A 461,373-nucleotide genomic window follows, 5' to 3' on the forward strand; every position below is an offset into this window, starting at 1 on the left:
GCAGCCCACAACGTTCAAAAAGAAGGAACGCCCCATGGAACTCGGCACCAAGAAAAGACTGACCCGCATCTTCAACCCCGACACCAAACGCACCATCATCGTGCCCATGGATCACGGCATGACCATCGGCGCGCCCGACGGTCTGGTGGACATCCGCAAGGCCGTGGACGACATGAATGAAGGCGGCGCCAACGCCGTGCTCATGCACAAGGGTCTCATCCGCGCCTCCGGCTGCGCCGACGCCAACGCCGACCTCGGCCTCATCATGCACATCACCGCCTCCACGGAGCTCTCCCCCAACGGCAACACCAAGGTGCTCACCGGCACCGTGGAAGAAGCCATCCGCCTCGGCGCGGACGCCGTGTCCGTCCACATCAACCTCGGCGATCCCAACGAACGCGAAATGCTCAACACCGCGGGCGTCATTGCCGATCACTGCAACCGCTGGGGCGTGCCGCTGCTCATGATGCTCTACGGCCGCGGCGGTCTCATCCGCGACAGCTTCGCCACCGACGTGGTGGCCCACTGCGCCCGCGTTGGCGCGGAACTCGGCGCCGACATCGTGAAGGTCTCCTACACCGGCAGCCCCGAAACCTTCCAGCGCGTCACCGAATGCTGCTGCGCGCCCGTGGTCATTGCCGGCGGCGAACGCATCGACTCCACGCGCAAGCTCCTGCAGATGGTGTACGATTCCCTGCAGGCCGGCGGCGCGGGCGTTTCCATCGGCCGCAACGTGTTTGAACATCCCCGCCGCGTGGATCTCATGCGCGCCATGAACGCCCTCGTTCACTCGAACGCCTCCGTGGACGACGCCATGGCCATCGTGGGCGAAGACTAACCCTTTTGAAGGATCGTCCATGAACATCTATTTCAAAAGCGTGCCCTTCAGCAAGAACGACGTGACTCTCGCGCTGGAATCCGGCGTGGACGGGGTCATCGTTCCCGCCGACAAGGTGGAATCCGTGTCCGTGCTCTCCCGCACTCCCGTCATTGCGGAAGAGGACATGCCCTCCTGCGCCATGACCTCCAAGGCCGACGAAGAACAGATCCGCGACTCGCTCCGTTCGGGGAAGCAGGTGGTTCTCGCCCGGGGATGGGAGATCATTCCCGTGGAAAACCTGCTCGCCCAGTGCGACAACGTGACGGCCGAAGCCGGAACGCTGGAGGAAGCCGTGCTTGCGTCCGGCATTCTTCAGCGCGGCGTGCAGGGCATCGTGGTGTTGCCCGAAGCCATCGGCGACCTCAAGGAAATCGTGTCGCGCTGCAAGATCAGCCGGGAACACGAAGACCTGGAGGAAGCCGAAATCGTCCGCGTGGAGCCCGCCGGACTCGGACACCGCGTGTGCATCGACACCATGTCCATGCTGCACCGCGGTCAGGGCATGCTGGTAGGCAATTCCAGCGCCTTCACCTTCCTGGTTCACGCCGAAACGGAACACAACGAATACGTGGCATCCCGCCCCTTCCGCGTGAACGCGGGCGCGGTTCACGCCTACGTTCGTCTGCCCGGCGACGCCACGACCTACCTTTCGGAAGTGACCGCCGGAACGCAGATGCTCGTCGTGGACTACACGGGAGCCACCAGCATCGCCACCGCCGGAAGAGTGAAGATTGAAGTGCGTCCCATGCTGCTCGTGGAGGCGAAGGTCGGGGACAAGACGGGCGCCGTGTTCCTTCAGAACGCCGAAACCATACGGCTGACCGCTCCCGACGGAACCCCCGTGAGCGTGGTGACGCTCAAGCCCGGCGACAAGGTGCTCTGTCGCACCGACGAGGCCGGACGTCACTTCGGCATGCGCATCAAGGAAGACATTCAGGAGAAATAGAGTATGGCAGAGCCTTTCCAGATTCCGGGCCTCGCAGACCTGCGCAGGCAGATTGACGACGTGGACTCCCAGCTTCTTGAGCTTCTGAACCGGCGGGCAGGCCTGAGCGTGGCCGTCGGACAGGCCAAGAGACAGGTGTCGGGCAAGGTGTTCGATCCGGCCAGGGAGGCCAGGCTTCTGGAAGGGCTCGCCAAACGCAACCCCGGTCCGCTGAAGACGGAGCACATCCTTTCCATCTGGCGCGCCGTGCTCTCCGCTTCCCGTTCTCTGCAAAAACCGTGCGCCGTGGCCTATCTCGGCCCGGAAGGCACGTTCTCCTACTTCGCGGCCATGGACTTTCTCGGCGAATCCATGACCTTCGTGCCCTGCCGCGACTTCCATGAAATTTTCCGCGGCGTGAGCCTCGGCCAGTTCGACGCGGGCGTCATTCCGCTGGAAAATTCCATTCACGGCACCATCACCCAGAGCTTCGACCTGTTCTCTCAGTACGAGGTGAACATTCAGGCCGAATTCTATTCCCGCATCGCCAACAGCCTGCTCAGCCGGGAAACGTCGCTCGACAACGTGAAAACCGTGTACTCGCACGCGCAGCCGCTCGGCCAGTGCGCCACCTGGCTGCGCGCCCATCTGCCCGGAGCAAGGCTCGTTTCCGTGGACTCCACGGCCGCCGCCGCATGGAAGGCCTCGCAGGAAGCGGGAGCCGCGTCCATAGGTCACCGCAGCATGGCCGAAAAGCTGGGCATGGGCTCCCTTGCCGACAACATTCAGGACGACGCCGCCAACTGGACGCGCTTCGTGCTCATCCGCGCGGGTGAAGTCCCTGCCGGAAGCCCGCACGAAACCGACGCCGACAACTTCAAGTCGTCGCTGCTCTTCACGGTGAAGAACAAGGCCGGCACGCTCTGCGACGTGCTCAACGTGTTCTCCGCGCACAAGGTGAACATGACCAAGCTCGAATCCCGTCCGCTGAAGGGCCGGTGCTGGGACTACATTTTCTTTGCCGACGTGGAATGCGATCTCACCGCCTCCCGCCGCGCCGATCTCATCCGCGATCTTGCCGCCTGCTGCACGTCTCTGCGCGTGCTCGGCTGCTATCCCGAAGGACCGCGTCTCGATTCAACCGCCAACACCACAGGATTCTGATTCATGATAACGCTTCAGGCCCCCGCATCCAAATCCGTCTCCCACCGCACGCTCATTGCGGCCGCGCTCGCACACGGCTCGTCGCTGGTGCGCCACGCGCTCTCCAGCGCCGATCTTGAGCGCACGCGCGACATTCTCCACACCGCAGGGGCCGTCATGGAGGATCTCGGCGACGGAAACTGGCGCGTGCAGGGCATGGAGAAAGGCCCGGTCGGCGGAATTGACGAGCCCGCCGACTGCAACGTGGGCGAATCGGGCACCACCTGCCGCCTGCTCACCGCCGTGCTGGCCGCCGGTCGCGGCTCGTTCCGCATTCACGGCGTTCCGAGAATGCACGAACGCCCCATCGGCGCGCTCGCCAAGGCCCTTCAGGCGCTCGGCGCTCGCGTGACCTTTGAGGAAAAGGAAGGCTATCCGCCCCTCGTGCTTTCCACGGACGGCCTTGCCGGCGGCGACGTGGACATGAGCGTGGACGAATCGAGTCAGTTTCTTTCCGGCCTGCTTCTGGCCGCGCCCTTCTGCCCCTCGCCGCTGCGCATTTCTCTCACGGGCAAAAAGGTGGTCTCCTGGCCCTACGTGGGACTCACGCTGCAGGTGCTGGAAGACTTCGGCATCGCCTTTGAGGTGGAAACGCTGGCGGGCGGCGCATGGAAGCGCGTGCCGTGGAAAAGCGTTCAGGAAGCGCGGCCCGGAGAGCTTCGCATCACCGTGCATCCCGGCAGCTACAAAAGCGGCGAATACCGCGTGGAAGGCGACTGGTCCGGAGCCTCGTACCTTCTTGCCGCCGGAGCCGTGGGCCGCGAGCCCGTGCTCGTGACGGGGCTTCGCCCCGACTCCTTGCAGGGCGACCGCGCCATCCTGAGCATTCTGCGGGACATGGGCGCGTCCATCGACGTGCGCGGCGACGGCATTCTCGTGAGTCCCTCGAAGATGCACGGCATCACCGTGGACATGGGCGCCTGCCCCGATCTCGTGCCCACCGTGGCCATGACGGCGGCCTATGCCGAAGGCGAAACGCGCATGGAAAACATCGCCCACCTCCGCCTCAAGGAATGCGACCGCATTTCCGCCTGCGCCGCGGAACTTTCCCGCATCGGCGCGTCCGTGGAGGAAGGAGCGGATTATCTTGTCGTGCGCGGCCTTGCGCCGGATACGCCTTCCATTCCCGAAGGCACGGTATTTCACGCCTACAACGATCACCGCATCGCCATGTCCGCGTCGCTGCTCGGCCTCGGCCGGGGGCAGCGCGTCGTGGTGGACGATCCCGCCGTGGTGTGCAAGTCCTTCCCCGAATTCTGGAACGTGTGGAGCGCCCTTGCATGAGCGAACGCATCGTCATTGTAGGGTGCCGCGGCCGCATGGGCTCCATGCTCATGGAGCGATTCGGCCGCAATCCGGAACTTGCCCCCGCAGGTCTCGATCTGCCCTTTGAGGAGCAGGCCGTGCAGGAGGCCTGTCGGGGTGCGCGCCTGGTGCTTTTGTGCATACCGGCCACGGCCATAGCCGACACCGTCGCCCTGCTTCGCCCCTTCATGGAGAAAAGCGCCATCCTTGCCGACATCACCTCGGTAAAGGAACTGCCCATGCAGCACATGGAAAGTCTGTGGGACGGGCCGGTGGTGGGCACGCATCCGCTCTTCGGGCCCGTGCCCGCGCAGGACTTGGAACTGCGCGTGACCATCGTGCCCGGCAGGCGGGCCTCGGAAGAGGACACATGTTTTGTGGAGAGCCTGTTTCAGGGCTTCGGCTGCGTGACCTTCCGCGCCACGGCCGAAGAACACGACATCGCGGAAGCCAAGATTCAGGGCATGAACTTCATCACGAGCGCGGTGTATTTCGCCATGACGGCGGAAGACCCCGCGCTCCTGCCGTACATAACGCCCTCCTTCCTGCGGCGCATGAACTCCTCGGAAAAGCAGCTCATGGAAGACGGCGCGCTGTTCACCTGGCTTTTCGAGGCCAATCCCCACAGTCAGGCCATGACGCGCCAGTACCGCAATCTGCTTTCGCTGGCCGCCGCGGGCGATGTGGACCTCATTCTGCACAAGGCCCGCTGGTGGTGGAAGGAAGGCGAGGAAAAAAAGAAAATTCACGAAGAAGCCCGCAAGGTGGCTCTCCAGTCGGCCCGTATGGGGCTGAAAAAAGGACTACAATAATGCGTTACAGCCTGTTCGGCGAATCCCACGGCCCGGCCATCGGCGTCGTGCTTCAGGGCGTCCCCTCGGGACTCGACATCGACGAGGACTTCATCCGCGCCGAAATGGCGCGCCGCGCGCCCGGCAAATCGCCGCTTGCCACGGCAAGGAATGAAAAGGACGAAGTGCGCATCCTGAGCGGCGTGTTCGAGGGCAAGGCCTGCGGCACGCCCCTTTGCGGCGTGATAGAAAACACCGACACCCGCTCCCGCGACTACGCCGCCACCCGCTGGCTCGCCCGTCCCGGCCACGCGGACTTCACCGCTCATCTGCGCTACCGCGGTTTTGAGGACTACCGCGGCGGCGGTCACTTTTCCGGCCGCCTCACGGCTCCGCTGGTCTTTGCCGGAGCCGTGGCCAAGCTGGCCCTGCGCGCCCGGGGCGTGGAAGTGCTCGCGCGCGTCAAAAGCATTGCGGGCATCGATGACGCCCCCCTCGATCTCGCCACTCCCGATGCCGAGGCTCTGCGGGCCGCGGCCCGCAAGCCCCTGCCCGTCATCGACGACGCGCGCGGCGAAGCCATGCAGCAGGCCATTCTCGACGCCCGAGGCGACGGCGATTCCGTGGGCGGACTCATCCAGTGCTTTGCGCTCAACGTTCCCGCCGGACTCGGCAGCCCGGACTTCGATGAAAACATCGAAACCCTCATCGCACGGCACATGTTTGCCGTGCCCGCGGTCAAGGGCCTGGCCTTCGGCGCGGGCTTCGACTTCGCTTCCATGCGCGGAAGCGAGGCCAACGACTCTCTCACGCCGGGCACTCCCTTCCGCACCCGCACCAACAACAACGGCGGCATCAACGGCGGCATTTCCAACGGCATGCCCGTCGTGTTCACCGTGGTCGTCAAGCCCACGCCCTCCATCGGCAAAGAGCAGGAGACCGTCAACATGAACACCAGCGAGGCCGCAAAGCTCATCATCACCGGCAGGCACGATCCCTGCATTCTTTCGCGCGCCGTGCCCGTCATCGAGGCCGCCTGCGCGCTGGCCCTCACCGAACTGCCGGGAGTGCTCGCATGAAAAATCTCGTGCTCATAGGACTTTCCGGCTGCGGCAAGAGCACCTTCGGCAGAAAGCTCGCAAAAAGACTGCGCCTGCCGCTTCTCGACACCGACGTCATGATCGAAAAAAAGACGGGCCGCTCCATTCCGGACATCTTTGCCGCAGACGGCGAGTCGGGCTTCCGGGACATCGAATCCGCCTGTGCCCGGGAAGCCGCCGCCGTGCAGGGGGCCGTCATATCCACGGGCGGAGGCATGATTCTGCGCGAAGAAAACATGAAGGAACTTTCCAAAAACGGCCTTGTCGTCTTCATCGACCGCCATCCTTCCCGCATTCTCCGCTCCACCACGCTGAAGGATCGCCCGCTTGTGCAGGACGACAGAGACAAGCTCTTCCGCCTCTATGCCGCCCGACTTGCCCTGTACCGACGTCACGCCGACGTGACCGTTCCCAATCACGGCAGCCCGCGCACCCTGAAGCGCCGTATTCTCCAGGTACTGCGGCATTACCGCCGCAGCAATTCCCACGTCTGAGCCCCGGAGTCTTCCATGAGCAGCATTCTGAACGGAAAGAAACTGGCCGTCATCGGCGATCCCATCGAACACAGCCTCTCCCCGCTCATTCAGCAGGCCATGCTGGACGAACTCGGCCTCTACTGCACCTACGGCCGCATCCTCGTTCCCGCCGGAACCGTGGCGGCCTGGCTGCCCGGCGCTCCCGGCATGAACCTTGCGGGCTTCAACGCCACCATGCCGCACAAGACAGATCTCGTGCCTCTCATGAACACGCTCTCCGACGACGCGCGCATGTACCACTCCGTGAACACCGTGGTTATCCGCGACGGACTTTTTCACGGTCACAACACCGACGGCGCGGGATTCCTCAGCTCCCTGCTCAATGAAGGCATCCGGCCGGAAGGAAAAAAGATTGCCGTGTACGGCGCCGGAGGGGCTGCCCGCTCCGTGGTGCTCAAGCTTGCCGCGGCGGAAGCCAAGTCCATTGCCGTGTGCTGCCGCACCCCGGCCAAGGCCGAAGAACTCGCCCGCTCCTCGGCCCGCGTGCATGTGGTCGCCCTCGGCAGCCCGGACTTTGAACGGACGCTGACCGAAGCGGATCTGTTCATCAACTGCACGCCGCTCGGCATGAAGGGCGTTCCCTCGCAGTTTGCCGACTTCCGTTTTCTCGACGCCCTGCCCGCCTCCGCGCCGGTGTGCGATGTCATCTACCGGCCGCTCAAGACCGAACTTCTGAAGGAAGCGGAAAAACGCGGACATCAGACCATGAACGGCCTCGGCATGCTCATTCATCAGGCCATTCTCGCGCTGGAACTGTTCGCCGCCATGCCGCTCGACGCCGCGCTCATGAAAAAGGCCGTGGAAAAAAGGCTGATTCCGGTGCTGCATCAGAAAGTCTGATCCGGAACGGGGCACGCCCCGTTCCGAACGCCGCTGCATCAATGATCCCCCGCGGGGCAGATTTCCCGCCGGATTCCGCCCCGTCTGCCAAAAGACGCGTGTCCGAAACGATGCGGCGCGAGAATCTCGCCCTGCGCCGTTTTCTCCCGTGCCGCCCGCCTTCCCACAGGCAAAAATGCGGCGCAGTCCGGACAATGCCATGCCCGCCATGTTGCGACGACGCGCAGGCCTGGTGCAAGGCGCAGCTCCGCGCGTCATGACGCCGGACGTGCGCGGCCCGCGCCTCCTAAAAAACGGCAACTATTTCATCCTCCACAAAACGCTGCGGCTGTCTCACCGGGTCGGCAAACGCTTCGTCCCGGCTCCTCCGGCGGATTTTCTCAGCACTTCCACGAAAAAAAGAACCGACTCGGTCACAAGTCGGTTCTTTTTCCGGATACTCTCTCGCCGCTGCTTTTTCTCTTGAACATTTCCTCCGGGCTTTTCCCCGCGGCTTCGGCAACGCGGAAAATACGCTTCGGCATTTCAGGTCTTGAAACTTTTCGGACGGTACTCGCCGCAGCCTGAATCCTCATGTTCAGGCGGGTCATCCGGGCGTCGGCGCGCCCGGATGACCCGATCAACACAGACTCTTGTCTTTACAGATCCTCAATGATGCGGTCGCACCAGGCGTCCACGTCATCCTTGTTGCCGGAATAGTCGCCGTCCACCTTGAGGCCCTCTTCCATAATCACGGCGCCCAGGCCGGAAAGCCGGTTTTCAATCACGTCCACCGCGCCGCAGAAATGCTCAAAACTGCTGTCGCCGCTGGCAAAACAGGCCGCCTTCTTGCCGCTTGCGCCGATGGCGTCGAAATTCTCGAACAGAGTGTTGAAGTCGTCCTGCATTTCCACCTCGTCCGTGCCCCAGGCCGAGCAGCCGAACAGTGCGGCGTCGTAGCCGTTGCACAGTCCTTCGGCCGACGCGTCGGCAGCGTTCAGCAGCGTGACGTCGTGACCGGCGTTTCCGATGCGTTCGGCGAGAGCTTCGGCAATACCCGCGGTATTGCCCGTCGTGGAACCATACACAATGAGAATCTTCATGGCTTTCTCCAGAAAAACCTCCGAAACAGAGACTCTAGGGCAGTGGCCGGTTCCCGACCCCGTGTCGGAAACCGGCGATCCCTGTCCCGGAGGGAAGATGAGTTCGCGTTTTTTTGCACGGCGGAGAGCATACCGCCCCTCTCCGCCGTGCTCGACCAGGAGTACGCACCCCGCACGCGCGGGATGGATGCAGGACAGAAATTTTGCCGGACCTTCGCTGTGAGCCGAACGTCCGGCCTGGGGGGGGGAGGAGACTGGAGCCTTGCGGCCCCAGAGCAAATTTTGCCGACATGTCATGGCGTGCATGCCGGCAATGCGGAGGAGAACTTTTCGGGGCACCTGTTTTTCCCGAAAAGTATGGCGAATGTGTTGACGAACAGAAACGTTCGTACTCCTGCCGCACGGCAGAAATTTTGCCGGAACACCCGCGTGGTCCGGCACGGAACGTCGCCTCGGAGTTCTCGACGTTCTTTATGGAGGCATGAAGCGCTCGGATCGCCTCATGCTGTTATGGCAAACATGCGTGGGCTCCTCGGGCCGTTCCCCACCGCGGGGAACGGCCCTCGCCGCACCAGGAGACTGAGGGTTACCCTCAGCACGGAACACGACCCGGTCGTATTCCAATATTGAGCAGGCGAACCTGCGGAAATTTTGCCGCCTGACGACTCCGGCGCTTGCCGGGTCAAGCCATCGTCAGACGGCCGGGGGGGGGGAGGTCAAAACCTTGTCCTGAACCTGTCGTTGCGAACTCTCTGAAATTTTCAAAGAACCAGGGAGCGCCCTTTTCCAGACAGACGGAACTCTTCCGTCATTGCTCCGGTCTGCGGTCGACTTTCCGCGCTTCTTGCAAAGACACGGACCCGACGACTTTTTTTTCGACCGTCGCTCCCCTTCCGCGCCCGCCGACACGCAGTCTGTGCACGGCGGCTTTGGCGGGGCGTCCTTTTCCGGCGTCTCTCGTTGAAATCGACATTAGTGAAAATGAATTTCAATGTCAACTTAATTTTTCTTTTTTTCCTATTCTTTTTGAAAAAACTTTTTTCTTATTGTCCATGATTAGGACGACCACGCCCAAAATATAAAAATCTTATATTTCAGAATGATCAATAAGGGCACGCAACACTGAGTCACAAAACGTCGGGGCAGGAGCAATTGTCGCAGGTAGCGCTGAGAATGTTGCCGTCCTGCATGAGCGCCGCATCCCCTGCTCTTTCCCAGGTCGGCATTTCGCCTGCCGCGCCGTGAAGTTCCCGAATCCGCGTCTTCGAATGCTCCCTCAGGCGTTGCCGCCTGCAACAATAAAAAAGTCGTGCCCGGGTGTTCCGAACACGACTTTTCAAAAGCTTCGTCAGCCGTGCTGACGCCAATGGTTGCGAAAAAAAACCTCTGCGTCTCTCCCAACACAGAGCTTCCCGGCGTTCCGCTCTTGTACCGAAGCCCGACCGAGGACGATCAGCGCCTGCGCCGAACGACGCAGCGTTTGAAGTGTCCCAGCGTTTTCCACTCGCTCAAAGCGACTCAGATTTTTCTGCCGAAAAAGACCATGCGGGCGGTTGGACGGAGCAGATGCACGTCATGATTGCCGCAGGTACCGCTAGCGTTCCAGCTTGAAACGGATGCGCAGCACGCCGCCGTCGTCGGGCTTCCACTCATGCGACACCCACACAAACTTCCCGCATTCCGCGGTGTGAGCCACATGCTCCCCGATGCAGGGACAGGCATCCAGCGCGCCTTCCGGCGAATCGGGATCGCCGATGTACACAATGCGCAGCGTGTCACCTGCGCTTTCGGGCAGACGCGACAGGTTGAACATCTTTGCCGCTTCCTCGCGGGCCATGTTCCGGGCTGTCACGGGCAGATCGCGGGCAAGTTCTCTGTTCACCTCGTCGGCAATGCTGCTTGCGTCCTCGGGCGACAGGTCGTGCGGAAAATGAAAATCCACCTTGGATTTGTTCGCATTGATGTGGGTGGAAAAACAACGAGGGCAGCCGTAACGGCGGATAAGCACGCCGCTCAGCGCGTGCTCGGCCGTGTGCATGCGCGGATCATATTCCTTGCTCATAACACCTTCCTTAATAATGAATAACGTCCTGCATGTGCTACCGCAAAATACGGCAAAGGAAAAGTTGCGACCAAAGGAAGAGTCCCGGCGTTCCGCCCACCCTGCCGCAAGTCGGTCGGAGCGCGGCAATCTGGCGCAAAACGTGCCTACACCCTCAGAACAAAAATTTAAACACACAGGGCCTTTTTCCCGCTTCAAAGGCAAAAAGACGCCATCTTTCCCCTCTGAAAGGCAACTGCAAAGCCCGAATCCCTTTGCTCCCGCTGTTTTGCCGTTTTGCCCCTAAAAAAATAACTCGTGATATTTCTCATAGTTATAATAATCTTCTTTTTGAGCCCTCACGACCGAAATTCTAAGGTGTTTCAAATTTTTATACCGACTCAACATACTGAAATAAAATAATATTTATTTTTATTTATCGTAAAATTATTACTTTGTTAACATTTTTTTATTGCTTAAATAACGAGTTAATTCTAAGCTCCGCTCATGGAAAAAGAGGGATTTTCCATATCGGTGTTACAAACCACTTTTTTCAAAGGAATGACTACAATGAAAAAGCTTACTACGCTTCTTCTGGCTGCCGGCCTCGTTTTTGCCGCGTCTGCCCCTGCTTCCGCTGTTGATCTTAAGATGGACGGCCAGTATCTGTTCAACTTCGTTACCGGCGAACGCGTCGGCACCGGCCAGAACTTCGATCAGGCTGGTCAGCGTCTGCGTCTCGGCATGACCCTTACCGCCAATGAAAACCTGTCCGGCTACTTCCAGGTTCAGGTCGGCACCGGCGTTGACAGCACCACCACCTACGACTGGGGCTCCGATACTTCCGGCAACAGCACCAAGGTCGGCATGCGTCAGGCTTACATTGACTGGGTGATCCCCCAGACTGTCGTGAAGGTTCGCATGGGCCGTCAGCTCGTTGGTCTGCCTGAAGACGCCTTCGGCAAGAACGCCATCATGCATCCCGGCTGGCAGGGCCGCGACGGTATCGTCGTGACCGCTCCTGTGACCGACTGGCTCGACCTTACCGCCTTCTGGCTGCGCGGTGCCTACGACAGCATCAACACCTACGACACCGACCAGTCCAACAAGTCCGACTTCTTCGCCGCTACGGCCGCCTTCAAGTTCGACGGCTTCTCCTTCACTCCTTATGTGATGTACGCTTCTCTCGACGCTTCCGACGGCGTGTGGAACGATTCCGCTTCCATGGATGAAGATGGTACAATCACTTGGCCTGGCTACGGCGCTGGCAACGAGCTGAGCACTCCCGACGGCACCAAGATTCTTGCTGACGGCAATGCCTTCTGGGCCGGCACCAACTTCGTGATGAGCTACTTCGATCCCTTCGTGCTGAAGGTCTCCGGCGCTTACGGCATGGTTAGTTATGACGCTGCCAGCAACGGCACCAACTATCAGGACCGCAGCGGCTGGTATGTGCAGGCCAAGGCTTCCTACAAGACCGCCTACGGCACCCCGATCTTCGGCGGCTGGTACGGCTCCGGTGACGACAGCGACGCCGACTACAAGGGCCAGGGCTGGATTCCTGCCTGGGCCGGTCGTTTCCATCCCACCATCGGTTACTCCGCTGGTGAATTCGGCCTGTTCGACACCACCGTTCGTCACAACATCTCCGGCACCTGGGGCCTCCAGGCCGGTATCGAAGACGTCAGCTTCCTGCAGGATCTGACCCACAAGTTCACCGTCACCTGGTTCCAGGGCACCAACGACAAGAACCAGTGGTCCCTCGAAGAGAACCCCTACAAGTACATGACCGACAACGACAACGTTGTTGAATTCAACCTGGCCAGCACCTACCAGATCTACAAGAACCTGACCGCCTGCCTCGAACTCGCCTACATGATCACCGACTACAGCAAGGGCGACCATGCCGAGTGGGCTGCGGGCAACGAGACCGACAAGGACGGCTGGAGCACCGCTCTTACCTTCCAGTACCTGTTCTAATTCGACGCGGACTTAGTCCGCATCGGGTCTGAACCTGAATGACACGGGAGAGAATAGCAATATCCTCTCCCGTTTTCGTTTAATGCGTCGGCAGAAGGCAGCCTCTCTGACCTGACGGGCCTCTGCGTCTTTCGCTCGCACACCTCCGCTGTTGCCCCCTCCGCCGAGCAGAAAAGCGTACTGTTCCCGCGCACGCCAGCCACTCAACCACGGTGTACGAGCAGCGGAACGATGACAACATTCGTCGCACACGACGCATCCTCTTGTCGTCATGCCTGAGCTCTGTCGTCATACACCCGGGCGTCGAAGGGCGCAAATCCGCAGCGCACACATGCTCCGCAGACACGCCCTCACGTAATGGAGTGTAGAAGCACTACAGTACCAAAGAAAACACCATGCCTTGCGTTGTTCCACCTGCCGGCAGCAACGCGCAACATGGCAACAAAAGCCTTTCACTGTTTGAGCCTTGCTAAAAAGTTTTCGTAAAAACAAGGCGATATCAAGAACAGAACAACAATCGCAAAACTTGCACAGTCAGCGATGCCGAATCTTTTCATGCCTGCGAGTTTTTTTGTTTGTGAAAAGTGCATATCGCCGCACGAGCGGTATTAACATGCGTTCGTCGGTTGACAAAAAACGGGCAACCAATATTAAATGAACTGTTCTTTTCGGACTTTTGTCTCCTGCCGTGAGCGCCCCTCTGCTCTCAGGATTGAACTCCCATCGGCTGAAGCTTCAAGGCTTCTTCAATATGGGATTCCTCAAGTGCCGCTGGTTGATTAACCGTTGCTCTGCCTTATGGAGGAATCGCCATGATTTTCGACTTTCGTCTTCGTCCGCCGTACAAGGGATTCAAGAATCTCGGCATCTTCAATCCCGCCTGCAATGAAAAAATCCCTCAGAAGCATCACGGCATGCCGAGCGAGGCCGCTCGGAAAAAAGATCTCGATCTGTTCTGGAAGGAAATGGAAGACGCCGGCATATCCAGGGGCGTGGTCATAGGCAGGCAGGTGCCCAACGACGCCGCCTCCGTTCCCAATGACGACGTGCTCGACATGGCGCGCGAGTTCCCCGACAAGATCATTCCCTTCGGCAGCCTCGACATTACCCGCGGCGTTTCCGCCACGCTCGACGAGCTGGAACGCTGCATCGAAGGCGGCATCAAGGGCATCGCCATGGAGCCCGCCTACGCCATGCCGCCCAGAAAGGCCGACGCCAACGTGCTCTATCCTCTGTACGCCCGCTGCGAAAAAGCGGGCATTCCCATGGTTCTGACCCTGAGCTTCTTCCAGGGCACGCTGGAGTATTCCGATCCCTGCACCGTGCAGCACGTGGCCAACGACTTTCCTCATCTTCAAATCGTCGTCGCCCACGGCTGCTATCCGTGGATTCCCATGATCTTCCAGGTGGCCATCACCAACAGGAACGTGTGGCTGCTGCCCGACATCTACATGCTGAACCCCACGGCTCCCGGCAATCAGATGTTCGGCGAGGCCATGCAGTGGCTCGACGGCGAACGCATTCTCTACGGTTCCGCCTGGCCCTGCTATCATCTGAAGCAGGCCGTTCACGATATCGAACGTTTCCGCCTCTCTCAGGAGCACAAGGAAAAATTCTTCTATAAGAACGCCGAAAAGCTTCTGAACATCAGCCTTTCTTAATTACCTCTGCCGGAAGAACCGTCCGCATGCGGACGGTTCTTTCTTTCCGCTGCGGATCGCCCTTTCACCCGGAAAACAAGACGCAGCTCTCGGGAACGCAGCAATCTCCATTGACTGGTGAAAGAGCTTCCCTGTGAAGAAAATGCATGAAAGACAAATTAAGGATGAATCAGGCCATCGAACGGAAGAACTTCCCGCGAAACGGCCGTGTTTCAGCTCCCCGACGAAGACTCGCCGCCTGCCCGACTCATGCGACAGACGCGCGGCAAAGACAAGCTCAGACGATCCGAAACAGGGCGCGCAGCGAATGCAACCGCTGCACGGAAAAAACAGCACCGGTTTCTGAATGCACGCGCACGTCACGCACCTCTACAAGAATCAGAAGCTGTCGCCTCATACTGTTCTTTTTATCACAATTTGATTCATTCTCTTCTCTTTCAACAATACCTTGTATTTTTTATTATTTTTGCCATTCTTTCGTCGTTTTTCCCCTCTTTCTCCCTGAAAAAGCCCTTTCATCCTCTCCACTCTCCATTTTCAGGCATGAGGTTTAATTTTTTTTGGGAAAATATTGACAAGCCTTCTGAAAACAGCTAAGGTGCCTTTCAGAAGTTGGTGGCCTTTCAGTGGGCACTCCTCATAGAGTGTACCGGCCTGGGGCCGACATTGCCAGTTCATCACATGAAGAATGTGGTGTGCTGGCTTTTTTGTCTTGAAGGCGGCAGTCCTGCTTGCAGCGCCGTCGTTCAGACAACGCTCTTGCCGCATCCTGATCGACAGTCGATGGCGGCAACAATTTACTGGGTGTTTTGCTCGGACTTTCACCAAAAAGACTCCGCAAGGCAAAACAAAGCAGCCTGGAACACATATGTCAGATATGTGCGTCCGGGCTTTTTGTTTTTTAAGGAGATTGCCATGAGTATTTGTGACACCACTTGTTGCATGACCGGCCAGGAACAGCGACTCGCCGACGGCAGAGGTCAGTCCAGCCCCCGCGCCCGCACGAACAAGGCCCTGGAAATCATCAGAAGCGGACGTCCCAAGCTGGATATCGAACGCGCCGTGCTGTTCACGGAATCCATGAAGCAGACCGAACAGTATCCGCTGGTTCTGCGCTGGGGCAAGGCCATACGCTACGTCATGGAGCACATCGGCGTCGTCATTCAGGAAGGCGAACTTCTGGTCGGCACGGTCGGCGGCCCCGGCAGAATTTCCCCTCTGTATCCCGAACTTCGCTGCGGCTGGTTCCCCAAGGGCATGCCCGCCACCCAGAAGAAGGACGCCTACGCCGTGCGCACCGAAGACATGGAAGTGTTCATGGAAAAGGTGGTTCCCTACTGGAAGGGCAAAACCGCCCATGAACACTATCTGACCCTGCTGCCCAAGGAAACCCGCGACATCATCTACGGCGACGACGACTACGGCGCCACCGGCCTCATGCAGGACAACTCGAACATCAACTCCACCCTGAACTGGAGCGGCGTGTTCGACAAGATCATCTACAAGGGCGTGCTGGCGCTCAAGGCCGAAGCCGAACAGCGTCTCGCCGAACTGCAGAACGATCTCGTCCACAACCACTACGACAAGATTCCCTTCCTCCAGGCCGTGATCGAATGCTACGAAGGCATGCTCATCTACGCCCGCCGCTACGCCGAAAAGGCGCGCGAACTGGCCGCCGAAGAAAAGGATCCCGTGCGCAAAAAGGAACTGGAAACCATTGCCTCCAACTGCGAACATGTGCCCGCCTACCCTGCCCGCAACTTCTGGGAAGCCATGCAGGCCCACTGGTTCGCTCAGGTGGCCTACCGCGTGGAACAGCAGATCAGCGGCGGCGTGGCCCTGCACCGCTTCGATCAGTACATGAACCCCATCTACGTGAAGGATCTCAAGGAAGGCAACCTCACCGAAGACTTCGCCCTTGAACTGCTGGAAGCCATGTGGCTGAAGATTGCCCAGGTGGTTCCCTTCAGCGCCACCAACGCCGGCAACTACTGGGAAGGCTACGCCCACTTTGAAAACTGCACCATCGGCGGCGTGGACAAGTACGGCAGAGACGCCACCAATGAGATGACCTATCTCATCATCCGCTCCAAGAAGGAATTTCCCCTCCACTATCCGGAAGTCTCCCTGCGCGTTCACTCCGGCACGCCGCACGAACTGCTGCACGCCGCCGCCGAACTCGTCAAGGAAGGCTGCGGCTTCCCCAAGTTCTTCAACGACGAAGCCATCATCACCCAGCTTCTCGTGAACGGTGCGAGCATCGATCAGGCCCGCGACTACTCCGCCGCCGGCTGCACCGAAATCCGCATGCCCAACATAGACACGTACCTGTCACTGGGCGGCAACATCAACCTCGCTGCCGCTCTGGAAATGGCCCTCAACGACGGCAAGGCTCACTTCGGTCCCAAGTACGAAAAGCTCATGACGCCCTCCGTCGCCAGAAAGGACATCAAAAGCTACGAGGATATCGTTTCCAACCTGCGGGAATGCATCGACTTTTATGTTCGTCACTTCATGAAGCGCATGTCAGCTCTGGAACTGACCAACAAGCAGTGTCTGGCAGCTCCCTTCATGTCTTCCCAGAGCGACGTCTGCATGAAGAATCTCACTGACATCCATCAGTGCCTCATTCCCGGCGGGAATCACCACGATACCGGCAACGTCAACTTCAACGGCTTCGGAACTTGTGCAGAATCACTCTGTGCCATCAAAAAGCTGGTGTACGACGACCACATTCTCTCCCTCGACGAACTGCTCTCTGCCGTAAACAACGACTTTGAGGGGCAGGAACCTCTGCGGCAGCTGGTGCTCAATGCGCCCAAGTACGGCAACAACGACCCCTATGCCGATACTGTTGCCCGCAACCTCGACGCCATGATCATGACGCTGGTTCATCACTACACGTCCGTATTCGGAGAAAAGTACGTCAAGTACGTGCCCGTGACCTCTCATGTGGGCCTCGGCAACAAAACCTGGGCCACGCCTAACGGACGCCACGCGCATACCTTCCTGTCCGAAGGCATTTCTCCCACGCAGGGAGCCGATATCAACGGTCCGCTGTGCACCATGATGTCCATTGCCAACAGCACAAGCAGGGTCTATCCCAACAGCTGTGCCCGTCTGCTCAACCTCAAGCTCAATCCTCAGGTCGTCAGCGGAGAAAAGGGAACGACCGACCTCATGAATCTTATCCGCAACTTCGTGGACCTCAAGCTCTGGCATGTCCAGATAGGCATTTACAACAAGGAAGTGCTGCTGAAGGCCAGAGAACATCCCGAAGACTACAAGAACCTCATCGTGCGTGTGGCAGGCTACAGTGCCTACTTCGTAGAACTGAGCCCCAGCATGCAGGGTGAAATCATCGCTCGTACGGAACATGAAATGATGTAATCTGTCACGGACTCTCCTGCCCTGCGACAGGAGAGTCCACAAGTAAAAAGACAACAGAGAAACGCCATGACAACAGCCGCCAACACTTATGACTGGAAGTACATAGTCAAATCCGCCATCTGCATCTTCTTCATGTTCGGATTTGGTTACCTGCCGCCTTTCCCGCCTCTGGAACCTATCGGAATGCATGTTCTCGGCATTTTCATAGGCCTTTTGTACGCATGGATCAGCATAGGGTTCATCTGGCCGAGTTTTCTTTCCATCATTGCCCTGAATCTGACGGGGCTGGAAAGCATGAACAAGATTATTGCCGGCGGTTTCGGCAATAATATCACGGTATTCGTCTTCCTGATGCTCGTGCTTGTCATCTATCTCGAGAAGGCGGGCATATGCGAACGGATCGCCTACTGGTTCCTCAGCCGTAAAATCATTGTCGGCCGTCCATGGACGCTCATTACACTCTTTCTTCTTTCCTCTTATGTCATGGCCATGCTCACCTACAGCTATCCGGCCATGCTCATTCCCTGGACCATTCTGTACACCGTATGCAAAGACGTAGGCTACAAGAAAGGTGATACCTTTCCCGCCTTCATGGTGCTGGGCATAGGTGTTGCCGCGCAGATGGGCTTTACGGCTCTTCCCATAAAGTCGCATTCTCTGCTGTCCCTCGGCATTCTGGAATCCGTCACCCACGGCGAATATTCCATAAATTTCTTTGAATATGCGGCCATCAATATTCCCATCACGCTTGTCGTTCTGATCATATATATTCTCATGATGAGATTCGTATTCAAGGTGAATGTGGATCTTCTCTATGAAATTACGGAAGAAAAATTTTCCTCCTACCGCAATCAGAAGCTGACGCTCCAGGAAAAAATCGCTTTCCTCTCCATCATATTCTTTATCTCCATCATGGCGCTTCCGAGCATCATGCCGCAGGAATGGCTGATTACTTCCATTCTGCGTAAATTCGGCATGACCGGCTGCCTCGTGGTCGTGTTCGGCCTGCTGACGCTGTTCCGCATCGGCAAAAAGCCCATTCTCGACTTTTCGGATATCGCCAACAATGGCAAAATCGGCTGGGAAGTCATCATCATGTACACCGGCTGCATGCCCGTATCGAGCGCCATGTCCAACCCCGACGTCGGCATCACCAACATCATCGTCCAGTACTGCATGCCCGTTCTCAGCCACCTGTCTTCCTTCGAATTCATCATCATCACCTTCGTCGTCATGACGCTGCTCACTCAGCTCATGCACAACCTCGTGCTGGCGGCTGTCGTAACTCCACTCATCGTCCAGTTCGCTCTTGCCGCCGGATGCGACCCTGCACTTCTGGTCATCATACTCTGTTTTGCCTACGGATTCTCCACCACGACTCCTGCGGCCTCCGCAGCCTCTTCGCTCATATTTCTCAACGACTGGTCTCCTACCAGAACCTCGTACAAGGTGCTGATATCACACTTTGCCGTAAGTATGGTGATTCTGTCAGCAGGCGTTGTCCCTCTCATCTGCATTCTCTTTATGAAACTGCAGTAAGTCAAAAAAAGGAACAGTCATGGAATACACCGGCAATAAAGGACGCATATTCAATATTCAGAAGTTCTCCGTACATGACGGTCCTGGAGTACGGGATACCGTATTCATGAAAGGCTGTCCGCTCCACTGCATATGGTGCTCCAATCCAGAATCACAAAGTCCCCTTCCCCAAATCGGCTGGCGGGCAAAAAAATGCATAGGCTGCGGCGTATGCCTGAAAGTATGTCCACACGGAGCGCTGTCCCGGGCTGAAGACGGACGCATTGAACGCGATCCTTCAAAATGCTCTCTCTGCATGAGCTGCGTCAAACACTGTTACGCCAAGGCCATGCACGTGTACGGAGAGGCCGTCACCGTCGACGAACTGTACTCCCGCATACGCAATCAGCCCCTTGCCTGGAGAAGCGACGGCGGCGTCACCGTGAGCGGCGGCGAACCGCTCATGCAGGCCGAATTCGTTGCCGAACTTCTGGCCAGGTTCCGCCGATACGGCATCCATACCGCCATAGAAACCACCCTGTTCGCATCCTGGGAAAAGGTGGCTCTCGTGGCGGCACAGTGCAGTCTCATTTACGCAGACATGAAGTTCTTCTCTCCCGAAAAGCACAAAAAGTACACCGGAGTCGACAATGCCGTCATCAAGGAAAACCTGCTTCATCTGAAAAAGGCCTTTCCCAATGTCGAACTTATTGTCCGCACACCGGTTATTCCCGGCATCAATGACGACAGAGAAGAGCTCAATGCCATAGCCGACTTTCTCAAAAACACCGGTCTCGACGACTACGAACTGCTTCCGTTCCACTCCTTCGGCGCGCCGAAATATGAGCAGCTGGGCCTTGACTATGCCGTCAAGGACCTGAAAAGCCAGGATAAGAACGAAATAGCCATGCAGAACAACGAACTTCGCCGCCGCATAGGGCTGGCAACGGCATAAACTTACGGAGTACATCACATGCAGAACTTTTTTCGGGGACGCCGCCTGCGCCGCAACACCGTCATTCGTGAAATGATGGAAGAGGTCACCCTCCGCGCCGCTGACCTCATGATGGGCTACATCGTGGTGGACAGCGACGACAAAGACTTCCGCAAGCCCATTGCCTCCCTGCCCGGCATGTATCAGATGTCGATAGATCAGCTCGAACGGCAGGTGGGAGAAGCCGTGGACGCCGGTCTCAGATCGCTCATGCTCTTCGGCATTCCGGCCTCAAAGGACGAAAAGGGCAGCGAAGCCTATGCGGAAAACGGCATCATTCAGCGCGCCGTGCGCCGCCTGAAAAAGCACTGGCCCGACCTTCAGGTCGTCACCGACGTGTGCCTCTGCGAATACACCTCGCACGGCCACTGCGGGCTTCTGGCCGAAGGCGACAGAACCGGCCACGTGCTCAACGATCCCACGCGCGAGCTCATCGCCCGCACGGCCCTGAGCCACGCGCAGGCAGGCTCGGACATGATCGCCCCCTCCGACATGATGGACGGACGCATTCTCGCCATCCGCGAAACGCTGGACAAGGCGGGCTTCGTCGATCTTCCCATCATGTCCTACGCGGTCAAGTACGCCTCCGCCTACTACGGCCCCTTCCGCGACGCCGCCGAATCCTCCCCGCACTTCGGCGACCGCCGATCCTATCAGATGGATCCCGCCCTCGTCACCGACGGCCTGCGCGAAGCCGCCGCCGACATCCGCGAAGGCGCGGACATCATCATGGTCAAGCCCGCCGGCCCCTATCTGGACATGATAACCAGAGTTTCCGAACGCTTCGACGTGCCCGTGGCGGCCTATCAGGTCAGCGGCGAATACGCCATGATCCGCGCCGCCGCCCAGAACGGCTGGATTGACGAAGAGGCCGTCATTCTGGAATCTCTTCTCGGCATACGCCGCGCCGGCGCCAAGATCATCATGACCTACTTCACGGAAGAGCTGCTGAAAAAAGGCCTTGTCCACTGATCAATCCCTTCTGCGTTTCACCCCTTACCTTTTATCTCCAACAGGATAACAGTCGCTGACTTTTCAGTGATTCGCGTACGATATAAAAACCAACTGTTGCATATCTCTGTCCGAAAGCTTATCCTTGCATCCAGCTTCTATCGGCAAAAAGCACCACATGCCAAAACCATGCAAGGAGCACTCTCTATGAGTCATACTTCGGAATCGTGCATACTGATTGGTGGATATGCTCAACCCCCAAAGGAGACGGCTGCCAATTTCGCATACAGCATATTATCCTGCCAGCTTCTTATTAATAAGAAATCCCACTGCATCGTGCAGTGCCATTTCAACACCATAAGCTCGCTCACGTCCGACTACATCAACGATCTGCTGTTCGGCTACTGCTTCGATGATCCGCTGGAGCCGCTTCTGGAAAAAATTCAGACGCACATCCACCTCGCCATCACAAGCAGCATCGTTCACGCCCTGCGCAATGCGCAGGAACGCTTCCGGCAGATAGACATTCCCGCGTAAGCCAACCTTCAACCGTTTTCCCTTAGGGGGTTCGACTGGCCGTCCATGCCACGGACGCGCCGTTGCGTCGAACCGCAGGCCCGCTTTCAGCTCCTTCCTTCCATCGAGTTGAATCGGGCCTTTTTTTAAGTCCCCACTTCCGGTCTTTGCGCCGGACATGCTTCACCATCCAAGGAGAACAGCATGAACGAACCCACCCTGAACGTGCTCCCTCTCGGGCACCTCGACTGCCAGTATTTCCGCATCGTGGCCGGATGCGACGAGAGCAGAATGTACCGCTCCCCGGTCAGCGCCCTGCTGATCCGGCATCCCAGGCTCGGCAACATTCTCTACGACACCGGCAACAGTCCCTACAGCCGGTGGGAATACGGCGAAGCCATCAACAGCGTCTATCCCGTCGGCAGCTTCGTTTCCATCGAGCAGGCTCTGAGTCTTCACGGACTGAAATGTTCCGACATCGACATGATCATCCTCTCCCATCTGCACTTCGACCACGTGGGAGGCCTGCGCTACTTCCAGGGCACGAAAGCCATCAAAAACGTCATCGTGGCCGAAACCGAGCTGCAAAGCGCCTGTTTCAGCGTGTTCACGGGTGAGGAACACAGCGCGTACATCAAGAGCCTGTTCGACGTGGAGGGCGTGGTGTACAGGCCCATCCGCGAAACAACCGAGCTCGCTCCCGATCTCACGCTCTTCATTCAGAAGGCGCACACGCCCGGCGTGACGGGACTCATCGTCAAAACCCGCACTCTCGGCAACGTCATCGCCACCAGCGACGCCGTGTACACGAAGGAAACCTGGGAAACCTCCACGCCTCCCGGCGGCCCCATCAACAAGGGCACCGAGGACTTTCTCGCCAACCTTCAGCGCCTGAGAGACATGCAGAAACACTACGACGCCGTCATGCTGTTCGGGCACGACAGCGAACAGATTCAGGAATGGAGCCTCAAAGGCGACATCTGAACCACAACCATACCATCCCACAAGGAGCATCGTCATGGAACTGAACCTGAAAGGAAAACATGTGGTCGTCACCGGCGGGGCCAACGGCCTCTGCCACGACATAGCAGCCGCCTACTACGAAGCCGGAGCCAACGTCTGCCTCGTGGACATCGCGCCGAACCTCGCCGAAGCCGCCAAGGGCCTTGAAAAGGACCGCAAGATCACCTACGTCAGCTGCGATCTGAGCAAGCTGGATCAGCTTCCCGCCGACTACGAAGCCATGAAGGAATGCTGCGGCGGCCGCATCGACGTGCTGTTCAACGGCGCGGGCATCCAGTACCGGGCCAAGGCCGAAGAGTTTCCGCTGTCGAGGTGGAAGCTGATTCTGGACATCAATCTCAACGCCGTGTTCGCGCTCTCCCAGCTCGCCGGACGCGACATGCTGGCGCAGGGCTACGGGCGCATCATCAACATGGCGTCCATGACGTCCTTCTTCGGCAGCGAAATGGTTCCGGCCTACGCTTCCAGCAAGGGCGCCGTCGCCCAGCTGACCAAGGCTCTGTCCAACGAATGGGCCAGCCGCGGCGTCAACGTCAACGCCATCGCTCCCGGCTACATGGTCACCAAGCTGACCGCCGACATGCAGGAAAAGAATCCCGCGCAGTACAAGGAAATCACCAGCCGCATTCCCATGAAGCGCTGGGGCACCGGACAGGATCTGGGCGGACTTGCCGTGTTCCTCGCCAGCAGCGCCGCCGACTACATCACCGGAGCCGTCATTCCCGTGGACGGCGGCTATCTCGGGAAATAGACCCGATTACCTGAATACAGCCCTTCCGCCCCGGCAGAAGGGCTTTTTTCATGCCGCAGATCCGGACACCGGGCATCTCAGGCAAAGGGACCACACCTCGGGCGGCAGCGCGGAAAACGCATCCACATGAGCGCATCCAACTCTTCAGGAACGCGGCGGGGGACATGCTGCCAGCGAAAGCCTTCCGCGCTTTCGCCCTTCGTCATGCCGCTCCGCTTTTCGACTCCGGTGGCCCTCACGGCGGACGGCCAGCGCCTGAGGCCGGGCTTTTCCGAAGGCGGCGGTGCACGGGTCGCATCCTGGCGGACGGCCCAGACGCAGGGACGCCTGCTTTCCTGCCCTCGTTCCGAAGTCGCACGACCGTCACCGCGCTCCTTGCCGGACGAAAAAGCACTTCCCTTCAAAAAACGTTGACGCGCTCCCCCCGAAAATCAGGGAGGAGCGCGTCTTCTGCCGAAAAGGACGAAGAACCGTCCGTCTCAGGCGCGTCAGCCTTTCAGGCCCGACATCTTTTTACGCATGTCGCCCAGGCGTTCCAGAGCCGCCTCAAGCGTATCCTTCCTCTTGGCAAAGTGCAGGCGGATGTACCGGTTTTCCGGTTCCTTGAAAAAGCTCGATCCCGGCACGGCGCCCACGCCCACATGTTCGGCAAGCTTTTCGCAGAAGACGACGTCGCTCTCAAAGCCGAACTCCGAGATGTCCAAGAGCACATAGTACGCCCCTTCAGGATCGGTGTGCGGAATCTTCAGATCATCCAGGCCCTGCATGAACAGATTTTTCTTCTCCGTGTACAGCGCCGTGAGCTCACGATAGTAGTCGTCCCCGAAGCGCAGTCCGGTCACGGCCGCCTCCTGCAGCGGCGACGCCGCGCCGACGGTGAGAAAATCATGCACCTTTCTGGCATGATCCACGATTTCGGGCGAGGCAATGATGTATCCGAGACGCCATCCCGTAATCGAATAGGTCTTGGACAGCGAACTGCACGAAATGGTGCGCTCGGCCATGCCTGGCAGAGACGCCATGTACACGTGCCGGTGCGGCGCATAGACGATATGTTCATACACCTCGTCGGTGATGACGTAGACGTCGTATTTGCGCGCAAGGGCGGCTATGATCTCCAGCTCCTCGCGGGTGAACACCTTGCCGCACGGGTTGGAGGGATTGCACAGAATGATGGCCTTGGGCTTCTGCCGGAAGGCGTCTTCGAGCTTTTCGGGATCAAAGCGGAAGGTCGGGGGCTCCAGCGGCACGTAGATGGGCTCCGCGCCGGAAAGCACGGCGTCCGCGCCGTAGTTCTCATAAAAGGGCGAAAAAACCACGACCTTGTCGCCGGGATTGGTCACGGTCAGCATGGCGGCCATCATGGCTTCGGTGCTTCCGCAGGTGACGACGATCTCGGTGTCGGGATCAATGGGGCGCCCCATGAAGCGGGACTGCTTGGCCGCGAGCGCTTCGCGGAAGTTCTGCGCGCCCCACGTCACCGAATACTGATGCGGGCCCTGGGCGGCCACCTCGGCCAGACGGTCGAGGATGGGCCTGGGCGGATCGAAGTCCGGAAAGCCCTGCGAAAGATTGATGGCTCCGAATTCCAGGGATACGCGGGTCATGCGGCGGATGACGGAATCCGTAAAACCGGCGGTTCTGTTGGAAAGTTTCTGCATGATGCACCTCAGGCCAGATACGATTTATGATCGTTGAGAATGTGACGCTCGTCCAGCGCGTTCTTGATGCGACGCTGCACGGCGAGTTCAACATCAGACGCATGCGACAGATAATACGGGCGCTTGCTCAGGCCAATGCCGTGTTCGCCGGACGTCAGTCCGCCCAGACGAAACGCCTCTGCGTATATCCTCTTCATGCAGGAAGCAAGTTCCGTGCTCCACTCATCGTCGGAACGCTCGCCGCGCATCACGCAAAGATGCACGTTGCCGTCTCCGGCATGACCGAACGCGACCATCCGAATGCCGGTTTCCTGCTCCACTTCATGAACGTAGGACACGAAATCCGCAATCTTGTCGATGGGCACGACGATGTCCACCGGTTCCTGTTCGGAGATGGCTTCCACCGCCTTCACCAGGCAGCCGCGCACGCTCCAGATCTCCGCCGCCCGGGCCGGATCGCCGAGCGGAATAAAATCCAGCGCGCCGTGGGCGAGCACCAGTTCGCGCACGCGCTCCACGCGGTCTTCAATGTCGTTCCTGTGCCCGTCGAAGGTGAGCAGAATGTAGGCTGCGGCCTGCGGACAGGGGTAGCTGATGCCCGTGAAGCGCTCGCCGAGCTCCACCACGCTGCGCTCCACGAATTCCACGGCCGTGGGATTCAGACCGGCCTGAAGAATCGCGGGAACCGTCCGGATGCCGTCATCGAGACCGGCAAAGGGAACCAGCGCCGTAAGAGAATATTCCGGCTTGCCCACCAGGCGCAGGAGGCAGCGCGTGATCACGGCCAGCGTGCCTTCCGAACCGACGACAAGCTGCCTGAGATCCAGACCGCTGGCGTCCTTGACGTTCCTGCTTCCCAGCTCCACGACGTCGCCGTTGGCCAGAACCACGGTGAGCCCGCGCACGTAGTCGCGGGTGACGCCGTATTTCACGGCCCTCATGCCCCCGGCGTTGGTGGAAATGTTGCCGCCGAGAGTCGAGGCCTTCTCGCCCGGATCCGGAGGATAGAACAGTCCCAGAGATTCCACCCTAGCCTGAAAATCCTTCAGCAGCACGCCGGGTTCCACCGTGGCGGTAAACGTTGCGGGATCTATGTCCAGAATGCGGTTCATGCGGGAAAGATCGAGAATGATGCCCCCGCCGGGCACCGTGGAGCCCACGAGATTGGTTCCCGCGCCGCGCGGGGTCACGGGAATGCGGTTTTCCCAGGCAAAGCGCATGACGGCGCTCACCTCTTCCGTGGACAGGGGATATACCAGCGCCTGCGCGGTTCCGCGGCGACGGCCCAGCGTGTCGGACAGGGCCGCTTCGGGAATGTTTTCCAAAAGAACGCGATCCTTGTCGCGGATGATGTCGTAAAGTTCACGCATGATGTGCTCCTATTTCCAGGCCGGCACAAAGAAACCGGCAAACGTGGTGTTGAATACGTCGATGACCGCCTGCGACTGATACGCTTCCACGATGCGCCGGTACACGGGGTTCTGCGCGTCCGCGGCGCGGCTGGCAATGAGGCAGGTGTAGCTGTCGTCGTCATACTTAGGTTCCTTGAAGATGGCCTCGTCGGCGGTGAGGCCGCTGTCCAGCGCATAGTTTCCGTTGACGGCCGCCAGCGCCACGTCGGGCAGCGTGGAAACGATCAGGTTGGCGTCCATCTCCACGAAATCAAGGTCCACGCAGGTGGATTCGATGTCGGACAGCTCGGGAGACGCGCCCGCCCCTTTTCTGAGCTTCAGCACTCCGGCCGCGTCCAGCAGTTTCAGGGCGCGTCCTTCGTTGGTGGCGTCATTGGGCACGGCCACCTTGTCGCCGTCCCTGAGCTCGCTTACCGACTTGATCTTATTGGAATACAGATTCATGGCCACAATGAACGTGTCCCCTATGGAAGCAATCTCATAGCCGTTGTTCCTGATCTCGTTCCGCAGAAACGCGTGATGCTGAAAGGCGTTGAGATCCACTTCCCCGCTGGCCAGCGCCTGATTGGGCAGGGAAAAATTGGAAAACTGCACGTATTCGAGCTTGACGCCCTCCCTGGCCATGGTTTCGGCCACGGGAGCCCAGATTTCTTCATACACCGCGCCGGTGAGACCGATTTTCACCACCTGCTCCGCGAATGCGGAAACCGGGGCGGCCAGAAGAGCGAAAAAAAGCACGGACGACTTGATGACGGCGGAAATATTCATGATAAACCTCAGTGTTGGCTGCTGTGATTAGTGTTTGCTGATGCGGGCCACAAGGCTCCCCAGAAGCTGAATGACCGTGACTATGGCGACAAGCACGATGACCGTGGAATAAATGATGTCCATGCGGCTGCGCTGCTGACCATAGACATAGGCGAAGTTGCCGAGTCCGCCCGCGCCCACGGCTCCGGCCATGGCCGTCAGGCCTATGAGACTGATGAGCGTGATCGTCACGCCGCGGGCGATGGCGGGAATGCTTTCGCGAAGATACACCCGGCAAATGATGTCGAGCCTGCCGCAGCCCATGGACTGCGCCGCCTCCACGAGGCCGGGACTGACCTCGCTCAGCGCCGATTCCATCTGTCTGGCGAGAAAGGGCACGGTGCCGAACACGAGGGGCACGATGGAGCCCTGCACGCCGATGGCCGTGCCGGAAATGAGACGGGTCAAAGGCAGAAGGCAGAACAGCAGGATGATGAACGGAATGGAGCGGAACAGATTGATGGTCTTGTCCAGCACTTCGTAGATCAGACGGTTCTCGAGAATCCCGCCCCGCCGGGTGACGATGAGCAGGACGCCGAGCGCAAGCCCCAGAACAAAGGATATGCTTCCGGACCAGAGCGTCATCTGCAGGGTTTCCACCGTGCTGCGCCAGAGCATGGGCAGCGACTTCATGGTATAGGGAAAATATTCGACGAGCAGATCAAGCATTGAGAAGCACCTCCACGCCTACATGAATATGTTCAAGATAATCAATACATTCCCGGATGGAGTTCTCCTTTCCCTCGGCAATGACGATCAAGCCTCCCAGAGGATGCCCGTCGATCATTTCGACATTGCCGAAAATAATGTTCAGATCCACGCCGTAGGTGCGGGAAAGATAGGAGACCAGCGCGCTGCAGACGTTGCGCTCAAGGTAGCGGAGACTGAGAATGCACTGTCCCGGCTTCAGTTCCAGAAGCGGCGATTTCTCGTTCAGAAGACGGCGGAATCCGGCCACATGAGACGTCATTTCCATGAAGTTGCGGGTCACGGGCTGCTGCGGATTGGCGAAAACGGAAAAGACGTCGCCCTGTTCCACCACGGCGCCGTTTTCCATGACGGCGACGTGATGACAGATTTCCTTGATGACCTGCATTTCGTGGGTGATGAGGACTATGGTCAGCCCCAGCTTGCGGTTCAGTTCGCGCAGAAGCTGAAGAATGGACTGGGTGGTCTGGGGATCAAGCGCGCTGGTGGCTTCGTCGCAGAGCAGCACTTCGGGCTCGCTGGCAAGCGCGCGGGCGATGGCCACGCGCTGCTTCTGACCGCCGGAAAGCTGGGAGGGGTAGTCGTCTTCCCGGCCTGAAAGGCCTACGAGTTCAAGAAGTTCCCGCACACGAGCGGCCACGGCGTCTTTGGAGAGGCCGCGTCCGGCGAGGGGAAAGGCCACATTGCCGAAGACCGTGCGGGAGCTGAACAGATTGAACTGCTGGAAGATCATGCCGATGCGGCGACGCACGGCGCGCACTTCCGCGGAGCTCAGCTGCGTGAGATCAATATCGTCGAACAGCACTCTGCCCGACGTGGGACGTTCCAGAAGATTGATGCAGCGAAGCAAGGTGGACTTTCCCGCGCCGGAAAAGCCGATGATGCCGAATATTTCGCCGCTTTTGATGGTCAGATGGACATGTTTGACGGCCTCCACGGGGCCCTGCGCGCCTGCGAACACCTTGCAGACGTCTTCGAGACGAATCATGGAATGCGTTCCTTGCGGAAAAAAGGAAAAGAAACCGGAATACCTTCCGGAGAACGCACGAAGACTCCCAGGCGCAGGAGAAAAAGCAGGCTTCTATCTAGCGAACGGGCATAGACTCCCTGCGCATGTGACGCGCCTGGGAGCAAAACATTCGTCCGAAACGAAAGTTCCGGCGAACAAGCCGTTCGAAAAATAGAGCCATAATCTTTACCTCGGGCTATACCTGCCTGACCTTTTATTTTTTGTCAAATAAAAAATAGAGACATATGCCAACAAGATACAAAAATTCTGCTTCCCGTAACCTGCGGCTCGCCCTCCATGCGGGCCGTCGTCTTCCCCGCCGCGCGGCAATCTCCGGACGGTGAAAACGGAAGACGATTTTCCCGGAAGCACTGTGCCGGAACGGCCGGACGCCTCCCGCCCTCTTTCCTTTGCCTCCGCGCATGGCCGCGGCGCTCCCTCGCCGCACAACAGCACGAGCGCGCGTTCTTCTTTCCTTTGCCTTCGCCCCTGTCTGCCGTGCCCCTGAACGGGAGCGCTGCCGTTTCGGCCTCTCCCGAGCCCTCCGCAGCGCCCTTCTCCGCCAGACTCGCAACCAGGAAGGAAACTCGCCGTTCGCGGAAAAGGCGTTCTTCTGTATGCACAGTTCCTTGCCGCACGTTATTTTTTCCCTTTATGCCCTTTGACAAAATCAGGCAATTTTTTGCCACAAATGCATCTTCATCCTCTTGTCGCCCTCATCTATTCTGCAAATCAGAAAAGAGCGTTTCCACACGGTACCGTACAGCGAGGCCCGCGCCTTCCATCGACGTTCGCTGCCGCGCTTCACGCTTTCATGATTCAAGGGCTGCAAAGCGAACATGCCGCGTTCTTTCCTGCGGATGACGGCATCGTTTTTTCTCCGCACATGGAATCGCCCCCTGATTCTCTTCGGCAGGCGATGCAAAGCTCTTGTTCCCGTTTCCAATGCTTCAAAAACCATGGAACCTTCAAACACACTCTCTGCAAGGTAAGGAGCAATGCATGAAATTTTTCTTCATCACAGCCCTTTGTCTGAGCGCCATAATGTCGGCATCCCAGGTTCAGGCCGCAACCGAGCTTGTCCTCATTCAGGGCGGGGACTTTGAAGTGGGAAGTCCGACCTCGGAAAATCGCCGGGAGAAAGATGAGGTACGCCATCATGTCGTGCTGTCTTCCTTTTACATGGGCAGCCGGGAAGTGACGCAGGAGGAGTACAGGGAACTCATGGGAAACAATCCCAGCCGGTTCCAGGGCGATGACCTGCCGGTGGAAAATGTCAGCTGGCACGATGCCGTGGCGTACTGCAACGCCAGAAGCGTTGCCGAAAACCTGACGCCGGCCTACGTCATCAGCGGCCGTGGAGACGCCAGAACCGTGACGTGGAACCGCAGCGCGAACGGCTACCGGCTCCCGACGGAAGCGGAATGGGAATACGCCTGCCGGGCGGGGACGAACACGCCTTTTTCCACGGGGGAAAACGTCACGGTCGATCAGGCGAACTATTACGGCACGTATCCTTACGACGGCTATCCCAGCGGCCGCTACCGCAGCCGTACCATTCCTGCGGGCAGCTTCGCGCCCAACGCCTGGGGACTGTACGACATGCACGGCAACGTCTGGGAATGGTGCTGGGACTGGTACGGCGCCTACGGCGATGAGAGCGTCGTCAATCCTGCCGGAGCCGATTCCGGAACCTACCGGGTCAACCGGGGAGGAGGCTGGAATGATTTTGGGCGTCATCTTCGCTCTGCTTACAGAGCTGCGTATCCGCCGGAAAACAGGACGTTCAATCTCGGATTCCGCCTTGCCCGCAACGCGGACTGACGTTCCCCCGGGCCCGAGCAGCTCGCTTCACGGCATTTGCAGAACAACCGCTGAACCTTTCAGGAGAATTATGATGATTATCTCTTTTTCCCGCCGTCGTTTTCTGACCATGTCCGTCATGACTCTCGGCGCTCTCGCCGTCAACGGCCTCTTTCGACCGGCTCATGCCGCGCCTTCCGACACGCTGATTGCGTATTTTTCGTGGTCGGGCAACACCCGCGGCATCGCACGGCTGCTGCATCAGAAAATCGGCGGAGACCTCGTGGAAATCGAACCGGTCACGCCCTATTCCGAAAACTACAACACCTGTCTGGACCAGGCAAAACGCGATCAGGAACGCGCGGCAAGGCCGAAACTGAAAACCCGCATCGCCGACATGGCGCGCTACAAGACGGTTTTCCTGGGCTATCCCAACTGGTGGGCCTCCATTCCCATGCCCATCGCCTCCTTTCTGGAGCAGTACGATTTTTCCGGCAAGACCATCGTCCCCTTCGTAAGCCACGGCGGCGGACGTCTGGGGCAGAGCGTCACGGACATTGCCAAGCTCTGCCCGTCCTCCAGAATTCTGGAAGCCCTTTCCGTTCGCTACAGCGGCGGATCTTCGCTCTCCGACGACATGGACGCATGGCTGAACGGAACCGGCCTGAAAGCATGATCCGCAAGGATGATGATTCCCCCGGTCTTTGCACCATGTTTCAGAAGCATTGCCATGAGCGTTTCACGCGAAATTTCGTCAACGAAAGCCTTCTGCCTGTCGGAGCCGCAGCCGCCGGACCTGTCCCCGTCGCCGGATCTTCTGAACAAGCCAAAGTTTATTTCCGCAACGACCTCGGCATGGAGCTCGGCATGGGCAGCGATCAGTATGAACTTATCAGCGCATAAAGGAACAACTCATGAAAAACTTTGAATTCTGCGTAACTACCGATATTTTGTTCGGTGCGGGACAGGAAAGCCAGCTTCCCGAAAAATTGAAAGCCTACGGCAGAAAAATTCTTCTGACCTATGGCGGCGGCAGTATCAAGAAAACCGGGCTTTATGACAGACTGAAGGCTTTGCTGAACGACTTTGAAATATTCGAGCTTGGCGGTATAGCTCCCAACCCGAAAATTGAAAGCGTCCGCGAAGGCGCCGCCATCTGCAAAAAGGAAGGCATCGACATGATCCTGGCCGTGGGCGGCGGAAGCACCATCGACTGTTCCAAGGCCATTGCCGCAGCGGCATGCCATGACGGCGACGCTTGGGATCTTCTGCTGGACATGAACAACTTGACCCGAGCTCTTCCCGTGGCCGTCGTGCTGACCATTGCCGCCACAGGCAGCGAAATGGACGCCGTCGCCGTTATCTCCAACGACGAGACCGGGGAAAAACTGCCGTTCTTCTCCCCGCTGCTTCTGCCCAAAGTGGCTGTGCTCAATCCGGAAAACACCTATACCGTTCCCCCCTTCCAGACGGCCTCCGGCGCCGCGGACATCATGTCGCACGTGATCGAAAACTATTTCGACCGCGAACCGGCCCTTGTGCCCGACGCCATCAATGAAGGACTTCTGCGGACCGTCATCGCCTGCGCTCCCCTCGCCCTGGAGCAGCCATCCAACTACGAGGCAAGGGCGCAGCTCATGTGGGCCAGCACGCTGGCGCTGAACGGTCTGGGCTCCGCCGGAAAAAACTTTGCCTGGAGCTGCCACTACATCGAGCACGAGCTCAGCGCCCTCTACGACATCACCCACGGAGCCGGGCTCGCCGTTCTGACGCCGAAGTGGATGCGCTACATTCTTTCCGACGACACGGTGGACAAGTTCTGCGACTACGCCGCCAATGTCTGGGGATTCCGCAGAGAAGAAGACAAATATGCACTGGCCAACCGCGGCATCGACGCCACGGAGGCGTTCTTCAAGAGCATCGGCCTGCCCTCCACACTGACGGAATTCGGCATAGACGACGCCATGTTCGAGACGATGGCCGAAAAGGCCGTCCGCATCGGCTCTCTGAGCAATGCCTACGTGCCGCTGGATGAACGGGACGTCGTCCGGATTCTGCGCATGAGCCTGTAACGCAAACCAGATCACGCGAAAAAGCACACCATCTTTCCAGCACAACAGCATCACTCCACAACCGGAGGAAACGCATGGGCTTCATGACCGACACCCATTATTACGAAGGAACAAAGACGACCTTCCTCAAAACCGGGCTGCGCGTCGCCGCTCTGGTCTTCCATCCCGAAGGCTTTGACGAGAACGCAAGCTATCCCGCCGTGGTGGTCACGCATCCCGGCGGCGGCGTCAAGGAACAGGTGGCCTCGCTGTATGCCTGGAATCTTTCCCAAAAAGGCTACGTGACCATTGCCTTTGACGCTTCCCATCATGGAGAAAGCGAGGGCATGCCGCGTTACCTGGAAGATCCGGCCTCCCGCGTGGAAGACATCCGCGCCGCGGTGGACTATCTGACGACGCTCCCCTTCGTGGACAGAGAACGCATCGGAGCCGTGGGCATATGCGCAGGCGGCGGTTATACCATGAGCGCCGTTCAGACGGACATCCGCATCAAGGCCGCCGCCGGCATCAGCTCCTGGAATACCGGCGACTGGGTCAGGGACGGTTTTCCGCCCCGGGGGAAGAACAGCGCCCTGCTCAGCTCCCTGAAAACGGCGGCGGAACAAAGAACAAGGGAAGCCAACGGCGAAGAGCCCCTGTACGTCGGCTATGTGCCCAACTCTCCGGAGGAAATCGACGAACATACGCCCGTCATCATGAAGGAGGCCTCCGAATATTACAGAACCGAACGCTGCGCCTACCCCACGTCCGTCAACAAAATGGCCGTGCAAAGCCTCGACAGACTGGCCGCGTTCGACGCCTTCCAATACCTCGACACCGTTTCGCCCCGCCCCATTCTTCTGATCGTGGGCAGCCTCGCCGACACCAAACATTTCAGCGAAGACGCCTACAGCAGAGCCAAGGAGCCCAGAGAACTCTTTGTCGTTGACGGCGCGACGCATATCGATCTGTACGATGTGCCGAAGTTTGTCGAGCAGGCCGTCAGCAAACTCACGTCATTTTTTGACAAAAACTTGAAAAACATGCGGGTCATGCCATGAAAAAAAGTATTCTTCTCCTGAGCTGCTCCCTGCTGTGCCTGGGATTGTCGACCATCTGCACGGCGGAAGAAACGCAGGCGAAAAAAATAAGGATGCTGTTTGCCGGAGAGCAGGCCGTCGTCGAGCTGGACGATCATCCTGCTGTGCGGGATCTGCTTTCCAGGCTGCCCATGACCGTGACGTTTGAAGACTACAGCGGCATGGAAAAAATCAGCTACCTTTCCGAAAAGCTGAACACGGAAAGCTCTCCTTCAAGCTGCGATCCTTCAGTGGGAACGTTTGCCTACTATGCGCCGTGGGGCAATCTTTCCGTATTCTACCGGGACTTCAGGCATTCCGAAGGGCTTGTGCCGCTGGGACGCGTAGTGTCCGGCATGGACGGCCTTGCCCGAATGCAGGGAGACGTTTCCGTACGTCTGGAAATTGACGAACAGCCAAGCTCCCCCCGATAACCCGCAAGGCAAAGGCCCTTGACATGAAGCAGGCAACCAAACACTTCCATCTTCTTTCCAGACGCAACTTCCTGAAATACGCCTCCGCAGGAATGATGACCCTTTGCGCCGCACCTTCGCTTTTTCAGGCATCCTCCGCATCGGCAGCAGAAAAACAAGGAGAAAACATGCTTATTCTGTATTTCTCGCATTCCGGCAATACCCGCACCCTTGCCGAATACATCCACAGCAAAATCGGCGGGGACATGCTGGAACTTAAAACCGTCAGTCCTTATCCTTCCGACTACGACGCCGTCGTGGATCAGGCGCAGCAGGAACAGCGGCGGAATGCCAGACCGGACATCAGCACCGGCATCCCGAATCTTGAAGCATACGACACCGTCTTCATCGGCTATCCAAACTGGTGGGGAACCCTGCCCATGCCGTTCTTCACCCTGCTTGAACGCCAGCCGCTCGGCCGCAAAACCATCGTCCCCTTCTGCACGCATGAGGGAAGCCGCTTCGGACGCAGCGAACGGGATCTTCAACGGCTTTGCCCCGAGGCCCGGATGCTGGAAGGCTTTGAAGTGCGCGGATCAAGAGTCGGACAGGCGCGGGCGGACGTGGACGCATGGCTGCGCAGACTGGGATTTCTCGCCGGATAACAAATCGCCGTCATAAAAACGTGCGGAGCCTTCTCTCCGCTCCGCGCACCCGACAAAGGCCTGTCTGAACATCGTTCAGGCAGACCTTTGTATCATGCCTGCGGCGCGGCGACCGCGTATTTCGCCCGAACGCCGATACGGCTTGAAATCTCGTCACAAAAAAAAGAGAGGAGCCGTCTTCCACGACTCCTCCGCCTCCCGAAAACATTTCGCTCGTCTCCGGAATCCGCCCGCTGTCATCCCGCAAAGCTGCGCCGAAGCGTGATGTCGCGATGCGGCGGCTCGCCGAACATGCGCTTATATTCCCTGTTGAACTGCGTCACGCTCTCATAGCCCACGGCCAGCGCGGCAGCGGCGGCCCGCTCGTTCTCCACAAGCATGAGCCTCTGCGCTTCATAGAGCCGCAGCTGCTTATGGTACTGCAACGGGCTGAAACCCGTAATACTTTTAAAATGACGATGCAGGCTCGATATGGACATGCTGACCTGCTTTGCCAGGGCATCCATACGCAACGGACCGGCAATATTCTTTTTCATGATGGAAATGGCCTGCACTATCTGACTGTCCTGCGAACCGCTGGTGTACAGGCCCTGCAACGTGCTTCCCTGCGGACCGATAAGCAAGAGATAATGAAGCTCCCGCATGATGATGGGCGCACGCACGGCTATCTGTTTCGGCTTGTCCAGAAGTTCTGCCAGCCTGAGCAGCGCCTCCAGAAAATCCGGTTCGGCATCGGCCACGGAAACGCCCAGTCCGGCATGAAAGGCGGGCCTCTCTTCCGGGTCCATTTCCGAGATCAACTCGGTGAATATTTTTTTATCCAGATAAAAAAACAAGGAAAGAAACGGCGTTTCCGAACTCGGGTCAACAGCGTAGGAGATGCTCGGCATATCCACCGCGGAAACAAGACACTGATTTTCACGAAGCACATATTCCTGCATGCCTATGGTGGACTGCTTGCTGCCCTGAACCACAACGGAAGCCAGAGGTTTTTCAAAGCAGCGTTCCGAACTGTTGGTCTCGTCCCGGCGCACCAGCGTCAGCCCTTTGACTGCGGACGGCCGCGCATCCGGCGTCTCCATGTGTCGCAGAATCACCTCTCTCAGCTTCCGATTAATCCTCGCAACGCGTTCCTGTCTGTCGCTGTCCATAGGGCATCTCCTTGTCGGCTGTTGTTCTTTCAAGAGAGAATTACGCTCTTTCTATCATACCTTGGTGCTTGTGAGAAGGCGGTGACAAAAAAAGGCAACTTTTTGATAAAAAATGCTCTTTTGAGAACAAGATGCGGCCAATATATCCAAAGATAAGGAATAAAGATCACGACAAGAGGAGGACTCATGAAAAAGACGATATTCATCACCGCACTGTGCTGCCTGCTCATGACGATTTTTGCCGCCGCGTCAGGAGCGGCGGAGAACAAAAAACGCATCATGGTCTTCGGCGACTCCAATACCTTCGGCTACGTTGAAGACGCTCAGGCCGTCGTCGGCCGACTGCCCCTCGATACGGCCTGGCCCGGCAGAATGGCCGCGCTGCTCGGTTCCGATTATGAGGTGGTGGTGGAAGGTCTTTCCGGCCGCACCACGCGCATCGACAGCCCGGAACGCTCCGGCACCGGCGTCATTCCCGGAGCGGGCATGAACGGAGCCGCCTATCTGCCGGCGGCGCTCTCCTCCCACATGCCTCTCGACATGGTCGTCATCATGCTGGGCACGAACGATTTCCGCAAGGATCGCAACCAGAGCGCCTCGGACATCGCGGCCAGCCTGACGGAACTTATTTCCATCGTCAAAAAGGGAGAGTGGCAGCAGCGGACGAAGTTCCCGGCTCCTCAGGTGCTGATCGTCTGTCCTCCCAAGCTCAATCTGACCTCGAGTCCCTACGCCGATTTCTTTGAAGGTTCTCTCGCCAAAAGCGAGGCTCTGCCCGGCATTCTTCAGCCCATGGCGGAATCGGCGGGCGCACTCTTCCTTGACGCCTCCACCGTCGTGCCCTTTGCTCAGGGCCCCGATCAAATTCATCTTACGCCGGAAAACCACGCCGCTCTCGCCGAAGCCGTCACCAAAGAAGTGAAGAAGGCCTTCGGCGACGCCAGAGACAACGCCGAAACGGCCGTTTCCGGCGTGTTCGAGCGCGGCGGAGCCAACACCGCCTATGCCCGCTATTTTGTCGGCAACAGCTATCTGAACATGCTCTCCACGGAAGGCGTCGCCATCGGCAACGTGACCTTTGAACCCGGATGCCGCAACAACTGGCATACGCATCAGGCCACCAGAGGCGGCGGACAGATTCTGCTCTGCACTGCCGGACGCGGCTGGTATCAGGAATGGGGCAAGGAAGCCCGCGAGCTCAATCCCGGCGACGTAGTTCACATTCCCGCGGGCGTCAAGCACTGGCACGGCGCGGCAAAAGACAGCTGGTTCGTGCATATCGCCGTGGAAGTGCCGGGCGAAAACACCAGGAGCGACTGGCATGAACCCGTGAGCGACGAAGACTACAACAAGCTGCCCTGAACACTCCGGAAACAATGCATCTCTTCCATGCCGCGCAGGTGACTCTGTATGAACAACCTTCATTCTCTTCAAAAAACGCCGATCCCCTCTGAAAACAAGGCAGAACGCACGGCAGACGGGGCGGGCGTCGTCATAACCCGACGCTTCATGCTGAAAGTATTAAGCGGCTCTCTGGCCCTTGCTCTGACTCCCGCGACCATCGCCTCCGCCGCCGATCTGCTTCTCACCGACAACAAAGGAAATCCCATGAAAATCGTCATGCTTACCGGAAGCCCTCATCGTCAGGGCACCTCTGCTCTTCTGGCCGACGAGTTCATCGCCGGCGCTTCGTCCAAAGGGCACACCGTCGTCCGCTTCGACACCGCCTTTGAAAAAGTCGGCCCCTGCCGGGCCTGCTACTACTGCAGCGAACATAACGGCGAATGCATTCAGCAGGACGCCATGCAGAAAATTCTTCCCGAAGTGCTCTCCGCAGACATGCTCGTGCTGGTTACGCCGCTCTATTACTACAACATGACCGCGCAGTTGAAGACGGTCATAGACCGCATGATGCCCCGACGCGAAGAGCTGAGAAAACATCGCATGAAAACGGCCATGCTGGTCACCTGCGGCAGCAATACGGACTGGAACATGGATGCCGTCATGGCGCAGTATAAAGTCCTCCAGCAGTATCTTCCCTGGGAAGATCAGGGCGTGGTGCTGGCCAGGCATGTTTTTGCCCGCAAGGATATCGAAGGCACGGCCTATCCTGCTGCGGCAAGAGCCCTCGGTGCCAGCCTGTAATTCCTTATTCTTTCTCGACTTCCGGAGAAAACATATGCCCGTCATCACGCTTGAAGCCGCGTCCTTGAACAAGGATCAGAAGAAACAGCTGGTCGAGGAATTCACAAAATCCGCGGCACGCATCATGAACATGCCCAAAGCCTCCTTCTATGTCTTCCTCAAAGAAAACCTCCCGGACAATGTAGGCGTCGGCGGCGTCCTTCTTTCCGAGAAAAAACATTCCTGATTCCCCTCCGTTGCGGAAAACGCCTTTCCGCAACCGGGCAAACCTGCGGAACGAATCACGGCGATCCGTTCCGCCGCGAGGATTTCTTATGAAACTGCGCTCCATCATACGCTTCACAGTCCTGGCAATTCTGGCCCTCTGCCTTGCCGAAGAACAGGTCCATGCCGCGGAGCCGACATCCATCCGCATGGCGCACCTGCAAATCAGGCAGGATCAGCTTTCCGCCTTCACCTCCTCCGTCAAAGAAGAAATGGAGGCCGCGCTGCGCGTGGAACCCGGCGTTTTCGCCATCTATGCCGCGGCTGATACGAACAATCCGGCCAACATGGTCTTCTTTGAAATGTACAAGGACGAAAACGCCTATCAGCTCCACCGCGACACGCCGCATTTCCAGAAGTATTTCCATACCACCAAGGACATGATCTCCGACCGCGTGCTTCTGGAACTCGTGCCCGTCGAACTTCGGGACAGGTACAATACTCCGGCCGACTACGCCGACGTCAGAAAGGATGCACAGGCGTCTTCCATCCGCATCGCCCATTTGCAGATCAAAAAAGATCAGCTCCCTGCCTTCCTGGACTCCGTGAAGAAAGAAATGGAAGCCGCCCTGCGCGTGGAACCCGGCGTCATCGCCATTTATGCCGCAGCCGATAAGAGCGATCCGACGAAGATGACCTTCTTTGAAATGTACGTCGATGAAGCGGCCTATCAGACTCATCGCAACACGCCGCATTTCCAGAAGTATTTCCACACCACCAAGGACATGATCTCCGACCGCATCCTTCTGGAAGCCGTGCCTGTTGAACTCAGGGACAAGCACAACACCCTTGCAGACAAATAACGAACGCACAGCCCGTGTCCGCAGGCATCCGTCTCCGGGCATGGGCCGTGCAGCGAAGGAACGAACCATGAAATACAGAACGCTGGGAGAACAGGGGCTGAAAGTATCGGCCATCGGCTACGGCTGCATGGGACTGACGCAAAGCTATCCGCCCTATCTTCCCAAAGATGCATCCATATCCCTCATCAGAAAAGCCGTGGATATGGGGGTCACGTTCTTTGATACGGCGGAAGCCTACGGCCCTTTCAGCAATGAATCCCTGCTTGGGGAAGCCTTGCGGCCCTTCCGGGAAAAGGTCGTCATCGCCACCAAGTTCGGCTTTGATTTTGAACACGGACAAAACGACGCTCATAATCGTCCCGTCACGCTTTCGAGTCGTCCGGCGCACATCCGAAAGGCGCTGGAAGGATCTCTTCAGAGGCTGGGCACGGATTATATTGATCTTTACTACCAGCACCGAGTCGATCCCGACACCCCCATTGAAGAGGTGGCCGACACCATGGCCGCTCTCATCAAGGAAGGGAAAATACGCGGCTGGGGACTCTCGGAAGCCAGCGTGCAGACGGTCCGACGCGCGCATGCCGTCTGTCCGCTCACCGCGGTACAGAGCGAATATTCCATGTGGTATCGGGAACCGGAAAAAGAGCTCCTGCCTGCGCTGGAAGAGCTCGGCATCGGCTTTGTGCCGTTCAGCCCGCTGGGCAAAGGCATGCTTGCCGGCCGCTTCAACAAAGATTCAACCTTCGGCCCCGACGACTTTCGCAGCGCCATTCCGCGGTTCAACCCTCAAAATCTGCAACATAATGTGAACATTGCGGAACTTGTTCAGAATATGGCGGACAAACGTCACACCACGCCCGCGCGCATGGCTTTGGCCTGGCTGCTGGCTCAAGGGCCGAATATCGTACCTATTCCCGGCACTAAAACCGTTGCGCGTCTTGAAGAAAATCTGGGGGCCGCCGACCTCTCCCTCTCCCCCGACGAACTGGACGACATCCGCCGTCGCCTAGATCAGATCACCATCGTCGGGGCGCGGTATCCGAAAGAACAGGAAATGCTCACGGGCCGCTAACAGCCTCAACATATTAAAATCATATTGTTTACGGCGCAGCATCCGCAAAGGACGCTGCGCCGTGTTTTTCTGAGAGGATTCACTGGGAAAAACGCTTAAAACAAAAATTCCTCAAGAGAAGGCCTCCTGAGGAAAAATTGCAACCCAATTTTTGTAACCCAAAAACTGAGCTTATCATTTGTTGTTGGCGTCCCCAGGCGGATAAATTTTACAATATAATATATTGAATTAATATATTTAATATATACCATCAAGCAATCATACCCACAAAAATATCTACGTTTTCAAAAATATTTCTGCGGGCATGGATGTACAGGAAATCTTCGGTGCATCATAGTTACGTTTCTACGCAAACGCTATCTCTTTTATGCGAGAAGGCTATAAATTTTAAGGAGAAAAGTACCTGTGTTATCCAAACACGTTCTTGAACTCCTCTCTCGTGATGACCGTATCCCAACCGCCGCGCTTTTCACCTTCGTGCAGGTCTATGCCGGTATAGCAGAGACTGGTGTCTAACGGTATCGTGCATAAGGGCATCGGTGAAAACACCGAGGGACACAAGCAGATCAAATTCTTTTACTGCCAGCCCAGTCACACGCTGGAACAGTTCCGGCTCCAGCTGGGTAATGACATCCTTCAAGCACTGCTCACGGTAATCAGTAAGATACATGAACACCGGGATACGCGTGGCGAATTTAATGAGTTTTTCTTGAATCTGCTTACGCTTACCTTTATACTCTTTCTCTTCCTGGGTCAGCTCACGCTTCTTTTCCGGCGGCAGATCATCACCAGTTTTCTTTGTCTTTTTTACGGCCTCAGACTTCGCAATAATCGTCTTGATACCTTCGTTCAAACTGCGGAAGCCTTCGATTTTCATAAGTGCATCCATGACCTCCTTATTTGCCATCAGGCGCGCCAACGTGTCGTTATCCACATTGACAAGCAATGCGCTTTCCCAGCGTTTAGCCAGCAGAGTAGCAGATGTACCTACCATAGCCATATCAAGAATCTCGCGTGCGCCTATCTGCGACGGTCACGATTGAGAGTGACCGCGAAACGAAAGAAGCCTTCACGGCAATGTCTCCCACAAAAATGACCGCGCCGGCCCCCTTTTTCTCAAAACGGAGATCGACTTTTGCCGGCTTCCGGTGCATGTCTTCCCATGAGTCTGCGTCCCGTATGATGTCATGCCCCGCTCCTGTGCGATACGCTGAGCAGACTTCTCCCCCGTGGCGTGTTCAACGTCCAAGGCGGCCTGTCGAAATTTTATTTCCTTGCCGCTCTTTCTCCGGGCCAGTTCACCGTTTTCCAGCACGACATATTGGGCTTTTTCCTGCGGTTTCCATCCCTGTCTGTGTTCAATGAGCGCAAGAAGCCTGTGCGCCGCATCAATATCAAATCCTTTGTGTGGCTGAATAACTTTTCCCGTTTCCTCATTCATGCGGTTCACCGCAATGTGAAGATGGTAGTTATCGGTATCATAATGCAGAGCGTACACGGTCTGATGCCCGGTCAGCCCCATGTGACCCAGAAAAATATCCACAGCCTCGTCCACCTGTTCCCTCGTGGGCTGCTCCCCCTCCTGCCATGAAAAAATCCATTGCTGCACCGGCATCCTGCCTCGCCCCCCTGTTGGGGATTGGCCTTTTTATACATAGGATAAATTTTTGGTAGGCTGACAGGTATCAAAAAGGAGGAAAACAATATAGCAAAATTTTCTGCCGTCACGCCCCTCCATGATTTAGCTGCCCTTCAATTTTAGTAACTCGTCGTCCAGCCCGTAGCGAACCATCTCAATTCGGCCATTATGCTGAGATACAAAATCCCCGGTCATCATAAGCAACCGAAATGGAAAAAAAGCCGGACTGTTCAGGAGCAACACCATTGCCCCCTTGGCCTCAGGGGTGGCCAAAAGGGCTGATTCGAGCATCAGGATGGCCAAGTCTGGTTCGATAATGCTCACCGGAGCAGTTTTCTCATAGCAGCCTTTGATCTGGGAATCCTTTAGGACTTCCCAGGCGACAAAGGAACGAATGACGAACCGACCATAACGGCTGACGGTTTGCCGGTCGCCATACTGTTCCTTCAGGCGGTTGATGATCTGAGTCTGTGTCAGTTGATCCTGTAAGGCCAGCAATCGGCCGATCTGGCGGGCCACATTGAACCAGAAGGGATAGACCACCGAAACCATCCCCCAATGAACCGCCAGAGCCATAGACGGATTTTTCCGCAAAAAAGCCAGTGAGGCATCCCGGAACGGGATCAACTCGGGGTCAGGGGATACCCAGATCTTCATCAGGTTGTTGACGACGAAGGTCCGCGTCTGATTGCTTCGTGTACCTTCTGAGCCATTGCCTTTTCTATCCGCGAGAAATTCATGCAACTCCTGACGGATAGTTTTTGCGTCAAGTCCTGCCATCAGCAGATTGGCTGTCTTCTGCATCCACTCAAAACGGATTACCTGCTTAATGCCGATAGATTCATGCCGTGTTCCCCTCACCGTGTTCTCCTTTCAAACTTCACAACGGGCACAATGACTTCTTCAATAGATACACCGCCATGCCCCACGATGCTACATCCCGGATTCAGGAATGCATCATGACCACCGGCCACCAGGGGAAAATAATCTGAGGGCAACCCAACCGGAGACCATTCATGGGCAAACGGAAAGGCCTCAGCCACCCGAGCACGAAGTTCCGACGAAGGATAGACACGAACCCGCTCGCCACGAGTTTCAGCTATCCCCCCTTCAGATGGACGCCCTTTACCTTCACATTGAATATTGCCGTGATCGGATGTCAGCCAAACATCATAACCGTAATCCAATAGTTGGCCGACCATCTTGGAAAGGAATCCAGCACTGCACCATTGTTTTATCTGGTTGTGCATCCCGGCAGAGCCGAGTTGCATGCCGTGCATGATTTTGTCGACCTTGTCAACGATCAACCCCACTACCTTGGTCTTCCCCGGGAGGATTACCGAATCCAAAACTTCCCCAGCATTACCATCTCCAAGGCCTCGCTGGTAGGCTACATCGAACCGGGATAGGTCATATCCTTCCCAGAACTGCTTCCAGAGCTTCTCTTCGCTGTTGGTCGAATTGATGGATGACGGGAAATAGAGCGGCGGCTTGCCTGAGAAGATAGCCTGCCGCGACACTGAGGTCAGCGTCGGAATCCAAGCGAAGGTCGCGGATTCACGCATAACAAGATTGGCATCTTGCCTTTGCAGAAGCTGACGAATGGTCACCCACTGGTCCAAAGCCAGGCCATCGACCACGATTAGAGCGACTCGTTTGCTGCCGGAGGACTCAATGTCCCTTGCCAGGCGGCGAGGTACGTGGTGCAGCATGGCTGGATTTGTCGGCGGCAAGCTGATCAAACCGGTATATTGCTCCGTCAGCCAAGCTGCAAATGTCGAGTTCAGTTCATCTCCGATTTCTCTGAGCCTGGTCTGATACTCGATGCTGCCGTCACAGTGAACCAATGAAGAAAGTTCAGCCCATTTCAATGCAAAGACAATCCAATCCGAATAGAGAGCTTCCGCATTGGGCAGATTCCTTTCAGCAAGATCAAACAGGCGTGAAATCCGGAGTGCGTCATCGTCCGGGTCGGACGTGACAATGCCGCTTCGAATCCAGGCCCCGGCATCCAATTCAATACCTTTTGCCTCGACAGGAGTGAGTTTTCCCTCCAGAAACAGATTGTCGATGTAGACTTTGATGTCCTGATGGTCGAACGGCAGATAAGCCGGTCCGTGATACTTGAGGCCGTATTCCGGCGAATCTTCCCGTACAAAATCACTGCCGATCATGGAAAGAAAAATCGGCCAGCGTTCCTGCAAAAAGGCAAAAAAGGCCTCATCGTCTGAAACGATTTCAGAAAGCGGCCAGGATTTGAACCCACCATGAACTTCGAGAACTTGGATGAGTCGTTCTGCCAGAATCTGTGGGACTTGAAGATTACTGTAGTGCAGGTGAAGCAAAGCACGGAGCAACTTTACTTCGTCGTCAATCAATTCCGCTGCGATGCCGAATACATGACGGAGAATAAAATCCTTGGTGGCGTTGTCACCCATGCGTTCCGGCGTATCCTTGCACTGGGCATCAAATACCGCGTCCAACATGCTCCGGTCGATCTTCTCGATAACCGGATAGCTCAGATTAGGAAAGATGTCCCCCAGGTTAAATGACAGCTTTCGGCCTGCCTGGAGCAGATCGTATGGCAAGAACTCCAGATCAGCATCCTGCAGGCGGAGAACCACCACCAAATCTGTGTGTTCCCCCCGATCCCAGATTAAACGGTACTTGGACTCATAGGCATATCTGAATTCGACAGGGTCTCTGAACTCGATGAGATCGAAGCCTCTCCCGTGAAGATCCAACACCAGTTTCTCCTCGGTCAGCAGACAATCCGGGTCTGCCACCAAAGTCAACTTGCTGACGTTCGGTACAAAATTGTTCAGAATGGCGTCTCGCCAACTCCTCATTAAACGCCCCCCTTGATAATCTGCAGCATCAGCAGCGGCCGGATTTCCGGCACAATCTGTCGCGCTTCCTGCAAAGCCCGCAGCCAATCAGATTCGTCAGCATCGCAACGAGACGCTCTGAATTGCCGCACCTCCGGCAAGCCCACCCGCTCAATGGCCTTGCGTCGCGAGGCAAAGGAAATGATGCCGCGTTCCTCCTCGCGAGCTACAGACACAAGATGCGCATGCTGTAATGCATCAAACTTCTCCTGTCCGGCCTGTTCAGCCAATGTCTGCAACCGCTCATAAACGACAAGAGACTCGTCCTGACTGAGACTGGCCTGCACCTGAATGTCCGCTGTCTGCAGTGCATCCCAGATATGCCGGGCTGTGGGTAAAAACAATTTGCCTTCTCCACTCAGGAACACACTAACATATCCCCGCCGCACCATGGGAATGTGCAAAAGTTGTGTCTTATGATGCATCCCGGCCTGAAGACGAATTTCAAAGAGCCCCCAGAGCCCGGAAATACTGTCCGGCAATCCACTCACGCGTACACAAGGCAAAGGCTGGCCAGCCGCGATCTGCGGCAGATTTAGGGCCAGCCCACGGACACGGCTATTTTCAAGATTGAGCAGAGTTGCATCGGGCAGACGATTTGCTTCCCGTGCGCTGAACACAACCTTGTGATACTCTTGACCGCCCGGCCAGCTCAGATCCCACCAGGAGCGCTTACGGATTGCCGAACCGCCGTGAGAATTGAGATACCCCACGGTCATCCGCTCCACCCAATAAGGCAGCGGATGAGAACGCAGACGCTCAGCTACCTGTATATCCGGTGTTTCTGAAATATCATAGACGGCGGAGGCATCATGAGCTTGCTGAATCTCATTGCGAAGCCGGGCCACCGTGTGCTCCACGGATGTCTCAATGCCATCAGGATTCATAATGGCCGAGGCGAACACATCCTCGAACATCTCACCGGCCTGGGCAGAGTCGAGAACATCGCCGGTCTTGTCAATACCGAACTCTTCGAAAATGACCGAGAGTTTCTGCTCCAGCACTTCACGGACACGAAACTCGACCGACTCCTCAAATACAAAGTTGATTGCCCGTACCGTCTTGGGCTGTCCGATACGGTCCACACGGCCGATTCGCTGCTCCAGCCTCATCGGATTCCAAGGAATGTCGTAATTGATAATGATATGGGCGAACTGCAGGTTCAGCCCTTCTCCACCCGCATCGGTGGAGACCAGCACGCGGTACGATTTGCTGAAGGCTTCCTGGACCTGCTTGCGTTCCTCCATATCCATGGATCCATTCAGGGTGACGACCGAAATTCCCCGGGCCTCCAAGAATTCTTTCAACATCTGCTGGGTCGGCACGAACTCAGTGAAAATCAGCACCTTCAGGTCCGGCTCGCTTTCCTCGGCCTGAAGATCGTAAATCCAATTGATCAAAGCTTCAGCCTTGGCATCCGGTCCAGCCTGTTCGCAGCGAACCGCAGCGTCGAGCAGGCTCTCCACATAGATGCCTTCACTCTGAAGAGCCGAGACCCGGGACTTCAACAGCTCATCAAGCAGTTCCTGGCCGTCCATATCGTAGAGCTCGACCATTTCATCATCTACGCTTTCTGAGCCTTCCGCGCTGTTTTTCAGCTCCGCCATACGCATACCGGCCTGATGTTTGCTCTCTTTGATTGCCGTAAGCCGACGCTCCAAGGTAGTACGGATAGCTCTGGTGCTGGAAACAACCAGACGCTGCATCAGGAGCATCAAAAAGCCTATATGGCGCTTTTTCTCGCGTAGAGCCTGATTGTAGCCCTCGCGTACATAGTCGGTCACCGCTTCATAAAGAAGTTGCTGCAGATGATGACGACTCTCCCAAGTCACCGGAGCCATCTGTGTCCGCCGAGGTTTAAAGAGCGGCTTGCCGTCGGCATCAACGGCCTTGCGCTTTTCGGTACGGATGATATACGGGGCCACCCGCGCTCGGGAAACACTGGCCATGTCTGGAAAGGCATCTTCATCCAGCAGGTTCATCAGGCGATGAAAGGCATCGGTCTTGCCTTGGTGGGGAGTGGCCGAAAGGAGCAACAAATAGGGCGCGGCTTCGGCCAAGCCCTTACCGAGTTTATAACGGGCAACATGGTCTGTGCTGCCCCCCAGACGATGAGCTTCATCCACCACCACCATGTCCCATCCGGCGGTGATCAGTTCCTCAAATCGGCTGCGGTTGTAGTCGGCTATGCGCTCGGCTGTCCAGCCGCGCCGCTTGTCCATGGGCTTGACCGAATCCAAAGAGACGATGACCTGATCGAACATCGACCAGGCCGAGTTGCACTGATTCGTCCCTGAGGCCATACGTTGCAGCGTGCCGATGTCGTCGCCCAGCACAAGCTGGAAATGCTCGTTGAAGTGAGTCTGCATTTCCACCACCCACTGGGAAGCAATGCCTTTGGGAACAACAATCAGAATTCGCCGAACCAGTCCGCGCAGTTTGAGTTCGCGCATGATCAGACCGGCCTCTATGGTCTTACCCAAGCCCACCTCGTCGGCCAGCAGGTAACGCACGCGGTCGCCTGAGACCGCACGGGACAAGGCATGGATCTGATGAGGCAGAGGAATGACGTTGGACTCCATGGGAGCCAGCAGCACATGACCGTCGGCTGTGCTGCTGGCTCCTTCCAGCACTTCGGCCACCTTGGCTGCGGCTGCCACATAGGCAATGCGTCCGATCTCAATCTCCGGCCGCAAGTCGGCACTCAGCGACCGTAACGCTGAACGGGGCACGAGCACCAATGCGTTCTGATTCGGCAACCAGATGCGGCACACAGTCTGACCCCACAAGGACTTCTCTTCAATGACCTTGCAGGCGCTGTTATGAACTGTGCTGTATTGCCAACTCTGACTGCTGAGGTGAGACTTCATCCTTGCAACTCCGAGCTCAACCGATTCGGCCTGATGGCGGAGCGCGTCCAGTGCGTCTCTACAGCTTGGATAAACGCCGGTCGAACCAGTTTAGCCCGTTGAGACAGCCAGTCTCCTTGATCAACTCGAAGATAGATTCCTTCCGCAGGCTGATCGCTAAATTTTGAAACAGATAGGAGTTTTTGAATTTCTGGATAAGTGAAGCGCCCGCGTGCAACAATAGGAACTTGGGAAATGCACATTTCCCTTAAAAGCGCATCCCTGCGTTCCGAAGAAAGAAACCTGCCAACCCGTTTATCATAAATATCGAAACCAAGGAACCAATCAGGCAACTGATCATAAAAAATCGAGTGCTGGGCATAGCACCATTCTCCGAAAAGTATGAACTTGTCGGAAAGAACCTCAAACAGCATATCGATCCGGGGGGGCAGCCAGTCGCCAAGTTTTTTCCACTGTCCTGTTCCAGGCAGGTACAGATATGCTCCTCGGTTCTGAGCTCGAATATTTCCTTCCGAATCAAAAGAGATTCCCAGATTTGCGCCATCTACCTTTTCTTCGACAACAAGACTATGCCGTAGGAAATCAAAACGTTCCGATTCCGAAAGCACCTTATCATCTCGGATATCGACACCAGTCAACGCTGCCAGATGCGGAGTGGAAGGAAACTTGAAAAAATTATCGTTCACGACCCGATCTTCTCCTCATATTTGGTTTTGACATATTCAGGACAGAGAAAATGAACGGTAATACCGGCTTCCTTCAAAGCATCTTTCCAGCCCCACCATTTGCAATCTGTGGATTGCAGAATCGGCGGTTTCTCAGGGTGAGCATTTGCGACGGCAACAAACTTTCGATCCGATATATCGAAATTTACCAATCCTTCATGCTTTGGAAATTGTTTATAGGAGTCGCCGTCCTTGGAGATAGTTACCCTGTCAGAATCAGGTAGGCTCCAGCGATTATCATGAACCCACTTCATGAAAGAATCCCCGAGTCCCGGCTGACCTTTCAGGGAAAGCTGTTGCCGGTATTCATTGAAGATTTCGTCACCGGCATCAATAACTAACCCACGTTTTTTAATAACGTGCTCTATTGCATTAACGCAGGCAAGTACACAATCAACTAATTCTTCAGGAATGCCGTCAGAGGAAGTTGCACGATTCGCCATCTTTGGAACATTTGTGTCCACAAGACATTTATCTGGAAAACTCATTTGACTAACCCCAGCTTTCATGTGTTCTGTTGTATCCTTTTTTTCAAGGCAGCTTTAGCTTGTTCGGTGATGTCACCCATTTCATCACCAAAAAAATTTTCCGGCCAGTTTTTAATATTACCGAATATGTCAATTTGTAGAGGTTCAAGTGTCGCAGGCGTCTTAGAATTATTAGCGAAATAAACAGATACGTCTTCTTGTGAAATAGCATCTTCGGCAATTCGCCTCTGCAACCGGCGCAGGAAATGCTCAGAATGGGTTTCAATAACTAGTTGAATGTTTCTATCGTTTCCATTTTCTCTGGAATTGATCACGTCGATCATCACATCGGCCAGCGCAGACTGTGCGCTTGGGTGCAGGTGAATTTCCGGCTGCTCCATAAGGATGATCGAGCCCGCAGGAGCATAAAAGCACTGCACAAGAACCGGCAGAACTTGCGAAATGCCAAAACCGACGTCTGGAAGGTTCACCCAATCCTCTGATCCTTTTGTGCGAACCTTAACCTCATAGTCCTGCCGCTGTTGAGATATAGGGCTGACCTTAAACTCTTCGATAAGTCCCATTTCTTTAAGCTTGAGGGCAATAATTTCCTCAAACGGCTTTGTCGGCCTTTTGTAACCTAAACTAATTTTTCGGTCTCGTGCCGCCAGAATTGCTGCAATGGTATTTTCACCTGCAAAACCAACACTTTCTGGAGCGATACCACTCCAAGTATAAAGCCTTTCCGCCTTTGTTCTTAGTGGCCCAAGATAATAAATTGAGCTAAATAATTTTTCATGCGCAAGATTTAAAGACTGAACGAACTCAGCATTTTGATAATAGGCAACTACCTCGTCAGGGAAACCATAAAATCGAACAACATCTTTGGGAGACCAAGCTCTCATTTTCTTTCTGACAAGCGTATATTGCTCTGTTGATGCAGTATATTCACCTTTGTCAGATTTTCTTAAAAAATCAATGGAAAGTGTCTGTGTATCATTATTAAGAAGGCGATATTTGAATTTTGCGACCTGGAGCAAATTCTTCATGGCGTCGCTTAATTCAATCTCGGCACTAAAATCCAATTCGTCTCCAGAAAAAGTCTCTCCTGACAAAGGGTCTTTAAACTTCAAGCTCTCCAGCAATGACCACCTGTAGTCAAAAGCAATTTTGTTTTTCGGATCACGATGAAAAACCATTTCCTGATAGGAGCCAAGCTGAACAGCAGAGTTCTTCCCTCCGGGATAAAATACAGCTTTTCGATCCGGTGATTCAACGGTCTGCTTCAGCATAATCAGAAACTGTCCTATGCTGGATTTACCGGAGCTGTTGGCACCGAAAAACAACGAAATGGGAGCCAGACGAATAGGTCCGGTATCCTTCCAACCTTTGAAGTTCTGTATGCGTAATTCTTTGAGCATCCTTATTCCCCTCCCATCCTGGTTACTGCCTGGTCATACCACATGAGCAACTTGGGATCTTCTTCCATGACATTGGTAGGAAGTTTTTCAGCCACGGCAATGATAACGGCATAATCGCGTTCCTGCCAGGCTTTCTTAAAGCCAGCACGGACTGCCTCCAGACGAAATACCTTGAGCTTCTTTTTTGCCTCTTTGTATTCCTCGAACTCTTTGAGCAACGCCTTTTCGCGCAGCTTCTCCAGGTCTCCCGCCTTGCGGGGATCGGGCACATACCAGCGGTCACGAGCCTTGGCGACCAGGGTCGGATCATCCTTGGACAGATTACGCAGCTCTTTCCAGTTGGTGGAAAGGTAGGCGTGTATCTGCTCGGGCACTGGGCCTTTGCCATCGTAACAGAGGAAGTTCTGGTTCAACAGTTCGCGCAGATCGAGTTGAGACTCGTTTTTACTCCAACCTCCCAGTTGCTGCATGAATTGCGGGTTGATGTCAGAAAAAGTCTGAGGCTTTTCCTTGATGAGCTGACGGAGCCACTGAATGGCGGATGCCTCATCAGAGACAAACATGGACATCTGCTGCAATTCACTCGATGTCATCTTCTTACGATCATATTCCGCAACCTGTTCTGCCAAAAAATACATACCATCCCGCTCTGCAAAGCGCTGTGCAAGACCAACCTGAAAATCTTGGCTGGAGAGCGGAACTGGGTAACCCTTGCGGACATAATAGGCGACCATTTGGTCAAACAAAATTCGTGGATCCCGTTCCAAAACAAATTGTAACGAGGCTCCTTGTTGCTTCGTAACTGGTAGATATTTCAAGTGAGTACGGACAAAATCCCAAACACCTTCTTCGTTTTGTACCTCTTTCTGAAAACGATCTTCAAAACCTCCATTAGGTTTATAAGCTGAGATAACAAGATCTTGTTTGACGGCTGTGGAATAACTCATTGATTTTATTCCACCATGTTTTTTATCTAATATTGATGTGTTAGAGATAATAAATCCTGCATCTGAAATAGCAGACTGTATACTATTCCAAACACTTGCACGAGTATTTGAAAATTCAACAGTTATCCACTTGCCAGGTTTTAAAACTCGATATGCCTCTAAAAAACAATTTAGCATTATTCTTTTATAATCTTGCAATGTCTTTTGTTGAATATCATTTTCGACGGCTTCAGGGAGTGAGTTTGTTGAAACACGAAGCCATCCTTCCCATATAGTATTTAGCTCCGAGTAGTTAATATTTGCTCCAAATGGAGGATCAAAAAAAAGATAATCAACTGAGTTAGATTCTATACTATGAATATCAGAAGAACTCTGGGTAGATATTATATTTCCAGAAATTTTCCACCCTTTTTTGATTAATTTTTCTCGAAAGAGAGAAAATGTAGACTGTTCTACCTGTTCACTTGGAATATAAAGAGTCCCAGTCATAGGCCCATTAATCCGTCCAGTTGGATTATATTTATTAATAATAAATCTATTCATTTTTGTTAAATTTCTAGAAAGAAAATTTGTTAACTCAAACTTAAAAGAAAAGTGATTCCATAATGATGCTATTACCCATAAATTTCTTTTTGTATAAAAATGATGAACATGAGTTAAACCATGTGATACTTTAGGTTGACGTGTATTAAATCCATCTTGAAGTTCATTTGTTGGAAACCAATAAGGAATTTCCATTGATTCAATTTTTTGAATTAAAGCTATATCATCGGCATCTGGAGTCTTATCAAAGCGTTTACTTCTGCCTGTGCTTTCGTTGAGCACAGAGTAATTGATAAGTACAGGAACCTGTTTAGCCTGTCGGATAGTCTGCTTAATAGCAGCATCGTATTTTGTTATCCAAGAACGTTCCATTCCGCGTTTAGTTAGCGTTGCACCGCAGTGCGGACAGGGAAATGTATCACGTACCACACCAGCAATACTATCTACAGCAACATCCCAGAACACTAACTCCCGAGAGCATTCCGGACAAATGAATACATCAGACCATACAGTATAATTAATAGTTCCAATTGTTTTGACCGTCTTGGTAATTCCTTTGACGGTTTTTGTCTCATAATGTGCAGTCTGATACATCCAACCGCATTCTTTTTCTACCTCGTTCAAAACGCGTTTTGCTTCTTTGTCGATTTTTTTCACATCTACGGGAGTATTGTAATTGTAAGCAATGAAAGTCGCTGCCGGTGAGAGATCATTAAGAATTGCTTTACGTATACCAAGTTTTGAAAATGGCCGCCAAATTTTTTTGCCATCTTCATCGCTCTCTTCCTTCAAAATGGTTCCATCAGGTTTCACCTGGTACCCAAGAGACAAAACAACTTCACGATCCCCGCACATCTGCGCGGCAACTCCCGTCATACCGGTTCCACAAAAGCCATCGAACACGATATCCCCCGGCTCTGTGTAATGGAGAATATAGCGCATGATGGCCTTGTGCGGCACCTTGGTATGGTAGGAATGTGCGTTGTAGATGGGATCGTTCTTCCCCTCGCTGACATCAGCCGCAAAGGGTTCACGGTGATAGTGATAACCTTCAGGCTGCTTCGGCTTCTGGGCTTCCCACTCAGCAATGAAGTCAGCAATCCACGGATTCGGACAGGCTGTATAGTACGGCGGATCACTTAAAGTCAGGATGTCCTCATCGCTGCCTATGGGAAAGCCTTCAATCTTGCGGAATTCTGGATCCTGGAGCTTTTTGCGCAGTTTCTCAGTGAAATAGGCGCGACGTGCCTCATCATTTTCAAACGTCATGCCGAGACAGATCACCGGGTCGCAGGGCTTCTGAGGTGCTTCAGGCAAAGTGTTAAACAAACTGAGTTCTTTCATCTTCATAATCCTTGTCTTTCGTCTGATGTCTCAGCCTAGTCGCTCTTATTCCATGACTATCCGCACCTTGGCCTGGTCCTTGCCTTTGGTGAGCTGATCAAGGTATGCTTCAAAACGTTTCTTCATCTCTGCCGGAGTGGCCGGACCGTCGGCAGCCTGCAGAGCTTGTTGCAACTCACGTGCCTTGACAGTGACTTTGACCAGTCCAGAAAGCACTTCCTTCAAAGCATAAACAAAATTACTGTCCAGCGGCATGGGCAGTTCCCTGGACTTCATAAAGTCTTCCAGCCTATCGCGGTCATCGATCTTCAAAAGATCCATATTGGCTTGGGTGATCGGATCTTCCAGATTGCTGAGGATGGTAGATGTCCAGGCCTTCACCATAGTGTCGAGTTGGGCATCCATCTGATCTATCACCTGTGAGCCAGCCGATATACAATGTTCCATCGAAGGCCGGAATCCACAATGGGGACAAATGGGCGATTTTTCGAGGTCCTGATTGGTCAGGGCAAAACAACTTTTCAGTCCAGCCAGACGAGTCTGGTAATCATTGAGCTGCTGCCTGGGCATCAGGTCGATACCGGCCAGCTTGAGCAGTGTCTGCAGCCGCTGATCATTAAGCAATCCAGCCTTACGCTTATCGTCGTTCACACCAAGTCGGGCTTTGGTGTGAAGGCTAATGTAGATAGTGATGTAATCCTTTTTCAGTCCTTGCAGTTTGTCCCCGATGCTTTTGGACTGACTACGCAGCTTGGTCACATTGATCTGCTTGAGAATATCCAGCACATCCTGCCGGATAGTTTTCATGCGGTCCACCCATTCATGTTCGGGAGGCAACACGGCCTCTGCTGTGGAGAGCCATGACACTGTCGGGCTGAAATTCATGATAAACTCATGCAAGGTATCCAACTCATCAAGTGATTTCACAGCCTTTTCATGAGCCAGCACTTCGGAAACGCTGTAGCGGAAATTTTTCAACTTACCCGTAGTAGAGTACCCCTGCAGCGATTCAAAAAACACCTTGGCACCGTCCAGTCCGCTGACCTGGCTAGCCAAATCTGTAGTCACGAGCAGATCCACCCCCCAGAAGGAAAGCCCCTCACGCAGGGTCTGCTGAGTCATGACGATACGCTTGACGATCATGCTTACCGCCTGCTGCATGTTTTGCACAGGCTCGTCCTTTCCCTGGGTAACAAGCTGGGCCATGCCCGGTGTCATGCCGAGCAGTTCAAACAGAACCTTAATTGCAGGCAAATTCCATTCTTTGGGTTGCTCCAAGTGTTTAAATCGCGTCAGCTCATCCATACTGGTTGCAGCCAATTGCTGTAAGCCGGTGGCATCGAATTTTTTACCTGGGATGGCAAACACGACATCCCCAGAATAGACCAGAGCTGCTACCAGCACGCTCACCCATTCGGGTTCCAGACGAAAACCTCCTGGGTTCATGTATTCCAGCCCGTGGTCGTCCTGAATAATCTCACTACGGTTGACAACCTGACCGTACCCCTTGGCCTTGACGACATTAAGGATGAACTGGGCATACTTCGACTTGCAGGGAGCAATTTTTTCACCATCAAGCAGATCAAGGGCATCCAGCACGGCAGTTGCCTGCTTGGTACGATGCTGTCCGGCGATGGTCCGCAGAGCCTCCTGCGCGGCCTGAGCACGATTTTTATCGGTAATCAGGATTGAAAAGAAAGGATATTCTGGAGCCTGATTCTCGAAATTAGGAGCTAAACAGACTCCGGCGATGGTGTTGACCAGGTCACGGAAGTTGATGGTCTCATGGGGCGACAGACCAGACAGCTCTCGGATAGATTTCCCCTTGGCCCATTCGGTCATCGACTTGGTACGCCCCTGATATGTGACGTCAAAGGCATCACTCATGTGCTGCTGTAGCCAATGAACCAGCTTCCTCAGAAAACCGTTGGCCTTTGATTCATAGGTGGCCTTAGCGTGGCCCGATGAAGTAGCTGCAAGGTCCAGCGCTGCCGCGTAGTTCTTCAGCGTAATCTGGAATTCCTCATCTGTAGTTTTCAGGCGGAAAAAGAGTTCGTCACTGGCCTTATCATCCTTAAAGCGTGGCGGGTCATTGGGCTGGAGGAAATAAAGGTAAAAATCCCGCTGTGGCACAGCGGTGGAACGCTCGTTGGGAGCACCAAAAAAGAGGTATCCGGTACGAGTCGTATTGTGCTCCTGCCAGACCAGTTCATGCTGCCAGATTTTGTAACCGGTGACATACGTCACATCCTGGCATTCCATGACCCGCTTGAGAGCCTCGTAATAAAAACGGTCGAGCTGGGCCTGGTCCAGGCTCTCAGCCCTTTTCTCGATCAACGCATCGAAATCGTCAGTCTTTTTGAGATCGAGATAAAACTGGCGATTATCGGCATTAAAGGAGATAAACTGTCCGCTGACCGTTTTGAGTATCTCACGCAGGACCGTTTCCACATGGGTCTGCAGGTCCTTATCAGGTTCATCACCACCCAGCTCTGCGATCAACGGATCGAACAGGAAAAGGCGATCACGCAGCTCTTCGGCAGTCGCTCCCATGGGGGCATAGATGTCACCAGTAGTGAGCCGGTGAACGGACAGAGCATGGATCAGTCTCAACGCCATCGGCTTGTACTGTTTACGAGTAATGGCGTTTTCGATCCGGGATTCCAGCACCTGGCTGCAATCAATGACTGCCCGGATCTCAGGAATCGCACGAAAAGAAGGATTCTGCTTAAGAGTATTCCAGTAGCTGTCGAAGGCGATCAGGCCAGGTTCGTCCTGCGGCACATCCTTACCGAGAATAGCTTTCATGCTCATAGACAAAGTCTTGAGCACCTCGCGCTTTTCCACCACGGTGACCCGTTCAAAAGTATCTATGTAATCGGGATGCACTGGAAAGAGCCGAACAAACTCATCCATACGCTCATTGAGTCCATCATAGTATTTGGCAAAAGGCATCAAATAGTCACGGATTTGGGCTTGTTGTGCGGTAGTCTTTTTAAGCAGACGCTCGGCTACGACAAATTTCACGTCACTACGAGCAATGAGAACTTGCTCGAAACGATCCTTCACCCGACGAATGCTGTCGGCGACAAAAGCAAAACGCGGGCTATCGAAGATGGCTTCCTGAACGCCAGCCATGAAACGGAAGCGTAGGTCCTTGCATACTTCGCCTATCTCGCGCAGAAAGTTGAGGTCGAGTATCAGTTCCTGATCCTTGCGCGTGCGCAGGTAGTCGAGCAACTCATCGACCACCAATAACAGACCATGTTCGGGAAACACTTCGCCGAACTTGGCCATCATATCTTCAAAGGCCCGTTTATGGCTTGTGATGGTTCCGGCTTCGGGGAACTCATAGTCCACCTCAAGCTTATCAAGACCTTCTTCCAGCTCGGCCACCAGAATGTCACGCAAAGACATAGTAGTGGCACCAATTTCAGTACGAATTACCTTGAATCTACCAGCAATTTGAGATGCCGCATCGCGGACACCCGTGTGGTTCAGTTCTTCCAACAAAGAGGCGTCTGCGGCAAGACTGGAGACCACCGACATCAAATGCGACTTACCTGTGCCGTAGTTACCAACAACCAACAAGCCCTTGTTATCGACCGGCATATCGAACTGCAACTGAGGAATGACAAGCTGGATGAGCCGTTCAGCCATTTCCTCAGAAATAACATAGGTGCTCACGAGTGTATGTGCGGCACTCGATTTGTCCGCGTCACGCAACTGAACAACCGACTCGATCGGGTCGAATTGGATAAGGTCTCCGTATTTCATGTTTATTCTGCCTCTCTATTTTCTTTTACCGAATCCAATGTATACGTACCATCCATGCTCACAATAAGCGCATCGACCGAGTCATAGTTGCGGTACTCAGGATGACCGTTTTCGGCGTACAACAGCCTCCCAGATGTTATGACTCCATTCCATGAAGCCACTACAGTTCTTTTTCTTGAGATGGACTGCAACAACCGCAAAGGATCCTGCCGGAGGTTCTTGTCAAAGAGGATTTCGAGATTATCCAGCAGCACAGGTGATTGCATCTGTTCCACGAGCTGATCGAGGATGCCCGGAATCCGAAGAGACCGCTGCTTTACCGTCAGTTCTAACAGTTCTCCTGAAAGCACCAAGTTGACGTTAACAACGGATGAACCGAACTCTTCAGCAACTTTCCGCAGAACGCCTGTTTTGCCAGATCCAGTCTTCCCTACCAGTAATATCAGGCGATAATACAGTCCTTCAGCTGTCTGAATGGATCGTTTTATCTTATCGTGAATCAATTCGGCCATACTTGCCCCTTGCTGCTCTATTTCCGGTTTGTCAGATCTATAAGATGCACCACCGGACAAACTCCAATCATCCAATTCATCTTGTATAAAATCCATCAACGCTCAATGCAATTGGAATAACTTGTTGTTTGATTCAATATAGACTGTCTCATCATTTACATAGAAATATTTATAAATGTCATCGACCGTCAGTCATCTTTCTAATCTACGTGTTCGTTCATTATGTTTTCAGTAAAAACTAAAGTCTCTGGAAACGCCTAACCACGGACACATGGCCGCAAATTCCTTTTCTTCTACCCCCAGAAATTACATTGGCGCATTGTCAAAATCAAACGTTTTATACCGACTATTGTTGCCGGAGCCAAGGGAGATGAGTCCTCATTACTTTAAGAGAGTAATTTTTAAATTAATCAATAATTACAAATAGTAAAGAATATATAAATCCTAATTTTTTATCAAAAGATGTACTCCAACAGAAGTAAAATCTCCCGGCGGACGTGGAACGATGTAAAACTTCAGAAAGAAAAAATCAGGCTGACCGACAACGACTCGGACAATGGAATGGAACGAGTGCGCCGGCTCCGAATGCACTCGGAACTGGTCAAGGCGCCCAAGTGGTGGCGGGATGCCCGCCCATGCAAGGTAGACAATGTGTTCATGTATTTTCAGAACGACACATTTCCGGGGAAGCCGTTCACCCGGCGCATTCACTTCATGGAGCGTCTCTGCCGGAAGGCCCATGTGAAGCCCTTCGGTTTTCATGCCATCCAGCATAAGAGTGCAACCATCACGTTCGTGAGTTTAGGTCTGAATGCCGCCCAGGTTCTCATGGGACATTATCGGGCGACCACCACGGACCGCTATACGAAGAGCGCGAGTCTGTACACGGGCCAGAGCGAAAGTCTTTCGGCTCCGGGAGACAGCGGCATCGGGCAGGTGGTGGAACACCTGCTTAAAACAAACATTCCTCAAGAGAAGGTCTCCTGATGAAAAACCATGTTCTGGACTCCTTCGGCACAGGGACGGCATAACCAAAACTGCCGGAGGGCATATATGCAAAACGCCTTGTGATTTCTCACAAGGCGTTGATTTTTTCTGTGGCGTCCCCGAATGGATAAAAATCCAATGGCAATCTGATGAATTTATTAGCCTTTTATAGCCAGGTTGTATCTAACACCCATAAAAATTAATGTTTTTTTAAATTCTTGTTGGAGCGTGACTGAACAGTAAGATTCCTCTTCAGCCTGTCCTTCATGAGAACTGTTCTTTTTTTGCAAAACTCAACGAAATTTTCGGGTCCATAATCCTTCATGGCTGGAATCAGAAGAGCTTCCCTCTGCACTTTTGAGAGACCTTGCACCCAGGCTTCAAACTTCATGGCACTTTTCTCAATATTTTCGCCATGACCGGCAAGGCGCAAATTTGCCAAGCTATTCACCAAGTCCTGAACTTCCTCTTGACTCTCCCTCGTCGTGAACCCCCAGGTTCTCATATTCCGTTGTGTAAACAAGGATTTTGGATAGAGATGATCCATGTCTACATCGGTATTGTATTCCCTTCCAAAAATTTCATGCAGGACGTAAAACGCTTCTCTGTCATAACGCGTATCTTCAAATATTTCATCAATATCCTGTGATGTAATAGCAATATCCTTAAAGCTGCTCTCGATTTCTTTCAAAGGGAAATTCTCGCTTTGGGATTTGGAAAGGACGTCGCGGTATCGCGAAATCACTGTATCAGAGCTACCGCCAAAAACTTTCATCAAGAGGGCACGGCGCAACCATGTTATGGCGTCTTCGCGCGACTTCTTGTATTTTGCAGCGTGGTCGAACTTCTCTGCTATGTCTTTACTTTTAATATAATAGGCTATGGGTAAAAGAGCATTGTAGGATGAAATAGTATCTTGATTATAACCATAGCCTATAGCAAATCTCATAGTACAAAGAATTGCATCTTTAATTTTTTCCCACTCCGCTTCAATTTTTTGCATATTAACGCGGTTAAAATTTTTCACAATAAATTTTACGTCAAGATCTGAAAGAGTAAGGCAAGCCTTCATAACAAAATCACTTGAAATCTTAAATCCTGCCTTATATGATGCAAATTCATGGGTGATGTTTTCAATTTCCTCACGGGCATCATATTCAGTCCAAAGCGCTGTTGCTGTAGACAGCAAAAGATCGGAGTAAGAAAGAACTGTACCACCACTGTTTACACGGATAAAGATGCTCAATACTTTATCGATATCCTGTTCTTCTTCTACATAATAATTTATAATATCTAAGTTGAGGCATTGGGAAAATTCTGTTATCCGTCGAAATGCAGTTTTTTTAACTTCCAACGGCAGGCTATCCCCTTCCTCGCTCAACATAAATTCACTGGGCTCTTCTGTAAGGAGGCGACCTATTTTATACCATAACTTGCCTTCCCTGCGCCCCTCTTTCGCTTCCTTTTCCGTCAAAAATGCAAGCCCATGGCTTTCGTCTTCTTTCGGTTTTGCCAAATTAAGGTAAAGTTCCCTTTTCTGATAGGCTTGGGGATGATCCTGCCGCAGGTATGGCGTTTTATAGGTATAACTACCCCTCAGACCGATCAGTAGAGCAGTCAGCCTCTGCTGACCATCAAGAACGGCCGTTATTTCCTTTTCACCACTAGGAACAATTTTGTCGTTTGAATTGTCCTTAACATTAAAATCCGTAATGAAATCATAATACTGAAAATCATTAACATGTTCGGTCTTGATTCGCCAGAATAGAAAAGAGCCAATGGGATACCCCCGCAAAATGCTATCAAACAGATTAATGATTTGATCCGGCTTCCATACAAAATGTCTTTGTATCGCAGGCAGTACATAATCCCTTTCCAGAATTCCATTCACTATTTTCTTGATAGATATAGCTTGAAACGGCATAGATCTCTCCTGTGTCGGGGGCGTACAGCTCCGTGCATCATTAAAATTGCTGTTTTGGGATATCTAATTCCCAAAATTACTTAGGCAATTTTTATCGCCGCTTGAATAACGCAACGATCTTCTCACCAATATCCCACATTGCATAAAAGAACTACGAACACCTCATGCAGCTTGTCAAGCCTCTTGCGAATGGCAACGCCTCGATTTTTATGCACACCTATGTCAGACAAAATGTCCTCTTTGACGGTATTTTGCCTTCCGGGTCGAGCGGGACGATCGCCCACGCTTCACGAAGTGAAGCATAGTGGGCTATATCTTCGACCTGTGCGAAGATTTTCCGCCGACCCCCTAGCACATCTTCAAGCCACGTGCAGTCATTGCCTGCTGACGCTCGCTGTCCCGCGCTTCATTCTCCCGCCGTTGCCGTTCCTCTTCCTGGTGCTTGAGCTGTTCGGCCCGCTTGCGCTCCACAAACTCAAGATGCAGCGGTCTGATTTCCGGCAAAAGCAGAAATTCCCGATAGCCGGCCATGATTCTCTTCATTTTCTTCAACTGAGATGCCAGAGCCTCTTTTTCCTCATGACTTTGTTTCCTGTGAGACGTGTATTCCGCTTCAAGGCGTGTCTGTTTTTTGCGCAGCGAGTCCACTTCCCGTTTCAGGATTTCCTTCTCTGTCTGGACAAGATGCTTGACGGCAAGCGCCTTTTTCAGCTCTTCAATAATAAAGGAGGCTTTTTCCAGCACAGACGGATAATTGAAAAGTGAGGCTTTCGGCAAGGAATACTCATCCCGAAGGACTTTTTCCGCCTCCTCGGCCTGCCGCTCATACGCTTCGATGCTCTTTTTCAATTCCTCTTCGCGTTGCCCCAGAATCCCAAGTGACCGCAGAGAATCCCGCATCAGCACAGCGGCTTCCTGCGCCAGCCGTGCCAGTTCCTCCTTCTGTTGTTTGAACTCGCGGGTATCCAGATGCTTTTTGGCGGAACCGGGCGTCTGCTCCACGCCTCGTTCAATGGCAAAACCTCGGCTTTGCAGATAGGCGGGAAGTTCGGATTGCAGTTTTCGCAAACTCTGACGCGTATAAATTTTGTTGGCGTTGAGTCTCCCGTCCTGCGTGACCGGCACATGGAAAAAGTGCATATGCGGCGTCTTTTCATCCATGTGAACCATTGCGGAAACGACATTCTCCGCCCCTACAAAGTCCATAAGAAAGGCTTTGCTCTCCTCAAAGAATCGCCGGGTATTCTCTGGAGAAAGGCTCTGAAAAAAGGTGCTGTCGGAGGTAACGATAAGCCCGCACATGCGCACGGCGTCCTTTCTTACGGCTTTGGCCAACTGAAGAGCGTCAATGCGGCGCTGAATGGCCTCGGTATAGTTTGTCGACGCGGATTCGTGCAGTTCGTAATTCGCTGAGCTTCTGTCGTAGTCAATATCGGGGTTGCTGTGGCTCTCCCGTTCCCGCCGGTTATGGCTCTGGATGCCGCGTATGGCCTCTTTCTTGAACTTATCCATATGGAGGACGAGGTAGGACATGATGAAACTTCCTTGTATCCATGACTGCACCATTTCTGATGCGGCAGAAAAGCGGTACACTTTTCCCGTTCAAGCGGTACAAAAGGGGATGACGTATTCGGACCTGATCGGACTTCACCGGATAACTGACGGATCGAATATTGCGGGTGTACCGCTGTACCACGGCTTAAGAGGCGGTACAGCGGTACACCTGACCATGTGAGCCTTCAGAAATGTTCCTCCAATTTCTTTTTCAGCCTCTGGATGGCCCCCTTGGATTTCCCCATTTCCTCAGCGCAGTCGCGGATGCTGTAGCCTTCTTTTAAAAGTCGTCTCAAGCTTTCCAGTTCAACGTCTTCCAGCTCTCTGACCTGCCAATGCAGCGCATTACCTTCGGTAACCAGATTGGCCTCAAACGGCTTGGCGTCATCACCCAATATGCCCCGTGCCTTGGTCAGGTGGACCTCAAAACGTGCACCTTCGGCCATACTGTATTCCCTGGGTCTGCGCAGGCTGATCACCGTGTCCATAATGTCTTCCCTGGCGCTGGTGCCGCGCTGGTCGCCGGATTTTCCGGCATGATGGATAAGCAGGACGGTCATACCCCTGCGGCGCAACTCCAGCAGCCATGCCTGCATGGTCTGCCAGGACTGCGATTCATTTTCCTTGCCGGTGCGGCACAAGGTAGCAATGTTGTCCAGCACCACCATGTCCACACCTTGCAGAAAAGGCTCAATCATGGTCTGCCCACCGGCAGTGGACAAATCCGGCATGGGACAGGGTTGCAGGTCCGGTGTGATGAGCGCCATGTTTTTCAACGTATGCGGAGGAACGGACATACCGCTGACAAGCGCTGCAAGACGACTCTGCATGGATGTGGCAGGCATTTCCCCATCCACATACAGCGTTCGTTTAGGCATCGGCGCACGCCAGTTGAACACCGCACCGCCGGAAGCCACGGCAACGGCTATGCTCAGGGCGGCAAACGTCTTGCCGATGCCGCGCGGAGCATACAGGATGCCTATCCCTTGAACCGGAAGAATGGGGGATAAAAGATACCCCCGTTCAGGTATGGACATGGAAAGAAACTCCCCCATGTCCAGAGAAATCAGAGACGGACGGGCAGCTGTATGCATGGCCTCTTCCACCTGACGGAGAACTTCCTCCAGCCCCTCACTCTGATGCAGGTCGTTGAAGTCTTTCCCCTCGCCGGTGGTAAACTTGGGCAGGACCAATCGAGTCTGTGCTGCTTGAGCAGCTTCCTGCCCTTTACTGCGGCCTGCTTCATCATTGTCACCACAAATAAGGATGGAAGCCTCCGGGAATCTGTGTCTCACAAGATTGGCCACGACAGGCAGATTATTGGCTGAGAACGTCACATATACGGTGCAGTTGACGGCTAGATGGATGCTTGCTCCCGTAGCATAACCTTCGCAAAGGGCTAGAGGCTTTTCCGACTTGCCGGGAATAATGAAATGTCCTCCCTGTACTTTGCCGCCCGTGAGAAAACGCTTTGTCCCGTCCGGGGCGATATATTGCAGGCTTTGTAAGGTTCCCGATATATCCCTGACTGGAAGGAGCAGCAGACCGCTCCGGGTCTGACGCATATCACCAAGCGCGGGAACGCCTTTACGCCGTAAATATGTGTGTTCCGACGAGCAGGGAAAAGATGCATCCAAGACGCCCTGGGCCTGTTTTGCCGCTGCTTCATACCGGCGGGCACATTCTTCCTCTCGTTGATGACGAATGTTGTGTTGCCGTTTCTGCCATGCTTCCTTTTCAGCCGGGGAGAACGTTCTCTGATCCATTTCAGTAAACGTCCCCTGGTCTCCGCTCTCCCAGTTGCACCACCAGAGCGTGGCAGGAGGGTCAACATGCGCGATGTATGCGCCGTTCTGTTTATGCGGCCTGGTCTGCGTGGGACAACGATGCAGTTTTCCGTCCGCTTCGATGTCAGACGGAATCAAGCCCTTGTCGGTCAGGATGTCCCGAAAATTTTGCAGGGGATTACTCATGCTCTTCCCCCTGCCTGCCAAGACTTTCGATGAACGCGGCAATATCTTCTGCTCTCCAGACCGTGGTTCTGGGACCAAGTTTCACGGGTTTGGGATAACGCCCGGTCCGACAGCCTTCCCACCATGCGCTCTTGCTTATGGGAATCATGCTGAGAACCTGAGGAAGACGCAAAAGGCCGTGGGCGGGGATGGACGGTTGGTGCTGTTTCATAAAAAAATCTCCTGAATCTGTTTGGATTTCAGGAGACTCTGGCACACGTCCAAAGATTCCCGTGAGGGAATCGGACGGGAAAAGAACGGGAACTTCTCAAAAAGACGGGAAAACAGCAGGCTGGTCACGCCTTGACTATGGTGTATGTCTCCGCTTCCTTGAGGAGCATATCCATCAAATTGCGATAGGATTTGTCGTCCCTGTACTCTTTGCCCGCAAGCAAACGTCCCACATGTGTCTTTCTGCCCTGCGGGGTTTTGTGACTGGTCTCGGATTTTTGAGGACCACACCAGTACAGAAGAACATAAGCGATGACCGAAAGAGGATACTTTTCTTTCATGGCGTCACGGACAGCCGCATCCGGCCTTCCTTCCCAAACGGCTCCGGGAATACGAAAAACGAGTTTTCCATCCTGTGGCGACCTTTCACACAGGGGAACTGCCGCCGCTTTGTCGGCAACGGACGATTCCGGCGGAGCTGCCCGTAAAAGGGATTCCACAAGGGCGCGGGTGATGCCTTTTACTTCCCGGCGCAGGGGATAATGGCGGAGCTGCCTGATGGCGGCGTCCCTGTCCACCATTATGGTATCGGTAAAGATATGCGCAATGAAGTGATAACTTGAGGCGGGAATGGAGAATATCGGCTTCTCAAAGAGAGGCGAGTCCGGTGAATACTGCTCGAAGATGTCTTCTGTTTTCAGTCTCTCTAGGTTCAGGACTCATTAAATATAAAAGATGACAATGGCAGCGAGACAAATGGCCGAAAAGAACGTGTGTGCACAACGGTCATAACGCATGGCTATTCTGCGCCAATCCTTGAGTCGGCCGAACATGATTTCTATCTTGTGCCGCTGCTTATAAACCTCCTTGTCATAGACCACCGGAGTTTTTCGGCTGTGTCTGCCAGGAATACACGGCGTGATTCCTTTACGGGACAAGGCATGACGAAACCAGTCGGCATCATAGCCTCTATCCGCCAGAAGCTCCCTGGCCTGCGGCAGAGTATCAAGCAGGACAGCAGCGCCTTTGTAGTCGCTCACCTGACCGCCGGACAGATGGAAGGCCAACGGTTGACCGAAGGCATTGCAGACAGCGTGGAGTTTTGAATTCAGGCCGCCTTTTGTGCGTCCGATACATCGGGAAAGGCCCCTTTTTTCAGCAAACTTGCTGCTGTCCTGTGTGCCTTGAGATGTGTGGTATCAATCATCAAGCGTGTTGTGGAGCCGTTTTGTTCAACAAGCTCCGCAAAAATCCTGTTAAAGACACCCAATCGGCTCCAGCGGATAAAACGATTGTAGAGAGTTTTGTATGGTCCATACTCGCGCGGGGCATCTTTCCATTGCAGGCCATGCTTGATGACATAGATAATGCCGCTGACGACACGCCTGTCATCGACTCTCGGAATGCCGTGGGAACGAGGAAAGTAGCGTTTGATACGAGCAATCTGTTCATGAGAAAGATAAAAAAGTTCCTTCATGGCATCCTCCCTATGCCGACAATAAGAACTTTTTACCCTTTTGGCAATTAATGAGTCCTGAGCCTAGATTGCTGAACAGAAATTCTCGTTCCTTGGGAAAGACAGACGCCGTATCTTCAAAGGATTCCTCAAGAATAACATCCAGTCCATATCGCAGGGAGTCAAGAGGAACAACTGTCGATATCCTTCTGAAAAATTCCATCACATCAAAGCCAAGCAAATATGTCTGAATGCCCGCATCCGGGTCTGGCACTGAAGGAAATTCCGGCATCTGCGTTCCATATGCGACATGGCTGCCCGCAACAAATGCCTGCCAGCAATTTTCATAGGTCGTGTGCCATAGCCCCAGAGGCTGAACGGCGTCAGGCCAGAGTGCCTGAACAAGCATTTCGCCTTCTCTGGCGGTCAGTCCATACGCCTGCCGCACTCTGCCTATGGTCATGTTCTGTCGGTCTGTCATGGAGGAAAGGATACCCTGTCGCCAAAAGATGGACAACAAAAAACAGCGGCAGGAATTGTCATCTACCTTCCGTACCGCTGTTTATCGAAAACAGGCGTTATCAGCTATACCACGCCCGAATGATATCCATGTCGTCATAGCCGTATTGTCTCATACGGTCCTTTTCTTCTTCGCTCCAGCCTGTTTCGTTGCTCGTCACCTGTGTCTCGCCTTCTATTTTTCCGATGGAGATACGAGCATCACGGTCGCTCATGGTGTCCTCTTTCATGCCTCCTCCCTGCTTTTTTTATGTTGTGTGTTGCGTAATCCGTCCAGATAGTCAGCCCAATCCTGCATCATCTTTCGACGCTCAGGCAGATATTCCGCATAATTGTATGCCGCCCGCACTTCGTCTTGTTCCCCGTGGGCAAGCTGCCGCTCGATCCAGTCCCGGTTATAACCGAGCTCGTTGAGCAATGTAGACGCGATGGAGCGAAAACCATGCACGCTCATTTCGTGCTTCTGATAGCCCATGCGCCGAAGCGCATTAAGCATGGTCGCATCGGAAATGGGCCGTACCTCCGTGCGGATGGAGGGAAAAAGGTATGTTCCTTCCCCGGAATATTTCTGAAGTTCCCGAAGAATGGATATTGCCTGTCTGGACAGGGGAACAAGATGCTGACGGTGCATTTTCATGCGTTCGGCAGGGATGCGCCATTCCCCGGACTTAAGGTCAAATTCCTTCCACTGGGCAGCCCGCAGTTCCGTGGGACGGGTGAAGACCAGCGGAGCCAACTTCAAGGCACAGACCAGAGGGAAGTAGCCTTCGTAGGCGTCGATATCCCGCAGAAGCTGACCGACTTTCTCCGGTTCCAGCACTGCCGCCCGGTGAACAGTTTTTCGCGGTCGTAAGGCTCCCCGCAGATCGGCTGCGACATTGTGTTTCGCCCGGCCCGTGATGACCGCATAGCGGAACACCTGACTGATGATTTGCAATACTCTCCGGGAAGTCTCGTAGTTTCCCCTCTGTTCCAGAGGCTTGACGACCTCCATAACGTCCCGTGTCTCAAGTTTGGCGATATGCGTCTTGCCGATGGCCGGAAAAATGTAGGTCTCCAGCCGGTACATGACAGTTCCCTGATGCTTTTCGGAAAACTCCGCCATACGGGTTTCATGCCATTCTCTGGCGATATTCTGGAAGCTGTCGCGTTCCGCGATGGCTCTGGCCTGTCGTATCTGCCGTTTATGGTCTGAGGGGTCGATACCTCTGGACAACATACGCTTCGCCTCTTCGCGGCGTTCTCTGGCATCCTTGAGAGATACAGTTGGATATTCCCCGAAACTGAGCAGCTTGCTCTTTCCGTCAAAACGGTAGGCCATTCTCCAGAGCTTGCTTCCACTGGTGGGAATGAAAAGAAACAGGCCTCCGCCGTCGAAATATTTGCGGGGCCTCAGGTCGGGCTTCAGACTGCGGATATGGGTATCGGTAAGAGGCATGGGTACTCCTTGGCTGTCGTTGGACGAAGAGATGCCCACATGGATAAAAATATTTTTGATTCCGCGCGGTTATTCATGTAGGTATCAGAAATGTCATACCACATTTCTACCTACGGATATACCCATAAAATGTTTGGATGCAAGCGGACGAGGCTGGACTTCGGGAAACCATACCGGAAAGAAAAAACAAAGAACGCCAAGACGTTATGCATCTTAGCGTTCTTCATTGTACTCAAATTTGGCGTCCCCAGGCGGATTTGAACCGCCGTTGACGGCGTGAAAGGCCGTGATGGTCATTTTGACCGACTTTACCCCACTTTTATTAGATTATATATTTCACCTAGTTATTGAATTTTTATCCTGCCAAAAAGCCGCCGACTTCGATTGGACTTTATGCCGTTTGTGGGGCATAGTGTGGGGCAGATGAAAACGGCTATTTCCGCCGTTATCAACGGATTAAAGCCCATTCTATCCCGTATATGTGGGGCAGAGCACACTAAAAAAGGTCAAAGGTAGTATGGCAAGCAGAAAAAGACAGTCGGTCGTAGGCTATGCGGGGGTGTACTTTGTTGAAGTTCCACGTTCAACAGGGCACGGACTGGAAAAGGTCTATTACATTCGATACCGCAAACAGGGGAAGCTCATCGAGGAGAAAGTCGGCGGACAATACCGCGACAACATGACCGCCGCCAAAGCCTCCAGCATCCGTGGACTCCGTATGGAGGGCAAAGATGCCTCCAACGAGGAAAAACGCGCTGCTGTTCGAGCCGCAAAGATGGCCGAGGAATCACGATACAGTTTCAACAGATTGTGGAGCCTGTTCGAGGAAGCCAAAAGCTCCAATCGTTCCATCAAGGATGACCGTATCCGCTTCAACCTTCATATCGCTCCGTCTCTGGGAACGAAAAGCATTCCCGAACTGACCATCCACGATATAGACAAGCTCCGCGCCAAACTGGAAAAAGCAGGTAAGTCTCCGCAGACCGTCAAGCACGTTCTGACGCTGGTCAAACGCATACTGAATTTCGCCTTGCAAAAAGGATATATCGACTTCATTCCCGGCACTCTCCGCATCACCATGCCCACGGTGGACAACAGGGTCACGGAAAATCTTACTCCCGAACAAGTCCAGAACCTGCTGAAGGCACTGGACGAAGAGCCGGACCAGACGCTGGCATCTCTCGTGCGCCTGGCGCTGTTCACCGGAATGCGCCGCAGCGCCCTTCTCAACCTGCAATGGGAAGACCTTGATTTTGAGCGGGGATTCATCACATTGCGGGGGTCAGTCGCCAAGAAAGGCAAAACAGAAATCATCCCCATGAACGATCAGGCACGGGCTATTCTGACAGCTCTGCCGCAGACCAAAAGTCCTTACGTTTTTCCCGGTCGGTATGATGACAAGCCAAGGGGTAATATTACGGACATGCTCAGGAGGGTGAAAGAGAAAGCCGGATTACCCGAATCATTCCGCCCTCTGCATGGTCTGCGTCATTCATTTGCCTCATGGCTGGCAAATTCCGGGCAGATTTCCATGTATGAGCTGCAAAAACTGCTGACCCATTCCAGTCCGCAGATGACACAGCGTTACGCTCATTTGCATGATGACGCGTTGAAAAAGGCCTCCGGTGTGGCAGGTGTGCTGTTTGGTTCCATACATCCCTCTTCTCAAGAAGATAAGGATACGGTAGAAACAGGACAAGCAGCATCGAAGGCAGGCAGCAAGAAAAAACATGTTTCTCCCGCCCAGAATGACAGCTGACCTTCTACACGACAATTTTGCAGCAAACTGCTGCAAAATTGATTCTGGAGCAGAGTATGGCAAAAGATTACCCCATCCCCACAAATTATCATGTAATTTTTGAAGAGCTGAAATATCAGGTTCACACTGCCCGGATGCGGGCCACGCTTGCGGCCAATAGTGAGCTTGTGGGCCTTTATCTGGAGATAGGCCGTAAAATTCTTGAGCAACAGCGTCAGGAAGGATGGGGTACCGGAGTCATCGGCAAACTGGCTGATGACCTGCGGACTGCCTTTCCCGACATGAAGGGATTTTCGCCGCGTAATCTGTCTTACATGCGACAAGCTGCTGAGATTTTTGGTGAACACCAAATTTTGCAACAAGTTGCTGCAAAATTGCCCTGGGGACATATCATGGTGCTCATCAACAAGCTCAAGACGGAAAACACGCGCCTCTGGTACGGCCAGCAAGCTATAGAGCATGGCTGGTCCCGTGCAATTTTGACCATGCAGATAGAAAGCCGTTTATACGAACGTCAGGCAAGCTCGCTAAAAGTCAACAACTTCAAGGACCATTTGCCTGTTCCTCAGTCGGATATGGCTTACGAGGTTCTGAAAGATCCGTACATTTTTGATTTCCTTTCCGTGGGAGAAAAAGCTCAGGAACGGGAAATCGAACGGGAATTGGTCAGGCATATTACTGAATTTCTGCTCGAACTTGGTTCTGGCTTTTCCTATGTAGGCAAGCAGGTTCATCTTGAAGTTGCTGGAGAGGATTTCTTTTTAGACCTCTTGTTTTACCATCTCAAATTACGCTGTTATGTTGTTATTGAACTAAAGGCAGGCGAATTCAAGCCCGAATATGCAGGGAAGCTCAATTTTTATTGTTCTGCCGTGGACAACGAACTTCGTCATGAATATGATAACCCGACTATTGGTCTTATTCTATGCAAAAACAAAAACAAACTCCTTGCTGAATACGCTTTACGAAATATAACAACGCCTTTGGCTGTTTCTGAGTATGCTCTGACACGGGCCATTCCTGAAGAATTCAAAACAAGTCTGCCGAGCGTTGAAGAGATTGAAAAAGAACTGGATACAGGTAAACAGGAATAACACATGCTTCCTTCATCAACAAAATTAACCATTTTGCAGCGTGGCGTAGCACAAAAATGTGCGGTATTTTGTACATATATTATCAGTATTACTGTTACAGCATTTATTCTCGATTGGCTGGACAAGAAAACATTTCTGAAGATCGTCCATGAAGTACATAAACAAGGCTCTATTTCTGAGCAGGCTGTCAATGCGTTTACCCTTCTCATTGAATCGCGTGAGGGAATATTCTTTCTCAATCTTATTTTTATTGGAATTATTTGCGGAGTTGTCGGCTTGCTTATCATTCGACAATCCGCAAAGCTCCAATGGTCAAAACCAGTTGTTCTCCCCAAGGTTATTGAATTCAAACAGGCCATGCAGCATATCGGCATAAATAGCCCTGAAGACCGGATAGACTTTGTTCGCAAGCAGGGAGTTCCCATTTTTATAGCATCTGAACCATTTCTTGAACTGGAACAATATAATGTCCCCGTACGCCTGTATGCTTTTGCGTATGACTCAAATCTTAGCGATGCGAATATTTTCAGCATGTATATAGGCCAACAACGTCTGTGCCTTGACGCTGCCGATTATGAATATCTTCTGAAAAAGTATGGACAGGAAGCTCTTTCTGCCTATGCAACGCGTATTCGCGATCTGGAAGAGACCATCACCAATCTACAGGGCGCATTCTCGGTACAGCAGACAAAAATGAATGAACTCACAGAGCAAAATCAGGGATTGCTCGCTGAAAAAGTTGAATACCAAAATAAAAAGCGAACCCTTTCCGGCAGAGAAAAGAGCCTGGAAAGCCGGGAAAACGTCAAGCTGCCTGTCCGGCGTATTTTCTATCCTCTGGTGAATCGACTCATTGCCGAGGCCAAGCCGGGAACAAAGTATACCCGTACCAACATTCAGGAAGAATTTTTGCGGGAACTTGACTCCTTCCCCGAACTCAAGCCTGCGATTCGGGACGCGCTTCATACCCCCAAAAAAGCCCAAAACAACACTCCCTTTGACTTGACAGGCTGGGCTATGGAAGAAATTCGCCTTGCCCTGGGTGAGTACGCTCAAACAAGTCCGGGGCGCGACAGGGAATACTGAATTTCCGCTCTAATCTCTCAGCTCTGTGAAAGATTTTTTGCGGCACCCCACACAACTCAATATTTTTTTAACAATTTGAAATTATTTAACAAACATAAAAATCTCCGAGTTTAGACAGAACTCGGAGATTTTTTCTTTTCTCCGGCACAGAAACGGGAATTTTATTCTTTTTCAAGACCGGTATCCTTCCTTCAAACACCGCCTGACATAAGTTCACGCGGACAATCCCATGAAGGAAGGATATGATCATGACTCCCAAACAAAAACTCAATACTCAGGAAGCGGCTGCCTATCTCGGCATCCAGCCCAACACTCTTGAAGTCTGGCGCTGCAAGCATAAAGGACCTCGATATGCCAAACTCGGCACCCGCGTCATTTATGACAAGGCAGACCTTGACGAGTTCTTTGCTTCCCGTTCCATAGAAACGCTGGAAAGCGCCAAACGCGATCGCCGCTACAGGAGCCAGCGATGAATCTCCGTCTTTTTCATAGTATGCAGTTTCTGCCTGCCCATCCCGGAGGCGAAGCATGAGCGCGGATATTCAGCAAGCCTTTGCCGAGCAGCTCCGGGCAGCCGGACTGATTGTCGAGCAGGTGGAAATGGACGGGAGCCTGCACCGTTGCGGCACGGAAGGCAGACCGCATCGCAGGGACGGAGCGTACAAGGCGTTTTCCGATGTGCCCGCCTCGCTCTGGTGGAAGAACTGGCGCACTGGCGACGAAGGGACATGGACATACAAACCTAAGAAAGAACTGACCGCCGCCGAGCGGGATGCTCTGCGCGAACGCTTCAGGGCTATCCGGGCGGACAAGGAAACGGAGCAGACCCGCCGCTGGCAGGCGGCCGCAAAGCTGGCCGCAAGCATCTGGAATCATGCCCTGCTCGCTGATGCCGGGCATCCTTACCTGCAAAGGAAGCAAGTCCCCTGCATAGGACTGCGCCGGACAAAAGACGGGCGTCTGATTATCCCTGTTCTGAACCAGTCCGGCAGGATACAAAGTCTGCAATTCATCCTGCCGGAACAAACTGCCGAGGGTACGGACAAGTTCTTTCTCAAGGGAGGACGCACGGCGGGAGGCTTCTTTTCCCTTTCCGCCGGAGACGGGAAGAAAGACGGACCCCTGCTGATTGCCGAGGGGTATGCCACAGCGACCAGTCTTCATCTGGCAACCGGTTATGCCTGTCTTGTGGCCTTCAACGCCGGGAATCTGAAAGCCGTGGCCGTCATGGCCAGAGAGAGGTATGCAAAGCGTGAAATCATCCTCTGTGCCGATAACGACACGGAGACACAAGGGAATCCCGGCAAGAAAATGGCCTCTCTGGCGGCTCAGGCCGTGGGCGGCAAGCTGTCCGTCTGCCCGGCTCACGAAGGCAGGGCGACGGATTTCAACGATCTGCATCGGCTGAGCTCCCTTGAGGCCGTCCGTGCCGTTGTGGAAACAGCACGCAAACAGGATGACGACTGCCCCATGCCGGAAGGCTTTTTTCTGGTGAAGGAAGGCAGACGCGCCGGGCTGTACAAGCTGGAGACCAAATCGGACGGAGACAGTCAGGAAATCCGGCTTGGCCCTCCTCTTCTGATCAAAGGCATGACACGGGGAGCGGACGGCAACGAATGGGGCCTGATGCTGGAATGGATTGACCCGGACGGCAACAAGCACGCATGGGCCATGCCCGTGGAAATGCTGTTCCGGCAGGGAAGCGACTGGTACAGCATACTGGCCTCCGGCGGCTGGTTCGGCAATCCTTCCACCCGGTCGAAGCTGGCGGCATTTCTGTCTACAGTCCGCCCCCTTAGAAGGATACGCTGTGTTTTGCGCACGGGCTGGCATGAATCCGTCTACGTGCTTCCCGATACCGTTTACGGCGTAACAGAAGAAGACACCGTGCTGCAATCCTCGCAGCATGGCGGATTGTACCGTACATCTGGAACGCTGGAAGGCTGGCGGGAGATAGCGGAATTGTGCGTCGGCAACTCCCGTCTCAGTTTCGCGCTATGTGCGGCCTTCGCCGGGCCTTTGCTTCGCCCTGCCGGTCTGGAAGGCGGCGGCTTCAGCTTTGAGGGAGGCTCATCCTCCGGCAAGACCACGGCCTTGCAGATCGCCGCCTCCGTCTGGGGCGGCCCTGAGCATGTCCGAAGCTGGCGGGCTACGGACAACGGGCTTGAAGGCATCGCCGCCCTGCACAACGACAATGTGCTGATTCTGGATGAAATGGGGCAGGTCAACGGACGTGTTCTTGCCGAATGCGCCTACATGCTGGCCAACGGACAGGGCAAAGGCCGCTCGAACCGTGAAGGCGGAATTCGTCGTTCCCAGAACTGGCGTCTGCTTTTTCTCTCCAGCGGCGAACTTGGGCTTTCCGACAAGCTGGCCGAGAACGGTCTGAAATCCAGAGGCGGGCAGGAAGTGCGTTTCGTGGGCCTGCCTGTGGACTCGTCCATGCTTACCAGTCTGCACGGCCTGCCCGATGCCGGAGCCGTGGCTAATCGCATCAAACAACTTGCTTCCGAACATTACGGCCATGCGGGGCATGATTTCCTGCAAAAGCTGACGAAGGTCGAAACCCTGAACACCGTTCGGGCGGAAATTGGCACCGCAATGGCCGATGCCGTCCGGCATCTTGTCCCCGAAGGCGCTGACGGGCAGGTGCGACGTGTGGCCATGCGTTTCGCCCTGTGCGGCATGGCCGGAACGCTGGCCGTGCGGCTGGGCATTCTTCCCGAAAAGCTGGACGTATTGAATTGCATCGAAACCTGCTTCCGGGACTGGCTTACGGCAAGAGGCGGTACCGGAGCATCCGAGGATGCCGCCATCCTTTCCACGGTACGGCTGTTCATTGAACAGCACGGCGCAAGCCGTTTTCAGGATTTGGATACGCAAACGTCCACCTGCATCAATCGTGTGGGGTTTCAGCGCACACGTAACGGCACGACTGAGTATCTGATTCTGCCGGAAAGTTTCAAATCTGAAGTCGTCAGCGGCTATTCGGAACGACGCGCAATCAAGGTTCTTTCCGATGCTCAATGGCTTCAGACCGAACGTCCGGGACGTTTCAAATCCAGAAGAACTCTTCCAGGCATGGGGCGTCAGGAATGTTACGTTCTTGTCCTCCCTCAGGAAGAAGAGATTGCTTCATAACCTTTGTTCCAAAACACTGTCCCAAGTGTCCCAACTGTCCCAATAATAATATATTCAATATGTTATTGTGGGACAGTCGGCAAATTTGGAAAGTGTCCCACAAAAAAAGTGTCCCAATTCAACGTCTGAATTTTGGGACAGTGGGACAGTCCTCAAATACATAATTTATCATGTGTCCCACACGCAACCTATTGAAAAACAAAGTGATGGGACAGTTGGGACACTTGGGACAGTCAAAAACAAAAGTTGAAACTCAGGAGCATGAGCCATGTCCTATCTCGTACTCCATATGGACAAATTCAAGAAGGAAGCCATACGCGGCATCCAGAGTCACAACCGGCGGGAACGGGAGAGCCACAGCAACCCCGATATTGATTACGAAAGAAGCGCGGCGAACTACGAGCTGCACGAAGCCGCAGCATCGAACTATGCCGAAGCCATTCAGAACCGCATTGACGACCTCCTGCTGGTCAAGGCCGTGAGAAAGGACGCCGTGCGCATGTGCGGGCTTATCGTCACCTCGGACAAGGCGTTTTTTGATGGTCTCACGCCGGAAGAAACAAGGCGTTTCTTTGAGGAGAGCAAAGCCTTTCTCACGGAGTTTGTGGGCGCGGAAAATGTCGTTTCCGCAATGGTTCACATGGATGAAAAGACGCCGCACATGCATTTCCTTCATGTGCCGGTGACGCCGGACGGGAGGCTCAACGCCAACAAAATCTATACCCGCCAGAGTCTGCGGAAACTGCAATCAGAGCTTCCCGCCTACCTGCAAAGCCGGGGCTTCAACATTGAACGCGGCGTGGAGCAGACTCCAGGCTCCGCAAAAAAGCATCTGGATACCCGCGAGTTCAAGCAGCAACAGGAAGCGTTGGAAAAACTGATTCAGGAATCCGAAGAGACTTCCCGAAATTCACGGCAGCTTATCAACGCATTGGAACAGCGTGAAGAAGAGCTGAGAAAGAACATTGAAGAATATGAGCGGCAGTCCGAGGAGGCGGAAAAAGTTCTTCGTGAAGATTCCTCTCTGCCGAAAGCCTCTCTTTTCAATTATCCGTCCGTGCTAAAAAAAGCCTCTTCCCTCATTGAAGAACTGAAAAAGGCGCTTGCCGTCAAGCACCTGGTCCAGCAGAGGGAGGAAACGCTGCAACGGGAAGTGGATACCCTTCGCGGAAAACTGACGCGGCTTGAAGCGGGATACACGACCCACAGAAAACAAAGCCATGAGGAAAAAGAGGAGCTGGAGAAGCAGTTGAAGAAAATGAAGAGAATCATGGCAGGCTATCAGGAATTTTTGCTTCTGCCGGAAATAAGGCCGCTGCATATCGAGTTCGTGGAGCGCAAGCGCACCGAACAGCTCCAGCGCCAGCAGGAAGAGGAACGGCAGCGGCAGGAGCAGGAGGCGCGGGACAGGGAGCGTCGGCAGGCGCGCTCCGCCCGTGGCATGAGAATGAGGTAAGGCGTCGGGAGGGAATCTTCGCACAGGCCGAAGATATAGCCCACTATGCTTCACTTCGTGAAGCGTGGGCGACCGTCCCGCTCGACCGGGAAGACAAAACGCCCATCCGGGGCATGGCCCCGGCGAAATACAGGAGAACACACCATGACCATTACCGCGACTCAGCTGAAGGAAATCAGACAGGAGTTTGCCGCTCTCAAACCCGCTTCCGTCACGCTGGACGGGAATCGAACCATGTCCGTGAAGGAAGCCGTCTTCGCTCTGGCCCCGACGCTGGAGCGGATGAAGAAGCGCGGCTTCGACACACAGGAGATTGTCGAGCGCCTGCACGAAAAGGGTATTGAGGTGAAGGCCCCGACCCTCGCCAAATACCTGAGCGAGTTCAGACGGCAACGGGAAGGACGAAAGGCAAAGAAGCAAGACACACCCCCGGCCCCGGCATCCACAGGGCGGATGGCAGAAGGCGTAAAGCGTTCTGTTCCTGAAAACGAACACAGGCAGAATTCGTTCATCGTACCAGATATGCCGACTGACCGGTTATAAGTCAACGGCAGGGAGAATCAATATGCCCCAGACTTATGGATATGCCCGTGTATCAAGCACAGACCAGAACGAGGACCTTCTCGGCACGTTCATTGCCGACCTCGTTCTTCAGGTACTGTCGTTCGTAGCCCAGAGCGAACGGGAAAACATCCGAAGACGACAGGCCGAAGGCATTGCAGCAGCAAAAACAAGCGGCATCAGCTTCGGAAGAGAGCCCAGCCCCCTTCCCTCCTGTTTCTCCCGCGTATACGCGCTGTGGAAGGACGGTAAAATCAACACCTCGGAAGCAGCGAGGCGCTGCGGCATGGCTCGGTCCAGTTTCCGTTACCGTGCAGGCACCTATATGAAGAACACTTCGTAATGTCAGGGCATGGTGTATTGTTCCACCAGAAGCCGTTTCCCTTCCATTCTTCAACGGAAACCATGTAGAACATACACCATGCCCGTGGAACCAGACGACTTCACCGGAGTTGTTCAGGAAATTCCCCGTATGCCGCCGATCGGCTATGGCAATGACAAACGCTCCATGCTAAAACACATCAGCTTGCCGGAGTTACCCCTGCCCCACGCTGCAGGAACAGCCTATCCTGCCGGCGACCGCATTCTTTCGGGCTGTCAGAGCACTGCAGCCCCGCCGGGAATCAAGGCCCCGCCGGTGTTCCCGAACTGTGAGGTTTTCATGTCTTCCAACGGCCTTTCTCTCTCCCGACTTTTTTCGACGCTTCGCTTCCCATGCTCAAGGAGCTTCTCCCCGACATCATGAGCTGTTCTGCAGCGGGTCTGGTCGGAGAAGGATCGGAATGCCTTGGTCTGGACGACGAGATTTCCCGCGATCACGACTGGGGGCCCGCATTCTGTCTGTGGATACCCGATGAGCTCTTTCATACGGAAATCGACCGGATAGAACACGCCATGGAAGCTCTGCCGCCGTCCTTTCAGGGACATCCTTCCCGCATGCGCAGGGAAAAACGCATCGGCAGAACAGGCCCCTTCCCTCTCCGCGGATTCTACCGGCGATTCCTCGGGCTGGATCATCTTCCCGTCACCTGGCGTGAATGGATGAGCATTCCCGAATACCATCTCTGTTCATGTACCAACGGAGCCGTCTTTCTGGATACAGGCGGCGAATTTTCGGAAGTACGAAAAAAACTGCTCGACTACTATCCCGAAGATGTACGCCGCAAAAAAATTGCAGCCCGCTGCATGATTATGGCACAGGCCGGACAATACAATCTTCCACGCTGTCTCCAGCGCGGCAACGCAACGGCGGCCATGCTTGCCGCCGCCCGCTTCTCCGAGGCGGCGCTGTCCATGGCCTTTCTGCTGAACAGGCGATACATGCCCTTCTACAAGTGGGCCGGCCGTATGGCTGAAACGCTGCCCATACTGGGGCAGAGCACCGTATCCACACTCAATACCCTTGCCGGCACGCCGTGGAGCTCCCTCAATATGGAAATGGAGGCAGCACAGGCCGTCGAAGAGCTGTGTACGCTGGTTATCGAAGAACTCAGACGACAGGAATTGTGTGATATGCGGGACAACTGGCTGTGGGCGGCCGGGCCCGTCGTGCAGATGGGCGTCAGCGACCCGGAAATCCGCAGCCGCAATGTCATGGAGGACTGATGGACAACTTCCGATCCGCTCTGAATGCGGCAAGACAGCTTCCCGACCCACAGGCGGAAGACGCACTGCACGGTCTTCTGGCACAAAATCCAGAACTTGCCCCCGCAGAGGAAGGAACCCTGCGCTATACTCTCGGCATCATCCTGCTCCGGCAGGAAAAAAACACGGAAGCCCGCAGGGAACTGGAACAGGCCTGCCGTCTTCTCGAAAAATCCCCGGGAGCAGAAACGGCCCTGGCCATGACCGCCCTGGCCAGAATCCAGCTTGTCTGCGGCGAGCTGGAGCAGAGTCTGAGTACCGACAGAAACGCCCACCGGCTGCTTCAGGAACATCTTTCGCCGGACGACCCGCGCATGGCCCCCTCTCTCTTTTCCCTGTCCCTCACAGAATACACGGCCCGGCAACTGCCGGAGGCTGAAAAGCTGACAACAGAGGCAAAACGGCTCTGGGAAAAACAGCTTGGACCGGACAGTCTGGAAGTATCCACATGTTTGAACAATCTTGGCCGTATTCATGAGGAAACAGACCGACAGGAGGAAGGCATTGCCTACCACCGGGCTGCACTGAACATACGTCGCAAGGTGCTGGGCGATCACCCGGAAACGGCCTTTTCCATGGGGAATCTGGGTACCGCTCTGGCTGCTGCCGGAAAATGGCAGGACGCTGCGGACACGCTGCAGGCTGCCATAGACTGCTATGCCCGCTGCGGTCATACATCAGGCGGCGATATTGAAGGCTATCGCCGCAATCTGGACATATGCCGGAGTGCGCTTGCTCTGGAAAAACCATAAGGAGTTCGTCATGAGCCTCGAAGAACAAAAAGAAAAACTGATCGGAGAAATTGTAGAACGGGAACTGGCCATGTTTCTCGCCACGCCCAATGAAGGCGGTACCAGCGACTATCAGACCAGGCCGGACACGTTCCGCATCATGCGCCGCATGAACCATTGCGTACACGGAGTCCCCATGCTGGAGTCCTATCTTCAGGATCTTGAAGAAGCGGCAGCCCAGGGCCGCAATCTCATGACGGAAAAGTATGCCCTCATGGATGACCGCATTCCCCTTCTTACCCAGCGCCCGCTGCCCCTGGAAATCGCCGTGGCCGAAACGGGATTTCTGCAGCAGGCTGCCGCCTGGTATCCCCATGCCGTTCAGGCCAGCGGAGACGATGCCTTCTGCAACTACTGCCGCTGCGAACTGGAAACTCTTTCCGATCGTACGCTTGAGCTCTATGCCGAGGAAGTAAAGCAGGCCATCAGCGAGGAGCGCAATCTTGCCGTGGAGCGATATGACTTTCTGTGGAAGCTTCTCGGTGAAGGATCGCTGGAAGCCTATGAGGCCAAGCTTGCCGCCAATGATCCGGACTCCAAAGCCCAATAGCACGATGATCCGGAGCTGAATCTCTCCGAATGCTCCCGTTTTCCGCCCCCGGAAACGCTGCACAAAAGAACTTCGTGCACAGTTTTACCCGGCCGGTCATACCATCTCCCGAAAACAGCCCCCGGTCATGAATTCATGACCGGGGGCTTCCATCTGCCACAAACTGCGAAATATCAAAGGGGCAGATCCAGCGCCGACAGTGCTTCGCCAAGAAGCACCTCGGGCGCATGCTCCGCATTAAGCACACGGAAACGCTCCGGCCACCGTGCGGCACGCTCAAGAAATCCATCGCGAATCCGCTGATGAAACGCGCGTTCCTCCGCCTCAAAACGGCCTTCACTCCGGCTCAGTCCCTCACGGCCGTTACGGATCAGAGCCCGTTGCAGTCCGTTTTCCACAGGAAGATCCAGCAGAAGCGTTCTGTCCGGCCAAAGTCCGCCCGTGGCATAATCATTAATGGTCTGCAGCCAGTCCACATCCATACCGCGTCCGTATCCCTGATAGGCAATGGTGGAGTCGGCATACCGGTCACACAATACCCAATCCCCTCGACTCAGGGCAGGACGAATGGTATCCGCCACATGCTGAGCTCTGTCGGCCAGGAAGAGAAAGAGCTCTGCACGGCTGTCCAGAGAACTCGATACATCAAGCAGAAGCGGCCGGAGACTCATGCCCAGTCCGCAACCGCCCGGTTCACGTGTGCGTACAAAAGATATGCCACGCCGTTCCAGTTCCCGGACAAGCAGCTTCATCAGAGCGCTCTTGCCTGCACCCTCCACGCCTTCTACAGTAACGAACACTGCCTTTCCTCCTGCTGACGGGATTCCGCCTTTTTCTCCTGACGCAAAGACTTCTTCTCCACGGCCGTTTCAGGCGTACAGGCAGGACGGCAGATGCTGCGCCCCAGGAAATTCTGATAGGAACTCCAGGTCATGCCTTCCCCTTCTCCGCGCGGAGGAAGTATCCCCCGGCACTGGGCCAGCTTGGCATCAATATTGTCGGCATAATGCAGAACAAATGCTTCCGGAGTGGCAGGCTCACGCACGGCTCCGAACTCCGGCTCTCCATGATGGCTGGCAATAAGATGCTTGAAGTGCATGACAAGTTCCGGGGCAAGCCCGGATTTCTGCAGAAAAGGCTCAAGCATGACAAGCCCCTGCACTATATGGCCGAGGAGCCGCCCTTCATCCGTATATTCCGTTACCAGGATTCCGCCCATCTCATCAATCTTGCCTATATCGTGCAGAAGAGCGGCTGCAAGAAGCGTCTGCCGGTCCAGTTCCTGATAGTGGTCAGCCATGAGCATGCAGACTTCCGCCACGGAAAGCATATGTTCCAGAAGACCACCCGCGTAGGCGTGATGGACGGACTTTGCCGCCGGCGCCCGGAGCAGCAGCGGACGTATCCGCTTGTCGGAAAGCACGGAACGCAGGAATTTTCTCCATGGCTTGTGCGTAAGCACCCGATCGCACAGACTTTCGATATCCTCAAGCATATCTTTGGCAGGCCGGGCACTGGAAAGAAGATAATCCTCCATGGGCAGAGAAGCGATTTCCTCATCATCAAGCACACGCAATCCGTCCACCGTAAGCTGAAGCTGATCGCGATACAGAGAAACATGCCCTTCCACCCTTACCATCTGTCCTGCAGCAAGCGAGGAAAAGGAAAGGCTGAGCGGGCTCCATATCTTGGCTTCCAGTGCCCCGCTCGCATCCTTGAGCTCCAGTCTCCAGTATGGGCCGTTCCGGGACTGCTGAAGCGATGCCAGCGAAATAAGATAGTTTGAAGCGATCTCCTCACCGGCCGCCAGGTCGCTGATCTTCCGGTGTTCCGTCATATTCACCTCTGGAGGATTTGACTTTTGGTTCCCGTCCTATACAAGAAAACATGGCAGGCGGCATAACAGCGTCGCTCCATGTTTCACTTTTCTCTTTCAACTATATGCCGCGGCAGAGCTTGTCAAAGCCTTTCGCCGTATCATACGGAGCCACCATGCGCATCCTGATCAGTAATGACGACGGTATATACAGCCATAACCTGCATCTGCTCTACACGGCGCTTCTTCGCGCAGGGCACGATGTCCGGGCCGTTGCTCCGGCGGAACAGCACTCCGGGGCGGGGTGCTGCCTGACGGTGCACGGTCCCATTCTTACCCGCAGGGTCCGTCTTGATGAAACAGAAGGCGGCCCTTTTGAAGGTATCGCCGTCTCCGGCACTCCGGCAGACTGCGTCATTCTCGCCCTGCGCGGCCTTATGCCGGAATTCAACCCGGATCTCGTCATTTCCGGCATAAACTTCGGCCCCAACGCAGGTCAGGATGTTTTCTTCTCCGGCACGGTGGGCGCAGCCATCCAGGCAGCCATGTACGGCCTCCCCTCTCTGGCCGTTTCCCACTGCTCCCATGCCGGCGCCACGCAGGCACATGCCGACCTTGTGGCCCGTATGGCCACGGCACTGGACTGGAACAACCTTCCCCGGCACCGCGTCTATAACTTCAATCTGCCTGATTGTCCGGCAGATCAGATACGAGGCCTCAAGGTATGCCGTCACAGTACCGACTGGGCATGTCTGGACTCCTATGAACGTCGCATCTCTCCGCGGGGCAGAGAGTACTACTGGATGATAGATCCCTTCCAGCACTTCCACCTTGAGGACGAAGGCTCCGACAAAAGCTGGCTGCATCAGGGCTTTGCCACCCTGACACCTCTGAATATCGATCTCAACGACAGGGAGACCGCAAAAAAACTTAATGAAAACAGTCTGTGGGACCAGATACTATCATAATTGGAAAGAAGAAGTCTCCTTTCCGCCTTCATCCCTTGCGAAAAATTGCCACTGCGGCTACAAAAGAAACAAAGAAACGGAGAGGATTATTTTAACGTATCCGCCTCTCCATGATACCTGCTACCCGCTCCCCGGAGGGAAGCCATGCCTATTACCACTCCTAAAGAGATGTTCGACCGTGCCTACAAAGAAGGCTATGCCATCGGTGCCTTCAACGTCAACAACATGGAAATCATACAGGGCATCATGCAGGCCGGTGCGGAAGAACGCTCGCCGCTGATACTTCAGGTTTCCGCCGGTGCCCGCAAGTATGCCGGTCAGGTTTACATCATGAAGCTGGTGGAAGCCGCTCTCATCGAAGCCGACATTCCGGTGGTGGTGCATCTCGACCACGGTCCCGACTTTGAACTGTGCAAGGCCTGCATCGACGGCGGTTTCAGCTCCGTCATGATCGACGGTTCCCACCTTCCCTTTGAGGAAAATATCGCTGTTACCAAAAAAGTTGTGGAGTACGCTCACGACCGGGGTGTATGGGTTGAAGCAGAACTCGGACGCCTTGCCGGCATAGAAGAACACGTCTCTTCCGATCACAGCATTTATACCGATCCCGATCAGGCCGTGGAATTCGCCCAGCGTTCCGGCTGCGACTCTCTCGCCATTGCCATCGGTACCAGCCACGGCGCATACAAGTTCAAGGGTGAAGCCAAGCTCGACTTTGAACGCCTCGACAAGATTTCTTCCATGATGCCCGGCTATCCGCTGGTGCTGCACGGCGCTTCCAGCGTTCCGCAGGAATTCGTGGCCATGGCCAACCAGTACGGCGGACAGCTCGGCAACGCCAAGGGCGTTCCCGAAGAAATGCTGCGCAAGGCCGCCAAGTCCGGCGTATGCAAAATCAACATCGACTCCGATATCCGTCTCGCCATGACGGCCAGCATTCGCAAGTACATGGCAGAGCATCCCGAAGCCTTCGATCCGCGCACCTATCTGAAGCCCGCCCGTGAGGCCGTGAAGGATATGGTACAACGCAAGATCCGCAACGTTCTCGGCAGCTCCAACAAAATCTAACATATTTTCCGACGATGGCCCGGACACAGTCCGGGCGGTTCGCCGGGAACATCATCTGCCGCAAACGCGGAATCGTCCCCGACGTCATTCCAGCACCTCGGCATGAAACAACAAAACGCGGGATCATGGCACTTCCGGCACCATGATCCCGCGTTTTCACTATGGCAGCACTGCCCATATTTCCAGAAGAGAATCAGGCAGGTCAGTATTGATCAGTACAGGGGTACCGTCATTCCTTCCGGCATATCTTCGTCGGGAAGATCGACCACCATATCCCCGTGTTCATCCTTATATATGCCTATTCTGAGTATCAGGGCATCATTGATACCCTTGACCTTCAGCAGGTCTTCCACCGAATGGAAAGGTCCGTGCTCTTCCCTGTATTTGATCAGGTTGGTCACCATGGCACGGTTCATATCAATGGGAGCCTCCAGGAGTTCCGCCTTTGTGGCCGTGTTCAGATTAATGACATCGGCATGGGATACCCCCGGAGCAGCCATACAGACAAAAAAAAGAAGTGCTGCCGGAATCATTCTTCTGCGCGCATTCAACATCATGATATTCTCCTGACATAAGACTCAACCGGAGCCGTCCCGTAGATGTGCCAAACCGTCACATGAAACAGGATCCGGCTCCGGTTTTCTTCAGTTATGCATCACTACTTTTCAATCAGTACGGGAACCGCCGTTCCTCCGTTTTCCCCGGGCGTCAGACGGAAGAATTCCAGACGCGGAGGAACAACCGCACGTTCCTTGGAATGCTTTGCCTGAGGAACCCAGTCGTAAGGAACACGATAGGCGCGGAATACCACGTTGTAGTTATCCAGATCTCTCCACTTGGGATCAACATATTCCCACACGGTATCGAGATCGGGAGTCACTTCAAAAACCCGTCCGTACGCAGCCTCGCAGATAAGCGTATTCCCGTTGGGCAGACGCTGTACATTGCCCTGGAGAGGACTGAAAAAGATGTTGGGGTTATTATCCGTGGCAATCTTGGCCTTCAGCGCGGAGTACTCCCACACAACTTCTAGGGTCACGGGGTTGATTTCCAGGACTCTCGAGTAATGGCGCTTCATGACACCGACACCGTCCAGAGCGTCCTGATCCGGCCTGCCGTAGCCGCTGAATCCGCCGTTGTCGAATACCAGCAGGTTACCGGCACCAGGCAGTCCGCTGGGAATGATATGGCTGCCGTGGGGGCCGATGATGGGTCCGATTTTACGCAGGGCGTCAGTAGAGCTGAAGTCCGGACCGAGCTTCCACACAATCTTTCCCGTTTTCTTGTCGATGATGGCAATCATCGACATATGGCGGGAGGAAAAGAGAACATTGTCCGGGTTGAAAGCCGCATACTTGACAGGATCTTCGTCATACCAGCGGTTTTTACCCACATAGGAAACGGCGTTGATATGTGCCCAGTCCACGCCCTTTTTGTTTTTTACCTCATTGACCTTTGAGCTGGTCTTGGCGCTGGCCTGCCCATACGGAGTAGCCCCCGAATTCTTGTCCTCAACTCTGAGATGCCTGTCGTATCTGTCATAAACACCGAGAGCCTTTATACCTTCTTCCGAAAATCCCAGCTCCTTGAAGTGTTCCGAAATCTTCCACTGCCATACGACCTTTCCGGTGGCATCGACTTCATAGATGGCATTTTCCTGTACGGGGAAGTCCACCGGAATATTGCCGGGCTTGGCCAGACCGTTCTGCGAATTCAGCAGAAGCCTGCCGTCGGCACGCGGCTTGGCATCGGGGAAATAGTAGCCAACGGGACTGCCTTCCATTTGAGCGTCGTGACTCATGGGAATGTCGTTCTGACGAAGAATCTTGTTATTCCAGTCCAGAATAACCATATGGGCATTTTTACGCTTGCCGTATTCGCCCTGAACAACACCGTTGGGAAGCATTTTTGCGGAATGCCCCAGAAGCTGCGGCCATTCTTTCATGACCTCGCCGTTCATATCGACAAGATAGGTGCTGTGGCCGGAATTCCACCAGCTAGGTCCAATTAACGTATACCCGTTGAAACTTCTTTCAGGGTCATACATCGTAACGCCTGTCGGATAAATGGTAGGCGAGGCGCTGCCGTTTATCGGTATCATGGTCATTACCGCGAGACTGCATAGGAAATAACGTAATTTCATAAGGCCTCCTGAAAATATTATAGAGACGGGTGTCAGATTCACATATCGTGAAGCAAAATACATGCCAATATATAATTCACTGTATTTATTATAGATTATGCAGCGTTCCCTTTTTGCGACATAGAAAAATGTAATGTTTCTTACGCATGAAAAAGGCCCTGGTGTGCAACATTTTTCACACTTTCAACGGCTGCTTTTTCATGCATAAAGGAGTACCGTATTTTTAAGATGAAAAAATTTACGTTCTACCTGTGCTGCATTCTTTGCGCAGTCATATGCGCCGTCGGCCTGATGACGCAGGATCAGCGGACCGATCCCGTGGAAGCAAAGAAAAAAATCCGCATCGGAGTTCTTCGGGATCGTCCACCCCTTGCCAGCATGGTGGACGGCTCTCCAGAGGGTCTTGCCGTAGAGCTTGTGCATGGTATCTGTTCCACCCTGAACATCGAAGAGGAGTTTGCTTTTGGTCGTGCCGTGGAATTGTATGAACAGCTGGAAAAGGGAACGATAGAGCTGGCGGTACTGGTTCCCCGAGTCACGGGGCAGACCTCCAGACTGACGTTCATTCCCACCGGATTCAGCCTCAATCGCCGCATTTTCGTTACGGATGTCAGCATGGATATCCGGTCGGAATCCGACTTTTCCGGACACAGCATCGCTTTTGTAAAAAGTGACAGCCGATATGCAAATATTGCACGGAATGCAGGGGCCGACGTTGTCATAGCCGACGACATGCCGTCGGCACTGGACATGCTTATAAACCATGATGTGGATGCCTACATCACCCATCTGGGTGAAGTCGTGGCCAGTCTTGCCTGGAAAAAAGGCCTTACCGGTATCAACATCAAAGGAGGAAGTCTGGAGCGTACGGAACTGTATCTGGTGACGGAGGAACATAATATTCACCTGTCGGCCCGGCTTGCAGATTTTCTGACCACTCTGGAAAACAACGGAACATTGATGGAGATGCGCGAAAAATGGCTGGGCGCTCCCGTATGGAGAGAAAGCTTCTGGGAGCAATATAAGATGCCGATCATCTATTTTTCTCTGGGAGTTGCCTGCCTTATTACCATCATCATAATCTGGAACGTTTCCTTACAGTATAAGGTTTCCAGGGCTACGGACAGTCTGCGGGCGTCGGAAACCAGATATCGGGAACTGACGGAGGCCTCCCCGGACGGCGTCATTCTTCTGGATGAACACGGAGGGTATCTTTATGCCAATCCCGTGGCACGGAAGCTTCTGAACTCCTATGACATGCAGCTGTGCGGATACTCTCTGGCGCCGGAAACCCACCTCGGAGAGCTGGCACAGGATATCAGAGCAGGACGATACGGCCGCCGGGAATGTGTACTGCCGGAGAAAAACGGCCAGACCCGCCATTTTGAAATCATGACGTTTCCGGCCACGCTGGATGGAAGAGGAACTCCCGGAGTATGCACCCTCTGGCGTGACATCACGGCACGGAGGATACTGGAACAGGAACTGGCCAGAACGGACCGCATGTCCATCATCGGCCGCATGGCGGCCGGAGTGGCCCATGAGATCAACAATCCGCTGGGAGTCATCATGGCCAACGCCGAGTATCTTGCGGAAAAAGGGGTGGGAGGCACACAGGTGGAGGCCATTCTCGCACACGGCGAAAAGGCGGAAAGTTCCATCCGGCGACTCTTGAATCTTGCCCCGACGCTTGAAATCCGACGCGAAAGCCTCAACCTGACCGAAGTCGTGCAGGAATGCATACTGTTCCTGCATCCCCGGTTGCGCAAAGTGGATGTTGATGCGCATTTGCCGGACTGGCTTCCTGTGCGGGGAGACAGAGGCATGCTGGAACAGGTGGTGCTGAACCTCATCATCAACGCTCTGGACAGCATGAAAGATTCCGGTCGCCTGACAATAACCGGAGAAAGCCGGCATCAGAAGGAAGCCGACACGGCAAGAATCATCATTGCGGATGACGGCCCGGGGATCGCCGAGTCCGACATGGACCGTATCTTTGACCTGTTCTACAGCACAAAAGGAAGCCAGGGATTCGGTATCGGACTGTACGTGGCCAGAAATATAGCGGAAATGCACAATGGGACGCTGCGGGCGGAGTCAAAGCCAGGAGAAACCCGATTTATTCTGGATCTTCCTCTTTTGGTATAGCCTCTCCCGCCGACGGAATACCGCAGTCGGCCATCTTATGGTAAAGGGTTCGTCGACTGACCCCCAGCATGGTTGCCGCCCTTGTCCGGTTACCATCCGCAAGTGTCAGAGCCAGAAGAATAGCCTTCCGCTCCGCCTCTCTTGCTGCTTCATGCAACGCGATGGGGGCGCTCGACAACGGCTGAGGACGAGGCTCTGAACCAAGACGGTTTTCCAGGGGGCCTAGAGATGACGGGGTGATGATCTGCCCTTCCGTAAACAGCACTATCCTCTCCATGGTGTTTTCCAGTTCACGGATATTGCCGGGCCACGGCTGCGCCATGAGAATCTCCAGCGCTGCAGGACTTATCTCTCTGATATTTTTATTATGTTTTCTATTGTACTTATGAATGAAGTACTCGATGAAACGGATAATATCTTCTTTCCGTTCCCGCAGATCGGGCATGCGTATCGGCAGAACCGCAAGCCTGTAGTAAAGATCCTCCCGGAAAAGCCCCTGACGAACGGCCTCCTTCAGATCACGGTTACTGGCCGAAATAAAACGCACGTCAATATGCACAGAGGCATTGGCCCCCACGGGTCGAACTTCCCTTTCCTGAATGGCATGCAGCAGTTTTGTCTGCATACCCAGCGGCATCTCCCCTATCTCATCCAGAAAAACGGTACCGCCCTGTGCTTCCTCCAGCAGGCCGCGGCGAGACTGAACCGCACCGGTGAACGCACCCCGGACATGGCCGAACAACTCGCTGTCCAGCAGGCTTTCCGGAAGTGCCCCGCAGTCAATGGTCAGAAAAGCTTTGTTCCGGCGCGGACTGGACGCATGGATCACCTTGGCCAGCAGACTTTTCCCCGTTCCGCTTCTGCCTTCAATAAGAACACTGACACTGGATCCGGAAATTTTATCAAGCATCCGCATGATATCGTGCATGGCAGGACTGTCTCCCAGAATCATGGAAGGCACGCCCTCCTCCTCTTCCCGGCGGGAACTTCCCAGAGAGCGCTGCATGGATCCGTAGTCCGCCGCACGCAGCACCAGCGGCAGGAGTGTTTTCATTTTTAACGGCTTGGTCACATAATCATAGGCACCAAGCCTGGTTGCTCTTACGGCGCTCTGAATGGTACCTACACCCGTCATGATGATGAACGGTGTGGAGATCCCCGATATCCGAAGTCTCTGGAGAAGTTCCACGCCGTCCATACCCGGCATGGACATATCGCAGAGAATCACGTCAAAACTCTTTTCGAGAAGAATCCTGCAGGCTTCTTCTCCTCCGGAGGCGATATCCGTCTGCCAGCCCGACTCGGAAAAGCGAAGTGCAAGGATATCAAGCCATGCCTGCTCATCGTCGACAAGCAATATACGTCTGGACACGTGAACTCTCCTTTTCCCGTCACCGGTCGAAAGCCATAGCGACTCTACCGGAAGATCTGTTCTCCGACCGCTCCGCCGCCTCCGACCTTGCCGAACGAATTTCCTCGAAACTCCGCAGCACCTTTGGGGATACACCGATGCCACGCAAAAAACAACGACCGATCCGACACAGGATTGCCATATCGGAGCATGCGCAAGAAACAACGCTTCCCGAGCTTTTCCCTCGTCTGCCGGAACCAGATTTAAAGACACGGGCCTGTTCTTCTCTCAGACAGGAATATCATACAGAAGAACAGGCCCCGAACATTCTGACTGTCTGCTACTTACGGGACCAGCGGAGCAAAATTGAGGCCGGTTTCCACCGGCAACCCGAACAGCAGATTGGCGTTGGCCACAGCCTGACCGGAAGCTCCGCGACAGAGATTATCTATGGCAGAGGTGATGATGAGACGTCCCGTACGCTCATCCACGGTAACCGCAACGTCACAGAACATCGTACCGCGCACATTGCGGGTCTCCGGAAGCTTGCCGGCAGGCATCACTCTCACCCACGGACTGTCCTTCCAGAAATCCTCATACAGCGCCTGCACATCGGCCTGAGACAGGGGACTGGCCAGCTTGGTGTAGATGGTGGCAAGAATACCGCGGCTGATGGGCAGAAGATGAGGATTGAACGACACGGTGACGGGCGTCCCCGCTGCCACGGAAAGTTCCTGCTCAATCTCCGGAGTATGGCGATGTCTGCCACCGATGTTGTAGGGACGGAAAGAATCTGCCACCTCACAGAACAGCGAGCTGACCACGGCCTTGCGGCCGGCTCCGGTGGTACCGGACTTGGCATCAATGACAATGTCGTCGGTGCGGATGATGCCATTCTTCAACGCCGCATAGAGACCGAGTATGGACGCCGTGGGGTAACAGCCGGGATTGGCCACCAGACGGGCCTGACGTATCTCATCGGCATAGAGTTCAGGCAGACCGTACACGGCATGAGCGATATGCTCCCTGCGGGTATGGGGCTTGTACCATGCTTCATAAACATCAGCATCCCGCAGACGAAAGTCCGCCGACAGATCAACGACCTTCACCCCCGCATCGTACAAATCCGCGCCGATTTCCATGGCCACGCCATGAGGCACGGCAAGAAACACCACATCGCAGGCTTCGGCCAGGGCTTTCACCTCAGGCTCCATAAGCACCACATCCGCACCGGGCAGTCCCTGCAGGAAAGGATACACGACATCAAGCCGCTTGCCCGCATCCTGTCGGGAAGTAGCCGCAGTCAGTCTAATGGAAGGATGGGAGGCCAGAATACGGGAAAGCTCCATTCCCGTGTAGCCCGTCACGCCGACCAATCCGGCTCTCAGCATGGCAAAACTCCAAAAAAAGGCCGGAAAATCCGGCCTGCTGATGGTAAATATCTGTTCAGGAACGGGCCACAAACTTCATGCGCAGTTCGTAGTTGAGCTGCACTGCACTCACGACCCGTCCTCCCGCGGCGGCTCCAGCCCCGACGGCCGCAAGGTGAAAGGCCTCTGCACTGGGTAAGCGCGCGGCACGCCGTACCTGCGGAACTCCGCCTCTACGAGCAGATGTTCACCACGGAAACCGACAGCGATATTGAAGAAGGCAAGACGTTCCTCGACTATTTCAACCCCGAATTCGAAAAGATCGTCACCGCCATGGCGGAACCCTATCTGGCCACGCTGCCGGCGGGAAGTCATGTGCAGTTTGAACGTGTGGGCTACTTCTGTGCCGATCCCGACGGCACGGCGGAGCATCCCGTGTTCAACCGCACCGTGACGCTCAAGGACTCCTGGGCCAAAATAGAAAAAAAGCAGTAGCAGATAGGCCGGTGCCTCTCCGGCTCCCGGCCTTTTTCCTTTCCAAGGTCCCCGTTTCCGGATGTGCAGAAACAGGGCACCGGATGTCGTTTAGACATCCACAGCATAAGGTCGTACATGTTGCGGCTTAAACAGGAACTCCTGACAGGGAGGCAGTATGTCCATTTTTGAAAGCAACCAGGCTCTGGCTCAGCTGTTCGAACAGCACAAGGCCCGCCTGTGCGAAGAAGAAGGCCTGACGGAAGCAGAAATCCGTGCCGCCATAGAAGCCGGTACCATGGTTCTTCTTGGCAACCCCAACCATAAAAATGTCCGCCCCATTCTGGTCGGACAGCCTGCACGGGTAAAAATCAACGCCAACATCGGCACGTCCCCCTTCCACTGCAGCGTGAAGGGAGAAATGCGCAAACTCAAGATCGCTCTGGACGCCGGAGCCGACACCGTGATGGATCTGTCCATTGCCGGCGACCTCGACTCCATCCGTCAGCAGATGCTGGATGCCTGCCCCGCGCCGCTCGGCACGGTTCCCATGTACGGCGTGGCCCAGATTTACATTGACCGCGGCGAAGATCCCGCCACCATTGATCCCGAAGTCATTTTTGCCGACGTGGAAAAGCAGGCCGAACAGGGGGTGGACTTCATGACCCTGAACTGCGGCCTGACCCGCCAGGGCGCGGAATGGGGCGCCAAGGGCGGACGTACCATGGGCATCGTCTCCCGTGGCGGCAGCATTCTTTCCCGCTGGATGCTGCATAACGACAAGGAAAATCCCCTTCTTACGGAATTCGACCGCATTCTCGACATTGCCCGCCGCTACAACGTGACCCTCTCTCTCGGCGACGGCCTCCGTCCCGGAGCCAACTGCGATTCCGGCGATGCCGCCCAGTGGATGGAAGTCATCACGCTCGGACAGCTGGCCAAACGCGGTCTGGAAAAAGGTGTGCAGTGCATGATCGAAGGCCCCGGCCATGTCAGCCTGAACGAAGTGGAGGCTCAGATTCTCAGCATCAAGAAGCTCACCCACAATGCTCCGCTTTATGTCCTCGGACCGCTGGTCACCGACACCACTCCGGGATACGATCATATTGCCGGAGCCATCGGTGGAGCGCTGGCCCGTAAGCGGAGCAACCTTGTTTATGAAAAAGGCTTTACTTCTACGGGTGCCGTGGCGCTGAATGCCGTTGAAGGTTCCACCATCCGTGTCAACAGCATGAAAGATACTGATGCGGTGGTGAGCATTGTCGGGAATATCATAGCCGGAAAGACTTCTGCAGTGAAGATAGTCGAGTCCGACCTTGTAACTGACAATAATGCCACGGAAAACACTATCACCGTCAATCTTCTGAATGACAACTCCCATTTTACCGGCGTCAACGAGTTCGGAAACACGGGAAGCAAAATTGATGGGGCTGTCCTAGCTAAGAAAAAAGAGCTAGGATACCGGCATGTATGAAAGACGCAGCAGACTAGGCTCAGGACTCATTAATTGCCAAAAGGGTAAAAAGTTCTTATTGTCGGCATAGGGAGGATGCCATGAAGGAACTTTTTTATCTTTCTCATGAACAGATTGCTCGTATCAAACGCTACTTTCCTCGTTCCCATGGCATTCCGAGAGTCGATGACAGGCGTGTCGTCAGCGGCATTATCTATGTCATCAAGCACGGCCTGCAATGGAACGATGCTCCGCGCGAGTATGAACCATACAAAACTCTCTACAATCGTTTTATCCGCTGGAGCCGATTGGGGGTCTTTAACAGGATTTTTGCGGAGCTTGTTGAGCAAAACGGCTCCACAACACGCTTGATGATTGATGCCACACATCTCAAGGCACACAGGACAGCAGCAAGTTTGCTGAAAAAAGGGGCCTTTCCCGATGTATCGGACGCACAAAAGGCGGCCTGAATTCAAAACTCCACGCTGTCTGCAATGCCTTCGGTCAACCGTTGGCCTTCCATCTGTCCGGCGGTCAGGTGAGCGACTACAAAGGCGCTGCTGTCCTGCTTGATACTCTGCCGCAGGCCGGGGAGCTTCTGGCGGATAGAGGCTATGATGCCGACTGGTTTCGTCATGCCTTGTCCCGTAAAGGAATCACGCCGTGTATTCCCGGCAGACACAGCCGGAAAACTCCGGTGGCCTATGACAAGGAGGTTTATAAGCAGCGGCACAAGATAGAAATCATGTTCGGCCGACTCAAGGATTGGCGCAGAATAGCCATGCGTTATGACCGTTGTGCCCACACGTTCTTTTCGGCTATTTGTCTCGCTGCCATTGTCATCTTTTATATTTAATGAGTCCTGAACCTAAATAATCGGCAACAGACCGAACTCATAAAGTTTTTTGTGGCCGGTGCCACGGCAAGGGCTGCCGGAGAGATGGTAGGAGTAAACCGTAACACTGCCACATCCTATTTCATGCGCTTGCGACGTCTTATTGCTTCTCATCTCCCCAGCTATCGGCTGTCCGGAGAAATAGAAGCCGATGAAAGTTACTTTGGAGGTGTAAGAAAAGGTAAACGAGGACGGGGATCTGCCGGAAAAATAGCTGTTTTTGGTCTATTGAAGAGAAACGAAAGAGTCTACACAGTAATCATTCCTGATGCCCGTACTGAAACACTTCTCCCCATCATCAAAGAACAGGTGGAACCTGACAGTATAGTCTATACAGATACATTTTCAGCTTACAACGCCTTGGATATCAACGGATTCCATCATCATCGTATCAATCATTCTCAGAAGTTTGCAGAACACCATAATCATATCAATGGAATAGAAAATTTCTGGAATCAAGCCAAAAGACACTTACGTCGTTTTAACGGTATCAAGCCAGAACACTTTTACTGGTTCCTCAAAGAATGCGAATGGCGCTTCAATGAAGGCAACCATAAACAACTTCTAACTCGGCTAACTTATTGGATAAAACAAGCTAAACACTAGTCTTAGCTAGGACAGCCCCAAATTGATTTAGCCTTCGCCAACGGCGCGCGCTGGAACATGACAGGAGACTCTCCGGTCTCCACGCTTGTCATGCAGAACGGCGGCATCGTGAATCTGACCTATGACAACGTCCCGACCACAACCTCCCGATTCCGCACCCTGACGGCGGACAACTTAACCGGTGAAGGCGGTATTTTCCGGGTCAATACAGACATCAAAAATGATAAGGCCGACAAAATCATCATCGACAAGGGATCGGGGACGCATCAGATTGAGGTAATTCCCACCGGCACGGGCGCGGATCGCGAAGCAATGAATTCCTTCATTGTCCAACAACATGAAGGCAGCGCTTCGTTCTCGCTGTCCAACAAAGACGGCAAGGTGGAGCAGGGGCTGTATTTTTACGAGCTGGCAGATCGGACGGGCAACGACGGACAGGAATGGTATCTGAAACGTGTCTCTTCCGGCATCGCCCCAGACACGCCGACGGGTGAAGCGGAAGCCTCACTTTCCGGTCTGGCCGGGCATTATGCCATGTGGTACGGCCAGCTCACCGACCTGCGCAAGCGTCTGGGCGAAGTGCGCTACGGCTCGCAGACCGGCCTGTGGGTGCGCGGCTTCGCCGACAAGTCCCGTCTCGACGGACTGGCAAGTTCCAGCTTTACCCAGAACCTGTACGGAGGCTCCATCGGGTACGATACGCTACTTGCTGATGGTGAACAATATGACTGGATTATAGGAATGCAGCTCCGCAGCGCCCATGCCGACCAGCATACCAACGGGCGTTGGGGCGGACATGGCAATTTGACCAGCATGGGAGGCGGCCTGTACTCCACATGGGTTCATTACGACGGCTGGTATGTGGACGCCGCCGCCACAATGGACTGGTATAATCACGAAATCCGTGCCACGATGCGTGACGGCACAAGTGTGCATGACGACCGTTCTTCTTACGGGCTTGGCGCTTCGCTGGAAGCCGGACGCAGGATAGACTTCGGCTTTAGTAACGGAGGACGCGACCACTGGTTCGTGGAACCGCAACTCCAGCTTTCCTATTTCTGGGTGAAAGGCGGTGACTTCACGGCCAGCAACGGCATGGAAATTGACCAGAAAGACATGGATTCCCTGACCGGACGCGCCGGTCTCGTGCTCGGCAAAAAGTTCGCTCTGGATGGCGGCAACGGCTCCCGCTACATCCAGCCCTATGTAAAGGCCGGCCTGAACCATGAATTCCTGGGAGAACAAGAAGCCCGTCTCAACGGCGTCCGCATGACCTCCGACCTGGAAGGTACTCGCGGCTACTATGGCGTGGGCGTAGACTGGCAGGCCACGGACAACCTCCGTCTTTACATGCAGGCCGAACGTGAACACGGCGAACACTTCACCCGCGAATATAACGTGTCCGCCGGGCTGAAGTGGACATTCTAAGGCATGAAACCGGGCACGCCGGACAGGACGCCGTGCCCGGTTTTTTTCTTCTTTAGCTCGCCGAATCCCGGGAAAGTTGCATGAAATGCGGTATTATTTACTTACTTTTTGCCGGAATATTGACAACTGTTTCCTACGGGCATGCGGGGGAAACACCTTTGGGAAACTTCCCGAAATGGGGAGAATCCATTGAGCGGGTCATTGGGGAACGCCATATCGCCCACCCCTTCATGGAAGAAAGCACAAGCCTTCTTTTCAATATCCCTGTTCAGGTCATGCTTACCCGGGAGCTGGTAGGAGAACAGAAGTGTACCGTTCTTTACTCTTTTCTCAATAACAAACTGATAGAGTATGTTCTCCACCTTGAGGACAGCGCCGACACTGGCGACACCATCAGAACTCAGCTTGAGAGACAGTACGAAAAATATACCGGTCCCCTGTTTTTCTATGACGAAGACGTGTTCGTAGATAAAGCGGGAAAAACCTGCGTCTTTCTGCTGAAAGATGAAGACGGTGATACTTTTCTCTATTTTCTTGATATGGTGACCTACGCTTCTATAAAAGGTAACGGGTGAAAAGAGAGAATACCGCCTCGCGTATCACAAAGGGTGCATCTTCTGGCGGAGGAGCAGCCTTTCATTTTGCCTGAGTCAAGTTCTGCTGGGTGTACAGTTATTGAAACCTGATTTGAGAGGTAAAAGCTCTCCAGCAGGTATCCATCTGGGGCTGAAATACCGACTCTTGGGAGGGAAAGTCACTTCTCGAATTTTGTGGGGCATAGTATGGGGCAAATTTGCCCCACAACGAAAAAGCACTTACATTTTTATGTAAGTGCTTGATTTTTTTGGCGTCCCCAGGCGGATAAATTTTCAATTACAATCTATTTAATTTATTAATTTTTTATATCTTACCATTCATAGATACCTACAAAAATACCTCTTAAATCAAAAATTTTTGGGGGATGGCGTCAGACGCCAATTTTTCTTCCCTTCCTGATAAGACAGCTTGCTGGTTCAGGTCTGAAAAGGATTTCGCGTGTGAACAAAATGCTAACCGACTTGAGGATGCTCTTCCATTTTCAGAAGTTACAAAATTTTTCTTACACTACTTACTGCCGAAATCAGTCGGTGTCTCGCTGCTTCACACTGCCAAAAGCAGGCCCCTCTCCTGCAAAAAATTGCTCTACTATCTTGACGGATTCATGCTTGGGAAATCGTGCAATAGCATTTTCCCATATTTTGAAGGCCATATCCCGATCTCCTAAATTCCAAAGACTTCCTCCAAACTCAAACCATACTTCTGTATAATCGGGATTGATTTTTATGGCCTTTTTATATGCTTTTCTACAACCTTCTATATTTCCAAGCCCTTCATATGCCCGCGCGACCTGATACCAGCTAAGTTCATCCGGCTGATGTATTTCAGCTTGGGGAAGCAAGATGGAAAGAGCTTCAGCATATTTTCCTAAATGATTTAAAACTACACCAAGACAATAACCATACTCATCCGGTTCCTGTTGGCAAGCCTTTCGGTATGCGTCTTCAGCTCGTTCCCATAAACCGTCTGTCTGTGCCCAGTGACCAATGCGATCCCATAAAAATGCAGAATCAATGGTGCCGGAATCCATCAACTCCAGCATTTCCCGCTTAAAACTTTCAAAATTTAGATCAACGGGAAAATCCTCTTCGTGAAGTAGCCATGAACATATGAGATATTCGTACTTTCCTTTTGTGTCTTCGGGAAAATCACGAAGATACTTCTTCCAAAAAAGCAATGACTTCTGAATAGATTCTATAGATTCTTTCCCGAATTGCGACACGAACTTGCCGCACCAGGGCAATATCCACTCAAACATCCTGACATGACTCAGTAGGGTATTGATCTCCCTGAATGCTCCAGCCGAATCTTTTAAATTAAACAATATGGGGATTCGCCATGCATTCACAGATAAAGAACGCGATAATGAGTCCACATCCCAAATGATTTTATCCAAGTGTTCAAGTGCGGGCTGATACTTTCCTTCAGTGTACAGGCACACGCCCATTGCGAAATGAGCTTCAGGCAAATAGGGGTCCAGCTCTAAAGACTTTTCATAGGATTTCCGTTCATCAGTAGAATTACCCAAGGATTTATGCACAGCTCCTATGTTTTTATAGCACATAGCAGCTTCATGCGCGTCTTCCGGAAGAGAGAATTCTGTTATTGCCTGCAAATATGAAGACAACGCATTTTGATAGTCCTGCAATATAGAATAGGCATTTCCAATGCAGTATGTGAGATCGCCTTGTTGATGCCCCTGTTTAGAACGGAGAGCCTCAAATAAGGGGATAGCCTTTTGGACACGTTTCACATCAAACCTGTTCTCATCAATACCCAGATTTATTTCTGCCATATAAGCCAATGCGATTGCCTCAGGATATTTACCCAACACCGCATCAAACTTGGGGAATGAGTCACTTATTTTATCGTATTGACCTGCTTTGAACATTTCGACAAGTATTTGATATGCGCGCTGAGGCTCACCCGACAAATATATAGGACTAGAGACGGTATTAAGTATCTTATTAAGTTGCTTTGGAGATGTAGTAATACATTGAAAGCGCTGTTCCATAAAAAATTTTCCGTCTGTCATAACCAGACTATGCAGCTTATTTTGAAAAACAACGCTAAAATATTCTTTAAATTTAATAGTTATATATTTCTGTGTACGCCAATTCGAGCTTTTTTGTTCATACTGCTGTAAGGTGTCGTCTGCGGTTTGGACCAGAAGTCGTTTTGATGGAAGGTGATAACAGACATAAATAGAATGAGGCTGGCGTACAAGGTAGTTCAAATTTTTTCTATCAATGGAAATACTTACACTTCCATCGGAGTTTTCTTTGCATTCTGTCCCCTTAAGCTGTACATGCACGCGAAAGTTCGTCATTGAAGCCCCGATACGAGCTTCAATCTGAATATCGGTACCATAATCATTCGTATCATTACGCTGCTGAACAACAAACAGTCCCGCCTCTGTTATGGCATTTTCAAAAGCATTTATAGCGGCCTTTTCAATGTCATGTGCAGCGTCTCGCTGCGGCAGATCGTCTAAATAGCTCTTTTCATCCACGTCTAAACTCCCACCCTGAACTCCTTCCAGTCCTTTGCCACCCGCAGCTCCACGCCATTATCCAATGCCTTGAAGTGTTGTCTGCCGCAGTGGATTTTCAGGGCTTCCGGGGTACGCAGGCCGAAAACGCTGGTGTCACCCTTGGTTTCCAGGACGAAGTAGAGTTTTTTCTCGCCGTCGCGATCCAGATACACGGCCCAGTCCGGGTTGTAGGTTCCGATGGGGGTTTCAATTTTGAATGCGCGAGGGATTTTGAAAAACATTTTCACGTCAGGATCGTTGTCCAAGGCCAAAGCAAAGGGACGCTCCACAGTGCTGCTGTCGTAAATGATATGATCGTAGACGCTGTGCTCGACAGATACGGCATTCTTTTCCAGGTTGGCAATAAGCTCTTCGCTGTCGAAAATTTCCTGAATATAATATTCCTGCCCGGCCAGTTTGAGATAGCTGATGCCGTCCACGGCCAGTTGATGGCGACGATTGCGGATAATTTCCACCGCGCGCTCGATGAACAGTTGCGGATTGTTGCGCAAGTCCTGCAAGCGTCCGCTCTGAAGCAGGATTTCGCAGACCGTAGATCGCTTGGTCAGGGTCTGTTCACCGATGACAGCCAGCACATCCGGCATGTTGCTGTAGCTGTCTTGGATATCCGTGGTCCGCATTCCCGTTTCCTGATGGCTTACCCCGGCTGACTCGATATGAATGATCGCGTTTTGCGTGACAAGCCGGGCCGAGGGTATGGGATCCATCTCCTGCAGGTCCTTGACGCACCGGCTGATCAGTACGGCGCTGTCGATATTGACTCTGTATGTGGTTTTCTGCTTGATCTTGTTCCATAGCTCCAGAAATTCCGGAGATGCCGTGACCTGTTTCTTCAGCTTGACCGTCACGTCTTTGGAAGCGTCGCGGAGAGGGGGACGCCTGTCCGCATTCCTGATGATGGATTCAAAGCGTTCGCGCGCCGCCTCAAATTTTTTCGGCAGATCCAGAGTCCCAGTTTTCAGAGCATTTTTCAGGGTATCCTTGATGTTGCCGTTTTTGTCTGTGTAGCCCTTGGCGTGCAAGTGGTTCAGCAATTCCTGGGCGTCCTCATAGGAAACGGTCTTTTCCGTCTGTACGGTGCGTGTGTAGGTCGCGCCGCACAGGGCGGTTTTCAAGGCGGCGGTTGTCACCGGCGTGGCCGCGGCAGTGCTTGCCGCGGTAACCGATGTGATTGCTTTGGCGACTTCCACCGTAGCCGCAGCCACTTCCTTCGGCAAATCCAGGCTGTCTTGTTCAACGGCGGTCTGCAGCGCAGGTTGCGCCCGACCTTCGGGTGAAATGTAACCCTGTTTTTCGAGGTGCGCGACAATCTGCGCGACTTCTTCCGGGGTGATGGTCTTTTGTTCCTCAATGGTATCCGTGTACGTCATCCCGGTAAACAGGCTCAGTTGCAGAACGCCGAACTTCAGGCCGGTTTCATCCTCGATTTCCTTCTGGAGCGTGGCCGCAAATTCGGCAAAACTCTCGTTCGCCATGACGTGCAGCAGATTGATATCCTTGTCGTCAATGCGCTCGCCGTCCTGGTTCACGCACAAACGCAGGCCGCGCCCGACTTTCTGACGACAGGTGAATACAGATTTCTGCTCAATCAGCGTGCAGACTTGAAAAACGTTGGGGTTGTCCCATCCCTCTTTCAGAGCCGAATGCGAGAAAATGAAACGCAGCGGACAGTTAAAAGACAGCAGCCATTCCTTGTCTTTCATGATGGTGTTGTAGGTGCTGGTGTCGTCCTGGGTATCGCCTCTGGTGTCCTTGTAGTGGCCCTTTTTGTCCTGAGAAAAATAGCCGTCATGCACTTTTTCAACCGGATTGCGGAACCGCTCCTTAAGCTCGGCGTACTTCGGCAGATTCAAAAGTTCGTGGTAACACTCCTCGAACATTTCCGCATAAGGCCCTTTTCCGCCTTCCGGGGTGCGGTATTTTTTAACCTCGTCGATAAAGAACAGAGAAAGTACCTTGATGCCCTTTTTCGTAAGGCGCAATTCCTTGTCAAAATGGGTCTCAATAGTGCGGCGAATCTGCGCCCGCTTGACGATGTTCTCATCAATGCCGCCGATGGTCCGGCCTAGTTTAAGAAATTCCGTATTGCCGAATTCAACACATTCATATCCCGGTGTGCAGTCGATGCCCGCCACCGTGTACCCTTCATAAAGCTCACGCCGACCGGAAAGGACAAACAAGTCTGAATTCGGTTTTATGGTGACGTTTTTGCGGGACACCTTACCGTCTTTAGCGGCGACGTCCATTTCCACTTTGGCCCGATAGCCCTTGTCGTCTTTGGTTACGGAAAGCAGTTTGATGTACGGCTTGTTGAATCCGTGGGCCACCTGGTTGGAAAACACACAGATCTGCTTCACCAGTCCCATCTGGTAGGCGTCAACCGGCGTCAGGCGAAACAGCAGATTGACTTTTTCCCGGTGGGTAGCGGAATAACGCAGCACGCAGAGCGGATTCAGCGAGGCAATAGCTTCCTTTGCCTTGGGCGTGTTGTCCACGCTCTGCGGTTCGTCAATGATCACTATGGGCCGGGTATCGCGGATAAAACGCATGGCGGATTCGCCGGAGAGCCGGTCCTGAACCTGATTGATGACGTTCTCGGCCTTTTTAAACGCGTCGATGTTGATGATCATGATTTCGATGTTGGCGCTGGTTGCGAACTGGCGCACATCGGACAAACGGGCGCTGTTGTAAATGAAATAACGGCACGGAACACGGTTGTAGAGAACGCCGAAGTGCTCCTGCGTGACTTGCAGAGATTTGTACCCCCCCTCGCGGATGGCCACGGACGGCACCACGATGATGAACTTGGCGAAGCCGAAACGCTTGTGCAGCTCAAAGATGGTTTTGGTATAGACGTAGGTTTTCCCGGTTCCCGTCTCCATTTCCACGCTGAACTGCCTGCCTTCCAGATCATGCGTCATGGGCAGGGTATTGTGTTTCTGCACTGCCTGCATGTTGGCGAGCATGGCGGCGTCATCAATAAGCAGGGCATTGCCGATACCGTACTGATTTTCCAGCAGGGAAAACTGTTCGCCCTGGACAATAGAGAAGGTGGCGGTCTTCTTTTCCTGACCGATGAACAGATCAGCCACAGCATTGACGGCGGCTGTCTGGAAAGATTGTTTGATAAACTTAAGTTTCATGACAGTCTAAAATATAAATCCTTAAAGTATTAACTTAATAATTAGGTTACCTGGTTAGCTATGTCGACTTTTTTTACTTTTTTGCTTTTTCATAGCCAATATAAAAAGTAAAATGTCAATACAAACCATTGATGAACATGAAAACAATAATTCAACACACCCGTTTATGTAGTCAAAATAATCGATTGTATATATTTTTTGGGGATCTTTTTTGGGTTGGTACGATATTATTTTTTTTGTTGGATCGTATTCAAATGTTGCATGATGAGAGCCGTTACGAATCGAAACATTATATTCTGAATAAATATTGATAAATTCCGGTATTCTCTCAAAGCACTTTATTCTATTTACTTTATCTATCTGTAAATAATTATCTAATGTAAAATCTTTTGTGGCGAATGTATCATATTCTATTCCTGCTTCAATATTTTGAATAGCTGCAAAAGTAACAGCACCAGAACCAAGGACCTCAAAAGCAAATCCATAAAAGTCACGCGTCTTAGCGAAATCATATGAAGACAAAGCGCTTTTAATGAAAGGTCTATTCAACTTATAACTTATGAACAGTTGTGAATATTCAGAATAGGCATCAAAAAATCTTTCAAATATAGAATAATACTTTCTAATCCTATTTTTTACATTGCTACTATGGTAAACTAAATATTTGTCAAATTCTTCTTCATACTTTTCTGCTATTTCATAAATTTTCTCTTTTGCATCGATGAGTAATTGAATCCTACCGTTACAAAGGGTTCTTGCGCAAAAGTCATAAATCCAGTGAAGAGCACCAGCAGCACTCTCCGGATATTGTATGCTATTTTGTTTTGATATATTGTCTGCAAGAGTAATATTATTCTTATTGAATTGAGACCAAGCCCTTTTAATTTTTGGCCACTCGTCATCAAGACGCAAGATCCTTTCTGCTTCTGACACACCTCTTTCATATTCTTTCCGATCTAATGTTACCCCTTTTTCTTTCATTTCGGCAAACAATTGCTGAGCGGCAAAAATTCCGGGACTAAAGAATGGATCATGCCTATAACTTTCTGGAATTTGGTTTTCCGAAGATAAATTTTCAATTATGCCTTCCTCCTCACAGCATTCACAATTATTAACTAAATCGAAACCAACATTAGGTGGATTCGATAAATCAAGCTTTATTTCTATCTCTTCACCACATCCAGAACAGTTAAATACATGTTTTTGTTCTTTTGAGTGACCAATATCAATCCTCAGAGTCGAAATGGTACCACAAGTGAGGCATTTTACGTTTATTCTTTGAATCATTTACATGTCCCCTTTGCAATAGATTCCAGACGATACAGAATGTCACTATTTTTACACAATTATCAAAAAACTTAGACTAACTTCAGCTCAATATTCCTGTCACGCAGGATATAGAAGGCGTTGGACATAGCCGTATCGTCGGCCAGGGAGTTTTCGGACAGAACGATTTGCCCCGGCGCGTACTCCGCCATTTCCTCGACCATTTCCACGGTCAGACCGTCCGACAGGCAGATAAGCAGCAGAAAATCCCCCACAGACCAGGCGGTTTTGCCGGAAATATCCACCGACGACACGTTGTACGTCAGGGGAACGCCCATCTTGAGCATGATTTCATACACTACATCCAGATCGGTCCGGTCCGGCTTTATCCGGTCGATCATATTGTGCAGCCGGTTGCTGATGGAAAGCAGATCATCTTCCGGGAAGGGCGTGCTGTCCCAGGTTTTCAGATTGGAGGAATCCAGCTTGAAGACCTTGAAACCGGTGTCAGGCAACGGAGAATTACCTGAAGCATCTTCACCATCAGGGACAAGCGAAAGCTGTTCCGCATGTTTTGTCATCTGTTTTTCATGCTGCTTTGCAGGTTCGATATTCTCAAGTATCTTCGCACCGGCCCGCCGAATGCGCTCCTTGCCTATTTCACAGATATTTTTGTATCCGGCCTTGAACGCTTCCGAACTTTCCGGACAAAGTTCCGGAAGCTGCACCATAATAAAACGACGCTTGCCTCCGTCTTCTGCATTGAGCTGCATCACCGCATGGGCCGTACTTCCAGATCCAGAAAAAAAGTCCAGAATTATCGCATTCGAATCATCACCACAAACGTAGTCAAAAAGTTTTGCAAGTTCAAAATGATCTTTGGGGTTATCGAAAAATTTTCCACCCAGCAATTTTCTAAAATATTTAATAGCGACCTGCGATTGTTTATAGAAATAACTTCCACGTACTTGGGTCGCTAGTTCTTCTTCGTTGGATTCTTCATTAACTAAATCCAATTCATCTCCAGAATGCACGGGGCGTATATGTGCCTTGCGGAATGGAGGATCTGTTTCATCCTTACGAAATTCGACCAATCCCAGAGAAATTTGTCGTTGCATTTCTTGAGGTGACGAGTAGATCCAGCCACGCTCAGGCACTTTGCACGCTTTACCAGTTATAGGATGAATTACATCATAGCGAGGACCTCCGCCGCCGGGCCATGAAATATCACGATCTCGCCAAGGGCCATTTGCATCAACCCGTTTATATCGACTCCATTTTTTTGAAGGATGTTTTGCTGGTAACGACGAAAACCATTGTTGTAGTTCTTTTTCAATTGAAGCATCATCGGTGCCATATTCTTCACGAAGTTTTAAATATTTCTCCCAAATTTCTTTTGTTCCTGGTTTGTTTTCGCGCCAGATAGTCTTAAGCTCCCGGAGTCTACACAGACTCTTTGCATAAAGGAGAAGGTACTCATGACCAACTGAAAAAAGTTTGGCGTCGTTTTTTCGCCCTTTTTCCCAAACGAGACAGGCGACAAAATTCTCTTCCCCAAAAACTTCATCACATAACTTCCGCAAGTTATGCACTTCATGGTCATCTATGGAAATAAAAATAACCCCGTCATCACGCAACAAATTCGCCGCCAGGCGCAAGCGCGGGTACATCATGTTCAGCCAGTTGGTATGAAAGCGGCCCATGACCTCAGGGTTGCTTTTGGTGGTCTGGCTGGTCACTTCCCTGTAGCGTTCGAGCGGGTCTTTAAAATCATCCTCGTACACAAAATCGTTGCCCGTATTGTACGGCGGGTCGATGTAGATCATCTTCACCTGCCTAAAATACGAAGCCTGCAACAGCTTTAAGACTTCCAGGTTGTCGCCTTCAATATACAGATTCTGCGTGGTGTCGAAGTTGACGCTTTCTTCAGGACACGGACGAAGCGTTGCCGTAGAACGCTGCTGGGCCAGGCGCAGGCACTCGCTTTTCCCCTTCCAGGTAAATTCGTACTTCTCAAAATCCTTGAGGATGTATTCGCCGCAGAGTGAAAGCAGCTTGTCGATATCCAGCTTGCCCTCCACAAAGCACTGCGGGAAAACCGAAGCCAGCTTTTCGCGCTCGGTCAGTTCAATATTCTTGGAGAGTCCTTCTAGATAGTGTCGTCAAATTATGTTTGCCCACAAAGATATGCATCTGATTTGAACGGCGGCAAGAAAAGATGCACATCTTTTGGCATATCGTGTGGCAATTCCCCGCCAGCGCTTGAGATGGAGAAAAGCATTCTCGACAAGATGCCTGACTTTGTAGAGCTCTCTGTCATAGTTGCGTGATATTTTACGACTTCTCTTTGGCGGGATGACAACCTGGAAACCGGATTCACCTGCTTTGCGGAGAATACTCTCCGTATCGTAGCCTCTATCAGCCAAAAGTGCCCCGGCACTCAACCCGTCAATCAACGCACAGGCCTCTTTGCAATCAGCTCGGGTACCTTCTGTAACAATAACTCTGACCGGCATACCATGCGCATCCACGGCCAGGTGTATTTTTGAGTTGAGCCCCCTTTTGTGCGGCTCATGGCCTCATTACCTCCCGCAGCGCCCGCCGCATGGGGATGTACTTTGCAATGACTGGCATCAATGATGAGCCATTCAAAATCAGGTTCGACAATGAGAGCTTCGAGTATTTTCTCCCAAACTCCCCGATCTCGCCATCGGCAGAAGCGGCGATGTGTATTTTTCCAGTCGCCAAGATCGGGGGGTAAATCCCGCCACGGAGCCCCGGTTCTCAGTATCCAGAAGACGGTGTTGATAAACAATCGGTTATCGGCGGAAGGACGACCGACAGAGCCTTTGGAACCGGGAAGAAGTTTTTCAATATTTGCCCATACCTTGTCGGAAATATCATGCCTCCGATGTGCCGCCATATGGTCTCTCCTCATTGTAAGTGAAGAGATTATAACATACTTTTAAATTTGACGACACTATCTAGTTTTTCCATAAAATCACCCGGTTTTCCTGAAAATCATGCCGTGCCGCTTACCTGTACCACAAACAGACGTTCCATCGTTGCGGCAAGTTGCGCGTCAGCCAAAAGCTCTTGTATGTGTTCTTCGAGCTCCGTGTCCAGTTGACGGTGTTGAGCGGACAGTTGTTGTTCCGCCCGCCTCAACTCTGCGGTCAATCGGCTGCATCGGCGTTGCAGGGACAGTCGCTCCATGCGCGAAAGCTCCTTGTCCAAAGCGGCCCTGGCTGTTTTCACCTGGAAGCGTAACCCCTCAAGACGGCGCATCAGCTCGACTTTACGCTCGGCCGCCTTGTTTTTCAAAGCGTTGACGGCCTCTTTTTCCGCTGAATCGGTTTCCGTAAGCACCTTGCGGATAAAATCATCGCCGGAAATGAGTCTGTCCAGCTTATGCTCCACGGCAGGACGCAAATGGCGGTTACGTTTGCCCACAGGTTCGCCCCGTACAGAGAAGTCACGCACCGGTAAGGCCATGAGCGCGGCGCATTCGTCATGGGAAAGCACGCGGCCGGAACGGGTTTCCCCTGTCAGCGGATAAAAGGCATACCCGCCCCAAAAGTTCCCCTTGGGCCGAACCCGCACTTCATACAATGCAAGTTCGCACGGCTCAATATCCGCGTCTACAACAAGGCTCCCGCTTTCCGGAATGCCGCGCCAGAACATTTCTCCAAAGATACCTCTTGCAAGAGAACCGGTGACCGTGTGACGGCCGGAGCGCGGCTGATAGTCTTTGGCCATGCCATATTCCATGCGGCGCAACGCCTTGCCGGTGAATACCTTGGGCGGCGGAAGATGCGTAACGGCAACCGTGCGGGTTGCGTCATCCAGACGAAAGCCCTGTTTTCCTGCAAAAAACCAGCGAGTGACATACCACAGGTCGTCTTCAATCTCTTTTGTCTTGGCTTCGATATAGCGCGGGGTGATGTAAACCTTTTCCGCTATATCCCTGGTGAAGGAAGTGAACAGCGAATGTTCGGCCCGGCTTACAAGCTCTTTGTTCTGCGCTTCAAACCGCTCCAATGTGCTTTGATGGGTCTGCTCTATCTCCTGTCTGGTCCGGGCCTTGGCGAGCATGTTGGAAAAATTGCCTTCCGAATCATTGCTGAAGTTGCCGATTACCGTATCCGACATGCCGAAGATGCCGGAAAATTGCAGAATACGTTTGTTGATCAGCTCCAGAGTACGCACATCAGCAAAATTGTTGCGGTTCAGGAAATTGAGAATGATCACGTCCGACTGCTGCCCCTGTCGGTGACAACGGTTGATGCGCTGCTCAAGGGTGAGCGTATTGTACGGCAAATCGTAGTTGATAACAAAGGAACAGAATTCCAGATTGAAACCTTCCGCCCCGATATCCGTGGAAATGAGAATTTTCGCCTCATCCTGAAAGCGTTTCATGATGGAATACTCGCGGGTTTTCCCGCCGTGATAGGTCAGCACCCTGCCCTTGTACGGGCCGTTATCCAGCAGGGAAAACAAAAAATCCTGCGTGGCCCGGTTTTCGGTGAAGATAAGGGCTTTCTGCTTTGCGCCCAGTTCCTTGAGCCGGGCAAAGCCCTGCTTCAAGCCTGCAAGCAGTTCTGTAGCCTTGGCATTTTGTTTGATGCAGGAGGCCAAAGTCTGCATGTGATGAAGTTCGGAAAGTTCAGCGGCAATATGCGCGCTCTTTATTTCAGCGCTGGATTCCATCCGTCGAATTACGCCGCGCAACAGTTTGTCTAAAGCAAATGTGGAGGAGGAAAAAGTGCGAAAGAACAGGAGCGCCAGATCGTACTGGTCCATGTTCGGGAATGCGACCCTGCTCCCCTTTTGCACATACCTATCAAGCAGATCATACAGTTCCTGCTCTTTGGGAGTGAGCGTGAATTCAGCGGTAATCGGAATGCGGTCCGGAATCTTGACGTAGTTCGTTACTTCCTGTCTGGTGGTCCGAAAACAGAAGGGGCCGACTCTGTCAGCCAGTTCCGGATAGTTTTCAGGCTTGCGGAAATAACGCTCGTAAAACGCTTTTTCATCCGGAAACACCGTCTCGTCAATAACATGAATCAGACCGTACAGATCCATGATGGAGTTCTGCATGGGCGTGGCCGTAAGCAGAATCTTGAAGGCTCTGCCGACCGCGTTTTTCAAAACAGCGGCGGTCTTGTTGGTGTCCGCGTATATCCGGCGAAGATGGTGGGCTTCTTCAAAAACAACCGCGTCCCACTGCACCTTGGCGATGTATTCGACATTTTGCGCCGCAATGTCGTAGGTCGTCAGAACAATCCCATCCTGAAGAAAAGGATTGCCGTCCCCATTGTAGCTTACGTCATGAACCGTGGCCAAGTCCAATGCAAAACAGGGAACAGAGAAACTTTTATCAATGGTCTCGCGCCATTGGTAAAGCAAGGGAGTGGGCACAACAAGCAACAGCCGGTCTTTGCCCTCATACCAAAGCTGGCTGATGATCAACAGGGCTTCATACGTTTTACCCAACGAACCCTCGTCACACAAAATAACGCCTTTCAGATACGGTGAACGCAAGGCAAAACGCGCGGCTGCTATCTGGTAGGGATAGACTTCAATATTGGAAGACGCGAAAACAGCCGTCAGTCTGTCCTGACCAAAGGCGTAGTTTGAAAGCTTATGGGCTTTGTACAGGGCGTGAAAAGGGGACAAGGACAACTGTTTTTCCTCCTTTTCTTTTTTAGGTAAGAAAAAAGCCCTCGTCAATTGATACCGCGCGGCGTTTTGGTCCGTTCCAAGGTAAAAACAGCCAACTTCACGCTTATGACACGTTTCCATCCAGTGTGGTGGAACCGAGGGTAAGCATGGCAAGGTTCTGTCGATATCTTTCAATTGTGTCACGGTGATACTCATGGTGTTTTCCCCTGTATTTCTCCAACGCACTGACTCGAATTGGCGTTTTGCCTTTCCGGTCGAGCGGGACGGTCGCCCACGCTTCACGAAGTGAAGCATAGTGGGCTATATCTTCGGTCTGTGCGAAGATTTCTCCCCGACGCCTTAGCGCATCCTCGTGCCACGGACGGTCATTGCCTGCCGATGCTCGCTGTCCCGCGAGTCCTGCTCCCGCCGCTGCAGTCCCTCTTCCTGGCGCTGAAGCTGTTCAGCACATTTGCGCTCCACAAATTCAAGATGCAGCGGTCTGATTTCCGGCAGAAGCAAAAATTCCCGATAGCCGGCCATGATTCTCTCCATCTTCTTCAACTGAAATTCCAGAGCCTCTTTTTCCTCATGACTTTGCTTTCTGTGTGTCGTGTATTCCGCTTCAAGGCGTGTCTGTTTTTTACGCAGCGAGTCCACTTCCCGTTTCAGGATTTCCTTCTCTGTCTGGACAAGATGCTTGACGGCAAGCGCCTTTTTCAGCTCTTCAATAATAAAGGAGGCTTTTTCCAGCACAGACGGATAATTGAAAAGTGAGGCTTTCGGCAAGGAAGAGTCTTCACGAAGGACTTTTTCCGCCTCCTCGGCCTGCCGCTCATAGGCTTCGATGCTCTTTTTCAATTCCTCTTCGCGTTGTCCCAGAATCCCAAGTGACTGCAAGGAATCACGCATCAAGGCAGCAGCTTCCTGCGCCAGCCGTGCCAGTTCCTCTTTCTGCTGTTTGAACTCGCGGGTATTCAGATGCTTTTTGGCGGAACCGGGCGTCTGCTCCACGCCTCGTTCAATGGCAAAACCTCGGCTTTGCAGATAGGCGGGAAGTTCGGATTGCAGTTTTCGCAGACTCTGACGCGTATAAATTTTGTTGGCGTTGAGTCTCCCGTCCTGCGTGACCGGCACATGGAAAAAGTGCATATGCGGCGTCTTTTCATCCATGTGAACCATTGCGGAAACGACATTCTCCGCCCCTACAAACTCCGTAAGAAAGGCTTTGCTCTCCTCAAAGAATCGTCTGGCGTCTTCTGAAGAAAGATTCTGAAAAAAGGCGCTGTCCGAGGTGACGATAAGCCCGCACATACGCACGGCGTCCTTTCTCACTGCTTTGGCCAACTGAAGAGCGTCAATGCGGCGCTGAATGGCCCCGGCATAGTTTGTCGACGCGGATTCGTGCAATTCGTAGTTCGCCGTACTCCTGCCGTAGTCAATATCGGGGTTGCTGTGACTCTCCCGTTCCCGCCGGTTATGGCTCTGGATGCCGCGTATGGCCTCTTTCTTGAACTTATCCATATGGAGGACGAGGTAGGACATGATGAAACTTCCTTGTATCCATGACTGCACCATTTCTGATGCGGCAGAAAAGCGGTACACTTTTCCCGTTCAAACGGTACAAAAGGGGATGACGTATTCGGACCTGACCGGACATCACCGGATAACTGACGGATCGAATATTGCGAGTGTACCGCTGTACCACGGCTTAAGAGGCGGTACAGCGGTACACCTGATCATATGAGCCTTCAGAAATGTTCCTCCAATTTCTTTTTCAGTCTCTGGATGGCCCCTTTGGATTTCCCCATTTCCTCTGCGCAGTCGCGGATGCTGTAGCCTTCTTTTAAAAGTCGTCTCAAGCTTTCCAGTTCAACGTCTTCCAGCTCTCTGACCTGCCAGTGGAGCGCATTACCTTCGGTAACAAGATTGGCCTCAAATGGTTTGGCGTCATCACCCAATATGCCCCGTGCCTTGGTCAGGTGGACCTCAAAACGTGCTCCTTCGGCCATACTGTATTCCCTGGGTCTGCGCAGGCTGATCACCGTGTCCATAATATCTTCCCTGGCGCTGGTGCCACGCTGGTCGCCGGATTTTCCGGCATGATGGATAAGCAGGAAGGTCATACCCCTGCGGCGCAACTCCAGCAGCCATGCCTGCATGGTCTGCCAGGACTGCGATTCATTTTCCTTGCCGGTGCGGCACAAGGTAGCAATGTTGTCCAGCACCACCATGTCCACACCTTGCAGAAAAGGCTCAATCATGCCCTGCCCACCGGCGGTGGACAAATCCGGCATGGGACAAGGTTGCAGGTCCGGTGTGATGAGCGCCATGTTTTTCAACGTATGCGGAGGAACGGACATACCGCTGACAAGCGCTGCAAGACGACTCTGCATGGATGTGGCAGGCATTTCCCCATCCACATACAGCGTTCGTTTAGGCATCGGCGCACGCCAGTTGAACACCGCACCGCCGGAAGCCACGGCAACGGCTAAACGTCTTGCCGATGCCGCGCGGAGCATACAGGATGCCTATCCCTTGAACCGGAAGAATGGGGGATAAAAGATACCCCCGTTCAGGTATGGACATGGAAAGAAACTCCCCCATGTCCAGAGAAATCAGAGACGGACGGGCAGCTGTATGCATGGCCTCTTCCACCTGACGGAGAACTTCCTCCAGCCCCTCACTCTGATGCAGGTCGTTGAAGTCTTTCCCCTCGCCGGTGGTAAACTTGGGCAGGACCAATCGAGTCTGTGCTGCTTGAGCAGCTTCCTGCCCTTTACTGCGGCCTGCTTCATCATTGTCACCACAAATAAGGATGGAAGCCTCCGGGAATCTGTGTCTCACAAGATTGGCCACGACAGGCAGATTATTGGCTGAGAACGTCACATATACGGTGCAGTTGACGGCTAGATGGATGCTTGCTCCCGTAGCATAACCTTCGCAAAGGGCTAGAGGCTTTTCCGACTTGCCGGGAATAATGAAATGTCCTCCCTGTACTTTGCCGCCCGTGAGAAAACGCTTTGTCCCGTCCGGGGCGATATATTGCAGGCTTTGTAAGGTTCCCGATATATCCCTGACTGGAAGGAGCAGCAGACCGCTCCGGGTCTGACGCATATCACCAAGCGCGGGAACGCCTTTACGCCGTAAATATGTGTGTTCCGACGAGCAGGGAAAAGATGCATCCAAGACGCCCTGGGCCTGTTTTGCCGCTGCTTCATACCGGCGGGCACATTCTTCCTCTCGTTGATGACGAATGTTGTGTTGCCGTTTCTGCCATGCTTCCTTTTCAGCCGGGGAGAACGTTCTCTGATCCATTTCAGTAAACGTCCCCTGGTCTCCGCTCTCCCAGTTGCACCACCAGAGCGTGGCAGGAGGGTCAACATGCGCGATGTATGCGCCGTTCTGTTTATGCGGCCTGGTCTGCGTGGGACAACGATGCAGTTTTCCGTCCGCTTCGATGTCAGACGGAATCAAGCCCTTGTCGGTCAGGATGTCCCGAAAATTTTGCAGGGGATTACTCATGCTCTTCCCCCTGCCTGCCAAGACTTTCGATGAACGCGGCAATATCTTCTGCTCTCCAGACCGTGGTTCTGGGACCAAGTTTCACGGGTTTGGGATAACGCCCGGTCCGACAGCCTTCCCACCATGCGCTCTTGCTTATGGGAATCATGCTGAGAACCTGAGGAAGACGCAAAAGGCCGTGGGCGGGGATGGACGGTTGGTGCTGTTTCATAAAAAAATCTCCTGAATCTGTTTGGATTTCAGGAGACTCTGGCACACGTCCAAAGATTCCCGTGAGGGAATCGGACGGGAAAAGAACGGGAACTTCTCAAAAAGACGGGAAAACAGCAGGCTGGTCACGCCTTGACTATGGTGTATGTCTCCGCTTCCTTGAGGAGCATATCCATCAAATTGCGATAGGATTTGTCGTCCCTGTACTCTTTGCCCGCAAGCAAACGTCCCACATGTGTCTTTCTGCCCTGCGGGGTTTTGTGACTGGTCTCGGATTTTTGAGGACCACACCAGTACAGAAGAACATAAGCGATGACCGAAAGAGGATACTTTTCTTTCATGGCGTCACGGACGGCGGCGTCCGGCCTTCCTTGCCAGACGGCTCCGGGAATACGGAAAATAAATTTTTCATCCTGCGGTGCCCTTTCACACAGGGGAACTGCCGCCACTTTATCGGCAACGGAAGATTCCGGCGAAGCTGTCTGTAAAACGGCTTCCACAAGAGCACGGGTGATGCCTTTCACTTCCCGGCGCAGGGGATAGTAGCGAAGCTGCCTGATGGCGACGCTCCTATCCACCATTATAGTATCAGCAAAGATATGTGCAATAAAGTGATAACTTGAGGCGGGAATGGAGAATATCGGCTTATCAAAGAGAGGTGAATCCGGTGAATACTGCGCGAAGATGTCTGTTGTGCTCAGTATTTTCAAACTGCTGAACAGAAATTCTCGTTCCTTGGGAAAGACAGACGCCGTATCTTCAAAGGATTCTTCAAGAATGACATTCAACCCATATTGTAGGGAGGTAACAGGAACAAGCGTTGATATCTTTCTGAAAAATTCCATCACATCAAAGCCAAGCAGATATGTCTGAATGCCCGCCACCAGTTCCGGCCCTGAAGGAAATTCCGGTATCTGCGTTCCATATGCGGCGTGACTGCCAGCAACAAATGCCTGCCAGCAGGATTCATATGTTGTGCGCCATAATTCCAGAGGTTGAACTGCGTCAGGCCAGAGCGCCTGAACAAGCATGTCGCCTTCTCTGACAGTCAGGCCATACGCCTGCCGTACTCTGCCTAGGGTAATAATCTGCCGGTCTATCATGGAAAAAAGCATAGTCTGTTGTCAAAAAATGGACAACAAAAAACAGCGGCAGGGACTTCCAATGTCCTCGCTACCGCTGTTTCCTGTAAAACCTGTTTCAGCTATACCATACCCGGATGATATCCATGTCGTCATAGCCGTATTGTCTCATACGGTCCTTGTCTTCTTCGCTCCAGCCAGTGTCGTTTTCCGTCACCTGCGTTTCATCCTCTGTTTTCCCGATAACGATACAGACATTCCGTTCTGTCATGGCGTTCTCTTTCATACCGTATCTCCGCTTTCTTTCCGCTTTGCGTGGCGCAGTCCATCCAGATAATCCGCCCAATCCTGCATCATCTTTCTGCGTTCCGGCAGGTATTCTGCGTAATTGTATGCTGCCCGCACTTCATCCTGTTCTCCGTGGGCAAGCTGCCGCTCTATCCAGTCCCGGTTATAACCAAGTTCGTTGAGCAGCGTGGACGCGATGGAGCGAAAACCATGCACGCTCATTTCGTGCTTCTGATAGCCCATGCGCCGGAGCGCATTGAGCATGGTCGCATCGGAAATGGGCCGTACCTCCGTGCGGATGGAAGGGAAAAGATATGTTCCCTCCCCGGAATATTTCTGAAGTTCCCGAAGAATGGATATCGCTTGTCTGGATAAGGGAACAAGATGCTGACGGCGCATTTTCATGCGTTCGGCAGGGATGCGCCACTCCCCGGACTCAAGGTCAAATTCCTTCCATTGGGCAGCCCGCAGTTCCGTGGGACGGGTGAAAACCAGCGGAGCCAGCTTCAAGGCACAGACCAGAGGAAAATAACCTTCGTAGGCGTCGATATCCCGCAAAAGCTGACCGACTTTTTCCGGTTCCAGCACCGCCGCGCGGTGGACCGTTTTTCTCGGCCTCAAGGCTCCCCGAAGATCGGCTGCGATATTGTGCTTTGCCCGGCCTGTGATGACCGCATAACGGAACACCTGATTGATGATTTGCAGCACTCTCCGGGAGGTCTCGTAGTTTCCCCTCTGCTCCAGAGACTTGACCACGTCCATGATATCCCGTGTTTCCAGCTTGGCGATATGCGTTTTGCCGATGCGAGGAAAGATGTAGGTTTTCAGCCGGTACATGACGGTTCCCTGATGCTTTTCAGAAAACTCTGACATGCGGGTTTCATGCCATTCTCTGGCGATATTCTGAAAACTGTCGCGTTCCGCCGTGGCTCTGGCCTGCCGCATCTGACGTTTATGGTCTGACGGGTCGATGCCTCTGGACAACATACGCTTCGCGTCTTCGCGGCGTTCTCTGGCATCCTTGAGAGATACGGTAGGATATTCCCCGAAACTGAGCAGCTTGCTCTTTCCGTCAAAACGGTAGGCCATTCTCCAGAGCTTGCTTCCACTGGTGGGAATGAAAAGAAACAGACCGCCGCCGTCGAAATACTTGCGGGGCCTCAGGTCGGGTTTCAGACTGCGGATATGGGTATCGGTAAGAGGCATGGGTACTCCCTGGCTGTCGTTGGACGAAGGGATACCCACATGGATAAAAATATTTTTGATTCCGCGCGGTTATTCATGTAGGTATCAGAAATGTCATACCACATTTCTACCTACGGATATACCCATAAAATGTTTGGATGCAAGCGGACGAGGCTGGACTTCGGGAAACCATACCGGAAAGAAAAAACAAAGAACGCCAAGACGTTATGCATCTTGGCGTTCTTCATTGTACTCAAATTTGGCGTCCCCAGGCGGATTTGAACCGCCGTTGACGGCGTGAAAGCCGTTTTACATGCGCCTACCGCCATTATATTTCAATGAGTTATAGCACATTGAGGGGCATAAAATGTCACCAAAACTCTCTGTGCTTGTAACCCGCTTTTGTAACCCATGCTCTCGGCGCGCCGTCCTGTTTTTGCCCGCTGAAAGTATCCCTTCTCACACCGTCCTTTCTCTTCCTGTCTTCTCTCACGGCTCCGTCTTCTCTTCCTGGAGTCGTCTTCTTCGCCCTCTGCTCCCTCAAAAAATCTGCCCTGTTCCCGTGCTGAAAAAGCACCGCTGGAGGCTTCTTCCGCATCTGAAGCGGCCCAGAATTCTGCCGCGTCTCATATGCGAAGAGGTCTTCTGTTGAAGCCTCTGCCATCCCTCCGGCAAACAGCACTCTGCCTGCTCAGGTTCCTCAGATCCCTTCAGACCGATCGGCGATTCCTCAAGCGCCGCTTTGTCAGGGCGCCACCAGCAATCCTTTGCAGGTCATGCGACAGGCGCAGTTCAGCGCAACCTGCCTCAAGGTTTTGAGGATGAAAAAGGCTTTGGGAAAACAAAAAGCCGTCAGGTGGCACCCCAACGGCTTCTTGCAGAACATTTGTTCTTTCTCAAAAGAATCTGAAAGAACAATAGCTGAATTACCGTCTATTGTCAATATTCAGCTCTGCAAAAGTATCTTTTTCCTTGGCCGGGAGAAAGACATATGGAGACATTTGCGCCTAAAGGAAAAATTTTTGGTCCTATTCTTCCACAATTTATTTTGGAAAAGCGCATCACACTTGGAGCAAAGGTCATGTATGCCTTACTGTGCAACTATGCTTCTGAAAAAGATCATTGTTGGCCGTCCCATGCCACTCTTGCTTCTCGCCTTTCTTGCAGCATTAGCAGTGTAAAAAATTATCTTGCTGAACTGGTGCGTGAAAATCTCATTACCATACGAAAGGAGCATTACCGCTCTTCTGTGTATTACCTTATAAGACCTGAACATAATAATAACGCTGACAAGTCAAATTCTGAAATAAGTGAACGAGTTTTTACCTGCAACAAGTCAAGTTCTGGCTACATAAATAATTTTAACAAACAAAAACAAGAAAAAAACACCCCCCTTCCCCCAAAAATGACAGAAGAGACTCCGCAGCCTACGGATCTCTCTGCGCCTTCGGCGGGGTGTGGGATTTCTTCTGAACAGGATTTTGAAAACGTATGGAATCTCTATCCCAAAAAAGAGGCAAAAGGCTTCGCCCGACTTGCCTGGTTCCGTCTGGCCCGTTGCGGTCAGCTTCCTCCCGTATCTGAACTTCACGCCGCTCTGCAGCATTGCATGGTTCAGGAAAGCTGGCACCGGGAACAGGGACGATTCATCCCCCAGCTTGGAAACTGGCTTCGCGGGCAGCGATGGCTTGATGCCCTTTCTTCCGGTTCTCCTTCGGGACGGCGTCCTGATCCCGGCGTGCAAAAGGCCATGCAGGAAAGAGAGGAACAAGAAAAACGCATCCTGGAACGGCAGAAAGCGGAAAAAGAAAGACTGCGTCCTCTCTTCCGGGCTTTTGCGGAAAAATTTGATGCTCCCTTCAACGAGGCCATGGCTTTCGGCATCTGGCTGCATTTGCACTCCATTCACAGCGCTCCCGCTGCCGAAGATGTTCCTGCGGATAACACCAGGAGCATTGTGGCCTTTCTTCTTGAGTACCGTCGGAAAGTACAGGAACGACGCTATACGTCCCCATCTTCCAAAGCTGATACGCCGATTTCCTATTTTCACCGCCCGGAACTGCTGTTCGGCAGAAATTCCGAATCCCCAGCCATACCGACATACGCATAAGGAGCTACCGTGAAGCAACTGATTTCTTTAGGAATACTGGCTCTGCTTTCGCTGCCGTGGGACGCCCAGGCAGAGACTTCCGCCGCAACTCGGACGCCTCTTTCCCCCGCAACGATGGCGACCGTTCACGGGCAATCCGCCGACTCGGCCTCCTTGCCCGAAGAATCGACACAGAAAACGACCGCGCCCTCAGGTTCGGACCTGAAAAAGGCCCAGGAGGCGCAAGCGCTTTTTGAGGAAAGTCTGCGGCAGATGATGCCGCTGGATAAGGAACACATACAGGAATACCGAAAACGGTCGGATCAGCGTGAACGAGCGCTTTTGCCCGTTTCCCCCGACCTGCGGACCCGAACGGTGCGCGTCACGCTGGAACCCGGTCGTGCGCCGGTCAAGGTATTTACCACGGCCAACATCGCCACATCTCTGGTTTTTCATGACTCCACAGGTCAGCCGTGGCCCATTACTTCCGTGACCAACGGAGGGCCTTCCTCGTTTCAGGTTCTCCGCCCGGAACTGCCGGAAGGCAATCTGCTCAATGTCATGCCCATACAGGGCTATGCCACGTCAACCCTCGTGGTCACTCTGGAAAATCGGGACATTCCGCTGGTCATCAGGCTTGAGTCGGATTCCGTCCGCGCTCCTGAACGCAAAGCCGACGCGCTGGTGCTGATTCAGCTCGCCCACCATGGTCCGAAGGCTGCGATTCCCCTGACCAGCACCATCAAGGAAACCGCCAGCTCCGCCATGCTGTCCTTTCTTGACCGCGTCCCCCCGGATGATGCCGTGCGTCTTCGCTCCGAACCGGATTCGGATGCCGTGATGGCCTGGAAATACAACGGAAAACACTACGTCAGAACCACGCACAGCCTGATGTGGCCGGCATGGACTGCCGTCGTCAACGGGGCAGGCTCCACCAAATGTTACGAGCTGCCCGTCACGACAAGAATCATGCTTTCCCGTGAAGGAAGCGTGCAGACCATCCTTCTGAAAAATACTCTCAAATAAGGCGGACACATGGCTATCACCAGCACGGAAAAAAAGCGACGATTCATACTCTTCAGCCTGTTGGGGCTGGCTGCCGCCGTTGTCATTGTTCTTGCCTCGTTTCTGCTGTTCACGCCGGAAAAACCGTCCGGCACCTCAAAAATGGCATCGGCAAGAACGGAAGCCGTAAGCGGGCAGGCGGGCGGCGTTGGCTCTGAGGAATACAACCAGAAGTTGAAGGAACACGACGCGCAACAGGCCAACGCGGCGCTTCAAAGCGGTGCGAGTTTCATTCCTACGCCGATAGGAGAAAAAAAGTCCGTTGTCATTAAGAAGCAGGATACCCCTCCGTCGCCTCCGCCGGTTGCTCAGGTACGCACCGTGCCTGTTCAGACGCCGCGCACGGACAACGCCATGCTCAAAAGGATGATGGATGACCTGGCCGAACTGGACACCAGGCTGGCCAGCGCTTCCGTGGGTCAGGGACAAATCGCCTATGTCCGGGAGTTCCAGGATGAGACCGGCCAGCAGGAGTCCGAAAAACAGCCTGCCTCCGGGACGCCGTCGGTCGCTGCATCCTCCAGACCTGCGGTGAAACCGGGCGACCTGTTGTACGCCATCATAGATGTGGGAGTGAACTCCGATGTTCCGTCCGCCGTGCTGGCGACCGTCACCTCAGGCACATACAGAAATGCCCGCCTCACAGGCTCTTTCCAGCGCCATGACGAACGCCTTGTGCTGGCCTTCAATCGGATCATTCTGCCCTCCGGCGAAACCATCCAGGTGGAATCCTATGCCGTTGATCCCACCACCTCGGAAGCCTCGGTCGCCAGTTCCGTGGACACTCATTTCTTCAGCCGGTGGGGCGGTCTGGTCGCCTCGGCGTTTCTGGAAGGACTGGGTACGGCCAAACGCTACAGCGGTGCCCAGAGTACCATCTACGGCTACGGCAACGACGTAACCGACCAGATGGTCTGGAACACCTACAGCGTCAGCGATCAGGCATGGATTGCCGCCGGAAAGGTCGGCGAGAAGGCCGGAAAAATCTTTGAAAGAAACTTCGACCGACCTCCCACCGTCAGGCTCGAAAGCGGCACTCCCGTGGGCGTTCTGGTCATGAACGTCAAGGACAGGTGACGCCATGGAAAATTACGTTGCCAACGTCATTCCGCATTTGCAGCAATGGTGGCCCGTCATCATCCGGCTTGCCTATCTCATCGGCATTGTCTTTGCCGTTGTCTCTCTTGTTCAGGCCGTCAGCCGGAAACAACGCTTCAACCGCTCCACGGCGGTCTGGAGCTTCATCTGTGCCGTTCTGCTGCTGAATCTTCCCGCGCTCATGGATTCTCTGTCCATGACGGTTTTCAACCAAAGCTCGGAACAGGCCCTGAGCTACAGCCCGCCTTCGTCCCCCGGTTCCATCTATATCCAGTTCGCCGTGTACGCCATTGCCTCCATCGGCGTCATCGGCATTGCGCGGGGGCTGTGTCTCATACGCGACACGCCGAACCAGAGCATGAATCTCAGCCGGGGCCTTGTCCATCTGTTCGGAGGCATTCTCGCGGTCAACCTTGTCACTTTCCTGCGCGGCCTGGGGGCCACGGTAGGCGGTGACGTGCAAACATACATCGCCAACATCATTGGCTGAGTACGGAGGACTCTATGAACTTCATCAATCATCAGCTCTCCATTTCCCCGCTGCGCTGTACTGCCGCCGTTATCGGTGTCGCCGCCGTATGGCTCCTCATGCCTGAGATTGTCCAGGCTGCCGTCACCTTCGGAGAAATCGGCGAAAATGTGGCGGAAAACGCCAAAGGCGTCGCCAAGGGCGTCACCCTTGCCGGATACGCCTCCGGTGCAGGCATGGGCGTCTGGGGTTGCGTGGACATGTACAAGGCCACCAAACGCCAGGGCGAATCGACCTATCCCGGCGGCCTTATCAAGATTCTGGTCGGAGCCGTGCTGCTCGGTCTGGGAGAAACCCTCGGTTCCGGCTCGGCCACGCTTTTCGGAGCCGATCAGACCTCCGGCATGAGTGATCTCGGCCTGTAACCTCAAAGGAGACGAGGCATGAGTATGTTCAAAAAAAAGGAAACATCTTCCCTGCCGGAAGCTCCGGGGCAGGCTCTGAGCATGGAACCTCATGCCTCGTCTCCGGCCCCGGACGCGTCTGCCGTTATCGGAGGTCTCGGCTGGTACAGAACCCAGTTTCATCGCGCCATGAAACTCGCGCTGGGACTGAGCCTGGCGCTGATGGTCAGCCTGGCCGTCATTGCGCTGCTTCTGCTGAATCAGCCGAAACCCCGATATTTCGCCGCCACGCCTGATTTGCGCCTCGCGCCTCTGGTTCCTCTCGACCAGCCGCTGCTTACCCAGAGCGGGCTGCTGACGTGGGTGTCTGACACCATTACTGGGGCCATGTCGCTCAACTTTCTGGAGTGGCGCGAAAAGCTGGAAGCCGTCAGACCGAATTTCGACGACGACACGTTCAAATCCTTCCTTTCCTCTCTGGAAAGTTCCGGGATTCTGAACATGATTCAGGAAAAACGGCTTTCCGCCTCATCCGTTGCCACCGGTGCCCCGGTCATCATCGCCTCCGGGCTGGTCAGCGGGAAAGCCACATGGCGCATCGAGTTTCCCCTGATCGTTTCCTACGAATCAAGCCAGGGGGTGGAGAGCACCCAGCGTCTTATCGCCACTGTTCTTGTCTGCCGTGCCTCCACGGCCACCACCCCGCGCGGGGTGGTGATTCAACAGGTCGTTCTGAAGAGGGAATCCTGATGCTGGATAAACTTGTCAATGGCATAGACTGCGGCATACGCGCCATCTCTGAAGTCTTCGCCGGACCGGTGTACGGTTACTGCCGACTGGAAACGGTTGATGACGACGTTCTGGTGGCGGACGACGGAAGTCTCGTGAGTCTTCTGCGTCTTGAGGGTTCCCTGAAGCATGTGGGCGTAGAAGAATACGGGAGCATTGTTTCCGGTCTGACGGAAAAATTCCAGTCTTCCTTTTCCAAGCCGGGGCACCTGCTTCAGGTCGTTTTTGAGTACGACCCGGAAAGCAGCGCTTCCCGAATTACCGAACTTCTGCGTCCTTCCCGGCTGACGGCACAGAATCTGGGCCTTCATATCGGCCCGCTGCTGGATGACTGGGGAGCCACGCTGCAACGCTACTGCGCTCTGGAAACCTGCTGGCTCGTTCTTTGGACAAGGCCCGCCGTTCTGCCGGATTCCCTGCGGAAAACAGCCCTGAAGGAACGCCATACCGCCATGTCCAAGGTGCCGACGATTCCGGGCTGTCAGCAGGTATCCCGCGCCGTAGCTGCGCTGCATGACGCCCATAACGGTTTTCTGACCGGCGTGATGGACGCTTTCCGTCAGGTTGACCTGCTGGTGCATCCCCTTTCGGCCCATGAGGCTCTGCGTGATATCCGCTTGTGCATTTCCCCGGACATGACCGGTCGGGACTGGCGGCCTCTCATCCCCGGCGATTCCTTGCCGCTGCGTCTGCCTGACCCCGACACAAGCAGGGCGGACAGACTGCATAACATGCTGTACCCGGATTTCAAGACACAACTCTGGCCCCATGAGGGAGAACTGATTTCCCGCAACGCCATACGCATCGGCGACAGAATATTCGGGCCTCTCATCATGACGCTCATGCCCCAGACGCCGAAACCGTTTCAGGAACTTTTCAGGGTACTTGCCAAGCGTGATGAACGACTGCCGTACCGCATTTCCTTTCTGCTGGAAGACGGAGGCCTGAACATGGGTCTCCGGCCCCTGCTTGCGGCCATTCTGGCCTTCAGCTCTTCGGACAACAAAAAGTTCAATAAGGCCGTCGATGCTCTGAAAGAGCTGGACCTTGAAGGCGTATGCTGCATCCGGTTTCGCATCTGCTTCTGCACCTGGGCCAGCGTGACGGATTCCGAGCAGGAAGCCCATCTGCTGCTTCGGCGGCGCGTCGCGGAACTTTCCAAAACCGTTCAGGGATGGGGAACGGCGGATGTTTCCGAAGCCACAGGCGACCCGCTTCTCGGTTTTACCGCGACGCTTCCCGCCATGATGCCCGCAAGTCCGGCTCCCATCACCGCCGCGCCCTTGCAGGACGCTCTTGGCATGTTGCCGCTGCGTCCAGCGTCGCCGTGGCGGGAAGGAAGCCTGCTGTTCCGGACCCAGGACGGTAAAATCATGCCGTATGCGGCCAACTCTTCGGAACAGGCCGCCTGGATAGACCTCGGCGTTGCCCCCATGGGCGGCGGCAAGTCCGTTTTTCTCAATGCCTTCAACTTCGCGTTCGTCACTCAAAGCGGACTGTCACGTCTGCCGTGGCTGTCCATCGTGGATGTCGGTCCGTCCAGCTCCGGGCTGATAACGCTGCTGAAGGAAAACCTGCCTGAAGGCCGCAAACATCTCGCGGCCTATCACAGACTCAGGATGACGCCGGACTATGCCATCAATCCCTTTGATACGCCGCTCGGCAACAGAAAACCTCTGCCGTCTCACAAGGCCTTTCTGGTCAATCTGCTGTCTTTGCTGGCCACGCCTCTGGATGTCACGGCTCCGGCAGACGGCGTTCCCGGACTCATAGGCAGAGCGGTTGATCTCGCCTATGAGGAACTCTCCGACAACCATCACCCCCGGCTTTACCAGCCGAACGTGCTTCCGAAGCTGCACGCCCTCATCACGGAAGAAGGCATACGCCGGGACGCTTCCACGTCCTGGTGGGAAGTGGTCGATGGACTGTTTGAACGGGGCTATGTCCATGAAGCCTTGCAGGCCCAGCGCTACGCCGTGCCTCTGCTGGCGGATGTCGGCTCGCAAATCAGGCAGAACAAAGGTATCCAGAACACCTATGACGAAAATCTCATCCTCAATGTCTGGCGCTCCCTTCTGGATGCCATCGACGCCTATGTCATCCTGAAGGAACCCACGCAATTCGACCTCGGCGACGCTCAGATCGTCAGCCTTGACCTTGATGAAGTGGCTCCGCGCGGCGGTTCCACGGCGGATCGTCAGTCCGCCGTCATGTATATGCTGGCCCGGCACGTCCTCGGTTCACGCTTCTTCCTGATGCCTGCGGATGTGCAGCTCATGCCCGAAGCCTACCGGGACTATCATGCCGGGCGAATCGAGGCGATTCGGGAGGACCCTAAAAGGCTTTGCTACGACGAAGCGCATCGCGTCACCAAAAACACCTCGGTTTCCGGCCAGTTGCAGGCGGATATGACCACCATGGCCCGTGAAAGCCGCAAATGGAACCTTTCCATCGGTCTCTATACGCAATCCATCGACGATATTCCCAAAATCATCACAGACGAACTGGCCACCACGGTCGTCATTCTGGGGTCCGGCACGGAAAAGAGCATTGAGAATCTGAGTCTCCGCTTCGGTCTGAACGGGGCCTGCCGTCATGCCCTTTCCCGTCTGGGAAAGCCCGGCAAGTCAGGCTCCAATCTCGTAGCCCTGTTCCGCACAGGTTCGGGCATGTCGCAGCTTGTCCTCAGCCTGACCATAGGCGGCCAGTCTCTCTGGGCCTTCAGCACCACCACGGAAGACGTGACTATCCGCAATCACCTTTATCAAAGGCTGGGACCATCCGAGGCCTTGCGCAGACTGGCTCGACGTTTTCCCGGAGGTTCGGCCAAGGCCGAAGTGGAACGACGCAGACGGCAGGTGGAGGACAGGAGCGATTCCGACGATGAAGTCGTCAACGTCATTTTGGAAATTGCCAATGAACTGGCGGAGGAACAATGAAAAAGCTCTTTTTTACCCTGGCGCTTGTTCTGTTTCCGGTCCAGGTCTGGGCCGCTGGCTGCGGCTGCGGTTCCATCAACGCCATGATTTCAGCGGCCAAATCTGAAACGATTCAGGCCGTCAACGCCTATACCGCTGCGGAAGCCCAGGCCATCCGTTCGGAAATTCTGCTGGCCGCACAGAATATCATCGGTACCATCAAAAGCGAAACGGCAACGGTCGTCCGGGCGCTGGTCGCGCTCAAGGAAAGCAATGTCGCCGCCATCAAGGGGCAGGCCGTCGCAGGCGAAGCCATGAAAACCGAAGATCTGTACGGCACTGCGGCCCAGCCTTCAGGGCTTTGCGGCGCAACCTCGCTGGGCGCGGGAATACAGCTCGGCGCACAGGCAGGGCAGGAAATTCATGCGACCATGAGGGAAAAACAGTTCGCCTATGCCAACACACCCGGCGCAAAGCCGGTGGAATTTCTGCACCGTATTCTGGCCGACGACCAGCCTTCCGAACCCGAAAGTCTGGATGCGCTCTTTCCGCTCCAAAGCACGCTTACGGAAGACCAGGTGGCGCAGGCGCATGAATCCATCAAAACTCTGGCCAATCCCCATCCGCTTCCCATGGTCACGGACGCACAGAAAGAAACTCCGGCGGGGCAGACCTACGCAGCGGCAAGGAAGGTTCATGAAGAACGTCTGGCCGCCGTTACCGAAGCGCTTAACCACCACGTCGTGCTACACGCTCCCACATTGCCGGAAGACGTGACCGAATGGGCGCAGAATCAGTGGTCGGAAGCGGGAGGAAGCGGCACTCCTCCCGGCATTGTGGACGGAAAACTTTCGGAAGTCGGGCTTTACAAACTGCTCTCACAGATGCGCGTAGGCAACCCCAACTGGTTTGCCCAGATAGCCACGGCCACGGATGCCGGACTGTTGCGGGAAATGGCGGTCATGCAGGCTTTTCAGATGGAGCTTGCCCGAAAAAACATGGAGCTTATGGACCGCCTGACCGTCATTGCGGCGCTGGACTTCCTTTCCCGCATGGAAGGAACCACCGGCAGGGACATGGACGACCTTTATGCCCGCATGGTCGGCGCACAGCAGTAGGAGACCGCCATGCGCCTGCTACAAGGAAAAAAGATCGGCATGGGTGCCGGTACGATAAAAAACGCACTCATTCTCGCTTACTTTATACACAAGAAGCCAATCCGGTTCTATATGCAACTCCCGGTATGGTTTCCACTCTCCTTTGAGGGCATGGTCACGACAATGCTTAGGCAGTGGTTCCTCATTAAGCAAAAGCATGATTATCGTTTTCAGCTTTTGCATATCGTAGCCGCGATGTTCCACCTTTCTCAGATCACGGCGAAACTGAGCGGTAAAAGTGGAGTTACGCACTTATATCCCCAACTGTCTGAAAAGATCTTCCGCATCCTTGGCGTGAAATATTTCCTCTCCCCGTTCCGCCTTCTCTATAGTTTCACGGGTCAGTGCATTGGGAATATCGTCGCTGAAAGGCAGACGCTTTTCATGAGCCACTCTGGTCAGCGCCATGCGGCAGAGATCGGATACCGTCAGCCCCATGGTTGCCAGTACGGCGGCGGCCTCATTCTTGATGGCGGGGTCAATGCGGGCGCGAACATAATCGTTGGCAGGCATGATTGTCCTCCTGTTTTTAGAAAATGTAGCTCAATTGAGCACAAAGTCAACAGCACCCTCAATGAAGAAAGGGGAAGACGCCATGGCCTCTGAACTCCCTGCCACCTCGGAAATTCTTCTGCCCACGGATGCCAGCAAGCAGATTCTCGACACCTTCCTCGGACAGGGATGGGATACCTGGGGAGCCGGTCTTGGAGGCTCGCAGGCTTCGGAGCTGATGCTCCAGATTTTCAGCGCCTTCAATCTGGTGGCGCTGGCCGTCATTTCCGCGCTGTTCCTGTGGGTTATGGCTCTGGCCGTGGCCGGAACGGCGCATGAAGGCGTACCCTTCGGCAAGCGTTTCAGCTCTCTGTGGATGCCCCTGCGTTTTGTGGGGGCCATGGGTGCTCTGGCTCCGATCTTCAAGGGGCTGAGTCTCTTCCAGGTGGCCATTCTGGCCTGCATCGGCTTTTCCATCAACCTCGGCAATTTCGTCTGGGAACTGGGGACCGACTACTTTGTGGAACACGCCGGTCAGATCACCGTACAGGCACCGGACCAGAACGTCACGCACTATGCGGCCATTACCAATGGCGCTCTGGAATCTTTGACGCTCCAGTATTACCTGAACGAGCGTCGAGGCATGAACATCTCGCCGGGCGGAGAATGGAACTACAAAAGCAACTGGTTCCGCTCCGGGGGAGAATACCAGTTCCTTTTCAACGGCAATGCGGGTTCCATTCAGGTTTCCTGTGTGGATGAAAGCGATGCCCTGTGCAGGGGCAAGGTCAATGCCGTAGGAACGGCCATCTCCGCTCTTTCTTCTGTGGCGCAGCAGCTTGCCGACCCGGAAACGCCGTCTTCCTCCATTGACCCCCGCGCGCTGCACAGTGCCGCAAATCAGGTCAATGCGACCATTCTTTCCGAACTGCAAAGCTATGCCGGACAGGGACAGCTTCAAAGCAAGCTCGCAGACTTCCAGGAAAACTCCGCCCAGTACGGCTGGCTCATCGCCGGTTCTTCCTACTGGTCCATAGCATGGATCAATCAGGAAGTTCGCGAGGCCATGTACTCCGGCATCACCTACAGCCCGCACCAATATACCGTCTCCGAACTGTATGCCTGGACGCACGGCCTGCAGGACTATGAAGCCGCGAAGGAACGTGTGGCAAACTATATCAAGACCGCCTATTCCAGCCGAAGGGGAATCACGGACATCACGGCCACGCCGTCCGTGACGGATGAAGGCCGGGCCTTTGACGAGCTGACCAACTGGCTGCGGGCCACGTTGAATCAGCTGGTCGCCGCAAACATTCTGCCCATTGCCGTTGAAAAGCTCTCCAGCCAGGACCCCATCATGGCGATTTCCAATGTGGGGGACTACTTCATCGGTACGGCATGGGGGCTGGCCTCGGCTCTCGGCGTCGTGGATGTGGCGCACTCCATGGGCAAGGAGCTGCCCCTCGTAGGCAAGGCCATTCCGAATCTGGACAAGTATATCTCCTTTGCCCTGTTCGCCGTTTTTCTTCCCCTTCTGCTGTACGGGCTGGCGCTGGCCTACTACCTGCCCGCCATTCCCTTCATTCGCTGGATTTCGGCCATGGTGGGCTGGATCATCCTCATTGTGGAAGCCCTGGTCGCGGCCCCGCTCTGGCTGTGCGCCCATGCGCTGCCCGACGGAGACGGCGCTGCCGGTCAGCACGGCAAAAGAGGCTATTTTCTTCTCCTTGCCATCATCATCCGTCCTCCTCTGATGGTGGCGGGATTCTTTGCCGCCGTCATTCTCATGAATGTCCTCGGCAGACTTCTCGGAGCCAGCTTTGAGATGTTCGTCGCCGGAACCGCACAAACCAAAATTCTCGGCATTACCGGCACGTTCTCCATGCTGGTCATCCTCGGCATCGTCGTCATCATGGCGGCCAACAAGTTCTTCTCCCTCATCCATTACCTGCCGGAGCATGTGACCAGCTGGATAGGTCAGCAAATCCACGGGCTGGGAGAAAAGGAAGACCAGGCCGGAGTCAAGAGCATCTTTATCGCCTCCACCAATACCGTCAGCTCCGGGGCGCAGGGTGCAAGGGAACTTCGCGGCGACATTTCGAGGCAATGGAACAGCCCCGGCTCCGGGCACGCGATGCCGACGCAATCGCCGTCAGGAGTTTCCCAGACTTCACGAGTATCACAGGATAACTTCAGAAGCTGACGCCTATGAAAAAGTATCTCTCGACCACGGCTCTTGTTACCGCTCTTTGCGAGTCCAGGCGGCAATGTTCCCTTCTTCGGAACAGACTTTGTGCCCGTGTCGCTTTTTTCCGCAGTCATCGCTCTTCCCAGGAACAACACGCGGTTGCTCAGGACTTTTCTCTGCTGCTTGCCGCCTGGGGTATTGCCGACGACGCGGATATTCCCGGCGTCATCAGGGTGCTGCGTCTGCGCGTTCCGCTTTTTATCGCTCCCGTCGTTCTCTGCGCTCTGGCGGCTATATGGCAGCGAACCATGCTGTCCGTCATCGCCCTCTGTCTCATCTCTCTGCCATGTCTTCTTGGAATCCTCACGACGCTCTGGCGCATTTCCCTTTTGCGTAACCGCCGTTTCCTGCCGTTCGGTCGCTGGCTGCTGCAAGGAGTCGGCGTCGTTTCTCCTCGCTCGTAAGGCGGGCGGGGTGTGTCTTTTCATCCATAAAGGAGGTCCATCATGTTCCGCAACCTTATGCTGTGCTTATGCTGTCTTTTTCTTGCCGCCTGCGCGGGAAGGGAGCAGTCTTCCGCTCCTCCGCCCGCCGATTTCGTATCAACCACCCTGGGACACGCGGCAGAACAGGCTCATGGGGAACTCGCCATGATCGCCAGACTGCGCGGACAGGGCTTGCAGCCCCTGCTGCTGCCTTCCGACCCTTCGCTGAATCTGCCTATCTCCATTACCTGGACGGGACCCGTGGAAGGAGCGCTCAAGGAAATCTGCCTGCAACTCGGCTTTCGCTACAGGGAAGCGGGACCCCCCTCCGCACAGGTCATGACCGTGGTGGTGCATGGGCTGAACCGTCCCGCGCATGAACTTCTGGAAGACATCGCATGGCAGATACAGCCTCAGGCCGCCGTGCGCTTCGACCCCATCAACCGCGTTCTCACGCTGGCAAGAACCACCGGTAAGGAGCTTCATTCATGACGATGTTCGCCCGTCTCATCCCTGCGCTTCGGCTCCGTCTTTTCGGTTCCCGGAAGGCGACTTCTCTTCTGCTGGCCTTCATCGCAGCCGTCTCTCTGACCGGGTGCGCGGGAATGCGCCCGCAGAATGCCCCCACGACTCCCGTGCCCGTTCCCCCCGGCACGGTCAATGCGCCGAAAGCGGCGGACAAAACAAACGACGACCATGCCTTCACCCCCTACGACGCCTCCTATGCTGAAGACGGCAACGGGCAATACCTGGCCGTGCATGTTCCCGCCGACCCCGCTTCGGGACCGCGCAAAGGCGATCCCGACGAGCTGGCGGAACTTCTGGAAATGAAAGGCGGCAGTGAAAAAGAGCATACCGCCGTCAAGCTCATGCGCCCCAGAGCCATCAAGGAGGCGGCCCGGCTTGTTACGTTTCAGACGGCCATAGCCTGGCGCTACCGACAGCTTGCCGCCAGAACCGAAGAATTCAGTACCATCATGGATGCCGCCTTCAACTTCACGCCGCTTGTTCTGACGCAGGGGGAAGCCCTCATCATGCCGCCGATTCTGGCACGGGCCGGAGCCTCCATGCGGATTGAAGAGCCGGGAACCGCGACAGCAGCAAAAGCGACTTATGAAATGCTTGAACCGGCACAGTACATCGCGGTTGTTCCTCACTGGCGAACCTTTCTGATGATGGACGATTTCCCCGAACCGGAAAAGCCTAACCCCGCCGTTCTGCCCCAAAGCAGCGAAGAGCGGGCCATCTGGCGACGCGCCGTGCGCGATGCCTGGACGCAGGGGCTGAAAGAGGCGGATCAGCTTTACGCGGACAACGTGGCGCGGATGGTGCGGAGCTATCGCGGAGCCATGCTGTATCATCTGCTCACGGCCCAGCACCTTCTGAGCCGCATCAGAACCGCCTCTTCCGACCTGGGAATGCACACCACGGACAACGGAAACAAGCTGAACATCGGCCAGCGCGTCTATCGGATTACCGCGCCGTCCGCCTTCACGGTCGCCCCGTCTCCTTCCGTAAAAAAGGGGAGAAAGTGACCATGACGAATCCCGGCTGGTATCCTCGTGAACCGCGTATCCGCTGGGACTATGCGGGCATCAACGACCTGCTGCTCTGGGGAACCCGTTGCGGCATGTCCGACCTGTGCCTGCGTTCCGCGCTTCCGGCATGGATGCGCCTCAACGGAACATGGCGGATGGTCACGCAGCGGGCCATTACGACCGATGAACTTCTGTCCGCACTGGAACGCCTGACCCGGAACAATTCCGTGGCCGCGCTCATCAAGTCCGGCCAGTCGGACTATGACTTTGCCCATGAAATCGAGGAAAGCCGAGGTGTACGCCGCCGCTATCGCGGCAATGCCACCCCGGTGGCCGACGGCTATTCCACCGGCGTCAAAATCGTGTTCCGTGCCATTCCTTCCATGCCCCCGGCCCTGGAAGACCTGCATGTGGAACAGGAAATTCTGGACCATGCCATGCCGTCCAACGGTCTGGTTCTGGTCACTGGCGTCATGGGAAGTGGAAAAAGCACGCTGCTCGCCGCCATTCTTCGACGCATCATTGAAAAGGGCGGGCGCAACGTCAGCACCTATGAATCCCCCATAGAATTCGACTTTGACGCCATACCGACCCCCGGAGGTCCGGTATCGCAAAGCACCATTCCCGAACATCTGAAATCGTTTCTTACGGCCACGCGCAACTCAACGCGCACGGCGCCGGACGTGGTGCTTATCGGAGAAAGCCGTGATCCCGATACGCTCCGGGGCATGATAGAAAGCGCGGAAATAGGCGTTGCCGCCTATTCCACGGTGCATACGCGCTCCGTGCCGGAAACGCTTTCCCGCATCATCAACGTCTTTCCCATTGCGGAAAGGCTGCAAATCACGGCGACGCTCATTTCCAGTCTCAGGCTCATCATTTCCCAGCGTCTCGTTCCGTTGCCGGACAACAGCGGACGCACGGCGCTGCGCGAATATCTGGCCTTCACACCCGAAATCCGGGAAACCCTGCTGAACACGCCCCTGGAACGTCTGATTCCGCAGGCCGAAGAACTGCTTTCCTCCTCCGGCCAGCGCATACAGGATGCCGCCGAACTCGCCTATGCCGGAGGCCACATAGGCAGGGACATCTATCAGGCCATTCTGGCGGAGCGCAAGGCAAGGCAAAACAGTCCGTCCCACGCACTCGCTCTGGAGGAAACCTCATGAACGGTGAAGTTCTCTGGCGGGATACCGGTCTCACGCCGAAAATTTTCATTCTGGACGCCCGTGCCATCTTTCCCCTGGCTCTGTGGCTGTTCCACTGGTCCTGGTGGACGGCGGCCATTGCCTGCCTGGGCATTGTGGCCCTGTTCTTTGTTCAACGCTCCGGCATGTCGCCTCTTGCCTGTCTCAGAGCGATACGCACGGCGTTCATGGGCAGACGCCGGGAGACCAGATACACCGAAACCCTCTGGCGCAAACGATGCCGCTGGTAATTCAACAACCCGAAAGGAGTTCGACATGAAAGACGTTCCGCGCAACAGTTTCGGCCTCTTTGATTCCCCTGTCCGTTGCCGGGAAAAGGAGCGCGTATCCCTTACGCCCCGGCATATTGAACGACAGCTCGACGCCGGGGCCTTCCTGATGAGCAGGGATGACGCCGTTCTGGCGGGCTTTCTCAATCCGCACGACGAACAGGATTCCGTCATCGTGGAACTAAGGGAGGAAAACGCATGAGTGAGCAGCCGCGCGAAAGAAAAAACCGCTTTCAGATAAGCCGCGAAGTCCAGGAAGAGTTCGTCAACGGCATCGCTGAAACCATGCTTTCCCTGGCGGAAAAAGCCGGGGACTGGCAACGGGGCTGGACCTCCGACACTCCTGTGGGAATGCCGTTCTGTCCCGTGACCGGCAGAGAGTACAGCGGGGCGAACCTGGTTCGGCTGCTGCTGACAACCATTGTCAGGGGATACGCCGATGACCGGTGGATGACCTTCAACCAGCTTCAGAGCTTTCAGAACGCCCACCCCGAACTGCAAATGAACATCCGCAAGGGCGAACGGGGCGTCAAGGTGCTGCGGCCGGAGGAAGTCGCCTACATTGTGGAAGAAAACGGAGCCTGGAAATTCCTGACTAAAGAAGAACTCCGGCGCATCGAGGAAATGAAGGACCGGGGGCAGGACGTTCCCGACGTTCAGCGCAAAACGCTTTTCTATCCTTTCACGGTCTTCAATGCCGCCCAGATTGAGGGATTCCCCGCCAAGGAACGTCCCGCCCATGCCATGACGCAGATTGAACGGCATGAGATGGTGGAACGCTTCATCGCCAGCTCCGGCGTTCACGTCAGGCACTACGGCGGCGATCCCTGCTTCAACATGGAAAAAAACGAGGTGGCCCTGCCGTATCCCGAACGGTTCAGCGGTACGGATGAATATTACGCCGCCAAACTGCACGAGTTCTTCCATGCCACCGGGCACGAAACGCGGGAAAACCGTCAGCTGAAAAATGCGCAGACCATCAAGAGCTACGCCTTTGAAGAAATGCGCGCGGAAATGTTTTCCATGCTGGCCGGCGCGCATCTTGCGCTGCCCATGCCGGAAACGAATTCCGCCGCCTATATCGCCAACTGGAATCAGAAATTTTCCGGCGGCGATGTCAAAGCCGTGTTTCAGGCGGCTTCGGAAGCGGCAAAGATACTGACGGTGCTGCATCAGTTTGAATCCGATGAACAGCCTGCGGCAAGGTGGTTTCCCAGACGGGAAGCATGGCCGGAACTGGTGGAACTTCAGAAGCAGCGCGACGCGGCCTGCGGCGTTTCCTTCCATGCCGAAGAGACTTCCGGCTCGCAGGTCTTCGAGCGCCTTTCCCGAAACAGCGCCTTCTCCGAACCGCTGTCTTTCACCGAGGCAGCCGTTGCCTTCAAGAACACGGACAACCCGGTCACAAAAACACGCCTCATCCTTCAGAACCCGGACTTCCTCAATCTGGCCCTCAAGCAGGACCCTGACTCCGTGATGGAGCTTGCCGCGCTTTTCGACAAGATGGCCCACGTTCTCCACATGGAAATGGACGACAAACTCCGCTCGGCTCCGGGCGCTCTGGAACATAACGCTCCCTTACTGGAACAGCAGGCTGCCTCGGCGCAGCGCATGAGGATATAACGCATGAGACTTTTCATCGCTGAAAAACCGAATCTTGGAAAAGCCATTGCCAGAGGACTTGGCGGGGGACGCACGGAACAGGGCTGTATCCGGTGCGGAGACAACATCGTCACCTGGTGCTTCGGCCACCTTCTTGAACCCGCCTATCCTGAAGCCTACTGCCTGGAATATGCCCAATGGCGACGCGAACATCTGCCCATCATTCCTTCCTCATGGAAATATGTGGTCAAGCGCACGTCGAAAGCACAGCTCGACACCATCGGCAAACTGCTGCGCGACGCCGCCTCCGTCGTCCATGCGGGCGACCCTGACCGGGAAGGTCAGCTTCTTGTTGATGAAGTGCTGGAACATTTCCGCTATCGCGGCCCTGTCTTCCGTATCTGGCTGCCTTCCCTGGATGACCGCTCCGTCAGCATCGCTCTCGGCAACATCACGGACAACGCCGCCAATGCGCCTTTGCGGGACGCCGCCCGCGCCAGAATGATGGCCGACTGGCTGGTCGGCATAAACGCCACCCGCGCCCTGACCATCACAGGCAGAGAAAACGGACGCACGGAAGTGCTTTCCCTCGGCAGAGTCCAGACGCCCACGCTGGCGTTGGTTGTGGCCCGCGACAGGGAGATCGCCCATTTCAAGCCCTCGGATTATTTTGTGCTGCGGGCAAGCATCATCCACCCCCACGGAGAATGTTCCGTCACCTTCGTGCCTTCCGACTCGCAGGACGGACTGGACAGCTCCGGGCGTCTTGTGGACCTTGCTCAGGTTGCCGCCGTTCTGGAATCGGTCAACGGCAAGGAAGGAACGGTTCTGGAATCTCTGCGGGAAAAGAAAACCAGACCCGCCCCCTTGCCTCATTGCCTCTCTTCCCTGCAAAAATCCGCTTCCGCCAGACTCGGCATGTCGGCCAAGCGCGTCCTGGATGTCGCCCAGAGCCTTTATGAAAAGAAACTCACCACCTACCCCAGGACAGACTGCCGCTATCTGCCGGAAGAGCAGCATGGCGAAGCCGCATCCATTCTAAGCCGCCTTGCCGGAGTCTCCGGCCTGGAGCAGCTTGCGGGCAAGGCGGATTCCCGCCTGAAAAGCACGGTCTGGAACACGAAAAAGATTACCGCCCACCACGCCATCATTCCCACCGGGGAACCTGCGGAAAGCCTTGCCGGGGAAGAACGCGCCCTTTTTCTGCTGATCGCCACGGCCTACTGTCTGCAATTTCATCCGCCCATGCGCTATGAAGCCCAGAAAATCGCCGTTGCTCTCGGAGATACCCGATGGGAAGCCTCAGGGCGGCGACTGCTGGAGGCCGGATGGACGGCGCTTTCCAGGGATGACGATGATTCCGATGAACAGGAGCAGGAACTTCTGCCGCTCATGGAACAGGGCGACGCCGTGCGCTGCCGTAACGCGGAAAGCGTGCGGAAAAAGACTTCTCCTCCCTCACGATTCAGCGAGGGGAGCCTGATTGACGCCATGGCCCACGTCCATCTTCTGGTCAAGGACGGTCAGGCGAAAGCCACGCTCAAGGAAAGCAAGGGCCTCGGAACCGAAGCCACCCGCGCCAATATCATTGAGACGCTGAAAGAACGCGGCTATCTCGTCGCCGAGAAAAAATCCATCGTATCCACGCCGCTGGGGCAGGAAATCATCGACCTGACGCCGCCCGCTCTGAAAGACCCCATCACCACCGCCGCATGGGAAGACCAGCTTGAAGCCATCGCCCAGGGCAAGGGCAGTCTGGACGCTTTTCTCTCGGAACAAAAACGTCTTCTGCCGACGCTGCTGGCTCCGATTCTGGAACGCAAAGCCAGCCCCGCCCATGTCTGCCCCGACTGCGGGGCCGCTCTTCAGCGCCGTAAAAGAAAAAAGGACGGCTCATGGTTCTGGAGCTGCTCCGCCTATCCCGACTGCAAGACCATACTTCCCGATGACAACGGCAAACCGGGAAGTCCCAGACCGAAACCCACGCTTTCGGAACACGCCTGCAAAGTCTGCGGCAAGCCTCTCGTCCTGCGCAGCAGCGCCAAAGGGAAGTTCTACGGCTGTTCCGATTATCCCCGCTGCAAGCAGATATATCCGGTCGGAGAAAACGGGGCCCCCGTTTTTGAAGGCCGGAAAGGGAGGAAGGAACAATGAGGACTGCGCTTCTCCTTATCCTTTGTCTGGCACAGGCTTTTCCCTGTTTTGCGGCTTCCTGTCAGGATATGCGGGATGCCGTCGGCTCAGCCATGCAGCAGCGCAACGGACGGGTATCCGATACTCACAACACCATGATTCCCGACCCTGAATCCGAACGGGATGCGCTGTCCGGCTGTCTCGGCTCCATCAATGCTCTCGGCGACGCTTTCAGCCTTGGCGTGACGTTGCCGGGCATGGACCAGATCGTCGCGGGAATGTGCCATCAGGTTGACTCCCTCATTCAGCAGAAAATCAACGATGCTCACAATCAGGTCCTCAACTCCATAAACGGCATCGGCGGCAACAATCCGTTCAAGGTGTACGGCACGGGCGGAGACTATGTGGTGAAGCTCAAGGAGAAATTGAAATGAGAGCGCTCTGCCTGTTTCTGAGCATCCTTTGTCTGTCTCCCGGCATGGCCTTCTCCGCCGAGCGGGCCAAAGTCGTCGTTTCGATGACACGACCTCTGACCACGGGCTGTGTTCTGGATGCCGCCCGTGTAAGCGGAATGCCTCCGGCCGCGCTTTTCGGTCTGCTCGCCACGGAGGGAGGGAGCATGGGAGAAGCTCTGAGCAACACCAACGGCACCTGGGACCTGGGCTGCTTTCAAATCAACACCGTTCACGTCAATGAACTGGCCGCCATGGGCATAGCCCCGGAAACCCTGCTTCGGGACGGCTGCGTCAACGCCTATGCGGCGGCATGGCTGCTTCGCAAGGAGTATGAACGGACCGGCGATCTCTGGCTGGCCATAGGCGCGTATCATTCCAGAACGCCCCATCGCAGGGATGCCTATATCAGAAAGGTCAGAACGAACCTGGAAGAACTGCGTCGCCGGGGTATCTCCAGCCTCTCTTCCCTTCAGGAGGCGCAGCCGTGAGTCAGCTCCGCGACGAAAGAGACGACATGCTTTTTCTGTGGTTTGCGCTTCTGGTGCTGATTTTTGTCGTCATCCCGGCTCTGTACGCAGCGCATAAGGGAAGCGTCAACGCGCCTCTGGTCTGGCTGGCAAGTATCCAGCTCAGAGTCTTTGCGCCTTTTTCAGAAGAAGTACGGACCATCCTTGAGCGTCTCACCGAGGTGGAACCCGCCGCGCTGACCTGGGAACAGGTGCGGGGATTACTGCGCTATGCCGGGTCATGGATGCGATGGCCGCTCGCGCTGCTTCTGCTTTTGTGCGGCTGCACCGCCATTTTCATAGGACGGGTGGGAAGGCTCGTCCGGCATTTCAGCATGAAAAGCCTGCTGAAAAACAACGCGGAATCCTTCCCCTGTCTCAGACCGGTCGTTGGTCGCGGCAAGTACCTGCTTTCGCCCAAATCCTACGATTCCGGCTTATGGCGCATTGCCCGAACTCCCGTTCAATTCGCGCTGGAACAGGAACTTCTGCTCAATGAAAACGGTGAAGCCTTCACTCTGGAGCAGGCTCTGCATAACGGGCTGGCGGATACGGAGCTTCCCGCATGGGGCAATGCCAGGCTGGATGAAGACAAAGCTCTCGCCGCCTTTCAGGACCAGCTCGGCAAACCGTTCGAGAACCATACGGCCATGACTGCCTGCCGTCGCGCGCTGGCCGCCGCATTCCTGTCCTATGCGGACGGAGACAAAAAAGGCTGCGTTGCCGTACTGGATGCCGTCTCATCCTCCTATCGGGAAAAACGCGACAGGGCGACATGCCCCATTCTGGAACAAAAAAACTTCCATCTGAATCTGAACCGCATCTGGGAAAAGCATCAGTCCGTTCTTTCCGAAAAATCTCTCCGTATTCACGCGGCGTTCGAGCTTCCGTGGTTCATGGCACTGCTGTGCCGGGCAAGGAAAAAAGGCGTTCTGGCCAGTTCCCAGTTCCTGTGGCTTCGCCCGTTGGACAGGCCGCTCTGGTACGCGCTCAATCAATGCGGGGGAAGAACCGCGTGGGTGGAAAGCCTGGCTCCCTGGGCGCACTACAAGGCAGAAGAACAGGTGGGGCAGGCCCTGACCGAGCCTCACGTTGATCTCGCCGTCACGAGTCTCAAGGATTCCTTGTCCGCCCAGGGCTGGCTGACGGACATTTTCATTCCGCCCATGTTCGAGCAGTCCTTTACGCCTGCCGTGGAGCAGGCGGAACCTGTGTCGGATATGGTGTACGCTGCGGCAGAAAACGACCCGGAATACGATGCCAACGACGACCCTTCCCTGGCGGAAGAACACTATTGAGGTGCGTATGGAACGAAAAATCAGAGGTCTTGAAGACCACGAAACACAGGAACGGAAACGGCTCTTCCGGGATGTGCGCTCCCCGCTGCAACGCCTGGGAGACACGCTCAGGCTCGGCCATGTGCAAACCGGCGGCATCTTTGCGGCGGGGGTGTGTCTTTTTCTTTTTCCCTCGCTCTCCATGCCGTTCTTTATCGCCGGGCTTGCTCTGTTTGCCGCCCGCTGCGTCTATGTCGAAGACGAAAGGCTGCCTTTCCGAATGCCGCTCGGTCTCTCCGGCACGGATAAAGGCGATCCTCTGCCCGGCAGACGCGGCTACGCCAGACCGGAGGGCATCTTCTTCCTGGGAAACAGGGTACAGGACCAGAAAGAACTCTGGCTGAAGGCCAAGGACATTCTTACCCACTGCCTGCTTTTCGGCACCACCGGTTCCGGCAAGACGGAAACCCTCGTTTCCCTTTCATACAATGCTCTGGCTACGGGAAGCGGGCTGTTCTACATCGACCCGAAAGCAAGTCCGAAACTCGCCGTACAGATATGGCAGATGGCCCGCTTTCTGGGACGGGACGACGACTTCCGCGTACTGAACTACGGCACTTCCGGCAAAGTCAAAGGAAAAACTCCGCGCCGTCTTTCCAACACCAACAATCCCTTCACCTTCGGCAGTGCGGAAGCCCTGACGCAGCTTCTTGTTTCCCTCATGCCCGCGTCCGACGGGGCGAACAGCATCTTTGCCGACAAGGCGCAGGCGTTGATTTCCGGCGTCATGTACGCCCTGGTGGACCTGCGCGACAAAGGGCTGCTCAAGCTCTCCACCAGCGTCATCCGTGAATCGCTGGCGCTTGAAAAATGTGTCGCCCTCGCGCTGCGGGCGGAGCTTGATGAAGAGTCCCGCGCCTCCATCCATGCGGCTCTCGGCACCTGCGGCTGGATTGCCGGACGGGAAATGAAAGACCAGCCCCAGTCCTTTGCGGAGCAGTTCGGCTATGCCCAGAGCTACTTCGGAAAGGCCCTTTCCAGCCTGACGGACACCTATTCCCACATCTACGGGGCTGAAGACGGAGAAGTCGATTTTGCCGACGCCATCATGCAGCGCCGCGTGCTGGTCGTTCTTCTGCCTTCGCTGGAAAAAGCCCCCGCAGAACTGGCCAGCCTCGGAAAAATCAGCCTCTCCGCCATACGCAACGCCTGTGCCGTGGGCCTCGGCGCACATATTGAAGGCGACGCCGCCGACGTGCTGGAAGCCCTGCCCACGGACACTGTGGGCATCGGCCCGTATCTGTGCATCGTGGATGAATATGCGGCCATCGTCACCCCCGGCTTTGAGGTCGTGCTGACACAGGGGCGCGGTCTCGGCATAGCCGCCATCGTCGCCTCCCAGGATTACGCCGGTATTCTGGAAGCGGACAAAAAAGGCGCGCAGCAGATGGTGGCCAACACCTCCATAAAAATCTTCATGAAAATGCAGGACGCGGAAAAAACCTGGGAACTCATACGGGGACAGGCCGGCCAAGGCACCGTCCTCCGCACCACCGGCTTCAATGTCAACGAAAAAATAAGCGCAGGTTACCGCGACGCCATGAACACCACCGTGGAACAGGAAGACCGCGTCGTCCTGCGCGACTTGCAGGAACAGATCGAAGGCGAAGCCCATTTCATCTTCAGCGGGCAAATCGTCCGGGGCACCATGTTCTTTGCCAACCCTTCCCTGAAAAAAGCGCAGCTGCGCGTCCCCCAGCTTGTGCAGCTCTCCCAGGAGAAACACTATGACCATGCGGCATAAAAGAGAAAAAGCCCGGCTAGCTGAAAATGGTCGCCAACCTTGCAAGAACTTCATCCATAATGACGGGCGGTACTTGTTCCAGCCGTCTGCCGGATCTCGCCCGCAAGTCCAGCGCCCTGGGCTGGTCACAACGAACTACTCCTGTAGTACGCGTGCCGCATCCGCTGAGCGACACGGCGAATCCTGCAGTACGGGCAAAATTCCCCCCGCTGGTAATCGGCAACACTACGGGAACCTGCGTCACTCTGTTGAACTCGTCGGGAGAAATCACCAACACCGGTCGCGTTCCCTGTTGCTCATGCCCTTCTGTAGGATCAAGCGTCACCAGATAAATATCACCACGCCGCATCAGATCAGCTCCCCGCCCGTGGCTCCAGCCCCGGTCCACACTCCATCCTCAGGGGAAAGCGGCGCGGAAGCATCACACTGGGCCAACAGTTCCTGCAGGCTGTACTTCTTCCTGACGTTCGGCTCAATAATCAGACGCCCGGATTCCACGGCCATGCTTACCGATGACCCCGATTCCATTCGCAGCATTTCCAAAATGGCGGGAGGAACGGCCAGCATCACTGAACCGCCGACTTTTCTCAAATTTGCTGTGTACATCGTCATCCTCCATAAGTTATATTTTTATATAACTCGCAATCGCCAATATGGCAAGTCCCCTTCGACAATACCGCACCGGAGAACAGTTATGACGCGACTCGTACAACTTATTACTCTTTTCATCTGTCTTTTGTCGGGATCGGTTCCTTCTGCCCATGCCGGAACGCCCGTGTCCGACCGGATAGCCGTGGAAGCTGGCGTAAAGGCGGAACTTTCAAAAGACCTGGCGCTGCCTTACGCGCCCGATGCGGCCCTTTCCGGCAGAACCTGTCTGGACGGCAGGCCGACAAAAGAATTTCAGGGCGACATCATGGAATACTGGGTCAACCTGGAATGTCCTTACTGCGGCATTGAGGAACCGCTCCGGGCACAGCGGGAAAATCCCGGCATGTGCATTGTCGTGCGTCACAGCCCTTCGGACAACTACGGAGAGTCGTTGAAAAAAGCCCTGAGCTTTGAAGCACTCCTGCGCTTTTCTCCGAACGCCGCGCACAGCTTCTGGAATGCCGTGGTGCCCCGGACACCTCTCGGCGTTCCGAAACCCTATGAGGCTGCGCTGCAAACGGCGCTTCAGGATGCGGCCATTGTGCCGGAAGACTTTGCCGACTCTCTGCAACAGGTCGCTCCTGTCGTAGGCGCGGATATTATCGCCTCGCAATCCAGAATCACCTCAACTCCCACCTGGATTCTGGACGGCATTCGTTTTCCCGCCTGTGATTTCACGGCCTCACAAGTGCCGCTGGCTCTCGAACTCGCCCATAAGGCCCGCGCCGACGACGCCGATGCCAAAGAACGCATCGTCCAGATGATTACGCGCGGCCTTTTGAATGAGTCCGTTTTATGACGCCCTCTTTCCCTGACCCGTCTTGACGAACGCTTCCCTTCTCACTAATCTTATAAGTAAGATTTATCTTGTAAATAAGATTTCAGGGAGAACTCATGGAACTTGCCAAGGTCACTTCGCGCGGTCAGATCACGCTGCCCCTCGCCATTCGCAGAAAGCTCGACGTGAAGGAAGGGGATAAGGTTGTTTTTTATGAAGAAAACGGGCGCATTGTCGTTGAAAACGCCGCAAAGCTGACAATCGCCCAGGAAAAAAAGCCCGGCGAGTAGGAACAGGCTGTCTTCATTTCGACGCGCCGCCTTTCCTCCGCCCAGCGGCAAGGAAAGGACAGTATGGCCAGACGGCGCAAGCAGACCAGTGATTCCCGTCAGTTGTCGCTGTTCGACATCATGGTCAGCCATATCGAACAGATCAGGGAAGAAAACATTCAGGATGACATAAGGGAAGAAGCCGGAACACGGATACTCCGGGAGCCGACGCACGAACAGCCCCCGTCCGCTACGCCTCCGGTCAGCCCCGCCTCACACGAAGAACTTCCGAAAGAACCGGAACATCCCGGCAAACGGAAGCCGCTGCTTCCGCCCGATGACAGCATCCCCCCGAAAAGGCTCGGCGTGAACGGACGCGGTTTCTCTGTTTATGAAACGTCGGACGGGGGACGCATGTACAGTCCTTCCCTGGACATCGTGCGCTTCATCGACGGCGACAGGGACACGCCGGAAGAGCTGTTCCGGAAAGGAAACGAAGACTACCTGACCGTGCAGGAAGTCGCGGCCTTCAGACAACAACATTCCTCAACTCAGGAGGTTTCCCATGCTGGACAGACAGACAAACCCGCTGGACATCGCCAGAACCGTTCTCAAGCCAGAAACCATTCACGACCTCAAGGTCAGAGGGTTCACCAATTCAGCCTACTTGATTCTCGACCGCTGGGCACTGAACAGTCCCGACGAACTGAAGCGCCTGGAAGAGGAAGGGAATCTGGCCTTGCAGATACGACTGGATCAGCAGCAGGCCATAGAGAAGAGGACGCTGTGCAGCGAATCCGCCCGGCAGGCGAGCCTGCGGGGGATGTCGGACTGGGAGATTTTGGAAAGCTGCGGGGTGGAGATGAACCTGAAAATTACCGGATAAGCCCGGAAGAACAGCTTGGTGTCGGCGGCGCAAAGAAAAAATATGCGGATAACCTCGCCGCCATACGTCTGCTGAAGCAGCTCCAGGCCAACGGCGCGAAACTGGCCACCCCGGAAGAAAAAAGCACGCTGGTGCATTTTGTCGGATGGGGTGGTCTTCCGCAGGTCTTTGACCCCAAAAACGACAAATGGGCGGCGGAATACCGGGAACTTCAAGGCGTACTCTCCCCCGATGAATACGCGGCCGCCCGGCGCTCCACACAGGACGCTCACTATACCTCGGAAACCGTCATCAGGGGCATCTATCAGGGGCTTTCCAGACTCGGCGTTGAAACGGGAAAGGAACTCCACATTCTCGAACCTTCGGCGGGTATCGGCAATTTTATCGGACTTTGCCCGGAAAGTTTCCAGGCCCGGTTCCTGGCCGTGGAACTGGAACCGACAACAGCGGCCATTGCCGCATACCTGTACCCCAAAGCCCGCCACATCAATAACGGCTTTCAGACCATCCCCCTCAACACGCCGAGTTTCGACCTTGCAGTGGGCAATCCTCCTTTCGGGAATCAGTCTCTCTACGACCCCGAATTTCCCGAACTGAAAAAATTTTCCATCCACAACTATTTTCTCGCCAAGTCCATGCGCCTGCTGCGCGAGGGCGGCATAGCCGCCTTTGTGGTCAGCCGTTACTTCATGGATGCCGTCGATTCCTCCGCCCGCGAACATATCGCGGGATATGCCGACTTCCTGGGCGCGGTGCGCCTGCCTGAAACCGCTTTCCGGCAAAATGCCCTGACGGATGTCACCACCGACATCGTTTTCTTTCAAAAGCACAACGGCGAAAACAAGCGGAGTCTGGAGTGGCTCCACACGTCCAGCATGGAAGTGGACGACTTCAAGCACGGCGGCAGGCGCACCGCCGTGGTCAACAGCTACTTCGCTTCCCGCCCGGAACAGATCATCGGAAGAATGGCGTATTCCGGGGGCATGTTCGAGGACAGCCTGAACTGCGTGTCCGATGCGTCTCAGACAGACCTCGGCGAAGAAATAGCCCGGCGTCTGGACGCGCTGCCTGCCGTGCAGTTCAGCCCCTTACCCTCTGCCGAAGTCCGTGAAGCCGAATCCGGTCTCAATCATGACTTCCTGGCTTCCGACTACTTCCAGTCCCTGAAAATGGGCGCACTCTGCGTTGAACCTCAAAGCAGAAAAATCGTCTTCAAGACTTCCGGGGAGTTCGGCGACGGAGGTTATGAACCCGTCACCGTAAAAAATGAAACCGCCCGACTGCGCCTGGCTTCCATGATTCAGCTCAGGGATACCCTGCGTGAGCTGCTCAATGAGGAAAAAGGCGAAGGAAGTGAAAGTCGTATGGCGAACCTGCGCCAGCGGCTCAACACGCAATACGACGCCTTTGTCAAAAAATACGGGCACCTTAACTCACAAACCAACCGCAGCCTCATGCGGGAAGACCCTGAACACGCTCTGCTGGAATCCCTGGAAGCGGACTACGACAAGGGCATTTCGCCGGATGTGGCCCGCAAGACCGGCAGACAGGCCAGACCCGCTTCCGCCAGAAAAGCTGCCGTATTCCGACAGCGTGTGCTTAAACCGGCGACGCTCGCCCAACAGGCGGAAAGCCCCAAGGATGCCCTTGTCATAGCGCTTCGGGAAAGCGGCAAGGTGGACTTTGCCCGCATGGAACAGCTTCTCGGACGCTCCACCGATGTCATTCAGCGGGACTTGCAGGAACAGGGCCTTATTTTTCTCAACCCCGCCACGGAACTCTGGGAAATCAGGGATAAGTATCTCACGGGCAATGTCCGGGCAAAACTGCGTCAGGCACGGGACGCCGCAAGCTCCGACCCTCGCTTTCTGCCCAATGTGGAAGCGCTTACGGAGGCTCTGCCGCCCGACATAGAAGCCGTGGACATCGGCGTCAAGTTCGGCTCCGCCTGGCTTCCTCCTTCCGTCATATCGGACTTCATCGAACATCTGCATGGCGGAAAAGGCTCTCAGCAGGTGGATTACCTGCCCACGCTCGGTCGATGGAGCGTCCGTGTCTATCTGTACGATGCCGCGCTGAATACCAACGTCTGGGGCATCCCGGAATACCCTGCGGAAAAAATCATTGAAGCCCTTCTGATGAACAAGCCCATCAAGGTGGAAAAGGAAACCGGCCAGCGCGACGAACAGGGCAGACCCATCACGGTTCTGGACCAGGAGCTGACCGCCGCAGCCATGCAGAAGGCCGACGAAATAAAACAGGCCTTCACGGACTGGATATGGACGGATGACGACAGAAGAGCCAGCCTGTCCAGGCTCTACAACGACCGCTTCAACACGAACGTGCCTCCCAGGTATGACGGCTCCCATCTTGAGCTGGTCGGCGCTTCTTCAGAAGTAAAACTTCGGCCTCACCAGAAGGATGCCGTCTGGCGGGCCATTCAGGAAGGCACGGCCCTGTTCGATCACGTCGTCGGCGCGGGAAAGACCATGGCCTGCATAGCGACCATCATGGAATCCAAGCGCATGGGCTTTGTTTCCAAACCGATGGTGGTCGTACCCAACCACCTTCTCCACCAGTGGCGGGATGAGTTCTACAAGCTCTATCCCAATGCCCATATTCTGGTGGCGGACAAGACCGACTTCACCAAACAGAACCGGGAACGGCTTTTTTCCCGTATTGCGACCGGAGACTGGGACGCCGTTATCGTCGCGCACAGCTCCTTCCGTAAAATCGACATGCCTCACGACATTCAGCGGGAGATTCTGAAGGAGCAGATTGATGCGGTGCTGGAAGCCATTGAGGCCGTGAAGGAGGCGGAAGGAGGCCGGGCCACGGTCAAGCAGCTTGAAAAGCAGCGGGAAAACATGGAAGCCCGCTATGAACTTCTGCTCGCAGGAACGGGGAAAAAGGATACCTCCGTTGATTTCGCCGACCTGGGCGTGGACGCGCTCTTTGTGGACGAAAGCCACGAGTTCAAGAACCTTGCCTACCAGACCACCATGAACGTCTCCGGTCTGGGCAATATCACAGGTTCGGCCAAGGCGCTCGATCTCTTCATCAAATGCCGCTACCTGCAACGGAAAAACGAAGGCCGGGGCGTGTACTTTCTGACCGGCACCCCCATATCGAACACCATTGCCGAAGTATACACGCTCCAGCGCTACATGCAGTATGAGGAATTGCAGGCCAAGGGCATAGACCATTTTGACTCCTGGGCCTCCACCTTCGGCCAGGTCACAAGCGGCTGGGAACTCGACGCCACAGGGGTGAACTACAAGCTCAAAAGCCGCTTCGCCAAATTCCAGAACATCCCGGAACTGCTTGCCATGTACCGGACCTTTGCCGATGTCGTCACCAAAAACGATCTGGATGAACAGGCAAAGCAGGCAGGGCTGCGCCCCCTGACGCCTCCCGTCACTGATGGAAAGCCGTATAACGATGTAGCCGAACGCTCCGGGGAGCAGGCTGCCTACATGGAAAAAATCATCAACCGCATGGAAAACCTTCCTCCCGACCCGCGTTTGGACAATCCGCTCAAAATCACCAACGACGCCCGCAAGGCCGGTCTGGACTATCGCCTGATAGAACCGCACGCGGATGATTTCGCAGGTTCCAAGGTCAACGCCGCCGTTGAACGCATCTATCAAATTTGGAGCGACACGGCGGCGGACAGAGGCACGCAGCTTGTCTTCTGCGATTTGTCCACCCCCAAGGGCGGCAGAACTCCGACTTCCGCACCGGACAACCGTAACGACCTGGAATTGGAAACTCTGCTGAACGTGGACGGCACGCTTCTGCCTGAACAGAAGGATGAGGAACCTCATGGAACAACACAGGCCGAAACGAACGACAGCGGTGAAGACACCTCCGTCGCTTCCGATATGGATGCCGTCATTGCGCTGTCATCAAAGTTTTCCGTCTATGACGACATACGAAGCAAACTTGTCGCGCGCGGGATTCCGCCGGAAGAAATCGCCTTCATCCATGAGGCCAACACCGACATCCGCAAGGCAAAACTCTTTTCCGACATGAATGCCGGCCATGTTCGTATCCTGCTCGGCTCCACCAGCAAGATGGGCGCTGGCATGAACGTCCAGAAACGTCTGGTGGCCGCACATCATCTTGATGCCCCCTGGCGGCCTTCCGACCTGGAACAGCGCAACGGGCGCATTATCCGCCAGGGCAACCTGTTCTATGAGCGCGACCCGGAACACTTTTCCGTGGGCATTTACAACTATGCCACCAAACAGACGTATGACGCCAGGATGTGGCAGACCATAGAGTACAAGGCGGCTGCCATCGAGCAGTTCCGCAAGGGCGATCTGCTCCAGCGCGTTATCGACGACGTGCAGAGCGAGGCCGCCAACGCCGCCGAAATGAAGGCCGCAGCTTCAGGCAATCCGCTGATTCTCATGCAGGTTCAGCTTGCCGCAGACCTTCGCAAGCTGGAAGCCCTGTATTCCCAGCATCAGCGGGGACAGCATCGTCTGCGCGACAGGCTGAAGTGGCTCAACGGAACCGATGAGCGTCTTGCCAAGGCGGAAAGCGCCTACGCCGCCAACATCCGGCACCGGGACAGCCACACCCATATCGTCAAGGAAAAAGACAAGGAAAAAATCCGTATAGAACTCTTTGCGGGAGACAAGATGCTGACGGACAGAGACGGCGAAAAAATAAAGGATATTCTGCTCGGCTGCGTGAAGGAGATCACGCGCAATGCCGGAGCCAGGGTACTGTTCGGCTCCTATCGGGGATTCGCCATGCACCTTGAACGCTATGCCCAGTCCTTCGGCGGCAAGGAGGGGTTCAGAATCGTTGTGACAGGTACGGATGGACAGGAGTTCAAGCCGGACAATCTCGTCTATCTCTTTGACGACAAACTCAGTCTTTCCGGTCTGTTCCAGCGCATGGACAACTTCCTGGCCAAAGGTTTCGATGAAGCCATGGAAAAATTCCGGGAAACCTGCCGTCATGAAAAGGCGGAACTGGAAACAACCAGAGAAGCGCTCGGCAGGGAGTTTCCCCAGAAGGAGGAACTGACCCTGGCGCGGGAAAATCATAGCGCCATCATCCGGGAGTTGCAGCGTATGCAGGATGACGCGAGCTATGTTTCCCACTGGACACCAAAGACTTCCGACGCCGGGGCCGACACGACTCCGGCAGAAGAGACCAGGCAGGAAACTCCCGACGCCCCCTTCTCCATGGCAGACGCGGCACCGAAAGACCACCGTGTCTGTACGCTTACCTTTGGTGAGCAGGGGAACCAGACGGAGTACGCCGTCACGCACAGTCCGGTCGGGTATCTTCTGAACCGTTCCCATGTGCGTGAAACTACGAGGTGGCCCATCCATTGCCTGTATGACGACAATCTCTGGCACTCCCTTGTGAAAGGCCCGCCCGGTGTCCGCTTCAAGCAGTTTGAGAGCAGAGAAGACGCCCTGAATTTCGCACGCCAGGATGCCGCCCTGCTCGGTTTTGCCGATGCCATGACGCATCCTGAGAAGGATCTCTCCGCAGCTTCGGCAACGGAGGGCGACTCCTATCGCCAAGCCATGGAAAAAGCCGGATTCCGACCTTCCGGCATGGATTTTTACGGCAAACAGGAACACGAGTTGAAGGTGGAAACGGGTGACGGCGGAACATTTGAACTGAGAATATTCCAGACGAAAGAGGGGAAAGTCGGCCTGCGTGTTCAGTATGAAAAAGACCATATCATCAACGGTGCGCGAACCGTCCACGCATCTTTTGATACGCTCAAGGAAACTCTGGACTATGTCAGTTCCTATAAGAATATGGCGGAGACGCAAAACATCACCGCCACTCCTGTGCAGGAGACTTTCTCCATGCGAATGAGATAAAGCATCAACATGACAGAAGCGCCTTTTGAACTACCAATTCAAAAGGCGCTTCTTACTGCGAATGTTTTACTCAAGCCACGGGCCCCCGTCCTGCCGGGAGGACACCGCTCGTCCCTGTTCATCTCAGTTGCTTTTCCGAAGTCGAGGCCGGGAAAAAGATGAAATCATCCGGCCTTGTGCCCGGCATGAAGCCGCCTCACACGGCGCGAAAAGCCTTCTCTTCAACGCTTTTCGGAAAAATAACCTGTACAAAAAATTTTTTCCGTTATACGGTTCTCCCAAAAGGGGATGCCCGACGGAAAAACGGACGGCATCCCCTGCCCGGCACAAGGTGGGAATATCATACCATGGAGGAGAATGTCTTATGCCAAGAGAGAGAGAGAGAGAGAGAGAGAGAGAGAGAGAATCCAGGCTGACGCCGTTGGCGGGCAGTGCGCGCAAGGCCCTGCCGTTCCTGCTTGCTGCCGCGCTGCTGGCCGCGCCCGGTGCGGCGGGGGCCAATTCGGGCGGGTACTGGGATAATCTGGACGGCGATCCCTGGTATGTTGGAAACGGGGGCGGCAGTAACGGCAATATTACCATCGATGAAGCGATGACCTCGTATGCCTCCGGAGGACTCATCAAGAGCACTTCCGCAACAGATGTAACCCTGGACAAAAACGCCGTCACCGTGAAGGACGGAGCCGACGGGGATGGTGTCTATGGCGCAACCATAACCTGCGACGTACCAGGAACTGTGACCATGAAAGGCAACCAGGTGACCGTCTATGGCGGCCGCTACTACTCGGTGTTTGGAGCCCACATAAACTCATTCCCACTCGTTGTTGGGCATCATATTTAACGGATTTTGCTTCATAAATTTGATACCTCATTTTTTTGATTATTTGATGTGTCCATATTATCCAGCCCTATACGATGGGCTGTTATCAAATTGTTATCGGTGGTGATAACGGGGGGTAGCAGGGTTGTTGTTTTCTCTGGTGGTTTACAACTACATTTTACCACGAAAGGCAGGGAAATGCAATAACCATCCTTGCTGTGGCGTATCAAGGAATCTTACTGAACATATGGCGCACCTTATCCAAACGGCTGTTTGGACGACGGGGCTGGATGATTGGCTCGCCGACAGTGGCCTGATACCCTTTCAGTTCCGTCAGGCACACACTCCGCCCGTTGGTGTAAAAGGCCAAATCAGTACGGTATGCCTGTATGCAACGGGCGGGAATCTCGCCAGTAAAGACAACTTCATCCTTTTTTATCTGGGCCGTTTCGATGGTGGCACAGTATTTCGGCGCATCATGATAAGCCCTGGAAAGGTATTCCTGGGGCGCATAGAGGGTGAAGGAGAGATAAGGTTCCAGCAACTGCGTCCCAGATTTCTTCAATGCCTGTTCCAATACAATCGGGGCCAATGAGCGGAAGTCCGCCGGCGTACTGACCGGGCTATAGTAAAGTCCGTATTCAAAGCAAATCTTACAGTCCGTTACGTTCCAGCCACACAAGCCTTGCCCCAAACCGTAACGGATACCATCCATGACAGCGTTTTGAAAACTCTGGTTCAGGTATCCCAGGGAAACCCGGCTCTCGTATTTTACACCGGAGCCAAGCGGGAGCGGTGTAACAGACAGTCCGATAGATGCCCAAAACGGGTTAGGCGGCACCTCGATATGGATGGTGTGACTGGCCACTTTGAGCGGCCGCTCTAAATAAATGACGGTGGGTTCCTTCACTGCTGTTTCAATCTTGTATTTTTCCGTCAGCAAAGCGGAAACAACCTCCAACTGCATCCGACCCAAAAAAGAAAGAATGATCTCATGGGTGGTGGAATCCACCTCGTAGTGCAAAAGCGGGTCAGTATCCGCAATTTGCGTAAGAGCGTCCAGCAACCGGTCTCTTTGCTCTGCCGTTTTTGGCGTAATCGTCGTCCGCAGCATAGGGAAGGGAACATCACTCCACATTTCACGAGGAAGTTGGGTTTTGTCCCCCAATATATCGTTTAATCTCAAGCTGTCGCTGGGAAGGATGACAATTTCGCCCTTATGGGCGGTATCTGTCCGAACAATCTCCCCTTTGGATGGAATACGCATCTCTGTGATTTTCAGCTTTTCTCTCCCGGCTAGGGCCACCGTATCCCGCAGACGCAGCGTTCCGCTGTATAGCCGCAGATAGACAAGCCTCTGGCCGCAATCTGTATACTCCACCTTAAAAACTCTACCGCACAGGGCGGCGCTCCCCTGTTCCTTGGTCGATTGGAACAGCCCTATCACCGCATCCATCAACTGTTGAATGCCAAGGCCGTTTTTGGCGCTACCATGATAGACCGGGAGCAGGGAGGCGTCTTGAACTCGCCGCTGTTCTTCTTGCGCAAGTTCTTTCTGACTGATTGATTCTCCTGCGATATACTTTGCCAATAACTCATCGTTATTTTCGATGACCGAATCCCACACCTCTGCACTAGTGTTTTCTGTCAGAGTTATTTTCGAGGACAGCGACACTGTCTGCTTGATGATAATATCAGCGGAGAGCTTATCCCGAACAGACTGATATACGCTCTCCAAATCAATGCCAACCTGGTCGATCTTGTTGATAAAGATAATGGTGGGGATGTTCAATTTCCGTAGGGCATGGAACAGAACACGGGTCTGGGCCTGCACGCCATCTTTAGCGGAGAGCACCAAGATGGCCCCGTCCAAAACAGCCAGAGAGCGGTATACCTCTGCCAAGAAATCCATGTGGCCGGGAGTATCCACAATATTGACTTTACAACTGTGCCACTGGAAAGAAGTGACTGCCGTTTGAATGGTAATTCCACGCTGCCGCTCCAAAAACATAGTGTCCGTTCTCGTTGTCCCTTTTTCGACGCTCCCCGGCTCTGAAATGGTTCCGCTGGCATACAGCAGGCTTTCTGTCAGTGTCGTCTTGCCCGCATCTACATGGGCAAGAATCCCGATATTGATAATGTTCATGTCTATCCTCCATACAAGGCCCAAAAGGGCGCAAAAATCCCCAGCGGCAAATACTTTTACCGCTGGGGATCATGACTTCGGATACATAGAAACGCATTCAGCTAACATGAGCCGTTATCCGTCACGATATTTGATAAAAAGGCAAAAGCATTCTTAAATTGGGTACAAAAACCAAGCCCCTGCAAGGGGCAATTATTTTTGTGCCCATTATCAAATTTTATTTAAGAATACCTTGCCGCATGTTGAATAGACTCCTCAAATCAGGATGACAGCAGTATAGCATAGCACACTCTAAAATGCAAGAAGTTTTTACCCGCTGTCCCAAATAAATCAGGAGGGCATTCACCGGGACACCCTCCGATTTGGGGCCTCATGCGCAAATAATTTCTGTGTCCACGATTTCCGCCGCACACGCCCGAATATTGTTAGTCCCTCTGCAACTCATACCACAGACCGTTGCCCTCGTCAAAGATGTACTTTTCCATGAAATTACCTCCATTTTTTGTGATTATCGTGCGCCTACCCTTATTTTTGACCTTGCACCCCATTTCTGCTCCTTTTCGACCTGTTCCTGCTGGTAAGCTGCCTCCAGTATCCTGTCCGCCTGTTCCGGGCCAATGGCCCGTCTGACCCGCTCATAGTCCCTGACTTGCCCTTTCAAGCCGTCCCTCTCGGCACAAACCTCATAAATCCTGGCTGACAGGGAGCCGTTCTTACTGACCTCACTACAATACTTCCAAAAATACTGTCACCATGACCAATAACCACGTGGTCATCAATGGCGGCAGACTCGCTCTTAATGATAATGCGATAGCCGGGGCAGGCGGCGCGACAGATGCCCAGTCGGATACACCATCGACGGTCACGGGGAACAGCCTGACCATCAACGACGGTACGTTTGGAAGAAAGAGTAAATTTTACGGAGCCTGGCTGACAAATTCAAGGGGCACTTCTGTCAACGACAATTCCGTGTTCATCAAGGGCGGTACCTTTAATGACCACAGTGCCTATTTCAACACTATCGCAGGCGGCAGAGCCATCCGATCAGGTAGCGGAAGTGAAACCGATACGTTTACGGCCAGCAACAACGTGGTGGATTTGGACAACGTTACCCTGGTCAGCCCCCGTATCTATGGCGGGTACATCGGCAACCTAACCTCCACCAACTCGGGCAGCGCCACGAACAACACGGTTATCCTGCGGGAAAACCTTAAGCTGACAGGCTATGGTTATCTGTACGGCGGCTACAGTGATAGTACAGGCAACGCCAACCTGGATGTACGCACGGGCAACACGCTGGAAGTGCGGACCGTTGGCCTCACCGCCAAAAATGTGTATAATTTTGAGAACTATCACTTCATCTTGCCCAGCACCGTCAGGGCCAACGACATCGTACTGACCCTGACGGATTCAGACGGCACAGACATTTCCGGTGCCAAGGTAGGCGTGGCCGTGGCAGGCGGAAGCGCGCCTCTTAAAGTGGGCGACAGCGTCACCCTGCTCAGAAACCGCTACGGCCTGGAAACTAAAGGCTACACGCAGACTTCCCTCACCGGCACACAGGGCGTGTCGCTGGCATACGACTTTACGCTGGCCACCGTTGACGACCCGAAGACAACGCTCACCACAGATCTCGTCGCCACCGTAGGAACCATATCTGATGAACCCGGCGGCGACGAGCCCGGCGGCGATGAACCCGGCGGCGATGAACCCGGCGGCGACGAGCCCGGCGGGGACAGCCCGGTGCACGTTCTGCCCCAGACCAAGGCTTTGTCGGAAGCCTACCTTGCCGGTTCGCTGCTTATCCGGCAGGGCGGCGACTTCATTGCCGACCGCGGCATGGCTTACGCTCTGCGCGCTGCCAGCGCAACGGGCGAGTACGGCTTTGCTCCCTTCGGCACGATTTCCGGCGGCTGGTCCCGCTACGACACCGGCTCCCACATCGACGTAAGCAGCCTCAACCTGCTCGCCGGCCTTGCCAAGGGCGCGGATCTGGCTCCCGGCCGCTTCACCGCCGGGGTGTTCTTTGAATACGGCAACGGTTCCTATGACACTTGGAATTCCTTCTCCAACGCGGCTTCAATCAAGGGCGACGGCGACACCTGGTACGCGGGCGGCGGTCTTCTGGCCCGCATGGACTTTGCTGAAACAGGCCCCGGCCACTTCTATGCCGAAGCCAGCGCACGCCTCGGCGTATTGAACAACGACTACGACAACGACGACATGCGCGACGCCTTTGGCCGCAGGGCCTCCTACGACAGCGACAGCGCCTATTACGGCCTGCATGTGGGCGCGGGCTATGTCTGGAACCTCAGCGACAAGGCGGATCTTGACCTGTATGCCAGGTACCTGTGGACCCATCAGGACAGCGACAGCCTGCACCTTTCCACCGGCGAACGCCTGCACTTTGACAGTGTGGACTCCCACCGCCTGCGCCTTGGCGCCCGCTTTGCCTATACTGCCAACGAGTATGTGCGCCCCTACATCGGCGCAGCCTGGGAACAGGAGTTCGACGGCGAAGCCAGAGCCACCACCAACGGATTTGACATTGACAGGCCGGACCTCGAAGGCAGCACCGGCATGGGCGAACTGGGCATCACCCTTACCCCCTCATCCACCATTCCCGTCAGCCTTGACCTTGGCGTACAGGGCTATGTGGGCAAGCGTGAGGGCGTTTCCGGAACCATCCAGCTTCAGTGGAAGTTCTAGGTTCAGAACCCGTTAACAGACAGGCATTCAAACGCCGGGGGGGGAGAAGGTAACCTCCCCCCGGCCCCCGTGTTTTCGTCCGTCGAAGTGCCACCCCGGCTCTTCGACGGGGGGGCATACGCCGCATGTTACGGGCACGGGCCCGGCAGCAATCCGGACTCACAGCCCGAACCTTCGTGCACAACGTTTCCCGGCAAAATAACCTGTACAAAAATTTTTCCGTTATACGGTTTTCCCAAAAGGGGATGCCCGAAGAACAACGGACGGCATCTCCTGCACCTGCACAAGGTGAGAATATCATACCATGGAGGAGAATGTCTTATGCGAAGAGAGAGAGTTAGGCTGACGCCTCTGGCAGGCAGTGCGCGAAAAGCCCTGCCCATTCTGCTTGCTGCCGCGCTGCTGGCCGCACCCGGTGTGGCGGGGGCCACCAATTCGGGCGGGAAGTGGGATAATCTGGACGGCGATCCCTGGTATGTTGGAAACGGGGGCGGCAGTAACGGCAATATTACCATCAATGAACCGACCTGGTATGCCTCCGGAGGACTCATCAAGAGCACTTCCGTAAATGATGTGACCCTGTCCAACAACACCGTCACAGTGCTGGACGGAGCCGATGGGAATGGTGTCTATGGCGCAACCATAGACTGCTACGTACCAGGAACTGTGACCATGGAAGGCAACAGGGTGTTCATCAAGGGCGGCAATTACAACTCGGTGGATGGAGCCCTCGTAACCCCTTACACTATTTACCAAAATACTCCCATCCTGAAGGATAACCACGTTGTCATAGAGGGCGGCAGTTTCAATGATATGACTACTATAGCGGGGGCAGGCGGCTGGACAAATGCACAGTCGGATCTAACGACAGCCACGGGGAACAGCCTGACCATCAACGCCGGTACGTTTGGAGACGGGTGGTATGACTTTTGCGGAGCCTGGCTGGTAAATTCAAGGAGCACTTCTGTCAACGGCAATTCCGTGACCATTACCGGCGGTACCTCTGCCTCTGACGTCATGATCTCAGGCGGCTTCGTCAACCGCATAACTTTTGATGGTGAGGAAAGTACACCCGGTCATTTTACGGCCAACGATAACGTGGTGGATTTGGGCAACGTCACCCTGGACGACGTCCTTATCAGAGGCGGGGGTATCTCCATCTCCTCCGACGACTCGGGTAGCGCCACGGGCAACAAGGTTATCCTGCGGGAAGGCCTTACGCTGACAGGCAATTCCTACCTGTACGGCGGCTACAGTGATAGTACAGGCAACGCCAACCTGGATGTACGCACGGGCAACACGCTGGAAGTGCGGACCTTCGGCCTCACCGCAACCAATGTGTATAATTTTGAGAATTATCACTTCATTCTGCCCGGCAGCATCAAGGCCGGCAATACCGTACTGACCCTGACGGACAAGGCCGGCACGGACATTTCGGGCGCCAGGGTGGGCGTGGCCGTGGCAGGCGGAAGCGCGCCTCTTGCGGTGGGCGACAGCGTCACCCTGCTCAAAAACGACAACGGCCTGATAAGTGAAGGCTACACGCAGACCACCCTCACCGGCACGCAGGGTGTGTCGCTGGCATACGACTTTACGCTTACCGACACGCCCACAGAGCTCATCGCCACCGTAGGGACCATATCTGAAGAGCCCGGCGGCGGCGATGAACCCGGCGGAGACGATGAACCCGGCGGAGACGATGAACCCGGCGGAGACGATGAGCCCGGCGGAGGCAGCCCGGTGCGCGTCCTGCCCCAGACTAAGGCCCTTGCGGAAGGCTACCTTGCCGGTTCCCTGCTTATCCGGGAGGGCGGCGACCTCATTGCCGACCGCGGCATGGCTTACGCCCTGCGCGCCGCCCGCGGAACGGGCGAGTACACCTTTGCTCCCTTCGGCACGATTTCCGGCGGCTGGTCCCGCTACGACACAGGCTCCCACATCGACGTAAGCAGCTTCCACCTGCTCGCCGGCCTTGCCAAGGGCGCGGATCTGGCTCCCGGCCGCTTTACTGCCGGTCTGTTCTTCGAATACGGCAACGGCTCCTACGACACCTGGAATTCCTTCTCCAACGCGGCCACGGTCAAGGGCGACGGCGACGCCTGGTACGCGGGCGGCGGCCTTCTGGCCCGCATGGACTTTGCCGAAACTGGTCCCGGCCACTTCTATGCCGAAGCAAGCGCACGCCTCGGCGTATTGAACAACGACTACGACAACGACGACATGCGCGACGCCTTCGGCCGCAGAGCCTCCTACGACAGCGACAGCGCCTATTACGGCCTGCATGTGGGCGCAGGCTATGTCTGGAACTTCGGCGACAAGGCGGACCTCGACCTTTACGCCCGCTACCTGTGGACCCGTCAGGACAGCGACAGCCTGCACCTTTCCACCGGCGAACGCATGCACTTCGACAGCGTGGACTCCCACCGTCTGCGCCTCGGCGCCCGCCTTGCCTGTAACGCCAACGAGTACGTGCGCCCCTACATCGGCGCGGCATGGGAATATGAGTTCGACGGCAAGGCCGAAGCCACCACCAACGGTTTCGACATCGACAGGCCGGACCTCAAGGGCAGCACCGGCATGGGCGAACTCGGCATAACCCTCACCCCCTCATCCACCATTCCCGTCAGCCTCGACCTCGGCGTGCAGGGCTATGTGGGCAGGCGTGAGGGCGTTTCCGGTACCCTTCAGCTTCAGTGGAAGTTCTAGGTTCAGAACCTGTTAACGGACGGCCATTTTCAAAAGGGCAGACATGGAGAGTGTTCCATGCCTGCCCTTTGCATCTGCCGGACGGATGCCGTTTTTCCTGTTCCTCTCCATCGCTTTTCCCAAGTCGATATCCTCTTCCTGTGAAGTCAAACAGAAACACACATTGAAAATGAAACGAGAGACGGAGGAACATTTGAACTGAGAATATTCCAGCCGGAAGAAGGCAACGCCGACCTGTTCGTTCAGTTTGAAAAAGACCATAACATCAACGACGCGCAAACCGTCCAGACATCTTTTGATACGCTCAGGGAGACTCTGGACTATGCCGCTACCTATAAGAAAATGATGGATCACGAATGAGATCTTCTGGTTGTTCTGCTGGTGCCGTTCTCTGAATCTCCGCCGAAACTTCGCACTTATTCTGACTGGATAGCAATCGTTCATAGAAAAACTATGAATCTGCCGTTCAAGCTGACGTACACTCCATCCGGCTTTTGCACATTCCTCCAGATAACATTGACGGGCTTGCCTGCTGTCCACGTGCATAAGCAGCCGGTAATGGCTCCATCTCAATTTGCCACACATTGTGTAGAAATTTGGAAAAGTCAAATAAAACAGTCGAATATTCTGCAAATTGGCGACTGTGAAGTCTTTTCCGAAATCAAGGGTCATCTTCGCAGAAAGCTCGGCTATAAGCTTCGTGCCGTACTCGGCACGGGCTTCTCCTCCCTGTTTTTCCACAATGCTTTTCCAATATGCCTCAACCATGGCAAAATCGGCCGCAGCATAGACCTTATTCCGGGCTGAAAGCAGAATTTCCTTAATCTGGCTATAAAAGGAAGGATCCAGCTTGCTCACAAGAATCTCCTTCGGAAAACGTATCATTACAGGAGCGAAATCCTCTGCTGACCGCAATATTACCTCATGCGTGTATGGAGTGCAGACTTTTGCTGCATACCGGCACGTTCCTCCACTCGTCGCCACAGCTCCCGGTATGTTTCATACTTCGCCAGCTCTACATCTCCCGCTGTGCCGAAAGCGTAATTCGCCGTGCGTTCGGCGTATCGCTGCCAGTCTCTGCGTGCGGGCGTCTCCCGGATAGAGGGTGCACATTGCCGGACAGCCTCCATCACAGCATCCCGGCTATGGCCGGTAGCGCGAAGTCGCAGGGCGATCATGGCATCCACACGGGAGTAGTCTTCAATGGTCAGGTGACGGCGAATATCCTCCAGGTGAGCATGATAGGCGGTAACGGCATCGCCTGAAGGTCTGCCTCCCTGATGCAGTACCGGACATCGTTTTCTGCTCTCAGCGGCGGCCTCACATTCCCCGGCTATCTGTCGGGCCAGCTCCAGCGCCTTGCGGCACTCACGTTTTTCGGCAACCAGAAGTTTCACCTCCGGGAAGGAACCGTCTTCCCGACGATGCTTCGGTTTTCGATTCTCAAAGCCCGGCGCTCTGTGCGGGTGGATGCAACCGCACAATTTTTTATCTCCATACTCCCTGTTCAGCCGTTCCGTAAGCCGGTTGCCAACATCCCGGTCAAAACGGCTCCCCAGTTTTGCGACGGTCAGAAGGCATTGAAAATTCCCCGGAGAACTCTCCAGAATGACCGCAGGCCGGTATCCGTCCCTTTGCAGCCGGACCAGACTTTCCGTCGTCATGTCGTCGATAAGCACATGATGTTTTTCCTCGGATAACGGCGTGTAATATATATTCTCTCCGCGCCGCTGGAGCCTGAGCATCTCAGGTATGCGCAAGACCAGTTCTTCAGGGGTAAATCCCCTGGTAACGCCGCCTTCCTTGTCGAGAATGAAGGTCTTTTTATTCCCGTTTGTCTCCATGGCGATGCAGGTCACTCGATACCTGTCCGCTCCGACGGCTGCGGCATAACGCCTGAAATTCTCCATTTCCCGCATGGATTCTCTTCCTCTGTCCGGCACCGGCGGCGGGGTGTGTCTTGTCTTTTCCCAGGCGGAACGATACCTCCAGAGTCCTGCCTGACGATGCAGTCCTTTTGCCCGCAGCCATGCCTCAAACCGGGGTTTATGCCGCCTGACCTTTTTCCCCGTGCCCCGCAGGAAACGTCGCTCTTCCCTCTGCTGTATTTTCAGACAATGACGGGCAATATTCAGTACCGGCACGCCGTATTGCGCCAGCAGGGCAAGACTCTTCCGACGCTGTTCTCTCTGCCGCTTTCGCAGGGAGTCGACCGGCGTTATTGCCTCGTCGTTTCGTGCCTCTTTTTCTTCCTCAAATTCCTGCTGATAGAGTTTCCATTCTTCCAGGTTTACCGAACTCACCGGCTCCGGCGGCAATGCTTCTTGCTCCTTCGTATAGTTTCCTTCCGTGAACTCTCCCCATTTTCTGCAAAGTTTTTTCATGCTGAAAGCCCGGTCCACGGAAGAAGCCTTCACGGCAATGTCTCCCACAAAAATGACCGCGCCGGACCCTTTTTTCTCAAAACGGAGACCGACTTCTGCCAGCTTCCGGTGCATGTCTTCCCATGAGTCTGCATCCCGTATGATGTCATGCCCCCGCTCCTGTGCGATACGCTGGGCAGACTTCTCTCCCGTGGCGTGTTCAACGTCCAGGGCGGCCTGTCGAGGTTTTATTTCCCTGCCGCTCTTTCTCCGGGCCAGTTCACCGTTTTCCAGCACGACATACCGGGCTTTTTCCTGCGGTTTCCATCCCTGTCCGTGTTCAATGAGCGCAAGAATCCTGTGCGCCGCATCAATATCAAATCCTTTGTGCGGCTGAACGACTTTTCCCGTTTCCTCATTCATGCGGTTCACCGCAATGTGAAGATGGTAGTTATCGGTATCATAATGCAGACCGTACACGGTCTGATGCCCGGTCAGCCCCATATGTCCCAGAAAAATATCCACAGCCTCATCCACCTGTTCCCTCGTGGGCTGCTCCCCCTCCTGCCATGAAAAAATCCAGTGCTGCACCGGCATTTTGCTGTGAACCGACTCTTCGGCCAGAGCGATCATTTCCATCTTCTGGCCGTTATGCGTGGAAGTCAGGAAATTCCTGCTGCCCGCATGGGCGACCTTTTCCTGCGGATTCTTGTTGTGAGGAAAGCGGATGTAATCCACCAGGTCCCCGATCTGCCACGTCTTCGGCTTATCGACGATTTCCCGTCTGACTTTCTTCACTATCATGGCCGGGCACTCCAAGATGCTCAATGGCGGAAACCAGAAGCTCCAACGCCCGTTCCTGCCGCTCAAGCATATCCACACCGGCACCCGACTGCCGAAGCGTTTCAAAGTTGTGCTTGAGCAGGCCCCCGATACGGCGAAGTTCCCGAATCATCATGGCGTCGGTGTGGGCTATGAGCGGGCGTCCTCCGAAAAACCTCCGGCGCAGATAGGCGGAAACGGACAGCCCCGCCATATCCGCCTGCTGCTCAAGACGCGCTTTTTCCTCTGCTGTCACTCGAAAGGTGAGCAACAGATTGGCGGCATACTTACCTTCACCATTCGTTCCTTTTTTGCCTCTCATGCCTCTTTACCTTTGGAATGCGAGAAGCGAAGCGCCGAGCATTCCGGGAGTCCAGAGGGCGTCAGCCTTCTGGCAGGATGGTAGTTGTGTATTACAACTACCATCCTGCCTCGAAGAACCCCTGTCGTGAAGTGGCCAAATTGCCCATTAATAGAATTTTCGTCTATTATAGTTGCCATCTTAAACACGGAGGTAGTTCATGACAAAAAACGCCACATTGCGACCTGAGCAAATCAAAAAAGCCCGGAAACTACTCAATGAACTTCCGGTCAGGGACAACAAAAAAACACGGGAAGAAGCTGCCGGGTTGTTGGAGAAAGATTTTCGTAAGGCTTTCAAGAAAGGATACTCACCGAAGGAACTCAGTCTAATTCTGAAAAACGCAGGTATTATTATTCCCGCATATCTGATGGAGAAATTTCTAAAAGAAAAAAATGTTACTGAACCTCAAAAAAAAGAAACCGTCCAGAATGACATGCTCACCGCACTTTCGACAGAAAAAAACTGTTTCGATTGAGCAAATTCATAGACATGTGTCAACTCCATAAACTGATTAGATTATCTGTGGAAGAACAGAGAACTTCACCAGCACTGGTGACTCCAAAAAGATCCGAAAAATTCCTTTGCTGAACTACTGACATTAAAAAAACTCAAGAACCTTTCGGAATGTTTATATATCCCCATAATATAACTGAATATGTTTTTTCGTTAAATAAAGTGGAAACAATTTTTCTCATTCTTATGCGGATTGCTCGCTAACTATGCTTGGCCTTTACTTATCTTTTTTTGATGTCGCAACTGTCATTCCGGCATATTCCGGTTTCTCCTACGACATGACAAGTTTATACAAAATATGACACTATAAAATAAATAATAAAAAAAACAGATAGTTAAAAACTATAACTCATAATATCTCTTTTTTCGAAAGATATCCTTTTGGGTAATTTGGCCACTGCACGACATGATTTCTCCATGCTAAGAGGAGGTAACCATGACTTTCTGACTTTGCAGGGAGGAGAAACCATGAAAGAGTATTTTACACCAAAACAAAAAGAAATCATTGCCTTTATCAAGCTCGGCCTTTCCATAAAAAGTCATTTCAAAAAAACTCGGAGTCAGTCGTAAGACAATTTATCGACACCTCGAAGATATAAGAAAAAAACTAAACGTAAACAAAACTATAAAAATATTATGTACAGTTCATCCTGTTCAAAATAGGTGTGAAGAAATAAAATTCACACCTCGTGGCAGAGAAGTTTTCCACCTAATTCTCAAAGGAAAAACAAGTACAGAAATTGCAACATTATTAAATATAAGCAGAAGTGGAGTTAGAAGACACCAGGAGAAAATGTTGCTTCAGAACAACTGTAATTCAATGTTGGAGCTTGTTGCAAAATACTATAGTTTCATATCTGAAATGTAAAAACAAAATTAAGGGTATTGCCGTGTATTGTGAACCTGATACAATTTTAACACTACAACAAGTAGCCCGCAGATTGCGCCTTGACCCCAGAACGGTAAAAAAGATAGCCTCTTTGTTAGGCGGCAGGCGCATTGGATACCGCTGGAGGTTTCGCTGGGGCACAGTGTTGGAGTATTTCAGCAATGCCTACGTTGAGACCGGACAAAGGAAATTGTTGGATGGCGAGAGTCATCGTGAACGGCAGGCAGATAGCCTGCAAAATGTTCCCGGCAGGGAAAAAACATGGCCCGGAATGGCGGGCCGCAAAAGAATGGGAGGAAGAGCAAAAAAAGCTCGCACGGGAAGGGATGACGATCCCCACGGCATTAGAACTGCTTATGGCGTGGGGAGATAGTTACCTTACCCATGTTCAGCGAACCATGAGCCGACAGACCTATGTGGAAAAGAAGCTGGTGACGAAGGACTTTTTCGTCTACTGCGGCAAAAAGGGCATCCTTGACATCGCGGAAATCACTTCGGCAAGAGCCTATGAGTTTCTTTCCAGAATCAAGGATGAGCGCGGGGCGAACGTCGCCAACAAGTACCGCAAGAATCTGCTGGCTGCATGGAACTGGGGTTCCGACTTCTTTGAGGGATTCCCACAGGTGGCACCACCATTTCTGAAGGTGAAGCCATTTCCCGTAAAGCACGGCGAGCGCTATGTTCCACCGGAAAGTGATGTCATCAAGGTGTTTCAGCAGGCGGAAGGGCAGGACCTGGTCATGCTGCTGACCCTGTACTTCACGGGAGGACGCAGAAGCGAAATCTTCCGACTGACGTGGAGTGATGTGGACCTTCAGAAGGAAAAAATCAGGCTGACCGACAACAAGTCGGGTAATGGAATGGAACGAGTGCGCTGGCTCCGAATGCACCCGGAACTGGTCAAGGCGCTCAAGTGGTGGCGGGATGCCCGCCCCTGCAAGGTGGACAATGTGTTCATGCAGCTTCAGAACGACACGTTTCTGGGGCAGCCGTTCACCCAGCGCATTCACTTCATGGAGCGTCTCTGTCGGAAGGCCCATGTGAAGCCCTTCGGTTTTCATGCCATCCGGCATAAGAGTGCAGCCATCACGTTCGTGAGTTCAGGTCTGAATGCCGCCCAGGTTCTCATGGGACATTATCGGGCGACCACCACGGACCGCTATACGAAGAGCGCTGGTCTGTACACGGACCAGAGCGAAATTCTTTCGGCTCTGGGAGGCAGCGGCATCGGGCAGGTGGTGGAAGACCTGCTTAAAACAAAAATTCCTCAAGAGAAGGTCTCCTGAGGAAAAATTGTAACCCAATTTTTGTAACCCAAAAACTGAGCTGCTGTAGCCTATTGAAATTTTTGGCGTCCCCAGGCGGATTTGAACCGCCGTTGACGGCGTGAAAGGCCGCTGTCCTGGGCCGGCTAGACGATGGGGACGTGCTGCGTTGGTGTTAGTTATCGAAAAGGCTCGGTGTCGTCAAGCTTTTTTTCTTCCTCAACGCGCTTTTTTCTTGCCTTGCCCCGTTTTTCAAATTCCTCCCACGTCTGCGGATCGCGCCGCTGCCACGCGCCTTCGTCGAACATGCGTCGTTCAATGGCCGCGGCGGCCTTTTCCAGTCCCGTGCCCTCAAGCGCCGACACGGGTATGGCGTCCGGCCTGTCGAGCAAGAGCGGCACGCGTTCGCTCACCGGCACGGCGTCCCACTTGTTGAGCAGCGTGATGCGCGGAACGGTCTGCAGTTCCATTTCCGCCAGAATGCGTTCCACGGACTCCATCTGCTGATCCCGCTCGGGATGGGAGGCATCCACCACGTGAATGAGCAGATCGGCCGCCTCCAGCTCTTCCAGCGTGGCGCGGAATGCTTCGGTGAGCTCGCGGGGCAGCGAACGGATGAAGCCCACCGTGTCGGCCAGCACGAGTTCCCGTTCCCTGGGAAATCGCAGGCGGCGGGTGGTGGGGTCCAGCGTGGCGAACAGCTTGTTTTCGGCAAGCACGTCGGCCCGGGTGAGCGCGTTGAGCAGCGTGGACTTGCCAGCGTTGGTGTAGCCCACAAGCGCCGCCAGAGGCAGCCCCTGACGCGCCCGTCGCGCCCGCGTGTGGAAGCGCTGACGGCGCAGTTCCTCAAGATCCTTGCGGATGCGCGTAATGCGCTCACGGATGCGGCGTCGTTCCAGTTCCAGCTTGGTTTCGCCGCGGCCCTTGTTGCCGAAAATGCCGCCGGCAAGTCTGTCGAGCGAACGATGCCGTCCGGCAAGACGCGGCAGCGAATACTGCAGCTGCGCCATCTCCACCTGCAGCTTGCCTGCGCGTGTCACGGCGTGACGGGCAAAAATATCGAGAATGAGCTGCGTTCTGTCCATGACCCGGCGCTCCGTCAGCTCCGAAAGGCTGTTGAGCTGCGCAGGGCTGAGTTCCCCGTCGAAAATGACGAGCGACGCCTGCCCCTGAAGCGCGAGCACTTCCAGTTCCGCCAGCTTGGCGCGGCCGAGAATGTGACGCGGATGTATGGCCGCCACGCGCTGAATCATGGTGCCGGTCACCTTCACGCCGGCGGTGCGGGCCAGCTCGGCCAATTCGGCCAGATGCCGTTCCTGCACGGCCCGCGGCTCCAGCGACACCGAAACCAGCACGGCCCTTTCCCCGGCCTCTTCCTCGCCGGTGCTCACGGCGTCGTCGATGACGCGGCCGAACTCCTCTTCCAGACTTTCCGCCTGAAGCGTGAAGTCGGTGTCCACGCGATCCCAGGGCTGCATGTCGCCCACCGCGTAGCCGGAATCCTCCTGACCGGGCGCGGGCGGCATGAGGTGCGCGCTCTGGAACATGCCGGGCTGCCCCCACTCGTCCACGGTGAGCACGCTCACGGAGTCCAGACGCAGGAAAAGAAGATCCATGAGGTCTTCGTGCGAGAGGCCCTCGGGAACAAGATGCGTATGCAGAAGGCGCAGGCCGCGCAAACGACCCGCGCCCGTGCGCACATGGGGAAGCGCGGGAATGAGAATGGACGAAGCGTCCCCCACAATGACCATGTTCACCCGGCCCTGCCTGTCCAGCGCGAGGCCTATCTGACGGGAAAGCAGGCGCGAGAGCGCCGCCAGTTCTCTCGCCTGTTCGGAGCTGTAGCCCCCCTGCGGAGAATAGCGGCGCTGCCCCAGCCTGTTGAGAGCCTTCAGCTCGCTGGGCTTGAGACCGGCGGTGTTGCCTTCAACCCGGGCGGCTATTTTACGCCTCCGGCCATCCAGGTGGCGATCATGTCGTCGTAGTTGGAGGTGGTGCGGAAGGTGGCGGCCGCCATGCGGCGACGGAATTCGAGGCTCACGCCGCCCTTTTCGATTTCTTCCATGGCCTCGGCGTAGTAGGAAGGATCGGAAAGCACGAGAATGCTGTTGAAGTTCTTGGAGGAAGCGCGCAGCAGGCAGGGGCCGCCGATGTCGATTTCCTCCACCATGGCGGCGGGATCAAGATGCTTTTCCAGCGCGGACTTGAAGTCGTAGAGGTTCACAACCACCAGATCAAAGGGCTTGATGTCGAGCTCTTCCAGGGTCTTCATGTGTTCGGGCACGTCCTTGTTGGCCAGAATGCCGCCGTGAATGCGCGGATTCAGGGTTTTGACGCGGCCGTTCAGGATTTCCGGGAAGCCGGTGACTTCGCTCACGGCGATCACGGGAAGGCCCTGATCCTTCAAAAATTTCATGGTGCCGCCGGTGGAAACCAGCTCAACGCCCTTCTTGTGGAGAAATGCGGCGAATTCCGCGAGACCGTCCTTGTGCGTCACGCTCAGAAGAGCGCGCCTGATGGGAAGAAAATCCATCGTAACCCCCTTTATGAAGTCCTGTTATAGTGCCAAAGGAGGCCGCAAATGGCAAGCTCCGGCTCTGCGGAGGCCGGATGCCCGGCCGCTTTCCGCCTGCCTTTGCAGATCCGATCCGCCCCTTCACGGAGCTTTACTGTTCCGGTACAACGCCGCCCTCTGCCGATGCTGTGCATGCCTTGCAACCGCGCCGCCCGTCTCTCCCCCCGCTCAACGCGTCCCGGTTGCGGAGGCAAAGGCGTTTGCGAAGTATACGCTTGACAACTTGCCCCGCGCCTTGGAAAACATACTGTTCCCGCCGGGAACTTCATCAAGGAGAACAGCCATGACGGATTCCTTTGCCGATCTTTTTCTTGAAGCCATGCGCTACGAGCACTGGCTCCGCTTCTATTTTCTGGAAGACGCGGAAGACGAGCCCATGCAGGCCTCCCCGGAGCGGGAAATGCGCGTGGAATCGCTGGACGCCCTGCTTGTGGTACCCGCCGAATTTGCCGAGCGTTCCCATGAAGAAGAGCCCGCGCTTGCGGAGATACTCGACGCCATGCAGGGTCAGAAGATTTCCATGGAACATTCCCGCGACATCATTTTCGACTGGCTGGGGGAAAAGACGGGCATCCGCCCCGGCACCGACGCCTTTGAAGCCGAGCTGAACGCTCTTGCCGGCGATGCGGACTTCCGCCGCCGTCTGGACTGCTTTCACGGCTGGGTTCAGGAACTCGCCAACAACGAACTTGACCTGAACGGCAACGCCCTGCCTCCCGGCGCGCCGCAGGACGAAACCGTGCCTTCGTTTGCCGAATGGAACAAGGCGTTTCTGTTCTGGTTCAGCCTGCAAAAGCCCTTGAACGCCCTCGGATAAGCGCAGGGCAGGCTCACGATAACAGCAGAACACAGAAACATTCCGCGACGCTCTGAAAAGCGCCCCGGTCAGGTCACGCGAACGAGAAGGCATCGGCCTCCGCTGGAACGGGAAAGACCCGGAGCGGCGTCCGCTTCGGTTTGCCTGCGCTGAAAACTCCCGAAGCCCCTCGCGTGCGCAGCACTTGGCGGTTCCTCGGGGCCGCCGCGGCGCAATCCCGCAAATCCCCGCACGAGTGCCGCACGCGGGCAGACATGATGCCGCCAATTCCCGCGCCCCGCAGCGCGTTGCTGCCGCCGTCGAAAAAATACGCCGCTCCGCCGGAAAAGCGCGGCAGTCCTCCGACTTCAAGCCGGGCATGAAAAACGCCGCCTCCCGAAATCGGAAGGCGGCGCGTTCATTTATTTATGTGCCGAAGGGCGAAAAACTACATGACGCCCTGTTCGATCATGCTGTCGGCCACCTTGCGGAAGCCCGCAATGTTGCCGCCCATCACGTAGTTGCCGGGCTGGCCGAATTCTTCGGCGGTGTCATGCGCGGCCTTGAAGATGCCGGCCATGATGCCCTTGAGCTTGTTGTCCACTTCCTCGAAGGTCCAGGAAGTCATGCCCGCGTTCTGTTCCATTTCCAGCTGGCTGGTGGCCACGCCGCCGGCGTTGGCGCACTTGGCCGGGCCGTAGCAGATGCCCGCCTTCTGGAATTCGGCCGTGGCGTCCAGGGTGGAAGGCATGTTCGCGCCTTCGCTCACCAGGATGCAGCCCTTGGAAAGCAGATTCTTCGCGTCGGCAAGGGTGACTTCGTTCTGCGTGGCGCTCGGGAAGGCGAGGTCCGCGCCCACGTTCCACACGGGATGCTCGCCGGCGGCGTAGTCGGCCACGGGAATGTAGGTGGCGTCCTTGCAGAGTTCGGCGTAGCGGGTGAGGGAAGCGCGTTCGTGTTCCTTGACCTGCTGGAGCACTTCAAGGTTGATGCCGGAAGGCTGATAGATGCTGCCGCGGGAGTCGGACACGGTAAGAGGCTTCGCGCCGAGCTGATACAGCTTCTTGACGGTGTAGATGGCCACGTTGCCGGAACCGGACACGGCAGCGGTCTTGCCTTCGATTTCCTTGCCCACGGCCTTCAGCATGTTTTCGGCGAAGTACACGTTGCCGAAGCCGGTGGCTTCGGTACGGGCGAGCGAGCCGCCCCACTTGAGGCCCTTGCCGGTGAGCACGCCTTCAAAGCGGCTGGTCAGGCGCTTGTACTGACCGAAAAGATAGCCGATTTCGCGGCCGCCCACGCCGATGTCGCCGGCGGGAACGTCGCTGAACGCGCCGATGTAGCGGACGAGTTCCGTCATGAAGGCCTGGCAGAAACGCATGACTTCGGCGTCGGACTTGCCCTTGGGATCAAAGTCGGAACCGCCCTTGCCGCCGCCGATGGCGAGACCGGTAAGGCTGTTCTTGAAAATCTGTTCAAAGCCGAGGAACTTCAGAATGCTCTGGTTCACGCTGGGATGGAAGCGCAGACCGCCCTTGTACGGTCCGATGGCGGAGTTGAACTGCACGCGGTAGCCGTTGTTCACCTGAATGCGGCCCTTGTCGTCGGTCCAGGCCACGCGGAATTCCACGAGACGTTCGGGAACCACGATGCGCTCAAGAATGGCGTTTTCCTGGTACTTGGATTCACGGTCGAAAAGAGGCTGCATGGAGAAGAGCACTTCTTCCACGGCCTGCAGGAATTCCGGCTGATGAGGATTCTTGGCGCGCACGTTTTCCACAACGCTCTGCACATAACTGTTGCCCATGACTCGCTGCTCCTTGAAAAGCTGAAAAAGGGATGGCTTCCGGGACAGGCAATGCCCTTTTGCCGAACCTGAATTAGTACATTTTTGTAAAAACCGGACATTTCCCGGCGTTGACGACTATCGAGTAGCGCTATTTTCTCCGGGAATCAACCTCTTTTTGTGACAAAAAAGAAATTTTATTTTATATATAATTATATGATATTATTGAATTTAACATTTATGTATAATTATGTTTTTATTTTTTGTAATATTTTCAATATGTTGTGTTGTAACATTTTTGTTCTTTTTGTCCGGAAAATGACGATCTTACGCCCTTCTGTTTCAAATTTGTTGCGATGCACACGGCAGAAAGCAAAAAAGGCTCCTGCTGCAGAGGCATTGCAGTCCACATGCAGAAACGCTTTTCCTCCGCGTTCCCGATTTTCGGAAACATACGACCTTCCGCAACGCAAAACTGCTGCGACGCAACGATTTTCGACCATGTTCCCGATGCGGAGCAGCTTCCTTCGCGTCTCCGGGAACGAGCCGTGCCCGGGCCTCGGCGCATAAAAAAACATCCCCCCGTCTCTTTTTGGAGAAACAGGGGGATGCTGATCCTCGTCTGTCGGCGAAAAATCAGTTCCTGACGGCGTAGCTCAGAAGCGTTTCCAGAAGCTCGCCGAAGTCGATGCCCGCGGCCGCCGCTTCCTTGGGAACAAGGCTGGCGCTCGTCATGCCCGGCAGGGTGTTCACTTCAAGCGCAAACAGTTCGCCCTCGTCCGTGAGGCGGAAGTCGGTGCGGCTGTAACCGGAAAGACCAAGGCAGCGATGCGCGGCAATCGCCGCTTCCTGCACCCGGGCCGTCAGTTCCGGCGCGAGGGGCGCGGGGCAGATTTCGGCGGCGCCGTCGGCCGCGTACTTGTCGTGAAAATCGAAAAATTCCCGCTTGGGCACGATGAGCACGGGCGCAAGCGCCTTTTCCTCGCCGGGACGTCCCACCACGCCGCAGGTCACTTCCTGACCGGGAATGAGCGTTTCGATGAGCACTTCCTGATGTCCGGCAAAGAGCGTGTCCAGGGCGCGGTTCAGTTCCGCCTCGTCGTTCACGCGGAACAGGTCGATGCTGGAGCCGCCCGTGTTCGACTTGACGAACAGCGGGAAAGGCAGCGACGTCTTCCATCCCGCAGCGGGGCGCACGGGCAGAAATTCATAATCGGGCGTGCGTATGCCAGCGCGCACAAACAGCGCCTTGCCCGCCGCCTTGTTCAGCGCCAAGAAGGAGCCGGCCGGGCCGCTGCCCTGATAGGGGCATCCCGCGCGCTCGAGCAGCGCCTGCACGAGGCCGTCCTCGCCGGGCTGGCCGTGAAGGTTCAGGAAGGCCGCGTCGTGCGCTGCCGCAAGTTCCAGCAGCTTCTCGAAGCCGTCGGAAAGATCGAACAGCGTCACCTCGTGCCCCCGCGCCGACAGCGCCTCGGCAATGGAAGCCGCTCCCTTCAGAGAAATCTCGCGTTCCGTGGACCAGCCGCCCGCAACGAGAAGAATACGCATCTTGTCCATTTAAAGGATACCCACCCTTTCAAATATGGCCCGCTCCACGGCCTGTACATGAGCATAGTTGGCGGCGATGTTGTCCACCTTGTCGGCGCTGATGCCGTAGCGGACAAGAAGATCGTCGAATCGTTCCTTGATGGTCACCACCTCGGAGTGACGCACGCGCTTGTCGGCGTAGGCCACGATCACGGGCAGACGCATGGGGTCGCGCACATCGTCCATCGAGGTGCCGCTCCAGGGCCATTCCACGTGAAAGAGCACGGCCTGCGCGATGAGCGGATTGCCCGTTTCCTCGCGCACCCACGCCGCGCCGAGCTGCGCGTGACTGCCCCCGTGCCGGATGGAGTAACTTTTGGCCAGATCGTGCAGCAGCGCCGCGGCCCGCGCCAGCGGAACGCTGAGAGCGCGCCCCGCAGGTATGATGCCGCGCTCCTCGGCCCGGCGGACGATTTCCGTCGCCACGCCGGCCACCGCGCGGCAGTGATCGCGGATATGCGGCATCATGTCGTACTTGTCCCACAAGAGAGCGCATTGCGCCTCGTCGGGCACCATCCATGAGGGATCCGCGGGAAATTCAAGAGCAGGCAGCATGAAATCACCTCGAACGTAAAAATCAGACCCGGCCGGTATGACCGAAGCCTCCGCTTCCGCGCGTCGTTTCGGAAAGCGCGTCCACCGCGCGGGGCTCAAGGCGGCACACCGGCTGAAACACGAGCTGCGCCACGCGCTCGCCCCTCTTGACCACGACGGGCTTTCCCGACGTGTTGAGCAGCCACACCACGATTTCGCCCCGGTAGTCGGCGTCGATGACGCCGACGCCCTGCGCCACGACCAGCCCCTTCACCGCGCCGAGTCCGCTGCGGGAATACACGAATCCCGCCACGCCCGGAACGCGCGGCTCCACGCACAGCCCGGAAGGCACCGACGCCCGCTCGCCCGGATTCACGACGATTTCCTCCTCGTCGAAGCAGGCGCGCAGATCCATGCCCGCGGCCTCGGGCGTGGCGTAGCAGAGCCCGTCGCCGTACACGCGGGCGGCGTCTCTGAGATAACAGACATGAACTTCGGCCATAGCCGGAACCTCTCCTGTCGGCATGCGCGGCGCGTCTCTCTTCGCCCGACGCGAAAACGACGCCATCCGCACGGGAGCAACGAGAATAGCCCGAAGCCGCCCGGGGAGCAAGCGCCGGAAAGCGACTTTTCCTGCACTGCAAAAGCGCGTGCTCGGCGTCTTTGCCGCAGGCGTTCTGCCGCGCAGGCCAGGACGGCGCAAACAAGATCTCCCCGCGTTCCGCTCGCCGAAGAGGCGGCGCAAGCGCTTTGAAACGCGCCCCGCCGAGGCCCGAAAGCCCGCAGCGCGAACGCTCCGCCCACGCTTTGCAAAACATCCCAGGTTATTGTATTCTTGACATAAGCCTCCACTGCCACTATCGTCCATTTTTCGCCGTTTCCGCGACCTGCGGAATCCAGGTAAAACGTCCATGGCTCATCCTAAATCCACAATCGGGGACGCCCCGGCAAAAAAAGGTTGTTAGAATGTCTCGCGTAACATTTGTCGTTGACGGCGAATTCATGCGCAAACGCATCATTTCGCTGAAGGCTTTTTATTTCGACGGTCAGGGCATCCGCCGCCACTGCCTGTCGCACGTCACCCCCGGCGAAACCGTAGGCCGCATTCTCTTTTACGACGCTCTTCCCTTCACCGGCAAGGGAGAACATCCGCTGAGCGGCCCCGTCGATTTTTCCCAGACTCCGCTCATCGCCCGCAAGCAGCAGTTTCTGCAGTCGCTGCGCGTCACGCCGGAAATCACGCTGCGCCTCGGCCGTTCCGCCTGGCAGGCCGGACAGTGGCAGCTCGACGCCAACCGTCTCGGCGAACTCATGGCCGGCGAAATCAGCGTGAACGACATTCAGGCCGGCGACATCTATCCCGACATCCGTCAGAAGGGCGTGGACATGCTCCTCGGCCTCGACATCGCCGCTCTTGCCTACAAGCATCAGACGGATCGTCTCGTCATCGTGGCCAACGACGCCGATTACGTGCCCGCCGTGAAGCTGGCGCGCGAAGAAGGAATCAAGGTCGTGCTCGATCCTCTGTGGACCCGCGCCGCCGAAGATCTGCGCGAACACGTGGACTACGTGTGCAACAAACTGCCCCGTCCGCAGCACTCCAACTACCCGCACGGCATACATATTTTCGACGATCCCAAGGAATACAACCCCTGCCCCGACCAGGAACAGCACGAAAGCCCTGAAGGGGAAGAATAGAAACACTGCGGCCTGCCCGGATGACGGACAGGCCGTTCTGCTTACTTCAAGGAGAAGTATATGTGCGGTATTTTCGGCATCATAGGTCATGAAGACGCCGCCCGGCTCACCTACTTCGGTCTGTATGCCCTGCAGCATCGCGGTCAGGAAAGCGCGGGCATTGCTTCGTGGGACGAAAAGGAAGGCGCCTGCCATCTGCACGTGGGCATGGGACTCGTGCCCGAAGTGTTCCGCGAAGAAGACCTGCGGCATCTCACCGGCGAAACGGCCATCGGCCACGTGCGCTATTCCACCACGGGCAAGCCGCAGCTGCGCAACGCCCAGCCGCTGCTCGTGCGCGTGAGAAACGGCATTCAGCTTGCCCTCGTCCACAACGGCAACCTCACCAACGCCGCCGCCCTGCGCCGCGAACTCGAAAACGACGGCTGCATCTTCCAGACCACCATCGACAGCGAAATCTTCGTGCACCTCATCGCCCGGGCCCTTTCCTGCGGCTCGCTCGAACAGGCCATCATCAAGGCGTGCAGCCGCGTGGAAGGCGCCTACAGTCTACTGCTTCTCAGCGAAGGCCGCATTTACGCCATACGCGATCCGCACGGCTTCCACCCGCTCAGCATGGCCAAAATGGGCGACTCCTGGGTGTTCGCCTCCGAAAGCTGCGCCTTCGACCTGCTCGAAGCCGAATACGTGCGCGAAGTGCAGCCCGGCGAAATGATCGTCGTGGAGCCCGGCGCGCTGGAATACCGCAGCGTGCGCCTGCGCGACGACGACATTCCCGTTCGCCAGTGCATCTTTGAACTCGTCTATTTCGCGCGCCCCGACTCCCGCCTCTTCGGCGAAGACGCCTATCAGTGCCGCAAGTGCATGGGCCGCAACCTCATCCGCGAATCCATGGCCGACGCCGAATGCGTCATTCCCTTCCCGGACTCGGGCATCTACGCCTCCCTCGGCGTGGCGCAGGAAGCCGGCGTGCCCTACGAACACGCCCTCATCCGCAACCACTACGTGGGCCGCACCTTCATTCAGCCCTCCCAGAGCATGCGGCAGTTCAGCGTGCGCGTGAAGATCAATCCCGTGCGCTCCATGATCGAGAACAGAAGCCTCTACGTGGTGGACGACTCCATCGTGCGCGGCACCACCATCCGCACCCGCGTGGCCAAGCTGCGCGAGCTCGGCGCCAAGGCCGTGCATTTTCGCGTGAGCAGCCCGCCCATCAAGTACCCCTGCTTCTACGGCATCGACTTCCCCTCGCCCAACGATCTCATCGCCACCAAGTACACCCCGGACCAGATCGCGGAAATGCTGGGTCTCGATTCCCTGCACTATCTCTCGCTTGAAGGTCTGCTCGCTTCCGTGTCGCATCCCGAGCAGTACTGCACGGCCTGCTTCACCGGCAACTATCCCACCGCCCTGCCCGAAGTACAGGACAAAATGGCCCTCGAATACCATCGCAAGGGCGACGTGCGCTTCCAGGGCTGAGACATCCCATGATGGAGCGTCCCGCCCCTTCCGCCATTCCCGCGACTCCCGGCGTCTATATTTACAAGGACGCCGGGGGCCGCATCATTTATGTGGGCAAGGCCCGCAATCTGCGCAGGCGCGTGCTCTCCTACTTCCGCCCCGCCGATCAGCTCACGGCCAAGACCGCAGCCATGATCGGCCGCGCGGCGGGCATCGAATTTCTCACCACCACCACGGAAAAAGAGGCCCTTCTGCTCGAAGCCAGCCTCATCAAGAAGCATCGCCCGCACTACAACATCTGCCTGCGCGACGACAAGCAGTACGTCATGTTCCGGCTCTCGGAAAAGGATCCCTTTCCGCGGCTGGAAATCGTGCGGCGCATGAAGCGGCGCGACGGCGCGCGCTATTTCGGCCCGTTCACCTCGGGACTCGCCGCCAGAGAAACCTGGAAGACCATTCATCGCATCTTTCCCCTGCGCCGCTGTTCCGACAGGGCCATGAAGAACAGGGAAACGCCCTGTCTCTACCATCACATCCATCTGTGCGCGGCTCCCTGCACCGGAGAAATTTCCGCCGAAGCCTACGCCGACATGACCCGCCGCGTGACGCTGCTGCTCTCCGGCAAGTCCACGGAACTCGTCGACATGCTGCGCAGCGCCATGGAAAAGGCCTCCGACGATCTGGACTTTGAACGCGCGGCCTCCCTGCGCGATCAGATACGCGCCATCGAAAAGACCATCGAAAAGCAGGCCATCGTGCTCCAGAGCGGCGGCGACATGGACGTGCTCGGTCTGGTGAGCCTGCCCGACGGCCTGGCGCTCGGCATCGTGTTCGTGCGGCACGGCCTCGTGCAGGACCGCAGCGCCTTCTTCTGGCCGGGCCTCGGTCTGGAAGACGCCTCGGAACTTCTGTGGAGCTTTCTTGTGCAGTTCTATCAGGCCGGGCGCTCCATTCCTCCGCGCATCATTCTGCCGTATCTGCCGTGGGAGGAAGGCCCGTCGGGTTCGGCTCTCACCGTGGATTCCCAGAGCGCGCTTGTGGCTCCCCACGCCTCGGCGAACATGGGCTCTCCATTTCTTGCAGGCGGCGGGGTCACGCCCTGCTTCTGCGGCGAAGACACGCTCGCCGCGCCCGCGCAGAACGAGGCCGAGCCGAAGCGCGCGCCCGGCCTCATTGAACAGGCCGCCGCCCTGCTTGCGGAACAGGACAGAGAAAACGCCGCGCCCGTGCCCGACGAAGACGAGGAAAACGGCCGCCAGACCATGGAAGACGTCCTCGCCGAACTTCGCGGCGGCCCGGTGCGTCTTGCCGTGCCGAGGAACGAAGAGGAACGGCATCTTCTGGACATGGCCCGCAGCAACGCGCGCGAATCCGCCAAAAACCGCAAGGACGACTCCCTGGCGGACAAGCTCGCCGCGGCCTTCCGCTTCGACAGGCCCGTCGTGCGCGTGGAATGCGCCGACGTGTCCCACACCGGCGGCGAAGCCACCAAGGTGGGCGCGGTCGTGTACGAAGACGGGCGTCCGCTCAAGGACGACTACCGGGTATGGAACATCGAGGGAGCCGGAGGCGACGACTACGCCGCGCTCTCCATGTGGGCGAAAAAGCGTCTGGAACACGGCGAGCCCTGGCCCGATCTTCTGCTCATCGACGGCGGACGCGGGCAGCTGGCCGCCGTGTACAAGATTCTCAGCGACGAGCTTGCGGAAGAGGACGGCCGTCTGCCCTTCCTGCTGGCAGGCATCGCCAAGGCCAGGGACGAACGCGGTCACGCCGACCGCCGCGCGGGCAACGTGGCCGACCGCATCTTCGTGCCCGGCCGCAGCAATCCCCTGCAGCTCCGGGAAGGCTGCCCCGAACTGCTCTTTCTCCAGGTGGTGCGCGACGCGGCGCACGACTTTTCCATCGGGCGGCATCGGCAGGCCCGCGCCCGGCAGGCCTTCAGCGGCGAGCTTCAGCAGCTGCCCGGCATCGGCAGGGAAACGGCGCGCCTGCTGTGGGAGCACTTCGATTCCGTGGCCGACATGAAGGCCGCCACCGAAGCCAGACTCATGGAACTGCCCGGCATAGGGAAAAAGAAGGCCGAAGCCATCCGAAGCGCGCTGCAAAAGCTGTAGATCCGGGGGAACATCGCGCCCGGGCCTCCTTTCTCCGACGCCGCTCCGGCAAACGACGCGCCGGACTCTTCGCTGCATCCCCTCCCCCCCCTCGACTCCCCCCTGCCTCCGGCAGCGCAGACAAGACGCTTTTGCCGCGCGCATGACGCCCGGTCGCCCCTGCGCACTGCATCGCAGAAAGCGCGGCCGGCCCAGACTCCGATAAAACGGCAGACCCCACGGCCCGAACCGGAAACACGGCGCGCCACGCCCTGCGCGATCGCCGCGCGCCTGCGCAGGCATCTCTGCTCCGGCGCTCTTCCGCACAAAAAACGCCGCCCCTGTTGACAGAACGGCGCTATCTTTCTAGAGCTGAGCATGAGTCGCGCTTCGATGCGCCGCATCCTCTCCGGCGCGCCGCCGCTTTCCGATCCCCTTCCCGCGGAACGCCGGCCGCGGTTTTCAACGTCCGACACGGAGGCCCCATGGGATTTCTGCTCGCTCTTATTTCTTCCGCCGCCTTCGGTCTCATTCCGCTCTTCAGCCTGCCCCTTTTGCGCGACGGCATGTCGGCCGAATGCGTGCTCTTCTACCGCTTCCTCTTCGGCGCGCTGGCGCTTTTCCCCATTCCCGTGCTCCGGCACGCCCGCCTCGCCGCCCCGCCGCGCGAACTTGCTCGTCTGGCCGTGTTCAGCATCATGTACGCCCTCGCCGCCCTGCTCATGTTCCAGGGCTTTCACTACCTGCCGAGCGGCGTGGCTTCCACGCTCCAGTTTCTCTATCCGCTCATGGTCATGATCATCATGATCCTCTTCTTTCACGAAAAGCCTTCCCTCATCACGGCGTGTTCCGTGCTGCTCGCCATTCTCGGCGTCTTTCTCCTGAGCGGCGGCGAAGGCGAAGGCTCCGTCAGTCCCAAGGGCATCGTTCTGCTCCTCGTTTCCGCGCTGTGCAACGCCGTGTACATCTGCGGCCTGCACGTTGCCCGCATCCGCAGCATTTCAGGCCTCAGCATCACCTTCTGGGTGCTCTTCTTCGGCATGCTGGCCTCCCTCGCCAACGCGCTGGCTTCCGGCACCTTCCAGTGGCTGCATTCCTGGCAGGAACTCTGCCTCGCCGTGCTCCTCGCCGTGGTCACCGCGGCCATTTCCAACCTCACACTCGTGCTAGCCATACAGCGCATCGGCTCCACCATGGCGTCCATACTCGGCGTCATGGAGCCGCTCACCGCCGTCACCGTGGGCATCTTCGTCTTCGACGAACCCGCCACTCCGGGCGTGTTCGCCGGCGTGGCCGTCATCTGCGTTGCGGTGCTTCTCGTCATGGCAGGCCCGCAGCTTCTCGCACGTCTGCGTCCCGGACGCGCCTGACTCCCGCTTTCCCCGGCGGTTCAGCGTCACAGCAATATCCCGCCCCGGCCTTTCTTTCCAAATCTTGCAAAAGGCGAGCCGCATCCTCCCCTTTCTGCAACATAACGCCCCAAAGCGCGTCCGGCGGCCCCTTTTTTCGTCCGTTGCGAGCGCCATCGGCAGACAACGAACGCGCCTTTCCGCTCCTGAACCGCACAGCAAACGCCCTCCGAACGGCGTCAGGAGCATGCAACGTCATGCAAAAGCCCTGCGGCGCAATGCATCACAGCCTTCTGCACCTTCATCGGCAAGAACGCCGTCATCTTTCCTGACGGCAATATTTCGCGAAACAGTTTGAAACGTGACAAAAAACAATGCGTTCCCTATACACTGAACTTGTGGACCACATGCCGACAACAACTTCTCTTCACATTCTCTTCAAAAGGAACACATCATGACCAGAAAGACCATCGCCGCTTCTCTCGCCGCCGTTATCTTTGCCGCCAGCCTTCCCGCCGCCGCCATGGCCCGTCCCGACTTCCACGGAAGATACCGCGACTGCCCGGCCCTCGCCGACTGTCCGGCCCAGACCCAGCTCACCGCCGATCAGAAGGCCCAGCTCGACAAATTCCATGAAGAACACTACAAGGCCGTCACTCCCCTGCGCGACAGCCTCAGAGAAAAATACATGACCCTGAATGCCCTGTCCGGCAATCCCAACGCCAGCCCCGACGAAATCCGTCAGCTCACGGCCGACATCACCAAGCTCAGAACGCAGATCCGCACCGTGAACGACGACTTCTCCGCCAAGCTCGTCAAGGCCGGACTCCCCTGCCCGCGCAACGGCATGGGCTACGGTCGTCACGACGGCTACGGCATGGGCTACGGACACCGCGGTTACGGTCACGACGGCTACGGTCACGGCATGGGTCGCGGCGACTGCCTGCGCTAGCCCCGTGCGGGGAATCCGCCTCCTCCTCGCGGATCGCCTTCCCCGCCGTTTCCCTGCATCAACGCCGCACTCCTGAGAAAAAAGGCCGACGGACATTCCCCCTGTCCGTCGGCCTTTCCTTTAAATGAATATCCGCGCTGCGGCACTCTTCATCCGCAAAAATTTTTTCTCCCACGACAAAACGCCGCCCCGAAGCCTTTCCGGCGCGCGTCCGAAAAACACGCTGCGGGCCCTGATTGAGGCACGTCAACCGTTCCGACGCTGTTCCTTGAGCGCGTTCAGGCCGCCCAGCGCGTAACGGGTCATGCTCTCCACCACGCTCTCCGGCGTCTCCATGAAGCGCGGCAGCAAAATCGACTGTATCTTTTCGGGAAAAAGCACAAGAAACATGCACGGAAAAAGCAGCATGGCCGAAGCGTGCCCGGCCTGTTCCGAACCGGGCTCAAAGCCCGTGATCTCGCACACGAGGCTGCGCACCACACTCAGCCTGGGCAGCACGCTCTCCACCAGAGGCGCAGGCAGATGCGACGACGGCGAAGCCACCTCGCGCAAAAGCACGGGAAGCCCCCAAAGTTCTGGAGCCTTCAGCGCGGCACGCACAAAAAGTTCAAGAAAGGCGCGCAGCTTGGCTTCCGAATCGGCGCCGGAATCCATGACGGCGTTGAGCTCCTCCAGACTGACGAGCTGCCGATGCGCTTCCACCAGCACCTCTTCGTACAGCGCTTCCTTGCCGCCGAAATAGTAATTGACCGCCGCGCCGTTGACCCCGGCCCTTTGGCAGATTTCCCGGGTGGTCGCCCTGGCGTAGCCGAGCTCGGCAAACACGCGCCCCGCAGCCTCAAGCACCACCCCCCGGGTGGAAAGACCGTCTCTGCGCGGCGCGCTCCGCCTGCGCGGAACGTATGCGTATGCCTGCTCATGTTCCATGAAAAAACGGTACGGCAAAATATTTCAAACGTCAAATTCAAACATGAAATTGAACTTTATATTTGACTTTTTCACGCAAGGTTTCTACCCTGAAAACAGAGAAAACTTTCCTGCCCTGAACACGAAAGAGGGCTGAAATGAAAAAGATTATCCTCATTCTTGCCGCGATGGCGATCCTTGTCGGCGGCTGGCTGTTCTGGCGTTTTTTGCCCTCCGACGAATCGCCGGACACGCTGAAGCTCTACGGCAATGTGGACATCCGTCAGGTGTCGCTGGCCTTTGAACAGGGCGGACGCGTCACGGAACTTTTTGCCGAGGAAGGCGACCGCGTGACGCGCGGTCAGCTGCTCGCCCGGGTGGACGTCACCGGCCTGAAGCTCGAAGCGGACAAGCTGCGCGCGGACATTGCGGCTCAGGAACAGAATCTGCTCAAGATGAAGAACGGCAACCGGCCGGAGGAAATCGCCCGGGCGGAAGCCGCGCTGCGCACGGCCGAGGCGTCTCTTGAACAGGCAAAGCGCAACGACGCGCGCATGGCCAGCCTGCGCCGCGGCAATTCCGTGAGCGCACAGGAGCGGGAAAACGCACAGACCTCGCTTCGCGTGGCGCAGGGGCAGCGCGACGAGGCGGCCCACGCCCTCGCGCTTCTGCGCGAGGGCTACCGCGACGAAGACATCGCCATGGCTGCGGCGCAGCTCTCCTCCGCCCGAGCGGCGCTCGCCGTCATGCAGCACAACATCGAACTCGGCGAGCTCTTCTCGCCCACGGAGGCGGTGGTCAGCTCCCGCCTGCTGGAGCCCGGCGACATGGCCTCTTCGGCCACGCCCGTATTTCTGCTTTCCCTCACCTCGCCCAAGTGGGTGCGCGCCTACGTGACGGAGCCGCAGCTCGGCCGCATCCGTCAGGGCATGAAGGCCGACATCCTCACCGACTCCTTCCCCGAAGCCGTGCCCGGTCGGGTGGGCTACATTTCGCCCACGGCGGAATTCACGCCTAAAAGCGTGCAGACCGAAGACCTGCGCACCTCGCTGCTCTACGAAGTGCGCATCGTGGCCGACGATGCCGGCGACCGTCTTCGTCTCGGCATGCCCGTGAGCGTTGTCGTTCATGAAGACGCGGCGGGAGTCCGCCATGACGACTGACGACGGAACACGCCTTTCTCAGCGCACGCCCGGCGACGGAATCGTGGTCAGCGCCCGCGCGCTCGGCAAGACGTTTGCGGGAAAGAACGCGACCGTCACCGCGCTTGCCTCGCTCGATCTGGACGTGCCCGCCGGAGCCATGACGGCCTTCGTGGGGCCGGACGGTGCGGGCAAGACCACCTTTCTGCGCATGATATGCGGCCTGCTTGCGCCTTCGAGCGGCACTCTCGCCGTGCTCGGTCGCGACGCCGCAAGGCAGAGTGCGGACATTCAGAGCCGCATCAGCTACATGCCGCAGAAGTTCGGTCTGTACGAAGACCTGAGCGTGATGGAAAACCTGAATCTCTACGCCGACCTGCACGGCGTGTCCGCCGAGACGCGGAAAACGCGCTTTTGCCGCCTGCTGGACATGACCGATCTTGCCCGCTTCACGGCGCGTCCCGCGGGCAAGCTCTCCGGCGGCATGAAGCAGAAGCTGGCCCTGGCCTGCACGCTGGTGCGCTCGCCGGAGCTGCTGCTGCTCGACGAACCTTCCGTGGGCGTGGATCCGCTTTCCCGGCGGGAGCTGTGGGCCATCATTGCCGGCATGGTGAAGGAGGAGAGGCTCTCCGTCATCGTGAGCACGGCCTACATGGACGAGGCCGAGCGCTGCGATCACGTGGTGGTTCTGCACGAAGGCAGGCTGCTGGCTCAGGGCACGCCGGAAGAACTGCGCCGACTGACCGCCGGGCTCTGCTTCGCCTCCGACGTTCCGCACGGCGTGAAGGCGCGCCGACTTCAGGCCTGGCTGCTCGATCAGCCCTCGCTCGTCATGGACGCCGTGCCCGAAGGCAGCCGCGTGCGCTTCGTGCTCTCGCCCGAATGCGGCAAAAACGGCATTCCGGAAGCGCTGCTTGCCCCTTCCGAAGGCGTGCTTCGCCTTCGGCCCGAAGACTGCCGCCCCGTCGCTCCCCGCCTCGAAGACAGCTTCATGTTTCTTCTCCGGCACAGGGACAACCCCGCGCCCGACGCTTCTTCCGACGCTGCCGTCGGCACAGGCTCCGGAACACCTGAACCGGATGCCGGAGCAGACCGACAGGGCGTCGGGTCAACGTCGCTCTCTTCCGGGGCAACGGCTTCCCCCGTCGACGCCTCTTCGCCGAACACTCCGGCAGGCGACGACGAACCCGTCATTGAAGTGCGCGACCTGGTGCGCAAATTCGGCGACTTCACCGCCGTGGCCAGCACGTCCTTTTCCGTGCGGCGCGGGGAGGTGTTCGGCCTGCTCGGGCCCAACGGCGCGGGCAAAACCACCACCTTCCGCATGCTCTGCGGTCTGCTGCCCGCCACCAGCGGCTATCTGCGCGTGGCCGGAGAAAATCTGCGCAAAGCCGCCGCGCACGCCCGCACCCGCGTGGGCTACGTTTCCCAGAAATTTTCCCTGTACGGCAATCTTTCCGTGCTGGAAAACCTGCGCTTCTTCGGCGGCGTGTACGGGCTCGGCCCCTTTGCCCTGCGCAGGCGCATCCGCGAAGTGCTGGAAGAATTCGACCTTGCCGGGCACGAACACGATTTGAGCGGCGCCATGCCGGGCGGCTTCAAGCAGCGTCTTTCCATGGCCGTGGGCATGCTGCACAAGCCGGAAATCCTTTTTCTTGACGAACCCACGAGCGGCATTGATCCGCTGGCACGCCGCGTGTTCTGGCGGCGCATCACCACGCTGTCGGACGAAGGCACCACCATCATCATCACCACGCACTTCATGGAGGAAGCCGAATACTGCGACCGCATGCTCATTCAGGACGCCGGACGGGTGCTCGCCCTCGGCACGCCGGACGAAGTGCGCGCGCAGGGCGGCAACTCCCCCACCATGGAAGAAGCCTTCATTCACATCGTGGAGCGCTCGCGGGCCGAACGCGCCGCAAAGGAGGGCTCATGAACGGATTCCTCCGCCGCCTGAAGGCGCTTACCATCAAGGAAATCAGGCAGATATCCAGAGATCCGAGCAGCATCATGATAGGCATCGCGCTGCCCATCATCCTGATTCTGATTTTCGGCTACGGCCTTTCTCTGGACGTGAAGAACGCGCCCGTGGCCGTGGTCATGGAAAAATCCACGCCGCTTGCGCGCGACGTGCTCGCCGGACTCAACGGCTCGGCCTATTTTTCGCCCCGCTACGCCGCCTCCATGCACGAGGCGGAAGTCATGCTCAAAAAACGCGAGGTGGACGCCATCATACGCACCGGCAGCGACTTCGACAGCCGCTTCGCCCGGGGGGACGCCGAGGTGCAGCTCATTCTGCACGGCGTGGATTCCACCACGGCCACGCTCATCGGTCAGTACGTCTCCGCGCTGCTCTCCCTGCACACGCAGATGAGTCTCGACCGGCAGGGAAAAAGCGCCCCGCAGCTTGCGGGCGTCGCCTCGGTGCAGAGCCGCATGTGGTTCAACGAGGCCGCCGACAGCACCTGGTACCTGGTGCCGGGGCTCATCGTCATCATCATGACTCTGGTGGGCGCGTTTCTCACGGCGCTCATCATGGCCAGAGAATGGGAACGCGGCACGCTGGAAGCCCTGTTCGTCTCGCCCGTGGGCCGCGCGGAAATTCTGCTCTCCAAGATCATTCCCTACTTCCTGCTCGGCATGGCCGGACTTCTGCTCTGCCTTGCGGCCGCGCGCTGGCTGTTTTCCGTGCCCATGCGCGGAAGCATGATCCTGTTTCTGCTCTGCTCCTCGCTGTATCTCATCGTGGCGCTCGGCATGGGACTGGCCATCTCCTCCGTGACGCGCAGTCAGTTTCTTTCCTGTCAGATTGCGCTCGTGGTGAGCTTTCTGCCCGCCATCATTCTTTCGGGCTTTCTCTTCGATCTGCGCAGCGTGCCCCTCGTGGCCCGCGTGGTGGGCAATATTCTGCCCGCCACCTACTACATGGAAATTCTGAAAACCCTGTTCCTCGCCGGAAACAACGCCTCCATTCTCCTGCGCGACTGTGCGGCCCTGCTCTTCTACGCCGTGCTCTTCATGGGAGTCGCCGTGCGCTTCACCCGCAAAAATCTGGACTAGCCATGCGCTTTCTTCTCCTGCTCCGAAGACTCCGCAGCCTCTGCATCAAAGAGCTGCTCATCATTCTCAAGGATCCGGCCAACCGGCTGGTGCTCATCGTGCCCGTGGTCATCCAGTCGTTCATCTTCGGCTACGCGGCCACCTACGACCTCAACTTCGTGCCCTACGTCGTGTGCGATCAGAGCCGCTCCCCCCTCTCCCGCGACCTCATCGCCCGCCTCGACGGTTCGGAAAAATTCTCCCGTCAGGCCACGCTCGACAGCACGGCCGAGGCCGAAAAATGGATCTACGACGGCAAGGCGCTGCTCGCCGTGCAGATAGGCAGCGACTTTGCCGACAAACTTCTCTCCGGCCAGAGTGCCGACATTCAGGTCATTCTCGACGGCCGCAATTCCACCACGGCCTCCATCGCGCAGGGCTACCTTGCCCAGATTGTGGAAGGCTGGAACGCCGCCCGCGGCATCAAATCCCCCGTGTCCATCGTCATGCGGGCATGGTTCAATCCGCAGCTCGAAACGCGCTGGAACATCATGCCCGGCATGCTGGCCTCGCTGAGCATCATTCAGATCATGCTGCTCGCCGCCCTTTCCGTGGCCAGAGAACGGGAACAGGGAACCTTCGATCAAATGCTGGTCACGCCGCTTTCGCCGTGGGAAATCCTCATCGGCAAGGCCATTCCGCCCATCGTGGTGGGACTCGCCCAGGCCGCGTTCATCCTCGTTATCTGCGTGCTCTGGTTTCACATTCCCTTTGCGGGAAGCTACGTCGATCTCTTTGTCGCCCTCGGCGTGTTCACCCTGAGCTGCGCCGGACTCGGTCTGTGCGTGTCCGCCATTTCCCTGAGCATGCAGCAGGCGCTCGTGTACTGCTTCGTCACGCTCCTGCCCATGATCCTGCTCTCCGGTCTGGCCACTCCCGTGAGCGCCATGCCAAAAGCCCTGCAGATCGCCACCTGCGCCAATCCGCTGCGCTTCGCCCTCGTGTGCGTGCGGAGCATCTATCTCGAAGGCTCCACGCTGGCCGACGTTGCGCAAAACTTCGTGCCCATGCTGGCCGTGGCCGCCGTCACGCTTCCGCTCGCGGGCTGGCTGTTCCGAAACCGGCTGAGCTGAGGCAAAAAAACAGAGTCCGCAAACGCTGAGACGGAAAAAGCGATCGCTCTCCAAAATGCCCGGAGCATGAAAAAGCGCGGCCGAAACGACCGCGCTCCATACTCGTGTGCAGCTCCACACATGCGTAATTCCGCTCAGCAAGCCCGGCCTGCTCTGTCCTTCAGACATCCGGTTCGTGCGCCCCTGAAAGTTACGGCCTGTTTGTGAACGTTTTCCCTCACGAACAGCGCTTCTGCGCTTCACGGCGCAACATCAGGGCCGAGCCTGCGGCCGCAGATCAGCGCTGCATGAGAGCGGCCATGTGATTGCAGGGGCCGTGCCCCTTGCCCGGCGCAAAGCTGTGACGAAGCGCCAGATTCAGAAACTCCTGCGCCTTTGTGACCGCCACTCGCAGCGGCATGCCGAGTGCGAGCTGCGCGGCAATGCCTGCGGAAAGCGTGCAGCCCGTGCCGTGACTGTTCTGCGTGTCCACATGCGGCTGACGAAGGGCCACGGGCTCGCACCCCTTTTCCAGCAGCCAGTCGGTCACGAAAACAGGATTGCCCTCGCAGTGACCGCCCTTCATGAGCACGGCCCGTGCGCCGCTCTTCAAAAGCCGCTCGCCCGCCTCAATGATGTCGTCCTCGGTTTTTATCGTCATGCAGGAAAAGAGTTCGGCCTCTGGACGGTTGGGCGTAAAGAGATCCGCTCGCGGCATGAGTCGCTCGCGCAGCGTAGCTATGCCCTCATCTTCCATGAGCTTGTGACCGCTCGTACTTACGCACACGGGATCCACCACCAGCGGAAAGGTCTGCGCGTCCAGAATGTCGGCCACCGCGTTGATGATGCCGGAATTGAACATCATCCCCGTCTTGGCCGCGTTCACGGGAAAGCCCTCCAGCACGGTGTTGAGCTGAAGCGCCACAAACTCGGGTTCCGGCGCATGAATGCCCGTCACCCCAAGGCCGTTCTGCGCGGTGAGCGCCGTAATCACGCTCATGCCGAACGTCCGCATCATGGTCATGGTCTTCAGATCGGCCTGTATGCCGGCTCCGCCGCCGGAATCGGACCCCGCAATGGTCAGAACATTCGGTATCTTCTGCATGAAACGCTCCTTTTTTCCTGCACTTTTCTTCCTGAGATGCACACAAAAGCCTTGCACCGTCAAGTTTCTCCCGCCGCCGAACCCCTAAAGTTCTTGATGGAACGCGTTTTTTTAGGTACAAGAAAACCTAATTCTATTTTTTCCCGAAAGGAGTCCGTGGATGCACCGTTTCAAATTCATTTCGGCCCTCCTTCTGGCGATGCTGCTTGTGCCGAGCATATGCCTCGCCGAAGGTCATTTCCAGCTGCCCAATGATCTTTCCATCATGTGGGTTGTGCCCTTTGTCTGCATGCTGCTTTCCATAGCCATCTGCCCCCTGGTGGTTCCTCATTTCTGGGAGCATCATTTCGGCAAGGTGGCCCTCTTCTGGGGACTGGCCTTCCTCGTTCCCTGCGCGCTCGTCTTCGGCTTCGGCAACGCCTTCTTCATCGCCGCCGAAAGCATCCTGCTTGAGTACGTGCCCTTCATTCTGCTGCTGCTCGCCCTCTTCACCGTGGCCGGCGGCATCCGCCTCAAGGGCACCCTCGTGGGCACTCCCATCGTGAACACCGCCATCCTGGCCGTGGGCACCATCCTCGCCAGCTGGATGGGCACCACCGGCGCCGCCATGCTTCTCATCCGTCCGCTGCTGCGCGCCAACGCCCACCGCAAATACCGCGTGCATCAGGTCGTGTTCTTCATCTTCCTCGTGGCCAACATCGGCGGCTCCCTCACTCCTCTGGGCGATCCGCCGCTGTTCCTCGGCTTCCTCAAGGGCGTGAGCTTCTTCTGGACCACCGTGCATCTCTTTATGAAGACGCTGCTGATCTCCGTCATCCTGCTCGCCCTCTACTTCGTCATCGACACCGTGCTCTTCAAGAAGGAAGGCAGCCCCGTTCCCGCCGACGCCGCCGGTTCCAAGGAAAAGCTCGGCTTTGAAGGCTGCATCAACTTCGTGTTCCTCGCCTGCATCGTGGCCAACACCCTCATCTCCGGTCAGTGGACCGGTCCCACCTTCCACATCTTCGGCGTTCCCATGGAACTGCAGAACGTCGTGCGCGACATCATGTACATCGTGATCGCCGTGGCTTCCTGGAAGGCTACCGACATGGGCTGCCGCACCCGCAACAACTTCACCTGGGCCCCCATTGAAGAAGTCGCCAAGCTGTTCATCGGCATCTTCCTCAGCATGATTCCCGCCATCGCCATCCTGAAGGCCGGCTCCGACGGCGCTCTCGCCGCCGTGGTGAACCTCACCACCGACGCCGAAGGTCATCACGTGACATCCATGTTCTTCTGGATGACCGGTCTGCTGTCCTCCTTCCTGGACAACGCTCCCACCTACCTCGTGTTCTTCAACACCGCAGGCGGCAACGCCGCGCAGCTCATGACCGACGGCGAAGTGCTGGCTGCCATTTCCGCCGGCGCGGTGTTCATGGGCGCCAACACCTACATCGGCAACGCGCCGAACTTCATGGTGAAGGCCATCTCCGAAGAACAGGGCGTCAAGATGCCCAGCTTCTTCGGCTACATGGCCTGGTCCGTCGGCATTCTCTGCCCGCTCTTCGCCCTCATCACCTTCCTGTTCTTCATGTAATCTCCGTCTGAACCTCGTCAAAGGGGCCGCGTCCATTCCGGGCGCGGCCCCTTTGGTACATAAAGACCTATTAAGGAAATTTTTGACAATAGGTATCACATCTAACTCATATAGACTATTATCCATTGATTTATTACGTACTTTTCTTGCCTGCATTGTTTGCATTTTACATTTTGATTGGCATTTTATCCCACAGGGATACCTTGCTGTAGAGATATTTTTCATATTATCTGGTTTTTTCTTTTCCCAAAAAGATTTTAATTCTATAAAGCAAAACAATTTTATTTTATATTTTACTAAAAGAATAAAACCATTGTATTATTGGTATATACTGGCATGCATATGTTATATTATATTTATATATAAACATTTTTCATTACATACTATATTAAATGCTCTTCTTTTATGGCCACAAATCGGCATTTCTTCGCCTTGGGGATGCGGTTCTTGGTGGTTTATCGGTGTGTATATATATGTATATATATTATATTTAGGACTTTTTTATTTACTAAGTAAACAACTTTCCGTTTTTATTACTGGAATTATTATATTTTTATGTATAGGTATATTATACCACCAGAGTCCAGTACACGGTCTCAATTTTACTAATGAGTTATTCATATTTGGCATGTCATTTGGCATGCTGAGAGGGTTCATAGCATTTGGCATAGGAATTTTACTAGGCGTTATAAATATAAATATTTCTCAGAAACGATCAATATTAATAAGTATTTTGTTTATATTATTACTATTATATATAATGACACATCCTGTAACTCCAATATATGATTTTTTGATATATCCTATATCTTTTATTGGAATTATGCATCTATATAATATAAAATTAAGATACAAATCATATATTATAAATAATATACCTCTTATTATGTATTTATTTCATATGATCATTATACAACTGATGTCATCAAATATTAAATCACTTTTTAATAAATATTTAATTCTTTATGTAATACTTGTCATATTTATATCATTATCTATTATCGTATTAAATATATTGGCTAAAAAATTATTATGTAATATTAAGTTTATTAATAAAATAATGGATTATATTATAAAATATTAATTTTTCATGGCTTTTGAAATATTTTAAACAAAAAAAATTATTCAATATATACTAATTGTAAAATTATTTTTATAATTCATAGTAATAACATTTTATATTTTATATAAATTTATCATTGCTTATAAGCGATATACATATTATATTTTTTATTTTCTTATCTGCTTAAAGATCACACAGAGCTCCCATATGGACCTATAAGACTTCTACCAGCCGCGCCCGGCAAGATCATATACTGGACATCTGCATCACTGTTGCCGGCGGTCCGCAAGCCGGCTTCCGGTATACGGGATGCTCAACCGTTCTCCGAGTTTATCCTCACCAGCTGATGCCTGATGTATTCAGTTATCTTTGTCGTGTTCTTACCACTGTGTCGACATAGTAACCTCGGCACCAGAACTCCCGATTGCGATATTTGAATTCAGCTTACCGAACTGCTTATATATCATCTGGCTGCTCTTTCCTTCAAATATCCAATGAACGCCGATACCTCATCTTGGGCGGCATCTCAAGCAACATAATGGATATGGTCGGGACAACATTCCTCTTCTACTATGCTCACGCTCTTCCGCGCACATGATTTCCGTAATATTTCTCCTATGGCCCTTTTCCTCTCACCATGAAAAAACTGTCGGCGATATTTTGGTGCAACGCCACGTGATATTTGAAGTTCCATTTCGTATGCACTAACTTCTTTGCCTCACCCTTTGTGACCTCCTTTTGATTTGCTTATGAGCGCAGTTGCCAGACCACACCCCTTTCTTAGCAAATCAAAAGGAGTAGTTATAACTTACGCATAACTATAAGTTTTCGGCCCCCACCCCAGCTGTTTTTCTTTTAACCAAAAAAGCCCCCTTTCCGAAAAGGAAAGAGGGCCCGGGCTCACGCCCAAAACTCGCGGATGCGCGCCTTACGCTTCGGGATCGAAGTCTTCAGGGAAGTCGGCGTTGGTGTACACGTTCTGCACGTCGTCGAGCTCTTCCAGCGCGTCGGTGATGCGCATGAGCTTCTGCGCGGTGTCGGCGTCCACGGGAACCAGCACGCGGGGAACCATGGCAAGCTGCGCTTCCATCATTTCCACGCCCTGACCTTCCAGGGTTTCGCGAACGGTGTTGAAATCAGCCATGGCGGTGCGCACTTCCCAGGTGTCGTCGTTGTCCTGCACGTCGTCGGCGCCGGCTTCGAGCACCATGTTCATCACGGTCTCTTCATCCGGATACTTTTCCTTGTCCAGGGTGATCACACCCAGGTGATCGAACTGGAACGCCACGGAACCGCTTTCGCCCATGGCTCCGCCGTACTTCGTGAACACGTGACGCACTTCGGCCACGGTGCGGTTCTTGTTGTCGGTGGCAGTTTCCACAATGATGGCCACGCCGCCCGCGCCGTAGCCTTCGTACATGATTTCGGTGATGTCGCCGCCCGCGTCCTGACCGGTGCCCTTGCGGATGGCGGCTTCAATCTTGTCCTTGGGCAGGTTCACGGCCTTGGCGGCGGCGATGGCGGAACGCAGACGGGCATTGCCGGCAGGGTCCCCACCGCTCTTGGCGGCGATGATGATTTCCTTGGCGGCCTTGGTGAATGCCTTGCCTCGCTTGGCGTCCTGAGCACCCTTGCGAAGTCTGATGTTTGCCCATTTGTTATGTCCCGACATGTAAGCCTCCGAAACAGAAAAATGTTTATCCCTGAACAGGGCCCTTGAACCCCATGCCGACTTCAAAAATTTCCTTGCTTTCGGCGCGGGAGCTCTTGGGTTTGAATGTTTTTACCGTGGCAAAGCGCGCGCGGAGCGCCTTTGCCAGTTCCTGAAAATCCGGCCCCATGAATATCTTGGCGATGAAGCCGCCGCCCGGCTTCAGATAGCGGTCGGCCACCTCCACGGCTTCCAGACACAGCTCCAGAGAACGGGCCTGATCGGTGAACTTCGTTCCCGTTGTGCGCGGGGCCATATCGCTGATGACCATGTCGAACGGCCCCTTTTCTTCGAGAAGAGCCTCGAACTCGGGCGTGCGTTCAAAAACGTTTTCCTGCAGGAAGGTCACGTTCGGGGGAAAGGTCGTATCGGTGCTCTGCAGATCGCAGGAAAGCACGAGACCTTTCTGACCCACGCGCTCCGCGGCGTACAGAGACCACGAACCGGGAGCCGCGCCGAGATCGAGCACCTTCATGCCGGGCCTGAAAAGGCGGAAAGCCCTGTCCATCTCCTTGAGCTTGTAAACGGAGCGGGCAGGGTAATGTTCCTCTTTGGCCTTAAGAAAATAATAATCGCGATATACTTTCATGGCTGCTCGGGACTGTGTACCGTATTTCCTGGCGGTCGCCAAGTAAATTCCGGGCGGAAATTTTTTGCGGGAAATCTTGTATCACAAACCTTTTTTCTTTTCCAGTCTCTTGACGGGGCTTTTCCCGGCAGGACAAGACGGATTTCAGACTCATGGAAACGGCCGGCGAGTCGCCCCGCCCGGGCCGCACGCAAAATTTGGACTTGACTTCTTATCGAGAATAATTATTGTTTATTTGATGCCGCGAAAAACATTTCGCGCAAGCCAACCATCTTCTACCAGGAGAATGAGTCATGCCTGCAAGATATGAAGTATACCAGTGCAAACATTGTGGAAATATTGTTGAAGTGCTGCATGGCGGCGCTGCCCCCCTCATCTGCTGCGGCGAACCCATGAAGCTTCTGCGCGAAGGCTCTACCGACGGCGCCAGCGAAAAGCACGTCCCCGTCATTGAAAAGACCGAAAACGGCTACAAGGTGAAGGTCGGTTCTGCCGCGCATCCCATGGCCGAAGATCACTACATCGAATGGATCGAACTTCTGGCCGACGGCGTTTCCCACATTGCCTTCCTGAACCCCGGCGACGCTCCCGAAGCCGAATTCTGCGTGAAGGCCGACAAGGTCACCGCCCGCGAATTCTGCAACAAGCACGGCCTCTGGAAGGCCGAATATCAGGGCTGATCGACCATGAAGAAGTACATCTGCAACGTCTGCGGCTACGAATACGATCCCGCCAAGGGCGATCCCGATTCCGGCATCGCTCCCGGCACCGCCTTTGAAGACATCCCCGAAGACTGGGTCTGCCCCGTCTGCGGCGCTTCCAAGGCCGACTTCGAGGCCGTGGAAGGCGAAGAGCCCAAGGCCGAAAAGGGCGAGAAGGACATGTCCATGTGGCAGTGCCAGGTAGGCAACTGCGGCTACATCTACCGCCCCGAAAAGGGCGACCGCAAGGGCAAGATTCCCGCCGGAACCCCGTTTGAAGACCTGCCCGACGACTGGCACTGCCCCGTCTGCGGCGCAAGCAAGAAAATGTTCAAAAAGCTCGCCTAGCGGGCAAAGAGAAGCATTATGGTTCACTGCAAAACTTCCGCGAGCGCCTGCGCGGAGCAGACCATGCTCGGCGCCGGCGTCAGGTTTGAACGCATACGCCGCATCACCGGCTATCTGGTCGGCACGCTCGACCGCTTCAACGACGGCAAGCGCGCGGAAGAACACGACAGGGTCAAACACTGCAACATGGAAAACTGGCGCTGAGCCGCTCTCAAGGAGACACACCGATGGAAAAGTACATCTGCAACGTCTGCGGTTACGAATACGATCCCGCCAAGGGCGATCCCGATTCCGGCATCGCTCCCGGCACCGCCTTTGAAGACATCCCCGAAGACTGGGTCTGCCCCGTCTGCGGCGCTTCCAAGGCCGACTTTGAAGCCGCGTAATTGCTGACAAGATTGTCCGCGGGCAGCCTTCTTCGGAAGGCTTCCCGCTTTTTTTGTTTTACCCCGCCGAGGAAATCATGAGACCTGTTGAACTGAAAAAGGATATTTACTGGGTCGGCGCCGTCGATTTCGACATCCGCAACTTCCATCACTACAGCCGCTCCCCCGAGGGCAGCACCTACAACGCCTATCTCGTGTGCGACGAAAAGAAGGTGCTCTTCGACACCGTGAACGCTCACGAATTTGAAACCCTGGCCAAGCACATTGCCGAAATCACGGATCCCGAGAGCATCGACTACATCGTGTGCAACCACCTTGAACAGGATCACTCCGGCGCGCTTCCCCGCATCGTGAAGCTCTGCAAGCCCGAAAAGATCTTCTGCTCGGCCATGGGCTACAAGTCCATGACCAATATTTATAATACCGAAGGGTGGCCCATCGAAGTGGTCAAGGACGGCCAGCGCCTGAACATCGGCAAGCGCAACGTCACCTTCCTCGAAACCCGCATGCTGCACTGGCCCGACAGCATGGTGTCCTACCTCGAAGAAGACAAGGTGCTCTTCAGCAACGACGCCTTCGGTCAGAACATCGCGAGCTCCTACCGCTTCGCCGACGAATGCGACCGCCACCAGCTTCATGAATCCATGAAGCGCTACTACTACAACATCGTGCTGCCCTACTCGCCCCAGGTGCTCAAGACCCTGAAACGCGTCACCGATCTCGGTCTGCAGTTCGACATCATCGCTCCCGATCACGGTCTCATCTACCGCACGCCCGAAGACGTGAAGTTCGTCATCGACTCCTACCTCGAATTTGCCCAGCAGAAGCCCAAGAAGCGCGCCGTCATCGCCTACGAAAGCATGTGGAACGGCACCGCCAAGATGGCTGAAGCCGTGGCCGACGGTCTGGAACAGGAAAACGTGCCCTACGTGCTCATCAACCTGCAGACCTGCCACTGCAGCGACGTGATGACCGAACTTGCCGACAGCGGCGCGCTCATTCTCGGTTCCGCCACGCGCAACAACATGCCCATGGTGAACATGATGGCCTGCCTCGCCCATGTGAAGGGCCTGCGTCCGCAGAACCTCGTGGGCGCCACCTTCGGCACCTACGGCTGGTCCGGCGAAGCTCCCAAGATGATGGCCGACGCCCTTGCCGACATGAAGGTCGAACTCGTGGGCGAACCGCTCAAGTGCTATTTCAACCCCAAGAAGGAAGATCTTGAGAAGAGCCGCGAACTCGGCGTCGCCGTGGCCCGCGCCCTCAAGGAAAAGTGCGGGGACTAACCGCCTGAAACCTTAATCGCCCGGGCGCTTCCGTTCTCGCGGAAGCGTTCGGGCGACATGGCCGATTACGGCAGAGACTCGTCCTTCCTACGTCGCCGACGAGCACCAAGGAGCAAATCATGGATCTTATCCTCCTCTCCCGCCTTCAGTTCGCCATGACCGTGTTCTTCCACTTCATCTTCGTGCCGCTCACCCTGGGCCTTTCCGTGCTGCTCGCCATCATGGAAACCCTGTACGTGCGCACCGGAGACGAAGACTACAAGAGAATGGTCAAATTCTGGGGCAAACTCTTCCTCATCAACTTTGTTCTGGGCGTGGTCACGGGCATCACGCTTGAGTTCCAGTTCGGCACCAACTGGTCCCGCTACTCCGCCTACGTGGGCGACATCTTCGGCTCTCTGCTGGCCATTGAAGCCACGGTGGCCTTCTTCCTCGAATCCACCTTCGTGGCCGTGTGGACCTTCGGCTGGGAACGCGTGAGCAAGAAGGTTCACTGCTTCGCCATCTGGATGGTCGCCATCGCCGGCAACATTTCCGCCCTGTGGATCATTCTCGCCAACGGCTTCATGCAGCATCCCGTGGGCTACGTCATCCGCAACGGCCGCGCGGAACTCGACGACTTTCTTGCCGTGGTCACCAATCCCTACGCCTGGGGCGAATATTTCCACACCGTTTCCTCCGCCTGGATGCTCGGCGGCTTCTTCGTGCTCGGCGTAGCCGCATGGCATCTCGCCCGCAAGAATGAAACCTCCCTGTTCACCAAGGCCGTGCGCGTGGCCGCTCCCTTCACGCTCGTCATGGCTCTGCTCGTCGGCCTCGCCGGCCATCAGCAGGGCATGAACGTAGCCGAATATCAGCCCGCCAAGATGGCCGCCATGGAATCCCACTGGACCACCCAGACCAGAGCTCCCATGTACCTCATTGCCTGGCCCGATCAGGAAAACGGCCGCAACCTTGTTGAAGCGCTGCCCATTCCCGGCCTCATGAGCTTCATCGCCTTCAACGACGTGAACGCCGAAGTCAAGGGCCTCAGCGACATTGCCAAGGAAGACATTCCGCCGGTGCTGCCCACCTTCCTGTCGTTCCGCATCATGGTGGGCCTCGGCTGCCTGTTCATTCTCGTGGCCGCCTGGGCCTGGTGGCGGCGCAAGGATCTGGCCGCCGACACGCGCCTTGCCAAAATTCTGCCCTGGATGATTCCGCTGCCCTACATCACCATCATGCTCGGCTGGACCGTGGCCGAAGTGGGCCGTCAGCCCTGGATCGTGTACAATCTCATGCGCACCTCGGACGCCGTGTCCCCCGTGCCCACGAGTTCCGTGCTCATTTCCGTCATCGCCTTCCTTGTGATCTACACGCTGCTCGGTCTCATCGACATCTGGCTGCTGTATTCCAACTCCCGCAAGGGTCCCGAACCTGTCAAAGCCGCTGAGGAGGCGTAACATGGAAACGATCTGGTTCTTCCTCTGGACGCTTTTGTGGGCCGTGTACTTCATTCTCGACGGCTTCGACCTCGGCATGGGCACCCTCATGCCCTTCGTGGCCTCCAACGATCATGAGCGCCGCGTCATCTACAACGCGCAGGGCCCCTACTGGGACGGCAACGAAGTGTGGCTCATCACCGCCGGCGGCGTGACCTTCGCCGCCTTCCCCAACGCCTACGCCGTCATGTTCAGCGCGCTCTACGCTCCCCTGCTCATCCTGCTGTTCTGCCTCATCTTCCGCGCCGTGGCCTTTGAATTCCGCGGCAAGGGCGATTCCTGCACCTGGATCTTCAGCTGGGATGTGTGCATGACCCTCGGCAGCTTCCTGCCCGCGCTTCTGCTCGGCGTGGCCTTCGCCAACCTGTTCATGGGCATCCCCATCGACGAAAACGGCGTGTACCACGGCAACATCCTGAAGCTCCTCAATCCCTACGGCCTGGCCGGCGGCGTGCTCTTCGTGGTGATGTTCTGCTATCACGGCGCGCTCTGGCTGGAACTCAAGTCCGAAGGCAATCTCCAGGCGAAGGCCCTCAAGGCCGCCCGCGTGCTCTGGCCCGTTCTGCTCGCCCTGGTGCTGCTCTTCCTGGCCCTCACCGGCCACTTCACCGAAAGCTTCACCCGCCTTGCGCAGCATCCCGCCGCCTACGCGGCCCTCGCCCTGGCCGTCATCGGCCTCGTGGGCAGCCGCCTCGCCCTCAACAACTGCACCCTCGTCGCCTGGCTGTGCAGCGCCCTGTTCATTCTCGGCCTGACCTTCTTCGGCGTGTTCGGCATGTATCCCGGCATCATTCTTTCCAGCATTGATCCGGCCTACAGCATCACCGTGTTCAACGCCGCCTCCAGCCCCCTCACCCTGAAGATCATGCTCACCGTCACGCTCTGCGCCGTGCCCGTGGTGCTCCTCTACCAGGCCTGGGTGTACTGGACCTTCGCCCACAAGGTGACCAAGGAAGTGCTCAAGGACGAACATTCCTACTAACGGAAAGACGTTCTTCCGCTGTTTCGGGGCCGACGTGCAATCTGCGCGCCGGCCCTTTTCTTACCCGGAAACGTCCTGCTCCGAACAGACGGACTTTCCGGCGTCCTTCGGCACAGGCGCAGAACAAAAAAGATCCGCTTTCCGACTCGACCGAAGAAAACATAGCGGAAAGGTAGGAATTTTTATTCCGTCGCCCCTTTCCGGCCTTGCCAAGACAAGACAAAAGGTTATCGTAAGTAACAGGCCCAAGCGGCCACATCACCAAAAGCGAGGACACCATGTCAGCACCCAGTGAAGACGCGCCCAAACCCAACCTTCAGGTCGCCGCCCGCGTGGAAGAGCTTCTCCGGGAACAGCTTGAGGAAATGGGCGTGAACCCCCGCAAGCTGAAGCCCGAGGAAATCGCCGCCAACATGACCTGTCACATCGCGCCGGACAACAGCATGACGTACCTGTGGAAAAACGAGCCCATACTCCACGTCACGCCCGAAAAGCGCGAACACGACGGCGAAACCTCCGTTCTCTGGCGCATGTTCACCAAGGACGACATTCCCTCCCTCCCAGATCATTCGTGAGGCGTCTATGAATATTCTCGATACCATCGGGCACACGCCGCTCATCTATCTGAACCGCGTGTCCGCAGAACTTCCGGCTAAAATCTTCGTCAAATACGAAGCCCGCAACCCCGGCGGCTCCATCAAGGACAGAGCCGCGCTCGGCTACGTGCGCGCCGCCATCCGCGAAGGCGCGCTGGCTCCCGGCGGCACCGTGGTGGAAGCCACCAGCGGCAACCTCGGCATCGGCCTTGCCGTGGTGTGCGGCAAAATGAATCTGCGTCTCATCCTCACCATGCCCGCCTCGGCGAGCAGGGAACGCATCGCCCTGCTCCGCGCCATGGGCGCGGAAGTCGTGCTCACCCCGGCCGAAGAAGGCATGCAGGGCGCGCAGAACAAGGTGGAGGAACTGCTCGCCTCCATTCCCGGAGCCTACCGTCCCAACCAGTTCAGCAATCCCGTGGGGCCGCGCGTTCACTACTCCACCACCGGCGTGGAAATTCTGGAAGACTGCCGCAAGGAAGGCTTCGTGCCGCAGGCCTTCGTGGCCGGCATCGGTTCGGGCGCCACGCTCATGGGCGTCAGCCTCCGGCTCAAGGAAGCCAATCCCTCCATCCGCTGCTTTGCCGTGGAACCCGCGGAATCGCCGGTGCTCTCCGAAGGCCGCAGCGGTCCGCACGGCATTCAGGGCATCGGCGCGAACTTCGTGCCCGAAGTGTTCGACCGCTCTCTCGCGGACGGCATTCTCACGGTGAGCACCGAAGACGCCATGGAAACGGCCCGCATGCTCATGGCCCGCGAATCCATGAGCTGCGGCATCACCTCGGGCGCCAACGTGCGCGCCGCCATGAATCTGGCACAGCTTCCCGAATTTGCGGGAAAACATATTGTCACCGTCGCCCCCGACACCGGGGAACGGTATCTCTCCACTCCTCTCTTTTCCAAGGAATAAGCGTTCATGACCCCCTGCCATCCCGCTCCAGACATGGAACTGGCCCTCTCCCGCATGCGCGAACTCGATGAAGTGACCGAAGCGCTCTGCCGTCCGGAATCGCTTGCCACCGTGCTCAATGCCAAAGACTGCTCCACGCCCCTGCCCTCCCAGGAGGTGCTCAAGGAATTGATGGAGCGCCTCAAGGCCGTGCTCTTCCCCGGCTACTTCGGCCCTTCCCACGTGCACAGGGAATCCCTGCGCTACCACATCGCCGCCAATCTCGATTCCATCTTCCGCCTGCTCAGCGAACAGATCCGCAGAGGCGGCTGCTTCGCCTGCGCCGACTATGTGAACGACTGCCGCGGCTGCGACGTGGCTTCCAAGGAAATGGCCATGAAGTTCATGCAGCGCATTCCCGCCATCCGCGACATGCTGGCCCAGGACGCCCGCGCCGCCTACGAAGGCGATCCCGCCGCCACGAGCCCCGGCGAAACGGTGTTCTGCTACCCCTCCATGCTCACCATGATCCATCACCGCATCGCCCACGAACTCTATAAGCTGAACGTGCCCATCATTCCCCGCATCATCGGAGAAATGGCCCATTCCCGCACGGGCATCGACATTCATCCCGGCGCGCAGATCGGCGAAAACTTCTTCATCGATCACGGCACCGGCGTGGTCATCGGCGAAACCTGCATCATCGGCAAGGGCTGCCGCCTCTATCAGGGCGTGACGCTCGGCGCGCTTTCCTTCTCCAAAAACGCGGACGGCACGCTCGTCAAGGGCATTCCCCGCCACCCCATTCTCGAAGACAACGTCACCGTGTATGCCGGAGCCTCCATTCTCGGCCGCATCACCATAGGCAAGGGCTCGGTCATCGGAGGCAACGTGTGGCTCACCCACAGCGTGCCCGAAGGCAGCCGCATCGTGCAGAGCGGCCCCAAGGCCAAGCCCGGAGAAAGCCTCACGGGCAAGTGCGAAAAACCTCACGCTTCCGAAGAAAAGAAGCACGACTGACAACGCGAGGGGTCCGGCAAAAGCCGGGCCCCTCGATCGGTTAATGCGGGGGTACGGTCAAGGCATGAGGCGCGGCAAGCGCCCCGCCTTCAAAAACGGGTGTTCGTTTCCCGGGCGTCCCGCAGGAGCTCTCCGCCTTTCCGCGCTCTCTTCCTGCCGAAAAAACACGCCTTTCCGGGCAGGCCCCTGAAATTCTGTCATGTTCCCGTCACACTTTCGGGCCATACTGCCGCAAGCAAAGGAGCAGTTTCATGACAGCAGACATCCTTCACGTCGCCGTGGCCGGCGGCGGAAGCTGGGGCACGGCCCTCGCCCATGTGCTGGCCTCGGCCGGACACGACGTCACCATCGTTCTCCGCGACCCCGCCGCAGCGCGCGCCGTCAACGAACGGCACGAAAATCCGCGCTATCTGCCCGGCAAGGCGCTGCATCCCGGCGTGAAGGCATCCCTGTCGCCGGACGCAATACGCTGCTGCAATCTGCTCGTGCTGGCCGTGCCGTGCCAGCATCAGCGGGCCTGGCTGGCCTCCATGCGGCCCGTGATTGCCGAGCGCTGCGTCATCGTCAACGCTTCCAAGGGGCTGGAAAACGGCACCTGCCTCACCATGAGCCGCGTGGTCATGGAAGAACTCTCCGCCCTCTCTCCCCGCTACGCCGTGCTTTCCGGCCCGTCGTTTGCGGCGGAAGTCATGGACGGTCAGCCCACGGCCGTGGTGCTCGGCTGCGAAAACGACGCCCTCGGCGCGCGACTCCGGGAAATCTTTTCCACGCCCTTTTTCCGCTGCTATTCCAGCTCCGACGTCACGGGCGTGGAAATGGGCGGTGCGCTCAAGAACGTCATGGCCATTGCCGCAGGCATCGGCGACGGGCTCGGCTTCGGCTCCAACGCCCGCGCCGCGCTCATCACGCGCGGGCTCGCGGAACTCTCCCGACTCGGCACGGCCATGGGAGCCCGACCCCTCACCTTCATGGGCCTTTCCGGCCTCGGCGATCTTGTGCTGACCTGCACGGGCGGACTCTCCCGCAACCGTCAGGTGGGCATCCGCCTCGGCAAGGGAGAAAAGCTCGACGACATCGTCGCCTCGCTCGGCATGGTGGCCGAAGGCGTGAAAACCGCCTCTGCCGCCCGCGCGCTGGCAACAAAGCTGAACGTGTCCGCGCCGGTCACCGAAGCCATGTGCCGGGTGCTCTACGAAAACGCCGATCCGGCGGCGGCCGTGCGCGAACTGATGGAACGCCCCCTCAAGGAAGAGCTGGCCTGACGGCGCGCCCCGGGCCGCTGCCCCGAAGCCTCGAAAATTCCTCCCTGAGCATCCGCAAAACGCTCCCGCCGACGCTCGGGCGCTGCGCTCCGGGCAGGCTGCTCTTTGAACAGGGATTTTTCTTTCACGCGCCGGGCGGCTGCGCTCTTGCGCAGACTGCCTTCTGAATCCGGCGTCACCCTGCGCTCTCCCAGGCGACGCACCATTCCGCGACAGGACAAAAAAAACGCGCGGCGGCTCGGGAAAAGCCGCATCCGACATGCCCTCCCCCTCCGTGACGCAGCATGCCGTTGACGGCCGCCCAGATCTGCGCAAGACGGTGATGCCCCTCGGACGCGGAAGGCCGACGCCTTCCGTTATGCTCCCCGTTCCCAAGTAAATGCTGCCCTGCGGACGCAAAAGGCCGCCCTTCCCCGGAGAAACGCTCCGCAGGAGAAGGAAGGGCGACCCGGCAGGCCATGCGCGGCTCCGGAACCAGCGCAAAACGCGTCCGCGCTACTCCCGGCCCGAACGGGCGTTCTTCAGTCTTGTGATGTTGCGGTGCGGCGGCTCGCCGAACAGACGCTTGTATTCCCTGTTGAACTGTGTGGGGCTCTCATAGCCCACGGCCAGTCCAGCGCTGGCCGCGTCCACCCGTTCCGAAAGCATGAGCCGCTGCGCTTCAAAAAGACGCAGCCTTTTGTGAAACTGCAGCGGACTCAGACTCGTCACTTCCTTGAAATGCCGATGGAAGGTGGACGTCGCCATGTTCACGCGGCGGGCGAGCTCCTCCACTTGCAGCGGCGAACGATAATTGTCCCGCAGCCAGGTGACGGCCTGCGCAATCTGCATGCTTTGCGAGCCCAGCGTGTGGAAACGGCGCAGAAACTCGCCCTGCGGGCCGATGAGCATGCGGTAGTAGATCTCCCGTATGATCATGGGCGCGAGCACGGCAATCTGTTCGGGCTTGTCCAGAAGTTCCGCCAGACGCAGAAAGGCGTCGAGCACGGAAACGTCCACGTCGGCCACCGACACGCCCTTCATGCCGCCTTCTCCGCACGATCCCGGAGTCGGAGGCACTTCGGCGGCCAGCCGCGCCAGCAGAAATTTGTCCACTTCCAGCGAAAGACACAGAAACGGCGCTTCCTCCGTGCCGTCCATGACGTAGAAGGAGCTCGGCACGTCCACGCCGACCACCAGACACTGTCCTTCGCCGTACACGTATTCCTCCGTGCCGATGACCGATTTCTTCCGCCCCTGGAGCATGACCCCGATGCACGGATGATACAGACTGTTTTCCAGCACGTCGTGCGCCAGCCGCCGGGACAACGACAAGCCGGGAATCTCCGTCTGCCGGTAGCCCGGCTCCGGCATGTGACGCAGCACCAGCGCCTTGAGACGGTCGTTGATTCGCTTCCATTCTCCCATACGCACCTCCATGCCGCGCGCACCATCATTTCCAGACTCCGCGCGGCGCTCTCCGGAAAGAATATCCGCCATACTACCCCCGCGCCGCCGTCTCACCTAGATACGATTCCCCTTTTTTCTTGCCCGATTCTCTCATTGCGGCACAGAAAAGTCCATTTTCGACAAACGCCGCGTTTTCGACTACAAGGACATGTCTCTGCAACATCAATAAGGCTCTCATCATGGAACTTTCCCTGCTCGTCATCGTTGTTTTGTGCCTGTTCTTCTTTGTCGCCGGATTTGTGGATTCCGTGGCCGGAGGCGGCGGACTCATTTCCACCCCGGCCATGCTTCTGTGCGGTCTGCCGCCGCACACCGCCCTCGGCACCGGAAAGTTCGCCAGCACTCTCGGCTCCCTCACCTCGCTGTGGACCTTCGCCCGCAATCATCTCGTGGTGCTGCGCATCGCGCCCGCAGGCTTCGTTTCCGCCTTCGTCGGCGGCATGGCCGGCTCCGGCCTCGCCATGCACGTAGACAGCGCCATGCTCGGCAAGCTGCTCATCTTCCTGCTGCCCGTGGGAATGGTCATTTCCCTGTTCTCGGGAAAACTCGTCAGCGAAGAAGGCGAACTGCCGGAAAAGCATCTCTGGCTGCGCGTCATCCTCATGGGATTTTTCATAGGCGCGTATGACGGATTCTTCGGACCAGGCACGGGCAGCTTCTTCATCATCGCGCAGCATCTCGTGCTGCGCATGGGCCTCGTGCGCGCCTCGGCCACCGCCAAAGTGTTCAATCTCGCATCCAATGCCGGAGCCTTCGCCGTGTTCGCTTCCGGCGGCGTGGCCCTGTATTCTCTGGGCATTCCCTGCGCCGTGGCCAACATTCTCGGCAATCAGCTCGGCACGCATCTGGCCATCCGCATCGGCACCCGCATGGTGAGAAACTTCCTCTACGTCACCCTCTGCCTCCTGCTCGCTTCGCTCATCTACCGCTTCTTCATCGCGTAACGCCCCCGGCCGCAATATCCCTCTGGACACCGCTCCTGAATGATGGCATTCTCTTAACAAGAATATTTCCTATCAACCTAAAGGAGCCCCATGCTCTTCATCGAGAAATGCAAGGAAGCCGTGATCTCGGTCGTGCCGATCGTGATTCTGGTTCTCCTTCTTCATCTGACAGTTGCGCCCCTCGGCGACGCCCTGCCGAGATTTCTCGCGGGTGCAGTGCTCTTCATCATCGGCCTCGGCCTGTTTCTGGTGGGCGCGGACATCGGCGTGCTTCCCGTGGGCCAGAAGGTGGGCTCCACGCTCACCGGCAAACGCAATCTTGCCCTCATGCTGGCCGTGGGCTTCGTGGTGGGCTTCATCATCACCGTGGCCGAACCCGACGTTCAGGTGCTGGCCGCGCAGGTCACGGGCGTGGCTCCGGTCATCGCTCCCATGGCGCTCGTGTGCATCATTGCCGCGGGCGTGGGATTCTTCGTGGCCGTGGCCATGGGACGCATCATCTTTCAGCTTCCTCTCAAGCTGCTGCTGTTTCTCTGCTACGCCGCGGTGTTTCTCTGCGCCGCCTTCACGCCCGATCTCTTTCTCGGCATAGGATTCGACGCAGGCGGAGCCACCACGGGCCCCATGACGGTGCCGTTCATCATGGCGCTCGGCGTGGGCGTGGCCGCCGTGCGCGGCGGAAGCGGGGCAGGGGACGACAGCTTCGGCTTCGTGGGTCTGGCCTCGGTGGGGCCCATTCTCGCCGTGCTCATGCTCGGGCTGTTCGCCACCCCCGCCTCGCCGGAAACGGCCGCAGCCGCACAGGAAACCCAGCTCGGACTCGCAGCCCATTTTCTGCGCCTTCTGCCCGAAGTCACGCACGAAGTGGCCATGGCTCTCGGCCCGCTCGCCGTGCTCTTTCTGCTGTTCCGGCTCTTTCTCATCAGGCTTTCCCGCCGCCAGACGCTGCGCATGGTCATGGGCCTTGTCTATACGTTCTTCGGCGTCATTCTGTTCTTCCTCGGCGTGAAGGGCGGCTTCATGCCCGCAGGCGACGCGCTCGGCGCGCTGCTCTCCGCGCCGGAACACCGCTTCTGGCTCATTCCCGTGGCGCTGGTGCTCGGGGCCGTTGTGGTGTGCGCCGAACCCGCCGTGTGGATTCTCACCGAACAGGTGGAACAGGTTTCCGGCGGCGCCATCCGCCGCATGCTCATGCTTGCGGCCCTTTCCGCCGGCGTGTCCCTGGCCGTGGGCATTGCCATGTTCCGGGTAATCTCGGGAACGAGTCTCTGGTTCTTCCTCATTCCCGGCTACGCCGCGGCCATGCTGCTCATGCGCTTCTGCCCGCGCATGTTCACGGCCATCGCCTTCGATTCCGGCGGCGTGGCTTCCGGCCCCATGGCCTCCACGTTCATTCTCGCCTTCATGCTCGGCGTATCCAAGGGCGTGGGCGGCAATCCCGCCGTGGACGCCTTCGGATGCATCGCCATGATCGCCATGACGCCGCTCATCGCCATTCAGCTTCTGGGCATCGTTTTCAGCCGCAAGACGGGAGACCGCGCATGACCACCCAGCTCAACGAACAGGCAGGCAAACTGCTCATTGCCGTCATCGAAAAACACAAGTGCGACGCCGCCATGGCCGCGGCCAGAAAAGCCGGAGCCCCGGGCGGCACCGTGCTCATGGGACGCGGCACGGCCCAGAGCAAATGGCTGCGCATTCTCGGGCTGGACGACGTGGAAAAGGAACTGCTCTACACCCTGCTGCCCGCCTCGCTGGTCCGCCCCGTGATGAACGCCATACGCAACGCCCCGGCGCTCTCCAGAACAAGAGGCATACTCTTCACCATCGACGTGCTCGAAGCCTTCCGGCGTCACGATTCCACGCCCGCCGCGCCTTCCCAGACTCAGGAGGACACCATGTCTGACAACAGCCCGGAACAGTCCGGCTACGAACTTCTCTCCGTCATCGTCAACCACGGCAGCGCCGATCAGGTCATGGACGCGGCCAGAAGCGCCGGCGCCACGGGCGGCACGGTCATCCACGCGCGCGGAACGGCCCGTCCGGACGACGCCTCCTTCTTCGGCATCACCATCGTGCCGGAAAAGGAACTCGTCATGATCCTTGCGCCGAAGGACAAAAGCGCCCGCATCATGGAAAGCGTCAAGGCGGAATTCAAAGACGCCGAACCCGGTTCCGGCATCGCCTTCCGCACGGCCGTGGAATCCTTCGACATGCTGGGCTCGTCCCGGCGATGACCCCGCCGACGACTTTCACCGAACATGATCCCCGTCGCTTTTCCGTGGCGGGGATTTTTCTTTACCGCTCCCCTCGGCCCGATAAAAAGCGCTCCGTTGACAGTCCCGGACGTTTCTTTTATTTAAGTGATTACTTAATTAAAACTTCGGAAGCCGCCGCGCTTCTGCCTCGCTTCCGAACAACGCGCCGATTTTCATGGACAACGATCTGCTTTACCGCGCCCTTGCCGACGACACGAGGCGCAGGCTCATTCGTCTGCTGCTGAGCGGCAGCTGCTGCGTTTCCGCCCTCGCCGCCCGCCTGAACATCAGCGAAAGCGCCGTATCCCAGCACGTCGGCCTTCTGCGCCGCGCGGGTCTGCTTGATGGAACAAGACGCGGACGCTTCATGCACTACGCCGTCAACCGGCAGCGCCTGCTCGATCTGGCCCGGGAACTGGAAGCGCTCGCCGCAACGCTCCCTGCCGACAAGGCGGACGAAGCCGCTCCCCGCCCCTCCCTTTGCGACGAATCCATGCGCCGCCGCTGTCACGGAGCAGGCAAACTCCGCACGCTGCCCATGGCTCCGCCAACCGTCGAGGAACATTGACATGTCCACCGCAGCCCTCTACTTCGTCACCTTGATTCTGCTCGCGCTCTCCTTCCGAAAAGACAGAAAAAAAACGCGTCAGGCGCTCGTCAAGGCCTGGAAATCCTTTGAAAACATTCTGCCCCAGTTTCTGGCCATCCTGGTGCTCATAGGCCTCATGCTCGCCGTGCTCGACAAAGAGCTCATCACCCGTCTTCTGGGCGCGGAATCCGGAGCTCTCGGCATGGCCATCGCCGCACTGATCGGTTCCGTCACGCTCATTCCGGGCTTCATCGCCTTTCCGCTGGCGGCCTCGCTTCTTTCTTCCGGCGCAGGCTACGGGCAGACGGCCATGTTCCTCACCACGCTCATGATGGTGGGCATCGTCACTCTGCCGCTGGAAGGCACCTTCTTCGGCAAACGTCTGGCCCTGATGCGCAATGCGCTGGCCTTTTTCTACGCCGTCGTTTCCTCCGTCGTGCTGGGGGCGCTGCTGTGATTACCGCCGTTCTCCGCCGCTACCGCATGTTTCTGGCGCTTTTCGCCTTCAACGTCGCGCTGCTCTTCCTTGAACCCGCCGTCGGGAAAAAAGCTCTGGCCCTGACCGGAGACAACGTGCTTGAAATGCTCTCCTTTCTGCCGCCCATCTTCGTGCTGCTCGGCCTTCTGGACGTGTGGGTGGACAGAGAAACCATGATGAAATACATGGGCGAAGGCTCCGGCGCGCGGGGCATGCTGCTCGCCTTTATTCTCGGCTCCGCCGCGGCGGGCCCCCTCTACGCCGCCTTTCCCATGGCCGCGGTCATGATGAAAAAGGGCGCGAGCATGCGCAACGTGTTCATCTTCATCGGGGCCTGGTCCACCACGAAAATCCCGCTCATTCTCTTTGAAAGCGCCACGCTCGGCTTCCGCTTCATGGCCATGCGCCTTGTCTTCAACATTGTGGGCATCTTCCTCATCGCCCTCATTCTGGAACGCGAGGCCAGGCGGCATCCCGTTCCCCTCCCCGCGGAACCATCCTCCGAGCCCGGCAGGCATTGACGCTCCTTCGCCTCTCCTCTATGCTTCCGGCAATCTCGTGCGGGCGGGCCGTCCGCCGTCCGGCCCGAAACGCGCCTCTTTTCGGCGTCCTTCCCAAACGCCACGCGGCACAAATCTCAGGCGGAGCATCATGCGCGGCAGACTCGTCTATGTCATGGGAGCCTCCGGCGCGGGCAAGGACAGCCTTATCCGCGAAATGCTCCGCCGTTTCCGCGGGCTTCCGCTGGCCGCGGTCAGGCGTCACATCACCCGCCCCGCCTTCTCCGAAGGCGAGCGGCACATCGCCGTTTCCCGCGAGCGCTTTGAAGAGCTGGCCGCCGCAGGACGCTTTTCCCTGCACTGGACAAGTCACGGCCACCGCTACGGCATTTCCGTCCATGCGGATCTCGCCCTCGCCCGCGGCGTTTCCCTGCTCGTCAACGGCTCCCGCGCGGCCTTTGCCGAGGCCGTGCGCCGCTATCCCGATCTGGTTCCCGTGCTCGTGACCGCAAAGCCGCATCTTCTTCGCGAACGCCTGCTGGCCCGGGGACGGGAATCCGGCGCTGCGCTGGAAGAGCGTCTCGCCGGAGCGCTGCTCGCCCTGCCCGATCTCGATGCCCTGCCCTGGATACGCATAGACAATTCCGGTCATCTTCACGAAGCGGCGGCTCTTCTGGAGCAGGAACTCCGATCGAAGCTCCCGCTGCCAGGCCAGAACAGGCACTGCGGACAAAGCTCTTCTCCCGCCTGAACGCACGCCGGCGCGGTTCTCCGTTCGGCTCTCATCATCGCGTTTTCACAACTTTTCGCGACATGCAGCGCCGTATTTCCGCATCCCCGCTTGACAAAAAACAACGCCTTGTCTATTTCAAAAATAAGTTTTCGAGTCGGTCCGGCTACAGCTCTGCCATGCCGTTCCGACCTGAGTTTCTGCTCACAGGGTGGTTCTGGAAACGGGGCCGCCTCCCGTATGCCCTTCGGGGTTGGAAAGAAAACGCTGCGCTTGTTCCATGCCCGGAAACGTTCCGCATCATGGTTCTGGTGTTTTCGTATGTGAGCAACACCGGAATCGCGCCTTTGCGCGGCATGGAGAATCCCATGAAAAGATTTCCCCTCTTCCTCTGTGTTGCGGCCGTCCTCATTCTTTCTCTGCCCTGCGCGGCGCAGGCCGCCAGAGCCCTGCACGTCTATTGCGGGGCAGGCATGACAAAACCTTTCGGGGAAATAGCCGCCGCCTTCACCAAAAAAACGAAGGTGAACATGGAAGTCACCTACGCCAACGCCGGTCAGATACAGTCGCAGATCAACACCGCCCGGGAAGGCGACCTCTTCATTGCCGGCGCTGCGGAAGAACTGAAGCCCATAGAAAAATACGTCTCCGCAAGACGCGATCTCGTCAAGCACATTCCCGTGCTGGCCGTAGCCAGGGGCAATCCCAAGAACATCAGGGGAGTGAAGGATCTCGGCAGAAGTGATCTTCGCGTGGTGCTCGGCGACGCCAAGGCGACGCCCATAGGCAAAATTGCGGACAAGGCCCTTGCCGACGCCGGTCTCGCCGGCAAGGTGAACGTGGTCAGCCGCGGCGTGACGGCGCCTTCCATCTTCAACGCCCTGAACGTGGGAGAATGCGATGCCGTCATCGTGTGGAAGGAAAACGTTTCTCCGGCCATGGACATCGTGCCCGACCCGGTCATGGACGCCTACGTAAAAACCATTCCCGCAGCCTCGCTTTCCGTTTCCGACGATCCCGAAGGACAAAAGCTGTTCCTCGATTTTCTGAACTCCGGGGAAGCTCACGCCATCTGGGAAAAATACGGCTACGTCGTGCTGAACTGACGTTCCCAAAGGCCGTCTGCCCGAATCAGACGGCCTTTTCCTCCCTTTTCCGCGTTGCTCCGCCGACGCGCAGGCTCCGTCCGCGCCATGAAACAGAAGCTTTCCCTCTTTGACGGCGCAAGCCTTCTCATCGCCTTTCTGACCGTGCTCTTCCTTACGGCGTCCATCTGCACCATAGTCGTGGGAGGTCTGCCCTTTCTGCCCGCGGCCTTTCGTTCCGAGGAAGTGCTCTTTTCCATCCGACTCAGCCTCGTCACCTCCACGCTGTCCACGCTGCTCTGCTTTCTGGTGGGCATTCCCTGCGCCTATGCGCTGGCGCGATGCCGCATGCCGCTGCGCAACTTCTGCCGCATCGTGCTGGAACTTCCCCTCTCCCTGCCCTATCTCGTGCTCGGCCTCTGTCTGCTCATGATGTTTTCCTCCGAAGCCGGCAGACTGCTCAAGAACTTCGGCATCCGCGTCATCTTTGAACCGGCGGGCATAGTCATGGCGCAGTGGCTGGTGAACATTCCCTTCGTCGTGCGGCTCATGCGCACGGCGCTGGAAGAACTGGACGGCAGACTGGAATTCATTGCCGGAACGCTGGGCGCTTCCCGCTGGCAGCGGTTCTGCACCATCACCCTGCCCATGTGCCGCAATGCCATACTCATGGCCGCCATTCTCACGTGGTCCCGGGCCATAGGAGAGTTCGGCGCCACGCTCATGCTCGTGGGCGTGACCCGCATGAAAACGGAAACACTCCCGGCCAGCATCTACCTCAACATCAGCACCGGCGACAACGGCATGGCCATGGCCGCGGCCATCATTCTGCTGGGCATTTCCGGCGCGGCGCTCATGCTCTCCACGCTGCTGCAGCACCGCGCGGCCAGCCGCATGGAGGGAGCGGTCAGACCATGATTCCGCTTGCTTTCGACCGCTTCTGCCTCACCCGGGGCAGCATGCGCATTCAGGACATATCCTTTGAACTCGGCGAACGGGAAATCTTTGCCATCCTCGGCCGCACAGGCGCGGGAAAAACCCTGCTTCTCGAATCGGCCGCCGGATTCTATGCACCGGAAAGCGGCAACATTCTGCTCTACGGAACGCCCGTGCAGAGCATTCCTCTCACCGAACGCCGCATAGGCTTCGTGTATCAGGACTACGCGCTCTTTCCGCACATGACCGTGGAAGGAAACATTGCCTACGGCCTTCGGGTGCGCCGCGCGCCGCGCGCCGAACAGAAAGAAAAAACAAGGGCCATAGCCGAACTGCTCGGCATCGGGCATGTGCTGAAAAACTATCCGCAAACGCTGAGCGGGGGCGAACGACAACGCGTGGCCCTGGCCAGAGCCCTGGTGCTCAAGCCCCGACTGCTGCTGCTCGACGAACCGTTCTCCTCGCTCGATCCTTCCACAAAGCAGCGGCTTTACGGGGAAACAGCACGCATTCCACAGAAATTCGACTGCGCCGTGCTCTTTGTGACCCATGACTTCCGGGAAGCGCAAATGCTGGCTTCCCGCATAGGCATCATGGCAGAGGGCAGAATGCTCTGCATTCGCCGATCAGAGGATCTCTTCGCCCGCAGCAGCAATACGGAACTCAACACCTTTCTCGGTCTGGAGGACGCATGACAGCCCAGGAACTCTATCGTCGTCTCAAACAGGAACTCGAACGGATTGTCCGGCTTCATCATCTGAATGAAAGCCCCATCATGCTGAAAAGCCGCGGTCTTTCCCCGGAAGAAGCCATAGGCAACACCAGGCGCAAGGACTATCCCATTCTTGCAGGCAAGGAAATCATGCTTCAGGCGCAGTTCGGTTCCGCCCTCGGTCAGGCGTTCACAGACGCGCCCTCGGACTTCTGCGGCACGCTGGACGACGTGCTGGCCCTTGATCCGGAAAACGACCCGCACAGCCGAGGACTTCTCGTGGCCACGCTGAACGCCGTCATGCGCCACACCGGCGACATCGATCACACCGTTCACTGCCGCAACGACGATCTCGAACTCTGCGCCGAAGCCTGCGCCGCGCATATCCGTGAACACTTCGGAGCGCCGCGCATCACGCTGATAGGCTATCAGCCCGCCCTCACGGCCCGCCTCTCCCGGGAATTTCCCCTGCGGGTGCTGGACATGAATCCCCGCTTCGTAGGCGACGTAAAGTCCGGAGTGACCATTGAACACGGTGAAACAGGCTACCGCAGCGCCGTGCTTGAATGGTCGGAACTTGTGCTCTGCACGGGCAGCACGCTCTGCAACGGCACCTTCGTCAACTTTGTGGGCATCGGCAGACCGGTCATATTTTTCGGCATTTCCGGGGCTGCCGCGGCCCGCATTCTTCATCTTCCCCGCTTCTGCCCGAAATCCTCCTGACGCCTTCTCCGCCTGCCGCTCCGAACGCGCCGTCGGAACAAGGGCGCGAAGCGCTTGCGCCCTCACGCCTGACGTCCTATCCTGAAAGAGCCGGGATCTGATGAGTCCGGCTCTTTTTTGCGTCTGAAAAGTCAGGCTCCGGCCTTTTCATGGACGCTCAAGCCCCGTGAAAAGAGGCCGCGCTTCCCCCCGTGCGCAGGAGGCATGCGACGCCTTTTCCCCCTGAACGCCCCTTCCGCCGCGAACCTCCGCATTCCCGGTAGGAAACATCGGAAAATTTTTCAGAATCCGCAAAAAATTTTTCCGATGTAAGGAGCGTGTAAGTTTCCGATGCTTTACTGTCCTCAAGTGGAAAAGGCAACAACGAAAAATCAAAACATATACTCTACGGAGGCTTTCTTATGACCATGCATCCCGCTCTCCTGAACGACCGTCGTTCTTCCGATTCTTCCCGCAAGTCCCGTCTTCCTCTGGCTCTCGCCGCGGCCCTTGCCCTCAGCCTCACCCTCGGCGTTTCCGGCGCTCTTGCCAAGGGTCCCGACGGAGGCTACATGCAGGGAGGAGGCTACACCGGCCCCGGCCCCGCCCTCAGCACCGTGAAGCAGGCCAAGGACATGCGCGACGACACCCCCGTCACGCTCAGAGGCCACATCATCCGTCACCTCGGCGACGAACGCTACGTGTTTGAAGACCAGACCGGCACCATCAACGTGGAAATCGATCACAAGCGCTGGAGAGGCCAGAACGTGGGTCCCAACGACCTCGTGGAAATCTCCGGCGAAGTGGAAAAGGACTGGCGTGAGCTGGAAATCGACGTCAAGAGCATCGTGAAGAAGTAACAGTCACGCGGCGCGCTCCGCCAAAGGAGCGCGCCGGAAACCCAAGGAGCACCATGCGCGTTCTTCTCATCGAGGATGACATTCTCATAGGCAACGGACTCAAAATGGGCCTGCCCGCCATGGGCTTTGCCGTGGACTGGTTCAAGGAAGGACAGCTCGGCATGAAGGCTCTTGCCTCGGCGGAATACGACGCCGTCATTCTCGATCTCGGGCTCCCCGGCATGGACGGACTCGACATTCTGAAAACGTGGCGAGCGTCGGGACAGGACGTGCCGGTGCTCGTGCTCACCGCGCGGGACGCCATCAGTCAGCGCGTGGAAGGACTCAATCTCGGCGCGGACGACTATCTCGGCAAGCCCTTTGATCTGGACGAGGTGGCCGCCAGACTGCGCGCTCTCGTGCGTCGCAGGCACGGCGTTTCCTCGCCGCAGCTTGTCCACGGCGCGGTCAGCTTCGATCCGCTCACGCGCACGGTTTCGCTGAACGGACAGCCCGTGGCCCTGGGGCAGAAGGAAGTCATGCTCGTGGAGCTGCTCCTGCTCAACAAGCACAGCGTGCTTTCCCGCAGCGCCATTGAAGAAAAACTCTATCCCTGGGGCGAGGAAGTCAGCAGCAATTCCGTGGAAGTGCTGGTGCACCGCCTGCGCCGCAAGCTGGGGTCGGGCTTCATCAAAACCGTGCATTCCGTGGGCTACACCCTGGGAGACGCCTCATGACACCTCCTGAACATGTGGAAACGCGTTTCGGCAAGGTCGGAAGTTTCTGCCGCCGCATCGCTTCGGCGACGGGACAAAAAGCTTCCGACTTTTTTGTTCGCGGCCTCCGGCTGACCGACAGACTCTGGAACCGCATTCTTTCCCTGCCCGTCAGCCGCAAGAGCCTGCGACTGCGGCTGAGCCTGTTCTTTTCGCTGTTCATGCTCACGGCGTGGCTGGCCGCCGCCCTGTTCAGCTGGCATACGTGCCGCAGCTACATCAATGAATTTTTCGACTCCCAGCAGATGCTCGTGGCGCGAACGCTGGCCGTGGCCGATTTCACGCGCGCGCCGGACGAGCTGCCCCACATCGGCGACATGCTGCCGGGAGTCAAGAAAAAGGGCATCGGCAAGCTTGAAGACGAAGCCATCGCCTTCGCCATTTTCTCTCCTGAAGGCGAACGCCTTCTCTCCGACGGTCAGAAAGGCCGACGTTTCCCGTTTGAAGGCTCGCGCCGGGGCTTCGTCAACGAACCGCTGATCCATGACGACGATATCTGGCGCATTCTGTGGATGGATTCCAGCGACGGGCGCCACGTCATCGCCGTGGGACAGGAAGAGGAATACCGCAGCGACATGGCGCTCGAAATGCTGGAAGGTCAGATTCTGCCGTGGCTGATTCTTCTGCCCGTGCTTCTGGCCGGGCTCTTCGTTCTGCTCACGAGGGAGCTTGCACCCCTGCGCAGCATGGCCGCGGCGCTGCGTTCCCGCGATCCGGAAGACACCTCGGCGCTTGATCTGAGCCGCATGCCCTCCGAAGCCCTGCCCATGGCGGAATCGCTGAACGGCTTTTTCGCCCGCACCAAGGACATGCTGACAAGGGAGCGCTCCTTCATTTCCGACGCCGCGCACGAACTGCGCACGCCCCTCGCCGGACTCCGCATTCAGGCGCAGGTGGCGGCCCAGCCCGGCATGGCGGCCGAAACAAGAATGGAGGCGCTCTCCTTCCTGCGTCAGGGCATAGACCGCTGCTCCCGCCTCATCGATCAGCTTCTCGCCCTCTCCCGGCTCGAAGCCTCGCACATGCCCGGCTCCAGTCCCTCGCCGAGAGACCTTGCGCTCTCCCACGTGGTCTGGAGCGAACTTCTGGCGGACTATCTGCCGTCCTACCGATCGCGGCTCGAATCCTCAAATCTGCGGCTCGAATCGCAGCTCTCCTCGCTCAACGCCGGAGTTCAGGGCAACGCCGCCCTGCTCTCCATGCTTCTGCGCAATCTTCTGGAAAACGCCGCCGCCTACACGCCGAGCGGCGGCCTCATCCGCGTGACGCTGGAACACGACCGCCTCACCGTGCAGAACGACTGCGCCTCTCTGCCGGAAGAATACGTGGCGAGGCTCGGCGAACGCTTTTTCCGCCCGCCCGGACAGGAAAAATCCGGCAGCGGCCTCGGCATCTCCATTGTGCGGCGCATTGCGTCCATCCACGGTTTCCGGCTGAACATCAGCATGGAAAAAGACGCCGTCGGCTTTTCTCCCTGCTCCTTCAAGGCCGAACTGCGCTGGTAGCCCGCCCTGCGGTTGCGCCTGCCGGGCAGCAAAAAACGGTCGTCGGCCTGCACGAAAATAAAAAACACCGGCGTGATTTCCCGAAACAGGGAACTCGCGCCGGTGGCGTCAACGAAGATCTGCGCCGTTACGGCATGGGCATCAGGCGGAATCCGACCCGAGGAACCGTTTTCAGAATCGGTTTGTTCCGAAGCTCCAGATTGCTCCGCAAAATATGAATGTAGGTGCGCAGCGCGTCGCTGTTGGGCGGCGTGTCGCCGTAGAGCGCGCTTTGAAGCTCGCTGCGCGTCACCACGTTGGGAGCGGCCTTCATCAGCCGGGCCAGCAGGGTGAAGGCCATGGGCGGCAGGTGCAGACTTCTGCCGTCGCAGGTGACGGTGTGCGCCTGCGAATCCAGCTCAATGCCCGCCCAGCTCAGCTTCATCGAGGAAAAATGCGCCTTGGCCAGACGTATGGACGCCAGCACCCGCGCTTCCAGTTCCAGCAGATGCAGCGGACTGGTCACGATGTCGTCGGCCCCGCTGTTCAGATACATGGGCAGGTTTTCCAGCGTATTCTCCGGCGCGAGCAGAATGATGGGACAGCTCACGTTTTCCAGCCGCAGACAGGTGTACAGGGGAATGCCGTTCTGATCGCTGAAGCGCGCGTCGAGAATGAGCGCGTCGTACGAGAAGGTTTTCAGGCAGTTGCGCACCTCGTCGCTGTCCGCGGCGCTGTCGAGCTGATAGCCCATAGGCTCCAGGTACGCGAAAATATTCTTCATTATCGACGCATCGGAAACGCCGACAAGCAGATGAAGGTCGGGGACGGAAAGCTGTTTTTTTAGGCTGTACAGCATGGAGCAGCTCCCTGATCGGCTATGATATGAAAAAAAGGAGGAGGCTGCCGAAAAAAAACTGACCGGTCTATGCAGGAACACGCTGCTGACAATTCGTACTCAAGGCAGGTCTGTGGCTGAAATATTAGGCTATGGTCTGATATTCGTCAAGATTTCCGAAGTCGACACAGGCAACAATCCTGAAAAGGCATGTTTCTTGTCCGCAATTTTGGAACAGTCATAAAAAAAACAGCGTGACTTGCAAAGAGCTTCAACAGATGTCGCACATGGATTCCGGCGATATTACCCCGCCTGCGCGATGCAAATAGCCGCCGGCACGTTCTCCACGCGGAGAAAAACAGGCTCCGCGCCCGGTGGGGCGTTCATCCGCCGCTCGCCGCCTCAGAGAGAAAAAGCCGCTTCGCCCGGAGTCGCGACATCGCACCGGCATCGAGTAGAAAAAACGGGAGGGAATACACATTCCCTCCCGCACCATACTCCATCCGGGCGGACTACGTCCGCGTCGGATTAGAACTTGTAGGCAAAGCTGAGAGCGGTGCTCCAGCCGTCCTTGCCGATCTTCTTGCCTTCGGCCCATTCGCTGTGATCAGCGCGATCGTAATCGGTGATCATGTAGGCGAGTTCGAGGCAGGCGGTCAGGTTCTTGTAGATCTTGTAGGTATTGGCCAGGTTGAATTCAACCACGGTGTCGGAGGTGGTCATGTATTCCCAGGGAGAGAGTTCACTGGCCCAGACGTTGTCTTTGTTGGTACCCTTGAACATGGTCACGGTGAACTTGTGGTTCAGGTTTTCCATGAAGGAAACGTCTTCCACGCCGACCTGCACGCCCCAGGTGCCCGCTATGTTGTGACGGGTGGTGGTGTCGTACAGCGCGAATTCGCCGGAGCTGTAGCCGATGGTGGGATGGAAGCGGCCGTTGAAGGTGGGAATCCAGTCCTGACGGGCGTACTGCACGTTACGATCGTCGCCGGAACCGTACCAGGCGCCCACAATGGGCGTGCCGTAGGCGGTCTTGTAGGAAGCCTTGCCCTGAACGTACCAGCCTTCGCGATCCTTCAGAGATTCGGTGCCGAAGGAGTCTGCCTTGCCGGTGGTCTTGTCGGTGTAGCTGAACAGGCCGTCGCCTTCGTAGTTGATGAAGCCGTAAGCGCCGGAGAGCTTCAGCACGAAGGGATCAAAATAGGTCAGCATGGCGGAAGCGCCAGCCCAGAAGGCGTTGCCGTCGGAGGAGAGCACGCCGAGTTCGTCGTTGGGGCCGCCGGCGCCGGCATAGTTGGCGTCGGTGGAAGCGCCGATGTTCGCGCCCTTGTCGAGAGCGGCGTACATCACATAGGGCGTGAAGGAGAAGCCGTCGAACTTGAAGGCCGCAGCCAAGGAGAAGAAGTCGGACTTCTGAGATTTGTCGGTGTCGTAATCCACGCCGCCGGCGCCCTTGGCGGGAGCGTAGGCGCCGCGCACCCAGAAGGCGGTCAGATCAAGCCAGTCGGCCACGGGAGAGGTCACGACTACGCCGTCGCGGCCCTGCCAGCCGGGATGCATGATGGCGTTCTTGCCGAAGGCGTCTTCAGGCAGACCGATGAGCTGACGGCCCATGCGCACCTTGACGTCGGTCTGGGGAATCATCCAGTCCACATAAGCCTGACGCATGCCGATTCTGGTGCTGTTGCCGGAAGTATCCGCGCCCCAGTCGTAGATACCGGTGCTGTTCGGGCTGGTGCCGACCTGAACCTGGAAGTAACCGGAGAGGTCTTCGCTGGCGGTAAGGGTCATGCCGAGACGCAGACGCTGACCGGCGTTGTCGAAGTTGTCGCCGGTGGCGACGCGTTCGCCGAGAGCAAAGTTGAAGAGATATTCACCGTCCATCTTCATATCGACGGCGGAAGCCGGAGCGGTCGCAGCAAAAACCATGCCGGCGGCCAGAAGAAGCGTAGTCAGCTTTTTCATGATAGTCATTCCTCTGAAAAAAAAGTGGTTGACGCAAGTATGGAAAATCCCTCTTTTTCCATGGAACGACCCTGCAACAGGCGATGATAAGAATTTGTTAATAAATCATGAACAATTCAGGAATAAATCACGACAACTCCTTGCTTTCATTGAAATAAAAAAATTTTTACAGCATAATTTCCATGACTGCGGCCAAAGCCTTCTGCGCCGTCTCTTCGTTTCTCCGCCCTCACGCCGACGGCCGGAAGCCGCGTTCAGGCACCGCGACGCCTGCAAGCGTCTCTCAGGCAGCTCAGACGCCTTTCGTGAAGCGGCCGCCGCTCACGCCCGAACTCTTTTCCGGGCGGCAACGCCGACGAAAAAGGCCGCCCCCGAAGGAGCGGCCCCAAAGCATCGAAAAAGCTTGCGCTAGACGCGCACGCCGAGGCTCTTCACCACGAACGACGCAATCTTTTCGCGTTCCTTGTCCACTTCGCCGTCCTGAAGCGTACGGTCGGCCTTGCGGAAGGTCAGGCGGCAGGTGATGTGACGATCAGCGCCTTCCTTGGGTTCGTACACGTCCAGAAGCTCCACGCTCTCCATGAGATTCGTCTTCGCGCCGCGAACGGCGGAGAGCACGGCGTCCACATGCATGGCGCGGGGCGCAATGAACGTGATGTCGCGGCGCACGGCCGGATACACCGGCAGCGGCTGGAACACGGTTTTTGCGCCCTGCGAGGCCTCACGCAGGTAATCCATGTCGAGATCGGCGTACCACACGGCCTTGCGGGCCAGATAGGCGTCGGCCAGCGCGGGCTTGAGGCGGCCGATCACGCCGACCACCGTGCCGTCGGGCATGGTCATCTGCACGGCGGGGGCAAGGTAGGGATGCGATTCCTGCATGGCAAACACGGGCACGGGCAGATGCAGGAAGCCGAAAAGCTTTTCCACAATACCCTTCAGATCCACGTAGTCCAGATCCTCGTCCTTGTGGGCCCAGGCTTCGTCGTAGCGGGAGCCGTAGAGCACCATGGCAAGGTGACGCACTTCCTTCACCGTGGTGTCGCTGGACGGATCCAGGGTGAAGGCTTCCGCCACTTCAAAGAGGCGGACGCCCGCCGCGCCCTGCGCGATGTTGTGACGCACGTTCTGGAACAGACCGGGAGCAAGTTCGGTGCGCAGCACGTCCTGCTCGGCGGTGAGCGGGTTCATGATGTTCACGCGGCCTTCGGCGGGCAGACCGAGGAAGTCGAGATCCTTGTTGCCCACGAAGCTGTAGTTCACGGCTTCGTTGAGGCCGAGGCCTGCGGCCCAGTTCTTCACGCGCATCATGAAGGCATGACGGCTTTCCGGCGCGCCGAAGGAGGAAAGGGTCTGCGGAATGGAGGGCAGCGTTTCGCCGAGGTTGTCCACGCCCTTGAAGATGGCCACTTCCTCAATGAGATCGGCTTCGCGGGTGAGGTCGTAGCGCCAGCCGGGAGTCTTCACGCTCCACTCGTCGCCCGCGCTGCGGTCCACGGTGCAGCCGAGGCTCTCCAGCGTCTGCGCGCAGAAATCGTCGGTAAGTTCCACGCCGAGCAGATCTTCGGCGCGGCTGCGGCGGAAACGCACCACCGGAGCCTGCCAGGGATTCGGCGTGCATTCGCACACGCCGCGACACACTTCGGCTCCGGAAAGTTCGGCCATGAGCGCGGCCGCGCGGTCCAGCGCAAACGACATGTTGGTGGGATCCACGCCGCGTTCGTAGCGGTAGGAAGCCTCGCTGGTCAGGCCGAGGCGACGGGCCGTCACGCGGATGGAGCTCGGACGGAACACCGCGCATTCCAGGAACACGCTCTCGCTCTCGTCGGTGATTTCGGTTTCCAGGCCGCCCATGACGCCGGCAAGCGCCACCGGCTTTTCGGCGTCGCAGATGAGGCCGTCGCCGGCCTTGAGCAGACGCTCCTGCCCGTCGAGGGTGGTGAGCTTTTCGCCGTCCACGGCCGGGCGCACGATGATGCGGCCGCCCGCCAGCTTGTTGTGGTCAAAGGCGTGCAGGGGCTGGCCCAGTTCCATGAGAATGTAGTTGGTCACGTCCACAAGGTTGGAGATGGCGCGAACGCCGACGCCGTGCAGGCGATAGCGCATCCAGGCCGGAGAGGGCTTGACCTTCGCGCCCTTGATGATGCGGCCCATGTAGGAGGGGCAGAGACCGCCGTCCTTCACCTCGACCGGCACGGCATGGCTCATGTCCTCGCCCTTCTCTTCCAGATGGAAGGAAGGCATGGTCACGGGCAGGTGCAGGTACGCGCCCACAAGACGGGCGAAGCCGTACACGGAAAGGCAGTCGGCACGGTTAGGCGTAATGCTGATGTCGAGCACTTCCTTGTCCAGCTCGTAGGCGTCCACGAACTTTTCGCCGGGCATGACCTTGCGGCCGGATCTGTTTTCTTCGGGCAGCACGAGAATGCCGGAATGATCGTCGGCAAGACCGAGCTCGCGTTCGGAGCAGATCATGCCGAACGAGGGCACGCCGCGCAGCTTGGCCTTCTTCATGACCAGGCCGCCGGGAAGCGTCGAACCCACGGGAGCCACGACCACGAGCTGACCGGCCGCCACGTTGGGCGCGCCGCACACGATGTTGAGGGGCTCTTCCACGCCCACGTCCACGGTGCAGACATGCAGGTGATCGGAATCGGGATGCGCTTCGCAGGTGAGCACGCGGCCGGTCACCACGCCTTCGATTTCCGCGTAGGGATGCACCACTTCTTCCAGTTCGAGGCCGAGCATGGTGAGCATTTCGCCCAGCTCTTCAGCCGTTCCGGTATACGGAACAAATTCCTTCAGCCAATTGAAACTCAGCAGCATATGTTTTTTCTCCTCAGAGGATGAAACCATTCTGGTCGTTCCGGATGCATCGCCCGCAAAGGCGGCGTTTCCGGCCCTCTTCCGCGGCCTGCGGCAGACAGCGCCCGGAGCATGCGCGGAAGACGGGAGCAGGGAAGGAACAAAAAGTCCTTCCCGACCGCATATTCCTTCCTCTACGCAGGGAACTGATGGAGGAAGCGCACGTCGTTTTCAAAGTTCATGCGCAGATCGGTAAGACCGTACTTCAGCATGGCGATGCGTTCCACGCCGAGGCCGAAGGCGAAGCCGGAAACCTCGTCGGGATTGTAGCCGACGGAGGCGAACACCGCCGGATCGACCATGCCGCTGCCGAGAATTTCAAGCCAGCCGGAGCCCTTGCACACGCGGCAGGGCTGACCGTTCACATGGCCGTGACCGCCGCACTGGGTGCAGGACATATCGACTTCCACGCTGGGCTCGGTGAAGGGGAAGAAGCTGGGACGGAAGCGCACGCGGGTCTTTTCGCCGAACACGGCGCGCACGAAGGCCGTGAGCGTGCCGCGAAGATCGGCCATGGTTACGTGCTTGTCCACGAGCAGGCCCTCTATCTGATGGAACATGGGGGTGTGGGTCACGTCGGAGTCGCGGCGGTACACCTTGCCTGGTCCGATGACGGCAAGCGGAGGCTTGCGGTTCATCATGGTGCGCACCTGCACGCAGGAGGTGTGGGTGCGCAGCAGCACCTTGTCGGTGATGTAGAGGGTGTCCTGCATGTCGCGGGCGGGATGTTCCGGCGGCATGTTGAGGGCTTCAAAGCAGTTGAAGTCGGTCTCCACCTCGGGGCCGCCGGCAATTTCGTAGCCCATGTGCTGGAACACGGAGCACACTTCCTGCATGGCCAGCGTGATGGGATGCAGGGAGCCGTTCCACAGGGTGCGGCCCGGCAGGCTGGGATCGAATCCGGCGAGGAAGGCGGCCTCCCGTTCCTGTTCCTGACGGGCGAGGCGGGCTTCAAAGAGTTCCACGAGGCGCTGCTTCACCGCGTTGGCGGCCTGACCGAAGGCCGGGCGCTGTTCGGGAGAGAGCTCGCGCATGTGCGACATGAGTTCGGCAAGCTGCCCCTTGCGGCCGAGAAAGTCCACGCGGGCCGCTTCCAGTTCCGCTTCAGACGAGATGCGGTTCAAGCGTTCATCGAGCTTGCCGACCAGTCCGTTCAATTGTTCAAGGAAATCCATGGCAAGGCCTTGTGGCAGGCTGCGCTCTGGGCGCGCCTGAAGGAAAGATATGAAAAAGGGGTGCAGAGCCAAGGCCCTGCACCCCCTGCGGGGAAAAACTCCCCAAAAAGCTTCATCTGGTGCCTCGGGCCGCAAGGGCCGCGGGCTGTTCCGAAATGGGAACTTACGCCAGCTTGGACTTGGCCAGTTCGACGATGGCGGCGAAGTCGGCCTTTTCGCGCACGGCGAGGTCGGCCAGCATCTTGCGGTTGATTTCCACGCCGGCGAGCTTCAGGCCGTTGACCAGGCGGGAATAGGACAGGCCGTTGATGCGGGCGCCGGCGTTGATGCGCTGGATCCACAGGCGGCGGAAGGCGCGCTTGCGGAGCTTGCGGCCTTCAAAGGCATAGTTCAGAGAACGTTCGACGGCTTCGCGGGCGATGCGATACAGACGGCTGCGGCCGCCGCGGAAGCCCTTGGCCATATCCAGATATTTCTTGTGCCGACGATGGGCAGCAAGACCTCTCTTTACACGCATGGAAAATCCTCCACATTCAGTCCCGCGAGGCGGAGATCAGGCCAGCGGGAGTTGAGCCGCAAGAGGCGGCGAAATTTGAAAATCTACGCGACCTGCACGGGCAGGACTTAGGCGTAGGGCATGAGGCGCTTGACGGCCTTCAGGTTCGCGCTGTCCACGAGAGCACCCTTGCCCAGACGGGCACGACGCTTGGCATCCTTCTTGGTGAGGATGTGGCGCAGGTTCTGACGACGACGGCGGAACTTGCCGCTGCCGGTGGTGCTGAAACGCTTGGCGGCGGAACGGCTGGTCTTGATCTTGGGCATAACCAACTCCTTAGTATTCGCGACGCGCCGAATACAACGCGCGCGATTTGGGCATCAGAAAGAACCGACTATGCAACATTTTCGCATAATCCGCAAGTAAAAAATGGGGCCCGAAGCGCGAACGACAACGCTCCGCGCGCTCTGCCGGTTCCTTCCGGGAACGGAAGCATCTTCCGTTCATCGCGGTTTCCCGCGAAAATTCCTCCGGCGCGACGGAACCAAACGTCCGCCGCGCCGGGTATGAACTACTTCTTGGGAAGAGGAATGAGCAGCATCTGAAGGGTGCGGCCTTCGGCGCTGGGAGCCTGTTCGACCTTGCCCACATCGGCGGTGTCGGCGATGATCTTGGTCAGAATGGATTCGCCGCGGTCCTTGTGCACGATTTCGCGTCCGCGGAAGAACACGGTCACCTTGCAGCGATCCCCGTCTCCGAGGAAGCGGCGAATGTGGCGCAGCTTGGTTTCGTAGTCATGATCGTCGGTCTTGGGACGAACCTTGATTTCCTTGATCTGCACTACGGTCTGGTTGCGTTTGGCTTCCTTCTTCTTCTGCTGCTGTTCGTACTTGAACTTGCCGAAGTCCATGATGCGGCACACGGGCGGTTCCGCGTTGGCGGCCACTTCCACGAGGTCGTAGCCGGCCTCATGGGCCATGGCGATAGCATCGGAACAGGGAAGAATGCCGACCTGTTCACCTTCCGGACCAATCACCCGTACTTCACGGGCACGAATCTGCTCGTTGCGGCGCACGCCGTCCTGAGGCACGTCGCGGCGAGGTCTCATGTTAGGCGAAGCTATAGCTCATACCTCCACGTTTGAACGGTTCCTCACTGTCCGCCTTGATCATGGCGATCACGTCCTCCACGGAGCGGAAGCCGATGTTCTCGCCGGAACGCAGGCGGACGCTGAAGCCTCTGTCGGCCACTTCCTTGTCGCCCACCACGAGGACGTAGGGAATCTTGGCCATCTGGGCTTCGCGAATCTTGAAGCCCAGCTTTTCGTTGCGCAGGTCGGTTTCCACGCGGATACCGGCCGCAACGAGGCTGGCCTTCATTTCCTTGACATAATCCATCTGGGCGTCGGTCACGTTGACGATGCGGGCCTGCACGGGAGCAAGCCAGGCAGGGAAGGCGCCGGCGTAATGTTCGGTGAGAACGCCGATGAAGCGTTCCAGCGAACCCAGAATGGCGCGGTGCACCATGACGGGACGATGACGTTCGCCGTCCTGTCCGACGTACACGAGATCGAAGCGCTCAGGCAGGGTGAAGTCCACCTGAATGGTGGAAAGCTGCCATTCGCGGCCGATGGCGTCGGTGACCTTGATATCTATCTTGGGGCCGTAGAACGCGCCGTCGCCTTCGTTGATCTGGTAGGGCTTGCCTTCCTTCTCCACGGCCTTGATGAGCGCGTTCGTGGCGTTTTCCCAGTCCGCGTCGGAGCCGATGCTGTCCTCGGGACGGGTGGAAATGAAGATGCGGTACTTGAAGCCGAAGAGATCCATCAGGTCGGCGGAAAGATGCATGACGTTGATGATTTCGTCTTCCAGCTGATCGGTGGTGCAGATGATGTGGGCGTCGTCCTGGGTGAACTGGCGCACGCGCAGCAGACCGTGCAGCGTGCCGGACTTTTCATGACGATGCACCACGCCGAGCTCGAACATGCGCACGGGCAGATCGCGATAGCTGTGCAGGGTTTCGCCGTACATGAGCATGTGGCCCACGCAGTTCATGGGCTTCACGCCGTGGACGTCGCCTTCGATTTCCGTGAAGTACATGTTTTCACGGTAGTGATCGTAGTGACCGGAACGCTCCCACAGTTCGCGGCGCAGAATCTGCGGGCCGCGCACGAGCTCGTAGCCGCGCTTGAGATGTTCGCGCACGAGGAAGTCTTCGAGAATGGTGCGGAGCATCATGCCCTTGGGCAGCCAGAAGGACATGCCCGGGGCCACGTCTTCATGGAAGGAGAACAGGCCGAGTTCCTTGCCGAGGCGGCGATGATCGCGTCTCTTGGCTTCCTCAAGGGCGTTCAGATATTCCTTGAGGGCCTTTTCATCCGCAAAGGCCGTGCCGTAAATGCGGGAAAGCATGGGATTCTTTTCGTCGCCGCGCCAGTAGGCGCCGGCCACGGAAAGCAGCTTGAAGGCCTTGACCGCGCCCGTGCCGGGAATGTGCGGTCCGCGGCAGAGATCAAGGAAGTCTCCGCAGCGGTACAGGGACACGGTGTCGGCATCGATGCCCTTGATGATCTCCACCTTGTAGTTCTCGCCCTTGTCGCGGAACAGGGCAACGGCGTCGTCCTTCTTCATCACGGAGCGCTCGAAGGGAACGTTCTCGGCGATGATGGCGCGCATTTCCTTTTCAATGGCTTCAAGGTCGTCGTGGGAGAAGGGACGCGGAGTGTCGAAGTCGTAATAAAAGCCGGAGTCGATGGACGGGCCGATGGTGACCTTCACGTCGGGGAACAGTCTCTTCACGGCGGCGGCCATGACGTGGGAAGTGGAATGACGCAGCAGCTGAAGCCCTTCGGGGTCCTCAGCCGTCACGGGGGCGGCTTCCAGCGCATCGGCGGGCATTGCAGCAGAAAGATCGAGCAGCGTTTCCTTGTCTGCGGTCTTCACGCGGCAGGCAAGAGCGGCCTTGAACCGTTTGCCGGAAAGAGCCTGCTTCAGCACCTCGGCGCAGGATGCGCCGTCGGCGGCCTCAACCAACTTTCCTTCTACGGATATCTGCATGGGAAACTCCAAAAATCACAGTTGATAAAACAAAAAAGAAAAGGGAGGCGCTGCCTCCCTTTCCGATGATTTTTTGTGGTAGGCACGAGCAGACTTGAACTGCTGACCCCTTCCGTGTCAAGGAAGTGCTCTGCCACCTGAGCTACGCGCCTTTATTGTTCGGTGAGGACGATTCTTATAGACCTTTCCCCGGTTCGTCAAGCATTTTCTACAAGAATTTTTCACTTTCTTCCCCGCAGCAGGCCTCCGCAGACCCTGCTTCGGGCAGGCCCGCGTCTTTCCGCGCTCCGAAAACTGCGCGCAATGCTTCCGCTTTTTCCCGGGCCGCCGCCCGCCCTCCCGACAGGCGAAAACGCGCGTCCTCCAGGCGTTTTGCCGCCTTCTCTCTTGAAGCCCCGTATTGCGCGAAGGACATTCCTGTGCTAGGCTCAGGACTCATTAATTGCCAAAAGGGTAAAAAGTTCTTATTGTCGGCATAGGGAGGATGCCATGAAGGAACTTTTTTATCTTTCTCATGAACAGATTGCTCGTATCAAACGCAACTTTCCTCGTTCCCATGGCATTCCGAGAGTCGATGACAGGCGTGTCGTCAGCGGCATTATCTATGTCATCAAGCACGGCCTGCAATGGAGAGATGCCCCGCGCGAGTATGGACCATACAAAACTCTCTACAATCGTTTTATCCGCTGGAGCCGATTGGGTGTCTTTAACAGGATTTTTGCGGAGCTTGTTGAACAAAACGGCTCCACAACACGCTTGATGATTGATACCACACATCTCAAGGCACACAGGACAGCAGCAAGTTTGCTGAAAAAAGGGGCCTTTCCCGATGTATCGGACGCACAAAAGGCGGCCTGAATTCAAAACTCCACGCTGTCTGCAATGCCTTCGGTCAACCGTTGGCCTTCCATCTGTCCGGCGGTCAGGTGAGCGACTACAAAGGCGCTGCTGTCCTGCTTGATACTCTGCCGCAGGCCAGGGAGCTTCTGGCGGATAGAGGCTATGATGCCGACTGGTTTCGTCATGCCTTGTCCCGTAAAGGAATCACGCCGTGTATTCCTGGCAGACACAGCCGAAAAACTCCGGTGGTCTATGACAAGGAGGTTTATAAGCAGCGGCACAAGATAGAAATCATGTTCGGCCGACTCAAGGATTGGCGCAGAATAGCCATGCGTTATGACCGTTGTGCACACACGTTCTTTTCGGCCATTTGTCTCGCTGCCATTGTCATCTTTTATATTTAATGAGTCCTGAACCTAACAGCGCAAAAACGTACTTTTAATGATGGAGGATCAACATGTCCGCAAAAGCCGCCGACTTCTCGCTTATTCTCAAACTTCTGGCCGGCATCGTGATAGGCTCCCTCATAGGCACCTACCTCGGCAACAACACGCAAAGCCCCCTGCATCACATCATGGATGCCGTGGTCTCCCTGCGCTACATCTTCGGTCAGATCATCTTCTTCCTGGTGCCGCTCGTCATCGTGGGCTTCATCACTCCGGCCATCGTCCGCCTCGGCCAGAACGCCAGCAAAATTCTGTTCACCGCCGTGGCCATCGCCTACATCTCCTCCATCGGCGCGGCCTTCTTCTCCACCGTTTCCGGCTACATCATCATTCCCCATCTTTCCATCGCCACCTCCACGGAAACGCTGCGCAAGCTCCCCGAAATCGTGTTCCAGCTCGACATTCCCCCGCTCTTCAGCGTCATGAGCGCCCTTGTCCTCGCCCTCTTCTTCGGCGTGGCCATCACCTGGACCAAATCGGAAAACCTGGCCCGCATCTTCGCCGAACTCGAACGCGTCATGAGCTCCCTCGTGGTGCGCATCATGATTCCCATCCTGCCCTTCTTCGTGGGCATGTCCTTCCTCGGCCTCGCCTATGAAGGTTCGCTCAGCCTGCATCTGCCGGTGTTCATCTCCATGGTGCTCATCGTCATCGTGGGGCACTTCATCTGGCTTGCCGTGCTCTACGGCATCGGCGGCGCGCTCTCCGGCCGCAATCCCTGGGAGGTGTTCCGCTACTACACTCCCGCCTATCTCACCGCCGTGGGCACCATGTCCAGCGCCGCCACCCTGCCCGTGGCCCTCGAATGCGCCCGCAAGTCCCGCGTGCTCAGCAAGAACCTCGTGGAATTCATGATTCCCCTCGGCTCAACCGTGCATCTGTGCGGCTCCGTGCTCACCGAAACCTTCTTCTGCATGACCCTGCATCTCATGCTCTACGGCACGCTGCCGAGCGTCGGCGTCATGATTCTCTTCTGCCTGCTGCTCGGCATCTTCGCCGTGGGCGCTCCGGGCGTGCCCGGCGGCACCGTGGTGGCCTCCCTCGGCATCGTGACCGGCGTGCTCGGCTTCGATCAGAACGGCGTGGCCCTGCTCATCGCCATCTTCGCCCTGCAGGACAGCTTCGGCACGGCCTGCAACATCACGGGCGACGGCGCGCTCACGCTCATGCTCGAAGGCATCTTCAACCGCAACGAACAGCTCGGCGAACTCCAGCACAAGAACGAGGCGTAACCATGAGCATGAACGAACAGGAACGCTCCGTCTTTCTTTCTCTGCTGCACAAGGAAGTCGTGCCCGCGCTCGGCTGCACGGAGCCCATCGCCGTGGCCCTGTGCTCGGCCCGCGCGGCCGAGGAACTCGGCAGGACGCCAGAACGCATGGACGTGGCCGTGAGCGCCAATCTTCTCAAGAACGGCATGGGCGTCATGGTGCCCGGCACGGGCGAAATGGGTCTCGGCGTGGCCGCGGCCGCAGGCGCGCTCGGCGGCAAGAGCGCCCTCGGGCTGGAATGCCTGAAGGATCTCAACGAAGCCACGGCGCAGGCCGCGCGCGACATGCTTGCCAAAGACGCCGTGCGTCTGCACCTGGCCGACAACGATCAGCTTCTCTACTGTCTGGTCACTGTGCATGCCGGAAACGAAAGCGCCGCCGCGGAACTTGCGGGCAGCCACGACAACATCACCCGCGTGTGGAAAAACGGCGAACTCGTCCTTGAAAAGAAGCAGGAGAGCGCCGACGCCGAAAACGCAGACGAGCCCTGGCCGCTCACGCTGGCCAAAATCTACGAATTTGCAGTCACGGCCCCGCTTGAGGAAATCAGCTTCATTCTGGAAGCCGCGCGCATGAACCGCCGCGTGGCCGAAGAAGGACTCCGGCAGCAGTACGGCCTCGGCGTGGGCAAGATGATGGACATGCAGATCCGCAATCACATGCTCGCCGACGATCTGCCCACCTTCGCCACCAAGCTTACGGCCGCCGCGGCCGACGCGCGCATGGCAGGCGTGATGATGCCCGTCATGAGCAATTCCGGCAGCGGCAATCAGGGCATCACCTGCACCATGCCCGTGGTGGCCTGCGCCATCCGCACCCAGGCCGACGACGAAAAGCTCGCCCGCGCCCTCATGGTGAGTCATCTTACCTCCATCCACATCAAGCATCACCTCGGCCGCCTTTCCGCCCACTGCGGGGCCATGGTGGCGGGAACGGCCTCGGCCTGCGGCATCGCCCTGCTGCTCGGCGGCGGTCTCAAGGACATGGAACGCACCGTGCGCAACATGGTGGGCAACGTTTCGGGCATGATCTGCGACGGAGCAAAAAGCAGCTGCGCCCTCAAGGTGGCCACGGCCGTGGGCGCGGGCATTCAGGCCGTGCTGCTTGCCCTCAACGGCACCGTGGTGCCCGGCAACGAAGGCATCGTGGACGACGACATCGAAGCCTGCATCGCCAATCTCGGACGCCTCGGCTCCAAAGGCATGAAGGAAGCCGACAAGGTCATTCTCGACATCATGCTGCACAAGTCCTGATACCGGACAGACAGACGCAAAACAGACGGGGCCCGGAGTTCCGTCTGTTTTTTTATGCAGAACTCCGCCCTGCGCTTCTCCCGCCGCCGGAATTGTTTCTTTGCCGTCCCGGAGTCTGCCGACGCCGGACATCGCGCGCAGTCCGCAAAACGAAGGCGTTCTGCGCCGGGAATCGACCGAGCTTGTCACAAATCGAGGCGTCTCAGCTCTGCGGATCGCCCGCGCAAACGCAGAGCGAGACATCCCAGCTTCGAGAATTGTCTGTGCAGAGGGCAGACGGGGCCGATTGCGAATCGCTTTCAGGTCGCAGACGGCGGAGCATCTCCGCGACGAAGATCACTCGTGCAGTCCAAAAGCGAGATGAGTCTCAAATCCGAGGCTCTTTCACTCAGAACGCAGACCGGAAGTTTTTCAGCGCCGAAGAGCTTCCGAACAGAGCGCAGGCCGAAGGCTTTCCTGGGCAAAGATCATTTGTTCAGGCGTCAGAAACAAAGAGAGTAGCCGAACGATGCTCACCCGCGCAAACCGCAGAAGGAAGGGCGTTTCTTCCACGAGATCGTCGAGATCGTCCGCTCAGTCCGTGCAGACTGCGGTGCATTCCAACGTCTAAAATTTTCCGGTCACACAGCCGACGCGCATTCCGCGTCAGGGCATCCGCGGGAAACGACAGGCCTATTTCAGAGAAATCTTATGTCCTGCCCAGAGGTCTGCCTTCTTTCTTCTGGACAAGCACAAACCGCTATTTTATCGTGAAAGGACTTTTTGCTGCTGCCCCGACAAACGGGAACAATGCACATTCTCATTTCTACAAGGATATATCCCTATGGGCATGACCGTAACTCAGAAAATACTGGCCGCGCACGCCGGACTCGAAAGCGTGACCGCGGGCCAGCTCATTGAAGCGAAGCTCGACGTGGTCATGGGCAACGACATCACCATAGCGCTGGCCGTTCCCGAATTCCGCAAGGCCGGAGCCGACAAGGTCTTCGACAAGGACAAGGTTGTGGTGGTTCTCGACCACTTCGCTCCCAACAAGGACATCAAGGCCGCCATGCAGTGCAAGGTCTGCCGCGAATTCGCCCGCGAAAACGAACTCACCCACTTCTTCGACGTGGGCCGCATGGGCATAGAACACGCCCTGCTCCCCGAACAGGGCATCGTGGCTCCCGGCGAAGTCATCATCGGCGGCGACTCCCACACCTGCACCTACGGCGCGCTCGGCGCGTTCTCCACGGGCGTGGGCAGCACCGATCTCGCCATGGGCATGGCCACGGGCGAAAACTGGTTCAAGGTTCCCGCGGCCATCCGTTTCAACCTTACGGGCAAGCCCGGCAAGTGGGTCTGCGGCAAGGACGTCATGCTGCACGTCATCGGCCTCATCGGCGTGGACGGCGCGCTCTACCGCTCCATGGAATTTTCCGGCAGCGGCGTGGCCAACCTCTCCATGGACGACCGCTTCTCCATGACCAACATGGCCATTGAAGCCGGAGCCAAAAACGCCACCTTCCCCGTGGACGACGTGTGCCGCGCCTACCTCGAAAAGCACTGCAAAAAGAGCTGGACCGCCTACGAGGCCGACCCCGACGCCGAATACGAAAAGACCATCGACATCGATCTTTCCGCCATCCGTCCCACGGTGGCCTTCCCGCATCTGCCCTCCAACACCCGCACCATCGACGAAGTGGGCGACGTGGAACTCGATCAGGTGTTCATCGGCTCCTGCACCAACGGCCGCATGGAAGACATGGCCATGGCCGCAAGCATTCTCAAGGGCCACAGGATCAGCGACAGGCTGCGCGTCATCGTTATTCCGGCAACGCCCTCCATCTACATGGAATGCATGGAAAAAGGATACATCCGCACCTTCATGGAAGCCGGATGCGCCGTGAGCACCCCCACCTGCGGCGCATGCCTCGGCGGCCACATGGGCATTCTCGCCGCGGGCGAAAAATGCCTTTCCACCACCAACCGCAACTTCGTGGGCCGCATGGGCCATGTGGAGTCGGAAGTGTATCTGTGCAGCCCGGCCGTGGCGGCCGCTTCGGCCATAGCGGGCCGCATCGTCAGCCCTGAAGCAATCATGGACAAGGAAGGTAACGACTGATGCAGAACGCGCACGGCAAAGCCTTTGTTTTCGGCGACGACGTCAATACCGACGTCATTCTCCCCGGCAAGTATCTCAATGTGACGGACCCGCAGGAACTTGCGTCCCACTGCATGGAATCGGAAGATCCTAACTTCGTGAAGAAGGCGCATCCCGGCGACATCATGGTGGCGCACAAGAACTTCGGCTGCGGCTCCTCCCGCGAGCACGCGCCGCTCTCCATCAAGTATCTGGGCATTTCCTGCGTCATCGCCTCCACCTTCGCGCGCATCTTCTTCCGCAACGCCCTCAACATCGGCCTGCCCATTCTCGAATGCGACGAGGCGGCGAAAAACATTCACGACGGCGACACGGTGAGCGTCGATTTTGAAACCGGCGTCATCACCAACGAAACCACGGGCCGGACCTTCCAGGCCGAGCCCTTCCCGCCCTTCATGCAGAACCTCATCGCCTGCGGCGGTCTGGTGAACTACTCGAAGGCCAAAATCGAAAAACTGCGCGCCTCGCGCTGACCCTGCCCGTCCGCCCGCAGCGGACGGCAACCGCGCAGGCCGCACAGGTCTTTTTTCCACGAAAAGCGCCGGCGGCGCTTTCGCAACCTTTTTCTTCAGCCATAAAGGACAACGCCATGGCAACGTATCACATTGCGGTCATTCCCGGCGACGGCATCGGCCCGGAAATCGTGACCGAAGCCCTCAAGGTTCTTGAAAAGGTCGGACAGAAGTTCGGCCATGAATTCGTGTTCACGCATCTGCTCATGGGCGGCGCAGCCTACGACGCCGTGGGCACCTGCTTCCCCGCGGACACCGTGGAAGTGTGCAAAAAGAACGACGCCGTGCTGCTCGGCGCGGTGGGCGGCCCCAAGTGGGACAATCTGCCCGGCCCAGAGCGCCCCGAAAAGGCCCTGCTCAAGATCCGCGAAGGCCTCGGCCTGTACGCCAACCTGCGCCTTGCCATCATGCACAAGGCCCTGAGCGGCGCCTGCCCCATCAAGCATGAGAACATCGGCGACAGCATGGATCTCGTCATCGTGCGCGAGCTTACCGGCGGCATCTACTTCGGCGAACACGGCTGGCGCGAAGGCAAGTACGGTCAGGAAGCCTACGACGTGGAACGCTACAGCGAAATGGAAATCCGCCGCATCGCCAAGGTGGCCTTCAACGCGGCCATGGCCCGCAAGAAGAACCTCGTAAGCGTGGACAAGTCCAACGTGCTGGAAACCTCGCGCCTGTGGCGTCGCGTGGTCAACGAAATGAGCGCCGACTACCCCGAAGTGACCGTTTCCCACATGTACGTGGACAACGCCGCCATGCAGCTCGTGTATCGTCCCGGTCAGTTCGACGTCCTTCTCACGTCCAACATGTTCGGCGACATCCTTTCCGATGAAGCCAGCATGATTACCGGCTCTCTCGGCATGCTGCCTTCCGCCAGCCTCGCCGACGGCTCCTTCGGCCTGTACGAGCCGAGCCACGGCTCCGCTCCCGACATCGCGGGCAAGAACATCGCCAACCCGCTGGCCACCATCCTGTCCGTCTCCATGATGCTGCGCTACAGCTTCGGTCTGGAAAAGGAAGCCGCCGCCATCGACAACGCGGTCACCGCCGTGCTTGAAGCTGGCATCCGCACCTGCGACATCGCCGAACACGGCATCACCCCCGTTTCCACCACGGAAATGGGCAAGGCCGTCTGCGACAGAATCTAAGTTCCGGCAGTCACCGGAAGCTGCGGGGGAAGACCTGACGTCTTCTCCCGCTTTTTTGTACCGAGAGCCTGAGCCGATCGTCTCCAAAGGCCCGCCGAAAGGACCTCCCTGCCGCCCTCTTCTCTCCAAGGACCGACAACGCATTTCGGCAACAAAAAAAGCCGGAGCCTCAGCCCCGACTTTTTCTGCCGTCAGACAACGCGCGCCAAAAGCATCAGTCCGTCCACGGCGTCAGCGTTCCCTGCATGGTCTTGTCGAGCGTTTCATAGACCTCACGCACGGGAATGTCCCGCACGTCGTCGTTCACTTTCGACACGGCGGAAAAGTTCAGCGGTCCGCGCGGCGTCCAGAGCGTTTCCGACCACGGATAGGTGATGGACACCGTCGGCACCTTCACCGCTCCCGCGAGATGCTGCGGCGACGACGTACACGTGACGAAGGCGTCGCACGTTTTCAAAAATGCGGCCGTGTGCTGCAGCGACTTCTTGCCGATGAACTGATGCAGTCTGGGATGCTCCATGCCGCGGTAGGCCTCCAGCAGCGGCACGTCGCTTTCGCCCGCCACAATCCACACGTCCACATCGGCGTTTTTGTCCAGAAGAACCTTTGTCAGCTCCACGAACTTTTCAATGGGCCAGCGCAGTCCGGTCTTCTTGATGTTGCCGATGAATATGCCCACCCTGCGCAGACCCGCAACCGGCGGATACGTCTCCCGCACGGCCTTCTCCACCGCTTCCGGCACGGCAAAGCGGATGCTGATGTCGGGATGCTCGTCGTGCGGGAGCTGAAACTCGGCCTCCAGTTCTCGCAGCATCACGCCGGAATAGTGCTCGCCGTCTTCCGGAGCGCCGCTCCACGGCGCGAGCCTGCCCTGATTCAGGGCGCCCTTTTTCCGACCCCGCGCCAGCGCGGAAAGCAGACAGAGCGTGCGCGAATGAGCATTGAAGTTCACCACCAGATCGTGCGGCTCCAGCAGATGCGGCAGAAGACGAAGCCACGAGGCTGCGGACTTCTTGTCGTAAATGAAAAGACGACTCACGTCGGGATTATCTTCCAGAGCCACGGCACCGAGCGGACTGGCGATCACATCCAGCACGGCATCGGGATAAAGCTCGCGAAGGCGATGAATGACCGGCGTGCTGACCAGCATGTCGCCGATGCGGTCGCATCTGATGCAGAGAATATGAAACTTTTTCAACGAAACGCTCCTGTAACCGTTGTGTCCGCCGCAGCGCGCACGGCGCTTCCACGCTCCAAAAGGCGCTGCGAAGCCCTGATGCGCATGCCCGGCCCTCTTTTGCCCTGAAACGCGGCCAGAGCCCGCGGAAACGACCTTTCCGCCATGCCTGAAGGCCGCTGCGGCCGCTTTTGCAAGGCGGGAAGCAGTCACTTCCACTGTCCGCGAACAAACGGGGACTGTCAAGGCGGAAGCCGCTTTCTCCCCGGCTGAGCGCAAGAGAAGCATTTCATCCTGTTGCCGCCGCAACAATTCAGGAACATACTTTGACTATTTTCTTATCTTGAGCGGGAAAATCCATTTTCCGTCACGTTGAAACGGTTCCCGGCAGATGACGACCTCGCCACAAAACATGTTGTCTTTAAAGAAAAATATCCGTCCAGATTTTCCGGTAAAAACATCATACAGCGCTTTGTTTCCATACCTCAGCGCCTGCACTCCCGGCCCTGTGTTCTGTCCCATATAATAAATGACGCCATCTCTTTCCTCGTTTGCATATTTACTTTTTGAAAAACTAAAAAGTACAATATTTCCGCGAGTTGTTTGCTTGATTCCTCCTGGATGGTCGTCAATGAAGGCAAAATATTTTGTCAGCTCTTCCCTGCTGTACTTTTTTCCAACACGCAATCTGTTATTATGAACAGGCGCATCGTCAGAAAATGAATTGCACAATCTTAATGCTTCTTTTTCTACTTCATCATATAATTTGACATTTTCATTTCTTGAAACATATATGGCCATTTCATCATTATTTGTCTGACTGTAATCATAAAGATTCATACTTCCTATTAATGCCGACTTTTCGGTAATAAAGCATTTTGCATGTAAATTTTTTCTTTTAAAAATATTGGTTGCGATATCTTTATGTTCAAACTCCTCTCGATAAACTATGGTTATATTGACATTTGATTCTCTCTTTTTTTGAAGAATGTCATATATCCGCAAACTCATTTTTATATATGGCGAGATAATGATGATCGATTTCTCCGCCTCTTCAAACATTCGTTCAAGGTAATACCCCATTGCCGCCGTGGTGATGAAAGAAGGACCTTGATGCTGTGAAGAAAACAAACGATCGATGAACATGACAATGACTCCCCGGGATTATAGTCATGTTTTATCCCCCTTGTCGAAAAGTGCAAGTCTCTTTCCTGCCGCCTCAACAGATCTCCATCTCGTATCAAAAACATTAAACGCCGAGGCCGACGCCCGCACTCCCGAAGGAGCCGCAGGCGTCGGCCTCGTATTTCAGGCGCGGGGAGAAAATCTCCCCCGCTCTGTTTAGTCGTTTATCGCGTTGTTGATGCCGGTTTCGATATCAGGAGCGATGATGGGACGTTCCTCAAGGTCTTCCAGGAACTTGTCGGGGCGTTCCTTCTGATCCGGAACCTCGATGTTCTGGTTGACGTATTCGCGATAGCCGGTACCCGCAGGAATGAGGCGGCCGACAATGACGTTTTCCTTGAGGCCGCGCAGGTAGTCGTGCTTGCCCTTGAGGGAAGCTTCGGTGAGCACCTTGGTGGTTTCCTGGAAGGAGGCCGCGGCCACCCACGACAGGGAGCTCAGAGAGGCCTGCGTGATGCCGAGCACCAGCGGTTCGGCCACGGCGGGCTGACGGCCCTCGGCAATGGCCTTGTCGTTCTCTTCCTTGAATTCCACCTTGTCGACCTGCTCGCCCACGAGGAACGTGGTCTGGCCCGGATCGAGAATGGTGACCTTCTTCAGCATCTGGCGGACGATGACTTCAATGTGCTTGTCGTCGATGCCCACGCCCTGGAAGCGGTACACTTCCTGGATTTCGTCCACGAGGTAGCGGGCGAGATACTTTTCGCCGCGGGTATGCAGAATGTCGTGCAGCTCCGGATGACCTTCGGTCACGGGCTCGCCGGCCTCCACATAGTCGCCGTCGGAAGCCGTGATGTGCTTGCCCTTGGGAATGAGGTATTCCTTGGCTTCGCCCACTTCAGGCCGCACGATGAGCTTTCTCTTGCCCTTGGATTCGCCCGCGTATTCCACGATGCCGGAAATTTCCGACACCACGGCCATTTCCTTGGGCTTGCGGGCTTCGAAGAGCTCGGCCACGCGGGGAAGACCACCCACGATATCCTTGGTCTTGGAGGTTTCGCGGGGCTTACGGGCGATGATGTCGCCGGCCTGCACGGCCTCGCCGTCCTTCACCATGATGAGGGCGCCCACCGGCATGGTGTAGGTGGCCGGAATGGAGCCGGTGCCCTGCGCCGAGGTGCGCGACTTGATGGTGCCGTCTTCCGCCGTGATGTCGATGGCAGGGCGGAAGCTCGTGGTGCGGTATTCCATGATGGTGCGGGTGGACTGGCGGGTGGCCTCGTCCATCTTTTCCTGCACGGTCTTGCCTTCGATGATGTCCTTGAAGCGGATGAAACCGTCAACTTCCGTGATGAAGGGTTCGTTGAACGGATCCCATTCGGCAAGCATCTTGCCCTTCACCACTTCCTCGCCGTCGGAAACGTAGAGGCGGGCGCCGTTGGGCAGGATGTACTTTTCGGCTTCGCGGCCCTGATCGTCCACGATGGTGAGCTGACCGCTCTTGCCGATGACCATGGCGATGCCGTCGCGGTTGATGACGGACTTCACGCGGGTCAGGCTGATGCGGCCGGAGTTCTGGGCCTCAAAGCTGGACTTGGCGACCTGAGCGGACGCCGTGCCGCCGATGTGGAAGGTACGCATGGTCAGCTGCGTGCCGGGTTCGCCGATGGACTGAGCGGCGATGATGCCCACGGTTTCGCCCACGTTCACGAGATGACCGCGGGCCAGGTCGCGGCCGTAGCACAGGGCACACACGCCGCGTTCGGCCTGACAGGTCAGGGCGGAACGGATGGTCACGGTGCCCACGCCGGCTTCGTCGAGGGCGTTGGCCACCTTTTCATCCACCAGGGTGTTGGCCGGGAACAGCAGTTCCTTGGTGGTGGGATGCATGACGGGGTACAGCAGCACGCGGCCGATGATGCGGTCGCGCAGAGGCAGCTTGATTTCGTTGCCTTCGCGCAGAGCGGTCATTTCGATGCCGTCCACGGTGTTGCAGTCTTCCTGAGACACGATGACGTCCTGCACCACGTCCACCAGACGGCGGGTGAGGTAACCGGAGTTAGCGGTCTTCAGAGCGGTATCGGCCAGACCCTTGCGGGCGCCGTGCGTCGAAGTGAAGTACTGCAGCACGGTAAGGCCTTCACGGAAGCTTGCCGTAATAGGCGTTTCGATGATGGCGCCGGAAGGCTTGGCCATGAGGCCGCGCATGCCGCCGAGCTGTCTCATCTGGTCCGCGTTGCCTCGAGCGCCGGAGTTGGACATCATGAAGATAGGGTTGAAGCTGGTGTCGTCGGCTTCGCGGCCCGTCTTCGGATCGACCACGTGATCGACGGAGATTTCCTTCATCATTTCCTTGGAAATGGTGGTGGAAGTCTGCGACCACACGTCAACCACCTTGTTGTACTTTTCAGTACGGGTGATGATACCGTTGCGGTACTGCTGTTCGATGTCGTCCACTTCGGCCTGAGAGGCGGCAATGATGGCCTTCTTGCGGGCAGGAATGGTCATGTCCTTGAGGCCGATGGAAATGCCCGCGCGGGTGGAGAACTCGTAACCGATGTTCTTCAGCTGGTCGCACAGGATGACGGTGTTCTTGATGCCGGCGGCCTTGTAGGCGATGCCCACGAGCTTGCCGATGGCCTTCTTGGTGAGCACCTTGTTGACTTCCTCGAAGGGCAGCACGTGGGGCAGACGTTCCCACACGAGCACGCGGCCGCAGGTGGTGTCCACGAGCTTGCCGTCTTCCATGCGCACGCGGATGCGGGCGTGCAGGTCGAGCTGCTTGGCGTCGTAGGCGGCTTCCACTTCCCAGGGGCCGCAGAAGACCATGCCTTCGCCCTTGCAGAAGGAGCGGTCCACGGTCATGTAGTACAGGCCGAGAACCATGTCCTGCGAAGGAATGATGACAGGGCTGCCGTTGGCGGGCGAGAGAATGTTGTTGGTGCTCATGAGCAGCACGCGGCATTCGATCTGCGCTTCCACGGAAAGCGGAATGTGCACGGCCATCTGGTCGCCGTCGAAGTCGGCGTTGTAGGCCGTACACACGAGCGGATGCAGACGGATGGCCTTGCCTTCCACGAGCAGGGGTTCAAAGGCCTGAATGCCCAGACGGTGCAGGGTAGGCGCGCGGTTCAGGAGCACGGGGTATTCGCGCACCACTTCGGCGAGAATGTCCCACACCACGAGTTCCTCGCGTTCGACCATCTTCTTGGCGCTCTTGATGGTGGAAGCGTAGCCTCTCTTTTCCAGTTCGGAATAGATGAAGGGCTTGAAGAGTTCCAGAGCCATCTTCTTGGGCAGGCCGCACTGATGGAGCTTGAGCGAAGGACCGACGCAGATAACGGAACGACCGGAGTAGTCCACGCGCTTGCCGAGCAGGTTCTGACGGAAGCGGCCCTGCTTGCCCTTGATCATGTCGGACAGGGACTTCAGAGGACGGCCGTTGGTGCCGGTGATGGCGCGGCCGCGGCGACCGTTGTCGAACAGGGCATCCACCGCTTCCTGAAGCATGCGCTTTTCGTTGCGGATGATGATGTCCGGCGCGCCGAGTTCCTTGAGGCGCTTCAGACGGTTGTTGCGGTTGATGACGCGGCGGTACAGATCGTTGAGGTCGGAGGTCGCGAAGCGGCCGCCGTCCAGCGGAACCAGAGGACGAAGATCCGGCGGAATGACGGGAATGACTTCCAGAATCATCCATTCCGGCTTGTTGTTGGATTCGAGGAAGGCTTCCACGATCTTCAGGCGCTTGGTGAGCTTCTTCTTCTTGGTCTGGCTCTTGGTTTCCTGCGATTCCTCACGCAGTTTCACCTTGAGGGCCGGCAGATCGAGCTCTTCGAGAAGGCCGCGGATGGCTTCGGCGCCCATGCCCACCTTGAGGGCTTCGTCGCCGAAACGTTCCAGAATCTGAAGGTACTGGTCCTCGGAGATGACCTGCATGCGGCTCAGGTTGGTGGAACCCGGATCGAGAACCACGTAGGAGTCGAAATACAGCACCTTTTCCAGATCGGCCATGGTCATGTCGAGCAGGGTGCCGATCTTGGAAGGCAGGGTCTTCAGGAACCAGATGTGGGCGACGGGCGCGGCCAGTTCGATGTGGCCCATGCGCTCGCGGCGCACCTTGGAGGCAATGACTTCAACGCCGCACTTTTCGCAGACGATGCCGCGGTGCTTCATGCGCTTGTACTTGCCGCAGTTGCACTCGTAGTCTTTGACGGGACCAAAGATCTTGGCGCAGAAAAGACCGTCGCGTTCAGGCTTGAACGTACGGTAGTTGATGGTTTCCGGCTTCTTGACTTCGCCGTACGACCATTCCCGTATGTTTTCCGGCGACGCGAGCGTGATCTGAATGGAATTCAGATTGCGGATGTTCGACACGCTGGAGGTGGCCGCCGTGTCACGGACAGTAAACAGATCGTCCAGACTCATCTATATCTCCCTGGCAAGAGGGTTGGATTCATCTTTGCCTGAGCAGGAAAACGGAGCATCCGGTCTCCTGCGGAAAATATCCGCGCCGCACCGGCCCGAAAAGGCCGATGCGGCTCCCGGGGCGACCCGGGCGGATTCCGGGGCAGCGCCCCGTCTTATTCTTCAATGACAGGGGTGTTCACGAAGAAGCGGGGCTTGGCCGGCTTCTTGGGTTCTTCCTGTTCAAGATTCACATTGAGGCCGAGGGACATGAGTTCCTTGACCAGAACGTTGAAGGATTCGGGCAGACCGGCTTCAAGGAAGTTGTCTCCCTTGACGATCTTTTCATACATCTTCACGCGGCCGGCCACGTCGTCGGACTTGACCGTCAGGAATTCCTGCAGGAGGTACGACGCGCCGTAGCCTTCCAGAGCCCACACTTCCATTTCACCGAGACGCTGGCCGCCGAACTGGGCCTTACCGCCGAGAGGCTGCTGCGTCACCAGGCTGTAGGGGCCGGTGGAACGGGCGTGAATCTTTTCGTCGACGAGGTGATGCAGTTTCAGGTAGTACATCACACCCGTGGTCACGCGGTTGGCGAAGGGTTCGCCGGTGCGGCCGTCGTACAGCACGGTCTTGCCGTCGTTGGGCAGACCGGCTCTTTCCAGCCACGACCAGATCTGCTCTTCCTGCGCGCCGTCGAACACGGGGGTCTTGGTGATGATGCCCTTGCGCAGGCCGAGCACGGCCTTCCTGAGTTCCTCGTCGCTCATGCTGTCCACCAGTTCGTCGATGCTCATGCCGTCGGCGCGGGCGGCGGGCAGATCGGCGGCGAAGATGTCCTTCACCTCGCGGCGCAGCTCATCCATGGCCACGCCGTTGTCCACCATTTCGGCGAGCTGACGGCCGAGTTCCTTGGCGGCCCAGCCCAGATGCGTTTCCATGATCTGACCGATGTTCATTCGGGAAGGCACGCCCAGGGGGTTCAGCACGACGTCCACGGGACGGCCGTCCTTGAAGAAGGGCATGTCTTCTTCGGGCAGGATCATGGAGACCACACCCTTGTTGCCGTGACGGCCGGCCATCTTGTCGCCCACGGAAAGCTTACGCTTGATGGCGATGTGGACCTTGACCATCTTGATGACGCCCGGAGGCAGATCGTCGCCTTCGGTGGCCTTTTCGCGCTTGGAGTCGTAGAGCTTCTTCACCACTTCGAGCTGGCGGTCGTAGGCTTCCAGCATGTGGACGATCTGATCGTTGACGTCCTTGTTGCGCAGGATGTCGGCCAGACGCTTGATGGGCAGCTCCAGCATGACGTCCCAGGTGAGTTCGCTGCCGGCCGCGGCCAGCACTTCGCCCTTGCGCTTGCCGGCGATGTCCACGGCGAGCACCTGACCTTCCATGAGAGGACGCATGCGTTCGCGGGTGCGCTCGGTGAGGGCGCGCACGTGATCGGCTTCCTTGCGGTCGAGCTTGGCGATTTCGTAGGCTTCGATTTCGCGGGTGCGGTCGTCCTTTTCGCCGGAACGGCGGTTGAACACCTTCACGTCGATGACGGTGCCTTCGATTCCCGGGGGAACCTTGAGGGAGGTGTTCTTCACGTCGCGGGCCTTGTCGCCGAAGATGGCGCGCAGCAGCTTCTCTTCAGGAGTGAGCTGCGTTTCGCCCTTGGGCGTGATCTTGCCCACGAGGATGTCGTCGGGCTTCACGGACGCGCCGATGCGGATCACGCCGCTCGCGTCGAGGTTGTGCAGCATGTCGTCGCCCACGTTGGGAATGTCGCGGGTGATTTCTTCCGGTCCGAGCTTGGTGTCGCGGGCGGCAACCTCGAATTCCTCGATGTGGATGGAGGTATAGATGTCGTCCTTCACCGCGCGCTCGGAGATGAGCACGGCGTCTTCGTAGTTGTAGCCGCACCAGGGCATGAAGGCCACCACCAGGTTCTTGCCGAGGGCCAGTTCGCCGTTCTCGATGCCGGGACCGTCGGCGAGCACGTCGTTCTTCTTCACGCGCTGACCGGGGTAGCAGGTGGGCTTCTGGCCGAAGCAGGAGTTCTGGTTCGACTTGTGGTACTTCAGAAGATCGTAGCTGCGCACGCCGCCGCGGTCTTCAAGATAAAGGTTGTCGTAGGCCACGATGACGCGTTCGGCGTCGGCGTAGCGAACCACGCCGTCGCCTTCGGCGAGCAGGCAGGCGCCGGAGTCGCGGGCCACGTCGTATTCCATGCCGGTGCCCACGAGAGGACGTTCGGAACGCAGAAGCGGAACGGCCTGACGCTGCATGTTCGAGCCCATGAGGGCTCGGTTGGCGTCGTCGTGTTCAAGGAAGGGAATGAGCGCGGCGGAAATGGACACCATCTGGCTCGGCGAAATGTCCTGCAGGGTGACTTCGTCGCGGCTGGCCATGAGCACGTCGCCGCCGGTGGAGCGGACGGTCATGTTCTCTTCGATGAAACGGCCGTTTTCGTCCACGGGAGCGTTGGCCTGGGCGATGATCTGATCCTTTTCGCAGGAAGCGTCGAGATGCACGATTTCATCGGTGCGGCAGCCGTTGCGGATCACGCGGTAGGGCGTTTCAATGAAGCCGTATTCGTTCACCTTGGCGTAGGTGGTCAGAGAAACGATGAGGCCGATGTTCGGGCCTTCAGGCGTTTCAATGGGGCAGATGCGGCCGTAGTGGGAGGTGTGAACGTCTCGCACTTCAAAGCCCGCGCGCTCACGGGTAAGACCGCCGGGGCCCAGAGCGGAAAGACGACGCTTGTGCGTGACTTCCGAGAGGGAGTTGGTCTGATCCATGAACTGCGACAGCTGGGAGGTGCCGAAGAATTCCTTGAGCACGGCCGCCACGGGCTTGGGATTGATGAGATCGTGAGGCATGAGCGAGGCCACTTCCTGAATGCTCATGCGTTCCTTGATGGCGCGCTCCATGCGCACGAGGCCGATGCGGTACTGGTTTTCCACCAGTTCGCCCACCAGACGCACGCGGCGGTTGCCCAGATGGTCGATGTCGTCGGGCGCGCCGTTGGTGTCCTTCATGGTCACGAGCACCTTGATGGCCGTGATGATGTCCTCGTCGGTGAGGGTGAGCACGTCCTTGTCGGTGGTGAGACCGAGGCGCAGATTGAGCTTGTAGCGGCCCACGGCGGACAGATCGTAGTAGTCGGGATTGCGGAACAGATTGTCGAAGTAGCTGGCCGCAATTTCGGGCGTGGGCGGAGAGCTCGGACGCAGACGACGGTAGATTTCCTCCTGCGCCTTCTCGGTGCTCGTGGTCTTGTCGAGCATGAGGGTGTCGCGGATGGAGGAGGAGGTGTCGGCGCCCTTGGTGTGCAGAATGCTGAGCGTGGTTACGCCCGCTTCCTGAAGCTGATCGAGCAGGGAAGGCGTCACTTCGTCGGCGGCTTCGGCCATGATTTCGCCGGTGGCGGCGTTGACCACGTCTTCGCCGAGGAACAGGCCCTGGAGCGAATCGGGAGCCACTTCGATGAATTCGATGCCGGCTCCGGCAATCTTTCTCCAGTCGCGCTTGTTCAGCTTCTTGCCGGCCTTGACCACCACGTTGCCTTCGGCGTCGAGGATGTCGTTGTAGGCGAGACGATCCTTGTCGTTGGCGTACAGATCGGCGTCGGCGCGCATGAACAGACGGGAGCCGTCCAGACGATACTCTTCCTTCTTGTAGAAGGTGTCGAGAATCTGATTCTTGGACATGCCCATGGCCTTGAACAGGATGGTGGCGGGCATCTTGCGGCGACGGTCGATGCGCACGTAGAGGATGTCCTTGTGGTCGAAGTCGAAGTCGAGCCACGAACCGCGCATGGGAATCACGCGGCAGGAATAGAGCACTTTGCGGGAAGTGTGCGTCTTGCCGCCGTCGTGCTCGAAGATGATGCCGGGAGAACGCTGCAGCTGATTGACGATGACGCGTTCCGTGCCGTTGACGATGAAGGTGCCCTTTTCGGTCATCAGCGGAAGCGTGCCGAAATAGATGTCCTGCTCCTTGCCGTCGCGGTAGGTGCGGGCGCCTGTGGCTTCATCGACGTCGTAGATATCGAGACGTACCTTGATGCGCACGGGAGCTTCGTAGGTCAGACCCTTGGAGATGCACTCGGCCTGGTCGTACTTTGGCTCGCTTATCTCATAGCCCAGATATTCCAGGCTGGCGGTGCGATTAAAATCTTCGATGGGGAACACCGACCGGAAGACTCCTTCGAGTCCGACATGGGGATCGCGTTCCGATTCCTTGCGGCCTTCCTGAAGGAAGGCGCTGTAAGAGTCCACCTGAAGATTCAAAAGGTGCGGAATGGGAATGGACACTTTGATTTTGCCGAATTGCTTCGTAAGCTGACCCATTACTTTACCTCAAGAATGGCAGTTGTCCGGCCCTGCGCCGGAAAATTGACGTACGGAAGAAAGCCTTGACACAGAAAGGCAGACGCGAAAAAACAGGCAACAAAGCCCCCCTTTCCATGCCTTGGAAGGGGCGTTGCCTGCGGTTTATGGCATCTGGTTATATGGAGCGTTCAATGTGTGATGCCTGCATATCCGTCCGTAGAGATTATCCTAATGAGTCAGTCAGACTAACCCCTTATCAGGCAAATAGCAAGTGTTTTCATGACACCTTTTCCATATTTCAGGATAGCTCATTTTTTTCTAAAAAACAATTGCCGTTTCTGTTGACAAGTGAAATTTTTCTGCTTTTTCTCCATTTTTCCGAAAAAAATCAATGCAGCAGAAAAAGTTCGCTCTTCAATTTCCTTTGTCGAAACAACGACGGCCGCACGGCATTTGCCGCCGGGCCGGCGTTCATGCCGCATATGTTCTCATCCGTCCGCCGAAAATGAGGGAAAACGCCACAACTTCGCCGGACGGATTCGTTTCTCAACCTATTTTCGGAGAAAATACCACGAGGCTTGCGCCCAGGCCCGCATTTCTGCGCCGCGCCCGCCCCTTTTCACGGCACTCTGCTCCGGTTCTAAACATGCTCAATAAACGGATGCGGCATTGTTCAGAAGCATTGCCGCGTCCACGTTCGGCAGACAGACGAACGCCTGCCGACGGCGACGCATGGATCTCAAACGCACAACGAACACGACGCCGCATTGAGGGCAGAACCATCATCCCCAGACTTTCTTCCCCGGTTGCCGCCCCCGGTCTGTCCCCGGCTCTCTTCCCAGCCTTTTCCTGATCGCCGTGCTCCCGGCAATGAAGCCCGCGACAAAGCAAAGGCTCTCCCCTTTCCCCGGTTGAACATTCGACAATGACGAGCCCCCATATCCGGCAGCGGCCTGCCTGCAAGGCATGACGCACTTGCGGGGCAAAGCGCTTCCGCCGACCACGGCTCTGCCCCTGCTCTCCCCTCCGTACTCTGCTGCGCACGCCCTTCATCGCCGACTTTCAGCGCAGCCTCAGTCCGTCGAGCTCCCCGCACCTGCCGACCTCAACCTTTCCTTCCCGACCTACGGATCCGGAGCGCAGAAGCGACGCTCTTCGGCGGCGGCTCTCCCCCAAAAACGTTTCGACACAGCCCGAAATCACCGAAGACCGAGGACGTCAGGAACCGGGCGAGACCTCGGGAGCCCTCCCGACCTCCGGCTCCGTTCGGCGGGCACATTCCCGCCGAGCCCGCACAAACGAGCCTGCCTGCGCAGACTCTGCCCGGCGCAGGAACAGGCGTCGCGGACGCCACGGCAGAGTCTCCGCCACCAGACTCAACGCAACGCAGAGGGCATCCCCCCGCTGCACGGGGACGGACGCCACGTTTTTCCCTGCTTCTTCATCATGCCCCGGGCATCCCGGCGCCGAAACTCCCCCGCCCCAAAAACAATCTTCGCGCTCCCGGCCTCGCGCCGCGGCAAGCCGATCGGCACGCGCCCTTTCGCTCCCTGGGCACTTCGACGAGACGCCGGGGAGCGCAGCACGCGGCCCCGCTGTTACTCCCGCCGTCACTGTTCCGCCCTTTCGTTCCGGCGTCGTTCCAGAATCCACGGCCGGTCGAAACGGCTCAGCCCCGGCTATGCCGGAAGGCCGTCGGGACGACGCTGCCCCGCCGACAGAGAGAGCGCGCCCCTCTTCGGACAACAAAAAAGCCCCCTCGGGCTGAGGGGGCTTCAAATTCACATCTCTGTGAAAGGAACTTACTTGATTTCGACGGTGGCGCCGGCTTCGGTGAGTTCCTTCTTGGCGGCTTCGGCGTCTTCCTTGGAGACAGCTTCCTTCAGGGTGGAAGGAGCGCCGTCAACCTTTTCCTTGGCTTCCTTGAGGCCGAGGCCGGTCAGAGCGCGCACGACCTTGATGACGCCGATCTTGTTGGCGCCGACTTCCTTCAGGATAACGTCGAATTCGGTCTTTTCTTCTTCAGCAGGAGCAGCGGCAGCGGGAGCGGCGGCCACGGCAACGGCGGGAGCGGCGGCGGAAACGCCGAACTTTTCTTCGAGTTCCTTGATGAATTCAGCCAGTTCGAGCACGGTCATGTTGGAGATGAACTCAACAACCTGTTCCTTGGTGATATCGGCCATGGTAATGACTCCTTAAAAAAATTCTTTGACTTTGATGGTTTGGGGCGAAATGGCAGCCAAAGGCGCGAATTACGCGGCCTTCTTCTCTTCGATAGCCTTGAGGGCGTACAGAAGAGGACGAACCATATTGGCCATGAGAGACACAAAATTGGTGGGCACGGCGTTCATGGTCGCCAGGGCCTGAGCAAGCAGCTGTTCCTTGGAAGGCAGCTTGGCGAGATCGGCCACCTGAGCGGGGGTCAGAGCCTTGCCGTCGAGGCTGGCCTGACGGATCTCGAGCTTGTTGTTGGTCTTGGCGAAGTCCGTGAGAGCCTTGGCCACACCGACCGGATCATTGAATCCAAGGGCAATGGCACAGTTATCCTTCAGCGAAGAAGAGATGGAGCTGTGTTCGGTGTCTGCTAAAGCGATGCGGGCAAGAGTGTTCTTGACGACGTGATATTCGCCGCCAGCGGCGCGCAGCGCCACACGGAGCCCGGTCAGCTCTTCCACCGACATACCCTTGAAGTCGGTCACAACCGCAAACGAAGCACGAGAGGCAATTTCTTTGACCTGCTCGATGATTACGGCTTTTTCAGACCTGTTCTTCACGTGATGCTCCTCACGATTGGGTGTTTTGTCTTGTGGAATGCCGAGCCAAAGAATCTGTCTGAGCAGGATATTAAGGCTTGCGCCTCCTGCCGTCTTCGACCCGAAATTCCTTCCCTAGCCTAAATATTTGAAAGGCGGAAGGCATCCCTTGCGGGATGCCTCTCACTTAGCCTTCGATGAACTTCTTGCACTGGGCCATGTCGACCTTGAAGCCGGGGCCCATGGTGGTGGAAACGGTCATGGAAAGCATGTACTGGCCCTTGGCGGCGGAAGGCTTCAGACGCACAACCGCGTCGAGCAGAGCCTTGAGGTTGCCGAGGATCTTTTCAGGTCCGAAGGAAACCTTGCCGAGGGGGGCGTGCAGCACGCCGGCCTTGTCAACCTTGAAGTCCACGCGACCGGCCTTCAGTTCCTGAACGGCCTTGGCAACGTCGAAGGTGACGGTGCCGGTCTTGGCGTTGGGCATCAGGCCGCGGGGGCCGAGCACACGACCGACCTGACCCACGAGAGCCATGACGTCGGGAGCGGCGACGGCGGCGTCGAATTCCAGCCAGCCGCCCTTGATCTGGGCGACGAGGTCTTCAGCGCCGACCACGTCGGCACCGGCGGCGCGGGCTTCAGCCTGCTTGTCGCCCTTGCAGAACACGGCCACGCGAACGGTCTTGCCGAGGCCGTGGGGAAGGGAAACAGCACCGCGGACCATCTGGTCGGAGTACTTGGGGTCGACGCCCAGACGAAGGGCCACGTCAACCGTTTCATCAAATTTGGCGAAGGAAGCGCCAAGGGACTTGGCAACCGCGTCCTCCACGGAAAAACGCTGGGTCAGATCAACGCCTTCCAGCGAATTGCGATATTTTTTTCCATGCGTAGGCATGATGGTATTCCTTTCTTTGCGCTTGTCGTCTCGAATCTCCTGCCGACCAAAGCCGGCAGTACGGCCGAATCCAACGAAATAGGCGCGGCGCGATGAACGCGCCCACATATCACACGTACGGACGCCGTCTTGCCGCCTGAACGTTATTACTTAACGTCCAGTCCCATGCTGCGCGCGGTGCCCATGATATTGCGCACGGCGCCTTCGAGATCCTTGCAGTTCAGGTCGGGCATCTTCAGCTTGGCGATTTCCTCAACCTGAGCCATGGTGACGGAACCAACCTTGGTACGGTTGGGCTCGCCGGATCCCTTTTCAACCTTGGCGGCCTTCATCAGCAGAACGGGAGCCGGAGGCGTCTTGGTAATGAAGGTGAAGGAGCGGTCGGCATACACCGTGATGATCACGGGGATGATCATGCCCTTCTGATCCTGAGTACGAGCATTGAATTCCTTGCAGAACCCCATGATGTTCACGCCGTGCTGGCCCAGAGCGGGACCAACGGGCGGAGAGGGGTTGGCAGCACCAGCAGGAATCTGCAGTTTGATCTTGGCAACTTCTTTCTTGGCCATTGTCGTTAATCCTTATTTTGCGGTCTCAGGCACAGGCCTGACTGCTGTCGATGAAACAATCCAGAGCAGAAATATCTCGGTGCAGGGCTCAGCCCTTGGTCACCTGGATGAAATCGAGTTCCACCGGCGTCTGGCGGCCGAAAATGGACACGGACACTTTGAGCTTGCCCTTGTCGTAATTGACCTCTTCCACCACGCCGTTGAAACCGCCGAAGGGGCCATCAATGACCCGGACCTCGTCGCCGCGGTCGAAATTGAACTTGGGACGGGGCTGTTCCTGACGGGTTTCCATCAACGAAAGAATGCGTTCCGCTTCACCAGGACCCATAGGTGCAGGACGATTTTTCCCTCCCACAAAGCCGGTGACTTTGGGGATATTCTGAACCAGATGCCAGGAAAGGTCGGTCATCGTCATGCGGACCATGACGTATCCGGGATAGAATTTTCTGGTGGTAGTGCGCTTCTGACCGCCCTTGCCGAGTTCGATGACTCGTTCGGTGGGCACGACCACATCGTGGATGCAGCCGTTGTCCTGGCCGGTGCGCATCAGTTCCCGGATCATCTGCTCGACTCTCTGTTCAAAACCGGAGTAAGTGTGCAGGATGTACCAGTGACCGGCATCCTGAGCGGCGGCAGATTCAGAATGGACAGGGATTTCGGTGATGCTTTCTTGCTCAGCCATTGTATTTTACCCTTGCGGATGTGGAGAAAAGTGTGAACGGAATCATCCTCTTAGGCAAGGATCAGACGAACCACACTGGAAAGGATGAGATCCACCACTCCGAGAAGGATGGCCATGACGGCAACAAAGCCGAGCACCACCATGCTGGTGGTACGGGTTTCTTTCCAGTTGGGCCAGCTGACCTTGCGCAGCTCAACGCGAGACAGGAGAAGATAATCCCTGAATGCAGCAAAGCGCGCCATCAGTCCGCGATCTTCGCCAGCGGACTGGCCAGACTTGCTGGAGGCAGTGGCGGGAGCCGCTTTTGCCTGGGAATTCGCTTCCGCGGCGTCACTCTGTTTTTTGCTCATGTTAGCCTCAAAACTGAAAAGACAAAAGAAATGGCAGGCCAGGAGGGATTCGAACCCCCAACATGCGGTTTTGGAGACCGCCGCTCTGCCGTTGGAGCTACTGGCCTGCGCTATGAAGCACTACTTCGCTTCGCGATGAGTCGTATGTTTCTTGTCCCAGGGGCAGTACTTCATGACTTCAAGACGACCGGTAGTGTTCTTCTTGTTCTTAACCGTGGCGTAGTTGCGGCGCTTGCATTCCGTGCAAGCGAGCAGGATGTTCACGCGCATGGTATTACTCCAGGATTTCAGTCACCACGCCGGAACCGACGGTGTGGCCGCCTTCGCGGATAGCGAAGCGTTCACCGGGAGCCATGGCGATGGGATGGATGAGTTCAACGTTGAAGGTGGCGTTGTCGCCGGGCATGACCATTTCCACGCCTTCAGCCAGCTTGATGACGCCGGTGATGTCGGTGGTGCGGAAATAGAACTGAGGACGGTAGCCGGAGAAGAAGGGAGTGTGGCGGCCGCCTTCGTCCTTGCTCAGAACGTACACTTCAGACTTGAACTTGGTGTGAGGGGTGATGGACTTGGGAGCGGCGAGAACCTGGCCGCGTTCCACATCTTCACGCTTGATGCCGCGGAGCAGAGCACCGATGTTGTCACCGGCCTGGCCCTGATCGAGCAGCTTGCGGAACATTTCAACGCCGGTCACAGTGGTGGTCTGGGTGGGACGGATGCCCACGATTTCCACGGTGTCGCCGACCTTCACGATGCCGCGTTCCACACGACCGGTCACCACGGTGCCGCGGCCGGAGATGGAGAACACGTCTTCGATAGGCATAAGGAAGGGCTTATCGGTTTCGCGAACGGGATCGGGAATGTAGGTATCGCAGGCGTCGAGCAGATCGAGAATGCACTTGGCTTCAGGAGCCTGCCAGTCGTCGCAGTTCAGAGCGTTCAGAGCGGAGCCGCGGATAACCGGCACGTCGTCGCCCGGGAAGCCGTTGGCGCTCAGAAGTTCGCGCATTTCCATTTCGACGAGGTCCAGCAGTTCGGGATCGTCGACCTGGTCGCACTTGTTCATGAACACGATGATGTAGGGCACGCCGACCTGACGGGCGAGCAGAATGTGCTCACGGGTCTGGGGCATGGGACCGTCGGTGGCGGCGACCACGATGATGGCGCCGTCCATCTGAGCGGCACCGGTGATCATGTTCTTGATGTAGTCGGCGTGGCCGGGGCAGTCAACGTGAGCGTAGTGACGCTTGTCGGTCTCGTACTCAACGTGAGCGGTAGAAATGGTGATGCCGCGTTCCTTTTCTTCGGGGGCCTTGTCGATGTCATCGTAAGCGATGAACTTGCCCTGGCCCTTGAGGCCGGCGATCTTGGTGATGGCGGCAGTCAGAGTGGTCTTGCCATGGTCGATGTGACCGATGGTGCCAATGTTGACATGCGGCTTAGAGCGATCAAATTTTTCCTTGCCCATGATGGTCTCCCTAAATGGTTACTTGCAGTTGTGGTGCCCTGTTTGAGCAGCGGACGCCGTCCTGCCCTCTTAAAATCAGAGAGCAGCCCTAAAACACGGACTCATGACGCGCCAGAGAAAAAGGGGGAGCAACAAGAAACAAAGTGGCAGGTGGAGCGGGAAACGAGATTCGAACTCGCAACCCTCAGCTTGGAAGGCTGATGCTCTAGCCGTTGAGCTATTCCCGCCTGTGTGCCGTAGTCCCCTGACAGCGCGCACTGCCTCCTACAGCTATACCAGCGTAAAGCTGGTGGTGGGGGGTGGATTCGAACCACCGAAGTCTTACGACGACAGATTTACAGTCTGTTCCCTTTGGCCACTCGGGAACCCCACCACGCTATACAAAAACGCTTTCGCGTTCTTGCCGCAACCGGAAGAAGGAGCGTGACCTTCACCGGCCACCCGAATCGGACGATCCGGGAAATATGGAGTTCATCCTCTTTCGTCACTCCAAAATATGGAGCTGGCGATGGGAATCGAACCCGCAACCTGCTGATTACAAATCAGCTGCTCTGCCAGTTGAGCTACGCCAGCAGCAGGTATGGGAACTTACCCCGAAACATTCTCCTTGGCAAGAAGAATTTTCTTCTTTCGGTCGTTCCCCGCAAACAGCAAAAGACTTGTACCCAAGAGCCGAAGCTTTGTAAAGTCTTTTCTCACGCCTTTTTCAAAAAATTTTCTCCGCAGCGCTCTGTCGGGCCCTCCGGAGCGGAAACATCCCGCTCCGGCCGACGGCCGTTCCCCGCTCAGAAGCGGTAGAGCACGCTGAGGTGTCCGCCCAGACTATCCCGCTCGCCCGCGCTTCCCACAAGCGCAAGATCCAGCGTCAGCGGCCGGGACGAAGGCTCCACAGCGAGCCCCAGCTCAAACACGCCGCTGTCGCCCTCTAGCGACGCGTCGGGAATGGAAAAATCCCGGGCCACGGCGCGCGCCGTGCCGCTGTATTCATGCTCCCAGGCTGCGCCGACGTAGGGCTTCATGCTCTCAAACGCCGTCAGATCAAAGCGCACGCCGAGGCGCAGACGCCGGGAATCCACGTCGTCGAAGTTCACGATTTCCCCGTTCATGTCCGCGCGATCGCCGCCCTGATGCGTCCAGAAGAACTTGCCGTAGGTATCCACGTTCACGACGTCGGCCAGCGACAGCACATGCCCCAGGCCCACATGCGCCCCATAGTACGGCGTGGAAAGATCGTAGTCCGCCGGACGGTCCATGTTGTCCCGAAGATCGTCGCTGTGCCACTGAGTGTCCACGTTGCCGAGGCGTCCCACGCCCTCCGCGTACAGTCCGGCCAGAGGCCCGGTTTCCACGTCGTATCGAAGCAGCACGCCCGCGCCCGTGTACTGACTGTTGCCCCGACCGTTGACGTCGCCGGAAGCAAAACCGTTGAACGTGTCCAGATGCGCCCTGCCGAATTCAAAAAATCCGCCCGCGAGCACGCGTCCGCTCCCGGAACGGAAGCTTCCCGTCAGGCCGGTCATACCGGAAAAGCCTTCTGTGTCTGCTCTGGAGCCCGTGTGATGCCGCGCCGCGCCGCCGTACACGGCCGCAAACGGATGCCACTCTTCGTCTTCTTCGCTGTCCGCCGCCTCGCGGGCATGACGCATGCCCGTGTCCGCCGCAAGATCGCCGCCCTGATTGAGCAGTCCCGACGCCGCGGCCCGGGCTTCCGTAAGCGCCGCAATGCGGGGATTCATGCGCACTTCCTCCAGGCGTAGCTGCACCGCCGTGCCCGTGTTCTCAAGCACGCCGTCAAAATAGGCGGCGTAGCCCTGCAGAAGGCTCACCAGCCTCCCGGCGGACGCCTGTCCCACGGCTCCTCCGGCGTCGCTGATGAGCGTGAACGTCTCGCCCAGATAGGCACGCCCCCCGGTAATGACGTCGGGAAGCTGCGCCGTCACCGTGGAACCGGCAAAATCGCCTTCCTGCGCATCGGTCACGGTGAGCATGGGCACGTCCACCGGAACCCCCGGCGAGGGGAGCACGAAGTGCAGATTTTCAAAGCCTGCCGCCCTCGCCACGCTGCCCTGCCAGCTGTCCACAAAAAGCGTGTTGCCGCTTCCGGCCGCCGCCACGGGCGCGCCGCCAATCCAGCCGCCGTAGAGCGCGGCGTCCGCGGAAAGGTCCGCGCCCGTTCCTATAATAACGGAATTGTGCGTCGCCGCGCTTCCCGCACCCGCATCGCCGCCGTAAATGCTGCCGCCCACCGAAGCGTTGCGCACCAGCACTGTGTTGTAGCTCGCCGAGGAATCTTCCGCCTCAACCAGACCGCCGATCACGTCGCCGGCCACGCTTCCGCCGTCCACCACGGCCACGATGTTGGAATCCGCGCGGCTGCCCGGCGTGGAACCCGTCACCGCGCCGCCGACCGCGTCGCCCTCCACCGTTGCGCCCGAGCCTATGACCACGCGGTTGCCGACAAGCGAGGCCGGAACGCTGCTTTCCGGCGCAAACGCGCCGCTCACGCTGCCCGCCACGGAAGCGTTGAACACGCTCACCGTGTTGTCCGAAGCCTCGGCCGATCCAGAATCACTCTGCACCGACGCGCCCACCACCGTGGACGAGCCTTCGCCTCCGGAGATCGTGACGACGTTGCCTTCGGCCAGCGCCTTTCCCGTGTAGCTGTGAACCTCGCCGCCCACGACGTCGCCGAACGAACCGCCGTTCACGGAAATGACGTTGTTTTTCGCCGTTGCATCGCCCTGCGCCACGGCATAGCCGCCGTACATCAGGGCGGCGGATCCGCCGTTGAGGCTCACCGTATTGCCTGCGGCCAGCGACACGCCCTGCGCGGAACTTTCCGCGTAGGCCTCGCCGCCCACGACGAAATTGAGCGCTGCGCTGCCCCCGACGCTCACATGATTGTCCAGCGCCTCCACGGAGCCGCTGCCGCCGGACATTCTGGCATAGCCGCCGAAGACCTGCACCCACGGCCCGAAACGAAGCGAACCTTCCAGCGTCACGCTGTTGCCGTCCGCCATCACGCCGCTGGTGTAGCTTCGGGCGTAGCCGCCGTAAATGTTGTCGTTGAAGCCCGTCAGGCCGCCGCTGACCGTCACGCTGTTGTTCATGGCCTCGGCCGAACCGTTGCGGCTCAGGGCCGAACCTCCGTACAGATCCATGGACACCGCGCCGCCGGACACGTTCACCAGGCTGTCGTTCGCCACGGCGTCGCCGCCTTGGGAACGAGTGCCGTACACGTAGGCGTAGGAATCGCCGGAAACAACGGAAGCGCTGCCGCTTCCCGTCAGATCGGCCGCCCGGGCCGGCGCGCCCGCAAGCAGCGCCGCCAGCAGCAATCCTGCCCATGCCGGCCGCAACGCCGGTCTTCCGATGCCCGAAAAACGCTTCCGCCTGAACTGAGTCATGAACATTCCCCCCTGTCGAGTCGATGGCCGCGCCGTTCGACGCCTCCGCCTACGACTATGGAGAAAGGCAGAACTGATTGCCATGATTTATGTTTTCTTCTCAGGCGTTCGCGCTCTCCCGGGGGAGTGCAAAAAGAGAACGAGGCAAGACGCCCGTGCCCGCAAAGACGACCGCGGCCCTTTCCCCTGACGGAATGAGTCTCCGACGCCTCTCCCTTCCGGAAAAGGCGCTCAGCCTTTCCGTCAAGAAGAAAACATGCTCCTCAACCCCCGGCGTGAGCGGAGCGTCAATGCGGCCGATGCAAAATTTTTCGCCGTCACCGCAAAAACTGACGTGCCCGGAAAGAGCCGTCATCCGGCGATTTTCAGGCGACCGGCGAATCCGATCCGCCGAAATTTCCCCTCAAACGCAAAAAAAATTTCTCTGCGGCGTTGACACCTGGAAAATCGTTCCTATTGTAAGGGTATGTTTTTCAGGGACGCATTCCTAAGGAAGGCGTTCATGAGAAACAGAATCAATCATCTTCCCGCAAGATGAAGAATGTATCTCCATCCGGGAATAAAAGAACGCGGAACGCTTTTCCGTCATTGATGCATTGATTCTATTTATGGCTGGAGGTTTTTATTATGCTGCCTAGTATTTTTGGTGAAAGACTTTTTGATGAATTTTTCGGCGATCCTTTTATGCCTGCCTTTAATCGTCATGATCCTCTGTTCGGCAAGAACGCAAGAAACCTCATGAAGACTGACGTGCGGGAAACGGAAAACGCCTACGAGCTCGATATTGATCTGCCCGGCTTCAAGAAGGACGAAGTGAAAATTGAACTGGACGGCGGTTACCTCACCATCAGTGCGGCCAAGGGGCTGGACAAGGATGAGGAAAACAAGAAGGGACAGTATCTGCGCCGCGAACGCTACACCGGCGAATGCAGCCGCAGCTTCTACGTCGGCGAAGCCCTTGAGCCCAAGGACGTTTCCGCTACCTTTGAAGACGGCATTCTGAAGCTCTCCTTCCCGAAGACTCCGGAAAAGAAGGAACCCGAAAAGAAGACCATCGCCATTGCCTGACGATCTGACTGATACCCTGACGCCCGTTTTCCTCCTCTGAAAACGGCTTCCTTCGTCAGATATGCGCAAGGCCCCGACAGAAGAAATTCTGTCGGGGCCTTTTGCGTTTAATCGCTGCCGCGTCCGGCGGCTTCCGTTTTTTCAGCGCTCTGCCGACGCTCCGTTCCGCGCTCTACGCCCGTTCGGGCAACAGGCTCCGGCCTATCGCCGTTTTTCGTTCCGCGCCCGGCGCTCGTTCATCTGTCGGCGTTTTTGCGCTGCACGTCCGTCTTTGCCGCAAAAACGCCGCTTCTTCCGCGCCGAAGCCAGACTGCGCCTTGCCGGGCAAGCGCCGTCATTCCTTCGACGCGGTCTCTTCCTTTCTGCACTCGCCGATGCGCTTCACATCCTCCGCGGCGGAATATACAAGCCGCTTTGCCTCCGGCGAGGATTCCATGAAATTCTTTGTCAGCAGATAAAGCATCTTATAAAGCAGGAAGAACATAAACAGAGGAATGACGATAGTCGTCAGCACAAAAATACAGAACACATGAAAAAGTCTGTCCGTGGCGTTGTCGGCGTAGTTCAGAATTTCGCCGGCCTTGGCCTGAAGACTTTCAATGTTGATGCTGTGCAGCGCGTTCTTCACCGTATTCAGGATGGATTCAAGCTTTTCCATCGTGCCGGAGAACCATCCGCTGTCGGCATCCTCGTCAACCACGCCGGGCATGTCGGTCTCCACCTCGTCCATGCCGCTGATGGCTCCGGCGGAAGAATCCACCTCGTGCATCTGTTCCGCGTAAATTTCCCCCAGATACGCCTGTTCCACATAGCTGCCGACCAGCGCGGTGACCGGGAAAAACAACCAGCAGATCAGCGCCGTGTTGGCAAGGAACACGGCCGCCGAACGGTCCACGCGAAACGCCTTCCCGAAAGGCAGTAGAGCAGCGCAAGCCCCACGGCAAGGGGAAGCATGAGCTTGAAGCTGGCCCAGGAAATCATGCCTACCAGCAATTTTTCCACAAGCATCAGGCCCATGACGGAAAAAAGCGCCGTACTGACACGTTCGATGGCGTCGTTCACGGCGGCCAGCATTTCGCCGGGGGCCACGCTCATGCCCAGGCCGAACGGCGTTATCGACACCTCAATGCGCTGCAACGTGGAAACCGTCTTGTCTATGACCTTGGTCAGCACATAGGCCTTGGCGGCCTTACCCAGCGTTTCTTCGCAGTACTCTTCCGAAATTTTTTCCGCGGCGCCGATGATCGGCAGCCGGGCATTGACGCCGTTGCCCATATGCACGGGCAGCGCAAGCAGCGCCGCCAGAAGCACGGCAAGCCCCAGCGCGAGCAGAGCTTTCCTGTTCTGCATGAATGGATCCTCCTGTTCCCTTTGGTGTCGCTCGGCCGCAGCAAAGATAAGCGCGCCCGAACGCCCCGGCCACCATAAGACGACAGCCGCACGGCCTCAACCGTTGCCGGACAGGAAAAAGCAGCAAACGCCTTCTCTTCCGGCGTCACGGCATGCTGCCCCCTTCCCCTCATGTTGCAACCGGCACTCTTCGCCGCAGGACGGCAGTGGCACGAAAAACCATCTTCCGCCGGAGAAAGGCCCCGCCGAGCGCCTCGCGCCTGAAAAGGCGGCACCTATGCGCCGCAAACAAAAAAGCCCTGCACTCTTCCTTTATTCTTCTCCCGAATTTGGCTACCCTGCCCTGTATGAGTCCCTGCCCGTTCCGGCAGGCCAACACCAACAGCATTCAGGAGCAGCCCATGATTACGGGTGCCGTAAAAAATAAAGTCGATAAAATCTGGCTCGACATCTTTTCCGCGGGTCTGGCCAATCCGCTCACCGTCATTGAACAGCTGACATACCTTATGTTCATCCGCGCGCTGGATGTCAAAGAGCTGGAAAACGAAAGTTATGAAGCGCTCGGCATGAAGGTCAAAAAAATCTTCCCGCAGACGCCCTTCGGCCAGTCCATGCGCTGGAGCAAGTTCAAAAACAAAAACGCTCAGTACATGTTCGACGTCATTTCTCAGCGCGTTTTTCCGGCCATCAAGGAAATGAAGGGCGGAAAACTGCCGGACTTCGACGAGAAAACAGGCACCTTCATTCACCTGCCCGACAGTAACAACGACACGGCACAGACGGCCTTTGCTCATTTCATGAAGGACGCCGTGTTTCTCATGCCCACGCCGCAGGTGCTGGAAAAGGTGGTCACCGGGCTGGAAGAACTGTATGAACACGACATTGCCGGACTCGACATGCAGGGCGACCTGTACGAGTATATGCTCGGCAAGCTCTCCACCGCGGGCCGCAACGGGCAGTTCCGCACGCCCAAGCACATCCGCGACATGATGGTCGCCCTTCTGCGCCCCACGCCCGACGACGTCATCTGCGACCCGGCCTGCGGCACGGCGGGATTTCTCATTTCCGCCGCCGAATACATCCGCACGCACTACGAAAGCACCATGACCACGAAGCAGTGGGAACATTTTGCCGGGCCCGCCTTCACCGGCTACGACACCGACCCCACCATGCTGCGCATTTCGGCCATGAATCTCATGCTTCACTCCATACATCACCCGGATATCCGCTACCGGGACAGCGTATCCAAGGAAAACAACGTGAACGCCGCGTTCACCATGTGCCTTGCGAATCCGCCGTTCAAGGGCAGCATCGACGCCGAGAGCATCAGCGATTCTCTGAAAGCCGTGACCAGCACCAAAAAGACGGAACTGCTGTTTCTCGCGCTTTTTCTGCGCATGCTGAAAAAGGGCGGACAATGCGCCTGCATCGTGCCCGACGGCGTGCTCTTCGGCAGCAGCAAAGCGCATCAGTCCATACGCAAAGAACTGGTAGAGCATCATCAGCTTCGGGCCGTCATCTCCATGCCCTCCGGCGTATTCAGGCCGTATGCGGGCGTCTCCACCGCCGTGCTCATCTTCACCAAAACTGCGGCAGGCGGCACGGATAATGTCTGGTTCTACGACATGCAGGCCGACGGCTTTTCTCTGGACGACAAGCGCGCTCCCGTGGAGCAGAACGACATTCCCGACATCCTCGCCCGCTTTGCCGATCTGGAAAAGGAAAAGGACCGCGCCCGCACGGAACAGTCCTTCTTTGTTCCCAAGGAGGAAATCGTGGCCAACGGCTACGATCTTTCCATAAATAAATACAAGCAGGTGGAATATGCTCCGGTGGAATATCCTTCCACGCAGGAACTGATGACCGAGCTGCACGAACTGGAAATGCAGATTTCCGAAGGTCTGGCCGAACTGGAGGAGATGCTGTGATGACAACAATTGAGGATGTTTTTGACCTTATTAGAAATGGAGTCTCCATAAAACAACATCCTGAAAAGTCAGGTTTTCCTATTACCCGCATTGAAACAATTTCAAATAGAGTTGTTGACAGAACAAGAATGGGATATGCAGGAATAACGGATATTTCTAAATATAAAGATTATATTCTGCAAGATGAAGATATATTAATGTCTCATATTAATAGTATACAGCATCTTGGAAAAGCTGCTATATATAAAAAAATAGGCAATGAAAAGATTATTCATGGAATGAATCTTCTTTGCCTTCGTCCTAAAAAGGATAAAATACATAGTTCATTTGCTTTATACTATTTTTTATCTGATGACTTCCATCGTAAAATAGCAAGTATTACGAAACCATCTGTAAACCAAGCCAGCTTTACCATATCTGCACTAAAAAAATTATCTTTCCCTTCATTTTCTATTTCAGAACAACAAAAAATTGCTTCCAAATTTGATGCTATTGGACAAATAGTTGTACTTCGTGAACAGCAGCTCTCCAAACTCGACCAGCTCGTCAAATCCCGATTTATTGAGATGTTTGGAAAAATAGAAAGTAATAGTTCCTCTTGGAATATGGTAAAATTAAATCAAGTTATAAAATCCTGTGAAGCTGGATGGAGTGGAAGCGGTATACAAAGACAAAAACAAGAAAATGAAGTTGCAGTTCTTAAAGTTAGTTCTGTTACAAAAGGATATTTTGATTTTCATGAATATAAAGTTTTAAACGATCAAAAAAATATAAAAAAATATATTTATCCACAAAAAAATGATTTAATATTTAGTCGTGCAAACACAAGAGAACTTGTTGGAGCAACAGCTATTATAGATAAAGATTACCCAAAATTTATACTACCTGACAAGTTATGGAGGATAAAATTAAATAATAATATTAATATATACTATATAAAATATATATTAAGTGATAATTTTTATAGAAAAAAAATTTCATCTATATCTACAGGAACAAGTGGATCAATGTTTAACGTTTCAATGGAGAAATTCAAGTCACTGGACCTTCCCCTCCCCCCTCTTCCTCTCCAAGAACAATTTGCCGAATTCGTCCAACAGGTCGACGAAGTAAAATCGCCCGTAAAGCAAAGCCTTGAAAAACTGGAAACGCTGAAAAAATCTCTGATGCAGGAGTATTTCGGATAAAGGAGTTCCTGTATGCCCAACTTCGACTTTCTGAACGACCGCAAAGAGTTCTCCATGTTCGCCGCTTCCGCCGTGGAGGCGGAAAAGGTCTTTGCCTCGTCGCCCGCCATGTGCGTCATCGGCTGCCGCAAGGCTCTGGAGCTCGCCGTGAAGTGGGTCTATGCCGTCGATAAGAGTATACAGGCTCCCTACAAGGATACGCTTTCCGCGCTCATCCACGAGTACACCTTCAAAAAACAGCTCCCCGACCTTCTGTTCGAGGAAATCAAATGGATCATCAAGTTCGGCAACATGGCCGTTCATACCAACAAGGCCGTTCCTTCCGCGTTTGCCGTGCAGGCCTTGAAAAACCTTTTTGATTTCATCAAATGGGTTGAATGCACCTACGGAAAAACCTATCGGGACCGCACCTTCGATGAACGGCTGATTCCCAAAACGCACGTCTCGCTCGACATGCGGAAAATACGGGAACAGGAAAGTCTGCTCGGCGAAAAAGACGCGGAAATTGAACGGCTCCGGCAGCAGCTTGCCTCATTGGCGGACAAATACACCGAAGAGAAGGAACACAACCGCCAGAGCCGCACCCTCACCCTGGAAGACCTTTCCGAGTTCAAGACCCGAAAGATTTATATCGACGCCATGCTCTTCAGCATGAACTGGAAACTGGAAGGGCCGGACAGCGACGTTTCTCAGGAATACGAAGTGGAGGGCATGGCCGACGTTCCCGGTCAGAAGGGCTATGCGGATTATGTGCTCTTTGGCAAAGACGGCAAGCCGCTCGCCGTGGTGGAAGCCAAAAAGGCCTGCAAGGACCCCAATACCGGAAGAACGCAGGCCAAGCTCTACGCCGACTGCCTCGAACGCCGTTTCGGGCAACGCCCCGTCATGTTCACGACCAACGGCTTCGATACCTTTTTCTGGGACGACAAGAGCGGCCCCCAGCGGAAGGCAAGCTTCCTTTTCGGCAAGGCCGATCTGGAAAAAATCATCGAACGGCGCTCGTCCAGACTGCCGCTTGAAAACATCAGCATAAACGACGACATCACCGACCGCTATTATCAGAAGGCGGCCATCCGCGCCGTATGCGAGGAAATCAGCCGCGGCGTGCGCAAGCATCTTCTCGTCATGGCCACCGGCACCGGCAAAACCAGAACGGCCGCCAGCCTGGTCGATGTGCTGAGCCGGGGGCACCACATCACCAACGTGCTCTTTCTCGCCGACAGAACGGCGCTTGTCTCGCAGGCAAAGGACGACTTCAAAACGTACCTGCCGAACATGTCCCTTTGCAATCTGTGCTCCAACAAGGACGACGCCTCCGCGCGAATCGTGTTCTCCACCTACCCCACCATCATGAACGCCATCGACCGCGCAAAGAACAAAGACGGCAACATGCTGTTCACGCCCGCGCACTTCGATCTCGTCATCATCGACGAAAGTCACCGGAGCATCTTCAAAAAATATCGCGCCATCTTTGAATACTTCGACGCCATCCTGCTCGGCCTGACCGCCACGCCGAAAACCGAAGTGGCCAGAAACACCTATGAATTCTTCGAGCTCGAAAACGGCGTTCCCACCTATGCCTATGACTACGACACCGCCGTGCATCAGGATCACGTTCTGGTGCCGTACTACAATTATGAGGTCACGACAAAATTTCTCTCGGAGGGCATCACCTACGATGAACTTTCCGACGAAGACAAGGAACGCTATGAAGACGACTTTGAGGACTTTGCCGAAGAAGGCGTCGTTCCGGACTTCATCCCCTCGCAGGCGCTGAACGACTTTGTCTTCAACCAGAAAACCGTGGACCTCGTGCTTCAGGACCTCATGGAGCGCGGCATAAAGGTGAACGGCGGCGAACGCATCGGCAAGACCATCATTTTCGCCCAGAACAAGAAACACGCCGAATTCATTCTGGAACGCTTCAACAAACTTTATCCGCAGCATCACGGCACATGGGCAAGCCGCGTCATCTGCGACGACAGTTACGCCCAGACCGTCATCGACAACTTCAAGGAAGCCGACAAGACGCCGTACATCGTGGTTTCCGTGGACATGATGGATACGGGCATCGACGTGCCGGAATGCGTGAATCTGGTCTTCTTTAAAAAAGTCCGTTCCAAAACCAAATTCTGGCAGATGATCGGACGCGGAACACGTCTCTGCCCGGAACTGACCTGCACCGACCTCATAGAAGGCACGGAGTACGCCGGTAAAAAACGTTTCCTCATTTTCGACTACTGCGGCAATTTCGAGTTTTTCCGACAGGTCAAAAACACCCTGGAGGGAGATGTCCCGGTCTCGCTTTCGGAAAACATTTTCCGAAAGTGCATCCGGCTGATCGCGGCGTTTCAGGACGGATCGAAATCCGACGAGATTTATCAGCTCTGGCGCAGGGAACTGACCGAAACCTGCCGCACGCTGATTGCCGCCCTCAACACGGAGCTCTTTCACGTCCGTCTTGCCCTGAAGCATGTGGAGAAGTTCAAAAAACCGGAAGCTTTTGTCTGCCTTTCCGAGCTGGATCAGCAGGAGCTGACGGAACACATCGCCCCGCTGGTGCATTTCGATGATCCCGACGACATGGCGCTGCGCTTCGATAATTTCATCTACGGCTTCATGCTGAATGCGCTGGATGAAAGCCCGCGCGTCAAGCACGATCTGACTCAGCTCATCAAGACGGTCAGACTTCTGGAAAAAAAATCCTCCATCCCGCAGGTTGCGGAAAAGCTGCCGCTGATACGGCAGATTGCCGACCCGGACTTCTGGAAGGAAACAGACATCTGCAAGCTGGAACATATCCGGCGGGAACTGCGCTCGCTCATCTGCTTTCTGGATGAAGGCAGCAAAAGAAAGGACATCATCACCATTCTGACCGACCCCGTGCTGCAATCGACCGAGGGAGCGCCCCTGCCCGCCGACGACCCCTTTGAAAGCTACAGAATGAAGGTCAACCGCTATATTGAGGAACACAAAAATTCCCTGGCCATCCATAACCTGACGCACAATATTCCGCTGACCAGAAAGGACTACGAGGAACTGGAACGCGTCTTTACGCAGGAACTCGGCAGCAGGGAGGACTACCAAAAGACTTTCGGCGACACGCCCTTCGGCCTGCTGATACGCAAAATCGCCAAAATGGATCATGAGGCCGCTCTTGCCGCGTTCTCGGAATTCATCAACGACCAGTCGCTGAACTCCCGCCAGATAGCCTTTGTTCAGAAGGTCATCACGCACATTGAACAGAACGGCTGTGTCGAAGATCTTTCCATCCTTGCAAAGCCGCCTTTCGACAAGCCGGCAAAGCTTCTGGACTTCGACAAGCGCCAGCAGGAGAAACTGCTTGCCGTCATCCGGTCGGTACGGGATAATGCTCTGGTGATGTAAATTTTTCTCCGCAACATCATCCTGACGAGAAGAGATTAACCATGTCGGAAATAAAACTTTACGATACCAACGGGCAGGTCACGGAACTGATATCTTCCTCGGTTCTTTTGGAAAGAGAACTGCAAACACTTATCGAAAATAACATGGCTACCTTCTTCGGTGTTCGCTTCCTTAAAAGCGAGTATTCGATAACCGGTGGAAGGATGGACAGCATAGGCATCGATGAAAACAACTGCCCGGTTATTTTTGAATACAAGCGCAATTCCAACGAAAATGTCATCAATCAGGGCTTATTTTATCTGGACTGGCTCCTCGACCATAAGGCAGACTTTAAACTTCTTGTCATGACTGTTCTGGGAAAAGACGCCGCTGATCTTATAGACTGGTCGGCCCCCTGTGTCATTTGTGTAGCGCACAAATTCAACAAATATGATATTCATGCGGTTGACAGAATGCAGGTTAATATAAAATTGGTAGAATATAGAAAATATAATAATGGAATGCTGCTATTCGAGCATCTTAACACGCCATCTACTTCCAGCTCAAGAAATAACGACACATGTCATACTGAACCTGTCATAAATAAATCACAAAAGCATGACACATCATTTCATATTGACAAGCTTGAATCCATATCGCCGGAGCTTAAAGAACTCTACGAAAACATTTGCAACTATATCGAATCTCTTGGCGACGACGTGGCGTCCAATCAGCTCAAACAATGTCTTGCCTACAGAAAACTCCGAAATTTCGCCTGCATAGAAATTTTCAGCAAGCAACTGAAATTATTTTTAACTCTTGATCCATCCACGGTGGAACTCACCAAAGACTTTACCCGAGACGTCAGCAATGTCGGGCATCACGGAACCGGCGACGTGGAAGTCATCATTAGAAACTCGGAAGATTTTGAAAAAGCAAAACCTCTGATTGAGCGCGCCTATAACGAAGGATAGGCTTGCATTGCCCCCACAGGCTTCATGGCACGCCGGCTAACCATGACACTCCGGTATGAGCCGGACTGTCGTATCACCTTTTCGGCAGACACTCATAAGGCAGAAAGCTCTTCACTTTCTGCCTTATTTTTTCTGGTGGGAATAAAATTAAAAAGAAAAAACCCCTTACGGCATGCACCGTAAGGGGTTGTATTCTCTGGTTGCGGGGAAAGGATTTGAACCAATGACCTTCGGGTTATGAGAACTAAGGTCATATCTTTCTATTGCTTTCTATTTTTTCTAACTATTACTATTTATTTGAAAAATATATATTTACATTTTCTTTCCATTTTTCTGATTTTCGGCCTTTTTCGGCTTGACGTGGTGGGAATATGGTGGGAATAAAATCATATGTATATTTCCTGGAGGCCTTGCCATGTCTTCACTTACGCGACATCAGACCGACAAAGTAGGAGTATTTTTTGTTCTTGGAAAGCCTCGGATGAAGTCCAGAGACAAAGCCGAGTCGGCAAAACCGGATAAAATCTACTACATCATGTACCGCTTGGACGGGAAAAAAATCGAAGAAAAGGTCGGGCGGGAGTCCGAAAGAATGACCCCGGCCAAAGCCGCAAAAATCAGAGAACAACGGGTAAACGGCATCAGTCTGCCCAATACCGAACGCCGTCGTATCCGCAAAGAACAAAAACAGGCTCTTGAATCACGCTGGACCATTGCCCGACTCTGGGATGCCTACAAGATAAATAAGCCTGACCTCAAAGGCCTCACTACCGATGAAAACCGCTACAAAAATTATTTAAGGGAATTTGCCGACCGAACGCCGGAAGAAATCTGCACCGGAGATATAGACCACCTGCGTCTTCGTCTCATCAAGGCGGGGAAAAAAGCAGGAACCATAAAAAATATTCTGGAGCTGCTCCGACGCATCATCAACTTCGGAGTCAAAAAAGGGCTTTGCCCATGGATTCCGCCTTCACAGTTGCATTTCGAAATGCCGCATCTGAACAACGTGAAGACGGAAATGCTTACGGCGGAAGAACGTACCCGCTTCATTGAAGCTGCCCACCATGCAAAAAATCGCAAGGCAGGACAACTTATGCTCATGGCCTACTACACGGGAATGCGCCGAAGCGAACTTTTCCGACTCAAATGGACGCACATTGATTTTGAACAGGGCTTCATCAATATAGTAGGGGAAGGTCAGGAAGGAGCAAAAAGTCATCGAGATGAACGTATTCCCCTGACACAACCGGTCCGGGAACTGCTTTCCGAAATAGAAAACGAAGGCAGCGCCTATGTTTTTCCCGGCAGGGACGGCATAAGCCGCATGACCGATATTCATAAGCAGGTCAATGCCATAAAGAAAGCGGCCCGCCTTCCTGACGACTTCCGCCCCCTGCACGGCCTCAGGCACACCTTTGCCAGCGTTGCCGTATCCAACGGCGTTCCGCTCTCCCATGTGCAGAAATTGCTGACTCACAAGGATCCCTCCCTGACGCAACGTTATGCGCACCTCGAGGATAAGGCACTCAAAAACGCAGCCGCTCAGGTAGGAAACTTTCTGGCCATAGCAGATCTGGACGATAAAGGATAAGCCTGCTCTTGTCCGAGCTTTCCCGACAATATCTTATATTTTCCTCATTACTCAAAGGACTCCCGCATGGACAACACCTTCCGCTTCCTGATGTACCACTCTGCGGAGCAGAATATTTCCGTCAACGCCGTCATCCGCGATGAAACCATCTGGCTGACGCAGAAAGCTATGGCCGAGCTGTTTGGAGTACAAACTCCCGCCATTAACAAGCATCTGAAAAATATTTTTGCTGAAGGCGAGCTGGATGAGAACGTGGTTGTTTCCAAAATGGAAATAACCACGCAACACGGTGCCATACCCGACAAAACTCAAACTAGAGATGCTCTTTTCTATAATCTCGATGCCATCATCTCCGTGGGATATCGGGTAAATTCCAGACGAGCCACCCAGTTCCGCATCTGGGCCACCAACGTACTCAAGGAATACATGATCAAAGGCTTTGCCATGGATGATGAACGCCTCAAACAGGGACGTACAGCTTTCGGCAAAGACTATTTCCGTGAACTTCTGGAACGGGTTCGCTCCATCCGGGCCAGTGAACGCCGTATCTGGCAGCAGATTACCGATATTTTTGCCGAGTGCAGTCTGGACTATGACCGGAACTCCCCGGTAACCCGCCAATTCTATGCCATGGTACAGAATAAGTTCCACTATGCCATTACCAGCCAGACCTCTGCGGAAATCATCTATGCCGGAGCCGACAGGCATAAGGAACATATGGGACTGACAACCTGGAAAAATGCCCCGGAGGGCCGTATTCTTAAATCAGACGTTACCATAGCGAAAAACTATCTGACCGAGCAGCAGATCAGACAATTGGAAAGAACGGTAACAGGCTATTTTGATTATATCGAAGATCTGATAGAGCGGGAAAATACCTTCACCATGGAAGAATTCGCCGCCAGCATTAACGAATTTCTTACCTTCCGGCGCTATGACATCCTGCCCGATAAAGGAAAAATTTCCAGAGAACAGGCAGTTCTCAAAGCCGAAGCAGAATATGACGAATTCAATAAGACTCAACACATCACGTCCGATTTTGACAGGACGATCCGCAAAATGCTGAACCATGAATAAACAGTTATCCCCTTCTTGAGCAGAGCGTCAGAAGAAAGGATCATCGCCATGCCTGATCAAGGTAATTATACGGACTACTGGCCTTATCCCACATTTTCCACTCTTGGGGTGGATCAGCAGTATATCGTTGAGACCGCCATCATTCCCGCGGAAGACCTGCTTCGCCGGTTCAGCGGTTTTGAACCGTTTGAGATGGCTCTCGCCATCAACAACAGCATACTCTTCCCCAAGTTGAACAAGCCCTGCGACTTTCCCAGGCCGTTTCTGTTATGCAAGACGCGCCGGGATACTGCGAACAATCGTCCTGCTTACTTTCTTCTGGAAGCTCTTGACCTTTTTCCTTTTCAGTACCGGTGGGAAAACGATAATCTCATCTTTGACTTCACCGGCATAGTGTTCAAAGAAAGTGATATCCTCACTCTGGAACTCTCTGCCGTGGAAAACGACTTCAGTCTTCCCCATGTCCAAAACGCTCCAAAGGCATACCGGAAACTTTCCTTCCTCAAGGAGTATTTTCCCGAAGAAGGACCGAAGACCGTCATCGAAGCTCTTCTGCAAGAAGTATCAACGGCACAAAAAGGCGAACACGCCACTGGGCCTGTTCAGAAAAAAGATATGAGCAAGGCAAACGAAAAGAAGCGAAGCCATACGGAAGCACGATGGAAACAGCAATTTTCCTCCGGCATCGCCGCTGCTCTTTTCTGTCTGGAGCAATACCAGCGCACCGGAACTCCGGTAACGCGCAAAGAATATGCCGCCGCACTCAGAAAGCAGGGGTATGAGCCTCTCATGGTGGAAGCGGACGGACTTTTCCGCGCTCTCATGCCGAAAGAAATCCTGCATAGGGGCGACTAAATACTTCGATTCCTCCTGATCCAGTTCTTTCTGTTACCATTTTTTAAGGGGGACCTCTCCATTTTTTCCCCCTCCTTTGATTTTTTACGTCTTTTTCTTTCAACTCCACGCGTTATGCTCCTCATAAATCCACATATTGAGGAGTGAACCATGGATACCAAGACAGAAAGAATCGTAAAACAAAATCGCCCGCATTCCTGCAAGCCTTCCCCCGAAGCATCGGCTTTTGCTGATCCTCATCTTATTCTGCTCAACGAAAAGCAGGCAGCCGCCTTTCTTGGCCTTACAGACCGCACGCTTCAGCAGCGCCGTTACTATTCGCAACCCCCTGCCTATATCAAACTGCCCGGCAGCAATGCCGTCCGCTATCGCCTCTCCGAGCTGATTGCCTTTGTAGAAGCGGGCGAAGTACCCTTGGAATAATGGAGGTGAACATGAATACCGACGAGGAGTCCTCCATGTATTCCAGCATTAAGGCGGATAGTCCGGCACGCACTCAACCGTGTTCACGGGCATGTACGCATTCTGCCGTGCGTCTAGGCAGGAACTCAGACAAAGAGACAGATGCGAAGTCCGCTTCACGGAAATCCCGCTGTCCGCTCGGATTCTCGGAAATGCAGATAGCCATACTCAGTATTCTCAAAACCTCTCCTCCGGTCATTGCCTACTGGCAGCTTGCGGAAGCCCTCTCCGTTTTCGGCCTGAATGTTTCAGAAGGCGCGGTGCGCGGCGCGTTAACCCGCCTTTTCAAATATGGCTTTCTGGTTCGCGGACGTGCAGCCAGAGGCAAAATGCAGGGCAACCGCTATGCGTTCACCTCAGATCCGTGCCCTTACATAATACCTTACCGAGACTCTGATCAGTCCGGGATGGATTCCGTCATGGACTCACCAGTCTCCTATGAGCGCAATCCCGCTCCATCTCTTTTTAAAGAAGAGACAGTAAGAAATTCTGTCTGGGCTGAGCAGCACGAACGTCCGGGAAAAACCTCCACGCTTGAACATCTGACGGAACAGGACCTGGCCTTTCACTGGCCCAATCTTTTCCGGCAGGGATTCGGTACCTGCCAGATCCGTCAGATCATTCAGCGGCTCACACAAATCGGGATGGGAACGGAACGGGTCATCCAGGGATTGACTCATGCGGAGTGGGAGCTGGAACATGGAATCATGCGCGACAAGAACAACGAGCCCGTTGCAAGCCCGGTCAACTGGGTGTTCAGCTGTCTTGCCAGAACCGGATATTATCGAAGACCTCAAGGGTACGTTTCCCCGGAAGAACAGGCGGAGCTGGATGCTGCCGAGGAAGAAGAACGGCAAAAAATTGTGCGGGAAAGTCGCAGAAATTCCGCCTTTGAGGCATGGCTTTCCGGTCTGTCTCCCGAAGAAAAATCGGCTGTGACAGCGCCGAAAGGTCATGTGTGGAAAATCCCGGAAGACACAGCCCTGCGCCTGCATTTTTTCAGCAACGTCTGGCCTCTTGTTCTGGCCGGGCATCCGCCTGAAGGCCAGAAAAGCCCTCCGCAAAATCTCACGGAACAGTAGCCCTTTCCTATCCCCTTTGCGACCGGGGTTCTTCGAGGCAGGATGGTAGTTGTAACACACAACTATCATCCTGCCAGAGGAAGCCTCTGGACTCCCGGCGCTCGGCGCTGCGCTTCTCGCGCCTAAAAGGCAGCACGGATACGCCGCGAACAAAAAAAGCCCTACCCTCTTCCTTTATTCTTTTCCCGAATTTGACTACCCTGCCCGGTATGATTCCCTGCCCGTTCCGGCAGGCCAACACCAACAGTATTCAGGAGCAGCCCATGATTACGGGTGCCGTAAAAAATAAAGTCGATAAAATCTGGCTCGACATCTTTTCCGCGGGTCTGGCCAATCCGCTCACCGTCATTGAACAGCTGACATACCTCATGTTCATCCGCGCGCTGGATGTCAAAGAGCTGGAAAACGAGAATTATGAAGCGCTCGGCATGAAGGTCGAAAAAATCTTCCCGCAGACGCCCTTCGGCCAGTCCATGCGCTGGAGCAAGTTCAAAAACAAAAACGCTCAGTACATGTTCGACGTCATTTCTCAGCGCGTTTTTCCGGCCATCAAGGAAATGAAGGGCGGAAAACTGCCGGACTTCGACGAGAAAACAGGCACCTTCATTCACCTGCCCGACAGTAACAACGACACGACACAGACGGCCTTTGCTCATTTCATGAAGGACGCCGTGTTTCTCATGCCCACGCCGCAGGTGCTGGAAAAGGTGGTCACCGGGCTGGAAGAACTGTATGAGCACGACATTGCCGACCTCGACATGCAGGGCGACCTGTATGAATACATGCTCGACAAGCTCTCCACCGCGGGCCGCAATGGGCAGTTCCGCACGCCCAAGCACATCCGTGACATGATGGTCGCGCTTTTGCGCCCCACGCCCGACGATATCATCTGCGACCCGGCCTGCGGCACGGCAGGATTTCTCATTTCCGCCGCCGAATACATCCGCACGCACTACGAAAGCACCATGACCACGAAGCAGTGGGACCACTTTACCGGGCCCGCCTTCACCGGCTACGACACCGACCCCACCATGCTGCGCATTTCGGCCATGAATCTCATGCTGCACTCCATACACCACCCGGATATCCGCTACCGGGACAGCGTGTCCAAGGAAAACACCGTGAACGCCGCGTTCACCATGTGCCTCGCGAATCCGCCGTTCAAGGGCAGCATCAACGACGCAGGCATCAGCGATTCTCTGAAAGCCGTGACCAACACCAAAAAAACGGAACTGCTGTTCCTCGCTCTTTTTCTGCGTATTCTGAAGAAGGGCGGACAATGCGCCTGCATCGTGCCCGACGGCGTGCTCTTCGGCAGCAGCAAGGCTCATCAGTCCATACGCAGGGAACTTGTGGAGCATCATCAGCTGCGGGCCGTCATCTCCATGCCTTCCGGCGTGTTCAGGCCGTATGCGGGCGTATCCACCGCCGTGCTCATCTTCACCAAAACCGCGGCAGGCGGCACGGACAACGTCTGGTTCTACGACATGCAGGCCGACGGCTTTTCTCTGGACGACAAGCGCACGCCCGTGGAGCAAAACGACATTCCCGACATTCTCACCCGCTTTGCCGATCTGGAAAAGGAAAAGAACCGTGCCCGCACGGAACAGTCCTTCTTTGTACCAAAAGAGGAAATTGTCGCCAACGGCTACGATCTTTCCATAAATAAATACAAGCAGGTGGAATATACTCCGGTGGAATATCCTTCCACGCAGGAACTGATGACCGAGCTGCACGAACTGGAAATGCAGATTTCCAAAGGTCTGGCCGAACTGGAGGAGATGCTGTGATGGCAAAACTTGGTGATATATGTCGCTTTCAGTCTGGAGGAACGCCATCAAAAAATATTTCCTCTTATTATGGAGGAAATATTCCTTGGATTACCACTATTGCACTTAATGGATCAACTATTACAGAAAATGATGCTATCGCTTGGATTACACCTACAGCTATAAGTGACACTGCTGCAAAAATAGTACCTGCTCAATCTATATTAGTAGGAACTCGTGTCGGTATTGGAAAAGTTGCAATAAACACAATACCAATATCAACAAATCAAGATATTCTTGCATTAATAGATATAGATGAAAAAATATGGAACAAAAAGTATTTAATATATGCCATATCTGCAAAAAAAGCATATTTAAATAGCGTTGCTAGAGGGGCTACTATTAAAGGAATAAAAAAAGAAATTTTAGAAAATTTAGAAATTAAAAAAATATCTTTACTAAAACAACAAAAAATTTCAGACACTTTAGATAAAATAAACAATCTATATTTTATCCGCGAACAGCAGCTCTCCAAACTCGACCAGCTCGTCAAATCCCGACTTGTAGGGAAGAAAACCTCCTTGCAGATGGAGGTTGCCGCATGAAATCCTACAAATGGCGAGAAGTGCTTTCTATTGTCAATGGTAAGAATCAAAAATACGTTGAAAACCCAAATGGAACATATCCTATTTATGGAAGTGGAGGTATTATAGGGTATGCGACTGACTTTCTATGTCCTGAAAATTCCATCATATTAGGAAGAAAAGGATCTATCAATAAACCTATTTTTGTAAAAGAAAAATTCTGGAATGTTGATACTGCATTTGGAATTATTCCAAATAAGAATATATTACTACCTCTTTTTCTATATTATTTTTGTATATTTTTTAATTTTGAAAAATTAAATACAACAGTAACAATTCCAAGCCTTACAAAATCTAATCTTTTTGATATAACTATAAACATTCCAGATTTAAAAATACAAACAAAAATTACCAATATTCTTAGCAAAATAGATATAATTATATATCAAAAAACAGTTCAGTTATCAAAATTAGACACTCTCGTTAAATCCCGATTTGTCGAGATGTTTGGAGACCCGGTTAAAAATCCTCTTGGATGGAATACTAGCCCCTTCCTCAGCATGGGATACTGTAAAAACGGCATGAACTTCCACACAGGCGATAGTGGAATAAAAATGCACTGCCTAGGGGTTGGAGATTTTAAAGACTATTCTATTATTGATGGTACAGACCATTTGCCCACGATATCTCTGAAAGAAACACCACCAGAAGAAAGCATGCTACAAGATGGTGATATCCTCTTCGTTCGCTCCAATGGTAATAAAGCTCTTGTCGGTCGTTCTTTGGTTGTTTATCCCCATAATACGCCAACCACTTACAGCGGTTTCTGTATTCGCTATCGTTTAACGAGCTTCGATGTTAATATAACCTATTTATTATGCGTGTTAAAAACAGATTCAATACGAAAAAAAATGATAGGTCGTGGAGCTAATATTCAGAATATTAATCAACAAACTCTTGCTACCTTAGATATTCCTACTCCACCAATAGATCTTCAAGAAAAATTTGCAGCCTTCGTCGAACAGGTCGACAAATCAAAATTGGCAGTGAAGCAGAGCCTTGAAAAATTGGAAACTCTAAAAAAATCTCTGATGCAGGACTATTTCGGCTGATTCCAGATACTATGGCGACACCAAGCACAAGGAGATGCCGCCATGAAAGATCAAATCATCGCTGAAATCGAACGCTCCATGCTGCTCCACCTGGACAATGCCCAGATGGAGCAGCTCCATTTTGTCCTGACTTCTACCCTCTGGAATGTCTCCCTTCTCCCTGTGGAAAAAGAACAACAGGTCAAACATGATCCCGACAATGTCGAACTTGTATCCATGTTTCTTTCTTCAAAAAAAGTTGAAGGATGCAGCGATAAAACTATAAAATATTATAACGCGTGCTTATCTAAACTTTTTTCCTTACTTCCAAAGCAAGCATTCCGCATAACCACAGAAGATTTGCGCCAATATCTTGCAGAATATCAAGTCAACCGATCCTGCAGCAAAACGAATATTGATAACATACGACGAATTCTTTCCAGTTTTTTCGCATGGCTTGAAGATGAATGCTATATTTTAAAAAGTCCTGTTCGGCGTATTCACAAAATACGAACGAACAAACCCATAAAAGAAACTTACTCTGATGAAATGCTGGAAACCATGCGCGATAATTGCGGCAATCTACGCGACCTCGCTATTATTGACCTACTGGCCTCGACAGGAATGAGGGTGGGGGAACTGGTACGCTTGAACAGAGCTGATATCGACTTTGAAAACCGCGAATGCGTAGTGCTCGGAAAAGGCAGCAAAGAACGCCCTGTTTATTTTGATGCCAGAACGAAGATTCACCTGAAAAACTATCTTGCCTCTCGAACAGACGAAAATCCGGCCTTATTTGTTTCTTTGCTCCACCCCTTTAAAAGACTTGAGATAAGCGGCGTGGAGATTCGTCTTCGGCAACTTGGCAGAAGACTGAATATCACCAGAGTGCATCCCCACAAATTCCGCCGAACGCTTGCTACCCGGGCCATCGACAAAGGAATGCCCATTGAACAGGTGCAGCGCCTCCTGGGACATACAAAAATCGACACCACCATGCAATACGCCATGGTTGACCAACAAAACGTCAAACAGGCCCATCGGCGGTTCATCGGCTAATCTCAAATCCCGATTTATCGAGATGTTTGGAGATATGCTTTTAAATACAAAGATGTGGAATAAACAGCCTCTGGAATCAATGGCGGATATTGTTTCGGGCATTACGAAAGGGCGTAAAATCAAAGGACAAAGTATGATAAAAGTCCCATACATGGCTGTATCAAATGTAAAGGATGGCTATATTGATTGGACTACCGTTAAAACTATTGAAGCAACAGAACAGGAAATTGAACAGTATCAGTTATTACCAGATGACGTGTTGATGACAGAAGGTGGCGATCCTGATAAACTCGGTAGAGGGGCCATTATCAAAGAAACTTTAGAAAATTGTATTCATCAAAATCATATATTCCGTGTTCGTTTAAATGAGTCAGTGATTTTGCCGGTTTTCTTTGCAGAGTACTTAAAGCATCAAAAATCTAAGCGTTATTTTATTGGGTGTGCAAAACAGACTACTGGAATTGCAAGCATCAACATGAGGCAATTAAAAGCATTACCGGTCCTACTTCCACCGCTGGCACTACAGGAGCAATTTGCAGCCTTCGTCGAACAGGTCGACAAATCAAAATTTCTTTGTCGGTTTACACTAAAAAAGTTCACGGCTATGATGACCCACAAGAGGAGATGCATGTATGCCTAACTTCGACTTTCTGAACGGCCGCAAAGAGTTCTCCATGTTCGCCGCTTCCGCCATAGAGGCGGAAAAGGTCTTTGCCACGTCGCCCGTCATGTGCGTCATCGGCTGCCGCAAGGCTCTGGAGCTAGCCGTGAAGTGGGTCTACGCTGTCGATAAAAGTATACAGGCTCCCTATAAGGATACCCTCTCCTCGCTCATCCACGAGTACACCTTCAAAAAACAGCTCCCCGGCCTTCTGTTCGACAAAATCAAAGGCATCGTCACGTTCGGCAACATTGCCGTCCATACCAATAAGACCGTTCCTTCCGCTTTTGCCGTGCAGGCATTGAAAAGCCTTTTTGAATTCATTCAATGGGTCGATTATTCCTACGGTAACGACTATAAAATACACACCTTCGATGAACGACTGATTCCCCAAATGCATGTCCTCCTTGATATGCAGAAAATCCGAGAACAGGAAAGTCTGCTCGGCGAAAAAAACGCGGAAATAGAACGCCTCCAGCAGCAGCTTGCCTCATTGGCGGACAAATACACCGAAGAGAAGGAACACAACCGCCAGAGCCGCACCCTCACCATAGAAGACCTTTCCGAGTTCAAGACCCGAAAGATTTATATCGACGCCATGCTCTTCAGCATGAACTGGAAACTGGAAGGGCCGGACAGCGACGTTTCTCAGGAATACGAAGTGGAGGGCATGGCCGACGTTCCCGGTCAGAAGGGCTATGCGGACTATGTACTCTGGGGCAGAGACCACAAACCGCTCGCCGTGGTGGAAGCCAAAAAGGCCTGCAAGGACCCCAATACCGGAAGAACACAGGCCAATCTCTACGCCGACTGTCTCGAACGCCGTTTCGGGCAACGCCCCGTCATGTTCACGACCAACGGATTCGATACCTTTTTCTGGGACGACAAGGGCAGCACCCCGCGGAAGGTAAGCTGCATATTCAGCAGGGCCGACCTGGAAAAAATCATCGAACGGCGCTCATCCAAACTGCCGCTTAAAAGCATCAGCATAAGCGACGACATCACAAACCGCTACTATCAGAAGGCAGCCATCCGCGCTGTATGCGAAGAAATCAGCTGCGGCGTGCGGAAGCATCTTCTCGTCATGGCGACAGGCACCGGCAAAACCAGAACGGCCGCCAGCCTAGTCGATGTACTGAGCCGGGGGCATCACATCACCAACGTGCTCTTCCTCGCCGACAGAACGGCGCTTGTTTCGCAGGCTAAAAAAGACTTCAAAGCGTACCTGCCGAACATGTCGCTCTGCAATCTGTGCACCAACAAAGACGACGCTTCCGCTCGAATCGTTTTCTCCACCTACCCCACCATCGCGAACGCCATCGACCGCTCAAAGCGCGATGACGGCGACATGCTGTTCTCTCCCGCGCGCTTCGACCTTATCATCATCGACGAAAGCCACCGGAGCATCTTCAAAAAATATCGCGCCATCTTTGAATACTTCGACGCCATTCTTCTCGGTCTGACCGCTACGCCCAAAACCGAAGTTTCCAGAAACACCTATGAATTCTTCGAACTCGAAAACGGCGTCCCCACCTATGCCTACGACTACGATACCGCCGTGTATCAGGATCACGTGCTGGTGCCGTACTACAACTATGAAGTCACGACAAAATTTCTCTCGGAGGGCATTACCTACGATGAGCTTTCCGACGATGACAGGGAACGCTATGAAGACGACTTTACCGAAGACGGCGTCATGCCGGACTTCGTGCCTTCACAGGCGCTGAACGACTTTGTCTTCAACCAGAAAACCGTGGACCTCGTGCTTCAGGACCTCATGGAGCGCGGCATAAAGGTGAACGGCGGCGAACGCATCGGCAAGACCATCATCTTCGCCCAGAACAAAAAGCACGCCGAGTTCATTCTGGAACGCTTCAACAAGCTTTATCCGCAGTATCACGGCACATGGGCCAGCCGCGTCATCTGCGACGACAGTTACGCCCAGACCGTCATCGACAACTTCAAGAAAGCCGACGAAACGCCGTATATCGTGGTTTCCGTGGACATGATGGACACGGGCATCGACGTGCCGGAATGTGTGAATCTGGTATTCTTTAAAAAAGTCCGCTCAAAAACCAAATTCTGGCAGATGATTGGACGCGGTACGCGCCTCTGCCCGGAACTCATCTGTACCGACCTCATAGAAGGCACGGAGTACACCAGCAAAAAACGCTTCCTCATCTTCGACTACTGCGGCAACTTCGAGTTCTTCCGACAGGTCAAAAACACCACGGAGGGAGAAGTTCCAGTCTCGCTTTCAGAAAATATTTTCAGAAAAGGCATCCGACTGATCGCGGCGTTTCAGGACGGATCGAAATCCGATGAAGTTTATCAGCTCTGGCGCAGGGAACTGACGGAATCCAGCCTCCGGCAGATTGCTGCCCTCAACACGGAGCTCTTTCATGTCCGGCTCGCCCTGAAGCATGTGGAGAAATTCAAAAAGCCGGAAGCGTTTGTCTGCCTTTCCGAACTGGATCAGCAGGAACTGACGGAACACATCGCCCCTCTGGTGCATTTCGATGATCCCGACGACATGGCCCTGCGCTTCGATAATTTCATCTACGGCTTCATCCTGAATGCGCTGGATGAAAGCCCACGCGTCAAGCACAATCTGGCTCAGCTCATCAAGACGGTCAGACTCCTTGAAAAAAAATCCTCCATCCCGCAGGTTGCGGAAAAGCTGTCGCTAATCCGGCAGATTGCCGACCCGGACTTCTGGAAGGAAATCGACATCTGTAAGCTGGAACATATCCGTCGGGAACTTCGCTCGCTTATCTGCTTTCTGGATGAAGGCAGCAAAAGAAAGGACATCATCACCATTTTGACCGACCCCGTGCTGCAATCGACCGAGGGCGCACCTCTGCCCTCCGACGATCCCTTTGAAAGTTACAGAATGAAGGTCAACCGCTACATTGAGGAGCACAAAAATTCCCTAGCCATTCATAACCTGACGCACAATATTCCCCTGACCAGAAAGGACTACGAGGAACTGGAACGCGTCTTTACGCAGGAGCTCGGCAGCAGAGAAGACTACCAAAAGACTTTCGGCGACACGCCCTTCGGCCTGCTGATACGCAAAATCGCCCAAATGGATCATGAGGCCGCTCTTGCCGCGTTCTCGGAATTCATCAACGACCAGTCGCTGAACTCCCGCCAGATAGCCTTCGTCCAGAAGGTCATCACGCATATCGAACAGAACGGCTATGTCGAAGATCTTTCCATCCTTGCAAAGCCGCCATTCGACAAGCCGGCAAAGCTTCTGGACTTCGACAAGCTCCAGCAGGAGAAACTGCTTGCCGTTATCCGGTCGGTACGGGATAATGCTCTGGTGATGTAGTATTCAGGAGATCCTATGCGAATTTATCGGATTATTATAGCCGTACTCTCGATTTTGATTGTCTCTGGGTGTATACCGAAACAGGAACAAAATTCTGCCGTCCCGTCTGTCTCCAATGATGACTACACAGAGCTTTCTTCTCATGAACGCTTGGAAGATGCCATATTCAAGTATGACCACAAGACTTTCCAAAAATTACTGGCAGAATCACCCGACGCAGATAAAAACAAGCTGTTAGCTCTTGCCGTTTTTGTCGGCGATATCGACATCATGAAAACTCTATTAAAAGCTGGCGCTGATCCTAACTATCATCCAGATGAAGGCAATATTGAGGCAAATCTGCTTTTTGTTCCCAGTCTTATTCACTCTACAGAGATACCAAAACTCCTTATTGATTCCGGAACTGACATACACTTCAGAACCAGTGATGGACTCACTGCCCTTCATGCTGCCGTAGAATTTCAGGATATTGAAAAAGCTGCTCTGCTTATTCAGCGTGGAATAAATGTTAATGCCCGCTCATTGAAAGGGAATACACCACTACATACGGCAACAGGGACAAGCTCAACACTCGGCTATATAGTTGATAAATTTGAACAAGAAGGTATTAAACTTTCGCAAAAAGATAAAAATGAACTGGAATTACATTTGAGAGCGACTCAGTTGGAAATGGTATCTCTGCTACTGGAAAAAGGTGCGAACCCCAACGCCGCCAACAAAGGTAAACTCACGCCTCTACATAATGCTGCTCGTCATGGACGATCGCAAGTTGTAAGAAAACTCATAACATATCATGCAAATGTAAATATTCTTGATGGCCAAGGCTGTACTCCCCTTGTTTGGGCTATAAAATCCGACAGTCTCGAAACTGTAGAAGTTCTACTTGCTAATGGCTCTGATATGAAAAAGATCACATCACCTTATTTCAGTCCTCTTCATATGTCTGCAGCAAAAGGTAATCTTGCGATTACTAAGGCTCTTATATCGCATGGAGCAACAATTAATCACCCTATCATGATAGATGATGGCGAGAGTAACATCACCCCCTTGCATGTAGCTGCGACAAACAATTTTCCTGAAATAGCCGACCTGCTCATCAAGAAAGGCGCCGATGTTACTGTTAAAACCTCAAAAGGCCAGACCGTTCTGGATATCATCAATGAACGCCCTGAAAGAATAAACAAATTCCAAAAAAGCGGTGTATTTTGGAAAATCAATGACGCTCTCTATAATGCCCTGTAAGTAGCAACATAACATCATTTTTCAAGCTAGGCTAAAAATCAGCTCTCCCTATTTGCTTATCTCTGACAGCTTACCTATCAGAGTAGCCAAAATTTCTCAGGCAACCATATAACCATAAGGCAGAAAGCGCTTCGCTTTCTGCCTTATTTTTTCTGGTGGGAATAGTGGTGGGAATAAAATTTAAAAAAAGAAAAAGCCCTTACGATTTTCACCGTAAGGGCTTGAATTTCTTGGTTGCGGGGAAAGGATTTGAACCAATGACCTTCGGGTTATGAGCCCGACGAGCTACCAAGCTGCTCCACCCCGCGTCGTGTTCGCTATATATAGACCGGAGCCTGGGGGCTGTCAACAGTTTTTTTTCGAGAATTTTAAATTTTTTTTAATTATTTTTATCCGTAAATAACCAATGGCTGACTTCCGGCTTCTTTTATGCTAAACTTTTCACCATCTCACCCATACAACAGGCTAACACTATGAAATTCTGGGAAATTTCCGATTCCTTCTGGGAAGTTGTCAAACCGCTCATTCCGGAAACCGTCCGTGATCCGGAAAAGGTTTATCAGCGCATCGCTGGCGGCGGACGCAAGCCGCTCGACTATCGCAAAGTCTTTTCGGCCATCGTCTATGTGCTGAAAACCGGCACCCAGTGGAAGTCTCTGCCCAAGGAATTCTACGGCAGCCCCAGCTCCATCCACGCCTACTTCAAAAAATGGGAAGCTCAGGGACTGTTCAGCGAGCTCTGGAAGAAAGGCCTTGCAGAATTTGAAGAAATGAAGGGCATTGCCTGGGAATGGACCCTCGACACCACCCGCAGCGCCAAAGCCGCCGCCGGACGCTCCGCCAAGCTCGAAGACGGCTCCGACGCCCCCGAAGAATGCCGCATCTGGAGACCCGTCATCAGCCGCAGAAGCAGGGAACGCGCCAAGGCGCTCTGCGACAAGGCCACCGCATTATTTACGGATACATTCAAATCTTGATTTAAACTATCAACACGTCCTATCGTTTACCGCATGGCTCAGGTCAGCCTGTCTTTTTTTCTCAGCGGCAGCAGGAGTTATGCGATGAACCGTTTCTTCTCCGGCGCTCGTCTTTGCGGAGCGCTCCTTGTTTCTCTCACCCTTCTCTTCCCGGTGTCCCGCGCGCAGGCGGAAGGGTTCGCCATCATGGAAAACAGCGCCCGCGGCATGGCGCTCGCCGGCGGCCTTATCGCCCGCGGCGGCGATCCTTCCACGCTCGCCTACAACCCTGCGGCCATGACGCTCCTCGACGGCACGCAGATGCAGGCCAACCTCGCCGTTTCCCAGTTCTACTGGGGCGTGGACACCAGAACCCTGTCGGGGCAGGATACCGGAAACTATCACAGCGCCCATCAGACCTGGCCCATTCCCTCCTTCTACATCACCCACCAGATCAACGACAATGTCTGGTTCGGTCTGGCTTCCTACACCCGCTTCGGCCTCGGCGTGAAGTATCCCAATGAATGGCCCGGCGGCGCCAACCTCCAGAGCGTGCAGCTCATCACCAATTCGCTCAATCCCAGCATCGCCTACAAGTTCAACGATCATCTCTCCCTCGCCGTGGGCGTGGAAATGATGACCGCTTCCATGCAGATGCGCAAAAATCTCAATCAGAATGCGCTGCTCCAGCAGGTTCCGCCCATGTTCGGCGAACCCGGCGACCTCAACCTGAACGGTCACGGCGTTTCCTTCGGCGGCAACGTGGCCCTGCATCTGAGACTCAACGATCAGTGGTCCATGGGCCTCACCTATCGCGCGCCCATGAGCCTCAAGGTCAGCGGCAAAACCCGCTACGACAATCAGCTCGGTCAGACGCCTCTCGCCAGCATGCTTCCCGCGATCAGCAAAATTCAGAATTCCCGTCTGCGCGGAACCCTGCATCTGCCCGATTCCATCGGCTTCGGCGTGGCCTACAACCCCACGGAAAATCTGAGCTTTGAAGCCGACGCCGTCTATACGCTCTGGAGCCGTTTCCGCGACTTCAACATCTACATGAAAGACCCGGTCAACATGTGGGAAAATTCCGACAGGCACTGGAGAAACAGCTGGACCCTCGGCATTTCCGGCGAATACAAGCCCGTGGACTGGATGGCCCTGCGCCTCGGCTTCATGTATGAAACCTCGCCCATGAACCTCGGCAACGCCGACTACATGGTTCCTTCCAACGGCCGCAACTACTACACCGCCGGCGTGGGCTTCTTCTACAAGAACTGGACCCTCGACCTCGCGTACATGTACATCCACAACCACGTGCTCGACTACTCGGATTCCGCGAGACTCCATACTCTCAGCGGCGTGGTGCCCGGACGCACCACCCATCCCCATGCGCACAACTTCGGCATCGGCATAGGCTACAAGTTCTAATTCGCCGCTGCATCATCAGCACGCGCTTTCCCCGAAAACGCGTCCCGCGCCTCATAAACGACAACCCCGGAGAAGCATCGTTTCTCCGGGGTTGCTGCTGTTAACTTCAATGGCTGCGGGCGCGACGCCCGCGCTTCTCTCTCGTGCGAAGATTCAGGCATGCGGAACGCACGCCGCCTGCCGGAAAACGCCCCGCCGTCAAATGAAAGGCGACGCTTTCCTCGCTTTTCCGCGCCGGACGTGCTTTTCTCTCATCTAGGCCTGGGCGGCCAGCTTTTCGGCAAAAGCCTTGAGTTTTTCGCCGTCGTAGAAGTTGACCATGCGCATCGGCACGGTAGCTACTTCTCCGACTTCCCCCTCATTCTTTATTTCCAGAAAAAGCAGCACCACGTCCCACGGCGCAAAAAGGCGCGAACCGTCGGGCATGTTCAGCCCTTCGCGCGCCAGCGCAAAGCAGAACGCCGAAAACTTTTCCGCGCCCGTGCGGTACAGGCCCGAAATCATGGCGCAGCGGCCGTCGTATTCCGCATATTTGTCCGCAAAGGAGCGGTACAGCTCTTCCATCTGCTCGTCCGTGTACGGCGGCTTCAGCTCCATGAGCGAATCACAGTACGGCTGGCAGTAGTCCCGGGCGCAGAACATGTCCGTCCACGGCTCGTTCCCCGTGGGGGAAGAATTCTGCACGAACTTCTCTTCCGCCATGCCGATGAAGGGCCGATAACTGTCCTTCTTGTCAAAAATGCTCTCGGGAAAGGCTTTTATCTCATAGCCCTCCCCTTCCTCACGCAGAAAAAGCCTCACCCGCTGCCCCGGCTTGAACGCGTCTTCCACGCCGTCCAGCGCCACGGCCTGCGCCATGAGCGGATACCGTCCCCACAAACTGCGCTGCAGAGGACCGAGCAGGGAGTACGGCCCCACCGCTCCATAATATGCGGTAATCTCCTGCATGGAGAATTCTTCGCCTTCCTTTACGTTTTCCCATCCGTTGAACGCCATATCCGCTCCCTGAGTTCCATGTTTCCGGGTTTTGCCCTGTAAACGCGTTCTACAGAAATTTTCCCGACGAGAAAAGAGCGTGATCGAACCGCGCGCAGTGCGTCGCAGCGCAGGCCGAACGTTTTCTCTTTCACCCGCCACGAACAAAAAAAGCACCTGCTTTTTGCAAGTGCTTGAAATATCTGGTACCGGAAGTGGGACTTGAACCCACAAGGCATTGCTGCCGGCGGATTTTGAGTCCGCTGCGTTTACCAATTCCACCATTCCGGCCCAGCTGCTTCTATATAGATTTCAGGGCCCGAGGTCAACCTTTCCGCAGGCGGAACGCCTTTCAAAGGCCGAGACCGGCCTATCCTCTCCCCTCCGCGCTTGCCTTTTTACCCCGAACACGCTACGCTCCATGCAAAATACGGATCTCACATGAACGACACCTGCCAAACCACAACGCACCGCGGCGACAGCCTGTTCTCCGACATGGAGGATTCCGGCTGCCAGTCTGCCGACGTTCCTCTTGCGGGGAACGCAGAGGCAGGAAGCGTCATGGCTTTCCGGCCGCGCGCCTTTTGCGGCGGCTCTCTCCATTTTTCCGTCAATCCGCCCCGTGTGGGGGCCCTTGTTGAGCCGGAGCCGATGATTGTCGGCGCCTGCCGTTGCGGCATGGTCAATTTTCCGGCCTGAACCCTTTTGTAAGGAGTATCGTCTTGGACGGCGAATCCCACAGTACCGTGTGGTCGAAACTTGGTGCTTTCTTTTCCGGCAAGTCTTCGGAAGATCATCTGGAACAGGCTATCCGCGAAGCGCGCGAAGACGGCGAGCTCAAGGCGGAAGAAGGTTCCATGCTGCTTTCCATCCTTTCTCTGGACGAGCTGCAGGTGCAGGACATCATGACTCCCCGCACCGACATCGACTGCCTGCCCTCCGGAACCACCATTCGCGACGCGGCGGGCGCCATCGTGGAAACCGGCCACTCCCGCCTGCCCATCTATAAGGAAACCCGCGACAACATCATCGGCATCGTCCATGCCAAGGACATGCTGAGCTCCCTCATGCAGGCCGATCTCCAGTCCTCGCCCGTGGACAGCATCATGAGTCAGCCCTTCTTCGTGCCCGAAACCAAGATCGCCAGCGAGCTTCTTCAGGAATTCCGCAGCCGCAAGAATCATCTGGCCATCGTGGTGGACGAGTACGGCGGCACGTCTGGACTGGCCACCATCGAGGATCTGCTGGAAGTGATCGTGGGCGACATCGAGGACGAGCACGACGCCCCCAAGGAAGAGGACATCCGGCCCATAGGCGAAGGAAAGTACGAGCTTTCCGGACGCGCCTATCTGGAGGAACTCGAAGAGCTGGGCATCCATCTGGAATCCGACGAGGTGGACACCATCGGCGGCTACCTCAGCCTCGACGCGGGACACGTGCCCCAGAAGGACGAAGAATTCCGCATAGGCGGGTGGCTGTTCACCATTGCCGACGCGGACGCAAAGCAGATTCACACCGTCATAGCGACGCGCGAGGAATAACGCCTTTTCAGGGCCATGGGCACACGCTCATGGCCCTTTTTGTGTGCCCTGCGCCGCGCTTTGCCCCGCGATTTTCCGCAAAAGACGCTCCTTCGCTGCGCATTTTTTCGCCGTGCATGCCAAACGGACGAAAAACGCCGGGCGACCGGCGCTGCATTTTCTTTCCGCAGCGCAGAACAAGGACGCGCATGGAATCCTTCAGCTTTCCGCAGCACTCAACGCCTCCGACGCGCCGTTTCCGCGGCGTTCTGCAGAGCCGCCGCACAGGACAACGGCCGCTTTCCGCCCGAAGGAGGGGCGCAACGCTTGATTATCTCGGGGCAACGTGTAATCATACGCAAGTTTAAACCTACTTTAGGAGCGGAATATGCCTAAGCGTACAGACCTTAAGCGCATTATGGTCATAGGTTCGGGCCCCATTGTCATCGGCCAGGCCTGTGAATTCGACTATTCCGGTACCCAGGCCGTGAAGGCCCTCAAGGAAGAAGGGTACGAAGTCATCCTTGTCAATTCCAACCCGGCGACCATCATGACCGATCCCGGTCTGGCCGACCGTACCTATATTGAACCCATCGAACCCGAAACCGTGGCCGCCATCGTCCGCAAGGAAAGGCCCGACGCCATTCTGCCCACCCTCGGCGGTCAGACCGGCCTGAACACCGCCCTTGCCCTCGAAAAGATGGGAGTGCTCAAGGAATGCGGCGTCGAACTCATCGGCGCCAACGCCAAGGTCATCGAAAAGGCTGAAAGCCGCGAGCTGTTCCGCGCCGCCATGGAAAACATCGGCATCAAGGTGCCACGCAGCGAAATCGCCCGCAACATGGAAGACGTGCGCCGCATCGCCGCGGAAATGCCCTTCCCGCTCATCATCCGTCCCGCCTTCACGCTGGGCGGCTCCGGCGGCGGCGTGGCCTACAACCAGGAAGATCTGGAAGAAATCGCCGCCGGCGGCCTCGACGCCTCCCTCACCAGCGAAGTGCTCATCGAACAGTCCGTGCTCGGCTGGAAGGAAATCGAAATGGAAGTCATGCGCGACCGCAAGGACAACTGCGTGATCGTGTGCTCCATCGAAAACCTCGATCCCATGGGCGTTCACACCGGCGACTCCATCACCGTGGCTCCGGTGCAGACCCTCACCGACGTGGAATATCAGAAGATCCGCGACGCCTCCATCGCCATCATGCGCGAAATCGGCGTGGAAACCGGCGGTTCCAACGTGCAGTTCGGTCTGAATCCCGAAAACGGCGAGCTCGTGGTCATTGAAATGAACCCCCGCGTGTCCCGCTCCTCCGCTCTCGCCTCCAAGGCCACGGGCTTCCCCATCGCCAAAATCGCCGCCAAGCTCGCCATCGGCTACACGCTCGACGAAATTCCCAACGACATCACCCGCGAGACCATGGCCAGCTTCGAGCCCGCCATCGACTACTGCGTGGTCAAGATTCCCCGCTTCACCTTTGAAAAGTTCGCCGGAGCCAAGGACGAGCTCACCACCTCCATGAAGAGCGTGGGCGAAACCATGGCCATCGGCCGCACCTTCAAGGAAGCGCTGCAGAAGGGTCTCCGTTCTCTGGAAGTCGGCGCGCCCGGCCTCGGCAGCCACTTCCGCGATCCGCTCCCCTCCATGGACGAAATCATGGCCAGGCTGCGCACTCCCAATTCCAAGCGCATCTTCGCCCTGCGTCACGCCATCCTCGCGGGCATGAGCGTGGAGGAAATCCACGCCGTCACCGCCATCGACCTGTGGTTCCTGCGCCAGATACGCGACATCGTAAAGATGGAAGGCGAGCTTCGCGACTTCGCCCTCGGCAACTCCATGACGCCGGACAATCCCGAGCTCGTGCGCCTTCTGCGCCGCGCCAAGGAATTCGGCTTCTCCGACAAGCAGCTCGCCGAAATGTGGAAGCGCCCCGAAAGCGACGTGGCCGCCCTGCGCAAGGCCACGAACACCGAACCCGTGTACTACCTCGTGGACACCTGCGCCGCGGAATTCGAGGCCTACACCCCCTACTTCTATTCCACCTACGAAACCGGCCGCGAACTGGAAGTCCACAATCGCAAGAAGGTCATCATTCTCGGCGGCGGCCCCAACCGCATCGGTCAGGGCATCGAGTTCGACTACTGCTGCTGCCACGCGTCCTTCGCCCTGCGCGACGAGGGCGTGGAAGCCATTATGGTGAACTCCAACCCCGAAACCGTGTCCACCGACTACGACACCTCCGACCGCCTGTACTTCGAGCCGCTCACCTTTGAAGACGTGATGCACATCGTGAAGACCGAGCAGCCCGACGGCGTCATCGTGCAGTTCGGCGGACAGACCCCGCTGAACCTCGCCGTGCCGCTGCAGCGCGCGGGCGTGCCCATTCTCGGCACCAGCCCCGACGCCATCGACCGCGCCGAAGACCGCGAACGCTTCCAGGCCCTCATTCAGAAGCTGCATCTGCTCCAGCCTCAGAACGGCACCTGCATCTCCCTCGACGTGGCCAAGGAAGAAGCCGCCCGCATCGGCTACCCCATCATCGTGCGGCCGAGCTACGTGCTCGGCGGCCGCGCCATGATGGTCTGCTACGGCCCCGACGACCTCGACGACTACTTCCACAACGTGGTGGGCACGGATACTCCCGAGCACCCCATCCTCATCGACCAGTTCCTTGAAAACGCCATCGAAATGGACGTGGACGCTCTCGCCGACGGCAAGGACGTGTACGTGGCGGGCATCATGGAACACATCGAAGCCGCGGGCATCCATTCCGGCGACTCGGCCTGCTCCCTGCCGCCCTACTCCCTGCCCGACAGCATCGTTGAGGAAATCAGCCGTCAGACCGTCGCCCTCGCCAAGGAACTGCGCGTGGTCGGTCTCATGAACATCCAGTTCGCCATCAAGGACGACAAGATCTACATTCTGGAAGTGAACCCCCGCGCCTCCCGCACCGCGCCCTTCGTGTCCAAGGCCACGGGCGTGCCGCTGCCGCGCCTCGCCACCCAGATCATGCTCGGCAAGACGCTCAAGGAACTCGATCCCTGGTCCATGCGCAAGACCGGCTACGTCTGCGTGAAGGAAGCCGTGTTCCCCTTCAAGCGCTTCCCCGGCGTGGACATCCTGCTCGGACCTGAAATGCGTTCCACCGGCGAAGTCATGGGCGTGGCCCGCACCTTCGACGAAGCCTTCCTCAAGAGCCAGCTCGGCGCAGGTCAGACCCTGCCCTCCTCCGGCAAGGTGTTCATTTCCGTGAACGACCGCGACAAGGAATTCGTGGTGCCCATTGCGAAGTCCTACGCCGACCTCGGCTTCGAGCTGCTCGCCACCCGCGGCACTGCCACCCTTCTCAACGACGCCGGTCTCAAGGTGCAGCCCGTGCTCAAGGTGCATGAAGGCCGCCCGAACATCGTGGACATGATCAAGAACGGCGAAGTCGCCATGGTCATCAACACGGCGTCCGGCAAGCGCACCAATCACGATTCCCGCGCCATCCGGCAGACCACGCTGCACTACGGCGTGCCCTTTACCACCACGATTTCCGGCGCCCGCGCCATTGCCCGCGCCATCCAGCATCAGCAGAACGAGGCCCTTCACGTGGAATGCCTCCAGGACTACTATGCCGGATCGCCCAAAGGAGAACGCGCATGAAAGCTCTGCTCGCCCTCGAAGACGGCTTCGTCCTTGAAGGGGAATCCTTCACCGGTCCCATCGAACTGACCGGCGGCGAAGTCATTTTCAATACCGCCATGGCCGGCTATCAGGAACTGCTCACCGACCCCTCCTACGCGGGGCAGATGGTGTGCCTCACCTATCCGCTCATCGGCAACTACGGCATCAATCCCGACGACATGGAATCCGAAAAGGTTCACATGTCGGCGCTCATCGTCAAGGAATGCTGCAAGGAACCTTCCAACTGGCGCGCCACGGAAAGTCTGCCCGACTTTCTCATCCGCGAGGGCGTGCCCGGCATTGAAGGCATCGACACCCGCGCCCTCACCCTGCACCTTCGCAAGAACGGCGCCATGCGCGGATGCATTTCCACCAGCATTCTCGACCCTGAAGAACTCGTGAAGAAGGCGCAGGAGCTGCCTTCCATGGAAGGTCAGAACCTCGTCACCCGCGTGGCTCCCGACAAGCCCTACCGCTGGGACGAGGCGGCCGGACGCCCCGCTCCCGTCGCCCTGAACGCCGACGGCTCCTACGACTGGCCCGCCGGCAAGGCGCTTCACATCGTGGTCTATGACTTCGGCATCAAGTGGAACATCCTGCGCCTGCTCAGCAGGCAGGACATGGAACTTCTCGTGGTTCCGCCCTCCTTCACCTGCGAACAGGTCAAGGCCGTGAACCCCGACGGCGTGTTCCTCTCCAACGGCCCCGGCGACCCCGCCACCCTCAAGCCGGAAATCGCCGAAATCGCCAAGATGGCGGAAATCTTCCCCATCGGCGCCATCTGCCTCGGCCATCAGCTTCTCGGCCACGCCCTCGGCGGCACCACCACCAAGCTGAAGTTCGGCCACCACGGCGTGAACCATCCGGTCAAGAACCTGCTCACCGGCCGCATTGAAATCTCGTCCCAGAACCACGGCTTCTGCGTGATTCCGCCCGAAGGCGTGGAAAAGGTGTACGTGAACCTCAACGACGGCACGCTGGAAGGCTTCCGCCATCCCACGAAGCCCATCATGACCGTGCAGCATCACCCCGAAGCGGCCGCCGGTCCCACCGACAGCCGCACCTTCTTCGCCGACTACAAGGACATGGTGAGGAAGGCCAAGGCCGGAAAGTAATCCCCGCGCATTCCGGATCGAAAACCCTTCTTCCGGAATGAACCGCGCACGAAAAGGGGGAGAAAGAACACGCCGTTCTTTCTCCCCCTTTGTGCATTAATTTTTCCATGTCCGGCAAAAGCCCGCCCTCCGCTCCTTTTATCCGCCTCCGGCAACGAGGTCAGACGGCATGAAAACGGCCGACAAACAGCTCCTGCTGACGGAAATTCTGCTGCTTATCGGCGCAGCCGTCAGCTCGCTCATGCTCGCCTCATCCCTCCAGCTCTTCACCTTGTATTTCTTCCCCTATCTCATCGGAGCTCTCATGGCCCAAAAGCGCGCTCAGGGCCGCGTCTGGTGGAAGCAGGCAGGAAAAGTGCTGCTCTACTCCTCCGTCATTCTCATCATCGAGCTGTTCGGGCTGGTCCAGGTCTGGCATGACCCCGACGAGGGAGCCTACCTGACCGACCGCGAGCTTGCGGGCGTCATCCTGCTGCTGTGGGCCGTGCATGCGCCCGTGCTCATCGGCAGCGTGTCCTATGTGGTGAGCCGCCTCATTCCGGACAAGGACAAGTCATAAGCGCCCGGCGGCCGCGTTCACCGCGCCGCGCGCCCCCTCCCCCAAAAAACTGCACCCGGCGCGCTCGGAGCGCCCCTGCTGCTTTATGGCTGCGCACCCATGTGAGCCTGCGCCCGGCGCGCTTCCGCCCTCCCCCGCCGTTCTTCCCGTCCGTGCTCCCGTCTTTTCCCCTCCGCCCCCTCCCGGAACATGCCGACACGCAAAACCGCGCCCGCGCTTCTTCCGTTTTGCGGAGGACGCATTGGCTTTTAGCGGAAAAAGCCTTATCTTCCCGGGAAGGAACACAGGTTTCGCGCTTCTCTTCCGCGGACGGCGAGACCTGCGCTCCGGCGTTCCCCCAGCGCGGAGCGCGCTCCTTTTCCCGCGCCAAACAGGCGCAACAAACGAGGACAACATGAACAAGAAAACCTTTGAGGCCCGCCGGGAAAAACTGCGCCGCCTCATGCATGAAGAAGGGCTCGACGCGCTCATCGTCAGTCAGCCCGCCAACCGCTTCTATCTCTCCGGCTTCGAACTGCACGACTGCCAGTGCAACGAAAGCTCGGGCTGCCTCATCGTCATGAAGGACGGCAAGGACTGGCTCTGCACCGATTCCCGCTACGAAGAGGCCGCAGCCCAGCTCTGGGACAGGGAGCGGGTGTTCATCTACCGCGGCGCGTCTTCCGAAGCGCTCAACGGTCTGCTCAAGAGCCTGTGCGGCTCCGGCGTCGTCGGCATGGAAGCCGAACACCTCGCGTGGAGCTACGTGCAGCGCCTCGAACCCGGACTCTCGCTCAAGGCCGCCGACGGTCTGGTGGAACAGCTGCGCGAAGTCAAGGACGAGGAGGAAATCCGCCTCATCGCCGAATCCGTGGCGCTCAATCACAAGATGCTCGAGTGGCTGCCTTCCGTGCTGGTTCCCGGTCAGGACGAGGCGGGCGCGGCCTGGGCCATTGAAAAATACTATCGCGAACACGGCGCTTCGGAACTGAGCTTCCCCTCCATCGTGGCCATGAACGCCAACGCGGCGCTCCCCCACTACGCCCCGGAACAGCCTTCCGTGTTCACGGAAAACTGCATGGTGCTCGTGGACGAAGGCTGCCGCCTGAACCGCTACTGCTCCGACCAGACCCGTACCTGCTGGATAGGCGACAAGCCATCTCCGCGCTTCACGGAAATGCTCGACCGCGTGCAGGAAGCGCAGCGGCGCGCCATTGCCGCGCTGCGTCCCGGCGCAACGGGCAGGGAGGTGCATCAGATTGCCGTGGACTACTTTGCCTCCTGCGGCATGGATCAGTACTTCACCCATTCGCTGGGGCACGGCGTGGGCCTGGAAACCCACGAAGGGCCGCGCCTCAGCCCCACAAGCACGAAGCCTCTTCAGCCCGGCATGATCGTGACCATCGAACCCGGCCTCTACTTCCCCGGATGGGGCGGAGCCCGCTGGGAATACATGGCCGTGATTACCGAAGACGGCTGCCGGGTGTTCTAAGCCCCGCAGGCGAAGGCGACGATCGGCCCGGCCTCGCTCCCCTCGGCAAAAAAACGCCGTCTGTCCCGCGGAAGGGCGTCAGCTCCAGGGGAGAAACGCCACGCCTGCCCGGCCACGGAGCTCTGGACGATTCCAGGAGTATGATTATCTTTTCTTTGCCGGAGAAGAAGCTGCCCTCTTCCGAGGCGACACATCCACTCTTCAGGAGACTCGCATGATTCACCCCGAAAAGCGGCATTTCATCATTGTAGCCAAGACTCTCGGCATTCAGGTTCTGCTGTTTGTCGGCATTCTGTTCACGGTGTGGGGCTCGCAGAAGCTCTACACCCTCATTGATCCGGTGAAGTTCCCCGTCTATCAGGCGGAAATCAAGGACAACATGACGGATCAGGAAAAGGGCGCGGCGCTCCTTTCCGCACTCACCCACCGCATGGACGCGGAACTCTCCTCCACCTTCGGCTGGACGGCCAACGACATTCTGTTCAACCGCTGGATCATGGACAACCGCGCCTATCGCCAGTTCGGCACCTACGTGGCCACCAAAATGCTCTTCGACCACTATTCCACGGTCATCGCCAAGCTCGGCAACAACGACCGTGAAAACGATCTGCTCTACAACGCCCGTCTCAACTACTTTGCCATCAGCCCCCAGCGCTGGGGCATGCTCTTCATTCCCTCGGCCGAAGGCTCCTTCAAGAAGGCCCTTTCCATGACCGAGCAGTACAAGAAGGATCTGCTGGCCGGCAAGGCCGTGTACAACTGCCGCACCGACGACATTTATTCCGCCTTCAATCTCATTCTGGGCGAAACGGTGTTCGGCTATGCGCTCGGTCTGCTCAACGACAGTCAGGACCTGCCCTTCTACACGCTGGACAACCGCATCTATGAAGCGCAGGGCGTCATCATGGTGGTGCGCGACTACCTCAAGACCATGTATGAACTCTACCCCGAAATAGGCACCAAGAACAACGAACAGAACATGGCCGAGGCCATGCGCTACATGGACCTCATCTGCAATTACGATCCCATGTACATCACTTCGTCGTTCAACTCGGGCGAGCTCATCATTTCCTACCTGCTCTTTGCCCGCAACAGACTCACCGACATCCGCGACAGCCTGAGAATCTGATTTTCCGGCTCCGCCGTCATTTCGGCGAGAGAGCGATCTCCCGCGCCCGCCCGTCACCCCCAGGGGAAGGAATGCGTTCCTTCCCCTTTTTTCTGCAGGCGCATCCGCCACGACAGAACATCATTTTCCACTCTCTCAGGAAAGAATTGCGGCCCTGCACCGACTGTTTCATCATCACCCGGAAACCGGCATGGCCGAATTCTGGACTACCGCTCACCTGGCCGAAGAACTGGCAGGCTTCGGCCTTTCGCCCGTGGCGGGAGACTCCGTCACCGCGCCCGAAGCCCGCATGGGCGTGCCTTTGCCGGAAATCATGCGCGAAGCGCTGCAGAGGGCCGAAGCCGAAGGCGCGTCGCGCGTGTGGCTTGAGCGCATGAACGGCACGACAGGCCTTGTGGTTGATCTGTCCCCCGCCCCCCCGGCACCGTGCTGCACTTCGACATCGACGTCGTCAGCGTGCATGAAAATACGTTGCCCGAGCGTCCGGCAAAGGCTGGCTTCGCCTCAGGGCAGGGCGGCGACGACGCCCATCTCATGCTGGAACGCCGCCTTGCCGCAGGACATCTCGCCCCGGACTTCGCCTTCAACGAAGACGTGCTTTAGCCTTCCGTGGACCTTCTGACACGCGCGACGCTCGCCCTCGACAGGGCGTAACACGCCTTGACGATGCACGGGCGTCCCATGCGTCCTGATTCCGGAACAGATTGACTTGACGGGTAAAAAAGCATATTTTTGTCACAGTTTTTCTTCGGACGTGCGTTCCGAAGAGAAGTTCCGTCATCCCTGCGCAACAACATGACGACGCGCAAACAGTCAAGGAGAGAGCATGAAAAAATTTATGTCCTGTCTGGCCACCGGTCTCGTCAGCGTCTTTCTTCTCGCCTCCGTCGCCCTCGCCGAGGACGTGAAGACCGATTACTTCACGCTTGCCCTCTCCGACGGCTGGACCATGCCCAAGCCCGTGCAGAGCGCCAACGGCGCCGTCGTCGCCATCGTGCAGTATCCCGACGGCCAAGGCGCGGTGAGCGTGACCGTCACGCCGGCCCCGCTTCCCGCCAAGGATCTTGCCGTCCAGACGCTCAACAACATGAAATCGGGCGGCTTCACCGTTTCCGAGCCCGTCGCTTCCGGCGACTCCTATGTCGGCGAATTCTCCCAGCAGCAGGCCAGGGGCGTCAGCTACTTCACCTCCAACGGCAAGCTCGGCAGCGTCATCACCATCGTCGGCACCGACACCAGGCCCGGCAAGGATTTTCTGAACAAGAACTTCAAGGCTGCCGATGCAAAACTCTTCCCCGCCTCGTTCTGAACACGATTGAATCACCCCATGAACCCGGGGCCGCGCACCTCCGGCCGGTTCATATTTCACAGCGACAACGCGATAATGTGCAAAACGACGACCGGACGTCCATGTGACGTCCGGTCGTCGTTTTGCGTAGAATGGATGCAAAATGGCCTGCTCACCTTGAACGACGGGATCTGCTGAAAAGAAGCCGGCGAAGCGACACGGTCTCTCCATTTCGCTTCGCCGGCTTCCCGCAGGAGGACTTAAAACGTCCTACTCGTCTTTCCAGGCGATGCAGTCCAGCTCCACCTTGATGTCCGTGGGCTTGCTGGCAAGGATGCACACGCGGGCGGGAGCGTTCTCCGTGGAAAAATACTCCCGATAGACGGCGTTGAACGCGGAAAAATCACGCGCGTCATCAAGATACACCGTAACGCGGACCACGTCTTTAGGTTCGTAACCGGCCAGACGCAGCGTATCCATCAGATTGTCGAGAGCCTGACGCCCCTGCGTCTTGATGGTGCCGTACACGATGTCACCATGCTTGTCCTTGGGCACCATGCCGGAAATGTACAGCCATCCATCGGCCTTGACTGCCTTGGCCGCAGGCGTGGCTCCTGGAGCCGGAAGACCGAAACGTTCTATCTTCTTCGCCATGATAACATGCTCCTCGCCGCCGCTACACGCTGGGCAGCTCGCGCTTGATGCGTTCGATCAGCTCCTCATATTCCTTGTCGGAAAGCATGACGGAGCGAGGATTCATCTGAAACGTGCCGCCCCATTCGAACTGACCTTCATACTTGGGTACGAGATGGAAGTGCAGGTGCGGGTTCAAATCGCCAAAGGCTCCGTAATTCACCTTCTGCGGATGGAACATCTTGTGGATCAAACGGGCGATGCGGGCGACGTCGGCCATGTAGGCCTGAAGCTGCTCCGGTGCAATGTCCACGATTTCGCTGACATGACCGCGATAAGCGACCACCATGCGGCCGGGATGACTCTGCTCCTTGAACAGATACAGCGAAGAATATTCCGAAAGATCACAAATCTTGATGGCAAAATCCGCCAAGGCGGGACCGCCGTGGCAGTAGGGACAGTTTTCAGCACTCATGGCAAAGTCCTTTCAGTGTTTTTCTCCCCGAGAGAGAGGTTACTGTACCGGCAGTCAGGCACTCTGACAGTCGGCAAACACATGCGGCGTGGCCTCCGCAGGAATGATCGCGCCAGGATACATGATGACCGCCGACGCCAGCTTGTGCGCCCGGTTCACGGCCTCTTCGGCGGACAGGCCATAACGGGCGGCCGCCAGATAACCGGCGGTGAAAGAATCTCCGGCGGCCGTGGTGTCCCTGGGCTCCAGCATGCGGCCCAGCGGCACCACACTGGAACTGCCTGTCCTGTTATTCAGAATGAGGCAGGGCTTGCCGCCGTTTTTGATGACCACTTCCTCAGCTCCGAGTGCCGCAAGTGCGGCCCGGAACGCCGGATCGTCATACCCGCCCTCGGCAAAACCGGCGGCGCGCAATTCCTCCGGAGAAAGAAACACCCAGCGGCACACGCGGGCCAGACGACGGTAATGAGGCGCGGCATTCTTTTCCGGGTCCCGCCCCCACAGATGCGGACGAAAATTGAAATCGAAAGAAATTTTCACGCCCTGCGCCGACAGACGTTCCATGGCTGCGAGCAGTCGTTCCCGGCTCTCCGGATACAGCACGGCAAGACTGATGCCGCTCAGATGGATGGCATCGAAACGCGCCAGTCCGTCCAGCACGTCTTGAGCCTCGGGAGTTTCAAAGCAGCCCCGCACCGCGGCCTCGCTGCGCCAGTACTGGAAATGGCGCTCACCGGAAGCGTCCACATCAATGGCGTACAGACCGGGCAGCTTGCCGGGAATACGCTGAGAAAGCGTGGAATTCACGCCGCACTCATGCCAGAACTCCAGCATTTCACGACTAAACGTATCCGAAGCCCCCACGGCGGAAACATACTCCACATGGACATCCTTGCCGCATATCCGAGACAGATAGGCCGCCGTGTTCAGAGTGTCGCCGCCGAACGTCTGCACAAGACGACTGCCTTCCTTATGAAGCTCTATCATACATTCGCCGATGACGGCGACGTTCCATGGTCTGGGATGGGACATGACCAACCTCTCATTTCACCAGATAACCGCCGTCCACGGGGATTACGGCGCCGCCCAGATAGTCGCTGGCTGCAGAGGCCAGAAAAATAACGGTTCCCTTCATGTCGTCGGGAGTGCCCCAGCGGCCGGCGGGGATGCGATCCACAATCTGCTGACAGCGTGGATTGTTCTTATCGGTCAGGGCCACGTTCATGTCCGTATCCATGTATCCGGGAGCGATGGCGTTGACGTTGACGCCGCGCTTCATCCAGTCGTTGGAAAGAGCCTTGGTAAGCTGAGCGATGCCGCCCTTGGACGCCGAGTAGGCGGGTACGGTCTGGCCACCGAAGAAAGAGAGCATGGACGCCACGTTGATGATCTTGCCGTGGCCGGCGCTCAGCATCATCCTGCCCGCTTCCTGGCAGAGCACGAACACGGAATCCAGATTCACGTTCAGCACTTCATCCCACTCGCTCATGGGAAACTCTTCCGCGCTGTGCCGCCGCTGAATGCCGTGCGCGGTCACGAGAATATCCAGAACGCCGCCCAATTTTTCCACGCATTCCCGGAAAGCCCGGTACACCTCGTCGCGACTGTGAAAGTCGGCCTTCACGCCGTGGCAGCGGAACCCCCTCTCGCGAAAACTCTCCGCCACCGAAAAACATTTGTCGGAAGTGCCCACGATGACGACTTCCGCCCCGGCCTCCATGAGCCCTTCGGCCATGCCATGGCCGAGGCCTCGCGTGCCTCCGGTAACGATGGCCTTCTTGCCGGTAAGATCAAACAGATGCATGCTCATACTCCCCTCTGGAAGGGCCGGCCTGACGGCCGACCCGGGTCATGGGATCTAAATCTTGTTCACAGGACTGCGCAGCGCTTCTCCACGGGCAAAGCGCACGGCCTCTTCCGCAACCTTGCGCTTCAGCTCGGAAGCAGCCTGTTCGGAATACCACGCCATGTGCGGAGTGCAGATGAAGTTGTCATGGCGCAGCAGCGGAGAATCGAAATCAATGGGTTCCTTTTCCGTCACGTCCAGAGCCGCGCCGGCGATGTCGCCGTCGGCAAGGGCCTTGTCCAGAGCCGCTTCGTCGATGAGACCGCCGCGAGACGTATTCACGAGGTACGCGGTGGGCTTCATCTTGGCCAAAGCTTCGGCATTCACGATATTGCGCGTCTGCGCCGTCAGCGGCATGTGCAGCACCACAAAGTCGGAATCACGCAGCAGCGTGTCCAGATTCACGGGCTCGATATAATCCGTGCCGTCTGCCGCGTTGGGAGTGTAGTACGGGTCATAGCCGATCACCCTGCCGAAAAGCGCGCGCGCCTTGCTGGCAAAGTTGCGGCCGTTGCGGCCAAGCCCGGCCACTCCCAGCGTCTGCTCGGAAAGACGGAACAGCGGAATGGAATCCTCATAATTCCAACGCCCCTTGCGCACGCCGGCGTTCATGAAAGACACCTTGCGAGCCAGATCCAGGGTCAGGGCCAGAGCCTGATCCGCCACTTCGTTCATGCCGTAATCCGGCACGTTGCACACCTGCACGCCGAGCTCGGTGGCCGCTGCGATGTCGATGTTGTTCACGCCCACGCCATAACGCACGATCTGCTTGATTTCAGGACGCAGGGCCTCCAGCACGCGACGGGTGAACGGCGCGTACTGATTGATGAAGATTTCCCCGCCCTTGCATTCGCGGATGAGATCGTCCTCGGTATGACACTGCTTCAGTTCGAAGGAAAGGCCGGCGGCCTCGAAAACCGCAGTCTCTTCATTCAGATTAACGTGATCGCAGTCGGAAATGATGATCTTCATGATCTTGTCCCCTTACTTCTTGTCGCCGGTGAACAGCGCCACCATATCCTGCACGCCGGGCAGCTGCTTGCCGAGATAGGCGTACTGCGGTTCGAAATTCTGCACGAGAGAATGCTGGGTATGGCCCACAAGAATGGTGAAGATGTACGCGGCATGACCGGGAGACGTCACGCCGGGATGATATCCCTTGGAAATGAGGAAGGTGTCGCCGGAGCGCATGTGCCACACATGAGGAGACACTTCATCGCCGGGAGTGTAGTCGAACTGCGCGCCGAAGCCGTTTTCGGGATTGTAGTGGAAGTGATACACCTCCTCAAAGCCGGTTTCCTTCCACACGCCTTCGGCCGAAGGAATGTCGTTGCCGTGCTTGTGAGGCGGATAGCCGGCCCAGCAGCCGGGATCGGCGTAAAGCTCGCTCACCAGCAGATTGCCGGTGCGACCTTCGTCCTTGGCTCCGAGAATGTGATTGATTACGCGGCGGGAGTGGGTCTCCACGGATCCGACTTCCACAGGCTTCACATCTTCGGGCTTGATGCGATAGGGCTCATGATATTCTTCGCAGCGACCGCCGGCCACAAAAATCACCACGTCATCCGACACGCATGTCACGTTGATCTTCGCTCCGGCGGGAGCGTACACGGAATCGGCGCGCTGGTTTTCCCAGATGCTGTCGCGATTGCCCACGTTCTCGAAGACCTTGCCGTCCACATCGATGTCGCAACGTCCGTGGGTCAGCACCCAGCAGGTTTCATAGCCGGGCACGCAGGTGTACTGCGTTTCCCCCTTCTTCAGGCGCACGATGTTGAAATACGTGCGGGGCAGAAAATCGTCGTTGGCGTTGATGAGCGGTTCGTTATGATTATCATACGCTCTGATAAAACGAGGCATGGTTTCCTCCTGTTCTTGCAAAACAGATTCTTGTCGATGTCGACGTTCCCCGAAGAGCACGTCATGCCTTTAAGAAATAATGTTCTTCAGCACCGTAAGCAGACCGGTGACAGCCAGTCCTGCATGGATCAGAGAACGCATTTTTCCGGCATCGATGCGGGACAGCAGCTTCAGTCCCAAGGTTTTTCCCAGCCACATGCCTATGACGCCCCATACGGCGAGAGAAAGCAGATGCCAGGTAAGAATGCCTTCAAAAATGCGGACACCCGTATTGAACGCTCCGATGACGAAAAAAAATATCTGCGTCGTCGCGATGTAACGCATTTTGTCATCACCGAGCTGAGTCATGAAATACACGGCCATGGGAGGCCCGCTGAGACCGAACCAGCCGCTGGTCACTCCAGAAAGACCGGCCAGGGCCACTGTGGCCGCCTTGCCGAACTTTCTGGCTCCGTGAGTCTTTTCGATGCAATGAAACCACACGGCAAGACCGATGAGAAAAAGACCGAACAAGACGCTCAGCAGTCTCGTGTTGACTGACGGACCGATATGAATGGCCGTCGCGGAACAGCACAGGAATATCACCAGCGGGAATACCATTCCCCGATAATACGCATGCTTGCGTAACGATATGCCGAGAGACAACGTCAGACAAAGTCCCGTAACCGTGGAGATGGCGGAAGCCTGAAGCAGCGGGATGAACAACGGCAGCACCATCATCAGCAGTATGCCGGAACCAAATCCGGTCAGCGTCTGAAACACGCCTCCCAGCACGGTAGGAATAAAAATCAGAGGAATCAGTGACCAGTCCATGACGGTTGTCCACCCCGGCCGCTTCCTGCTGAGAGCGGCCGGGGTTCAAAACTACAGGGGGCGCTTGTTGGCCAGAACCTCAGGATTCACCAGGTTGGGATGCTGGCCGTATTCCAGATAATCAATGATGTTCTTGCATGCCAGGCGCACCATCTCCGAACGGGTTTCGTAGGTGGCAGTGGCCATGTGCGCGCCGAGCACCACGTTGGGCATGCCTCTCAACGCGGCGGGAATGTTCGGTTCATGTTCAAACACATCCAGACCGGCACCGGCGATGACGCCCTTTTCCAGAGCTTCAATGAGTTCCTTCTCGCGCACGATGGGGCCGCGGCCCACGTTGATGAAGTACGCCGTGCGCTTCATCATTTCGAACTGTTCCATGCCGATGCTCTGACGGGTGGAATCCGTGAGCGGCAGGTTGATGATGACAACGTCGGATTCACGGAAGAGCTGGTCCGCAGTCGGCACGTAGGTGGCGCTGTATTCAGCTTCCACTTCCGCGGGAAGCTGATGGCGGTTATGATAGGTCACGTCCATGAGGAAGGCCTTGGCGCGACGGGCCACAGCCTTACCGATGCGTCCCATGCCAAGAATGCCGAGACGCTTGCCGTTGAGACCGTGGCCGAGATTGGCGATGGGACCCCAGCGAAGTTCAGGCAGAATGCGAAGCTTCTGATCCGTTACGGAAATGCGACGCATGACCGCAAGCATGAGTCCCATGCCGAATTCAGCCGTGGATTCGGTCACGACGTCGGGCAGGTTGCAGACGAGAATGCCTCGTTCCGTCATTTCCTTGAGCGCCACGTTGTCGTAACCCACACCGTAGGTGCTCATGATCTTCACGTTGTCCATGCGGGCCACGGCTTCTGCGTTGGCCTGAAAACCGCAGGAAATAAGCGCGTCATACTTCGGAAGAATATCCAGAATATCCTGTCTCTTGGGATAGTAGTCCTCAGGATAGAACACCTCGTATCCGCGGTTGTAAAGCTCGGCAAGGCCGTCCTTGAGAACCGGATAAGGAACAAGAATCTTTCTGGTAGCCATGATTGTTTTCCTCCAAAATCGCTCCGAGCGAGCTGTTATAGATCCTTCATGATGTGGAAAAGATGAACGTTTCCCCAGCCGTCAGCGACCGGTGTGCGGCCCAGGTCCGTTGTCGCACAAAACCGCCGGACCGACATGACGCATGACGGCCTCCTTTCAGACTTTTTCCAAGCCGGGAGCCTCAATTCCTTTTTTGGGCGAACACGCAATCCACGCTCGCCAGGAAGGGGAACAGAAGTCCGGCCAGATCGGATGTGGGCAGCACTTCGTCATGCAGCCGTATGCCCAAGGTCTCGCGCATGAATCTCTGACGTTCCAGCATTCTCTTCATGCACAGAGGAGCCATGGTCAGGATGCGGTCTCTCATGGCCTTGTCGGCCAGAATCACGCCGTCTTCGATATGCACGCCCAGATTGTTGAAACGACTCTGACGGGCCGTAAAGTCGCACTGAAGCATCATGCCCGAACGCAATACCGTGGCGTCCCCTTCCGAGAAGGGGGAATTGGTCCACTCCTCGGTGTGAATGACGTGGCCGGGGTTGAGTCCTATGCCGAACTCCTCATAGGAACATCCTATGGCGTCACGCACGGCCTGCCACACTTCCCCGCCCGTTGCGCCTATGGCAACGGATTCGTACCAGACGCACACCGCCTGAAAATACTTCTTATAGAGTCCTTCAAAGGCTCCGGGGAAATGCCGGTCGAATTCCTCCCGGTTGCGAGCGTACACGCCCACGCGATGTATCTGCGCACAGCGGTAGCCCATGCCGAAGGCGATATCCTTGCCGTATTCCAGACGCGTCCAGGGATCAGGGCTGAGTATGCCCCTGCCCTTGAAGCATATATTGGGATGCGTCGGACAGGGTTCGCCGTCTATGTTGAAAGCCTGTGAGGCTTCCAGTTCCGTCAGCCCGGGACGCAGTCCGCGGATGAAGTCCCATGTCTTGCGGCTGGCCTTGGTGGAAGCCAGCTCGGAAAGAACAAGTTCTTCCGCGCCGTGCGTCATGCGCAGGCCGGTCTGATTGTCCATCAGCAGGCCGTTGGCGTTTCGCACGTCCGGGCACACTTCGCGCAACGCGTCCACAATGAAGGACGGCACTTCAAAGGTATGTTCCCAGGCGGGCGTTTCCTTGGCGCAAAAGCTCTTCCATCCGAGGAGCCCCACATGGGCATGTTCGTCTATGCCCGCGCTCCGGAACACGCCCGCCGGAGACTGACTGTTTCCCCGAGCCTGCCCCAGAGGGCTGAGCATCTGACAAAGGACGCGGCGCACCGGCACGGTGACGCAAAGGGACTGTCCCATCCCCTCGTTGCCGAGAACCAGCGTGGGCGTTTCCCCCTTGCGAAGAATGAGGAAACATTCCTCAAAGCGGGGATCGTACCCGGTCAGGTATTCCAGATTGGAGAAATGTTCCCTGTCCGCATAAATGACCAGATGGGTGAACTCGCACCCCGCGTCGAGAAGGGCCTCTATGCGTTCCTGATACATCCGCGGCGTTATGGCGGGAGCCTCTCCGAAATCGAGGGGCACGTCTTCGTTGAGACGTCCGGTATGGGGAATAAGTTCTATGGCCATGCCCTAGTCCTTCCAGCCTATGCGGGCCTTGATGACGTCGCGATGTTCCCAGGCGGGCGGATTGTGATCGTTGCGCTCTTCAATGTGAACGGCAAAGCCGGCAATCTGTTCCTTGAGGTAGATCACATACATCTTGCCCTTGTACGGCTTCACATGCTCGTGATCGAATTCCACGCCCTTCTTCTCAAGATAGAACACCGCGCGTTCAAGATTATCGGTATAGTAGCCGAGATGACCGTGCGGCCCGCGCACCTTGAAGGGAACCTTGGTGATTTCGACTTCTCGTCCCACATAGGAGGAACTGGGAGTGTCGCCCATCACAAGATTGAACATGTCCGCCAGAGCAAAGAGATTCTTATATCCTTCCTCGTCACTGTAGCAGTTGATGCCCATGTGGCAGAACTGGAAGTTGAGCACCGCAAATACGGCGTCGCGGGCCAGCTTGCGTATGCCTTCGAAATCGCCCGCTTCCACAAGCTTGCGGGGCGTGACGCAGCTGGCCCCCACGGCGATGACGTTGGGATTGAGCAGGTACTCGGAGAATTTCTCGGGAGTGATGCCGCCCGTGGGCAGAAAACGCACCCCCTTGTACACAGAGGCCAGGGAATTGATCATCTTCAAGCCACCCTCCGCTTCCGCAGGGAAAAACTTGACAACGTCCAGTCCGCAGGCAACGGCCTTCTGCACGTCGGAAGGAGTGGCACAGCCTGGAATGACAACTATCCCCTTTTCCTGACAGAACTTGACGATGCGTTCGTCAAATCCGGGGGTTACAATGAACTTTGCACCGGCGTCCAACGCCTTCTGAGCCTGTTCCACGGAAAGCACGGTGCCCGCTCCCACCAGCATATCGGGATAAGCCGCCGTCATGTCGGCGATGGCTTCGGCAGCACATTCCGTACGGAATGTCACTTCCGCAATTTCCAGTTTGCTGTCGCAAAGGGCCTTGGCCAGAGGCACGGCGTGTTCGCGGGTATCCACGGCCACGACCGGAACAAGACCATACTTATATACCAGTTCCTTGATATCGGACTCGGACATGATTCTCTCCTTAATGTTGGCATCCAAGACAGCGCAGAAAAGCTATCAGGCTGAAGGTTCGGAAGAAGCGTCGGCGGGAGCGGACGGGGCGGAAGGAGTCTTCTTGTTGCGGTTGATGAGCAGGGCCGCGGCAAGCACCGCGTACCCGATGATGTCGGTTATTACGCCGGGAATGATGCAGCAGATGGCCGAAGCCAGGACAACGGCTCTCCAGAACATGGACAAGGGCTTGGTATGGAAACCGGAAATCGCGACGGCCAGCGCGTAGCAGCCGATAAGCAGAGACACCGTCGAGGTGACCGTGGCCATCATCGTTCCCTGCAGAAGCAGTGCAGGCTCATAGGCAAAGGCGAAAGGCACGAGGAAGGCCACAATGGCGTAGGTAAAGGCCGTCCACCCCGTCTTCCAGGAGTCTGCGTCCGCAATGCCCGCCGCGGTGAAGGAGGCCAGACACACCGGAGGCGTAAGCTGAGCCATGACGCCGAAGTAGAAGCAGAACATATGGACGATGAAGATGGGCAGATCGAGACGCACAAGAGCGGAGGCGAACAAAGTCACGGAAATGAGGTAGGCAGCGACCGTCGGCATGGCCATGCCGAGGATCATGCAGCAGCCCATGGCGATGAACAATGCGAGCAGCAGGCTGCTGTTGCCAACCACCGCCAGCAGCGAGGCGAACTTATTGGCAAGGCCGGACTGTACCACAATACCGATGATGATGCCGCAGGCCGACACGGGAATGGTCAGAGACGCGCTCTGGCGTATGCCGTCCATGAAGGCCGAAAAAAGATCTTTCGGACCGAGACGCTTCGGATTGAACAGGTTGATGACAAGAACGGCGATGGTGGAATAGACGGCGGCCAGACGGAGCGAGCTGCCGGAGAGCACCATGAAGATGAGAATGATGGCCGGAATGAGCAGATACAGTCTGGGGAGAATGGGAGCAACCTTGAACGTGAGAGACTCGGCCGAAACCATGGCACCGTGACGTTCAAACGTGTTGCGCTTGGCGAGCAGGCCTACAAGCATGAACACGGAAATGAAGTACGCCGAAGCAGGAATGATGGCGCAGATGGCGATTTCACCGTAGCTCATGCCCAGCAGTTCGGCCATGATGAACGCTCCCACGCCCATGATGGGAGGCATGATCTGACCGCCGGTGGAAGCAACGGCTTCAATGGCGCCAGCCTGATGAGGCTGATAACCGGCTTTCTTCATCATGGGGATGGTCATAACGCCGGTGGTGGTCACGTTGGCCACGGCCGAACCGGAAATCATGCCCATGAGAGCCGAAGACATAACGGCGGCCTTGGCAGGACCACCGGAACGCGGATCGCTGACCTTCATGCCGATATCAATAAGTACCTGACCACCGCCGCAGACGGCAAAGAGCGCGCCGAAGATGATGAAATAGAAGATGAAGCTGGCCGTCGTGGAAAGCGCTGTGCCGTACACGCCGTTGGAAGTCAGCGACATGATTTCGGTAAAGGCCTCAAGATTGAAACCGTCAAAGCGGAGAACTCCGGGGAAATGGGGTCCGAACACGCCGTAGGCGATGACCACGAGCACAAATCCCAGCAGGTTCCAACCGATGGTGCGGCGCATGGCTTCGAGCAGAAGCACGATCATGAGCACACACGCCACGATGTCGGAAGGAAGGATTTCGGAAATATACGGAATGCGGGTGATGATGCGTTCCTGTTCAAAATAAAACAGGGATCCCATCCAGATACAGGCGGGGATGACGGCAAAATCCAAGATACGCAGAATTGGAAAACGCTGGCTACCGGGGAAAGGACGCATCAAAAAGACAATGCAGAAGGCGAACGAAAGAAATATCGGCGCCAACGTCATCGGGTTGATGGGGAAAAAGAACGAAAACATAATCTGCGCTACAAACCATACGACACCGATGACCCCAAGCAGAACGGGAACGATGCGTTCTTCTACGACATTGGCCATGAACATATCCTCTGAGATGTTTCCCGACTTCGTGCCGCCGGGCAGAAAGAGAAGAGGGGGAGTTCCGAATGCTCGGGGCGGAACTCCCCGGGATTCATGCTTACTTCATGTATCCGACTTCTCTGAAGTACTTTGCCGCACCAGGATGAAGTTCAATACCGCAATACAGAGGATCCCAGGCCTTTTCAGGCTGGAAGTACCGCATGGCGGGAACGATGCTGGTCAGCTTTTCCTTGTTTTCGCAGATGGTCTTGGTGATGATGTACGCGATATCTTCAGGAAGATCCTTGGACACGAGGAGGCATTCGCAGCCGACCACGGTTTCAATCGGCTTGTCCTGGCCGTTCCAGCTGTTGGCGGGCATGGTCATGTTGGCATACCCTTTCTTGTTCATGGCCTCTCTGGTCTTTTCAGAAAGCTGCACCACATGCATGGTGGAGGTCAGACACAGTTCGGAGAATGCGGCCTGACCGATAGACACCACGTCCATGGAAACGTCGGCCTGGCCTTCCTTAGGTTCAGGACTCATTAAATATAAAAGATGACAATGGCAGCGAGACAAATGGCCGAAAAGAACGTGTGTGCACAACGGTCATAACGCATGGCTATTCTGCGCCAATCCTTGAGTCGGCCGAACATGATTTCTATCTTGTGCCGCTGCTTATAAACCTCCTTGTCATAGACCACCGGAGTTTTTCGGCTGTGTCTGCCAGGAATACACGGCGTGATTCCTTTACGGGACAAGGCATGACGAAACCAGTCGGCATCATAGCCTCTATCCGCCAGAAGCTCCCTGGCCTGCGGCAGAGTATCAAGCAGGACAGCAGCGCCTTTGTAGTCGCTCACCTGACCGCCGGACAGATGGAAGGCCAACGGTTGACCGAAGGCATTGCAGACAGCGTGGAGTTTTGAATTCAGGCCGCCTTTTGTGCGTCCGATACATCGGGAAAGGCCCCTTTTTTCAGCAAACTTGCTGCTGTCCTGTGTGCCTTGAGATGTGTGGTATCAATCATCAAGCGTGTTGTGGAGCCGTTTTGTTCAACAAGCTCCGCAAAAATCCTGTTAAAGACACCCAATCGGCTCCAGCGGATAAAACGATTGTAGAGAGTTTTGTATGGTCCATACTCGCGCGGGGCATCTCTCCATTGCAGGCCGTGCTTGATGACATAGATAATGCCGCTGACGACACGCCTGTCATCGACTCTCGGAATGCCATGGGAACGAGGAAAGTTGCGTTTGATACGAGCAATCTGTTCATGAGAAAGATAAAAAAGTTCCTTCATGGCATCCTCCCTATGCCGACAATAAGAACTTTTTACCCTTTTGGCAATTAATGAGTCCTGAGCCTAAGCATATCGGCCATGGTCGCGGGCGCGATGTGGGTATGGGAACCGCCCCAGCTTTCAATGTCCTTCCAGGTCACGCCCATGCAGTCCAACAAGTCGGTAGCGCCGTCCATTCCGAAGGAGCCCTTGGCCTTGGTCACAATGCGGACGGGATACTTGGCAGCGATAACTTCTTCCAGCGTGGTGAATCCGGTCTTCTTGACGAAGTCATCGGTGAACATGACCGTGCACCAGGTAATGTCGGAACCGCCAAAAAGTGCGGCCACCTTGGTGAGCGGCTTGAAATTCTTGTCGTAGGTGCCTTCGGCAAGCTTCTTGACCGGAATATTGGAACCGGTGCCAATTTTGACCTGTCCCTTTTCGATGAGCAATGCACTGGCGGCGCCGCCTGTGGAAATGGGCTGCACGTTGATGGTGTTGGAACCAAGTTTGCCGCCGAGTACTTCAAGGAATGCGCTGACGCGGCTGTACACTGCTGTATTCACGTCCTGCGTAGCAAGAACGTAGGTCTGATTCTTTGTCTGCAACGTCATCTCAGCAGAGGCATCATTTGCGGAAAATCCCAAGAACAGAGCGCCCATGGCCATAATGGAAAGAAGTTTGGAATGTTTCATGATTCTTCCTCATGTTGAAAATATCTGAAACCCTGCCTCATTGGATGAACCATGGGCAGATACCAGACAAATATAAAAGGCGAAACGCGGCTTTCTAAAACAGACCTGTACTTAATGAAGAGCTTTTTTCAATGCTCCGGTTGCCGAGGCAATAAAGAAGGTATGCATATCGCCAGCATGCGCTCCGTGAGTGTACCAGTCGGCATAAACGGTTTTGTCCAGGAATCTGTCTTCCGTAATATCTCCGCTGTACATGACACGGCAGAACAATACCGCATCGGCCTCTGCAAAAAACGGAATATTGTCGTAAAAAAGCGTTGAAAATCCGCAATGGCCGATCTTATCTACGTCCCGTCCGGAATTTCTTCCGCAAAAAAGAAGTTTCTCTCTGCAGGATTCAGGAAAAATACCGAGAGAAAAACAGCCGTTGCGTTCAATGAAGGGAAGCGTGTGGCGAGACTTTCGAACGCTGACGAAGACGGCATCCTTATTCCACAGGAAGCCGAACATGCCCCAGTTTATGGTCATGGCAGCTACGCCGGCAGAAGAATCTCCGGCAGTCAGCAGCATCCATTCTTTATCCAGATGCACAGCGCTGTTTCCCAAGATCTCGCGGGGGGAAATTTCACTCCAACCGGAAAGGCCTTCCATTTTCATTGCTCGTCACCTTTACGAATCTTCGCTTTTTGTTTTCAAATATGAAACTAATTTCCATAATAATTTCAGGCCAAACTTATTAATTTTACTCCCAAAAGTACTATTATTGATAAATTACTTCAATATTTGGAAGTAACTACACTTTACATATAATAAAAAAAAGTGTCAACAGGCTGAAAAGGAAAACTTTTTTCCTGAAAATATTTTTTTCCAGTGCGTTTGCTCTCATCGTAAAACATTTTTGTTTCTTAGCTTTATTTTCATATTTGGTACTTTATTTTACATATTGATTACACTGAAAAATTTGCTCGACAAAATTATTCCGGGGTAGTGCAGTATTTGTCCTCCAACCGCCAAGCCTCATCTTTTGCGAAATCTCTCCTTAATTTCCGACAAAAAATTTTCTATGTAAAAAAACTGTCGGCACGTCTTTTGCATAGCCCCCCCACGGTTCAGAAAGGACGAAGAGCGGACCGTTTTCCCCAAGCGCAGTCGCGCCCAACGAACGCTCCGAAGAGACCTTTTATCTTTAAAAATATGTCCCTCGCCAACTCAGACATCCTCGTGAAGAAGGGCGACAGAATCATGTCCATTCTTTCACCACTCTCAGACCAAGTCTCAACGCCGTCCGGAGCACAGGGAGTACGAAATCCCAGGCCAGATCCACTCAAAAAATGGCCCCTCTGTTTCACCTTCTAAACAATTGTTACTTATACGCGCCATAATGGCTCCGACTTGAATTCCCAGGTCGGCCCCCTGACCTTTCAACAATTCAAGCCCTCACGTACATGGCCCGCAGTCCGCCCTCAAAAGAGCTCTCAGGCTCGGACTGAACGGATCTGCATACGCCTTGCAATTCCTCGTATCAGGCAAGAGATCTTTTCGATGCTGCGCCCGTATATCCTTTCTGACTGTCGCCTCTTTAAAATTACTGGACGCAGTGTCCACACTCCGAAATCTTTGACTCTCAAGCCGTATTTCAGCCGGCAAAAGGCACAAAAACTTCAGCATCAACTTCCAAACGATTAAATTCATTTACAATACCATTCATACACTGCTTTTCTACCATTCCAGTGGTCGAAGTCCCCTGCTTCCTGCGCATCCATTTTGCATGTGCCGGATATTTTTCTTTCTTCATAAAAAAACACCTCTTCGACGGACGGAATTCTGAACAACTCCGTCTTATCGAAAAGGTGTTTCCCAGGTTTAACAGTTTTTGAGAACACCCGCTCAGCGGGCATTTTTTGTTTCGGTCGCTTTTTCAATTTCCTGAATGCCATACCCGCCTGGTAAAAAGCCGGGCCGGGCAACAAGCTAATTAGACTGATAGCCGAGGGCCTCGGACATCTCTGCGGCGTACCGCTTGACCAGCATGATGATTCGCTCCGGCTCGCCGGGAATTTCAAATTCGAAATACGGGCAAGCCAGGCTCACCGCAGCGACATTCACCTTCTGATAATCAAAAATAGGCGCAGAAAAACAGTGAATCCCACGCGTCGACTCCTCGTGTTCCGAAGCGTACCCGTCAATGAGCACCTGCTCGAGCTGTTTTTCAAGAATGCTCCGCTGGGTAATGGTGCGATCGGTCAACGGGCGAAGCTCTCCGGAAAGAATTTTATCGCGTTTCATCTGAGTAGTATGCGCCAGAAGAACCTTACCCATGGCCGTGCAATGCAGAGGAAACGGAGCACCTATCTGTGAAAGAAGCTTAATGGCATTATTATGCGAATAAAGCACATCCAAAAACATGCCGCTGTCTTCATTCATCACGCCAAGATTACACGTCTTATTGCTTTCTTCGCGCAATTTTTCAAGGTACGGATGCAGCAGCTTCGACATGTTGTTTTCTCTTGTGACGCTGGCGCCGATACCCGCTATCTTCATGCTCACATGATACTTTCTTGTCTCTTCGTCAAAGTTAAGATAATTTAACTCCGTCAGTTCCTTGAGCACTCTGAAGCAGCTGCTGGCCGGAAAACCCGTATAGCTCAGGATTTGCGGGTAGGCCACGCCTTTTGCCTGATTGGAAGCAACAAATTCCAGAATCTCCAGTCCACGTGACAATGAACTCATACCTTTCCTTTCCTTAAAATAATTATAGATGTGCTTTCGGACACAGCAGACCGATGGTCTTCCTTTTCCATCGATTGTCTGTCCAAACTCTTGAAGCAAAGCGCCCCTCCCGCCGGGGAGTTCCTCCAAGTTATTCCAATATAGAAAGTAACTTCTATTATTAGAAGTTATTTAGCCATATTCCGTAAGACAGTCAATAGCGTTGCCCAGATCGGAAAATTGCTCATAAGATCTCCGCGTCTCAATGCCATGTCAGCCGCTGTTGATTCACAATTTACCGAACTTTTGTGCCCCAAAAATCATATTCCTGATTTTTGGGGCAAAGAACTTTGACCACAAGAAAAACATTTTACTTTGTGCAATTTTTATTTTTTATAATATCAACAGGCTATATACCGCGCCCCAAGTTTCTACCTTGAGAAAAAAACTACACGCAAAAGTTTCATCTTTTACAGCAAAAACCCCTTGCCTTACTTGGGGTTTTCCCTTTATCTTAGTACCGTAAAAATTATATCTAGTCCGTTGACTTTTATAACCCTTCGGGGAGGGTATGTCATGATTAGTCCCAATCTCGTCAAAGACCTGAGTGCTCTGCTGGGCGCTGAAAACGTGTTCACCAGCGAAGCCGACAGGCAGTGCTATTCCTACGACAGCGCCGTGCTGCCTCCCAAGGTACCGGCGCTGGTTCTTCGTCCCACCCAGACGGAACAGATCGGCGAAGTCGTCCGTCTGTGCTATGAGGCAGGGCTCGCCATCACCGTGCGCGGCGCAGGCTCCAACCTTTCCGGCGGCACCGTGCCGGACACCGTGGACAGCGCCGTCATCCTCACCAACAGCCTCCAGAAAATCCTCGAAATCAACACCGAAGATCTGTACGCCGTGGTGCAGCCCGGCGTGGTCACCGCCCAGTTCGCCGCCGCCGTGGAAGCGAAGGGCCTCTTCTATCCGCCCGATCCGGGTTCCATGTCCGTGTCCACGCTGGCCGGCAACATCGCCGAAAACGCCGGCGGTCTGCGCGGCCTCAAGTACGGCGTCACCAAGGACTACGTCATGGGCCTGGAATTCTATGACTACGAAGGCAATCTGGTGAAAACCGGCTCCCGCACCGTGAAGTGCGTGACCGGCTTCAACCTGGCCGGCCTCATGGTCGGTTCCGAAGGCACCATGGGCGTCATCAGCAAGGCCATTCTCAAGCTGGTTCCGCCGCCCCGCGCCTCCCGCGCCATCACCGCCGAATTCGCCGACGTGCAGGACGCCGCCGACGCCGTGGCCGCCATGATCGCCGCCCACGTCGTGCCCTGCACGCTGGAACTGCTCGATCAGGCCACGCTGAAGTACGTGGAAGCCGACCAGAAGATCGGCCTGCCCGTGGACGCCGCCGCCATGCTTCTCATTGAAGTGGACGGTCATCCCGGTCAGGTGGCCGACGAAGCCGCCATCGTGGAAGAAGTGCTCAAGAAGTGCAACGCCACCGGCATTCATCTGCCCAAGGACGCCGAAGAAAAGAACAAGCTGTGGGCCGCCCGCCGCAACGCCCTGCCCGCGCTTGCCCGCGCCCGTCCCACCTGCGTGCTGGAAGACGCCACCGTGCCTCGTTCCAAGATTCCTGCCATGATCAAGAATCTCAATGAAATCGCCGCCAAGTACAAGGTGGATATGGGCACCTTCGGTCACGCCGGCGACGGCAACCTGCATCCCACCATCCTGTGCGACAAGCGCGACAAGGAAGAATTCTCCCGCGTGGAAGCCGCCGTCGATGAAATCTTCGACGTGGCCCTCAAGCTCGGAGGCACCCTGTCCGGCGAACACGGCATCGGCACCGCCAAGGCCAAGTGGATGGAAAAGGAAACCAGCAAGGGCACCATTCTCTTCTCCCAGCGCATGCGCCGCGCCATTGACCCCAAGGGTCTGTTCAACGCCTGCAAGATCACGGGGATGTAGTCATGAGCGATATCTCCCGTCTTGCCAAGACATTGATGAAGCTGGACGACAAGCTGGCCGACTGCATGCGCTGCGGTCTGTGCCAGGCTGTCTGCCCGGTGTTCGGCGTCACTCACAAGGAAGGCGACGTGACCCGCGGCAAGCTTGCGCTGCTCGACAACCTCGCCCATAAGATAATCCAGGACCCCGACGCCGTGGAGGAACGCCTCAACCGCTGCCTTCTGTGCGGCTCCTGCCAGGCCAACTGCCCCTCCGGCGTGTCCATCATGGAAATCTTCGTCGAGGCCCGTCAGGCCCTCGTGGACTACCGCGGCCTGAACCCCATCAAGAAGCTCGTCTTCCGCGAACTGCTCACTCATCCGCAGCTGTTCAGCGCCGCCATGCGCACCGCCGCTCCCTTCCAGGGCCTGGTCATGCGTCAGCAGGGCGCCAAAACCTACGACATGCCGCTTCTGAGCAAGCTCGTGGGCTCGCGCCACATCGCCAAGCTGCCCGCGAAGTCCCTGCACGCCAAGTACGGCGACCTGCACACCGAGGGTCAGATCGGCATCAAGGTCCTGTTCTTCGCCGGCTGCATGGCCGACAAGTACTACACCCAGCTCGGCGAAGCCTGCCTCAAGGTGCTCAAACATCACGGCGTGGGCGTGGTCATGCCCTCCAAGCTCACCTGCTGCGGCATTCCCGCTCTCGCTTCCGGCGACCGCAAGGGCTTCGTCATGGAAACGCAGAAAAACCTTGAAGTCATCGGCCGGGAACTCGTGGGCGGCGGCATCAACTACGTGGTCACGCCCTGCGGCTCCTGCACCGCCACGCTCAAGGAATGGTGGCCCTACTTCATTCAGGAATTCTCGCCCGATCAGCAGAAGACCGTGCGCGCCGTGGCCGACCGCGTCATGGACATCAACGCCTTCCTCGTGGACGTGCTCCACGTGGATCAGATGGAACCCGGCGAACGGCATCCCGGCGACGTCACCCGCGTGACCTTCCACGATTCCTGCCACCTGAAGAAGAGCGTCGGCGTGTCCGAACAGCCCCGCAAGCTCATCCGCATGAATCCCAACTACGAGCTCGTGGAAATGGCCGAGGCAGACCGCTGCTGCGGCTGCGGCGGCAGCTTCACCCTGTTCCACTACGACCTGTCGAAAGAAATCGGTCAGCGCAAGCGCGACAACATCGTGCGTTCCGGCGCGTCCGTGGTGGCCACCGGCTGCCCCGCCTGCATGCTGCAGATTTCCGACATGCTCTCGCAGAACAAGGATGAGGTGCAGGTCAAGCATCCCATTGAAATCTACGCGGAAACGCTGCCCGACTGACATTATCGGGGAGAGCGGCCCCAACGAGCCGCTCTTCCCGTCTTTACCGCACATTCAGGCGGAACACTGCCTAAGGAGTAACAATGACTCAGGATCAACTCGTTGAAGTGGTGAAAGCCAAGGCTCCCTCTGTTCCTGTGACTCTCTACGAGGCCAAGGACTTTGCGGACGCCATGCAGTACGCCGTGGACGTGACTGAAAAGAAGCGTCACTGCGAAATGCTCCTGCCCGTGGAAGGCGAACAGTACGGCCCCGCGAGCGAAAACGGCTTCCCCACCCTTCTTGACCGCTTTATCGCCGCCCCCGGCCTGTCCGACGAAGAATACGCCGTTCTGGAAGAAAAGGCCGCCGGAACCGACATCCATCTGCTGCGTTCCGGTCTGCGCGATCACATGGGCGGCTTCGACACCAGCATCACCTGGGCCGACGGCCTCGTGGCCGACACCGTCACCTGCGTGGTCAATTCCAACCGCGAGGAAGTTCGTCTCGGCACCATGGTGGCCGAAGTTTCCATCATGCTGGTGCGCAAGTCCACCCTGCTCAACAAGATTGAAGACGCCAACGATCTTCTGCTCGACCTCGTGAACCGCGGCGGCGCGTCCTACACGGCCTTCATCACCGGCCCCAGCCGCACGGCGGACATTGAACGCGTGGGCGCCCTCGGCGTGCACGGCCCCCTCGAACTTCACATCGTGCTGCTGGAGGACTAAATTATGGCTGACGCCAAAGACATGAAGGAATACCACGGTCAGATTCAGGAAGCGCTGGACGACAAGTTCCTCCGCGCCACGCTGGACAAGTTCGCCGTCGAATACAAGGCCAACCGCACCCGCATCTTTGAAGGCATGGACGTGGACGGCCTCATCAAGGAAGTGGCCGACATCAAGGACAATGCCGCGCAGCATATGATGGAGCTGTTCGCCCAGTTCAAGACCGAAGCCGAAAAGCGCGGCGTTCACGTTCACCTCGCCTCCACCGGCGCCGAAGCGAACCGCATCATTGCCAAGATCGCCAAGGAAAACAACTGCCACAACATCATCAAGTCCAAGTCCATGACGGCGGAAGAAATCCACCTCAACGACGCCCTCGAAAAGGAAGGCTGCCGCGTGGTGGAAACCGACCTCGGCGAATGGATCATTCAGCTGCGCCATGAAGGGCCTTCCCACATGGTCATGCCCGCCATTCACCTTTCGCGCTATCAGGTGGCCGACCTGTTCACCGACGTGACCCACGTTCAGCAGGACAGGGAAGACATTCAGAAGCTCGTGAAGGTGGCCCGCAAGGAACTGCGCGGCGAATACGTGAAGGCCGACATGGGCATTTCCGGCGCCAACTTCGCCGTGGCCGAAGCCGGCCTCATCGGCACCGTGACCAACGAAGGCAACCTGCGCCTCGTGACCACCATGCCCCGCGTGCATGTGGTGCTCGCCGGTCTTGAAAAGCTCATTCCCACCATTGCCGACGCCCTCAAGGTGCTGCAGGTGCTGCCCAGAAACGCCACCGCGCAGGCCATCACCTCCTACATCACCTGGATTGCCGGCGCCAACGAATGCGCCACCGGTCCCGACGGCCGCAAGGAAATGCACATCGTCTTCCTCGACAACGGCCGTCTCAAGATCGCTCAGGATCCCGCCTTCAAGGACATCCTGCGCTGCGTGCGCTGCGGCGCCTGCGCCAACGTCTGCCCCGTGTACCGTCTCATCGGCGGCCACAAGATGGGCTACGTGTACATCGGCGCCGTGGGCCTCGCGCTCACCTATCTGTATCACGGCGCAGACAAGGCCCGCGCCCTGGTTCAGAACTGCATAGGCTGCGAATCCTGCAAGAACGTGTGCTCCGCAGGCATTGATCTGCCGCGCATCACCATGGAAATCCGTTCCCGCCTCGTCAAGGCCGACGGCAACAGCGCCGCCGGTTCCGTGATGAGCATGGTCATGAAGGACCGCGACCGCTTCCACAGTCTGCTCAAGTTCATCAAGTTCTCGCAGAAGCCCCTCACCGTGAAGGGCGGCAAGTTCATCCGTCATCTGCCCGCCGTGCTCATGGGTGGCGATCAGAGCTTCCGTCAGCTGCCCGCGCTGGCTCCCAAGTCGTTCCGCCAGCTCTTCAAGAGCGTGGTGAACAACCCCGCCCAGCCCAAGTTCCGCGTGGCCATCTTCTCCGGCTGCGCGCAGGACTTCGTCTATCCCGAGCAGCTCGTGGCCGCCGTGCGTCTGCTCAACAGACACGGCGTGCATGTGGAGTTCCCCCTCAAGCAGACCTGCTGCGGCCTGCCCCTCGAAATGATGGGCCAGCGCGAAACCAGCCTGCAGGTGAGCTCGCAGAACGTGAACGCCTTCGAGCCCGGCAAGTACGACGCCATCATCACCCTGTGCGCGTCCTGCGCCGGTCACCTCAAGCACGCCTATCCCGACCTGCTCAAGGACACTCCCGACCACTACCGCACCGACATCTTCGCTTCCAAGGTCATGGACTTCACCTCGTTCGTGTACAACAAGCTCGGACTGCGTGAAGACGACTTCGTGAAGACCGATGAAAAGGTGACCTACCATTCGCCCTGCCACATGCGCAACATGGGCATCACCGAAGAACCCCGCGCGCTCATCAAGATGGTTGCCGACTACAAGCCCGCAGCCGAAGAAGACGTGTGCTGCGGCTTCGGCGGCACCTTCTCCGTGAAGTTCCCCGAACTCTCCGCCGAAATCGGCAAGAAGAAGCTGAAGAACAGCGAAGAATCCGGCGCTTCCCTCCTGGTGACCGACTGCCCCGGCTGCGTCATGCAGATCCGCGGCGTGGCCACCGCAAACGACTCCACCCTCAAGGTCGAGCACATCGCCGAACTGCTCGCCCGTCACATGAAGTAAAACTGCGTTCGAGGCCCCGTCCTGCGGGACGGGGCCTTCTCCCCCGCCGGCCTCCGAACGAAACTTTCCTCCGCTGCGCGGAGTCAAGAACCCCTTTTTGTCGGAGAGCCCCGCGCGGAAACCCAACAAAAATATTCCCGACGACGGATCGCGTCGCGGCCGCCTGCGTTCACCGCGGCGCGGCTTCCGTCTTTGCATCCAAAAACCCCTTTTCCGCTCCTTCGGAGCCGCAAAATTACACTGTCAGGTCCCAGGCATCACGCTTTTTCCTGCATAATCCCGTTTACCTTCTTACAGATAGAGGAGAGCACTATGAACATTGAACTGCTGGCATTGTTCGCCGTCGCACCGCTTCTGGTGGCGCTGGTTCTCATGGTCGGCCTGCGCTGGTCGTCCATGCGCGCCATGCCTCTGGCATGGGCCACAGGCGCCGTTCTCGCCATTCTCGTATGGCAGCTGCCCATCGTCCGGGTGATAGCTCTCACCCTCGAAGGCTTCATCACCGCCGCAGGCGTGCTCATCATCGTCTTCGGTGCTCTGCTCATCTACTACACGCTCACCTACAGCGGCGCCATGGAAACCATCCAGGCCGGCATGAAGAAAATCAGCCCTGACCGCCGCGTGCAGACCATCATCATCGGCTTCATGTTCGCCGCCTTCATCGAAGGCGCGGCCGGCTTCGGCACCCCCGCCGCTCTTGCCGCTCCGCTGCTGCTCGGTCTCGGCTTCCCGCCCCTCTGCGCCGCCGTCATCTGCCTCGCCTTCAACAGCATTCCCGTGACCTTCGGCGCCGTGGGCACCCCCGTGCTTCAGGGCTTCAAGTCCATTGAAACCCTTGCCATGACCGCCCTCGGCGTGGGCGATCCCGCCGTGGTGTACAAGACCATCGGCGAATACGTCACCCTCATGCACCTGCCCATGCTCTTCATCCTGCCCATCTTCCTGCTGGGCTTCATGACCCGCTACTACGGCAAGAACAAGTCCTGGAGCGAAGGCTTCGCCGCCTGGAAGTACTGCCTGCTCGCCTCCGTCTGCTTCGGCGTGCCCTACTTCATCCTTGCCTGGGCCGTCGGTCCCGAACTGCCCTCCCTGCTCGGCGGCATCATCGGCCTCGGCGTGCTCGTGAAGCTCACCCAGAAGGGCATCTGCGTGCCCGAAGGCACCTGGGACTTTGATTCCAGCGACAAGTGGGATCCTTCCTGGATCGGCGAAATCAAGCCTTCCGACGTGACCGAATACAAGGAACACATGAGCCAGTTCATGGCCTGGCTGCCCTACGTGCTCTGCGGCCTCATCCTCGTGCTCACCCGCGTGCCCGCCTTCCATCTGAAGGGCCTGGTCACCGACCCCATGTTCAATATCGGCGCTTCCAACATCCTCGGTCAGGAAGGCGTGACCTCCTACATCGCCATCATGAACCTGCCCGGCACCATTCCCTTCATCCTCGTTTCCATCATCACCATCTTCCTGCACGGCATGCTGCGCAACGATGAAATCGGCAGCAACAAGGTCAGCAAGGCCTGGTCCACCGCCTTCGCCAAGATGAAGGCCCCCACCATCTCCCTGCTCGCCGCCGTGGCCCTCGTGTCCATCTTCAAGGGCACGGGCGTCAGCGAAGCCACCAACCACGTCTCCATGCCCATGGCCCTCGCCCAGTGCCTCGCCGACCTCGCCGGCGGCGCATGGCCCGCCCTCGCCTCCTACGTCGGCGGCCTCGGCGCGTTCATCACCGGTTCCAACACCGTGTCCGACATGCTCTTCGCCAACTTCCAGTGGGATATGGCCAGAACCCTCGGCTACACCGTGCCCCAGCACTTCGTCATCGTGGCCGCTCAGGGCGTCGGCGGCGCCATGGGCAACATGATCTGCATCCACAACATCGTGGCCGCCTGCGCCGTGCTCGGCCTCATCGGCAAGGAAGGCGACATCCTGCGCCGCACGGTCATTCCCTTCGTTCTCTACGGCATCGCCGTCGGCATCGTAGCCTTCATCCTCATGTAGGCCCGCTCCGCTTTTACGCCAAAAGGCCGCCTTCGGGCGGCCTTTTTTGCGTCCGGCGGCACAGCTTCCGCTCTTTTCTCCCCGAAGCGCCGGGAGTACCATGTCCGCAAACGCGAAGACGCATGCAGTCGCGCACAGGCAGCGCGCCGCGCCGAGCCCGTCCGTCAGGAGAACGCATGGAACAGCATTCCTTTTTCGATACCGAAGCCTCCCAGCCGCTGGCCGCCCGTCTGCGCCCACGCACGCTGGATGAATTTTTCGGACAGGAACACCTTCTCGGCAAGGGGAAGGTGCTGCGCAAACTCATAGAGGCCGATCAGATCTCCTCCATGATTTTCTGGGGGCCTCCGGGCGTCGGAAAAACCACGCTGGCCCGTATCATCGCCGGACACACGAAGTCGAACTTCATCGACTTTTCCGCCGTGACCAGCGGCATCAAGGAAATCCGTGCCGTCATGCAGCAGGCGGAAAAAGACCGTCAGTACGGACGGCGCACCATACTCTTCGTGGACGAAATACACCGCTTCAACAAGGCGCAGCAGGACGCCTTTCTGCCTTTTGTGGAAAAGGGCAGCATAGTGCTCATAGGCGCGACCACCGAAAACCCTTCCTTTGAAGTGAACGGCGCGCTGCTCTCACGCTGCAAGGTATTTGTTCTTCATCAGCTTTCCACGGAGGACCTCAAGGATCTGCTCAAGCGGGCCCTGCACGATCCCAGAGGATTCGGCCGTCAGACCATCGACATGCCGTCCGGCATGCTGGAAGCCGTTGCCGTTTTTGCCAACGGCGACGCCCGCTCCGCCCTCTCCACGCTGGAAATGATCGTGCTCAATGGGGAAACGGAAGGCGACGCCGTCAAAATTACGGATGAAACGCTGGAACAGTGCACCTCGCGCAAATCTCTGCTGTACGACAAGAACGGCGAGGAGCATTACAATCTGATTTCCGCGCTGCACAAGTCCATGCGCAATTCCGATCCGGACGCCGCCGTGTACTGGCTCGCCCGCATGCTGGAAGCCGGAGAAGACCCGCTCTACATCGCGAGGCGCGTCGCGCGCTTTGCCAGCGAAGACGTGGGCCTCGCCGATCCGCATGCTCTGGACATGGCCATTTCCGCCTATCAGGCCTGTCATTTCATCGGCATGCCGGAATGTTCCGTGCATCTCACGCAGGCCGTGGTGTATCTTTCCCTGGCCCCCAAATCCAACAGCCTCTATGTGGCCTACACCCGGGCAAAAAAGGACGCACTCTCCATGCTGGATGAGCCCGTGCCCCTTCAGATACGCAACGCTCCCACAAAACTGATGAAGGAACTCGACTACGGCAAGGGCTATCAGTACGCGCATCACGCCGAAGAAAAGCTGACGAACATGCACTGCCTGCCCGATTCCCTTCTCGGCAGAACCTACTACGCGCCCACCGATCAGGGACTGGAGGCCCGCTGTCGGCAGCGCCTGGAAAACATCAAGGCTTGGAAGAAGGCCCACGAGGCGAATCCGCCCGCGCCGGAGGAAGCAAAAAGCAGCGCGCGCAGGGCAAGGAGCAAGAAACGCAGCGAGGACGCTTCTTCGTCGGAAGACGCATTAAAGTTTTACTCATAAAACTTTATTTGACAAATCATACCATTCCCCCTAGCCTGAACAAAGCCGCCGCACCTTCAGCCAGGGAGTTTTTCTTGTCCACGCCGCCTTGCGACGACCGCCGGATGACGCCGAGCCGCAAACTTCCGTCGCGTTCCGAACTGATCCGACTCACGCTTCCGCAGATGGGTCTCATGTTCTGCCATCTGGCCATTTCCATGACCGACGTGTGGACGGCGGGAAAGATCAGTCCGGAAGCACAGGCTTCCATCGGCGTGGTGGCGCAGATATTCTCCCTGCTCATGCTGCTCACCTCGCTCGTGGCGAGCGGATGCATGGCCACGGTAAGCCAGTCGCTCGGCGCGGGACTTCCGCTCCGCGCCAATCGCTACGCCGGGCTCATCATCATGCTTTCCGCAGGCATGGGAACGCTGGTGGCCGCCCTCGCTCTGCTCTGCCGGCCGGTCATTTTTCACCTCATGGGCATTTCCGACGATTTGCGGCCCGTGCTCTCCGTCTTTTTCACCGCCTACTGTTGCCAGCTTCCCTTCTACTACGTGCTCGTCATGGTGAATTCCATTTTCCGGGCCTACAAGAAGGTGCTCTTTCCGCTGCTCACGATTCTCTTCATGATGCTGGCCAATCTGTTCGGCGATCTCGGCTTCGGGCTCGGACGTTTTTCTCTTCCGGCCTTCGGCGCGGCAGGCATAGCCTGGACCACCTTTGCCTGCGCCGTGCTCGGGCTTTTGAGCAATCTTGCGCTGGCGGCCCGCTACGGCCTTCTTCATCGCCGCACCTTTGCGCCGTGGCGCTGGAACCGGCGCGCCATGCCGTATCTTTTCCGGGTGGGCATGCCCGCCGCGGCAGGGCAGATCATCACCCATCTCGGCAGTCTGACCACGCTTGCCATCATCGGCCTTCTGCCCGACAGCACCGACGCCCTGGCCGGCATGAGCGTGGGCGGACGCGTTCACGCCATGCTGCTGTTTCCGCTGGGCGCGCTGCACATGTCCATGGTCATCGTGAGCGGGCATCTTCTGGGAAGCGGAGAGAGAACCGGCCTGTACCTGTTCGGGCACCGCGCCGTACTCAGGCTCGGACTCGCGCTCGTGCCGCCGTCGCTTGCGCTCTGGCTGCTGCGGGATCAGGCGGCGGCGCTGTTTTCCGACAACGCCGCGGTGCTGGAACAGGCCTCGCTGTTCCTCTTCTTCGCCTGCCTCTACGTGCCGCTCACGGGCATGACGGGCATGATGAACGCGCTGTTCTCCGGCGCGGGCGCCACCATTCTGTCCTGCCGGGTCGGGGCCGCCACATGCTGGATCGTGGGCATTCCCCTTTCTCTGGCCCTGGGCCTAGGCCTTCATCTGGGCGCGGGCGGCGTGTACGCCGCCGGAGCGGCCACGCAAACGGCGGCCTTTCTCTGGACGCTGCGCATCTTTCACGGAAAGAAATGGCTTGAATACGGCCTGCGGAAACGTCAAACTGCCTGAAAACACGGAGGAGCCATGCCGGAACAGCTCAACAGTCCGCCGTCCGCGCCGACGGAACACAAAGCGCTTTCTCCCGCGCTGGAAAACTATCTTGAGATCATCTTTCTGGAAGAAGCCCGCGAGGGCGCGGCGCGCGTGAGCGCCATAGCCGACGCCGCCGGGGTGAGCCGTTCCACCGTGACCACCATGCTCAAGGTGCTCAAGTCGCTGGGCCTTGTGGACTACCAGCCCTACGGCCTCATTCATCTCACGGAAGCGGGCCGCGGCATCGGGCGCGACATTGCCCACCGGCACATCATTTTCCGGGAGTTTTTCCTTCAGGTGCTGCAGATTGAGGAATCCGAAGCCGACGCCGTAGCCTGCGAGCTCGAACACGTGGTGCCGCCAAACGTCATCCGCCGCTGGGGACAGTTCGTGCTCTACCTGCGCGGCCGGGACTTCTGGAAGAACTGGCAGGAAGACTACCGCAGAGAACGCGCCTCGCTGGTCGGAGCCATGAACGAGACCTTTCACAACATGGGCGCGCTCGACAATCAGGAAGAAGCCAGAGAGCTCGCCCGAAAATACCGGTAGGTAAACCGGCAGGTTGCGGCAGCTCGACGCCGCAACGTTTCCTTTGCTGCGGCATGGGGAAGCCGCCACAGGCTGACGCGCCTCTCACGCCCTGCGGGACGGCGCTCGGATCAGCGCAGGCACCGGCGAGTTCTCGGCAAGGCTCGGCACAGCCTTGCCGCGCCATCAGCGCTACCCGTCCGTCAGACGGTAATGCACCGGAATCAGCACCTGAAATCCGCCCGTCTGCGCCACGGAAAGCCCCACCAGCTTTTCGCCCAGCCGCTTTGCCGCGGCGTCGAGCACGGCTTTTCCCGAACCTTCCGACAGCGAACACGCACTCACGCGCCCGTCCGACGCCACATGCACCAGAAGCCGACACGTGCCCTCCGCGCCGGAGCGACGCCCCTGCCGCGGGTACTGCTTGTGCCGCTCCACGGCCTGAAGCAGCACGGCAAGCGCCGCGCTTTTGTCCGGCTCGGCCTCGGCGCTGCCCGCCGCGCCGGGCATGGACGCCGCCTTTCCCGACACCGACGCAGTTCCCGCAGCGCCGGAAGCCCCCTGCGCCGAGCCCCTATCGACCGTTCCCTGCTGCACCGCCTTCGGCTGCGGCGTTTTCACCGCTTCGGCTTTTGCGGGCTTTCGTGCAGGTGCAGGCTTCGGCCTTCTTTCCGGCTTCGGCTCCATCCTCGCCTTCGGCTTCGGTTCAGGTTTCGGCGCAGGCTTCGGCGTGGCCGCAACCTTCGGTTCAGGCGCAACCTCAGGCTCCACCTTCTTTTCCGGCGCTGCCGGTTCAGGAATCTCAAACGGCGAGTCCTCGGCCAGCAGCCTTTTCACTTCCGTCTGCGGGGCCGGAGCCGGAACAAGCGTCCGGAACTGCGCATGCACGAGAGCCGTTCCGCCCGCCTGCACCGGGGGCAGCGTCAGCGTCTGTTCCGCCAGCAGCGAAAACACGCTCAGCATGGTGAACGACATCACGCCGCACATGCCCGCGGCCGCCACATGGCGACTTCGGCGCAGCTGCGTTGCGCCGAAGGGCGACCGCAGAGGACAGGTCTCGGATCTACCGGCCTTCCGCCGGTCTGGTGCTGATGACAAAATGGCCTCCCTTCTTCACCTTGGCCCGATCCACGACGCTCACAAAAGCCTCGAACGGAGCCTTTTGATCCACGTACAGATTGAGCAGCGCTTCCGGCCGCTCCGAAAGCACGGCGTCAAGCTCGTCCTTTTCTATCCGGCGGCCTTCGTAATGCAGCGAGCCGTCGGCTTTGATGGAAATCACCTGCTCGCGCCTGTTGTCGGACGCCTCGGCCTCGCCGGAGGCCGGGAGCAGAATGTCCAGCACGGGGCGGCTGAAGGTCGTCGTCATGATGAAAAAAATAAGCAGCATGAAAATGGTGTCGATAAGCGGCGTCAGATCAATGCTCGGCTCGTCGTCCAGACCGAAATTAAACATCGTCGTCCTCTCCGCGGGGCCTGCCGCCCTTTCGCTTCTGGCAGAAGTCCAGCGCCCGATAGCTGTATTCCACCACCTCGATATGAAAGCCCTTGAAACGCAGCATCAGAAAATAATAGACCATGAGCGCGGGTATGGCCACGCACAGCCCCATGATGGTGGTTATGAGCGCCTCCCATATGCCGTTGGCCAGCATGGCCGTGTCGGGGGCTGCGTTCTCCCCGATGGTCTGAAACACCGTGACCATGCCGAGAATGGTGCCGAGCAGCCCCAGAAGCGGCGACAGCACGGAAATCAGCCGCAAATAGCATATCTCGCGGGTGAGCTGCTCGAAATTGCGATGGAAGAGATAGGCGATTTCCGCCCGGATGTCTTCCGAATGGCCGGAATGCGTCTGCACGATGTCGCGCACGATGCAGATGAGCGGATTGTCGCCCTCGTAGCTCATGCACTCTCCGCTCCGCTCCTCGTTTTCCAGCTCGGGAAAGGTGCGGCGAAAATCTCTCCAGACAAAAAACAAAAACGCATAGCTTTTAATAGCAAGGTACACGCCCGCGCACGCCACCGCCGCAAGCACCACGCCCGCCGGGCCTATGGCGTCGTATATTTCCGACCAGTTCATCTCCTTGTCCTTCCCTGACCGAAGCCTGCGGGAAAAGGCGTCCGGATCAGGCGTCCGGCCAGCTCCCGCAGCTTCGCGGCCTTGTTGAATGTTGCTTCCGTTCCGCCCCGCCTCCGGAGCGGAAAATGCTACCGTTCCAGAAAGCGGCAAATGAACGCCTGCGCGCAGCGGCAGTCCTCGTCGTCGGGATGTCTGGCCGCCTCCGCAATGCGCGCCTTCCGCTCCTCGGTCATGGGATGCACGTCGCCCGCCATGCGGGCCATGATTTCCAGCACCTTCGGATCCACCCTCCCCTGACAGAGCCAGGAACCGAGCACGACGTTGCCGCGCGCAGGCTCCAGCGCCAGCGCTTCGCCGTGCGCCATGCACTCCCTCGCGTGATCGGAATCGGGCCACGCGCCCAGCGTGCCGAAAAAGGCCAGTCTGGCGTTGCGCACGCCTTCGAGCCAGGCGCGGGTTGCGGCGTCGGGCATGCCCCTGTCCACCCAGTAGCCCACGGCCACCACGTCGTACTGATCCACGGACGAAGGCGCTTCCTCCACGGGAAGAAGCTCACATCCGGGCATGACCTCGGCCATGGCCTGCGCCACCTTTTTCGTGTTTCCGGTTCGTGAGGAATACACCACAAGCGTTTTCATCATCATTCTCCTGACAATAGTTTTCATTTTCAAACATTGACGCCGCCAGACCGCTGCGCGCAGCAACGCCGGACGTAAAACCGCGCTCCCAAACGGCGGTCACACGCCGGTCATTTTCCGGCGAAGCGCAAAGAACGCCGCGCGCACCGAGGGCAGAATACGGTGATGTTCCCGCCCCGCGTACACGGCAAACGCCACGCCTCCCCGCCCGTCGAAAAACTGCACGGAATGGCTCTCCAGCCCCATGAAGGGCAGAGAAAGAAAGGCGATGTCCGCAATGAGATCGGCCCTGATGTGCCCGCCGAGGGCTTCGCCTGCGGCAAGATTGCAGTATCCGTTTCCCGGCGAGCCCGCAGGAATGCGCCCGGAAACTTCAAACACGTGCCCTTCGTGCTGCACGATGAACGTCGCCTTTTCCCACTCGCCGAGCGCCTCCCATATGCCGGCAAAATCCCCGCCGGAGGCAAAGGCGCACATGCCTTCGGGCAGCACCTGCGCCGCCTGCTTTTCCGTAACGTTGAACATCCCGGCCAGCGAGGAAAGCATCCACGGCTTCCGCTGTTCAAGGGCAGCCGCCACGCTCTCGGCCAGATTCGATGATGCGCGCTCGTCCTTCATAATGCCTCCTTCGCCTGATCGGCGCGCGCCGCTTCCCCGGAAGGGCGAAACGGCAGACGAAGCGCGCGTGAACAGGAACGTTTCATAAGTTCAAGATCGTGGGTAATCACCAGCACGCAGACGCCCTTTTCCGCAAGAGCGTCCAGCGCCCGGGCAATGCGCTGCATGTTGCCGCCGTCAAGGCCGCTGGTCGGCTCGTCGAGAATGAGCACCTCGGGACTCTTGGCCAGGGCGCAGGCAATGACAAGGCGCTGCTTTTCCCCGCCGGAGAGCGACTGCGGATGCCTTTCGGCCAGCGCGGAAAGTCCGAAAAGTTCCAGAAGTTCCGACGCTGGGACTTCCCTCTCTGCCTTCCCGCCGCCGGATGCGCGCCTTTGCCGGTCGGCAAGGCGAAGACTGACGGCGATCTCCTCGGCCACGGTTCTCATGTGCAGCTGATGATCGGCGTTCTGCAGCACGATGCTCGCCCGGCGCAGAAGCTCCCCGGAAGAAAGTTCCCGGCCATGCAGGAAGAAGCGCCCCGACTGCGCCTTGTTCAACCCCGTCAGCAGACGGGCCAGCGTGGTCTTTCCCGCACCGTTGTCGCCGATGACGGCCGTCACGCCGGGCCCGAGAGAAAAGGACGCGCCGTCAAACAGAGGCCTGCTCCCCCGGTAGGCAAAAAAAAGCCCCTCCGCGCGCAGTCCGGCGTCGGCGGGCGCGGACTCTTCCGGCAGCTGGGCGCGCATATCCTCCACGCGGCACTCGCGCAGTCCGCAGCCGCGCCGGAGCCCTTCATCCTCAAGCAGGGCGAAGTTGCCCATGGCGCAGATCTCGCCGTTCTTCATGATCAGCACGCGGTCGGCCACGCCTTCGAGCCAGTAGAGACGATGATCGACCACAAGCACGGCCATGCCGCTTTCCTTGAGCGTGCGCAGTTTCCGCGCCAGCTCCGCCGTGGCTTCGGGGTCAAGATTGGCCGAAGGCTCATCGAGCGCAAGGGCCTTCGGCTCCTGGGAAAGTATGGACGCAAGCCCCACCTTCTGCTTCTGCCCTTCGGAAAGCTCATGCACGGCCTGATGCAGCACGCCGCAAAGACCGAAGGATTCCGCAGCGCGCCGCACCTTTTCCCGGGTCGCTTCGGCGGGCAGGCCCCGCCATTCGTGGACAAAGGCAAGCTCATCCTCCACGCCGAGCGCGAAAAACTGCTGTTCCGGATCCTGAAAAAGCGTGCCCACGCTGCGGGAAATCTCCCGGACGGGCGTCTCGCCGGTGCTGCGGCCGTTCACCAGCACCCGCCCCTTCATCTCGCCCCGGAAGCAGCCGGGGCACAGACCGTTGGCCAGGCGCATGAGCGTGCTCTTGCCGCATCCGCTCGGCCCGGAAACCAGCACAAGTTCCCCCGGGCGCACGCGGAAACTGACGTCGCGCACGGCGGGCCTGTCGGAAAACGGATAGGTGTAGGTAACATTTTCAAAGCATATCATGCCGTCATCTCCAAACTTGCGGCCGCCGGTTCAGTGCATGGCGGGCGACGAGGCGCTTCCCCAGCGCGCGTGACAGTACAGGGCTGCCGCAACGACGGCCACGGCCAGAACAACCAGCGCAGTGTCGCGCGCAGTCCACTGTGGGCGTCGGAAAGGCACAAAGCGCCCGCCCGCCTCAAGCCCCTTGAGCTCGGCGGCAATGCCCAGTTCCTCGGACGTGCGCAGAGAGCGGAAGAGCAGCGGCGCCAGCAGAAGACGCAGCATCATGAGCGGATGCCGGAACATTTCTCCCGGGCCGAGGCTGCATCCGCGAATCTTCAGCGTTTCGGCCACCTGCCGAACGTCGTTCATAAACGTGGGAATGAAACGGATCATAACCGCGCCCGGCAGATACACGCAGAACGGCAGGCGCAGCCCCTTCAACGCGGTGAGCAGCGCCTGAATGCGGGAAGCGAGCGCCAGAGGCAGTACCACGTTCAGCATGACCGCGCTGCGCAGAAAAGGCACCACAAGGCTTTCCGGAGAAAACGGCATGCCGGAAACAGCGCGGGACACGCCCCACGAACATGCGGCGGCAATGCCCATCATGAGCGCGAGGGCCGCATAGGCCACGGCCAGCGCGCGAAGACGGCGCACGGACAACGCGTAGGCCAGCGATGCGGCAAACAGCACCGCCTGCCCCTCGAAGGAGCCGACGACAATCGTCGCCGCAGACGCCAGCAGCGTGACGACCATGCGGGCGCGCACGTCGAACCCGCTCTGCGGGGCTCCCTGCTCATCCGGCAAAAAACGTTCCAGTTTCATGGCCGACGCCCCTTGCGAGGCGGATGCAAAGCCTTCGCCTTCCGCGACGCCCGCCCTCCTACTGACGAATGATGCCCGCATGACGCAGCTCCCTGACGGCCTTCACGCCGGAAAAAAGTCCTCCCACCGAGCCCAGATAGCCGATGGCGACAAAGGGAATCACCATGACCATCATGGCCGGATTCTCGCGCATGAACAGCCAGGAAACGCCGAGGGAAAGGGCCTTGCCCACGGCATCGAACACGGCCGCGCCGAGCACGGCGTTGCCTGCGCCCGCCTTGTCTCTGCCCGGCCACATGGCCGCCTCGCCCGCCAGCGCGCCGATCAGCATGGGCGGCAGCAGCGTGACGCTGGCGCCGAGCAGCAGCATGCTGACGAGCATGTTGATGACGGTGAACAGCATCAGCGTGCCCGGCCTGCGCACCTTGCAGAGCATGACCACAAGCAGCGTGGTGAACACAAGATTCTTGCCCGCGAGACTGACGGGATTCATGCCGCCGCCCGCAAGCGCTATCAGCAGCGTGGACACCTTGGACGCCGCGGCGAACACGCCGACGACCACAAGTTCCTGCGCGCTCCATCGGGAAAGAAATCGAGTCATGAAATTTCCAGACCTCCGACCGGAAAACGAAACAAGGCAAGGCTGCCGCGCCGTCCGCTTTTTCTCCGAAACGGGCGGCGCGGCAGGGTATTCATCAGAACCGGTAGCTCAGCTTCACGTTGGCGTGAAGACCGGGTTCAAGAATGGCCGTATTGTACTGATAACGCTTGTCGAAGATGTTCAGCACCTCGGTGAGCAGCGAAAACTGCTTTTCCGGGCCGAAGTCGAAGCCGAGGGCAATGTTGGCCGTGGTGAAACCGCCGAGATCGTAGTTGCTGCTGCCGGAAGAGGAGCGATACACCGTGGCGGACTGGCTGCGGCCGTACACGTCGGCGCGAAAATCCAGGTCTTCGGCCAGGGCCTTCGCGTAGCGGACACCGTATCGGCCCACCCACTCGGGAGTGGCGGTATCGTAGGTTTTCCAGCCGTTGCCGTCGTCGTACTGACGGCGCATCCAGGTCAGCGAGGCGTAGGGGGTCACGTCGCCGAACGGGGTGGAAAAACGATAGCCTGCCGAAAGTTCCGAACCGAAGGTGGTGGCGTCGGCCACGTTGGTGTAGGTATAGACGCTGCTGCCGGAACTCACCGGCACGGAGGCTATGTAGTTGTCGGCAATGGAATAGAAGAAGGCAAGATCGAGATCCAGCGCGCCGTGATTGTAGCGGGCGCCGATTTCAAAGTTGTTGGATGTTTCAGGATCCAGATTCGGATTGCCGTAAATGGTGCCGCCGCCCATGGCCGTGCCGATGTATTTTTCCGTCAGGTTCGGCACGCGGAAGCCCTGCGCCCAGCTTGCGCGCAGCGCCAGATCTTCAATGCCCGTCCACACGAGTCCCACGTTGAACACGGGGCGGGAATTCGTGTCGTCGCCGAGCGCGCGCTTTTCCACCGCGCCGGAATAGTCGAACATGGGCCGCTTCATGCCGCCCATCTGCATCGTGCCGGTGTAGGGATTGGAAACTTCTTCGCCGCGCGTCAGCTCGGTGCGCACATGCGTCCAGCGCACGCCGTAGGTGAGCGCCAGATTCCAGGGCAGCTGACTTTCCATGGAGGCGAACAGCGACTGATTGAGCTGATTGCCGTCGTAGTATTTGTCCGTGGTCTTGTTGATGAGAATGCTCATGACCGGGGACATGGAAATGCGGTTGTTCAGATAGGTTCTGCCGTCGGAATTGAGCCTGTCGTAGTTCAGCTCGTACCCGGCGATGAGATAGTGATCCGCGCCGAGCTGCCAGTCCGTCTGCAGCGAGATGCCGCGGCTGCGGATGATGTTGTGCGCAAAGTTGTCCATGACCACGTCGGCGGAGGCGTAGGAAACGGGTCTGCCGTTCATGCTGGTGCTGCCGGGCCCGCTCGCCTGCCCCACATAGTTGCGCATGTCCTTTTCGTTCTTCTGATAGTAGGCGTCGAAGCGCACGCGGGCCAGATATTCGCTGATGTCCTTCCCTTCCGCAAACAGGTAGTACTTGGTGCGCGCCCACTTGGGAACACGGACGAAGAAGCGATTGCCGTTGCCGTTGTCCTTCATGGACGTGGAATTGAACGCGCCCTTGTAGTAGTCGAGCCCCGCGCCCACGGTGAAATGTTCGGAAAAGTCGTAGCTCAGGAAGGCGGACGCGTCGGTCTGGCGGAAATTCGTGTTGTCCAGCTCGCCTTCAGGCGTGTGGATGTTTCCCTGATCGGAATGCGAGCCGGACAGGCTGTACTTGAAGCCGTCCAGATTGCCGCGCACGGCCATACCCTCGGAAAAGCCCCGGGACGCGCCGCTGAATCCGGTCCACACCTCGCCTTCCACGGGCTTTTCGCCGCCCTTCTTCGTAATGATGTTCACCACGCCGCCGATGGCGTCGGAACCGTACAGCACCGACGCCGGTCCCTTGATGACCTCGATGCGTTCAATGCGCGAGGCGTCGATGAGCATGGGCGAGCCGGACATGGACTTGTGCTCGGAAATCTTCTGCCCGTCGATGAGCACCAGCGTGCGGAAGGCGTCCTCGCCGCGAATGGAAATGCGCTTCAGGCCCTGCGAGCCGTCGTTCTGCACCTGCACGCCGGGCACGTCCTCCAGCAGTTCGCCCACGGTGCGCGCGCCGGATCTGCGCACATCCTCGGCGGTCATCACCGTCACGCTCATGGGCACCTGCTGCAGTTCCTTCTCCACACGCGTCGCGGTCACGTACACGTCGCCCGCCTTCACGGTCTCTTCCGCCAGGGCCAGCGGGGCCGGAAGCAGCGCACAGGCAAGCAGCACGGTCGAAAACGCCGTCCAGGTCATTGTCGTCTTCTTCATCATCCCTTCCTTTCGTTGCGCGGCCTTTTAAATCCGCGCTCTGTTCCTCAGATTCCCGGCCCGAAGCGCATGCACGGACTGCCGTGGCCGCGCCCTCTGCCGGAACCCTCGCCCCTGCCCTGCCCTTTCCGGCAGGGGCGCTCAACATCACTGTTTCGTTGCCTTCTCCAGCTCGTGCTTGAGAAAATCCTGCATGAGCTGGGAAATGTTCACCTGCCAGAACTGCCCGGCAAGCGTGAGCACCATCTTTTCCCCGCGAAGCTCCACCAGTCCGGCGCGGCCCCACTGCTCCAGAAGCGGTTCCAGCCAGGTTCGGAGCGACAGCCTGAACGTGTTCTCCATGTCGGCAAGATCCATCCAGCCCTGTTCCAGGGCCGCAGCCACGGCGCGAAAAAAGTAAAAGTGCGCGTCCGGCCGAACCAGCGTCGCCACGGGCTTTTGTCCGGCACTCACTGCGTCCAGCCACGTCTGGTACCGGCTCTCATTCATGTAGAACCAGCCCGCGAGATTCCCTCCCGCGCCCGGCCCGAAGGCCAGACAGTTCGCGCTGCCCTTCACCTTGAGATTGTACAGATTGCGCTCCCGGCTGGTGCGCGCCCAGTGCGTGAGCGAGAGCCGACGGTAAAACGCCTTTTCCAGAACATCCACGGCCGCGGCGAACATGGCCGCCTGCTGCGGAATGTCCGCTGCGGGAGGAAGTTTGCCTTCCCGTATGGCCCGGCCGAGCGGCGTCCGGTCGTACACGTTGAGCTGATAGCAGTCCATGCCGTCGAGCCCGGCGGAACAGGCGGCGGCAATGTCGTCCAGCCACACTTCCATGCTCTGCATGGGAAAACCGAAAATGAGATCCACGATCACGGCGGCCTGATTGTAGCTCTTCAGGCGCTCCAGCCTGCGGAACACCTCTTCCCGCGGGGCCAGACGCCCCATGGTCTGCCGTATCTTCGTATTGAAGCTCTGCACGCCGAGCGAAAAACGATTCGCGCCTCCCGCAAGACAGGCTTCCATTTTTTCCGGACCGAAGTTGTGCAGCCGCCCTTCCACGGTGATCTCACAGTCGTTGGCAAGCGGCAGATGCCCGCGCACGGCCCTGAGCAGACGTTCAAGATCGCCGCTCTCCAGCGCCGTGGGCGTGCCGCCGCCCAAGTACACGGCATGCACCGGCCCCTGACTCTGCGCCGCGCGCCCCTCCCAGAGCCGAAGCTCCCGAACAAGCGCGTCCACGTAACGCGCGCTCTCCTCCCGGGAATAGCCCCGGTTGTAGAAGCCGCAGTACAGACAATGCGTTTCGCAGAACGGCACATGAATGTACGCCACGCTGTCGCCCCGGCGGGGCTCGTCGAGCAGCGCCTCAAGACGCGCCTCCCGCTCCTGCGGCGCAACCAGCCTTCCGCCCACGCCGGGATGCACGGCTATCTTGCCGTCAAACGCGCGGGAAAGCGGATCGGCGTCCTCCCGCGCAAAATACCTCTCCACGCTCCAGTCGTCCGACTGCGGAGCGGAAAACGCCGCGCCGTTCAGGCGAGGCTCTTCGGAATCAATCCGTTCCCGATCAAACCGTTCTATGGCGGCGCTCATGAAATCCTCTCTCAACGTTTTGCCGCTGGGCAAAAGTTATACTAATCAAACTTTTTCTGAGCAATAAAGAAATTGAAATTCAATGTCAACTTAAAAACGCAATTTTCTCTTTGCCTTCAGGCTGTGCCCGCAGCTTTCCCTTGAGGAAAACATGCGGACCTGAGGAAAAATCCATTTGTTTTTATTGACGATTTTCACGAAAAAACGAACACGGCCCACAAAGACAAAAGGCCGCCGACCTTTCGATCCGCGACCAAGCTTGCGACGTTCTGAAACGCCGCGCTGCGAAGCTTTCCGACTACGCGCACCTGTGCCGGGCCCGGCCCTGGCATCATCCCGTCCACGGCCATGAAAAGACGTTACGGCATGTTTCGGGCGGCCCAACGCCAGCGAGGCATCGCCGTCCTTCCCCGCCTGCCAAAAAGCCGGAACAGGACTTCTCTTCCTGCTCCGGCCTGTGTTCTGTCTGTCCGCAGCACTCCGGCAAAAACGTCGCGCCCGGCGTCAGCGCGGCTTACAGCCCTCCCGGCTTTCGCCAGAGCGAGGGATGAAGCAGAATCAGAAGCGCGTAAAATTCCAGACGCCCCGCAAGCATGCAGAAGGAAAGAATCATTTTGACGGCCTGCGGCATCCATCCGAAGTTGTCCACGGCTCCCACACGGCCGAACCCCGGTCCGGCATTGGAAAGGCACGTCAGCACGGCGGAAAAGCTCGTCAAAAAGTCGATGTTCCAGCAAAGAAGCAGGCCCGTACACAGAAACAGCATGAGCATGTAGGTAATGAAGAAGACGCCGCTGCCGGAAATGATCTTTTCCGAAAGAGGCCTGTCCTGAAATTTGATGGTGTACACCCCGCGCGGATGCAGCATGGAAAAGAACTCACGGCGCAGCACCTTTCCCAGAACCATGATGCGCATGATTTTGAATCCGCCGGCGGTGGAGCCCACGCATCCGCCGACGAAAACGGCAAACAGCAGCATCGGCATCGTGCCGAGAGGCCACAGGCTGTAGTTCTCACTGACGAAACCGGTGCTGGTGAGAAGCGACACTATCTGGAACATCGCGCCGCGCAGCAGTTTTTCCGCATCGGAAAAAGACTGAACGGAGGCCATATTCTCCACATACAGAAAGCCTGCGGTAAGCAGCGTAAGCACAGCGCAGAGCAGCACGAAGAAACGGCATTCCTCGCTTTTGCTGTAGGCGTTCCATCTTCCCGAGATAAAACGAAAATGCAGAGTAAAGTTGATTCCGGCCAGAAACATGAAAACAATGATGATCCACTGAACGGCCGGAGAAAACGCCGCCGCCGAAGCATTCTTCGTAGAAAATCCTCCCGTGGCCAGCGTGGCAAAGGCATGATTGACCGCGTCAAGAACATTCATTCCCGCCATCATCAGGCACACGACCATGACGGCGGTAAGAACGCAGTAGCCGCTCCACAGAATCTTGGCGGTATCCTGAATCCGGGGAGCCAGCTTGTCCGGCGTGGGGCCGGGCACTTCGGCCCGGTAGAGCTGCATGCCGCCGACGCCGAGATGCGGAAGCACGGCCAGAGACAGCACGATGATGCCCATGCCGCCGCACCACTGCGTGAGACTGCGCCAGAACAGCAGACTCTGCGGCAGGGCCTCGATATCGGAAAGAATGGAAGACCCCGTCGTGGTAAAGCCTGAAACGGATTCAAACCAGGCGTCCACGGGGTTCATGAATCCCGTGGACACATAGGGAAGCGCTCCGGCGCAGGTGGCGGCTATCCAGCACAGGCCCACACAGGCCAGCGCCTCGCTGTTGCTGAGTATGGTGCGGCGTTTTCTGCTCCCTGCGCGCACCAGAAGAAGGCCGAACAGCACGGACGCCGCGCAGGTCAGCGCAAGAGAAGCCGCGTGCCCGTCGCCGAAACCGACGGAAAGCGCCAGAGGAAGGATCTGCATGACGCCGACGCAGGCGATCATGATGCCGACAAGGTAGATGATATTCCAGAGCGTCATAGATTCGAGCCTCCGCACTCGGAGGCCTCCGCATCGCCAAGAATGCGTTCCAGTTCCGCAATATGCTGCTTTTCCGCCAGAATCAGCACGCGGGCGTCCGGCTGAATGACCGTGTCGCCCTTGGGAATGAACACATTATCCCCCTGAACGATGGCGAGGAAGAGCACTCCTTTGGGCAGGCAGATGTCGCGCAGGCGTCGGCCGCAGAGCGCGGAGTTCTGCTCGACGAAGACCTCCATGGTTTCGGCGGCTTCATTGCTCACCGCCACCGAGGCCAGCACGTTGCCGTGCCGGATGTAATGCAGAATGCTACTCACGGTGGCTATGCGCGGACTCACAATATGATCGATGCCCACGGTGTCCGCCAGCGGCAGATATTCGGCCTTGTTGATGCTGGCCACCGCCAGCCCGGCGCCGAGCTTCTTGGCCAGCATGCAGGAAAGAATATTGGACTCCTCGTTCTCGGAAACGGCGACAAAGGCATCCATCTCGCCTATCTTCTCTTCTTCAAGGAGGCTGCGGTCTCTGGCGTCGCCGTGCAGAATCAGCGTAGATCCGAGGCTGGAGGAAAGTTTTTCACACTCCGCGGCATTCCCTGCGATCAGGCAGACCTGCACGTTCATCGACTCCAGACTTCTCGCAAGTGCCGTTCCGATGAGTCCCGCGCCGTAAATGCACACGCTGCGCACAGGGCGGCGCTTCTGCTCCAGCGCCCTGAGTATGGAAGGCAGCGCCGCAGGCTCGTAGATGAAGTGAACGATGTCGCCCTGCCGAATGATATCGGAACCGGAAGGAATGATGAGTCTGTCCTCCCGGTAAATCGCGCCTATCATGACGCGCTCTTCCTGCAGCACCTCGCGGAAGCGGAAAAGCGGCAGATCGATGAGGGGGCCTCTGTCCACCTTCATGCCCGTCATGCGAATGCGGCGATTGGCAAATTCATGGTATTCCACGGAACCGGGCATGGTGATGAGGCGGGATATGGACCGGACGATTTCCTCTTCGGGATTGACCAGAAGGCTGAGCCCGAGACTCTTTTCCAGAAAGCCCGGCAGAAGATGATAGTCGGGATTGCGCACGCGGGCCACTCGTGTGGCCTGGGGCGCCAGCTCTCTGGCGAACATGCAGGCCATGATGTTCACTTCGTCGGAGTTCGTCACCGCAAGAACCAGTTCGGCCTTGTCTATTCCGGCGTCCCGCAGCACCTGCGGGCTGGCCCCCGAGCCCGTCAGCGTCTGCACGTCAAACGCTTCCTGTATCTTGCGCAGCTGCTCTTCGTCATGGTCGATGACAATGACCTGCCGCTGTTCCTCGGCAAGCCGCCTTGTCGTATGAAAGCCGACTTCTCCTGCGCCGATGATGACAATCCGCCCGGAGGAAGACGCAGATTTTTCCTTAAAAAACATGACTACCTCATGTAAAGGTGGCTGATGAAGACCTATGCCATACGGTTATGGAACATACCATCATGACCATATTTTTCAACGTGTCTTACCGAGCATCTCCCATCTGCAATCACACCTGTATTCCAATCATAATTAAAAACAAAACAGCTGTCATGATATCTCATATAATTGCAGAAATTATGTACAAAACTTTTTATAAAAGAATCAGAAACACTTCATATTCAGCACAACATATCATTGTTCAACAACATATCGGCAAAAATAACATAGACTGTCTTCCTCAACCATGAAGAAACAGAATTTGAGTTCTCTCCATTCAGAGCAGGAACGGCAGAACAGAGAGATTCCGTCGAAATTGTTCGGAAGCTGATCCGGCCGAAAACCTCACTTCCGATCGCATGCGTACAGGACGATGATCAGCTTCCAGACGTGCCTCTCGGAAAAAAGCACGGTAATTTTAAAAGAGCCCCATCTTTGACCAGGCTTTCAGTGGATGCGTTTGCATCGAAACAGCACACGCCTTCCCCAGCTGAAGAGTCGCACGTTTCGGAGTACGCCACACAAAAATATGTCATTCTTGCCATGGGCGACAAGCCTCTGTACGAGTTACGCCCAATGAAAGCCCGATACCAGTGCGCACTCCTGCAAGTATGGAAATACTAGAATACAGCCTGCCTGAAGACCTTCTCTTTATGCTTTTCGGCATGAACAAACGGGCGCCGCTCTGCCCGATGAAAAACATGCACCGGATACGCCCCGGCCTTTCCGGTGAATCCGTCCTCATGTTTTTGCAGCAGGCCCCGCACCCGCCGGGGCATCCGTTGCTTGACAGAACAGGGCACTTCCCCTAGAAAAAACGGCGGGGGCGGTTAGCTCAGTTGGTAGAGTATCGGTCTTACACACCGACTGTCAGGGGTTCGAGTCCCTTACCGCCCACCAGCATTTGACGTTCCGAAGAAAAGCCGTGTGTTTACATGGCTTTTCTGTTTTAACAAACGATTTCTTTGAAAAATCCGCGTGTACCATACGTCTGTACTACCCGTGAATCCGTTTGAATCCGCCGGAACCGTTTTGGAATATCCCCAAACATGGGACCATGCTCAGACGATGATGCCGGAGCATTGCGATGAACAGGCAAGGAAGCGCGGCGTCATGCTCCATGTCGGAACGCCTCCCGAAACGGATTGATCACCGCCACCTGCAGACGCAACCTTCTTCTACTCCGACCTGAAACAGACAGGCTCATGGCAGTGAGCCCCAGAGGCCGAGCGGCGGCAAAGGGGTCCCCCTCACCGCAATGGATGCCGGGCAGAGAGACTCTGGCTCTTCTGTCCCTCAATACAACATGCCGAAGAGCACAAATGCAAAGCTTTGCCGCCAGGCAACACCCTCATGACCTGCGGCATCAGAGCTTTTCCCACTTGCTGAAGCGCGGGCATGAGCCGCCGGAGAGCATCTTCATCTTGCGTATAGGACAATAGCCCGGAGCAGATTCGCAGCGGATTCTGACAACACCCTTGAACATATGAATCTCGGGAACGCGCTTGCCTTCCCACCACCGGCAGACTCCGCACTTCTTATCCTGGGGAAAAATGGTATTCGTCGCCACAACAACCTCTCCTTTGCCGCGCCTTCCCCACAAAATACCGGCGCTCCATAACGCCCCAATATCATACTCTCTTCTCTACAGCCAGTTGCTCCAGGAGAACCAACAGTTATGTATTTTATATAATAATTTTAATAGAAATTAATTTAATAAAATATAATAATTTCTTGACATTAATTATAAAATATTAGAAAAAATAAAAAAATATTAGAGAGGTAATGACATGGATATACATACTTCACTAGACAGCTTTCCAAAAGTTTCTATAATTTCTCCATGTTACAATGGAGAAAGATATCTCAATCGTTTTTTTGATTCTTTACTTATACAAAATTATAAAAATGTTGAATTTATTTTTGTTGATGATGGATCAACTGACAATACAAAAAAAATTTTTGATAACTATGATATATCACTAAAGAAAAAAGGATGGTCTGTAAAATATTTATATCAAAAAAATCAAGGTCAAGCTGCTGCATTAAATAATGCACTAAAATTAATCACAGGGGATTATATTTTATGGCCAGATAGTGATGATATTTTATATAAAAACCACATTTTACATAAAGTAGAATATATGGAATATTATAAAAATATAGGTATTGCCTATTGTTTTATTGATTATGCAGATGAAGAATCAATTGATAATGTATATTATACACAAACTGTTAAAAAAAATGAAGATATGTTTAAAAACATTATCAACGATAAAAATGTGCCATGGCCTCCAATTTGTACAATTATTAGAACATCATCTTTTTTAAAAATAAACCCCACAAGAACTATTCCTGTAGCAAGAGGTGGACAAAACTGTCAAATGCAAATGCCCATGCTATATAAACAGCCATACGGGGTCATATCAGAAGTTTTAGCAAAATATGTAGTTAGAAAAAATTCTCATTCTCGAACTCAATATAACAATATAAAAAGACATTTTGATTTAGCAAAAATATGGATTAAATGCATAGATATATTACCATGCAATGATTTAGAAAAAACAATATTAAAAATTAAAGTAATTAGTCGTCATATAAAACAAATAATTACCACCCAATTCAAATTCAATATAAGATTAAGCACATTGTTAGAAAAAATTTTTAGCGCAAAACACGAGGAAGGATATAAAGTAATACGAATTTTTACATATAAAATATTTAGTAAAAAATTATAAAATATTATATTATCACTTATAGTATAAACAATTAGACTATCATAGTCCCACATTAGTAATATTAATATTTATAATATTACTAATGTGGGAGACATAATAGATTACCGAATAATTTTATGAAAACGCTTTTTCAACTCACGTAATCTGCGTATTTTATCATGCCATAGATATCTTTTAGTCTTATAGTGCTTGCGACGTTGTCCTGATGTTATTTTTGACAACAATTTATACCAATAATATTTTCGTATAATACGAAATCTATTATAGATCAAAGCTATATCTTCATAGCACTGATAATTTTCAGAAGAAAAATTAGAAGAATTATTTGAAGTCATTTGCTTAACTTTTTCTTCTAAATAATCAAGCCGTACATTTAATAATTCCTTCTTTTTTATTGGAGCTTGCAATTTTTCCTTCAACCAGGAAAGTGCTCGATTTTTTTCCTTTTCCAGCACGCTATCGACATTATTCCAATCAATATCTATAAGAAGTTCTTCAAAATTACCATCCGCTTCAGGATCTATAATACGATTTTGAAGACCCAACAGACTTAAAATTTCGTCCATTCGGCTTCGCATTTCACTATAAGAGCACAAGACAACAAAAGGTTTATGAAAAATAATAGCAAAACACATTCCGTGAAAAGAATCGGTCACGACAAAAGAAGCTGATCTAATGGAGTCCAGCCAGTCTTCAACACTTCTTTGATAATTAAAAGTTTGTATATTTATTGGTTCACCAGTTTTTTTACTTATAAAATCTATAACTTTAGGATTTTTAGACGCATTTTTATATCCCAATGAAAAGTATATTACTCCTTTATTATGTTCTTCATTATGATTATCTGCCAATTTATTCCACTCATCTTGAGATAAATAAAATACAGGCTCGATAATCTGCTCGGCCGAAATGCCTCTTTTTTTACAAATAGAAACACCTGGCGTTTCTCGAACAGAAACGGCATCAAATTGATTTAAATTTGAAAAAAAGCGTTCAATTTCTTCTGGAGGTGCTATATAATCAAGAGTACCAAATGATGCACTACAGGCTATTTTACGTTTATTCGGCTGCACAAATCCCAGTTGATATGCATGATCGCCATCACCTTTATAAAAGTCATATCGAAAAACCTGATCCGAACCAACTAAAAAATTAGTTGTTACATGATTAAGATCAATAAGATCTGCATAATTTTTTAGCGGTTTGGTAAGATATAAATATTTTTTAGCAAAAGATTCAGAAAAAGTATTCGAGTACATTTTTCTCCAATGTGAAGGCATATAATTAATAACCTTAGCGGTGTATCCAATATTAAACAATGCTTCTTGTAATGCATAACATGTGAGTGCCGCGCCATAATTCTTGGTAAACCAAAAATTAATAATTTTACAATCGGACAAATCTTTTGCAGTAAAGCTCAGAGCTTCTTGTACACTTCTTTTTTTAAATATTTTAAAAAATATATCACGATAGCTGTTTTCCTTTGAAGATGATATTATATTTGGATTTCCTGGAATTGCATCATTTAATAAAACTTTATTAAACACTTTAAAATTATATTTTACTTTATTTAGCAATTCATATCCTTTAATATTATTTACAAGTATAACAGACGTACCTTTTCCATCATTAAATTGAGGATACTTTTTATCTATCCCCCAAAAATCACCTATTGTTATATCTGCTTGTCTAGGCAATCTATTAAATTGACAACATCCACAACTCTTACGAAGAAAAACATTGTTACCAAAATTATAATAATACAATCCTTGTGTATATGTTTCTTTATATAAGTTATTATTACAAAACTCTATGAGAGCAACAGATTCATTTCCCCATAAATATTTTTTTGATCTAAATTCAATTGATCTTATATGTGACACATCAAATTTTTCATTTAAATATTTTTTCCAAACTCCAGGAGAAGGTACTCCATGACAGATCACCTCAATACACCAGAGGTTTTGATACTCCTTACGCAAAAAACCTTTTAAACCAGCAACCTGACAACCTGTACCGCTGAAGAGTACAAGCCGTCCGGCTTCCAACAGATTCTTGATCTTTGGGAAGCAGTCAGACATGTCACTTTGGACGTATTTGGAATTTTTCAGCCCTTCCAGTCCTTCCTTATCTTCAATAATGATATGAGCAACCGTCCAGTCAGGACGAAACGCGGCTCCACAAACAGCTCCTCCGCGGCGTAATACTTCTTGAGCCAATATGGGGAAAACAGCGCCTGAGGTGCTCTTTCCCTCTCGTAATTCATCATTTGCCATTGCCACAAAACAATCTGGATTTTTTTTATTTGAATACTCTGGCGAATATACCGGACACACACTGCGGCACAAACCACAATGCGTGCATATATTCTCATCTACTTTCGGATATAAAAATCCTTCTTCATTTTCACTCATATGAATGGCAGAAACAGGACATGTGTATACACATGCACTACATCCAGTACAAAAGATAGAACTATTAGTTACAATGTCACTGATGTTATCCAATTTCATAATTCCCCCCTATTTCCTTGGCTATCACATTATTTTTTTATTTTTAAAATTGGTATGGTAAATAAACAAATACACTTATAGCCATTTATATTTCCAACAAAAAATATCTTTTCTAAAAAATTAAATTTCTTAAAAAATAATATACTATTAGTAGATGTATTTTCTGTCTTTATTATATAGTTTCCTTCCTTAAGATCTGAAAGAAACTTATTTTGAATAGGATATTCAATTTTTTGTAGAACAGTTATCAACCGTCCTGTAATTTCAGCCTGTTCATATAGATGCGAAAATTGAATGGCATTTTTATAAAATCCATATGCAAAACACTCAAAAATTTGACATTTTTCTTGATATATACCTTTATTATTTATATAATTAAATAGATCATCGATCATATTTATCAAATCTTTTCCATTACTTTTTTTATAGTTACGAGCTTTATCCATAATTGAATTACATATTTTATAATAAATATATAATTTATCTTTTAATAAATATGCATTATTAGAATTTAACAAATACTTTATGACAAATCCATTATCTTCAAATGATCTAGTTTCTGGGAATAGTATATCATTTTTAACTATTATTGACCTATTAAATATCTTATTCCATACAGTTTTTGATATTTTATAAATAAAATTATCATCTATTGTAATTTTTTTATTTGATTCAATACAAAAATAACTAGAGTCTTTCACATCTGAATCTATAGAATCACCAATATGCTCTTCTGTACCAAAACAAACTATATCATTATTCTTCATATATGGTATGGTTTTGCTATATATATTATATTTAATCTCATCATCACTATCTACAAAAGTAATAAAGTCACCTTTAGCAATTTTAATAGCATTATTTCTCGATATTGCAGCTCCTGAATTTATTTGATCAATAACTATAACCCTATTATCATTTTCAGCGTACATATTTAATATATTCAATGACGAATCAGTAGACCCATCATTGATACATAATACTTCTATATTTTTATATTCCTGATTTAATACACTATTAAGGCAACGTGTTAGATACTTTTCAGCATTGTAAACAGGAATAACAACAGAAAGAAGTGGATTATCTACCATAATTCTTTCCTTTATACGGTAAAAAAATAAAAACAAAAAAATCCACAATCCCCAAAAAAATAAGTAAACATTGACTAATCATTTTTAAAAAAATGCACAAAAACAATATAAAAAACAATATATTATAAATAAAATTATATTGTCAGTTCATAAAAACTATCAGGTCTTTTCCAAAACTTCCAGAAAAATACGCAAATACTTTTTTTCACAAATATCAGCTTATCTAAAAAATTATCTAAAACCGCTCCATGTCGAGCACATACTCGACCACGTTCCAGTACTCGGAAACGCCGCCGAGGCCGGTGGTGGCGTCGAACACGAACATTTTTCCTTCGGCCGGACGCTCCTTCGGACGCATGATCCAGAACGGCTTGCAGAGCAGGCGGGACGACGACTCCGCGCATCGGATGTCCGCGCGCGGACCGAGAGGAAGATTGCAGCGTCGCCCCCACGCGGCAATCGCAAACGCCTCCGCCCTCGACGCAGCCTCAGCCTCGTCGAGAACGGCTGCGGCAACATGCGCAGACGCTTCAAGAGCCTGCCCGTCCGCTTCCACACGCGCGGGGGAAAACGCAGGCTCCGCCTCGCCGTGCTCAAAAACAATCCGTTCTTCGCAAACTTCGGGAAACGACGACACCCGAAGGCACTTGCCCGTGCGCGCATCGACCACAAGCAACATTTCCAGCGGTCTTTTTCCGAAAAAGCGCCAGCTCGCCTGCCCCCGCAGATGAAAAAGCCGGTAGGGGTAATACAGAAGATCGAGCCGAACTTCCTCCCGTCTTTTGCGCAGAAAGGCATACCGCGCACAAAGCGCCTCTGCGTCCCACGCAAGGCCGGAAGAGTTCAGCGTCAGCGTCGTGTCCATGCCGTCACCAGCAAGCCGAAAATGCGGCCTGACCGAATCAAGAAAATACTGAAAGCGCCTGTTCAGAGCGCCCGTCGCTCAAGGCTCCAGAGCCGCTTCAGACAGCGCGGCAAACAAACTGAAACTCCGCCCCAAAATGTTGCAGGGCCTTCCGACGAAGCGGCCGGAAAGCCCCTGAACGATCAGAGCTGACGGAACTTTTCCCACAGCTCCCGGATGTCCGGATCGAGCTCGCGCTTTTTGAACACGGCGTTGACGGCAAAGAAGATGAGCGGCGCGCCGATCAGCCCCACCAGAAGCGCAGGAATGCCCGTGGGCTTCTGCAGCCAGATGGTCCACACGGGAATGATGATCATGATGCTTACCATCTGCGCCAGCGCGGCCTGTTTTGAGGCGCCGGGAATGAGAATGACGCCGATCATGGGCATGAGGAAGGTGAACACCAGGAAACCGAAGGCGAACACGCCGATCCAGAAAATGATGGTCGGCGGCTTGACGGCGAAGAGCAGCGGCAGCAGCACGAACACGGCGGCGCCCAGACGGTTGTAGAACATGGGATGTCGGGTGTAGCGCTCCGGGATGGCGAGCTTGAAGATGTCTTCCGTGAGCGACGAGGCCGCCACCACGATGGAGCCGCTCACCGTGGACATGATGGCGGCGAGCACGGCAGCGAGATAGATGCCGCCCGTAATGGGCGAGAGCACCTTGGGAATGAGCAGCGGAATGACCATATCGGGATTCTTCACCTCGCCGGGCGCAAGCACCATGTGGCTCATCATGCCGGTGGTGGCCAGCGTCCAGGCGAGAATGGCGGAAAACACCACGCACACGATCATGGCCACGCGGGCGGTGCGTACGTCGCGCATGGAGAAAATGGCCACGCTCTGCTGAGGCATGGCAATGCCCACGAGCATGGTGATGGCGAGAATGATGAACAGATTGGACCAGCTCATTTTTCCGCCGCCCGTGATGTCGAGCAGATTGGGATCAATGGAGCCGAGCGCGGCGTTGAGCTGGGAGAGCAGATCCGCCGAAACGCCGCCGAAGGCCGCCTGCACCGTAGCCGTGAAGATGGCGATGGAGCCGAGCACCATGATGATGCCCTGAATGAAGTCCGTCCACACCGAGGCGAGATAGCCGCCCATGACGCAGTACACGCCCACGACGACCGCGCCGATGAACAGCCCTGAAAGATAGTCCAGACCGAGAATGGTGGAAAAGATTTCTCCCGTGGCCTTGAACTGCGCCACGAGCGAGCCGCCGAGGCCTATGAGTATGGCCACGGCCGCCACAATGCGGATGGCGCGGCTTTTATAGCGCTTTTCCAGCATCTGCGGCAGGGTAAGCACGTTGAAGTGATCGAAGGCCAGCTTGAGGCGCTGTCCGAACACGCGGAAGGAAAAGAAGTAGCACAGCGGCGTGCCTATGCCCATGGCAAGCGAAGACCAGCCCGCATTCCAGGCCATGCCGGGACTTCCCACGAGCTTGACGCCGCTCTCCCAGGTGGCCGCGAACTTGAAGGCCGTGAACCACGGGCCGAAACCTTTGCCGCCGAGAAAGTAGTCTCTCGAATCCCTCACCTTGCGTGAGGCGAGGTAGCCTATGAACAACATGAGTCCGAAATAGACGACGAGTATGGCAATCATCATGGCGCGCCCCTTTTAATTCCTCTTTTTCTTATCGTCGGGGCGGGTTCTGCCCTGAAGGCACCACCAGATGCCGTAGCCTATGACGAACACAAACTGCACCAGAAACGCGCCGATGTAGAGAAGAAAGGTTGAAGTGGGCATATTGGCAATCATGAGCGAATCTCCCGCGTTGTTCCGATGCGTTTGCAAACGGCAGGCCGCCCCGGAGGGCGGCCGAGCCATCAGATCTTCCAGGGCAGGATGGGACGGCGTTCCCGGTCCGCGGAAACGGCGATGGCCCCTGCCGGGCAGTATTTTTCACACAGAAAACAGGACTGGCAGTCCTGAAGATAGGCGATGTACGGATGCTTGTCCTCGTCGGCCCGCAAGACGTCCTGCGGGCAGTAGGTGACGCAGCGCAGGCAGCGGACGCACTTGTCGTAATCGATATGACGGATGCCCATTAGATGTTCTCCCCAAGTTTTCTGGCCGCGGCAATGGAGGCGTGAAGTTCGTGCTTGTGCTCGGGACGCAGCGGATAGCGGTCGATGGGAATATCCTTCGTGCGGAGCGCAAGTTCGCCGTTCTGCTGTTCCACGAGAATCCATTTCAGCCAGTTCTCGTTGTCGATTTCCGGGTAGTCGAGGCGCAGATGCGAGCCGCGGCTTTCCTTGCGGTACAAGGCGGCGGTAAGCATGACTTCCGCGCTCAGCACCATGTTGCGCGCCTCCAGGGCAAAGCGCAGGCCGTGCGCGTCGAGCGCGCGCAGACGGGGCACGTCGTACTTCTTGATTTCCCGAATGCGGTTCAGCGCGGCGAGCATTTTTTCTTCGGTGCGCAGAATGTACACGTCGTAGGGGAAGAGCGCCTCCTGCACGGCGATGACCACATGGGAGGGATCCACGCCCTGCGGATGTCTGAGCGGCGTGGTGAGCTTTTCCACCACCTGCTCGATTTCCTTCTCGTCCACATCCGGTTCGCCCACGGTGCGGGCGTATCTCGCGCTGGATTCGCCCACCACCGCGCCCGTGGTGGACGCCGCAGGCATGGCGTAGGCGCAGAAGCCCTCCACGCCCGAGGTGGGGCCGAACGTGGCGTCGCCCGCGGCGTACAGGCCTTCCAGCGTGGTGCGGCCTTCGAGATCAATGTACAGGCCGCCGCCGAAGCCCACGTTGCCTATGAGCGCGGAAACCCAGCTCAGCTTGCCCTGAATCACCTTGCGGTTCTTGTCCACGTAGCCCGCCTGCTCGTAGGAGCGGTACATGAGCGGCAGCGTGCGTTCAAACAGTTCCCAGTCCTTGGGCGTGAAGGAGGAATAGTCGAAATAGAGCGGGCCGCGGCCGAAATGCACTTCCAGGGCCATGGAGGCGGAAATGCGCCACAGGTTGCCGTGGGAGGCGTATTCCGGGTCGTACTTGGCAGTGAAGTCCTCGCCGAGAGCGTTGACGAACTTGGCGCCGAGCCCCTGCGAAACGTTCATGCCGTGCGTGGCGAAGTTGCCGTGCGTGAGCTGATGGCAGTTGAATTCGTAGTTGGCGAGCGCCGCGCCGGCTTCAAGACCCATGATGTGCGCGTCGCCCGTTTCCATGTGCAGATCGGCGTAGTGAGACTTGTAGGCCTGCGCGCCGGTGGTGAGCACCACGGCCCGGGCCTTGACCACGTACACTTCGCCGGTCACGCCGTGGAAGCCCACCACGCCGCGGATGACGCTCTTGTTGCCCTTTTCATGAAGCAGCGCGTCCACCATGACGCGATCCACGATGGTCACGCCCTTTTCCTTGCAGACTCTGCGCATGACTTCCATGAACTGCGGTCCGTGGAACATGAGCGTCTTGATGGGGCGCTGATCGGAAGAACCCTGTCCTTCAATGCGGCGATAGGTGCCGTCTTCGTTCTTTTCAAACACCACGCCCCAGGATTCCAGTTCCTTCACCCTGTCGCCGATGGTGTCGAAATGCTTTTTCAGCCAGTCCTGATCGTTGATGTAGAAGCCTTCTTCCACGGCCTTGCCGTACCACAGGTCGAGGGAGTCCTCTTCCTTGAGATAGGCCTTGAACGAACCGGCCCCGAACGTGCCGCAGCCGCTTTTGCCGACATAGCCCTTGTCAAGAAGAATGACGTCGGCGCCGTTTTCCGCCGCCTTCACGGCGGCGAAGGTTCCGGCCGGACCGCCGCCCACGACAACGACATCGCATTGCAGAGTTTTCATACTGTTCTCCATGGTGAGAGCGACAGACGCTTCCGTCCGAAAAAATGCGGAAAGACGCCGGGCCGCTTGTTCGAGAATACATGACGCAGCCGCGGAGCTCAACAACATTTTACGCTATTTCGCTGCGATACGTTTATGTTTTCCCCAAGGATCCCCATGCCTGCATGCATGACGCAAAAGCGTGCCGGACAACGTGTTATTTACAAAAAAGTTCTTCTTCACGATCCAAAAAAACGAACAGGATTCCCGCTCTCCCGCGCGCTGCTGCAGAAGATCGAGGCAAAAGCATCGGAAATCTCCCGTCCATCGTCCTCGGAAAGCGTTCGTCAGCGCCTGTCGGAAACTTCCTCCCGCGCGTCGTTCTCCCGGGAAAGACCGTATTTGCGCATTTTCGCGTACAGTGCGGAACGACTTATCTTCAGCACGGCCAGTGCTCCGTACCTGCCGTCGATACGCCAGCCCGTCCGGCGAAGCGCGGCGAGAATGCATCGCTTTTCAGCCTCCTCCACGGAACAGACTAGCTCTTCCCGCTCCGCCGCCGGAATTTCGTTGCGCCCGCCCAAGGTAGCGCTTCTGACGGGCGCTTCATAGAACCCCTCCTGAAAGGCGAGCGTGCGTCCGCCGCTGAGAATGACGGACTGCTCGACCACGTTGCGCAGCTCGCGGATGTTGCCCGGCCACGGCCACTGCTCTAGCAGACGGCAGTTGACTTCGGAAAAATCCTGCACCACGTCGCGACCGTGCCTGTGGGCAAAATGATGCAGATAGTAGCGGGCCAGAGGAAGAATGTCCTGACGCCGCTCCCGCAGCGGCGGAATATGGAGACAAATGACCGCCACCCGGTAATAGAGATCGGCACGGAACGCGCCCGTGCGCACGGCCTCGCCGATATTGCGGTTGGTGGCCGCCACCAGACGGAAATTGATGCGTATGGGTCTTGTGCCGCCCACCCGCAGAAAACTCCGCTCCTGCAGCACCCGCAGCAGCTTGGCCTGCACCCTGGGACTCGCCTCCGTCAGCTCGTCCAGAAAAAGCGTGCCGTTCTCGGCAAGTTCCACCAGTCCAAGCTTGCTGTTCATGGCTCCGGTGAAGGCGCCCTTTTCATGGCCGAAGAACTCGCTTTCAAAAAGCTCGTCCTGCAGGCTCGCCATGTTGATGGTCACAAGACGGCCGCTTCTGCCGCTCCGCTCATGAATGCGCCGGGCCAGCATTTCCTTGCCCACGCCGGACTCGCCGTTGAGCAGAACCGCCGCATCCGTGCCCGCCGCGTTGTCCACGTCCGCCAGAAAATTCCGCATCGTCGAGGAAACCCATATCATTTCCTGAGAGCTCTCGCCCGTGGCGGAAACGCTCTGCGTGCGTCGTTCCGTTTCCAGCGTGAGCATGCACGGCCAGGTAAGCACCCGGGCTATGTCGCGCAGAAGCGTTTCGTCCAGCACCGCCCTCAGCTTTTCGGGAAACGTGCCCGCAAGGCAGAGCACGTATAATCCATAGGGCCGGCAGTCCAGCGGCAGCCCGACAAACATGCCCCGCTTCTCGCCGTCCGTCACGCTGTCCAGAATGACCGGTTCCCCTTCCGCCACGAGTTCCGCCATTTCCTCCACCGTGGCGGCCCCCAGAAACCCCTCAAGCGCAGAGCCGTTTTTTTCCACAAGAAGCAGCGGCGCGGAAGGCTGAGAACGATGATACAGCCAGCCCTCCGACGCGCCGAGCAGCCTCCCCGACTCCGTCAGCAGCATGCGGGAAAACTCCTCAAACGACAGTCCGGAACGCCGGGGCGCAAAATTGTCGCGAAACGCTTCCACCAGCGCGTGGGCGGAAACCACGCTCTCTTCTCCCGCGTTCAGATACGACGGCACCAGCCGAAGCAGCCTGTCGGACCAGAAGAACGCCTTCTGATACCGGTAGGATCGCCAGGCTTCGTTGACGAGCAGAGCCGCCTCCTTCTCGTTTTCATCCAGCAGCAGCGAGGCCAGGAAAAGACGCGTCTGATCTGCCCCGAGCGTGTTGTGAATGGCGTCCAGCAGGGCAATGCTCCTGCGGTAGGCCTCCACGGCCTCGGCCTTTTTCCCCGCCCGCTCCAGCAGCCGCCCCTGCACGCGGAAAGCCACCCCGCGCAGCAGACGGTTCGGACCCGAAAGACATCGGGCCAGTTCCTCTTCAAAGGAATAGCACGGCAGAGGCGGCAGTCCCTTTTCGTGCATGCAGGCCAGCAGTTCGAGAAACACGCCGTTGAGATACACCGGCCGCTGATACCCCTGCGCCTCGGCCTTGCGCAGGGCGGGCAGCAGCACCTTGAAGGCCGCCTCAACGTGCCCGGAAAACATGTGATAGCAGGCCAGATGACGCAGCGTGGTCACGGCGCTGGCAATGTCCGTCTTCCTCGTTATGCCGGTGAGGGCCATGTCCAGCTGTTCCAGCGCCTTTTCGCTCCTGCCCATGCGCAGATACACGAAGGCAAGCTGACTGCGCATGTTGCGCGAAAGCGAGGAGTCGCTGCTCACTTCGGCCTGCCGGAGTCTCGTGAGCAGAAGCCTCACCGCCAGATCGAAATCCCCGCGGTTGGCCGCCGCAAATCCCCAGTGCCGGGCATAGAACATTTCAAAGTAGCGGCGGCGCTGGATGCGCATTTTCCGGCTGGCGCGGGAGAAAAAGTTCATGGCCTGTTCGTAGTCGCCTTCCAGAAACGCGAAAATGCCGAGATAGGGCACGGCCGTCTCCACGAGAACAGGATCCTTCACCGTATCGAGCTCCGCCCTGCCCCGGGCCATGATTTCATGAAAATACGCGCTGTTGTGCTCGGGAATGTTGCACACGTTGAGCGAGCCTATGAGCAGATCCATCAGGGCCGTCTCTCCCATGTCTCCGGTGCCGAGCGCCGTTTCCCGCGCCTGAAAGAAGAACTGCGGAAGCCCGGGAATGAAGATGCCCGAACACACGATGAACAGATTGAGCTCCCGGCACAGCCCGAGAAAGCGCTTTATCTGCAAAAGCGAGGAAGGAGAAAGATTCCGCAGCCTCTCCAGCGCAAACATGAGCATGGCGCGCATGTCGTCCGTGGAAAGCGCACGGATGCGCCGCTCGCCCTGCTCCAGAAACGTTTCCAGAGCGCCCAGCTCGTCGCCTTCGGCAAGGCTGCGCAAAAAGCGCTCGAAGGGAGAGGTTCCGGCAAGAGAGCGCAGACGCGCGGCCGCCTCTTCGTGCCCGGCCAGCAGAATGTCCAGCGCCTGCCACTCTGCCGCCTCTCCTCCGGCCGGAGCAAAGCAGCCCCGACCCGCGGCCGAAGGTTCGAGTCCGGCCAGCTTCACCAGCATTTCAGGACGCCAGTGCCTTCCGAAAAGTTCCCGCAGAAACGCTCCCGTTTCCGTGCTGTTTTCCCAGTCCGTCTTCTGCTGCCGCATGTTCCTTCTCCTGTACTGACAAGCGCCCTGCGCACAGACGCAGGCCCGCTCATCGTAACTGTATTTTTTACGCACAGCAACAAGACATTTTATATTTTTTAAATACGAAATATCTCTGCTTCACAAGGGGTAAAAAACGACAAACACCAATAAATAAAGCATATTATAATCATGGCACGGTTCTTGCTACATAAGGGGCAATTCATCTGAAACAACCATCGGTCCTGCATTGCAACCCGCCAAGGAGATTCCATGATTCAGAGTATCGACCCCGCAGCCTGTACCGGATGCGGCACATGCACCAAAACATGCCCGCTCGACGTTTTCCGTCTTGACACGCAGCAGGAAGAGCTGTCCCCCTGCATGGCGGCCTGTCCCTCCGGCGTGGACATACGCAGGAACAACTATCTCATCCAGCAGGGCAGGCTCGACGAGGCGGCGGAAAACTTCCTGAACGCCAACCCGTTCCCGGCCATCACCGGACGCGTCTGCTTCCATCCCTGCGAATCCAGGTGCTCCCGCGCCAAGGTGGATCAGGCCGTGAACATCAACGCCATCGAGCAGGTGCTCGGCGACCGAGGCATGACGCTTCCGCAGAAAGAAAAGGTGCAGCGTCACATCACCAAGGTGGCCGTGGTAGGCTCCGGCCCCGCCGGACTGTCCTGTGCGTGGTTCCTGGCCAACATGGGCTATCCCGTCACGGTATTTGAAGCCCGTCCCTTCCCCGGCGGCATGCTGCGCTACGGCATTCCCGCCTACCGCCTGCCCGACGCCGTGGTCACGGGGCAGATTGAACGTCTGGAACGCCTGGGCGTGACGTTCTGCTGCAACACCCTCGTGGGCGACAATGCCGACGTCAGCCTCGCCGATCTGAAAAAGCGCGGCTTCAAGGCCGTCATGCTCGCTCCCGGCGCAAGCGCCGCCAAGAAGGTGGACATCGAGGGCGCAGACGCCGAAGGCGTTCACTGGGGACTCGATTTTCTGCGCGCCTGCCGCGACGATGAAAAACCGGAAATTTCCGGCGACGTGGTGGTCATCGGCGGCGGCGACGTGGCCGTGGACGCGGCCATCAGCGCAAAACGCCTCGGCGCGGCCCGCGTGTACATGGCCTGCCTTGAAAGCCGCGACGCCATGCCCGCGTACCCCCACAATCAGAAGGACGCCGAAAACGAAGGCGTGGAATTCCACTGCGGTTTCGGCCCGGCGCGCATTCTTACCGAAGACGGCCACGTTTCCGGCATAGAGCTGCACGCCTGCACCCGCCTCAAGGACGAGGAAGGACGCTTCGCCCCGCTCTTCGACGTCGACTCAACGCTGCATCTTGCCGCCTCCCACGTCATTTTCGCCATCGGCCAGACTCCGGAACTGAGCGGCTTTGCGGGCGAGGTAACGGTGGAGCGCAACCGCATCGTCGTGAACGACGTCACCTTCGCCACGTCGGCATGGGGCATTTTCGCCGCGGGCGACGCGGCTTCCGGCCCGGCCTCCGTGGTGGCCGCCATTGCGGGCGGCCGTGAATGCGCCTGCTCCATCGACCGCATGCTGAAAGGCGCGGACCTCACCGGCGAACGCGGCAGAAAGCGCCCCTGCGTGCCCGAAGACAAACTGCCCGGCGAAGGCATCCGCCACGAAGTGCGGCACGAACGCGCCGTGCTTCCCGCGGATCCGGAACATCCCTTTGCGGAACACACGAAGCCTCTGGACATGGAAGCCTGCTTTGCCGAAGCGCTGCGCTGCATGACCTGCGGCAGCAAGTCCCGCATCACCTACACCGACGACTGCATGACCTGCTTCAACTGCGAGCTCCACTGCCCCTCCGGCGCCATTTTCGTTCATCCCTTCAAAGAACGCTTTGCCCGAACCCTTGACCAGATTGAAGTCGCCAAGAGCTGAACCCGGAGGATATCATGAAAGAAACCAGAGGATACGAATACACGACCGACCTTCTCGTCATCGGCTGCGGCTTCAGCGGCATGTGGGCCGCCATGCGGGCCAAGGACTTTCTTGACGACGTGCTCGTGGTGGACAAGGGCCCCCGCGACTGGGGCGGACTCGGCGGACTTTCCGGCGGCGACATGATCGTCAAGCAGCCCGACATGAATCTCGACGACCTGCTCGACGACCTCGTGTACTACTACGACGGTCTGGCCGATCAGCGCATTCTCGGCCAGATTCTCACCCAGTCCTACGAGCGCTTCATGGACTTTGAAAACTGGGGCCACAAGTTCGTGCGCAACGACAAGGGCGAACTGTGCTTCATTCCCCAGCGCGCGCTCGATCACATGCGCTACTACTATTACCATCCCTACGGCATGGGCGGCATTGAAAAGGCCCGTCTGCTCAAGCAGGAATGCGAAAAGCGCGGCGTGCGCCGCCTCGGCCGCACCGTGATCACCGACGTCGTCACCGACGGCGACCGCGTCACCGGCGCGGTGGGCTTTCATGCGCAGAGCGGCGTTCCGGTCTTCATCAAGGCGCGCGCCGTGCTGCTCGCCACCAACACCGGCGGCTGGAAGCCTTCCTACCATCAGAACACGCCGGCGAGCGAAGGCGTGAGCATCGCCTGGAACGCAGGCTGCGCCATGCGCAACTTTGAATTCTGGAAGGTGTGGAACGTGCCCGTGGATTTCGCCTGGGAAGGTCAGACCGGCCTGCTGCCCAAGGGCGCGCGCTTTCTCAACAACAAGGGCGAAGACTTCATGCGCAAGTATTCGCCGAAGTTCGGCGCCAAGGCCGATCCGCACTACAACACCCGCGGCATGGTGTGCGAAGTGCGCGCGGGCAACGGTCCCATCGTGTTCGACTGCAGCCAGATGAAGCCCGAAGACGTGGAAACCATGCGTCCGCGCGCCGGATGGATGGGTCTCAACGACAAGAAGCTGCGCGCCATGGGCATAGACTTCTTTGCCCAGAAGCTCCAGTGGATGCCGCAGGTGCGTCACACCTACGGCGGCATTGTGGCCGACCTCGACGGCTCCACGGCCGTGAAGGGCCTCTACGCCGCAGGCCTTGCGCGCAACCCCGATCCCGGCGTGTACATGGGCGGCTGGGCCACCTGCATCACCGCCACCACCGGCTACTGCGCGGGCGAAGCCGCCGCGCACTTCGTGCAGGGACACGACGCCGTGGCCTTCGACAGAGCCTACGCCGAAGACAAGGTGAACGGCCTGCTCAAGTATCTGGGCAGAGACGGCATCGCCCCCAAGGACGTCATTGCCGACATGCGCGAAGTGATGAGCGCCCCGGACATCGCCCTCATGAAGACGGGGCAGGGCCTCACCCACGGCCTCGACCGCGTGGCCGAAGTGCGCGAGGAATTCGCTCCGCGCATGGGCGCCCGCGACGCCCACGAACTGGCCAAGCTCTTCGAGGCGCAGTCCACCATTCTGCTCACGGATCTCAGCCTCACCGCCGCCCTCACCCGCAAGGAATCGCGCGCGGGCCACTTCCGCGAAGACTTCCCCGAACGGGACAACGCACACTGGCTCAAGTGGATCGAACAGAAAATGGTGGACGGCAGACGCGAACTGCACACCGTGCCCGTGCCCGTCAACGAATATCCCATCAAGCCCTACCGCTACTACATGGACAACTTCACCTGGCCTGAACACCGGCATGCAGGCTAGTTCCGTCCGCAGCGGAACGATATCGGCGCGGCCGTCCCCCGGCGGCCGCGCCTCTGCCGCGCATCCTGCGTGAAAAATATCCCATCTTTTTCGAGGAAAAGCATGAGCACCGCAACTCTCGCGCACAAACGCCCCCTCTCCCTTTCGTACTACATTCACACCGCCGTCTGCCTCATCATCATGTTCGGCGTGGGTCAGCTTCCGCCTCTCGCCCCGCTCACGCCCCTGGGCATGAATCTTGTCGGCATCTTCCTCGGCGTGCTCTACGGATGGATCTTCATCGAAATCGTCTGGCCCAGCCTCGCCGGACTGCTGGCCATGATGCTCATCGGCGGCATGACTCCGGTAAAGCTGCTCAACAACAGCTTCGGCCACCCCATCGTGCAGATGATGTTCTTCATCTTCGTGTTCTGCGCCACCATCAACTACTACGGCCTTTCCAAGTTCATTTCGCTCTGGTTCATCACGAGAAAGTGCGTGTGCGGAAAACCGTGGCTGTTCACCTTCACGTTTCTGGCCTCCATGTTCATTCTCGGCGCGCTCACCAGCGCCTCGCCCGCGGCGCTCATAGGCTGGAGCATCCTGTACGGCGTGTGCGAAGTGTGCGGCTACAAGCGCGGCGACGGATACCCCACCATGATGGTGTTCGGCATCGTGTTCGCCACCCAGATAGGCCAGTCCATGATTCCCTTCAAGCAGGTGGCGCTCACCGTGTTCAGCGCCTATGAAACCATGTCCGGCAGCGGCATAGACTACGCGAAGTACATGATCATTGCCTGCCTCATCTGCGTGCTCTGCTCGCTGTTCTTCATTCTCATGGGCAAGTACGTGTTCAAGCCCGACATGTCCAGGCTGCGCGACCTCAGAGCCGACGACCTGGACAGCGAAGGCGCGCTCAACCTCAACAACGTGCAGAAGACCATTCTCGTCTTTCTGTTCATGCTGGTGCTCCTGCTGCTCGCGCCGAGCTTCCTGCCCGCCGACTTCTTCCTCACCCGCTTCCTCAAGGCCATAGACAACACCGGCGTGGTCATTCTGCTCGTCACCATCATGGCCTGCATCCGCGTAGACGGAAAGCCCCTGCTCAACTTCAAGGTCATGGTCGATTCCGGCGTCACCTGGGGCATCGTGCTGCTGCTCGCCTTCGTGCAGCCGCTCACCATAGGCATGGCCGCGCCGAGCAGCGGCATCACCGACTTCCTCATGGGCCTCATCATGCCGCTCTTCGGCGAAAGCTCTCCCATGACCTTCGCCCTCATCATCGGCTTCGGCGCCATGCTGCTGACGCAGGTCATGAACAACGGCGCCGTGGGCGTGGTGCTCATGCCCGTCATCTACAGCTTCAGCCAGGCCACCGGCATGGCTCCCGAAATTCCGCTCATCATGGTGGTCATGTGCGTGCACTTCGCCTTCCTCACCCCCGCCGCCAGCGCCAGCGCCGCCCTGCTGCACGGCAACGAATGGAGCAACACCGCCGTCATCTGGAAAACCGCGCCCATCGCCATCATAGGGGCCTACCTTTCCACCGCCGTAGTCACCATGCTTCTCGGTCCCGTGCTCTTCTAGCCTCACGCCTGCCGCGTCATGCCGGACAGCGCGCCTCCAACGGGGAACCTCCCCATTTCCCATCGGCGGAGGCCGCAAGGTCCGTCCGCTTCCGGCCTCCGCCGCTTCGACCGGAACACTCTCCCGGCCGTCCTCCGAAGCGCGCAAAAGACGCGCGGCGACTTCCGTCACCGCGCGTCTTCCAGAGGAGGACTCAGGTCCTTTCTTTTTCCGTTTTCCGTTCCCGTTTACGTCGGAAAATCTACAGCGCCGCCTTGCCCGACTCGCCCGTGCGGATGCGTATGACGTTGTCCACGGGCAGAATGAATATCTTGCCGTCGCCGACGGCTCCGGTGCGGGCGTGTTCCAGAATGATCTTGACGGCGTCGTCCACCTTTTCCTCTTCCATCACGATTTCCAGCATCATTTTGGAGCGGAAGTCCACTTCCATGCGCTGCGAACGATAAATTTCGGTATGGCCGCGCTGACGTCCGAATCCGCGCACTTCCATGAGCGTGGCGCCGCCTATGCCTATGGAGCTCAAGGCTTCCTTCACGCGGTCCACGGTTTCCAGTCTAAGAATAACCTGCAGCTTTTTCAGGGAATTTTCTTTCTGCATGACAGTATCCTCATCAGTCGGTAGTTATATCTGGTAGCCGGATTCGGAATGTTCCGAAATGTCGAGACCCGTCACTTCCTTGTCCAGCGGCACGCGCAGGCCAACGAGCATGTCGGTGAGTCTGAGCAGCACGTAGCTGACCGGGAAGCAGAAGCCCACCGTGGCGATGACGGACACGAACTGCACCCAGAGCTGATACGGATTGCCGTACAGAAGTCCGTCCACGCCGTTGACGTCGGCACAGGCGAACACACCCGTAAGCAGTGCGCCGAGCACGCCGCCCACGCCGTGAATGCCCACGACGTCGAGAGCGTCATCATAGTTGAAAAGTCTCTTGAGGAAAATACCGCCGTAGCAGACCGCGCCGCCGAGCAGACCGATGATGATGGCCGCCCAGGGTTCCACGAAGCCGGCGCCGGGAGTGATGGCCACAAGGCCCGCCACCGCGCCGGAAGCCGCGCCGAGCACGGTGAAGTGACCGGTGTGCCAGCGTTCCACGGCGAGCCAGCCGAGGATGGCGCAGCCGGCGGAAAGATGCGTGGTGACCAGAGCGTTGGCGGCAAGACCGTTGGCCGCAAGCGCGCTGCCCGCGTTGAAGCCGAACCAGCCGAACCAGAGCAGCCCCGCTCCGAGCACGGTCATGGGAATGTTGTGAGGCAGACCGGCTCTGCGGCCCATGGTGGAACGCTTGCCGAGCACGATGGCGGCGGCGAGAGCGGCCGAACCGGAACTCATGTGCACCACCGCGCCGCCGGCGAAGTCAAGAGCGCCCATCTGCATGAGCCAGCCGCCGCCCCACACCCAGTGGGCCATGGGGCAGTACACCACGAGCAGCCACAGCGTGGAGAAGAGCAGCATGGCCTGAAAGTGAATGCGTTCGGCGTACGCGCCGGAAATGAGCGCGGGCGTGAGCGCGGCGAACATGCACTGGAAGGCCATGAAGGCAAGCGCAGGAATGGAGCCACCGTTGAGAGGCTCCTTGCCCACGCCGAAGAGCATGATGTTTTCAAAACCGCCGATAAGGCCGTGAATGTCGGGACCGAAGGCTAGCGTGTAGCCTACGATGGGCCAGACCAGCGCGCCTACGCCGAGAAGAACAAAGCTGTGCATGGTGGTGGAAAGCACGTTGCGCGAAGCCACGAGTCCGCCGTAGAACAGAGCGAGTGCCGGCACCATAAGCATGACCAGCATGGCGCTGATAAGAACAAAACCGGTATCAGCAGCGTTCATAGATATTTCCTCCTTCATCCAGAACGTCAGATTCTGTTCTTGACGATGCATAAACCGTGCCAACTCACCAAAAATAATTCAACGAGGTAAAATAACTGACATCTTCCTCAAAACGCCGATTGCCGCATTGATACAATAACGTTTCGGCACGATCCTGTTTCCCGCCGGTCGTCCTCCCACGCATTTTTGCGCCAGAAAATATTTTCTCCAACATTTTCAATAGGAAAGGCTTTATAATATTTTTTTGTATCAATCCAAGAATAACGATGAATCCTTTTCGTACCCCGCCGCCTCAAAAACAGCGGCCTCCGGGGTCACAGCAGACGCGGGCGGCTCTCGACTGCGCCAAAATCCGCAGTCGGAGGTCGAAATCTTTTCCGAAAGAAACGGCCTCATCACCTCAAGCGGTCTTCAGGGAGAAACGCCGGGCCAGCCTTCAGGGAGGCAGCGCAGAGCCGACCGGAGTCAGGGCAGCCGAAGCAAAGGCCGGCCGCCGGAGGGCGTACCGGAGCTCTCCACGGTTTCAGCAGCACGACGAACCGTCGGACGCCGCGCCTGTCCCTGAAAGGACGCCCGCCGAAGCCGGAGCAGCATCATCCGCCGCGCCGGAGCGACGCCTACAGCCCCAAAGGCAGGACGACCGACTCCTCTCAGAAGCCGGAGCGCCCAAACGACGGCGCAAAAAAACGGGACGCTCCGGCAAACGAAGCATCCCGCGGATGAAAAACAATTGAGAGAGTCGGCGCGCCGTTTCGGCGTCGCCTAGTGCATGGAGCAGGCTTCCAGCGCCTTGTCCAGCGTGGCGGTGTGATCGCGCAGGCGACCGTAGGCAAAAAAGTACCGATGCAGCGTCCACGCCTCAAGATCAAGGATGTCGAGCTTGCCTTCGCTCTGATCGCAGAGAAAGGGACGGAGCGCCTCCACCACTTCGGCGTCGGGAAACACCTCGCCTTCGTAGCTGATGCGCAGAAGATCGCCCTTCAACTCCACGGCGTCGGGAATGTACCAGTCTTCAAGCACGGCGCGCACGGCGCGATAGGTTTCCTCCGTGGCGGGATTCAGGGCCCCGTAGGCCTTCACGAGCACAGGTCTCATAGCTGCTCCGTATCCGCCTTTCCGCAGAGAAAGGCGTTCAGACTGAAACGCCGCGCCCGGAAGAACCGGACGCGGCGCAATGTTCACACTTCAGCGTCGAAGCGCAGAGTCTTCCGCCTTTCGCGATGCCGGACCGCGGGGCGCGAAGACGCGCCGGACGACTTCAACATCGACGAAGGCGCAAGCACTCTAGCGCATGGCTCCCATGATGGACATGGACGCATTCTTGAGCACGTCGGCCAGCGTGCTGGACAGTGTCTGTTCGGCAAGCGCCGCGCCGGGAATGCCGGTCTTTTCCTGCTGGGAGGCAAAGCTTCTGGACACCGTGGCCTGCTTCTGGCTGTAGAGGCGGGTCTGGATGCGGATGACGGCGTCGTAGCTGCTGATGCTCTTTTCCGTGAGCCACACGCGTTCGACCACGCCGCCCACGATGTAGTCGGGCTGTCCGGCCTGGGCCTGCGCCATGCTGGTGGCCAGAGACACCTGTGCGCCCTGACGCGCGAGTTCGTCGGCCAGAGACTGACTCACCCATTCCGCCACGCTGGAGCTGGGCTGGAAGGGACTGCCGTCCTTGCGGGCGCCGATGTCGATGCGGCCGCGCTGATCTTCAAACACGACCACGGCCACGCGCGGCGCCGTAGCCACGGGCAGGGCGGCCGTTCCGCTGGGATTATAAAGCAGGCGGACATTATTCTGGGCCAGGCAGCCGGTAAGGGCCACAGCGGCGAACATCAGAACCGCACACATGGACAGGGAAAGACGACGGAAATGAATCATACCTCAACTCCTGAAAAAGGGATTTCACACCTTAGCCTTTTTATGTCCGGGACGCAACGCCGGGCCGACCTGCTAAATTCCCATGCGCACCTGATAGAGACGGCCGCCTCGCAGCACCTGAAGCAGTATCTGCCGCTTGAGGAAATCCCGGCGGAACGCGTCGAGAAACGCCTTGCGCGAACCGGTCGCCCGGCCGGAAACAGCCGTCACGGCGTCGCCCCTCTCCAGTCCGAGACGAGCCGCGGGAGAATTGGGCCGCACCTCAGTCACCACGGCGCCGTTTCTGCCGTCCTTCACGGCCATGCCCCAGCGGCGCAGCGCAAGCGAAGCCGCCGTGCCGTCATCGAAGTCCGTCATGGTCAGGGTGACTGTCTTTTCCGAGCCGTTGCGCCACAGCTTCAGCGTCACGGGAGCGTGCGGCTGATGGTTGCGCAGCAGGGAAAGATATTTGTCTCTGTCGGTCACGGCGTTGCCGGAAATTTCCATGATCACGTCGCCGGGTCGTATGCCCGCCTTGTCCGCCGGGCCGTTGTCGAACACCTCCGTGACGAGCAGACCTTCGGCTTCGGGCAGGCGCAGGTAGCGGGCCGTGCGCGGATCCACGTTCTGACCGATGAGCGCAAGCCACGGCGTGCTCACATGGCCCTGATCGAGAATTTCGTCCACCACGCGGCGGGCCTTGCTGATGGGAATGGCGAAGCCGATGCCCTGCGCCTTGTCATAGATGGCCGTATTCACGCCGATGAGCTCGCCGAGGATGTTCAGAAGCGGACCGCCGCTGTTGCCGGGATTGATGGCGGCGTCGGTCTGGATGAGATCGGTGAACACGCCGTCTTCGGCTTCAATGGTGCGGTCGAGGGCGGAAATGACGCCCGTGGTCACCGTGTGCGAAAAGCCGAAGGGATTGCCGATGGCAATGACGCTCTCGCCGGGCATGAGATCGGTGGAATCGCCCATGGCCACGGAAGGCAGGTTCTTCGCGCCCTTGAGGCGCAGCACGGCGATGTCGAAATCCGGCTCCGCGCCCACCACGTCGGCGTCGAAGGTGCGGCCGTCGAGAAGGCGCACCGAAATGGCGGACGCGCCGTTCACCACGTGGGCGTTGGTGAGCACCAGCGAACGGCTGCCGTCGATGATGATGCCGGAACCGATGCTCTGACTGCGCAGATCGCGGCCGGGCATGTTGAAAAAGAAGTCGAAGGGGGTGAGCTCCGCGGGAGAGCGGCGCTCCACCAGCGTGCTCGTGATGTTCACCACGGCCGGAGCCACGGCGCTTACGGCGCGCACGGCGGGAGTCACGCGGGCCTGCTGACGCGCGGTCAGGGTCGGGGCGGCCGCGGGCGCGGCGGCGCAGCCCTCGGTCACGGGAACAAGACACAGAAGACAAACGAATACAAGAGAACGAACGGTAATTCTGCTCATAGAAAAAGACCCTCCGGAAAGCGGAGGTCAGTCTTTCGTCATTGCCTATCCGGACGCACGGGCGTCCGCAGAGAGGCTACTTGCCGTGAACCGGACGACCCGGTTCGTTTCTGCCGGGCGCGGGCGCTCTGCCGCCGTCCTTGCGGGGCTCGGGCCTACGCTGCACGGACGGGCCGGAAGGCTTGCCGGGGCGGGCAGGCGAAACATGGGCGTCTGGGCGCGGCGCGGGTCTGGAAATCTGCGGCTTCGGCGCAGGGGCCGGTCTGTTCGCCTGAGGCCGCGGAGCGGGAGCAGGCTTGTGGACCTGCGGGCGCGGGGCCGGACGGGGCGCGGGGCGCACGTCGTGACGCGCGGGGCCGGGATAGGGCTCCGCATACGTGTATCCGGGCTGCGGCGGAAGGCAGCCGGCCAGAAGAAAAAGACATCCTGCAACAATGGGCAGCGCGCGCATGGCATACCTCCAAGATGATGGAACAGACGGCGCAGGAGGCGGACTTCCGAAACGACGGGCCCGGCAAAACGCCCAGCGGACGTTTCGCCGAAGTTCTGCGCCGCGAAAAAACGCGCCGCAAACGCTCACGGCGCGAAATCTCAGCCGCTCGAAACGGCCCTGAGAAAACGCCCGGACAGCGCAGAGCTCATCCGGGCTTTTCCGAGGCCCGCCGAAGCGGCCTCACGCTAGCGGCTTCTCGGACCCCAGTAGGGATGATAGTCCGGGGGCGGCGGCCTGTGCCCGCGGGGCTGATCGTATTCCGGGCCGTCGTGATGAGGCGACGGAACGGCGCATCCGGCCAGAGCAAAACTTACGCAGAGAAGCGCGATAAGACCAAAACGAATCATGACAACTCCTTTTGTTTCCACCTTGCCGTTCACGTCCGCTTGAAGGTGGCCGTGGCTTTCAGCCCGCCTTCCGGCCTGTTTTCCAGCGTCACGTCGCCGCCGTGCATGCGGGCCATGCTCCGGGCAATGGACAGGCCGAGCCCTGTTCCGCCCGTGCTGCGGTTGCGTGAACGTTCCACCCTGTAGAAGGGCTCAAACACCTTTTTGAGTTCCGACTCCGCGATGCCGGGGCCGCTGTCGGAAATGATCACGGACAGCATGTCGTCACTGTCCCTGACGTCCACAACCACGTGACCGCCGTAGCGCAGCGCGTTGTCCATGAGGTTGGCCAGGCAGCGCTTCATGCTGAGCGGTCGCGCCTTGAGCGGACGGATCGAGAACATGGCCTCGGGCGTCTGAAGACGTTCCTCCATACGGATATCCTGCCCCATATCCTGCCGGTCTTCAACCAGACTTTCAATCAGGGACATGACGTCCACAACGGCGACATTCTCGCTCTTGCTGCGCGCGATGTCTATGGTTGTGTCCATGATCTGCTGCAGTTCTCCGATGTCCTTCTGCAGCGGGCCGCGCTGACTTTCGTCGAGCTGCTCCACGCGCAGACGCATGCGGGTGAGCGGCGTGCGCAGATCGTGCGACACCGCGGCGAGGGTGCGTTCCCGCTCGTCGAGAAATTCGCGGATGCTCGTCTGCATGCGGTTGAACGCCTGCGCGGCTTCGCGCACTTCGGTGGGACCGGTTTCAGGAAGGGCAGGAGTGTGGATGTCGCGGCCGAAGCGGTCGGCGGCGCGGGCGAGCCTGCGCAGCGGCTTCACGCAGAGATAGAAGGCCAGAAAACTGATGACCACAAAAAATATCTCGATGGCCATGATGCTCGTGAAGGGAAAATACGGCATGGGCGGATAGCCGGGCGCAGAGTCCTCAATGACCACCCACGTGCCGTCGTGCAGAGGGACCACGGCCGTGGCCTGATACACGGAAGGGCCGCGCTTTCTTTTGTCCTCGGTGAAATACTGACACACCGACTGTCCGAAGGATTCCATGGGGCTCGGCAGGTTCAGTTCGCGCACGGCCAGCATGCCGCGGCGGGGCACGTCGTCGCCCCGGCCGTCGCCGCCGTGCATTCTGCCGTGACGGCCCATGCCGCCATGCATGCCGCCATGCATGCCGCCGGAGCCCCCGGGCATGTCGCCGTACAGGCGCGAAAGGGACACGTTGAGCATGTATTCCATAAGCGTGGACACGTCCTTCATATCCTCATGCACGGACAAGGAAGGACGCGAGCTCGTAAACGTGACGAAAAATCCGCGGCTGTTGAACTGTTCGCGCAGCACGAAGCGGATTTCCGGCGAGGTGGAATCGAGCAGCGCGGCCACTTCGGCCATGCGCCGGGCTCTGTCGGCCATGAGGCCGCGCATGAAGTAGAAGTGGCGGGATTCTCCCGCGTAAATGGTGGTAAGCAGCAGCAACGCGAAGAAGCCGCCCGAAAAAATAAGTATGAGCTGCGCCAGAAGGGAATCGGGCGAGAGTCTGGAAACAAGATGTTTCAGACCGGAAAGAAAGCCCTTCCCTTCCGCATGCGTCCGGCTTTCCGCGGCAGCCATGAACTACTCCACGGTGATGGCGCTGGTGAACACGTAGCCGTCACCGCGCACCGTCTTGATGAGCTTGTTTTCGCGGCCCTTGTCGCCGTCGCCGGTGTCGCGCAGGCGGGCGCGGAGGCGGCATACCTGCACGTCGAGGCTGCGGTCGAAGGGACTGCGGTCGGTTTCCTGGCCCTGAAGCTCGTCCTGAATGAAGTCGCGGCTGAGCACCTTCTGCGGATGCTCAAGAAAAATGGTGAGCAGGCGGTATTCCGCGCCGCTCAGATTCACCACCATGCCGCCGGGAGCAATCAGGTGACGGGCCGAAATATCCAGGGTCCAGCCGCTGAAGTGATAGGCCTTTTCAGGGCGTCCTGCGTCGGCGGGAGCGCCGGGCGCGCGGCCGGAACGGCGGAGCACGGCGCGGATTCTGGCCAGAAGCTCGCGCGGCTGGAAAGGCTTGACCACATAGTCGTCCGCGCCGAGTTCCAGGCCCACCACGCGGTCGGCGGTGTCGCCGAGGGCCGTGAGAAAGATGACCGGCACGGACGAGGCGCTGTCCATGGCGCGCAGGCGGCGGCACAGGGAGAGACCGTCTTCGCCGGGCATCATGATGTCGAGCACGATGAGGTCGGGCACTTCCTGTTCAATGCTCTCGAACATGGCCTTGCCGCCGTCGGCCACCCGTACAAGAAAGCCGTGCTGGCGCAGATATTCGGCCATGAGGTCGCGGATATCCTGATCGTCGTCAACGACAAGAAGGGACAGGGCAGGCATCTGAGAAGTATCGGTATCGGGCATGGTAAGGTCCTCCAGAACATTCTGGAAAGACTATAGCCGGGAGCGGACTTAATCGCACCCTTTTTCCTGTTACAATATGTTGCAGGAAGCTTGCCGCTTCTTGCCTCACAGAAGCCGCAGCCTTTTTTCCACTTCGTCGATGATGTAGCGCGGCGTGGACGCGCCTGCCGTGAGTCCCACGGTGCGCACGCCGGAAAAATCGGCGGCCTTGAGCTCGTCGGCGGTTTCCACGAGCACCGTGGGCACGCCGCGCATGCGGGCAAGTTCGGCCAGACGTTTCGTGTTGCCGCTCGACTTGCCCCCGGCCACCACCATGGCCTGCACGCGCGCCGCTATTTCTCCGGCCTCCTCCTGCCGCTCGCGCGTGGCGTCGCAGATGGTGTCGAGCACGGCGAGCGATGAGCCGAACCGCGCGGACAGGCGACGGTGCATTTCATCGAAGATGAGGCGGTCCTGCGTGGTCTGGGCGGCGAGCACCAGCGGACGACCGTCCAGCTCCGCGCCGGAAAGCAGCGCCTCCAGCTCGGCCAGCGAGGAAAAAATGCGACTTGCGCCCGCGGCGTAGGAAATGAGGCCACGCACTTCGGGGTGCGACGCCTCGCCGTAGAGCAGAAGCTCGCGGCCGTCGGCCGTGGCCTCGGCAATGGCGAGCTGGGCGTTCTTCACGCGGGGGCAGGTGGCATCCTCCACGCGTGCGCAGCGTTCGCGCAGTCTCGCCTCCACGTCTCTGGGTATGCCGTGCGCCCGGATGAGCACCGACATGTCGCTTTCGGCCTCCTCCACGGCGTGCAGACAGCGCACGCCCTTGCGGGCGTAGTCTTCGAGCACCTGCGGGTTGTGGATGATTTCGCCGAGCGTGGCCACGCGCTGACCGGGGCGCGAGGCGACGATGGTGTCGAGCTTGTGCAGGGCAAGCGCCACGCCCATGCAGAATCCGGCGTGACTTGCGCGGATGACGTTCATGAAGGACCTCCGTCAGGACTGCCGGACGCGCTTCACGCGCCGCAGGAAGGGAGAGGTGACAAGGCGGAAGTAGTCGCGATGGAAGAACCAGGCGATGACGAGCCACGAGGCGACGAACAGCACGCCGCCCACGGCGAGCACGATGAACTGCTGAAGCAGGGCGTTCCAGCCCTTCATGAGCCTGAATCCGTCGTGCATGACGGCGAGCATGATGCCGCAGCCCGGCATGGAAATGAGCGCGCTGCGCCACGCCGTACCCCAGATGCCGACAAAGGCTCCGGACGCCCAGCGGCGGCAGGCCACCATCATGAGCACAAGCGCGTACAGCGCAATGGAAGCCGTGGTCACCAACGCCACGCCTCTTGCGCCGAGAAGCGGAATGAGCAGCATGTAGCCCGGCACGGCAAGCAGCGTGACCACCGTGCCCACCACGGCGGGCGTCACGGTGTCTTCCCGCGCGTAGAAGGCGCGGCCCGTCACCTGCTGCAGAAGCCAGAACGGCACGGCGAGCATCATGATCTGCAGAAGCGGCGCGGCTCCCCGCGTTTCGGCGACGGAAAAGCTGCCGCCCTCGAAGATGAATCCGAGCACCGGGCCGGAAGCGGTGATCATCCAGGCCGTGACGGGCACGGCCACGATCATGCTGTTCGTCATGGTGCGGCGCAAGGTGGCGCGAAATTCGTCCATGTCGCCCCGGGCGGCCAGAGACGCGAGGAACGGGAACGACGCCACGCCCGCGGCCTGCGCCACCACGCCCACGGGCACCATCATGATGCGCCGCGCATAGTTGAGCAGGCTCACGGCTCCGTCGCCGGCCATGCTGCCGAAAATGCGCACGAACTGCTCGTCGAGCACCACCACGGACTGACCGATCATGAGCGGAAGGGCCATGAGCAGAAATTTCTTCATGAGCGGATGCAGAAGGCCGAAGGAAAGGTGAAGCCCTCCGGCCCACACGGCCGCAAACGGCAGCGCGAACGCGCCGAGGGCGGCGCCTGCAAGCACGCCCCAGCAGAAGCCTTCCATGCCCTGCGCCAGTCCGAGCCACGGCAGTCCCACGCCGAAGAGCAGAATGCATCCGTTGTAGATGAGGGGCATGAGCGCGGGCACCGTGAACTGATGCCGGATGTAGAGCACGGCCGAAAGACACGCGCCCGGCAGGAAGAACACCTGCGCCGGCAGCACGATGCGCAGAAAATCCGCAAGACGCGCGCACTGCTCCGGCGTAAAGCCCGGAGCCACCAGCGGCGCAAGACGGGAGGCCGCCGCCCACGCGACCACGGAAAGCAGTCCGATGGACAGCGTGGCCCAGGAGAACACCACTCCGAAGAAGCGCCAGCCGTCGGCCTCGTCTTCCTCGAAGCGCCGGGAAAGCAGCGGAATGAGCGTGATGGAAATGTAGCCGCCCGCCAGAAGATAATTCAGAAAATCGGGCACGACGAAGGCCGCGAAATAGATGTCCGTTTCGCCGCCGGCTCCGAACTGCCAGGATATGATCTTGTCGCGGAAAAGCCCCATGAAGCGCGAAACGAGCACGCTGAACGCCATGATGAGGGCGGCCGCCCCCATTTTCTGCCGAGATGTAAGTGCCATACTCATACCGGAAGCCCCACGGCTCGGGAAACGGACAGAATCCTCACGCTCTCCGGCGGAATGACCACATATTCCCGGCTGAGCGGTCGCCAAGGATCCGTCAATTTTGCATAGGGCAGGCAGAAGAGCGCGCCCGCCTCCAGACTGCAGTCGAGAAAATGCAGCCCCTCCATATCCATATAGTGTCCCACCGTCCAGTGATCCACGTAGGGCCGTTCCGAAGGCGGGGCAATGCGCAGAAAGCGAAATATCGACACCAGCGGCATGGGAGGTCTCGCGCAGGAACGCAGCGCCTCCCACACCTGATCGCAGGACGCGTCCGGCGCAAAGGGCGCGCTCACGCAAAGGCCGGGAAACTCGTGCCGGCGCACGTCTTCGAGCATGAAGTCCACCAGGGAAACATAGTCGGTGCGGTGTTCGAGAATTTTTCCGAACATGTCCGGATCGGCGGCCTGCGCGTACAGCGCGCGATTGAAAATTCTCCGGGCCTGATGCGGACCTATGCTGAACAGCACCTGCAGCGCGTTGAGCACTGCGTACATGGCGCAGAAATTATCAATTTTTCCCTGATAGAAAGGCTGCATGGCGTACTCCCGGACAGGCACGTGAAGCAGGAGGACCCGTCGGCCCGCACCAGGAGCCATCCTTCTGTTTTCCCTTTCTTAGGGGATAACGTGACGATGATATCCCGTCAAGAAGCTGGACAGCCCGCATTTCCCTGTGTATAGTGTCGGAGTGAAAGGCATATTACCATAGCTTGATATAAAGATATGTTCTTTCCCGGATGCCTCTCGCTCACGGTGTCCGGTTCATGCCGCATCCCTCCGAGCGCCCCGTGAACTTCAAGGAGACTCCATGATCCCCCCTAAAGGCAAATACCTCTTTACTTCCGAATCCGTCACTGAAGGTCATCCCGACAAGGTGGCCGATCAGATTTCCGACGCCGTGCTTGACGCCCTGCTTGAGCAGGATCCCGATTCCCATGTTGCCTGCGAAACGCTGGTGACCACGGGCATGGCCATTGTGGCCGGCGAAATCACCACCAAGGGCTACGCCGACCTTCCGGCCATCGTGCGGCGCACCATACGCAACATCGGCTATCTCGGCACCGACATGGGCTTCGACGCCCAGACCTGCGCCGTGATTTCCTCCATCGACAAGCAGTCGCCCGACATCGCGCAGGGCGTGAACCGCGCCAAGCCCGAAGATCAGGGCGCGGGCGACCAGGGCATGATGTTCGGCTTTGCCTCCAACGAAACCGACACGCTCATGCCTGCTCCCATCTACTGGGCGCATCAGCTCTCGCTCCAGCTCTCGCGCGTGCGCAAGAACGGCATCGTCGATTTCTTCCGCCCCGACGGCAAGACGCAGGTCTCCTTTGAATACGTGGACGGCAAGCCCGTGCGCATCAACAACGTGGTGGTGTCCACGCAGCACTCCCCCAAGGTGAGCCACGACGACATCGTGGAAGCCGTGAAGAAGGAAGTCATTCGTCCCATTCTCGAGCCCACCGGCTACTTCGATGAAAAGGACTGCGAAATCTTCATCAACACCACGGGACGCTTCGTCATCGGCGGCCCCATGGGCGACTGCGGCCTCACCGGCCGCAAGATCATTCAGGACACCTACGGCGGCATGGGCAACCACGGCGGCGGCGCGTTCTCCGGCAAGGACCCCTCCAAGGTGGACCGCTCCGGCGCGTACATGGCCCGCTACGTGGCCAAGAACATCGTGGCCGCCGGTCTGGCCGACCGCTGCGAAGTGCAGATTGCCTACTGCATCGGCGTGGCCGAACCCGTGTCTGTTCTGGTTCACACCTTCGACACCGGCAAGCTGCCCGACGAACAGCTCACGAAGGTCGTGCGCGAAGTGTTCGATCTGCGCCCCTACTTCATCTGCAAGCGTCTCGACCTGAAGCGCCCCATCTACAGCAAGACTTCCTGCTACGGTCACTTCGGCCGCGAACTTCCCGAATTCACCTGGGAAAAGCGCGACGCCGTGGCCGATCTCATCACCGCCGCCAAGCTGTAGTCTTCCCTTTCTGAACGCGAAAGCGGAGGAAGAACATCGTTGTTCTTCCTCCGCTTTTTTTCGGAACATCCGCCCTGCCAGCCTGCAATCCGCAGACGCCGCCTTCACGCCGGACTCATCGCCGCGTCGGCCTGAAAACAGGGCGGAACAAAAAACGTTCGCCTACTTCAGCACGCGCGGTTCGGTGAAGGGCACATGGGAGCCCACCACCAGCCAGCCGCCCCGGCGGGCGCGGTTCAGCATGTCTTCACGCACGCGGGCCGCGGCCGCGGGGTCCATGTCGAAGCTCGTGGAAACCGCAGGATTCGTTTCCTGCACGTCGAAGGCATGCAGAAGATCGCTCCAGAACAGGAAGGTGCGGTCTTCCCCGGAAATCATGATGCCCACGTGTCCGGGCGTGTGTCCGGCCTCGTCCACGGCCAGAACGCCGGGAAGCTGCGCGCACACGCTCTCTCCGGCTTCAAACGTGGCCACGCGGCCCTTGTACGCGGCAACAATGTTCGCCACGTTCTCGAAAATCTTCACCGCGCCGCCCTTCGCCGCCTGACGGTTCGCCTCGCTGGTCCAGTACGAAAGCTCCCGCTCGGGGAACAGCACCACGGCCGACGGGAACGCGGCCCTGCCGTCCTTCACGAGGCCGCCCACGTGGTCGCCGTGCGCATGCGTGACGATGACGTGCGTCACGTCGTTTCTCTCAAGTCCGGCCCCGCGCAGCGCCTCGTCCATCTGGGCGTCCGTCCAGTCGAAGCCCGTGTCCACCAGCGCCGCCACGCCGGGCGCGCGCAGAAGCAGCACATTGAGCACGTTGTGAATCGCGCCGTCAGGGTAGGCGTCGGCCACGGCCTTCTTCTGCTGCGCCGTGCCCGGCAGCAGAATGGACGCGTTCAAGTCCTTCTGCACCAGAGACACGACTCTGACGTTCACATTGCCCACGGAAAGTTCATGAAACGGAATGTCCCCGGTCTGCGCGGACGCGTTGCCTGAAGCAATCATCATAACGACTCCCAACAGTTGAACAACCTTTTTCCACATAACGACCTCCCTGATCAGCGGGGAATGCCGCCGTCGCCGGGCGGCATGATTTTTTATGCCGAAGGCGGACGTTCCGGGCCTCCTGCGTCGCGCCGCAGCCCCGCGGCGCGACGCGTCTGCCGACATCCGGTCGGGCGCGCTCCCAGCACGCGCCCCGCTCTGCCGGTCTCTTCCGACGCGTCCGGAACGGATCGCCCTGTTCCCATGATACGGCAAGACGTTCTTCTCCGCCACTCTTCATCCGCAAGGCTCCGCGGTGAAAACGCTGAAAAAAAGCCCGCGTCGAACGACAACGCGGGCGCATGTTCCGGCGAAATTCCGGGTCAGATTTCCAGTTCCCTGAGCCTTGCCTCTATTTCGTCGCCGCGCTCAAGCAGCGCGAGCTGTTCTTCCTCCACCTGCGGCAGACGGGCAATCTTGGCGTTGAAGGCATCGGGATCGCGGCTGAACAGATCGGGATCGGCCAGCGCCTCTTCCAGCGCCTTCTGTTCCTTTTCCAGCGCGTCGAGCCTCGCGGGCATGTCGGCCTGTTCCTTGAGCAGCGATTCCTGCTCTCGCTGTTCCTTGTAGGAAAGACGCCGCTTCTTCGGCGCGTTTTCCTTCCATGTTTCCCTGGACGAGGAAACCTTCTTCTCCTCCGGCTTCTGGCGCTGACGCAGCCAGTCGGTGTAGCCGCCAACATACTCGCGAACCTTGCCGTCGCCTTCCAGCGCGATGGTGCCGGTAACGAGTTCGTCGAGGAAGGCGCGGTCGTGGCTGACCACGATGACCGTTCCCTTGTAGGAGGCCAGCATTTCTTCCAGCAGTTCCAGCGTTTCGGCGTCGAGATCGTTGGTGGGTTCGTCGAGCACCAGCAGGTTGGAAGGCCGCGTGAACAGCTTGGCAAGCAGCAGACGGTTGCGTTCGCCGCCGGAAAGAAGCCCCACCGGTGTGCGCAGTCTGCTGGAATCAAAGAGAAAATCCTGAAGATAGCTCGCCACGTGACGCGGTTCGCCGTTGATGGTCACTCTGTCGTTGCCTTCGGCCACGTTGTCCATCACGCTCTTCTCGTCGTCCAGCGAGTCGCGGAGCTGATCGAAATAGGCGATCTGCAGTCCCGTGCCGAGGCGCACCGTGCCGGAGGTGGGCGCAAGCTCCCCGAGCAGCACGCGCAGAAACGTGGTCTTGCCCGCGCCGTTGTCGCCGATGAGGCCTATCTTTTCGCCGCGCTGAATGATGACGTTCGCATCTTCAAACACCTTGTAGCCGTCCGGCCAGACAAAGGACACGTTCTTCATCTCGGCCACCAGCTTTCCCGACTTTTCCGCCTCCTGCACGTTGAGCGTGGCCGTGCCCATTCTTTCCCGGCGGGCGGCGCGCTCCTCGCGCATCTTCATGAGCTCGCGCACGCGCCCCATGTTGCGGGTGCGCCGCGCCTTGATGCCCTGGCGTATCCACACTTCCTCCTGCGCGAGTTTCTTGTCGAACGCGGCGTTCTGCATGTCTTCCGCGTGCAGACGCTCCTCGCGGCGCTCAAGGTACGTATCGAAGCCGCAGTCGTAGCTGTAGATCTTGGCTCGGTCGAGCTCCGCCATGCGCGTGGCAAGCCGCCGTACGAAGGCGCGGTCGTGGCTGATGAACACCAGCGTGCGCGACTGCCGGGCCAGATACTCTTCCAGCCAGCTGATGGTGCTGATGTCCAGATGGTTGGTGGGCTCGTCGAGAAGCAGCACGTCCGAGGCGATGAGCGCCCGGGCCAGCGCCACGCGGCGGCGCGTTCCGCCCGAAAGCGTGGAGAAGTCCGCCTCCGGATCCAGCGCGAGACTGTTGATGACGCCGAGCACTTCGCCGTGCCGCTCCCACACCTCGCCGTGTTCCATGACGAGATCCGCCTCTCTGGCCAGATCGGGCGGCAGAAGATCGCGCCTGTCCGACGCGATGAGGTGCGCCGCGGCCAGCAGATGCCCTTCCTTGCCGAGAGCGTCGGCCGTCACGCTGAACACCGAGCCCTTCCAGTGATCGGGCACGGCCTGCTGCACGTAGCCTATGCGCAGCCCCGGTTCCTCGTGACGCTCTCCGGCGTCCAGAGGAAGGCGTCCGGCCAGCACCGACAAAAGCGACGACTTGCCCACGCCGTTGCGGCCCACGATGCAGAGCCTGTCGCCCTGCTCCACGAATATTTCGGTATGATCCAGAAGCTGTCTGTTGCCCAGCGTAAGGCTGGCGTCCTGAATGGAAAGAAGTGCCATGAGATTCTCACAAGTTGCCGGGCCGAAGCCCATACCATCCGCCGCGGCCGATACGAGCCGCGGTCAAAAAAACATGTCCGGCGGCCTTTAGCCGCCCCCTGCGCCCTTGCCCTGCCGGAAAGGCGGCCGGGCTAGTGCGCCTCGCCCCAGTTGCGGCCGACGCCCGCATCCGCCACCAGCGGCACATGCAGATCCAGCCCCCAGGCCGAGGTGTCGGTCATGAGCGAGGCCAGGCGCGAAGCCGCGGCTTCGGCGTTTTCCTCCGGCGCTTCCACAATGAGTTCGTCGTGAATCTGAAGGAGCATTCTCGCCTTCATGCGGCGCAGTTCCCCGTCGTTGTACACGGAGAGCATGGCCAGCTTGATGAGGTCGGCGGCCGAGCCCTGAATGAGGGTGTTCACGGCCTGCCTCTCCGCAAGGGCGCGAGCCTGACCGCTCTGGGAAAGCATGTCCGGCAGAGGACGGCGACGCCCGGAAAGCGTGGTGACGTAGCCGTTTTTGCGGGCCTCCTGCTCCACGGAATCGAAGAATTCCTTGATGTGCGCAAAGCGGGCGAAGTAGCGCTCGATGAACATGCGCGCCTCCGAAAGCGGAATGCCGAGGTCCTGCCCGAGCTTGCGCGCGCCCATGCCGTAGATGAGGCCGAAGTTGATGGTCTTGGCCCTGCGGCGCTGATCCGGGCCTATCTGCGCGGGATCGACGTCGAAGAGCAGCGCGGCCGTGCGGGTGTGGATGTCCTCGCCGTTGCGGAAGGCGGAAAGCAGGGTGGGATCCTGCGAATAGTGGGCGAGCACCCTGAGTTCCACCTGAGAGTAGTCCGCGGAAATGAGCTTCATGCCCGGCCCGGCCGTGAAGCAGGTACGCATGCGCCTGCCGAGATCGCCGCGCACGGGAATGTTCTGCAGATTGGGATTGCTGGAGGAAAGGCGTCCCGTGGCCGTGGCCGTCTGATTGAACGTGGTGTGGATGCGGCTGTCCGGTCCGGCAAGGCGCGGCAGCGGTTCCAGATAGGTGGAACGCATTTTTTCCAGCTTGCGGAATTCGAGCAGGGCGTCCACCACGGGATGCTGCCCGGAAAGCTTTTCGAGCACCGCCTGAGACGTGGAAGCCTGCCCGCCCTTGGTGGACTTGGCCGCCGCAAGGCCCAGCTTCTTGAAAAGAATCTCGCCTATCTGCTGCGCGGAGCGGATGTTGAACTGCTGCCCCGCCTCCTGATAGATGCGTTCGGTCAGCGCGTCGAGCTCGGTCTGCACTTCGTCGAGAAAATCCCTGAGCGCGGCCTTGTCGATGGTGATGCCCGCGTTCTCCATGGACACCAGCACCGGAATGAGCGGCATTTCCATGTCGTGCAGCAGGCGCAGCAGCCCGTCGTGTTCGAGGCGCTTCACCATGTCGTCGTACAGGGAAAGGGCGATGGAGGCCGGGCGTTCCATGGGCAGACCGCTCTTTTCCGCATGACGGGCGGAAAGGCTGGGCCAGCCGTAGTCTCTGTCTTCGGGCGCAAGAAGATAGGCGGCAAGACCGAGATCGAAGCAGCGCGACGGCGAAATGGTGCCCCAGGCCGGATGCGCGTGCAGAAGACGCTTCATGTCCGGCGTCACGACAAGGGAGGCGGCGGAAGCCCAGGCCACGAGCGCCCGGGCGTCGCCGGAATAAAGGCTCTCCTCTACGTCGGAGCCCTTGCGCACGGCCACGCACAGCCCGTGACTCTGCGAACGGTTCACCACGGGCGCAGGCGTGACGGCAACCATGAGCCCGGCGCACACGGGCAGACGCGAGGCGTCCTGCACGTCGTCCATGGCCGGAACGGGCGCGGGTTCGTCGAACAGAGAAAGCTGCCGCGCCGTGCGCGCTCCCGGCGCAACTGCGCCGGAAACATCCTCGGCCTCGCCCTGAAAGGCCACCACGCCCTGACGCATGAGGCTGTCGAGCTCGCGCAGAAGCGAATTCATTTCAAATTCCCGCAGGAAGGTGCGCGCGTGCTGACGATCCAGCGGCTCCACGGCGAGCTCTTCCAGAGGCTGCGCGCAGCAGTCGGTGTGCAGGCGGGTGAGCTCCCGGTACAGGAACATGGCCTCTTCGTTGCCTTCAAGCTTCTTGCGGATGGAGGGCGGCACCTCGGCCATGCGGTCGCGCACGTCCTCAAGGCTGCGGAAGTCGCGGAACAACTTTTCCGCCGTCTTTTCGCCTATGCCCTTCACGCCGGGCACGTTGTCGGAAGTGTCGCCGATAAGCGCCTGCACGTCCGGCCACTGGGAGGGCTCAAGACCGGTTTCCGCGCGGAAGGAATCGAGGGTGAGCAGCTTTTCCTCGCGGGAGGCGGGATCCCACATGACCACCTCCGGCGACAGGCACTGACGCAGATCCTTGTCCATGCCGATGATGACCACGGGCCGCTGCGAACCGTACTTCGCGGCCAGACTCGCGATGCAGTCGTCGGCCTCGCAGCCGTCGGACACCAGCACCTTCATGCCGAGAGCCCGCACCAGATTCTGCAGGGGCTCTATCTGCATGACGAGCCCTTCTGGCGCCGAAGGACGGTTGGCCTTGTAGGCCGGAAAGATGTCGTGCCTGAAATGCTTGCCGTGACCGTCCATGATGAAGACGAAATGCTTCGGCCTCTCCTCGCGCAGCAGCTTGAGCAGCACGCGCCCCACGATGTGCAGCGCGCCCGTGGGAAAGCCGTCGGAACGGGACATGCTGGAATTGGCAAAAAATCCCCGGAAGAGGAAGGCATTTCCGTCCATCACGTAAAGGGGTTCTTTGGTAAAGCCGAGGCGCTGCTTCAATGACATGGCGTGCTCCTGAAAAAAGGTCTTCCGCATCCTAGCCTGATGCGCAGGCCGCCGCAAGTGGCGCGTTTTCGTCAGAAAAGCAAGGCGATTTGCGCCGCGCCGCGCGCGTTTTCAGCCGTGCGGGCACCAGAGATCGCAGGGGGCAAGGCTTGTCATCGGCAGGGAATTTTTATATCGTTGACGTTCCTTTAATAAGGGGAGCAACGGACAGGAACGCCTGCCCGTCCATGTTTCGGTTTTTCCACTTTCAGCCTACCTGTCGGGGGTATGTATGACTTTCATTTCTCTGGTAATCGTCTTCGCGTGTGCGGCCTTTGCGCTGTACTACGCCTTCAAGACGGCCAAAAACATCCTCGCCGCCTCCACCGGCAATGAGGATATGCAGCGTATTGCCGGCGCCATTCAGGAAGGCGCTCAGGCGTACCTCAAGCGTCAGTACCGCACCATCGCCATCGTGGGCGTGGTTGTCGCCGTGCTGCTGCTTCTGACCATGTCCTTCCTCACCGCTCTCGGCTTCGTTCTCGGAGCCGTGCTTTCCGGCCTCGCCGGCTTCATCGGCATGAACGTGTCCGTACGCGCCAACGTGCGCACCGCCGCCGCTGCGGAACAGGGCATGGTTCCCGCGCTGAACATTTCCTTCCAGTCCGGCGCCATCACCGGCATGCTCGTGGTCGGCCTCGGCCTGCTCGGCGTGTCCGTGTACTACGCTCTGCTCGCCATCTTCGGCGTTCCCACCGAAAACATCATGCAGGCCCTCGTGGCCCTGTCCTTCGGCGCTTCCCTCATTTCCATCTTCGCCCGTCTCGGCGGCGGCATCTTCACCAAGGGCGCCGACGTCGGCGCCGACCTCGTGGGCAAGGTGGAAGCCGGCATTCCTGAAGACGACCCCCGCAACCCCGCCGTCATCGCCGACAACGTGGGCGACAACGTCGGCGACTGCGCCGGCATGGCCGCCGACCTCTTTGAAACCTACGCCGTCACCGTGGTGGCCACCATGCTGCTCGCCTCCATCTTCTTCGACGGCGCGCTCCAGACCAAGATGATGATGTTCCCCCTGCTCATCAGCGGCGTGTGCATCATCGCTTCCGTGCTCGGCACCTTCTTCGTCAAGCTCGGCGACGACCGCAAGATCATGCGCGCTCTGTACAAGGGCCTCATCGCCACGGCCGTCATCTCCGCCGTGCTCATCGCCCTCGTCACCATGTTCGTGTTCTGGCACGAAGGCGACATGACCATTCAGGGCATCAGCTTCAACGGCTTCAGCCTGCTGCTGTGCAGCCTCACCGGCCTCGTCGTCACCGGCCTCATCGTGCTCGTCACCGAGTACTACACCTCCACCTCCTATCGCCCCGTGCGCAGCATTTCCAAGGCGTCCACCACCGGTCACGGCACCAACGTGATCCAGGGCCTCGCCGTATCCATGGAAGCCTGCGCCGCGCCCGTCGTCATCATCTGCGCGGGCATCCTCTTCGCCTACACCCAGGCCGGTCTGTTCGGCATCTCCCTTGCCGCCACCACCATGCTCGCCCTCGCCGGCATGATCGTCGCCCTCGACGCCTACGGCCCCGTGACCGACAACGCCGGCGGCATCGCCGAAATGTCCGGTCTGCCTGAAGACATCCGCGAAACCACCGACGCCCTCGACGCCGTGGGCAACACCACCAAGGCCGTCACCAAGGGCTACGCCATCGGCTCCGCCGCTCTGGCCGCCCTCGTGCTCTTCGCTTCCTACACCGAAGACCTGAGCCGCTACTTCCCCAACCTCGACGTGACCTTCGCCCTTCAGGATCCCTACGTGCTGGTCGGTCTGTTCATCGGCGGCCTGCTCCCCTACCTGTTCGGCTCCATGGGCATGAAGGCCGTGGGCCGCGCCGGTGCCGCCGTCGTGGTTGAAGTGCGCCGTCAGTTCCACAACATTCCCGGCATCATGGAAGGCACCGGCAAGCCCGATTACAGCGCCTGCGTGGACATGCTCACCCGCTCCGCCATCAAGGAAATGATCGTGCCTTCCCTGCTGCCCGTGCTCGCCCCCGTGGTCGTGTACTACGTCATCAAGGCCTGCGGCGGACAGGCTGCCGCCTTCGCCTCCCTCGGCGCCATGCTCATGGGCACCATCGTCACCGGTCTGTTCGTGGCCATCTCCATGACCTCCGGCGGCGGCGCGTGGGACAACGCCAAGAAGTACATCGAAGAAGGCAACTTCGGCGGCAAGGGCTCCGAAGCCCACAAGGCCGCCGTGACCGGCGACACCGTCGGCGACCCCTACAAGGACACCGCCGGCCCCGCCGTCAACCCCATGATCAAGATCATCAACATCGTTGCCCTGCTTCTCCTGCAGGCCCTTGCCTAAACGTTGAACGGGGGCGGATCTTCCGCCCCCGAGCGCAAAAGAGAAAGCCGCGGCCCGTCCGCGGCTTTCTCTTTTGCGCTCTCGCCCCTCAAAATAAAAAAAGACACATCATTTTTTGCTGTTTCACGCCGCCTGCGCCGGGCCCGCACCTCTGCCCCCTCCCGCCGCAAAGGCGCGCTCCAAAACATCCGCCGCCTCTTTGCGGCCTGCGCTGCTGCGCCAACATCCAAGGAGTCCCATGAAAGCCATCGTTTCCAGCGTGTCAGGCAATACGCGCATGTATTTCTTCCTCTTTCTGCTCACTCTGGGCAGCACGATAGGCCTTCAGGGCTCATCCCTCCTCTACACCAACTACGCCGTGGAAGTCGGCGGCTTTTCCGCCGCGGACAACGGCTTCGTCGTGGCCCTGCGCGAAGTGCCGGGATTTCTCTGCTTTCTCGTGGTGCCGCTCATGCTCGTCATGCGAGAGCACAGGCTCTGCGTGCTCTCCGTCGTCGTCTGCGGCGTGGGCACGGCCGTCATCGGCATGTTCTCCTCCTTCTGGGGCATCGCGGGCGCGGTGTTCGTCATGTCGGCGGGCTATCACTTCTTCGAGACCATCAATCAGTCGCTCATGATCCAGTACTACGACCTCGCCAGCACTCCCCTGATCATGGGCCGCATGCGCGGTCTCGCCGCAGGCGGCAGTCTCGCCGTCTCGCTGCTCGTCTTCTTCGGCTCCGGGCATCTTTCCTACGAAGCCATGTTCGCGCTCATGGGCGCGGTCGTCGTGGCCCTCGGAGCGGCATGCCTCTTCTTCGATCCGTCCAGCCCCAGAGTCGCCCCCCAGAAAAAAGGCATGGTCTTCTGCTCGCGCTACTGGCTCTTCTACGCCCTTACCCTGCTCATGGGCGGCCGCAGGCAGATCTTCACCGTCTTCTCCCTCTTTCTGCTCGTGGAAAAATTCGGATTCTCCGTGCGCACGGTGGCCATCCTCTACATGGTGAACTACGCGGTGAACTGGTTCTTCAATCCCCTCATCGGCCGCATCATCAACCGCATCGGCGAACGCCGCCTCCTCACCATCGAATACACCTCCGCCTTCTTCATCTTTCTCGGCTACGCCTGGACCGACAGCGCCTGGCTTGCCGGCATCATGTACGTGCTCGACAGTCTGACCTTCAACTTCGCCATAGCCGTGCGCACCTTCTTCCAGAAAATCGCCGATCCCTCCGACGTGGCCCCCAGCATGGGCCTTGCCCAGACCATCAACCACATCGCCGCCGTGCTCATTCCGCCTCTCGGCGGCTGGCTGTGGGTGACCTTCGGCTATCAGCTGCCCTTCTACTGCGGCATGGGACTCACGGTGCTCTCCCTGCTGCTCATCCAGTTCATGGACAGGGAAATAGCCCAGGCCAGAAGCAGAGCCTGACCCGGTTCCGCGAGGCCCCGCCCGAAACAAAGCCCGCGCGGGCAAAGAACTCGCGCCGACGCGCCGTTCATAAACGCTTGAGGCTCAGGCCGCGCTGGTGTACGCTCCAAAAAGCATTCAACCGGGAGAAAACATGAGCGAAGTGGTACGTTTTGGAGTTTCGCTGGAGCGCGACCTGCTCACGGCCTTTGACCGTCACAGCGAGCGCAAGGGTTTTGCCAACCGTTCCGAGGCGCTGCGTCACTGCATACGCCGCGAGCTGTCGGAGGAAATCGTTTCCGATCCCGACGCGCCCGTGGCCGGCGTGCTCACGCTGGTGTACGATCATCACGACAACGACCTGCCCGGCCGTCTCACCTCCCTGCAGCACGAAGCGCACGGCATGGTGCTCGCTACCATGCACGTGCATCTCGACGAACATCACTGTCTGGAAACCATGGCCCTGCGCGGGCCCGCCGCAGCCGTGAACGAACTGGCCGACAGGCTCCGCTCCTCGCGCGGCGTGCTGCAGAGCTCCTGCGCCCTCACCGCCATCGAAGCCGCGCCCGAACACCATGTCTTCCACGACCATGCCCATAAATAAGGATCACGCATGAGCACAATTTCGGAATCCGGCGCGCCTCTCAAGGACGTACAGAACAGCCCCTCCACCGTGGCGCTCGACATCGACCGCGTCGGCGTCAAACACGTGGAGCTGCCCCTGGTGGTGAAGGACAGAGACAAGGGCCGTCAGCACACCGTGGCGAGCGTCGACATGGGAGTCGATCTTCCGGCCGCCTACAAGGGCACGCACATGAGCCGCTTTGTAGAGGCTCTGGAAAACTGGCGCGAGGCCAGCGCCGAAGAGCTGGACTACACGTCCATGAAGCGCCTGCTTTCCGACGTGCTCACCCGCCTGAACGCCCACAGAGCCTACGCAAGGTTCAGCTTTCCCTATTTCCGCACCCGCCGCGCGCCCGTTTCCGGGCAGGCCGCGCCCGTGCGCTATCGGTGCCGCCTTACCGGCGAACTGGAACAGGGACAGGAAGGCCCCCGCTTTCTGCTGGAGCTCGAAGTGCCCGTGACCACCGTGTGCCCCTGCTCCAAGGCCATCAGCCGCGCCGGAGCCCACGGACAGCGCGCCCTGGTGCGCATGGGCATTCGCATGAGCCGCTTCGAGTGGCTGGAAGGCTTCATCGACATCGCCGAGGAATCCGGTTCCGCGCCCATCTACACGCTGCTGAAAAGACCCGATGAAAAATTCGTGACCGAGCAGGCCTACGACAACGCCCTCTTCGTGGAAGACGTGGTGCGCAACGTGGCCACCAAGCTCGAACAGCACGCCCACGTCACCTGGTTTTGCGTGGAAGTCGAAAGCGAGGAATCCATTCACGGCCACAACGCCTTTGCAAGCATAGAGCGCTCCGTAACCAGAGCCTGAACCCCCTCTCTCGCAAAAAGACGCAGGGGAATTTTTTTGATTTTATTTTTTTAAAAAACGGACTATGCTCCCATAAAACGGCATTTCCACAACCTCTCCTCAACGAGGCGTCCCATGAGAACCTGTCACGCACACAAGTCAGCCGGCGGCGGTCTGATCCCGCCATGGCGTCGTCATGCGTCTGAAAGCGTTCTCCTTCTGCACGGCTTCTCCGTCCGGCAGCCCCGCTGAGGCTTCGTCGCCGATTTCTCATCCGGGCCCCTTCCGCCGGCGGCCCGTCCCTTTCAGAAGCAGCGCCCTCTCTTCCGCCCCTTGTCCCGGTCTGCGGCCGGGCTCTCCGGCAATATGCCGACACTTCCTTTTCCCCGAGTATCTACCGTGAGCGACTATCAGATCTTCATATACATCGCCATTGCCATTTATCTGCTTCTCATGCTCTACATCGGCATCATCTGCGCCAAACGCAACAGCAACGCCCATGAATACTATCTGGGCGGCCGCAAAATGGGGCCCATCGTCACCGCCATGAGCGCGGAAGCCTCCGACATGTCCTCCTGGCTGCTCATGGGCCTGCCGGGACTCGCCCTGTTCACCGGCATCGCCGAACCTGGATGGACCGCCATCGGCCTGGCCATCGGCACCTATCTGAACTGGCTCATCGTGGCGCGCCGCCTGCGCGTGTACAGCGAAAAAATCCACGCCATCACCATTCCCGACTTCTTCGCCCGCCGCTTCCATGACTCCAGCAGTCTGCTCGTCGGCATCTCGGCGCTCATCATCGTCATTTTTTTCATTCCCTACACCGCCGCCGGCTTCGCTTCCTGCGGCAAGCTCTTCTCCACGCTCTGCGGCCTCGACTACGTGACGGGCATGCTCATCGGCACCGTGGTCATCGCAGGCTACACCATCCTCGGCGGATTCCTGGCCGCATCCATGACCGACCTTGTGCAGTCCATCATCATGACGCTCGCGCTGTTCATCATCGTGGCCTTCGGCATCCACATGGCCGGCGGCTGGGACGCCGTGAAGACCGCCGCCAGCCTCGAAGGCTACATCAGCCTCACCCACGCCACCAACGTGGTGACGCATGAAATTTCGGAATACGGCACCCTCACCATCTTCTCCACCCTGGCCTGGGGCCTCGGCTACTTCGGCATGCCCCACATCCTGCTGCGCTTCATGGCCATCCGCGACGAAAACGAAATCGCCATCTCCCGCCGCATCGGCTCCACCTGGGTGGTCATCGCCATGGGCTGCGCCATCTTCATCGGCGTCATCGGCTACGCCATGATTCAGGCCGGAGCCCTCGCCCCCTATCAGACCGGCTCCGACGCCGAAACCATCATCATCAAGATCAGCGGCCTGCTCAGCTCCTTCGGCGTCGTGCCCGCGTTCATGGCCGGCCTCGTGCTCGCCGGCATTCTGGCCAGCACCATGTCCACGGCGTCCGGTCAGCTCCTCGCCGCAGCCTCCAGCGTGTCGGAAAACCTCTTCAAGGGCGTGTTCCACATCCAGATGACCGACCGCTCCACCATGCTTTCGGCCCGCGGCACCGTGCTCCTCATTTCCATCATCGGCACCGTCATCGCCTGCGATCCGGAAAGCTCCATCTTCCAGATCGTGTCCTTCGCCTGGGCGGGCTTCGGCGCGTCCTTCGGCCCGGTCATGCTCTTCGCCCTGTTCTGGCGACGCTGCAACCGCTGGGGCGCGCTCTCCGGCATGGCCGCCGGCGGCGTCATGGTCTTCGTGTGGAAATACCTCGTCAAGCCTCTCGGCGGCGTGTGGGGCATCTATGAACTGCTGCCCGCCTTCCTCGTGGCCTGCGCCGTCATCGTGGTGGTAAGCCTGCTCACCGCCAAGCCCGACGAAAACATGCTCAAGGACTTCGACGCCGTGAACAACGCGAAGTAACGATCCTCAAATCGGTATCAAGGAAGGGCCGCCGGATATATCCGACGGCCCTTTTCTTTCATTCTCCGGGCAAGTTTTTCGGGTGCGCAACACGCTGCCCGATCTTTCCCGATTCGAGCAAGGACACCCGCTCAGAACGCTTTTCCGCCCTTCCGGCAAGACAACAGAAAGCCGACCCCCGGGAGCAGAGGTCGGCCGTCTGAGAAGGCGGGAGAAACGCCGATGCCCGCCGTGGTGCGGAGCCGTTTGCGCCTTGCGGCGCAGCGCCTGCTCCAGGCGCTCGGGCGGAGCGCGAACGCCCCGCCCGGACAGGATTCCTTATTCAGCGGCAAACTTTTCGCGCTGAACTCTCATGGCCTCGGCCTGCTCTTCCCAGCTGGAGAAGCCTGCCTGCTGGAGGGCATCGAACACGGTGGCGTCCCAGTCCCAGGAGGCGTAGGTCACGGGCTTGTGGAACGTGCGGCGGAACTCGGCCAGCTTATGACGGGCGTCGTGTTCAAACGGCGTGCTGAAGCAGGCGGAAAGTTCCTTGTGAAGGCGGCCCACCTCTTCGTCGTACCAGGCGCGGATGGCCGCAGGTTCCGTGAGCTTGGCGGCTTCCTCGTAGCCGTGCTTTTCCAGCAGCGCGCGCAGCTTGGCGGTATGCTGCCTGCCCAGCCATGCGCCGAGGCCGGACGTGGGAATGTTTTCCGCTTCCACGGCGGCGAAGTCGGCCTTGGTGCGCATGTAGGTGTCGGGCACCACGGAGGCGGACACAATGCCCGCAATGGCCACCATGCCGCGCAGAATGACGCTGTTGGCCACGCCCTGACCGCAGAAGCCCACCTTCTTGCAGAACTTCTGACCGGTGAAGATGGTGGTCAGAATGGCCCAGATGACGGCCGGATCCTCTTCGTCGTAAATGTGCGAGAGTTCCGCGTTGTCGCGGTCGGTGGCGAGCACCATCTGCGTCATGTCGTTGGAGCCGATGGAGAAGCCGTCGAACTCGCTGATGAACTGCCGCGCCAGAATGGCGTTGGAAGGCAGTTCGGACATGAGCAGAATCTTGAGTCCGTCTTCGCCGCTGCGCAGACCGTGAACGTCGGCCAGATAGGAGCGCATGGAGCGGGCCTGTTCCAGCGTGCGCACGAAGGGCAGCATGAGCATGAGGTTCGTGCCGCCGTAGAGCGTGCGGGCGCGCTTGAAGGCCTCGATTTCCCAGTCGTGAATGTCTCGGGAAACGCCGCGATAGCCGAGCATGGGGTTGTCTTCGTTGTGCTCGAACAGGCAACCGCCGAGCAGGTTGCGGTATTCGTTGCTCTTGAAGTCCGTGGTACGGTACACGATGTCCTTGCCGTAGAAGGCCATGGCGAACAGGGCAAGGTTGCGGCCGAGCGTGCGGATGTAGTGATCGCGGCCGCTCACGTGGCCGTTGGTCACGATGAGCTGCTCAATCTTTTCTGGAATGCTGCGCACTTCCTCGATTTCCTTGCCGAGGCGGGTGCGGGCGGCCACGCTGCGGCGAATGGTGCCTATGCGCATGAGCACTTCCTGCACGAGAGGCTTCTTGGAGGCCGCGGCCATGGCGGCCTTCACGTCTTCCTCGGTCACGGTCGATCCGGGTTCGTCCGCGCCCATGACCAGGCGTATGTGCGTGCGCAGATCGTCGGAGGTCTGGAGCGTTTCGCGGTTCATTTCCGCGCGCTGCATGTACTCGGCCATGAGGGCTTCGGCGCGGGGCACGCTGGAGGTGTTGGCGTAAAGCGAGGCCATGTCCATGAGCTGCACCACGTAGGGCTTGAGCTGCACTTCGGCAAAGGGCGCAGGCACCTGCCCCACGGCTATCTGCTCGGAAACGCGGCGGCTGACCTGATCTTCCAGGTCCGCGAGACGCCGTTCCACAAAGCCTTCCAGGGTGCCGTTGTCATAGGCTTCCAGGGCGGCGGGATGCGCGCCTATGTTGCCCAGCATGAATTCCGCGCGCAGCAGGCCCACTTCAAAGTCAGGCACGTCGCGCAGGCGGGAGAGGAACAGCGCCTGATTCACGTCGGCAAGCACGATGCCCACGTGCGTGCGGGTCTTGGGCAGTTTGGAAATGTCCAGTTCGCCGCCCACGTCGCACAGAGGCAGCAGGCCGCGATAGACGAGGCCGCGCGTGCCGTCCACGGTGACGGGCATGCCGTCCATGGCGCGCATGGCGAGCGGATTCTGCACGCCGATGACCGCGGCAATGCCGAGCTCGCGGGAGGTGATGGCCGCATGGCTGGTGTCGCCGCCCACGTTGGCGATGATGGCGGAAGCCACGCGCATGCCGGGCACCATGTCGGGATCGGTGCGTTCGGCGGCAAGGATGTCGCCGGGATGAATGCGGTTCAGTTCCAGAGCGGAGCGCAGGAAGCGCACCGTGCCCTGACCTGCGCCGCGCGACGCGCCGTTGCCGGAAAGCAGCACTTCGCCCTTGGCCGCGGCGTCGGGCAGCACTTCCTTGCGGCGCATGAAAATGGTGTGGGGATGTTCGTCGAGTTCGGCGTTCCAGCGGGTTTCGGGTCGGGCCTGCACGAACCAGAGGCGCTGCTTGTCGTCGATGCAGAACTCGGTGTCCATGATGATGCCGCCGTAGGCCTTGCTGATGGCGCGCACGCCTTGCGCCACTTCGATGGGCTGATTCTCGCCGAGCGCCCACTGATTCACTTCGTCCGCGGGCACGGGTTCGATGTGCGTGCCGTCGTCGCCTTCATTGTACACCATGCGCACGGTCTTGCGGCCCATGAAGCGCAGAACCACGTCGGTGCCGTCGTCGCGCTGGAACACGTAGAACTTGTCGGGCGTGACCATGCCGCCCACGATGGATTCGCCGAGGCCGTAGCTGGAGTCGATGCTCACAAGGTCGTTGCGGGAGGTGCCGCGGCAGCCGGTGGCGGTGTCGGCGGAAAAGGCGGTGCCGGCCACCACGGGGCGGATCATGCGCATGATGCACACCGAAAGCGCGGTGTTTTCAATGGCCCATTCCTTGCGGGCGCTTTCCGCAATGGAGGGATCGCCTTCCTTTTCGGCATGCGCCACGGCGTCGAGAATGGCCTCGCGGCGATAGGTCATGGAACGCAGATTGTAGGCCGAGGCGCAGTCCCAGAGATAGGCTTCGGCCACGGCGTCCTCGCCGGTGATGTTCAGGAAGGTGTCCTGCAGGCCGGCGAAAGCCTTCTTGCGGGAATCCTCGCCCGCGGCGGACGAACGCACGGCCACGGGGAATTCTCCCTCGCCGGCCTCGTCGCACATGTCGCGGTAGGCGCGGCGCACGGCCTCGTCCACTTCGGCGGGCAGAGTGATGGAAAGAATGGCGGCCTGCACCAGCATGGAGCGGCGGCGGAGCTGGTCGATGTTCTCCTGCGATTCCGCAAAGCCGTGAACCACCTGATTGATGAAGTCGCGCAGACAGGTGCTGGCGCTCTTGCCCGCGCCGCGTTCGCGAATTTCCGCGGCCGCCCTGCGCACGAAGGTGCTGAAGAACGTGTGATCGGAAGCCACGGCGGGAGAAGCCCAGTCCACCTCGGCCATGGCCGTGTCCACCACTTCGTACACCAGGGAGGCGTTCACGCGGCTCTCATCGAGCACCACATGGAAGGCCGTGGCGGGAATGGCGCGGAACTGCGGCGTGCGTATGCCTTCCACGCGGCTGATGAGCGCGGTGTTGTAGTTTTTGCCGCCCACCAGCATTTCGGCGGATTCGCCCATGCGGACGATGTCCGCGCCGGTCATAATAAAACGGGAACCAGTTTCGTTCATGGTATCCATGCTCATAAAGGCCTCTTGTCGTGTTTTCGGGGAAGCGCCCCGCTGACGTTCGGGATGATTGCCGCTACGCTTCCAGATGGGAAGCCACAAGGCGGATCAGACGTCCGAGCTGATGGGTGAAGCCGGATTCGTTGTCGTACCAGACCACGATTTTGAGCATGGTCTTGTTCATGACCGTAGTGAAGGAGGCGTCGATGGTGCCGCCGTGGGTGTCGCCCACGTAGTCGATGGAGACCAGCGGCTCGTCGCAGTAGCCGAGCGCCTCGTAGAGCCAGGTTTCGGAAGCGTACTTGAGGGCGGCGTTGACTTCCTGCGCGGTGACTTCCGTCTTGAGTTCGCAGGTGAAGTCCACCAGCGAGACGTCGGGCGTGGGCACGCGCAGCGCGCCGCCGTTGAGCAGGCCCTTGAGTTCGGGAATGACCAGTCCCACGGCGGCCGCGGCGCCCGTGGTGGTGGGAATGATGGAAAGTCCCGCCGCGCGGCCGCGACGCAGATCCTTCTGCGTGCCGTCGAGCAGACGCTGACTCATGGTGTAGGAATGGATGGTGGTCATGAGACCGTGCAGGATGCCGAATTCGTTGTGCAGCACCTTGACGGCCGGAGCCAGGCAGTTGGTGGTGCAGGACGCGGCGGAAATGACGTCGTGTCTGGCCGGATCGTAGATGTCCTGATTCACGCCCATGACTATGGTGGCGTCGGCGTCGTTGCAGGGCGCGGAAATGATGACCTTCTTCGCGCCGCAGTTCATGTGCAGGGCCAGAAGATCGCGCTTTCTGAGGGTGCCCGAGGTGTCCACCACGATATCGACGCCGTAGTCGCCCCACTTCCATTCACCCTTGTCGCAACGGGTGATGGCGATTTCACGGCCGTCGAGGCGCAGACCGTTTTCCGTGGATTCCACCTTGCCGGGGAAGCGGCCATGAACGGAATCATACTTGAGCAGGTACGCCATTTCCTCGTTGCTCGCGCGGTGACCGTTGATGACGGCCACTTCACACTGAGGGAACAGGTGCATGACACGAAGCAGATATCTGCCGATGCGCCCAAAACCGTTGATGCCAATCCTTATCATGAGGGAATCCTTTTTTTGACGGCCATGAGGCGACCTGACGCCTCCCCGACTTTCGGAGAGGCCTTGCGCGGCGGCCTTATGGAGCAACCTTACAGAAAACCCGTGACCGCAGCGCGGCAGAATCATGGCAGTTGCGTGACAGTATGTCCTGCAACGGAACGGTTAAAACAGAATCGACCCGGGACGGAAAGGAAGATCCCGGGTCGATTCCATCCGGCCTCCTGCGGGTGTGGAGCCGGCGCTGCCGCACGCTCCGTTGCCACAAGAAGCATGAGGCCCATTCTGTTCTCTGAGGTTTGGCTGTTCCCTCATGAAAAGGCATCGTAGAGAATTCGAGTGTCCGTCTTAGGGCAGTTATGTGTCAATTGTGTGACAGCCTTCTCTTTTTTATAAAAATGTGGCATTCTCCCCAAAAATGGCTGCCGACAGCCTTTATTTGCTGAATATTGGGGAAATCATGAGCGAAAGCCTCATTCTCGTCGTGGACGACGAACAGGACATACGCGATCTGCTGGTGTTCAATCTCAAACGCGAGGGCTACGCCACGCTGGAAGCGGCCGACGGCTGCACCGCTCTGGAACTGGCGCGATCCCGCAGACCCGCACTCATTCTTCTGGACGTCATGCTGCCGCGCATGGACGGCCTTGCCGTCTGCCGCGAACTCGGCAAGGACAGAAGCACGGAACACATCCCCATCATCATGCTCACGGCCCGCGGCGACGACGTGGACCGCATCGTGGGCTTTGAACTCGGCGCCGACGACTACGTGGTCAAGCCCTTCAACACGCGGGAACTCATGCTGCGCATCCGGGCCATGCTGCGCCGGCGATCCACGCAGGAAAACGACGATCCGCTGCTGCGCTGCGACGGCGTGTGCCTGGATCCGCAGGCCCACAAGGTCACCGTGAACGACAAGCCCGTGGAACTCACGGCCATTCAGTTCTGCCTGCTGCAGGATCTCATGCAGAATCCCGGCTGCGTGCGCTCCCGCGAGGAACTCCTCAGTTCCGTGTGGGACTATCAGTTCGACGGCTACGACAGAACCGTGGACACCCACATCAAACGCCTGCGCGCCCGTCTCGGCGAAGCCGCCGACATCATCGAAACCGTGCGCGGCATCGGTTACCGCTGCAAGGGATAACGCATGAAAGCCCCGTCCATCGTTCCCAACCGGGAATCCTGCTTCACCGATCTCACGGCCGCCGACGACGCCCAGAGCGACGCCTCGAAAAAACAGGAAACCTCCGCGTCGTTCGACAGCATTCTCGACAGCCTCGACGAAGGCGTGCTCATTCTGGACAAGCAGGGCGTCGTGCTCAAGGCCAATCCTTCGTTCTGCCAGCTCTTCACCACCAGCGCCGTGGGCATGCCCGCCTCCGCCGTGGTTCCCGGCTCCACATTCCGGGAAATGCTCGACGCCTTCCTGCACGACTTTCTGCCCACGCCGCACGCCTCCCCCGCCTTCCGCATCACGCTGGAAAAGGACGTCATTCTCAGCGTGCGCATTACGCCGCTCAAAAGCCGCGACAGCCTCTTCACCTGCGAAACCGCGCCCTACGCCGTAGTGGTGTTCCACAACATCAGCGATCTTGTGCGCATGAGCAGAAGACGCCGCGAATTCATGGGCGAAGTGGCGCACGAACTGCGCACCCCTCTGACGACCATCATCGGCTTTGCCGAAACCATACTTGATCTGCCGCCCCATCACACGGAAGACAGACAGAAGTTCACGAGCACCATTCTGCGCAACGCCCGTCACATGGCGCTGCTCGTGGAAGACATGCTGCGACTCTCCAAACTGGAAAGCGGCACCGTACCCCTTCAGCTCACCTGCGTACGCGCCGCCTTCGTGCTGGAAGACGCGCTCGACGCCTGCCTGCCCCATCTGGAAGCAAAAAATCTGACGACCGACATTCACATCGACCGGAGCATGAACATCCGGGCCGACGCCCACTACATCACGCAGGTGTTCCGCAATCTGCTGGAAAACGCCTGCCGCTACGCTCCGGAAGGCAGCGCCATCACCATTACGGGCGAGCCCTCGCCGTTTGAATCCATGGCGGTGTTCACGGTGTCCGATCAGGGGCCCGGCATTCCGGCCGAAGACTGCGAGCGCATTTTCGAGCGCTTCTACCGCGTGGAAAAGGAACGGGTCTCGCCCTCGTCCACCGGACTCGGCCTTGCCATCTGCAAGCACATCGTGGAAAGACACGGCGGCATGATCCGCGCCGAAAAAGGCCCCGGCGGCATGTTTCTCTTCACCGTGCCTCTGGCGCAATAGTCCGCGCGTCCTTCCCGCGGGAAATGACGTCCGCGGTGTTGACATCCCCCATGAAAACCCATAAAAAGAATGTCCGAAGCGCCAGCTTAGCTCAGTTGGTAGAGCAACTGATTCGTAATCAGTAGGTCTGGAGTTCAAGTCTCCAAGCTGGCTCCAGTGAAATCAAGCCCTTACGGTAAACTGTAAGGGCTTTTTTCGTATTCTCTCATCTCCGGGGGACAACCGGGGGACAACATGAAAAACAACAGGGGGCAAAAAAGGACGCCAGGTTCTCCCAAGCGTCCCTATACTTAGTCGTAATGACTCCGGCCCTGGACAAGCTCGCAAACGTTGCCGGCTACCCGGCAAACAAGTGCCCCTCATCAATGCGCCGTCCTTTTTTGTGGTGAACTGTTAAGTGTGGTGTTAAGTTTCGGCGTAGTGAGGCCCCTTTTTTATAGTCAACACCGTTGACTTGTTGTTGACGTTGCACCCCGCACTGCTTTTTTAAGTTTCCCCCTGCAACCATGCTGCAACCTTGTTGCTTCCGCAGCCTGCGCCGCCTCTCTCTCTTGACCTTGATTCCTCCGTATTTCCCTATCCTTGCGCGTCCACCTTTGTCTGTGTCTGCCTCTTCATTCCATGCTGACAGAAGCAAGACAGGGAGGCGATAAATGGCGACTATTGTTGACGCATTACTTGTGACCATGGGGTAGAGTCTTCCGGCGTGGATAAGGGCATGGAAGAAGCCCGACAGCGCATCAACAGCGGAGTGAAAAACATTGTCTCTTCGCTTGCCGCGCCCCTTATGGCCGCCTTTGCCGGATTCTCGGCAGGAGCGGCTATCAACACGTTTACCACGGCAGCAACGGAAATTCAGACGCTTTCCCAGTCCCTCGGCATGAGCATGGAAAGATTGCAGGGCTGGCAGTTCGCAGCGGAAGCCGCCGGAGCGGAAGCGGCAGAAGTCGGCAACCTCTTCCGCGATATGTCCGACAAGATTGTGGACGCCACGACCTTTGACGGCGGAGAACTCAAAGACATAGCAAAGGAACTCGGCATTGCCCTCAAGGACACACAGGGAGGCATGAGGGCCACGGAAGACGTTATCCTTGACCTTGCCGACGCCTTCCAGAGAGTAGGCGAACAAAAGGCCGTCGCCTTCGGTATGCAGCTAGGCCTTGATCCCGGCATGATTGCCATGATGCAGAAGGGCAGCGCGAACATTGAAACGATGATTGCCAAACAGAAGGAGCTTGGCGGCTACACAAAAGAAGACGCAGAACTTGCCATGGAGGCACGATATTCTTTCCTCGTGTTCGGCAAGTCCATAGAGGCCGCAACTCGCCCCATCATCAGGGAAATTTTGCCCGCCCTTCGTTGGCTGTCTGTTGGTCTCACAGCCTTTTCTCGAAAGATTCAGGAAAACTCTCAGTTTATAAAAATTGCCCTTGGCACGGTTTCCGTTTTTATGGCTGGGCGGCTGGTTCCGGCCATTGAAAAAACGATTCGCGCCCATGACAAGGCAATCAAGGCTTTTGCTCCATGGGCACTTGTACTGACAGGCATTGCGCTGCTTATCGACGACCTTGTGGCCTATGTCCATGGGGGAGGCTCGGCCCTTGCCGGATTCTGGGCACAGTTCGGCACAGGAGAGGAGATTCTTTCTTTCTTCAAGGCTACATGGGAAGCCGTCCTTGCAGGGCTTGAAAAAATGAAGCCGCTCATTCCTGCCTTGCTTAAGATCGGGGCCGTTTTCTCCATTTTTGCCGTCGGTGTGGGGACTATGCACGTTCTCACAGAGGCCGTTCTCGGTGTCGGCTCCGCCTTCAAGGCTCTCAAGACAGTCCTTGCAACGAACCCCCTCAGCGCGGTCATTTTGGCGGCCTCCCTGCTTTATGTGTACTGGGATGACATCATGGCCATCATGGAAAGAGTCCGCACCATGTTCACGGACAAGATGACGGCGGCCGGAGACGCACTGAAAGCCAAATGGCAAGAGATATGCTCATGGTTCCGGGCAGAATTCGGCTGGATTCTGGACGCATGGCAAAAAATTTCAGGTCTCCCGGATTCCATAGGCAAAAAGCTGTCCGGCGTAGGAGACAGCATTGCCGAAGGCGCAAAAGGCGCGCTTGATTGGGCAGGGAATATGTTGGGCTTTGGTGAGGAAGAGGCCCTTCCCGCGCCCGTCTCTGGGCCTTTCATCGACATAGGCAGACAGTACGCGCTCGAAGCCCTGCCGCCGCCCGTGTATAACTATGCGTACAACACGAACAGCGCGGCCAGAAATTCCACGACGACAGCAAACTTCACAGGCCCCATCACGATCAACACGCAGGCCACAGACGCCAAGGGCATAGCCTTTGACTTCACCCGCAGCGTCAAGGAAGAGGCGGACGCTATGGCATTCGCTGTTGATACCGGAGTCCGGCAGTAACTCCCCCCTCAACACCTCCCCTTGCTCACCTCCCCTTTGCGTCCGGCTTTGGGGAGGTTTTCTTTTGGGAGGCCCAAAGCCTTTACCTTACCACTCCGGAGCCTGCGCCGCCTCTCTCGCCTGCTTTCCCGTCTTGCCCTGCGCTTCTGTTCCCTTGACGTTTCCTTGACGCTCTCGGCCGCCTCTTCATCCTCCCACACTGTCCGAAGGATATGCACCTGTTTGTAGCCCCCGGAGCGCTTCACCGCCATGCCCGGCACATAGACCGGCGCAAGCCTACCCTTCACGCGGAGCTTGTACGCCTTCTTTTGGCAGGCATGGCAGCAATAGAGCTTGTTTGCCCGGTCTGTGAACTGCACCCCGCACACAGGGCAAAGACGTGTCGCCGTGTTATACTCTCGGAAACCTGCCTTCCGCATGGCCTTGCATTTCCGCCTTGCCGCCTCATAGCCCACGGGTAACGCATCCCATCCCGCACACGCCCACGCCCTTTCATCCTCTCCGATGCCATCCCATCCCGACCACGGCCGCACGTCCTGCATGGCCCCCCCTTTTTTGGGGAAGCGTGACGCCGGGAGAGAGATTCCCTAAACAGACGCCTTTTTTATACTCCCGAAAATGGCCGCCTTTTTGTGGGGCTACCTGCTACCACCCCGCCACTTTTTTTAAGTCGCACCCTGCGACCACACCCGCGACCTTGCACCATGCAGAAAAAAGGGCCGCCCCCGTTTTCCCAGGAACAGCCCCACATAATCGACCGACGGCCCCGGCCGCCAAGTCCTGCCATGAGCTTTCCACCACCACGGCGAAGGCTTCCAGAGCGGCCGCCCTCATGAGTTCCCGTTGAAATCTCTCCCGTTCCTTCCCCAGACACATGACCAAATCAGCAAGGCTCTTGCGTTCCACAGCCACCCGATCAGTCAGCCCGGCAAGGGAATAGTCCCTAAGAGCCAGCGTCCCGCGCTCCGTCGTTATGTCGCCGTTCTGTCCCAGAAACTCAAACGGCCGTTGCTCCCTCGTGTCTATGATGATCTTCACTCTTTCGCCCCCTGCGTCTCATCGTCCTGCGGAAAAACAAGTTCCACCTCGTCGCCGGTAATGGGCGGCAGTTCCACAAGTTCAAGTCTTTTGCTCATTTTCTCCCGCCTGCGCCACGGAGAGGCGCGTTTTTCATTTTTCCGATAAATGGGCCACTCCATGCAGAAAACAGGCACAGACGGCCCTCACCATGTCGCCGTATCCGTCTCGGCGTTCCTCTGGAAGTTCGGCCACGCTGCACCCCACACAAGACAGAACGGCCCGCGCCCCTGATGAAAGAACCGACAGGCCCCGCAGCCCTTCCCATAGCCAGCGCAGAACGTGGGGAAATGTGGAATGGCACCGGCCATAAAAATTTTTTATAAGTTCAGTCTGTTGTCGATTATTTAGTCTGCTGAGTCTTTCATATATACGGTTGTCTGGGATAACGAGCGCTTAATGAGCAGAGTAACGGCTTGCATGGGTAGTTTTTTCTCGAAGAATGGACTTTTCAAGCTGACCAATGAGCGAATAGCGAAAGCAGTGACAGTCAAACCCGCCGTTCCCACAAGAAGTTTGGTTACCGACCGAGTGTCGAGTTTTAAGGGAAGACGAAAATCTCTTTATGTTGCAATTCATTTGACAATATTCATCCATGATAAATAGATAGACTATCAGTATACTAATGGAACATATAATAAAGAAAGGCTCGGTCGTGGTAATTTTTTACTTGACCGAGCCATACGGTTATAAAGGAATGATCTCTAGAGGAAAATTTTTCCCGTCAATATAATCACACTGGTTACAATACATAACGAGGATATAACAAGAATGGGAGCAGTTTTCCAGATGGCCTTTGTGGTTACCCATTCATTGCCGTGAAGCATGGCGGATGTTGAGCTTGCGGCCGGAGTAAGGAAGGCTAGGCAGCTGGCCACAGTCACAAGGATAACCGGTTGTTCAGGCAGCATTCCGTTGGCAGTGCAGTATGAATAGACGACAGGCATAAGCGCGACAGCGATGGCGGTATTGTTGATGAACTGCGTAAGAATCACGCCGACGATACCGATACATATCAGGAAATTGGTGCTTCCGCCCGCCCCGAAAAGAGGATTCAGAAAATTGAGCATGAAATCCGTGATACCGCTTTTAGGATCGGAGATGGGGCCTGATAGGGGAAGTACAAAGGCGAGGATGAAGATGATGGGCCATGCAACACCTTCGTTGACCATGGTACGCCAGGGGCAAAGAGGCTTCCCTTTGATTTTTATGGCTGCCAGCAACGCCACCAGAAGGACGCACACTCCTGTATTTCCTATTTTTTTGAAGAAAACGGTAATGGAGAGGTTCTCGGGAAGAAATCCGGGAAGTACCATGAAGAGGATGAGCGCGACAAGAAAAGCAAAAAGCAGTTTCTGGACACCGGAGAGTCTCATTTCATCTTCTGTAATGAGCGTTTTTATATCCAGACTGGTCAGTTTACTAAGTTCAGGACGCAGTACGAATTTGCCAATCAGGATAAACGCCGTCAGGCAGAGCAGGCAGGAAGAAAAGGAAGCGATCATATATACGGCATAGTTGACCGTAGCACCCGAGAGGCTCTCATAGGCACTGATGGCCACCAGAGGCAGGGATTTGAAGGGGATGAGTGCCATGCCGAGTTGACTGGCAAATACTGCACCAATGATCATCATCATGGGGTAGCCTTCGCATCGTTCATACCCGCAGATTCTGAATATTCCGTACATGAGGCTCCAGCCGATGACGCATGCCGGAGTGGCGCTGGATAAACCGCCAAGAACGGCTATTGACAGCAACAGGGCAAAAGTTAACAACCATGGCTTTCCCTGTACGACTTTACGGCTGACGAACCACATGGAAATCCACTTTGTCACGCCGTTTTTATCCAGTACGGCGCTGAAGACGAAGATGAACATCATCAGGATCACAGTGGGATCACCGAACCCCTTATTGAAAAGGGTGTTGATGGGCATAATGTCAAGCAGGCCAATGGCAAGAAGACCTACCATGCTGGGCCAGACGATATCAATGAAAATCCATGCGTACACCACGCCGATAAGTGCGCCGAGGACGTTCATGCCGTAATGCGTCAGAGGCTGGACAGTGGGCACAAGTTTGCTGAAAAAGAAGGTAATGCCAAGAAAGACGATGATGTGGAAGATCGACCAGTAATTAATGGAGAAGTTTTGTTTGATGGCAGAGCGTTCCATAATATTCTCTCATGGAATAAGTGAAAAAAAAAGGAAGAACCGTAGGGAGCTACGAGTTCTTCCCAGAGAGATGACTAATATGGTAGAGGAGTCGGTCTGTTTCTCACAGCATCGACTTTTATGGCGTCTTTAGGGCAGTAAATCTGACAAAGAAAACAGGACTGACAGTCTTCCCGGTAACAGATTTCCGGTGTGGTTTCGCCTGCACGAAAGACATCGAGAGGACAAATCTTTACGCATGTTCCACAGTTGACACACTTTTCAGGATCTATAGCAAAAACGGGCATGAAGAACTCCGTAAGTTGTATGTAGGTCAGCTCGACTTAGAGCGGATAGACGGGAAGGCCGTAACGTTCAAATTTGTCGGTCGGGATGGGTTCCTGAGTGATTTCGATTTTTCCATCCTTGAGCCTAGATTTGAGCCATACATTCCATTCACTTTTCATATCGGGATAATCCGTACGATAGTGCGATCCGCGGCTTTCTTTTCTGGCCAGAGCACTGGTGAAGGTAAGACGGGCGGTGGTCAGCATACCACGAAGTTCATGATAGAGCATGAGTTCATGGGTATTGCGGACAACGATTTCCTTTTCGATATCCCGCTCAATTTCGTCCAAGGCTGTCAGTGCCTCCTCGAGAGCTTCGCCGCAGCGGATAATATTGTATTTCGCGGGAATGACGTAGGACTGAATACGGTAGATCGCATCGTCTATCGAGAGATGGCCCTCATGGCCGAGCTTGGCGAAGGTCTTTTCCTTGATGGACTCTACTTGGGCATTGTCAACGGGAAGAAGTTCCGTCGTTTCGCATGCCTTGGACGCTCCCTGACCTGCACGGAATCCGGTTATCGTTGCCCAGCCGAGATGAACGGCACCAGCACCGGCAATGGAGCCGATGAGAAGGCCCTGATTGGCCATGTCGCCAGCGGCAAAGAGACGGGGCACTGTGGTGTCACAGTCAAAGGACTTGAGGGTAAGACCACTGCCGCTGCTGGAAGAACCCATGAAGCCGGGAATCCACTCCACAGAATCTTTGAAAGGGTCTATCCCGCAGACCTTGCACGCGGCAAAGAATGTTGGAACGATGCGATAGCTCAGTTCCCGATCTTCCTCGTTCATGTTCTTGAGATTGAAGTAGATGGGGCCGCGACCTGCCTGGACTTCCATGGTCATGGCACGGACAAGAATATGAAGAAGCGCACCTTCCTTGTTGACGGGGTCGTATTTCTCCATAAAAGGTTCGCCGAGAGCGTTGGTGAAGCGACCACCGAGACGCTGGAAACGGCTCATACCGCAGATGTCAAAGTCTTTGGCCGTGGAGTTGTATGTGTTGGAGAATTCCATGTTGGTAAACTCTGCCCCCACTTGGAGCGCCATGGTGTTCCCCTCACCGGACTCCATGTCCTGGCCATGATATTGTCCCTTGAAGCTGCAGCTGCCGGTGCTGAGAATGGTGTTTTTGGCATTGAAAACATGGAACTGTCCGGTGCGGACATTGAAGCCCGTGGCTCCGACGACCTGATCGCCATTCGTGAGAAGATCGGTTATCTGAACGCGATCAACAATGGTCACACCCAGCTTCTGTAGTCTTGCACGCAACTTTTTCATCATCTTGAAGCCGGGAAAGACAACTGCATGGTTATGGCCGCGTCCGGGCTTGCGTTTGAATTTGCCGTTGGCATCCTTTTCAAAATCCATGCCCCAGTCATTCATCATATTGATGATTTCAGTGGAGCTGTGGGCGTACCATTCCATCCATTCCGGATCGAACATCCCGTTCCCGTTTTTGTTCCAGCGTTCCAGCCATTCGTGAATGTCGTCTTCTTCGGGGTCGAAGTACAGAATGTCTCCGGCGGCAAAGCAGCTTTCACCGCTGCCGCCGACATAGGCCTTATCCACAAGAATGACGCTGCGACCTTCCATTGCTGCCGCGCAGGCACCCATACAGCCTGCTATGCCGCCGCCAAGAACCAGAACGTCCGCACTTTTCTGTTCAGTATTGGGAATCATAAGAACTCCTGAAAGTAAAAGTTTTCCTCAATTAAGCAATTTTTGTGCCAAGATGTTATCTCACTGACTTAATAAGAGTTTTATTTTTCACCGCTAATCTCTTTTTCATTGATTTTGTTGCAAAATGAAACTAAATGTTTTAGATGATCGAAACAATTTTGAAACATCTGAAGGTCTCGCAGCGGAATTGAGAGGGGGAAAATGAAGGATATTCTTATCATCGCTACTCAACGTGCTCTTGTGCAGAAAACAGAAAAGATCATTGACGACGAGGGGCTTGATCGTATTGATATTTTTTGGGGGCAAAGTACAACGAGAGTGCTTAAATTCGTGTCAGAAGAGCTTTCAGGAACTACAGAAGTAATTCTGACTATGCCAGGGATGGCCAGCCTTATTGAAAGTAAAGTTCAGAATAAGTTACCAATTCTTCCTATAGAATATAATAACATCGATATCATCAAAGGACTTCGAAATGCACTGATCCTCTGTCCCGGAAGCGTAGCTTTGGCTCACTATAAAGAGGAAAACCCTCGTATCCAAGATATCAAAGAAATGGTCGGGCAGCAGTTCATAAACTTTCTTTTTGGAGAAGATGACAGCACCAATCAAAAAATACTTAGATCTTTAAAAGGACGAGGAGTACTAGCCATAGTAGGGGGAGGGTACATCTGTAATCTGGCAAAGGATGAAGGTTTTTCTGTTTTTCCGTTGGAAATTAATTTGACGACTCTTAGAAAAACTATACTACGAGCCGTTTCAATTGCCGATACAAGAAAATTTACACGTAATGTAAACTATGATACTAATCTTATTTTGAAACAATTTTCTGATGCTGTTGTCGTTGTTAATAGTGAAAATAAAGTAACTTTTTTCAATAATAGCGCTGAGATGATGTTTAAAAGAGACGCTAAGGCAGTTATTGGAAAAAAACCACGATTTTTTTTACATGATAACTATTTTGATAAGGTATTGATTAATAAAGAATCTATTGAGAATGTTATGCATGAATCACAGAAAATAATTGGAGATTACAGTATTCTTTCTGTCAATGGAATTCTTTCTGGTTGTGTAGGCTCTTTTCGATCGCTGGAGAAAATAAAGAAAATAGAAGAAGCGTACCGAAGACCTTCTTCTGAGGAAGAAGATGGTGCAAGATATTCTTTTGATGATTTTCTGGGGGATACTCCACGTTTTCGCGCGCTGAAGGAACAAGCGAGGTGTTTTGCTCTTACGGACGAGACCGTGCTCATTACCGGAGAAAGCGGCACAGGCAAGGAAGTTATGGCCAGCAGCATACATAATGCCAGCAGGCGGAAAAGGAGACCTTTTCTTGCCATAAACTGCGCTGCCATTCCTGAAACTCTTATGGAAAGCGAGCTATTCGGCTATGAACCCGGAACCTTTACCGGAGGGAGGAAAAACGGCGCTCCTGGACTGTTTGAGTCGGCGCAGGGAGGAACGCTTTTTCTTGATGAGATAGGCGAACTGCCTTTGAATCTTCAGGGGAAACTGCTTCGGGTGCTTCAGACCAGGAGAGTCCGCAGGTTGGGTGCTGTTTTTGAATCTTTCGTGGATGTTCGTATTATTGCGGCTACCAATAAGAATTTGAAACACGAAGTGGAGGAGCACCGTTTCAGAAGCGATCTGTATTATCGACTGAATATCTTTCATGTCCATATGTTGCCGCTACGTGATTATGCCGATCAGCTTGGGGACATTGTTGAAAAACTGCTTGTCAAGAAGGCTCCGGATTCTTCAGCTTCAGATAAGAAGCGTCTGTGTTCTTTGCTCAGCCATCTGAGATCCTACAACTGGCCGGGAAATATGCGGGAACTGGAGAACGTAGTGCGCCGCTATGTCGCACTGAGCCAATATTTGAAACGTCCCATCACTCTTGGCGACATTTTCAACCTGTCGAATTTTCACGAACGAAGCGTGGAGCCTTCAGTTTCGAGAGAGGAAAGGGAACGTCAAGAACTTTTAGAAGCTTTTGACAGACTGCATGGGAATCGTGCATTGATTGCCCGAGAGTTGGGGATTTCAAGAACGACACTTTGGAGAAAATTGCGGAAGCTCTACGAGTGAAAGTTAGATCGCATCGTCATTTAATTTTAACCAGAATGGTGATGCACCTGATATGGGCTGCCGCCGGGAATGAAGCAGTATTTTGAGGCATAGCGTGAGGCAATTCCTCGCCGACGCTTCGATTTCCAAAAAGAATTTTTGACGAGATAACGGCATACACATTCAGGCGGTTATGATTTTTCCGGGGGAAGATAATGTCCGGTCGGATGCCGTCTCTCTCTCTTGAGCAATCCTGCCGGAGCATCATTGTCATATCTTTTGGCCGCAAGAAGATATTCAGTCGTTATTCACTCCACAAGCCTGCAAGCCTGAGAGCAATCCGCAATGGTACCTGCTGGAACAAGGATTCTGACCGGCATACCATGCGTATCCACGACCAAATGTATTTTTGTGTTGAGCCCACCCTTTGTACGGCGCATATCCTGATTGCCTCCTACCGCTCCTGCGGCATGCGGATGAATCTTGCAGTGGCTTGCATCTATCATGAGCCATTCAAAATCAGGTTCAACGATGACCACTTCCGGAACCTGCTCCCGAACCCCGCGATCTCTCCAGCGACAAAATCGACGATGAGTATTTTTCCAGTCTCCATAATCAGGAGGCAAATTTCTCCACGGCGCTCCTGTGCGAACTATCCAAAAAACAACGTTAAGAAAGCATCGATTGTCGCGGGCAGTTACGCCCCGCGTGCCTTATTGCCCCGAATGATATTTTTAAAAGCTTTTAAACTCTGTCTGATATGTCATGACGACGATGTGCGCACTGCATATCCCTCTCCTTCTATAAGGATGATAGCAGCGTTCTGCGAAATTGAAAGTTAATTGACGACAATATCTAGTCCATGGCGATAATGTTGAGCTGTTTCTGGCCACGAGTATCAGGTTCCATGGCGGTCTCCCATAAAAGAAGAGCTGCCCCGGTGGAGGACAGCTCTTCATGCAAGTCGAAAGAAAAATTATGCGGCATCATCGTATTTCCACCAGATCCTTTGCTGCGAATCCCACTTGAACCATGAATCCCTGGCCAATTCCTTTTCTCCAGAGTTTTTCCAGACGCCACGATGCATCTTCTTCCGTCCTCAGCCTGAACCGTCCTGAAGCTCACGCCATCGATTTTGGGCAGATTTTGGTGAAGCGATACGGGGCGATTTGAGGCGTCTAAAATTTTGTTCGTGGATAAAGAGCCGTCTGATTCCACTTTTTGTCTCTGTATGGCTTCTACGGGCTTTATTCGCGTTTTGGCCTGTTTTGTAGGAATTGAGGCAGCATTACCGTCATCATCTTCCGTCACGATACCGAGGATGGAGCACAGGGAGTACCGCCGGGCATAGGTGATAGCACTGCCCATTCCCTGTGGATCATTTTTCGTCAGAGGGATGATGGCTGTGCTGGAAATCCATTGACCAGATTCCGCATGTATAAGCCTTGTTTCTAATCCGATATGCCCTGTCCCGAGTTCTACAGGAGCAGGACATGGGAGTTGGGTAAGCCAGATGCCTTGGGAAGAAAGAAGGCTGCGGCAGGATTCCATGACCGAATTGAGGGTAGCGTATTCGTTGCCGATGAATGGATTTTTGGCGTCCTTTATAGCCGGTTGAAGTTGCTGTTGGACGATGAGCATAGCCTGAGAAAGTTTAGTGATATCAGTGGATTGAGTCATAAGGGCTCCTGAGTAATAAAAAAGAGAAGTACAGACAGTAAGCCTGTACTTCTCTCTATTGTTTTCTTGTCGCAATATATATCTGTTTTTATATGATTTACTGTAGGTAGTATTTATATTGTCCTCGTTTGTTTACCATAATCCCTTTTCGATACACATATTTTTTATAAAAATATTTTCATTTCCCGAAAAGATGATGGCTGGTATCTGTAAATGACAACCTTTTCCACCAGAAAGCCAAATGATAAATTGTTTCGGATTTATATCCCAAACCTCATAATAATACCGGCAGAAGAGATATATTTCTTTGACAGCTAAAAATGGAGACTTTTTTGAATCAGAGTCAATGAACAGGTCCCCGAAACGTAAAGGATGAAGGCGTTCTGTTGTGGGCTCATATTCAAAGGACAATATGCTGAAATCTGTTGCACCTTCTTCAATGGCCTTTTGTCTTGCCTCACTACTGTTTTCAATAAATTTCCAAGTGCTATTACTTTTGTTTCTGTTCCAAGAATAAATAAAAGTTTTCATTTTCTACTCCTTTTTCTTATTTTCGAAACGCAGATGGTTTTCTGCATATTATGAGTAAAAAATAAAAAAATATATTTCGCAAAATCTGTATTTTTTTCCTGTTTTTTTGTTTTTTTGTTTTTTTCTAAAATAGGCTGAAAAATAAGGGGATTTTTACATAAAAAAAACAACTTCCAAAAACGGAAGTTGTTTTTTTTGAAATAAAGTTGTTTTTTTATACTTCAAAAACAAAGTATAGATAACTATTTGAAATTATTTGTTTCTATAAGCTAATCCCCTCGCTGCATAGTTACCTAAAAATTATTTTAGAATGTCATTGATTCGCATGGCTGAAATTCGCGTTCCATCAGGAGCAAGATGAGCGTAGCGTTGTGTCATGGCAAGAGAAGAGTGTCCCATCAGCTCAGAGACCGTATAAAGAGGCGTCCCCTGCTGTACAAGCCATGAAGCAAATGTGTGTCGGAGTGTATGGAAGACGACCTTTTGGCGTGGATCTGCAATTCCATCATTGAATCCAAGCTCTTTGACTATCCTGTCAAAAACTTTTGATACCTGCCCCCGCTGTCCTCCTGTTTTAGCAGGTAAAACAAGCTCTCCGGGCTGCTGGCCGTGGAATTTACCTTCGAGAACAACTTTCACTTCCGGACTCATATACGCATGACGGTTCTTGCCACTTTTAGGATCACGGATTAATAGAATTTCATTGGAGAAGTCTACGTCAGCCCAAATCAAAGCGTGAATTTCACCAGCTCTCAGTCCACAGGCAAGAGAAAGCAACGCCGTAGTGTACAAGTCAGAGGACACTATTTTCAATGCCTGAAGCAGTGTCTTCGCTTCTTCTCTGCTTAGGAAACGCATTCGGCGATTATCAAATTTTGGGATTTTGACGTTTCGAGTAGGCGGGATACCAGAGACGATACCTCGGCGATTAGCCAGATGCCAGATCTGGGAAAAAATTGCCAAAGCGTATTCGATAGTCCGAGGAGATTTCCCATCGGCAAGCATAGTCTGTTTCAGATTTTCAAGTTGCTCTTCATTGATTTCAATCAATGGCTTTTCGCCGAAGTATGGTTTCAACCACCGTGTGTATAAGTCTTCCTCTTTTTTTATCGTGCTTTCCTTTTTATGGCCCTGGGTAAGTCTGTAGGTGCTGCTCCAAAAGTCATCGACTGTGATCTTAGTAGCCCGTTCTTGAGCTTCAGCCTTTTCCGCTTCAGTCCGTTTCTTCCTTGCTTCGTCGCGAGCTTGCCGAAGAGTAACTGCCCCATTGCCTATCCGTTTGGCTTCTTTGAGCTTCGCAAGTTCTATGCGGGCTTTTGTCAGCGTCCAGCCGTCTGATAACCAACCGAGACCTTCTTCTATCTGCTTACCATCGACAGTGAAGCGGAGCGTATAATACCGATCCCGTCTCTTTCCATGCATTCGCGTTTCGTGCTCGTAGTAGCGGATGCCACGCTCCTCCGTAATCCATTTCTGACCACTCACTGTTACCTCCAGACTTCTATCGCATCAAGTGAGGTTGCCATGGGCAAAGTCACTAGTCCAGCATTCTCCCTTATTTCTCCCTAATTTTCGCGTGAAAGAGAGGTAAAGTCAATGACTCTGAATGAAGTAAATTTTGTTTATTGTATAGCATAATTATTTATAAAAATTGTATATTACCTGCTCATAGTGAAGCCGTATAAAAGTATACACCTAGAGATTCGTAATCAGTAGGTCTGGAGTTCAAGTCTCCAAGCTGGCTCCATAAATTTTTGGGCCTCCATGTTTCGACATGGAGGCCCGTTTGTTTATGACAATAATAAAACAGTCATTTTTGAGAGAAGGCAACCGAACTTCTGTTGCGATCGCCTTCTCCCGTATTTATATGACAAGAAAGAATGAGATATTTATATCATATAATCATATGAAATATTATATTGTTACAACTTTTCCGCACATAAGAAGGCATCATGAACGGCCTGAAAAATATTTTTAGGACTTCTGGCATCTCCTATTACATAAACATCCGAATACTGCTTGCGCATGACATCGACAATTGCATTATTTGAACGATATCCCGCCGCAATGACGACCGTATCCGCCGGCTCCTTTTTGCCCTGAAACTCAATGCCGTCTCTCAGGATGCGCTCGATTCTGGTATTCGTATAAATGTCGATATGATACTTTTTCATGGTGTCATGAATATGCTGTACATACGTCGGGCCAGCTTCCCGGGCTATGCCATCCAGCATCTCCACAATAACGACATGCGCCCCGCGACTGGCCAGAAAATGCGCCGTTTCCACGCCAACCAGTCCGCCGCCGACAACAACAATCTTCTGCCCGAACGACGCCTTGCCGGAAAGAATATCCTCGGCCATCACGACCAGAGGAAGGTCGTGTCCGGGAACAGGCACCATAACCTGTCGCGCTCCCGTTGCAATGACAATCGCATCGGGGCTGTCGTCCTGCAGATCTTCCGGCTTTTCCACTCTGCGTCTGACGACAGGGACCCCCAGCCGGACAAGCTGATGCCGAAGGTAATCAAGAAAAAGCAGAAAATCTCCCTTTTCCGGAGGAGCCGCCACCAGCGGCAGCTTTCCTCCCGGCAATGCTTCCTGCTCATATACGACTACCTGGTGCCCTCTCAGAGCCGCAACCCGCGCAGCTTCCATTCCGGCAGGTCCGCCGCCGACAACAGCTATTTTCTTCGGTGAAGACGCCGGAACAATGTTTCGCTCCATCTCGAAAGACGCCCGCGCGTTCAACATGCACGTCGCAGCCTCGCCGACAAAAATACGGTCACAGCATCCCTGATTACAGGCAACACAATAGCGAATATCGTCGAAGGCTCCGCTTTGCAGCTTTTCCACGAGTTCCGGATCAGCAAAGAATCCACGGCCGACAGCCACCATATCGGCCTTGCCGTCAGACACGATCTCTTTAATGAGCGTTCCACTATTGAGTCTTCCCGCCACAATAACCGGAACGGAAAGCGTTTTTTTCAGCTCCTCAGCATAAGGAATAAGAAAGCCTCGTGGTACATACATGGGCTGTATGCTCGTGTACACGGAATCATAGCAGCCGGCCGTCACGCTTACCGCCTGCGCCCCGCACTCCTCAGCCCGGCGGCAGATGGCCTTCACGTCTTCAAACTGAAGTCCGTCGTCCAAAAATTCCTGGGCCGAAATGCGGATGGTCACGGGCACACGCCCGTCCACGACGCGAACAACCTCTTTTAAAACTTCCAACGGAAAACGGCAGCGGTTCTCAAGACTTCCACCGTACTCGTCCTTTCTGTGATTGGAATGCGGTGAAAGAAATCCTGCCAGCAGATAGCCGTGAGCGAAATGCACCTCGATGAGATCAAAACCGGCGCGCACGGCTCTGTCCGCGGCAACAGCAAATTTTTCCACCAGCCCCGGCAGCTCTTCCTTCGCGAGCTCTCTGGGATGATTTCCAAGAATGGCGCAGGGAATGGCAGAGGCCGCCACAGGCGTAAGGCCGGTAATCACCTCCGTAGCCTGACGCCCGGCATGATAAATCTGCGCGCCGATCTTTGCTCCCGCCTTATGTACGGCATCACAAAGGGCTTTCAGACCAGGTAAAAACTTCTCATCATAAATGGCAATCTGAGCGGGAAGACCGGCTCCTTCCGGAGCTATCGTCACGGAACCGGTCATAATGATCCCCACACCGTGACGTGCGCGCTCTTCAAAAAAATGAATGAGACGCTCGCTGACCATACCTCCGGTATGAGCCATGCCGTTTTCCATCGGCGCCATCATGACGCGATTCTTCAAGGTAAGACTTCTAATGCTGATAGGAGAAAAAAGATCGGGCATAACATCTCCTTCAGGTCTGACGCGAATTCCGCATTCTCACGACAACCGCCACACGTCATCATGAAAGCAACGTTCGCACCGACCGTATCCCGTCGCAAAGTTCATGCCGGAGCCTGCCAACGCAATCACTTCAGAGTGTGCATTATTTTTATTTTTTCATTCGACGACAATGAAGATTGGAATACAAAAGCGATGTTCTTCATACGAAGACAGCGCGCCGGCAGGAAAACTTCGCCGAAAAATTTTAAAAAAGAGCCTATTCTCATAAGAACAGGCTCTTACTCAACATATTACTCGGCAGCAGACACGCGAGCTACTTCAGCCTTGAGCTCATTCAGAAGCTCCAGGTTTACCTTGGGGAACTGCTTATAAATATCCTTGCACTGTTCGCGAAGCTGAGCCATTTCCGCATCGGTGGGCACATAAATCTTGAGACCCGCCTTCTTGAAGGCTTCTTCCGCCCGGGCTTCGTCTTCAAGCTGATTCTTATACTGAGCCTTGGCAAAAACCTTCACCGCTTCCTCAAAAATGGGCTTGTCTTCCGCAGGAAGCTTGTTCCACCATCTCGTGGAGGTATACAAAATCTGCGCACAGTAGGTGTGATCGATCAGAGCTATGGACTTTGCCGCCTCATACCATTTGCTGTTCACGCCGAAAGGAGCGTCCACATCAAAGCCGTCGATGACGCCCTGCTGAAGTCCGGTATACACCTCGGAACCGGGCATGGGTACGGGATTCATGCCCATATGCTCCAGAAGCGCCATATGCATGGGGGAAGACGAAGCGCGAATCTTGACGCCCTTAAGATCATTTATGCTGTTGATGTCCTTGGTGAGGAAGGGCTTGCGAAAACTGTATCGTACAAACACAAGCGGAGTCACGGCCTTGTTGGCCGCGGCCGCACAGATCTTCTGCCCCACAGGGCCGCTCAAAACCTTATCTGCGACATCGGAGTTGGGGAACAAAAATCCGAGATCAAGCATGCTCAGCTCCGGCATGAAGGTGCCTATATTGGAAGCCCCTTCCACCAGCATATGAACCGTGCCAAACCCCATTCCTTGATACGCTTCTTCCATGGTGCCCAGCTTGAACTGATCGTAAATGTCCATGCGATACTTGCCGTTCGTTTTCTCCTCAATGAACTGCTTCATCTCCACGAGAGAGCGGCAAATAGCGCCGGACATGGAAGAATGCGTCGTTACCTTGATGACTTTAGGGGCCGCAAACGCCGTGCCGGCGGAAAACAGACTGGCAATCGCGAGGGCACAGACAACGGATTTGAAGAGCTTGTTCATGCGTACTCCTTAATTTACTGTTAAAGCAGGCACATAGAGAAAAATGGGACATATGAAATCAGATAGAAACATCCAACCATGGTGGCTATGAAGGGCAGAATTGCACGGCTGAGCATAGCAAAGGAGATATCACTGATGGCGCAGCCGACATAAAGATTCATTCCTACAGGCGGAGTGATGTTTCCAAGAATCACGCCGAACGTCATAATGACGCCGAACTGGATGGGATCCACTCCACTGTTCATCATCATGGGCAACAGTATGGGGGTCATAATCATGATCATGGCCACCGTTTCCATAAAGGTTCCCAGAATGATGAGCAGCGTGCAGACAAGGAAGATTAAGACATACTTGTTGGTGGTAATGCCCGAAAGCATCTCAGCAACCACGGTATCGGCATTAAAGTACACGAGTATGGTTCCCATGGCCGTAGCGGCAGTGATGACAAAAAACATCATGCCCGTAGTACGCACGGTGGAAGAAAAAATTTCCACAATTTTCTTCCAGGTCATGGTCTTGGTAATAAAGGTTTCGGCAAACAACGCATAGACGACAGCAACAACGCCGGCTTCCGTAGGCGTGGTAATGCCCGTATAAATGCCGCCAAGAACAAGAACGGGAACCATGAGCGCCCATTTCGCTTCCCACAGAGCTTCCATTCTTTCCTTAAAGGAAGCACGGGGAGTTTTGATGCCATAGCCTCTGACACCGGAAATGATCGTTCCTATGACCATGAAGGCAACGCCGAGGATGCAGCCGGGAACAATGATGGCAATAAACAGATCACTGATGGAAACCCCCGCCGTTGCACCATAGATGATAAGCGCCGTCGAAGGAGGAATAAGAGCGCCTAGCGTGCCCGATGCCGTATTGACGGCCGTCGCATACGCTTTGGAATAGCCCTCCTTTTCCATGGCGGGAATCATAATGCCGCCTACGGCAGCCACAGTGGCGGGCGGAGAACCGCACAGCGACCCGTAGAACAGACAGGTAAGCACGGATACCAGGGACAGGCCTCCGGTAATATGTCCTACCAGCGTGCGGGAAAGTTTGAGCAGAGCGCCTGCCATGCTGCCGCGCTGCATGATGTCGCCGGCACATACAAAGAACGGAAGCGCCAGCAGCGGAAAGGAATTAAATACCGAGTACATTTTCTGCGCAAACAGCGCCGGTTCGAGCTCTCCCACCCAGATGGCTGCGAGTACCGCCAGACCGATGGCTGCACCTATATGCAGGGACAATATCAGGCCAACAATAAGCACAGAAAATAACGTAATGAGAACGGGATCCATGACATCAACTCCCTTTCCTAGTTATCTTTTTTGTCTCTTGCATATGCATACAGCTGAACAACTGCATATATTGCAGTAACTGTCAGACATACAGGAATAGGTATCCATGTGATATATACAGGAATATTAACAGTTGACGCCATTTGTTCCATATCTTTGATTGCAACAAGCATATAATATGTTAAATAAGCACCTATTATACAATATATAAATGTAAAAATCATTGTTATAATATTGAGTATTTTCTTTACAGTATGATTTGCAAATGAGAGTATGACGTCGACACGAAGATGCCCGTTTGTCTTCATCGTCATGGCCATGCCCGTATAAGCAAGAATAATAAATATGAACCGGCACACTTCCTCGGGCCACGGAAGTGCATTATTCAGAACATACCGAAATATTACCTGAATAAATGCAATCGTAATAAGACAGACGAGGGATAAAATCCCTATACCTGTGATTACTACATCAAACAGTTTCAAAATCTTACCCACGAACTACTCCTTAAATCATCTATACGGTACCTTCCGCAAGAGACTTACCAAGCAGAAATGCCTTTTGACAGTCTTTAGGAAACACTTCCTTATGACGTTTAAGTTTTTCCGAAGCGTCGAACAGCTCCATATGATAGGCGCTGTAATCCTTAACCTGCATCGTATCGGTGCACAGCATTGTGGTGCAAGATCTAAAAACACGCCTAAAGAAATATTCTGTTTTGACTACAATATCCAAGGAAAAAGGACTCGGAAACGGAGGCTGTCTTGCAACAACTTCTTCATCCGTAATATTCATAGTGTAAATGAGACCTATCGGCTTAACACCTTGATAAAGAGAACGCTCTCCTTTTGAATATTGAGAAAGAGGGAAAAGGAGGCGTTCCATGAAAGCCCTGAACGCCGCCGATTCAGTATAAAAATATATGGGCGTCCCCAACAGTACGGCATCTGCTTCCAGTACATCTTTCAGAACAGGCGTAAGATCATCCTGTAAAGCACACTTTCCCGTCTGAGGTCTTTTTCTGCTCTTGCATATGAAACAACTCCGACAAGGGCTGAAAATCATGCTTCCAATATGATATATGGCCGTTTCCGCACCGGCTTCCTCCGCTCCCTTAAGAGCATGCTGAAGCAACGTTGCCGTATTGAAATTTTTTCGTGGACTTCCATTAATAGCAATGACGCGCATGTGAACCTCTTTTCCCGATAAATTATGCATATTGTCCGGGAGCAGATCGTGCTCGAAAGCATGATCCGCTCCCGAAGCGTCGATATTTCTATCTTAGTTGCCGATGCTCAATTTAAGATGCAGAAGGCGGGCGGCATTCTTCCAGAGAAACTTTTCCCGGGGAATGGGAAGCCACGGCCGATCCAGAGATTCCCTCAGCGCCTGGCTGAGTCCACGAATGGGATAAGAGCTTGCGTACAACACCTGATCCTGAAGCATGTGGTTGTACATCATAATCTGGTCATCCACGGTGTTGATGAACGGGAAATAGAAGTAGCTGTCGGGCAGAGAATAAATATTCTTGTACCGCACACAGATACCCATAAATTCCACCAGCTTCGGGTAGCAGGAATGAGGAACGACAATGGGCATGTCGGGACAGGCGATGGCAATGTCCTCAATATCCTTGGGATCGTTCCAGCTGGTGTCTTCGCCACAGAGCCAGTTCAGCGTAATGACGAGAATAAGACCTTCGGCCGCCACCGCGCGATAGAAGTCCATAAGGCTCGGATCATTGACTCGATAGCACTTATCCAGCCAGAACGGCTCGACACATATGCCCTTCATGCCAAGGCTCTTCATGCGACGAATCTGAGCAAAGGCATCGGGGGCCGTCGGATCAAGCGCGGGCATGCCGACGAAGCGCCCCGGATACAGATTCATAAAGTCGAGGATTTCTTCCGGCGTGACATTGCCGGATCCTACGGAAGTCGTTTTCGTCACACGCCCCACGATGACGCCGAGATCCACGCCGGCCTCATCCATTTCGGCCATGAACTGACCATAGTCGCCGGTAACGACCGAAGGAACATATTCACGCCCTTCCGACATCAGCGTGAAGGGGCCGGGAGGCGGAGATATCCAGGCCTTGAACAAACCGGTTTCACGAAAACTCTTGAAGGGAGGACGCACACGAAAGTCAATAATCATAACAAACCTCCGGGAAAAAACGCAGAAGTGCTGCGGTATCAGTCATCGGCAGAAACGAGTTTCAAGTTCAGCAGGCGGGCGGCGTTCTTCCAGAGAAACTTTTCTCTGGGTTCCGGCAGCCAGTCCAGATCAAGCGAATGCTGCAACGACTGCTTGAAGCCTCGGATGGGATAAGAACTTCCGAACAGCACCTGATCCTGAAGCATATGGTTGTACATGATCATCTGGTCTTTCACCGTATTCACAAACGGGAAATAGACATAACTTTCAGGAACGAGGTAAATGTTGGGATAACGCACCGCTATGGCCATGAGCTCCACGCCGCGCGGCCAGCAGGCATGAGTAACGAGAATGGGAAGATCGGGAAAAGCCTTGGCCACCTGCTCCAGATGGAAAGGATCATTCGTGGAAGAATGATAGCCGCAGTTGAAGTTCAACGTCGTGTTGAACAGCATGTGCTTTTCCTGAAGATACTCATAAATAGGAAAAAGGCGCTTGTCGTTGAGATTCATGGGCGTCTGGCACCAGAACGGCTCCATGCAAATGGCCGGCATGCCGAGTTCCAGAGCATGGTCGATCTGAGCAAAGGCGTCCTTGTCCTCTGGATCGAGCGCCGGCATGCCGATAAAACGTCCGGGATACTTCTTGCACACGGCATCCAGCTCATCGGCCGTGATGTTTCCGCTGCCCTTGTCGTGAGACTTGCTCATGCGACCGATGATGACGGCAATGTCTATGCCCGTTTCGTCCATTTCTCTGACGAATGCGTCCATATCACCGTCCATCGAAGGATCTTTGATGCGCCCTTCCCACTGACACTGATAGCCAAGCTCGGGATCGGTCCATACATGGAAGGCTCCAGAGTTCAAATAACTGGGAATAGGAGGACGTACACGAAAATCAATAATCATTCTACCCGATTCCTTTTTTAGAAAGTGATTCTTTTCGGGGAATGCCGGCGAAACCGGTCTCCTGATTTTGTGTCTTGCAAAAATGATACCAAATTATTCTCAAGAATCCGTGGAAGTTAAAAAAATAAAATATAACAAATACGGAATATTACAAATAACTTTATTTTTTTCATTTCACCGACGACATGATTTTTTTTGCACAAATGGAAATTTTCTCTCAACATTTATGCATCACGAGAATATACTGGACTTTTTATAATATATTGATATATATAAATTATATATATTTTTATATAATTTTCCCATTTTTTTGACGACATTCATGCATCTATATTTTTTTATTTTTTATGTAATAACTAGTTGTTTTATATATAAATATTATATTATCACGTTTTTTATCCGATGCTAAAATGCATCATTCGTCATTATCAGGAGGCATGCACATGGATGATCTTGAAAAATTTTTCCTGGAGAACAAGGAAACTCTGAAGGAACTGGCCAACAGCATGCCCTTCTCCGTATGGATCAATAATGGCAAGGGCGACATACTCTTTGCCAATGATTCCATTGTTTCCATGTATGGCGAAGAGCCGAAAGCCATTATCGGACGCAATATCATTTCTCTTGCCGACAACGGCTTTGTGTCCGAGCAGGCTCTTGTGGAAACGCTTCGAACAAAAAAAATCGCCTTTACTCTGTCCATGAGCAAAACGGGAAACAAACTGTCCCTCACTTCCTATCCGCTGATGGACTCCAGTAAAAAAATAAAATTTATTGTGGGTATAGGTAAATTTGCCGAACCCATCACCACCTATTCGCAGGAAAATAAAGAAAGTACCGTCATCACGGAAATGGATGAGATTCGAACAAAGGAATTTGTCGTTGCCAGCGAACAAATGAAAGTCATTATGGAATCTCTGCCACGTGTTGCCAAAAGCGAAGCAACCGTCATGATTCTGGGAGAAACGGGCGTAGGGAAAGACGGCATCGCCTACCAGATTCATAAGCTGAGTCCAAGGGCCAACGAGCCGTATGTCATCATCAACTGTGCCAGCATTCCCGAAAACCTCATAGAGTCCGAGTTGTTCGGCTATGAAAAAGGCGCTTTCACCAATGCCACGACATCGAAGATGGGCCTTCTGGAAATGGCCAATCACGGCACCATCTTTCTTGATGAAGTAGGCGACATGCCCTACTCCGTTCAGATAAAACTGCTGCGCTGCATCCAAAACCGTCAGATCATGCGAGTCGGAGGAACAAAGGTACGGGATCTCAATGTGCGCTTCATCACTGCCACCAATCAGCCGATGGAAAATCTCGTCAGTTCCGGCAATTTTCGTGAAGACCTTTACTACAGACTTAATGTCATCAAACTTAATATCCCTCCCCTGCGGGAACGCACGCACGACATTCTTCCTCTGGTCAGGCATTTTATGGAACTATTCAACAAAAAATATAATACATCCAAACAACTTTCCCGTGCCGTTCTTCGCTGTCTCCAAAGTTATTCATGGCCGGGAAATGTGAGAGAATTACAGAATACAATAGAACACGCTGTTGTGCTTTGTCCTTACGCCATTATAGGAACAGAATTTCTGCCGACGTACATTACAGAGCAGCAGATATCAGATGAAAGAAAGGAATATCCTACGCTTCGAGAGGCTGTGGAAGAAACGGAAAGAAAACTATTGTCCGAAGTCATGCGATACTATTCCTCTACCCGTCGAGCGGCAGAGGTGTTGGGGTGCAATCAGGCCACTGTAGTCCGGAAACTTCAAAAATATGGTCTTGTTTAATAATAAAGAACACACGTAAGAATACTTCTCTGCACATAACCTTAAAATACTACATTATACCATATAATCCACATTCATTATAATATATGCATAACAATCATAAATCATTCCATTATTAAATCTAAAAATAAATATTTATTTTTCAAATTCAAAAAAAATTCTGGCTATTAGAAAAAATATGTTAAAGTCGTTATTGTGTTTACATTAACAAGTTCATTGATACATGAATCATCGGACGCAGGCTGAGCAACTTCCAACATGAAGCATCATCGCTTCTCTAGGAGAGTCTCATCAGCATGAAAACGACTCTCCATCCTCCTGGTCAGACATCATAACTAAAAAAGGCCTCGCTGCGGGCGATTCGCTCTAGAAAACGAATCGCCCGCAGCGAGGCCCAAAGCCGGTGCGAAAATTAACGTTAGGACGACGCGCACTTCATTTGTACACCGACAACCAGATGACTGCAGGAAAGTGCGCCGCAGTCAGTCTGCAAATATACAACTTCCGACGATCTGACGCGAACATCAAGACTGCTTCCGACGTCTTGTTTCAGCTCCACATGATCGAAGACGTCAAAACTGCAGTCCATCTCCCGTACAGTCGGCATAGACGCATCACATCGATCAAGCCTTCACGGCGACGCAACGATGATGCATCCGTCCCCACTGACGGACACAAGTTCTTCCTTCCAGGGCGAACTCTGACGGACGACGCAAACGTCGTCAGGCCTTGTTCTGAGAAGGAGAGGCGTCTTTCTTGTCGTCAGGCAGGAGAGCGGCCTCCCACATTTCCTGATAGTACATGCAGGTGCCGGGATTCCAGGCCGTAGCCGTGGCGTGATCGTAACTTTCCGTAATGGGCCAGTCCGTATGAGGACGCAGCGCTTCTTCAAAGGAAGGCGCTTCAACTATGCCGTCATATTCCAGATTGAGCGTATAGTTCGGGCCCTTAAGATAACGCAGATGATAGCGAGGCATAACTCACTCCAAACAAGTGCCGGAAAGAGAATACTTCTCTTTCCGGCACAACAATCATTCGTTCAGTAAACGGCTTAGTGCGTCGTCATCACGAACTTGCTGATGAGGAACAGCACGACCAGCAGGGTGACGCCAAGACCCCAGCTCCAGTGAATGAGCTTGAGTTCGGTTTCATCCAGAGGCTCATACTCCATATTCTTTATTTCTTCATGGAGTTTAACTTCTTTATCTTCCATTTTATGCTCCTTTATAAGAATAGACTAGGCACCGACGATGGGCGGGGTCATGCCATGGAAGAAAGCATAGGAGATGAACAGACCGACCCAGATGATGAAGCCAAAGAGGCACACGATGTACACAATGGCAAGACGGCCGATGCCTTCTTCCTTCAGCTTGCGGAAGTTGGAAACCATGCCGATGCTGAAGAAGGTGAGCAGGAAGAAGATGGTGCGGAAGCCGTTGATGGCACCGGACATGGCGCCGCCCATCTTATGCAGTTCGGGCGAGGAGAGGCACATGATCAGGAGGATCAGGAAGGTGCCGAGGTAGCCGAGCACGAAACGGGGGAAGCGGTCCATCACGTCGCCCCAGCTCATGGTGCGTTCGCCGTTGGTCTTGTCGAACTTGGCAGTCCACACGTAGGCGAGCACGAGGGCCCACACGCCGATGAACATGTCGATGAAGATCTTAACGGTGGTGGTCACCATCACGATCCAGCCGGGTTCGTACTGGGTGCCGAGACCGGCAACCTTGGCGAGGATCAGAGCTTCGGTGATGGCACCGGAAGCGATAGCGCCGCCGTCGGACTTAACGGCCAGGCCCATCCAGCCGCCGGCCACCATGGGTTCGGTGTACAGGAAGTGCTGAGCGAGGAAAGGCAGAAGCAGCATTTCAATGCAGGTGAACACAACGACCAGAGAAGAAACCATGATCGGAACCACAGGCCTGGCGCGGATGGCGCCACCGGTGGCGATAGCGGCGGACACACCGCAGATGGAAATGCCGGAAGCCAGAGGAGCAGCCCATTCCTTGTTGAACTTGAAGTACTTACGAGCAACGTAGTAAACCACGGCCCAGTAGAGCAGGTAAGCTTCAACAATGGCGCAGAGGCCTCGGAAGATGACGTGGCCAGCGAAACCGGCGGCATCGGCAGCCTTCACGCCGAGTTCGGCGCCCAGGATAACGATGGCGATCTTCACGAACAGTTCGGGACGGCAGGCTTCGCGCACGCTGTCGGTGAAACCGGGAGCCAGGTTGCCGATGAGGATACCGGCAATCAGAGCGCAGATAAGACCGGCTTCAGTGCTGAGGCCCAGGGCCCACGGAATGCCCATCTTGGCGAGTTCGGTGGGGTTGGCGGCGATGTAGGCGTTGGCGCCCACGGTGTAGCAGGCGATGGCGATGAAGAAGATAAGCGTGAAGGAACCGACAAAACTCTTCACGTTGCCTTTCATGAGCTTCACGCCCACGGAGAGAACCGCAGTGATGAAGACGTACGTGATAAGAAGCGCAGCCCAGCCGGGCACGAGTCCCTTCGTCGCCGAAGACAAACCGTCAAAGGGGTTGCTCACCCACATTCCGACCTTAAGGGTCCAACCCAGGAGATCCAGGCCGAGCAGTTTGCCCAGTGCCAGCACGAAGATGAATAACCCGCATACGAGGGCTACTTTGTCTTCGTTGAAAGCAGCTTTCGTTGACATATAAACTCCCCTGTTAAAAAGATAATTTGCGTTGCGGCACCCGCAACCGGCACTCAAAATAATATTATTCAAAAAAAGTTCAACAAGTTTATTTTTCTCGAATTTTTTTTGGCAGCTGATATTTTTAATAAATAATTAGTGACAGTTACAATTAAAAATCAAAAAAATCGACTCATTCCGGCATGTGCCTGATAGAGCAATCTCAACGGGAGGATTCCTTCATTTTTTTTCTTTTTATTTCAAGATATTGAATAGGCAGTTCTCTGTTGATCGTTTCATTTTCAAAAAAAAATTTTTTTCGCGAAAAAAATTTTTTCAGTGCCGTACGCTTTATTCCCGTCCCTGTACGGGCAGTCCCCAGGATTATAAACAACAATCATGTAATTTCATTATACTTTTATTGAACCTTTCGGATCCGAAGCCGCTCCGGGCATGAGAATTTCCGCTCGAAGTCAGCCCAAACGGACACCTTTCAGCCCGCGACCACGAAAAATGGGAAGTCTGCTTCAGCTTTCCCAGAAACGTACAGTTTTTTCATCCGGTTAGCACAATTCCTCATACGCTGACGCACTCCGACGCCTTTCCGGACCCTTTCTTCTGCTTTCCAGAAACTTTGACAAGTTTTTTTGCTTTTTTCTCGTTTGCGGGGAGCGATCTTCCCAGACCGAGCGACCTCAAATTCAGTATTAACTTACTAAAAAATCAAATAAATTTATGTTGTATAAAAGCTGATGACGCAGCGGTACGGCCGTACGATTCTCACAATAAACCTGCATTCAGCACAACACACGTCGCCTGACCTGCATTGTCAATCCATCATGAAATATTATCTTTCAAATATATTGCCAGATTTACAATCATATCCATTTGCGCTTTGGACAAATTTCGTATTTTCAGATACGTCTTTATTCTGTATTTTTTTCATTTATATCATATTTAAATATATTATATTTTTTATTTTTCAATACAATATAATTATATAGACATTTAATTTCCAAAAAAATTTCATATTTCATCCATTTTTATCAAAAAACTGCAACAGATATAATTTTAAATTATTTTTATTAAAACAAGTGACTACACTTTTATTCCCAGCATCATACCAAACAGCGCTCAGAAGCCCCCTCTTCGGGCTGGCTGAAATAGTTTCCATTAATAGTGTTCTCCATCTTTTCCGCGGCGCGCTCATCGTCCACCCGCACGACATATTCGGCAACGTACTCCTCGCCGTTTTCGCCGAGCACGTAATTCATCTGGTCAAACGCGTACACGGGGCCGCACGCACGCTCTCCCCGGGCCGAAAGTTCCGCCGTCATGCGGACAAACGCCTCTTCGTGACTTCGCATGTCGCCGCGATGGAACAGGCAGGCATACCGGCCTGACTCCATGCGTCCGGCGCGCTCCCGTCCCACGTCGCGCCACGCGGCGGTAAACATGCTCTCAATACGAAACTCTCCCCTGCACGCGCAGTCCTCGGGAATAATGACGCCGAGCGGCGGATCAATACTGTTTCCTTCCATCAGACTGCGCATCAGGCACTCGGAGTAGCACTCCGCGCTCGACTCCCGAACGGTGATCTTCTCGGAATCCACAGGATACACGCGTATCTCAAGCGCCTCTCTCCGCTCGAAAAAAAGCCGGTCGTACGTCGCGCACCGAGCCTTCTCTCCCATGTCCGCCAGGCCCCTGAGCATGGAAAGCCGATGTGCCATGCGTTCCTGTTCCCGCTCCAGCACGGCTATGCGCTCCGTCACAAGACCAAGATATCCCTCGTTCCCGCAGCTTTCGCGACATTTCCTTATTTCCTCCAGCGTGCTGCCCGTTTCCTTGAGAAGAGAAATAAGATCAAAATCAAAAAACTGCTTCATGCTGTATCGTCGATAGCCGTTTTCCGAAATATACGCCGGGCGAAGAAGTCCCTTTCTGTCGTAATGAAGCAGCGTGTCCTTGGTGGTATGGCATATGCGGGCAAATTCCCCTATCTTCAAAAAACTTTTTCTTCCCACGCCTTTCTCCTTGACCCTTGTGTTACCCAGTAGTTTACGCTGACGAACGACCGAAGAAAAGACGCCGACTCGCGTTGTCTCGGAAAAAAATCAAGGATCTTGGCATGAAACGGACTGAGTTTTCCATCACCCGCGCGGCCTGCGCGTACTTCTTTCTCTGCCCCGGACTCGCCTATGGCGTGTTCACTTCCCGCCTGCCCGCGCTGAAAATGCAGACCGGCGCCGACGAGTCCCAGATAGGTCTTCTGCTGCTCTGCGTCGGCATGTCCAGCCTCGTTGCTCTGTTCTGCAGCAGCCGCCTCATCGCCCTCTGGGGAAGCCGGAATCTTCTCAAATACGGCTCCATGACGCTTGCGGCCGCCACGGCGCTGAGCTGTCTGGCCCAAACGCCGCTCCAGCTCGGCGCAGGCTGTCTGATCGTGGGCGCAAGCATGGGCCTCGTGGACGTATCCATGAACACCCAGGGCATCCACACGGAACATCGCTACCGCACATCGTGCATGTCGTTCATGCACGCCGCCTACAGCTTCGGCGGCGTTACCGGCTCCATCGCCGGGGCCGTGTTCGCCGGTCTCGGCCTGAATCCGTTCATCAACGCCGCCTGCGTGCTCGGTCTCTACGCCTGCTTTCTCGGAAAGGCCTCCTCCCGTCTGCTGAACGATCTGCCCGTTTCCCGCCAGGGGGGCAAGGACGACTCCCGCTCGCTGCCGCTCTTCGTGCTTCTTTGCGGCGTTCTCTCCATGCTCGCCTACGCCTCGGAAGGCTCCGTGGCCGAATGGGGAAGTCTGCTGCTCTTCACCGTCAAGGGCGCAGACGAACACACCGCCGCCCTCGTGTTCGCGGCCTTTTCCGTCACCACCGTATGCTGCCGTCTTTTCAGCGATCGCCTGCGGCACGTGCTGAGCGACTTCGTTCTGCTGTTCGGCGGCTCGCTGCTGGCGCTTGCCGGCATGCTGCTGGCGCTTTTCTCGCCGCTGCCCGCCGCATGTCTTGCCGGATACGCGCTCATGGGAGCCGGACTTTCCCCCATCGTGCCCACGCTCTTCAGCCGCGCGGGAAGCTGCCCGGGCATCAGTGCGGGCAGGGCAAGCGCCATTGTTTCCATTCTCTCCTACAGCGGCCTGCTGTTCTTTCCCCCCATGCTCGGCTTCGTCGCCCATGAAAAGGGACTGCTGAACGCCCTGCTCATCATTGTGGCCGCATGTGTAATTCTGACACTGGGCTCCTTCCTCTTCCGAAAAAAAAGAACGCGCGCTCCCAGGACATAACGACCGAAACAAGAATCGCGTGCCCAACCGTTCCGCCCAATGCCCCGCGGCTCGACGAAAAACGCCGGGAATATTCCCGGCGTTCCTTCATCATGCGACGATCATTTTCTGTTCCACGGCATGCGCGCAAGCAGCAGTCCGAGTCCGCAGAAGCCCGTCACGCCGGCGAACACCAGGCCTGCTCCCACAAACGCGGAAAGCCAGTACATGGGATGCCACACGTAGCTTCCCAGTATGCCCAGAAGCACCAGGGCTCCGGCTCCTATCTGAATCTGCCGGAACAGCGGGAACGGCGTCTTTTCGTGCTGCACGGGCAGACCTTCCTTCTGCCATCCGGAAAGGCCGCCTTCCATCTGCCAGGCCTCGGCGTCGCCGGCAAGACTGCGCAGCAGTTCGGAAGCCTTGTCCGTGCGGTTGCCGGATCGGCAGAAGAAAATGACGGGCTTATCCGGGGCGTCGGCGTCCTTGAGCGGATAAATCTTCGCAATGGACAGAGGCACGAGGCGGGCTCCGGGAATAAAGTTTTCCGCGTATTCCGCCGTTTCCCGGATATCAACAAGACGGGCTTCCCCGTTCTTCAACATTTCAAACGCCCTGCGGGGCGAAATGGTAGGCAGCATGAGCAACTCCTGTTTTTGCGGTCAGGGTGTCAGAAAAAGACGCGACGCGCAAGGGGGAGAGAAAAATTTGCTCCGCCGCTTCCTCCTTACGAAAAAAAACGCGTTCCATTCGCCGAACGCCTCCTGCCGGAAGCATCCGAACTCCCTCCAGAGAACTCCGACTACTCAAAATGTTTCGGCTCTTTTCCAGAAAAGCGCTGCGCCGCCTCCCGGCAAATTTCTGTTTCATCCCCATAACCACATGAACTTCAATGCCTATTTCAGAAAAATCAGAGACGTCGCACAGCACACAAACAATATATTTTTGTTCCAGAAATCACACCGAATGTCGATCCATTACTGATTCACCGGCACATTATTGACATTCGTCCGCAAATCATACTAGATTTTTTTTCGCTTTCCACAGGAAAGCACATGATCCCGTTGAAACTGCCTGAACGCCGCAAGGCCGACTAGCAGCGGAGGGAGCTCTGGAGAATCCCGTTTGGGTGCCGAAGGTGCAAGGCGAAAGCCGAAACTCTCAGGCCAAAGGACAGAGCTTAGGATCTTGCCGCTCGACCATACCTGCCGCTTCATCCCTAAGCGTTTCTCTGGAGCAAATCTCATGGATTTGCTCTTTTTTTGTACCCTGAAACAGAGGGCATGACGGGTTGCGGACAGCGCTCCTCATGCGCTCGAAGGAATGGTTTATGGAACTCATCAGTCAGATAGTCGATGCGGTCAACGGCGTGCTCTGGGGCTGGCTTCTGCTCTTCCTGCTCTGCGGCACGGGCATTTTCTACACCATCCGGCTGCGCTTCATTCAGCTGCGCAAGCTGCCCCACGCCTTCCGCCGCCTGTTCAGCAACATCTCCCTGCACGGCGAAAGCGCCGACCACACCGGCATGAGCTCATTCCAGGCGCTCGCCACCGCCGTGGCCGCCCAGGTGGGCACGGGCAACATTGCCGGCGCGGCCACGGCCATTGCAGCCGGCGGCCCCGGAGCCATCTTCTGGATGTGGCTGAGCGCCTTCTTCGGCATGGCCACCAACTACTCCGAAGCCGTGCTCGCTCAGAAGTACAAAACCACCAACGAACGCGGCGAAACCGTCGGCGGACCGGCCTACTACATCCGCGCCGCCTTCCCCGGCACTTTCGGCAAGGCTCTCGCCGGATTCTTCTCCGTGGCCATCATTCTCGCCCTCGGCTTCATGGGCAACATGGTGCAGTCCAACTCCATCGGCGCGGCCTTCAGCACCGCCTTCGGGCTCTCGCCCGTGCTCGTCGGCGTCGTCGTGGCCCTCATTTCCGCCGCCATCTTCCTCGGCGGCGCCAGGCGCATCGCCTGGGTCATGGAAAAGCTCGTGCCCCTCATGGCCCTTCTCTACGTAGGCGGCTGCCTTGTCATCATCTTCGCCAACATCACCGCCCTGCCCGGCGCGTTCAAAACCATTTTCGTCATGGCCTTTGATCCCCAGTCCGCCGGCGGCGGCGCGCTCGGCATCACCGTGCGCGAGGCCATGCGCTACGGTGTGGCCCGCGGCCTCTTCTCCAACGAAGCCGGCATGGGCTCCACGCCCCACGCCCACGCGCTGGCCAAGGTCGCCCATCCCGACGATCAGGGCATGATGGCCATGATGGGCGTGTTCATCGACACCTTCGTGGTGCTCACCTGCACCGCCCTCGTCATCGTCATCACCGGCGAATGGAACTGCGGCAGCACCGGCACCGAACTCGCCCAGATCGCCTTCGACACGGTATTCGGCTCCTTCGGCAACATCTATATCGCGGTCTGCCTGTTCTTCTTCGCCTTTTCCACCATCATCGGCTGGTACTTCTTCGGCGAGGCCAACGTGAAGGCCCTGTTCGGCGCAAAATACGTCAAAATCTACGCCGCCATCGTCGTGGTGTTCATCGTCATCGGCTCCGGCCTCAAGGTGAACCTCGTGTGGAACATGTCCGACATGTTCAACGGCCTCATGGTGCTGCCCAACCTCATCGGTCTGCTGGCCCTCTCCGGCGTGGTGGTGGCCATCGCCAAAAGCAAGCGCGACGACTGATCTCTGCGTCGCCTTCCGACATCGAGGTCCTGCCGTCTGACGGCATGTCATGAGGGCGCAACGCCCCGCCCGCCCTCATGACCGCAGGATCAAAAAACTACGGGAGCGAATCCCTTCCCGCCACCACTACTTTAACATCATCCGAGCATGACGACATGCCCTTCGGGGCCGCTTCTGAAAAGCTTCGAGACGAAAAGAGCCCGTGCCGAACAGCGACACGGGCTCTTTTCATGCGGAAACGCTTCCGCCAGACAGGGAAATGCCCCCTGTGGTTACAGCTTCAGACCAAGCGCCAGGCCCTGATCCATGGCCTCGTAGGCGTCGCCTATGTGATCGCAGTCGCCGATGGTATGCACGGGAATGCCGCAGTCGCCCAGCGATTCCTGAAGCTTCTTGTCCGGCACCGTGCCGATGGCGAGCACCAGCGTGTCGGCCTTCACGGGGAACAGCGCGTGGCCGTGATCGATTTCCGCGGTATGCGCGGTCAGACGGAACAACGTGGAATCCGGGAACAGACGGATGTTGTCGCAATCGGCGATTTCCTGGAACAGCCAGCCGCGGATGCGGGAAATAAGGCCGCGGCCGAGCTCGTTGAGTTCCACAAGGCATACCTTCTTGCCTTCGCGGGCGAGCTTGAGCGACGTTTCCAGACCTATGTAGCGTCCGCCGAGCACCACGCAGCGCTCGCCGGTGCTCACCTTGTTGCGCAGCACGTCCATGGCGTACACGATGGGCATGCCGCTGTCCTGACCGTCCACGCCGGAAAGCGCGCGGGGCGTGGCGCCCGTGGCCAGCACCACTTCGTCGGGATGCGCGGCCATGATCTGTTCGCGCGTCACCGTCGTGTTCATGTGAATGCGCACGCCGGCCTTGTCCATGTTCTCCTTCAGCCACGGCACGAGCGTGCGGAAGCTCGCCTTGTCGTCGCCGGCGGAAGCCACCAGCCACTGGCCGCCGAGTTCGCCGGTCTTTTCAAAAAGATCCACGTGATGGCCGCGCTCGGCCAGCGCGAGCGCGCAGCGCATGCCCGCCAGACCGCCGCCGATCACATAGATGTTCCTGGGCTTTTCGGCAGGACGGGACACATAGGTGTCTTCCATCATCAGGGCGGGGTTCACCGTGCAGCACATGCCGCGGCCAACCAGTCTCGGGCGCGAGGCCCAGGTCTGACAGTTGTTGCAGCGCACGCAGCGGCGGATGGTGTCTTCCTCGCCGCGGCGCAGCTTGCCCACGTAGTCGGGATCGGCCAGCAGCGGACGCGCAATGCCGATGAAGTCGGCCACGCCGTCGGCAATCATCTTGTCCGCCTCATGAGGATCGTGCAGACCGCAGCTTGCAATGATGGCCACATCGGGAAGCGCCTTCTTGACCTTGGCGGTGTCGGCGATGTTCTGCGCCGAACCTTCCGCATAGATGGGCACGCCGTGCCACAGACGTTCCTGACCGCCGCCCGTCATGAGGAAGGCGTTCACACCGGCCTCGGCCAGATAGCCCATCTCTTCAATGCCCTCGTCGAGGGTCATGCCGCCTTCCATGTAGTCGCACTTCGGGAAGCGGATGTACACGGGGAAGTCGTCGCGGGTGCGCTCGCGGATGGCTTCCACGATCATGCGGGGAAGCGCGATGCGCTTTTTCGCCGTGCCGCCGAAGTCGTCGGTGCGGCGGTTGCTGTAGGGCGACAGGAACTGACTGATGAACTTGCCCGAACCGCCGTGCAGCGCAAAGCCGTCGAATCCGGCTTCGTAGAGTCTCTTGCCCGCCTGGGCGTAGCATTCGATGTAGTCGAGAATTTCCTGACGGGTCATTTCTCTGGGAACCACGAGATCCCAGGAGCCGCGTACCGGAGAAGGCGCAATGCATTCCTTCTTCGTGCCCGCGCGGGAGCCTGCGCCGCCGAGCTGCAGAAACACCTTTGCGCCGCCGGACTTGATGAGCGCCGCCAGCTCCGCGAGCTTTTCAATGTACTTGTCGTCCCACAGGGCAAGGCCCTGCGCCAGCTTCACGGAAGGCCACGCAAAGGTCTGCTGCACGGTGACGAGACCGGCCTGCCCCAGGCGGGCCCTGTGAAAGGCAAACAGCGGTTCGCCCACAAAACCGTCTTCCGTTCCGCCCCGGGTCTGCACCGAAGTCTGAACGTAGCGGTTGGGTATTTCAAGATTCCCGATTTTCGCGTGGGTGAAAAGGTGAGGAAAAGCCATCTCATGCCTCCTTGTAATCTAAGCAACGCCCGGCAGACGCAACACGCCGCCGTATCTCGGCGCAGAAACTGTCGGAATTTTGATTGTCGTGCTGCGGAGCCGCCCGACGATGCGCTAAGGCGCGCTCTGCCGACAGTACGAACACGTCTTCAGGCGCAGGCCGGGCGTTTGCGGCGCATCGGAAGATTGTCCGAACCGCCGCCATCCGCATCCGAAGGCGCGACGACACGTCCGTCACGCCCCGAAAAAACGAATCCGCCAGACCGGTAATGCCCGAATCCGGCGAATTCCCTGATGGTTGCTGGAAAAAGTGCCCTAGAACAGAATGCCGCGGGGCGTGTTGACGCTGAATCCGAGGGAGAAGATGACGTAGCACACGGCCACGAACACCAGCGTGAACACCACGTTCCAGAAAAGATCCCTGGACTTCAGATCGTTCTTCAGCACGGTGCAGAGAATGAACACCAGCGTGGCGGAAGACACGTAGAAGCCGATGTACTTGATGCACAATACGTAGGCGATGAGAAGCGCGGCGTGCATGCCTATGCCCTTCCAGTTGATGCAGGAGAAGGGAGCTTCCGTCATGCCCGCGTACTTCGCCGGCATGAATACGGCCTTGAGGATAATGGCCGCCATGAGCAACGCGAGCAGGCCGAGCACGATGGCGGGGAACATGGCCGTCTTTTCGGGGTAGTCCACGAGCATGGAGGCCAGCGCGCCGATGACGGGCAGCATGATGACGCCGGAAATGAGATCGGCGCCGCGCATGCCTTCAAGCAGACGCGGAATCTCGCCCGACGCGCCCCTGGCCTGAGCGGCCTTGCCGTTGCGCACGCGCTTGTACACGCGGTAGATGACATACAGGGCGATGAGCACCAGCATGCCCTGGGCCACGGGACGGTTCATGAAGTACACGAGCGCGCCCTTGGCTCTCGCAAGGGAGAGGGCTTCGAGCATGGAGCGTTCCACCACGGGGCCGAGGATGACGCCGAGGGCGTAGGCGCCCGGGTTGAAGCCCAGTCGGATGAGGAAATAGGTGGCGATGCCGAAGAGCACGAAGATCCAGATGTCGAGGTTCAGGCCGCGGACCACGTAGGCGCCGATGGCGCAGATGACGATGACGCCGGGGAAGAGCTTGTCCGAGGGGATGCGCAGAATGTTGGCCAGAGAGCCGATGGTGAACAGACCGAGCAGCATCTGCACCACGGCGCAGAGGAACAGGGCCATGATGACCATGTACACCACGGGGCCTTCGTTGGCGAGGAAGTTCGGGCCGGGGGCCATGCCGTGCATGAAGATGGCGGCCATGAACACGGCGGCGGCGGGAGAACCGGGAATGCCCAGCGCGAGCACGGGAATGAACGCGCCGCCCACGAGGCCGTTGTTGGAGCATTCGGAAGCCACAATGCCTTCCTCCGCGCCCTTGCCGAATTCTTCGGGATGCCTGGAGTAGCGCTTGGCGCTTGAGTAGGCGAGCATGGTGGCCACGGAAGCACCCACGCCGGGCACGATGCCCACGCCCACACCGATGAGGCCGGAGCGAACAAGCAGCATTTTCATTTTGCTGAACATCATATGGAACAGGCGGAAAAAGGCGGAGACGTTGTCGCGGAATCCGGCCTTTTCAAAGGCTATCTGTTCCTGCACGCCGCAGGTGGGGGCAAGCACCATGTTCAGCATGCTGGGCAGGGAGAAGGTGCCGAGCATGACGGGAATGAAGGGAATGCCGCCCATGAGGTCGATGCTGCCGAAGGTGAAGCGGGGGTTGCCCACATAGGCGTCCACGCCGATGCAGGTGGTGAACACGCCGAGCGCCGCGGAAACGATGCCCTTGAGCGGATCCTTCGCGCTGATGGAGCCCACGAGGAACAGGCCCACGGCCGCAAGCAGGAAGAGTTCCGCCGCGCCGAACTTGATGACGAAGGGAGCAAGCAGCGGCATGAACAGCAGCATGGCCAGGGCCGACATCATGCCGCCGGAGAAGGACGCGATATTGGAAATGAGCAGGGCGTCTCTCGCCTTGCCCTTTCTGGCCATGGGATAACCGTCGAAAGCGGTGACCATGGCCGCGGAGGTTCCGGGCGTGTTCAGCAGAATGGACGAGATGGAACCGCCGTATTCACAGCCCACATACACGCCGGAAAGGGCGATGAGCGCCGTGGAATGGTCCATGGTATAGGTCAGCGGGAGAATGATGATCATACCAATGGCCGCGCCGAAACCAGGCAGTGCTCCGACCACGATACCCAGCGCAACGGAAATGACGAGCGCCAGCACATTAATGGGGCTGAGACAGGTAAGGAGTCCGCTCCACAACATTTCTAACATAGTAATACCTTTACTGTAATTTTAGGAAAAACGGATTCCTTTCCGAATGCTCCGAAAGAAAAGGGCCCCGGATGGTTCCGAATCCGGCCAGCTCCCGAACGTTCGGAGCGTCTCAGCGCCGCGTCCGGCGCTCCTCGGAACAGGAACGCTTCGCGGCGGAAGCGTTCTCTGCTGCGCTTTTCCATGTCCCGGAAGACAGAAGGACGGCGGAAGACGCATCCGCTCCCGCCGCCCCGTCCGCAATCAGTCGGCGGTTTCCTTGATGACGTCCTTCAGGTTTTCCACCTTCTGGTCGATCTTCGCGATGGTTTCCTTCAGGTCGTTGCTGTCCTGGAAGCCGTAGGTGGAGCCGATTCTTTCAATGGAGGCCTTGAGTTCCGGGTCGTCCCGGAGCGTGGCCAGACGGCTGGTCAGATAGTCCAGGGCTTCCTTGGGCATGTCGGCGCGGCCGATGAGGCAGTTGAACATGGTGCAGCCTTCCATATCGAGGCCGTATTCGGCAAAGGTGGGCACGCCTTCGATGATGCGGGTCTTCGAGGCGGAGGCCAGAGCGCGGATCTTGCCCTTGTGGGTGGTCAGCCACTGGGCGTTGGAGCAGGCGGCGTCAATCTGTCCGTCGAGCAGGGCCACGTTCAGCTTGGTGCCGTTTTCAAAGGGAATGCGCACCATGTCCACGCCGGTTTCCTTCACGAAGGAGGCAAAGGTAAGATGGTTGGAGCTGTAGGAGCCGGTGTTGCCCACGGTCACCTTGCCGGGATGTTCCTTGGCGTACTTGATGAGATCGTCGAGCGTCTTGAAGGGGCTGTCTTCGCGCACGGTGATGATTTCATCGAAGAGCACGGAAGCAACGATGGGTACGAGATTCTTGGTGTTGTAGGAGGTCTTCTGGAAGACCTGCTGCATGGAGATGTGCGGGAAGTTGTAGAAGAGCAGGGTGTAGCCGTCGGGCCTCGTGCTCATGTAGTAGTTGGCGCCCACCACGCCGCCCGCGCCGGCCTTGTAGTCGGTGACGAGCTTGACGCCCAGCGCCTTTTCATAGAAAGGCTGCGCGGCGCGGAAGTTGTTGTCTGCGCCGGTGCCGGCGCCGAAGGGAATGATGACGGTAATGGGCTTTTCAGGATAGGCCGCCTGAGCGGGGGATGCCAGACCGAGGGCGAGCAGTACGGCGGCGCAAGCCTTTCCGAGCTTGTTGAGGGTAATGTTCATGACCTCTCTCCTTGTACGACAGGGGGTTGAAAAAGGGGCTCCTTCGGGTGACTCACAGCCTGCGGCCGATCTGCGCGCCTTCGCGGATGGCGTAGAGCGCGTCACCGATCTGGCGACAGTCGCCGATGGCGTGATATTCCAGGCCCAGAGCTTCGAGATCCTCGACCAGATTGTTCACCGGCACCGTGCCGATGGCTAACACTACTGTATCACAAGGCAGCGTGAGCATGGAACCGGTATTGGCGGCGTCCACGCCTTCGCTGTTCAGGCGCAGAAGAGGAGAATTGGGATAGAAGCGCACCTTGGCGGCCACCATTTCGTTGCGGTAGATGCCCACCAGGCGAGGAATGCCGCCGTGTCCGATTTCCATGGCTTCGAGCAGAGACACGTCCTTGCCCTGCTTGGCGAGCTTGATGGCGACTTCCATGCCGATGTAGCGGCCGCCCACCACCACGACACGGTCGCCGACTTCGGCGCGGTCCATGATGACGTCCATGCCCTGCACCACGGAAGGTCCGCCGTGCGCGGGTCTGTCCACGGCGGCGGGAAGTCCGCGCGGCACCGCGCCCGTGGCGAGAACAACCACGTCGGGGCGTTCCTTTTCCAGCAGAGCGCGGTTCACTTCCACGCCCGTGTGCACGTGCACGCCGGCCTCCTTCATGGCATTGAGCATCCAGGGAATGAGCGTGCGGAAGTCGGACTTGTAGGTAGCCTTGCCGGCCACGATCCACTGACCGCCGAGATCCTCGGCCTTTTCGTAAAGATCCACATGATGGCCGCGTTCGGCGAGAGTGTGGGCGGCTTCCATGCCCGCAAGGCCGCCGCCGGCAATGAGAATGTGCCTGGGTTCGGCAGCAGGTTCCGGCTTGGGGAATTCCGCCTCGCGCATGGCCGCAGGGTTCACCGTGCAGGTGATGCCGGGCGTGGGAATGCGGTCCTTTCTGGACTTGTAGGTGAAGCAGTTCAGGCAGTAGATGCAGCGCTTGATGTCGCGGTAGCGGCCTTCCCTGGCCTTGATGAGCAGCTCGGGATCGGTGATGAAGGGACGGCCGAGAGAAATGAAGTCCGCCGCGCCCTCTTCGAGCAGCAGTTCAGCGGCAAGCGGATCGTGAATCTTGCCCACGGCGATGACGGGCTTGCCCGAGGCTTCGCCCACGGGGCGCGCCAGATGCGCCAGACAGTTGCGGGGGAAGAAATAGTTGAACGAGGTGTTCCAGCCTTTTTCCTGATTGCCGGCCGAGCATTCAAAGGCGTCCACGCCCTCGGCGGCCATGATGCGGGCTATCTGCTTGCCGTCTTCAAGGGTATTGCCGCCCTCGACCATGTCATCCACGCTGAAGCGGAAGATGATGGGGAAGTCTTCGCCGGCCTGCTTGCGGATGGCCTGCACGATCTGACGGGGGAAAAGCGTGCGCTTTTCCAGAGTGCCGCCGTAGGCGTCGGTGCGGCGGTTGCTGTAGGAAGAAAGGAAAAGGCTCACCAGCTTGCCGTGAGCGGCGTGGATTTCCACGGCGTCGAAGCCTGCTTCGCGGGCGCGACGCGCGGCCTGACCGTAGCATTCCACGAAATATTCGATCTGCTCGACGGGAATTTCCTTCGGGGGCTTGTCTTCAAAGGCGAAGCGCACGGGCGAAGGCGCAATGGAGTGCCCGTCGGGACGGCGGGTGCCGCGGCCGCCCAGTTCCACGGCGACCTTGGGACCATAGGAGTGCATGCGTCGTACAAGGTCGGCAAGAGGAGGAATGTGCGCGTCGCACCACAGACCCATGGCGCCGTCGGTCTGTTCTTCACGCCAGCAGTAGGTGTGGCCCATAATGACAAGGCCCATGCCGCCCTTCGCTCTTACTTCATAAAAACGGGCAAGGGCGTCGCTCAGCGTGCCTTCGGGCCCGGCCCCGCGCGCGGCGATAGGAGCAAAAACAAGGCGGTTGTTCAGCTCCATGTTGCCGATGCGTCCGGGGGTAAGCAGTTTTTCCAGTGCCATGATGTCTCCAGAAATTGCGACTTGCCGGATGTCTGCTCCGCTCTCGGAAAACAGCATCCGCTCTTGAACGGCGGAGCGCATCCGCGCGTTCGGGTGATGATGAAGTGTCTTTGACGCCCGCATGCGGCAGGTCCGGAAAATCCCGGGCCTGCCGCATCGGACTCTGTCATGCCGTATCTTTCGTCGTTACGCGGCTACGCGGACCAGCGCTGACGCCATTCCGTGATAACCTTGCCGTTTTCCTTGCGTACCGTCAGGAATTTGTCCGACAAAAGCGGATTCGTAAAGGTGTAATCGGAACGCTGATGCATGCCGCGGCTTTCCTTGCGTTCGCGGGCGGCGTGCATGATGACTTCGCCGTTGTCCATGAGCTCGAAGGCTTCCACGGTGCGCAGAAGTTCGTGAGCGTTGGCGGCCTTCACGCATTCCTCGGCGTTCGTGCGCAGGTCGGCAAGATACTTGAGGCCGGCGCAGAGCAGGGTTTCGGAACGCACTCTGTGCGGACCGGCCGCGGCGTAGTCGTTCATGATCTGCTGCAGGCCCATGGCGGCTTCCTTCCAGTGCGCGCCGGAAGGACGGGTCAGGAATCTGTCGTAGTAGGCCATGCGTTCCTGCGCCCATTCGGACTTTTCCGCTTCCACGAGGGAACCGGTCTCCAGGTTGGCGGAAGCGTGCTCGCCGGCCATCCAGCCCCACACGGCCGCGCCGGAGATGTCGGAGCGGAAGTTGCCCACCATGTCGCCCGCAGCGTACAGACCATGCACGGAGGTTTCGCCGTTGATGTCGATCTGCAGGCCGCGGCCGATGAGATGCGGTTCGTACTGCATGAATTCCACGCCGTACTTGGAAGGATCGATGCCCTTGTCGTCCATGTAGTTGAGCAGCGCGCCGAGGCCTTCGCTGATCATGCCCGCGCGCATGAACTTCATGTCTTCAGGGCCGGTGCCCGAGCAGTCGATGTAGGCGGGGCCGGTGCCGTTCATGAGCACATCGCTGTAGGCGGAGTTCCACACGTCGCAGGTGATGTCGCCGACTTCCCTCGTGGCCTTGGTGACGAAGGGGCCGAGCAGCTTGCCGTTGGGATAGCGGTACACGCCTATCCAGGTGCTCTTGCCGGCTCTGGAGAAATACTTGGGACCGGCGTGACGGTTGGGCAGCTCCATGTTCACGAGCTTGGCGCCGATGCGCCAGCTCTGCGCCTGCGCCGCGCCCGTGCAGGAAGGACAGAAGGCGGTGTTGAACAGCCAGCCGGGAGTTCCGGCGGGCGAGTACAGGCGGGAGGCCGATCCCGTGGCGATGATGACCTTCTTGGCGCGCACCACGGTGTAGGAGGGTTCCTTGCCGCTCATGTCCAGCGCGAGCGCGCCGGTGATGCCTTCATCGTTGCGCAGAAGGTCGAGCACGGGATGATGATTGAGAATGACGGCTCCGGCCTTCTTGGCCTGAGCGGTGAGCACCTGCTTCTGATTGTGACCGTCGTACTTGAGGAAGATGCGGGGACGATTGGGGAAGGCGTGTCCCATGAACACGTAGTCGTCGCCGAAGGGCTTCATGTTGATGCCCCAGGAATGCCACTTGTCGGCAATGCTGATGGAACGCTCAAGGAAGCGCACCGAAAGCTTGGTGTCGTGGCAGAGGCCGAGCATACTGTCCAGAAGTTCCTTCAGGATGGGAGCGATGTCGTTGCCGTGGGCCTTGGGATAGTAGCAGGTGAAGTGATCGTTGCCGGTCGCGCCGGAACCGCTGCGCTTGCTGTTGGCTTTTTCGAGCACGATGACCTTCGCGCCGCCCTGAGCGGCGGAAATGGCCGCGCACAGACCGCCGATACCGCCGCCGACGACCAGAACATCCGTTTCCAACGTATTTTTAAGCGTGAGCATGACCTACTCCTTGAACTGGGCCGCATCCACATGGAGCAGCATGTAATTGAGGGGAATCCGCAGAGACACGGCTTTCTTGGGGCAGTCAAGCACGCAGGCGTTGCAGTGCCAGCATTCCTCGCCGTAGGCGACGCTGGGAACCGTTTTGGGAGCTTCCTGCTCGAACACATTCATGGGACAGATATCGGCGCAGGTTCCGCAGCCGATACACAGGTCCTTATTGATGACCGGGGGCATGTTTTCTCTCCTTGCTCGTTGGCGGGCGTATGGGTGATATTGTCAATCCTATGATTAGCAAAATCCATACCAAAATGAAAAATTCCATAAAACAAGGAGGTTGTGAAAAATATCGAAATCATAATTATTGCGAAATTATAATTTAAGTTTGTATTTTCATAAGACTTGAACTATATACCTTTGCGGCGCGCGCAAAAGAGCCCGCCCCTGTTTTCCACGCTCAGCCAAAAGGTCCCTCATGCATTTCGACGAAGATTCCCTGCGCGCCAGCGCCCTGTCCTTCAAGCTCATCTACCGCACGCGCGGCATGTATCAGACCTACGCATGCCTTCGCGACTTTCTGGCCGAAACCATGGCCGTGACCCGCATCAACGCGCTCTACATTCCTTCGGACTGGTCCAACGTCATCACCATGGTGGACACCCAGGAAAACAGACCCGTCACCATGAAGAGGGAAGGCCGTCAGCTGCCCCTTCTGCTCTGGGAGAGGCTGGCCGAACCGCTCATCGTGGGCAATCTCGATCCCTACAAGGAAAAGCATCTGGAAAGCGATCCCGCGGCGGAAAAGCTGCCCTTTCTCCATCACCGCTCGCTGGCCCGTCTGCCCCTGTGCCGCACGGAAGCGTATATTTTCGTGGTCAACTTCTGGTCCGACACCTACAACGCCTTTACGGAAGACGATCTGCCCGAGCTTCAGAAGGTCACCAGCGGCTTTGCGGAAGAACTGGCCCAGGATCTGGAAAGTCCGGCCGCGCCGTCCAGCCGTTCTCTGACTTCCGGCAGCGACAAGCTCTTCGAGTGTTCGGGGCTGAATCACGTGCGCAACATGGTGGAGCAGGTAGCCCCGTGTTCGAGCACCGTGCTCATCATGGGCGAAACCGGCGTGGGCAAGGAATCCGTGGCCGACGCCATTCACGAACTCTCGCCGCGGCGCAACGGGCCGTTCATCAAGGTGAACTGCGGCGCCATTCCCGACACGCTGCTCGAAAGCGAACTCTTCGGCTACGAAAAAGGCGCGTTCACCGGCGCCGTGAACACACGCCGCGGCTATTTCGAGGCCGCACAGGGCGGCACCATTCTGCTGGACGAAATCGGAGAAATGCCCCTTTCCGCGCAGGTGCGGCTGCTGCGCGTGCTGGAAAACCGGACCATCACGCGAGTGGGCAGTCCGAACGCGGTGCAGCTCGACGTGCGCATCATCGCCTCCACCCACGCGGATCTGCACCGCAAAGTCAAAGAAGGCACCTTCCGCCGCGATCTCTGGTACCGGCTCAGCGTGTTTCCCATCCACGTGCCTCCGCTGCGGGAACGCAAGGAAGACATTCCCACCCTGCTGCGTCATTTTCTCCACACCAAGGCCAAGCAGTTCGACCTGCCGGAAACCATCCGCATTCCCAAGGAAGAACTTGCGAGACTGTACGCCTACAACTGGCCGGGCAACGTGCGGGAACTGGATCATGTCGTGGAGCGCGCCATGATTCTTGCCCGCGGCAAAAGCGGCACGCTGCACTTCGACATTGAAAGGGACGAATTCGAGGAATCGGTCTGGTCTGCGCCGGAAGAAAACGCCTCCGACTGGCCCACGCTGGCGGAAATGGAAAACCTCTACATCCGCGCCGTGCTGGCAAAATGCGGGGGCAAGCTCACCGGCGAAAACAGCGTCACGCAGGTGCTGGGAATTCACTACACCACCCTGCGCGCAAGAATGAAGCAGCTCGGCCTGAGCATGCCAAGAGAAAAATAGGGCGCTCCCGGAAGACGCAGGGAAAAGCTGAACGCAAAGGCAGATCGTTCAAGGACAGAAAGCGCTCTCCGCAGGCACAGAGAGAACACCTCGCGCCCCGCCGCAGGCGCGCCAGCGGATTTTCTTCCCTCGTCCGGGAGCAGCTCCGCAAAGAGACATCCTACTCCCCCTCTTCCGCGCGCGTTCCGTCGCCGCCGGGCGATCCCCCGAATCCCCGCCGCCTGCCGCAGGCGGTACATTAACCGGCCGCGGTACGCGTCCGTGCCGAAAGTCTTGTACCAGGTGTTTCAGCTTCACATTGAAATCATTGAAAAAACAATTATGGCATCATTCTTGCATAAGAACAGGCAACGCATCATTCTTCTCAAGGAGTTCGCCATGAACCTTTTCTCCAGAAGCATATTCCGCAGAGTAGGCGCGGCCTGCCTTCTTTCCGTTCTTTCCGCCACGCTCTGCCTGGCGGCGGAGGCTCCCCGCTACGACGACCATCTCAAGCTGGCTCTCGTCAACATGTAGCCCGTCTGGGGCGACAAGGACGCCAACCTTAAAAAGATGGTCCGCATGGCGAACGAAGCTGCCGACAACGGCGCGCAGATGATCGTGTTTCCCGAAATGTGCCTCACCGGCTACGCCATGGAACAGGGCGACATGAAGCGCGCCGACCGCATGCAGATACGCCTTGCCGAAACGGAAACAGGTCCGAGCGCCTCCGTGATGACGAAGCTTGCCAGGGATCGCAGCGTCTACATCGTTTACGGCTATCCGGAACGCATCGGCAGCGACAAGCTGAACGTCTATAACTCCGCCTTCGTGGCCGGACCGGACGGTTATCTCGGCTCGTACCGCAAAATTCATCCCTTCGGCAGCGAAGTCATCTGGTGCAAGACCGGCACGGAGCCCTTCTCCTTCGACACACCCTGGGGCCCCATGGGCATAAGCATCTGCTACGACACCTACAACTATTCGGAGCTCGGCCGCTACTACGGCGCGCTCGGCTGCCGCATGATACTCAATCCCACGGCCACGTCCTGGGCATACTACTCCAACAAGAATCTCAAGAACGGCAAGCCCCTCAACAACGGCTTTCCCACCGCGGGCAACAACACGGAATGGGTGAACCGCTTCAAGAGCCGCGTTGAGGCCGTCGTGGTGCAGAGCGGTCTGTTCGTGGCGAGCTCCGACCTCGCCGGCGCGGAATACGACGCCAGGGGAACATTCATGGGCACCTGCTTCCCCGGCGGCTCCTGCGTGGTCGGCCCCTCCGACGACAAGCCCGGCACGCTCACCTATTTCGACTACTTCGGCACCGATCCCGCCGCGTTCGGCACGGAAGGCATAGCCTACAGCAACGTCGATCTGAGCCGCGCCACCCGCAATTCCTTTGCGAACTACATCAAGACCGACCTTCAGGAAGGCAACCTGTACATGCCCGACCTCTACGCCAAATGGTTCGGCGATCTGGCGGCCTCCGGCAAGTTCACCTCCCTGAATCACGCCATGAGCGGAGCCGCGGCCCGGTAGTTCGTTCAGCTCCACGTTTACGGGCGCGACGCCTGCGTAAAACTCCTCCCCGGCGCAGACGTCGCAGCCCGTTCATTCTCCTCCTCATCCAGATTCCTGGACAAAGGGCGCGGCCCCATCCTTTCGGATGAAGCCGCGCCCTTGCTTGTTCACGCGTGCGGAAAAACGCCGCTATTCTTCCATGGCTTCCTTGAAGCGGTTCTGCAGCGCCTGCATCTTGGCCTTCTTGTCGATGAGTTCCGTGTGACGCGCCTTTTCGGATTCCACAAGGTCCGCGGGTGCGCGCTTGACGAAGTTCTCATTGGAGAGCTTGGCGTCGAGGGCGACGAGATCCTTGTCCACCTTGCCGATTTCCTTGTCGAGGCGGGCGAGTTCGGCCTGGAAGTCCACCGCGCCCGAAAGCAGCACGATGACTTCGCAGCCGCGCACCACGTTGCTGGCCGAAGCCTTGGGCGCATGGGCGTTGCTGTCGATGGTGAGGCTTTCGAGTCTCGCCAGATCGAAGAATCCGCGGTTCGCCTCCAGCAGAGCGGCCTGTTCGTCGCTCGCCGGACGGAGCACCACGGTCAGGCGGTACGACGGCTTGATGTTGAGTTCCGCGCGGATGGTGCGGATGGCGCTGATGGCTTCCTGAAGGAAGATCATCTCGTCGGATTCGCGCTTCTTCACGCACTGCGGGCGGGCTTCGGGATAAAGCTGCGTGGCGATGTCCGTGCCTTCATGGCCGGGCAGGGAGTTCCACACTTCGGCGGTCACGAAGGGAATCATGGGATGCAGCAGCAGAAGAATTTCACGCAGCACGGTGTAGAGCACATACTGCGCTTCTTCCTTCGCCTCGCCATCTTCCTTCATGTCGGCCTTGATGAGTTCCAGATACCAGTCACAGAACTCGTTCCACAGGAACTTGTACACGCACTGCGCCGCGTCGTTGAAGCGATAGCTTTCGAGAGCGGCGTCCTCTTCCACCTTGATTTCCTCAAGACGGTTGAGAATCCACTTGTGATGCAGTCCCTTGACGGCTCCGAGGTCGACGGCCCTGGGCTCGCCGTGTTCGGGCAGGTTCATGAGGGCGAAGCGCGAAGCGTTCCACACCTTGTTCACGAAGTGGCGATAGCCCTCAATGCGCTCCTCGGACATGCGGATGTCGCGGCCCATGGCGGCAAAGGCGGCCAGGGTGAAGCGCAGAGAGTCCGCGCCGTACTTGCGGATCATGTCCTGCGGGTTGATGCCGTTGCCGAGCGACTTGGACATCTTGCGGCCCTGCGCGTCGCGCACGAGGGCATGGATGTACACTTCGCGGAAGGGCACTTCGCCCATGAAGTGCTGGCCCATCATGATCATGCGGGCCACCCAGAAGAACAGAATGTCGAACGCCGTGACGAGCACGCTCGTGGGATAGTACTTCTTGAGCGTTTCGGTGTGTTCGGGCCAGCCCATGGTGGAGAAGGGCCACAGCGCAGAAGAGAACCAGGTGTCGAGCACGTCGGGGTCCTGTTCCAGCTTGTGGCTGCCGCACTTGGGGCACACCGTGGGATCTTCCTCGGCGACGATGAGCTCGCCGCAGTCGGCGCAGGTCCACGCGGGAATGCGGTGGCCCCACCAGATCTGACGGCTGATGCACCAGTCGCGGATGTTGTCCAGCCAGTTGTAGTAAGTCTTGGTCCAGCTTTCGGGATAGATCTTGATCTTGTCCGGCACGGCGGCACGGGCGGCGGGAGCCATCTTGCTGATGGCCACGAACCACTGATCGGAAACGTAGGGCTCGATGACTGTCTTGCAGCGGTAGCAGCAGCCCACGCTGTGGGTGAGCGGCTCTTCCTTCACAAGATGGCCGTTTTCGCGCAGCTCTTCCACAATGGCCTTGCGGCATTCCTCGCGGCTCATGCCGGCGTAGCGGCCGCACACGTCGCTCATGCACATGTTGCCGTTGTCGTCGATGACCTGGATGAATTCCAGATTGTGGGCGTGACCGAGCTTCCAGTCGTTGGGATCGTGGCAGGGCGTGACCTTCAGGCAGCCGGTGCCGAATTCGCGATCCACGTAGCGGTCGGCGATGAGCGGAACTTCGCGGTTCACCACGGGCACGATGAGCTTCTTGCCCACAAAGGTGGCGTAGCGCTCGTCGTCGGGATGCACGCACACGGCCGAGTCGCCGAGAATGGTTTCGGGGCGGGTGGTGGCGATGGTCACGGAACCGGTGCCGTCGGCGAAGTCGTAGCGCACATGCCAGAGCGAGCCCTTGGAGTCGATGTGATCCACTTCGTCGTCGGCAAGGGCGGTGTGGCAGCGCGGGCACCAGTTGACAATGTACTTGCCCTTGTAGATGAGCCCTTCCTTATAGAGCTGCACGAACACCTTGCGCACGGCGCGGGCGAGATTGTCGTCCATGGTGAAGGCTTCGCGCGTCCAGTCCACGGAGGAGCCGAGTTCCTTGATCTGTTCCAGAATCTGGCCGCCGTACTGCTTCTTCCATTCCCACACGCGCTTGATGAAGGCTTCGCGGCCCACATCATGACGGGATTTGCCTTCCTTGGCGAGGGCGCGTTCCACCACGTTCTGCGTGGCAATGCCCGCATGGTCGGTGCCGGGAATCCACAGCACGTTCTTGCCCTTCTGACGGGCGTGACGGCAGAGAATGTCCTGAAGGGTCTGGTTCAGGGCGTGACCGATGTGCAGAATGCCCGTAACGTTGGGCGGAGGAATGACGATGGAATACGGGTCGCCGGGGGCGGACAGGTCGGGCGTGAAGGTTTTGGCTTCTTCCCAGTGCTTGCGCCAGTGAGCTTCCACTTCCTGCGGTTCATAGGCTTTGGACAGCATTTCAAGGCTCCAATGGTTTAAAATATCCGCCGTTCCGCAGAGGAGCGCTCTGCGCCGCTCAGGCGGAAGCGCCGGGAGCTTCCGCCTGACTGCTCTTGCCGAACGGGCGGCTTGTGCGTATGCATAACACACGGAGGGAACACATGATTGCCATACTGTGGGACGCATCCCATATCTGGGGATATCTGCTGCTGCACGCCGTTCGTTCGACGGGCATTCCCTTCCGTGTACTCAAAGGGTTAGACATAGCCCAGACCGGTCTATCTGGCAAGATGCTCATAGTGCCCGGAGGTTCTGCGCGGCGCAAGGCCGACGCCCTCGGGCCGCACGGCGCGCAGGCCGTGCGCCGCTTCGTGAAGGAAGGCGGCAAATATCTCGGCTTCTGCGGCGGCGCGGGGCTCGCGCTGGCCGACGGACTCGGCCTCTGCCCCTGGAGCCGCGACGGCATGACCGACCGGCTTCAGCATCTTGTGTCCGGGCATCTGGTCTGCTCCGTGGCCGAGGGCGGCGATCTTGTTCCGCCGAACCTCGCCGGAAAAGACGCGCTGCTGCCCGTGTGGTGGCCGGGCCGCTTCAACGAGCCGGACGAGCCCTGCGACGTGCAGGTGCTTGCGCGATACCGCGCGCCCGGGCCCGATCTCTACGTGGCGGACATGCCCTTTTCCTCCATGCCCGCCGACATTCTCGCCGAATGGAAGACCATGTACGGCGTCGCGCTGCGCCCCTCACTGCTCGACGGCCGCCCCTGCGCCGTCACGGGAACCTGCAGCAGGGGCGAATGGCTTCTGAGCTACAGCCACCTTGAAACGCCCTCCGGCGCGTTCACGGGCTCGGAACAGGCGGGATCCTGGCTCATGCACATTCTGCGCCGCTGGTGCGGCGAGCCCGTGGATCTTGCGTCCGTGCCGCCGCTGGACTTTGCCGCCCTGCCCGTGCTCTGGGAAGACAAGGCGCTGCTTGCCTCGCGCGCCTCGCTCGACGAACTGCTGTCCCTGGCCTGCGAGCTCGGCCTGCTCTTTCCGCGCAATTCCTGGCTGCTCGGCTGGCGCTCCGGCGTGCCCGGGGCGCAGTTCAACAGCCTGAACGCCGCGCTCTCCACCACGCTCAGCCTTCCGCCCGACAAGCGGCGTCTCCGCCTCTGGAACGAGCGCCGCAGCGATTTTGAACAGGCCTTCTCCCTCTTTTTTCAGGGCGCAAGAAGCTGGCTTCTCGCCCGACGACTCGCCGACACGCTGGCCGATTCCGCGCCGGGCATGCTGCCGCGGGAACTGCTGGTGGACCAGCGCCGCGCGCTTTTCGGTTCGCCCATGTTCGGCGGCGGCCTCAGCGAACAGCTGCTGGACATGCTCGAAGAACTGGCGTGAAGCCTGCCGGCGGAACTTCGCGCCGCGCCCCCTCAGCTCGCCCCTCGACAGCGCGGCCTCCCCTCCTTGCCGCCTGCAAAACGCATACCGACGCTCGCGCAGCGCCGCCACAAACGCGGATCCCGCTGAAACATAAACGCCGCTCCCGCCTGCCGAACACCGCCGATGCCGAAGCCCCGGCGCACGGCAGTCGCCTTCGCCTCCCGCCACGCGTCGCCCGCTCCACCCGGCGCATAAAAAATCCCGCCGCTTCCGAAAAGGAAGAGACGGGGAACACGCCGGGCACGCTCCCGGCGCCTGGAAAACCCCGCGCCGCTGCGCTTTGCGTCCACGCCAAAGTCACAGCGCGCGAGGCGGGGACAAAATATGAAAACATCGAGAGGCGATTTCGCCCGCAGGGAGCAGGGCCGAACCTCGACGCCAAAGACTACGAGCGCCCCCTGCGCAGGCAGCAGGCCACGAGCGCCAGTCCCGCGGCCACGGCCGCCAGCGCGGCCCAGAAAAGAGCCTTCACGTCGCGCGCAAGCACATAACCCCACAGTCCGGTATGCACGCCGCCCCGGCCGTCCACAAGCTGCACGGGAAAAAGTTCGGAATAAATCCACATGGTCAGAAGACCGCCCGCGCCGATGAGAAACATCAGCACGCCGGCCGCGAGCGCAATGTGCCGCGCCGCCGCGCTTGCAGGCTGAGCGGGCGTCGTCTTTTCTCCGCGCTCTTCCGGCAGAGATTCCGCAGGCGCGGCTTCGCCGGATTCCGCCGGACCTTCGGGCGCGTCCGCCTGATCCCTCAGCAGATAATCAAGACTCACCCCCAGCGTGTCGGCAAGTTCCACCAGCCGGTCAAGATCGGGAGCCGAAAGGCCGGTTTCCCATTTCGTGACGGACTGTCGGGACACGCCCATGCGCTGCGCAAGCTCTTCCTGCGAAAGTCCCAGAGCCTTGCGCCGGGCCTGAATTTTTCCGTATAGCTGGAGATCTTTCCTCATGTGCTTCCATGGGCTGACGACATTTCTGATCCGGAAAGCCGGAGCCTCCCCCGTTTCCGGCTGAATCTGTGCATTCCCCGCAGGGAACGTCACGCCTCCCGGTCCTGCCGGTCGCGTCGACGGCCATGAACGACCGCGTTTTAAATCAAGACATGGCCGGACGCGGGGCGAACAAGGCTCGCCGCGGTCCGGCCACAATGCATTGCCTCGTTACTTCAGACGGTCCATCGCCTTGTCGTAGAACACGCACAGCGCGTCCATGTCCTGCTTCTGCTGAAGCTGAAGCAGTTCGGGCTGCAGTTCCTGCATGACCTTCGCGTACTTTTCAGGATCCTTCTGGGAAACTTCCTGAATGGTCTGGGCAAAGGCGGTGGCCTTCTGCTGCGCTTCCTCAGGGCTGCATCCGGCCTCGGCAAGGGAAGAAAAGCCAAGGGTCAGGGCCAGAGCCGCGCACGCGGCCAACATCTTCCTGTTCATAAGGAACTCCTGTGGTTTCATGGCGTACTGCCAGGGGTGAACGGCAGGCCGGAGCATGCGGCCTGTCGATGGCGGCGCTTCAACATCATGATGAAAACAGCAGCCACCTCCCGCCTGACCTCGTCGAAAAACACCCGAGACGTCAGGCCGCCGTGTAGGACGGTCAAGGTTTAACGCCATAGCCCGGCAGACTCCACCAACCGGAAGTTTCCTTTCCGGCAACTTATGGTTGCATCTCTTTTATTTCAGGAAATTATCATAACATATTTTCCCTTGTCACGTTATTTCGGCAACCAAAGGTTGCCGGAAACAGCAGGTTGCACAGCCCATGTCCGGCGGCGGACAGGGGGAAAAACAGCGAACCGGGCTTCCATTCCCGGCCTGCTTTGTCCTCTTCGGCAGCATGCCCTTTTCTCTGAACATGCGCTTGCGCGCGCCGTGCCGAAGCGGGGCGTCCGCCCCATCATCAACGTCCTGCGGCCGCGCAGACGTTTTCCGCAAAAATCATGCGCCATGCAACATATGCAACACGCGCCGCGAGAAAAAAGCCTCCATACTCCAGGCACGGAAGGCGGCCGGTCCCTGTCTCCAGACCCTTCCCGAAAAACGCGGACCGGCCTTTCTCCCTCCATACCAATCCCGTCTCAGGAGATCAGCGTGATAAACACCATCGACACAGAAAAGTGTACCGGATGCGGCACCTGCTTCAAGACGTGCGGACTCGACGTATTCAGACTCGACACCGATCAGCCGGTTCTTTCCCCCTGCATGGCGACATCCGCGGCTACAACGGCCTCATGCAGATGGGCAGCATCGACGAGGCCGCCGAAAGACACAGGGAACGCAATCCCTTCCCCTCCGTCACGGGAGGCGTCTGCCCGCACCTGTGCGAGGGCGAGTGCAGCCGCAGCAAGGTTGACGGCGCCGTCAACATCAACGGCATTGAGCAGTATCTCGGCGACCGCACGCTCCACGACGCGCCCCAAAAGCCCGCCGTGCGTCACGTTCACCGCATAGCCGTGGTGGGCTCCGGCCCCGCCGGCCTCTCCTGCGGCTGGTATCTCGCCCGCGCAGGCTACCCCGTGCGCGTGTTCGAGGCCATGCCCAAGCCCGGCGGCATGCTGCGCTACGGCATTCCCGTCTATCGCCTGCCCGAAGATGTGCTCGACGCCCAGATTGAACAGCTCAAGGCGCTCGGCGTGGAATTTCAGTGCGGAACACGCGTGGGCAAAGGCTGCGACTGCAGCATGGAAGACCTCTACGAACTCGGCTACAAGGCCGTGTTCATCGCTCCCGGCGCAACAAGAAGCCGCAAGCCCGGCGTACCCGGCGAAACGCTGTCCGGCGTGCTCTACGGCGTGGAATTTCTCTGCGCGGTCAGGCAGAACCGTCAGCCGCCGCTCTCCGGCAGGGTCGTGGTGATCGGCGGCGGTGCCGTGGCCATGGACGCCGCCATCACCGCCCGCAAGACAGGCGCGCAGAGCGTGGACCTCTACTGCCTGGAAAGCCGCGAGGAAATGCCCGCCTCATAGGCGGCGTGGGCACCCCGGCGGGCAGCGGCACCAACATCCTCACCATGAACATGCTCGCCTCCACCGCAGGCGTTCAGATATCGTTCTTCCAGTGGTCGGCCATCGGCATGCCCATGGCGCTTTTTGCTCATTCCCGTGGCGTGGTGGGCCGTCATGAAAATTTATCCGCCGGAACTGACCTCCCTCGCCGGCATGGAGCAGCTCTGCGAAGACTATGAATGTATCGGCCCGCTCGGACGCAGGGAAAAGCTGTACATCGCGCTTCTGGCCGTCAACCTGCTCCTCTGGTGTACCACCAGCATCCACGGGCTCTCCCAGCCCGACAGCGGCCGTTCCCGGCAGCATGCTCTTCGCCTTGCCCGGAGTTTCTCTTATCCGCTGGGAAAAGGACAAGCATAAGGTAGGCTGGGACGTTCTCTTCATCGTGGGCGCGGCGAACTCTCTCGGCATGGCTCTGTGGCAGAACGGCGCGGCCACCTGGATAGCCAATACCTTCCTCAGCGGCATGAGCGCCCTGCCCCTCGTGGCGGTCATTGCCCTCATATCCTTGTTCACCATTCTCATTCATCTGGTCATTCCGGTGCCCCCCCATCGTAGTCGTTATTCTGCCCCCGGTGGCGGCCATCGCCTCGTCCATGGGCATCACCCCCGCGATACCGGCAATTCCCCTCAGCTTCAGTGTTTCTGCGGCCGTGCTGCTGCCCCTCGACTCCGTCTCCCTCGTCACCTATCAGGCCGGATACTACAAGATTACCGACATGTTCAAACCCGGGCATCATCTCGGCGGCCCGGGTTGTCATCACCGTGGCCGTCATGTACCTTATCGCAAAGCCTCCCGGTCTGATGTAGCCCTTCGGCCGTTCACCGGAGAATCCATGCCTTCCGCTCCCGAATCCGCCATTCTCACCGCTACGATTCCGGGCATCAATCAAATGTGGGCGCAGCTGCTTTTTCTCGCCGCAAAGCAGGAACACGCCAGAGGAACCTATCGGTACCTGTACGACGACCCGGAACACAGCTTCTACTTTCTGGAAAAAGGCCGCGTCACCATACTGCACGGCGCAACCAATGGCCGCGTACAGGACATGCTCTACATGCAGTCAGGCACACTGTTCAACGTATCTCTCGCCCTCGGCAGCTCTCTGACTCACTTTCTCGATGCCGGCTGTCAGTTCTACTGCCTTACCAACGTCACCGTCTGGAAATTCCCAGGTTCTCTGCTGCACGATCAGGACTTCATCCGCAGTCATCCGGCCTTCATCGAGAATCTCATGTCCTCCATCGGCCTCAAGCTGCTGCTCATGCACAACACCCTCTCCAACTCCGGCACCGCCCCCCCCTCTCAAAGCTCTGCCGCTTCTACCTCAACATGTCGCAGGCCAGCGGCAACGCCCGGGAACTTTCGTCCGGCATATCCCAGACCAAGCTTGCCAATCTGCTCGGTATCCACAGGGTATCTTTGCTGCGCGTCATTCAGAAGCTGAAGCGCGACGGCGCACTTCAGGAGCTCACCAGAGACCGGCTCGTCATCAAAGATCCGAAGTGGCTGCGCTCTCTCGCCATGCAGTAGCTCCCGACGCTGAGAAAAGCGCACAAAAAAGCGGGGAACGATCCCCGCTTTTTTCATCCGCTTCAAAAGCGGACTACATGTCTATGCCCATCCAGGTTTTGGCGGCCCAGCCGATGAAGAACGAAATGGCCGCCACGCCGAAGCTGATGGAAAGCATTTCCACGAACTGCGGACGGAAGGGTTCTCGACGAACCACCGCCACGAAGAAGGTGAACAGGCAGATGATGCAGCCCGCGTTGAACAGGCAGAACAGCAGCGCCAGATACGGCGAGGAAAACACCCCGTACGGCAGAAGCAGCAGCGCCACGGTAATCATGTAGGCAATGCCGGTATAGACGGCGGCCTTGAGCGGATGCTTTTCCCCGGGCTCGGCCTTCTTGGAAAGGTATTCCGAGGCTGCCATGGACAGCGTGGCCGACACGCCGGTAATGAAGCCCGCAAGACCCACCGTGTCGTTGCTGCCGAGGGCGAGAGTAAAGCCCGCCAGCGCACCGGTCAGCTCCACCAGCGCGTCGTTGAGGCCGAGCACCATGCTGCCGATGTACTTGAGGCGCTCCTCGTCCACCATTTCGGCCAGACGGCGTTCGTGAATCTCTTCCTCCTCCATGATGCCCCTGGCTTCCGGCACGTCCTCAATGAGTCCGGCATAGCGCTTTCCCGCGCCGTCTTCGCCCGATTCCAGCAGATTGATCACAAAGGTCAATCCGAAAATCCAGCCCAGCACGCCATAGAAAAACACCTTGAGGCGTTTGGCTTCCGCCTTCTTGCCCGTGTAACGGCTCCACACCTCGCAGTGACGCGCCTCGTCCGCGGCCATGCGGCGAAGCACTTCGCCGTTGTCGCCGCCTACGCGCCGCGCCAGTCTGGTATAGATTTCGCTGTCTGTTTTTTCATTGATCTGCATCTCTTCCAAAAGCTGAAGCGTACTTTCCCTCATGTGTTCCCCCTTGAGGCGTCGCGCGCCTCTCTAATGTGCCCTTCAGAGATACGCCAGGCCGGACGCGCTGGCAACAGGAGCACGCCCGGCTTCGGCCGCAATGCTTCGCCGCGCCCGGACCGGGGAAAAAGCGCTTGTGATAAACGAGGTCACGCCGTATAAATACGGACGAACCCCCAACACAAGGAGAACGGACAATGGCTCTGGATCCCAAGCAGCACGCGGACTGGGAAATCGCTCAGGACGCGGAATCCCGCATGAAAGACATTTACCAGATCGGCAGAGAGCTGGGCCTTGAAGACAAGGAACTGCTCCCCTATGGCCACGTCATGGGCAAGGTGGACTATCAGTCCGTGCTCTCCCGCCTGGCCGACCGTCCCAACGGTAAGTATGTCGATGTGACGGCCATCACCCCGACTCCTTTCGGGGAAGGCAAGTCCACCACCACCATCGGCCTCGTGCAGGGCCTCGCCAAACGCGGCCGCAAAGTTTCCGCGGCCATCCGTCAGCCTTCCGGCGGCCCCACCATGGGCACCAAGGGCTCCGCGGCAGGCGGCGGTCTTTCCCAGTGCATTCCCCTCACCCAGTATTCCCTGGGCTTCACCGGCGACATCAACGCCGTCACCAACGCCCACAACCTGGCCATGGTGGCGCTCACCGCCCGCATGCAGCACGAACGCAACTACGACGACGAAAAGCTGCTCCGTCTGTCCGGTCAGCCCCGTCTGAACATCGATCCCACCAACGTGCGCATGAACTGGGTCATCGACTTCTGCTGTCAGGCCCTGCGCAACGTGGTCATCGGCATGGGCGGCAAGTCCGACGGCTTCATGATGTCCTCCCACTTCGACATTTCCGTGTCTTCCGAAGTCATGGCCATTCTTTCCGTGGCCCGCGACCTCAAGGACATGCGCGAACGCCTCGGCCGCATCATCGTGGCCTACGACCGGGCGGGCAAGCCCGTGACCACCGAAGATCTGCAGGTGGCGGGCGCCATGGCCGCCTGGATGATCGACGCCATCAAGCCCAACCTCATCCAGACCATCGAAGGCCAGCCCGTCTTTGTTCACGCGGGTCCCTTTGCCAACATCGCCCTCGGCCAGAGCTCCGTCATCGCCGACCGCCTCGGCCTCAAGCTCTCCGAATACCACGTCACGGAATCCGGCTTCGGCGCGGACATCGGCTACGAAAAGTTCTGGAACCTCAAGTGCCACTACAGCGGACTCGCTCCGGACGCGGCCGTGCTCGTGGCCACAGTGCGCGCGCTCAAGAGCCACGGCGGCGCTCCCCTGCCCAGACCCGGACGCGCCCTTCCCGAAGAATATCGTCAGGAAAACGTGGGATTCGTGGAAAAGGGCTGCTGCAACCTGCTGCATCACATCCGCACCATCAAGAAGTCCGGCACCTCGCCGGTGGTGTGCATCAACGCCTTCGTCACCGACACGCCCGCGGAAATCGCCCGCATCCGTGAAATCTGCGAGGCCGAAGGTGCGCGCGTGGCCGTTTCCACGCACTGGGAGCACGGCGGTGAAGGCGCGCTGGAACTTGCCGACGCCGTCATGGACGCCTGCAACGAAAAGTCCGACTTCCGTCCGCTCTACGACTGGAACGCTCCCTTCAAGGAACGCATTGAAAAGATCGCCCGCGACGTGTACGGCGCCGACGGCGTGGACTACAGCCCCGAAGCCGAAAGCCGTCTCGCCGAAATGCAGGCCCGTTCCGACGCCGCCGATCTCGGCGTGTGCATGGTGAAGACGCAGTACTCCCTCTCCGACAACCCCGACCTCAAGGGCGAACCTTCCGGCTGGCGTCTCAAGATCCGCGACGTGCTGCTCTACGGCGGCGCGGGCCTCGTGGTTCCCGTTTCCGGCAAGATTTCGCTCATGCCCGGCACCGGCTCCAATCCCGCCTTCCGCCGCGTGGACGTGGACACCGAAACCGGTCAGGTTCACGGCATATTCTGATCGTTTTCCGAATGGCGGGGATCAGGCGTTTTGCGGTTCCCGCGCAACGCAAAGGCGTCCGGATCAAGAATCCGGACGCCTTTGTCGTTAAAAACCGAGGGACAGCATGCGCGTCAGGCCTGGAAGGCGCGCACGAAAAGCATGGCGGCGGAAACCGCGAGCATGGCCAGCACCAGTCGACGGAAAATGCCGGGATTGATGCGACGGATCACTGGAATGCTCGCCAGCACTCCCACCACGGTGCAGGGCACGGCCCATACGGCGTAGTGCAGGATCTGCGGCGTGTAGAGACCGTTGCGCCACTGCACGACTGCAAGGCACACCATGGACAACGCGGCCATGGTGTTCAGCACGGAAAGCGTAGTTTCCTTGCTCCAGCCGCGCATCACGGCATACATCACCAGCACGGGACCGCCCATGCTGGTGGAGCTCAGCAGAATGCCGGAAATCACGCCCAGCGGCACAATGGTCCAAACAGGAATACGGAACACGCCGCGCATGCGCCCGGACACGGCCTGCCAGAGAAGAAACAGAGCCAGAATGACGCCACAGGTCAGCAGAATGACCTTGACCGGAGCCACCCTGAGCACGGCCATACCGATGGGAATGCCCGCCAGACCACTCACGAAGGCCAGTGAGAATTCCAGCTTCGGCAGATCTCGATGATAAAAGAACGCGATGGTCACGGTGATGGCCGTGCCCACGATACAGCCGAGCACGATGGCGTCCTTCGCATCCATGGCCAGAGTCATGAGCGGCACAGCGAAGAGATTTCCTCCGAACGAGGTCACGCCGTTGATGAATCCTCCCAGGAACCAGACGACATTGATGTAGAGAGCAGTAAGCATGGATCCGACCCCCCTCGATACTGCGGTATTCTTCTGGTCTTAGAGTACAACGGCCTTTTCTGTAAAGGGAGAATGCGCCGCGTCCGGCTGCGGAGCGATCAAAAACGACTCCGCCCCGCTCCGGACATCGGCCGACGCACGGACCTTTTCTCTTTATTAACAAATTTGTTTATTTTCAACATGTTTCAACAGCAGCAGAGCAAGGCGAGAATATCCTTGCCGCACAATAAATTGCAACATTTTTCACACATGACTCCTTTCTGTATATTTTGCTTGCTATATTTGATTCCTCGATGATATCAACATAAATGTAAATCAGAGCATAGTCGTTTTCACCATAACCCTTTTTGCATCCGCAACCGGCGTTCTGGTGCAGCCTACCTTCAGGAGGAATAGGTCAAACATGCTCTAACAACCTGAAATGGCGAGGAGTTGTCACCATGGAAGAGTTCTCACAATTCATCAAGGTTCTGGATGGCTACGTCTGGGGGCCGGTCATGATGGCCCTGATTCTCGGTACAGGCCTGTATCTCACCTTCGGGCTGCGCTTCCTGCCCTGGACGCGCCTCGGCGAAGGATTCCGCCTCACCTGGAAAGGACGCGCCAAGAACAACGACGTACATGGAGAACTTTCCCCGTTTCAGGCTCTCATGACGGCCCTTGCCGCCACCGTGGGCGTGGGCAACATTGCCGGCGTGGCCACGGCCATCTTCACCGGCGGCCCGGGCGCCCTCTTCTGGATGTGGTGCACCGCCATGGTGGGCATGGCCACCAAGTACGCGGAAACCGTGCTCGCCCAGAAATACCGCGAAGTCACCCCTGCCGGACACGTCGTGGGCGGCCCCATGTACTACATTAAAAACGGCCTCGGCAAGAAATGGGCCTGGCTCGGCACGCTCTTTGCGCTGTTCGGCGGCATCTGCGGCTTCGGCATCGGCAACATGACGCAGTCCCACTCCATCGCCGACGCCCTGCACGCCTCCTTCGGCGTTCCGCCGGTCGTCTCCGCCGTGGTCATGTTCGTGCTCATCGCCATCGTCATCATCGGCGGCGTGTCCCGCATAGGTTCGGTGTCGAGCAAGCTCGTGCCGTTCATGTCCATCGTTTACATCATCTGTTCCCTCGTCGTCATCGCCACAAACATCGACAAGGTGCCCGGGGTGTTCGCCATGATCTTCCACGACGCCTTTACCGGAACCGCGGCCGCCGGCGGCTTTGCCGGCTCCACCGTCATGCTGGCCCTGCAGATGGGCGTGGCGCGAGGCATCTTCTCCAACGAAGCGGGCCTCGGCTCCGCGGCCATGGCCCACGCCACCGCCACCACGGACGATCACGTGGCCATGGGCTACGTCGGCATGCTCGGACCGTTCATCGACACCATCATCGTCTGCACCATGACCGGCCTCACCATTCTCTGCTCCGGTCTCTGGAACGTGGAAGGCGCGCTTTCCGGCGCTCCCCTCACGGCCGCGGCCTTCGAATCCGCCCTGCCCGGCATCGGTTCAGTCATGGTGTCCGTGTGCCTCGCCATGTTCGCCTTCTCCACCATCCTCGGCTGGTGCGTGTATTCCGAACGCTGCTGGATCTACCTGCTGGGCGACAAGGCCCTCAAGCCCTTCCGCATCATCTTCGTCTGCGTGGTGCCCGTGGGCGCGCTCATGACCCTCGACCTCGTGTGGGACATCGCCGACGTGCTCAACGCCCTCATGGCCGTGCCCAACCTCATCGGTCTGCTGCTGCTCAGTCCCGTGCTGTTCAAGATCTCCCCGCGAATACGACCGCTGATGTCTTCCTGAATGCAAAAACGAGCCCCGGAGAAATCATTCCCCGGGGCTTTTTTACAGCAGGGCTCAGTTTTCTCCCTCAGACTGCGCCGCCTTCATTTTCAGGCTCTGACCTCAAAATTTCTGAGCAAAAAGCCCCATCACCTCCCGCGCCCGCAGAAAAGCCCATTCCATGAGCGCTGGGCGGAACGCGGGCCTCCGAGACCGCACAGGCCGCCCCCGCCATCTCCGGCAGGCAGGGCCGGATGAGCGGCCCTGCCGCGCACGCAAAATTCCCTCCGCTCCGCGCTTATCCGCCCTCTGGCGTCGTACGCCGCTTCGCGCTACAACTGCGGCTGTCCCTTTCCCCGAACCCGTCTCAAGGTCCGACCATGCCCCGAATTCTGCTTCACGTCTGCTGCGGTCCCTGTTCCCTCATGCCCATCGTGCATCTGCGCGACGAGGGCTGGGAACCCACGGCCTTTTTCTTCAATCCGAACATCCACCCCGCAGACGAGTGGAAAAAAAGACTCGACGCCATGCGCATTGTCGCCGAACGCATGAACGTGCCGCTGCTGGAAGAAGGAGAGCCCATCAATCCCGGCCTCTGGGTCAAAAAACTGGAAGGAACCGTGCGGCAGGGCGAACGCTGCCGTCTCTGCTACCGCCCGCGCATGGAGCTAACCGCTCATCTCGCCCGCAAGCTCGGCTTCGACGCCTTTACCACCAGTCTGCTCTATTCCCGCTATCAGCGCCACGAATGCATTGCCGAAGAAGCCGAACGCGCGGCCGCCGCGGCCGGTTCATCGTTCCTCTACCGGGATTTCCGCCCCTGGTGGTGGGACGGCATCAACCTGTCCAGAGAGCTCGGCATCTACCGGCAGAAGTGGTGCGGCTGCATTCTGAGCATGAAGGAAGCGCTGGATGAGCAGAAAACGGCCGCCGCGCACAAGGCGGCGGAAAAGGCGCAGCTCGCGGCAAGACTGGCCAGAGAAACCGAAGAGCGACGCCTGAAAAAGGAAGCGCAGGCCGCGCACCCCAACAAAAGAGCCCGGAAGGCCATGGCCCGGGCCGCGGCCCGGCAGACCTCGGACGACGCGGCTCTCCGTGAGCGCGAAACGGCGTCCGCACGCGACGAAGAGACAGAATAACGTTCGGCAGACGCTCCATCCGCACGACGAAGTGGCCGAGAGAATCCCGGCGGCCTTTCCGCTGCACGCGCCGCGGACGACAACGAAAGTCCGGCGTTTTCCGCCCCGCCGGAGTTCAAAACCGCGCAGCATCGGAACGCCTCCCGCGACCAAGGACAGGCAGCAAGAACGCCGTCTGCAACGAAGGCGCTCTTCTGCCGGCGCTACCTTCCCGCAAGCACCCGTTTTCCCCGCGCCATTGAAACGACGGATATGAAAAAGCCCCGATCCTGAGATCGGGGCCTGTCATTCCTGGGACAAATCAAAACATCTGTTCAGTCGGCAATGTCTTTCGGGCCGAGCACGCGGAAACCGCGGCTCTCCAGCACGTTCACGGCTTCTTCCGTGCGGTCAAAGCGGAAAATGATGGTGGCTCGCGTGGATTCCCGCTGCGTGTAGGCGTACAGGTATTCCACATTGATGCCGTGCTCGGAAAGCACGCTCAGCACGCGACCGAGCCCGCCGGGCTCGTCGGCCACGTCCACGGCCACCACGGGCGTGGTGCCCACGGTAAATCCCGCTGCGGCCAACGCGTCCCTGGCCTTTTCCGTATCGTCGGCCATGAGGCGCAGCACGCCGAAATCCGTCGTGTCCGAAAGGGACAGCGCACGGATGTTGATCCCGGCCTTTTCCAGAACGCGGGTCACGTCGCCGAGCTGACCGGACCTGTTTTCCACAAATACAGAAATCTGTTCAACCGTCATGGGCATTCCCGGCAGGAACCTACGCCTTCTTGTCTTCGTCGTCGGTCTTGATCTTTTCCTTGTCCTTGGGGGTGATGTCTATTTCATCGGGTTCCGAGGCGGCCTGACGGAAGTTGCGGATGGCGCGGCCGAGGCCGCCGCCGATTTCCGGCAGACGCTTCGCGCCGAATATCACCAGCACGAGCACAAGGATGATGAGAAGTTCCTGCATTCCTATACCAAACATGGCAAACCTCCGGGGTCTTTCTCTCCAAGTTCGTTTATTTTCTATACGGGAGTGACCGGGGAAAGGTCAAGCATAAGACGCCCTTTCCGTACCGGATTGCACCCTCTTTTCCCGATTGCCTGAACGCCCATCCCGATTTATAGTAGAAAAAGGAGTGAATATCATGGATACCCCTCTTTATCTTGCACTGCCCGGCCTTCACGCCGAATTTCTTCCGTCTCTGGAAGGCTGCCGCAGCCTGTGGCCCGGCCTGCCCGGCAAACCCGACTCGGCCTGGTCGCCCGACATGCCGTGGCCGCCCGCCGCGGCGGCCGCCTGCCTTGCCGACTACGAACGCGCATGCCGCGACGGCGCAAGCGGCTCTCCCGTGCTGACACTGGGCGCGGAACCCGCCCCGGCCGATCTTTCCGACGCGGAACGCCGCGCCCTTCGCGAAATGGCGGGACTCCCCGTGGAAGAGCCGCAGGCTCCGCTGCGCCAGAACGCCCAGCAGGTGCTTCTGCTGGCGTGGCTTCAGGAAAAGCAGGCGCTCGAAATGGCCGCGCTGGAACAGAAAATAAGCGATTCCCGCCGCGCGCTCGCCGGCCTCTTTTCCGGCGCGACCCGCGGCAGAAACGCCACCGCAGCGCCCGACGAGCGCGATCTGCCCGACTGGAAACGGACCCTTGCCGCCGCTCTGGCCTTTGCGCCCGACATGCCGGAAGGCACAACACTCGTCGTCGCCTCGTCCGCCATGGCCGACGCCGTTTCGGAACTGGGCGCTCCGGACGCTCCTAACGCCCCCGCAGGCTACCGCGCCGTGCGCGCAAGCGTGGACCAGCTTGCCGCACTCTGCGGCCGCGCCCCGCACGACAAGCTTTCGCGCTCTCTGAGCGCCGATCAGCGTCAACGCGCTCTCACCCTCTTTCTGCCGGAATCCTCCCGCTGACACGACATGTCCCATCTCTCCGCATCCGAACTCGCACACTGGTTCTCCGACGCCTTCCACGGGCTGCCTCTCGGCATCATTTTCGACTGCGACGGCGTGGTCATCGACTCGCGCGAAGCGAACATCACCTACTACAACTACCTGCGGGAATACCTCGGCCTGCCGAAACTCACCCGCGAACAGGAAGACTTTGCGCAGTCGGCCACGGTCTATCAGGCCATGGACGCCATCTTCCCCAAGCCGCTTCAGCCGCTTCTGCGCGACGCGTCCAGAAAAATATCCTATGTGCGCGACATCATGCCGCACATCGGCTGCTATCCCGGTCTGCACGACGTGCTCGACTTCTGCCGACGCTCCGGCGTGCGCCTCGCCATGAACACCAACCGCACCGACGGCATGGACATGCTCCTGCACAACTGCCGCCTGGAAGGCTATTTCGATCCCATCGTGCTGGCGAGCGACGTTTCCCGCCCGAAACCGGCCCCCGAAGGCGCGCTGCGCATTCTCAACCAGTGGAATGTAAACCCCGGTCAGACGCTCTTCATCGGCGACAGCGCCTCTGACAAAGGAGCCGCAGATGGGGCGTCCATTCCTTTTCTAAGCTTCCAGACAGACGGACTCGCCCCCCGCAGCGTCTCCGATTTCAGCACGCTGCTCAGCGCCATGAAAGCGTGCAAACTGTAACATCTCCCCGCTTTACAACGGAAAGGTTATAGTTTACACAACGGGAATTCAATCGGCACGGCACAGCCTGCCAGGAGGAACCTTGACCCCTGAAGATCTGGAATACTTCCGCAATCTTCTTAACCAGATGCTCGTCGAGGCTCAGCGCAACGGCGATTCCACTCTGGAAGAAATGACGGACAACCATTCATCCTATGCCGATCCTTCCGACCGCGCCACCGCCGAGTCGGATCGCTCCTTCACTCTGCGCATCCGCGACCGCGAGCGCAAGCTCATCACCAAGATCCAGGACGCCCTCAAGCGCATGGACGACGGCGAATACGGCATCTGCGAAGAATGCGGCGAAGACATCAGCCTTGCCCGACTCAAGGCACGTCCCGTGACCACGCTCTGCGTCTCCTGCAAGGCGCGTCAGGAAGAAGGCGAAAAGATTCAGGGCAGCTGACCCGGGCCCGCATCATGGACGCCCATCTTTTCCGCCGTTTCTGCGACGCGCTCGTTCCCCGCATCATGGGGGCGCGCATGGAAAAAATTCATGCGCCGGGCCCCGGAGTCACGGTGTTTTCGATGTACGGCGGCGACGGCCGGGACGGCAAAAGGCATCTCGTGCTGAAGGCCGACCGCAAGTCGCCCCTGCTCTTTTCCGCCGACCACCGCATACCGGTCAACGCGCAGCCTCCGGCCTTCGTCATGCGCCTGCGCAAACATGTTTCCGGCAAACGCATCACGCGGGTCGTCTGCCGCTGGACGGAACGCCGGCTCTGGCTCGGCCTCTCCGGCGACGTGCAGACCTGGCTCTGCCTTGATCTGCGTGAAGGCCCCTCCCTCTCTCTGGAAGCCCCCCTGCCGGAAGACGATCCCGCCTGGCCGGACGGCGATGTTTCCGCCCTGCCCCCCGAAAGCTGGAAGGAATGGCAGGTGCTCACGCCCGCCCTTCGCCGCACGCTCGCCTTTCTCGACCCTCTGGACGCCGGAGCCCTGCTCATGGATCTGCAATCCGGGGGCGGCGACGTGTTTCTCTACGAAAACGAGCGCGGCCGCTGCGAAATTTCGGCCTGGCCGCTGCCTTCGGAACAGCTCAAGGCCATGGGCGGGACCTGGACGGAAACGGTGATGGAAGACCCCGTGGCCGCGCTGGCCAAAGCCGGGGAAACGCTGGTGTACGGCGAAGTGGCCGAACACGCCCGTCAGGCGGCGGCGCGCCCCTTTTCCGCCGAAGCCTCAAGACTCGGCAAGCTGCTCTCCAAGCTCGACAACGAGGAAAAACGCCTTTCCGCCATGCGCGACAGGCAGAAGGACGCCCTTCTGCTGCAAAGTCAGCTCTATCTTTTCGGCCCCGCGGACAAGCTCGATTCCGTCACTCTGAACGGCCCGGAAGGCCCGGTCACGCTCAAGCTCGACAAGAAGCGCACCGTGCGCGAAAACATGGCCGACATGTTTCATCAGGCGGGCCGCGGCAGACGCGGTCTCGAACATCTCACCCGGCGACGCGCCGAAGTGCAGGCGCAGAAGGAAGAGGCCGAAGCCGCAAGGCTGCGCATGCTCGCCTCCGTGTCCGGCGCGGGAGCCGCGCCGAAAGCCGGAGAAAAGAAGACCGGCGGCAAAAACGCCTCCCTTCCGCAGGGCCTGCCCAAGCAGGTGCAGGCCTTCCGCAGCAGCGACGGCTTTCTCATGCTCCGCGGCCGCGACACCCGCGGCAACGCTCTCGCGCTCAAGCTGGCCGCCGCCCACGACTACTGGCTGCACACGGCCGACGGCCCCAGCGCCCACGTCATCGTCCGGCGCGATCACGCAGGGCAGGAAGTGCCGGAGCGCACCCTCCACGAGGCGGGCGTGCTCGCCGCGCTCAAAAGCTGGCAGAAGGACGCGGAAACGGCTTCCATTCAATATTCCCTCGCAAAATACATCCACCCCATGAAAAACGCCGCTCCCGGCATGGTGCGCATCGACCGCAGCGAAGGCGCGTTCCGCGTCCGCATCGAACCCGATCTGGAAGAGCGGCTGGAGAAGAACTGACGGCCCCGCGGGCGAAGGAGCTTTTCATGTACGACAACAGGCAGCGTTTCGAGGCGCGGGCGTTTCTCCTTCTTCTCGCGGCTTCCTCCGTGCTGTTCGGATGGCTGCTTCTGCCCTTCTTCGACGTGCTGTTCTGGTCCGTGGTCATCGCCGTGCTGTTCACGCCCGTCAACGTCCGTCTGCGGGACAGGCTCGGCCTTTCCCCCAACCTCTCCTCGCTCCTCACCGTTCTTTTCTGCCTCGTCATCATCATTCTGCCGCTCTCGTGGCTGCTCTATTCCTGCCTCTCCGAAGGGCTGTCGCTCTACGAACGCATATCGACGGGCAGCACGTCCCTCACCGACGCCGTGGACAGGCTGCGCGAACATTTCCCCGAGGCGCAGAACTGGCTCGCGAGCTACGGCTACACCCCGGAACAGATCAAGGAAACGCTCAGCAAGACCGCCCTTTCCCTGGGCAGCCTCATCGCCAGGAACACCGTGGCCATCGGCGGCGGCGCGGCGCATCTCGTCACCAATCTTGCGCTGGTGCTGTACATTTCCTTCTTTCTCGTGCGCGACGGCGGCCGCATCCGCGCCGTGATGATCCGCGCCCTGCCCTTCGGCGATCACCGGGAAGAGCGGCTTTTCCACAAGTTTGCCGGCGTCATGCGCGCCACGGTGAAGGGCAGTCTTCTCGTGGCCATGGCACAGGGCGCGCTCGGCGGTCTCATCTTCTGGATTCTCGACATCCGCGCCGCCGTGTTCTGGGGCGTGGTCATGACCGTGCTCTCCCTCATTCCCGTGGTGGGCTCGGCCCTCGTCTGGCTGCCTACGGCGCTGTACCTCATCGCCACCGGCCAGTACTGGCAGGGTGCCCTGCTCATGGCCTACGGCGCCTGCGTCATCGGTCTTGCGGACAACATTCTCCGCCCCGTGCTCGTGGGGCGCGACACCAAGCTTCCCGACTTTCTCGTGCTGCTCTCCACCCTCGGCGGCTTCATCATGTTCGGTATGGACGGTTTTGTTTCCGGCCCCATGCTGGCCGTGTTCTTCGTGACCGTGTGGCAGATCTTCACCGAAGAGTGCGAAGAGGGCTTCTGCCCGAACTCGACGCCGGGCGACGACGAAAAGGACGCCGCCTCCCGCGACTGACGAAAGCCCCGCCTTCGGACGCGCCAAAGCGCCTGTGCCGAGCCCGTCACGCCCGAACCTTTCCCGTCAGACAACGCGAACTTGAAGCACTTTCCCACGCGCAGGCAAGACGCAGCATCGCCGCCACGAGCCCCCTTGAGGCCCTGACTCTTGCCCGCGCGCAGGCGAGGCGCAAGACGCGACACGTAGCGCCGCGCAGCATCGCAACTCAAGCCGCGGCTCCGAGCCGAAGTCCTCCGAGTCTCAGTTCCCCGCTTCCTCAAGCCACGCGACAAGCCCCCGCACGGCCTCTCTTGCCGCCTGCACGCGCACGGCGTCGCGGTTGCCTGCAAAATGGAACACCTTGGCCCGGCTCTCGCCGTTCAGAGCCCAGCCAATCCACACCGTGCCCACGGGCTTTTCCGCAGAACCGCCGCCGGGCCCGGCCACGCCGCTTGTGGACATGGCCGCCTGCGCCCCCGTGGCCGCGCAGGCTCCGAGCGCCATGGAGCGCACCACAGGCTCGCTCACCGCGCCCACGCGCTCCAGATCTTCCCGGAGCACGCCGAGCAGTCCCTGCTTCACCTCGTTGGCGTAGGAAATCACGCCGCCCACGTACCAGTCCGAAGAGCCGGGCACCGCCGTGAGCATGGCTCCCACCAGTCCGCCCGTGCAGGATTCCGCCGTGGCGCAGGTCAGACCTCTGTTCCGCAGCGCCTGTGCCAGCGCCTCAACCAGCGCATCGTGTTCATCAAACATCATCGTTCTCCCTTGCTGAAAACGCGGTCGCCCGACCGCGACAAATCGGCGACAATGTACGATGAAAGAAGCCTCTCTTCAATCCAGGAACGCCGCGTCTCCAAAGCTCGCTCCCGACGCCCGCGCCGAGGCTCCCGAACGCCCTTCCGCGCGTCAGCATGAGCTCATCCTTGCAAAACGAGCCCTCTCCCTTCTCACGAACGGCCAATGCCCATTTTCTCCGCAAAGGCCGCGCCCGCCCGCGCCGCGCCCCAGAGTCCCCCCTGCGGATGCGCGTTCAGCCACACCGGCACGCCTTCCAGAAACGTCTTCTGACCGCCCCGGGCCCGCAGAAATTCTCCTGCAAACGCCTCGTGACGCACCAGCGCCGGCGTTTTTCCCGCCACGCCGCCGGTGAGCACCACACACTGAGGCAGAAGAGCCAGCGCCGCCATGCGGCAAAAACGGCCGTAAAATCTGGCAAACCACCGGCAGCACTCGGACGAGGCGAAACCGGGCGCTCGCGTGAACACGGCGGGCTCTTCGGGCGCGCCCCCGAGGTACTCATGCAGCAGCGCAAGCCCCGAGCCGGAAAGCACATGCTCCGCCGACGCCTCCGCGCCCCCGCGCCGCGCGCTCAGAAAGTCCGCAAAGTCACGCTCATCCTTCCTTTCAAAGGGAAAAGGCATGTGCCCCGCTTCGGAAGGCAGCACGAAGGGGCGTCCCTCTCCCGGAATCAGCCACGCCGCCCCGAGCCCCGTGCCCGCGCCGATCACGGCTGCGGGAGCCCTTCCCCGCAGCAGCGCCGACACCCCGAAGGGCCGCCCCGCCTGGCCTCCCGGCAGCAGGCTCTCCGCCTGTTCCATGACGGGCGTGCAGCAGGCCCACGCCTGCGCCTCGAAATCGTTCATCACCAGGCATTCCGCCCAGGGAAAACGCGCCTTCGCCACGGCCGCGTCCACCGCAAACGAAGCGTTGGTCATGACCACGCGCCCCTCCCGCACCGGCCCGGCCGCCGCAAAAATCAGCACGGACACGCCCTTCAACGTTTTTCCGCCGTCGGGCCACTTTGAGAAAAGTTCCTCAAGCAACGCGTCGAACGAAGACGCACGAGACGAGAGCACCATCCCTTCTTTTATAGATATCTCTCTGTCTTCACAAGAAAACCTGAAAAAACGACTCTGAGTTCCCCCGATATCGGCGGAAAGCATATCCATATGCAACCTCCCTGCACGTCCATGCCGATGGCACAGCAACACCAACGTTGCCATGCATGCATAAACGGGGTATCATTCTCACGGCGAAAGGGCTTTTCCCGGCCGTAAAACAGGAGTAAGCTCTTTTCTTCACCAGTTTATACACAAACGTTTGCCATCCCGGCGACCCTCGTCCGAAACCCGGACATCATACCGTTCCCTGCGCCCCGCAGGAATGCAGGAGTTTCAAAGCTTCCCATGGAATATCATATTCGTCCAGACGCATCTTACCCCATCGGCGGCCTGCACAAGGAGTGGCTTCTCACCAACAGCCTGGGGGATTACGCCTCCGGCACCGTGTCGGGGTGCAACGCCCGCCGGTATCACGGTCTCCTGGCCGTGCAGACGGCTTCGGGAAAATTCATGCTTCTGTCCGCGATTGAAGATTCCGTTGCCGTTCAGGGGCGGGACATCCCGCTTTCCAGCCGCCTGCATCCCGGCGTCGTCCATCCCGAGGGATGGCGGCATCTGAAGGAAGTTTCCTGCTCCCACGACCGCGTGACCTTCGCCTTCCGCCTGAGCGGCGAGGGCGAAGAGGAAGTCGTGCTGCTGCGCTCGCTTGTGCTCGACCGCGCCTCCAGTCGTCTGCTCATCCGCTACGCCCTGGCCGACACCCCCGCCGCCCGCGAACTCGGCTCCGTGCGCCTGACTCTGCGCCCTCTCGTCAACGGACGCAACATCAATCATCTTTTCCACGCCGAGCCTTCCCGCGCGGCCTTCGTCCACGCTCTCGGCATTGAAAACGGAAACTATCCGGGCTTTTCCTTCCAGCCGGACGAAAACATTCCGCCGCTCTTCATGCAGATTTCCCATGCGAAGCTGGAGCGCTCCTCCTTCGCCGCCGCGCCGGACTGGTATTTCAAGGTGCTCTATCCCGTGGAAAAGGAGAGGGGCTACGACTACGAAGAAGACCTGCTCATGCCGGGCGCATTCGTCACCAGCCTGAGCGCGGACTGCCCCATCTGGGTGACCGCGGGCGTCGAACCGCTGTACGAAGCGCCGGAAACCCTCTGGGAACGCCACGCCGCCACCGCGCCGAACCCAGTGTTCAAGGAGGCGATTCTTGAGCATCTGCGCCGCGAAAACGACCGTTTTCTCATCAGCGCGGGCGGCGAACCCGTGGTTCCCGCAGGTTATCACTGGTTCGGCCCGTGGGGGCGCGACACCCTCATCGCCCTGCCCGGCCTCACCTTTGAATCCGGCAGACTCAAGGAAGGCAAGGCCGTGCTCCGTCAGATCAAGGGCACGGTGAAAAACGGCCTCGTGCCCAACCTCATCGGCGCGGGCAACGGCGAGGCGGCCTTCAACTCCGCCGACGCCTCCCTCTGGTACATGCTCGCCGTGCATCGCCTCGCCCTGGCCTGCCCCAAGGAAAAGCCCTTCATCAGGCGCGTGTGCTGGCCCGTGATGAAAAACATCATCCGCCACTTTGCCGCCGGCACCATGCCCGACGAGAACGGCGACATGCTCGTGTACGCCGACGAGGAAGGTCTGCTGCACACCGGCAACGAAAAGACGCAGCTCACCTGGATGGACGCCTCCATAAACGGCGAGCCCGTCACTGCGCGCGACGGCTGCGCCGTGGAGCTCAACGCCCTGTGGTTCGACGCGCTCTCCTTTGCCGCGGAACTTGCCGCCGAATTCGGCGAAACGCCGCCTGCGGAAACCGCGCTTCTGCCGCGCCTCAAAAAGGCCTTCAACCGCGTGTTCCGGCCCTCCGACGAAGACGCCGCGCTCATGGGCGGCGGCCTCTACGACACCTGGCATCCGGTGAAGGGGCCGGGACGCCGCATCCGCCCCAATCAGATTTTCGCCGTGGCCGTTCCTTTTTCGCCGCTGCCGCAGAAAGTGCAGGCCTCCGTGGTCAGATGCGTGCGCGACAACCTGCTCACCCCCTTCGGCCTGCGCACGCTGGCGCCTTCCGATCCGGACTACCGCCCCGTGTGTCAGGGCCCGCAGGACACACGCGACAGAGCCTATCATCAGGGCACGGTCTGGCCCTGGCCGGCCGGCGCGTACATGGACGCCGTGGTGAAGACGGCCCGTTCGGGCAAGGCCGTGCGCGAGGCGCTCGACGCGCTCACGCCGCTCTTCAGCGTCCACCTCGGACAGGCCGGACTGGGAAGCATTTCCGAAATTTTCGACGGGCAGGAGCCCCACGCGCCGGGAGGCTGCATAGCGCAGGCCTGGAGCTCGGCGGAAGCGCTCCGGCTGCTGCTGCTCGTCAGACAGTCAAACCCGGGAGAATGGAAACGCTGGCTGGACGCCTTCCAGAAAAACGGCCCCGAACTCCGTTGATTCAGTTTTTCCTTACCCGACAAAACGGGGGATAATCATATGCGCGTTCTGATGCTTGGATGGGAATTTCCGCCGCATATCAGCGGCGGACTGGGGACGGCCTGCTACGGCATAACGCAGGGGCTCACGGAAAAGGGCGTGGACATCGCCTTCATTCTGCCCAGCATGCGGGCGGAAAAACAGACCTCGGGAACGTTCCTGCGCTCCGCTTCCGGCGTGCCCATTTCCCGCGCGCTGAAAAAGGCCGTGGAAAAAATACGCCAACAGCAGGGCTCCGACGAATTCTCCCACCTTTTCATGCGTCCGATAAGCGCGAACCTCAATCCCTACGGCAACTGCGACTTCGGTCAGCTCGGCATCGACCCCGACGTGTTCAATGAAAACGAACAGTACGTCGAGGAGATAAGCCACTTCCGCGGCGGCTACCACGACGATCTCATGGATGAAGTGTATCGCTTCACCACCGCCGCCTCCGCCGTGGTGCTGGAAGAACACATGAAAAAGAAGGCGGACGTCATCCACGCCCACGACTGGATGACCTATCCCGCCGCCATGACCGCCAGCCGTCTGAGCGGCCTGCCCTTCGTCGCCCACCTGCACGCCACGGAATTTGACCGCTGCGGCGATCACGGCTATGACAAGATCTACAACATCGAGCGCGACGGCCTCCATGCCGCCGACCACGTCATTGCGGTGAGCGAACGCACCAAGCAGGTGGCCGTGGAACGCTACGGCGTGCCCCCGGAAAAGATTTCCGTGGTGTACAACGGCGCGTTCCTGCACGAAAAAATCCCCACGTTCAGCGTGCCGGAACTTGTGCGCAACGAGAAGCGCGTGCTGTTCATGGGGCGCGTCACCTTCCAGAAGGGCCCGGAATACTTCGTGGAAGCCGCCCGTCTGGTGCTCAACGAAATGCCCGACGTGCGCTTCATCATGGCCGGCAACGGCGATCTGCTTCCGCGCATGATACGGCGCGTGGCCGAACTTCGCATGGGCAGCCGCTTCCACTTCCCCGGCTTCATGCGCGGCAAGGACGTGCAGCACATGTACTCGCTGGCCAGCCTGTACGTCATGCCCAGCGTGTCCGAACCCTTCGGCATCGCCCCGCTCGAAGCGCTGCAGTGCGGCGCGCCCATTCTGCTGTCCAGGCAGTCCGGCTGCGCCGAAGTGCTGCCCGGAGCTCTCACCGTGGACTTCTGGGACGTGCGCCAGATGGCCGACAGAATCCTCGACGTGCTGAACCATCCCGACATGGCCGCGGAAAGCCTGCGCCGCTGTCAGGAAGCACTGCAGAGCCTCACCTGGGAACGCGCCGCCGACGGCATCCTCGACGCCTACGCTCATGTCTGCCCCAATGCCCGGAGTTAAGCCATGCCTTCCGTATGCTTTTACTTTGAAGTTCATCAGCCTTACCGTCTCCGCCCCTACAGCTTTTTCGACATCGGCGCCAAAAACGACTATGAAGACGCCCGGCAGAACCGCGACGTCCTGCGCAAGGTGGCCGAAAAATGCTATCTGCCCATGAACTCCCTGCTGCTTGAACTCATCGAGCGTCATCAGGGCCGGTTCCGCGTGTCCTTCTCCCTCACCGGCATCGTGCTCGACCAGTTCATGGAATACGCGCCCGAAGTGCTCGACAGCTTCCGCGCGCTCGCCCGCACCGGCTGCGTCGAATTTCTCGACGAAACCGACAATCACAGCCTCGCCTGCCTCTTCTCCGAAGACGAATTCCGCTCGCAGATAAGCCGGCATCGGGAAAAGATGCAGGAACTCTTCGGGCAGAGCCCGCGCGCGTTCCGCAACACCGAACTCGTGTACAGCAACGACGTGGCCCGCATCGCCCGCGACATGGGCTACTCCGTCATTCTCGCCGAGGGCGTCGATCGCGTGCTCGGCTGGCGCAGCCCGAACTTCGTCTATCAGCCCGCAAGCTGCCCGGACATGAAGCTGCTGCTCAGAAACTATTCCCTTTCCGACGACATCGCCTTCCGCTTCTCCAACCGCGACTGGCCCGCCTACCCGCTCATGGCCGACACCTTTGCCGGGTGGCTGCACCGGATCAAGGGCAACGGCGACGTCGTCAACCTGTTCATGGACTACGAAACCTTCGGCGAACATCAGTGGGCCGACACCGGCATCTTCGAGTTCATGCGCGCTCTGCCCGACGCCGTGCTGCGCGATCCCGACTTCGACTTCCTCACCGTGTCCGAAGCGGCGGACCGTTATCCCGTCCGCGCCGAGCTCGACGTGCCGAACCACATCTCCTGGGCCGACGCCGAACGCGATCTCTCCGCCTGGCTCGGCAACGACATGCAGAAGGACGCCTTCCGCGCCCTGTACGAATGCCTCGGCCTCGTGAAGTACGTCAACGATCCGGAACTTGACGAAGCCTGGAGAAGATTGCAGAGTTCCGATCATCTCTACTACATGGGCACGCCCCGCGCCTCCGACGGCGACGTTCACAAGTACTTCTCCCCCTACCGCTCCGCCATGGAGGCCTACACCAACTTTATGAACATTCTGGCAGACTTCCGCATTCGCCTCTTTGCGAAGGCCAACCAGTAACATGACAAGAAACTGACAGAAAGACCCCGCTTTTGCCCGCTTTTCCGGGAAAGCGAGGGTCTTCCTGTCAGAATTCATTTTAATGGAGATTTCATGAATCAACCTTCACGCACTCATCTTTTCGAGGTCAGCTGGGAAGTGTGCAACAAGGTCGGCGGCATCTATGAGGTCGTCGCCAGCAAGGCGCAGCAGGCCATGCGCGCCTTTGATGGTGAATACATCCTCCTGGGCCCCGACACCAAGCACAACACCGAGTTCACCGAGACGGACGAGCCTTTCTGGGACGCCCTGCGCTATCCCCTCAAGGACAAGGATCTGCACTGCCGCTTCGGCCGCTGGGAAATTCCCGGCCGTCCGCGCGTCATTCTTGTCGATTTCAACGGCCGGCACGACTCCAATCAGATTCTGCGCCAGCTCTGGGAGCGTTTCGGCGTCGATTCTCTGTCCGGCGGCTGGGACTACGTCGAGCCCGTGCTGTTCAGCTACACCTGCGGCGAAGTCATCGCCACCATTCATCAGGTGCTCTCCAACCGCAACAAGAGCCACGGCATAGCCCACTTCCATGAATGGATGTGCGGCGCGGGCATTCTCGCGCTCAAGCAGCTCGCCCCCTCCATGGGCACGGTGTTCACCACCCACGCCACCGTGCTCGGCCGCGCCATGGCCGGCAGCGGCGTGGACATCTACGCCCGCATGTCGGAAATCTCCCCCTCGCAGGAAGCCTACCGCTACAACGTGACCGCCAAGTGCTCCATGGAAACCGTGAGCGCCCGCGAAGCCGACGTGTTCACCACCGTGAGCGGCATCACCGCCGAGGAGGCACGCGTGTTCCTCGGCCGTACGCCCGACGTCATTACCGACAACGGCCTCGACCTTTCCTCCATCCGCGACTACAGCGCCGACCGCGACGCCGCCCTCGCCAACCGCGCCCGCCTGCTCGAACCCGTGAGCCGCCTGCTGCGCAGGAAAATCACCCCCGACACCCGCATTCTGGTGATCTCCGGCCGCTACGAGTACCACAACAAGGGCGTGGATCTCTTCCTCGACGCGCTCGCCAGGGCCAAGCAGTCCATGCAGAACACCTCCAGCAAGGTGCTCGCCCTCATGCTCATGATGGGCGGCCACACCGGCGTGGACGAAAACGCCGTCAGCGGCGATCCCGCCGCCGTGGCCGATCCTTCCCTGCCCGGCGCGGGCTTTCTCACGAGCCATCAGGTCTATGACGCGCCCAACGATCCCATTCTCACCGCCTGCCGCCGCCTCGGTCTGAACAACACCGCCGACGACAACGTGCAGGTCGTGTTCGTGCCCGCCCTGCTCGACGGCCGCGACGGCTTCCTGAACATGCCCTACTTCGACGTGCTCTCCGGCTGCGATCTCGGCGTGTTCCCGTCCTGGTACGAGCCCTGGGGCTACACGCCTCACGAAAGCGCCGCCTACAGCGTGCCCACCGTCACCACCGATCTTTCCGGCTTCGGCCTCTGGATCCGCCAGATGGAAAACAAGATCGGCACGCAGCCGGGCATCGGCGTCATCGCGCGCCGCAACAACGACTACGCCAAAACCGTGGACGCTCTCGCCGAGGTCATCGTCCACTACGCCACCTGCTCCGACGAAGAGCTCGACCAGCGCCGCCGCACCGTGCGCGCCGCCGCCTCCCACGCCGACTGGAGCGAGTTCTTCAAGCTCTACATGAACGCCTACTCCATGGCCAACGAAAAGGCGCACTTCCGTCGCCACGCCTCCAATCACACTCAGTCTTCCACGTTCTCCAAGGAACTCGCCATGCGTCCTTCTTCCATTCCCTTCCTGCGCACGCTGAACGCCGTGTCGGAACTGCCCGAACAACTCAGCCGCCTGCACGACATCGCCTGCAACGTCTGGTGGAGCTGGCAGCCCGAAGCGCTGGCGCTGTTCCGCGGCATGTCGCCCGAACTGTGGGAGAAGTGCGACCACAACCCCATCTACATGGTGGAAAACACGCCGCCCGAACGTCTGCGCGACCTTGCCGCCGACATGACCTTCGTGACCCGTCTGAACAAGCTCGCCGAAAAGTTCGACGCCTACATGGCTCAGCCCGTCGTGTCCGAAGCCATGGAAGACGGCACGCCCGTCATTTCCTCCGACCGCCCCGTGGCCTACTTCTCCACCGAATACGGCCTGCATGAAAGCCTCCAGCTCTATTCCGGCGGTCTCGGCGTGCTCTCCGGCGACCATCTCAAGTCCTCGAGCGACGAACGCCTGCCCCTCGTGGGCGTGGGCCTGTTCTACCTCAACGGCTACTTCCAGCAGACCGTGGACAAGAACGGCCATCAGAACCCGCAGTACCCCGAGAATCAGCCCGGCAGCCTGCCCCTCGAAGCCATGCTCGACGACAAGGGCGAACCGCTCATGATCTCCCTGCCGCTCGGTTCCCGCACCCTGTACGCCCGCATCTGGAAGCTGCAGGTCGGCCTCATCTCCCTGTACCTCATGGACACCAACGTGCCCCAGAACAACGACGACGACCGCCGCGTCACCGCCCGCCTCTACGAAGCCGACCGCGACGTGCGCATGCGTCAGGAAATTCTGCTCGGCATCGGCGGCGTGCGCATGCTGGCCGCCCTCGGCATCACGCCTTCCGTGTGGCACATGAACGAAGGTCATTCCGCCTTCCTCGTGCTGGAGCGCCTGCGTCAGCACATGAAGGGCGACGACCTCACCCTCGACGAAGCCAGGATTCTCGTGCGCAGCTCCTGCGTGTTCACCACCCACACCCCCGTGGACGCCGGCAACGAACGCTTCTCCGTGGATCTCATGGCCCGCTACTTCCAGCCCTACGCGGAAATGCTCGGCCTTGAATGGGCCGACTTCCTGAACCTCGGACACCAGGACGGCGGCGATCCCAACAACTTCGACATGACCGTGCTCGCCCTGCGCATGTCCTCTCAGGCCAACGGCGTGAGCGCCATGCACGGCATGGTTTCCCGCCGCATGTGGCGCAACATCTGGAAGGGCTTCACCGAAGCGGAACTGCCCATCGGTCACGTGACCAACGGCGTGCACACCGCCTCCTACGTGGGCCCCGCCTTCCGCCTGCTGCTGAACCACTACCTCGGACCCAAATGGCTGGACATGAAGCCTGAAGACCCCGCGTGGAAAAAGGTGCAGTCCATCCCGGACGACGAATACTGGGCCGCCCGCCGCGCCCAGAAGCAGGCCCTCATCGATGCGCTGCGCGAACGCCTGCCGCACTGCGCCGCCTACTCCGACATTTCCGGAGAAGAGCGCACGAAGTGGCTTTCCGCCCTCACGCAGAACACGCTCATCATCGGCTTCGCCCGCCGCTTCGCGCCCTACAAGCGCGCCACCATGCTCTTTGCCGATCCCGACCGTCTGGCCCGTCTGCTCAACGATCCCGACCGTCCCACCGTGCTGGTCATAGCCGGCAAGGCGCATCCTGCTGACAGCAAGGGCATAGAGCTCATCGAGGAAGTGGTGCGCTGGTCGCGCGATCCGCGCTTCTACGGCAAGATCTTCTTCCTGGAAAACTACAACCTCGAAGTCTCCCGCCTGCTCTCCCGCGGCTGCGACGTGTGGCTCAACACGCCCCGCCGTCCGCATGAAGCCAGCGGCACCAGCGGCGAAAAGGTGCCGGTGAACGGCGGCATCAACCTCAGCATCTCCGACGGCTGGTGGGTCGAAGGCGACAACGGCAAAAACGGCTGGACCATCGGTCCCAAGGCCACCTATGCCACCCTCTCCGCCGAACAGAACGACTACGACGACGCCGAAAGCCTGTATCAGATTCTGGAAAACGACGTCGTGCCGCTGTTCTTCCAGCGCGACTCCGACGCCCTGCCCCACGGCTGGATTGCCGTGTCCAAGAACTCCCTGCAGAGCCTGACCGCCATGTACGGCTGCCGCCGCATGGTGCGCGACTACATGGAAAAGATCTATCTGCCCGCCGCCCGCCGCGGCGTGGCCATGGACGCCGACCGTCAGGCCAAGGCCCGCTCCGTCGCTGCGTGGCTGCAGAGCATTCCCGGCCGCTTCAACACCACGGCCATTCAGTCCATCGAACTCAACGGCCTCGACGGCGACACCGTGTACTGCGGCAAGCCCTTCACCGTGAAGCTCACCCTGGACCCCGGCGACATGAAGAAGGAAGAACTGCTCGCCCAGTTCGTCTTCGGCGTGACCGACGGCATGAACTTCATCGAAGAGCCGCAGATCGTGAACCTCTCCCTCACCGGAGAAGCGGACGGCAAGCTCGTGTATGAAGCCGCCTGCGAGGCGAAGAGCAACGGTCTGCACGCCTACGGCGTGCGCGTGGTGCCCTTCGTGGATCCGCTGGACAACGTCATGCTCTCCGGCCTCGTCCACTGGGCGTAACGCCTGACGCCTGATCCGAAACACCGGCAACGCCCGGAATCGCAACGCGGTTCCGGGCGTTTTTGCGTCCGGCCGCCCGCGGTACAGGATTGGATCACGGATACCGCAGACCGGAAAACGCAGGGCCCCGCGGCCCGCCGCAGCTCTCTTTTGCCGGACGCTCAGACCGACGACGCGCCCGACGTTTCCCGTTCGGGCGCGGTTCGTGTTCCGCCGTCATGCGCGCGCCTCCCTCCGGCGAAACATGTGCCCGCTTCCGTGCTCCGCCGCCCCCCCGTCGGACCGCTTTTTCATCAAAACAATTTGGTATCGTTCCGGGTGAAAATTTCAACCATGCAATATTCTTTATCTTTTTTTCACATGTCTTGCCGCGTCGAACGCCGGGGAAAATTTTTCTTCGATACAAAAAAATGCCTGAAAAATGTGGTCACCATAGCGTAATTTCGATATCCGTTTGAAATATCAACATTAAATAATTCTGGCACGATTTCTGCACAAAGGAAGCCATCCAGGTACTCCCAGGAGGTTTTCCATGATTTACAGTACAGATT

At 56.8% G+C, this 461,373-nt stretch carries 383 protein-coding genes, 11 tRNA genes, 8 pseudogenes and 2 riboswitches (1 of these 404 running past the window's edge); of the genes and pseudogenes, 206 read left to right on the top strand and 196 right to left on the bottom strand.

Going from position 1 to position 461,373, the window contains the following annotated elements; genetic code table 11:
- The first annotated feature begins 34 nt into the window (after nt 1-34).
- From ABGT79_RS04115 to ABGT79_RS04155, 9 genes are all read left to right on the top strand, one after another.
- Nucleotides 35-838 (top strand): 2-amino-3,7-dideoxy-D-threo-hept-6-ulosonate synthase, encoded by an 804-nt coding sequence (locus tag ABGT79_RS04115; protein WP_294485435.1) that lies wholly within the window; start codon nt 35-37, stop codon nt 836-838.
- 19 nt (nt 839-857) lie between these two features.
- Nucleotides 858-1,826 carry a 3-dehydroquinate synthase II family protein gene (locus ABGT79_RS04120; RefSeq protein WP_346665132.1) on the top strand — a complete coding sequence of 323 codons (969 nt, stop codon included), beginning with the start codon at nt 858-860 and terminating at the stop codon, nt 1,824-1,826.
- Nucleotides 1,827-1,829: 3 nt separating this feature from the next.
- Nucleotides 1,830-2,969 carry a prephenate dehydratase gene (gene pheA, locus ABGT79_RS04125; protein WP_346665133.1) on the top strand — a complete coding sequence of 380 codons (1,140 nt, stop codon included), beginning with the start codon at nt 1,830-1,832 and terminating at the stop codon, nt 2,967-2,969.
- Between the two features lie 3 nt (nt 2,970-2,972).
- The gene (gene aroA / locus ABGT79_RS04130) at nt 2,973-4,292 is read left to right on the top strand and encodes a 3-phosphoshikimate 1-carboxyvinyltransferase (protein WP_346665134.1); all 1,320 of its coding nucleotides are present in this window, start codon (nt 2,973-2,975) and stop codon (nt 4,290-4,292) included.
- Nucleotides 4,289-5,125, top strand: a complete 837-nt coding sequence (locus tag ABGT79_RS04135; RefSeq protein ID WP_346665135.1) for a prephenate dehydrogenase/arogenate dehydrogenase family protein — start codon at nt 4,289-4,291, stop codon at nt 5,123-5,125. The genes aroA and ABGT79_RS04135 overlap by 4 nt, the downstream gene beginning before the upstream one ends.
- Nucleotides 5,125-6,183 (top strand): chorismate synthase, encoded by a 1,059-nt coding sequence (gene aroC, locus ABGT79_RS04140; protein ID WP_346665136.1) that lies wholly within the window; start codon nt 5,125-5,127, stop codon nt 6,181-6,183. Before ABGT79_RS04135 ends, aroC begins: the two co-directional genes overlap by 1 nt.
- Nucleotides 6,180-6,698: a shikimate kinase gene (locus ABGT79_RS04145; RefSeq protein ID WP_346665137.1), complete on the top strand. Its 519-nt coding sequence runs from the start codon at nt 6,180-6,182 to the stop codon at nt 6,696-6,698. The genes aroC and ABGT79_RS04145 overlap by 4 nt, the downstream gene beginning before the upstream one ends.
- A gap of 15 nt (nt 6,699-6,713) precedes the next feature.
- Entirely contained in the window at nt 6,714-7,580 is an 867-nt protein-coding gene (gene aroE, locus ABGT79_RS04150; protein ID WP_346665138.1) for a shikimate dehydrogenase, read from the top strand.
- A 199-nt stretch (nt 7,581-7,779) separates the two neighbouring features.
- Nucleotides 7,780-8,046 (top strand): hypothetical protein, encoded by a 267-nt coding sequence (locus tag ABGT79_RS04155; protein ID WP_346665139.1) that lies wholly within the window; start codon nt 7,780-7,782, stop codon nt 8,044-8,046.
- 172 nt (nt 8,047-8,218) lie between these two features.
- On the opposite strand, the gene ABGT79_RS04160 is transcribed toward ABGT79_RS04155, so the two are convergent.
- Complete coding sequence (locus ABGT79_RS04160; RefSeq protein WP_346665140.1) at nt 8,219-8,662, bottom strand: flavodoxin; 444 nt, start codon at nt 8,660-8,662, stop codon at nt 8,219-8,221.
- A gap of 1,594 nt (nt 8,663-10,256) precedes the next feature.
- The gene (locus ABGT79_RS04165; protein ID WP_346665141.1) at nt 10,257-10,724 is read right to left on the bottom strand and encodes a hypothetical protein; all 468 of its coding nucleotides are present in this window, start codon (nt 10,722-10,724) and stop codon (nt 10,257-10,259) included.
- Nucleotides 10,725-11,273: 549 nt separating this feature from the next.
- Here ABGT79_RS04165 and ABGT79_RS04170 point away from each other — a divergent pair.
- The 10 genes from ABGT79_RS04170 to ABGT79_RS04215 all read left to right on the top strand — a co-directional run bounded on the left by ABGT79_RS04170 (nt 11,274) and on the right by ABGT79_RS04215 (nt 23,487).
- Entirely contained in the window at nt 11,274-12,683 is a 1,410-nt protein-coding gene (locus ABGT79_RS04170) for an outer membrane homotrimeric porin (RefSeq protein ID WP_346665142.1), read from the top strand.
- A gap of 812 nt (nt 12,684-13,495) precedes the next feature.
- Nucleotides 13,496-14,344 (top strand): amidohydrolase family protein, encoded by an 849-nt coding sequence (locus ABGT79_RS04175; RefSeq protein WP_346665143.1) that lies wholly within the window; start codon nt 13,496-13,498, stop codon nt 14,342-14,344.
- Between the two features lie 207 nt (nt 14,345-14,551).
- A complete protein-coding gene (locus ABGT79_RS04180) occupies nt 14,552-14,941 on the top strand; it encodes a hypothetical protein (protein WP_346665144.1) in 390 nt (129 codons plus the stop codon).
- Nucleotides 14,942-15,259: 318 nt separating this feature from the next.
- Nucleotides 15,260-17,734, top strand: a complete 2,475-nt coding sequence (locus ABGT79_RS04185) for a pyruvate formate lyase family protein (RefSeq protein ID WP_346665145.1) — start codon at nt 15,260-15,262, stop codon at nt 17,732-17,734.
- Between the two features lie 66 nt (nt 17,735-17,800).
- Nucleotides 17,801-19,273, top strand: a complete 1,473-nt coding sequence (locus ABGT79_RS04190; RefSeq protein ID WP_346665146.1) for an SLC13 family permease — start codon at nt 17,801-17,803, stop codon at nt 19,271-19,273.
- A gap of 19 nt (nt 19,274-19,292) precedes the next feature.
- The gene (locus ABGT79_RS04195; protein ID WP_346665147.1) at nt 19,293-20,207 is read left to right on the top strand and encodes a glycyl-radical enzyme activating protein; all 915 of its coding nucleotides are present in this window, start codon (nt 19,293-19,295) and stop codon (nt 20,205-20,207) included.
- Nucleotides 20,208-20,225: 18 nt separating this feature from the next.
- The gene (gene hemB, locus ABGT79_RS04200) at nt 20,226-21,218 is read left to right on the top strand and encodes a porphobilinogen synthase (protein WP_346665148.1); all 993 of its coding nucleotides are present in this window, start codon (nt 20,226-20,228) and stop codon (nt 21,216-21,218) included.
- Nucleotides 21,219-21,404: 186 nt separating this feature from the next.
- Nucleotides 21,405-21,734, top strand: coding sequence for a DUF3870 domain-containing protein (locus ABGT79_RS04205; protein ID WP_346665149.1), 330 nt, complete (start codon nt 21,405-21,407; stop codon nt 21,732-21,734).
- 183 nt (nt 21,735-21,917) lie between these two features.
- Entirely contained in the window at nt 21,918-22,697 is a 780-nt protein-coding gene (locus ABGT79_RS04210) for an N-acyl homoserine lactonase family protein (RefSeq protein WP_346665150.1), read from the top strand.
- 34 nt (nt 22,698-22,731) lie between these two features.
- Nucleotides 22,732-23,487: an SDR family oxidoreductase gene (locus ABGT79_RS04215; RefSeq protein ID WP_346665151.1), complete on the top strand. Its 756-nt coding sequence runs from the start codon at nt 22,732-22,734 to the stop codon at nt 23,485-23,487.
- A 488-nt stretch (nt 23,488-23,975) separates the two neighbouring features.
- Here ABGT79_RS04215 and ABGT79_RS04220 read toward each other — a convergent pair whose 3' ends face one another.
- From ABGT79_RS04220 to ABGT79_RS04245, 6 genes are all read right to left on the bottom strand, one after another.
- Nucleotides 23,976-25,148 (bottom strand): pyridoxal phosphate-dependent aminotransferase, encoded by a 1,173-nt coding sequence (locus ABGT79_RS04220; protein ID WP_346665152.1) that lies wholly within the window; start codon nt 25,146-25,148, stop codon nt 23,976-23,978.
- 8 nt (nt 25,149-25,156) lie between these two features.
- Nucleotides 25,157-26,518, bottom strand: coding sequence for an FAD-binding oxidoreductase (locus ABGT79_RS04225; protein ID WP_346665153.1), 1,362 nt, complete (start codon nt 26,516-26,518; stop codon nt 25,157-25,159).
- 9 nt (nt 26,519-26,527) lie between these two features.
- The gene (locus tag ABGT79_RS04230; RefSeq protein ID WP_346665154.1) at nt 26,528-27,328 is read right to left on the bottom strand and encodes a MetQ/NlpA family ABC transporter substrate-binding protein; all 801 of its coding nucleotides are present in this window, start codon (nt 27,326-27,328) and stop codon (nt 26,528-26,530) included.
- A gap of 27 nt (nt 27,329-27,355) precedes the next feature.
- Nucleotides 27,356-28,036 (bottom strand): methionine ABC transporter permease, encoded by a 681-nt coding sequence (locus ABGT79_RS04235; protein ID WP_294488626.1) that lies wholly within the window; start codon nt 28,034-28,036, stop codon nt 27,356-27,358.
- Complete coding sequence (locus tag ABGT79_RS04240; protein ID WP_346665155.1) at nt 28,029-29,063, bottom strand: ATP-binding cassette domain-containing protein; 1,035 nt, start codon at nt 29,061-29,063, stop codon at nt 28,029-28,031. Before ABGT79_RS04240 ends, ABGT79_RS04235 begins: the two co-directional genes overlap by 8 nt.
- 691 nt (nt 29,064-29,754) lie before the next feature.
- Nucleotides 29,755-30,045 carry a hypothetical protein gene (locus tag ABGT79_RS04245; RefSeq protein WP_346665156.1) on the bottom strand — a complete coding sequence of 97 codons (291 nt, stop codon included), beginning with the start codon at nt 30,043-30,045 and terminating at the stop codon, nt 29,755-29,757.
- Between the two features lie 41 nt (nt 30,046-30,086).
- On the opposite strand from ABGT79_RS04245, the gene ABGT79_RS04250 reads away from it, so the two are divergent.
- From ABGT79_RS04250 to ABGT79_RS04280, 7 genes are all read left to right on the top strand, one after another.
- Entirely contained in the window at nt 30,087-30,908 is an 822-nt protein-coding gene (locus tag ABGT79_RS04250; protein ID WP_346665157.1) for a formylglycine-generating enzyme family protein, read from the top strand.
- A gap of 73 nt (nt 30,909-30,981) precedes the next feature.
- Nucleotides 30,982-31,563, top strand: coding sequence for a flavodoxin (locus tag ABGT79_RS04255; RefSeq protein ID WP_346665158.1), 582 nt, complete (start codon nt 30,982-30,984; stop codon nt 31,561-31,563).
- Nucleotides 31,560-31,790: a hypothetical protein gene (locus ABGT79_RS04260; protein WP_346665159.1), complete on the top strand. Its 231-nt coding sequence runs from the start codon at nt 31,560-31,562 to the stop codon at nt 31,788-31,790. The genes ABGT79_RS04255 and ABGT79_RS04260 overlap by 4 nt, the downstream gene beginning before the upstream one ends.
- Nucleotides 31,791-31,801: 11 nt before the next feature.
- Nucleotides 31,802-32,959: an iron-containing alcohol dehydrogenase gene (locus ABGT79_RS04265; protein ID WP_346665160.1), complete on the top strand. Its 1,158-nt coding sequence runs from the start codon at nt 31,802-31,804 to the stop codon at nt 32,957-32,959.
- 74 nt (nt 32,960-33,033) lie between these two features.
- Nucleotides 33,034-33,999 (top strand): alpha/beta hydrolase, encoded by a 966-nt coding sequence (locus ABGT79_RS04270; protein WP_346665161.1) that lies wholly within the window; start codon nt 33,034-33,036, stop codon nt 33,997-33,999.
- Nucleotides 33,996-34,451: a cyclophilin-like fold protein gene (locus ABGT79_RS04275; protein WP_346665162.1), complete on the top strand. Its 456-nt coding sequence runs from the start codon at nt 33,996-33,998 to the stop codon at nt 34,449-34,451. The genes ABGT79_RS04270 and ABGT79_RS04275 overlap by 4 nt, the downstream gene beginning before the upstream one ends.
- Nucleotides 34,452-34,618: 167 nt before the next feature.
- Nucleotides 34,619-35,095: a flavodoxin gene (locus tag ABGT79_RS04280; RefSeq protein WP_346665163.1), complete on the top strand. Its 477-nt coding sequence runs from the start codon at nt 34,619-34,621 to the stop codon at nt 35,093-35,095.
- A 236-nt stretch (nt 35,096-35,331) separates the two neighbouring features.
- Here the strand turns inward: ABGT79_RS04280 and ABGT79_RS04285 are convergent, their stop codons facing one another.
- Nucleotides 35,332-36,246: an AraC family transcriptional regulator gene (locus tag ABGT79_RS04285; protein ID WP_346665164.1), complete on the bottom strand. Its 915-nt coding sequence runs from the start codon at nt 36,244-36,246 to the stop codon at nt 35,332-35,334.
- A gap of 279 nt (nt 36,247-36,525) precedes the next feature.
- Here ABGT79_RS04285 and ABGT79_RS04290 point away from each other — a divergent pair.
- The 3 genes and pseudogenes from ABGT79_RS04290 to ABGT79_RS04300 all read left to right on the top strand — a co-directional run.
- Nucleotides 36,526-37,143 (top strand): annotated as a pseudogene (locus ABGT79_RS04290) (GDSL-type esterase/lipase family protein); the annotation flags it as partial.
- Nucleotides 37,144-37,218: 75 nt separating this feature from the next.
- Nucleotides 37,219-37,608: a cupin domain-containing protein gene (locus tag ABGT79_RS04295; protein ID WP_346666650.1), complete on the top strand. Its 390-nt coding sequence runs from the start codon at nt 37,219-37,221 to the stop codon at nt 37,606-37,608.
- Between the two features lie 147 nt (nt 37,609-37,755).
- The gene (locus ABGT79_RS04300) at nt 37,756-38,391 is read left to right on the top strand and encodes a flavodoxin family protein (RefSeq protein WP_294488651.1); all 636 of its coding nucleotides are present in this window, start codon (nt 37,756-37,758) and stop codon (nt 38,389-38,391) included.
- Nucleotides 38,392-38,395: 4 nt separating this feature from the next.
- Here the strand turns inward: ABGT79_RS04300 and ABGT79_RS04305 are convergent, their stop codons facing one another.
- On the bottom strand, nt 38,396-38,725 hold the full coding sequence (locus ABGT79_RS04305; RefSeq protein ID WP_346665165.1) for a hypothetical protein: 330 nt from the start codon (nt 38,723-38,725) through the stop codon (nt 38,396-38,398).
- Here ABGT79_RS04305 and ABGT79_RS04310 point away from each other — a divergent pair.
- Both ABGT79_RS04310 and ABGT79_RS04315 read left to right on the top strand, forming a co-directional pair.
- Nucleotides 38,706-39,458, top strand: coding sequence for an antibiotic biosynthesis monooxygenase (locus ABGT79_RS04310; protein WP_346665166.1), 753 nt, complete (start codon nt 38,706-38,708; stop codon nt 39,456-39,458). The two genes, ABGT79_RS04305 and ABGT79_RS04310, sit on opposite strands and share 20 nt — an antisense overlap.
- A gap of 67 nt (nt 39,459-39,525) precedes the next feature.
- Nucleotides 39,526-40,530, top strand: coding sequence for an aldo/keto reductase (locus ABGT79_RS04315; protein ID WP_346665167.1), 1,005 nt, complete (start codon nt 39,526-39,528; stop codon nt 40,528-40,530).
- A 469-nt stretch (nt 40,531-40,999) separates the two neighbouring features.
- Here the strand turns inward: ABGT79_RS04315 and ABGT79_RS04320 are convergent, their stop codons facing one another.
- From ABGT79_RS04320 to brxF, 11 genes are all read right to left on the bottom strand, one after another.
- Nucleotides 41,000-41,530 (bottom strand): hypothetical protein, encoded by a 531-nt coding sequence (locus ABGT79_RS04320; protein WP_346665168.1) that lies wholly within the window; start codon nt 41,528-41,530, stop codon nt 41,000-41,002.
- A gap of 69 nt (nt 41,531-41,599) precedes the next feature.
- A complete protein-coding gene (locus ABGT79_RS04325; protein WP_346665169.1) occupies nt 41,600-42,145 on the bottom strand; it encodes a relaxase/mobilization nuclease domain-containing protein in 546 nt (181 codons plus the stop codon).
- A gap of 126 nt (nt 42,146-42,271) precedes the next feature.
- Nucleotides 42,272-42,973, bottom strand: a complete 702-nt coding sequence (locus tag ABGT79_RS04330; RefSeq protein ID WP_346665170.1) for a hypothetical protein — start codon at nt 42,971-42,973, stop codon at nt 42,272-42,274.
- Nucleotides 42,974-43,026: 53 nt separating this feature from the next.
- On the bottom strand, nt 43,027-45,105 hold the full coding sequence (gene pglZ / locus ABGT79_RS04335) for a BREX-3 system phosphatase PglZ (RefSeq protein ID WP_346665171.1): 2,079 nt from the start codon (nt 45,103-45,105) through the stop codon (nt 43,027-43,029).
- Nucleotides 45,018-47,927: a helicase-related protein gene (locus ABGT79_RS04340; protein ID WP_346665172.1), complete on the bottom strand. Its 2,910-nt coding sequence runs from the start codon at nt 47,925-47,927 to the stop codon at nt 45,018-45,020. Before ABGT79_RS04340 ends, pglZ begins: the two co-directional genes overlap by 88 nt.
- Nucleotides 47,924-48,613, bottom strand: a complete 690-nt coding sequence (locus tag ABGT79_RS04345; protein ID WP_346665173.1) for an RNA ligase family protein — start codon at nt 48,611-48,613, stop codon at nt 47,924-47,926. The genes ABGT79_RS04340 and ABGT79_RS04345 overlap by 4 nt, the downstream gene beginning before the upstream one ends.
- Nucleotides 48,610-49,161 carry a hypothetical protein gene (locus ABGT79_RS04350; RefSeq protein ID WP_346665174.1) on the bottom strand — a complete coding sequence of 184 codons (552 nt, stop codon included), beginning with the start codon at nt 49,159-49,161 and terminating at the stop codon, nt 48,610-48,612. The genes ABGT79_RS04345 and ABGT79_RS04350 overlap by 4 nt, the downstream gene beginning before the upstream one ends.
- Complete coding sequence (locus ABGT79_RS04355; protein ID WP_346665175.1) at nt 49,158-50,540, bottom strand: DUF3696 domain-containing protein; 1,383 nt, start codon at nt 50,538-50,540, stop codon at nt 49,158-49,160. The genes ABGT79_RS04350 and ABGT79_RS04355 overlap by 4 nt, the downstream gene beginning before the upstream one ends.
- Before the next feature lie 2 nt (nt 50,541-50,542).
- Nucleotides 50,543-53,374 (bottom strand): DNA methyltransferase, encoded by a 2,832-nt coding sequence (locus ABGT79_RS04360; RefSeq protein WP_346665176.1) that lies wholly within the window; start codon nt 53,372-53,374, stop codon nt 50,543-50,545.
- A 45-nt stretch (nt 53,375-53,419) separates the two neighbouring features.
- Complete coding sequence (locus ABGT79_RS04365; RefSeq protein ID WP_346665177.1) at nt 53,420-57,151, bottom strand: DUF6079 family protein; 3,732 nt, start codon at nt 57,149-57,151, stop codon at nt 53,420-53,422.
- 2 nt (nt 57,152-57,153) lie between these two features.
- Nucleotides 57,154-57,759, bottom strand: a complete 606-nt coding sequence (gene brxF, locus ABGT79_RS04370; protein WP_346665178.1) for a BREX-3 system P-loop-containing protein BrxF — start codon at nt 57,757-57,759, stop codon at nt 57,154-57,156.
- A 366-nt stretch (nt 57,760-58,125) separates the two neighbouring features.
- Here brxF and ABGT79_RS04375 point away from each other — a divergent pair, with 366 nt between their 5' ends.
- Nucleotides 58,126-58,650, top strand: coding sequence for a tyrosine-type recombinase/integrase (locus tag ABGT79_RS04375; RefSeq protein WP_346665179.1), 525 nt, complete (start codon nt 58,126-58,128; stop codon nt 58,648-58,650).
- Nucleotides 58,651-58,849: 199 nt separating this feature from the next.
- Here ABGT79_RS04375 and ABGT79_RS04380 read toward each other — a convergent pair whose 3' ends face one another.
- A complete protein-coding gene (locus ABGT79_RS04380; protein ID WP_346665180.1) occupies nt 58,850-60,574 on the bottom strand; it encodes a DUF262 domain-containing protein in 1,725 nt (574 codons plus the stop codon).
- Nucleotides 60,575-60,922: 348 nt separating this feature from the next.
- Complete coding sequence (gene mobV, locus ABGT79_RS04385; protein ID WP_346665181.1) at nt 60,923-62,107, bottom strand: MobV family relaxase; 1,185 nt, start codon at nt 62,105-62,107, stop codon at nt 60,923-60,925.
- Here mobV (ABGT79_RS04385) and ABGT79_RS04390 point away from each other — a divergent pair.
- Nucleotides 62,106-62,309, top strand: coding sequence for a hypothetical protein (locus ABGT79_RS04390; RefSeq protein WP_346665182.1), 204 nt, complete (start codon nt 62,106-62,108; stop codon nt 62,307-62,309). The genes mobV (ABGT79_RS04385) and ABGT79_RS04390 overlap by 2 nt on opposite strands.
- Before the next feature lie 4 nt (nt 62,310-62,313).
- Here the strand turns inward: ABGT79_RS04390 and ABGT79_RS04395 are convergent, their stop codons facing one another.
- From ABGT79_RS04395 to ABGT79_RS04430, 8 genes are all read right to left on the bottom strand, one after another.
- Nucleotides 62,314-64,101: an AAA family ATPase gene (locus ABGT79_RS04395; protein ID WP_346665183.1), complete on the bottom strand. Its 1,788-nt coding sequence runs from the start codon at nt 64,099-64,101 to the stop codon at nt 62,314-62,316.
- Nucleotides 64,094-64,312, bottom strand: a complete 219-nt coding sequence (locus ABGT79_RS04400; protein ID WP_077073114.1) for an AlpA family transcriptional regulator — start codon at nt 64,310-64,312, stop codon at nt 64,094-64,096. Before ABGT79_RS04400 ends, ABGT79_RS04395 begins: the two co-directional genes overlap by 8 nt.
- A gap of 124 nt (nt 64,313-64,436) precedes the next feature.
- Entirely contained in the window at nt 64,437-64,892 is a 456-nt protein-coding gene (locus ABGT79_RS04405; RefSeq protein WP_346665184.1) for a hypothetical protein, read from the bottom strand.
- A 141-nt stretch (nt 64,893-65,033) separates the two neighbouring features.
- A protein-coding gene (locus ABGT79_RS04410; protein ID WP_346664755.1) for an IS5 family transposase occupies nt 65,034-65,788 on the bottom strand; the annotation gives its coding sequence in 2 pieces (ribosomal slippage) (nt 65,034-65,455 and nt 65,455-65,788; 756 coding nt in all).
- A gap of 10 nt (nt 65,789-65,798) precedes the next feature.
- Entirely contained in the window at nt 65,799-66,230 is a 432-nt protein-coding gene (locus ABGT79_RS04415; protein ID WP_346665185.1) for a hypothetical protein, read from the bottom strand.
- 118 nt (nt 66,231-66,348) lie between these two features.
- The gene (locus tag ABGT79_RS04420) at nt 66,349-66,516 is read right to left on the bottom strand and encodes a hypothetical protein (protein ID WP_337381613.1); all 168 of its coding nucleotides are present in this window, start codon (nt 66,514-66,516) and stop codon (nt 66,349-66,351) included.
- Nucleotides 66,513-67,724: a phage integrase central domain-containing protein gene (locus tag ABGT79_RS04425; protein WP_346665186.1), complete on the bottom strand. Its 1,212-nt coding sequence runs from the start codon at nt 67,722-67,724 to the stop codon at nt 66,513-66,515. The genes ABGT79_RS04420 and ABGT79_RS04425 overlap by 4 nt, the downstream gene beginning before the upstream one ends.
- Nucleotides 67,725-67,963: 239 nt before the next feature.
- Nucleotides 67,964-68,036, bottom strand: a tRNA-Glu gene (locus ABGT79_RS04430).
- A gap of 205 nt (nt 68,037-68,241) precedes the next feature.
- Here ABGT79_RS04430 and ABGT79_RS04435 point away from each other — a divergent pair.
- From ABGT79_RS04435 to ABGT79_RS04485, 11 genes and pseudogenes are all read left to right on the top strand, one after another.
- Nucleotides 68,242-69,483, top strand: a complete 1,242-nt coding sequence (locus ABGT79_RS04435; RefSeq protein WP_346665187.1) for a tyrosine-type recombinase/integrase — start codon at nt 68,242-68,244, stop codon at nt 69,481-69,483.
- A 56-nt stretch (nt 69,484-69,539) separates the two neighbouring features.
- Complete coding sequence (locus ABGT79_RS04440; RefSeq protein ID WP_346665188.1) at nt 69,540-70,577, top strand: PDDEXK nuclease domain-containing protein; 1,038 nt, start codon at nt 69,540-69,542, stop codon at nt 70,575-70,577.
- A gap of 3 nt (nt 70,578-70,580) precedes the next feature.
- Nucleotides 70,581-71,663: a hypothetical protein gene (locus tag ABGT79_RS04445; RefSeq protein ID WP_346665189.1), complete on the top strand. Its 1,083-nt coding sequence runs from the start codon at nt 70,581-70,583 to the stop codon at nt 71,661-71,663.
- Between the two features lie 248 nt (nt 71,664-71,911).
- A complete protein-coding gene (locus ABGT79_RS04450) occupies nt 71,912-72,136 on the top strand; it encodes a helix-turn-helix domain-containing protein (protein ID WP_346665190.1) in 225 nt (74 codons plus the stop codon).
- 55 nt (nt 72,137-72,191) lie between these two features.
- Nucleotides 72,192-74,804: a DUF927 domain-containing protein gene (locus tag ABGT79_RS04455; RefSeq protein WP_346665191.1), complete on the top strand. Its 2,613-nt coding sequence runs from the start codon at nt 72,192-72,194 to the stop codon at nt 74,802-74,804.
- A 268-nt stretch (nt 74,805-75,072) separates the two neighbouring features.
- Nucleotides 75,073-76,260, top strand: a complete 1,188-nt coding sequence (gene mobV, locus ABGT79_RS04460) for a MobV family relaxase (protein WP_346665192.1) — start codon at nt 75,073-75,075, stop codon at nt 76,258-76,260.
- Between the two features lie 144 nt (nt 76,261-76,404).
- Entirely contained in the window at nt 76,405-76,803 is a 399-nt protein-coding gene (locus ABGT79_RS04465; RefSeq protein ID WP_346665193.1) for a protein MobC, read from the top strand.
- A 70-nt stretch (nt 76,804-76,873) separates the two neighbouring features.
- Nucleotides 76,874-77,164, top strand: a pseudogene (locus ABGT79_RS04470) (recombinase family protein); the annotation flags it as partial.
- A gap of 371 nt (nt 77,165-77,535) precedes the next feature.
- Nucleotides 77,536-78,426: a DUF4037 domain-containing protein gene (locus tag ABGT79_RS04475; protein WP_346665194.1), complete on the top strand. Its 891-nt coding sequence runs from the start codon at nt 77,536-77,538 to the stop codon at nt 78,424-78,426.
- A complete protein-coding gene (locus ABGT79_RS04480; protein ID WP_346665195.1) occupies nt 78,426-79,217 on the top strand; it encodes a tetratricopeptide repeat protein in 792 nt (263 codons plus the stop codon). The genes ABGT79_RS04475 and ABGT79_RS04480 overlap by 1 nt, the downstream gene beginning before the upstream one ends.
- 10 nt (nt 79,218-79,227) lie before the next feature.
- Nucleotides 79,228-79,806 (top strand): DUF4125 family protein, encoded by a 579-nt coding sequence (locus ABGT79_RS04485; protein ID WP_346665196.1) that lies wholly within the window; start codon nt 79,228-79,230, stop codon nt 79,804-79,806.
- A 173-nt stretch (nt 79,807-79,979) separates the two neighbouring features.
- Here the strand turns inward: ABGT79_RS04485 and tmk are convergent, their stop codons facing one another.
- Nucleotides 79,980-80,606: a dTMP kinase gene (tmk, locus tag ABGT79_RS04490; protein WP_346665197.1), complete on the bottom strand. Its 627-nt coding sequence runs from the start codon at nt 80,604-80,606 to the stop codon at nt 79,980-79,982.
- Complete coding sequence (locus tag ABGT79_RS04495; protein WP_346665198.1) at nt 80,591-81,643, bottom strand: HD domain-containing protein; 1,053 nt, start codon at nt 81,641-81,643, stop codon at nt 80,591-80,593. Before ABGT79_RS04495 ends, tmk begins: the two co-directional genes overlap by 16 nt.
- A 155-nt stretch (nt 81,644-81,798) precedes the next feature.
- Here ABGT79_RS04495 and surE point away from each other — a divergent pair, with 155 nt between their 5' ends.
- Nucleotides 81,799-82,590, top strand: coding sequence for a 5'/3'-nucleotidase SurE (gene surE, locus ABGT79_RS04500; RefSeq protein ID WP_346665199.1), 792 nt, complete (start codon nt 81,799-81,801; stop codon nt 82,588-82,590).
- A gap of 144 nt (nt 82,591-82,734) precedes the next feature.
- Entirely contained in the window at nt 82,735-83,658 is a 924-nt protein-coding gene (gene fba, locus ABGT79_RS04505) for a class II fructose-1,6-bisphosphate aldolase (protein ID WP_346665200.1), read from the top strand.
- 212 nt (nt 83,659-83,870) lie between these two features.
- Here fba and ABGT79_RS04510 read toward each other — a convergent pair whose 3' ends face one another.
- Together ABGT79_RS04510 and ABGT79_RS04515 are read right to left on the bottom strand one after the other, a co-directional pair.
- The gene (locus ABGT79_RS04510; protein WP_346665201.1) at nt 83,871-84,215 is read right to left on the bottom strand and encodes a helix-hairpin-helix domain-containing protein; all 345 of its coding nucleotides are present in this window, start codon (nt 84,213-84,215) and stop codon (nt 83,871-83,873) included.
- 101 nt (nt 84,216-84,316) lie between these two features.
- Nucleotides 84,317-85,801: an aryl-sulfate sulfotransferase gene (locus tag ABGT79_RS04515; protein ID WP_346665202.1), complete on the bottom strand. Its 1,485-nt coding sequence runs from the start codon at nt 85,799-85,801 to the stop codon at nt 84,317-84,319.
- A 228-nt stretch (nt 85,802-86,029) separates the two neighbouring features.
- Between ABGT79_RS04515 and ABGT79_RS04520 the strand changes: the two genes are divergently transcribed.
- Nucleotides 86,030-87,949 (top strand): ATP-binding protein, encoded by a 1,920-nt coding sequence (locus tag ABGT79_RS04520; RefSeq protein WP_346665203.1) that lies wholly within the window; start codon nt 86,030-86,032, stop codon nt 87,947-87,949.
- On the opposite strand, the gene ABGT79_RS04525 is transcribed toward ABGT79_RS04520, so the two are convergent.
- Together ABGT79_RS04525 and argC are read right to left on the bottom strand one after the other, a co-directional pair.
- On the bottom strand, nt 87,921-89,321 hold the full coding sequence (locus tag ABGT79_RS04525; RefSeq protein ID WP_346665204.1) for a sigma-54 dependent transcriptional regulator: 1,401 nt from the start codon (nt 89,319-89,321) through the stop codon (nt 87,921-87,923). The genes ABGT79_RS04520 and ABGT79_RS04525 overlap by 29 nt on opposite strands.
- 323 nt (nt 89,322-89,644) lie before the next feature.
- Complete coding sequence (argC, locus tag ABGT79_RS04530; RefSeq protein ID WP_346665205.1) at nt 89,645-90,691, bottom strand: N-acetyl-gamma-glutamyl-phosphate reductase; 1,047 nt, start codon at nt 90,689-90,691, stop codon at nt 89,645-89,647.
- Nucleotides 90,692-90,779: 88 nt separating this feature from the next.
- Between argC and ABGT79_RS04535 the strand changes: the two are divergent.
- From ABGT79_RS04535 to ABGT79_RS04560, 6 genes and pseudogenes are all read left to right on the top strand, one after another.
- Nucleotides 90,780-91,165 (top strand): annotated as a pseudogene (locus ABGT79_RS04535) (glutamine--tRNA ligase); the annotation flags it as partial.
- Between the two features lie 157 nt (nt 91,166-91,322).
- Nucleotides 91,323-92,618 (top strand): phosphomethylpyrimidine synthase ThiC, encoded by a 1,296-nt coding sequence (locus ABGT79_RS04540; protein WP_346665206.1) that lies wholly within the window; start codon nt 91,323-91,325, stop codon nt 92,616-92,618.
- An 80-nt stretch (nt 92,619-92,698) separates the two neighbouring features.
- Nucleotides 92,699-93,453 (top strand): IS5 family transposase gene (locus ABGT79_RS04545; RefSeq protein ID WP_346665207.1). Its coding sequence is split into 2 segments (ribosomal slippage): nt 92,699-93,032 and nt 93,032-93,453, totalling 756 coding nucleotides; the frame shifts between segments, so codons are not numbered across the junction.
- A 6-nt stretch (nt 93,454-93,459) separates the two neighbouring features.
- Nucleotides 93,460-94,098: an IS1595 family transposase gene (locus ABGT79_RS04550; protein WP_346666651.1), complete on the top strand. Its 639-nt coding sequence runs from the start codon at nt 93,460-93,462 to the stop codon at nt 94,096-94,098.
- A gap of 57 nt (nt 94,099-94,155) precedes the next feature.
- Nucleotides 94,156-95,526, top strand: coding sequence for an autotransporter outer membrane beta-barrel domain-containing protein (locus tag ABGT79_RS04555; protein WP_346665208.1), 1,371 nt, complete (start codon nt 94,156-94,158; stop codon nt 95,524-95,526).
- Between the two features lie 80 nt (nt 95,527-95,606).
- Nucleotides 95,607-96,101, top strand: a complete 495-nt coding sequence (locus ABGT79_RS04560; RefSeq protein WP_346665209.1) for a hypothetical protein — start codon at nt 95,607-95,609, stop codon at nt 96,099-96,101.
- Between the two features lie 545 nt (nt 96,102-96,646).
- Here ABGT79_RS04560 and ABGT79_RS04565 read toward each other — a convergent pair.
- The 14 genes from ABGT79_RS04565 to ABGT79_RS04630 form a co-directional block, all read right to left on the bottom strand.
- Entirely contained in the window at nt 96,647-98,635 is a 1,989-nt protein-coding gene (locus tag ABGT79_RS04565) for a tetratricopeptide repeat protein (RefSeq protein ID WP_346665210.1), read from the bottom strand.
- 2 nt (nt 98,636-98,637) lie between these two features.
- On the bottom strand, nt 98,638-101,820 hold the full coding sequence (locus tag ABGT79_RS04570; protein WP_346665211.1) for a DEAD/DEAH box helicase family protein: 3,183 nt from the start codon (nt 101,818-101,820) through the stop codon (nt 98,638-98,640).
- 54 nt (nt 101,821-101,874) lie between these two features.
- On the bottom strand, nt 101,875-103,107 hold the full coding sequence (locus tag ABGT79_RS04575; RefSeq protein WP_346665212.1) for a hypothetical protein: 1,233 nt from the start codon (nt 103,105-103,107) through the stop codon (nt 101,875-101,877).
- 71 nt (nt 103,108-103,178) lie between these two features.
- Nucleotides 103,179-105,167: a site-specific DNA-methyltransferase gene (locus tag ABGT79_RS04580; protein ID WP_346665213.1), complete on the bottom strand. Its 1,989-nt coding sequence runs from the start codon at nt 105,165-105,167 to the stop codon at nt 103,179-103,181.
- A gap of 81 nt (nt 105,168-105,248) precedes the next feature.
- A protein-coding gene (locus tag ABGT79_RS04585) for an IS5 family transposase (protein ID WP_346665214.1) occupies nt 105,249-106,009 on the bottom strand; the annotation gives its coding sequence in 2 pieces (ribosomal slippage) (nt 105,249-105,652 and nt 105,652-106,009; 762 coding nt in all).
- Nucleotides 106,010-106,107: 98 nt separating this feature from the next.
- Nucleotides 106,108-108,966 carry an SNF2-related protein gene (locus ABGT79_RS04590; RefSeq protein WP_346665215.1) on the bottom strand — a complete coding sequence of 953 codons (2,859 nt, stop codon included), beginning with the start codon at nt 108,964-108,966 and terminating at the stop codon, nt 106,108-106,110.
- Between the two features lie 144 nt (nt 108,967-109,110).
- Entirely contained in the window at nt 109,111-110,295 is a 1,185-nt protein-coding gene (gene mobV, locus ABGT79_RS04595) for a MobV family relaxase (RefSeq protein ID WP_346665216.1), read from the bottom strand.
- 206 nt (nt 110,296-110,501) lie between these two features.
- On the bottom strand, nt 110,502-111,233 hold the full coding sequence (locus ABGT79_RS04600) for an AAA family ATPase (RefSeq protein WP_346665217.1): 732 nt from the start codon (nt 111,231-111,233) through the stop codon (nt 110,502-110,504).
- On the bottom strand, nt 111,187-112,275 hold the full coding sequence (locus ABGT79_RS04605) for a toprim domain-containing protein (protein WP_346665218.1): 1,089 nt from the start codon (nt 112,273-112,275) through the stop codon (nt 111,187-111,189). The genes ABGT79_RS04600 and ABGT79_RS04605 overlap by 47 nt, the downstream gene beginning before the upstream one ends.
- Nucleotides 112,268-112,486, bottom strand: coding sequence for an AlpA family transcriptional regulator (locus ABGT79_RS04610; protein WP_077073114.1), 219 nt, complete (start codon nt 112,484-112,486; stop codon nt 112,268-112,270). The genes ABGT79_RS04605 and ABGT79_RS04610 overlap by 8 nt, the downstream gene beginning before the upstream one ends.
- A gap of 124 nt (nt 112,487-112,610) precedes the next feature.
- Nucleotides 112,611-113,600: a hypothetical protein gene (locus ABGT79_RS04615; RefSeq protein WP_346665219.1), complete on the bottom strand. Its 990-nt coding sequence runs from the start codon at nt 113,598-113,600 to the stop codon at nt 112,611-112,613.
- Nucleotides 113,601-113,685: 85 nt separating this feature from the next.
- Nucleotides 113,686-113,853 (bottom strand): hypothetical protein, encoded by a 168-nt coding sequence (locus ABGT79_RS04620; protein ID WP_346665220.1) that lies wholly within the window; start codon nt 113,851-113,853, stop codon nt 113,686-113,688.
- The gene (locus ABGT79_RS04625; protein WP_346665221.1) at nt 113,850-115,061 is read right to left on the bottom strand and encodes a phage integrase central domain-containing protein; all 1,212 of its coding nucleotides are present in this window, start codon (nt 115,059-115,061) and stop codon (nt 113,850-113,852) included. Before ABGT79_RS04625 ends, ABGT79_RS04620 begins: the two co-directional genes overlap by 4 nt.
- A gap of 349 nt (nt 115,062-115,410) precedes the next feature.
- On the bottom strand, nt 115,411-115,722 hold the full coding sequence (locus tag ABGT79_RS04630) for a hypothetical protein (protein ID WP_346665222.1): 312 nt from the start codon (nt 115,720-115,722) through the stop codon (nt 115,411-115,413).
- A gap of 309 nt (nt 115,723-116,031) precedes the next feature.
- Here ABGT79_RS04630 and ABGT79_RS04635 point away from each other — a divergent pair, with 309 nt between their 5' ends.
- The 8 genes from ABGT79_RS04635 (at nt 116,032) to ABGT79_RS04670 (ending at nt 124,990) form a co-directional block, all read left to right on the top strand.
- The gene (locus ABGT79_RS04635; RefSeq protein WP_346665223.1) at nt 116,032-117,150 is read left to right on the top strand and encodes a helix-turn-helix domain-containing protein; all 1,119 of its coding nucleotides are present in this window, start codon (nt 116,032-116,034) and stop codon (nt 117,148-117,150) included.
- A 252-nt stretch (nt 117,151-117,402) separates the two neighbouring features.
- A complete protein-coding gene (locus ABGT79_RS04640; protein WP_346665224.1) occupies nt 117,403-118,155 on the top strand; it encodes a DotH/IcmK family type IV secretion protein in 753 nt (250 codons plus the stop codon).
- Nucleotides 118,156-118,164: 9 nt separating this feature from the next.
- Nucleotides 118,165-119,271 carry a DotG/IcmE/VirB10 family protein gene (locus tag ABGT79_RS04645; RefSeq protein WP_178643702.1) on the top strand — a complete coding sequence of 369 codons (1,107 nt, stop codon included), beginning with the start codon at nt 118,165-118,167 and terminating at the stop codon, nt 119,269-119,271.
- A gap of 4 nt (nt 119,272-119,275) precedes the next feature.
- Nucleotides 119,276-119,782: a hypothetical protein gene (locus ABGT79_RS04650; RefSeq protein ID WP_279060920.1), complete on the top strand. Its 507-nt coding sequence runs from the start codon at nt 119,276-119,278 to the stop codon at nt 119,780-119,782.
- Nucleotides 119,783-119,796: 14 nt separating this feature from the next.
- Nucleotides 119,797-120,186, top strand: a complete 390-nt coding sequence (locus ABGT79_RS04655) for a hypothetical protein (protein WP_178643697.1) — start codon at nt 119,797-119,799, stop codon at nt 120,184-120,186.
- Between the two features lie 18 nt (nt 120,187-120,204).
- A complete protein-coding gene (locus ABGT79_RS04660) occupies nt 120,205-120,915 on the top strand; it encodes a DotI/IcmL/TraM family protein (RefSeq protein ID WP_077073096.1) in 711 nt (236 codons plus the stop codon).
- Nucleotides 120,915-123,893, top strand: coding sequence for a type IV secretion protein IcmB (locus ABGT79_RS04665; RefSeq protein ID WP_178643695.1), 2,979 nt, complete (start codon nt 120,915-120,917; stop codon nt 123,891-123,893). Before ABGT79_RS04660 ends, ABGT79_RS04665 begins: the two co-directional genes overlap by 1 nt.
- Nucleotides 123,890-124,990 carry a hypothetical protein gene (locus ABGT79_RS04670; RefSeq protein ID WP_346665225.1) on the top strand — a complete coding sequence of 367 codons (1,101 nt, stop codon included), beginning with the start codon at nt 123,890-123,892 and terminating at the stop codon, nt 124,988-124,990. The genes ABGT79_RS04665 and ABGT79_RS04670 overlap by 4 nt, the downstream gene beginning before the upstream one ends.
- 18 nt (nt 124,991-125,008) lie before the next feature.
- Here ABGT79_RS04670 and ABGT79_RS04675 read toward each other — a convergent pair whose 3' ends face one another.
- Nucleotides 125,009-125,212, bottom strand: a complete 204-nt coding sequence (locus ABGT79_RS04675; protein ID WP_239446718.1) for a type II toxin-antitoxin system YafQ family toxin — start codon at nt 125,210-125,212, stop codon at nt 125,009-125,011.
- A 69-nt stretch (nt 125,213-125,281) separates the two neighbouring features.
- The gene (locus ABGT79_RS04680) at nt 125,282-125,542 is read right to left on the bottom strand and encodes a type II toxin-antitoxin system RelB/DinJ family antitoxin (RefSeq protein WP_178643691.1); all 261 of its coding nucleotides are present in this window, start codon (nt 125,540-125,542) and stop codon (nt 125,282-125,284) included.
- An 82-nt stretch (nt 125,543-125,624) separates the two neighbouring features.
- On the opposite strand from ABGT79_RS04680, the gene ABGT79_RS04685 reads away from it, so the two are divergent.
- From ABGT79_RS04685 to ABGT79_RS04745, 13 genes are all read left to right on the top strand, one after another.
- Complete coding sequence (locus ABGT79_RS04685) at nt 125,625-127,724, top strand: DotA/TraY family protein (protein WP_346665226.1); 2,100 nt, start codon at nt 125,625-125,627, stop codon at nt 127,722-127,724.
- A gap of 5 nt (nt 127,725-127,729) precedes the next feature.
- The gene (locus ABGT79_RS04690; RefSeq protein WP_346665227.1) at nt 127,730-128,173 is read left to right on the top strand and encodes a hypothetical protein; all 444 of its coding nucleotides are present in this window, start codon (nt 127,730-127,732) and stop codon (nt 128,171-128,173) included.
- A 42-nt stretch (nt 128,174-128,215) separates the two neighbouring features.
- Nucleotides 128,216-128,686: a DotD/TraH family lipoprotein gene (locus ABGT79_RS04695; protein WP_346665228.1), complete on the top strand. Its 471-nt coding sequence runs from the start codon at nt 128,216-128,218 to the stop codon at nt 128,684-128,686.
- Nucleotides 128,683-129,729 (top strand): type IV secretory system conjugative DNA transfer family protein, encoded by a 1,047-nt coding sequence (locus ABGT79_RS04700; RefSeq protein ID WP_346665229.1) that lies wholly within the window; start codon nt 128,683-128,685, stop codon nt 129,727-129,729. The genes ABGT79_RS04695 and ABGT79_RS04700 overlap by 4 nt, the downstream gene beginning before the upstream one ends.
- Nucleotides 129,730-129,731: 2 nt before the next feature.
- The gene (locus ABGT79_RS04705) at nt 129,732-130,901 is read left to right on the top strand and encodes an ATPase, T2SS/T4P/T4SS family (protein WP_346665230.1); all 1,170 of its coding nucleotides are present in this window, start codon (nt 129,732-129,734) and stop codon (nt 130,899-130,901) included.
- Entirely contained in the window at nt 130,898-131,170 is a 273-nt protein-coding gene (icmT, locus tag ABGT79_RS04710) for an IcmT/TraK family protein (protein WP_077073087.1), read from the top strand. Before ABGT79_RS04705 ends, icmT begins: the two co-directional genes overlap by 4 nt.
- A gap of 25 nt (nt 131,171-131,195) precedes the next feature.
- Nucleotides 131,196-131,411, top strand: coding sequence for a hypothetical protein (locus tag ABGT79_RS04715; RefSeq protein WP_178643680.1), 216 nt, complete (start codon nt 131,196-131,198; stop codon nt 131,409-131,411).
- A complete protein-coding gene (locus ABGT79_RS04720; RefSeq protein ID WP_346665231.1) occupies nt 131,408-132,832 on the top strand; it encodes a zincin-like metallopeptidase domain-containing protein in 1,425 nt (474 codons plus the stop codon). Before ABGT79_RS04715 ends, ABGT79_RS04720 begins: the two co-directional genes overlap by 4 nt.
- 3 nt (nt 132,833-132,835) lie before the next feature.
- The gene (locus ABGT79_RS04725; protein WP_346665232.1) at nt 132,836-134,965 is read left to right on the top strand and encodes a DNA topoisomerase 3; all 2,130 of its coding nucleotides are present in this window, start codon (nt 132,836-132,838) and stop codon (nt 134,963-134,965) included.
- A gap of 92 nt (nt 134,966-135,057) precedes the next feature.
- Nucleotides 135,058-135,378 (top strand): hypothetical protein, encoded by a 321-nt coding sequence (locus ABGT79_RS04730; protein ID WP_346665233.1) that lies wholly within the window; start codon nt 135,058-135,060, stop codon nt 135,376-135,378.
- A complete protein-coding gene (locus ABGT79_RS04735; protein ID WP_279060878.1) occupies nt 135,375-135,887 on the top strand; it encodes a lytic transglycosylase domain-containing protein in 513 nt (170 codons plus the stop codon). Before ABGT79_RS04730 ends, ABGT79_RS04735 begins: the two co-directional genes overlap by 4 nt.
- Nucleotides 135,884-137,203, top strand: a complete 1,320-nt coding sequence (locus ABGT79_RS04740; protein WP_346665234.1) for a hypothetical protein — start codon at nt 135,884-135,886, stop codon at nt 137,201-137,203. Before ABGT79_RS04735 ends, ABGT79_RS04740 begins: the two co-directional genes overlap by 4 nt.
- Before the next feature lie 7 nt (nt 137,204-137,210).
- A complete protein-coding gene (locus ABGT79_RS04745; RefSeq protein WP_077073079.1) occupies nt 137,211-138,986 on the top strand; it encodes a type IV secretory system conjugative DNA transfer family protein in 1,776 nt (591 codons plus the stop codon).
- A gap of 16 nt (nt 138,987-139,002) precedes the next feature.
- Here ABGT79_RS04745 and ABGT79_RS04750 read toward each other — a convergent pair whose 3' ends face one another.
- Both ABGT79_RS04750 and ABGT79_RS04755 read right to left on the bottom strand, forming a co-directional pair.
- On the bottom strand, nt 139,003-139,335 hold the full coding sequence (locus ABGT79_RS04750; RefSeq protein ID WP_077073078.1) for a type II toxin-antitoxin system PemK/MazF family toxin: 333 nt from the start codon (nt 139,333-139,335) through the stop codon (nt 139,003-139,005).
- Complete coding sequence (locus tag ABGT79_RS04755; RefSeq protein WP_346665235.1) at nt 139,335-139,490, bottom strand: hypothetical protein; 156 nt, start codon at nt 139,488-139,490, stop codon at nt 139,335-139,337. Before ABGT79_RS04755 ends, ABGT79_RS04750 begins: the two co-directional genes overlap by 1 nt.
- Between ABGT79_RS04755 and ABGT79_RS04760 the strand changes: the two genes are divergently transcribed.
- Nucleotides 139,489-140,436 carry a hypothetical protein gene (locus ABGT79_RS04760; RefSeq protein WP_346665236.1) on the top strand — a complete coding sequence of 316 codons (948 nt, stop codon included), beginning with the start codon at nt 139,489-139,491 and terminating at the stop codon, nt 140,434-140,436. The genes ABGT79_RS04755 and ABGT79_RS04760 overlap by 2 nt on opposite strands.
- A gap of 50 nt (nt 140,437-140,486) precedes the next feature.
- Here ABGT79_RS04760 and ABGT79_RS04765 read toward each other — a convergent pair whose 3' ends face one another.
- Nucleotides 140,487-140,837 (bottom strand): hypothetical protein, encoded by a 351-nt coding sequence (locus ABGT79_RS04765; RefSeq protein ID WP_346665237.1) that lies wholly within the window; start codon nt 140,835-140,837, stop codon nt 140,487-140,489.
- Between the two features lie 412 nt (nt 140,838-141,249).
- Here ABGT79_RS04765 and ABGT79_RS04770 point away from each other — a divergent pair, with 412 nt between their 5' ends.
- From ABGT79_RS04770 to ABGT79_RS04780, 3 genes are all read left to right on the top strand, one after another.
- Nucleotides 141,250-141,570: a hypothetical protein gene (locus tag ABGT79_RS04770; protein ID WP_072337178.1), complete on the top strand. Its 321-nt coding sequence runs from the start codon at nt 141,250-141,252 to the stop codon at nt 141,568-141,570.
- Entirely contained in the window at nt 141,471-147,431 is a 5,961-nt protein-coding gene (locus ABGT79_RS04775; protein ID WP_346665238.1) for an SNF2-related protein, read from the top strand. The genes ABGT79_RS04770 and ABGT79_RS04775 overlap by 100 nt, the downstream gene beginning before the upstream one ends.
- A 364-nt stretch (nt 147,432-147,795) precedes the next feature.
- Nucleotides 147,796-148,272, top strand: a complete 477-nt coding sequence (locus ABGT79_RS04780) for a hypothetical protein (protein ID WP_346665239.1) — start codon at nt 147,796-147,798, stop codon at nt 148,270-148,272.
- Nucleotides 148,273-148,477: 205 nt separating this feature from the next.
- On the opposite strand, the gene ABGT79_RS04785 is transcribed toward ABGT79_RS04780, so the two are convergent.
- Nucleotides 148,478-150,397: a tetracycline resistance ribosomal protection protein Tet(W) gene (locus ABGT79_RS04785; RefSeq protein WP_011526261.1), complete on the bottom strand. Its 1,920-nt coding sequence runs from the start codon at nt 150,395-150,397 to the stop codon at nt 148,478-148,480.
- A gap of 753 nt (nt 150,398-151,150) precedes the next feature.
- On the opposite strand from ABGT79_RS04785, the gene ABGT79_RS04790 reads away from it, so the two are divergent.
- Nucleotides 151,151-153,106 carry an autotransporter outer membrane beta-barrel domain-containing protein gene (locus ABGT79_RS04790; RefSeq protein WP_346665240.1) on the top strand — a complete coding sequence of 652 codons (1,956 nt, stop codon included), beginning with the start codon at nt 151,151-151,153 and terminating at the stop codon, nt 153,104-153,106.
- Between the two features lie 321 nt (nt 153,107-153,427).
- Nucleotides 153,428-155,812 (top strand): autotransporter outer membrane beta-barrel domain-containing protein, encoded by a 2,385-nt coding sequence (locus ABGT79_RS04795; protein WP_346665241.1) that lies wholly within the window; start codon nt 153,428-153,430, stop codon nt 155,810-155,812.
- Between the two features lie 12 nt (nt 155,813-155,824).
- Here ABGT79_RS04795 and ABGT79_RS04800 read toward each other — a convergent pair whose 3' ends face one another.
- Complete coding sequence (locus tag ABGT79_RS04800; protein WP_346665242.1) at nt 155,825-156,670, bottom strand: DUF1016 N-terminal domain-containing protein; 846 nt, start codon at nt 156,668-156,670, stop codon at nt 155,825-155,827.
- 59 nt (nt 156,671-156,729) lie between these two features.
- Nucleotides 156,730-158,979, bottom strand: coding sequence for a DNA-primase RepB domain-containing protein (locus tag ABGT79_RS04805; protein WP_346665243.1), 2,250 nt, complete (start codon nt 158,977-158,979; stop codon nt 156,730-156,732).
- On the opposite strand from ABGT79_RS04805, the gene ABGT79_RS04810 reads away from it, so the two are divergent.
- The 4 genes from ABGT79_RS04810 (at nt 158,978) to ABGT79_RS04825 (ending at nt 162,049) form a co-directional block, all read left to right on the top strand.
- Nucleotides 158,978-159,403, top strand: coding sequence for a hypothetical protein (locus tag ABGT79_RS04810; protein ID WP_346665244.1), 426 nt, complete (start codon nt 158,978-158,980; stop codon nt 159,401-159,403). The genes ABGT79_RS04805 and ABGT79_RS04810 overlap by 2 nt on opposite strands.
- Before the next feature lie 115 nt (nt 159,404-159,518).
- Nucleotides 159,519-159,836 carry a hypothetical protein gene (locus tag ABGT79_RS04815; RefSeq protein WP_077073058.1) on the top strand — a complete coding sequence of 106 codons (318 nt, stop codon included), beginning with the start codon at nt 159,519-159,521 and terminating at the stop codon, nt 159,834-159,836.
- 868 nt (nt 159,837-160,704) lie between these two features.
- Nucleotides 160,705-161,136, top strand: a complete 432-nt coding sequence (locus tag ABGT79_RS04820) for a hypothetical protein (RefSeq protein ID WP_346665245.1) — start codon at nt 160,705-160,707, stop codon at nt 161,134-161,136.
- A complete protein-coding gene (locus ABGT79_RS04825; protein WP_346665246.1) occupies nt 161,090-162,049 on the top strand; it encodes a site-specific integrase in 960 nt (319 codons plus the stop codon). The genes ABGT79_RS04820 and ABGT79_RS04825 overlap by 47 nt, the downstream gene beginning before the upstream one ends.
- Nucleotides 162,050-162,112: 63 nt before the next feature.
- Here ABGT79_RS04825 and ABGT79_RS04830 read toward each other — a convergent pair.
- The 3 genes from ABGT79_RS04830 to ABGT79_RS04840 form a co-directional block, all read right to left on the bottom strand.
- Nucleotides 162,113-162,189 (bottom strand) — tRNA-Glu (locus ABGT79_RS04830).
- An 18-nt stretch (nt 162,190-162,207) separates the two neighbouring features.
- Nucleotides 162,208-163,779, bottom strand: coding sequence for a GTPase HflX (gene hflX / locus ABGT79_RS04835; RefSeq protein WP_346666652.1), 1,572 nt, complete (start codon nt 163,777-163,779; stop codon nt 162,208-162,210).
- A gap of 188 nt (nt 163,780-163,967) precedes the next feature.
- Complete coding sequence (locus tag ABGT79_RS04840; RefSeq protein ID WP_294483801.1) at nt 163,968-164,561, bottom strand: IMP cyclohydrolase; 594 nt, start codon at nt 164,559-164,561, stop codon at nt 163,968-163,970.
- A gap of 325 nt (nt 164,562-164,886) precedes the next feature.
- On the opposite strand from ABGT79_RS04840, the gene ABGT79_RS04845 reads away from it, so the two are divergent.
- Nucleotides 164,887-165,420 carry a hypothetical protein gene (locus ABGT79_RS04845; RefSeq protein WP_346665247.1) on the top strand — a complete coding sequence of 178 codons (534 nt, stop codon included), beginning with the start codon at nt 164,887-164,889 and terminating at the stop codon, nt 165,418-165,420.
- Nucleotides 165,421-165,847: 427 nt separating this feature from the next.
- Here ABGT79_RS04845 and gdhA read toward each other — a convergent pair whose 3' ends face one another.
- From gdhA to dut, 5 genes are all read right to left on the bottom strand, one after another.
- Entirely contained in the window at nt 165,848-167,206 is a 1,359-nt protein-coding gene (gene gdhA, locus ABGT79_RS04850) for an NADP-specific glutamate dehydrogenase (RefSeq protein ID WP_346665248.1), read from the bottom strand.
- A 227-nt stretch (nt 167,207-167,433) separates the two neighbouring features.
- Nucleotides 167,434-167,688, bottom strand: a complete 255-nt coding sequence (locus ABGT79_RS04855; RefSeq protein ID WP_346665249.1) for a hypothetical protein — start codon at nt 167,686-167,688, stop codon at nt 167,434-167,436.
- A gap of 133 nt (nt 167,689-167,821) precedes the next feature.
- A complete protein-coding gene (locus ABGT79_RS04860; protein WP_346666653.1) occupies nt 167,822-168,733 on the bottom strand; it encodes a D-alanine--D-alanine ligase in 912 nt (303 codons plus the stop codon).
- 9 nt (nt 168,734-168,742) lie between these two features.
- A complete protein-coding gene (locus ABGT79_RS04865; protein WP_346665250.1) occupies nt 168,743-169,327 on the bottom strand; it encodes an HD domain-containing protein in 585 nt (194 codons plus the stop codon).
- A 22-nt stretch (nt 169,328-169,349) separates the two neighbouring features.
- Nucleotides 169,350-169,808 (bottom strand): dUTP diphosphatase, encoded by a 459-nt coding sequence (gene dut, locus ABGT79_RS04870; protein ID WP_294483811.1) that lies wholly within the window; start codon nt 169,806-169,808, stop codon nt 169,350-169,352.
- A gap of 464 nt (nt 169,809-170,272) precedes the next feature.
- Between dut and ABGT79_RS04875 the strand changes: the two genes are divergently transcribed.
- From ABGT79_RS04875 to ABGT79_RS04895, 5 genes are all read left to right on the top strand, one after another.
- Nucleotides 170,273-171,004: an NYN domain-containing protein gene (locus ABGT79_RS04875; protein WP_346665251.1), complete on the top strand. Its 732-nt coding sequence runs from the start codon at nt 170,273-170,275 to the stop codon at nt 171,002-171,004.
- A gap of 60 nt (nt 171,005-171,064) precedes the next feature.
- Nucleotides 171,065-172,483, top strand: a complete 1,419-nt coding sequence (gene purF, locus ABGT79_RS04880; RefSeq protein ID WP_346665252.1) for an amidophosphoribosyltransferase — start codon at nt 171,065-171,067, stop codon at nt 172,481-172,483.
- Between the two features lie 8 nt (nt 172,484-172,491).
- Nucleotides 172,492-174,582 carry an excinuclease ABC subunit UvrC gene (gene uvrC, locus ABGT79_RS04885; RefSeq protein WP_346665253.1) on the top strand — a complete coding sequence of 697 codons (2,091 nt, stop codon included), beginning with the start codon at nt 172,492-172,494 and terminating at the stop codon, nt 174,580-174,582.
- Between the two features lie 464 nt (nt 174,583-175,046).
- A complete protein-coding gene (locus ABGT79_RS04890; protein ID WP_346665254.1) occupies nt 175,047-175,931 on the top strand; it encodes a DMT family transporter in 885 nt (294 codons plus the stop codon).
- Nucleotides 175,932-176,364: 433 nt separating this feature from the next.
- On the top strand, nt 176,365-176,862 hold the full coding sequence (locus ABGT79_RS04895) for a periplasmic heavy metal sensor (protein WP_346665255.1): 498 nt from the start codon (nt 176,365-176,367) through the stop codon (nt 176,860-176,862).
- A gap of 246 nt (nt 176,863-177,108) precedes the next feature.
- On the opposite strand, the gene ABGT79_RS04900 is transcribed toward ABGT79_RS04895, so the two are convergent.
- Nucleotides 177,109-177,789, bottom strand: coding sequence for a TetR family transcriptional regulator (locus ABGT79_RS04900; protein ID WP_346665256.1), 681 nt, complete (start codon nt 177,787-177,789; stop codon nt 177,109-177,111).
- 137 nt (nt 177,790-177,926) lie between these two features.
- On the opposite strand from ABGT79_RS04900, the gene ABGT79_RS04905 reads away from it, so the two are divergent.
- Genes ABGT79_RS04905 through ABGT79_RS04920 form a run of 4 tightly spaced genes read left to right on the top strand, consistent with a single transcriptional unit; the run spans nt 177,927 to nt 183,085 of the window.
- Nucleotides 177,927-178,931, top strand: a complete 1,005-nt coding sequence (locus ABGT79_RS04905; protein ID WP_346665257.1) for an efflux RND transporter periplasmic adaptor subunit — start codon at nt 177,927-177,929, stop codon at nt 178,929-178,931.
- Nucleotides 178,921-180,849, top strand: a complete 1,929-nt coding sequence (locus ABGT79_RS04910) for an ATP-binding cassette domain-containing protein (RefSeq protein WP_346665258.1) — start codon at nt 178,921-178,923, stop codon at nt 180,847-180,849. The genes ABGT79_RS04905 and ABGT79_RS04910 overlap by 11 nt, the downstream gene beginning before the upstream one ends.
- The gene (locus ABGT79_RS04915) at nt 180,846-181,973 is read left to right on the top strand and encodes an ABC transporter permease (protein WP_346665259.1); all 1,128 of its coding nucleotides are present in this window, start codon (nt 180,846-180,848) and stop codon (nt 181,971-181,973) included. The genes ABGT79_RS04910 and ABGT79_RS04915 overlap by 4 nt, the downstream gene beginning before the upstream one ends.
- Nucleotides 181,974-181,975: 2 nt before the next feature.
- Nucleotides 181,976-183,085, top strand: coding sequence for an ABC transporter permease (locus ABGT79_RS04920; RefSeq protein ID WP_346665260.1), 1,110 nt, complete (start codon nt 181,976-181,978; stop codon nt 183,083-183,085).
- 277 nt (nt 183,086-183,362) lie between these two features.
- On the opposite strand, the gene thiD is transcribed toward ABGT79_RS04920, so the two are convergent.
- A complete protein-coding gene (gene thiD / locus ABGT79_RS04925) occupies nt 183,363-184,169 on the bottom strand; it encodes a bifunctional hydroxymethylpyrimidine kinase/phosphomethylpyrimidine kinase (protein WP_346665261.1) in 807 nt (268 codons plus the stop codon).
- Nucleotides 184,170-184,368: 199 nt separating this feature from the next.
- Between thiD and ABGT79_RS04930 the strand changes: the two genes are divergently transcribed.
- Nucleotides 184,369-185,745 (top strand): sodium:proton antiporter, encoded by a 1,377-nt coding sequence (locus tag ABGT79_RS04930; RefSeq protein ID WP_346666654.1) that lies wholly within the window; start codon nt 184,369-184,371, stop codon nt 185,743-185,745.
- 1,329 nt (nt 185,746-187,074) lie between these two features.
- Here ABGT79_RS04930 and tnpA read toward each other — a convergent pair.
- From tnpA to ABGT79_RS04945, 3 genes and pseudogenes are all read right to left on the bottom strand, one after another.
- Nucleotides 187,075-187,513, bottom strand: a pseudogene (gene tnpA / locus ABGT79_RS04935) (IS200/IS605 family transposase).
- 223 nt (nt 187,514-187,736) lie between these two features.
- Nucleotides 187,737-188,480, bottom strand: a complete 744-nt coding sequence (locus ABGT79_RS04940) for a YebC/PmpR family DNA-binding transcriptional regulator (protein WP_346665262.1) — start codon at nt 188,478-188,480, stop codon at nt 187,737-187,739.
- Between the two features lie 25 nt (nt 188,481-188,505).
- Nucleotides 188,506-189,108, bottom strand: a complete 603-nt coding sequence (locus tag ABGT79_RS04945; protein WP_294483834.1) for an RlmE family RNA methyltransferase — start codon at nt 189,106-189,108, stop codon at nt 188,506-188,508.
- Nucleotides 189,109-189,401: 293 nt separating this feature from the next.
- Here ABGT79_RS04945 and ABGT79_RS04950 point away from each other — a divergent pair, with 293 nt between their 5' ends.
- The 12 genes and pseudogenes from ABGT79_RS04950 (at nt 189,402) to ABGT79_RS05005 (ending at nt 198,059) form a co-directional block, all read left to right on the top strand.
- Complete coding sequence (locus tag ABGT79_RS04950) at nt 189,402-189,788, top strand: desulfoferrodoxin (RefSeq protein WP_294483837.1); 387 nt, start codon at nt 189,402-189,404, stop codon at nt 189,786-189,788.
- A 6-nt stretch (nt 189,789-189,794) separates the two neighbouring features.
- Nucleotides 189,795-189,944: pseudogene (rd, locus tag ABGT79_RS04955) on the top strand (rubredoxin); the annotation flags it as partial.
- Nucleotides 189,945-189,989: 45 nt separating this feature from the next.
- Nucleotides 189,990-190,157, top strand: coding sequence for a rubredoxin (locus ABGT79_RS04960; RefSeq protein WP_346666655.1), 168 nt, complete (start codon nt 189,990-189,992; stop codon nt 190,155-190,157).
- A gap of 18 nt (nt 190,158-190,175) precedes the next feature.
- Nucleotides 190,176-190,361: an anaerobic ribonucleoside-triphosphate reductase gene (gene nrdD, locus ABGT79_RS04965; protein ID WP_294483839.1), complete on the top strand. Its 186-nt coding sequence runs from the start codon at nt 190,176-190,178 to the stop codon at nt 190,359-190,361.
- Between the two features lie 23 nt (nt 190,362-190,384).
- Entirely contained in the window at nt 190,385-190,543 is a 159-nt protein-coding gene (rd, locus tag ABGT79_RS04970; protein WP_294483841.1) for a rubredoxin, read from the top strand.
- Between the two features lie 77 nt (nt 190,544-190,620).
- The gene (locus ABGT79_RS04975; protein ID WP_346665263.1) at nt 190,621-191,829 is read left to right on the top strand and encodes an MBL fold metallo-hydrolase; all 1,209 of its coding nucleotides are present in this window, start codon (nt 190,621-190,623) and stop codon (nt 191,827-191,829) included.
- Nucleotides 191,830-191,948: 119 nt separating this feature from the next.
- Complete coding sequence (locus tag ABGT79_RS04980; RefSeq protein ID WP_346665264.1) at nt 191,949-193,271, top strand: cytochrome ubiquinol oxidase subunit I; 1,323 nt, start codon at nt 191,949-191,951, stop codon at nt 193,269-193,271.
- A gap of 1 nt (nt 193,272) precedes the next feature.
- Nucleotides 193,273-194,292: a cytochrome d ubiquinol oxidase subunit II gene (gene cydB / locus ABGT79_RS04985; RefSeq protein WP_346665265.1), complete on the top strand. Its 1,020-nt coding sequence runs from the start codon at nt 193,273-193,275 to the stop codon at nt 194,290-194,292.
- A gap of 278 nt (nt 194,293-194,570) precedes the next feature.
- Nucleotides 194,571-194,867 carry a hypothetical protein gene (locus ABGT79_RS04990; RefSeq protein WP_346665266.1) on the top strand — a complete coding sequence of 99 codons (297 nt, stop codon included), beginning with the start codon at nt 194,571-194,573 and terminating at the stop codon, nt 194,865-194,867.
- A 7-nt stretch (nt 194,868-194,874) separates the two neighbouring features.
- Entirely contained in the window at nt 194,875-195,798 is a 924-nt protein-coding gene (gene cysK, locus ABGT79_RS04995; RefSeq protein ID WP_346665267.1) for a cysteine synthase A, read from the top strand.
- Between the two features lie 6 nt (nt 195,799-195,804).
- A complete protein-coding gene (epsC, locus tag ABGT79_RS05000) occupies nt 195,805-196,797 on the top strand; it encodes a serine O-acetyltransferase EpsC (RefSeq protein WP_346665268.1) in 993 nt (330 codons plus the stop codon).
- A gap of 251 nt (nt 196,798-197,048) precedes the next feature.
- Nucleotides 197,049-198,059: an NAD(P)H-dependent glycerol-3-phosphate dehydrogenase gene (locus ABGT79_RS05005; RefSeq protein ID WP_346665269.1), complete on the top strand. Its 1,011-nt coding sequence runs from the start codon at nt 197,049-197,051 to the stop codon at nt 198,057-198,059.
- Between the two features lie 495 nt (nt 198,060-198,554).
- Here ABGT79_RS05005 and ABGT79_RS05010 read toward each other — a convergent pair whose 3' ends face one another.
- Nucleotides 198,555-199,466, bottom strand: a complete 912-nt coding sequence (locus tag ABGT79_RS05010) for an AraC family transcriptional regulator (protein ID WP_346665270.1) — start codon at nt 199,464-199,466, stop codon at nt 198,555-198,557.
- A 221-nt stretch (nt 199,467-199,687) separates the two neighbouring features.
- Here ABGT79_RS05010 and ABGT79_RS05015 point away from each other — a divergent pair, with 221 nt between their 5' ends.
- The 14 genes from ABGT79_RS05015 (at nt 199,688) to ABGT79_RS05080 (ending at nt 211,562) form a co-directional block, all read left to right on the top strand.
- Nucleotides 199,688-200,452: a TSUP family transporter gene (locus ABGT79_RS05015; RefSeq protein WP_346665271.1), complete on the top strand. Its 765-nt coding sequence runs from the start codon at nt 199,688-199,690 to the stop codon at nt 200,450-200,452.
- A gap of 141 nt (nt 200,453-200,593) precedes the next feature.
- Complete coding sequence (locus ABGT79_RS05020) at nt 200,594-201,997, top strand: DUF1538 domain-containing protein (protein ID WP_346665272.1); 1,404 nt, start codon at nt 200,594-200,596, stop codon at nt 201,995-201,997.
- A complete protein-coding gene (locus tag ABGT79_RS05025; RefSeq protein WP_346665273.1) occupies nt 201,994-202,689 on the top strand; it encodes a P-II family nitrogen regulator in 696 nt (231 codons plus the stop codon). The genes ABGT79_RS05020 and ABGT79_RS05025 overlap by 4 nt, the downstream gene beginning before the upstream one ends.
- A 196-nt stretch (nt 202,690-202,885) precedes the next feature.
- The gene (locus ABGT79_RS05030; RefSeq protein ID WP_346665274.1) at nt 202,886-203,278 is read left to right on the top strand and encodes a metalloregulator ArsR/SmtB family transcription factor; all 393 of its coding nucleotides are present in this window, start codon (nt 202,886-202,888) and stop codon (nt 203,276-203,278) included.
- Nucleotide 203,279: 1 nt separating this feature from the next.
- Nucleotides 203,280-203,756, top strand: coding sequence for a permease (locus ABGT79_RS05035; protein ID WP_346665275.1), 477 nt, complete (start codon nt 203,280-203,282; stop codon nt 203,754-203,756).
- Nucleotides 203,753-204,298, top strand: a complete 546-nt coding sequence (locus ABGT79_RS05040) for a permease (RefSeq protein WP_346665276.1) — start codon at nt 203,753-203,755, stop codon at nt 204,296-204,298. The genes ABGT79_RS05035 and ABGT79_RS05040 overlap by 4 nt, the downstream gene beginning before the upstream one ends.
- A 130-nt stretch (nt 204,299-204,428) precedes the next feature.
- Nucleotides 204,429-205,028, top strand: coding sequence for a phosphonate metabolism protein/1,5-bisphosphokinase (PRPP-forming) PhnN (gene phnN / locus ABGT79_RS05045; protein WP_346665277.1), 600 nt, complete (start codon nt 204,429-204,431; stop codon nt 205,026-205,028).
- Between the two features lie 117 nt (nt 205,029-205,145).
- Nucleotides 205,146-205,287, top strand: a riboswitch (molybdenum cofactor riboswitch).
- 88 nt (nt 205,288-205,375) lie between these two features.
- Nucleotides 205,376-206,113, top strand: coding sequence for a substrate-binding domain-containing protein (locus ABGT79_RS05050; RefSeq protein WP_346665278.1), 738 nt, complete (start codon nt 205,376-205,378; stop codon nt 206,111-206,113).
- Nucleotides 206,114-206,200: 87 nt separating this feature from the next.
- Nucleotides 206,201-207,010: an ABC transporter permease gene (locus tag ABGT79_RS05055; protein WP_346665279.1), complete on the top strand. Its 810-nt coding sequence runs from the start codon at nt 206,201-206,203 to the stop codon at nt 207,008-207,010.
- The gene (locus tag ABGT79_RS05060; protein ID WP_346665280.1) at nt 207,007-207,723 is read left to right on the top strand and encodes an ATP-binding cassette domain-containing protein; all 717 of its coding nucleotides are present in this window, start codon (nt 207,007-207,009) and stop codon (nt 207,721-207,723) included. The genes ABGT79_RS05055 and ABGT79_RS05060 overlap by 4 nt, the downstream gene beginning before the upstream one ends.
- On the top strand, nt 207,720-208,463 hold the full coding sequence (locus tag ABGT79_RS05065; RefSeq protein WP_346665281.1) for a Rossmann-like domain-containing protein: 744 nt from the start codon (nt 207,720-207,722) through the stop codon (nt 208,461-208,463). The genes ABGT79_RS05060 and ABGT79_RS05065 overlap by 4 nt, the downstream gene beginning before the upstream one ends.
- A 401-nt stretch (nt 208,464-208,864) precedes the next feature.
- Nucleotides 208,865-209,302, top strand: coding sequence for a NirD/YgiW/YdeI family stress tolerance protein (locus ABGT79_RS05070; RefSeq protein WP_294483880.1), 438 nt, complete (start codon nt 208,865-208,867; stop codon nt 209,300-209,302).
- A gap of 53 nt (nt 209,303-209,355) precedes the next feature.
- Complete coding sequence (locus ABGT79_RS05075; protein WP_346665282.1) at nt 209,356-210,018, top strand: response regulator; 663 nt, start codon at nt 209,356-209,358, stop codon at nt 210,016-210,018.
- Nucleotides 210,015-211,562, top strand: coding sequence for an ATP-binding protein (locus ABGT79_RS05080; protein WP_346665283.1), 1,548 nt, complete (start codon nt 210,015-210,017; stop codon nt 211,560-211,562). The genes ABGT79_RS05075 and ABGT79_RS05080 overlap by 4 nt, the downstream gene beginning before the upstream one ends.
- Nucleotides 211,563-211,689: 127 nt before the next feature.
- On the opposite strand, the gene ABGT79_RS05085 is transcribed toward ABGT79_RS05080, so the two are convergent.
- Together ABGT79_RS05085 and ABGT79_RS05090 are read right to left on the bottom strand one after the other, a co-directional pair.
- Nucleotides 211,690-212,400, bottom strand: a complete 711-nt coding sequence (locus tag ABGT79_RS05085) for a response regulator transcription factor (RefSeq protein ID WP_346665284.1) — start codon at nt 212,398-212,400, stop codon at nt 211,690-211,692.
- Between the two features lie 507 nt (nt 212,401-212,907).
- On the bottom strand, nt 212,908-214,344 hold the full coding sequence (locus tag ABGT79_RS05090) for an outer membrane homotrimeric porin (RefSeq protein ID WP_346665285.1): 1,437 nt from the start codon (nt 214,342-214,344) through the stop codon (nt 212,908-212,910).
- On the opposite strand from ABGT79_RS05090, the gene ABGT79_RS05095 reads away from it, so the two are divergent.
- Nucleotides 214,343-214,756, top strand: coding sequence for a hypothetical protein (locus ABGT79_RS05095; protein WP_346665286.1), 414 nt, complete (start codon nt 214,343-214,345; stop codon nt 214,754-214,756). The genes ABGT79_RS05090 and ABGT79_RS05095 overlap by 2 nt on opposite strands.
- On the opposite strand, the gene pheT is transcribed toward ABGT79_RS05095, so the two are convergent.
- The 7 genes from pheT to ABGT79_RS05130 form a co-directional block, all read right to left on the bottom strand.
- Nucleotides 214,753-217,170, bottom strand: coding sequence for a phenylalanine--tRNA ligase subunit beta (gene pheT / locus ABGT79_RS05100; RefSeq protein WP_346665287.1), 2,418 nt, complete (start codon nt 217,168-217,170; stop codon nt 214,753-214,755). The genes ABGT79_RS05095 and pheT overlap by 4 nt on opposite strands.
- 173 nt (nt 217,171-217,343) lie before the next feature.
- Entirely contained in the window at nt 217,344-218,384 is a 1,041-nt protein-coding gene (gene pheS / locus ABGT79_RS05105; protein ID WP_294483891.1) for a phenylalanine--tRNA ligase subunit alpha, read from the bottom strand.
- Nucleotides 218,385-218,547: 163 nt separating this feature from the next.
- Nucleotides 218,548-218,901: a 50S ribosomal protein L20 gene (gene rplT / locus ABGT79_RS05110; RefSeq protein WP_294445933.1), complete on the bottom strand. Its 354-nt coding sequence runs from the start codon at nt 218,899-218,901 to the stop codon at nt 218,548-218,550.
- Nucleotides 218,902-219,008: 107 nt separating this feature from the next.
- Nucleotides 219,009-219,206, bottom strand: a complete 198-nt coding sequence (gene rpmI, locus ABGT79_RS05115) for a 50S ribosomal protein L35 (RefSeq protein WP_077071977.1) — start codon at nt 219,204-219,206, stop codon at nt 219,009-219,011.
- 245 nt (nt 219,207-219,451) lie between these two features.
- A complete protein-coding gene (gene infC, locus ABGT79_RS05120) occupies nt 219,452-219,988 on the bottom strand; it encodes a translation initiation factor IF-3 (RefSeq protein ID WP_294483894.1) in 537 nt (178 codons plus the stop codon).
- 1 nt (nt 219,989) lies between these two features.
- Nucleotides 219,990-221,936, bottom strand: a complete 1,947-nt coding sequence (gene thrS / locus ABGT79_RS05125) for a threonine--tRNA ligase (RefSeq protein ID WP_346665288.1) — start codon at nt 221,934-221,936, stop codon at nt 219,990-219,992.
- 76 nt (nt 221,937-222,012) lie between these two features.
- Nucleotides 222,013-222,088 (bottom strand) — tRNA-Val (locus ABGT79_RS05130).
- Nucleotides 222,089-222,425: 337 nt separating this feature from the next.
- On the opposite strand from ABGT79_RS05130, the gene ABGT79_RS05135 reads away from it, so the two are divergent.
- From ABGT79_RS05135 to leuB, 6 genes are all read left to right on the top strand, one after another.
- Nucleotides 222,426-223,180 (top strand): IS5 family transposase gene (locus tag ABGT79_RS05135; RefSeq protein ID WP_346665289.1). Its coding sequence is split into 2 segments (ribosomal slippage): nt 222,426-222,759 and nt 222,759-223,180, totalling 756 coding nucleotides; the frame shifts between segments, so codons are not numbered across the junction.
- A gap of 53 nt (nt 223,181-223,233) precedes the next feature.
- Nucleotides 223,234-224,454 (top strand): dicarboxylate/amino acid:cation symporter, encoded by a 1,221-nt coding sequence (locus ABGT79_RS05140; RefSeq protein WP_346665290.1) that lies wholly within the window; start codon nt 223,234-223,236, stop codon nt 224,452-224,454.
- A gap of 2 nt (nt 224,455-224,456) precedes the next feature.
- Complete coding sequence (locus ABGT79_RS05145; protein ID WP_346665291.1) at nt 224,457-225,746, top strand: L-serine ammonia-lyase, iron-sulfur-dependent, subunit alpha; 1,290 nt, start codon at nt 224,457-224,459, stop codon at nt 225,744-225,746.
- Nucleotides 225,747-226,569: 823 nt separating this feature from the next.
- Complete coding sequence (gene leuC / locus ABGT79_RS05150) at nt 226,570-227,850, top strand: 3-isopropylmalate dehydratase large subunit (protein ID WP_346665292.1); 1,281 nt, start codon at nt 226,570-226,572, stop codon at nt 227,848-227,850.
- Nucleotides 227,850-228,362 (top strand): 3-isopropylmalate dehydratase small subunit, encoded by a 513-nt coding sequence (locus ABGT79_RS05155; RefSeq protein ID WP_346665293.1) that lies wholly within the window; start codon nt 227,850-227,852, stop codon nt 228,360-228,362. Before leuC ends, ABGT79_RS05155 begins: the two co-directional genes overlap by 1 nt.
- A gap of 116 nt (nt 228,363-228,478) precedes the next feature.
- A complete protein-coding gene (leuB, locus tag ABGT79_RS05160; protein WP_346665294.1) occupies nt 228,479-229,552 on the top strand; it encodes a 3-isopropylmalate dehydrogenase in 1,074 nt (357 codons plus the stop codon).
- Nucleotides 229,553-229,766: 214 nt separating this feature from the next.
- Here leuB and ABGT79_RS05165 read toward each other — a convergent pair whose 3' ends face one another.
- The 4 genes from ABGT79_RS05165 to rpoB form a co-directional block, all read right to left on the bottom strand.
- The gene (locus ABGT79_RS05165; RefSeq protein ID WP_346665295.1) at nt 229,767-230,750 is read right to left on the bottom strand and encodes a glycosyltransferase family 9 protein; all 984 of its coding nucleotides are present in this window, start codon (nt 230,748-230,750) and stop codon (nt 229,767-229,769) included.
- Between the two features lie 309 nt (nt 230,751-231,059).
- Nucleotides 231,060-231,875 carry a phospholipase D-like domain-containing protein gene (locus ABGT79_RS05170; RefSeq protein ID WP_346665296.1) on the bottom strand — a complete coding sequence of 272 codons (816 nt, stop codon included), beginning with the start codon at nt 231,873-231,875 and terminating at the stop codon, nt 231,060-231,062.
- 195 nt (nt 231,876-232,070) lie between these two features.
- Nucleotides 232,071-236,279, bottom strand: a complete 4,209-nt coding sequence (gene rpoC / locus ABGT79_RS05175) for a DNA-directed RNA polymerase subunit beta' (protein ID WP_346665297.1) — start codon at nt 236,277-236,279, stop codon at nt 232,071-232,073.
- Nucleotides 236,280-236,434: 155 nt separating this feature from the next.
- Nucleotides 236,435-240,607, bottom strand: a complete 4,173-nt coding sequence (gene rpoB / locus ABGT79_RS05180) for a DNA-directed RNA polymerase subunit beta (protein WP_346665298.1) — start codon at nt 240,605-240,607, stop codon at nt 236,435-236,437.
- Nucleotides 240,608-240,672: 65 nt separating this feature from the next.
- Here rpoB and ABGT79_RS05185 point away from each other — a divergent pair, with 65 nt between their 5' ends.
- On the top strand, nt 240,673-241,098 hold the full coding sequence (locus ABGT79_RS05185; RefSeq protein ID WP_346665299.1) for a hypothetical protein: 426 nt from the start codon (nt 240,673-240,675) through the stop codon (nt 241,096-241,098).
- 1,293 nt (nt 241,099-242,391) lie between these two features.
- Here the strand turns inward: ABGT79_RS05185 and rplL are convergent.
- The 13 genes from rplL to ABGT79_RS05250 all read right to left on the bottom strand — a co-directional run bounded on the left by rplL (nt 242,392) and on the right by ABGT79_RS05250 (nt 250,713).
- Complete coding sequence (rplL, locus tag ABGT79_RS05190; RefSeq protein ID WP_294483914.1) at nt 242,392-242,772, bottom strand: 50S ribosomal protein L7/L12; 381 nt, start codon at nt 242,770-242,772, stop codon at nt 242,392-242,394.
- A gap of 69 nt (nt 242,773-242,841) precedes the next feature.
- Nucleotides 242,842-243,363: a 50S ribosomal protein L10 gene (rplJ, locus tag ABGT79_RS05195; protein ID WP_346665300.1), complete on the bottom strand. Its 522-nt coding sequence runs from the start codon at nt 243,361-243,363 to the stop codon at nt 242,842-242,844.
- 166 nt (nt 243,364-243,529) lie between these two features.
- Nucleotides 243,530-244,237, bottom strand: a complete 708-nt coding sequence (gene rplA / locus ABGT79_RS05200) for a 50S ribosomal protein L1 (RefSeq protein WP_294483916.1) — start codon at nt 244,235-244,237, stop codon at nt 243,530-243,532.
- 146 nt (nt 244,238-244,383) lie between these two features.
- A complete protein-coding gene (rplK, locus tag ABGT79_RS05205) occupies nt 244,384-244,806 on the bottom strand; it encodes a 50S ribosomal protein L11 (protein WP_294483919.1) in 423 nt (140 codons plus the stop codon).
- 88 nt (nt 244,807-244,894) lie between these two features.
- A complete protein-coding gene (nusG, locus tag ABGT79_RS05210) occupies nt 244,895-245,488 on the bottom strand; it encodes a transcription termination/antitermination protein NusG (protein ID WP_294483921.1) in 594 nt (197 codons plus the stop codon).
- 50 nt (nt 245,489-245,538) lie between these two features.
- Nucleotides 245,539-245,730 carry a preprotein translocase subunit SecE gene (secE, locus tag ABGT79_RS05215; protein ID WP_346665301.1) on the bottom strand — a complete coding sequence of 64 codons (192 nt, stop codon included), beginning with the start codon at nt 245,728-245,730 and terminating at the stop codon, nt 245,539-245,541.
- A 139-nt stretch (nt 245,731-245,869) separates the two neighbouring features.
- Nucleotides 245,870-245,945, bottom strand: a tRNA-Trp gene (locus ABGT79_RS05220).
- A 13-nt stretch (nt 245,946-245,958) separates the two neighbouring features.
- Nucleotides 245,959-246,108: a 50S ribosomal protein L33 gene (rpmG, locus tag ABGT79_RS05225; RefSeq protein WP_178578166.1), complete on the bottom strand. Its 150-nt coding sequence runs from the start codon at nt 246,106-246,108 to the stop codon at nt 245,959-245,961.
- A gap of 4 nt (nt 246,109-246,112) precedes the next feature.
- On the bottom strand, nt 246,113-247,306 hold the full coding sequence (tuf, locus tag ABGT79_RS05230) for an elongation factor Tu (RefSeq protein WP_294483923.1): 1,194 nt from the start codon (nt 247,304-247,306) through the stop codon (nt 246,113-246,115).
- 151 nt (nt 247,307-247,457) lie between these two features.
- Nucleotides 247,458-247,533 (bottom strand) — tRNA-Gly (locus tag ABGT79_RS05235).
- Nucleotides 247,534-247,593: 60 nt separating this feature from the next.
- Nucleotides 247,594-247,679: transfer RNA gene (locus ABGT79_RS05240), tRNA-Tyr, on the bottom strand.
- Nucleotides 247,680-247,803: 124 nt separating this feature from the next.
- A tRNA-Thr gene (locus ABGT79_RS05245) sits at nt 247,804-247,879 on the bottom strand.
- A 212-nt stretch (nt 247,880-248,091) separates the two neighbouring features.
- Nucleotides 248,092-250,713, bottom strand: a complete 2,622-nt coding sequence (locus ABGT79_RS05250) for an autotransporter outer membrane beta-barrel domain-containing protein (protein WP_346665302.1) — start codon at nt 250,711-250,713, stop codon at nt 248,092-248,094.
- 256 nt (nt 250,714-250,969) lie between these two features.
- Here ABGT79_RS05250 and ABGT79_RS05255 point away from each other — a divergent pair, with 256 nt between their 5' ends.
- Nucleotides 250,970-251,149 carry a hypothetical protein gene (locus tag ABGT79_RS05255; protein ID WP_346665303.1) on the top strand — a complete coding sequence of 60 codons (180 nt, stop codon included), beginning with the start codon at nt 250,970-250,972 and terminating at the stop codon, nt 251,147-251,149.
- Nucleotides 251,150-251,397: 248 nt separating this feature from the next.
- On the top strand, nt 251,398-251,781 hold the full coding sequence (locus ABGT79_RS05260; RefSeq protein WP_346665304.1) for an Hsp20/alpha crystallin family protein: 384 nt from the start codon (nt 251,398-251,400) through the stop codon (nt 251,779-251,781).
- Between the two features lie 334 nt (nt 251,782-252,115).
- On the opposite strand, the gene ABGT79_RS05265 is transcribed toward ABGT79_RS05260, so the two are convergent.
- Entirely contained in the window at nt 252,116-252,676 is a 561-nt protein-coding gene (locus tag ABGT79_RS05265; protein ID WP_346665305.1) for a hypothetical protein, read from the bottom strand.
- Complete coding sequence (locus ABGT79_RS05270) at nt 252,634-253,131, bottom strand: hypothetical protein (protein ID WP_346665306.1); 498 nt, start codon at nt 253,129-253,131, stop codon at nt 252,634-252,636. The genes ABGT79_RS05265 and ABGT79_RS05270 overlap by 43 nt, the downstream gene beginning before the upstream one ends.
- Nucleotides 253,132-253,478: 347 nt before the next feature.
- On the opposite strand from ABGT79_RS05270, the gene ABGT79_RS05275 reads away from it, so the two are divergent.
- From ABGT79_RS05275 to ABGT79_RS05350, 16 genes are all read left to right on the top strand, one after another.
- A complete protein-coding gene (locus tag ABGT79_RS05275; RefSeq protein ID WP_346665307.1) occupies nt 253,479-255,059 on the top strand; it encodes a class I SAM-dependent DNA methyltransferase in 1,581 nt (526 codons plus the stop codon).
- Nucleotides 255,059-256,246: a restriction endonuclease subunit S gene (locus ABGT79_RS05280; protein ID WP_346665308.1), complete on the top strand. Its 1,188-nt coding sequence runs from the start codon at nt 255,059-255,061 to the stop codon at nt 256,244-256,246. The genes ABGT79_RS05275 and ABGT79_RS05280 overlap by 1 nt, the downstream gene beginning before the upstream one ends.
- A gap of 12 nt (nt 256,247-256,258) precedes the next feature.
- Nucleotides 256,259-259,633, top strand: a complete 3,375-nt coding sequence (locus ABGT79_RS05285; RefSeq protein ID WP_346665309.1) for a DEAD/DEAH box helicase family protein — start codon at nt 256,259-256,261, stop codon at nt 259,631-259,633.
- 41 nt (nt 259,634-259,674) lie between these two features.
- Nucleotides 259,675-260,586, top strand: coding sequence for a DUF5655 domain-containing protein (locus tag ABGT79_RS05290; protein WP_346665310.1), 912 nt, complete (start codon nt 259,675-259,677; stop codon nt 260,584-260,586).
- A 415-nt stretch (nt 260,587-261,001) separates the two neighbouring features.
- Nucleotides 261,002-262,180, top strand: coding sequence for a site-specific integrase (locus ABGT79_RS05295; protein ID WP_273522739.1), 1,179 nt, complete (start codon nt 261,002-261,004; stop codon nt 262,178-262,180).
- Nucleotides 262,181-262,246: 66 nt separating this feature from the next.
- Complete coding sequence (locus tag ABGT79_RS05300; RefSeq protein WP_346665311.1) at nt 262,247-263,257, top strand: virulence RhuM family protein; 1,011 nt, start codon at nt 262,247-262,249, stop codon at nt 263,255-263,257.
- Nucleotides 263,258-263,305: 48 nt separating this feature from the next.
- On the top strand, nt 263,306-264,112 hold the full coding sequence (locus ABGT79_RS05305; RefSeq protein WP_346665312.1) for a hypothetical protein: 807 nt from the start codon (nt 263,306-263,308) through the stop codon (nt 264,110-264,112).
- A gap of 150 nt (nt 264,113-264,262) precedes the next feature.
- Nucleotides 264,263-264,535 (top strand): AlpA family transcriptional regulator, encoded by a 273-nt coding sequence (locus tag ABGT79_RS05310; RefSeq protein WP_300787107.1) that lies wholly within the window; start codon nt 264,263-264,265, stop codon nt 264,533-264,535.
- Between the two features lie 191 nt (nt 264,536-264,726).
- Nucleotides 264,727-265,656 carry a hypothetical protein gene (locus tag ABGT79_RS05315; protein WP_346665313.1) on the top strand — a complete coding sequence of 310 codons (930 nt, stop codon included), beginning with the start codon at nt 264,727-264,729 and terminating at the stop codon, nt 265,654-265,656.
- 209 nt (nt 265,657-265,865) lie between these two features.
- Nucleotides 265,866-267,446 carry a class I SAM-dependent DNA methyltransferase gene (locus ABGT79_RS05320; protein WP_346665314.1) on the top strand — a complete coding sequence of 527 codons (1,581 nt, stop codon included), beginning with the start codon at nt 265,866-265,868 and terminating at the stop codon, nt 267,444-267,446.
- Nucleotides 267,446-268,030 (top strand): restriction endonuclease subunit S, encoded by a 585-nt coding sequence (locus tag ABGT79_RS05325; protein WP_346665315.1) that lies wholly within the window; start codon nt 267,446-267,448, stop codon nt 268,028-268,030. Before ABGT79_RS05320 ends, ABGT79_RS05325 begins: the two co-directional genes overlap by 1 nt.
- Nucleotides 268,027-269,121 carry a restriction endonuclease subunit S gene (locus ABGT79_RS05330; protein ID WP_346665316.1) on the top strand — a complete coding sequence of 365 codons (1,095 nt, stop codon included), beginning with the start codon at nt 268,027-268,029 and terminating at the stop codon, nt 269,119-269,121. The genes ABGT79_RS05325 and ABGT79_RS05330 overlap by 4 nt, the downstream gene beginning before the upstream one ends.
- Nucleotides 269,122-269,163: 42 nt before the next feature.
- Nucleotides 269,164-270,159 carry a site-specific tyrosine recombinase/integron integrase gene (gene xerA / locus ABGT79_RS05335; protein ID WP_346665317.1) on the top strand — a complete coding sequence of 332 codons (996 nt, stop codon included), beginning with the start codon at nt 269,164-269,166 and terminating at the stop codon, nt 270,157-270,159.
- The gene (locus tag ABGT79_RS05340) at nt 270,113-270,799 is read left to right on the top strand and encodes a restriction endonuclease subunit S (RefSeq protein WP_346665318.1); all 687 of its coding nucleotides are present in this window, start codon (nt 270,113-270,115) and stop codon (nt 270,797-270,799) included. The genes xerA and ABGT79_RS05340 overlap by 47 nt, the downstream gene beginning before the upstream one ends.
- Nucleotides 270,792-274,157, top strand: coding sequence for a DEAD/DEAH box helicase family protein (locus ABGT79_RS05345; protein WP_346665319.1), 3,366 nt, complete (start codon nt 270,792-270,794; stop codon nt 274,155-274,157). The genes ABGT79_RS05340 and ABGT79_RS05345 overlap by 8 nt, the downstream gene beginning before the upstream one ends.
- A gap of 15 nt (nt 274,158-274,172) precedes the next feature.
- Nucleotides 274,173-275,399, top strand: a complete 1,227-nt coding sequence (locus ABGT79_RS05350; protein ID WP_346665320.1) for an ankyrin repeat domain-containing protein — start codon at nt 274,173-274,175, stop codon at nt 275,397-275,399.
- A gap of 231 nt (nt 275,400-275,630) precedes the next feature.
- On the opposite strand, the gene ABGT79_RS05355 is transcribed toward ABGT79_RS05350, so the two are convergent.
- Nucleotides 275,631-275,707, bottom strand: a tRNA-Met gene (locus ABGT79_RS05355).
- A gap of 165 nt (nt 275,708-275,872) precedes the next feature.
- On the opposite strand from ABGT79_RS05355, the gene ABGT79_RS05360 reads away from it, so the two are divergent.
- Nucleotides 275,873-276,376: a transposase gene (locus ABGT79_RS05360; RefSeq protein ID WP_294483930.1), complete on the top strand. Its 504-nt coding sequence runs from the start codon at nt 275,873-275,875 to the stop codon at nt 276,374-276,376.
- Nucleotides 276,377-276,460: 84 nt separating this feature from the next.
- Complete coding sequence (locus ABGT79_RS05365; RefSeq protein ID WP_346665321.1) at nt 276,461-277,780, top strand: outer membrane protein transport protein; 1,320 nt, start codon at nt 276,461-276,463, stop codon at nt 277,778-277,780.
- 255 nt (nt 277,781-278,035) lie between these two features.
- Here ABGT79_RS05365 and ABGT79_RS05370 read toward each other — a convergent pair whose 3' ends face one another.
- Nucleotides 278,036-278,776 (bottom strand): hypothetical protein, encoded by a 741-nt coding sequence (locus ABGT79_RS05370; RefSeq protein ID WP_346665322.1) that lies wholly within the window; start codon nt 278,774-278,776, stop codon nt 278,036-278,038.
- Between the two features lie 183 nt (nt 278,777-278,959).
- Nucleotides 278,960-279,046 (bottom strand) — tRNA-Leu (locus ABGT79_RS05375).
- Between the two features lie 150 nt (nt 279,047-279,196).
- On the opposite strand from ABGT79_RS05375, the gene ABGT79_RS05380 reads away from it, so the two are divergent.
- The 9 genes from ABGT79_RS05380 (at nt 279,197) to ABGT79_RS05420 (ending at nt 289,525) form a co-directional block, all read left to right on the top strand.
- Nucleotides 279,197-279,454 carry a hypothetical protein gene (locus ABGT79_RS05380; protein ID WP_346665323.1) on the top strand — a complete coding sequence of 86 codons (258 nt, stop codon included), beginning with the start codon at nt 279,197-279,199 and terminating at the stop codon, nt 279,452-279,454.
- Between the two features lie 23 nt (nt 279,455-279,477).
- Nucleotides 279,478-280,296 carry a hemolysin family protein gene (locus ABGT79_RS05385; RefSeq protein WP_294483934.1) on the top strand — a complete coding sequence of 273 codons (819 nt, stop codon included), beginning with the start codon at nt 279,478-279,480 and terminating at the stop codon, nt 280,294-280,296.
- A gap of 367 nt (nt 280,297-280,663) precedes the next feature.
- Nucleotides 280,664-283,921, top strand: coding sequence for a carbamoyl-phosphate synthase large subunit (gene carB / locus ABGT79_RS05390; RefSeq protein WP_346665324.1), 3,258 nt, complete (start codon nt 280,664-280,666; stop codon nt 283,919-283,921).
- Nucleotides 283,918-285,057: a glutamine-hydrolyzing carbamoyl-phosphate synthase small subunit gene (carA, locus tag ABGT79_RS05395; protein ID WP_346665325.1), complete on the top strand. Its 1,140-nt coding sequence runs from the start codon at nt 283,918-283,920 to the stop codon at nt 285,055-285,057. The genes carB and carA overlap by 4 nt, the downstream gene beginning before the upstream one ends.
- Before the next feature lie 169 nt (nt 285,058-285,226).
- Nucleotides 285,227-285,616 carry a hypothetical protein gene (locus ABGT79_RS05400; protein WP_346665326.1) on the top strand — a complete coding sequence of 130 codons (390 nt, stop codon included), beginning with the start codon at nt 285,227-285,229 and terminating at the stop codon, nt 285,614-285,616.
- Between the two features lie 394 nt (nt 285,617-286,010).
- Entirely contained in the window at nt 286,011-287,087 is a 1,077-nt protein-coding gene (locus ABGT79_RS05405) for a Xaa-Pro peptidase family protein (protein ID WP_346665327.1), read from the top strand.
- Between the two features lie 214 nt (nt 287,088-287,301).
- Entirely contained in the window at nt 287,302-288,216 is a 915-nt protein-coding gene (locus ABGT79_RS05410) for a DUF2333 family protein (RefSeq protein WP_346665328.1), read from the top strand.
- Between the two features lie 426 nt (nt 288,217-288,642).
- Complete coding sequence (locus tag ABGT79_RS05415; RefSeq protein ID WP_346665329.1) at nt 288,643-288,819, top strand: hypothetical protein; 177 nt, start codon at nt 288,643-288,645, stop codon at nt 288,817-288,819.
- 223 nt (nt 288,820-289,042) lie between these two features.
- The gene (locus tag ABGT79_RS05420) at nt 289,043-289,525 is read left to right on the top strand and encodes a hypothetical protein (RefSeq protein WP_346665330.1); all 483 of its coding nucleotides are present in this window, start codon (nt 289,043-289,045) and stop codon (nt 289,523-289,525) included.
- 249 nt (nt 289,526-289,774) lie between these two features.
- Here ABGT79_RS05420 and ABGT79_RS05425 read toward each other — a convergent pair whose 3' ends face one another.
- The 17 genes from ABGT79_RS05425 to ABGT79_RS05505 form a co-directional block, all read right to left on the bottom strand.
- Entirely contained in the window at nt 289,775-290,158 is a 384-nt protein-coding gene (locus ABGT79_RS05425; protein WP_346665331.1) for a RidA family protein, read from the bottom strand.
- Nucleotides 290,159-290,180: 22 nt separating this feature from the next.
- A complete protein-coding gene (locus ABGT79_RS05430; RefSeq protein ID WP_346665332.1) occupies nt 290,181-290,612 on the bottom strand; it encodes an HIT family protein in 432 nt (143 codons plus the stop codon).
- Between the two features lie 54 nt (nt 290,613-290,666).
- Complete coding sequence (locus ABGT79_RS05435; protein ID WP_346665333.1) at nt 290,667-291,644, bottom strand: sugar kinase; 978 nt, start codon at nt 291,642-291,644, stop codon at nt 290,667-290,669.
- 10 nt (nt 291,645-291,654) lie between these two features.
- Complete coding sequence (locus ABGT79_RS05440; protein ID WP_346665334.1) at nt 291,655-292,422, bottom strand: SDR family NAD(P)-dependent oxidoreductase; 768 nt, start codon at nt 292,420-292,422, stop codon at nt 291,655-291,657.
- 48 nt (nt 292,423-292,470) lie between these two features.
- Nucleotides 292,471-293,430 (bottom strand): C-terminal binding protein, encoded by a 960-nt coding sequence (locus ABGT79_RS05445; protein WP_346665335.1) that lies wholly within the window; start codon nt 293,428-293,430, stop codon nt 292,471-292,473.
- A gap of 12 nt (nt 293,431-293,442) precedes the next feature.
- Nucleotides 293,443-294,318: a 5-deoxy-glucuronate isomerase gene (locus ABGT79_RS05450; protein WP_346665336.1), complete on the bottom strand. Its 876-nt coding sequence runs from the start codon at nt 294,316-294,318 to the stop codon at nt 293,443-293,445.
- 69 nt (nt 294,319-294,387) lie between these two features.
- A complete protein-coding gene (locus tag ABGT79_RS05455) occupies nt 294,388-295,131 on the bottom strand; it encodes a sulfite exporter TauE/SafE family protein (RefSeq protein WP_346665337.1) in 744 nt (247 codons plus the stop codon).
- 51 nt (nt 295,132-295,182) lie between these two features.
- Complete coding sequence (locus tag ABGT79_RS05460) at nt 295,183-296,175, bottom strand: D-glycerate dehydrogenase (protein ID WP_346665338.1); 993 nt, start codon at nt 296,173-296,175, stop codon at nt 295,183-295,185.
- A gap of 181 nt (nt 296,176-296,356) precedes the next feature.
- The gene (locus ABGT79_RS05465) at nt 296,357-297,751 is read right to left on the bottom strand and encodes a hypothetical protein (RefSeq protein ID WP_346665339.1); all 1,395 of its coding nucleotides are present in this window, start codon (nt 297,749-297,751) and stop codon (nt 296,357-296,359) included.
- Nucleotides 297,752-297,754: 3 nt separating this feature from the next.
- Complete coding sequence (eda, locus tag ABGT79_RS05470) at nt 297,755-298,792, bottom strand: bifunctional 4-hydroxy-2-oxoglutarate aldolase/2-dehydro-3-deoxy-phosphogluconate aldolase (RefSeq protein ID WP_346665340.1); 1,038 nt, start codon at nt 298,790-298,792, stop codon at nt 297,755-297,757.
- Between the two features lie 45 nt (nt 298,793-298,837).
- A complete protein-coding gene (locus ABGT79_RS05475; RefSeq protein ID WP_346665341.1) occupies nt 298,838-300,760 on the bottom strand; it encodes a TRAP transporter fused permease subunit in 1,923 nt (640 codons plus the stop codon).
- Between the two features lie 94 nt (nt 300,761-300,854).
- Nucleotides 300,855-301,283, bottom strand: coding sequence for a TAXI family TRAP transporter solute-binding subunit (locus ABGT79_RS05480; RefSeq protein WP_346665342.1), 429 nt, complete (start codon nt 301,281-301,283; stop codon nt 300,855-300,857).
- A protein-coding gene (locus ABGT79_RS05485; protein WP_346665289.1) for an IS5 family transposase occupies nt 301,283-302,037 on the bottom strand; the annotation gives its coding sequence in 2 pieces (ribosomal slippage) (nt 301,283-301,704 and nt 301,704-302,037; 756 coding nt in all). Before ABGT79_RS05485 ends, ABGT79_RS05480 begins: the two co-directional genes overlap by 1 nt.
- Before the next feature lie 47 nt (nt 302,038-302,084).
- The gene (locus ABGT79_RS05490) at nt 302,085-302,714 is read right to left on the bottom strand and encodes a hypothetical protein (protein WP_346665343.1); all 630 of its coding nucleotides are present in this window, start codon (nt 302,712-302,714) and stop codon (nt 302,085-302,087) included.
- A gap of 111 nt (nt 302,715-302,825) precedes the next feature.
- Nucleotides 302,826-303,371 (bottom strand): flavin reductase, encoded by a 546-nt coding sequence (locus ABGT79_RS05495; RefSeq protein WP_346665344.1) that lies wholly within the window; start codon nt 303,369-303,371, stop codon nt 302,826-302,828.
- A 979-nt stretch (nt 303,372-304,350) separates the two neighbouring features.
- Nucleotides 304,351-304,509, bottom strand: a complete 159-nt coding sequence (locus tag ABGT79_RS05500) for a hypothetical protein (RefSeq protein WP_346665345.1) — start codon at nt 304,507-304,509, stop codon at nt 304,351-304,353.
- Between the two features lie 176 nt (nt 304,510-304,685).
- Entirely contained in the window at nt 304,686-305,444 is a 759-nt protein-coding gene (locus ABGT79_RS05505) for an IclR family transcriptional regulator (RefSeq protein WP_346665346.1), read from the bottom strand.
- Between the two features lie 555 nt (nt 305,445-305,999).
- On the opposite strand from ABGT79_RS05505, the gene ABGT79_RS05510 reads away from it, so the two are divergent.
- The 8 genes from ABGT79_RS05510 (at nt 306,000) to ABGT79_RS05545 (ending at nt 317,206) form a co-directional block, all read left to right on the top strand.
- Entirely contained in the window at nt 306,000-307,385 is a 1,386-nt protein-coding gene (locus ABGT79_RS05510) for an FAD-binding oxidoreductase (RefSeq protein WP_294483945.1), read from the top strand.
- A 2-nt stretch (nt 307,386-307,387) separates the two neighbouring features.
- On the top strand, nt 307,388-308,698 hold the full coding sequence (locus tag ABGT79_RS05515) for a (Fe-S)-binding protein (protein WP_346665347.1): 1,311 nt from the start codon (nt 307,388-307,390) through the stop codon (nt 308,696-308,698).
- 83 nt (nt 308,699-308,781) lie between these two features.
- Nucleotides 308,782-309,408, top strand: a complete 627-nt coding sequence (locus tag ABGT79_RS05520; RefSeq protein WP_294483949.1) for a lactate utilization protein — start codon at nt 308,782-308,784, stop codon at nt 309,406-309,408.
- A gap of 3 nt (nt 309,409-309,411) precedes the next feature.
- Complete coding sequence (gene ldhH, locus ABGT79_RS05525; protein WP_346665348.1) at nt 309,412-311,562, top strand: L-lactate dehydrogenase (quinone) large subunit LdhH; 2,151 nt, start codon at nt 309,412-309,414, stop codon at nt 311,560-311,562.
- Between the two features lie 312 nt (nt 311,563-311,874).
- A complete protein-coding gene (locus ABGT79_RS05530; protein ID WP_346665349.1) occupies nt 311,875-313,563 on the top strand; it encodes an L-lactate permease in 1,689 nt (562 codons plus the stop codon).
- A gap of 176 nt (nt 313,564-313,739) precedes the next feature.
- Nucleotides 313,740-315,164 carry a replication-associated recombination protein A gene (locus ABGT79_RS05535; RefSeq protein ID WP_346665350.1) on the top strand — a complete coding sequence of 475 codons (1,425 nt, stop codon included), beginning with the start codon at nt 313,740-313,742 and terminating at the stop codon, nt 315,162-315,164.
- A gap of 74 nt (nt 315,165-315,238) precedes the next feature.
- Nucleotides 315,239-316,633, top strand: coding sequence for an MATE family efflux transporter (locus ABGT79_RS05540; protein ID WP_346665351.1), 1,395 nt, complete (start codon nt 315,239-315,241; stop codon nt 316,631-316,633).
- A 15-nt stretch (nt 316,634-316,648) separates the two neighbouring features.
- Complete coding sequence (locus tag ABGT79_RS05545) at nt 316,649-317,206, top strand: metal-dependent transcriptional regulator (protein ID WP_346665352.1); 558 nt, start codon at nt 316,649-316,651, stop codon at nt 317,204-317,206.
- A gap of 171 nt (nt 317,207-317,377) precedes the next feature.
- Here the strand turns inward: ABGT79_RS05545 and ABGT79_RS05550 are convergent, their stop codons facing one another.
- From ABGT79_RS05550 to trkA, 12 genes are all read right to left on the bottom strand, one after another.
- Nucleotides 317,378-318,187 (bottom strand): TonB family protein, encoded by an 810-nt coding sequence (locus tag ABGT79_RS05550; RefSeq protein ID WP_346665353.1) that lies wholly within the window; start codon nt 318,185-318,187, stop codon nt 317,378-317,380.
- Between the two features lie 61 nt (nt 318,188-318,248).
- Nucleotides 318,249-318,641: a biopolymer transporter ExbD gene (locus ABGT79_RS05555; protein ID WP_346665354.1), complete on the bottom strand. Its 393-nt coding sequence runs from the start codon at nt 318,639-318,641 to the stop codon at nt 318,249-318,251.
- The gene (locus ABGT79_RS05560) at nt 318,634-319,263 is read right to left on the bottom strand and encodes a MotA/TolQ/ExbB proton channel family protein (RefSeq protein ID WP_294483965.1); all 630 of its coding nucleotides are present in this window, start codon (nt 319,261-319,263) and stop codon (nt 318,634-318,636) included. Before ABGT79_RS05560 ends, ABGT79_RS05555 begins: the two co-directional genes overlap by 8 nt.
- A 128-nt stretch (nt 319,264-319,391) precedes the next feature.
- A complete protein-coding gene (locus ABGT79_RS05565; protein ID WP_346665355.1) occupies nt 319,392-319,901 on the bottom strand; it encodes a flavodoxin family protein in 510 nt (169 codons plus the stop codon).
- Nucleotides 319,902-320,000: 99 nt separating this feature from the next.
- Nucleotides 320,001-320,519, bottom strand: a complete 519-nt coding sequence (gene hutX, locus ABGT79_RS05570; protein ID WP_346665356.1) for a heme utilization cystosolic carrier protein HutX — start codon at nt 320,517-320,519, stop codon at nt 320,001-320,003.
- Nucleotides 320,516-321,985, bottom strand: coding sequence for an ATP-binding cassette domain-containing protein (locus tag ABGT79_RS05575; protein WP_346665357.1), 1,470 nt, complete (start codon nt 321,983-321,985; stop codon nt 320,516-320,518). The genes hutX and ABGT79_RS05575 overlap by 4 nt, the downstream gene beginning before the upstream one ends.
- A 30-nt stretch (nt 321,986-322,015) precedes the next feature.
- Nucleotides 322,016-322,789, bottom strand: coding sequence for an energy-coupling factor transporter transmembrane component T (locus ABGT79_RS05580; protein ID WP_346665358.1), 774 nt, complete (start codon nt 322,787-322,789; stop codon nt 322,016-322,018).
- A gap of 58 nt (nt 322,790-322,847) precedes the next feature.
- The gene (locus tag ABGT79_RS05585) at nt 322,848-323,390 is read right to left on the bottom strand and encodes an MptD family putative ECF transporter S component (protein WP_346665359.1); all 543 of its coding nucleotides are present in this window, start codon (nt 323,388-323,390) and stop codon (nt 322,848-322,850) included.
- Between the two features lie 94 nt (nt 323,391-323,484).
- Nucleotides 323,485-325,680: a TonB-dependent receptor gene (locus ABGT79_RS05590; protein ID WP_346665360.1), complete on the bottom strand. Its 2,196-nt coding sequence runs from the start codon at nt 325,678-325,680 to the stop codon at nt 323,485-323,487.
- Between the two features lie 147 nt (nt 325,681-325,827).
- Entirely contained in the window at nt 325,828-327,258 is a 1,431-nt protein-coding gene (gene hutW / locus ABGT79_RS05595) for a heme anaerobic degradation radical SAM methyltransferase ChuW/HutW (protein ID WP_346665361.1), read from the bottom strand.
- Between the two features lie 514 nt (nt 327,259-327,772).
- Nucleotides 327,773-329,245 carry a potassium transporter TrkG gene (locus ABGT79_RS05600; RefSeq protein ID WP_346665362.1) on the bottom strand — a complete coding sequence of 491 codons (1,473 nt, stop codon included), beginning with the start codon at nt 329,243-329,245 and terminating at the stop codon, nt 327,773-327,775.
- Nucleotides 329,242-330,651: a Trk system potassium transporter TrkA gene (gene trkA / locus ABGT79_RS05605; RefSeq protein ID WP_346665363.1), complete on the bottom strand. Its 1,410-nt coding sequence runs from the start codon at nt 330,649-330,651 to the stop codon at nt 329,242-329,244. The genes ABGT79_RS05600 and trkA overlap by 4 nt, the downstream gene beginning before the upstream one ends.
- An 863-nt stretch (nt 330,652-331,514) precedes the next feature.
- On the opposite strand from trkA, the gene ABGT79_RS05610 reads away from it, so the two are divergent.
- Nucleotides 331,515-331,590: transfer RNA gene (locus ABGT79_RS05610), tRNA-Val, on the top strand.
- Nucleotides 331,591-332,056: 466 nt separating this feature from the next.
- Here ABGT79_RS05610 and ABGT79_RS05615 read toward each other — a convergent pair.
- On the bottom strand, nt 332,057-332,260 hold the full coding sequence (locus ABGT79_RS05615) for a hypothetical protein (RefSeq protein WP_346665364.1): 204 nt from the start codon (nt 332,258-332,260) through the stop codon (nt 332,057-332,059).
- 220 nt (nt 332,261-332,480) lie between these two features.
- Between ABGT79_RS05615 and ABGT79_RS05620 the strand changes: the two genes are divergently transcribed.
- The gene (locus ABGT79_RS05620) at nt 332,481-333,428 is read left to right on the top strand and encodes a glycosyltransferase family 2 protein (protein ID WP_346665365.1); all 948 of its coding nucleotides are present in this window, start codon (nt 332,481-332,483) and stop codon (nt 333,426-333,428) included.
- A 101-nt stretch (nt 333,429-333,529) separates the two neighbouring features.
- On the opposite strand, the gene ABGT79_RS05625 is transcribed toward ABGT79_RS05620, so the two are convergent.
- From ABGT79_RS05625 to ABGT79_RS05660, 8 genes are all read right to left on the bottom strand, one after another.
- The gene (locus ABGT79_RS05625; protein ID WP_346665366.1) at nt 333,530-335,941 is read right to left on the bottom strand and encodes a polysaccharide pyruvyl transferase family protein; all 2,412 of its coding nucleotides are present in this window, start codon (nt 335,939-335,941) and stop codon (nt 333,530-333,532) included.
- A gap of 29 nt (nt 335,942-335,970) precedes the next feature.
- Complete coding sequence (locus tag ABGT79_RS05630) at nt 335,971-337,032, bottom strand: glycosyltransferase (protein ID WP_346665367.1); 1,062 nt, start codon at nt 337,030-337,032, stop codon at nt 335,971-335,973.
- Nucleotides 337,033-337,267: 235 nt separating this feature from the next.
- The gene (locus tag ABGT79_RS05635; protein WP_346665368.1) at nt 337,268-337,897 is read right to left on the bottom strand and encodes a hypothetical protein; all 630 of its coding nucleotides are present in this window, start codon (nt 337,895-337,897) and stop codon (nt 337,268-337,270) included.
- Between the two features lie 182 nt (nt 337,898-338,079).
- Nucleotides 338,080-339,546 carry a sodium:solute symporter family transporter gene (locus tag ABGT79_RS05640; RefSeq protein ID WP_346665369.1) on the bottom strand — a complete coding sequence of 489 codons (1,467 nt, stop codon included), beginning with the start codon at nt 339,544-339,546 and terminating at the stop codon, nt 338,080-338,082.
- A 12-nt stretch (nt 339,547-339,558) separates the two neighbouring features.
- Entirely contained in the window at nt 339,559-339,699 is a 141-nt protein-coding gene (locus tag ABGT79_RS05645; protein ID WP_346665370.1) for a hypothetical protein, read from the bottom strand.
- Nucleotides 339,700-339,767: 68 nt separating this feature from the next.
- Entirely contained in the window at nt 339,768-339,989 is a 222-nt protein-coding gene (locus ABGT79_RS05650) for a ferredoxin family protein (protein WP_346665371.1), read from the bottom strand.
- Entirely contained in the window at nt 339,989-341,734 is a 1,746-nt protein-coding gene (locus ABGT79_RS05655) for an FAD-binding protein (protein ID WP_346665372.1), read from the bottom strand. Before ABGT79_RS05655 ends, ABGT79_RS05650 begins: the two co-directional genes overlap by 1 nt.
- A gap of 326 nt (nt 341,735-342,060) precedes the next feature.
- Nucleotides 342,061-345,135, bottom strand: coding sequence for a sigma 54-interacting transcriptional regulator (locus ABGT79_RS05660; RefSeq protein WP_346665373.1), 3,075 nt, complete (start codon nt 345,133-345,135; stop codon nt 342,061-342,063).
- Between the two features lie 252 nt (nt 345,136-345,387).
- On the opposite strand from ABGT79_RS05660, the gene ABGT79_RS05665 reads away from it, so the two are divergent.
- The 3 genes from ABGT79_RS05665 to ABGT79_RS05675 all read left to right on the top strand — a co-directional run bounded on the left by ABGT79_RS05665 (nt 345,388) and on the right by ABGT79_RS05675 (nt 350,327).
- Nucleotides 345,388-347,028: an FAD-dependent oxidoreductase gene (locus tag ABGT79_RS05665; RefSeq protein ID WP_346665374.1), complete on the top strand. Its 1,641-nt coding sequence runs from the start codon at nt 345,388-345,390 to the stop codon at nt 347,026-347,028.
- Nucleotides 347,029-347,042: 14 nt separating this feature from the next.
- On the top strand, nt 347,043-348,761 hold the full coding sequence (locus tag ABGT79_RS05670; RefSeq protein WP_346665375.1) for an FAD-binding protein: 1,719 nt from the start codon (nt 347,043-347,045) through the stop codon (nt 348,759-348,761).
- 102 nt (nt 348,762-348,863) lie between these two features.
- Complete coding sequence (locus tag ABGT79_RS05675; RefSeq protein ID WP_346665376.1) at nt 348,864-350,327, top strand: SLC13 family permease; 1,464 nt, start codon at nt 348,864-348,866, stop codon at nt 350,325-350,327.
- 241 nt (nt 350,328-350,568) lie between these two features.
- Here the strand turns inward: ABGT79_RS05675 and ABGT79_RS05680 are convergent, their stop codons facing one another.
- From ABGT79_RS05680 to ABGT79_RS05735, 12 genes are all read right to left on the bottom strand, one after another.
- On the bottom strand, nt 350,569-350,925 hold the full coding sequence (locus tag ABGT79_RS05680) for a P-II family nitrogen regulator (protein WP_346665377.1): 357 nt from the start codon (nt 350,923-350,925) through the stop codon (nt 350,569-350,571).
- Between the two features lie 24 nt (nt 350,926-350,949).
- A complete protein-coding gene (locus ABGT79_RS05685; protein ID WP_346665378.1) occupies nt 350,950-352,155 on the bottom strand; it encodes an ammonium transporter in 1,206 nt (401 codons plus the stop codon).
- 762 nt (nt 352,156-352,917) lie between these two features.
- Nucleotides 352,918-353,250: a hypothetical protein gene (locus tag ABGT79_RS05690; protein ID WP_294484002.1), complete on the bottom strand. Its 333-nt coding sequence runs from the start codon at nt 353,248-353,250 to the stop codon at nt 352,918-352,920.
- Nucleotides 353,251-353,439: 189 nt separating this feature from the next.
- Nucleotides 353,440-354,027 carry a hypothetical protein gene (locus tag ABGT79_RS05695; protein ID WP_294484005.1) on the bottom strand — a complete coding sequence of 196 codons (588 nt, stop codon included), beginning with the start codon at nt 354,025-354,027 and terminating at the stop codon, nt 353,440-353,442.
- A gap of 72 nt (nt 354,028-354,099) precedes the next feature.
- Nucleotides 354,100-355,449 (bottom strand): trypsin-like peptidase domain-containing protein, encoded by a 1,350-nt coding sequence (locus tag ABGT79_RS05700; RefSeq protein WP_346665379.1) that lies wholly within the window; start codon nt 355,447-355,449, stop codon nt 354,100-354,102.
- A 76-nt stretch (nt 355,450-355,525) separates the two neighbouring features.
- Nucleotides 355,526-355,900, bottom strand: a complete 375-nt coding sequence (locus ABGT79_RS05705; RefSeq protein ID WP_346665380.1) for a hypothetical protein — start codon at nt 355,898-355,900, stop codon at nt 355,526-355,528.
- Between the two features lie 227 nt (nt 355,901-356,127).
- A complete protein-coding gene (locus tag ABGT79_RS05710) occupies nt 356,128-356,289 on the bottom strand; it encodes a hypothetical protein (protein ID WP_346665381.1) in 162 nt (53 codons plus the stop codon).
- A 29-nt stretch (nt 356,290-356,318) separates the two neighbouring features.
- Complete coding sequence (locus tag ABGT79_RS05715) at nt 356,319-357,893, bottom strand: ATP-binding protein (RefSeq protein ID WP_346665382.1); 1,575 nt, start codon at nt 357,891-357,893, stop codon at nt 356,319-356,321.
- A gap of 3 nt (nt 357,894-357,896) precedes the next feature.
- On the bottom strand, nt 357,897-358,673 hold the full coding sequence (locus ABGT79_RS05720) for a response regulator (protein WP_294484015.1): 777 nt from the start codon (nt 358,671-358,673) through the stop codon (nt 357,897-357,899).
- Nucleotides 358,674-358,778: 105 nt separating this feature from the next.
- Complete coding sequence (gene ispH, locus ABGT79_RS05725; protein WP_346665383.1) at nt 358,779-359,636, bottom strand: 4-hydroxy-3-methylbut-2-enyl diphosphate reductase; 858 nt, start codon at nt 359,634-359,636, stop codon at nt 358,779-358,781.
- Nucleotides 359,637-359,648: 12 nt separating this feature from the next.
- A complete protein-coding gene (gene murJ / locus ABGT79_RS05730; protein WP_346665384.1) occupies nt 359,649-361,229 on the bottom strand; it encodes a murein biosynthesis integral membrane protein MurJ in 1,581 nt (526 codons plus the stop codon).
- Nucleotides 361,230-361,231: 2 nt separating this feature from the next.
- Nucleotides 361,232-361,813, bottom strand: coding sequence for a hypothetical protein (locus ABGT79_RS05735; protein WP_346665385.1), 582 nt, complete (start codon nt 361,811-361,813; stop codon nt 361,232-361,234).
- A gap of 271 nt (nt 361,814-362,084) precedes the next feature.
- Here ABGT79_RS05735 and metK point away from each other — a divergent pair, with 271 nt between their 5' ends.
- A complete protein-coding gene (gene metK, locus ABGT79_RS05740) occupies nt 362,085-363,260 on the top strand; it encodes a methionine adenosyltransferase (protein ID WP_346665386.1) in 1,176 nt (391 codons plus the stop codon).
- A 162-nt stretch (nt 363,261-363,422) separates the two neighbouring features.
- On the opposite strand, the gene ABGT79_RS05745 is transcribed toward metK, so the two are convergent.
- The 3 genes from ABGT79_RS05745 to polA form a co-directional block, all read right to left on the bottom strand.
- Complete coding sequence (locus tag ABGT79_RS05745) at nt 363,423-364,256, bottom strand: MBL fold metallo-hydrolase (RefSeq protein WP_346665387.1); 834 nt, start codon at nt 364,254-364,256, stop codon at nt 363,423-363,425.
- A gap of 359 nt (nt 364,257-364,615) precedes the next feature.
- Nucleotides 364,616-366,520, bottom strand: a complete 1,905-nt coding sequence (locus ABGT79_RS05750; RefSeq protein ID WP_346665388.1) for an ATP-binding cassette domain-containing protein — start codon at nt 366,518-366,520, stop codon at nt 364,616-364,618.
- 131 nt (nt 366,521-366,651) lie between these two features.
- The gene (polA, locus tag ABGT79_RS05755; protein WP_346665389.1) at nt 366,652-369,315 is read right to left on the bottom strand and encodes a DNA polymerase I; all 2,664 of its coding nucleotides are present in this window, start codon (nt 369,313-369,315) and stop codon (nt 366,652-366,654) included.
- 271 nt (nt 369,316-369,586) lie between these two features.
- Between polA and ABGT79_RS05760 the strand changes: the two genes are divergently transcribed.
- From ABGT79_RS05760 to ABGT79_RS05780, 5 genes are all read left to right on the top strand, one after another.
- Nucleotides 369,587-371,665, top strand: a complete 2,079-nt coding sequence (locus ABGT79_RS05760) for a sodium-translocating pyrophosphatase (RefSeq protein ID WP_294484028.1) — start codon at nt 369,587-369,589, stop codon at nt 371,663-371,665.
- A 238-nt stretch (nt 371,666-371,903) separates the two neighbouring features.
- Nucleotides 371,904-373,076, top strand: coding sequence for an MFS transporter (locus ABGT79_RS05765; protein WP_346665390.1), 1,173 nt, complete (start codon nt 371,904-371,906; stop codon nt 373,074-373,076).
- Between the two features lie 133 nt (nt 373,077-373,209).
- Nucleotides 373,210-373,659: a nickel-responsive transcriptional regulator NikR gene (gene nikR, locus ABGT79_RS05770; RefSeq protein ID WP_346665391.1), complete on the top strand. Its 450-nt coding sequence runs from the start codon at nt 373,210-373,212 to the stop codon at nt 373,657-373,659.
- A gap of 9 nt (nt 373,660-373,668) precedes the next feature.
- Entirely contained in the window at nt 373,669-374,496 is an 828-nt protein-coding gene (gene folE2, locus ABGT79_RS05775) for a GTP cyclohydrolase FolE2 (RefSeq protein ID WP_346665392.1), read from the top strand.
- Between the two features lie 378 nt (nt 374,497-374,874).
- Complete coding sequence (locus tag ABGT79_RS05780; RefSeq protein WP_346665393.1) at nt 374,875-376,407, top strand: sodium/proline symporter; 1,533 nt, start codon at nt 374,875-374,877, stop codon at nt 376,405-376,407.
- Between the two features lie 318 nt (nt 376,408-376,725).
- Here ABGT79_RS05780 and ABGT79_RS05785 read toward each other — a convergent pair whose 3' ends face one another.
- Nucleotides 376,726-380,184, bottom strand: coding sequence for a PEP/pyruvate-binding domain-containing protein (locus ABGT79_RS05785; RefSeq protein ID WP_346665394.1), 3,459 nt, complete (start codon nt 380,182-380,184; stop codon nt 376,726-376,728).
- Between the two features lie 58 nt (nt 380,185-380,242).
- Entirely contained in the window at nt 380,243-381,250 is a 1,008-nt protein-coding gene (gene gap, locus ABGT79_RS05790; protein ID WP_346665395.1) for a type I glyceraldehyde-3-phosphate dehydrogenase, read from the bottom strand.
- A gap of 457 nt (nt 381,251-381,707) precedes the next feature.
- On the opposite strand from gap, the gene ABGT79_RS05795 reads away from it, so the two are divergent.
- From ABGT79_RS05795 to ABGT79_RS05805, 3 genes are all read left to right on the top strand, one after another.
- Nucleotides 381,708-382,391 carry a response regulator transcription factor gene (locus ABGT79_RS05795; protein ID WP_346665396.1) on the top strand — a complete coding sequence of 228 codons (684 nt, stop codon included), beginning with the start codon at nt 381,708-381,710 and terminating at the stop codon, nt 382,389-382,391.
- A 3-nt stretch (nt 382,392-382,394) separates the two neighbouring features.
- Nucleotides 382,395-383,531, top strand: a complete 1,137-nt coding sequence (locus ABGT79_RS05800; protein WP_346665397.1) for an ATP-binding protein — start codon at nt 382,395-382,397, stop codon at nt 383,529-383,531.
- 80 nt (nt 383,532-383,611) lie between these two features.
- Nucleotides 383,612-383,687 (top strand) — tRNA-Thr (locus ABGT79_RS05805).
- Between the two features lie 181 nt (nt 383,688-383,868).
- Here ABGT79_RS05805 and ABGT79_RS05810 read toward each other — a convergent pair.
- Nucleotides 383,869-384,219, bottom strand: a complete 351-nt coding sequence (locus tag ABGT79_RS05810; RefSeq protein ID WP_346665398.1) for a hypothetical protein — start codon at nt 384,217-384,219, stop codon at nt 383,869-383,871.
- 30 nt (nt 384,220-384,249) lie between these two features.
- Here ABGT79_RS05810 and ABGT79_RS05815 point away from each other — a divergent pair, with 30 nt between their 5' ends.
- Complete coding sequence (locus ABGT79_RS05815; protein WP_346665399.1) at nt 384,250-385,950, top strand: hypothetical protein; 1,701 nt, start codon at nt 384,250-384,252, stop codon at nt 385,948-385,950.
- A gap of 645 nt (nt 385,951-386,595) precedes the next feature.
- On the opposite strand, the gene ABGT79_RS05820 is transcribed toward ABGT79_RS05815, so the two are convergent.
- From ABGT79_RS05820 to ABGT79_RS05835, 4 genes are all read right to left on the bottom strand, one after another.
- Entirely contained in the window at nt 386,596-386,988 is a 393-nt protein-coding gene (locus tag ABGT79_RS05820; protein WP_346665400.1) for an ERCC4 domain-containing protein, read from the bottom strand.
- Nucleotides 386,989-387,731: 743 nt separating this feature from the next.
- Nucleotides 387,732-389,198: an SLC13 family permease gene (locus ABGT79_RS05825; RefSeq protein ID WP_346665401.1), complete on the bottom strand. Its 1,467-nt coding sequence runs from the start codon at nt 389,196-389,198 to the stop codon at nt 387,732-387,734.
- Between the two features lie 74 nt (nt 389,199-389,272).
- Nucleotides 389,273-389,485, bottom strand: coding sequence for a ferredoxin family protein (locus ABGT79_RS05830; protein ID WP_346665402.1), 213 nt, complete (start codon nt 389,483-389,485; stop codon nt 389,273-389,275).
- A 36-nt stretch (nt 389,486-389,521) separates the two neighbouring features.
- Complete coding sequence (locus ABGT79_RS05835) at nt 389,522-391,207, bottom strand: FAD-binding protein (protein ID WP_346665403.1); 1,686 nt, start codon at nt 391,205-391,207, stop codon at nt 389,522-389,524.
- Nucleotides 391,208-391,408: 201 nt separating this feature from the next.
- Between ABGT79_RS05835 and ABGT79_RS05840 the strand changes: the two genes are divergently transcribed.
- Nucleotides 391,409-393,292 (top strand): sigma 54-interacting transcriptional regulator, encoded by a 1,884-nt coding sequence (locus ABGT79_RS05840; protein ID WP_346665404.1) that lies wholly within the window; start codon nt 391,409-391,411, stop codon nt 393,290-393,292.
- A 16-nt stretch (nt 393,293-393,308) separates the two neighbouring features.
- Here the strand turns inward: ABGT79_RS05840 and ABGT79_RS05845 are convergent.
- The 11 genes and pseudogenes from ABGT79_RS05845 to ABGT79_RS05895 all read right to left on the bottom strand — a co-directional run.
- Nucleotides 393,309-394,003, bottom strand: a pseudogene (locus ABGT79_RS05845) (IS5 family transposase); the annotation flags it as partial.
- A gap of 123 nt (nt 394,004-394,126) precedes the next feature.
- Nucleotides 394,127-394,951, bottom strand: a complete 825-nt coding sequence (locus tag ABGT79_RS05850; protein ID WP_346665405.1) for an ERF family protein — start codon at nt 394,949-394,951, stop codon at nt 394,127-394,129.
- Between the two features lie 132 nt (nt 394,952-395,083).
- Nucleotides 395,084-395,482 carry a hypothetical protein gene (locus ABGT79_RS05855; RefSeq protein ID WP_346665406.1) on the bottom strand — a complete coding sequence of 133 codons (399 nt, stop codon included), beginning with the start codon at nt 395,480-395,482 and terminating at the stop codon, nt 395,084-395,086.
- Nucleotides 395,483-395,782: 300 nt separating this feature from the next.
- On the bottom strand, nt 395,783-396,967 hold the full coding sequence (locus tag ABGT79_RS05860; RefSeq protein ID WP_346665407.1) for a site-specific integrase: 1,185 nt from the start codon (nt 396,965-396,967) through the stop codon (nt 395,783-395,785).
- Nucleotides 396,968-397,404: 437 nt separating this feature from the next.
- Nucleotides 397,405-399,309, bottom strand: coding sequence for an NAD(P)/FAD-dependent oxidoreductase (locus ABGT79_RS05865; RefSeq protein WP_346665408.1), 1,905 nt, complete (start codon nt 399,307-399,309; stop codon nt 397,405-397,407).
- A gap of 290 nt (nt 399,310-399,599) precedes the next feature.
- A complete protein-coding gene (locus ABGT79_RS05870) occupies nt 399,600-400,604 on the bottom strand; it encodes a TRAP transporter substrate-binding protein (RefSeq protein ID WP_346665409.1) in 1,005 nt (334 codons plus the stop codon).
- A gap of 20 nt (nt 400,605-400,624) precedes the next feature.
- Nucleotides 400,625-401,896 carry a TRAP transporter large permease gene (locus tag ABGT79_RS05875; RefSeq protein ID WP_346665410.1) on the bottom strand — a complete coding sequence of 424 codons (1,272 nt, stop codon included), beginning with the start codon at nt 401,894-401,896 and terminating at the stop codon, nt 400,625-400,627.
- 17 nt (nt 401,897-401,913) lie between these two features.
- Nucleotides 401,914-402,393, bottom strand: a complete 480-nt coding sequence (locus ABGT79_RS05880) for a TRAP transporter small permease (protein WP_346665411.1) — start codon at nt 402,391-402,393, stop codon at nt 401,914-401,916.
- Nucleotides 402,394-402,412: 19 nt separating this feature from the next.
- Complete coding sequence (locus ABGT79_RS05885; RefSeq protein WP_346665412.1) at nt 402,413-403,084, bottom strand: flavodoxin family protein; 672 nt, start codon at nt 403,082-403,084, stop codon at nt 402,413-402,415.
- A 93-nt stretch (nt 403,085-403,177) separates the two neighbouring features.
- Entirely contained in the window at nt 403,178-404,053 is an 876-nt protein-coding gene (locus ABGT79_RS05890) for an amidohydrolase family protein (RefSeq protein WP_346665413.1), read from the bottom strand.
- A 38-nt stretch (nt 404,054-404,091) separates the two neighbouring features.
- A complete protein-coding gene (locus tag ABGT79_RS05895; protein WP_346665414.1) occupies nt 404,092-404,964 on the bottom strand; it encodes an amidohydrolase family protein in 873 nt (290 codons plus the stop codon).
- 443 nt (nt 404,965-405,407) lie between these two features.
- Here ABGT79_RS05895 and ABGT79_RS05900 point away from each other — a divergent pair, with 443 nt between their 5' ends.
- A complete protein-coding gene (locus tag ABGT79_RS05900; RefSeq protein ID WP_346665415.1) occupies nt 405,408-406,760 on the top strand; it encodes a sigma 54-interacting transcriptional regulator in 1,353 nt (450 codons plus the stop codon).
- Nucleotides 406,761-407,482: 722 nt separating this feature from the next.
- Here ABGT79_RS05900 and ABGT79_RS05905 read toward each other — a convergent pair.
- The 4 genes from ABGT79_RS05905 to ABGT79_RS05920 all read right to left on the bottom strand — a co-directional run bounded on the left by ABGT79_RS05905 (nt 407,483) and on the right by ABGT79_RS05920 (nt 411,443).
- Nucleotides 407,483-407,737, bottom strand: a complete 255-nt coding sequence (locus ABGT79_RS05905; RefSeq protein WP_346665416.1) for a hypothetical protein — start codon at nt 407,735-407,737, stop codon at nt 407,483-407,485.
- Nucleotides 407,738-407,811: 74 nt separating this feature from the next.
- Complete coding sequence (locus ABGT79_RS05910; RefSeq protein WP_294484055.1) at nt 407,812-407,973, bottom strand: bacteriocin-type signal sequence; 162 nt, start codon at nt 407,971-407,973, stop codon at nt 407,812-407,814.
- Nucleotides 407,974-407,997: 24 nt separating this feature from the next.
- On the bottom strand, nt 407,998-409,437 hold the full coding sequence (locus ABGT79_RS05915) for a putative sulfate exporter family transporter (RefSeq protein WP_346665417.1): 1,440 nt from the start codon (nt 409,435-409,437) through the stop codon (nt 407,998-408,000).
- Nucleotides 409,438-410,534: 1,097 nt separating this feature from the next.
- The gene (locus ABGT79_RS05920) at nt 410,535-411,443 is read right to left on the bottom strand and encodes a MerR family transcriptional regulator (RefSeq protein WP_346665418.1); all 909 of its coding nucleotides are present in this window, start codon (nt 411,441-411,443) and stop codon (nt 410,535-410,537) included.
- Between the two features lie 104 nt (nt 411,444-411,547).
- Between ABGT79_RS05920 and ABGT79_RS05925 the strand changes: the two genes are divergently transcribed.
- Nucleotides 411,548-412,711, top strand: coding sequence for an MFS transporter (locus ABGT79_RS05925; RefSeq protein ID WP_346665419.1), 1,164 nt, complete (start codon nt 411,548-411,550; stop codon nt 412,709-412,711).
- 101 nt (nt 412,712-412,812) lie between these two features.
- Here ABGT79_RS05925 and ABGT79_RS05930 read toward each other — a convergent pair whose 3' ends face one another.
- Nucleotides 412,813-413,331, bottom strand: coding sequence for a rhodanese family protein (locus tag ABGT79_RS05930; protein WP_346665420.1), 519 nt, complete (start codon nt 413,329-413,331; stop codon nt 412,813-412,815).
- Nucleotides 413,297-413,620: a hypothetical protein gene (locus ABGT79_RS05935; protein WP_346665421.1), complete on the bottom strand. Its 324-nt coding sequence runs from the start codon at nt 413,618-413,620 to the stop codon at nt 413,297-413,299. The genes ABGT79_RS05930 and ABGT79_RS05935 overlap by 35 nt, the downstream gene beginning before the upstream one ends.
- 171 nt (nt 413,621-413,791) lie before the next feature.
- Nucleotides 413,792-413,877, top strand: a riboswitch (glycine riboswitch).
- 143 nt (nt 413,878-414,020) lie between these two features.
- On the opposite strand from ABGT79_RS05935, the gene ABGT79_RS05940 reads away from it, so the two are divergent.
- On the top strand, nt 414,021-415,370 hold the full coding sequence (locus tag ABGT79_RS05940) for a sodium:alanine symporter family protein (RefSeq protein WP_346665422.1): 1,350 nt from the start codon (nt 414,021-414,023) through the stop codon (nt 415,368-415,370).
- 272 nt (nt 415,371-415,642) lie between these two features.
- Here the strand turns inward: ABGT79_RS05940 and ABGT79_RS05945 are convergent, their stop codons facing one another.
- The 6 genes from ABGT79_RS05945 to ABGT79_RS05970 form a co-directional block, all read right to left on the bottom strand.
- Nucleotides 415,643-417,568, bottom strand: coding sequence for an FAD-dependent oxidoreductase (locus ABGT79_RS05945; RefSeq protein WP_346665423.1), 1,926 nt, complete (start codon nt 417,566-417,568; stop codon nt 415,643-415,645).
- Between the two features lie 315 nt (nt 417,569-417,883).
- On the bottom strand, nt 417,884-419,896 hold the full coding sequence (locus ABGT79_RS05950) for a tripartite tricarboxylate transporter permease (RefSeq protein WP_346665424.1): 2,013 nt from the start codon (nt 419,894-419,896) through the stop codon (nt 417,884-417,886).
- 243 nt (nt 419,897-420,139) lie between these two features.
- The gene (locus tag ABGT79_RS05955) at nt 420,140-421,102 is read right to left on the bottom strand and encodes a tripartite tricarboxylate transporter substrate binding protein (RefSeq protein ID WP_346665425.1); all 963 of its coding nucleotides are present in this window, start codon (nt 421,100-421,102) and stop codon (nt 420,140-420,142) included.
- Nucleotides 421,103-421,154: 52 nt separating this feature from the next.
- Complete coding sequence (locus ABGT79_RS05960; RefSeq protein ID WP_346665426.1) at nt 421,155-423,086, bottom strand: FAD-dependent oxidoreductase; 1,932 nt, start codon at nt 423,084-423,086, stop codon at nt 421,155-421,157.
- Between the two features lie 194 nt (nt 423,087-423,280).
- Nucleotides 423,281-424,966: an FAD-binding protein gene (locus ABGT79_RS05965; protein WP_346665427.1), complete on the bottom strand. Its 1,686-nt coding sequence runs from the start codon at nt 424,964-424,966 to the stop codon at nt 423,281-423,283.
- A gap of 3 nt (nt 424,967-424,969) precedes the next feature.
- The gene (locus ABGT79_RS05970) at nt 424,970-425,203 is read right to left on the bottom strand and encodes a ferredoxin family protein (RefSeq protein WP_294484085.1); all 234 of its coding nucleotides are present in this window, start codon (nt 425,201-425,203) and stop codon (nt 424,970-424,972) included.
- A 238-nt stretch (nt 425,204-425,441) separates the two neighbouring features.
- Here ABGT79_RS05970 and ABGT79_RS05975 point away from each other — a divergent pair, with 238 nt between their 5' ends.
- From ABGT79_RS05975 to ABGT79_RS05985, 3 genes and pseudogenes are all read left to right on the top strand, one after another.
- A complete protein-coding gene (locus ABGT79_RS05975; RefSeq protein ID WP_346665428.1) occupies nt 425,442-426,947 on the top strand; it encodes a sigma-54 dependent transcriptional regulator in 1,506 nt (501 codons plus the stop codon).
- 321 nt (nt 426,948-427,268) lie between these two features.
- Nucleotides 427,269-427,463, top strand: a complete 195-nt coding sequence (locus tag ABGT79_RS05980; protein WP_346665429.1) for a hypothetical protein — start codon at nt 427,269-427,271, stop codon at nt 427,461-427,463.
- A gap of 15 nt (nt 427,464-427,478) precedes the next feature.
- Nucleotides 427,479-428,468 (top strand): annotated as a pseudogene (locus tag ABGT79_RS05985) (carbon-nitrogen hydrolase family protein); the annotation flags it as partial.
- Nucleotides 428,469-428,639: 171 nt separating this feature from the next.
- On the opposite strand, the gene ABGT79_RS05990 reads toward ABGT79_RS05985, so the two are convergent.
- On the bottom strand, nt 428,640-431,288 hold the full coding sequence (locus ABGT79_RS05990) for a valine--tRNA ligase (RefSeq protein WP_346665430.1): 2,649 nt from the start codon (nt 431,286-431,288) through the stop codon (nt 428,640-428,642).
- A gap of 143 nt (nt 431,289-431,431) precedes the next feature.
- Between ABGT79_RS05990 and ABGT79_RS05995 the strand changes: the two genes are divergently transcribed.
- Nucleotides 431,432-432,652 carry a BPL-N domain-containing protein gene (locus ABGT79_RS05995; RefSeq protein ID WP_346665431.1) on the top strand — a complete coding sequence of 407 codons (1,221 nt, stop codon included), beginning with the start codon at nt 431,432-431,434 and terminating at the stop codon, nt 432,650-432,652.
- A gap of 427 nt (nt 432,653-433,079) precedes the next feature.
- Here ABGT79_RS05995 and ABGT79_RS06000 read toward each other — a convergent pair whose 3' ends face one another.
- Complete coding sequence (locus ABGT79_RS06000; protein WP_346665432.1) at nt 433,080-433,640, bottom strand: helix-turn-helix transcriptional regulator; 561 nt, start codon at nt 433,638-433,640, stop codon at nt 433,080-433,082.
- A 210-nt stretch (nt 433,641-433,850) separates the two neighbouring features.
- Nucleotides 433,851-434,117: a BTB/POZ domain-containing protein KCTD2 gene (locus ABGT79_RS06005; protein WP_346665433.1), complete on the bottom strand. Its 267-nt coding sequence runs from the start codon at nt 434,115-434,117 to the stop codon at nt 433,851-433,853.
- Nucleotides 434,118-434,639: 522 nt separating this feature from the next.
- On the opposite strand from ABGT79_RS06005, the pseudogene ABGT79_RS06010 reads away from it, so the two are divergent.
- From ABGT79_RS06010 to ABGT79_RS06025, 4 genes and pseudogenes are all read left to right on the top strand, one after another.
- Nucleotides 434,640-434,812: pseudogene (locus ABGT79_RS06010) on the top strand (hypothetical protein); the annotation flags it as partial.
- Nucleotides 434,813-434,830: 18 nt separating this feature from the next.
- Nucleotides 434,831-435,649 carry an FAD-dependent oxidoreductase gene (locus ABGT79_RS06015; protein ID WP_346665434.1) on the top strand — a complete coding sequence of 273 codons (819 nt, stop codon included), beginning with the start codon at nt 434,831-434,833 and terminating at the stop codon, nt 435,647-435,649.
- A 123-nt stretch (nt 435,650-435,772) separates the two neighbouring features.
- On the top strand, nt 435,773-436,048 hold the full coding sequence (locus ABGT79_RS06020; RefSeq protein ID WP_346665435.1) for a hypothetical protein: 276 nt from the start codon (nt 435,773-435,775) through the stop codon (nt 436,046-436,048).
- Nucleotides 436,049-437,018: 970 nt separating this feature from the next.
- Nucleotides 437,019-437,219: a helix-turn-helix domain-containing protein gene (locus tag ABGT79_RS06025; protein ID WP_346665436.1), complete on the top strand. Its 201-nt coding sequence runs from the start codon at nt 437,019-437,021 to the stop codon at nt 437,217-437,219.
- A 73-nt stretch (nt 437,220-437,292) separates the two neighbouring features.
- Here the strand turns inward: ABGT79_RS06025 and ABGT79_RS06030 are convergent, their stop codons facing one another.
- Nucleotides 437,293-438,156 carry a VIT1/CCC1 transporter family protein gene (locus ABGT79_RS06030; protein ID WP_346665437.1) on the bottom strand — a complete coding sequence of 288 codons (864 nt, stop codon included), beginning with the start codon at nt 438,154-438,156 and terminating at the stop codon, nt 437,293-437,295.
- Between the two features lie 197 nt (nt 438,157-438,353).
- Between ABGT79_RS06030 and ABGT79_RS06035 the strand changes: the two genes are divergently transcribed.
- Nucleotides 438,354-440,120: a formate--tetrahydrofolate ligase gene (locus tag ABGT79_RS06035; RefSeq protein ID WP_346665438.1), complete on the top strand. Its 1,767-nt coding sequence runs from the start codon at nt 438,354-438,356 to the stop codon at nt 440,118-440,120.
- A 113-nt stretch (nt 440,121-440,233) separates the two neighbouring features.
- On the opposite strand, the gene ABGT79_RS06040 is transcribed toward ABGT79_RS06035, so the two are convergent.
- Nucleotides 440,234-440,968, bottom strand: coding sequence for a sulfite exporter TauE/SafE family protein (locus ABGT79_RS06040; RefSeq protein ID WP_346665439.1), 735 nt, complete (start codon nt 440,966-440,968; stop codon nt 440,234-440,236).
- A gap of 440 nt (nt 440,969-441,408) precedes the next feature.
- Between ABGT79_RS06040 and ABGT79_RS06045 the strand changes: the two genes are divergently transcribed.
- Nucleotides 441,409-442,764 (top strand): sodium:alanine symporter family protein, encoded by a 1,356-nt coding sequence (locus ABGT79_RS06045; protein ID WP_346665440.1) that lies wholly within the window; start codon nt 441,409-441,411, stop codon nt 442,762-442,764.
- A gap of 359 nt (nt 442,765-443,123) precedes the next feature.
- Nucleotides 443,124-443,882, top strand: coding sequence for an epoxyqueuosine reductase QueH (locus tag ABGT79_RS06050; protein ID WP_346665441.1), 759 nt, complete (start codon nt 443,124-443,126; stop codon nt 443,880-443,882).
- A gap of 314 nt (nt 443,883-444,196) precedes the next feature.
- On the opposite strand, the gene ABGT79_RS06055 is transcribed toward ABGT79_RS06050, so the two are convergent.
- Together ABGT79_RS06055 and ABGT79_RS06060 are read right to left on the bottom strand one after the other, a co-directional pair.
- Nucleotides 444,197-444,625 (bottom strand): ACT domain-containing protein, encoded by a 429-nt coding sequence (locus ABGT79_RS06055; protein ID WP_346665442.1) that lies wholly within the window; start codon nt 444,623-444,625, stop codon nt 444,197-444,199.
- A 19-nt stretch (nt 444,626-444,644) separates the two neighbouring features.
- Entirely contained in the window at nt 444,645-444,851 is a 207-nt protein-coding gene (locus ABGT79_RS06060; RefSeq protein ID WP_346665443.1) for a twin-arginine translocase TatA/TatE family subunit, read from the bottom strand.
- A gap of 163 nt (nt 444,852-445,014) precedes the next feature.
- Here ABGT79_RS06060 and ABGT79_RS06065 point away from each other — a divergent pair, with 163 nt between their 5' ends.
- The 5 genes from ABGT79_RS06065 to ABGT79_RS06085 all read left to right on the top strand — a co-directional run bounded on the left by ABGT79_RS06065 (nt 445,015) and on the right by ABGT79_RS06085 (nt 449,612).
- Nucleotides 445,015-445,779 carry a hypothetical protein gene (locus tag ABGT79_RS06065; protein ID WP_346665444.1) on the top strand — a complete coding sequence of 255 codons (765 nt, stop codon included), beginning with the start codon at nt 445,015-445,017 and terminating at the stop codon, nt 445,777-445,779.
- Nucleotides 445,780-445,785: 6 nt separating this feature from the next.
- The gene (locus ABGT79_RS06070; RefSeq protein WP_346665445.1) at nt 445,786-446,463 is read left to right on the top strand and encodes an HAD-IA family hydrolase; all 678 of its coding nucleotides are present in this window, start codon (nt 445,786-445,788) and stop codon (nt 446,461-446,463) included.
- An 82-nt stretch (nt 446,464-446,545) separates the two neighbouring features.
- The gene (dksA, locus tag ABGT79_RS06075; protein ID WP_294445564.1) at nt 446,546-446,908 is read left to right on the top strand and encodes an RNA polymerase-binding protein DksA; all 363 of its coding nucleotides are present in this window, start codon (nt 446,546-446,548) and stop codon (nt 446,906-446,908) included.
- 14 nt (nt 446,909-446,922) lie between these two features.
- Nucleotides 446,923-448,479 (top strand): NFACT RNA binding domain-containing protein, encoded by a 1,557-nt coding sequence (locus tag ABGT79_RS06080; protein ID WP_346665446.1) that lies wholly within the window; start codon nt 446,923-446,925, stop codon nt 448,477-448,479.
- A 26-nt stretch (nt 448,480-448,505) separates the two neighbouring features.
- On the top strand, nt 448,506-449,612 hold the full coding sequence (locus tag ABGT79_RS06085) for an AI-2E family transporter (RefSeq protein ID WP_346665447.1): 1,107 nt from the start codon (nt 448,506-448,508) through the stop codon (nt 449,610-449,612).
- 243 nt (nt 449,613-449,855) lie between these two features.
- Here the strand turns inward: ABGT79_RS06085 and ABGT79_RS06090 are convergent, their stop codons facing one another.
- Together ABGT79_RS06090 and ABGT79_RS06095 are read right to left on the bottom strand one after the other, a co-directional pair.
- Complete coding sequence (locus tag ABGT79_RS06090; RefSeq protein WP_346665448.1) at nt 449,856-450,353, bottom strand: CinA family protein; 498 nt, start codon at nt 450,351-450,353, stop codon at nt 449,856-449,858.
- A gap of 191 nt (nt 450,354-450,544) precedes the next feature.
- Complete coding sequence (locus ABGT79_RS06095) at nt 450,545-451,600, bottom strand: glucokinase (RefSeq protein WP_346665449.1); 1,056 nt, start codon at nt 451,598-451,600, stop codon at nt 450,545-450,547.
- 183 nt (nt 451,601-451,783) lie between these two features.
- Here ABGT79_RS06095 and ABGT79_RS06100 point away from each other — a divergent pair, with 183 nt between their 5' ends.
- The 5 genes from ABGT79_RS06100 to ABGT79_RS06120 all read left to right on the top strand — a co-directional run.
- Nucleotides 451,784-453,883 (top strand): amylo-alpha-1,6-glucosidase, encoded by a 2,100-nt coding sequence (locus ABGT79_RS06100; protein WP_346665450.1) that lies wholly within the window; start codon nt 451,784-451,786, stop codon nt 453,881-453,883.
- Nucleotides 453,884-453,922: 39 nt separating this feature from the next.
- Complete coding sequence (locus tag ABGT79_RS06105; RefSeq protein ID WP_346665451.1) at nt 453,923-455,251, top strand: glycosyltransferase family 4 protein; 1,329 nt, start codon at nt 453,923-453,925, stop codon at nt 455,249-455,251.
- Between the two features lie 3 nt (nt 455,252-455,254).
- Nucleotides 455,255-456,448 carry a glycoside hydrolase family 57 protein gene (locus tag ABGT79_RS06110; RefSeq protein ID WP_346665452.1) on the top strand — a complete coding sequence of 398 codons (1,194 nt, stop codon included), beginning with the start codon at nt 455,255-455,257 and terminating at the stop codon, nt 456,446-456,448.
- Nucleotides 456,449-456,541: 93 nt separating this feature from the next.
- Nucleotides 456,542-460,822: an alpha-glucan family phosphorylase gene (gene glgP / locus ABGT79_RS06115; protein ID WP_346665453.1), complete on the top strand. Its 4,281-nt coding sequence runs from the start codon at nt 456,542-456,544 to the stop codon at nt 460,820-460,822.
- Nucleotides 460,823-461,354: 532 nt separating this feature from the next.
- Nucleotides 461,355-461,373, top strand: partial view of an ammonium transporter gene (locus tag ABGT79_RS06120; RefSeq protein ID WP_346665454.1) — the 5' end (the start) only. Its footprint extends 1,364 nt past the window's final position; 19 of the gene's 1,383 nt are visible here — the first part of the coding sequence; its start codon is at nt 461,355-461,357; its stop codon lies off the right edge, out of view.

It is taken from the genome of uncultured Mailhella sp. (assembly GCF_963931295.1).
Taxonomy (GTDB): domain Bacteria; phylum Desulfobacterota; class Desulfovibrionia; order Desulfovibrionales; family Desulfovibrionaceae; genus Mailhella.

What these genes read in the sequence shown, in the direction of transcription:
- ABGT79_RS04115 (WP_294485435.1), top strand. Translation starts at nt 35, where the DNA reads ATGGAACTCGGCACCAAGAAAAGACTGACCCGCATCTTCAACCCCGAC.
- ABGT79_RS04120 (WP_346665132.1), top strand. Translation starts at nt 858, where the DNA reads ATGAACATCTATTTCAAAAGCGTGCCCTTCAGCAAGAACGACGTGACT.
- pheA (WP_346665133.1), top strand. Translation starts at nt 1,830, where the DNA reads ATGGCAGAGCCTTTCCAGATTCCGGGCCTCGCAGACCTGCGCAGGCAG.
- aroA (WP_346665134.1), top strand. Translation starts at nt 2,973, where the DNA reads ATGATAACGCTTCAGGCCCCCGCATCCAAATCCGTCTCCCACCGCACG.
- ABGT79_RS04135 (WP_346665135.1), top strand. Translation starts at nt 4,289, where the DNA reads ATGAGCGAACGCATCGTCATTGTAGGGTGCCGCGGCCGCATGGGCTCC.
- aroC (WP_346665136.1), top strand. Translation starts at nt 5,125, where the DNA reads ATGCGTTACAGCCTGTTCGGCGAATCCCACGGCCCGGCCATCGGCGTC.
- ABGT79_RS04145 (WP_346665137.1), top strand. Translation starts at nt 6,180, where the DNA reads ATGAAAAATCTCGTGCTCATAGGACTTTCCGGCTGCGGCAAGAGCACC.
- aroE (WP_346665138.1), top strand. Translation starts at nt 6,714, where the DNA reads ATGAGCAGCATTCTGAACGGAAAGAAACTGGCCGTCATCGGCGATCCC.
- ABGT79_RS04155 (WP_346665139.1), top strand. Translation starts at nt 7,780, where the DNA reads ATGCCCGCCATGTTGCGACGACGCGCAGGCCTGGTGCAAGGCGCAGCT.
- ABGT79_RS04160 (WP_346665140.1), bottom strand. Translation starts at nt 8,662, where the DNA reads ATGAAGATTCTCATTGTGTATGGTTCCACGACGGGCAATACCGCGGGT.
- ABGT79_RS04165 (WP_346665141.1), bottom strand. Translation starts at nt 10,724, where the DNA reads ATGAGCAAGGAATATGATCCGCGCATGCACACGGCCGAGCACGCGCTG.
- ABGT79_RS04170 (WP_346665142.1), top strand. Translation starts at nt 11,274, where the DNA reads ATGAAAAAGCTTACTACGCTTCTTCTGGCTGCCGGCCTCGTTTTTGCC.
- ABGT79_RS04175 (WP_346665143.1), top strand. Translation starts at nt 13,496, where the DNA reads ATGATTTTCGACTTTCGTCTTCGTCCGCCGTACAAGGGATTCAAGAAT.
- ABGT79_RS04185 (WP_346665145.1), top strand. Translation starts at nt 15,260, where the DNA reads ATGAGTATTTGTGACACCACTTGTTGCATGACCGGCCAGGAACAGCGA.
- ABGT79_RS04190 (WP_346665146.1), top strand. Translation starts at nt 17,801, where the DNA reads ATGACAACAGCCGCCAACACTTATGACTGGAAGTACATAGTCAAATCC.
- ABGT79_RS04195 (WP_346665147.1), top strand. Translation starts at nt 19,293, where the DNA reads ATGGAATACACCGGCAATAAAGGACGCATATTCAATATTCAGAAGTTC.
- hemB (WP_346665148.1), top strand. Translation starts at nt 20,226, where the DNA reads ATGCAGAACTTTTTTCGGGGACGCCGCCTGCGCCGCAACACCGTCATT.
- ABGT79_RS04205 (WP_346665149.1), top strand. Translation starts at nt 21,405, where the DNA reads ATGAGTCATACTTCGGAATCGTGCATACTGATTGGTGGATATGCTCAA.
- ABGT79_RS04210 (WP_346665150.1), top strand. Translation starts at nt 21,918, where the DNA reads ATGAACGAACCCACCCTGAACGTGCTCCCTCTCGGGCACCTCGACTGC.
- ABGT79_RS04215 (WP_346665151.1), top strand. Translation starts at nt 22,732, where the DNA reads ATGGAACTGAACCTGAAAGGAAAACATGTGGTCGTCACCGGCGGGGCC.
- ABGT79_RS04220 (WP_346665152.1), bottom strand. Translation starts at nt 25,148, where the DNA reads ATGCAGAAACTTTCCAACAGAACCGCCGGTTTTACGGATTCCGTCATC.
- ABGT79_RS04225 (WP_346665153.1), bottom strand. Translation starts at nt 26,518, where the DNA reads ATGCGTGAACTTTACGACATCATCCGCGACAAGGATCGCGTTCTTTTG.
- ABGT79_RS04230 (WP_346665154.1), bottom strand. Translation starts at nt 27,328, where the DNA reads ATGAATATTTCCGCCGTCATCAAGTCGTCCGTGCTTTTTTTCGCTCTT.
- ABGT79_RS04235 (WP_294488626.1), bottom strand. Translation starts at nt 28,036, where the DNA reads ATGCTTGATCTGCTCGTCGAATATTTTCCCTATACCATGAAGTCGCTG.
- ABGT79_RS04240 (WP_346665155.1), bottom strand. Translation starts at nt 29,063, where the DNA reads ATGATTCGTCTCGAAGACGTCTGCAAGGTGTTCGCAGGCGCGCAGGGC.
- ABGT79_RS04245 (WP_346665156.1), bottom strand. Translation starts at nt 30,045, where the DNA reads ATGGTTTTTGAAGCATTGGAAACGGGAACAAGAGCTTTGCATCGCCTG.
- ABGT79_RS04250 (WP_346665157.1), top strand. Translation starts at nt 30,087, where the DNA reads ATGAAATTTTTCTTCATCACAGCCCTTTGTCTGAGCGCCATAATGTCG.
- ABGT79_RS04255 (WP_346665158.1), top strand. Translation starts at nt 30,982, where the DNA reads ATGATTATCTCTTTTTCCCGCCGTCGTTTTCTGACCATGTCCGTCATG.
- ABGT79_RS04260 (WP_346665159.1), top strand. Translation starts at nt 31,560, where the DNA reads ATGATCCGCAAGGATGATGATTCCCCCGGTCTTTGCACCATGTTTCAG.
- ABGT79_RS04265 (WP_346665160.1), top strand. Translation starts at nt 31,802, where the DNA reads ATGAAAAACTTTGAATTCTGCGTAACTACCGATATTTTGTTCGGTGCG.
- ABGT79_RS04270 (WP_346665161.1), top strand. Translation starts at nt 33,034, where the DNA reads ATGGGCTTCATGACCGACACCCATTATTACGAAGGAACAAAGACGACC.
- ABGT79_RS04275 (WP_346665162.1), top strand. Translation starts at nt 33,996, where the DNA reads ATGAAAAAAAGTATTCTTCTCCTGAGCTGCTCCCTGCTGTGCCTGGGA.
- ABGT79_RS04280 (WP_346665163.1), top strand. Translation starts at nt 34,619, where the DNA reads ATGCTTATTCTGTATTTCTCGCATTCCGGCAATACCCGCACCCTTGCC.
- ABGT79_RS04285 (WP_346665164.1), bottom strand. Translation starts at nt 36,246, where the DNA reads ATGGACAGCGACAGACAGGAACGCGTTGCGAGGATTAATCGGAAGCTG.
- ABGT79_RS04300 (WP_294488651.1), top strand. Translation starts at nt 37,756, where the DNA reads ATGCTGAAAGTATTAAGCGGCTCTCTGGCCCTTGCTCTGACTCCCGCG.
- ABGT79_RS04310 (WP_346665166.1), top strand. Translation starts at nt 38,706, where the DNA reads ATGAAACTGCGCTCCATCATACGCTTCACAGTCCTGGCAATTCTGGCC.
- ABGT79_RS04305 (WP_346665165.1), bottom strand. Translation starts at nt 38,725, where the DNA reads ATGATGGAGCGCAGTTTCATAAGAAATCCTCGCGGCGGAACGGATCGC.
- ABGT79_RS04315 (WP_346665167.1), top strand. Translation starts at nt 39,526, where the DNA reads ATGAAATACAGAACGCTGGGAGAACAGGGGCTGAAAGTATCGGCCATC.
- ABGT79_RS04320 (WP_346665168.1), bottom strand. Translation starts at nt 41,530, where the DNA reads ATGGCTATGGTAGGTACATCTGCTACTCTGCTGGCTAAACGCTGGGAA.
- ABGT79_RS04325 (WP_346665169.1), bottom strand. Translation starts at nt 42,145, where the DNA reads ATGCCGGTGCAGCAATGGATTTTTTCATGGCAGGAGGGGGAGCAGCCC.
- ABGT79_RS04330 (WP_346665170.1), bottom strand. Translation starts at nt 42,973, where the DNA reads ATGCAGAAGACAGCCAATCTGCTGATGGCAGGACTTGACGCAAAAACT.
- ABGT79_RS04340 (WP_346665172.1), bottom strand. Translation starts at nt 47,927, where the DNA reads ATGAAGTCTCACCTCAGCAGTCAGAGTTGGCAATACAGCACAGTTCAT.
- ABGT79_RS04350 (WP_346665174.1), bottom strand. Translation starts at nt 49,161, where the DNA reads ATGAAAGCTGGGGTTAGTCAAATGAGTTTTCCAGATAAATGTCTTGTG.
- ABGT79_RS04355 (WP_346665175.1), bottom strand. Translation starts at nt 50,540, where the DNA reads ATGCTCAAAGAATTACGCATACAGAACTTCAAAGGTTGGAAGGATACC.
- ABGT79_RS04360 (WP_346665176.1), bottom strand. Translation starts at nt 53,374, where the DNA reads ATGAAAGAACTCAGTTTGTTTAACACTTTGCCTGAAGCACCTCAGAAG.
- ABGT79_RS04365 (WP_346665177.1), bottom strand. Translation starts at nt 57,151, where the DNA reads ATGAAATACGGAGACCTTATCCAATTCGACCCGATCGAGTCGGTTGTT.
- brxF (WP_346665178.1), bottom strand. Translation starts at nt 57,759, where the DNA reads ATGGATTTTATACAAGATGAATTGGATGATTGGAGTTTGTCCGGTGGT.
- ABGT79_RS04375 (WP_346665179.1), top strand. Translation starts at nt 58,126, where the DNA reads ATGTACTCCAACAGAAGTAAAATCTCCCGGCGGACGTGGAACGATGTA.
- ABGT79_RS04380 (WP_346665180.1), bottom strand. Translation starts at nt 60,574, where the DNA reads ATGCCGTTTCAAGCTATATCTATCAAGAAAATAGTGAATGGAATTCTG.
- ABGT79_RS04390 (WP_346665182.1), top strand. Translation starts at nt 62,106, where the DNA reads ATGATGAAACTTCCTTGTATCCATGACTGCACCATTTCTGATGCGGCA.
- mobV (WP_346665181.1), bottom strand. Translation starts at nt 62,107, where the DNA reads ATGTCCTACCTCGTCCTCCATATGGATAAGTTCAAGAAAGAGGCCATA.
- ABGT79_RS04395 (WP_346665183.1), bottom strand. Translation starts at nt 64,101, where the DNA reads ATGAGTAATCCCCTGCAAAATTTTCGGGACATCCTGACCGACAAGGGC.
- ABGT79_RS04400 (WP_077073114.1), bottom strand. Translation starts at nt 64,312, where the DNA reads ATGAAACAGCACCAACCGTCCATCCCCGCCCACGGCCTTTTGCGTCTT.
- ABGT79_RS04405 (WP_346665184.1), bottom strand. Translation starts at nt 64,892, where the DNA reads ATGGTGGACAGGGACGCCGCCATCAGGCAGCTCCGCCATTATCCCCTG.
- ABGT79_RS04415 (WP_346665185.1), bottom strand. Translation starts at nt 66,230, where the DNA reads ATGACCATAGGCAGAGTGCGGCAGGCGTATGGACTGACCGCCAGAGAA.
- ABGT79_RS04420 (WP_337381613.1), bottom strand. Translation starts at nt 66,516, where the DNA reads ATGAAAGAGGACACCATGAGCGACCGTGATGCTCGTATCTCCATCGGA.
- ABGT79_RS04425 (WP_346665186.1), bottom strand. Translation starts at nt 67,724, where the DNA reads ATGCCTCTTACCGATACCCATATCCGCAGTCTGAAGCCCGACCTGAGG.
- ABGT79_RS04435 (WP_346665187.1), top strand. Translation starts at nt 68,242, where the DNA reads ATGGCAAGCAGAAAAAGACAGTCGGTCGTAGGCTATGCGGGGGTGTAC.
- ABGT79_RS04440 (WP_346665188.1), top strand. Translation starts at nt 69,540, where the DNA reads ATGGCAAAAGATTACCCCATCCCCACAAATTATCATGTAATTTTTGAA.
- ABGT79_RS04445 (WP_346665189.1), top strand. Translation starts at nt 70,581, where the DNA reads ATGCTTCCTTCATCAACAAAATTAACCATTTTGCAGCGTGGCGTAGCA.
- ABGT79_RS04450 (WP_346665190.1), top strand. Translation starts at nt 71,912, where the DNA reads ATGACTCCCAAACAAAAACTCAATACTCAGGAAGCGGCTGCCTATCTC.
- ABGT79_RS04455 (WP_346665191.1), top strand. Translation starts at nt 72,192, where the DNA reads ATGAGCGCGGATATTCAGCAAGCCTTTGCCGAGCAGCTCCGGGCAGCC.
- mobV (WP_346665192.1), top strand. Translation starts at nt 75,073, where the DNA reads ATGTCCTATCTCGTACTCCATATGGACAAATTCAAGAAGGAAGCCATA.
- ABGT79_RS04465 (WP_346665193.1), top strand. Translation starts at nt 76,405, where the DNA reads ATGACCATTACCGCGACTCAGCTGAAGGAAATCAGACAGGAGTTTGCC.
- ABGT79_RS04475 (WP_346665194.1), top strand. Translation starts at nt 77,536, where the DNA reads ATGCTCAAGGAGCTTCTCCCCGACATCATGAGCTGTTCTGCAGCGGGT.
- ABGT79_RS04480 (WP_346665195.1), top strand. Translation starts at nt 78,426, where the DNA reads ATGGACAACTTCCGATCCGCTCTGAATGCGGCAAGACAGCTTCCCGAC.
- ABGT79_RS04485 (WP_346665196.1), top strand. Translation starts at nt 79,228, where the DNA reads ATGAGCCTCGAAGAACAAAAAGAAAAACTGATCGGAGAAATTGTAGAA.
- ABGT79_RS04495 (WP_346665198.1), bottom strand. Translation starts at nt 81,643, where the DNA reads ATGACGGAACACCGGAAGATCAGCGACCTGGCGGCCGGTGAGGAGATC.
- surE (WP_346665199.1), top strand. Translation starts at nt 81,799, where the DNA reads ATGCGCATCCTGATCAGTAATGACGACGGTATATACAGCCATAACCTG.
- fba (WP_346665200.1), top strand. Translation starts at nt 82,735, where the DNA reads ATGCCTATTACCACTCCTAAAGAGATGTTCGACCGTGCCTACAAAGAA.
- ABGT79_RS04510 (WP_346665201.1), bottom strand. Translation starts at nt 84,215, where the DNA reads ATGATGTTGAATGCGCGCAGAAGAATGATTCCGGCAGCACTTCTTTTT.
- ABGT79_RS04515 (WP_346665202.1), bottom strand. Translation starts at nt 85,801, where the DNA reads ATGAAATTACGTTATTTCCTATGCAGTCTCGCGGTAATGACCATGATA.
- ABGT79_RS04520 (WP_346665203.1), top strand. Translation starts at nt 86,030, where the DNA reads ATGAAAAAATTTACGTTCTACCTGTGCTGCATTCTTTGCGCAGTCATA.
- argC (WP_346665205.1), bottom strand. Translation starts at nt 90,691, where the DNA reads ATGCTGAGAGCCGGATTGGTCGGCGTGACGGGCTACACGGGAATGGAG.
- ABGT79_RS04540 (WP_346665206.1), top strand. Translation starts at nt 91,323, where the DNA reads ATGTCCATTTTTGAAAGCAACCAGGCTCTGGCTCAGCTGTTCGAACAG.
- ABGT79_RS04555 (WP_346665208.1), top strand. Translation starts at nt 94,156, where the DNA reads ATGACAGGAGACTCTCCGGTCTCCACGCTTGTCATGCAGAACGGCGGC.
- ABGT79_RS04560 (WP_346665209.1), top strand. Translation starts at nt 95,607, where the DNA reads ATGAAATGCGGTATTATTTACTTACTTTTTGCCGGAATATTGACAACT.
- ABGT79_RS04570 (WP_346665211.1), bottom strand. Translation starts at nt 101,820, where the DNA reads ATGAAACTTAAGTTTATCAAACAATCTTTCCAGACAGCCGCCGTCAAT.
- ABGT79_RS04575 (WP_346665212.1), bottom strand. Translation starts at nt 103,107, where the DNA reads ATGATTCAAAGAATAAACGTAAAATGCCTCACTTGTGGTACCATTTCG.
- ABGT79_RS04590 (WP_346665215.1), bottom strand. Translation starts at nt 108,966, where the DNA reads ATGAGTATCACCGTGACACAATTGAAAGATATCGACAGAACCTTGCCA.
- mobV (WP_346665216.1), bottom strand. Translation starts at nt 110,295, where the DNA reads ATGTCCTACCTCGTCCTCCATATGGATAAGTTCAAGAAAGAGGCCATA.
- ABGT79_RS04605 (WP_346665218.1), bottom strand. Translation starts at nt 112,275, where the DNA reads ATGAGTAATCCCCTGCAAAATTTTCGGGACATCCTGACCGACAAGGGC.
- ABGT79_RS04610 (WP_077073114.1), bottom strand. Translation starts at nt 112,486, where the DNA reads ATGAAACAGCACCAACCGTCCATCCCCGCCCACGGCCTTTTGCGTCTT.
- ABGT79_RS04615 (WP_346665219.1), bottom strand. Translation starts at nt 113,600, where the DNA reads ATGCTTTTTTCCATGATAGACCGGCAGATTATTACCCTAGGCAGAGTA.
- ABGT79_RS04620 (WP_346665220.1), bottom strand. Translation starts at nt 113,853, where the DNA reads ATGAAAGAGAACGCCATGACAGAACGGAATGTCTGTATCGTTATCGGG.
- ABGT79_RS04625 (WP_346665221.1), bottom strand. Translation starts at nt 115,061, where the DNA reads ATGCCTCTTACCGATACCCATATCCGCAGTCTGAAACCCGACCTGAGG.
- ABGT79_RS04635 (WP_346665223.1), top strand. Translation starts at nt 116,032, where the DNA reads ATGGAGACATTTGCGCCTAAAGGAAAAATTTTTGGTCCTATTCTTCCA.
- ABGT79_RS04640 (WP_346665224.1), top strand. Translation starts at nt 117,403, where the DNA reads ATGATGCCGCTGGATAAGGAACACATACAGGAATACCGAAAACGGTCG.
- ABGT79_RS04645 (WP_178643702.1), top strand. Translation starts at nt 118,165, where the DNA reads ATGGCTATCACCAGCACGGAAAAAAAGCGACGATTCATACTCTTCAGC.
- ABGT79_RS04650 (WP_279060920.1), top strand. Translation starts at nt 119,276, where the DNA reads ATGGAAAATTACGTTGCCAACGTCATTCCGCATTTGCAGCAATGGTGG.
- ABGT79_RS04655 (WP_178643697.1), top strand. Translation starts at nt 119,797, where the DNA reads ATGAACTTCATCAATCATCAGCTCTCCATTTCCCCGCTGCGCTGTACT.
- ABGT79_RS04660 (WP_077073096.1), top strand. Translation starts at nt 120,205, where the DNA reads ATGAGTATGTTCAAAAAAAAGGAAACATCTTCCCTGCCGGAAGCTCCG.
- ABGT79_RS04665 (WP_178643695.1), top strand. Translation starts at nt 120,915, where the DNA reads ATGCTGGATAAACTTGTCAATGGCATAGACTGCGGCATACGCGCCATC.
- ABGT79_RS04670 (WP_346665225.1), top strand. Translation starts at nt 123,890, where the DNA reads ATGAAAAAGCTCTTTTTTACCCTGGCGCTTGTTCTGTTTCCGGTCCAG.
- ABGT79_RS04675 (WP_239446718.1), bottom strand. Translation starts at nt 125,212, where the DNA reads ATGCAAAAGCTGAAAACGATAATCATGCTTTTGCTTAATGAGGAACCA.
- ABGT79_RS04680 (WP_178643691.1), bottom strand. Translation starts at nt 125,542, where the DNA reads ATGCCTGCCAACGATTATGTTCGCGCCCGCATTGACCCCGCCATCAAG.
- ABGT79_RS04685 (WP_346665226.1), top strand. Translation starts at nt 125,625, where the DNA reads ATGGCCTCTGAACTCCCTGCCACCTCGGAAATTCTTCTGCCCACGGAT.
- ABGT79_RS04690 (WP_346665227.1), top strand. Translation starts at nt 127,730, where the DNA reads ATGAAAAAGTATCTCTCGACCACGGCTCTTGTTACCGCTCTTTGCGAG.
- ABGT79_RS04695 (WP_346665228.1), top strand. Translation starts at nt 128,216, where the DNA reads ATGTTCCGCAACCTTATGCTGTGCTTATGCTGTCTTTTTCTTGCCGCC.
- ABGT79_RS04700 (WP_346665229.1), top strand. Translation starts at nt 128,683, where the DNA reads ATGACGATGTTCGCCCGTCTCATCCCTGCGCTTCGGCTCCGTCTTTTC.
- ABGT79_RS04705 (WP_346665230.1), top strand. Translation starts at nt 129,732, where the DNA reads ATGACGAATCCCGGCTGGTATCCTCGTGAACCGCGTATCCGCTGGGAC.
- icmT (WP_077073087.1), top strand. Translation starts at nt 130,898, where the DNA reads ATGAACGGTGAAGTTCTCTGGCGGGATACCGGTCTCACGCCGAAAATT.
- ABGT79_RS04715 (WP_178643680.1), top strand. Translation starts at nt 131,196, where the DNA reads ATGAAAGACGTTCCGCGCAACAGTTTCGGCCTCTTTGATTCCCCTGTC.
- ABGT79_RS04720 (WP_346665231.1), top strand. Translation starts at nt 131,408, where the DNA reads ATGAGTGAGCAGCCGCGCGAAAGAAAAAACCGCTTTCAGATAAGCCGC.
- ABGT79_RS04725 (WP_346665232.1), top strand. Translation starts at nt 132,836, where the DNA reads ATGAGACTTTTCATCGCTGAAAAACCGAATCTTGGAAAAGCCATTGCC.
- ABGT79_RS04730 (WP_346665233.1), top strand. Translation starts at nt 135,058, where the DNA reads ATGCAGCAGCGCAACGGACGGGTATCCGATACTCACAACACCATGATT.
- ABGT79_RS04735 (WP_279060878.1), top strand. Translation starts at nt 135,375, where the DNA reads ATGAGAGCGCTCTGCCTGTTTCTGAGCATCCTTTGTCTGTCTCCCGGC.
- ABGT79_RS04745 (WP_077073079.1), top strand. Translation starts at nt 137,211, where the DNA reads ATGGAACGAAAAATCAGAGGTCTTGAAGACCACGAAACACAGGAACGG.
- ABGT79_RS04750 (WP_077073078.1), bottom strand. Translation starts at nt 139,335, where the DNA reads ATGCGGCGTGGTGATATTTATCTGGTGACGCTTGATCCTACAGAAGGG.
- ABGT79_RS04760 (WP_346665236.1), top strand. Translation starts at nt 139,489, where the DNA reads ATGCTTACCGATGACCCCGATTCCATTCGCAGCATTTCCAAAATGGCG.
- ABGT79_RS04755 (WP_346665235.1), bottom strand. Translation starts at nt 139,490, where the DNA reads ATGGCCGTGGAATCCGGGCGTCTGATTATTGAGCCGAACGTCAGGAAG.
- ABGT79_RS04765 (WP_346665237.1), bottom strand. Translation starts at nt 140,837, where the DNA reads ATGGCTGACCATGATGTCGAACAGCGACAACTGACGGGAATCACTGGT.
- ABGT79_RS04770 (WP_072337178.1), top strand. Translation starts at nt 141,250, where the DNA reads ATGCTGGACAGACAGACAAACCCGCTGGACATCGCCAGAACCGTTCTC.
- ABGT79_RS04780 (WP_346665239.1), top strand. Translation starts at nt 147,796, where the DNA reads ATGCCAAGAGAGAGAGAGAGAGAGAGAGAGAGAGAGAGAGAATCCAGG.
- ABGT79_RS04785 (WP_011526261.1), bottom strand. Translation starts at nt 150,397, where the DNA reads ATGAACATTATCAATATCGGGATTCTTGCCCATGTAGATGCGGGCAAG.
- ABGT79_RS04790 (WP_346665240.1), top strand. Translation starts at nt 151,151, where the DNA reads ATGACCAATAACCACGTGGTCATCAATGGCGGCAGACTCGCTCTTAAT.
- ABGT79_RS04795 (WP_346665241.1), top strand. Translation starts at nt 153,428, where the DNA reads ATGCGAAGAGAGAGAGTTAGGCTGACGCCTCTGGCAGGCAGTGCGCGA.
- ABGT79_RS04810 (WP_346665244.1), top strand. Translation starts at nt 158,978, where the DNA reads ATGGCCGGGCACTCCAAGATGCTCAATGGCGGAAACCAGAAGCTCCAA.
- ABGT79_RS04805 (WP_346665243.1), bottom strand. Translation starts at nt 158,979, where the DNA reads ATGATAGTGAAGAAAGTCAGACGGGAAATCGTCGATAAGCCGAAGACG.
- ABGT79_RS04815 (WP_077073058.1), top strand. Translation starts at nt 159,519, where the DNA reads ATGACAAAAAACGCCACATTGCGACCTGAGCAAATCAAAAAAGCCCGG.
- ABGT79_RS04825 (WP_346665246.1), top strand. Translation starts at nt 161,090, where the DNA reads ATGACGATCCCCACGGCATTAGAACTGCTTATGGCGTGGGGAGATAGT.
- hflX (WP_346666652.1), bottom strand. Translation starts at nt 163,779, where the DNA reads ATGGTCATTGTGGGGGACGCTTCGTCCATTCTCATTCCCGCGCTTCCC.
- ABGT79_RS04840 (WP_294483801.1), bottom strand. Translation starts at nt 164,561, where the DNA reads ATGGATTTTCTTCCCATCAGGCGCGCTCTTCTGAGCGTGACGCACAAG.
- ABGT79_RS04845 (WP_346665247.1), top strand. Translation starts at nt 164,887, where the DNA reads ATGACGGATTCCTTTGCCGATCTTTTTCTTGAAGCCATGCGCTACGAG.
- gdhA (WP_346665248.1), bottom strand. Translation starts at nt 167,206, where the DNA reads ATGGGCAACAGTTATGTGCAGAGCGTTGTGGAAAACGTGCGCGCCAAG.
- ABGT79_RS04855 (WP_346665249.1), bottom strand. Translation starts at nt 167,688, where the DNA reads ATGGTCGAAAATCGTTGCGTCGCAGCAGTTTTGCGTTGCGGAAGGTCG.
- ABGT79_RS04860 (WP_346666653.1), bottom strand. Translation starts at nt 168,733, where the DNA reads ATGCGTATTCTTCTCGTTGCGGGCGGCTGGTCCACGGAACGCGAGATT.
- ABGT79_RS04865 (WP_346665250.1), bottom strand. Translation starts at nt 169,327, where the DNA reads ATGCTGCCTGCTCTTGAATTTCCCGCGGATCCCTCATGGATGGTGCCC.
- dut (WP_294483811.1), bottom strand. Translation starts at nt 169,808, where the DNA reads ATGGCCGAAGTTCATGTCTGTTATCTCAGAGACGCCGCCCGCGTGTAC.
- ABGT79_RS04875 (WP_346665251.1), top strand. Translation starts at nt 170,273, where the DNA reads ATGTCTCGCGTAACATTTGTCGTTGACGGCGAATTCATGCGCAAACGC.
- purF (WP_346665252.1), top strand. Translation starts at nt 171,065, where the DNA reads ATGTGCGGTATTTTCGGCATCATAGGTCATGAAGACGCCGCCCGGCTC.
- uvrC (WP_346665253.1), top strand. Translation starts at nt 172,492, where the DNA reads ATGATGGAGCGTCCCGCCCCTTCCGCCATTCCCGCGACTCCCGGCGTC.
- ABGT79_RS04890 (WP_346665254.1), top strand. Translation starts at nt 175,047, where the DNA reads ATGGGATTTCTGCTCGCTCTTATTTCTTCCGCCGCCTTCGGTCTCATT.
- ABGT79_RS04895 (WP_346665255.1), top strand. Translation starts at nt 176,365, where the DNA reads ATGACCAGAAAGACCATCGCCGCTTCTCTCGCCGCCGTTATCTTTGCC.
- ABGT79_RS04900 (WP_346665256.1), bottom strand. Translation starts at nt 177,789, where the DNA reads ATGGAACATGAGCAGGCATACGCATACGTTCCGCGCAGGCGGAGCGCG.
- ABGT79_RS04905 (WP_346665257.1), top strand. Translation starts at nt 177,927, where the DNA reads ATGAAAAAGATTATCCTCATTCTTGCCGCGATGGCGATCCTTGTCGGC.
- ABGT79_RS04910 (WP_346665258.1), top strand. Translation starts at nt 178,921, where the DNA reads ATGACGACTGACGACGGAACACGCCTTTCTCAGCGCACGCCCGGCGAC.
- ABGT79_RS04915 (WP_346665259.1), top strand. Translation starts at nt 180,846, where the DNA reads ATGAACGGATTCCTCCGCCGCCTGAAGGCGCTTACCATCAAGGAAATC.
- ABGT79_RS04920 (WP_346665260.1), top strand. Translation starts at nt 181,976, where the DNA reads ATGCGCTTTCTTCTCCTGCTCCGAAGACTCCGCAGCCTCTGCATCAAA.
- thiD (WP_346665261.1), bottom strand. Translation starts at nt 184,169, where the DNA reads ATGCAGAAGATACCGAATGTTCTGACCATTGCGGGGTCCGATTCCGGC.
- ABGT79_RS04930 (WP_346666654.1), top strand. Translation starts at nt 184,369, where the DNA reads ATGCTGCTTGTGCCGAGCATATGCCTCGCCGAAGGTCATTTCCAGCTG.
- ABGT79_RS04940 (WP_346665262.1), bottom strand. Translation starts at nt 188,480, where the DNA reads ATGTCGGGACATAACAAATGGGCAAACATCAGACTTCGCAAGGGTGCT.
- ABGT79_RS04945 (WP_294483834.1), bottom strand. Translation starts at nt 189,108, where the DNA reads ATGAAAGTATATCGCGATTATTATTTTCTTAAGGCCAAAGAGGAACAT.
- ABGT79_RS04950 (WP_294483837.1), top strand. Translation starts at nt 189,402, where the DNA reads ATGCCTGCAAGATATGAAGTATACCAGTGCAAACATTGTGGAAATATT.
- ABGT79_RS04960 (WP_346666655.1), top strand. Translation starts at nt 189,990, where the DNA reads ATGTCCATGTGGCAGTGCCAGGTAGGCAACTGCGGCTACATCTACCGC.
- nrdD (WP_294483839.1), top strand. Translation starts at nt 190,176, where the DNA reads ATGGTTCACTGCAAAACTTCCGCGAGCGCCTGCGCGGAGCAGACCATG.
- rd (WP_294483841.1), top strand. Translation starts at nt 190,385, where the DNA reads ATGGAAAAGTACATCTGCAACGTCTGCGGTTACGAATACGATCCCGCC.
- ABGT79_RS04975 (WP_346665263.1), top strand. Translation starts at nt 190,621, where the DNA reads ATGAGACCTGTTGAACTGAAAAAGGATATTTACTGGGTCGGCGCCGTC.
- ABGT79_RS04980 (WP_346665264.1), top strand. Translation starts at nt 191,949, where the DNA reads ATGGATCTTATCCTCCTCTCCCGCCTTCAGTTCGCCATGACCGTGTTC.
- cydB (WP_346665265.1), top strand. Translation starts at nt 193,273, where the DNA reads ATGGAAACGATCTGGTTCTTCCTCTGGACGCTTTTGTGGGCCGTGTAC.
- ABGT79_RS04990 (WP_346665266.1), top strand. Translation starts at nt 194,571, where the DNA reads ATGTCAGCACCCAGTGAAGACGCGCCCAAACCCAACCTTCAGGTCGCC.
- cysK (WP_346665267.1), top strand. Translation starts at nt 194,875, where the DNA reads ATGAATATTCTCGATACCATCGGGCACACGCCGCTCATCTATCTGAAC.
- epsC (WP_346665268.1), top strand. Translation starts at nt 195,805, where the DNA reads ATGACCCCCTGCCATCCCGCTCCAGACATGGAACTGGCCCTCTCCCGC.
- ABGT79_RS05005 (WP_346665269.1), top strand. Translation starts at nt 197,049, where the DNA reads ATGACAGCAGACATCCTTCACGTCGCCGTGGCCGGCGGCGGAAGCTGG.
- ABGT79_RS05010 (WP_346665270.1), bottom strand. Translation starts at nt 199,466, where the DNA reads ATGGGAGAATGGAAGCGAATCAACGACCGTCTCAAGGCGCTGGTGCTG.
- ABGT79_RS05015 (WP_346665271.1), top strand. Translation starts at nt 199,688, where the DNA reads ATGGAACTTTCCCTGCTCGTCATCGTTGTTTTGTGCCTGTTCTTCTTT.
- ABGT79_RS05025 (WP_346665273.1), top strand. Translation starts at nt 201,994, where the DNA reads ATGACCACCCAGCTCAACGAACAGGCAGGCAAACTGCTCATTGCCGTC.
- ABGT79_RS05030 (WP_346665274.1), top strand. Translation starts at nt 202,886, where the DNA reads ATGGACAACGATCTGCTTTACCGCGCCCTTGCCGACGACACGAGGCGC.
- ABGT79_RS05035 (WP_346665275.1), top strand. Translation starts at nt 203,280, where the DNA reads ATGTCCACCGCAGCCCTCTACTTCGTCACCTTGATTCTGCTCGCGCTC.
- phnN (WP_346665277.1), top strand. Translation starts at nt 204,429, where the DNA reads ATGCGCGGCAGACTCGTCTATGTCATGGGAGCCTCCGGCGCGGGCAAG.
- ABGT79_RS05050 (WP_346665278.1), top strand. Translation starts at nt 205,376, where the DNA reads ATGAAAAGATTTCCCCTCTTCCTCTGTGTTGCGGCCGTCCTCATTCTT.
- ABGT79_RS05055 (WP_346665279.1), top strand. Translation starts at nt 206,201, where the DNA reads ATGAAACAGAAGCTTTCCCTCTTTGACGGCGCAAGCCTTCTCATCGCC.
- ABGT79_RS05060 (WP_346665280.1), top strand. Translation starts at nt 207,007, where the DNA reads ATGATTCCGCTTGCTTTCGACCGCTTCTGCCTCACCCGGGGCAGCATG.
- ABGT79_RS05065 (WP_346665281.1), top strand. Translation starts at nt 207,720, where the DNA reads ATGACAGCCCAGGAACTCTATCGTCGTCTCAAACAGGAACTCGAACGG.
- ABGT79_RS05070 (WP_294483880.1), top strand. Translation starts at nt 208,865, where the DNA reads ATGACCATGCATCCCGCTCTCCTGAACGACCGTCGTTCTTCCGATTCT.
- ABGT79_RS05075 (WP_346665282.1), top strand. Translation starts at nt 209,356, where the DNA reads ATGCGCGTTCTTCTCATCGAGGATGACATTCTCATAGGCAACGGACTC.
- ABGT79_RS05080 (WP_346665283.1), top strand. Translation starts at nt 210,015, where the DNA reads ATGACACCTCCTGAACATGTGGAAACGCGTTTCGGCAAGGTCGGAAGT.
- ABGT79_RS05085 (WP_346665284.1), bottom strand. Translation starts at nt 212,400, where the DNA reads ATGCTGTACAGCCTAAAAAAACAGCTTTCCGTCCCCGACCTTCATCTG.
- ABGT79_RS05095 (WP_346665286.1), top strand. Translation starts at nt 214,343, where the DNA reads ATGATAGTCATTCCTCTGAAAAAAAAGTGGTTGACGCAAGTATGGAAA.
- ABGT79_RS05090 (WP_346665285.1), bottom strand. Translation starts at nt 214,344, where the DNA reads ATGAAAAAGCTGACTACGCTTCTTCTGGCCGCCGGCATGGTTTTTGCT.
- pheT (WP_346665287.1), bottom strand. Translation starts at nt 217,170, where the DNA reads ATGCTGCTGAGTTTCAATTGGCTGAAGGAATTTGTTCCGTATACCGGA.
- pheS (WP_294483891.1), bottom strand. Translation starts at nt 218,384, where the DNA reads ATGGATTTCCTTGAACAATTGAACGGACTGGTCGGCAAGCTCGATGAA.
- rplT (WP_294445933.1), bottom strand. Translation starts at nt 218,901, where the DNA reads ATGCGTGTAAAGAGAGGTCTTGCTGCCCATCGTCGGCACAAGAAATAT.
- rpmI (WP_077071977.1), bottom strand. Translation starts at nt 219,206, where the DNA reads ATGCCCAAGATCAAGACCAGCCGTTCCGCCGCCAAGCGTTTCAGCACC.
- infC (WP_294483894.1), bottom strand. Translation starts at nt 219,988, where the DNA reads ATGAGACCTCGCCGCGACGTGCCTCAGGACGGCGTGCGCCGCAACGAG.
- thrS (WP_346665288.1), bottom strand. Translation starts at nt 221,936, where the DNA reads ATGCAGATATCCGTAGAAGGAAAGTTGGTTGAGGCCGCCGACGGCGCA.
- ABGT79_RS05140 (WP_346665290.1), top strand. Translation starts at nt 223,234, where the DNA reads ATGTCCGCAAAAGCCGCCGACTTCTCGCTTATTCTCAAACTTCTGGCC.
- ABGT79_RS05145 (WP_346665291.1), top strand. Translation starts at nt 224,457, where the DNA reads ATGAGCATGAACGAACAGGAACGCTCCGTCTTTCTTTCTCTGCTGCAC.
- leuC (WP_346665292.1), top strand. Translation starts at nt 226,570, where the DNA reads ATGGGCATGACCGTAACTCAGAAAATACTGGCCGCGCACGCCGGACTC.
- ABGT79_RS05155 (WP_346665293.1), top strand. Translation starts at nt 227,850, where the DNA reads ATGCAGAACGCGCACGGCAAAGCCTTTGTTTTCGGCGACGACGTCAAT.
- leuB (WP_346665294.1), top strand. Translation starts at nt 228,479, where the DNA reads ATGGCAACGTATCACATTGCGGTCATTCCCGGCGACGGCATCGGCCCG.
- ABGT79_RS05170 (WP_346665296.1), bottom strand. Translation starts at nt 231,875, where the DNA reads ATGTTCATCGATCGTTTGTTTTCTTCACAGCATCAAGGTCCTTCTTTC.
- rpoC (WP_346665297.1), bottom strand. Translation starts at nt 236,279, where the DNA reads ATGAGTCTGGACGATCTGTTTACTGTCCGTGACACGGCGGCCACCTCC.
- rpoB (WP_346665298.1), bottom strand. Translation starts at nt 240,607, where the DNA reads ATGGGTCAGCTTACGAAGCAATTCGGCAAAATCAAAGTGTCCATTCCC.
- rplL (WP_294483914.1), bottom strand. Translation starts at nt 242,772, where the DNA reads ATGGCCGATATCACCAAGGAACAGGTTGTTGAGTTCATCTCCAACATG.
- rplA (WP_294483916.1), bottom strand. Translation starts at nt 244,237, where the DNA reads ATGCCTACGCATGGAAAAAAATATCGCAATTCGCTGGAAGGCGTTGAT.
- rplK (WP_294483919.1), bottom strand. Translation starts at nt 244,806, where the DNA reads ATGGCCAAGAAAGAAGTTGCCAAGATCAAACTGCAGATTCCTGCTGGT.
- nusG (WP_294483921.1), bottom strand. Translation starts at nt 245,488, where the DNA reads ATGGCTGAGCAAGAAAGCATCACCGAAATCCCTGTCCATTCTGAATCT.
- secE (WP_346665301.1), bottom strand. Translation starts at nt 245,730, where the DNA reads ATGGCGCGCTTTGCTGCATTCAGGGATTATCTTCTCCTGTCTCGCGTT.
- rpmG (WP_178578166.1), bottom strand. Translation starts at nt 246,108, where the DNA reads ATGCGCGTGAACATCCTGCTCGCTTGCACGGAATGCAAGCGCCGCAAC.
- tuf (WP_294483923.1), bottom strand. Translation starts at nt 247,306, where the DNA reads ATGGGCAAGGAAAAATTTGATCGCTCTAAGCCGCATGTCAACATTGGC.
- ABGT79_RS05250 (WP_346665302.1), bottom strand. Translation starts at nt 250,713, where the DNA reads ATGACTCAGTTCAGGCGGAAGCGTTTTTCGGGCATCGGAAGACCGGCG.
- ABGT79_RS05255 (WP_346665303.1), top strand. Translation starts at nt 250,970, where the DNA reads ATGCTCCTCAACCCCCGGCGTGAGCGGAGCGTCAATGCGGCCGATGCA.
- ABGT79_RS05260 (WP_346665304.1), top strand. Translation starts at nt 251,398, where the DNA reads ATGCCTGCCTTTAATCGTCATGATCCTCTGTTCGGCAAGAACGCAAGA.
- ABGT79_RS05270 (WP_346665306.1), bottom strand. Translation starts at nt 253,131, where the DNA reads ATGCAGAACAGGAAAGCTCTGCTCGCGCTGGGGCTTGCCGTGCTTCTG.
- ABGT79_RS05275 (WP_346665307.1), top strand. Translation starts at nt 253,479, where the DNA reads ATGAGTCCCTGCCCGTTCCGGCAGGCCAACACCAACAGCATTCAGGAG.
- ABGT79_RS05280 (WP_346665308.1), top strand. Translation starts at nt 255,059, where the DNA reads ATGACAACAATTGAGGATGTTTTTGACCTTATTAGAAATGGAGTCTCC.
- ABGT79_RS05285 (WP_346665309.1), top strand. Translation starts at nt 256,259, where the DNA reads ATGCCCAACTTCGACTTTCTGAACGACCGCAAAGAGTTCTCCATGTTC.
- ABGT79_RS05290 (WP_346665310.1), top strand. Translation starts at nt 259,675, where the DNA reads ATGTCGGAAATAAAACTTTACGATACCAACGGGCAGGTCACGGAACTG.
- ABGT79_RS05295 (WP_273522739.1), top strand. Translation starts at nt 261,002, where the DNA reads ATGTCTTCACTTACGCGACATCAGACCGACAAAGTAGGAGTATTTTTT.
- ABGT79_RS05300 (WP_346665311.1), top strand. Translation starts at nt 262,247, where the DNA reads ATGGACAACACCTTCCGCTTCCTGATGTACCACTCTGCGGAGCAGAAT.
- ABGT79_RS05305 (WP_346665312.1), top strand. Translation starts at nt 263,306, where the DNA reads ATGCCTGATCAAGGTAATTATACGGACTACTGGCCTTATCCCACATTT.
- ABGT79_RS05310 (WP_300787107.1), top strand. Translation starts at nt 264,263, where the DNA reads ATGGATACCAAGACAGAAAGAATCGTAAAACAAAATCGCCCGCATTCC.
- ABGT79_RS05315 (WP_346665313.1), top strand. Translation starts at nt 264,727, where the DNA reads ATGCAGATAGCCATACTCAGTATTCTCAAAACCTCTCCTCCGGTCATT.
- ABGT79_RS05320 (WP_346665314.1), top strand. Translation starts at nt 265,866, where the DNA reads ATGATTCCCTGCCCGTTCCGGCAGGCCAACACCAACAGTATTCAGGAG.
- ABGT79_RS05325 (WP_346665315.1), top strand. Translation starts at nt 267,446, where the DNA reads ATGGCAAAACTTGGTGATATATGTCGCTTTCAGTCTGGAGGAACGCCA.
- ABGT79_RS05330 (WP_346665316.1), top strand. Translation starts at nt 268,027, where the DNA reads ATGAAATCCTACAAATGGCGAGAAGTGCTTTCTATTGTCAATGGTAAG.
- xerA (WP_346665317.1), top strand. Translation starts at nt 269,164, where the DNA reads ATGAAAGATCAAATCATCGCTGAAATCGAACGCTCCATGCTGCTCCAC.
- ABGT79_RS05345 (WP_346665319.1), top strand. Translation starts at nt 270,792, where the DNA reads ATGCCTAACTTCGACTTTCTGAACGGCCGCAAAGAGTTCTCCATGTTC.
- ABGT79_RS05350 (WP_346665320.1), top strand. Translation starts at nt 274,173, where the DNA reads ATGCGAATTTATCGGATTATTATAGCCGTACTCTCGATTTTGATTGTC.
- ABGT79_RS05360 (WP_294483930.1), top strand. Translation starts at nt 275,873, where the DNA reads ATGAAATTCTGGGAAATTTCCGATTCCTTCTGGGAAGTTGTCAAACCG.
- ABGT79_RS05365 (WP_346665321.1), top strand. Translation starts at nt 276,461, where the DNA reads ATGAACCGTTTCTTCTCCGGCGCTCGTCTTTGCGGAGCGCTCCTTGTT.
- ABGT79_RS05370 (WP_346665322.1), bottom strand. Translation starts at nt 278,776, where the DNA reads ATGGCGTTCAACGGATGGGAAAACGTAAAGGAAGGCGAAGAATTCTCC.
- ABGT79_RS05380 (WP_346665323.1), top strand. Translation starts at nt 279,197, where the DNA reads ATGAACGACACCTGCCAAACCACAACGCACCGCGGCGACAGCCTGTTC.
- carB (WP_346665324.1), top strand. Translation starts at nt 280,664, where the DNA reads ATGCCTAAGCGTACAGACCTTAAGCGCATTATGGTCATAGGTTCGGGC.
- carA (WP_346665325.1), top strand. Translation starts at nt 283,918, where the DNA reads ATGAAAGCTCTGCTCGCCCTCGAAGACGGCTTCGTCCTTGAAGGGGAA.
- ABGT79_RS05400 (WP_346665326.1), top strand. Translation starts at nt 285,227, where the DNA reads ATGAAAACGGCCGACAAACAGCTCCTGCTGACGGAAATTCTGCTGCTT.
- ABGT79_RS05405 (WP_346665327.1), top strand. Translation starts at nt 286,011, where the DNA reads ATGAACAAGAAAACCTTTGAGGCCCGCCGGGAAAAACTGCGCCGCCTC.
- ABGT79_RS05410 (WP_346665328.1), top strand. Translation starts at nt 287,302, where the DNA reads ATGATTCACCCCGAAAAGCGGCATTTCATCATTGTAGCCAAGACTCTC.
- ABGT79_RS05420 (WP_346665330.1), top strand. Translation starts at nt 289,043, where the DNA reads ATGAAAAAATTTATGTCCTGTCTGGCCACCGGTCTCGTCAGCGTCTTT.
- ABGT79_RS05425 (WP_346665331.1), bottom strand. Translation starts at nt 290,158, where the DNA reads ATGGCGAAGAAGATAGAACGTTTCGGTCTTCCGGCTCCAGGAGCCACG.
- ABGT79_RS05430 (WP_346665332.1), bottom strand. Translation starts at nt 290,612, where the DNA reads ATGAGTGCTGAAAACTGTCCCTACTGCCACGGCGGTCCCGCCTTGGCG.
- ABGT79_RS05435 (WP_346665333.1), bottom strand. Translation starts at nt 291,644, where the DNA reads ATGTCCCATCCCAGACCATGGAACGTCGCCGTCATCGGCGAATGTATG.
- ABGT79_RS05440 (WP_346665334.1), bottom strand. Translation starts at nt 292,422, where the DNA reads ATGAGCATGCATCTGTTTGATCTTACCGGCAAGAAGGCCATCGTTACC.
- ABGT79_RS05445 (WP_346665335.1), bottom strand. Translation starts at nt 293,430, where the DNA reads ATGAAGATCATCATTTCCGACTGCGATCACGTTAATCTGAATGAAGAG.
- ABGT79_RS05450 (WP_346665336.1), bottom strand. Translation starts at nt 294,318, where the DNA reads ATGCCTCGTTTTATCAGAGCGTATGATAATCATAACGAACCGCTCATC.
- ABGT79_RS05455 (WP_346665337.1), bottom strand. Translation starts at nt 295,131, where the DNA reads ATGGACTGGTCACTGATTCCTCTGATTTTTATTCCTACCGTGCTGGGA.
- ABGT79_RS05460 (WP_346665338.1), bottom strand. Translation starts at nt 296,175, where the DNA reads ATGGCTACCAGAAAGATTCTTGTTCCTTATCCGGTTCTCAAGGACGGC.
- ABGT79_RS05465 (WP_346665339.1), bottom strand. Translation starts at nt 297,751, where the DNA reads ATGGCCATAGAACTTATTCCCCATACCGGACGTCTCAACGAAGACGTG.
- eda (WP_346665340.1), bottom strand. Translation starts at nt 298,792, where the DNA reads ATGTCCGAGTCCGATATCAAGGAACTGGTATATAAGTATGGTCTTGTT.
- ABGT79_RS05475 (WP_346665341.1), bottom strand. Translation starts at nt 300,760, where the DNA reads ATGTTCATGGCCAATGTCGTAGAAGAACGCATCGTTCCCGTTCTGCTT.
- ABGT79_RS05480 (WP_346665342.1), bottom strand. Translation starts at nt 301,283, where the DNA reads ATGAGTCCTGAACCTAAGGAAGGCCAGGCCGACGTTTCCATGGACGTG.
- ABGT79_RS05490 (WP_346665343.1), bottom strand. Translation starts at nt 302,714, where the DNA reads ATGAAACATTCCAAACTTCTTTCCATTATGGCCATGGGCGCTCTGTTC.
- ABGT79_RS05495 (WP_346665344.1), bottom strand. Translation starts at nt 303,371, where the DNA reads ATGAAAATGGAAGGCCTTTCCGGTTGGAGTGAAATTTCCCCCCGCGAG.
- ABGT79_RS05500 (WP_346665345.1), bottom strand. Translation starts at nt 304,509, where the DNA reads ATGAAGAAAGAAAAATATCCGGCACATGCAAAATGGATGCGCAGGAAG.
- ABGT79_RS05505 (WP_346665346.1), bottom strand. Translation starts at nt 305,444, where the DNA reads ATGAGTTCATTGTCACGTGGACTGGAGATTCTGGAATTTGTTGCTTCC.
- ABGT79_RS05510 (WP_294483945.1), top strand. Translation starts at nt 306,000, where the DNA reads ATGATTAGTCCCAATCTCGTCAAAGACCTGAGTGCTCTGCTGGGCGCT.
- ABGT79_RS05515 (WP_346665347.1), top strand. Translation starts at nt 307,388, where the DNA reads ATGAGCGATATCTCCCGTCTTGCCAAGACATTGATGAAGCTGGACGAC.
- ABGT79_RS05520 (WP_294483949.1), top strand. Translation starts at nt 308,782, where the DNA reads ATGACTCAGGATCAACTCGTTGAAGTGGTGAAAGCCAAGGCTCCCTCT.
- ldhH (WP_346665348.1), top strand. Translation starts at nt 309,412, where the DNA reads ATGGCTGACGCCAAAGACATGAAGGAATACCACGGTCAGATTCAGGAA.
- ABGT79_RS05530 (WP_346665349.1), top strand. Translation starts at nt 311,875, where the DNA reads ATGAACATTGAACTGCTGGCATTGTTCGCCGTCGCACCGCTTCTGGTG.
- ABGT79_RS05535 (WP_346665350.1), top strand. Translation starts at nt 313,740, where the DNA reads ATGGAACAGCATTCCTTTTTCGATACCGAAGCCTCCCAGCCGCTGGCC.
- ABGT79_RS05545 (WP_346665352.1), top strand. Translation starts at nt 316,649, where the DNA reads ATGCCGGAACAGCTCAACAGTCCGCCGTCCGCGCCGACGGAACACAAA.
- ABGT79_RS05555 (WP_346665354.1), bottom strand. Translation starts at nt 318,641, where the DNA reads ATGTTTAATTTCGGTCTGGACGACGAGCCGAGCATTGATCTGACGCCG.
- ABGT79_RS05560 (WP_294483965.1), bottom strand. Translation starts at nt 319,263, where the DNA reads ATGAACTGGTCGGAAATATACGACGCCATAGGCCCGGCGGGCGTGGTG.
- ABGT79_RS05565 (WP_346665355.1), bottom strand. Translation starts at nt 319,901, where the DNA reads ATGAAAACGCTTGTGGTGTATTCCTCACGAACCGGAAACACGAAAAAG.
- hutX (WP_346665356.1), bottom strand. Translation starts at nt 320,519, where the DNA reads ATGAAGGACGAGCGCGCATCATCGAATCTGGCCGAGAGCGTGGCGGCT.
- ABGT79_RS05575 (WP_346665357.1), bottom strand. Translation starts at nt 321,985, where the DNA reads ATGATATGCTTTGAAAATGTTACCTACACCTATCCGTTTTCCGACAGG.
- ABGT79_RS05580 (WP_346665358.1), bottom strand. Translation starts at nt 322,789, where the DNA reads ATGAAACTGGAACGTTTTTTGCCGGATGAGCAGGGAGCCCCGCAGAGC.
- ABGT79_RS05585 (WP_346665359.1), bottom strand. Translation starts at nt 323,390, where the DNA reads ATGACTCGATTTCTTTCCCGATGGAGCGCGCAGGAACTTGTGGTCGTC.
- ABGT79_RS05590 (WP_346665360.1), bottom strand. Translation starts at nt 325,680, where the DNA reads ATGAAGAAGACGACAATGACCTGGACGGCGTTTTCGACCGTGCTGCTT.
- hutW (WP_346665361.1), bottom strand. Translation starts at nt 327,258, where the DNA reads ATGAGCGCCGCCATAGAACGGTTTGATCGGGAACGGATTGATTCCGAA.
- ABGT79_RS05600 (WP_346665362.1), bottom strand. Translation starts at nt 329,245, where the DNA reads ATGACGCTCTGGAATATCATCTACCTTGTCGGCATCATGATCGCCTGC.
- trkA (WP_346665363.1), bottom strand. Translation starts at nt 330,651, where the DNA reads ATGTTTTTTAAGGAAAAATCTGCGTCTTCCTCCGGGCGGATTGTCATC.
- ABGT79_RS05620 (WP_346665365.1), top strand. Translation starts at nt 332,481, where the DNA reads ATGGATATACATACTTCACTAGACAGCTTTCCAAAAGTTTCTATAATT.
- ABGT79_RS05625 (WP_346665366.1), bottom strand. Translation starts at nt 335,941, where the DNA reads ATGAAATTGGATAACATCAGTGACATTGTAACTAATAGTTCTATCTTT.
- ABGT79_RS05630 (WP_346665367.1), bottom strand. Translation starts at nt 337,032, where the DNA reads ATGGTAGATAATCCACTTCTTTCTGTTGTTATTCCTGTTTACAATGCT.
- ABGT79_RS05635 (WP_346665368.1), bottom strand. Translation starts at nt 337,897, where the DNA reads ATGGACACGACGCTGACGCTGAACTCTTCCGGCCTTGCGTGGGACGCA.
- ABGT79_RS05640 (WP_346665369.1), bottom strand. Translation starts at nt 339,546, where the DNA reads ATGATGATTGCCATACTCGTCGTCTATTTCGGACTCATGTTGTTCATA.
- ABGT79_RS05645 (WP_346665370.1), bottom strand. Translation starts at nt 339,699, where the DNA reads ATGATTGCCAATATGCCCACTTCAACCTTTCTTCTCTACATCGGCGCG.
- ABGT79_RS05650 (WP_346665371.1), bottom strand. Translation starts at nt 339,989, where the DNA reads ATGGGCATCCGTCATATCGATTACGACAAGTGCGTCCGCTGCCTGCGC.
- ABGT79_RS05655 (WP_346665372.1), bottom strand. Translation starts at nt 341,734, where the DNA reads ATGAAAACTCTGCAATGCGATGTCGTTGTCGTGGGCGGCGGTCCGGCC.
- ABGT79_RS05660 (WP_346665373.1), bottom strand. Translation starts at nt 345,135, where the DNA reads ATGCGGCAGCAGAAGACGGACTGGGAAAACAGCACGGAAACGGGAGCG.
- ABGT79_RS05665 (WP_346665374.1), top strand. Translation starts at nt 345,388, where the DNA reads ATGATTCAGAGTATCGACCCCGCAGCCTGTACCGGATGCGGCACATGC.
- ABGT79_RS05670 (WP_346665375.1), top strand. Translation starts at nt 347,043, where the DNA reads ATGAAAGAAACCAGAGGATACGAATACACGACCGACCTTCTCGTCATC.
- ABGT79_RS05675 (WP_346665376.1), top strand. Translation starts at nt 348,864, where the DNA reads ATGAGCACCGCAACTCTCGCGCACAAACGCCCCCTCTCCCTTTCGTAC.
- ABGT79_RS05680 (WP_346665377.1), bottom strand. Translation starts at nt 350,925, where the DNA reads ATGCAGAAAGAAAATTCCCTGAAAAAGCTGCAGGTTATTCTTAGACTG.
- ABGT79_RS05685 (WP_346665378.1), bottom strand. Translation starts at nt 352,155, where the DNA reads ATGAACGCTGCTGATACCGGTTTTGTTCTTATCAGCGCCATGCTGGTC.
- ABGT79_RS05690 (WP_294484002.1), bottom strand. Translation starts at nt 353,250, where the DNA reads ATGAGACCTGTGCTCGTGAAGGCCTACGGGGCCCTGAATCCCGCCACG.
- ABGT79_RS05695 (WP_294484005.1), bottom strand. Translation starts at nt 354,027, where the DNA reads ATGATTCATTTCCGTCGTCTTTCCCTGTCCATGTGTGCGGTTCTGATG.
- ABGT79_RS05700 (WP_346665379.1), bottom strand. Translation starts at nt 355,449, where the DNA reads ATGAGCAGAATTACCGTTCGTTCTCTTGTATTCGTTTGTCTTCTGTGT.
- ABGT79_RS05705 (WP_346665380.1), bottom strand. Translation starts at nt 355,900, where the DNA reads ATGCGCGCGCTGCCCATTGTTGCAGGATGTCTTTTTCTTCTGGCCGGC.
- ABGT79_RS05710 (WP_346665381.1), bottom strand. Translation starts at nt 356,289, where the DNA reads ATGATTCGTTTTGGTCTTATCGCGCTTCTCTGCGTAAGTTTTGCTCTG.
- ABGT79_RS05715 (WP_346665382.1), bottom strand. Translation starts at nt 357,893, where the DNA reads ATGGCTGCCGCGGAAAGCCGGACGCATGCGGAAGGGAAGGGCTTTCTT.
- ABGT79_RS05720 (WP_294484015.1), bottom strand. Translation starts at nt 358,673, where the DNA reads ATGCCCGATACCGATACTTCTCAGATGCCTGCCCTGTCCCTTCTTGTC.
- ispH (WP_346665383.1), bottom strand. Translation starts at nt 359,636, where the DNA reads ATGAACGTCATCCGCGCAAGTCACGCCGGATTCTGCATGGGCGTGGCG.
- murJ (WP_346665384.1), bottom strand. Translation starts at nt 361,229, where the DNA reads ATGGCACTTACATCTCGGCAGAAAATGGGGGCGGCCGCCCTCATCATG.
- ABGT79_RS05735 (WP_346665385.1), bottom strand. Translation starts at nt 361,813, where the DNA reads ATGCAGCCTTTCTATCAGGGAAAAATTGATAATTTCTGCGCCATGTAC.
- metK (WP_346665386.1), top strand. Translation starts at nt 362,085, where the DNA reads ATGATCCCCCCTAAAGGCAAATACCTCTTTACTTCCGAATCCGTCACT.
- ABGT79_RS05745 (WP_346665387.1), bottom strand. Translation starts at nt 364,256, where the DNA reads ATGATGATTGCTTCAGGCAACGCGTCCGCGCAGACCGGGGACATTCCG.
- ABGT79_RS05750 (WP_346665388.1), bottom strand. Translation starts at nt 366,520, where the DNA reads ATGGCACTTCTTTCCATTCAGGACGCCAGCCTTACGCTGGGCAACAGA.
- polA (WP_346665389.1), bottom strand. Translation starts at nt 369,315, where the DNA reads ATGTCATTGAAGCAGCGCCTCGGCTTTACCAAAGAACCCCTTTACGTG.
- ABGT79_RS05760 (WP_294484028.1), top strand. Translation starts at nt 369,587, where the DNA reads ATGACTTTCATTTCTCTGGTAATCGTCTTCGCGTGTGCGGCCTTTGCG.
- ABGT79_RS05765 (WP_346665390.1), top strand. Translation starts at nt 371,904, where the DNA reads ATGAAAGCCATCGTTTCCAGCGTGTCAGGCAATACGCGCATGTATTTC.
- nikR (WP_346665391.1), top strand. Translation starts at nt 373,210, where the DNA reads ATGAGCGAAGTGGTACGTTTTGGAGTTTCGCTGGAGCGCGACCTGCTC.
- folE2 (WP_346665392.1), top strand. Translation starts at nt 373,669, where the DNA reads ATGAGCACAATTTCGGAATCCGGCGCGCCTCTCAAGGACGTACAGAAC.
- ABGT79_RS05785 (WP_346665394.1), bottom strand. Translation starts at nt 380,184, where the DNA reads ATGAGCATGGATACCATGAACGAAACTGGTTCCCGTTTTATTATGACC.
- gap (WP_346665395.1), bottom strand. Translation starts at nt 381,250, where the DNA reads ATGATAAGGATTGGCATCAACGGTTTTGGGCGCATCGGCAGATATCTG.
- ABGT79_RS05795 (WP_346665396.1), top strand. Translation starts at nt 381,708, where the DNA reads ATGAGCGAAAGCCTCATTCTCGTCGTGGACGACGAACAGGACATACGC.
- ABGT79_RS05800 (WP_346665397.1), top strand. Translation starts at nt 382,395, where the DNA reads ATGAAAGCCCCGTCCATCGTTCCCAACCGGGAATCCTGCTTCACCGAT.
- ABGT79_RS05810 (WP_346665398.1), bottom strand. Translation starts at nt 384,219, where the DNA reads ATGGTCACAAGTAATGCGTCAACAATAGTCGCCATTTATCGCCTCCCT.
- ABGT79_RS05815 (WP_346665399.1), top strand. Translation starts at nt 384,250, where the DNA reads ATGGAAGAAGCCCGACAGCGCATCAACAGCGGAGTGAAAAACATTGTC.
- ABGT79_RS05825 (WP_346665401.1), bottom strand. Translation starts at nt 389,198, where the DNA reads ATGGAACGCTCTGCCATCAAACAAAACTTCTCCATTAATTACTGGTCG.
- ABGT79_RS05830 (WP_346665402.1), bottom strand. Translation starts at nt 389,485, where the DNA reads ATGCCCGTTTTTGCTATAGATCCTGAAAAGTGTGTCAACTGTGGAACA.
- ABGT79_RS05835 (WP_346665403.1), bottom strand. Translation starts at nt 391,207, where the DNA reads ATGATTCCCAATACTGAACAGAAAAGTGCGGACGTTCTGGTTCTTGGC.
- ABGT79_RS05840 (WP_346665404.1), top strand. Translation starts at nt 391,409, where the DNA reads ATGAAGGATATTCTTATCATCGCTACTCAACGTGCTCTTGTGCAGAAA.
- ABGT79_RS05850 (WP_346665405.1), bottom strand. Translation starts at nt 394,951, where the DNA reads ATGACTCAATCCACTGATATCACTAAACTTTCTCAGGCTATGCTCATC.
- ABGT79_RS05855 (WP_346665406.1), bottom strand. Translation starts at nt 395,482, where the DNA reads ATGAAAACTTTTATTTATTCTTGGAACAGAAACAAAAGTAATAGCACT.
- ABGT79_RS05865 (WP_346665408.1), bottom strand. Translation starts at nt 399,309, where the DNA reads ATGCCCGATCTTTTTTCTCCTATCAGCATTAGAAGTCTTACCTTGAAG.
- ABGT79_RS05870 (WP_346665409.1), bottom strand. Translation starts at nt 400,604, where the DNA reads ATGAACAAGCTCTTCAAATCCGTTGTCTGTGCCCTCGCGATTGCCAGT.
- ABGT79_RS05875 (WP_346665410.1), bottom strand. Translation starts at nt 401,896, where the DNA reads ATGGATCCCGTTCTCATTACGTTATTTTCTGTGCTTATTGTTGGCCTG.
- ABGT79_RS05885 (WP_346665412.1), bottom strand. Translation starts at nt 403,084, where the DNA reads ATGCGCGTCATTGCTATTAATGGAAGTCCACGAAAAAATTTCAATACG.
- ABGT79_RS05890 (WP_346665413.1), bottom strand. Translation starts at nt 404,053, where the DNA reads ATGATTATTGACTTTCGTGTGCGTCCTCCCTTCAAGAGTTTTCGTGAA.
- ABGT79_RS05895 (WP_346665414.1), bottom strand. Translation starts at nt 404,964, where the DNA reads ATGATTATTGATTTTCGTGTACGTCCTCCTATTCCCAGTTATTTGAAC.
- ABGT79_RS05900 (WP_346665415.1), top strand. Translation starts at nt 405,408, where the DNA reads ATGGATGATCTTGAAAAATTTTTCCTGGAGAACAAGGAAACTCTGAAG.
- ABGT79_RS05905 (WP_346665416.1), bottom strand. Translation starts at nt 407,737, where the DNA reads ATGCCTCGCTATCATCTGCGTTATCTTAAGGGCCCGAACTATACGCTC.
- ABGT79_RS05910 (WP_294484055.1), bottom strand. Translation starts at nt 407,973, where the DNA reads ATGGAAGATAAAGAAGTTAAACTCCATGAAGAAATAAAGAATATGGAG.
- ABGT79_RS05915 (WP_346665417.1), bottom strand. Translation starts at nt 409,437, where the DNA reads ATGTCAACGAAAGCTGCTTTCAACGAAGACAAAGTAGCCCTCGTATGC.
- ABGT79_RS05925 (WP_346665419.1), top strand. Translation starts at nt 411,548, where the DNA reads ATGAAACGGACTGAGTTTTCCATCACCCGCGCGGCCTGCGCGTACTTC.
- ABGT79_RS05930 (WP_346665420.1), bottom strand. Translation starts at nt 413,331, where the DNA reads ATGCTGCCTACCATTTCGCCCCGCAGGGCGTTTGAAATGTTGAAGAAC.
- ABGT79_RS05940 (WP_346665422.1), top strand. Translation starts at nt 414,021, where the DNA reads ATGGAACTCATCAGTCAGATAGTCGATGCGGTCAACGGCGTGCTCTGG.
- ABGT79_RS05945 (WP_346665423.1), bottom strand. Translation starts at nt 417,568, where the DNA reads ATGGCTTTTCCTCACCTTTTCACCCACGCGAAAATCGGGAATCTTGAA.
- ABGT79_RS05950 (WP_346665424.1), bottom strand. Translation starts at nt 419,896, where the DNA reads ATGTTAGAAATGTTGTGGAGCGGACTCCTTACCTGTCTCAGCCCCATT.
- ABGT79_RS05955 (WP_346665425.1), bottom strand. Translation starts at nt 421,102, where the DNA reads ATGAACATTACCCTCAACAAGCTCGGAAAGGCTTGCGCCGCCGTACTG.
- ABGT79_RS05960 (WP_346665426.1), bottom strand. Translation starts at nt 423,086, where the DNA reads ATGGCACTGGAAAAACTGCTTACCCCCGGACGCATCGGCAACATGGAG.
- ABGT79_RS05965 (WP_346665427.1), bottom strand. Translation starts at nt 424,966, where the DNA reads ATGCTCACGCTTAAAAATACGTTGGAAACGGATGTTCTGGTCGTCGGC.
- ABGT79_RS05970 (WP_294484085.1), bottom strand. Translation starts at nt 425,203, where the DNA reads ATGCCCCCGGTCATCAATAAGGACCTGTGTATCGGCTGCGGAACCTGC.
- ABGT79_RS05975 (WP_346665428.1), top strand. Translation starts at nt 425,442, where the DNA reads ATGCATTTCGACGAAGATTCCCTGCGCGCCAGCGCCCTGTCCTTCAAG.
- ABGT79_RS05980 (WP_346665429.1), top strand. Translation starts at nt 427,269, where the DNA reads ATGGCATCATTCTTGCATAAGAACAGGCAACGCATCATTCTTCTCAAG.
- ABGT79_RS05990 (WP_346665430.1), bottom strand. Translation starts at nt 431,288, where the DNA reads ATGCTGTCCAAAGCCTATGAACCGCAGGAAGTGGAAGCTCACTGGCGC.
- ABGT79_RS05995 (WP_346665431.1), top strand. Translation starts at nt 431,432, where the DNA reads ATGATTGCCATACTGTGGGACGCATCCCATATCTGGGGATATCTGCTG.
- ABGT79_RS06000 (WP_346665432.1), bottom strand. Translation starts at nt 433,640, where the DNA reads ATGAGGAAAGATCTCCAGCTATACGGAAAAATTCAGGCCCGGCGCAAG.
- ABGT79_RS06005 (WP_346665433.1), bottom strand. Translation starts at nt 434,117, where the DNA reads ATGAACAGGAAGATGTTGGCCGCGTGCGCGGCTCTGGCCCTGACCCTT.
- ABGT79_RS06025 (WP_346665436.1), top strand. Translation starts at nt 437,019, where the DNA reads ATGTCGCAGGCCAGCGGCAACGCCCGGGAACTTTCGTCCGGCATATCC.
- ABGT79_RS06030 (WP_346665437.1), bottom strand. Translation starts at nt 438,156, where the DNA reads ATGAGGGAAAGTACGCTTCAGCTTTTGGAAGAGATGCAGATCAATGAA.
- ABGT79_RS06035 (WP_346665438.1), top strand. Translation starts at nt 438,354, where the DNA reads ATGGCTCTGGATCCCAAGCAGCACGCGGACTGGGAAATCGCTCAGGAC.
- ABGT79_RS06040 (WP_346665439.1), bottom strand. Translation starts at nt 440,968, where the DNA reads ATGCTTACTGCTCTCTACATCAATGTCGTCTGGTTCCTGGGAGGATTC.
- ABGT79_RS06045 (WP_346665440.1), top strand. Translation starts at nt 441,409, where the DNA reads ATGGAAGAGTTCTCACAATTCATCAAGGTTCTGGATGGCTACGTCTGG.
- ABGT79_RS06050 (WP_346665441.1), top strand. Translation starts at nt 443,124, where the DNA reads ATGCCCCGAATTCTGCTTCACGTCTGCTGCGGTCCCTGTTCCCTCATG.
- ABGT79_RS06055 (WP_346665442.1), bottom strand. Translation starts at nt 444,625, where the DNA reads ATGACGGTTGAACAGATTTCTGTATTTGTGGAAAACAGGTCCGGTCAG.
- ABGT79_RS06060 (WP_346665443.1), bottom strand. Translation starts at nt 444,851, where the DNA reads ATGTTTGGTATAGGAATGCAGGAACTTCTCATCATCCTTGTGCTCGTG.
- ABGT79_RS06065 (WP_346665444.1), top strand. Translation starts at nt 445,015, where the DNA reads ATGGATACCCCTCTTTATCTTGCACTGCCCGGCCTTCACGCCGAATTT.
- ABGT79_RS06070 (WP_346665445.1), top strand. Translation starts at nt 445,786, where the DNA reads ATGTCCCATCTCTCCGCATCCGAACTCGCACACTGGTTCTCCGACGCC.
- ABGT79_RS06080 (WP_346665446.1), top strand. Translation starts at nt 446,923, where the DNA reads ATGGACGCCCATCTTTTCCGCCGTTTCTGCGACGCGCTCGTTCCCCGC.
- ABGT79_RS06085 (WP_346665447.1), top strand. Translation starts at nt 448,506, where the DNA reads ATGTACGACAACAGGCAGCGTTTCGAGGCGCGGGCGTTTCTCCTTCTT.
- ABGT79_RS06090 (WP_346665448.1), bottom strand. Translation starts at nt 450,353, where the DNA reads ATGATGTTTGATGAACACGATGCGCTGGTTGAGGCGCTGGCACAGGCG.
- ABGT79_RS06095 (WP_346665449.1), bottom strand. Translation starts at nt 451,600, where the DNA reads ATGGCAACGTTGGTGTTGCTGTGCCATCGGCATGGACGTGCAGGGAGG.
- ABGT79_RS06100 (WP_346665450.1), top strand. Translation starts at nt 451,784, where the DNA reads ATGGAATATCATATTCGTCCAGACGCATCTTACCCCATCGGCGGCCTG.
- ABGT79_RS06105 (WP_346665451.1), top strand. Translation starts at nt 453,923, where the DNA reads ATGCGCGTTCTGATGCTTGGATGGGAATTTCCGCCGCATATCAGCGGC.
- ABGT79_RS06110 (WP_346665452.1), top strand. Translation starts at nt 455,255, where the DNA reads ATGCCTTCCGTATGCTTTTACTTTGAAGTTCATCAGCCTTACCGTCTC.
- glgP (WP_346665453.1), top strand. Translation starts at nt 456,542, where the DNA reads ATGAATCAACCTTCACGCACTCATCTTTTCGAGGTCAGCTGGGAAGTG.